432 protein-coding genes and 12 tRNA genes (2 of these 444 cut by a window edge) are annotated in these 455,568 nt (G+C 63.2%); 228 read left to right on the top strand and 216 right to left on the bottom strand.

Annotated features, from left to right (window positions below; all coding sequences use genetic code 11):
• Nucleotides 1-172, bottom strand: partial view of a winged helix DNA-binding protein gene (locus LLJ08_RS06870; RefSeq protein ID WP_046618750.1) — the 5' end (the start) only. It extends 356 nt beyond the left edge of the window; 172 of the gene's 528 nt are visible here — the first part of the coding sequence; the start codon lies at nt 170-172; its stop codon lies off the left edge, out of view.
• 192 nt (nt 173-364) lie between these two features.
• Between LLJ08_RS06870 and LLJ08_RS06865 the strand changes: the two genes are divergently transcribed.
• The 4 genes from LLJ08_RS06865 to LLJ08_RS06850 all read left to right on the top strand — a co-directional run bounded on the left by LLJ08_RS06865 (nt 365) and on the right by LLJ08_RS06850 (nt 4,064).
• Entirely contained in the window at nt 365-1,114 is a 750-nt protein-coding gene (locus tag LLJ08_RS06865) for a 5-oxoprolinase subunit PxpA (protein WP_228208543.1), read from the top strand.
• On the top strand, nt 1,111-1,818 hold the full coding sequence (pxpB, locus tag LLJ08_RS06860; RefSeq protein ID WP_042926259.1) for a 5-oxoprolinase subunit PxpB: 708 nt from the start codon (nt 1,111-1,113) through the stop codon (nt 1,816-1,818). Before LLJ08_RS06865 ends, pxpB begins: the two co-directional genes overlap by 4 nt.
• Complete coding sequence (locus tag LLJ08_RS06855) at nt 1,815-2,729, top strand: 5-oxoprolinase subunit C family protein (protein ID WP_228208542.1); 915 nt, start codon at nt 1,815-1,817, stop codon at nt 2,727-2,729. The genes pxpB and LLJ08_RS06855 overlap by 4 nt, the downstream gene beginning before the upstream one ends.
• A 114-nt stretch (nt 2,730-2,843) precedes the next feature.
• Nucleotides 2,844-4,064 (top strand): NRAMP family divalent metal transporter, encoded by a 1,221-nt coding sequence (locus LLJ08_RS06850; protein WP_228208541.1) that lies wholly within the window; start codon nt 2,844-2,846, stop codon nt 4,062-4,064.
• A gap of 18 nt (nt 4,065-4,082) precedes the next feature.
• On the opposite strand, the gene LLJ08_RS06845 is transcribed toward LLJ08_RS06850, so the two are convergent.
• A complete protein-coding gene (locus tag LLJ08_RS06845; RefSeq protein WP_003300734.1) occupies nt 4,083-4,622 on the bottom strand; it encodes a YaeQ family protein in 540 nt (179 codons plus the stop codon).
• A gap of 194 nt (nt 4,623-4,816) precedes the next feature.
• Between LLJ08_RS06845 and LLJ08_RS06840 the strand changes: the two genes are divergently transcribed.
• Both LLJ08_RS06840 and bfr read left to right on the top strand, forming a co-directional pair.
• Complete coding sequence (locus LLJ08_RS06840) at nt 4,817-5,035, top strand: bacterioferritin-associated ferredoxin (RefSeq protein WP_014821003.1); 219 nt, start codon at nt 4,817-4,819, stop codon at nt 5,033-5,035.
• Between the two features lie 191 nt (nt 5,036-5,226).
• Nucleotides 5,227-5,697, top strand: coding sequence for a bacterioferritin (bfr, locus tag LLJ08_RS06835; protein ID WP_003300730.1), 471 nt, complete (start codon nt 5,227-5,229; stop codon nt 5,695-5,697).
• A gap of 77 nt (nt 5,698-5,774) precedes the next feature.
• Here the strand turns inward: bfr and LLJ08_RS06830 are convergent, their stop codons facing one another.
• The 3 genes from LLJ08_RS06830 to LLJ08_RS06820 all read right to left on the bottom strand — a co-directional run bounded on the left by LLJ08_RS06830 (nt 5,775) and on the right by LLJ08_RS06820 (nt 6,951).
• On the bottom strand, nt 5,775-6,518 hold the full coding sequence (locus tag LLJ08_RS06830; protein ID WP_256445910.1) for a BamJ family beta-barrel-assembly machinery protein: 744 nt from the start codon (nt 6,516-6,518) through the stop codon (nt 5,775-5,777).
• 267 nt (nt 6,519-6,785) lie between these two features.
• Nucleotides 6,786-6,862, bottom strand: a tRNA-Asp gene (locus tag LLJ08_RS06825).
• A 13-nt stretch (nt 6,863-6,875) separates the two neighbouring features.
• Nucleotides 6,876-6,951, bottom strand: a tRNA-Val gene (locus LLJ08_RS06820).
• Nucleotides 6,952-7,166: 215 nt separating this feature from the next.
• On the opposite strand from LLJ08_RS06820, the gene rdgC reads away from it, so the two are divergent.
• Nucleotides 7,167-8,087 carry a recombination-associated protein RdgC gene (gene rdgC / locus LLJ08_RS06815; protein WP_003300724.1) on the top strand — a complete coding sequence of 307 codons (921 nt, stop codon included), beginning with the start codon at nt 7,167-7,169 and terminating at the stop codon, nt 8,085-8,087.
• A gap of 36 nt (nt 8,088-8,123) precedes the next feature.
• Here rdgC and LLJ08_RS06810 read toward each other — a convergent pair whose 3' ends face one another.
• From LLJ08_RS06810 to LLJ08_RS06795, 4 genes are all read right to left on the bottom strand, one after another.
• On the bottom strand, nt 8,124-9,536 hold the full coding sequence (locus tag LLJ08_RS06810) for an MFS transporter (protein ID WP_228208540.1): 1,413 nt from the start codon (nt 9,534-9,536) through the stop codon (nt 8,124-8,126).
• Nucleotides 9,533-9,859 carry an AzlD domain-containing protein gene (locus LLJ08_RS06805; RefSeq protein WP_014821006.1) on the bottom strand — a complete coding sequence of 109 codons (327 nt, stop codon included), beginning with the start codon at nt 9,857-9,859 and terminating at the stop codon, nt 9,533-9,535. Before LLJ08_RS06805 ends, LLJ08_RS06810 begins: the two co-directional genes overlap by 4 nt.
• Complete coding sequence (locus tag LLJ08_RS06800; protein ID WP_014821007.1) at nt 9,856-10,572, bottom strand: AzlC family ABC transporter permease; 717 nt, start codon at nt 10,570-10,572, stop codon at nt 9,856-9,858. Before LLJ08_RS06800 ends, LLJ08_RS06805 begins: the two co-directional genes overlap by 4 nt.
• Before the next feature lie 151 nt (nt 10,573-10,723).
• Nucleotides 10,724-11,284, bottom strand: a complete 561-nt coding sequence (locus LLJ08_RS06795) for a GNAT family N-acetyltransferase (RefSeq protein ID WP_014821008.1) — start codon at nt 11,282-11,284, stop codon at nt 10,724-10,726.
• A 277-nt stretch (nt 11,285-11,561) separates the two neighbouring features.
• Between LLJ08_RS06795 and LLJ08_RS06790 the strand changes: the two genes are divergently transcribed.
• Nucleotides 11,562-15,029, top strand: coding sequence for a hybrid sensor histidine kinase/response regulator (locus LLJ08_RS06790; RefSeq protein ID WP_228208539.1), 3,468 nt, complete (start codon nt 11,562-11,564; stop codon nt 15,027-15,029).
• Nucleotides 15,030-15,117: 88 nt separating this feature from the next.
• The gene (locus tag LLJ08_RS06785; RefSeq protein WP_046618766.1) at nt 15,118-16,365 is read left to right on the top strand and encodes an MgtC/SapB family protein; all 1,248 of its coding nucleotides are present in this window, start codon (nt 15,118-15,120) and stop codon (nt 16,363-16,365) included.
• Between the two features lie 9 nt (nt 16,366-16,374).
• On the opposite strand, the gene LLJ08_RS06780 is transcribed toward LLJ08_RS06785, so the two are convergent.
• Nucleotides 16,375-17,847, bottom strand: a complete 1,473-nt coding sequence (locus LLJ08_RS06780) for a DNA recombination protein RmuC (RefSeq protein WP_046618768.1) — start codon at nt 17,845-17,847, stop codon at nt 16,375-16,377.
• Nucleotides 17,848-17,912: 65 nt separating this feature from the next.
• Nucleotides 17,913-18,260: a tetratricopeptide repeat protein gene (locus LLJ08_RS06775; RefSeq protein ID WP_228208908.1), complete on the bottom strand. Its 348-nt coding sequence runs from the start codon at nt 18,258-18,260 to the stop codon at nt 17,913-17,915.
• A gap of 545 nt (nt 18,261-18,805) precedes the next feature.
• On the opposite strand from LLJ08_RS06775, the gene LLJ08_RS06770 reads away from it, so the two are divergent.
• The 3 genes from LLJ08_RS06770 to LLJ08_RS06760 are packed head-to-tail and all read left to right on the top strand — an operon-like array spanning nt 18,806 to nt 21,958.
• Nucleotides 18,806-21,376 carry an intermembrane phospholipid transport YdbH family protein gene (locus LLJ08_RS06770; RefSeq protein WP_228208538.1) on the top strand — a complete coding sequence of 857 codons (2,571 nt, stop codon included), beginning with the start codon at nt 18,806-18,808 and terminating at the stop codon, nt 21,374-21,376.
• Between the two features lie 37 nt (nt 21,377-21,413).
• Nucleotides 21,414-21,605, top strand: a complete 192-nt coding sequence (locus LLJ08_RS06765) for a YnbE family lipoprotein (protein WP_041014564.1) — start codon at nt 21,414-21,416, stop codon at nt 21,603-21,605.
• 8 nt (nt 21,606-21,613) lie between these two features.
• Complete coding sequence (locus LLJ08_RS06760; protein ID WP_014821015.1) at nt 21,614-21,958, top strand: YdbL family probable chaperone protein; 345 nt, start codon at nt 21,614-21,616, stop codon at nt 21,956-21,958.
• A gap of 48 nt (nt 21,959-22,006) precedes the next feature.
• Here the strand turns inward: LLJ08_RS06760 and LLJ08_RS06755 are convergent, their stop codons facing one another.
• The 6 genes from LLJ08_RS06755 to dapA all read right to left on the bottom strand — a co-directional run bounded on the left by LLJ08_RS06755 (nt 22,007) and on the right by dapA (nt 28,094).
• Nucleotides 22,007-22,315 (bottom strand): hypothetical protein, encoded by a 309-nt coding sequence (locus tag LLJ08_RS06755; protein ID WP_228208537.1) that lies wholly within the window; start codon nt 22,313-22,315, stop codon nt 22,007-22,009.
• Between the two features lie 72 nt (nt 22,316-22,387).
• The gene (locus LLJ08_RS06750; protein WP_228208536.1) at nt 22,388-24,754 is read right to left on the bottom strand and encodes a DNA polymerase II; all 2,367 of its coding nucleotides are present in this window, start codon (nt 24,752-24,754) and stop codon (nt 22,388-22,390) included.
• Nucleotides 24,755-24,917: 163 nt separating this feature from the next.
• Nucleotides 24,918-25,007, bottom strand: a tRNA-Ser gene (locus LLJ08_RS06745).
• A 125-nt stretch (nt 25,008-25,132) separates the two neighbouring features.
• Nucleotides 25,133-26,002, bottom strand: a complete 870-nt coding sequence (locus LLJ08_RS06740) for a phosphoribosylaminoimidazolesuccinocarboxamide synthase (RefSeq protein WP_228208535.1) — start codon at nt 26,000-26,002, stop codon at nt 25,133-25,135.
• A gap of 93 nt (nt 26,003-26,095) precedes the next feature.
• The gene (gene bamC / locus LLJ08_RS06735; protein ID WP_090521330.1) at nt 26,096-27,199 is read right to left on the bottom strand and encodes an outer membrane protein assembly factor BamC; all 1,104 of its coding nucleotides are present in this window, start codon (nt 27,197-27,199) and stop codon (nt 26,096-26,098) included.
• Nucleotides 27,200-27,215: 16 nt separating this feature from the next.
• The gene (gene dapA, locus LLJ08_RS06730; protein ID WP_014821023.1) at nt 27,216-28,094 is read right to left on the bottom strand and encodes a 4-hydroxy-tetrahydrodipicolinate synthase; all 879 of its coding nucleotides are present in this window, start codon (nt 28,092-28,094) and stop codon (nt 27,216-27,218) included.
• Between the two features lie 227 nt (nt 28,095-28,321).
• On the opposite strand from dapA, the gene LLJ08_RS06725 reads away from it, so the two are divergent.
• Together LLJ08_RS06725 and LLJ08_RS06720 are read left to right on the top strand one after the other, a co-directional pair.
• Complete coding sequence (locus LLJ08_RS06725) at nt 28,322-28,882, top strand: glycine cleavage system transcriptional repressor (RefSeq protein ID WP_041014606.1); 561 nt, start codon at nt 28,322-28,324, stop codon at nt 28,880-28,882.
• Nucleotides 28,883-28,904: 22 nt separating this feature from the next.
• The gene (locus LLJ08_RS06720; protein ID WP_228208534.1) at nt 28,905-29,378 is read left to right on the top strand and encodes a peroxiredoxin; all 474 of its coding nucleotides are present in this window, start codon (nt 28,905-28,907) and stop codon (nt 29,376-29,378) included.
• Between the two features lie 33 nt (nt 29,379-29,411).
• Here LLJ08_RS06720 and LLJ08_RS06715 read toward each other — a convergent pair whose 3' ends face one another.
• A complete protein-coding gene (locus tag LLJ08_RS06715; RefSeq protein ID WP_228208533.1) occupies nt 29,412-30,485 on the bottom strand; it encodes an AI-2E family transporter in 1,074 nt (357 codons plus the stop codon).
• 21 nt (nt 30,486-30,506) lie between these two features.
• On the bottom strand, nt 30,507-30,758 hold the full coding sequence (locus tag LLJ08_RS06710; protein WP_014821027.1) for a sulfurtransferase TusA family protein: 252 nt from the start codon (nt 30,756-30,758) through the stop codon (nt 30,507-30,509).
• Between the two features lie 110 nt (nt 30,759-30,868).
• Here LLJ08_RS06710 and LLJ08_RS06705 point away from each other — a divergent pair, with 110 nt between their 5' ends.
• Nucleotides 30,869-32,299, top strand: a complete 1,431-nt coding sequence (locus LLJ08_RS06705; protein ID WP_101274777.1) for a M48 family metalloprotease — start codon at nt 30,869-30,871, stop codon at nt 32,297-32,299.
• Nucleotides 32,300-32,339: 40 nt separating this feature from the next.
• Here LLJ08_RS06705 and nadA read toward each other — a convergent pair whose 3' ends face one another.
• The 17 genes from nadA to aspS form a co-directional block, all read right to left on the bottom strand.
• Nucleotides 32,340-33,398 carry a quinolinate synthase NadA gene (gene nadA, locus LLJ08_RS06700; RefSeq protein ID WP_228208532.1) on the bottom strand — a complete coding sequence of 353 codons (1,059 nt, stop codon included), beginning with the start codon at nt 33,396-33,398 and terminating at the stop codon, nt 32,340-32,342.
• A gap of 246 nt (nt 33,399-33,644) precedes the next feature.
• Entirely contained in the window at nt 33,645-35,141 is a 1,497-nt protein-coding gene (locus tag LLJ08_RS06695; protein ID WP_014821030.1) for an acetyl-CoA hydrolase/transferase family protein, read from the bottom strand.
• A 199-nt stretch (nt 35,142-35,340) separates the two neighbouring features.
• Nucleotides 35,341-35,416, bottom strand: a tRNA-Lys gene (locus LLJ08_RS06690).
• Between the two features lie 108 nt (nt 35,417-35,524).
• Nucleotides 35,525-36,199 carry a 7-cyano-7-deazaguanine synthase QueC gene (gene queC / locus LLJ08_RS06685; RefSeq protein ID WP_045666365.1) on the bottom strand — a complete coding sequence of 225 codons (675 nt, stop codon included), beginning with the start codon at nt 36,197-36,199 and terminating at the stop codon, nt 35,525-35,527.
• A gap of 63 nt (nt 36,200-36,262) precedes the next feature.
• On the bottom strand, nt 36,263-36,904 hold the full coding sequence (queE, locus tag LLJ08_RS06680) for a 7-carboxy-7-deazaguanine synthase QueE (protein WP_023446256.1): 642 nt from the start codon (nt 36,902-36,904) through the stop codon (nt 36,263-36,265).
• A gap of 120 nt (nt 36,905-37,024) precedes the next feature.
• Nucleotides 37,025-37,837, bottom strand: coding sequence for a tol-pal system protein YbgF (ybgF, locus tag LLJ08_RS06675; protein ID WP_041014613.1), 813 nt, complete (start codon nt 37,835-37,837; stop codon nt 37,025-37,027).
• A gap of 6 nt (nt 37,838-37,843) precedes the next feature.
• Entirely contained in the window at nt 37,844-38,347 is a 504-nt protein-coding gene (gene pal / locus LLJ08_RS06670) for a peptidoglycan-associated lipoprotein Pal (protein ID WP_003280313.1), read from the bottom strand.
• 47 nt (nt 38,348-38,394) lie between these two features.
• On the bottom strand, nt 38,395-39,696 hold the full coding sequence (gene tolB, locus LLJ08_RS06665; RefSeq protein WP_041014614.1) for a Tol-Pal system beta propeller repeat protein TolB: 1,302 nt from the start codon (nt 39,694-39,696) through the stop codon (nt 38,395-38,397).
• The gene (tolA, locus tag LLJ08_RS06660; RefSeq protein WP_046618787.1) at nt 39,693-40,694 is read right to left on the bottom strand and encodes a cell envelope integrity protein TolA; all 1,002 of its coding nucleotides are present in this window, start codon (nt 40,692-40,694) and stop codon (nt 39,693-39,695) included. Before tolA ends, tolB begins: the two co-directional genes overlap by 4 nt.
• The gene (gene tolR / locus LLJ08_RS06655; protein ID WP_003300685.1) at nt 40,694-41,134 is read right to left on the bottom strand and encodes a protein TolR; all 441 of its coding nucleotides are present in this window, start codon (nt 41,132-41,134) and stop codon (nt 40,694-40,696) included. Before tolR ends, tolA begins: the two co-directional genes overlap by 1 nt.
• 11 nt (nt 41,135-41,145) lie before the next feature.
• Entirely contained in the window at nt 41,146-41,838 is a 693-nt protein-coding gene (gene tolQ / locus LLJ08_RS06650) for a protein TolQ (protein ID WP_014821036.1), read from the bottom strand.
• 2 nt (nt 41,839-41,840) lie between these two features.
• Nucleotides 41,841-42,284, bottom strand: a complete 444-nt coding sequence (gene ybgC / locus LLJ08_RS06645; RefSeq protein ID WP_014821037.1) for a tol-pal system-associated acyl-CoA thioesterase — start codon at nt 42,282-42,284, stop codon at nt 41,841-41,843.
• Between the two features lie 51 nt (nt 42,285-42,335).
• Nucleotides 42,336-43,388: a Holliday junction branch migration DNA helicase RuvB gene (gene ruvB / locus LLJ08_RS06640; RefSeq protein ID WP_228208531.1), complete on the bottom strand. Its 1,053-nt coding sequence runs from the start codon at nt 43,386-43,388 to the stop codon at nt 42,336-42,338.
• A gap of 3 nt (nt 43,389-43,391) precedes the next feature.
• Nucleotides 43,392-43,997, bottom strand: coding sequence for a Holliday junction branch migration protein RuvA (gene ruvA / locus LLJ08_RS06635; RefSeq protein WP_014821038.1), 606 nt, complete (start codon nt 43,995-43,997; stop codon nt 43,392-43,394).
• Between the two features lie 74 nt (nt 43,998-44,071).
• A complete protein-coding gene (gene ruvC, locus LLJ08_RS06630) occupies nt 44,072-44,596 on the bottom strand; it encodes a crossover junction endodeoxyribonuclease RuvC (RefSeq protein WP_014821039.1) in 525 nt (174 codons plus the stop codon).
• A gap of 167 nt (nt 44,597-44,763) precedes the next feature.
• Complete coding sequence (locus LLJ08_RS06625) at nt 44,764-45,513, bottom strand: YebC/PmpR family DNA-binding transcriptional regulator (RefSeq protein ID WP_090521351.1); 750 nt, start codon at nt 45,511-45,513, stop codon at nt 44,764-44,766.
• Nucleotides 45,514-45,666: 153 nt separating this feature from the next.
• Nucleotides 45,667-47,442, bottom strand: a complete 1,776-nt coding sequence (aspS, locus tag LLJ08_RS06620; protein ID WP_031298108.1) for an aspartate--tRNA ligase — start codon at nt 47,440-47,442, stop codon at nt 45,667-45,669.
• A gap of 346 nt (nt 47,443-47,788) precedes the next feature.
• On the opposite strand from aspS, the gene LLJ08_RS06615 reads away from it, so the two are divergent.
• Entirely contained in the window at nt 47,789-48,259 is a 471-nt protein-coding gene (locus LLJ08_RS06615) for a Dps family protein (RefSeq protein WP_228208530.1), read from the top strand.
• Between the two features lie 274 nt (nt 48,260-48,533).
• A complete protein-coding gene (locus tag LLJ08_RS21010) occupies nt 48,534-49,133 on the top strand; it encodes a cold-shock protein (RefSeq protein ID WP_272877198.1) in 600 nt (199 codons plus the stop codon).
• Between the two features lie 55 nt (nt 49,134-49,188).
• Here LLJ08_RS21010 and LLJ08_RS06605 read toward each other — a convergent pair whose 3' ends face one another.
• Nucleotides 49,189-49,395: a SlyX family protein gene (locus LLJ08_RS06605; RefSeq protein WP_228208529.1), complete on the bottom strand. Its 207-nt coding sequence runs from the start codon at nt 49,393-49,395 to the stop codon at nt 49,189-49,191.
• Nucleotides 49,396-49,397: 2 nt separating this feature from the next.
• Complete coding sequence (locus LLJ08_RS06600) at nt 49,398-49,820, bottom strand: HIT family protein (protein ID WP_228208906.1); 423 nt, start codon at nt 49,818-49,820, stop codon at nt 49,398-49,400.
• A 433-nt stretch (nt 49,821-50,253) separates the two neighbouring features.
• Here LLJ08_RS06600 and LLJ08_RS06595 point away from each other — a divergent pair, with 433 nt between their 5' ends.
• The 4 genes from LLJ08_RS06595 (at nt 50,254) to LLJ08_RS06580 (ending at nt 54,893) form a co-directional block, all read left to right on the top strand.
• The gene (locus tag LLJ08_RS06595) at nt 50,254-51,495 is read left to right on the top strand and encodes an OprD family porin (RefSeq protein WP_101274767.1); all 1,242 of its coding nucleotides are present in this window, start codon (nt 50,254-50,256) and stop codon (nt 51,493-51,495) included.
• A 162-nt stretch (nt 51,496-51,657) separates the two neighbouring features.
• The gene (locus LLJ08_RS06590; RefSeq protein WP_228208528.1) at nt 51,658-53,373 is read left to right on the top strand and encodes a proline--tRNA ligase; all 1,716 of its coding nucleotides are present in this window, start codon (nt 51,658-51,660) and stop codon (nt 53,371-53,373) included.
• Between the two features lie 9 nt (nt 53,374-53,382).
• Nucleotides 53,383-54,315: a hypothetical protein gene (locus tag LLJ08_RS06585; RefSeq protein ID WP_228208527.1), complete on the top strand. Its 933-nt coding sequence runs from the start codon at nt 53,383-53,385 to the stop codon at nt 54,313-54,315.
• Nucleotides 54,316-54,320: 5 nt separating this feature from the next.
• Entirely contained in the window at nt 54,321-54,893 is a 573-nt protein-coding gene (locus LLJ08_RS06580; protein WP_228208526.1) for a lytic transglycosylase domain-containing protein, read from the top strand.
• Nucleotides 54,894-54,906: 13 nt separating this feature from the next.
• Here LLJ08_RS06580 and LLJ08_RS06575 read toward each other — a convergent pair whose 3' ends face one another.
• Complete coding sequence (locus LLJ08_RS06575; protein WP_228208525.1) at nt 54,907-55,365, bottom strand: TlpA family protein disulfide reductase; 459 nt, start codon at nt 55,363-55,365, stop codon at nt 54,907-54,909.
• Between the two features lie 221 nt (nt 55,366-55,586).
• On the opposite strand from LLJ08_RS06575, the gene LLJ08_RS06570 reads away from it, so the two are divergent.
• On the top strand, nt 55,587-55,979 hold the full coding sequence (locus tag LLJ08_RS06570) for a hypothetical protein (protein WP_228208524.1): 393 nt from the start codon (nt 55,587-55,589) through the stop codon (nt 55,977-55,979).
• 1 nt (nt 55,980) lies between these two features.
• Here the strand turns inward: LLJ08_RS06570 and LLJ08_RS06565 are convergent, their stop codons facing one another.
• Together LLJ08_RS06565 and LLJ08_RS06560 are read right to left on the bottom strand one after the other, a co-directional pair.
• Entirely contained in the window at nt 55,981-56,178 is a 198-nt protein-coding gene (locus LLJ08_RS06565) for a hypothetical protein (protein ID WP_003299047.1), read from the bottom strand.
• A 138-nt stretch (nt 56,179-56,316) separates the two neighbouring features.
• Entirely contained in the window at nt 56,317-57,549 is a 1,233-nt protein-coding gene (locus LLJ08_RS06560; RefSeq protein WP_228208523.1) for a virulence factor BrkB family protein, read from the bottom strand.
• Nucleotides 57,550-57,715: 166 nt separating this feature from the next.
• On the opposite strand from LLJ08_RS06560, the gene arsC reads away from it, so the two are divergent.
• From arsC to LLJ08_RS06545, 3 genes are read left to right on the top strand one after another with little or no spacing between them, the layout of a single operon-like run.
• Nucleotides 57,716-58,069 (top strand): arsenate reductase (glutaredoxin), encoded by a 354-nt coding sequence (gene arsC / locus LLJ08_RS06555; protein ID WP_228208905.1) that lies wholly within the window; start codon nt 57,716-57,718, stop codon nt 58,067-58,069.
• Nucleotides 58,066-58,671, top strand: coding sequence for an NAD(P)H:quinone oxidoreductase (gene wrbA, locus LLJ08_RS06550; protein WP_228208522.1), 606 nt, complete (start codon nt 58,066-58,068; stop codon nt 58,669-58,671). The genes arsC and wrbA overlap by 4 nt, the downstream gene beginning before the upstream one ends.
• On the top strand, nt 58,664-59,074 hold the full coding sequence (locus LLJ08_RS06545) for a DUF2069 domain-containing protein (RefSeq protein ID WP_228208521.1): 411 nt from the start codon (nt 58,664-58,666) through the stop codon (nt 59,072-59,074). Before wrbA ends, LLJ08_RS06545 begins: the two co-directional genes overlap by 8 nt.
• A gap of 214 nt (nt 59,075-59,288) precedes the next feature.
• Here the strand turns inward: LLJ08_RS06545 and hda are convergent, their stop codons facing one another.
• The 3 genes from hda to LLJ08_RS06530 are packed head-to-tail and all read right to left on the bottom strand — an operon-like array spanning nt 59,289 to nt 62,192.
• Nucleotides 59,289-59,993, bottom strand: a complete 705-nt coding sequence (gene hda, locus LLJ08_RS06540) for a DnaA regulatory inactivator Hda (RefSeq protein ID WP_228208520.1) — start codon at nt 59,991-59,993, stop codon at nt 59,289-59,291.
• A complete protein-coding gene (locus LLJ08_RS06535; protein ID WP_228208519.1) occupies nt 59,990-61,081 on the bottom strand; it encodes an AI-2E family transporter in 1,092 nt (363 codons plus the stop codon). Before LLJ08_RS06535 ends, hda begins: the two co-directional genes overlap by 4 nt.
• Nucleotides 61,082-61,133: 52 nt before the next feature.
• Nucleotides 61,134-62,192 (bottom strand): DUF2066 domain-containing protein, encoded by a 1,059-nt coding sequence (locus LLJ08_RS06530; RefSeq protein WP_228208518.1) that lies wholly within the window; start codon nt 62,190-62,192, stop codon nt 61,134-61,136.
• A 378-nt stretch (nt 62,193-62,570) separates the two neighbouring features.
• Here LLJ08_RS06530 and purM point away from each other — a divergent pair, with 378 nt between their 5' ends.
• From purM to dapC, 5 genes are read left to right on the top strand one after another with little or no spacing between them, the layout of a single operon-like run.
• Nucleotides 62,571-63,629, top strand: a complete 1,059-nt coding sequence (gene purM / locus LLJ08_RS06525; protein WP_125861505.1) for a phosphoribosylformylglycinamidine cyclo-ligase — start codon at nt 62,571-62,573, stop codon at nt 63,627-63,629.
• Nucleotides 63,629-64,276 carry a phosphoribosylglycinamide formyltransferase gene (gene purN / locus LLJ08_RS06520; RefSeq protein ID WP_125861504.1) on the top strand — a complete coding sequence of 216 codons (648 nt, stop codon included), beginning with the start codon at nt 63,629-63,631 and terminating at the stop codon, nt 64,274-64,276. Before purM ends, purN begins: the two co-directional genes overlap by 1 nt.
• Nucleotides 64,277-64,284: 8 nt before the next feature.
• Entirely contained in the window at nt 64,285-64,995 is a 711-nt protein-coding gene (locus tag LLJ08_RS06515; RefSeq protein ID WP_014821062.1) for a DUF3108 domain-containing protein, read from the top strand.
• Nucleotides 64,996-65,048: 53 nt separating this feature from the next.
• Nucleotides 65,049-65,714 (top strand): COG3650 family protein, encoded by a 666-nt coding sequence (locus tag LLJ08_RS06510; RefSeq protein ID WP_228208517.1) that lies wholly within the window; start codon nt 65,049-65,051, stop codon nt 65,712-65,714.
• Nucleotides 65,715-65,764: 50 nt separating this feature from the next.
• A complete protein-coding gene (gene dapC, locus LLJ08_RS06505; protein WP_044314471.1) occupies nt 65,765-66,961 on the top strand; it encodes a succinyldiaminopimelate transaminase in 1,197 nt (398 codons plus the stop codon).
• Between the two features lie 39 nt (nt 66,962-67,000).
• On the opposite strand, the gene LLJ08_RS06500 is transcribed toward dapC, so the two are convergent.
• Nucleotides 67,001-67,162, bottom strand: coding sequence for a hypothetical protein (locus LLJ08_RS06500; RefSeq protein WP_023446281.1), 162 nt, complete (start codon nt 67,160-67,162; stop codon nt 67,001-67,003).
• A 14-nt stretch (nt 67,163-67,176) separates the two neighbouring features.
• Nucleotides 67,177-67,422 (bottom strand): hypothetical protein, encoded by a 246-nt coding sequence (locus tag LLJ08_RS06495; protein ID WP_014821066.1) that lies wholly within the window; start codon nt 67,420-67,422, stop codon nt 67,177-67,179.
• 127 nt (nt 67,423-67,549) lie between these two features.
• Here LLJ08_RS06495 and LLJ08_RS06490 point away from each other — a divergent pair, with 127 nt between their 5' ends.
• The 5 genes from LLJ08_RS06490 to LLJ08_RS06470 all read left to right on the top strand — a co-directional run bounded on the left by LLJ08_RS06490 (nt 67,550) and on the right by LLJ08_RS06470 (nt 71,140).
• Nucleotides 67,550-67,879, top strand: a complete 330-nt coding sequence (locus tag LLJ08_RS06490; RefSeq protein WP_014821067.1) for a thioredoxin family protein — start codon at nt 67,550-67,552, stop codon at nt 67,877-67,879.
• A 128-nt stretch (nt 67,880-68,007) separates the two neighbouring features.
• Entirely contained in the window at nt 68,008-68,379 is a 372-nt protein-coding gene (locus LLJ08_RS06485) for an ArsC family reductase (RefSeq protein ID WP_014821068.1), read from the top strand.
• Nucleotides 68,380-68,421: 42 nt separating this feature from the next.
• Complete coding sequence (gene dapD / locus LLJ08_RS06480) at nt 68,422-69,456, top strand: 2,3,4,5-tetrahydropyridine-2,6-dicarboxylate N-succinyltransferase (RefSeq protein ID WP_228208516.1); 1,035 nt, start codon at nt 68,422-68,424, stop codon at nt 69,454-69,456.
• A 74-nt stretch (nt 69,457-69,530) separates the two neighbouring features.
• Nucleotides 69,531-70,736 (top strand): aminotransferase class V-fold PLP-dependent enzyme, encoded by a 1,206-nt coding sequence (locus LLJ08_RS06475; RefSeq protein WP_125897014.1) that lies wholly within the window; start codon nt 69,531-69,533, stop codon nt 70,734-70,736.
• Nucleotides 70,733-71,140 carry a SufE family protein gene (locus LLJ08_RS06470; RefSeq protein ID WP_228208515.1) on the top strand — a complete coding sequence of 136 codons (408 nt, stop codon included), beginning with the start codon at nt 70,733-70,735 and terminating at the stop codon, nt 71,138-71,140. The genes LLJ08_RS06475 and LLJ08_RS06470 overlap by 4 nt, the downstream gene beginning before the upstream one ends.
• Before the next feature lie 15 nt (nt 71,141-71,155).
• Here the strand turns inward: LLJ08_RS06470 and LLJ08_RS06465 are convergent, their stop codons facing one another.
• The 3 genes from LLJ08_RS06465 to LLJ08_RS06455 form a co-directional block, all read right to left on the bottom strand.
• Nucleotides 71,156-72,277, bottom strand: a complete 1,122-nt coding sequence (locus LLJ08_RS06465) for a beta-ketoacyl-ACP synthase III (RefSeq protein ID WP_228208514.1) — start codon at nt 72,275-72,277, stop codon at nt 71,156-71,158.
• A 253-nt stretch (nt 72,278-72,530) separates the two neighbouring features.
• A complete protein-coding gene (locus LLJ08_RS06460) occupies nt 72,531-73,451 on the bottom strand; it encodes a c-type cytochrome (RefSeq protein WP_101274753.1) in 921 nt (306 codons plus the stop codon).
• Nucleotides 73,448-74,098: a c-type cytochrome gene (locus LLJ08_RS06455; RefSeq protein ID WP_023446287.1), complete on the bottom strand. Its 651-nt coding sequence runs from the start codon at nt 74,096-74,098 to the stop codon at nt 73,448-73,450. The genes LLJ08_RS06460 and LLJ08_RS06455 overlap by 4 nt, the downstream gene beginning before the upstream one ends.
• Before the next feature lie 256 nt (nt 74,099-74,354).
• Between LLJ08_RS06455 and LLJ08_RS06450 the strand changes: the two genes are divergently transcribed.
• Complete coding sequence (locus tag LLJ08_RS06450; protein WP_014821075.1) at nt 74,355-74,888, top strand: hypothetical protein; 534 nt, start codon at nt 74,355-74,357, stop codon at nt 74,886-74,888.
• A gap of 21 nt (nt 74,889-74,909) precedes the next feature.
• Here LLJ08_RS06450 and LLJ08_RS06445 read toward each other — a convergent pair whose 3' ends face one another.
• Nucleotides 74,910-75,137 (bottom strand): DUF3820 family protein, encoded by a 228-nt coding sequence (locus tag LLJ08_RS06445; protein WP_003280237.1) that lies wholly within the window; start codon nt 75,135-75,137, stop codon nt 74,910-74,912.
• 240 nt (nt 75,138-75,377) lie between these two features.
• Here LLJ08_RS06445 and LLJ08_RS06440 point away from each other — a divergent pair, with 240 nt between their 5' ends.
• Nucleotides 75,378-75,902: an ankyrin repeat domain-containing protein gene (locus LLJ08_RS06440; protein WP_228208513.1), complete on the top strand. Its 525-nt coding sequence runs from the start codon at nt 75,378-75,380 to the stop codon at nt 75,900-75,902.
• 68 nt (nt 75,903-75,970) lie between these two features.
• On the opposite strand, the gene ybaK is transcribed toward LLJ08_RS06440, so the two are convergent.
• Entirely contained in the window at nt 75,971-76,441 is a 471-nt protein-coding gene (gene ybaK, locus LLJ08_RS06435) for a Cys-tRNA(Pro) deacylase (protein WP_041014641.1), read from the bottom strand.
• A gap of 72 nt (nt 76,442-76,513) precedes the next feature.
• Here ybaK and glpD point away from each other — a divergent pair, with 72 nt between their 5' ends.
• A complete protein-coding gene (glpD, locus tag LLJ08_RS06430; RefSeq protein ID WP_228208512.1) occupies nt 76,514-78,058 on the top strand; it encodes a glycerol-3-phosphate dehydrogenase in 1,545 nt (514 codons plus the stop codon).
• A gap of 49 nt (nt 78,059-78,107) precedes the next feature.
• Here the strand turns inward: glpD and metE are convergent, their stop codons facing one another.
• Nucleotides 78,108-80,417, bottom strand: coding sequence for a 5-methyltetrahydropteroyltriglutamate--homocysteine S-methyltransferase (gene metE, locus LLJ08_RS06425; protein ID WP_228208511.1), 2,310 nt, complete (start codon nt 80,415-80,417; stop codon nt 78,108-78,110).
• A 161-nt stretch (nt 80,418-80,578) separates the two neighbouring features.
• Between metE and LLJ08_RS06420 the strand changes: the two genes are divergently transcribed.
• Nucleotides 80,579-81,169, top strand: coding sequence for an exopolysaccharide biosynthesis protein (locus LLJ08_RS06420; protein WP_228208510.1), 591 nt, complete (start codon nt 80,579-80,581; stop codon nt 81,167-81,169).
• 168 nt (nt 81,170-81,337) lie between these two features.
• Nucleotides 81,338-82,264 (top strand): transcriptional regulator MetR, encoded by a 927-nt coding sequence (gene metR / locus LLJ08_RS06415; RefSeq protein ID WP_228208509.1) that lies wholly within the window; start codon nt 81,338-81,340, stop codon nt 82,262-82,264.
• A 7-nt stretch (nt 82,265-82,271) separates the two neighbouring features.
• On the opposite strand, the gene LLJ08_RS06410 is transcribed toward metR, so the two are convergent.
• The 3 genes from LLJ08_RS06410 to LLJ08_RS06400 form a co-directional block, all read right to left on the bottom strand.
• The gene (locus tag LLJ08_RS06410) at nt 82,272-83,246 is read right to left on the bottom strand and encodes an SDR family oxidoreductase (protein ID WP_228208508.1); all 975 of its coding nucleotides are present in this window, start codon (nt 83,244-83,246) and stop codon (nt 82,272-82,274) included.
• Between the two features lie 102 nt (nt 83,247-83,348).
• Complete coding sequence (locus LLJ08_RS06405) at nt 83,349-83,804, bottom strand: VOC family protein (RefSeq protein ID WP_228208507.1); 456 nt, start codon at nt 83,802-83,804, stop codon at nt 83,349-83,351.
• A 76-nt stretch (nt 83,805-83,880) separates the two neighbouring features.
• Entirely contained in the window at nt 83,881-84,516 is a 636-nt protein-coding gene (locus LLJ08_RS06400; RefSeq protein WP_221103999.1) for a LysE family translocator, read from the bottom strand.
• Nucleotides 84,517-84,762: 246 nt separating this feature from the next.
• On the opposite strand from LLJ08_RS06400, the gene LLJ08_RS06395 reads away from it, so the two are divergent.
• The 17 genes from LLJ08_RS06395 (at nt 84,763) to LLJ08_RS06315 (ending at nt 100,890) form a co-directional block, all read left to right on the top strand.
• Nucleotides 84,763-85,413 (top strand): helix-turn-helix transcriptional regulator, encoded by a 651-nt coding sequence (locus tag LLJ08_RS06395; RefSeq protein WP_228208506.1) that lies wholly within the window; start codon nt 84,763-84,765, stop codon nt 85,411-85,413.
• Nucleotides 85,410-85,793: a curli production assembly/transport protein CsgE gene (gene csgE, locus LLJ08_RS06390; protein ID WP_041014648.1), complete on the top strand. Its 384-nt coding sequence runs from the start codon at nt 85,410-85,412 to the stop codon at nt 85,791-85,793. The genes LLJ08_RS06395 and csgE overlap by 4 nt, the downstream gene beginning before the upstream one ends.
• Nucleotides 85,790-86,206, top strand: a complete 417-nt coding sequence (locus LLJ08_RS06385) for a curli assembly protein CsgF (protein WP_090521420.1) — start codon at nt 85,790-85,792, stop codon at nt 86,204-86,206. The genes csgE and LLJ08_RS06385 overlap by 4 nt, the downstream gene beginning before the upstream one ends.
• A gap of 22 nt (nt 86,207-86,228) precedes the next feature.
• Nucleotides 86,229-87,059, top strand: a complete 831-nt coding sequence (locus LLJ08_RS06380) for a CsgG/HfaB family protein (protein ID WP_036998768.1) — start codon at nt 86,229-86,231, stop codon at nt 87,057-87,059.
• A 263-nt stretch (nt 87,060-87,322) separates the two neighbouring features.
• The gene (locus LLJ08_RS06375) at nt 87,323-87,814 is read left to right on the top strand and encodes a curli production assembly protein CsgB (protein WP_042926478.1); all 492 of its coding nucleotides are present in this window, start codon (nt 87,323-87,325) and stop codon (nt 87,812-87,814) included.
• A 47-nt stretch (nt 87,815-87,861) separates the two neighbouring features.
• The gene (locus LLJ08_RS06370) at nt 87,862-89,148 is read left to right on the top strand and encodes a hypothetical protein (protein ID WP_228208505.1); all 1,287 of its coding nucleotides are present in this window, start codon (nt 87,862-87,864) and stop codon (nt 89,146-89,148) included.
• Between the two features lie 374 nt (nt 89,149-89,522).
• Nucleotides 89,523-90,320, top strand: coding sequence for an outer membrane protein OmpK (locus tag LLJ08_RS06365; RefSeq protein ID WP_101274744.1), 798 nt, complete (start codon nt 89,523-89,525; stop codon nt 90,318-90,320).
• Nucleotides 90,321-90,582: 262 nt separating this feature from the next.
• Nucleotides 90,583-91,257, top strand: a complete 675-nt coding sequence (locus LLJ08_RS06360; RefSeq protein WP_221104003.1) for a TetR/AcrR family transcriptional regulator — start codon at nt 90,583-90,585, stop codon at nt 91,255-91,257.
• Nucleotides 91,258-91,263: 6 nt separating this feature from the next.
• Nucleotides 91,264-92,232, top strand: a complete 969-nt coding sequence (locus tag LLJ08_RS06355) for a LysR family transcriptional regulator (RefSeq protein ID WP_125853079.1) — start codon at nt 91,264-91,266, stop codon at nt 92,230-92,232.
• 55 nt (nt 92,233-92,287) lie between these two features.
• The gene (gene rloA3 / locus LLJ08_RS06350) at nt 92,288-92,809 is read left to right on the top strand and encodes a retropepsin-like aspartic peptidase RloA3 (RefSeq protein WP_228208504.1); all 522 of its coding nucleotides are present in this window, start codon (nt 92,288-92,290) and stop codon (nt 92,807-92,809) included.
• A 188-nt stretch (nt 92,810-92,997) separates the two neighbouring features.
• Nucleotides 92,998-93,450, top strand: coding sequence for a DUF305 domain-containing protein (locus tag LLJ08_RS06345; RefSeq protein WP_228208503.1), 453 nt, complete (start codon nt 92,998-93,000; stop codon nt 93,448-93,450).
• A gap of 314 nt (nt 93,451-93,764) precedes the next feature.
• Nucleotides 93,765-94,925, top strand: coding sequence for an MFS transporter (locus tag LLJ08_RS06340; RefSeq protein ID WP_336512832.1), 1,161 nt, complete (start codon nt 93,765-93,767; stop codon nt 94,923-94,925).
• Between the two features lie 64 nt (nt 94,926-94,989).
• A complete protein-coding gene (locus tag LLJ08_RS06335) occupies nt 94,990-96,978 on the top strand; it encodes a TonB-dependent receptor domain-containing protein (RefSeq protein ID WP_228208501.1) in 1,989 nt (662 codons plus the stop codon).
• A gap of 54 nt (nt 96,979-97,032) precedes the next feature.
• Entirely contained in the window at nt 97,033-98,067 is a 1,035-nt protein-coding gene (locus LLJ08_RS06330; RefSeq protein ID WP_228208500.1) for a FecCD family ABC transporter permease, read from the top strand.
• A gap of 2 nt (nt 98,068-98,069) precedes the next feature.
• The gene (locus LLJ08_RS06325; protein ID WP_228208499.1) at nt 98,070-99,116 is read left to right on the top strand and encodes a FecCD family ABC transporter permease; all 1,047 of its coding nucleotides are present in this window, start codon (nt 98,070-98,072) and stop codon (nt 99,114-99,116) included.
• A complete protein-coding gene (locus LLJ08_RS06320) occupies nt 99,116-99,949 on the top strand; it encodes an ABC transporter ATP-binding protein (RefSeq protein WP_228208498.1) in 834 nt (277 codons plus the stop codon). The genes LLJ08_RS06325 and LLJ08_RS06320 overlap by 1 nt, the downstream gene beginning before the upstream one ends.
• Nucleotides 99,946-100,890 (top strand): ABC transporter substrate-binding protein, encoded by a 945-nt coding sequence (locus LLJ08_RS06315; protein WP_228208497.1) that lies wholly within the window; start codon nt 99,946-99,948, stop codon nt 100,888-100,890. The genes LLJ08_RS06320 and LLJ08_RS06315 overlap by 4 nt, the downstream gene beginning before the upstream one ends.
• Nucleotides 100,891-100,902: 12 nt before the next feature.
• Here the strand turns inward: LLJ08_RS06315 and LLJ08_RS06310 are convergent, their stop codons facing one another.
• Nucleotides 100,903-101,838, bottom strand: coding sequence for a class I SAM-dependent methyltransferase (locus LLJ08_RS06310; protein ID WP_228208496.1), 936 nt, complete (start codon nt 101,836-101,838; stop codon nt 100,903-100,905).
• 62 nt (nt 101,839-101,900) lie between these two features.
• Entirely contained in the window at nt 101,901-102,911 is a 1,011-nt protein-coding gene (locus LLJ08_RS06305; protein ID WP_228208495.1) for a zinc-dependent alcohol dehydrogenase family protein, read from the bottom strand.
• A gap of 253 nt (nt 102,912-103,164) precedes the next feature.
• Here LLJ08_RS06305 and LLJ08_RS06300 point away from each other — a divergent pair, with 253 nt between their 5' ends.
• Nucleotides 103,165-104,697, top strand: a complete 1,533-nt coding sequence (locus LLJ08_RS06300; RefSeq protein ID WP_228208494.1) for a phosphate ABC transporter substrate-binding protein — start codon at nt 103,165-103,167, stop codon at nt 104,695-104,697.
• A 14-nt stretch (nt 104,698-104,711) separates the two neighbouring features.
• On the opposite strand, the gene LLJ08_RS06295 is transcribed toward LLJ08_RS06300, so the two are convergent.
• On the bottom strand, nt 104,712-106,643 hold the full coding sequence (locus LLJ08_RS06295; protein WP_228208493.1) for a sigma-54-dependent Fis family transcriptional regulator: 1,932 nt from the start codon (nt 106,641-106,643) through the stop codon (nt 104,712-104,714).
• Between the two features lie 396 nt (nt 106,644-107,039).
• On the opposite strand from LLJ08_RS06295, the gene LLJ08_RS06290 reads away from it, so the two are divergent.
• From LLJ08_RS06290 to LLJ08_RS06245, 10 genes are all read left to right on the top strand, one after another.
• Nucleotides 107,040-107,543 carry a gluconate 2-dehydrogenase subunit 3 family protein gene (locus LLJ08_RS06290; protein WP_104098641.1) on the top strand — a complete coding sequence of 168 codons (504 nt, stop codon included), beginning with the start codon at nt 107,040-107,042 and terminating at the stop codon, nt 107,541-107,543.
• Between the two features lie 48 nt (nt 107,544-107,591).
• Nucleotides 107,592-109,169, top strand: coding sequence for a GMC family oxidoreductase (locus LLJ08_RS06285; protein WP_228208492.1), 1,578 nt, complete (start codon nt 107,592-107,594; stop codon nt 109,167-109,169).
• A gap of 25 nt (nt 109,170-109,194) precedes the next feature.
• Nucleotides 109,195-110,184: a thiamine pyrophosphate-dependent dehydrogenase E1 component subunit alpha gene (locus LLJ08_RS06280; protein ID WP_228208491.1), complete on the top strand. Its 990-nt coding sequence runs from the start codon at nt 109,195-109,197 to the stop codon at nt 110,182-110,184.
• Nucleotides 110,185-110,283: 99 nt separating this feature from the next.
• The gene (locus tag LLJ08_RS06275; RefSeq protein ID WP_228208904.1) at nt 110,284-111,354 is read left to right on the top strand and encodes a 2,3-butanediol dehydrogenase; all 1,071 of its coding nucleotides are present in this window, start codon (nt 110,284-110,286) and stop codon (nt 111,352-111,354) included.
• A 13-nt stretch (nt 111,355-111,367) separates the two neighbouring features.
• On the top strand, nt 111,368-112,390 hold the full coding sequence (locus LLJ08_RS06270; RefSeq protein ID WP_228208490.1) for an alpha-ketoacid dehydrogenase subunit beta: 1,023 nt from the start codon (nt 111,368-111,370) through the stop codon (nt 112,388-112,390).
• Between the two features lie 5 nt (nt 112,391-112,395).
• A complete protein-coding gene (locus LLJ08_RS06265; protein WP_023444395.1) occupies nt 112,396-112,629 on the top strand; it encodes a lipoyl domain-containing protein in 234 nt (77 codons plus the stop codon).
• A gap of 2 nt (nt 112,630-112,631) precedes the next feature.
• A complete protein-coding gene (locus LLJ08_RS06260) occupies nt 112,632-113,333 on the top strand; it encodes a 2-oxo acid dehydrogenase subunit E2 (RefSeq protein WP_228208489.1) in 702 nt (233 codons plus the stop codon).
• On the top strand, nt 113,330-114,097 hold the full coding sequence (locus LLJ08_RS06255) for a lipoate--protein ligase family protein (protein ID WP_228208488.1): 768 nt from the start codon (nt 113,330-113,332) through the stop codon (nt 114,095-114,097). The genes LLJ08_RS06260 and LLJ08_RS06255 overlap by 4 nt, the downstream gene beginning before the upstream one ends.
• Before the next feature lie 245 nt (nt 114,098-114,342).
• On the top strand, nt 114,343-116,613 hold the full coding sequence (locus LLJ08_RS06250; RefSeq protein WP_228208486.1) for a PQQ-dependent dehydrogenase, methanol/ethanol family: 2,271 nt from the start codon (nt 114,343-114,345) through the stop codon (nt 116,611-116,613).
• Nucleotides 116,614-116,777: 164 nt separating this feature from the next.
• Entirely contained in the window at nt 116,778-118,046 is a 1,269-nt protein-coding gene (locus LLJ08_RS06245) for a carbohydrate porin (protein ID WP_228208485.1), read from the top strand.
• Nucleotides 118,047-118,101: 55 nt separating this feature from the next.
• On the opposite strand, the gene LLJ08_RS06240 is transcribed toward LLJ08_RS06245, so the two are convergent.
• Both LLJ08_RS06240 and LLJ08_RS06235 read right to left on the bottom strand, forming a co-directional pair.
• Nucleotides 118,102-119,421 (bottom strand): NTP/NDP exchange transporter, encoded by a 1,320-nt coding sequence (locus LLJ08_RS06240; RefSeq protein WP_228208484.1) that lies wholly within the window; start codon nt 119,419-119,421, stop codon nt 118,102-118,104.
• Nucleotides 119,422-119,484: 63 nt separating this feature from the next.
• A complete protein-coding gene (locus tag LLJ08_RS06235) occupies nt 119,485-120,531 on the bottom strand; it encodes an SDR family oxidoreductase (protein ID WP_228208481.1) in 1,047 nt (348 codons plus the stop codon).
• 148 nt (nt 120,532-120,679) lie between these two features.
• Here LLJ08_RS06235 and LLJ08_RS06230 point away from each other — a divergent pair, with 148 nt between their 5' ends.
• A complete protein-coding gene (locus LLJ08_RS06230) occupies nt 120,680-121,585 on the top strand; it encodes a LysR family transcriptional regulator (protein WP_228208480.1) in 906 nt (301 codons plus the stop codon).
• An 11-nt stretch (nt 121,586-121,596) separates the two neighbouring features.
• Here LLJ08_RS06230 and LLJ08_RS06225 read toward each other — a convergent pair whose 3' ends face one another.
• Together LLJ08_RS06225 and LLJ08_RS06220 are read right to left on the bottom strand one after the other, a co-directional pair.
• Nucleotides 121,597-122,184 carry a glutathione S-transferase family protein gene (locus LLJ08_RS06225; RefSeq protein WP_228208479.1) on the bottom strand — a complete coding sequence of 196 codons (588 nt, stop codon included), beginning with the start codon at nt 122,182-122,184 and terminating at the stop codon, nt 121,597-121,599.
• Nucleotides 122,181-122,609 (bottom strand): VOC family protein, encoded by a 429-nt coding sequence (locus tag LLJ08_RS06220; protein WP_125861466.1) that lies wholly within the window; start codon nt 122,607-122,609, stop codon nt 122,181-122,183. Before LLJ08_RS06220 ends, LLJ08_RS06225 begins: the two co-directional genes overlap by 4 nt.
• Before the next feature lie 113 nt (nt 122,610-122,722).
• Here LLJ08_RS06220 and LLJ08_RS06215 point away from each other — a divergent pair, with 113 nt between their 5' ends.
• From LLJ08_RS06215 to LLJ08_RS06205, 3 genes are all read left to right on the top strand, one after another.
• Nucleotides 122,723-123,619, top strand: a complete 897-nt coding sequence (locus LLJ08_RS06215; RefSeq protein ID WP_228208478.1) for a LysR family transcriptional regulator — start codon at nt 122,723-122,725, stop codon at nt 123,617-123,619.
• Nucleotides 123,620-123,863: 244 nt separating this feature from the next.
• The gene (locus LLJ08_RS06210) at nt 123,864-125,693 is read left to right on the top strand and encodes a cytidine/deoxycytidylate deaminase family protein (RefSeq protein ID WP_228208477.1); all 1,830 of its coding nucleotides are present in this window, start codon (nt 123,864-123,866) and stop codon (nt 125,691-125,693) included.
• 195 nt (nt 125,694-125,888) lie between these two features.
• The gene (locus tag LLJ08_RS06205; protein WP_042926531.1) at nt 125,889-126,281 is read left to right on the top strand and encodes a VOC family protein; all 393 of its coding nucleotides are present in this window, start codon (nt 125,889-125,891) and stop codon (nt 126,279-126,281) included.
• 133 nt (nt 126,282-126,414) lie between these two features.
• Here LLJ08_RS06205 and ggt read toward each other — a convergent pair whose 3' ends face one another.
• Together ggt and LLJ08_RS06195 are read right to left on the bottom strand one after the other, a co-directional pair.
• Nucleotides 126,415-128,088, bottom strand: coding sequence for a gamma-glutamyltransferase (ggt, locus tag LLJ08_RS06200; protein ID WP_228208476.1), 1,674 nt, complete (start codon nt 128,086-128,088; stop codon nt 126,415-126,417).
• 305 nt (nt 128,089-128,393) lie between these two features.
• Entirely contained in the window at nt 128,394-129,551 is a 1,158-nt protein-coding gene (locus LLJ08_RS06195) for a DUF3047 domain-containing protein (protein ID WP_228208475.1), read from the bottom strand.
• 126 nt (nt 129,552-129,677) lie between these two features.
• Between LLJ08_RS06195 and LLJ08_RS06190 the strand changes: the two genes are divergently transcribed.
• A complete protein-coding gene (locus LLJ08_RS06190; RefSeq protein ID WP_208216430.1) occupies nt 129,678-130,421 on the top strand; it encodes a helix-turn-helix domain-containing protein in 744 nt (247 codons plus the stop codon).
• Nucleotides 130,422-130,612: 191 nt separating this feature from the next.
• On the opposite strand, the gene LLJ08_RS06185 is transcribed toward LLJ08_RS06190, so the two are convergent.
• Nucleotides 130,613-131,314, bottom strand: coding sequence for an SDR family NAD(P)-dependent oxidoreductase (locus LLJ08_RS06185; RefSeq protein WP_228208474.1), 702 nt, complete (start codon nt 131,312-131,314; stop codon nt 130,613-130,615).
• Nucleotides 131,315-131,331: 17 nt separating this feature from the next.
• Nucleotides 131,332-132,639: an ABC1 kinase family protein gene (locus tag LLJ08_RS06180; RefSeq protein WP_228208473.1), complete on the bottom strand. Its 1,308-nt coding sequence runs from the start codon at nt 132,637-132,639 to the stop codon at nt 131,332-131,334.
• Nucleotides 132,640-133,073: 434 nt separating this feature from the next.
• Here LLJ08_RS06180 and LLJ08_RS06175 point away from each other — a divergent pair, with 434 nt between their 5' ends.
• The 11 genes from LLJ08_RS06175 to LLJ08_RS06125 all read left to right on the top strand — a co-directional run bounded on the left by LLJ08_RS06175 (nt 133,074) and on the right by LLJ08_RS06125 (nt 145,201).
• Nucleotides 133,074-134,600, top strand: coding sequence for an ATPase domain-containing protein (locus tag LLJ08_RS06175; RefSeq protein ID WP_228208472.1), 1,527 nt, complete (start codon nt 133,074-133,076; stop codon nt 134,598-134,600).
• Entirely contained in the window at nt 134,584-136,269 is a 1,686-nt protein-coding gene (locus LLJ08_RS06170; protein ID WP_228208471.1) for an ATP-binding protein, read from the top strand. The genes LLJ08_RS06175 and LLJ08_RS06170 overlap by 17 nt, the downstream gene beginning before the upstream one ends.
• A gap of 237 nt (nt 136,270-136,506) precedes the next feature.
• The gene (locus tag LLJ08_RS06165; protein ID WP_228208470.1) at nt 136,507-138,714 is read left to right on the top strand and encodes a hybrid sensor histidine kinase/response regulator; all 2,208 of its coding nucleotides are present in this window, start codon (nt 136,507-136,509) and stop codon (nt 138,712-138,714) included.
• Between the two features lie 314 nt (nt 138,715-139,028).
• A complete protein-coding gene (locus LLJ08_RS06160) occupies nt 139,029-140,009 on the top strand; it encodes an isopenicillin N synthase family dioxygenase (RefSeq protein ID WP_228208469.1) in 981 nt (326 codons plus the stop codon).
• Nucleotides 140,002-140,751 carry an alpha/beta fold hydrolase gene (locus LLJ08_RS06155; protein ID WP_228208468.1) on the top strand — a complete coding sequence of 250 codons (750 nt, stop codon included), beginning with the start codon at nt 140,002-140,004 and terminating at the stop codon, nt 140,749-140,751. The genes LLJ08_RS06160 and LLJ08_RS06155 overlap by 8 nt, the downstream gene beginning before the upstream one ends.
• 50 nt (nt 140,752-140,801) lie before the next feature.
• Nucleotides 140,802-141,779: an ABC transporter substrate-binding protein gene (locus LLJ08_RS06150; RefSeq protein WP_228208467.1), complete on the top strand. Its 978-nt coding sequence runs from the start codon at nt 140,802-140,804 to the stop codon at nt 141,777-141,779.
• A 4-nt stretch (nt 141,780-141,783) separates the two neighbouring features.
• A complete protein-coding gene (locus LLJ08_RS06145; protein ID WP_228208466.1) occupies nt 141,784-142,587 on the top strand; it encodes an ABC transporter ATP-binding protein in 804 nt (267 codons plus the stop codon).
• Nucleotides 142,574-143,368, top strand: a complete 795-nt coding sequence (locus LLJ08_RS06140) for an ABC transporter permease (protein WP_228208465.1) — start codon at nt 142,574-142,576, stop codon at nt 143,366-143,368. The genes LLJ08_RS06145 and LLJ08_RS06140 overlap by 14 nt, the downstream gene beginning before the upstream one ends.
• A gap of 36 nt (nt 143,369-143,404) precedes the next feature.
• Nucleotides 143,405-143,875, top strand: a complete 471-nt coding sequence (locus LLJ08_RS06135) for a nucleoside deaminase (RefSeq protein ID WP_102823296.1) — start codon at nt 143,405-143,407, stop codon at nt 143,873-143,875.
• 122 nt (nt 143,876-143,997) lie between these two features.
• Complete coding sequence (locus LLJ08_RS06130; RefSeq protein WP_228208464.1) at nt 143,998-144,735, top strand: SDR family oxidoreductase; 738 nt, start codon at nt 143,998-144,000, stop codon at nt 144,733-144,735.
• 10 nt (nt 144,736-144,745) lie between these two features.
• Nucleotides 144,746-145,201 (top strand): carboxymuconolactone decarboxylase family protein, encoded by a 456-nt coding sequence (locus LLJ08_RS06125; protein WP_228208463.1) that lies wholly within the window; start codon nt 144,746-144,748, stop codon nt 145,199-145,201.
• Nucleotides 145,202-145,459: 258 nt separating this feature from the next.
• On the opposite strand, the gene LLJ08_RS06120 is transcribed toward LLJ08_RS06125, so the two are convergent.
• Nucleotides 145,460-146,380 (bottom strand): AraC family transcriptional regulator, encoded by a 921-nt coding sequence (locus tag LLJ08_RS06120; RefSeq protein ID WP_228208462.1) that lies wholly within the window; start codon nt 146,378-146,380, stop codon nt 145,460-145,462.
• A gap of 251 nt (nt 146,381-146,631) precedes the next feature.
• On the opposite strand from LLJ08_RS06120, the gene LLJ08_RS06115 reads away from it, so the two are divergent.
• From LLJ08_RS06115 to LLJ08_RS06105, 3 genes are all read left to right on the top strand, one after another.
• Nucleotides 146,632-148,188 (top strand): ABC transporter ATP-binding protein, encoded by a 1,557-nt coding sequence (locus tag LLJ08_RS06115; protein ID WP_228208461.1) that lies wholly within the window; start codon nt 146,632-146,634, stop codon nt 148,186-148,188.
• 12 nt (nt 148,189-148,200) lie between these two features.
• Nucleotides 148,201-149,307, top strand: a complete 1,107-nt coding sequence (locus LLJ08_RS06110) for an ABC transporter permease (protein WP_152481571.1) — start codon at nt 148,201-148,203, stop codon at nt 149,305-149,307.
• Between the two features lie 65 nt (nt 149,308-149,372).
• Entirely contained in the window at nt 149,373-150,299 is a 927-nt protein-coding gene (locus LLJ08_RS06105; RefSeq protein WP_014821137.1) for an ABC transporter permease, read from the top strand.
• A gap of 91 nt (nt 150,300-150,390) precedes the next feature.
• Here LLJ08_RS06105 and LLJ08_RS06100 read toward each other — a convergent pair whose 3' ends face one another.
• The 3 genes from LLJ08_RS06100 to LLJ08_RS06090 all read right to left on the bottom strand — a co-directional run bounded on the left by LLJ08_RS06100 (nt 150,391) and on the right by LLJ08_RS06090 (nt 152,833).
• Entirely contained in the window at nt 150,391-151,524 is a 1,134-nt protein-coding gene (locus LLJ08_RS06100) for a Fic family protein (protein ID WP_046620737.1), read from the bottom strand.
• A 187-nt stretch (nt 151,525-151,711) separates the two neighbouring features.
• Nucleotides 151,712-152,437: an SIMPL domain-containing protein gene (locus LLJ08_RS06095; protein WP_041013295.1), complete on the bottom strand. Its 726-nt coding sequence runs from the start codon at nt 152,435-152,437 to the stop codon at nt 151,712-151,714.
• A 72-nt stretch (nt 152,438-152,509) separates the two neighbouring features.
• On the bottom strand, nt 152,510-152,833 hold the full coding sequence (locus tag LLJ08_RS06090) for a hypothetical protein (protein ID WP_228208903.1): 324 nt from the start codon (nt 152,831-152,833) through the stop codon (nt 152,510-152,512).
• A gap of 195 nt (nt 152,834-153,028) precedes the next feature.
• On the opposite strand from LLJ08_RS06090, the gene LLJ08_RS06085 reads away from it, so the two are divergent.
• Complete coding sequence (locus tag LLJ08_RS06085; RefSeq protein ID WP_042926552.1) at nt 153,029-154,258, top strand: dicarboxylate/amino acid:cation symporter; 1,230 nt, start codon at nt 153,029-153,031, stop codon at nt 154,256-154,258.
• A gap of 7 nt (nt 154,259-154,265) precedes the next feature.
• Here LLJ08_RS06085 and LLJ08_RS06080 read toward each other — a convergent pair whose 3' ends face one another.
• Nucleotides 154,266-154,478, bottom strand: a complete 213-nt coding sequence (locus LLJ08_RS06080; protein WP_003283903.1) for a DUF3079 domain-containing protein — start codon at nt 154,476-154,478, stop codon at nt 154,266-154,268.
• Between the two features lie 188 nt (nt 154,479-154,666).
• Here LLJ08_RS06080 and LLJ08_RS06075 point away from each other — a divergent pair, with 188 nt between their 5' ends.
• Nucleotides 154,667-156,595 (top strand): DNA topoisomerase III, encoded by a 1,929-nt coding sequence (locus LLJ08_RS06075; protein WP_228208460.1) that lies wholly within the window; start codon nt 154,667-154,669, stop codon nt 156,593-156,595.
• 108 nt (nt 156,596-156,703) lie between these two features.
• Here LLJ08_RS06075 and LLJ08_RS06070 read toward each other — a convergent pair whose 3' ends face one another.
• Together LLJ08_RS06070 and LLJ08_RS06065 are read right to left on the bottom strand one after the other, a co-directional pair.
• Nucleotides 156,704-157,180, bottom strand: a complete 477-nt coding sequence (locus LLJ08_RS06070) for a GreA/GreB family elongation factor (RefSeq protein WP_041013291.1) — start codon at nt 157,178-157,180, stop codon at nt 156,704-156,706.
• Nucleotides 157,177-158,133, bottom strand: coding sequence for an alpha/beta hydrolase family protein (locus LLJ08_RS06065; RefSeq protein WP_228208459.1), 957 nt, complete (start codon nt 158,131-158,133; stop codon nt 157,177-157,179). Before LLJ08_RS06065 ends, LLJ08_RS06070 begins: the two co-directional genes overlap by 4 nt.
• A 229-nt stretch (nt 158,134-158,362) precedes the next feature.
• Between LLJ08_RS06065 and LLJ08_RS06060 the strand changes: the two genes are divergently transcribed.
• From LLJ08_RS06060 to LLJ08_RS06040, 5 genes are all read left to right on the top strand, one after another.
• On the top strand, nt 158,363-160,210 hold the full coding sequence (locus LLJ08_RS06060) for an SLC13 family permease (RefSeq protein WP_228208458.1): 1,848 nt from the start codon (nt 158,363-158,365) through the stop codon (nt 160,208-160,210).
• A 212-nt stretch (nt 160,211-160,422) separates the two neighbouring features.
• Entirely contained in the window at nt 160,423-160,779 is a 357-nt protein-coding gene (locus LLJ08_RS06055; RefSeq protein ID WP_228208457.1) for a hypothetical protein, read from the top strand.
• 58 nt (nt 160,780-160,837) lie between these two features.
• On the top strand, nt 160,838-161,569 hold the full coding sequence (locus LLJ08_RS06050; protein WP_041013287.1) for a HupE/UreJ family protein: 732 nt from the start codon (nt 160,838-160,840) through the stop codon (nt 161,567-161,569).
• Between the two features lie 12 nt (nt 161,570-161,581).
• Nucleotides 161,582-162,262 carry a transmembrane anchor protein gene (locus tag LLJ08_RS06045; protein WP_228208456.1) on the top strand — a complete coding sequence of 227 codons (681 nt, stop codon included), beginning with the start codon at nt 161,582-161,584 and terminating at the stop codon, nt 162,260-162,262.
• Between the two features lie 73 nt (nt 162,263-162,335).
• Nucleotides 162,336-162,686: a DUF3147 family protein gene (locus LLJ08_RS06040; protein WP_014821149.1), complete on the top strand. Its 351-nt coding sequence runs from the start codon at nt 162,336-162,338 to the stop codon at nt 162,684-162,686.
• A 53-nt stretch (nt 162,687-162,739) separates the two neighbouring features.
• On the opposite strand, the gene LLJ08_RS06035 is transcribed toward LLJ08_RS06040, so the two are convergent.
• Nucleotides 162,740-164,761, bottom strand: a complete 2,022-nt coding sequence (locus tag LLJ08_RS06035; RefSeq protein WP_228208455.1) for a methyl-accepting chemotaxis protein — start codon at nt 164,759-164,761, stop codon at nt 162,740-162,742.
• Between the two features lie 376 nt (nt 164,762-165,137).
• On the opposite strand from LLJ08_RS06035, the gene LLJ08_RS06030 reads away from it, so the two are divergent.
• On the top strand, nt 165,138-166,364 hold the full coding sequence (locus LLJ08_RS06030; RefSeq protein ID WP_023444438.1) for an MFS transporter: 1,227 nt from the start codon (nt 165,138-165,140) through the stop codon (nt 166,362-166,364).
• A 131-nt stretch (nt 166,365-166,495) separates the two neighbouring features.
• Nucleotides 166,496-167,443, top strand: a complete 948-nt coding sequence (locus LLJ08_RS06025) for an alpha/beta hydrolase (protein WP_228208454.1) — start codon at nt 166,496-166,498, stop codon at nt 167,441-167,443.
• A gap of 6 nt (nt 167,444-167,449) precedes the next feature.
• On the opposite strand, the gene LLJ08_RS06020 is transcribed toward LLJ08_RS06025, so the two are convergent.
• Complete coding sequence (locus LLJ08_RS06020) at nt 167,450-168,463, bottom strand: alpha/beta fold hydrolase (protein ID WP_228208453.1); 1,014 nt, start codon at nt 168,461-168,463, stop codon at nt 167,450-167,452.
• 121 nt (nt 168,464-168,584) lie between these two features.
• The gene (locus LLJ08_RS06015) at nt 168,585-170,204 is read right to left on the bottom strand and encodes a methyl-accepting chemotaxis protein (protein WP_023444441.1); all 1,620 of its coding nucleotides are present in this window, start codon (nt 170,202-170,204) and stop codon (nt 168,585-168,587) included.
• A 472-nt stretch (nt 170,205-170,676) separates the two neighbouring features.
• Here LLJ08_RS06015 and LLJ08_RS06010 point away from each other — a divergent pair, with 472 nt between their 5' ends.
• Nucleotides 170,677-171,027 (top strand): DUF6746 family protein, encoded by a 351-nt coding sequence (locus LLJ08_RS06010; RefSeq protein WP_228208451.1) that lies wholly within the window; start codon nt 170,677-170,679, stop codon nt 171,025-171,027.
• Between the two features lie 9 nt (nt 171,028-171,036).
• Here the strand turns inward: LLJ08_RS06010 and LLJ08_RS06005 are convergent, their stop codons facing one another.
• Nucleotides 171,037-171,462 (bottom strand): hypothetical protein, encoded by a 426-nt coding sequence (locus tag LLJ08_RS06005; protein ID WP_023444443.1) that lies wholly within the window; start codon nt 171,460-171,462, stop codon nt 171,037-171,039.
• Between the two features lie 112 nt (nt 171,463-171,574).
• On the opposite strand from LLJ08_RS06005, the gene LLJ08_RS06000 reads away from it, so the two are divergent.
• Nucleotides 171,575-172,426 carry an AraC family transcriptional regulator gene (locus LLJ08_RS06000; protein WP_228208450.1) on the top strand — a complete coding sequence of 284 codons (852 nt, stop codon included), beginning with the start codon at nt 171,575-171,577 and terminating at the stop codon, nt 172,424-172,426.
• Here the strand turns inward: LLJ08_RS06000 and LLJ08_RS05995 are convergent.
• The 3 genes from LLJ08_RS05995 to LLJ08_RS05985 form a co-directional block, all read right to left on the bottom strand.
• Complete coding sequence (locus LLJ08_RS05995; protein ID WP_046620720.1) at nt 172,412-172,999, bottom strand: LysE family translocator; 588 nt, start codon at nt 172,997-172,999, stop codon at nt 172,412-172,414. The two genes, LLJ08_RS06000 and LLJ08_RS05995, sit on opposite strands and share 15 nt — an antisense overlap.
• Before the next feature lie 241 nt (nt 173,000-173,240).
• A complete protein-coding gene (locus LLJ08_RS05990) occupies nt 173,241-173,450 on the bottom strand; it encodes a hypothetical protein (RefSeq protein ID WP_228208448.1) in 210 nt (69 codons plus the stop codon).
• 40 nt (nt 173,451-173,490) lie between these two features.
• Entirely contained in the window at nt 173,491-173,679 is a 189-nt protein-coding gene (locus LLJ08_RS05985) for a hypothetical protein (protein ID WP_014821158.1), read from the bottom strand.
• A 227-nt stretch (nt 173,680-173,906) separates the two neighbouring features.
• On the opposite strand from LLJ08_RS05985, the gene LLJ08_RS05980 reads away from it, so the two are divergent.
• A complete protein-coding gene (locus LLJ08_RS05980) occupies nt 173,907-174,308 on the top strand; it encodes a hypothetical protein (protein ID WP_046620717.1) in 402 nt (133 codons plus the stop codon).
• Nucleotides 174,309-174,590: 282 nt separating this feature from the next.
• Complete coding sequence (locus tag LLJ08_RS05975) at nt 174,591-175,856, top strand: DUF445 domain-containing protein (protein WP_042924723.1); 1,266 nt, start codon at nt 174,591-174,593, stop codon at nt 175,854-175,856.
• A gap of 7 nt (nt 175,857-175,863) precedes the next feature.
• Here LLJ08_RS05975 and LLJ08_RS05970 read toward each other — a convergent pair whose 3' ends face one another.
• From LLJ08_RS05970 to LLJ08_RS05955, 4 genes are all read right to left on the bottom strand, one after another.
• A complete protein-coding gene (locus LLJ08_RS05970; protein WP_041013324.1) occupies nt 175,864-176,502 on the bottom strand; it encodes an ABC transporter ATP-binding protein in 639 nt (212 codons plus the stop codon).
• Entirely contained in the window at nt 176,495-177,256 is a 762-nt protein-coding gene (locus LLJ08_RS05965; protein ID WP_041013276.1) for an ABC transporter permease, read from the bottom strand. Before LLJ08_RS05965 ends, LLJ08_RS05970 begins: the two co-directional genes overlap by 8 nt.
• Nucleotides 177,253-178,233 carry an ABC transporter substrate-binding protein gene (locus tag LLJ08_RS05960; RefSeq protein ID WP_192871740.1) on the bottom strand — a complete coding sequence of 327 codons (981 nt, stop codon included), beginning with the start codon at nt 178,231-178,233 and terminating at the stop codon, nt 177,253-177,255. Before LLJ08_RS05960 ends, LLJ08_RS05965 begins: the two co-directional genes overlap by 4 nt.
• Before the next feature lie 108 nt (nt 178,234-178,341).
• Nucleotides 178,342-178,785 (bottom strand): HIT family protein, encoded by a 444-nt coding sequence (locus tag LLJ08_RS05955; protein WP_228208447.1) that lies wholly within the window; start codon nt 178,783-178,785, stop codon nt 178,342-178,344.
• Nucleotides 178,786-178,922: 137 nt separating this feature from the next.
• On the opposite strand from LLJ08_RS05955, the gene LLJ08_RS05950 reads away from it, so the two are divergent.
• The 9 genes from LLJ08_RS05950 to LLJ08_RS05910 all read left to right on the top strand — a co-directional run bounded on the left by LLJ08_RS05950 (nt 178,923) and on the right by LLJ08_RS05910 (nt 187,028).
• Nucleotides 178,923-180,173: a M20/M25/M40 family metallo-hydrolase gene (locus LLJ08_RS05950; RefSeq protein WP_228208446.1), complete on the top strand. Its 1,251-nt coding sequence runs from the start codon at nt 178,923-178,925 to the stop codon at nt 180,171-180,173.
• Nucleotides 180,174-180,271: 98 nt separating this feature from the next.
• Nucleotides 180,272-180,826 carry a COG3904 family protein gene (locus LLJ08_RS05945; protein WP_014821166.1) on the top strand — a complete coding sequence of 185 codons (555 nt, stop codon included), beginning with the start codon at nt 180,272-180,274 and terminating at the stop codon, nt 180,824-180,826.
• Nucleotide 180,827: 1 nt separating this feature from the next.
• Nucleotides 180,828-181,577, top strand: a complete 750-nt coding sequence (locus LLJ08_RS05940) for a CPBP family intramembrane glutamic endopeptidase (protein ID WP_228208445.1) — start codon at nt 180,828-180,830, stop codon at nt 181,575-181,577.
• Between the two features lie 120 nt (nt 181,578-181,697).
• Entirely contained in the window at nt 181,698-182,117 is a 420-nt protein-coding gene (locus tag LLJ08_RS05935) for a YciI family protein (protein WP_228208444.1), read from the top strand.
• Between the two features lie 16 nt (nt 182,118-182,133).
• Complete coding sequence (locus LLJ08_RS05930) at nt 182,134-182,553, top strand: VOC family protein (RefSeq protein ID WP_228208443.1); 420 nt, start codon at nt 182,134-182,136, stop codon at nt 182,551-182,553.
• A 142-nt stretch (nt 182,554-182,695) separates the two neighbouring features.
• A complete protein-coding gene (locus LLJ08_RS05925; protein WP_228208442.1) occupies nt 182,696-183,859 on the top strand; it encodes an acetyltransferase domain-containing protein in 1,164 nt (387 codons plus the stop codon).
• Between the two features lie 143 nt (nt 183,860-184,002).
• Nucleotides 184,003-184,995 carry a ribonuclease Z gene (locus LLJ08_RS05920; RefSeq protein ID WP_228208441.1) on the top strand — a complete coding sequence of 331 codons (993 nt, stop codon included), beginning with the start codon at nt 184,003-184,005 and terminating at the stop codon, nt 184,993-184,995.
• 108 nt (nt 184,996-185,103) lie between these two features.
• The gene (gene yghX, locus LLJ08_RS05915; RefSeq protein WP_228208440.1) at nt 185,104-185,991 is read left to right on the top strand and encodes a YghX family hydrolase; all 888 of its coding nucleotides are present in this window, start codon (nt 185,104-185,106) and stop codon (nt 185,989-185,991) included.
• A gap of 221 nt (nt 185,992-186,212) precedes the next feature.
• The gene (locus tag LLJ08_RS05910; protein WP_046620692.1) at nt 186,213-187,028 is read left to right on the top strand and encodes an alpha/beta fold hydrolase; all 816 of its coding nucleotides are present in this window, start codon (nt 186,213-186,215) and stop codon (nt 187,026-187,028) included.
• 64 nt (nt 187,029-187,092) lie between these two features.
• On the opposite strand, the gene LLJ08_RS05905 is transcribed toward LLJ08_RS05910, so the two are convergent.
• Entirely contained in the window at nt 187,093-187,737 is a 645-nt protein-coding gene (locus LLJ08_RS05905) for an ion channel (protein WP_046620689.1), read from the bottom strand.
• 74 nt (nt 187,738-187,811) lie between these two features.
• Nucleotides 187,812-188,432, bottom strand: coding sequence for a 23S rRNA (uridine(2552)-2'-O)-methyltransferase RlmE (gene rlmE, locus LLJ08_RS05900; protein ID WP_003300908.1), 621 nt, complete (start codon nt 188,430-188,432; stop codon nt 187,812-187,814).
• A 248-nt stretch (nt 188,433-188,680) separates the two neighbouring features.
• Between rlmE and LLJ08_RS05895 the strand changes: the two genes are divergently transcribed.
• Entirely contained in the window at nt 188,681-190,318 is a 1,638-nt protein-coding gene (locus LLJ08_RS05895; protein ID WP_228208439.1) for an NAD(P)/FAD-dependent oxidoreductase, read from the top strand.
• Between the two features lie 11 nt (nt 190,319-190,329).
• Nucleotides 190,330-191,061 (top strand): TrmH family RNA methyltransferase, encoded by a 732-nt coding sequence (locus LLJ08_RS05890; RefSeq protein ID WP_228208438.1) that lies wholly within the window; start codon nt 190,330-190,332, stop codon nt 191,059-191,061.
• 22 nt (nt 191,062-191,083) lie between these two features.
• Here the strand turns inward: LLJ08_RS05890 and LLJ08_RS05885 are convergent, their stop codons facing one another.
• On the bottom strand, nt 191,084-192,223 hold the full coding sequence (locus tag LLJ08_RS05885) for a sensor histidine kinase (RefSeq protein ID WP_228208437.1): 1,140 nt from the start codon (nt 192,221-192,223) through the stop codon (nt 191,084-191,086).
• Between the two features lie 291 nt (nt 192,224-192,514).
• On the opposite strand from LLJ08_RS05885, the gene LLJ08_RS05880 reads away from it, so the two are divergent.
• The 3 genes from LLJ08_RS05880 to LLJ08_RS05870 are packed head-to-tail and all read left to right on the top strand — an operon-like array spanning nt 192,515 to nt 195,767.
• Nucleotides 192,515-193,291, top strand: a complete 777-nt coding sequence (locus tag LLJ08_RS05880) for a PP2C family protein-serine/threonine phosphatase (protein ID WP_228208436.1) — start codon at nt 192,515-192,517, stop codon at nt 193,289-193,291.
• 19 nt (nt 193,292-193,310) lie between these two features.
• Nucleotides 193,311-194,858 carry a serine/threonine-protein kinase gene (locus LLJ08_RS05875; RefSeq protein ID WP_228208435.1) on the top strand — a complete coding sequence of 516 codons (1,548 nt, stop codon included), beginning with the start codon at nt 193,311-193,313 and terminating at the stop codon, nt 194,856-194,858.
• A 57-nt stretch (nt 194,859-194,915) separates the two neighbouring features.
• Entirely contained in the window at nt 194,916-195,767 is an 852-nt protein-coding gene (locus LLJ08_RS05870) for an FHA domain-containing protein (protein WP_046620678.1), read from the top strand.
• A 101-nt stretch (nt 195,768-195,868) separates the two neighbouring features.
• Here LLJ08_RS05870 and rarD read toward each other — a convergent pair whose 3' ends face one another.
• The 7 genes from rarD to fadD2 all read right to left on the bottom strand — a co-directional run bounded on the left by rarD (nt 195,869) and on the right by fadD2 (nt 210,205).
• Nucleotides 195,869-196,762 carry an EamA family transporter RarD gene (gene rarD, locus LLJ08_RS05865; protein WP_041013258.1) on the bottom strand — a complete coding sequence of 298 codons (894 nt, stop codon included), beginning with the start codon at nt 196,760-196,762 and terminating at the stop codon, nt 195,869-195,871.
• A gap of 38 nt (nt 196,763-196,800) precedes the next feature.
• Nucleotides 196,801-200,883, bottom strand: coding sequence for an ATP-dependent RNA helicase HrpA (hrpA, locus tag LLJ08_RS05860; protein WP_228208434.1), 4,083 nt, complete (start codon nt 200,881-200,883; stop codon nt 196,801-196,803).
• Nucleotides 200,884-200,998: 115 nt separating this feature from the next.
• A complete protein-coding gene (locus LLJ08_RS05855) occupies nt 200,999-202,603 on the bottom strand; it encodes a M28 family metallopeptidase (RefSeq protein WP_041013256.1) in 1,605 nt (534 codons plus the stop codon).
• A 268-nt stretch (nt 202,604-202,871) separates the two neighbouring features.
• The gene (locus tag LLJ08_RS05850) at nt 202,872-204,557 is read right to left on the bottom strand and encodes a methyl-accepting chemotaxis protein (RefSeq protein WP_014821185.1); all 1,686 of its coding nucleotides are present in this window, start codon (nt 204,555-204,557) and stop codon (nt 202,872-202,874) included.
• Between the two features lie 183 nt (nt 204,558-204,740).
• Nucleotides 204,741-206,426 (bottom strand): methyl-accepting chemotaxis protein, encoded by a 1,686-nt coding sequence (locus tag LLJ08_RS05845; protein ID WP_041754783.1) that lies wholly within the window; start codon nt 206,424-206,426, stop codon nt 204,741-204,743.
• Between the two features lie 174 nt (nt 206,427-206,600).
• Nucleotides 206,601-208,292, bottom strand: a complete 1,692-nt coding sequence (fadD1, locus tag LLJ08_RS05840; protein ID WP_042924774.1) for a long-chain-fatty-acid--CoA ligase FadD1 — start codon at nt 208,290-208,292, stop codon at nt 206,601-206,603.
• A 224-nt stretch (nt 208,293-208,516) separates the two neighbouring features.
• Entirely contained in the window at nt 208,517-210,205 is a 1,689-nt protein-coding gene (gene fadD2 / locus LLJ08_RS05835; RefSeq protein WP_228208433.1) for a long-chain-fatty-acid--CoA ligase FadD2, read from the bottom strand.
• Nucleotides 210,206-210,481: 276 nt separating this feature from the next.
• On the opposite strand from fadD2, the gene LLJ08_RS05830 reads away from it, so the two are divergent.
• Both LLJ08_RS05830 and pulA read left to right on the top strand, forming a co-directional pair.
• Nucleotides 210,482-210,952, top strand: a complete 471-nt coding sequence (locus LLJ08_RS05830) for a MaoC family dehydratase (protein ID WP_014821189.1) — start codon at nt 210,482-210,484, stop codon at nt 210,950-210,952.
• A 234-nt stretch (nt 210,953-211,186) separates the two neighbouring features.
• Nucleotides 211,187-214,306 (top strand): pullulanase-type alpha-1,6-glucosidase, encoded by a 3,120-nt coding sequence (pulA, locus tag LLJ08_RS05825; protein ID WP_228208432.1) that lies wholly within the window; start codon nt 211,187-211,189, stop codon nt 214,304-214,306.
• A 74-nt stretch (nt 214,307-214,380) separates the two neighbouring features.
• On the opposite strand, the gene ccoM is transcribed toward pulA, so the two are convergent.
• The 4 genes from ccoM to LLJ08_RS05810 all read right to left on the bottom strand — a co-directional run bounded on the left by ccoM (nt 214,381) and on the right by LLJ08_RS05810 (nt 215,803).
• Entirely contained in the window at nt 214,381-214,488 is a 108-nt protein-coding gene (gene ccoM, locus LLJ08_RS21020) for a cytochrome c oxidase subunit CcoM (protein ID WP_023444473.1), read from the bottom strand.
• A gap of 241 nt (nt 214,489-214,729) precedes the next feature.
• Nucleotides 214,730-214,891: a hypothetical protein gene (locus tag LLJ08_RS05820; RefSeq protein ID WP_014821192.1), complete on the bottom strand. Its 162-nt coding sequence runs from the start codon at nt 214,889-214,891 to the stop codon at nt 214,730-214,732.
• Nucleotides 214,888-215,505, bottom strand: coding sequence for an alpha-ketoglutarate-dependent dioxygenase AlkB family protein (locus LLJ08_RS05815; RefSeq protein WP_228208431.1), 618 nt, complete (start codon nt 215,503-215,505; stop codon nt 214,888-214,890). Before LLJ08_RS05815 ends, LLJ08_RS05820 begins: the two co-directional genes overlap by 4 nt.
• A 1-nt stretch (nt 215,506) precedes the next feature.
• The gene (locus tag LLJ08_RS05810) at nt 215,507-215,803 is read right to left on the bottom strand and encodes an aspartate-semialdehyde dehydrogenase (protein WP_090521698.1); all 297 of its coding nucleotides are present in this window, start codon (nt 215,801-215,803) and stop codon (nt 215,507-215,509) included.
• 151 nt (nt 215,804-215,954) lie between these two features.
• Here LLJ08_RS05810 and rapA point away from each other — a divergent pair, with 151 nt between their 5' ends.
• Nucleotides 215,955-218,804: an RNA polymerase-associated protein RapA gene (rapA, locus tag LLJ08_RS05805; protein ID WP_046620658.1), complete on the top strand. Its 2,850-nt coding sequence runs from the start codon at nt 215,955-215,957 to the stop codon at nt 218,802-218,804.
• A 147-nt stretch (nt 218,805-218,951) separates the two neighbouring features.
• Here rapA and LLJ08_RS05800 read toward each other — a convergent pair whose 3' ends face one another.
• From LLJ08_RS05800 to LLJ08_RS05780, 5 genes are all read right to left on the bottom strand, one after another.
• Entirely contained in the window at nt 218,952-219,860 is a 909-nt protein-coding gene (locus LLJ08_RS05800) for a CHAD domain-containing protein (RefSeq protein WP_090521602.1), read from the bottom strand.
• Nucleotides 219,861-219,976: 116 nt separating this feature from the next.
• On the bottom strand, nt 219,977-221,242 hold the full coding sequence (locus LLJ08_RS05795) for an Hsp70 family protein (RefSeq protein ID WP_023444477.1): 1,266 nt from the start codon (nt 221,240-221,242) through the stop codon (nt 219,977-219,979).
• Between the two features lie 156 nt (nt 221,243-221,398).
• On the bottom strand, nt 221,399-222,745 hold the full coding sequence (locus LLJ08_RS05790) for a spinster family MFS transporter (protein WP_023444478.1): 1,347 nt from the start codon (nt 222,743-222,745) through the stop codon (nt 221,399-221,401).
• A gap of 120 nt (nt 222,746-222,865) precedes the next feature.
• Nucleotides 222,866-223,648, bottom strand: a complete 783-nt coding sequence (locus LLJ08_RS05785) for a hydroxypyruvate isomerase family protein (RefSeq protein WP_101274668.1) — start codon at nt 223,646-223,648, stop codon at nt 222,866-222,868.
• Nucleotides 223,645-224,532 (bottom strand): NAD(P)-dependent oxidoreductase, encoded by an 888-nt coding sequence (locus tag LLJ08_RS05780; protein WP_228208430.1) that lies wholly within the window; start codon nt 224,530-224,532, stop codon nt 223,645-223,647. The genes LLJ08_RS05785 and LLJ08_RS05780 overlap by 4 nt, the downstream gene beginning before the upstream one ends.
• A gap of 280 nt (nt 224,533-224,812) precedes the next feature.
• On the opposite strand from LLJ08_RS05780, the gene LLJ08_RS05775 reads away from it, so the two are divergent.
• Complete coding sequence (locus LLJ08_RS05775; protein ID WP_041013244.1) at nt 224,813-225,625, top strand: undecaprenyl-diphosphate phosphatase; 813 nt, start codon at nt 224,813-224,815, stop codon at nt 225,623-225,625.
• Nucleotides 225,626-225,710: 85 nt separating this feature from the next.
• Here the strand turns inward: LLJ08_RS05775 and LLJ08_RS05770 are convergent, their stop codons facing one another.
• Nucleotides 225,711-225,908 carry a hypothetical protein gene (locus LLJ08_RS05770; protein ID WP_041013243.1) on the bottom strand — a complete coding sequence of 66 codons (198 nt, stop codon included), beginning with the start codon at nt 225,906-225,908 and terminating at the stop codon, nt 225,711-225,713.
• Nucleotides 225,909-226,133: 225 nt separating this feature from the next.
• Here LLJ08_RS05770 and LLJ08_RS05765 point away from each other — a divergent pair, with 225 nt between their 5' ends.
• Genes LLJ08_RS05765 through phnE form a run of 4 tightly spaced genes read left to right on the top strand, consistent with a single transcriptional unit; the run spans nt 226,134 to nt 229,444 of the window.
• Nucleotides 226,134-226,985: a putative selenate ABC transporter substrate-binding protein gene (locus LLJ08_RS05765; RefSeq protein ID WP_041013242.1), complete on the top strand. Its 852-nt coding sequence runs from the start codon at nt 226,134-226,136 to the stop codon at nt 226,983-226,985.
• A 19-nt stretch (nt 226,986-227,004) separates the two neighbouring features.
• Nucleotides 227,005-227,853 (top strand): phosphonate ABC transporter ATP-binding protein, encoded by an 849-nt coding sequence (locus LLJ08_RS05760; protein WP_052462817.1) that lies wholly within the window; start codon nt 227,005-227,007, stop codon nt 227,851-227,853.
• Nucleotides 227,847-228,680: a PhnE/PtxC family ABC transporter permease gene (locus LLJ08_RS05755; RefSeq protein WP_041013241.1), complete on the top strand. Its 834-nt coding sequence runs from the start codon at nt 227,847-227,849 to the stop codon at nt 228,678-228,680. Before LLJ08_RS05760 ends, LLJ08_RS05755 begins: the two co-directional genes overlap by 7 nt.
• Nucleotides 228,677-229,444 (top strand): phosphonate ABC transporter, permease protein PhnE, encoded by a 768-nt coding sequence (gene phnE / locus LLJ08_RS05750; RefSeq protein ID WP_046622008.1) that lies wholly within the window; start codon nt 228,677-228,679, stop codon nt 229,442-229,444. The genes LLJ08_RS05755 and phnE overlap by 4 nt, the downstream gene beginning before the upstream one ends.
• 23 nt (nt 229,445-229,467) lie before the next feature.
• Here the strand turns inward: phnE and LLJ08_RS05745 are convergent, their stop codons facing one another.
• Nucleotides 229,468-229,785 (bottom strand): DUF2288 domain-containing protein, encoded by a 318-nt coding sequence (locus LLJ08_RS05745; protein ID WP_014821206.1) that lies wholly within the window; start codon nt 229,783-229,785, stop codon nt 229,468-229,470.
• A 199-nt stretch (nt 229,786-229,984) separates the two neighbouring features.
• Between LLJ08_RS05745 and LLJ08_RS05740 the strand changes: the two genes are divergently transcribed.
• The 8 genes from LLJ08_RS05740 (at nt 229,985) to LLJ08_RS05705 (ending at nt 236,911) form a co-directional block, all read left to right on the top strand.
• The gene (locus LLJ08_RS05740; protein ID WP_041013239.1) at nt 229,985-231,103 is read left to right on the top strand and encodes a branched-chain amino acid ABC transporter substrate-binding protein; all 1,119 of its coding nucleotides are present in this window, start codon (nt 229,985-229,987) and stop codon (nt 231,101-231,103) included.
• 257 nt (nt 231,104-231,360) lie between these two features.
• Nucleotides 231,361-232,284 (top strand): high-affinity branched-chain amino acid ABC transporter permease LivH, encoded by a 924-nt coding sequence (livH, locus tag LLJ08_RS05735; RefSeq protein ID WP_003299167.1) that lies wholly within the window; start codon nt 231,361-231,363, stop codon nt 232,282-232,284.
• Complete coding sequence (locus LLJ08_RS05730; RefSeq protein ID WP_042924495.1) at nt 232,281-233,537, top strand: high-affinity branched-chain amino acid ABC transporter permease LivM; 1,257 nt, start codon at nt 232,281-232,283, stop codon at nt 233,535-233,537. Before livH ends, LLJ08_RS05730 begins: the two co-directional genes overlap by 4 nt.
• Nucleotides 233,534-234,301, top strand: coding sequence for a high-affinity branched-chain amino acid ABC transporter ATP-binding protein LivG (gene livG, locus LLJ08_RS05725; RefSeq protein WP_023444302.1), 768 nt, complete (start codon nt 233,534-233,536; stop codon nt 234,299-234,301). The genes LLJ08_RS05730 and livG overlap by 4 nt, the downstream gene beginning before the upstream one ends.
• 2 nt (nt 234,302-234,303) lie before the next feature.
• Entirely contained in the window at nt 234,304-235,005 is a 702-nt protein-coding gene (locus LLJ08_RS05720; protein ID WP_023444303.1) for an ABC transporter ATP-binding protein, read from the top strand.
• A gap of 164 nt (nt 235,006-235,169) precedes the next feature.
• A complete protein-coding gene (locus LLJ08_RS05715; RefSeq protein WP_228208429.1) occupies nt 235,170-235,976 on the top strand; it encodes a dienelactone hydrolase family protein in 807 nt (268 codons plus the stop codon).
• A 96-nt stretch (nt 235,977-236,072) separates the two neighbouring features.
• A complete protein-coding gene (locus LLJ08_RS05710) occupies nt 236,073-236,513 on the top strand; it encodes a hypothetical protein (protein WP_228208428.1) in 441 nt (146 codons plus the stop codon).
• Nucleotides 236,510-236,911, top strand: a complete 402-nt coding sequence (locus tag LLJ08_RS05705; RefSeq protein WP_228208427.1) for an META domain-containing protein — start codon at nt 236,510-236,512, stop codon at nt 236,909-236,911. Before LLJ08_RS05710 ends, LLJ08_RS05705 begins: the two co-directional genes overlap by 4 nt.
• A gap of 305 nt (nt 236,912-237,216) precedes the next feature.
• Here the strand turns inward: LLJ08_RS05705 and LLJ08_RS05700 are convergent, their stop codons facing one another.
• The 17 genes from LLJ08_RS05700 to dinB form a co-directional block, all read right to left on the bottom strand.
• Nucleotides 237,217-240,606, bottom strand: coding sequence for a DUF6701 domain-containing protein (locus tag LLJ08_RS05700; protein WP_228208426.1), 3,390 nt, complete (start codon nt 240,604-240,606; stop codon nt 237,217-237,219).
• Entirely contained in the window at nt 240,599-241,015 is a 417-nt protein-coding gene (locus LLJ08_RS05695) for a pilus assembly protein MshP (RefSeq protein WP_228208425.1), read from the bottom strand. Before LLJ08_RS05695 ends, LLJ08_RS05700 begins: the two co-directional genes overlap by 8 nt.
• Entirely contained in the window at nt 241,005-241,775 is a 771-nt protein-coding gene (locus tag LLJ08_RS05690; RefSeq protein WP_256445909.1) for a type II secretion system protein, read from the bottom strand. The genes LLJ08_RS05695 and LLJ08_RS05690 overlap by 11 nt, the downstream gene beginning before the upstream one ends.
• 128 nt (nt 241,776-241,903) lie before the next feature.
• A complete protein-coding gene (locus tag LLJ08_RS05685) occupies nt 241,904-242,335 on the bottom strand; it encodes a prepilin-type N-terminal cleavage/methylation domain-containing protein (RefSeq protein ID WP_228208424.1) in 432 nt (143 codons plus the stop codon).
• Between the two features lie 262 nt (nt 242,336-242,597).
• The gene (locus LLJ08_RS05680; RefSeq protein WP_228208423.1) at nt 242,598-243,035 is read right to left on the bottom strand and encodes a pilus assembly FimT family protein; all 438 of its coding nucleotides are present in this window, start codon (nt 243,033-243,035) and stop codon (nt 242,598-242,600) included.
• A 192-nt stretch (nt 243,036-243,227) separates the two neighbouring features.
• The gene (locus LLJ08_RS21005) at nt 243,228-243,731 is read right to left on the bottom strand and encodes a type II secretion system protein (RefSeq protein WP_272877196.1); all 504 of its coding nucleotides are present in this window, start codon (nt 243,729-243,731) and stop codon (nt 243,228-243,230) included.
• 23 nt (nt 243,732-243,754) lie between these two features.
• Nucleotides 243,755-244,279: a prepilin-type N-terminal cleavage/methylation domain-containing protein gene (locus LLJ08_RS05670; RefSeq protein WP_023444313.1), complete on the bottom strand. Its 525-nt coding sequence runs from the start codon at nt 244,277-244,279 to the stop codon at nt 243,755-243,757.
• A gap of 44 nt (nt 244,280-244,323) precedes the next feature.
• Nucleotides 244,324-245,562, bottom strand: a complete 1,239-nt coding sequence (locus LLJ08_RS05665) for a type II secretion system F family protein (protein ID WP_003299190.1) — start codon at nt 245,560-245,562, stop codon at nt 244,324-244,326.
• A gap of 81 nt (nt 245,563-245,643) precedes the next feature.
• Complete coding sequence (locus LLJ08_RS05660) at nt 245,644-247,368, bottom strand: GspE/PulE family protein (RefSeq protein WP_042924473.1); 1,725 nt, start codon at nt 247,366-247,368, stop codon at nt 245,644-245,646.
• A complete protein-coding gene (locus LLJ08_RS05655) occupies nt 247,365-248,729 on the bottom strand; it encodes a tetratricopeptide repeat protein (protein ID WP_228208422.1) in 1,365 nt (454 codons plus the stop codon). Before LLJ08_RS05655 ends, LLJ08_RS05660 begins: the two co-directional genes overlap by 4 nt.
• On the bottom strand, nt 248,726-249,655 hold the full coding sequence (locus LLJ08_RS05650; RefSeq protein ID WP_228208421.1) for an ExeA family protein: 930 nt from the start codon (nt 249,653-249,655) through the stop codon (nt 248,726-248,728). The genes LLJ08_RS05655 and LLJ08_RS05650 overlap by 4 nt, the downstream gene beginning before the upstream one ends.
• Before the next feature lie 8 nt (nt 249,656-249,663).
• Nucleotides 249,664-251,265, bottom strand: coding sequence for a pilus (MSHA type) biogenesis protein MshL (gene mshL, locus LLJ08_RS05645; RefSeq protein WP_228208418.1), 1,602 nt, complete (start codon nt 251,263-251,265; stop codon nt 249,664-249,666).
• Nucleotides 251,262-251,561 carry a Type II secretory pathway component gene (locus LLJ08_RS05640; protein ID WP_228208417.1) on the bottom strand — a complete coding sequence of 100 codons (300 nt, stop codon included), beginning with the start codon at nt 251,559-251,561 and terminating at the stop codon, nt 251,262-251,264. The genes mshL and LLJ08_RS05640 overlap by 4 nt, the downstream gene beginning before the upstream one ends.
• A 19-nt stretch (nt 251,562-251,580) precedes the next feature.
• A complete protein-coding gene (gene gspM, locus LLJ08_RS05635) occupies nt 251,581-252,252 on the bottom strand; it encodes a type II secretion system protein GspM (RefSeq protein WP_228208416.1) in 672 nt (223 codons plus the stop codon).
• A complete protein-coding gene (locus tag LLJ08_RS05630) occupies nt 252,245-252,850 on the bottom strand; it encodes a PilN domain-containing protein (RefSeq protein WP_228208415.1) in 606 nt (201 codons plus the stop codon). The genes gspM and LLJ08_RS05630 overlap by 8 nt, the downstream gene beginning before the upstream one ends.
• Complete coding sequence (locus tag LLJ08_RS05625) at nt 252,850-253,728, bottom strand: MSHA biogenesis protein MshI (RefSeq protein WP_228208414.1); 879 nt, start codon at nt 253,726-253,728, stop codon at nt 252,850-252,852. Before LLJ08_RS05625 ends, LLJ08_RS05630 begins: the two co-directional genes overlap by 1 nt.
• A 372-nt stretch (nt 253,729-254,100) precedes the next feature.
• Entirely contained in the window at nt 254,101-255,165 is a 1,065-nt protein-coding gene (gene dinB, locus LLJ08_RS05620; RefSeq protein WP_104096885.1) for a DNA polymerase IV, read from the bottom strand.
• A gap of 98 nt (nt 255,166-255,263) precedes the next feature.
• On the opposite strand from dinB, the gene LLJ08_RS05615 reads away from it, so the two are divergent.
• Nucleotides 255,264-255,518, top strand: coding sequence for a hypothetical protein (locus LLJ08_RS05615; RefSeq protein WP_042924450.1), 255 nt, complete (start codon nt 255,264-255,266; stop codon nt 255,516-255,518).
• Between the two features lie 13 nt (nt 255,519-255,531).
• On the opposite strand, the gene LLJ08_RS05610 is transcribed toward LLJ08_RS05615, so the two are convergent.
• The 7 genes from LLJ08_RS05610 to uvrB form a co-directional block, all read right to left on the bottom strand.
• Nucleotides 255,532-255,981, bottom strand: a complete 450-nt coding sequence (locus tag LLJ08_RS05610; protein ID WP_046622039.1) for an acyl-CoA thioesterase — start codon at nt 255,979-255,981, stop codon at nt 255,532-255,534.
• A 191-nt stretch (nt 255,982-256,172) separates the two neighbouring features.
• Nucleotides 256,173-256,248, bottom strand: a tRNA-Glu gene (locus tag LLJ08_RS05605).
• A gap of 45 nt (nt 256,249-256,293) precedes the next feature.
• Nucleotides 256,294-256,369: transfer RNA gene (locus LLJ08_RS05600), tRNA-Ala, on the bottom strand.
• A gap of 45 nt (nt 256,370-256,414) precedes the next feature.
• Nucleotides 256,415-256,490: transfer RNA gene (locus tag LLJ08_RS05595), tRNA-Glu, on the bottom strand.
• A gap of 74 nt (nt 256,491-256,564) precedes the next feature.
• Nucleotides 256,565-256,640 (bottom strand) — tRNA-Ala (locus LLJ08_RS05590).
• Nucleotides 256,641-256,806: 166 nt separating this feature from the next.
• Nucleotides 256,807-258,288: a glutamate--tRNA ligase gene (gltX, locus tag LLJ08_RS05585; RefSeq protein WP_228208413.1), complete on the bottom strand. Its 1,482-nt coding sequence runs from the start codon at nt 258,286-258,288 to the stop codon at nt 256,807-256,809.
• Between the two features lie 154 nt (nt 258,289-258,442).
• Nucleotides 258,443-260,458: an excinuclease ABC subunit UvrB gene (gene uvrB, locus LLJ08_RS05580; RefSeq protein WP_041013219.1), complete on the bottom strand. Its 2,016-nt coding sequence runs from the start codon at nt 260,456-260,458 to the stop codon at nt 258,443-258,445.
• A gap of 296 nt (nt 260,459-260,754) precedes the next feature.
• Between uvrB and LLJ08_RS05575 the strand changes: the two genes are divergently transcribed.
• Both LLJ08_RS05575 and LLJ08_RS05570 read left to right on the top strand, forming a co-directional pair.
• Entirely contained in the window at nt 260,755-261,951 is a 1,197-nt protein-coding gene (locus LLJ08_RS05575; RefSeq protein ID WP_228208411.1) for an amino acid aminotransferase, read from the top strand.
• Nucleotides 261,952-262,053: 102 nt separating this feature from the next.
• Nucleotides 262,054-262,129, top strand: a tRNA-Asn gene (locus LLJ08_RS05570).
• Nucleotides 262,130-262,212: 83 nt separating this feature from the next.
• Here LLJ08_RS05570 and LLJ08_RS05565 read toward each other — a convergent pair.
• Nucleotides 262,213-262,575: a VanZ family protein gene (locus LLJ08_RS05565; RefSeq protein ID WP_031298192.1), complete on the bottom strand. Its 363-nt coding sequence runs from the start codon at nt 262,573-262,575 to the stop codon at nt 262,213-262,215.
• A 189-nt stretch (nt 262,576-262,764) separates the two neighbouring features.
• Nucleotides 262,765-263,091 carry a Grx4 family monothiol glutaredoxin gene (grxD, locus tag LLJ08_RS05560; protein ID WP_014819496.1) on the bottom strand — a complete coding sequence of 109 codons (327 nt, stop codon included), beginning with the start codon at nt 263,089-263,091 and terminating at the stop codon, nt 262,765-262,767.
• A gap of 272 nt (nt 263,092-263,363) precedes the next feature.
• On the opposite strand from grxD, the gene argF reads away from it, so the two are divergent.
• Together argF and LLJ08_RS05550 are read left to right on the top strand one after the other, a co-directional pair.
• Nucleotides 263,364-264,284: an ornithine carbamoyltransferase gene (gene argF, locus LLJ08_RS05555; RefSeq protein ID WP_014819495.1), complete on the top strand. Its 921-nt coding sequence runs from the start codon at nt 263,364-263,366 to the stop codon at nt 264,282-264,284.
• Nucleotides 264,281-265,378, top strand: a complete 1,098-nt coding sequence (locus LLJ08_RS05550; RefSeq protein ID WP_228208410.1) for an ABC transporter ATP-binding protein — start codon at nt 264,281-264,283, stop codon at nt 265,376-265,378. The genes argF and LLJ08_RS05550 overlap by 4 nt, the downstream gene beginning before the upstream one ends.
• Here the strand turns inward: LLJ08_RS05550 and tadA are convergent.
• The 5 genes from tadA to LLJ08_RS05525 all read right to left on the bottom strand — a co-directional run bounded on the left by tadA (nt 265,375) and on the right by LLJ08_RS05525 (nt 271,195).
• The gene (gene tadA, locus LLJ08_RS05545; protein ID WP_228208409.1) at nt 265,375-265,857 is read right to left on the bottom strand and encodes a tRNA adenosine(34) deaminase TadA; all 483 of its coding nucleotides are present in this window, start codon (nt 265,855-265,857) and stop codon (nt 265,375-265,377) included. The two genes, LLJ08_RS05550 and tadA, sit on opposite strands and share 4 nt — an antisense overlap.
• A 19-nt stretch (nt 265,858-265,876) precedes the next feature.
• Nucleotides 265,877-267,247: a multicopper oxidase family protein gene (locus LLJ08_RS05540; RefSeq protein WP_181067603.1), complete on the bottom strand. Its 1,371-nt coding sequence runs from the start codon at nt 267,245-267,247 to the stop codon at nt 265,877-265,879.
• 109 nt (nt 267,248-267,356) lie between these two features.
• Nucleotides 267,357-268,937, bottom strand: a complete 1,581-nt coding sequence (gene guaA, locus LLJ08_RS05535; RefSeq protein ID WP_042928273.1) for a glutamine-hydrolyzing GMP synthase — start codon at nt 268,935-268,937, stop codon at nt 267,357-267,359.
• Between the two features lie 110 nt (nt 268,938-269,047).
• Nucleotides 269,048-270,517, bottom strand: coding sequence for an IMP dehydrogenase (gene guaB / locus LLJ08_RS05530; protein WP_228208408.1), 1,470 nt, complete (start codon nt 270,515-270,517; stop codon nt 269,048-269,050).
• A 126-nt stretch (nt 270,518-270,643) separates the two neighbouring features.
• On the bottom strand, nt 270,644-271,195 hold the full coding sequence (locus LLJ08_RS05525) for a hypothetical protein (RefSeq protein ID WP_044316105.1): 552 nt from the start codon (nt 271,193-271,195) through the stop codon (nt 270,644-270,646).
• A 130-nt stretch (nt 271,196-271,325) separates the two neighbouring features.
• Between LLJ08_RS05525 and xseA the strand changes: the two genes are divergently transcribed.
• The 4 genes from xseA (at nt 271,326) to LLJ08_RS05505 (ending at nt 275,539) form a co-directional block, all read left to right on the top strand.
• The gene (xseA, locus tag LLJ08_RS05520; RefSeq protein WP_228208407.1) at nt 271,326-272,702 is read left to right on the top strand and encodes an exodeoxyribonuclease VII large subunit; all 1,377 of its coding nucleotides are present in this window, start codon (nt 271,326-271,328) and stop codon (nt 272,700-272,702) included.
• A gap of 80 nt (nt 272,703-272,782) precedes the next feature.
• A complete protein-coding gene (locus tag LLJ08_RS05515) occupies nt 272,783-273,607 on the top strand; it encodes a M23 family metallopeptidase (protein WP_228208406.1) in 825 nt (274 codons plus the stop codon).
• A gap of 23 nt (nt 273,608-273,630) precedes the next feature.
• Nucleotides 273,631-274,173 carry a hydrolase gene (locus tag LLJ08_RS05510; protein ID WP_228208405.1) on the top strand — a complete coding sequence of 181 codons (543 nt, stop codon included), beginning with the start codon at nt 273,631-273,633 and terminating at the stop codon, nt 274,171-274,173.
• A 76-nt stretch (nt 274,174-274,249) separates the two neighbouring features.
• Nucleotides 274,250-275,539 carry a mechanosensitive ion channel family protein gene (locus LLJ08_RS05505; protein ID WP_014819485.1) on the top strand — a complete coding sequence of 430 codons (1,290 nt, stop codon included), beginning with the start codon at nt 274,250-274,252 and terminating at the stop codon, nt 275,537-275,539.
• Between the two features lie 165 nt (nt 275,540-275,704).
• Here the strand turns inward: LLJ08_RS05505 and LLJ08_RS05500 are convergent, their stop codons facing one another.
• Nucleotides 275,705-277,912 carry a TonB-dependent copper receptor gene (locus LLJ08_RS05500; RefSeq protein WP_228208404.1) on the bottom strand — a complete coding sequence of 736 codons (2,208 nt, stop codon included), beginning with the start codon at nt 277,910-277,912 and terminating at the stop codon, nt 275,705-275,707.
• A gap of 53 nt (nt 277,913-277,965) precedes the next feature.
• On the bottom strand, nt 277,966-278,325 hold the full coding sequence (locus tag LLJ08_RS05495; protein ID WP_228208403.1) for a DUF2946 domain-containing protein: 360 nt from the start codon (nt 278,323-278,325) through the stop codon (nt 277,966-277,968).
• A gap of 308 nt (nt 278,326-278,633) precedes the next feature.
• On the opposite strand from LLJ08_RS05495, the gene leuA reads away from it, so the two are divergent.
• The 6 genes from leuA to LLJ08_RS05465 all read left to right on the top strand — a co-directional run bounded on the left by leuA (nt 278,634) and on the right by LLJ08_RS05465 (nt 284,528).
• A complete protein-coding gene (gene leuA, locus LLJ08_RS05490) occupies nt 278,634-280,304 on the top strand; it encodes a 2-isopropylmalate synthase (protein ID WP_228208402.1) in 1,671 nt (556 codons plus the stop codon).
• A 299-nt stretch (nt 280,305-280,603) separates the two neighbouring features.
• Nucleotides 280,604-281,659 (top strand): NAD(P)-dependent alcohol dehydrogenase, encoded by a 1,056-nt coding sequence (locus tag LLJ08_RS05485; RefSeq protein ID WP_023446535.1) that lies wholly within the window; start codon nt 280,604-280,606, stop codon nt 281,657-281,659.
• Between the two features lie 89 nt (nt 281,660-281,748).
• Nucleotides 281,749-282,606: a carboxylate/amino acid/amine transporter gene (locus LLJ08_RS05480; protein ID WP_023446536.1), complete on the top strand. Its 858-nt coding sequence runs from the start codon at nt 281,749-281,751 to the stop codon at nt 282,604-282,606.
• A gap of 99 nt (nt 282,607-282,705) precedes the next feature.
• Nucleotides 282,706-283,437 carry an endonuclease gene (locus LLJ08_RS05475; RefSeq protein WP_228208401.1) on the top strand — a complete coding sequence of 244 codons (732 nt, stop codon included), beginning with the start codon at nt 282,706-282,708 and terminating at the stop codon, nt 283,435-283,437.
• Between the two features lie 82 nt (nt 283,438-283,519).
• A complete protein-coding gene (locus LLJ08_RS05470) occupies nt 283,520-284,146 on the top strand; it encodes a DUF2238 domain-containing protein (protein WP_042928285.1) in 627 nt (208 codons plus the stop codon).
• 4 nt (nt 284,147-284,150) lie between these two features.
• Nucleotides 284,151-284,528 (top strand): DUF2784 domain-containing protein, encoded by a 378-nt coding sequence (locus LLJ08_RS05465; RefSeq protein WP_213574116.1) that lies wholly within the window; start codon nt 284,151-284,153, stop codon nt 284,526-284,528.
• A gap of 123 nt (nt 284,529-284,651) precedes the next feature.
• Here LLJ08_RS05465 and LLJ08_RS05460 read toward each other — a convergent pair whose 3' ends face one another.
• Both LLJ08_RS05460 and LLJ08_RS05455 read right to left on the bottom strand, forming a co-directional pair.
• Nucleotides 284,652-285,446, bottom strand: a complete 795-nt coding sequence (locus LLJ08_RS05460) for an amidohydrolase (RefSeq protein ID WP_228208400.1) — start codon at nt 285,444-285,446, stop codon at nt 284,652-284,654.
• The gene (locus LLJ08_RS05455) at nt 285,434-286,582 is read right to left on the bottom strand and encodes a pyridoxal phosphate-dependent aminotransferase (RefSeq protein ID WP_228208399.1); all 1,149 of its coding nucleotides are present in this window, start codon (nt 286,580-286,582) and stop codon (nt 285,434-285,436) included. The genes LLJ08_RS05460 and LLJ08_RS05455 overlap by 13 nt, the downstream gene beginning before the upstream one ends.
• Nucleotides 286,583-286,740: 158 nt before the next feature.
• On the opposite strand from LLJ08_RS05455, the gene cysE (LLJ08_RS05450) reads away from it, so the two are divergent.
• Complete coding sequence (gene cysE, locus LLJ08_RS05450) at nt 286,741-287,535, top strand: serine O-acetyltransferase (RefSeq protein ID WP_228208398.1); 795 nt, start codon at nt 286,741-286,743, stop codon at nt 287,533-287,535.
• A 4-nt stretch (nt 287,536-287,539) separates the two neighbouring features.
• Here the strand turns inward: cysE (LLJ08_RS05450) and der are convergent, their stop codons facing one another.
• The 19 genes from der to trmJ form a co-directional block, all read right to left on the bottom strand.
• A complete protein-coding gene (der, locus tag LLJ08_RS05445; RefSeq protein WP_125877887.1) occupies nt 287,540-289,018 on the bottom strand; it encodes a ribosome biogenesis GTPase Der in 1,479 nt (492 codons plus the stop codon).
• 102 nt (nt 289,019-289,120) lie between these two features.
• Nucleotides 289,121-290,269, bottom strand: a complete 1,149-nt coding sequence (bamB, locus tag LLJ08_RS05440) for an outer membrane protein assembly factor BamB (protein WP_228208397.1) — start codon at nt 290,267-290,269, stop codon at nt 289,121-289,123.
• 3 nt (nt 290,270-290,272) lie between these two features.
• A complete protein-coding gene (locus LLJ08_RS05435) occupies nt 290,273-290,914 on the bottom strand; it encodes a YfgM family protein (RefSeq protein ID WP_228208396.1) in 642 nt (213 codons plus the stop codon).
• A 27-nt stretch (nt 290,915-290,941) separates the two neighbouring features.
• Entirely contained in the window at nt 290,942-292,231 is a 1,290-nt protein-coding gene (gene hisS / locus LLJ08_RS05430; RefSeq protein WP_102833000.1) for a histidine--tRNA ligase, read from the bottom strand.
• A gap of 16 nt (nt 292,232-292,247) precedes the next feature.
• A complete protein-coding gene (gene ispG, locus LLJ08_RS05425; RefSeq protein ID WP_003298158.1) occupies nt 292,248-293,360 on the bottom strand; it encodes a flavodoxin-dependent (E)-4-hydroxy-3-methylbut-2-enyl-diphosphate synthase in 1,113 nt (370 codons plus the stop codon).
• 7 nt (nt 293,361-293,367) lie between these two features.
• A complete protein-coding gene (locus LLJ08_RS05420) occupies nt 293,368-294,375 on the bottom strand; it encodes a RodZ domain-containing protein (protein ID WP_228208395.1) in 1,008 nt (335 codons plus the stop codon).
• Nucleotides 294,372-295,130, bottom strand: coding sequence for a type IV pilus biogenesis/stability protein PilW (gene pilW, locus LLJ08_RS05415; RefSeq protein WP_014819467.1), 759 nt, complete (start codon nt 295,128-295,130; stop codon nt 294,372-294,374). Before pilW ends, LLJ08_RS05420 begins: the two co-directional genes overlap by 4 nt.
• A gap of 11 nt (nt 295,131-295,141) precedes the next feature.
• Nucleotides 295,142-296,290: a dual-specificity RNA methyltransferase RlmN gene (gene rlmN, locus LLJ08_RS05410; RefSeq protein ID WP_014819466.1), complete on the bottom strand. Its 1,149-nt coding sequence runs from the start codon at nt 296,288-296,290 to the stop codon at nt 295,142-295,144.
• A gap of 19 nt (nt 296,291-296,309) precedes the next feature.
• On the bottom strand, nt 296,310-296,741 hold the full coding sequence (gene ndk / locus LLJ08_RS05405) for a nucleoside-diphosphate kinase (RefSeq protein WP_003284654.1): 432 nt from the start codon (nt 296,739-296,741) through the stop codon (nt 296,310-296,312).
• Nucleotides 296,742-296,909: 168 nt separating this feature from the next.
• Complete coding sequence (gene iscX, locus LLJ08_RS05400; protein ID WP_228208394.1) at nt 296,910-297,110, bottom strand: Fe-S cluster assembly protein IscX; 201 nt, start codon at nt 297,108-297,110, stop codon at nt 296,910-296,912.
• Between the two features lie 11 nt (nt 297,111-297,121).
• On the bottom strand, nt 297,122-297,460 hold the full coding sequence (gene fdx, locus LLJ08_RS05395) for an ISC system 2Fe-2S type ferredoxin (protein ID WP_003298166.1): 339 nt from the start codon (nt 297,458-297,460) through the stop codon (nt 297,122-297,124).
• A 5-nt stretch (nt 297,461-297,465) separates the two neighbouring features.
• Nucleotides 297,466-299,328, bottom strand: a complete 1,863-nt coding sequence (gene hscA, locus LLJ08_RS05390; protein ID WP_228208393.1) for a Fe-S protein assembly chaperone HscA — start codon at nt 299,326-299,328, stop codon at nt 297,466-297,468.
• A 41-nt stretch (nt 299,329-299,369) separates the two neighbouring features.
• Nucleotides 299,370-299,891: a co-chaperone HscB gene (gene hscB, locus LLJ08_RS05385; RefSeq protein ID WP_228208392.1), complete on the bottom strand. Its 522-nt coding sequence runs from the start codon at nt 299,889-299,891 to the stop codon at nt 299,370-299,372.
• 7 nt (nt 299,892-299,898) lie between these two features.
• A complete protein-coding gene (gene iscA, locus LLJ08_RS05380) occupies nt 299,899-300,222 on the bottom strand; it encodes an iron-sulfur cluster assembly protein IscA (RefSeq protein ID WP_003298170.1) in 324 nt (107 codons plus the stop codon).
• A 14-nt stretch (nt 300,223-300,236) separates the two neighbouring features.
• Nucleotides 300,237-300,623 carry a Fe-S cluster assembly scaffold IscU gene (gene iscU / locus LLJ08_RS05375; protein ID WP_003284664.1) on the bottom strand — a complete coding sequence of 129 codons (387 nt, stop codon included), beginning with the start codon at nt 300,621-300,623 and terminating at the stop codon, nt 300,237-300,239.
• A gap of 43 nt (nt 300,624-300,666) precedes the next feature.
• Nucleotides 300,667-301,881: an IscS subfamily cysteine desulfurase gene (locus LLJ08_RS05370; protein WP_014819462.1), complete on the bottom strand. Its 1,215-nt coding sequence runs from the start codon at nt 301,879-301,881 to the stop codon at nt 300,667-300,669.
• Nucleotides 301,882-301,912: 31 nt separating this feature from the next.
• A complete protein-coding gene (gene iscR, locus LLJ08_RS05365) occupies nt 301,913-302,404 on the bottom strand; it encodes a Fe-S cluster assembly transcriptional regulator IscR (RefSeq protein ID WP_014819461.1) in 492 nt (163 codons plus the stop codon).
• A gap of 158 nt (nt 302,405-302,562) precedes the next feature.
• Nucleotides 302,563-303,339, bottom strand: a complete 777-nt coding sequence (gene cysE / locus LLJ08_RS05360) for a serine O-acetyltransferase (protein ID WP_042928298.1) — start codon at nt 303,337-303,339, stop codon at nt 302,563-302,565.
• Entirely contained in the window at nt 303,339-304,175 is an 837-nt protein-coding gene (gene trmJ, locus LLJ08_RS05355; protein WP_228208391.1) for a tRNA (cytosine(32)/uridine(32)-2'-O)-methyltransferase TrmJ, read from the bottom strand. Before trmJ ends, cysE (LLJ08_RS05360) begins: the two co-directional genes overlap by 1 nt.
• A 94-nt stretch (nt 304,176-304,269) precedes the next feature.
• On the opposite strand from trmJ, the gene suhB reads away from it, so the two are divergent.
• Entirely contained in the window at nt 304,270-305,085 is an 816-nt protein-coding gene (gene suhB, locus LLJ08_RS05350) for a type III secretion system regulator SuhB (RefSeq protein ID WP_023446554.1), read from the top strand.
• Between the two features lie 65 nt (nt 305,086-305,150).
• Here the strand turns inward: suhB and LLJ08_RS05345 are convergent, their stop codons facing one another.
• The 6 genes from LLJ08_RS05345 to queA all read right to left on the bottom strand — a co-directional run bounded on the left by LLJ08_RS05345 (nt 305,151) and on the right by queA (nt 311,169).
• On the bottom strand, nt 305,151-305,684 hold the full coding sequence (locus LLJ08_RS05345; protein ID WP_014819457.1) for a glycine zipper 2TM domain-containing protein: 534 nt from the start codon (nt 305,682-305,684) through the stop codon (nt 305,151-305,153).
• 76 nt (nt 305,685-305,760) lie between these two features.
• Nucleotides 305,761-306,672 carry a protein translocase subunit SecF gene (gene secF, locus LLJ08_RS05340; protein WP_023444169.1) on the bottom strand — a complete coding sequence of 304 codons (912 nt, stop codon included), beginning with the start codon at nt 306,670-306,672 and terminating at the stop codon, nt 305,761-305,763.
• A gap of 12 nt (nt 306,673-306,684) precedes the next feature.
• Nucleotides 306,685-308,553 (bottom strand): protein translocase subunit SecD, encoded by a 1,869-nt coding sequence (gene secD, locus LLJ08_RS05335; protein ID WP_014819455.1) that lies wholly within the window; start codon nt 308,551-308,553, stop codon nt 306,685-306,687.
• Between the two features lie 64 nt (nt 308,554-308,617).
• Entirely contained in the window at nt 308,618-308,947 is a 330-nt protein-coding gene (gene yajC, locus LLJ08_RS05330; RefSeq protein ID WP_003296020.1) for a preprotein translocase subunit YajC, read from the bottom strand.
• 42 nt (nt 308,948-308,989) lie between these two features.
• Nucleotides 308,990-310,105, bottom strand: a complete 1,116-nt coding sequence (gene tgt / locus LLJ08_RS05325; RefSeq protein ID WP_014819454.1) for a tRNA guanosine(34) transglycosylase Tgt — start codon at nt 310,103-310,105, stop codon at nt 308,990-308,992.
• 14 nt (nt 310,106-310,119) lie between these two features.
• A complete protein-coding gene (gene queA, locus LLJ08_RS05320; protein ID WP_014819453.1) occupies nt 310,120-311,169 on the bottom strand; it encodes a tRNA preQ1(34) S-adenosylmethionine ribosyltransferase-isomerase QueA in 1,050 nt (349 codons plus the stop codon).
• 113 nt (nt 311,170-311,282) lie between these two features.
• Between queA and LLJ08_RS05315 the strand changes: the two genes are divergently transcribed.
• From LLJ08_RS05315 to LLJ08_RS05305, 3 genes are all read left to right on the top strand, one after another.
• Nucleotides 311,283-311,369, top strand: a tRNA-Leu gene (locus LLJ08_RS05315).
• Nucleotides 311,370-311,863: 494 nt separating this feature from the next.
• Nucleotides 311,864-312,076, top strand: a complete 213-nt coding sequence (locus LLJ08_RS05310; protein WP_003298189.1) for a cold-shock protein — start codon at nt 311,864-311,866, stop codon at nt 312,074-312,076.
• A 98-nt stretch (nt 312,077-312,174) separates the two neighbouring features.
• Nucleotides 312,175-312,672, top strand: a complete 498-nt coding sequence (locus LLJ08_RS05305; RefSeq protein ID WP_014819452.1) for an RDD family protein — start codon at nt 312,175-312,177, stop codon at nt 312,670-312,672.
• A gap of 78 nt (nt 312,673-312,750) precedes the next feature.
• Here LLJ08_RS05305 and lptG read toward each other — a convergent pair whose 3' ends face one another.
• Together lptG and lptF are read right to left on the bottom strand one after the other, a co-directional pair.
• Nucleotides 312,751-313,812, bottom strand: a complete 1,062-nt coding sequence (gene lptG / locus LLJ08_RS05300) for an LPS export ABC transporter permease LptG (RefSeq protein ID WP_228208390.1) — start codon at nt 313,810-313,812, stop codon at nt 312,751-312,753.
• Entirely contained in the window at nt 313,805-314,926 is a 1,122-nt protein-coding gene (lptF, locus tag LLJ08_RS05295) for an LPS export ABC transporter permease LptF (protein ID WP_014819450.1), read from the bottom strand. Before lptF ends, lptG begins: the two co-directional genes overlap by 8 nt.
• A gap of 267 nt (nt 314,927-315,193) precedes the next feature.
• Between lptF and LLJ08_RS05290 the strand changes: the two genes are divergently transcribed.
• The 9 genes from LLJ08_RS05290 (at nt 315,194) to rlmF (ending at nt 326,855) form a co-directional block, all read left to right on the top strand.
• Complete coding sequence (locus tag LLJ08_RS05290; RefSeq protein ID WP_014819449.1) at nt 315,194-316,681, top strand: leucyl aminopeptidase; 1,488 nt, start codon at nt 315,194-315,196, stop codon at nt 316,679-316,681.
• 75 nt (nt 316,682-316,756) lie between these two features.
• Entirely contained in the window at nt 316,757-317,176 is a 420-nt protein-coding gene (locus LLJ08_RS05285; RefSeq protein ID WP_014819448.1) for a DNA polymerase III subunit chi, read from the top strand.
• A 71-nt stretch (nt 317,177-317,247) separates the two neighbouring features.
• The gene (locus tag LLJ08_RS05280) at nt 317,248-317,634 is read left to right on the top strand and encodes a hypothetical protein (RefSeq protein WP_014819447.1); all 387 of its coding nucleotides are present in this window, start codon (nt 317,248-317,250) and stop codon (nt 317,632-317,634) included.
• 107 nt (nt 317,635-317,741) lie between these two features.
• Complete coding sequence (locus LLJ08_RS05275) at nt 317,742-320,576, top strand: valine--tRNA ligase (RefSeq protein ID WP_228208389.1); 2,835 nt, start codon at nt 317,742-317,744, stop codon at nt 320,574-320,576.
• A 361-nt stretch (nt 320,577-320,937) separates the two neighbouring features.
• A complete protein-coding gene (gene nhaD / locus LLJ08_RS05270; protein WP_023444161.1) occupies nt 320,938-322,320 on the top strand; it encodes a sodium:proton antiporter NhaD in 1,383 nt (460 codons plus the stop codon).
• A gap of 58 nt (nt 322,321-322,378) precedes the next feature.
• Nucleotides 322,379-322,675, top strand: coding sequence for a winged helix-turn-helix domain-containing protein (locus LLJ08_RS05265; protein ID WP_191121952.1), 297 nt, complete (start codon nt 322,379-322,381; stop codon nt 322,673-322,675).
• A 6-nt stretch (nt 322,676-322,681) separates the two neighbouring features.
• Complete coding sequence (locus tag LLJ08_RS05260; RefSeq protein ID WP_228208388.1) at nt 322,682-324,508, top strand: SLC13 family permease; 1,827 nt, start codon at nt 322,682-322,684, stop codon at nt 324,506-324,508.
• A 110-nt stretch (nt 324,509-324,618) separates the two neighbouring features.
• On the top strand, nt 324,619-325,788 hold the full coding sequence (locus tag LLJ08_RS05255; protein ID WP_228208387.1) for a YbfB/YjiJ family MFS transporter: 1,170 nt from the start codon (nt 324,619-324,621) through the stop codon (nt 325,786-325,788).
• Between the two features lie 71 nt (nt 325,789-325,859).
• Nucleotides 325,860-326,855 carry a 23S rRNA (adenine(1618)-N(6))-methyltransferase RlmF gene (rlmF, locus tag LLJ08_RS05250; RefSeq protein ID WP_221104546.1) on the top strand — a complete coding sequence of 332 codons (996 nt, stop codon included), beginning with the start codon at nt 325,860-325,862 and terminating at the stop codon, nt 326,853-326,855.
• Between the two features lie 27 nt (nt 326,856-326,882).
• On the opposite strand, the gene LLJ08_RS05245 is transcribed toward rlmF, so the two are convergent.
• The 3 genes from LLJ08_RS05245 to LLJ08_RS05235 all read right to left on the bottom strand — a co-directional run bounded on the left by LLJ08_RS05245 (nt 326,883) and on the right by LLJ08_RS05235 (nt 329,747).
• Nucleotides 326,883-327,074, bottom strand: a complete 192-nt coding sequence (locus tag LLJ08_RS05245) for a hypothetical protein (protein WP_003298204.1) — start codon at nt 327,072-327,074, stop codon at nt 326,883-326,885.
• A gap of 464 nt (nt 327,075-327,538) precedes the next feature.
• A complete protein-coding gene (locus tag LLJ08_RS05240) occupies nt 327,539-328,750 on the bottom strand; it encodes an MFS transporter (protein ID WP_042922477.1) in 1,212 nt (403 codons plus the stop codon).
• A gap of 100 nt (nt 328,751-328,850) precedes the next feature.
• Nucleotides 328,851-329,747 (bottom strand): prenyltransferase, encoded by an 897-nt coding sequence (locus tag LLJ08_RS05235; RefSeq protein ID WP_228208386.1) that lies wholly within the window; start codon nt 329,745-329,747, stop codon nt 328,851-328,853.
• A gap of 163 nt (nt 329,748-329,910) precedes the next feature.
• On the opposite strand from LLJ08_RS05235, the gene yejK reads away from it, so the two are divergent.
• From yejK to LLJ08_RS05220, 3 genes are read left to right on the top strand one after another with little or no spacing between them, the layout of a single operon-like run.
• Nucleotides 329,911-330,918, top strand: coding sequence for a nucleoid-associated protein YejK (gene yejK / locus LLJ08_RS05230; RefSeq protein WP_228208385.1), 1,008 nt, complete (start codon nt 329,911-329,913; stop codon nt 330,916-330,918).
• Between the two features lie 7 nt (nt 330,919-330,925).
• Complete coding sequence (locus tag LLJ08_RS05225; RefSeq protein WP_228208384.1) at nt 330,926-331,744, top strand: polyphosphate kinase 2 family protein; 819 nt, start codon at nt 330,926-330,928, stop codon at nt 331,742-331,744.
• Entirely contained in the window at nt 331,741-332,586 is an 846-nt protein-coding gene (locus LLJ08_RS05220; protein WP_228208383.1) for a DUF4344 domain-containing metallopeptidase, read from the top strand. Before LLJ08_RS05225 ends, LLJ08_RS05220 begins: the two co-directional genes overlap by 4 nt.
• A gap of 7 nt (nt 332,587-332,593) precedes the next feature.
• Here LLJ08_RS05220 and LLJ08_RS05215 read toward each other — a convergent pair whose 3' ends face one another.
• Together LLJ08_RS05215 and LLJ08_RS05210 are read right to left on the bottom strand one after the other, a co-directional pair.
• The gene (locus tag LLJ08_RS05215; RefSeq protein WP_228208382.1) at nt 332,594-333,532 is read right to left on the bottom strand and encodes a glutathione S-transferase family protein; all 939 of its coding nucleotides are present in this window, start codon (nt 333,530-333,532) and stop codon (nt 332,594-332,596) included.
• Nucleotides 333,533-333,635: 103 nt separating this feature from the next.
• Nucleotides 333,636-333,911: a GIY-YIG nuclease family protein gene (locus LLJ08_RS05210; RefSeq protein ID WP_003284707.1), complete on the bottom strand. Its 276-nt coding sequence runs from the start codon at nt 333,909-333,911 to the stop codon at nt 333,636-333,638.
• Nucleotides 333,912-334,079: 168 nt separating this feature from the next.
• Here LLJ08_RS05210 and mltF point away from each other — a divergent pair, with 168 nt between their 5' ends.
• Nucleotides 334,080-335,540, top strand: coding sequence for a membrane-bound lytic murein transglycosylase MltF (mltF, locus tag LLJ08_RS05205; protein ID WP_023444151.1), 1,461 nt, complete (start codon nt 334,080-334,082; stop codon nt 335,538-335,540).
• 18 nt (nt 335,541-335,558) lie between these two features.
• Here mltF and LLJ08_RS05200 read toward each other — a convergent pair whose 3' ends face one another.
• Entirely contained in the window at nt 335,559-338,276 is a 2,718-nt protein-coding gene (locus LLJ08_RS05200; RefSeq protein ID WP_228208381.1) for an HAD-IC family P-type ATPase, read from the bottom strand.
• A 206-nt stretch (nt 338,277-338,482) separates the two neighbouring features.
• Between LLJ08_RS05200 and LLJ08_RS05195 the strand changes: the two genes are divergently transcribed.
• From LLJ08_RS05195 to guaD, 8 genes are all read left to right on the top strand, one after another.
• Complete coding sequence (locus tag LLJ08_RS05195; protein WP_228208380.1) at nt 338,483-339,163, top strand: SDR family oxidoreductase; 681 nt, start codon at nt 338,483-338,485, stop codon at nt 339,161-339,163.
• A gap of 198 nt (nt 339,164-339,361) precedes the next feature.
• Complete coding sequence (locus LLJ08_RS05190; RefSeq protein WP_228208379.1) at nt 339,362-340,717, top strand: 8-oxoguanine deaminase; 1,356 nt, start codon at nt 339,362-339,364, stop codon at nt 340,715-340,717.
• A gap of 203 nt (nt 340,718-340,920) precedes the next feature.
• A complete protein-coding gene (locus LLJ08_RS05185) occupies nt 340,921-342,012 on the top strand; it encodes a BMP family ABC transporter substrate-binding protein (protein WP_014819430.1) in 1,092 nt (363 codons plus the stop codon).
• Nucleotides 342,013-342,150: 138 nt separating this feature from the next.
• Nucleotides 342,151-343,125 carry a 2-oxoglutarate and iron-dependent oxygenase domain-containing protein gene (locus LLJ08_RS05180; RefSeq protein WP_228208378.1) on the top strand — a complete coding sequence of 325 codons (975 nt, stop codon included), beginning with the start codon at nt 342,151-342,153 and terminating at the stop codon, nt 343,123-343,125.
• Nucleotides 343,126-343,286: 161 nt separating this feature from the next.
• Complete coding sequence (gene xdhA, locus LLJ08_RS05175) at nt 343,287-344,738, top strand: xanthine dehydrogenase small subunit (protein WP_228208377.1); 1,452 nt, start codon at nt 343,287-343,289, stop codon at nt 344,736-344,738.
• Nucleotides 344,731-347,127 (top strand): xanthine dehydrogenase molybdopterin binding subunit, encoded by a 2,397-nt coding sequence (xdhB, locus tag LLJ08_RS05170; RefSeq protein ID WP_228208376.1) that lies wholly within the window; start codon nt 344,731-344,733, stop codon nt 347,125-347,127. The genes xdhA and xdhB overlap by 8 nt, the downstream gene beginning before the upstream one ends.
• A 113-nt stretch (nt 347,128-347,240) precedes the next feature.
• On the top strand, nt 347,241-348,089 hold the full coding sequence (gene xdhC, locus LLJ08_RS05165) for a xanthine dehydrogenase accessory protein XdhC (RefSeq protein WP_228208375.1): 849 nt from the start codon (nt 347,241-347,243) through the stop codon (nt 348,087-348,089).
• An 81-nt stretch (nt 348,090-348,170) separates the two neighbouring features.
• Nucleotides 348,171-349,478: a guanine deaminase gene (gene guaD, locus LLJ08_RS05160; protein ID WP_228208374.1), complete on the top strand. Its 1,308-nt coding sequence runs from the start codon at nt 348,171-348,173 to the stop codon at nt 349,476-349,478.
• 173 nt (nt 349,479-349,651) lie between these two features.
• On the opposite strand, the gene LLJ08_RS05155 is transcribed toward guaD, so the two are convergent.
• From LLJ08_RS05155 to LLJ08_RS05140, 4 genes are all read right to left on the bottom strand, one after another.
• The gene (locus LLJ08_RS05155) at nt 349,652-350,524 is read right to left on the bottom strand and encodes a metal ABC transporter substrate-binding protein (protein ID WP_228208373.1); all 873 of its coding nucleotides are present in this window, start codon (nt 350,522-350,524) and stop codon (nt 349,652-349,654) included.
• Nucleotides 350,525-350,533: 9 nt separating this feature from the next.
• Nucleotides 350,534-351,394: a metal ABC transporter permease gene (locus LLJ08_RS05150; protein ID WP_228208372.1), complete on the bottom strand. Its 861-nt coding sequence runs from the start codon at nt 351,392-351,394 to the stop codon at nt 350,534-350,536.
• A complete protein-coding gene (locus LLJ08_RS05145; RefSeq protein WP_228208901.1) occupies nt 351,394-352,062 on the bottom strand; it encodes a metal ABC transporter ATP-binding protein in 669 nt (222 codons plus the stop codon). Before LLJ08_RS05145 ends, LLJ08_RS05150 begins: the two co-directional genes overlap by 1 nt.
• 326 nt (nt 352,063-352,388) lie before the next feature.
• Nucleotides 352,389-353,144: a GntR family transcriptional regulator gene (locus LLJ08_RS05140; RefSeq protein WP_041013162.1), complete on the bottom strand. Its 756-nt coding sequence runs from the start codon at nt 353,142-353,144 to the stop codon at nt 352,389-352,391.
• Nucleotides 353,145-353,483: 339 nt separating this feature from the next.
• Between LLJ08_RS05140 and LLJ08_RS05135 the strand changes: the two genes are divergently transcribed.
• The gene (locus LLJ08_RS05135) at nt 353,484-354,830 is read left to right on the top strand and encodes an NCS2 family permease (RefSeq protein WP_228208371.1); all 1,347 of its coding nucleotides are present in this window, start codon (nt 353,484-353,486) and stop codon (nt 354,828-354,830) included.
• A gap of 79 nt (nt 354,831-354,909) precedes the next feature.
• The gene (locus LLJ08_RS05130; protein WP_101274602.1) at nt 354,910-355,536 is read left to right on the top strand and encodes a LysE family translocator; all 627 of its coding nucleotides are present in this window, start codon (nt 354,910-354,912) and stop codon (nt 355,534-355,536) included.
• A 567-nt stretch (nt 355,537-356,103) separates the two neighbouring features.
• Here LLJ08_RS05130 and uraH (LLJ08_RS05125) read toward each other — a convergent pair.
• The gene (gene uraH, locus LLJ08_RS05125) at nt 356,104-356,457 is read right to left on the bottom strand and encodes a hydroxyisourate hydrolase (protein ID WP_228208370.1); all 354 of its coding nucleotides are present in this window, start codon (nt 356,455-356,457) and stop codon (nt 356,104-356,106) included.
• A 279-nt stretch (nt 356,458-356,736) separates the two neighbouring features.
• On the opposite strand from uraH (LLJ08_RS05125), the gene puuE reads away from it, so the two are divergent.
• The 9 genes from puuE to LLJ08_RS05080 all read left to right on the top strand — a co-directional run bounded on the left by puuE (nt 356,737) and on the right by LLJ08_RS05080 (nt 366,438).
• Entirely contained in the window at nt 356,737-357,666 is a 930-nt protein-coding gene (puuE, locus tag LLJ08_RS05120; RefSeq protein WP_228208369.1) for an allantoinase PuuE, read from the top strand.
• Complete coding sequence (gene uraD, locus LLJ08_RS05115) at nt 357,666-358,181, top strand: 2-oxo-4-hydroxy-4-carboxy-5-ureidoimidazoline decarboxylase (protein WP_228208368.1); 516 nt, start codon at nt 357,666-357,668, stop codon at nt 358,179-358,181. The genes puuE and uraD overlap by 1 nt, the downstream gene beginning before the upstream one ends.
• Before the next feature lie 65 nt (nt 358,182-358,246).
• A complete protein-coding gene (alc, locus tag LLJ08_RS05110; RefSeq protein WP_228208367.1) occupies nt 358,247-359,242 on the top strand; it encodes an allantoicase in 996 nt (331 codons plus the stop codon).
• 163 nt (nt 359,243-359,405) lie between these two features.
• Nucleotides 359,406-359,918 carry an ureidoglycolate lyase gene (locus LLJ08_RS05105; RefSeq protein ID WP_228208366.1) on the top strand — a complete coding sequence of 171 codons (513 nt, stop codon included), beginning with the start codon at nt 359,406-359,408 and terminating at the stop codon, nt 359,916-359,918.
• 111 nt (nt 359,919-360,029) lie between these two features.
• A complete protein-coding gene (locus tag LLJ08_RS05100; RefSeq protein WP_228208365.1) occupies nt 360,030-361,262 on the top strand; it encodes a urate hydroxylase PuuD in 1,233 nt (410 codons plus the stop codon).
• Nucleotides 361,263-361,511: 249 nt separating this feature from the next.
• A complete protein-coding gene (locus LLJ08_RS05095; RefSeq protein ID WP_023444132.1) occupies nt 361,512-363,062 on the top strand; it encodes a cation:proton antiporter family protein in 1,551 nt (516 codons plus the stop codon).
• A 209-nt stretch (nt 363,063-363,271) separates the two neighbouring features.
• Nucleotides 363,272-364,780 carry a uracil-xanthine permease family protein gene (locus tag LLJ08_RS05090; protein WP_172602749.1) on the top strand — a complete coding sequence of 503 codons (1,509 nt, stop codon included), beginning with the start codon at nt 363,272-363,274 and terminating at the stop codon, nt 364,778-364,780.
• 99 nt (nt 364,781-364,879) lie between these two features.
• Nucleotides 364,880-365,689: an outer membrane protein OmpK gene (locus LLJ08_RS05085; protein WP_228208364.1), complete on the top strand. Its 810-nt coding sequence runs from the start codon at nt 364,880-364,882 to the stop codon at nt 365,687-365,689.
• Between the two features lie 125 nt (nt 365,690-365,814).
• Entirely contained in the window at nt 365,815-366,438 is a 624-nt protein-coding gene (locus LLJ08_RS05080; RefSeq protein ID WP_228208363.1) for a TetR/AcrR family transcriptional regulator, read from the top strand.
• Nucleotides 366,439-366,503: 65 nt separating this feature from the next.
• On the opposite strand, the gene LLJ08_RS05075 is transcribed toward LLJ08_RS05080, so the two are convergent.
• From LLJ08_RS05075 to LLJ08_RS05055, 5 genes are all read right to left on the bottom strand, one after another.
• Nucleotides 366,504-366,956, bottom strand: a complete 453-nt coding sequence (locus LLJ08_RS05075; RefSeq protein ID WP_014819409.1) for a PA2169 family four-helix-bundle protein — start codon at nt 366,954-366,956, stop codon at nt 366,504-366,506.
• 138 nt (nt 366,957-367,094) lie between these two features.
• Nucleotides 367,095-368,363: a sensor domain-containing phosphodiesterase gene (locus LLJ08_RS05070; protein WP_048512578.1), complete on the bottom strand. Its 1,269-nt coding sequence runs from the start codon at nt 368,361-368,363 to the stop codon at nt 367,095-367,097.
• A 218-nt stretch (nt 368,364-368,581) separates the two neighbouring features.
• Nucleotides 368,582-369,427 (bottom strand): exodeoxyribonuclease III, encoded by an 846-nt coding sequence (gene xth, locus LLJ08_RS05065; RefSeq protein WP_228208362.1) that lies wholly within the window; start codon nt 369,425-369,427, stop codon nt 368,582-368,584.
• Between the two features lie 83 nt (nt 369,428-369,510).
• Nucleotides 369,511-370,869 (bottom strand): heavy metal sensor histidine kinase, encoded by a 1,359-nt coding sequence (locus LLJ08_RS05060; RefSeq protein WP_228208361.1) that lies wholly within the window; start codon nt 370,867-370,869, stop codon nt 369,511-369,513.
• Nucleotides 370,866-371,540, bottom strand: coding sequence for a heavy metal response regulator transcription factor (locus LLJ08_RS05055; RefSeq protein WP_058065212.1), 675 nt, complete (start codon nt 371,538-371,540; stop codon nt 370,866-370,868). The genes LLJ08_RS05060 and LLJ08_RS05055 overlap by 4 nt, the downstream gene beginning before the upstream one ends.
• A gap of 142 nt (nt 371,541-371,682) precedes the next feature.
• On the opposite strand from LLJ08_RS05055, the gene LLJ08_RS05050 reads away from it, so the two are divergent.
• Nucleotides 371,683-372,186 (top strand): GlcG/HbpS family heme-binding protein, encoded by a 504-nt coding sequence (locus tag LLJ08_RS05050; protein WP_125877857.1) that lies wholly within the window; start codon nt 371,683-371,685, stop codon nt 372,184-372,186.
• Between the two features lie 16 nt (nt 372,187-372,202).
• The gene (gene uraH / locus LLJ08_RS05045) at nt 372,203-372,613 is read left to right on the top strand and encodes a hydroxyisourate hydrolase (RefSeq protein ID WP_228208360.1); all 411 of its coding nucleotides are present in this window, start codon (nt 372,203-372,205) and stop codon (nt 372,611-372,613) included.
• A gap of 5 nt (nt 372,614-372,618) precedes the next feature.
• Here the strand turns inward: uraH (LLJ08_RS05045) and LLJ08_RS05040 are convergent, their stop codons facing one another.
• Complete coding sequence (locus tag LLJ08_RS05040) at nt 372,619-373,527, bottom strand: LysR family transcriptional regulator (protein WP_014819402.1); 909 nt, start codon at nt 373,525-373,527, stop codon at nt 372,619-372,621.
• 109 nt (nt 373,528-373,636) lie between these two features.
• Here LLJ08_RS05040 and gcl point away from each other — a divergent pair, with 109 nt between their 5' ends.
• The 5 genes from gcl (at nt 373,637) to pyk (ending at nt 380,381) form a co-directional block, all read left to right on the top strand.
• Nucleotides 373,637-375,418, top strand: a complete 1,782-nt coding sequence (gene gcl / locus LLJ08_RS05035) for a glyoxylate carboligase (protein WP_228208359.1) — start codon at nt 373,637-373,639, stop codon at nt 375,416-375,418.
• A 214-nt stretch (nt 375,419-375,632) separates the two neighbouring features.
• Nucleotides 375,633-376,415 (top strand): hydroxypyruvate isomerase, encoded by a 783-nt coding sequence (gene hyi, locus LLJ08_RS05030; RefSeq protein ID WP_228208358.1) that lies wholly within the window; start codon nt 375,633-375,635, stop codon nt 376,413-376,415.
• 28 nt (nt 376,416-376,443) lie between these two features.
• Nucleotides 376,444-377,334, top strand: coding sequence for a 2-hydroxy-3-oxopropionate reductase (locus LLJ08_RS05025; RefSeq protein WP_228208357.1), 891 nt, complete (start codon nt 376,444-376,446; stop codon nt 377,332-377,334).
• 327 nt (nt 377,335-377,661) lie between these two features.
• Nucleotides 377,662-378,933, top strand: a complete 1,272-nt coding sequence (locus tag LLJ08_RS05020) for a glycerate kinase type-2 family protein (protein ID WP_228208356.1) — start codon at nt 377,662-377,664, stop codon at nt 378,931-378,933.
• Nucleotides 378,934-378,965: 32 nt separating this feature from the next.
• Nucleotides 378,966-380,381 carry a pyruvate kinase gene (gene pyk / locus LLJ08_RS05015; RefSeq protein ID WP_228208355.1) on the top strand — a complete coding sequence of 472 codons (1,416 nt, stop codon included), beginning with the start codon at nt 378,966-378,968 and terminating at the stop codon, nt 380,379-380,381.
• A gap of 35 nt (nt 380,382-380,416) precedes the next feature.
• On the opposite strand, the gene LLJ08_RS05010 is transcribed toward pyk, so the two are convergent.
• The gene (locus tag LLJ08_RS05010; protein WP_003285107.1) at nt 380,417-380,641 is read right to left on the bottom strand and encodes a DUF2188 domain-containing protein; all 225 of its coding nucleotides are present in this window, start codon (nt 380,639-380,641) and stop codon (nt 380,417-380,419) included.
• Between the two features lie 272 nt (nt 380,642-380,913).
• Here LLJ08_RS05010 and hmpA point away from each other — a divergent pair, with 272 nt between their 5' ends.
• The 4 genes from hmpA to pncB all read left to right on the top strand — a co-directional run bounded on the left by hmpA (nt 380,914) and on the right by pncB (nt 384,274).
• A complete protein-coding gene (hmpA, locus tag LLJ08_RS05005; protein ID WP_228208354.1) occupies nt 380,914-382,092 on the top strand; it encodes an NO-inducible flavohemoprotein in 1,179 nt (392 codons plus the stop codon).
• A gap of 51 nt (nt 382,093-382,143) precedes the next feature.
• Nucleotides 382,144-382,377: a hypothetical protein gene (locus tag LLJ08_RS05000; protein WP_014819394.1), complete on the top strand. Its 234-nt coding sequence runs from the start codon at nt 382,144-382,146 to the stop codon at nt 382,375-382,377.
• 234 nt (nt 382,378-382,611) lie between these two features.
• Entirely contained in the window at nt 382,612-382,782 is a 171-nt protein-coding gene (locus LLJ08_RS04995) for a con-10 family general stress protein (RefSeq protein WP_003299895.1), read from the top strand.
• Nucleotides 382,783-383,071: 289 nt separating this feature from the next.
• Complete coding sequence (gene pncB / locus LLJ08_RS04990) at nt 383,072-384,274, top strand: nicotinate phosphoribosyltransferase (protein WP_228208353.1); 1,203 nt, start codon at nt 383,072-383,074, stop codon at nt 384,272-384,274.
• 3 nt (nt 384,275-384,277) lie between these two features.
• On the opposite strand, the gene LLJ08_RS04985 is transcribed toward pncB, so the two are convergent.
• Nucleotides 384,278-385,474, bottom strand: a complete 1,197-nt coding sequence (locus LLJ08_RS04985; protein ID WP_044314352.1) for a GGDEF domain-containing protein — start codon at nt 385,472-385,474, stop codon at nt 384,278-384,280.
• Between the two features lie 338 nt (nt 385,475-385,812).
• On the opposite strand from LLJ08_RS04985, the gene LLJ08_RS04980 reads away from it, so the two are divergent.
• Entirely contained in the window at nt 385,813-387,723 is a 1,911-nt protein-coding gene (locus LLJ08_RS04980; protein ID WP_228208352.1) for an autotransporter domain-containing SGNH/GDSL hydrolase family protein, read from the top strand.
• A gap of 55 nt (nt 387,724-387,778) precedes the next feature.
• On the opposite strand, the gene LLJ08_RS04975 is transcribed toward LLJ08_RS04980, so the two are convergent.
• Nucleotides 387,779-388,684, bottom strand: a complete 906-nt coding sequence (locus LLJ08_RS04975) for a hypothetical protein (protein ID WP_023444114.1) — start codon at nt 388,682-388,684, stop codon at nt 387,779-387,781.
• 359 nt (nt 388,685-389,043) lie between these two features.
• Between LLJ08_RS04975 and LLJ08_RS04970 the strand changes: the two genes are divergently transcribed.
• Entirely contained in the window at nt 389,044-389,310 is a 267-nt protein-coding gene (locus tag LLJ08_RS04970) for a hypothetical protein (RefSeq protein WP_023444113.1), read from the top strand.
• A gap of 4 nt (nt 389,311-389,314) precedes the next feature.
• Here LLJ08_RS04970 and LLJ08_RS04965 read toward each other — a convergent pair whose 3' ends face one another.
• Nucleotides 389,315-390,205 (bottom strand): LysR family transcriptional regulator ArgP, encoded by an 891-nt coding sequence (locus tag LLJ08_RS04965; protein WP_256445908.1) that lies wholly within the window; start codon nt 390,203-390,205, stop codon nt 389,315-389,317.
• A gap of 90 nt (nt 390,206-390,295) precedes the next feature.
• Here LLJ08_RS04965 and LLJ08_RS04960 point away from each other — a divergent pair, with 90 nt between their 5' ends.
• The 4 genes from LLJ08_RS04960 to LLJ08_RS04945 all read left to right on the top strand — a co-directional run bounded on the left by LLJ08_RS04960 (nt 390,296) and on the right by LLJ08_RS04945 (nt 395,048).
• Entirely contained in the window at nt 390,296-390,904 is a 609-nt protein-coding gene (locus tag LLJ08_RS04960; protein ID WP_090522230.1) for a LysE/ArgO family amino acid transporter, read from the top strand.
• A 400-nt stretch (nt 390,905-391,304) separates the two neighbouring features.
• Entirely contained in the window at nt 391,305-391,886 is a 582-nt protein-coding gene (locus LLJ08_RS04955; protein ID WP_014819386.1) for a superoxide dismutase, read from the top strand.
• Between the two features lie 285 nt (nt 391,887-392,171).
• Entirely contained in the window at nt 392,172-394,232 is a 2,061-nt protein-coding gene (locus tag LLJ08_RS04950; RefSeq protein WP_228208351.1) for a putative bifunctional diguanylate cyclase/phosphodiesterase, read from the top strand.
• A gap of 132 nt (nt 394,233-394,364) precedes the next feature.
• Complete coding sequence (locus tag LLJ08_RS04945) at nt 394,365-395,048, top strand: spermidine synthase (protein WP_228208350.1); 684 nt, start codon at nt 394,365-394,367, stop codon at nt 395,046-395,048.
• A 10-nt stretch (nt 395,049-395,058) separates the two neighbouring features.
• Here the strand turns inward: LLJ08_RS04945 and LLJ08_RS04940 are convergent, their stop codons facing one another.
• The gene (locus tag LLJ08_RS04940) at nt 395,059-395,952 is read right to left on the bottom strand and encodes an E3 ubiquitin ligase family protein (protein WP_228208349.1); all 894 of its coding nucleotides are present in this window, start codon (nt 395,950-395,952) and stop codon (nt 395,059-395,061) included.
• Between the two features lies 1 nt (nt 395,953).
• Nucleotides 395,954-396,526, bottom strand: coding sequence for a LemA family protein (locus LLJ08_RS04935; RefSeq protein WP_014819382.1), 573 nt, complete (start codon nt 396,524-396,526; stop codon nt 395,954-395,956).
• Nucleotides 396,527-396,698: 172 nt separating this feature from the next.
• Here LLJ08_RS04935 and LLJ08_RS04930 point away from each other — a divergent pair, with 172 nt between their 5' ends.
• From LLJ08_RS04930 to LLJ08_RS04900, 7 genes are all read left to right on the top strand, one after another.
• Nucleotides 396,699-398,033 (top strand): imelysin family protein, encoded by a 1,335-nt coding sequence (locus tag LLJ08_RS04930; RefSeq protein WP_228208348.1) that lies wholly within the window; start codon nt 396,699-396,701, stop codon nt 398,031-398,033.
• Between the two features lie 168 nt (nt 398,034-398,201).
• Nucleotides 398,202-399,620, top strand: a complete 1,419-nt coding sequence (locus tag LLJ08_RS04925; protein WP_228208347.1) for a di-heme oxidoreductase family protein — start codon at nt 398,202-398,204, stop codon at nt 399,618-399,620.
• 69 nt (nt 399,621-399,689) lie between these two features.
• Nucleotides 399,690-400,766, top strand: coding sequence for an imelysin family protein (locus tag LLJ08_RS04920; protein WP_228208899.1), 1,077 nt, complete (start codon nt 399,690-399,692; stop codon nt 400,764-400,766).
• A 2-nt stretch (nt 400,767-400,768) separates the two neighbouring features.
• Nucleotides 400,769-401,863 (top strand): DUF1513 domain-containing protein, encoded by a 1,095-nt coding sequence (locus LLJ08_RS04915; RefSeq protein ID WP_228208346.1) that lies wholly within the window; start codon nt 400,769-400,771, stop codon nt 401,861-401,863.
• Nucleotides 401,864-401,948: 85 nt separating this feature from the next.
• Nucleotides 401,949-403,571 (top strand): methyl-accepting chemotaxis protein, encoded by a 1,623-nt coding sequence (locus tag LLJ08_RS04910; RefSeq protein WP_228208345.1) that lies wholly within the window; start codon nt 401,949-401,951, stop codon nt 403,569-403,571.
• A gap of 222 nt (nt 403,572-403,793) precedes the next feature.
• Nucleotides 403,794-404,930, top strand: coding sequence for an efflux RND transporter periplasmic adaptor subunit (locus LLJ08_RS04905; protein WP_179485869.1), 1,137 nt, complete (start codon nt 403,794-403,796; stop codon nt 404,928-404,930).
• A gap of 67 nt (nt 404,931-404,997) precedes the next feature.
• Nucleotides 404,998-408,054: a multidrug efflux RND transporter permease subunit gene (locus LLJ08_RS04900; RefSeq protein WP_228208344.1), complete on the top strand. Its 3,057-nt coding sequence runs from the start codon at nt 404,998-405,000 to the stop codon at nt 408,052-408,054.
• A gap of 32 nt (nt 408,055-408,086) precedes the next feature.
• Here LLJ08_RS04900 and LLJ08_RS04895 read toward each other — a convergent pair whose 3' ends face one another.
• From LLJ08_RS04895 to LLJ08_RS04885, 3 genes are all read right to left on the bottom strand, one after another.
• Nucleotides 408,087-408,308, bottom strand: coding sequence for a hypothetical protein (locus LLJ08_RS04895; protein ID WP_101274579.1), 222 nt, complete (start codon nt 408,306-408,308; stop codon nt 408,087-408,089).
• 166 nt (nt 408,309-408,474) lie between these two features.
• A complete protein-coding gene (gene groL / locus LLJ08_RS04890; protein WP_003299861.1) occupies nt 408,475-410,124 on the bottom strand; it encodes a chaperonin GroEL in 1,650 nt (549 codons plus the stop codon).
• A 49-nt stretch (nt 410,125-410,173) separates the two neighbouring features.
• A complete protein-coding gene (locus LLJ08_RS04885; protein WP_003294630.1) occupies nt 410,174-410,467 on the bottom strand; it encodes a co-chaperone GroES in 294 nt (97 codons plus the stop codon).
• Between the two features lie 28 nt (nt 410,468-410,495).
• Between LLJ08_RS04885 and LLJ08_RS04880 the strand changes: the two genes are divergently transcribed.
• Complete coding sequence (locus LLJ08_RS04880) at nt 410,496-410,708, top strand: hypothetical protein (RefSeq protein ID WP_191122489.1); 213 nt, start codon at nt 410,496-410,498, stop codon at nt 410,706-410,708.
• 5 nt (nt 410,709-410,713) lie between these two features.
• Here LLJ08_RS04880 and LLJ08_RS04875 read toward each other — a convergent pair whose 3' ends face one another.
• Both LLJ08_RS04875 and LLJ08_RS04870 read right to left on the bottom strand, forming a co-directional pair.
• Nucleotides 410,714-411,172, bottom strand: coding sequence for an FxsA family protein (locus tag LLJ08_RS04875; RefSeq protein WP_014819374.1), 459 nt, complete (start codon nt 411,170-411,172; stop codon nt 410,714-410,716).
• Nucleotides 411,173-411,302: 130 nt separating this feature from the next.
• Nucleotides 411,303-412,010, bottom strand: a complete 708-nt coding sequence (locus LLJ08_RS04870) for a HugZ family pyridoxamine 5'-phosphate oxidase (protein WP_228208343.1) — start codon at nt 412,008-412,010, stop codon at nt 411,303-411,305.
• A gap of 100 nt (nt 412,011-412,110) precedes the next feature.
• Between LLJ08_RS04870 and LLJ08_RS04865 the strand changes: the two genes are divergently transcribed.
• Nucleotides 412,111-412,869 carry an SDR family oxidoreductase gene (locus LLJ08_RS04865; protein ID WP_228208342.1) on the top strand — a complete coding sequence of 253 codons (759 nt, stop codon included), beginning with the start codon at nt 412,111-412,113 and terminating at the stop codon, nt 412,867-412,869.
• Nucleotides 412,870-412,945: 76 nt separating this feature from the next.
• Here LLJ08_RS04865 and LLJ08_RS04860 read toward each other — a convergent pair whose 3' ends face one another.
• The gene (locus tag LLJ08_RS04860) at nt 412,946-413,950 is read right to left on the bottom strand and encodes a DUF481 domain-containing protein (RefSeq protein ID WP_228208341.1); all 1,005 of its coding nucleotides are present in this window, start codon (nt 413,948-413,950) and stop codon (nt 412,946-412,948) included.
• A 136-nt stretch (nt 413,951-414,086) separates the two neighbouring features.
• Here LLJ08_RS04860 and LLJ08_RS04855 point away from each other — a divergent pair, with 136 nt between their 5' ends.
• The gene (locus tag LLJ08_RS04855) at nt 414,087-414,446 is read left to right on the top strand and encodes an MGMT family protein (protein WP_228208340.1); all 360 of its coding nucleotides are present in this window, start codon (nt 414,087-414,089) and stop codon (nt 414,444-414,446) included.
• Nucleotides 414,447-414,484: 38 nt separating this feature from the next.
• Nucleotides 414,485-416,185 (top strand): AmpG family muropeptide MFS transporter, encoded by a 1,701-nt coding sequence (locus LLJ08_RS04850; RefSeq protein WP_228208339.1) that lies wholly within the window; start codon nt 414,485-414,487, stop codon nt 416,183-416,185.
• Nucleotides 416,186-416,245: 60 nt separating this feature from the next.
• Here the strand turns inward: LLJ08_RS04850 and LLJ08_RS04845 are convergent, their stop codons facing one another.
• Together LLJ08_RS04845 and LLJ08_RS04840 are read right to left on the bottom strand one after the other, a co-directional pair.
• On the bottom strand, nt 416,246-417,070 hold the full coding sequence (locus tag LLJ08_RS04845) for a mechanosensitive ion channel family protein (RefSeq protein ID WP_228208338.1): 825 nt from the start codon (nt 417,068-417,070) through the stop codon (nt 416,246-416,248).
• Nucleotides 417,071-417,159: 89 nt separating this feature from the next.
• Nucleotides 417,160-417,639, bottom strand: a complete 480-nt coding sequence (locus LLJ08_RS04840) for a YajQ family cyclic di-GMP-binding protein (protein WP_003299849.1) — start codon at nt 417,637-417,639, stop codon at nt 417,160-417,162.
• A 157-nt stretch (nt 417,640-417,796) separates the two neighbouring features.
• On the opposite strand from LLJ08_RS04840, the gene LLJ08_RS04835 reads away from it, so the two are divergent.
• The 5 genes from LLJ08_RS04835 to LLJ08_RS04815 are packed head-to-tail and all read left to right on the top strand — an operon-like array spanning nt 417,797 to nt 423,365.
• Complete coding sequence (locus LLJ08_RS04835; protein ID WP_228208337.1) at nt 417,797-418,762, top strand: response regulator; 966 nt, start codon at nt 417,797-417,799, stop codon at nt 418,760-418,762.
• Nucleotides 418,763-418,764: 2 nt separating this feature from the next.
• Nucleotides 418,765-419,676 (top strand): putative 2-dehydropantoate 2-reductase, encoded by a 912-nt coding sequence (locus tag LLJ08_RS04830; protein WP_228208336.1) that lies wholly within the window; start codon nt 418,765-418,767, stop codon nt 419,674-419,676.
• Between the two features lie 46 nt (nt 419,677-419,722).
• A complete protein-coding gene (locus tag LLJ08_RS04825) occupies nt 419,723-421,738 on the top strand; it encodes a sensor histidine kinase (protein ID WP_228208335.1) in 2,016 nt (671 codons plus the stop codon).
• A 15-nt stretch (nt 421,739-421,753) separates the two neighbouring features.
• On the top strand, nt 421,754-422,344 hold the full coding sequence (locus tag LLJ08_RS04820; protein ID WP_003299844.1) for a cob(I)yrinic acid a,c-diamide adenosyltransferase: 591 nt from the start codon (nt 421,754-421,756) through the stop codon (nt 422,342-422,344).
• Nucleotides 422,337-423,365 carry an ion transporter gene (locus LLJ08_RS04815; protein ID WP_228208334.1) on the top strand — a complete coding sequence of 343 codons (1,029 nt, stop codon included), beginning with the start codon at nt 422,337-422,339 and terminating at the stop codon, nt 423,363-423,365. The genes LLJ08_RS04820 and LLJ08_RS04815 overlap by 8 nt, the downstream gene beginning before the upstream one ends.
• Nucleotides 423,366-423,428: 63 nt before the next feature.
• Here the strand turns inward: LLJ08_RS04815 and LLJ08_RS04810 are convergent, their stop codons facing one another.
• The 8 genes from LLJ08_RS04810 to secA all read right to left on the bottom strand — a co-directional run bounded on the left by LLJ08_RS04810 (nt 423,429) and on the right by secA (nt 433,653).
• Nucleotides 423,429-424,205 (bottom strand): alpha/beta hydrolase family protein, encoded by a 777-nt coding sequence (locus tag LLJ08_RS04810; RefSeq protein WP_090522253.1) that lies wholly within the window; start codon nt 424,203-424,205, stop codon nt 423,429-423,431.
• On the bottom strand, nt 424,192-425,319 hold the full coding sequence (locus LLJ08_RS04805; RefSeq protein WP_228208898.1) for a DUF3182 family protein: 1,128 nt from the start codon (nt 425,317-425,319) through the stop codon (nt 424,192-424,194). The genes LLJ08_RS04810 and LLJ08_RS04805 overlap by 14 nt, the downstream gene beginning before the upstream one ends.
• Nucleotides 425,320-425,472: 153 nt before the next feature.
• Entirely contained in the window at nt 425,473-427,035 is a 1,563-nt protein-coding gene (gene ahpF / locus LLJ08_RS04800; RefSeq protein WP_228208333.1) for an alkyl hydroperoxide reductase subunit F, read from the bottom strand.
• Between the two features lie 120 nt (nt 427,036-427,155).
• The gene (gene ahpC / locus LLJ08_RS04795; protein WP_003284760.1) at nt 427,156-427,719 is read right to left on the bottom strand and encodes an alkyl hydroperoxide reductase subunit C; all 564 of its coding nucleotides are present in this window, start codon (nt 427,717-427,719) and stop codon (nt 427,156-427,158) included.
• 169 nt (nt 427,720-427,888) lie between these two features.
• Entirely contained in the window at nt 427,889-428,830 is a 942-nt protein-coding gene (locus LLJ08_RS04790) for a Nudix family hydrolase (protein WP_228208332.1), read from the bottom strand.
• Entirely contained in the window at nt 428,827-429,459 is a 633-nt protein-coding gene (locus LLJ08_RS04785; RefSeq protein ID WP_228208331.1) for a glutathione S-transferase family protein, read from the bottom strand. The genes LLJ08_RS04790 and LLJ08_RS04785 overlap by 4 nt, the downstream gene beginning before the upstream one ends.
• A 123-nt stretch (nt 429,460-429,582) precedes the next feature.
• Entirely contained in the window at nt 429,583-430,800 is a 1,218-nt protein-coding gene (argJ, locus tag LLJ08_RS04780; protein ID WP_228208330.1) for a bifunctional glutamate N-acetyltransferase/amino-acid acetyltransferase ArgJ, read from the bottom strand.
• Nucleotides 430,801-430,914: 114 nt separating this feature from the next.
• Nucleotides 430,915-433,653 carry a preprotein translocase subunit SecA gene (gene secA / locus LLJ08_RS04775; RefSeq protein WP_023444087.1) on the bottom strand — a complete coding sequence of 913 codons (2,739 nt, stop codon included), beginning with the start codon at nt 433,651-433,653 and terminating at the stop codon, nt 430,915-430,917.
• Nucleotides 433,654-433,935: 282 nt separating this feature from the next.
• On the opposite strand from secA, the gene LLJ08_RS04770 reads away from it, so the two are divergent.
• The 4 genes from LLJ08_RS04770 (at nt 433,936) to LLJ08_RS04755 (ending at nt 435,716) form a co-directional block, all read left to right on the top strand.
• Complete coding sequence (locus LLJ08_RS04770; protein WP_023444086.1) at nt 433,936-434,391, top strand: DciA family protein; 456 nt, start codon at nt 433,936-433,938, stop codon at nt 434,389-434,391.
• Between the two features lie 122 nt (nt 434,392-434,513).
• On the top strand, nt 434,514-434,978 hold the full coding sequence (locus LLJ08_RS04765; RefSeq protein WP_023444085.1) for a hypothetical protein: 465 nt from the start codon (nt 434,514-434,516) through the stop codon (nt 434,976-434,978).
• A 96-nt stretch (nt 434,979-435,074) separates the two neighbouring features.
• Complete coding sequence (locus tag LLJ08_RS04760) at nt 435,075-435,329, top strand: YebG family protein (protein ID WP_003299828.1); 255 nt, start codon at nt 435,075-435,077, stop codon at nt 435,327-435,329.
• 117 nt (nt 435,330-435,446) lie between these two features.
• Entirely contained in the window at nt 435,447-435,716 is a 270-nt protein-coding gene (locus tag LLJ08_RS04755; protein WP_228208329.1) for a DUF3509 domain-containing protein, read from the top strand.
• A 169-nt stretch (nt 435,717-435,885) separates the two neighbouring features.
• On the opposite strand, the gene LLJ08_RS04750 is transcribed toward LLJ08_RS04755, so the two are convergent.
• The 4 genes from LLJ08_RS04750 to LLJ08_RS04735 form a co-directional block, all read right to left on the bottom strand.
• On the bottom strand, nt 435,886-438,507 hold the full coding sequence (locus tag LLJ08_RS04750) for a LuxR C-terminal-related transcriptional regulator (RefSeq protein WP_228208328.1): 2,622 nt from the start codon (nt 438,505-438,507) through the stop codon (nt 435,886-435,888).
• A gap of 251 nt (nt 438,508-438,758) precedes the next feature.
• Nucleotides 438,759-440,120: a DUF1329 domain-containing protein gene (locus LLJ08_RS04745; RefSeq protein ID WP_228208327.1), complete on the bottom strand. Its 1,362-nt coding sequence runs from the start codon at nt 440,118-440,120 to the stop codon at nt 438,759-438,761.
• Between the two features lie 102 nt (nt 440,121-440,222).
• Nucleotides 440,223-442,097, bottom strand: a complete 1,875-nt coding sequence (locus LLJ08_RS04740) for a DUF1302 domain-containing protein (RefSeq protein ID WP_228208326.1) — start codon at nt 442,095-442,097, stop codon at nt 440,223-440,225.
• 580 nt (nt 442,098-442,677) lie between these two features.
• Nucleotides 442,678-443,235 (bottom strand): hypoxanthine-guanine phosphoribosyltransferase, encoded by a 558-nt coding sequence (locus tag LLJ08_RS04735; RefSeq protein ID WP_041016218.1) that lies wholly within the window; start codon nt 443,233-443,235, stop codon nt 442,678-442,680.
• Nucleotides 443,236-443,485: 250 nt separating this feature from the next.
• On the opposite strand from LLJ08_RS04735, the gene upp reads away from it, so the two are divergent.
• The 3 genes from upp (at nt 443,486) to LLJ08_RS04720 (ending at nt 445,780) form a co-directional block, all read left to right on the top strand.
• Complete coding sequence (gene upp, locus LLJ08_RS04730; RefSeq protein WP_003284783.1) at nt 443,486-444,124, top strand: uracil phosphoribosyltransferase; 639 nt, start codon at nt 443,486-443,488, stop codon at nt 444,122-444,124.
• Nucleotides 444,125-444,126: 2 nt separating this feature from the next.
• Nucleotides 444,127-445,386 carry a uracil-xanthine permease family protein gene (locus LLJ08_RS04725; protein WP_003284785.1) on the top strand — a complete coding sequence of 420 codons (1,260 nt, stop codon included), beginning with the start codon at nt 444,127-444,129 and terminating at the stop codon, nt 445,384-445,386.
• An 82-nt stretch (nt 445,387-445,468) separates the two neighbouring features.
• On the top strand, nt 445,469-445,780 hold the full coding sequence (locus LLJ08_RS04720) for a YkgJ family cysteine cluster protein (RefSeq protein WP_003284787.1): 312 nt from the start codon (nt 445,469-445,471) through the stop codon (nt 445,778-445,780).
• Between the two features lie 57 nt (nt 445,781-445,837).
• Here LLJ08_RS04720 and LLJ08_RS04715 read toward each other — a convergent pair whose 3' ends face one another.
• The 6 genes from LLJ08_RS04715 to hemA form a co-directional block, all read right to left on the bottom strand.
• The gene (locus tag LLJ08_RS04715; protein ID WP_228208325.1) at nt 445,838-446,356 is read right to left on the bottom strand and encodes an acyloxyacyl hydrolase; all 519 of its coding nucleotides are present in this window, start codon (nt 446,354-446,356) and stop codon (nt 445,838-445,840) included.
• An 81-nt stretch (nt 446,357-446,437) separates the two neighbouring features.
• Nucleotides 446,438-447,232: a glutamate racemase gene (murI, locus tag LLJ08_RS04710; protein WP_228208324.1), complete on the bottom strand. Its 795-nt coding sequence runs from the start codon at nt 447,230-447,232 to the stop codon at nt 446,438-446,440.
• Nucleotides 447,225-447,980: a molybdopterin-synthase adenylyltransferase MoeB gene (locus LLJ08_RS04705; protein WP_228208323.1), complete on the bottom strand. Its 756-nt coding sequence runs from the start codon at nt 447,978-447,980 to the stop codon at nt 447,225-447,227. Before LLJ08_RS04705 ends, murI begins: the two co-directional genes overlap by 8 nt.
• 22 nt (nt 447,981-448,002) lie before the next feature.
• Nucleotides 448,003-448,830 carry a peptide chain release factor N(5)-glutamine methyltransferase gene (gene prmC / locus LLJ08_RS04700; RefSeq protein ID WP_228208322.1) on the bottom strand — a complete coding sequence of 276 codons (828 nt, stop codon included), beginning with the start codon at nt 448,828-448,830 and terminating at the stop codon, nt 448,003-448,005.
• 34 nt (nt 448,831-448,864) lie between these two features.
• The gene (gene prfA / locus LLJ08_RS04695) at nt 448,865-449,947 is read right to left on the bottom strand and encodes a peptide chain release factor 1 (RefSeq protein ID WP_011914265.1); all 1,083 of its coding nucleotides are present in this window, start codon (nt 449,945-449,947) and stop codon (nt 448,865-448,867) included.
• Nucleotides 449,944-451,212, bottom strand: a complete 1,269-nt coding sequence (gene hemA, locus LLJ08_RS04690; RefSeq protein ID WP_014819346.1) for a glutamyl-tRNA reductase — start codon at nt 451,210-451,212, stop codon at nt 449,944-449,946. Before hemA ends, prfA begins: the two co-directional genes overlap by 4 nt.
• Nucleotides 451,213-451,412: 200 nt before the next feature.
• On the opposite strand from hemA, the gene LLJ08_RS04685 reads away from it, so the two are divergent.
• The 6 genes from LLJ08_RS04685 to LLJ08_RS04660 all read left to right on the top strand — a co-directional run.
• Nucleotides 451,413-453,140 (top strand): tetratricopeptide repeat protein, encoded by a 1,728-nt coding sequence (locus LLJ08_RS04685; protein ID WP_228208321.1) that lies wholly within the window; start codon nt 451,413-451,415, stop codon nt 453,138-453,140.
• Nucleotides 453,141-453,143: 3 nt separating this feature from the next.
• Entirely contained in the window at nt 453,144-453,764 is a 621-nt protein-coding gene (lolB, locus tag LLJ08_RS04680; protein ID WP_023446925.1) for a lipoprotein insertase outer membrane protein LolB, read from the top strand.
• Nucleotides 453,765-454,625 (top strand): 4-(cytidine 5'-diphospho)-2-C-methyl-D-erythritol kinase, encoded by an 861-nt coding sequence (gene ispE / locus LLJ08_RS04675; RefSeq protein WP_023446924.1) that lies wholly within the window; start codon nt 453,765-453,767, stop codon nt 454,623-454,625.
• Between the two features lie 19 nt (nt 454,626-454,644).
• A tRNA-Gln gene (locus LLJ08_RS04670) sits at nt 454,645-454,719 on the top strand.
• Nucleotides 454,720-454,771: 52 nt separating this feature from the next.
• Nucleotides 454,772-454,846 (top strand) — tRNA-Gln (locus LLJ08_RS04665).
• A 78-nt stretch (nt 454,847-454,924) separates the two neighbouring features.
• Nucleotides 454,925-455,568: the 5' portion of a ribose-phosphate pyrophosphokinase gene (locus LLJ08_RS04660; protein ID WP_003294564.1), read on the top strand. Its footprint extends 298 nt past the window's final position; only the first 644 of its 942 coding nucleotides appear in the window; the start codon lies at nt 454,925-454,927; its stop codon lies off the right edge, out of view.

Below are 455,568 nucleotides of genomic sequence, written 5' to 3'. Positions count from 1 at the left end.
TCATCTCTACCGTGCCGCAGGCCTGCATGCAACGCTCCATCCAGCGCATCAGCGCGGCGCTGGCGACGATGATGCCGTACTCCAGTTCAGACAGTTCCTGGGACTGCTCGGCGAGGTGCGCCGAAGCGACGATCGAAGATCGCAACGGGCGGGGGCTTTTGGCGTCAACCATCTTGAGTTCCTGATTGATGAAGCGGCAGCGCCGTTCGTATCGATGGGGCGGGCAAGGATACAGCAATGTCCGTTCAGGCACTTCAGACGCCCTACGGAAGAAATACGTTGATAATTTATCGATACTTTATCAGTGTATCGATCCTCGACACCGCCGCACACGCACCAGTCCATTTCGAAAGGAGCAGCCATCGTGAGTCGTCTCTTACTCAATTGCGACATAGGGGAAAGCTTCGGCGCCTGGACCATGGGCCTGGATGCCGAGGTGATGCCTTTCATCGACTGCGCCAATGTCGCCTGCGGCTTCCACGCGTCCGATCCGCAGATCATGCGGCGCACGGTCGCATTGGCACGCAAGCATGATGTGCGCATCGGCGCCCATCCGGCCTATCCGGATCTGGTCGGCTTCGGCCGGCGCTCCATGACCTGCAGCCCGGCCGAAGTGGAGAACATGCTGCTCTACCAGATCGGCGCGCTCGACGGCATCTGCCGCGCTGAAGGCACGCAGGTCCGCTACGTCAAACCTCACGGTGCGCTGTACAACGACATGATGCGCCAGCCCGACCTGCTGCGCGCGGTGATGAGCGCCATCAAGGCCTACAGCGCCAACCTGCCGCTGATGCTGATGTCCACCCGCGACAACAGCGCAAGCCAGGCGCTGGCAGCGGAAATGGGCATCACCCTGTGGTTCGAGGTGTTCGCCGACCGCGCCTACGACGCCGCCGGCATGCTGGTTTCGCGCAGCCTGCCAGGCGCCGTCCACCACGATGCAGACACCGTGGCCGACCAGGCCTTGCGCCTGGCCAAGGGCGAGGCGCTGACCGCGAGCGATGGCAGTGCACTGGTCCTGCAGGCCGACACCCTCTGCGTGCATGGCGACAATGCCGGCTCCGTTGCTGCCGTCCAGCGCATCCGTCAGGCGCTGCAGGCGCTTCCCGCATGAAGCCGCGGATCGAAGTGGTCGGCGTCGACAGCCTGTTGCTGCGCCTGTTCGATCAGATCGATGAAGACAACATGCCCTGGATGCTCGCCGCCAGTCAGCGTGTGCGCGAAACCTTCGGCGCGGCACTGGTCGATCTGGTGCCTTCCTACACCACGCTGCTAGTGCATTACGACCTGACCCAACTGGACGACCTGCAGGCTCGCCAGCACCTTCACCAAGCGCTCGCGGGTCTGCAGCCCGCCGCCGCCGAAACCGCGCGCCAGCATGAAATCCCGGTGTGGTACGACGCCAGCGTCGGCCCCGAGCTACGAGCGCTAGGCAAGCGCAGCGGACTCGGTGTAGCTGGCGTGATCGAGCAACACAGCGCGCATATCTATCAGGTATTCGCCCTAGGCTTTGCACCGGGTTTCGCCTTTCTCGGGCTGGTCGATGAGCGTCTGGCCAGCCCGCGCCTGGCCACACCGCGCAAGCAGGTGCCGGCGGGCAGCCTAGGCATCGCCGATCGGCAGACAGCGATCTACCCACTGGTTTCGCCGGGCGGCTGGAATCTGATCGGGCGCAGCCCGGTTCGTCTGTTCGACCGCGAGCTCGACGGCTACAGCCTCTGGCAACCAGGGGACCGGGTGCGTTTCGTGCCCATCGAGCGCGCCGAATTCGTCCGCCTGGGCGGTGACGACAGCCCCTTCGAGGAAACCACTGCATGAGCCTGCTTATCGAACGCGCCGGCGCACTGGCCAGCCTGCAGGACGGCGGCCGTATGGGCGTACGTCACCTCGGCGTTACCCAGGGCGGCCCGGTGGACTGGATTTCCCACGGCTGGGCCAACTGGCTGCTTGGCAATCCGGTGCAGGCCGCGACAGTGGAAATCACGCTGGGGAATTTCAGCCTTCGCGCGGAAACCGATACCTGCCTGGCCATCTGCGGCGCCGATCTTGGCGCCGCGCTCGATGACGAGGCCATCGCGCCGGGGCGCAGCTTCGAGGTCCGTAAGGGTCAGCTGCTTGCCTTCGCGCATCCAAAGCGAGGCGTTCGCGCCTATCTCGCGGCACCAGGTGGCTTCCAGGCGACACCGGTGTTGGGGAGCTACGCCACGGTCCGGCGCGAGCAGCTCGGCGGCTTGTCCGGTGACGGCCAAGCGCTGGCCGAGGGCGACCGCTTGCACTGGCTCGGTGGTGTTTCTGCTGCTCGCCGAGAGCTGCCAGTGCAAACCGTCACCCCACTATCGAGCGCGACCCTGGCGGTCGTGCTCGGCGCGCAGATTGGTGATTTCAGCGGCCAGAGCCTGTTCGATGCCTTCAACAGCGACTGGACAGTCGATCAACGAGCCGACCGCATGGGCGTGCGCTTGCTCGGCCCCGCGCTTCACAGCACGCGCTCATCCATGATTTCCGAAGGCGTGCCGCTGGGGGCGATCCAGGTTCCGGCCGACGGGCAGCCGATCATCCTGCTCAACGACCGCCAGACGATCGGCGGCTATCCACGCCTCGGCGCGCTGACACCTGCGGCGGTGGCCCAGCTGGCGCAGTGCCTGCCCGGTACCCCTCTTAGGCTCAAACCGATTTCACTGGAGGCCGCGCAACGCGCGCACCGCGAACTGCTCGCCCAGTGGCGGTAGTCGCTCATAAGGAGCCGCTGACCAGCAGCCAGTTATTCCTACAAGAACAACATTGCCGGGTATGACCCGGGCGCATTTCTACCTGCCCCAACGCCAAGAAAAAGAAGGTATCCAATGCAAGCCACACAAGCCGAACGCGGCACTCCCGCCCAGCGCAACGTCCTGCGCGGCGCCATTTTCATCATGGCGACTTCGTCCATCGGACCCGCGTTTCTAACCCAAACGTCGCTGTTCACCGAGAAGTATCTGGCGAGTTTCGCCTTCGCGATCCTGATCTCTTTGCTCATCGACATCGGTGCCCAGCTTAATATCTGGCGGGTGATCACCGTTGCCAACCTGCGCGGCCAGGACGTCGCCAACCGCGTGATACCCGGCGTCGGCCATCTGATATCCGCCTTCATCGTGCTTGGCGGCATTGCCTTCAACATCGGCAACATCGGTGGCGCCGGCCTGGCGATGAATGTGATCTTCGGCGTCCCGCCGATAATCGGCTCGTTGATCGCCGCCGTGCTGATCATCGGCATCTTCCTGCTGCGCAACGCCAAGGGCGTAATGGACTCGGTGATGCAGGTGCTCGGGCTGGTGATGCTGTGCATGATCGGCTACGCCATGCTGCAGTCGAATCCACCGCTGCTCGAAGCGATGAGTCGCAGCTTCAATCCGGACGACCCATTGATCCTGCTGCTGCCGATCGTGACATTGGTGGGCGGCACGGTCGGCGGCTACATATCGTTTTCCGGTGGCCATCGCCTGGTAGAGGCCGGCATCACCGGTGTAGAGAATGTCAGGCTGGTAACCCGCGCGGCCGTGATCGGTATCGCTACTACCGGCGTCGTGCGGATCTGCCTCTTTCTTGCCGCGCTCGGGGTCGTCAGCCAGGGCCTGACTCTCGACCCGAGCAATCCCGCTGCGTCGGTGTTTTCCCATTCGATGGGCGCCATCGGCTACAAGATCTTTGGCGTAGTGCTGCTGGCCGCTTCGGTTTCATCGGTGATCGGCGCCGCTTATACCAGTGTGACCTTCATGTACTCGCTGCATGACAGCATCCGCCGGCATAACCAGCGAGTCGTGATCGCCTTTATTGCCTGTTCGACGCTCATCTACAGCCTGGTCGGCCAGCCCGTGAAGGTTCTGGTGGTAGCGGGCACGCTGAATGCCCTAGTGCTGCCGCTGGCACTGGGCTGCATACTGCTCGCATCGCGCAAAACGAACATCGTCGGCGACGCCTACCGTCACCCCACCTGGATGCTGGTGTTCGGCATATTGGCCATGCTGGCCACGGCGGTCGGGGTGGTGATGTCGTTCAATGCGCTGCTGGAGTTCTGGCAAGCGTGACTGGCACGGCGGGCGCTCTCAGCGCTCGCCGAGCAACCAACCCAACTTCACTTCGAACTGACCACGCTCATCGGTGATGAACAACGTGCCATCACTGATCATCACGCCCCACTGCAGACTACGCGGCAAGTCCTTGACCAACGCGGCAAGTGACTCCGAGTCGATGGTGGCAATGGACAGATTCTTCAATCCCTTCACCGCATCGATCACCTTGCCCTGCCAGACGCGCAGATTGCCATAGGCAACCAGGCTGACGCGTTCGGCTCGTCGCGAACACCAAGTCAATCGCTCTGCATCCGGCTGACCCACTTCGATCCAATGAAGGACGCGGCCATCCAGACTCTTTTCCCAGAGTGCTGGCTCGTCCACATCAGAGAGGCCGCGACCAAAGGCCAGCTGCTCGCTATACCAGAGCGCATAGGCAATCAATCGCACGCCGAGGCGTTCTTCGGTTTCCGACGGGTGTTTGGCGACCGTAAAGCGCAGATTCTCGTAAACCCCGCGGTCCAGGTCCGTGAGATTCAGCTCGACTTTATATGGTGTGGCTTGCAGGGCCATGAACGGCCTCCGTTGCGAAAAGGCGCGCAGTCTACCGCAAAGCGGTCAACACCGATCCTCGCTGCGGCCTTCGACACCGTCGGTACGAACGGAAAAATACGCTCATCGGAGCCCCCCCGACGAACGAACTTTGACAATTATTCTCATTCTGATTAGCATCCCAACCGTCAACGAATTCAACGGGTAGTGCTTCTATGTACGTCTGTCTTTGCCAGGGTGTCACCGACGGCCAGATTCGCGATGCCATCTACGAAGGCTGCTGCAGCTACCGTGAAGTACGGGAAACGACCGGCGTCGCCACCCAGTGCGGCAAGTGCGCCTGCGTCGCCAAGCAGGTCGTGCGCGAGACGCTCAGCAACGTGCAAAGTGCCCAGGCCTCCCTCGCCTACCCTGCCAGTTTTGTTCAGGCTTGACAGACTGAAGCCATGAAGCCGGGGCATGCCCGGCTTTTTTTTGCCTGCAAATCAGCAAGTTGCTCAGAAGGATGCGGAACGCAACTATTCTCGCTAGGGTTTAGCTTTAGCATTCAATGACTTAGGTTTGACAGGTCGCCTGAGCGTGGCCAGACTGCTTGCATTCCCACCGCGTCAGGCAGGTTAACTACATGAAAGGCGACAAGCTGGTCATTCAGCACCTCAACAAGATCCTCGGCAATGAGCTGGTAGCCATCAACCAGTACTTCCTGCACGCGCGCATGTATGAGGACTGGGGTCTCGGCAAGCTCGGCAAGCATGAGTACGAAGAATCCATCGACGAGATGAAGCATGCGGACAAGCTGATCAAGCGCATCCTGTTCCTGGAAGGCCTGCCGAATCTGCAGGATCTGGGCAAGCTGCTGATCGGTGAGAACACTCGCGAGATGCTCGAGTGCGACCTCAGGCTGGAGCAAGGTGGCGTGCAGGATCTGAAGGTCGCCATCGCTTACTGCGAAAGCGTCGGCGACTACGGCAGTCGCGAGCTGCTGGAAGACATCCTCGAATCCGAGGAGGAACACATCGACTGGCTGGAGACGCAGCTGAGCCTGATCGACAAGGTGGGCATGGAAAACTACCTGCAGTCGCAGATGGACGACTGACTCAGTAACAAGCCCATATAAAAACGCCCCGACTAGATCGGGGCGTTTTCGTTTGCAGCGAAGAGAACCGCTTATTCCTACTCGGCTGCTTCAGCAGGCTGCTCGGCTGCGGGCTGCTCGGCCTCGTCACCCTTGATATCCAGCAGCTCGAGATCGAAGACCAGCACCGAGTTGGCCGGGATCAGCGGGCTCGGGCTCTGCTCGCCGTAGGCCAGTTCGCTCGGGATGTAGAGCTTGTACTTCTCGCCCACATGCATCAGCTGCAGACCTTCGACCCAACCTGGAATCACACCGCCGACCGGCAGATCGATCGGGCTGCCGCGCTTGATCGAGCTATCGAAGACGGTGCCGTCGGTCAAGCTGCCCTCGTAGTGCACGGTCACCACGTCGTTCTCGGTCGGTTGACGGCCTTCGGCCGCCTTGACGACTTCGTACTGCAGACCGGATTCGGTGGTCTTCACACCTTCACGCTTGGCGTTGTCTTCGAGGAACTTCTTGCCAGCCTCGACCGCTTTGGCATTCATCTCAACCATGCGCTCTTCGGCACGGGTTTGTAGGAAGGTGAAAGCTTCCATCAGCTGCTCATCGGTGAGCTTCTGCTCCTTCTTGCCGATGGCATCTTCAATACCCTGCGCAACAGCCTGGGAGTCGAGATCATCCATACCCTCCTGCGCAAGGCTCTTGCCCATATTCAGGCCGATACCATAGGACGCCTTCTGCGCCGGAGTGTCCAGTTTGACACTGGTCTGCGAGTCGCAGCCGGCCAGCACCAGGCCAACCAGGGCAACCGCAGGCGCCAAACGATGATGTCTCAGTCTCATGCTGTTTCCTTAAATACGCTGTTGGGCATTCGAAAAACCGATGGTCGAGCTTAGCAGCGCATCCCGGCACTGGCTACCGCACCCCAAGGCAAGGACCGTAAAGAGATTGCAAAGAACGGACGCGCGTAGCAATCCGACAGCAGGATCGAGCCGAGCGAGAAGCGGCACCCGCAGCTTCCGCCCACAAAAATTCAGGCAAAAAAAAACGGCCTAGATGGCCGTTTCTTTCGTTGCTTCAGGGCGTTCAGTGGACCCGTGAAGCGAATATGGCGCAGCGGACGGGACTCGAACCCGCGACCCCCGGCGTGACAGGCCGGTATTCTAACCGACTGAACTACCGCTGCGCTAAACCTCGAGTGGTGGGTGATGACGGGATCGAACCGCCGACCCTCTGCTTGTAAGGCAGATGCTCTCCCAGCTGAGCTAATCACCCGTTTGCTCTCGAAGTGGGGCGCATTCTAGAGAGGGTTCCGCACCTTGGCAACCCCCTTTCGAAAAAAAAATTGCAGAAGTTCCAAAGACTTAGGAAAACCCTCGATTTACCAGCCGATTTTTCTCGTTCGCCGTGCATTAACATCCCGCAGGGTTGGCCTGAACTGGCCAGGCAGGAATAATGCACCCCTTTGCTTTCCGGAGATCTACCCCGCCATGTGGTTTCGTAACCTGCTCGTTTACCGTCTCACCCAGAACGTCGCTCTAGATGCCGAGACACTCGAAGCTGCACTGGCCGCCAAACCTGCCCGCCCCTGCGCCAGCCAGGAGCTGAGCACCTACGGCTTCGTCGCCCCTTTTGGTAAGGGTGAAGACGCCCCCCTGGTGCACGTCAGCCAGGGTTTCCTGCTGATCGCCACGCGCAAGGAAGAACGCATTCTTCCGGGCAGCGTCGTCAAGGATGCGCTGAAGGAAAAGGTCGACGAGATCGAAGCCGAGCAGATGCGCAAGGTCTACAAGAAGGAGCGCGACCAGATAAAAGACGAGATCATCCAGGCCTTTCTGCCGCGCGCCTTCATCCGCAAATCCGGCACCTTCGCCGCAATCGACGCCGAGCGCGGGCTGATCCTGGTGAACTCGGCCAGCCCGAAGAAGGCCGAGGACCTGCTGTCCACCCTGCGTGAAGCGATCGGCTCGCTGCCGGTGCGCCCGCTGACCGTGAAGATTGCGCCAAGCGCCACCCTGACCGATTGGGTCAAGACGCAGAAGTCCGCAGACGATTTCTTCGTGCTCGACGAATGTGAGCTGCGCGATACCCACGAGGACGGCGGCGTGGTGCGCTGCAAGCGCCAGGACCTGACCAGCGACGAGATCCAGCAGCATATGGAAGCAGGCAAGCAGGTCACCCAGCTGTCGCTGGCCTGGCAGGACAAGCTGTCCTTCGTGCTGGACGACAAGTTGATCATCAAGCGCCTGCGCTTCGAGGAACTGCTGCAGGACCAGGCCGAGCAGGACGGTGGTGAAGACGCCCTTGCCCAGCAGGACGCCAGTTTCCTGCTGATGATGATGACCTTCCGCGAGTTCCTGCCTGCGCTGTTCGAGGCGTTCGGTGGCGAAGAAGTCCCCCAGGGCCTCTGACACCCGCCCGGGGCGCTGATCGGCGCCCCGCTCCCCTCAACGCACCTTCAGCTGCAACGCCAGCGCCCCGCCCAATCGCTCCCCCAGCGACCAGATCAGAAAACGCTCGATGAACTCCGGCGCATCGACGAACAGCGCCCCGCAGACCAGCACGCTGAGCAACGAAACAGTCAGGAAAAGCTGCGGTATCGAGAGCTTCAGCAGCACCAGCAGGACAATTGCGATGATCGCCGACGCGACCATGAACAGCGCGTTGAGAATGTTGTTCGCTGCCACCACTCGCGAGCGCTCGTGAACCACACTGCGTGACTGGATCAGGGCATACAGCGGGACGATGTACAGCCCACCGAAAATCCCCAGCCCGAGGATATCCATCAGTACCCACCAGGCAGAAGGCTCGCCGAGCAGCGCAAGCCAGTCGACCGTACCCACAGGCTCCACGTGGCCGCTCGCATGCCACCACAGCAGCACTCCGCAAAGGCTCAGGCCAATGGCTCCGAACGGGACCAGGCCGATCTCCACGTGATGCCGCGACAGCCGCTCGCAAAGCAGCGACCCCAGCGCGATGCCGACCGAAAACAGCGTCAGGATCAACGTCACCACGCTTTCATCGCCACCGAGATAGTCCTTGGCAAACGCCGGGATCTGCGTCAGGTAGGTCGCACCGAGAAACCAGAACCAGGAATTGCCCAGCATGGCCCGGGACACCGCCCGCTGCTGACCGAGCCCCAGCCGCAGAATGCGCCATGACTGACGCAGCACGCGCCAATCCATATGCAGGGTCGGCAGCGCTGCCGTACCGGCTGGAATGGCCAGACTGGCGAGATAACCGACGAGCGCGATCAGAACCACGCTGATCGCCACCAGCTCGGCGTAGCCCTCACTCGCCATCAACACACCCGCACCGATGGTGCCCCCGAGAATCGCCAGGAACGTTCCCATCTCCACCAGCGCATTGCCTCCCACCAGCTCATCCTCGGCGAGCTGCTGCGGCAGGATCGAGTACTTGACCGGACCAAACAGCGCCGACTGGGTGCCCATGCAGAACAGCACCGCAAGCAATACCGGCAGGTTGCCGAGCAGCATGCCGAGCGCCCCGACAAGCATGATCAGGATCTCGGCGAACTTGATCCGGCGAATCAGCCAGGCCTTCTCGAAGCGCTCGCCGAACTGGCCACCCAGCGCGGAGAACAGAAAGAACGGCAGGATGAACAGCAGCGCACAAAGATTGATCAGCAGACTCTTGTCGGCGCCAGTGCCGATCTTGAACAGAATCGCCAGGATCAACGCCTGCTTGAACACGTTGTCGTTGAATGCACCGAGCAGCTGCGTGCAGAAAAAAGGCAGGAAGCGACGCTTGCCGAGCAGGCGAAACTGCGAATGCGTGGTCGCCGGCCCGCCAGCTGGCACACGCCTTGTCGAGCTAGCCCCGGTCGATTCCTGATTCATATCGGCAACTGCCCGAAAGCCCAGCGCAGCAGAAAGAAGCTCAGCAGTCCGCCGGCGATAGTCGCCAGCAGGTTGCGGCTAAACGCGGCTATGAGGATCGCCAACAGCCCCGCTAGCAGATAGGCATTGTCCGGGCGCAACGCCCACTGCCCTTCCGGCATCAGCATTCCCGGCACCACGATGGCAGTCAGTACCGCCACCGGCACGTAATGCAGCCCCTGCTCGATAGCGCGGGGAAAGCGCAGGTTGGGCCAGGCGAAAAAGCTGTAGCGGATCACGAAGGTGATCGCCAGCATGCCGAAGATCAGCAACCAGGTCGTCATAGCGCCCCCTGCATGCGCGCAGCCGCTTCGGCGCGACGTTCGAGCCAGACGCCGACGACGATGCCGGCCATGGCGGCGGCAATCAGTCCGAGCTTGTAAGGCAGCTCCCAGGTCAGCAAGGCCACCGCGCCAGCCACCAGCGCCGAGGCCACCTGCGGGCGCGTCCGCATCATCGGCACCGCGATGCCGATGAAAGTGGCGATCATGGCGAAGTCCAGCCCCCAGCTGGCGATATCCGGAACCGCCTGACCGAAGGCGACACCCACCAGTGTCGACAACTGCCAGTTGATGTACATGGTCAGCGCGGCTCCGAGAAAGAACCAATGCTTGTACGGCGACTCATCGTCGCGGGCATAGCGGTTCTGCACCACGGCGAAGGCCTCGTCCGTGAGCCAGAACGCCAGAGGGGCGCGCCAGCGGCCCGGCAGATGACGAACGAAAGGCTGCAGCGCGGCGCTGTACAAGGCATGCCGCAGATTGACCACGAAGGTGGTCAGCAGTACCACGGCTGCGCCTACGCCACCGGTTATCAGCGTGATCGCGATGAACTGTGCGGAACCGGCGAAGACCAGCGAAGACATGCCCATGGTCTGCCAGGGCGTCAATCCGGCGCCGACGGCCAGCGTGCCGAAGATGACGCCGAACGGAATGGCACCGAGGATCAACGGCAGAATGTCACGGCATCCGTGAACGAACTCTTGCGAGCGGGACATTGGAACTCCTGTAGCCAATTTCGCACCGAACCTTGCGTTGCCTATCGACCTCGTAGCGAAAGGCGTGGGTGGCGGACAGATCGACGCAAAACATGCGGCAGAGCACCGCACGATAACCGAACTCAGACGCTCAGGCGATGCGTCAGAGCAGTCAGTCGGCCGCGAGCCGCTGCTTGAGCTGCGGCCAGTCACGGTCGGTGATGCTGTACAGCACGGTATCGTCCAGACGACCGTCTGCCAGTCGCCGATGGTTACGCAGCAATCCTTCGCGTAGGGCACCTAGCTTTTCGATGGCCCGTTGCGAGCGGAGGTTACTGACGGCCGTCTTCAGCTGCAGGCGAACCAACTGCCATTCTTCGAATGCATGACGCAGCAGCAGGTACTTGATCGAGGCATTCAGCCCGGTGCCATGCTCCGCATGGTCCAGCCAGGTCCAGCCCAATTCGGCCGCCGGCAGGCTCAGGTTGAAGTCGGCGAAGCGCGTGGTGCCGACCAGCTGCTCGGCCATGCGCACACTGAAGACAACCGCGCGCCCCTCGCGCTGTTCGGCCAGCGCATGGCGGTACCAGTCCGGCCTTAGCGGCCCGCTCATATATGTCAGCTCGGCGCGGTTCCGCTCTGCCAGGGCAACCAGCTCCGGGATATCCGCTTCCATCAGCGGCTCCAGGCGCAGCGCCCCGCGCTGCAGGGTTACCGGATGGGGGCTGAGCATGACATTCTCCTGTTATTGCGTTCGGGCAAATCGGCGGTTACCAGACAGTAACCCATGGCGCAGGAAACGCCGTACTTCGCGGACGACCGGCGATATTGCTGGCGGGCCCGCGCTAGACGCATGCGACCTTGGTCGCAACCCTGCACACGGGGTGACCATTGCTGCGAAACTTCGCGAACTCAGCATATTAACGAGTCACCAGGGCTGATTGAATTCGGCACCGTTACCGGCCCGCCGAGGCCTACCTGGCACTCACCTTTCGTTTTCTGGAGTTTGCATGACGCTGTCAGGCGGGCTGATCGCTGCGGTCGCCCTCGTCTATATGGCCATTCTGTTCGCCATCGCTTTCTACGGCGACCGCAACAGCGCTTCCATGTCACCGCGTCTGCGGCCTTGGGTCTATAGCCTTTCACTGGCGGTGTACTGCACCAGCTGGACCTTCTTCGGTGCCGTTGGTCAATCCGCCGAGCAGCTCTGGGCGTTCCTGCCGATCTATCTGGGCCCGATCCTGCTGATGCTGTTCGCACCGCATGTGATCCAGAAGATGATCATGATCAGCAAGCAGGAGAACATCACCTCCATTGCCGACTTCATCGCCGCCCGCTATGGCAAATCCCAGCTGCTGGCAGTGGTTGTTACGCTGATCTGCCTGGTTGGCGTACTGCCGTACATCGCGCTGCAGCTCAAAGGCATCGTACTCGGCGTCAACCTGCTAAGCGGCATCAACATCGAGGCGGCCGGCACCGGCACGCGCGACACCGCGCTGATCGTCTCGATCGTGCTGGCGCTGTTCACCATCCTTTTCGGCACGCGCAACCTCGATGTGACCGAGCATCACCGCGGCATGGTCCTGGCAATCGCCTTCGAATCGTTGGTCAAGCTGCTGGCATTCCTGGCGGTGGGCGCCTTCGTCACCTTCGGCCTGTTCGACGGCTTCGGCGATCTGTTCAATCAGGCCTATGATTCGCCGGACCTTGCCGGATTCTGGAGCGAAGGTGTCAACTGGTCAGCCATGCTGGTCCAGACCACCGTCGCGATGATGGCGATCGTCTGTCTGCCGCGGCAGTTTCACGTTTCTGTGGTGGAAAACATCGAGCCGCGAGACTTCCGTATGGCCCGCTGGGTGTTTCCGCTCTATCTGGTACTCGCCGCGGTGTTCGTCATCCCGATCGCGCTGGCCGGACAGATGCTGCTGCCGCCTGGCGTAACGCCGGACTCTTTCGTCATCAGCCTGCCGTTGGCCGAACTGCATCCCTGGCTCGCCCTGCTCGCCTTCATCGGCGGCGCCTCGGCGGCAACCGGCATGGTAATCGTCGCCAGCGTCGCACTGTCGACCATGGTTTCCAACGACATGCTGCTGCCCTGGCTGCTGCGCCGCCAGGAAACCGAGCGCCCATTCGAGGCGTTCCGTCACTGGATGCTCTCGGTACGTCGCATCAGCATCGTCGTGATCCTGCTGCTCGCCTATGTCAGCTACCGCCTGCTCGGCTCCACGGCATCGCTGGCTACAATCGGCCAGATCGCCTTCGCCGCCATCACTCAGCTGGCCCCGGCGATGGTTGGTGCGCTGTATTGGAAGCAGGCCAACCGTCGCGGCGTGTTCGCCGGCCTGACCGCCGGCGCGGCAATCTGGTTCTATACGCTGATTGTTCCTCTGCTGGGCTGGCCGCTGGAAATGTTCCCGGGCCTGAGCTGGATGTACAACGGCGGCCTCGGTTTCGGCCTCAGCGGACTGACCCTGGGCGTGACCCTGTCGCTGATCGGCAATGCCACGCTGTTCTTCTGGGTATCCATCCTCACCCAGACCCACGTGGCCGAGCATTGGCAGGCCAGCCGTTTCATCGGTCAGGAGATCGCCTCCCCGACCGGTGCCCGCCGTCTGCTCGCCGTACGCGTCGAAGACCTGCTGGTCCTGGCATCCCGCTTCGTCGGCGCCGAGCGCGCCGAGCAGAGTTTCCAGCGCTTTGCCCGTCGCCACGGCCAGGACTTCTCGCCCAAGCTGCAGGCCGATGGTCAGTGGATCGCCCATACCGAACGCCTGCTGGCGGGCGTGCTCGGCGCGTCGTCCACCCGTGCGGTGGTCAAGGCAGCGCTGGAAGGCCGCGACATGCAGGTCGACGACGTGGTGCGCATCGTCGGCGAAGCGTCGGAGGTGCTGCAGTTCAACCGTGCACTGCTGCAAGGCGCGATCGAAAACATCACCCAGGGCATCAGCGTGGTCGACCAGTCGCTGCGCCTGGTGGCATGGAACCATCGCTATCTCGAACTCTTCGAGTACCCGGACGGGCTGGTCTACATCGGCCGCCCGATCGCCGACATCATCCGCTACAACGCCGAACGCGGACTATGCGGTCCAGGCGATCCCGACACCCACGTGGCCAAGCGCCTGTACTGGATGCGCCAGGGTCGCGCACATACGTCCGAGCGACTGTTCCCCAACGGCCGCGTCGTCGAGCTGATCGGCAACCCGATGCCGGGCGGCGGCTTCGTCATGAGCTTCAGTGACATCACCGCCTACCGCGAAGCCGAACGCGCCTTGAAAGATGCCAACGAAGGCCTCGAGCAGCGGGTCAGCGAGCGCACCCAGGAACTGTCGCAGCTCAACCAGGCATTGATCGAAGCCAAGAGCACAGCGGAAGCCGCCAATCAGTCGAAGACGCGCTTCCTTGCCGCCGTCAGCCACGACCTGATGCAGCCGCTCAACGCAGCGCGCCTGTTCTCCGCGGCGCTGTCGCACCAGCAAAGCGCTTTGCCCAAGGAAGCCCAGGAACTGGTACAGCATCTGGACAGCTCGCTCCGCTCGGCCGAGGACCTGATCACCGACCTGCTGGATATCTCACGCCTGGAAAGCGGTCGAGTGACTCCAGATCGCAACCCCTTCCCACTCGCCACGCTGTTCGACACGCTGGGCACGGAGTTCACCGCACTGGCCCGCGAACAGGGGGTCAACTTCCGCGTGCACGGCAGCAAGCTGCGCGTCGACAGTGACATACGTCTGCTCCGTCGCGTGCTGCAGAACTTCCTCACCAATGCCTTCCGTTACGCCAAGGGCCGCGTAGTGCTCGGCGTGCGCCGGCAAGGCGCATCACTACGGCTCGAAGTCTGGGACCGCGGCCCGGGCATTCCGCATGACAAGCTGAAAGTGATCTTCGAGGAGTTCAAACGCCTCGACAGCCACCAGACCCGCGCGGAGAAAGGCCTGGGCCTGGGCCTGGCCATCGCCGACGGTCTCTGCCACGTACTCGAACACCCACTGGAAGTGCGCTCCTGGCCGGGCAAGGGCAGCGTGTTCAGCGTCACTGTGCCGATCGCCCGTGCATTGAGCCAGCCGCGCCCGGCAGCCAAGCGTGGCGAGCCGCATCACACCGCGTTGACCGGCACTCAGGTTCTTTGCATTGATAACGAGGACAGCATTCTGGTCGGCATGAACAGCCTGCTCACCCGCTGGGGTTGCCAGGTATGGACCGCCAGCAACCGCGCCGAATGCGAAGCGCTGCTGGCCGAGGACATTCGCCCGCAACTGGTGCTGGTCGACTATCACCTCGACGAAGGCCAGACCGGCACCGAGCTGATGGCCTGGTTGCGCACCCGCCTGGGCGAGCCGGTGCCCGGCGTGGTGATCAGTGCCGATGGCCGCCCGGAACTGGTGGCGGCGATTCACGCAAGCGGCCTGGATTTCCTCGCCAAGCCGGTCAAGCCTGCGGCGTTGCGCGCCCTGATGAGCCGGCACCTGACGCTTCAGTAGACAGGCGACCTCGGCCAGCGGGTGAAACAATCGCGGCTGAGGCCGGTTACACTGCTGGCAATTTGCACACTTGGCGGCAAGGTGGCCGATGACGCTCGAGCTTTTTCTCAACCTCGCCACGGCGCTTGCCGTCGGGCTACTGATCGGCACCGAACGTAGCTGGAGCGGCAGAGACGGCCCCGGCCAGGAGCTGGTCGCCGGGGTCCGCACCTTCGGCCTGTCGGGCCTGTTCGGCGGGCTCGCGGCGGTTAGCGTCAGCCATCTCGGCGGCTCTGCTTGGGTGGCCATGTTCGCCATGCTCGCGCTGCTGGTCATTGCCGGCTATCTGATCGATGCGCGTCGCAGCGGCGACCATGGCATGACCACCGAGGTCGCCATGCTGCTGACCTTTGTTCTCGGCAGCCTGGCGGTCGCGGAGAGCCGGCAACTCGCCGCCGCATGCGCCATCGTCGTGGCGCTGCTGCTGAGCCTGAAAGCCCCGCTGCATCAGGCGCTGAAGCGGCTCAGCGAGGCGGAACTGGGCGGCGCGCTGAAGATGCTGTTCATCTCAGTGGTGCTGCTGCCCACGCTGCCGAACCAGGGCTATGGCCCCTGGCAGGCACTCAATCCCTACACGACCTGGATGATGGTGGTACTGATCGCCGGAATCGGATTCGCCGCATACGTGGCGATCCGTATCCTCGGCCCTCGTCACGGTCTCTTCGTCACGGCGCTGCTTGGCGGCATCGTCTCCTCCACTGCGATGACCATCACGCTGGCGCGACTGAACGCGCCGAAGCTGCGTGCCGCGCTCGCAGCCGGCCTGCTGGCGACGTCGGCGCTCATGTTTCCTCGCGTTCTACTGGAGGTGGGGCTGGTCAATCCGGCGCTGCTTCCCGGCCTGATCCTGCCTCTGGCGTGCGCCGGCGCCATCTATACAGCAGGTGCAATCTTCTATTACCTGCTGGCAGCCAAAACGCCCACAGATACTGCCGAGCCCCTGCTGAAGAACCCGTTCGAGCTGGGACCGGCGCTACGCTTCGCCGCCTTGCTGGTGTTGATCCTGCTACTGGTCGAGGGGGCACGGCGCTGGCTGGGCGATGCCGGCATCTACATGGTGTCGCTGGTCGCAGGTCTGACCGATGTGGATGCGATCACCCTCTCGCTGGCCAACAATGCCCGCGACGGGCTCAGTCACGAAGTCGCGTCGCGCGGCATCGTATTCGCCGTGCTGAGCAACAGCCTGGTCAAGGCCATGCTGATCGCCTTCATCGGTGGCCGTGAACTGGCTATCCGTACCCTGCCGATCATGTTCGCCGGGCTGCTGACCGCGCTCGCCGTGCTGCTGTTGCGTTAGCGCCGCGATCTAGTCGCCCGCCTCGCTGAGTTCCTCGGCACCGGCACGCTCCAGCCAGTCGCCCGGCAAGCGCTTGCTGGCCCGCGCACCGAGCGACTTCAATTGCTCGGCTCGACCAACAAGGTTGCCGCGACCATCGCTAAGCTTGTTGCGCGCCGCCAGGTAAGCACGATCCACCTGCTGCAAGCGGCTGCCGATCTCATCGAGATCCTGGATGAAGGCTACGAACTTGTCGTAAAGCCCGCCGGCTTTCTCGGCGATCTCCCGGGCGTTCTGGCTTTGCCGCTCCTGCCGCCAGAGGCTGTCGATGACCCGCAGGGTGGCGAGCAAGGTCGTCGGACTGACGATCACGATGTGCCGCCCATAGGCTTCCTGGAACAGATCGGGATCTGCCTGCAGCGCGGCCGCGAAAGCCGCCTCGATCGGCACGAACAGCAGCACGAAGTCGAGGCTCTGCAAGCCATCGAGGCGCTGGTAGTCCTTCAGCGAGAGCCCCTTGAGGTGGCTGCGCAGCGATTGCACATGCTGCTTGAGCGCCAGCGCCCGGCTGCCTTCATCCTCGGCGCAGGTCAGCGCCTGATAGGCGGTCAGACTGACTTTGGCATCAACCACGACCTGTTTGTCCCCGGGCAGATGGATCAGCACATCCGGCTGAAAACGCTCACCGTCAGGGCTCTTCAGGCTGACCTGCGTACGGTACTCGCGACCCTTCTCCAGCCCGGCGTGCTCCAGCACCTTTTCCAGCACCAGCTCGCCCCAGTTGCCCTGTGTCTTCTGCCCTTGCAGCGCACGGGTCAGGTTGGTCGCTTCATCACCAAGGCGTTGGTTCAGCTGCTGCAGGCGCTCCAGCTCGCGAGCCAAGGAGAAGCGCTCGCGCGCTTCGTTCTGGTAGCTCTCCTCGACTCGCTTCTCGAACGACTGGATGCGTTCCTTCAGCGGTTCGAGCAGCTGTCCCAGGCGCTCATGGCTGGACTCGCTGAAACGCTGCTCACGCTCGTCGAAGATTTTGCCGGCCAGCTCAGCGAACTGTGCCCGCAGGTCGTCACGCGCTGCCTGCAGGTCTGCCAGCCTTTGCTGATGGGCGTTGTGCTGTTCGCGCAGTTCGGCTTCGAGTGCGGCATGGGTCGCGCTCAACCGGCGCAGTTCACCTTGCTGGGCGTCGCGCTCGGCTTGCAGGTCGGCAATGGTTTCATCATGGCCGTCACGCTGCGTGCGCAACAGTTCGGCCTCGCGGCGCAACGCAGCCAGCTCGGCCTGTTGCGCTGATTTGATGCCACTCAACTCGGCCAGCTCGATCCGACAGCCCTCCAGCTGCGCCGTCAGCCCCTCCTGCGCCAGGGTGGCCTGTCGGAGCCGCTCATCGAGCAACGCCTGTTCGGACTCGCTGGCGGACAGGCGGCGCTGCAGATAAAGGCTCAGCCCAGCCAGGGCAGCCAGGCCGAGCGCCAGACCGATCAATAGATGAAGAGGATCAAAGGACATGAAGGGCTCCGGCAAAAGTGCCGGGCAGTATAGCGAGCCGCAGGTGGGTGGTCAGGCGGGTGCCGTCAGCCCTTGATCCGCTGAAGGAAGCTCGCAGCCTCCTGGGAACCCTGTGCGGCGGCTTGCTCGAGCCACAGGCGCGCCTTGGCAGGTTCGCTGTGGTCGGGCTGGCAATAAAGGCGTCCCAGCTCCAGCTGTGCCTGGCAGTCGCCTGCACGGGCCGCCTGACGCAGCAGCTCGAAACCGATACGGCGGTCGCGCTGACCATCGCACTCGCAGCACAGCAGACGCCCCAGACGACTCTGCGCTTCCACCACGCCCTCACGCGCCGGCTGCTTGAGCAGGCGCCCCGCAATCCGCTTGACACCCTGATTTCTGCCCAGGTGCTGGCTATTGAGCAACCACAGCGCCATGCGCAGCGGCAACCGTGCCGTAGGGGCGGTAGTGGCGAAGGAGGCGGAGGAGGCTGTACGCGTTCTCATGCACATCTGGGGGCTGGATGAATAAGGTCGCGCACTCTACTCCTTTTTTCCGAGAGTTAAAGTCTTGTCAAAAGCGAAAAAATTAGATCCGGATCACACCAAAAATTAATCCACAGAAGCTGTGGATAAGTCAGTGGACAAACAGAAGACAAATCTATGAATGCCACGTCTCATGGGGGCTGCGCTTAAACTGACGTTTTTTTCGCCAATGAAAAAAGTGCTTATTTTTCAATTGGTTATTAACGATCTATGAGTTCAGGCGATTTGCGACAGTTTGTCATAAGGCCTTGACAGGCATGCTGCGCAAATGTGCACAAGTTCAGCGCACCCGGCGCGAAGCGGCTTGCCACAAGGGTTGCAGCGGCACAAGAGCGAACTTTCACACAAAGCTGTTGTCGTCCTGCGCACCTTGCCGGAGCACGGTAGCTACGCTTGTTCTGCGGCTATGCTGTACGCCTCGCATTCTGGAACTGGAAATGACGAAACCGTCGAGAATACTGCGCTGGCTGCTGGTTAGCCTGCTGCTACTGCTGCTTGCCGGCGGTTTCGCCTGGTATCAATGGACAGCGTTCAAGCGCGAACAAGGCATCGTCGAACTCGACTGGCAGGGGCTGCGTGTCTCTTTCAGAAGCATATCGATCCGCCAGCTTGACTATGCACAGCTGACCGAGAACGGCCTCAACCTGACCGTCCGGGCTGAAAATATCGCGCTGCAAGTTCCCAGCATTTTTCAGCCATTTCCACCACAATCGCTTCAAATAGATCGCCTCAGCACGACCCTACTCTCGCTACCGCATGCCGGGAACGAGAGCTCGCCTCCGCGCGACGCCGAGCAATATGCACGCTGGGGGGCGTGGCTGCCGCAGCGAATGACCATAGCTGATTTGAGGATGGACCTCCCCTGCGCGAAGGGTCGGTGCGACGAACGGGGCAGCCTGTGGCTGGAACACGCCGGCGAAACACTGCTGCCTGTCGATGCCCGGCTGGACCTGCGACGCAACGAACACCGTGTTTCGCTGATCGTCAGTGCACAGGGACCAGACCCCATGCACAGCCTGATCGAAGCCAGACTGCTGATCGACGAGCAGCCGCGCCTGGAAGGCCGTAACCGGTTCAACCTCCTCGGCAACACCCTGCGATTCGATGGCACCCTTGCCATGGGCAGCTTGCCGGAAGCGCCCTGGCTGTTGAGCTGGCTAAGCGAATGGACCGGCTACGAACCCACCCCGCTGCCAGACATGCCTGCTGACATGCGGCTTGGCGCAGGTTGGGCGCTTAGCGTGCCTCGCTCGACAGACGGCACGCTCGAATGGCGCCGTGCCGGCGGGGAGCTGCGTCTCTCCGGCCACTTGCCGGCGCCGTGGCCAATCATCGGGCTTGGCGAGGTGCAAGGCGATATCGACCTCACGGCTAATGGACAGGATGGCCTGTGGCTGCCTACCGAGCTGAAAGCCAATGTCCAGCTACGCCCCGAACCGGCGCTCGTCGCCGACCTTCCCGAGAATGTGCGACCTGAGTGGCTGAACATCCAGATCGAGCCCTTGGATGCCGAAACCGATCAAGACGAACTGCCGCTACAGGTCAAGCTGGACGCCCAAGGCGCCACACCGGCGACCCTGCAGGCACGGGTGCGACTGAATACCGCACCGCCATATGTACTGCAGATCGAGCAGGCGCAACTGCAACTGCGCAGTAGCAAGCTGAAGCTGGATGCGCTTTCGCTAGGAGGTCTGGAGGCCACGCTGGACTTCTCCGGTCGTGCGGACCTCGAGCAGATCGATGTACAGCTGCATAAAAGCTCACGGGCCACCCTCACCGACCTGACCAGCGGAGAACTCACTGCCCGCCAACTGCAGGCCCTGCTCTCCCAACCGCTCAGCCTGCATCTCGACCGCCGCAACTCAGAGCCGCCTAGCTGGCGCGTACAGGGGCCGCTGGACCTGCGCGTCAGCCGACTGGATCACCCGCGACTGATCTCCCAGGGCTGGCACTGGAGCGGGCAGCTGGAAGCTGATGCCACAAAACTGGCAGCGACCGGCCCATTGAGCAACGATGTCGGGCTGACACTGGCAGCAAACCTGAACAAGCGCTGGAACGGCCCACTACAGGCAAGCGGCAAGCTAAAGGAGATCTTTCTGCGCGCCGGCAACCCGCTTGCCCGCAGCTTCACAGCCTGGCCGGAGATGCTCGAACTGAACAGCGGGCGCCTGCTGGCTGATGGCACGCTTTCTGTGCCAGCTGGCAGCACACCGCCATCCGCCAGGCTCACGCTGGAGGCCCGGGGACTGGCCGGCATCATCGACCGCGCCGAGATATCCGGGCTCGACGCAAGAATCGCTGCAAGCCTCGAGCGCAACCGCCTGGAGCTGGATATAACCGAGCTGCGCCTCGCTCAGCTCAATCCCGGATTCACTTTTGGCCCGCTGCTGCTGCGCGGAAACTACCGCACCGATCTCGATCATCCAGTGCAAGGCCAGCTGCGCTGGGCAACCGCGGAAACCCAAATCTTCGGCGGCAGGTTCTGGCTCGCCCCCGCCACGCTCGACCTTGCTGCACCGCAGCAACAATTAAGCGCCAAGCTGCAAGGACTGCAACTGAGCGACATGCTCGCCGCCTACCCTACCGAAGGGCTCGATGGCAGCGGCCTGATTGATGGCAGCTTCGACATTCGCCGCAGCGCACTCGGGTTCAGCGTCGACCAGGGCGAGCTGGCCGCGCGCGCACCCGGCGGTGTACTGCGCTTTCGTTCGCCGAAGATAGAAGCCCTTGGTCAGTCGAACCCGGCCATGAAGATCGTCACCGAAGCCCTGCACGATTTTCATTATGATCGGCTGAGCAGTGACGTCCGCTATGATGAGAGCGGCAAACTGAACCTCGCGCTGCGCCTGAACGGCCGCAACCCAGCCCTGGAAGGAGGCCGCCCGATCAATTTTTCGATCAATCTGGAAGAGGACATTCCGGCGCTGCTGACCAGCTTGCAACTGAGCGACCGGGTAAGCGAAACAATTCAACGACGGGTGCAGGAACATCTTCAACGCCTTCAATGAGGCCCTGCAGCCGCTAGCCGAAACAGGAGAGACCGCCATGCGGTTGCGCCAATCGCTGACCATTCTGCTGCTGGCCGTGCTCGCCAGCGCCTGTACGCCGCGGGTGGAACTGGCCGTACCGAACGAGCCGATCAACATCAACCTGAACGTGAAGATCGAACATGAGATTTACATCCGAGTGGACAAGCAGCTCGACTCGATCATTAACGAAGACAGCGGACTGTTCTGAGGACGACGATGAAAACCTATCTGAAATTGGCAAGCCTGCTGTTGGCACTCATGATCGCTCTGCCAGCGGCAGCCATGACACTCAACGAAGCCATGTCTGCCCTGGGTGACGCCAAGGCCAGCGGCTTGCTTGGCGAGAAGCCCGACGGCTATCTCGGCGTGGTGCGGTCCAGCCAGAACGCCGAGGACATCGCAAGCCAGATCAATCAGGCGCGCCGAGCCGAGTACCACCGCGTCGCCAAGCAAAACGGCATCAGCGTCAGCGACGTGGAAGCCATCGCCGGCAAGAAAGCCATCGAGAAGACGCCCTCGGGCCAGATCATTCAGCTCAACGGCAACTGGGTTCGCAAGTAACCAACGATGATGGCCGGGTCTGCCGGCCATCGCTCTTCGCGGCAGCGCCTACAGCAGCATCAGAGCGTGTGCCCGGATCACCAGGCTCTCCTGCCGAAACCGGCGCTCCAGCTCGGCGCGATAATCGGCCCACCAGCCCCTGTCCAGATCATTGGCCATGACTTCGTAGACCACCGACTCGTCATGAACCGCGTTGTCGCCCTCTTCCAGCCAATAGCCACTCGCCGGGGCTCGCGAATAGGTGGTCAGGCCACCGAAACGCTCGATGAGCTCATCACGCACAGCACGGAAAGACGACTTCGGCAGCGCCTGCTGATCGTTGTCGTAAAGCGGTAGCAGCAACTGAATCAGGTACATGTCGGAGCTCCAGTAAATGTTGCTCGACATATGACCGGTGCGGCACTAGATAGATGCCGCGAGCCGGTGAACTCAGAACAAGCCGAGCTGCCCATCGACGAGCGACGCGAAGTCATCTCCCACGAAGGGCAGAATCGCATCCGCCACGGGCTGCAGTTGCCGCGTTACATAGTGGTCGTAGTCGACGGCCGATGACCGTGTTTCCAGCGGCTCGGGCCCGGCGACCGTCATCAGGTAGCTGATCCAGCCACCGTTCTGATACTGCCGAGGCCGCCCCTGACGGTCGTTGTAGTCATCCGCCAAACGCGCCGCACGCACATGGGGTGGCACATTGCGCTGGTAGTCATCGAGCCTGCGGCGCAAGCGCTTGCGATAGATCAGCAGCTCATCCAGCTCACCGGCCAGCGTGCGCCGTACGTAGTCGCGCACGTACTCCCCGTGCGGCTGGCGGTGGAAGATGCGTTGGTAGAGCTCCTGCTGAAAGCGTTGGGCCAATGGCGACCAGTCGGTACGCACGGTTTCCAATCCCTTGAAGACCATACCGTCGCTGCCATCGGGCCGGGTGATCAGTCCGGCATAACGCTTTTTGCTGCCCTCCTCCGCACCACGAATGGTCGGCATCAAAAAGCGCCGGAAATGGGTTTCGTATTGCAGCTCCAGCGCACTACCCAGCCCGTACTCGGACTGCAGATACATTCGCCACCAATCATTGATGTGCTGTACCAGCTGACGGCCGATCAGCGCCGCCTCGTCATCCGAATGCGCTTTGCGCAACCAGACGAACGTGGAATCGGTATCGCCATAGATGACGGCATGCCCCTGCGCCTCGATCAGCTCCCGTGTGCGCCGCATGATCTCGTGACCGCGCAGGGTGATGGACGAGGCCAGGCGCGTATCGAAGAAACGGCAGCCACTGGAACCGAGTACGCCGTAGAAGGCATTCATGATGATTTTCAGCGCCTGCGACAACGGCTTGTTGTGTTCGCGTTTCGCCGTTTCGCGCCCCTCCCAGACGCGCTCCACGATTGCCGGCAGACAGTGCCTAGTCCGCGAGAAGCGCGCACCGCGGAAGCCGGGAATCGATTGTTCGTCATCCGGCTGGCGCAGCCCGTCGATCAACCCCACCGGGTCGATGAGAAAGGTTCGTATGATCGACGGATAGAGGCTCTTGTAATCGAGCACCAGTACTGATTCGTAAAGCCCCGGCTGCGAATTCATCACGAAGCCACCCGGGCTGGCCTCCGGCCGCCGCTCTCCAAGATTCGGCGCGACGAAGCCCTGGCGATGCATCAGCGGCAGGTACAGATGCTCGAAGGCCGCGACCGAACCGCCACTGCGATCCGCAGCCAGTCCGGTCACCGTGGCGCGCTCGAGAAGGAAGGTCAGCAGTTCGGTGCGGGCGAAGATGCGTGTTACCAGCTCGCAATCCTTAAGGTTGTAGCGCGCCAGAGCCGGTTTGTCCTCGACGAACATGCGATCGATTTCCGCCATGCGCTGGTAGGGATTGTCGATGGCCTTGCCTTCACCCAGAAGGATCTGGGCGACGTTCTCCAGGCTAAAGGAGGGGAAGCTCCAGGTCGCCGAGCGAAGCGCCTCGATGCCATCGATAATCAAGCGCCCAGCGGCCGCGGCGAAATAATGATTGCCGCGACCGCCGTGCTCGCGCCACTCCATCTCCGCACCACCGCGCCCCAGACGCAATGGCACTTGCAGGCGCTGCGAATGATCGCGCAGCACGCGCAGATCGAACTGCACCAGATTCCAGCCGATGATCGCATCCGGGTCATGCTCGGCAAACCAGTCGTTCAGCCGCTCGAGCAACTCGCGTCGGCTATCGCAATACTGCAGAGAAAAATCGACGGTCTTGCCCTGCCCGTTTTCCGGCCCGAGCATGTAGACCTGACGCTGGCCACAGCCCTCCAGGGCAATCGAATAGAGCTCGCCGCGGGCGGTAGTTTCAATATCCAGCGAAACCAGTCTTAGCTTCGGCCGGTAGTCAGGCGCCGGTTTGAGCTGCGCATCGATCGATGTACCGTCACCGCCAGACGCATCTGAAAAGGACACCGGCGCGGTGATGAAACGCTCCATCAGGTAGCGCTCGGGGGGACGGATATCGGACTCATAGACGTCCACCCCGGCCTCACGCAGCAACCGCGCGCAATCCAGCAAGCGACGGTACGAACGGCTGTACAACCCCATCACTGGCCGATGGCGGAAGTCGCACAAGGCCAGCGGTCGCAATTCCACATCACGCTCGCGACGTAGCAGCACTTCAGCAAGAGGACGCTGCTCTTCGGGGATGAAAGCGACGGAATCTTGATGCGGGACACGTAGCTGCAGTGCGCCAGCGTCGGTGGCCAGCCAGAAACTGACCTCCGTACCCTCCGGCGCATCCCGCCAGTGCCGGGTCAGGATAAAGCCCCGCCGTAGCTGCGACATCACCCTCCCCTCGCTTCGCGCAACACTGTGATGGCCATGCAGCAGACTGCACCTGCCGTTGAAGCGTAGCCATCATCAGACAAACCCGGCCGCCGCATACCGAGGGCACAAAAAGCAAAAACCCCCGGACTCTGTCGAGTTCAGGGGCTTAGGCTATATGTAATGGCGGAGAGATAGGGATTTGAACCCTAGGTACCCGCGAGGGTACAACGGATTTCGAATCCGTCCCGTTCGGCCACTCCGGCATCTCTCCAGCGGCGCGCATCATAGCAGCTGGAGCAGGTTTGTCGAACCCCAACTGCATAGATTTTTTACCGTTTTCAGTCTCTTGCGTCCCACCATGAGCGGACGCAGGGCGAGCCTGGTCATGCAGTTCGGTCAGGCCGTCAGACGGGTCAGCGCCTCGCGGTACTTGTCGGCAGTTCGCTGCGCAACGTCGGCCGGAACAGCTGGAGCCGGCGGCTGCTTGTTCCAGCCGGTGGATTCGAGCCAGTCACGGACGAACTGCTTGTCGAAGCTCGGCGGGTTCTTGCCTTCCTCGTAGCTATCGGCTGGCCAGAAGCGGCTCGAGTCGGGTGTGAGCACTTCGTCCATCAGGGTCAGCGTGCCGTCTTCGTCGAGCCCGAACTCGAACTTGGTGTCGGCGATGATGATGCCGCGCGTGGCTGCGTACTCGACTGCCGCGCTATAGAGCGCGATGGATACGTCGCGCACCTGGGCAGCAAGCTCCTTGCCGATGATAGCCTCGCACTGCTCGAACGAAATGTTCTCGTCGTGATCGCCCACTGCCGCCTTGGTCGAAGGTGTGAAGATTGGCTGCGGCAGCTTGGCAGCTTCTTTCAAGCCGGCTGGCAGCTGAATGCCGCAAACCGTCCCGCTCTTTTGGTATTCCTTCCAGCCGGAGCCGACGATGTAGCCACGCACAATCGCCTCCACTGCTACCGGCTTTAGACGCTTGGCGACCACGGCACGGCCTTCTACCAGCGGCAACTCGGCTGCCGGCACAACGTCTTCGACCTTGTCACCGGTGAAGTGGTTGGGGATCAGGCCGTTGAGCTTGTCGAACCAGAAGTTGGAGATCGCGGTGAGTATCTTGCCTTTCTCCGGAATCGGTTCGGCGAGAATCACGTCGAACGCCGATAGACGATCGGTGGCGACCATGAGCATGCGTTTGTCGTCGATCTCGTAGAGATCACGAACCTTGCCCGAATAGATCTTCTTCAGGCTGAGGGCGGTGGGAGTGGTCATACGAAACTTCCGCGGTTGGCAGGTCGGCAGAAACGAAACAGGCGAAACCGAGGGTTTCGCCTATCCGTGTCGTGTTGCAAGGGCAGCTCTCGCTTAGCCCAGGTTGTCCTTGAGCAGACTGAGCACCCGGCGTGCGACATCGGCCGGTGCGACGGTGTCGACGCTCTTGTCGAGCGAGACCTGAACGCCATTGCCGACACGAGTCAGACGTACCTGATAACGCTCAGCCCGCGCCTCGATCTCGTCCTTGTCCGGTGCACCACCGAACAGACGGCTGAAGAAGCCGGGCTTGTCATCCGGATCGTCGGCACGCTCGCTCAGATTCACGTAATACACGCCAAGGCTGCGGTCCAGATCGTCCACGCGTACGTCCGCCGCCTGAAGGGCTCGACCGATACTGGACCAGGCGCGATCGAAATCGCTATCCAGCTGCAGCAGAGGATTGCCGCTGCCGTCCTCGGTCAGATTCACCCGACTCGGCGCATCGAAATCACGCTCTGCCAGCAGCGACACCGAGCCGCCTTGCTTGGCGCTCTGGGTAAGGCTGGCTTGCAACTCGTCGAGCAGTACCCGATCGAGTTCCTTGTTGCTGGAAATCTCCGGCCAGGCCACGTCGGCGGTGCTGCCGGCTGGACGCTTGACGCTGACCACGAAGATCTCGCTGGTATTGCGCTGTACACCCGGCTCGACGCGAACACGTACCCGCGTTTCGCCATCCTGAATGCCCAGATTGCGTACCAACGCGTCGTTCAGCCCCGCGGCGCCTTGCCAGGCCGTGGTGAACTCGCCGGTCTGGCGGCGCTCTTCAGCAATGCTGAAGCCGTTGTCGGTGAAGAACTGCCGCGCGGCGGTCCAGACCTGTGACGGTGTGTACTGTGCCACAAGCCAGCGAGAATCCTCGGACGACTGCACGCTGAAATCACTGAGCTCTGCCGCCACTTGCAAACGCTGGGGGCGCGGCACTTCGTACTTGCCAGGAACGCCAGTGCTGTCAGCAACCTGCTGCGGAATCGGCAGCAGCGGGTCGAGCGGGCGGGTCTCGCCATCGACTGCAACCTGCATCGGTGCGGTCTGACGCGCCGAAAGGTAGTCACTACCGCGGTCACGGAAATATCCATCATCGCCCCACAGCCAGCCGCAGCCACTGGTTGCAGAGATCATCAGGGCAAGGGTCGAAAGTCCGGCCAGTCGCTTCATGCGTATTCCTTTGTTATTAAGCCAGTACGCCGGTTTGGCGCATTGCCTGGCGTAGCGGTTCCTGGAAGCTCTGACTCAGCCAGGTCAGCGGCAGACGGATGCCATTACCCATCAGGCCCATCTCGTGCAGTGCCCACTTGACTGGGATCGGGTTGGCTTCCAGGAACAGAGCGCGATGCAGCGGCATCAAACGCTCGTTGATTGCCCGAGCAGTGGTGGCATCACCGGCCATCGCAGCGGCGCAGAGATCACTCATGGCGCGTGGCGCCACGTTTGCGGTCACGGAGATATTGCCCTTGCCGCCCATCAGCATCAGCTCGACGGCAGTGGGGTCATCACCGGAGTACACGAGGAAATCCTTGCTGACGCGATCCAGCACTTCCTGGCCGCGCTTGAGGTCGCCCGTGGCCTCCTTGATCCCGATGATGTTGGATATCTTGGACAACCGCTCGACGGTATCTGGCAGCATGTCGCAAACGGTACGACCGGGCACGTTGTAGAGAATCTGCGGAATCGCCACGGCCTCGGCGATGTGTTTGAAGTGCAGGTAGAGGCCTTCCTGGGTCGGCTTGTTGTAGTACGGGGTCACCAGCAGGCAGGCATCGGCGCCTGCGGACTTGGCGTTCTCGGTCAGCTCGACGGCTTCGCTGGTGGAGTTGGCGCCCGTACCGGCGATGACCGGAATCCGGCCATTGACCTGGTCGACGACGCGCCGGATCACTTCGATGTGCTCGGCGACGCTAAGCGTGGCCGACTCACCGGTAGTCCCGACAGCAACGATTGCATTGGTGCCTTCCTGCAAGTGGAAGTCCACCAGTTTGCTCAGGCTGTCCCAGTCCAGACCGCCCTGCGCATCCATGGGCGTGACCAGCGCCACCATACTGCCCGCAATCATGCAACCACTCCTGCCGGAATAATAAAAAAGAGGCGTAATGGTACAAGGCTCCCCAGCGCTTTGCGAGTAGCCTGAAGCACGCTGCACAAAGCCGATGGGGACCAGGCGCCGAGCCCTCGCCACGGGGGCCATTTGGCAGTGCGCATTCCCTCTGCCCTCGGTTTTCGCTACCCTTAGCCGTTTTCGGCTTGGCTGGCCGACCGATTCACCACCGCCAGGAATGCTGCATGTCCACCCCCCCTCTACCCCGCGAACAATTTCTCGTCATCAGCGCGCTCGGCGCCAACCCGATGGAGCTGACCAACGTGCTCTGCCGGGCCGCCAACGAGAATCGCTGCGCGGTTGTCAGCACGCGGCTGACCCGCCACGGCGAATGCAGTGCACTGGTTCTGGAAGTCACTGGCAGCTGGGACGCATTGGCCCGGATGGAAACGACCCTGCCGGGGCTTGCGAAGAAGCACGCCTTCACCGCCAACGTGGTGCGTAGCGAGGCGCTGGAAAACCGCCCGCAGGCACTGCCCTACGTCGCTTATGTGAGCGCCGCCTTTCGTCCCGACATCCTCAATGAGCTGTGCCAGTTCTTCATCGACCATCGCGTCGAACTGGAGAGCCTGACCTGCGACACCTACCAGGCCCCACAGACCGGCGGAACCATGCTCAACGCCACACTGACCGTCACGCTCCCGGCGGGTACGCAGATCAGCTGGCTGCGCGACCAGTTCCTCGATTTCGCCGACGCACTGAACCTCGACGCACTGATCGAGCCCTGGCGTCCGCAGAACCCTTGAGATCAGTAACCAGGAGCCCACAATGGCCGTTGAAATCGACCGCCCCGTCCCGCCCTTTCAGGCTCAGGCCACCAGTGGTCAGCTGATCGAACTCGAGTCGCTGACAGGCAAGCAGGTCGTGTTGTACTTCTACCCGAAGGACAACACACCCGGCTGTACAACCGAAGGCCAGGGCTTTCGCGATCACCACCAGGCTTTTATGGCGGCGAACACCCTGGTATTCGGCGTTTCCCGTGACAGCCTGAAGACCCATGAGAACTTTCGCGCCAAGCAGGGCTTCCCGTTCGAGCTGATCAGTGACAAAGAAGAGCAGCTCTGCCAGCTGTTCGACGTGATCAAACTGAAAAAGCTCTACGGCAAGGAATACCTCGGCGTGGATCGCAGCACCTTTCTCATCGACCGCAACGGCGTGTTGCGGCAGGAGTGGCGTACGGTCAAGGTGCCAGGCCACGTAGAGGCGGTCCTGCAAGCCGCGCAAGCACTGAACGCCGAATGAAAAAGGCTGGCCACAGCGCCAGCCCTTCCCGCGTCATTCAGCCGCTTCGACCAAACCCGCCGGCTCGCCTGGCCACGCATTGAGAACGGCCTTGAACAAGGTCGCCAACGGAATGGCAAAGAACACGCCCCAGAAGCCCCACAACCCTCCAAACAGCAATACCGCGCAGATGATCGCCACCGGGTGCAGATTCACCGCCTCGGAGAACAGCAGGGGTACCAGCACGTTGCCATCCAGCGTCTGGATGATCGCGTAAGCCACCATCAGGTAGAAGAACTGGTCGCCCAGCCCCCACTGGAATATTCCGATCAGCGCGATCGGAATGGTCACGACCGTCGCGCCGATATAGGGCACCACGACCGAGACGCCGACCAGCATCGCCATCAGCGCGGCATAGTTAAGCCCCAGCGCGGCGAAGACTGCATACGACACCACGGCACAGATCAGGATCTCGATCGCCTTGCCACGGATATAGTTGGCGATCTGCAGATTCATTTCCTGCGAGACCTGAGTAATCAGCCCGCGCTCGCGCGGCAGATAGCTCTTGATCCAGTCGCTGATCTGCTGCCGGTCCTTGAGGAAAAAGAACACCAGGATCGGCACCAGGACCAGATAGATCATCAGTCCGATCAGCAGCGGCAGGCTGGACAGCGACGATGTCAGCACCAATTGGCCATAACGGCCGATTTCGCTTCGAATAAAGTCGATGCCGCGCAGCACCTGCTCCTCGGTCACCAGCTGCGGGTAGCGCTCCGGCAGCAATAGCAGCAACGACTGCCACTCGACCAGCATGCGCGGCAGCTCATTGAACAGGGTCAGAACCTGCTGCCAGAGCAAGGGCACGATGAACAGCGTGCAGACCACCATCACACCGATGAACATCAGAAATACCAGCCACACCGCGAGCAGATGCGGCACTCGCAGCCGTTCCAGCGCCCCCACCAACCCCTGCATCAGGAACGCCAGCACCAATCCCGCCAGTACCGGCGCCAGCATCCGACCAAAAATCAGGACAGCGGCGAAAGCCAGAAACAATAAGACCGCAAGAACCACTGCCTCCTCATGGGAGAAGTAACGCTGCATCCAGCCGCGTAATACCTTGAGCATTTCATTCCTCGAAGCGAATCGTCAGGCCTTGCGCAGCCAGTAGCGATAAAGACCACCTTCGACCTCTTCATGCAGCAATGCATGACCGGCCAGTTTGGCGAAGCTGCGGAAGTCCCTTTGCGAACCCGGATCGCTGGCAATGACCTTGAGCACTGCACCGCTGGACATCCGGTTCAGCTCCAGCTTGGCCTTGAGCAGAGGCATCGGGCAGTCGAGCCCAACAGCATCCAGTTCGGCATCGCATTCAAGCGATTGCGGTCGCGCTTCGGTCATGGTTCGCCTCCACAGAAAAGCCTCGCAGCATACCTAGCACAGCGGGCCTCTGGCCAGCCGGCCAAGGTCAAGGCTACAGTAGCCGCTCTCAACTCAACGAGCCTGTCTGGATGAAATTGCTGCGCCCCGCCCTGCTCACGCTCGCCTGCCTGAGTGCACTGCCAGCATTGGCCAACGACCTGCCTTCGCTCGGCGATGCCAGCTCCTCCATCGTTTCACCTGAACAGGAGCACCAGCTCGGCCGGGCATGGCTCAGCCTGCTGCGCGGGCAGGTAAGCCAGCTCTCGGACCCACAGCTCAAGGACTATGTAGAAAGCAGTGTCTATCGCCTGGCCGAGACCAGTCAGCTGCAGGATCGTCGCCTTGAATTCGTCCTGCTGGACAGCCCGCAGCTGAATGCCTTCGCAGCTCCAGGCGGGATCATTGGTGTCAACGGGGGCCTGTTCATTTATGCCCAGACCGAAGCCGAATATGCCTCGGTGATGGCTCACGAACTGGCGCACCTTTCCCAGCGCCATTTCGCCCGCGGACTGGAAGCGCAACAGCGCATGCAACTGCCTCTGATGGCCGCCATGCTGGCCGGCGTCGTCGCAGCCGCAGCCGGCGCAGGTGATGCCGGCATCGCCGCCATCGTGTCTACCCAGGCCGCTGCCATCCAGGCCCAGCGCCGCTTTTCCCGGCAGAACGAACAGGAGGCCGACCGCATCGGCATCGTCAACCTCGAGCGGGCCGGTTACGACCCGCGTGCGATGCCCTCAATGTTCGGTCGCCTCATGCGCCAGTATCGTTACGATCAGAAGCCACCGGAATTCCTGCTGACGCACCCGGTCAGTGAATCACGCATCGCCGATACCACAAACCGAGCGGAACAGTATCCACAGGGTGGAGCACAGGACAGCCTGCGCTACCAGCTGATGCGCGCTCGAACGCAATTGAAGTTCGAAAGAACACCGGGCGTCGAGGCCAAGCGATTCCGCGCGATGCTCAGCGAAAATCCAGAGATGGATGCCGCACGCTATGGCCTTGCGCTCGCGCAAGTCAAAGCTGGGCAACTCGACGAAGCGAACAGCAGCCTTGCTCCGCTGCTAACCAAGGCACCGGACGACATCACCTACAACCTCGCGCAGATCGAACTCGACATCACCGCCAACCGCCTGCAACAGGCGCAGACCCGTTTACAGCGGTTGCTGCAGCTATATCCGGGCAACTACCCGGTGCGCCAGATGCACATTGACCTTCTGATGGAGAAGGGCGAGACACAGCAAGCCGAGCGCGAGCTGGACAAGCTGGTGGAGCAGCGCCGCCAGGATCCCGATATCTGGTATCAGGTCGCCGAAGTGCGCGGGCTCAGCGGCAACATCGTTGGCCTGCATCAAGCACGCGCGGAGTACTTCGCCCTGGTAGGCGACTATGACCAGGGCATCGAGCAGCTCGACCTCGCCAAGCGCCGTGCCAGCAACTTCCAGATCGCATCACGGATCGACGCGCGCCAGAAACAGCTGATCGAAGAAAAGCGAATGGTCGAGGAAATGCTGCGCTGAGTTGAAAACGGCACTGAACGTTCAGCGCCGATGCAAAGGCTCAGGCGTTGCCGGCCTGTTTCAGCCGCGCGGCCTGGGTGAAATCGAGCATCCGCTTGAGGGGCTTGACCGCACGCGGAATGATCGCCGGATCGACGAAGATTTCATTGCTGCCAGCGCGCAGGCATTCCAGGGTCCGCTCCAGCGTGTTCATCGCCATCCAGGGGCAATGCGCACAGCTTCGGCAGGCTGCACCCTGGCCGGCGGTCGGCGCTTCGATGAACGTTTTTTCAGGGCACAACTGCTGCATCTTGTAAAAGATGCCCCGATCCGTCGCAACGATCAGCGTCTGCTGCGGCAAGGTCTGCGCAGCCTTGATCAGCTGACTGGTCGAACCTACCGCATCGGCGAGTTCGACCACCGCCTGCGGGGACTCCGGATGCACCAGAATCGCGGCATCCGGGTAAAGAGCCTTCACGTCAGCCAATTGCTTGGCCTTGAACTCTTCGTGGACGATACAGGCGCCATCCCAGAGCAGGATGTCGGCACCGGTCTCGCGCTGTACGTAGTTGCCCAGATGCTTGTCCGGCGCCCAGATGATCTTTTCGCCGTTATCCATCAGGCTTTCGACGATTTCCAGCGCACAACTGGATGTCACCACCCAGTCAGCCCGTGCCTTTACCGCCGCCGAAGTGTTGGCATAGACGACCACGGTGCGCTCCGGATGCTGATCGCAGAACGCTGAAAACTCTTCGACAGGGCAGCCCAGATCAAGGGAACAGGTCGCCTCGAGCGTGGGCATGAGCACGCGCTTCTCAGGATTGAGTATCTTCGCCGTTTCGCCCATGAACTTGACGCCGGCTACCAGCACAGTCTGGGCCGGGTGCTCGTTGCCGAAGCGCGCCATTTCCAGGGAGTCCGAGACGCAGCCGCCGGTTTCCTCGGCCAATGCCTGGATCACCGGATCGGTGTAGTAATGCGCCACCAGCACCGCATTCTGGCGCTTCAACTCGGCGGCTATCTCACTGCGCAGCCGCGCTTCCTGCTCAGGCGTAAGCGGCTTGGGCTGCTTGGCTGCCAGGTGAGCCTGCACGAGAATGCGTTCGGGTATCTGCGTCATGGACGGGTCCTGCCAGCACGGGATTGCACGAAGCGCCGAGTATAACGGCCAAGGCCGGGAATTCGGGCTTGTCGGTAGAGACGAGGCGCGCAGGATTCAGACACGCCTCCTGCCTTTCAACGGGGCAGGAATACTAGCCGAAGCCTCTACAAAAGGGAAAGCACGGTAAAAACGCGTGAAAAGCCGGGCATTGCACCCCGCCAAACGAAAACCGCCGGCATCAGCCGGCGGTTCTTTTCTTCTGGATCACTCGCCCTTGAGCATGTGTCCACGTTCCTCCAGGTTGATGTGCCACTGCATCGCTTCACCCAGCAGGTGCGGCGTCTGGCCGCCCTTCTTGCAGGCGTCGTCGAAGTACTTGTTCAGCGCATCGCGGTAGGACGGGTGCACGCAGTTGTCGATGATGGCGCGGGCGCGCTCGCGCGGAGCGAGGCCACGCAGGTCAGCCAGGCCTTGCTCGGTAACCAGAATCTCGACGTCATGCTCGGTGTGGTCAACGTGAGCAACCATCGGCACGACGCTGGAGATGTTGCCCCCCTTGGCGATCGACTTGGTCACGAAGATGGCCATGTGAGCGTTACGCGCGAAATCGCCCGAACCGCCAATGCCGTTCATCATCTTGGTGCCGCCCACGTGAGTGGAGTTGACGTTGCCATAGATGTCGAACTCGAGCGCGGTGTTGATACCGATGATGCCAAGACGGCGCACAAGCTCAGGATGGTTGGAGATTTCCTGAGGACGCAGGATCAGCTTGTCCTTGTACTTCTCCAGGTTGCCGAACACGCGATCATTGCAACGCTCGGACAGGGTGATGGAGCAACCGGAAGCAAAGGTCATCTTGCCCGCATCGATCAGCTCGAAGGTGCAGTCCTGCAGTACTTCGGAGTACATCACCAGATCTTCGAACGGCGAATCGATCAGACCGCACATTACCGCGTTGGCGATGTTGCCGATACCGACCTGCATCGGGCCAAGGTTCTTCGCCATACGGCCAGCTTCGACTTCGCTCTTGAAGAACTCGACCAGATGATTGGCGATGGCCTGGGTTTCTTCGTCCGGCGGAGTGACCGTGGAGTAGGAATCCGGCTGATTGGTGATGACGATGGCGGCAATCTTGGCCGGATCGACCGGGATCGAAGTCGCGCCGAGACGATCATCGACCTTGGTCAGCGGGATCGGGCCGCGGTTCGGGCGCTCACCCGGGAAGTAGATGTCGTGCAGACCTTCCAGGTTCAGGTTGTGTGCCAGGTTCAGCTCGATGATCACCTGGTCGGCGAACATGGCCAGGTTGGCCGAGTTGCCTACTGAAGTGGTCGGTACGATGTGGCCCTGCTCGGTGATGCACAACGCTTCGACGATGGTGACGTCGGGACGCTTGATCTGATGATTGCGCATCTGCTCGACGGTATGCGACAGGTGCTGGTCGATGAACATGACCTCACCGGCGTTAATCGCCTTGCGCAGTACCGGATCGGCCTGGAACGGCATGCGACGGGCCAGTAGACCCGCGGAAGCCATCTTGCCATCGAGATCGTTACCCAGGCTGGCGCCAGTGACCAGGCTGATCTGCAGCTTCTCGTCCTTGGCACGGTCGATCAGCGCGAGGGGCACGGCCTTGGCTTCGCCCGCACGGGTGAAGCCGCTCATGCCAACGGTCATGCCGTCGCGAATAAGGGCAGCTGCCTCGTGGGCACTCATGACCTTGTTCTGCAGAGAGGACAAGCGGATACGATCAGAATACATTTGAGCCTCGAACCAACGGTAATCGGAAGGGGCCGCAGTCTATTACGTTTAAAAACGCTTGAGCCACCTACTAAGGTCGTAGAAAAAAACGCTTCTTATGACCGAACGTAGCAGCCTGCAGCAACGCAAAATTGCGGCCATTAAAAAAGCCGGATAACCCTGACGGTCTCCGGCTTTTTGTGCTCCCTCGAGAGCGATATGGTGGGTCGTGTAGGATTCGAACCTACGACCAATTGGTTAAAAGCCAACTGCTCTACCAACTGAGCTAACGACCCAATGCGGGGCGCATGATACTGATTTGATTGATGAAAACAAACTTTTTTTTGAAAAAGTTCGCGATCGCCTTCATTTGACGGCACCCCTCCAGTACTGGCGCAGGCCGCTCAGAAATAGCGAGTGGGGTCAGCCAGCCCCGCTTCGGCAAAACCGGCGGCGCGCAATCGACAGCTGTCGCACTTGCCACAGGCACGCCCATCCGTGTCGGCCTGATAGCAGGAAACCGTCGCCGCATAGTCCACGCCCAGACGAGTCCCCTCCTGCACGATCCGCGCCTTGCTCATCTCCTGCAGTGGTGCCTGGATGCGAAACCCCAGCCCTTCTACGCCTGCCTTGGTGGCCAGATTGGCCATTCGCTCGAATGCCGCAACGAACTCCGGCCGACAATCCGGGTAGCCCGAGTAGTCGACCGCATTGACGCCGATAAAGATGTCACGGGCACCCAGCACCTCAGCCCAGCCAAGGGCCAACGAGAGAAACACCGTATTGCGCGCCGGGACGTATGTGACCGGAATACCCTCACCAGGCACCTCAGGCACATCGATGCTGTCGTCGGTCAATGCCGAGCCGCCGATGCCGTTGAGGTCCAGGCCGATCACCTTGTGTTCGACCACTCCCAGTTGTTGAGCAACACGTTCGGCCGCCTGCAGTTCGGCGCGATGACGCTGGCCGTAGTCAAAGCTCATGGTGTAGCAGGCGTAGCCCTGAGCACGGGCCATGGCGACCACCGTAGCCGAATCAAGACCGCCGGACAGCAGGATGACTGCTTTCTTCTCGTTCATTTCGCGATACCTTCAAAACGGATGAGCACGACCAGCCAGGGACGAGCCGCCAATGCCAGCGACTCAGTGGCCGGGCGCGTCGTTCCAGATAATCTTGTGCAACTGAAGCTGCAAGCGCACCGGCAGATTGTCGGCAACGATCCAGTCCGCGAGGGCACGAACATCGACCTGGCCGTGACTCGGCGAGAACAACACCTCTCCGGCACGTCGATCCAGCCCGTACTCGATCAGCTTGCTGACAGCCCAGTCATAATCCTCGCGGGAACAGATGACGAACTTGACCTGATCGTTGCGCGTTATGCAGGCGATGTTCTCGTAGCGGTTACGCGCGACCTCGGCGGAACCCGGTGTTTTCAGGTCCACTACACGACTGACACGCTCATCCACCACGGAGATATCGAGTGCACCACTGGTCTCCAGTGAAACCTCATATCCCGCATCGCACAATCGCTGCAGCAAAGGCACGCAGTTGGGCTGCGCCAGCGGCTCCCCTCCGGTCACGCAGACGTAACGGGGATTGTAGGAGGCAACCCGCTCGACGATCGCGTCGAGCGTCATCAACTCTCCGCCGCTGAATGCGTAGGCGGTATCGCAATATTGACAGCGCAGGGGACAGCCGGTCAGGCGGACGAACACAGTAGGCAATCCACTGGTCCGCGTCTCCCCCTGCAGCGAGTAGAAAATCTCGGTAATTCGCAGGGTCATATCAGCCACGGGCGTGACGGCTAAACAGGCCATCCGCCTCCGTTGCGGGAAATAGGGGCGGCGATTCTAACGAAAAAACCCGCGCGATGGGCGGGTTTCGTTCGGTCTCGCCAGTGTGCCTCAGCGATTGAGCTGACGCTGAGCCAATTGTGCAGCCGATGTATTCGGATACTGGGCAATGACCTCACGCAGAATGCCCTGCGCCTTGTCCCGGTTACCCAGGCGGATCTCAACATCTGCCAGCTTGTAGAGGGAATCCGGCACCTTATTGTGCTGCGGATACGCCTGGCTCACTCGAGCGAACGCCTGGCCGGCCCCTTGCAGGTCGCCCTTTGCCAGGTTGACCTCGCCAAGCCAGTACTGGGCGTTGCCAGCGTACTGACTGTCAGGGTACTTGCGCAGGAATGCCGCGAAAGCCTGGCTGGCCTTGTCGAAATCCTTCGCCTTAATCAGGTCGAAAGCAGCGTCGTAATAGAGCTTTTCCTTTGCAGGATCGCCCGATGCGCTTTGCGACTGGCCCTGGCTGGCAGCGGCGGGTGCCGAACTTCCAGCTGACGCCGCCGTATTACTGGACGGAGCAGGCTGATTGCCTGCCGCGGATCCGCTGGACAGACGGCGATCCAGGTCCTGATAGCGTTCCAGCCCCTCTTGTTGCAGGCGCTGGATCTGATTCTGTTGCTCCTCAAGCATGCCGCGCAGTTGCGCGATCTCTTCCTGCATCTGCTGTAGCTGCATGAAGAGCATGCCCTGTGCCGAAGATGGAGCGGTGGCTCCACCTCCGGCATAGGCACCGTCACCGCTCGGCGCAGCGGTGGAGTAACCCGAGTTGCCGCTAGCGGCACCTTCTTCGTAATCCACCACCGGCACTTGAGCCACCGCCATCAGCGGCAGCGCGAGCACTGTAAGAGTCAGAGCATGACGGTACTTACGCATGACGAATTACTTGCGCAGTTCGACGCGACGGTTCTGGGCCCAGGACTGCTCGTCGTTACCCATGGCAACTGGACGCTCTTCGCCGTAGGAAACCAGCTCCAGCTGAGCCGGGGAAACGCCCTGCAGTACCAGGTAACGCTGTACGGCCTTGGAGCGACGCTCGCCCAGAGCCATGTTGTACTCACGGGTACCACGCTCGTCAGTGTGGCCTTCCAGAACGACGCGAGCGCCGTTGCCTTTCAGGTCCTTGGCGTGAACGTCCAGAGCGCGCATGGCTTCCGGCTTCAGGTCGGAGCTGTCGTACTCGAAGTAGAAGGTAGTGATGGCGCGCAGAGCGGCTTCTTCGCTCATGCTGCTATCGACGGAACCGGAATCAGCACCGTAACCAGCATTCGGATCGATCGCACCCGAACCTTCGCCCGAATCGTCGCCGCCTTTGGAGGAACAACCGACAGCAACAGCCATGGCCAGAGCCAGAGCGGTGAACTTACCGAATTTCAGCATTTCCATTTTGTAACAACCCCAGGTGTGTTTTGGTTAAAAGCGTTGATACCGCATCAGTTCAGGTAAGGGGACCAGGACGGCTCTCGGACTTCGCCTTGAGCTGTAGGAAGCGGGAGCCTAACGCGTCCATTGATGGACACGAGCATCAAGACTCCCCGGCCCTGCTGGCGGGTGGCGTAGATTAGCATGGTGCCATTAGGCGCAACAGTGGGCGATTCATCCAGACTGGTATCCGAGAGTATTCGCAGATTGCCACGCTGCAGATCCTGCGCAGCAACCTTGAAGTTTGTGTAACCGTCCTGGCGATGGATCATGACCAGCGTCTTCTCGTCGGCCGACAGCTTCGGGTTGGCGTTGTAGTTGCCAACGAACGTCACACGCTCAGCCGAATTGCTGCCCAACCGCTGCTTGTATACCTGAGGCTTGCCAGCACGGTCAGAGGTGTAATAAATGGTCTGACCATCAGCACCCCAGAAGGGTTCGGTATCGATCGCGTAGTGATTGGTCAGGCGCTGCAACTGCCGCGAGCCGAGGTCCATCACATAGATTTCCGGATTGCCATCTTTCGACAGTACGAACGCCAGGCGATTGCCATCTGGCGAGAATGCCGGCGCACCGTTCAAACCTTCGAAGTTGGTGACCTGTTCGCGGCGACCCGTATCGATGTGCTGAATGAAAATACGTGGACGCTTCTGCTCGAAGGACACATAGGCAATACGGCGTCCGTCCGGTGAATAACGCGGGGAGAGAATGGGCTCGCGCGATTGCAGCAGAGTCACCGCCCGAGCGCCATCATAATCCGAACGCTGCAGCGTGTAGCGCGTGTTGGCGCCACCCAGCCGCTCAACCGTCACATACAGCAGACGCGTGGAAAACGCGCCCTTGATGCCGGTGAGTTTCTCGAAGGACTGATCCGCCGCATGGTGCGCCATGTCGCGCAACTGATCCGGGGAACCACCAACGGTTCCAGTCATCACCTGCTGTTCGGTCGTTACGTTGAACACTTCGTAACGGACCTGAAGGCGGCCACCGGCCGGCTCGATATTGCCGACCATCACGTACTGGGCGCCCAGAGCCTTCCAGTCGCGATAGATGATCTCGCTGCCGCGGGTCGGCATGCTGATCATGTTCTGCCGCGGAATGGGCTGGAAAATACCGGAATTGCGCAGGTCGTTGCCGACGATTTCCGCCATGTCCTCAGGCAGTACGGTGCCGCCCTGCCAACCGAATGGAACGACAGCGATCGGGATCGCACGGTCGGCACCACTGGTGACGACGATGTTTTTTTCCTGCGCCACCGCCATTCCCGCCAGGCAGCAGAGCAGGACAAGTAGACCTCGAAGGGAGTTGATCACAACGCAAGATCCTCAGGCGTAAATGTCATTTTGAAGGACCGGTAAGGCTGGAAGTCCTGCGGGCTCAGGCCCTGCATTTCGGTCAGCCGACCGATGTTCTTTACTGCGGCAACCGCAGAATTGTCGAATGGCACATCTCCGCTCGATCTGGAGACGCTGACGTTGGTGATGGTGCCATCCGGAAGCATGTTTACCTGGAGCTGCACGGTCATGTTATTGCGCGCCGACGGCGGTCGGGTCCAGCCTTCTGCTGCACGCAGCCGGATCAGATCATCGAAGTTGCCGGCAACCTGATCACCATGGGTATCAGCCAGTGCTTGCTGGCGCTCGGTAGTGTCAGAGAGCAGCTCGGCAAGCGCCTGCGCCTTCTTGTCTTCTGCCGCTTTGCGCGCGGCCTCTGCCGCTGCCTTCTTCTTGGCATCTTCAGCAGCTTTTTTCTTGGCAGCTTCGGCGGCAGCTTTCTTCTTCGCTTCTTCCACCGCCTTGCGCTTGGCTTCTTCGGCAGCCTTCTTCTTGGCCTCCTCTGCTGCCTTCTTCTTGGCCAATTCTTCAGCAGTCTTTTTCTTGGCGATGTCAGCCTGCTTCTGCTGTTCGACCTTCTTGGCCTCCTCGGCCTTTTTCGCCGCAGCCGCTTTATCGGCTGCGGCTTTCGCCGCATCCGCCTTTCGAGCCTCTTCCGCCTTCTTTTGTTCCGCAGCGCGGGTGGCAGCAGCCTGCTTCTGCTGCTCGACCTTACGCTGTTCCATCTGTTCGCTTTCGAACTGCTTGGCAGCAGTCTTCTTCGCTTCGCCGGCAATCTTCTGGTTGGTCTGGGTAGTCGCCTGGCTCTGCGACTTCAGTTGATACAAGGTGGCCTGCACGATCGGCTTGGACGGCGGTAGCTCGGGCGTCATCGAAAAGCTGACGAACAGCATGCCGAAAATAATGACGTGCAGACCGACCGCCAGCACGGTCGGCCAGAAGTAGCTCTGCGAAGGCGATGACTCACGCTGCTGCATCAAGGCGCCTCGGTGATCAGACCGACATTACCCACGCCGGCTTCCTGCAGACCGCCCATGGCCTCCATCACCGAACCATAATCAACCGCGCGATCGCCACGGATGAACACCTGGGTATCCGGACGCTGGCGCATGATGGCAACGACAGCCTGCGTCATGTCTGCCAGTGCGACGGCCTCGTTGCCCTTGCTGTCGGTATCGACCTCGCTACCGACGTTCCAGTAATAGGTTTTGTCAGCCTTTATGGAAATGGTCAGCACCTGCTTGTCGTTATCCTGCGGCAAGGCTTCGCTGCTGACCTTGGGCAGATCGACCTTGACGCCCTGATTGAGCATCGGCGCCGTGACCATGAAGATAACCAGCAGCACTAGCATCACATCGATGTAAGGCACCACGTTCATCTCGGCGACGGGCTTGCGTCTGTTGCGGATTCTGGCCATGGCCGTGGGCCTCAGTCTTCGGTGGTGTGAACTTTGCGGTGGAGGATGGCCTGGAACTCATCGGCAAAGGTGTAATAACGACCGATGAGCATCTCGCCCCGCGCGGCGAAACGGTTGTAGGCGATCACCGCAGGAATCGCGGCGAACAAACCGATCGCCGTAGCGATCAGCGCTTCGGCGATGCCTGGCGCCACAGTCGCTAGAGTTGCCTGCTGAACCTGAGCCAGGCCGCGAAAGGAGTTCATGATCCCCCAGACGGTACCGAACAGGCCGATGTAAGGGCTGGTGGAACCAACGGTGGCCAGGAATGGCAAGCTCTGCTCGAGCTTTTCCTCTTCACGGGAAATCGCCACGCGCATGGCGCGATTGACCCCATCCATCACCGCATCGGGATCGACACCCTGCTGCTGACGCAGACGGGAAAATTCCTTGAAGCCGGCGCGAAAGATCTGCTCGACGCCAGAATCCGGATCCGGGTTGCTGCCTGCCTGGCGATACAGCTTGGACAGGTCGATACCGGACCAGAAGCGCTCTTCAAAGGTATCGAGTGCTCGCTTCGCGGCACGCAGCATACTGCCGCGCTGAAAAATCAGAATCCATGATGCGACCGAAGCGGCCACCAGAATCAGCATGACCAGCTGCACCACGAAGCTGGCGTTGCTGATCAGGCTCCACATGGACATGTGATCGACGTTGGCTTCCACGCTTACTCTCCTGCAGGGGATAGACCCGAGCCAGCGAAGGCGACACGCAGCGCTTCGGGAATGGCTCGGGGTTTCAAACTTTCGGCACGCACGCAGGCAACCAGCACCTGCCCCTCACAAAGCAGAACATCATCCAGTGCACGCCGGACCTGCTGGCGAAACCGCAGACTGGCGCGATTCACCTCAACCACCTCGGCCGTCACCAGCAATTCATCGTCCAGGCGAGCCGGTGCTCGGTAGCGGGCTTCGACCGAATGCACGACGAACAGCAAGTCCTCACCGGCCAGCTGCGACTGGGCGAATCCCAGGGTGCGCAACCGCTCGGTACGAGCTCGCTCCATGAATTTGAGGTAATTGACGTAGTAGACAATGCCGCCCGCGTCGGTGTCCTCGTAATAGACTCGACAGCGGTGGGTAAAGATTTCAGCTCCGGCTTGCGCGCGCATACTAGTGCTCGGCCCTGTAAATGCCAATCGGGTAACAGAACAATATTTTCTTCAAACTATGTCGCCATCGAACAAATCCGGCGTTGGAGCATCGCTCATGCGCTTGGGCAGGTTGAGGCCGAAATGGAGATAGGCGTGACGCGTCACGACCCGACCGCGCGGCGTGCGCATGATGTAGCCCTGCTGAATGAGGTACGGCTCGAGCACATCCTCGATGGTGTGCCGCTCTTCACTGATCGCAGCGGCCAGGCTGTCGATCCCCACCGGTCCGCCGTCGAACTTCTCGATCAGGGTCAGTAGCAGCCGGCGATCCTGATGATCGAAGCCTCGCTCATCGACGTCGAGCATGTTCAAGGCAAGGTCGGCAATCTGCCGGGTGATCTCGCCACGACCCCGCACTTCTGCGAAATCTCGCACACGGCGTAGCAAGCGGTTAGCGATACGCGGCGTCCCTCGCGCCCGACGGGCAATCTCGAATGCACCCTCCGGCTCGGTCGGCAGACCGAGGATACCGGCGGAACGGCTGACGATGGTCGCCAGGTCCTCGGTGGAATAGAACTCCAGACGCTGGACGATACCGAATCGGTCTCGCAATGGATTGGTCAGCATACCGGCCCGCGTGGTGGCGCCCACAAGGGTGAACGGCGGCAGATCCAGCTTGATCGAGCGAGCCGCAGGCCCCTCGCCGATCATGATATCCAGCTGGAAATCTTCCATCGCCGGATACAGAATCTCCTCGACAATGGGCGAAAGGCGATGGATCTCGTCGACGAACAGAACGTCGCCCGCCTCCAGATTGGTCAGCAATGCGGCCAGGTCACCCGGTCGCTCAAGCACCGGGCCCGACGTGCTCTTGATCGACACGCCCATCTCTTCGGCGATGATGTTCGCCAAGGTAGTCTTGCCCAGCCCCGGCGGACCGAAGATGAGCGTGTGATCGAGCGCTTCCTGACGGCCCTTGGCGGCGCGGATGAACAGATCCATCTGCTCGCGCACGACCGGCTGACCGATGTACTCGGCCAGCTTGAGTGGCCGAATGGCACGATCCAGTTGCTCGTCGCGATCGCGACTGCCTGCCGTGACGATACGATCCGCTTCGATCATGGCTTACACCATGCCCTTGAGGGCGCGGCGGATCATTTCTTCACTGCTCAAATCATCTTCCTGTATGGCGGACACTGCACGGCTGGCTTCCTGTGGCTTGAAGCCCAGGGAGATCAACGCGCTGACCGCATCATTCTCGGCGCTTGTGACTGCCATTTTGCTCCCGGGTTCAACCACGAAGGTCGCGATGGCGGGCATGCTCTCCCACGCCTTGAAGCGGTCCTTCAACTCCACCAGAAGCCGCTCGGCGGTCTTCTTGCCAACGCCTGGGATGCGCACCAGGACCGACGTATCCTGCGCCTGCACACAACGCACCAGCTCATCGACTTCCAGTCCGGACATCAACGCCAACGCCAGCTTCGGTCCCACACCGTTCAAACGGATCAGCTCACGGAACAGCTCGCGCTCGCGCTTCTCGGCGAAGCCATAAAGAAGTTGTGCATCTTCACGCACGACGAGGTGCGTATGCAGCGTCACCGGCTCGCCGACCGCCGGCAGGCGATACAGCGTCGTCATCGGCACTTCGACCTCATAGCCGATACCGTTGACATCGAGAATCAGATGTGGCGGTTGCTTTTCCACCAGCGTGCCACGCAAACGTCCGATCAAGCTGTTTCCTCCATGGCCATCGCATCCGCTGACGACCAGTCGATTATTCGTTCAACCAAGAGAGTTTGCGCCGACTACAGACGCAACCGCCCGCCTCGTCGCTTGGCGCCGGCCAGGCCGTGCGGAATGAGGCTCTGCCGGTGATGCGCATGACATAACGCAATGGCCAGCGCGTCCGAAGCATCGATCTGGGGTTTTTCCAGAAGTTTGAGCAGGTGCATGACCATCATCTGCACCTGCTGCTTATCAGCCCCGCCCGTTCCGGCGATGGCCTGTTTGACCTGCGTCGCGGTGTACTCTGCGATCTGCAGACCTGCTTCCGCGCCAGCAACAATGGCTGCCCCCCGAGCCTGGCCGAGCTTGAGTGCGGAATCGGCATTACGCGCCATGAATACTTGCTCGATGCCCATCGTTACCGGGCCATAGGTCCGAATGACCTCGCTCACACCACTGAAAACGGCACGCAAGCGATCAGGCAGCTCGCCGGTGCCGGTACGAATGCAACCAGAGGCGACGTATTCACAACCGCGGCCGGTGTCCCGTACGACGCCGTAGCCGGTGATTCGAGAGCCGGGATCGATACCCAAAATCAGCGTCATGCCGTGCCGTGCTGTCTATTTATCCAGTGGCGAGTATACGGAGGCGCTGCCGTCTCCGCCACCGACAACAATATGCGCCCAGCTAGTCACTACGTAGCCTGCGATGCGCGCCTATAAAAAAGCCGGGGGCCCAGCAATGCGGCTCCCGGCTGCGGACACCACGACATTCAGCCCAGCTGCTGCATGATCTCGTCGGAGATTTCCGCGTTGTGGTAGACGTTCTGCACATCATCCAGATCTTCCAGCGCATCGATGAGACGCAGAACCTTCTGCGCCGTCTCGACGTCGGTGATGGGCGCCATAATGGAGGGAATCATCGCCACTTCTGCTTCGTCGCCGCGGAATCCGGCTTCTGTCAGCGCTTCGTTGACCGAGAGGAAATCGGCGAAGCTGGTATAGACCTCGACCGACCCATCCTCCTGACTGACGACGTCGTCGGCGCCCGCCTCCAGCGCCGCTTCCATCAGCGCGTCTTCATCGACGCCGGGCGCATAGCTGATCTGGCCTTTACGATCAAACATGTAGGCGACCGAGCCGTCAGTACCGAGATTGCCACCGTTCTTGCTGAAGGCGTGACGCACTTCGGCCGCGGTACGGTTGCGGTTGTCGGTCATGGCCTCGATGATGATCGCCACCCCGCTTGGCGCGTAACCCTCATAGCTCAGCTCGGTCATGTTGTCCGCTTCGCTGGAGCCTGCACCCCGGGCGATGGCACGATCGATGACGTCACGCGACATGTTGGCTGTCAGCGCCTTGTCCACGGCCAATCGCAGACGCGGATTGTCCGCCGGCACACCGCCGCCATGCTTGGCCGCCACGGTCAGCTCACGGATCAGCTTGGTGAAGATCTTGCCCCGCTTGGCGTCCTGACGCTCTTTGCGGTGCTTGATATTGGCCCATTTGGAATGGCCAGCCATAACTCACTCCATTCTTCGACTGAATCAGAAAATCTCGATAACCGGATCCGTCTGTCACCACTCGATAAAGACAGCGGTCGGCTATCGCCGTAATGTCTCGCACTCAGAGCCGCAAGACGAAGAAGCCTGGCAGAACCAGGCTTCGGGTAGCGCTTACTCCGCCTTCGGTTGCTCGCGCAGACGGATATGCAGGTCGCGCAGCGCCTTGCTGTCCACCGCACCCGGCGCCTGGGTCATGACGTCCGCCGCACTCTGGGTTTTCGGGAAGGCAATCACTTCACGAATCGACTGCGCACCGGTCATCAGCATCACCAGGCGATCCAGACCGAAGGCCAGGCCACCATGTGGCGGAGCGCCGAATTTCAACGCATCGAGGAGGAAGCCAAACTTCTCTTCTTGCTCGGCTTCATCGATGCCGAGAATGCGGAACACAGTCTGCTGCATTTCCTTGCGATGGATACGGATCGAACCGCCACCCAGCTCGGTACCGTTGAGCACCATGTCGTAGGCACGCGACAGCGCTGCAGCCGGATTGGCCTCGAGCTCCTGAGGCGAGCACTTCGGCGCGGTGAACGGGTGGTGCAGGGCGCTCAGCGAACCGTCATCGTTCTCTTCGAACATCGGGAAGTCGACGACCCATAGCGGCGCCCAGTCGCAGGTCAACAGCTTGAGGTCGTGACCGATCTTGATGCGCAGCGCACCCAGGGCCTCGGAAACGATCTTCGCCTTGTCTGCACCGAAGAACACGATGTCGCCATCGACCGCACCGACGCGATCGAGAATCACATTGAGGTTGTCTTCCGGGATGAACTTGACGATCGGTGACTGCAGGCCTTCAACGCCCTTGGCGCGTTCATTGACCTTGATATAGGCCAGACCCTTGGCCCCATAGATGCCAACGAACTTGGTGTAATCGTCGATCTGGCTGCGCGGCATACTCGCCGCACCTGGGACGCGCAGCGCGGCAACGCGGCCTTTCGGGTCATTGGCCGGACCGGAGAACACCTTGAACTCGACAGCGTTGAGCTGATCGGCAACATCCACCAGCTCCAGCGGGATGCGCAGGTCGGGCTTGTCCGAGCCGTACCGGCGCATGGCCTCTTCGAACGGCATATGCGGGAATTCGCCAAACTCCAGATCCAGCACTTCCTTGAACAACTTGCGGATCATGCCTTCGGTGATACCGATGATGTCCGCCTCATCGAGGAAGCTGGTCTCGATGTCGATCTGGGTGAACTCGGGCTGGCGATCAGCGCGCAGGTCTTCGTCGCGGAAGCACTTGGCGATCTGATAGTAGCGGTCGAAACCGGCAACCATCAGCAGCTGCTTGAACAGCTGCGGCGACTGCGGCAGGGCAAAGAAATTACCGGCATGGGTGCGGCTCGGCACCAGATAGTCACGCGCGCCTTCAGGTGTAGGACGCCCCAGGATCGGGGTTTCCACATCGAGAAAGCCGTTGTCATCCAGGTACCGACGAATGCTCGCGGTGATACGCGAGCGCAGCTTGAGCTTCTCGGCCATTTCCGGGCGACGAAGGTCGATGAAGCGATAGCGCAGTCGCGTCTCCTCGCCCACATCGCTGTATTCGTTGAGAGGGAACGGCGGGGTTTCGGCGTCGTTCAACACCTCCAGCTCGTAGCCCAGCACCTCGATGGCACCGGAAGCCATATTCGGGTTCACCGCACCAGCGGGGCGCAGGCGGACCTTGCCGGTGATCTTCACTACATACTCGCTACGCACCTTGTCGGCGGTCGCAAAGGTTTCGGCGCGATCCGGATCGAAGACCACCTGAGCCAGGCCCTCACGATCACGCACATCGAGGAAGATCACCCCGCCGTGATCACGACGGCGATGTACCCAGCCGCAAAGAGTGATTTCCTGGCCGTCCAGGCTTTCGTTCAATTGGCCGCAATAGTGGCTGCGCATCATGGTGAAGTTCGCTTCTCGTATCTTGAATTCGATGGGGCGCCAGAGCCGCGACAGACTGACAAGACCGTGACTGCTCTGCGCAAGCGGCATGTACCGTACGCGATACCGCATTGACGCCGGGCGCCGCAGCACGCACTGGGACCGCCAGGCACAAGCGCGGGATTATATCGACATAATCACCGCGGCGCAGCCGTTGCCCTCGCCAACTCGAAATCGGGCCATTGATGGAACCCTGAATCGATCAGAGCCTTCCAATGGTGAGCATTCGACCAGAAACGTATCGCTTCACAACACCACGCATTTTTCTGGCATAACTAACGGCTGAACCATCCACCAGGAGAAAAACATGGAAATCAACATTGGCATCGCCGAACAGGACCGGGCAGCCATCGCCGAGGGCCTGTCGCGCCTGCTCGCCGACACCTACACCCTGTATCTGAAGACCCATAACTTCCATTGGAACGTCACGGGGCCGATGTTCAACACGCTGCACACCATGTTCGAAACCCAGTACACCGAACTCGCCATCGCCGTGGACGATATTGCCGAACGCATCCGCACGCTGGGATTCCCGGCGCCGGGCACCTACGCGGCATACGCCCGCCTGAGCTCGATCAGGGAAGAGGAAGGCGTCCCCTCCGCCGAAGAGATGATCAAGCTGTTGGTCGAAGGCCAGGAAGCCGTTGTACGAACCGCCCGCGGTATCTTCCCGCTACTGGACAAGGTCAACGACGAGCCGACCGCCGACCTCCTGACTCAACGCATGCAGAGCCACGAAAAAACTGCATGGATGCTGCGCAGCCTGCTTTCGGCCTAAGTTTCGCTACTGGGCGGAGCGCCACATGCGCTCTGCCCAGATCGCAACGCATCTGCTACGAAACAGCCCGTCTTCGAGCATTCTCCGCACCCGAAGCCACGACGGCGAACAGGCTCATTTGAGCCCCCTCCTCCTTTCCTGTTAAATACGCCGCGCTGCAGCCCGGACCCGCGCGGTTTCTCGAACAGTGTTCAGCCCTGACCCGACGAACGTTTTCCACGAGCTCCAGGCCTGCGGCTTCTCTGTCGTGTTATCAACCGTGAGCCATACAAGAATGTTAAAGATCGTCCATGTTCTGGCGGGCGTCATTGCCCTGCTGCTGTCCTTTGTTCCAAGCCTGCGCGGCGCAATGCCACTACTGCTGCAACCCGACGCCTTGTGCCTGCTGATGCTTGGCCTGCTGAACGTTCAATTCGCCCCATCTGCCCAGTTGATCGACAGCCGCACCCGGCCAGTCATAATCGCTGCGTCAGCGCTGCTGCTCCTGTCTATCGCGCTGCAGGCCGTCATCGTACTTGTAGCTTTGCCGCAGATCGCCGGCCAGCCCGCAACACTCGCCAGCCTGCTGCTCGCCCTTGTGGCCGTGCTGCTAAACCTCGCCACGCCACGCGGCCTGAGCAAGCAGGCAAAACCGGCTCGCACAAACCCCCGCGCGCCATCGGCAGCAGGGCGCGAGGCTGGCACCGTGAAATGGTTCAACACATCCAAGGGGTTCGGATTCATTTCCCGGGACAGCGGAGATGACGTATTCGTCCACTTTCGCGCCATCCGCGGCGAAGGACACCGCGTCCTGGTCGAGGGCCAGCGCGTGGAGTTCACCATCATGATGCGGGACAAGGGACTGCAGGCCGAAGACGTCGTCCCGATCGAGTAGGACGACCGAGCAAGCTGCCACGGGGCGAAGTCACCACGCCGCCCCGTTTCTCAATTCAATAATGCGGTGGAGGCGCCTCGTCCTCACCAGCGTCCATTGGAACCTGCATTTCCTCCTGACGTTTTGCCAGTGCGCGCAACTGAAGCTGCAGACGCTCCATGATCCGCTGTTGCTCGACGAGCACATCGTTCAGCGTCTGGATCATATCGTCCTGAAACGCCAGACGCGTTTCCAGATCCATCACTCTCGATTCAAGGCCCACAGTCATACTCCAAAACGAAAGTGATCGGTCAGCACCAACTTTAGCTTGTTCCTGATGGCTGCCACCTGCTCGTCACTGTAAGGCTTCGCCGGATGTCTGCCCCACACCGGCGCTGGCCAGGCAGCATCATCGCGTCGCCGCGCAATGACATGCATATGCAGCTGCCCGACGACATTACCAAGCGTGGCGACATTCATCTTGTCGGCGCCGAAGGTGTCCTTGACGGTCTCGGCCAGCGCAGTGGCCTCCTTCCACAGCGCCAGCTGATCAGCCGCATCCAGCTGAAACAACTCACTAATCTCTTCGCGACGCGGCACCAGAATGAACCAGGGATACTGGGCGTCGTTCATCAACAGCAACCGGCAGAGCGGGAAGTCACCAAGCAGCAACGTGTCCTGCTCCAGACGTGAATCAAGTACAAACATAAGACTCCCCTTGCGAAGCAAACCCCGCGCGAATGCGCCGTAGGAAACAGGTAAAAAGGATACCTCAGACATCCCAGACGACAACCTGGCAACCGCGCACAAGATTGGTGCCTGACCTGAGAAAACGCGCCGCCTTTCAGTGCAATGCGGCTCCAATATTTCTCCGCAACGCCCGATTAGCTCGATCATGAATTCTGAGTACGATTCTTGCTAGACGATCTATGCGAACGCTAGGGGCGCCTTCAAAACACCGCAATCAGCGTCACACAGCTTGCTCTAGCGCTGCACTAGAGCTAAACAGTACATTCTCTGGATGGCTTTTCGCGAGAGCAGCCAAAATTGGCTAAAGCCTGATGCGGGACTAAGAAGTTGCACCCTTTCCGCCCGTGCGCGGCAAGGTAAGCACCGTTTTTAAACCAAAGGAGCAATCACAATGAAAGTGATGAAGTGGAGCGTAATCGCCCTGGCCGTATCGGCGGGCACCTCCCAGATGGCGTTGGCCAGCCAGCAGTCGGAGTCCAAGGGATTCGTCGAAGATGCGAGCCTAGATCTGTTGCTGCGCAACACTTACTACAACCGTGATTACAAGGATGGTGCCGACGACGTACGGAGCTGGGGCCAGGGCTTTATCACTACCTTCGAGTCCGGTTTCACCCAAGGCACCATCGGAGTAGGCGTCGACGCCTATGGCCTGCTGGGCGTTCGCCTTGATGGCGGCCAAGGCTATAGTTATACCGCCATGTTCGAGCGCGACTCCAACAACGAGCCGGAGCGCGACCTTTCCCAGGCCGGCGCAGCTATCAAAGCCCAGTTCTCCAACACCGTGATCAAGTACGGCAACCAGATGCCGATGATGCCGGTGCTCGCCTATGACGACTCGCGCCTGCTGCCAGAGTCGTTTACTGGCACATTGATCACCAGCAATGAGATCGAAGGCCTCGAGCTGAATGCCGGTCGCTTCACCGCAGATAGCTCCATGCCATCTTCCAGCCGCGATGACGTAGGCCTGAAGAGCATTGATGTCGTAGGCGGTACCTATGCATTCAACGAGAACCTGAGCACGTCGCTCTACTACGCTGACAACGAAGACGTGGCCAAGAAGAAGTACGCCAACGTTAATTACGTCATGCCGTTCGGCGGCGATCAATCGCTCGCGTTCGATTTCAACATTTACGACAACAAGTACGACAAAGAAACATTCGGCGAAACCGAAGACACCACCATCTGGAGTCTCGCAGCCAAGTACTCAACTGGCGCGCATGCTTTCATCCTCGCTCACCAGCGCGTTACCGGTGACGGTGACTATCGCTATGACATCGGCGACGGCGGCAGCTCCATTTGGGTAGCTAACTCCTACTACTCCGACTTCAACTCCAAGGACGAGCGTTCCTGGCAGGCGAGCTATGAGCTGGACTTCGGCGGTTACGGCGTTCCCGGCCTGTTCTGGAAAACCGCTTATGTCTACGGCGACAACGTAGACACCGGCACTGGCGAAGGTAAGGAACGCGAGTTCTTCAACCAGGTCCAGTACGTCGTACAGAGCGGCCCGGCAAAAGATCTGTCGCTGAAGCTGCGCAACTCGATCTACCGTTCCAACAGCGACATGCGTGACTACTACAGCCCGGACCTCAACGAGATCCGTGCATTCATCGAATACCCGCTGAGCATCCTGTAACCCAGGCGCTCGGACCATTCGATGCAAACGGAGCCCGGCGAAAGCCGGGCTCTTTCGTTTCACCGCACATCCAGCGCGGCGCCCCGTCCTGTACGCCGCAATGCGCGCGCCGTACAATGCCGAGCCAAATTCCAGCCTCTTCTGCAAGGACACAACGGCCACATGCGCACCAGTCAGTTCCTGCTCTCGACCCTCAAAGAAACCCCATCCGATGCAGTGGTCATCAGTCACCAACTGATGCTGCGTGCCGGGATGATTCGCAAGCTGGCGTCCGGTCTCTACACCTGGATGCCGATGGGGCTGCGTGCGCTGCGAAAGGCCGAGGCCATCGTTCGCGAGGAAATGAACAAGGCAGGCGCCCTGGAAGTACTGATGCCGGCCATTCAGCCAGCCGAGCTCTGGCAGGAGTCCGGCCGCTGGGAGCAGTACGGCCCGGAGCTGCTGCGTCTGAAGGACCGCCACAATCGCGAATTCTGTGTCGGCCCGACCCACGAAGAGGTCATCACCGACCTGGCACGCAACGAGCTTCACAGCTACAAGCAGCTGCCGATCAACTTCTATCAGATCCAGACCAAGTTCCGCGACGAAATCCGTCCGCGCTTCGGCCTCATGCGCGGCCGCGAGTTCCTGATGAAGGACGCCTACTCCTTCCACCTGTCCCAGGAATCGCTGCAGGAAACCTACGACCGCATGCACGAGGCGTATTGCAACGTCTTCACGCGTCTCGGCCTCGACTTCCGTCCGGTGCAGGCCGATACCGGCTCCATTGGCGGAACCGGCTCGCACGAGTTCCACGTACTGGCCGAGTCTGGCGAAGACGACATCGCATTCAGCGACACCTCCGACTACGCCGCCAATATCGAGAAAGCTGAAGCCATTCCGCGCGAAACCGAACGTGCGATACCGAGTGAAGAACTGCGTCTGGTGGACACACCGAATGCCAAGACGATCATCGAACTCGTCGAGCAGTTCGGCCTCGCCATCGAGAAAACGGTGAAAACGCTGGTCGTTCATGGCGTCGAAGACGGCCAACTGATCGCCCTCATCGTACGCGGCGATCACGAACTCAACGAGATCAAGGCCGCCAACCTTGAGCAGGTTGCCAGCCCGTTGGTATTCGCCTCGGAAGCGGAAATCCGCGCCGCGATTGGTGCCGGCCCCGGTTCGCTGGGCCCACTGAACCTGACGATTCCCTGCGTCATCGACCGCTCGGTTGCGCTGATGAGCGATTTTGGTGCCGGCGCCAACGTCGACGACAAGCACTACTTCGGCCTGAACTGGGAGCGGGACCTGCCGCTACCGCAGATCGCCGATCTGCGTAATGTGGTTGCCGGTGATCCGAGCCCGGACGGACAGGGGAATCTGGTAATCAAACGCGGTATCGAGGTCGGCCATATCTTCCAGCTGGGCACCAAGTACAGCGAGGCGATGAACTGCCGGGTGATGGGCGAGAACGGCAAACCGGCCACTCTGATCATGGGCTGCTACGGCATCGGCGTATCCCGCGTGGTTGCCGCGGCGATCGAGCAGAACTACGACGACCGCGGCATTCTCTGGCCAGACGCGCTCGCGCCTTTCCAGATCGCCCTGGTACCGATGAAGTACGAAAATGAAGCGGTTCGTGAGGCTACCGACCGACTCTACGCCGAACTCACCGCAGCAGGTTACGAAGTGCTGCTCGACGATCGTGACAAAAAGACCAGCCCCGGCGTCAAATTCGCCGACATGGAGCTGATCGGCATCCCGCACCGCATTGTCATCAGTGATCGCGGACTGGCCGACGGCACCCTGGAATACAAGCACCGCCGCGACGCGCAGCCTCAGCTGGTCGCGACTGCTGACATCCTGTCCTTCATCAACTCGCGTGCTCATCACTGATCGGAAATCATGCTCAACCGACGTCTTGTCGTTTCAACCAGCGCCGCGCTCTGCGCGGCGTTGCTCCTTGGCGGCTGCGCCAATCACTTGCCGCAACGCAGCGAGCACGAGGCGCGCGTCGAGCGCAAACTGCTCGACCACAGTCTGCGCATCGAACTCGGTGAGCCCCAAGTGCTCGAACTGCCGCAGCGACGTATCCGCGTGCAAGAGCAGATGACATTCGAAGTCACCGATTTCGAAGTAACCCGCCGTTACGATCGCTATACGCCTTACCAGCCCTGGCGAGAGCTGTACGAGATTCCGCTGGGCGTCGTCGCAGTGGTCGCCGGCGTAGGCGCAAACGTGCTCAACGTGGTGATGCTCGGCAACATGCCAGAGAGCGCGACTCGCGACTGGATCAGCTACGGCTTCGCCGGCATCAACCCGTTCATGAACGCCGAGTCCAATGGCCGCTCGCAGCAGAACCTGGCCAGCCTCGACGAGCAACGCCGGGATGCGCGGCTCGAGTATACCAGCCTGCCTTGGGCGGAGCGTCCGGTGCTCGTCAGCGCCGGTCCGCACACTCACGAGCTGTCGACCGATCGTCACGGCGTCTTGCGCCTGAATCTTCTCGACGGGCCGTTCGCTGATCAGGACGTCACGCAGATCGGCAAGTTGCAGCTGTCGGTTGAGGATGAACAGGATGGCACCCGGGCCGAGGCCACGCTGCTGGTCAGCCACAAGCTGCGCGGCAAGCTGCAAGAAGCTCACGACCTGATCTTCGATGACCTGGAAGGCGACGACGTCGCGCAATGGGTGCATCGCGTCCGGCGCCTGTCCGAACTTGGTCTGGAAGAAGAAGCCAGCGAACTGGAGCAGAGCCTGATAGAGCTGACGCGCAACGACCCCGAGCTGCAACAGCACTTTCTGCAAAGTCTGATCGAAGGCAGCAACGGAAACTGAAACCGATGAAGACGCCTGCTCCTCTTCTCGCATTGCTGCTGGTGAGCGCCCTGCCGGCAGCAGCCAATATCCGTCAAGCGCCCGAACCCGAACTCCGCGACCTCATGCAGAGGACAGTCGCTGAGGCGGACAGCTTTCAGGATCGCTTCGATGCAGAGGTCTGGCTGGTCGACATGTCCGGCCGACTCAAGCGCTACATCCCCGATGCCGAAGAGCGGCTGTCGCTGCTCCGGCTCGTGCATCGCGAGGCGAGCAAGGCGGGCCTGAAGCCGGAACTGGTGTTGGCGCTGATCCATGCCGAAAGCCTATTCGACCGATTTGCAATCTCCAGCGTTGGCGCGCAGGGCATGATGCAGGTGATGCCATTCTGGAAAGCGGAACTGGGTCGACCGCAAGACAACCTCACCGACAACGCCACCAATCTTCGCTATGGCTGCACCATCCTCAGCTATTACCTGAACAAGGAAAATGGCGACATCAACCGGGCGCTCGCGCGCTACAACGGCAGCCTAGGGCAGAATCGCTATCCGGCCAAGGTGATCGGCTTCTGGCAGGATTTCTGGTACGTCAAACCCTGAGTCACCAGGCGGGCTACTCGCCCTTCAGCCGCGCCAGATGCACAAGGATGCCCTCGGCAGTCTGTTCGCCAACCAGGCGCTCTCGCACCTTCCCCTGGTCGTCAACCAGATAGGTCACCGGCAGCACCTCGCTACGCGGCAATTGCAGACGCTCGGCGGGATCATCACTAAGCACACGGAAGTCGATACCCAGCGCCTTGGCGGCTTGAGCGAGCTCTTCGCCGCGCAACTCGTCGAAGTTCACACCCAACACTGCCAGTCCCCGCTCGGTTTCGGACAAGGCGTTCAGCTCCGGAATCTCGGTGCGGCAGGGACCACACCATTCGGCCCAGTAATTGATCAGCAGCCATTGCCCCTGCAGCTGTGCTGCGGTCACTTCCTCCCCATGCTGGTCGAGCCCCCAATCCTTTTCGCAAGCAGACAGAAGCAGGCAGCTCAGCAGGAGCAGTAACGAGGCGATGGGTTTGGTCATGATGCTGATCCCTAACGTATACGGCGCGAGGATACCGCTAGGTTGCCGCCATGGCACGCTCTGAACAATCCTGACGCAGGCCGTGGCGGCGCCAAGTAACCGTCGCGCTTTTCGCCATTCTGCGAGTCCGGTCACGCGCGGCGGCGCTCAAGTGCACAGTTTTGCCGGACCAGCGCTGCCTATAATTCCGCACCCCATCACCGTATGCCAGTAGCGAAGCCATGTCCCAACTCCACGACAAACTGATCGGCACAGTACCCTCACGCATCGTCGAGCAAGCTGCCATCGCCCTCACTACCTATGACGGGCGCGTAGCTGAATTCAATGTCGCCGCCTGGCTGCAGCTACAGAGCCACGCAGGGCTCATGGTGTCTCTCGTCGCCAAATACCGTGATGGACAGCAGCAGCGAGAAGCGATCATCGATCACGGCCGCACCGATGGCGTAGGCAAGATCCTGCTGTCCGGCGTCGCGCGGCTACCAGTCCGGTACAAGATCGAGGAGTTGCAGATTCATCTGCGCCCAGCCGCCACGGTAGCTGCGATCACCGTCGAAGAGCTGTTCGCCCACCCGGTCGAGCCCGTAGCTGCCGAAATGAAAGCCGTCCAGGCCTGAATCAGCCACTGACTTTTTTCGGCTCCAACTGCTCGCTTGCCGATGCGGCGCGCGGGGCGTCGGTTGATTCCCCGTCCCTGACAACCAGGGATTCAGGCCATTGCGTAAAGCGAAGACCGGTAAGACGGTTCAATGCCTCGAGCGCCGCGTCTGGCGCTCTCTGGTGCAGATACAGGATGGTGCTGCGCTTGCCGTCCATTAGGTCTTCCCCTCAACTACTCCGAGCCATAGCCAGAAGCGTGCCATCGCCTCGAAAGCGCCGCCACGGCCTGTACTTACGCATCCGATCGCTCGAACAACCTGCCACTAAGCGCAGCGTCTCCACGCAAACACTCCCTTACTGACGATTTTTGTCACCACCTGATTGCAGCCAGTCGGCGAGGCTGCCACCGAACAGGCTGGCCTGCTCCTGCTGCAGCAGCTCCAATGACTGGCGCAACGTCGGATACCAGGGTTCGTCCAGCTGCTCGGGCAACGCTACACGTGCCGACAGCGGCCAGGGATTGCAGCGCAACAGTTGATCCAGACTGTAGTGGTTCAGATCCCGACAAAGCACCCAGCCCCCGGAGCCCGTCCGGCAGACCAGCTGCTCCTGTTCGAAGAACCCGAGTATGTCGTCCCACTCATCTTCGGGAAGACGCAGACCGGTCCTGTGCAGATCGCGCAGGCGCAGCTCCCGCCCCTCCTGCTGACGCTCGTGCAGGTTGCGCAACAGCATCAGCATGACCAGCAGACGTGGCAGCGGCCGACGGCGCCATTGCTGCGATGAGGACAGGCCGCATACCAGCTCAGCGCCGAAGAGCACGATCATCCAGGACAGATAGACCCATAGCAGAAACAACGGGACCGCCGCGAAAGCACCATAGATCAGCTGATAGCTCGGGAAATAGCTGACGTACAGGCCGAACAGCTGCTTGGCCGCCTCGAACAACACAGCGGTGAATATGCCTCCCGCCAGAGCATGTCGTAACGGGACGCGGGTATTGGGCACCGCGGCGTAGATCAGGGTGAACGCCGCCACGCTGAGCAGCAAAGGCATGACCTTGATCAGCGTGCCGACGCCAATGAGCGCGTACGGCCCCGAAATCAGCGATAGCGAGGCGATGTAGGTACTGGTGGCAAATCCTGCGCCGAGCAGCAGCGGCCCAAGGCTGAGAATCGCCCAGTACAGCAGAAAACTGGATACCCCTCGTCGTGGTTGTCGTACGCGCCAGATGGTATTGAACGCCTTCTCGATGGTCAGCAGCATCATCAATGCGGTAGCCATGAGAAACCCGACCCCGAACCAGGTGAGTTGCCGCGCCTGGCTGGTGAACGCAAGCAGATATTCCTGGATGGTCGCGCCGGTGGACGGGATGAAATTGTTGAATATGTAGAACTGGATCTGCTCGCCTACACCTTTGAAAGCGGGAATCGCCGACAGCATGGCGAACGTGACGGTCATCATCGGCACCACGGCGAACAGGGTCGTGTAGGTCAGGGCCGCCGCGCTATGCGGACCTTGATCGGACAAAAAGCGCCGAACCAGGAAGCGACCGAACTCGAGGGCATTGTCGATGCGCTGATGCATCCCTTCTCCTTGTTACAGCTGCCTGGAGCCGTTGGCTCGACAGTGCTCATCGTCAAAAGACCCGGATCAGACCGAAAGCCTGCCCGGATCACCCGCGCTGCACATTTCGGTGAGCGCCATGTTGGGGGTTAGAATGGCCACCTCATCCGGCGAGACGCAACCACAAATGACCGAACTCACGCTGTATCACAACCCTCGCTGCTCCAAATCGCGCGGCGCCCTGGAGCTGCTTGAAGCCCGCGGTCTGACGCCCGAAATCGTGCGCTACCTGGAAACGCCCCCCACCGCAGCCCAACTCTGTGCTCTGCTGAACAAGCTGGGGCTCACCGCCCGGCAACTGCTGCGTACAGGCGAAGAAGAGTACAAAAGCCTCGACCTGGCCAATCCTGAACTCAGCGAAGCAGAACTGATCGACGCCATGATCGAGCACCCTCGCCTGATCGAACGCCCGATCCTGGTCGCGGGCAACAAGGCGATCATCGGCCGCCCGCCGGAAAAAGTGCTGGAGATCTTGCCGTGAGCACGCCCTACATTCTGGTGCTGTACTACAGCCGCCACGGGGCTACAGCCGAAATGGCCAGACAAATTGCTCGCGGCGTGGAAATGGCTGGGCTGGAAGCGCGTCTGCGCACCGTACCTGCCGTGTCCACCGAGTGCGAAGCGGTCTCGCCCACCATTCCCGACTCCGGTGCACTGTATGCGACCCTCGAAGACCTGAAGAATTGCGCCGGCCTTGCGCTAGGTAGCCCCACTCGCTTCGGCAATATGGCGGCCCCCCTGAAATACTTTCTCGACGGCACCAGCGGCCTCTGGCTGACCGGCGAGCTGGTCGGCAAGCCAGCCGGCGTGTTCACCTCGACCTCCAGCTTGCACGGCGGACAGGAAAGCACCCTGCTGTCGATGCTGCTGCCGCTGCTGCACCACGGCATGCTGGTGCTCGGCCTGCCTTACAGCGAGAACGGGCTGCTGGAAACCCGCGGTGGTGGCACGCCTTACGGGCCTAGTCACCATGCCGGCGCGGACGGCAAGCGTTTGCTCGACGAACACGAAATCGCCCTCTGTCGCGCCCTCGGGCAGCGCCTGGCACACACGGCACAGCGGCTGGAGATGTCCCTTGGCTAAGAAGCGTAAACCGCTGCCATCACTGGAGTGGCTGACCCCGCGGGTCAAATCCAGCCGAGCGATAAGCCTTGCCAGCTTCATCGGCCTCGCAGTGCTACTGGTCGTCTGGAACCTGGCCTTTGCCGACCTGCACGGAGCCAGAACCTGGGTTGTCGTCAGCATCCAGCTCATTCCACTATTGCTGGTTGCACCAGGGATGATCGCTGGCAGCCCGAGGGCGCACGCCTGGCTCTGCTTTATCGTCAATCTGTACTTCATTCAGGGCCTGCTCGCGGCGATCGACCCGGCGCGGATGATCTACGGCCTGCTGGAGGCCGGACTGAGCCTGACATTGTTCATCGCGGCGCTGCTCTACACCCGCTGGAGCTATCAGTACGAACGCAAGGCCGCGGGCGAGGCGTGAGGGCAGCTGATCACGGCGAAAACTGCTTCAGTGTTTTCGCCGACGTCGCCTAGTGGCCTGTGCGGTGAGTTGGTTGAGGCAAGTTCGGATGAGCGTGGCTGCGAGACAAGACGATGCGACGAGCCATAGCGGGGCTATGGTAAGGAACAGCAACGCAGTATCAGGGCCATGGGCGCCGAAATTGACCAGCTGAACTTACCAAACAGGCCACTGGCTACCAGCCGAGCGTTTCCTTGAGGAAAGGGATGGTCAGTTTGCGTTGCGCCTGCAGCGAGGCCTGATCCAGCTGATCGAGCAACTCGAACAGCGCGCTCATGCTGCGTGAGCCACGGGTCAGGATGAAGCGACCAACGTCATCCGGCAGATTCAGCCCACGACGCGAGGCTCGCAGCTGCAGGGCGCGTAGCTTGTCCTCGTCGGACAGCTGTTGCAGCTGGAAAACCAGCGCCAGACTCAAACGAGATTTGAGGTCGGGCAGCGCAATCGACAACTCGCGCGGCGAGGCGTCCGCCGCCAGCAATAACCGTCGGCCGGCGTCACGCAGGCGGTTGAACAGATGGAACAACGCCTCCTCCCATACCGCGTCCCCGGCCACCGCATCGAGATCGTCCAGGCAGACCAGCTCGCTCTGCTCGAGGTTGTCGAGCAAGGCCGGACCATATTCGGCCACTTCCGCCAACGGCAGATAGACAGCCAACTCTCCGCGCTCCTCCACCCGCAGGCAGGCAGCTTGCAGCAGATGGCTACGGCCGACACCGGCCTGCCCCCAGAGATAGATCAACTCATCGGACCAGCCCGCAGCAGGTGAACACAGCCGCTCGACATAGCCGAGTGCGGCTGCATTGGCGCCAGGGTAGAAGTTGGCGAAGGTGGCGTCGTCGCGCAGACGGACGCCCAGGGGGAGCTGGATGGGTTTCATGGCTGGCTGGGTGGTTCGGCCGGTGCACCGGCGGGCTCGGCGTAAAGGTCCGAGAGTTTATAGAGATCGTGCACGTGGCGCAGCAGAACCATGATCACCGCCGCCACCGGCAGTGCCAGCAGCACACCGGTAAAACCGAACAGCTGACCACCGGCGAGCACCGCAAAAATCACCGCCACCGGATGCAGCCCAATGCGGTCGCCGACCAGTAACGGCGTCAGCAGCATCCCCTCGAGCATCTGCCCTACCGTGAATACCGCCGCCACGCCCAGCAGCGGGTAAGGTGCCAGCCCGAACTGAAAGAGCACAGCGACCACCGCCGCACCGATGCCGACGACGAAGCCCATATAGGGCACGATGCTGGCGAGGCCGGCAAGAACGCCTATCAACAGCCCCAGTTCGAGCCCGACCAGCATGAGGCCGGACGCATAGATGATTGCCAATGCCAGCATGACCAGCAACTGGCCGCGGAGGAATGCGCCGATCACCTCATGGCACTCGCTCATCAGACGCACCACCATGCCCTCACCGCGGCGCGGCAGCAGGCTGCGCAGCTTGAGCATGATCAAATCCCAGTCGCGCATCAGATAGAAGCTCACCACCGGTATGAGCAGCAGGTTGCCGATCCATGCCAGCAGGGCCAGCCCCGACGCGGTGGCTCGGCTCAACACCACGCCGAGGACGTCGGTGGTGCTGCCCAGGTGTGCAGCGAATGCGGCCTTCAGCTGATCGAGACGCCAGAAGTTGTCTTCCAGCCCGAACTGCGCCTGCACCCAGGGCAACGCCTGATGCTGCAACCAGTCCAGCGCCAGCGGCGCCAGCTGGTAGAGCTTCACCAGCTGCTTGCCGAGCATCGGCAGCAACACCAGCAATATCAGCAACATCAGCAGACTGAACAGGGCGAATACGACGATCACCCCCCAGGTACGCGACAGCCCCCAGCGCTCCAGGCGATCGACCAGCGGATCTCCGAGATAGGCCAGCAGGATGCCGATGAGAAAAGGGGTGAGGATCGGCGTCAGCAGATATACCAGCCAGGCGCACAAGAGCACGCCTGCCAGCCAGAGCCAGCGGTTCGAATCGTTCATGGTCACTCTATGCCTTCCGTGCAGGACAGTCGCCGATATAGGAATTGCGTCATCACCAGCGGTAACGCATCACCGTGCCGCTCTCGGGCGACGCAGGCGCATTGTCGGGCTCGCCAACCACACCGCCCTCATCCATCGGCTGCCGTGCATCCAGTGGTGCCTCGTCTTCGGCGACTTCATGCAAACGCGCCAGTGCCAGCTGAGCGCGCAACTGCTCCGGACTGGCGTTGACGCGATATACCAGACGATCACTTTCCACCCGCAGCAGGTTGCCACCAAAGGGTTCGAGCAAGCGATCCAGCTCCGCGAATCTCGCGACATCGGCCCCTAAGATCTCCAGGGTGATGTCCGACGCGGCGCCTGGCGCAACCACATAGCGTGGCGCCAGGTACTCACTGACTGACAGCATTACCGCGTCCGCCAGTCCCTCGAGGGTTTCCGCCTCAGCCTTGCCGTCGCGCTGCTCGTCGTCGAGCCAGACGCTCCACTGCGCTTGCCAGCGGGAATCGGCTTCTCGCGCATGGACCGCCAGCAGTACGTCGGCATCGTAGCGCTCGGACGCCTCGCCCAGCGTCTCCCGGCTGTTCGCGCCGAATGCGTCCGGCGTCGCCAGCAGCTGTTCGGACAGATCCGCCAGCGGCAGGCGCAACGGCAGGCCACGGTGCTGCGCGGCGGCACGCACTGGCGCAGCGCTGCGCTGATCGTCGCCAAGCAACTGGGTGCCCTCGACCCGCTCGTTCAGCCACCAGACCAGAAGCGTCGGCCGGTTCGCACCCCACAGCGACAAGCCGGCACTACGCAGGCTGCGCTCCGTGGTGCCTGGATCGAAGTCGACGACGATATGGTCGTGCTCGTAACCATACTTGCTGATCAGTTGCTGCGGGTCCTTGCGCAGCTCAGCGACGGCCTCGCGCTTGCTTGCCTGCGCATCGCCGGTCAGGCGCAACAGCAAGGTATCGAAAGCCCGCTGCAACGCAGCTGCGCGCTCCTCGCTCTGCTCGCCGGAAACAGGCTCACGCACCTGATACAGACCCCTGAGCTGTTCGGCCTGACCGGGCAATGACGCCCCCAGCGCAAGGCACAGAATGAGTAAGCGGTAGACAAGGCGCATGATTGATTCTCGCAGGCCGCCGGACCCCGGGGCAGGAAGTAGAGGAAACAGGACGCTACACCTTAAACAGCCGGCCCAGAGCCGGCAACCGCCTACCTCACAGATGCCCGACTCAAAATGCGCCCCCCGCGCCATCGCAGCTGCCGGGATGGCCGCTGCGCGGCAAGCCTGATAAAATCGCGCGCTTTCCGCAGACCGGTTCCGGCGCTTGTACGAGCCCGGCATTCAGTACCCAGGCAAACGCGACGCAGGTGGATTCAGCCCCGGCGTCAACCGGCCACTCTGGTGACAACACCAGTCGCCGGAAACGGTTAGCCCTGGCGTGGATGCAGCACCCGACCGGTCGACACCCGCACTCCTTTCACAGGTCCGGATTCTATGAGCAAGCAACCCTCCCTCAGCTACAAGGACGCTGGCGTCGATATCGATGCAGGCGAAGCGCTGGTCGAACGCATCAAAGGCGTGGCCAAGCGCACCGCACGACCTGAGGTAATGGGCGGCCTGGGCGGCTTCGGCGCCCTGTGCGAAATCCCGGCAGGCTATAAGCAGCCGGTGCTGGTATCCGGTACCGACGGCGTCGGCACCAAGCTGCGCCTGGCACTGAATCTGAACAAGCACGACAGCATCGGCCAGGATCTGGTCGCCATGTGCGTCAACGATCTGGTGGTCTGTGGCGCCGAGCCGCTGTTCTTCCTCGACTACTACGCCACCGGCAAGCTCAACGTCGACGTGGCCGCCACCGTGGTGACCGGCATCGGCGCCGGCTGCGAACTGGCCGGCTGTTCGCTGGTCGGCGGCGAAACCGCCGAGATGCCTGGCATGTACGAGGGTGAAGACTACGACCTGGCCGGCTTCTGCGTCGGCGTAGTGGAAAAGAGCGAGATCATCGACGGCTCGAAAGTCGCCGCGGGCGACGCGCTGATCGCCCTGCCCTCCTCGGGCCCGCACTCCAACGGCTACTCACTGATTCGCAAGATCCTCGAAGTGTCCGCCACCGACATCGAGAACACCCAGCTGGACGGCAAGCCGCTGGCCGACCTGCTGATGGCGCCGACGCGCATCTACGTCAAGCCGCTGCTCAAGCTGATCAAGGACACCGGTGCGGTCAAGGCCATGGCCCACATCACCGGCGGCGGCCTGCTCGACAACATCCCACGGGTATTGCCTGACAACGCCCAGGCGATCATCGACGTCGCCAGCTGGCAGCGCCCGGCAGTGTTCGACTTCCTGCAGGAAAAAGGCAACGTCGACGAACACGAAATGCACCGCGTGCTCAACTGTGGCGTCGGCATGGTCATCTGCGTCGCCCAGGATCAGGTTGAGCCGGCCCTGGCCAATCTGCGCGCATCCGGCGAATCGCCCTGGGTAATCGGTACGATCGCCACCGCGGCGCAAGATGCCGAACGAGTCCGGCTGAACAACCTGAAACAGCACTGATGACCGCAAGCTGCAATGTGGTGGTGCTGATTTCAGGGTCCGGCAGCAATCTGCAGGCGCTGATCGACAGCCAGGCCGAAGACAATCCGGCGCGTATCCGCGCCGTGATTTCCAACCGGGCCGATGCATTCGGCCTGACGCGGGCGCAAGACGCCGACATCCCCACAGCAGTGCTCGATCACAAGGCCTTCGATGGCCGTGAGTCGTTCGACGCCGCGCTGATGGCAGTAATCGACGAACATGCGCCGGATCTGGTGATCCTCGCCGGGTTCATGCGCATTCTCACGCCAGGCTTCGTCCGCCACTACCAGGGCCGCCTGCTGAACATCCATCCTTCGCTACTACCCAAGTACAAGGGCCTCGATACCCATCGCAGAGCACTGGAAGCGGGCGACAGCGAACACGGTTGCAGCGTGCATTTTGTCACCGAGGAGCTGGACGGCGGCCCGGTCGCTATCCAGGCGGCGCTGGCGGTGGAGCCTGGTGAAAACATCGAGCAGCTGACGCAGCGCGTGCATTCGGCCGAGCACCAGATCTACCCGCTGGCCATGCGCTGGTTCGCCGAAGGGCGCTTGCGCCTCGCCGAACAAGGCGCGATGCTGGACGACGTCAACCTGCCGGCCTCCGGCTATCAGATCAGAATCTAGGAGATACCATGCGTCGCGCTTTGCTGCTCGCTCTCGCCGTGCTGACCCTGCCGGTCCAAGCCCTGGAGCTTAAGCCCTTCTCCGCTAGCTACACCGCCGACTGGAAGCAGGTTCCGGTCAGTGGCACAGCTCAGCGCAGCCTCGAGCAGCTGGACGATGGCAACTGGAGGCTGGATTTCGAGGCCTCCATGCTGGTCGCCAGTCTCAACGAGCGCAGCACGTTCCGCACCGAGGGCGATACCTTCCTGCCACAGACCTATCGCCTCAAGCGCAGCGGCCTGGGCAAGGGCAAGCGTGTCGAGCACCGCTTCGACTGGGACAACAAGCAGGTCGAAGGCAGTGACCGGGGTGATCCGGTCAAGCTGCCGCTGCATCGCGGTTTGCTGGACAAATCCACCTACCAACTGGCGCTGCAGCACGAAGTCGCGGCCGGCAAGCAGAGCATGAGCTATCAGGTGGTCGATGGCGACGAGATCGAAACCTACGATTTCCGCGTACTGGGCGAAGACAAGGTCAGCACCAAAGCCGGCCAGGTCGATGCCATCAAGGTCGAGCGCGTGCGCGACCCAACGCAGAGCAAGCGTGAAACCATCCTCTGGTTCGCCAAGGACTGGGACTACCTGCTGGTCCGCCTGCATCAGGTCGAGACGGACGGCAAGGAATACCAGATCATGCTCGAAGAAGGCCGTGTCGGCGGCAAGACCGTCAAAGGCAACTGAGTCATCGCGGCGGGCCTTCGCGACCGCCGCCTCCCACCTGCTTCGAGTTTCCGATGACCTCTTCACGCCCCCTGCTGATTGCACTGCTCCTGTCCCTGGCCGGTTGCCAGTCATTCTTCGCCGAGCGCCCTCCGGCCAAGGCGGCAACCGAACGCCTGCAGGGTGAAGTTCGACAAGTCGACGGCCAGCTTCAGTTGCAGAGCTGCCAGGGGCAACGGACGTTGAAACTGCTGAGCAAGGACACCGGGTTGCAGGACGACGTGCAGGTGCTGCTGACCGATGATCAGGACCCACTGTTCGCCGACCTGCGTGGCACCCTCAGTCAGGCCGAACCGGACGGTACTGGCCAACTCGCGTTGACCCGCATCTATCGCCTGCAGCGCGAAGGCCACGGCTGTGGCGAGGAGAACTTCAAGCAGATGATCCTGCGCGCCAGCGGTCATGAACCAGGCTGGATGCTGACCGTAACCACCCGCGGCATGCTGCTCGTTCGGCCGGGGCAATCACCGATCGCCCTGCCTTATCTGGAAGAGCAGCTTCCCGGTGGCCAGTTCAGTTTCACCAGCGAGGCCAACCAGCAGCGCCTTGACCTGTGGGTTGCACCGCAGCGCTGTGTCGACAGTGCCAGCGGCACGGTCAGCCACCTCACTGCAGAGCTCCGTCTGGACGGCCAGACATTGCGCGGTTGCGCCTACTACGGTGGCGCACGCGACGACTGATCTCACGAATGCGGGGCGTTCGCCGCGCTCATCCTGAAAGAACTGCATCCATGAACAACGCCCTGAATCTGCTGCACCCATACCCCTTCGAGAAGCTGCGTGGCCTGCTCGCTGGCGCACAGCCGCCTGCCGACAAGCGTGCCATCGCGCTGTCGATTGGCGAGCCGAAGCATCGCTCGCCGGACTTCGTTGCCCAGGCACTGGCGGACAACCTTGATCAGCTGGCGGTCTATCCGACCACACTCGGCATTCCGGCGCTGCGCGAAGCCATCGCGCGCTGGTGCGAGCGGCGCTTCGGCCTCGCCGCAGATGCACTGGACCCGGCGCAGCACGTGTTGCCGGTCAACGGTACGCGCGAGGCACTGTTCGCCTTCACCCAGGCCGTGGTGGATCGCTCAGCGGACGGTCTGGTGGTCAGCCCGAACCCGTTCTATCAGATCTACGAAGGCGCAGCCCTGCTCGCCGGCGCCACGCCTCATTACCTGCCATGCCTCGAGCAGAACGGCTTCAACCCGGACTTCGATGCCGTGCCGGCGGATGTCTGGCAGCGCTGCCAGATTCTCTTCCTCTGTTCACCGGGCAACCCGACCGGTGCGCTGGTGCCGCTGGAGACGCTAAAAAAGCTGATCGCGCTGGCCGACCAGTACGACTTCGTCATTGCCGCCGACGAGTGCTACAGCGAGCTGTACTTCGACGAGGCTAGTCCACCTGCAGGGCTGCTCACCGCCTGTGCAGCACTGGGTCGCACCGATTACAAGCGCTGCGTGGTGTTCCATAGCCTGTCGAAGCGCTCGAACCTGCCGGGGCTGCGTTCGGGCTTCGTCGCCGGTGATGCCGATATCCTCAAGTCCTTCCTGCTCTACCGCACCTATCATGGCTGCGCCATGCCCGTGCAGACCCAGCTGGCGAGCATCGCGGCCTGGAACGACGAGATTCACGTGCGCGCCAACCGCGAGCTGTATCGCGCCAAGTTCGATGCCGTGCTGGAAATACTCGCGCCGGTCATGGACGTGCAACGCCCCGATGGTGGCTTTTATCTATGGCCGAAAACGCCGATGGACGATCAACAGTTCACCCGCGAGCTGTTCGCCCGCGAGCATGTCACCGTGGTGCCGGGTTCCTACCTGTCGCGCGAAGTGGACGGCATGTCCCCCGGCGTCGGCCGCGTGCGTATGGCACTGGTTGCGCCGCTGGCCGAATGCATCGAGGCGGCGCAACGCATTCGCCACTTCATCGAAACGTTCTGATTGCGCACCGGGCGGCTTGGCCGCCCGGCTTGATGACGTTCAGGCAACGCCCGGCGGGATCGCATCCTTGCCATAGTCGCGCAGTTTTTCCAGATTCTCCGGCTTCATGTGCTCGGGTATGTCTGCGCCCTGATGCTCGTCGCGGGATGTGGGATTGGCCTTATCAAGCGCCTCCTCGGTACGCTCGTCGTGATCGCTCATGTGCTGCCTCCTGTTCAGATGGCGTGTTCTTCCCATATCAGCTCGCCTTCGTCGCTGACCTCTATAACTTTAGTCAAAGCTGCCTCGGCAATCGCGTCGGCCTCGGACGCCAGATCGTAGCGACGGCCATCTGCGATCTTGAATACGTGTACATGCTCGTCGCTGTCGCGCCGTTTGATGGCGATAACCGCTTCGAACGCATCCTCGGCAGGCACCGCCGAAGAAATCGCTTCGAAATTCTCGAAATGCTTGCGTGCCATTACTCGTCACCTCACCGTTGCGATTGTCATCAATGGACAACACCATCGGTGTAAAAGGTCGAGAGCCCTCGCCGAACGACGGCCCGGCGGCAAGTTCGAACGTTGGAAGGCACACGGAGAACCTGCCATGAACATGACTGAACACTACGTACAAAACGAGCCCAGCCGTACAGAGGTCGACGCCATGCAGGGGGCGCTGCTGCTGGAGTTCGGCACTGCCTGGTGCGGCCACTGCCGAGCAGCTCAGCCACTACTGGCAAAGGCCCTGGCTGAGCGCAGCGGCATTTGTCATCTGAAGATCGAGGACGGCCCGGGCCGCCCGCTGGGACGCTCGTTTCGGGTCAAGCTCTGGCCGACCCTGATCCTGCTGAAGAATGGCCAGGAGCTCGCGCGCGTCGTGCGCCCGCTGAACGAGCAGGCGATCGAGCAGGCGCTAGGCGAGACGGGGAAGGGATGAGAGAGACAGTTCGCGAGCCACCTGCCGCGCAGCGCTCTTCGAGGCGAGAAGGCATGCTCGCCTCCATAGCCCGGCGAGGCGTGGCATAATCCGCCGTCCAGTTTTGCAGGAGTCTTGGAGAGTCGTTTATGTCCGAATCAGATCAGCGGTTGTGCCTATACGGAATCAAAGCCTGCGACACGATGAAAAAGGCCCGTACCTGGCTCGACGAACACGGACTGGACTACGACTTCCACGACTACAAGAACGTCGGCATAGACCGCACCCACCTGGAAGCCTGGTGCAATGAACACGGCTGGCAGACCGTTCTCAACCGTGCAGGCACCACCTTCCGCAAGCTGGACGACGCTGCAAAGGCCGATCTTGACCAGGCCCGGGCCATCGAGCTGATGTTGGCCCAACCGTCGATGATCAAACGCCCTGTACTCGACTTGGGCGGTAAGACCCTGATTGGCTTCAAGCCCGATCGTTACGCTGCCGAAGTGGCAGCGCCGAACTGATAGCCGCCCAACAGACGGCGCGGCCGACAAAAAGGAAATTCTATGTCCGCAACCCTATTCAGCCTCGCCTTTGGCGTTGGCACCCAGAACCGTCAAGGCGACTGGCTGGAAGTCTTCTACGCACAACCGCTGCTGCAACCTGCCGGCGAGCTGGTAGCTGCCGTCGCCCCGCTGCTCGGCTATGCCGGCGGCAATCAGGCAATCAGCATCACCACTACCCAGGCTGCACAGCTGGCCGATGCCCTGAAGCCGCTCGACGCTACCCAGTACGCGCTGCTGACCCGCCTGGCCGAAAGCCAGCGCCCGCTGGTCGCCACCCTGCTCGCCGAAGACGCGCCGCTTACCTCGACCCCGGAGGCCTACCTCAAGCTGCACCTGCTTTCACACCGGCTGGCCAAGCCGCATGGTCTGAACCTGACCGGCATCTTCCCGCTGCTGCCCAACGTCGCCTGGACCAACCAGGGCGCGGTGGACCTGAGCGAACTGGCCGAGCGCCAGCTGGAAGCACGCCTGAAGGGCGATCTGCTGGAAGTCTTCTCGGTGGACAAGTTCCCGAAGATGACCGATTACGTGGTCCCTGCCGGCGTGCGTATCGCCGACAGCGCGCGCATTCGCCTCGGTGCCTATGTGGGTGAAGGCACAACCGTGATGCACGAGGGCTTCATCAACTTCAACGCCGGTACCGCCGGCCCGGGCATGATCGAAGGCCGCGTCTCCGCTGGCGTGTTCGTCGGCAAGGGATCGGACCTCGGCGGCGGCTGCTCGACCATGGGCACCCTGTCCGGTGGCGGCAACATCGTCATCTCCGTCGGCGAAGGCTGCCTGATCGGCGCGAATGCCGGCATCGGCATCCCGCTGGGCGACCACAACACCGTGGAGTCGGGCCTGTACATCACGGCCGGCACCAAGGTCAGCCTGCTCGACGACGGCGATCAACTGGTCAAAGTGGTCAAGGCGCGCGAGCTGGCCGGCCAGAGCGACCTGCTGTTCCGTCGCAACTCGCAGACCGGCGCGGTGGAGTGCAAGACCCACAAGTCGGCCATCGAGCTGAACGAGGCGCTGCACGCGCATAACTGAGCAGGAGCAGCGGCAAGCTGCGAGCCATGAGCGCCTGCCTTGCCGCATCCCCTGCAGCTGGAGGTTTGCCGCTTATGGCCCTGTTTTCTCCCTGGCGTGCCGACTTCCCTGCCCTGGCGGTGCTCGAAGCGCAAGGCCAGACCTATCTCGACAGCGCCGCCACGGCACAGAAGCCGCAGGCGCTGATCGATGCTCTCAGCGGCTACTACACCTGCGGCGCCGCCAATGTGCACCGCGCCCAGCACCAGCCCGCCGAACGCGCAACTCGCGCTTACGAAGACTCGCGCATCAAGGTGGCGAAATGGCTGAACGCGGCTTCGCCCACTGAAATCGTATTCACCCGCGGCGCGACGGAAGCGCTGAATCTGCTCGCCTACGGACTGGAACATCTGATCGGAGCCGGTGACGAGATCGTCATCAGCGCCCTCGAACATCACGCCAACCTGCTGCCCTGGCAACAGCTGGCCAAACGGCGCAACGCCAGACTGCAGGTGCTACCGATCGATACCGCCGGGCGCATCGACCTGGCCGCAGCTGCCGCGCTGGTCGGGCCGCGTACCCGACTGCTGGCGGTGAGTCAGCTGTCCAACGTGCTGGGTGGCTGGCAACCGCTGGACGACCTGCTGCACCTGGCCAAGACCCAAGGTGCGCTGACCATCGTCGACGGTGCGCAGGGCGTGGTGCACGGCCGTCACGACATGACCACGCTGGGTTGCGATTTCTACGTGCTCTCCAGCCATAAGCTCTACGGGCCGGATGGCGTCGGCGTACTGTACGGCCGCGGCGAATCGCTGCTGCAGCTGCGTCACTGGCAGTTCGGCGGCGAGATGGTGCGCATCGCCGATTATCAACACGCCGAGTTCCATGCCGCGCCCCTGGGCTTCGAGGCCGGCACGCCGCCGATCTCCGGCGTCATCGGTCTCGGCGCCACGCTGGACTATCTGGCTGGACTCGACGTTGCTGCGGTCGAGCGTCACGAGCGGGCATTGCACGACCAGCTGCTCGCCGGGCTTGCCGCACGCAACGGCGTTCGCCTGCTCGGCTCGCCGCAGGTTGCGCTGGCCAGCTTCGTTGTCGAAGGCGTGCATCATTCCGACCTGGGGCATCTGCTCACCGAACAGGGCATCGCGGTGCGCAGCGGCAATCACTGCGCCATGCCGCTGATGAAACACCTTGGTCTGGATGGCGCGACACGCGTCTCGCTCGGGCTGTACAACGACAGTGCCGACCTCGAGCGCTTCTTTAGCGCCCTCGATCAGGCCCTGGAGTTACTGCGATGAGCGACTTGGCGCAAGCCGCTGGCGAAGCGCTGGAGGCATTCAGCCAGGCGCCCGGCTGGGAGCAGCGCGCACGTTTGCTGATGCAATGGGGTGAGCGGCTGGCACCGTTGGATGAAGATGAACGCAGCGAAACGAATCAGGTATCGGGCTGCGAAAGCCGCGTGTGGCTGGTCGGCGAACGACAGGACGGCTGCTGGCATTTTCGCGCCGCCAGTGATGCCCGGCTCATCCGCGGCCTGTTGGCGGTACTGCTGGCAAGAGTCAACGGCCTGGAAGCTGCCGATCTGGCCGAAGTGGACATGGCCGACTGGTTCGCCCGTCTTGGCCTTTCGCGGCAATTGTCGCCTTCGCGCAGCAATGGCATGAATGCCGTGCTGCAGCGAATGCGTGAGCTGACCGGCTGAGCCGGCCAGGGCGAATCAGCGCTTGCGCAGGATCACGCTGCCGATCGAGTAGCCCGCACCGAACGAGCTGAGCACACCGAGGCTGCCGCTGGGCAGGTCGTCCTGGTGCTTGTGGAAGGCGATCACCGAGCCGGCCGAACTGGTATTGGCGTAGGTATCGAGGATCACCGGCGCCTCTTCCTCGGTGGCGTCGCGGCCCAGCAGGCGGCGCACGATCAGGTGGTTCATGTTCAGGTTGGCCTGATGCAGCCAGAAACGCTTCACCGATTCCACAACGATGTCGTTCTCAGCCAGGTGCTCACCGATCAGCTCCGCCACCATCGGGCAGACTTCCTTGAACACCTTGCGACCTTCCTGGATGAACAGCTTGTCCGGATCGTTCATGTGTTCTTCGGCAGCACGGTTGAGAAAGCCGAAGTTGTTGCGGATGTTGTTGGAAAACTCGGTCACCAGCTTGGTACTGATGACGTCCCACTGCTGCGCCGAGGTCGCCAGATCTTCGCGCTCGATGATTACCGCGGTGCAGGCGTCGCCGAAGATGAAATGGCTGTCGCGGTCGCGGAAGTTCATATGCCCGGTACAGATCTCGGGGTTGACCATCAGGATCGCGCGCGCCTGGCCCAGCTTGATGCTGTTGACCGCGTTCTGGATGCCGAACGTGGCCGACGAGCACGCCACGTTCATGTCGAAGCCGAAACCCTTGATCCCCAGTGCCGCCTGCACTTCGATGGCGACTGCCGGATAGGCGCGCTGCAGGTTGGAGCAGGCAACGATCACGCCGTCGATGTCCGCAGCGGTCTTGCCGGCGCGGGCCAGCGCTTCTTCGGCTGCCTTGACCGACATCTCGCAGAGAATCGACCACTCGTCATTGCTGCGCTCGGGAATGCGCGGAACCATGCGCTCGGGATCGAGGATGCCGGCCTTGTCGGTAACGTAGCGGCTCTTGATGCCGGAAGCCTTTTCGATGAAGGCGGAGCTGGACTCGGGCAGCGGCTGGATCTCGCCGGCCTCGATGGCAGCGGCATTCTCGCTGTTGAAGCGATGAACGTAGGTGTTGAAGGACTCCACTAGCTCATCGTTGGAAATGCTGTTGGCAGGGGTATAAAGGCCGGTACCGCTGATGACGACGTTATACACGGTCGTTCCTCTCGAATGGCTTGGATCGTTTTCTGACGTTGGGACGGCAGCAACAGGACTCGGCCAGTCACGATCATTCCAGCGCCTCTTATGGCGGCTATTGTGCATGAAAATCTGAAAGAATCCGTAACATTGCGCTTATAACGGGTAGGTAATTAAGTCTTTTGTCACATCCGAATGTGACCGCTCAGTCCGAAAATGAAGAGAGCGCCGAATGGCGCCCTCTTCTGTCCTCAATGATGTACTTAAGTCCCTATTTGATGCCCTGTCCAAGTACGACGCCATCCACCTCCTGTCCATAGAGATTCACACCGTCGTTGGCGTGGTAGCGAACTCGCGTCTTTTCCACCGAGCCTTCGACCAGACGCGGGTCCTGAGGCCGCTCATGGCTGTTCATGTATGCGGCCACGTGCCAAGCATCCTCGTCGCTGAGCGAACCACCCTTGCCCAGCGGCATGCTCTCCTTGATGAAGGCCGCGGCGGTGTTGATCCGGTGCATGCCGGCACCCCAGTTGAACGAGTCCTTACCCCATAACGGTGGGAACACATACGCGCCACCCGCCTGCTGGCCCTGGCCGTTGTCGCTGTGACAGACCGCGCACTGCTCGGCATAGATCTGCTTGCCCTTGGCAATATCGAAACCACCTTTGGGCTGTGGGACTTCAGGATAGGCCCGCCCCGGCAGCTCCTGGCCTGTCGGAGCACCAGTGGAAAGCCAGTAGGAATAGGCCGTCAGGGCATTGATCACATGGCTATCGGCTGCCGGCGGCTTGCCGTTCATGCTGAACTGGAAACAGCCCTGTATCCGCTCGGCGTAGCTGTTGACCTTGTCATTCTTCTTCCGGTAAGCCGGATACATCGGATACGCGCCCCACAGCGGCGCTGAGTTGGCCTTGCGCCCCTGATCGAGGTGGCAATTGGTGCAATTCATGCCGTTGCCGACGTATTCGGCGGCGTACTTCTGCGTGTCGACGAAGATCGCCCGGCCGTGCTGCACCAGCTCGCCATAGGCGTTGGCCGGCAGATCCTTTTCCTGCGGTGGCTGGAAGAAGTTCTCACCTGCGCCCTTGGCGGCTTTCTGTGTCAGCTGGGACTGGTCGTCCATCTTGATCTCGGCCGCCAGCGACGCACCGCTGACCGCCATGGCCAGCATCGTTAACCAGTAGGTTCTCATTGGCTGCCCCCCTTGTGCTCCAGGCCGGCAAAGTACTCGGCGACGGCCTGCACTTCGTCGTCGGTCATCGCGCGGGCGATATGACCCATCAGATCGTTCGGATCGTTTTTGCGCGTACCCTGACGCCAGGCATTGAGCTGCGCGCTGAGGTATTGCGTCGACTGCCCGGCCAGCGGCGGAAAGCTCTCACCGACCCCAATGCCAGCGGGACCATGGCAGGCCACGCACTCGGGAATGTTGCGTTCCCAAGCACCACGAAGGGCAAGGCGCGGCCCCACACCTTCCGCCTTTTCCGCCCGACCGATACTGGCGAAAACCGGCGCTGGCCTGGCTTCGAGCATGGCCGCCACGGCATCCATCTCTTCGTCGCTCAAGGCCGCAGCAATCGGCTGCATGACCGGATTGCTTCTGGCACCGGAGCGGAAGTCCTCGAGCTGCTTGCGCGTATATCCGGCGGATATCCCGGCGAGGCGTGGAAAGCCGGCCGCCGCCATCCCCATCGCATCGGCACCGTGGCACGTGCCACACGCCATCGCCGCAGGGTTGGCGCCGCCCTGCGCGTAGATTTTTTGCCCATCGGCAGCCTGTGCCTGCATCGTCAGTAACAACGCAGCCACACCGGCCAGGGGCCAGTGAGTGAGTTTCATGAAAGGCCTCATCAGCGGTTGTAGTTATGCTTGCCGCCACCGGCGTGGTCTTCGCCAACGCTCGGGTTCTATCGATGGTGTGCGGCAGCTTGTCGCAGAAGCGACGCTACCACATCGCCACGGCGGCCCTCCAGAAACAGAATAAGCTTAGAACTGCTTTGCATATACCAGACACAGCGGCCCGCTGCGCAACCAGCGCTGCACACGAGACAACGACCTTGGTTATCCTTGCGTGCTCACTCGCTCAGGAACACCCATGAAAGACCAACTTGCCGCACTGATCAGCCTTATCAGCTCCGGCTGCATGACCGACGACGAAATTGGCCGCGTCGCGGCAGAAGCCGCGGAGGCGTACGCCGATCCGCAGGCATTTCTACAGGCCAACCCGGACATCAATTACGACGACAGCTTTCCCATTCCTCTCGGCGAATGGGTAGTGGTCGGCAGCCTGCCGGAGACGGTCTTGTTCCAGGCTGATGATTATCAGGAGCTGTTCACACAGATCGTCGCGTCCTTCGGCGACAGCGTGACCTTCGTCCTCAAGCCCAAGCAGCTCGCCAAGACCGAGCCGCTGACAGCGCTGAACCGCATTCAGGTGCAGCTGAGCAGCCTGTATCCGGAGAAAGGTGGCTACGTGCTGGTGGACTTCAGCGAGCCGCTGGACGATGAGCTGCAGGCGGTGCTGGTCTACACCTGCGATGTGCCACGACTGATGGAGCTGGCGGTGGAAGTAGGCATCTATGCCGCGCCGGCCCTGGAGGTGTTGCGCGAGCAAACCGAGCAACCGTGACGGTAGGCACTTCGCCGGCGATCAGCCGCGCGAGGCGTTGCGGCGGCGCAAGGGTTCCAACAGGGCTGAAAGCCCGTTGTGGTCGATCTCGTGCATCAGCTCCAGCAGCTGGCCGAGGCTGCCAGGCGGGAAGCCGACGCGGGCGAACCAGTTGAGGTAATTACCCGGCAGGTCGGCTATCAACCGGCCCTTGTACTTACCGTAGGGCATCGTCTGGGTCACCAGGCGTTCGAGATCTTCAGGCTTCATCGCTTCGGGCATCGGAGTGTCGGGCCGTCGAATACTGCCACAACCGCACCGGCTTCTGACACGCGAGCCTGATCCGATGGCGTTCCCATATTCCTTCGGGCTGGCCATCGCTTGGGACTGGGCGCACATACAGAGCGCCTATCCGCAGGATAGAAAGCCTTGGTTGGCGCATCGCCAGCCCGATAACCACAATGGCTCTCGACACGGCAGGCGAACTGCTGACAGCCATGGAGAACCGCGATGCAAACGCCCAGACAACTGCCAGAACTGGATGACGCCACCCTCGCCTTCGCCGAGCAGGTGTTCGACAGCGCTCGCAACGGCGACAGCTCGCGCCTTGGTGAACTGCTCAGTCAGGGCATGCCAGCCGATCTTCGCAATCACGCCGGTGACAGCCTGCTGATGCTCGCCAGCTACCACGGCCACCTCGAAGCCAGTCGTGTGCTGCTCGAGCATGGCGCCGATCCGCAGCTGCGCAATATTCGCGATCATACGCCGCTGGCGGGCGCAGCCTTCAAGGGCGACCTGAACATGATCGAGTTGCTGCTGGCGCACGGCGCCGATGTCGAGAGCCCCTGCGAGGACGGCAAAACCGCTCTGATGATGGCAGCCATGTTCAACCGTACCGAAATCATCGAACACCTGATCGCCCGGGGTGCCAACCCGCAAGCCGTCGACGCCAATGGCGCCACAGCACTGGTCGCCGCAGCCATGATGGGTGCTCAGGACGCCCAGGCGTTGTTGCGAAGCCTGGTCTCCAGCTGACGCACCGATGTTTCGGCGCAGTGCTAATTTTCACCTCGCTTGACCGGGCCCCTCGCAGCTATCAGCTATCAGCCGCGCCCGATCGACGCAAAAACAGCCTTGCTGTGCTCAGCCAGCACGGCTGGGGCCAACTCGACTTCCAACCCGCGACGACCAGCGCTCACGTAGATGCTCGCCTGCGCCTGCGCAGAACTGTCGATAAAGGTACGCAGACGCTTCTTCTGCCCCAGCGGACTGATACCACCGACCAGATAACCGGTGGCCCGCTGGGCCGCCATCGGATCGGCCATCTCCACTTTCTTCACGCCGGCCGCCTGGGCCAGCGCCTTGAGATCGAGGGTGCCGGCGACGGGCACCACGGCGACCAGTAGCTCGTTCTTCTCGCTACAGGCGAGCAGCGTCTTGAATACCCGCGCCGGATCAAGCCCGAGCTTTTCCGCCGCCTCCAGTCCATAGGACGCAGACTTGGGATCGTGTTCGTAACTGTGTACGGCGTGCTCGGCTCGGGCTTTTTTCAACAGGTCGATGGCAGGTGTCATGGCTTTGTAGTGCTAATGATTGATGAATGGCGGTAACGTAAGGCGACAAAGAATCGGTAGTTATAAGCGCCCATGAATCATCCTCTTCTTGCACCGCTCGCGGAAGTCTACGACCTGGCCGTGGTTGGCGGCGGCATCAATGGCGCAGGTATCGCCGCCGATGCCGTCGGGCGCGGCCTGTCGGTGTTTCTCTGCGAGCAGGGCGACCTGGGCGAACACACCTCCTCAGCCAGCAGCAAGCTGGTGCACGGCGGGCTGCGCTATCTCGAACATTACGAGCTGCGCCTGGTTCGCGAAGCGCTGGCCGAGCGCGAAGTGCTGCTGGCCAAGGCGCCGCACATCATCACCCCGCTACGCTTTGTGCTGCCCTACCGTCCGCATCTGCGCCCGTCGTGGATGATCCGCACCGGCCTGTTTCTCTACGATCACCTCGGCAAGCGCGAAAAGCTCGGCGGTTCGCGCAGCCTGCGTTTCGGTGCCGACAGCCCGCTCAAGGACGAGATCACCCACGGCTTCGAATATTCCGATTGCTGGGTCGACGATGCGCGGCTGGTGGTACTCAATGCCATGGCCGCACGCGAGCTGGGTGCGCATATCCACACCCGCACTCGCTGCGTCAGCGCGCGCAGCAGCAAGGGGCTCTGGCATCTGCATCTGGAGCGTCAGGACGGCAGCCGGTTTTCGATCCGCGCCCGCGCGCTGGTCAACGCCACCGGACCGTGGGTAGCCTCGTTCATCGAAGAGCAGCTCCGGCAGACTTCGCCTCACGGCATGCGCCTGATCCAGGGCAGCCACATCGTCGTGCCAAAACTCTATGAGGGCGATCACGCCTACATCCTGCAGAACGAGGACCGGCGCATCGTGTTCATCACGCCGTATCTCAGCCACTTCAGCCTGATCGGCACCACCGATCACGAGTACCACGACGACCCGGCGCAAGTGCAGATCACCGACGCGGAGATCGACTACCTGCTAGCCATCGTCAACGCGCACTTCAAGCATCAGCTGCACCGCGCCGACATCCGCTACAGCTATGCAGGGGTCAGGCCGCTTTGCGATGACGAGTCCGACCAGCCCTCGGCGATCACCCGCGACTACACGCTCACACTCAGCGATAGCGCCGGTGAGGGACCGTTGCTCTCGGTATTCGGCGGCAAACTGACCACCTATCGCAAGCTCGCCGAAGCGGCACTGGCGCAGCTGGCACCGCTGTTTCCCGAAATGAAACAGCCCTGGACGCACGACGCCGCCCTGCCTGGCGGTGAGCATCTGGACGAGCCATCGGCGCTGGCCCACGCGCTCTGCGCCAGTTATCCATGGCTGCCCGGTCCGATTGCGCGGCGCTGGGCGCGCACCTACGGCAGCCGCAGCTGGCTGCTGCTCAAGGGCACCGATTCACTGCAGGACCTTGGCGAGTGTTTTGGTGCCGGCCTGCACGCGCGTGAGGTGGACTATCTGATGGTCGAGGAATGGGCGCAGACGGCAGAAGACATCCTCTGGCGCCGCACCAAGCTCGGCCTGTTCATGCAGCCCGCGGAGGTCGCACTGCTGCAGCGTTATCTGGATGGCCGGACAGCCGAGCGCCTGACCCACTTCGACCACGTCGCCCAAGGCTGATGGGTCACGGCGCAGCCCTCCGCATTGGAGCGCCGCGCCAGCGCTGAAGTCAGGCCACCTTGGCGTTGCGCGAGGCACGCAGCTGACGGGCAGCCGCCACCATGTTCACCAGCGCCGCTTCGGTCTCCGGCCAGGCGCGGGTCTTCAGCCCGCAATCCGGGTTCACCCAGAGCCGCTCGGCAGGGATGCACTCGGCGGCCTTCTCCAGCAGCTGCACCATTTCGGCCGTATCCGGCACGCGTGGCGAGTGGATGTCGTAGACCCCCGGGCCGATATCGTTGGGATAGTCGAAGGCGCGGAAGGCTTCGAGCAGCTCCATCTGCGAACGCGAGGTCTCGATGGTGATGACATCGGCATCCATCGCCGCGATGGACTCGATGACGTCGTTGAACTCGCTGTAGCACATGTGGGTGTGGATCTGCGTCTCGTCGCGTACGCCGCTGGCACACAGACGGAACGCCTCGACCGCCCAGTCCAGATAGTGCTGCCACTGCGCGCGACGCAACGGCAAGCCCTCGCGGAACGCCGCCTCGTCGATCTGGATGATGCGGATGCCGGCGGCTTCCAGATCGCAGACCTCGTCGCGGATCGCCAGCGCCAGCTGCCGCGCCTGGACCTCACGCGACACGTCCTCACGAGCGAACGACCACATCAGCATGGTCACCGGCCCGGTGAGCATGCCCTTCATCACCCGGTCGGTCTGCTGCTGTGCATAGCGAATCCAGTCGACGGTCATCGGCTGCGGGCGGCTGAGGTCGCCGTAGATCACCGCCGGCTTCACGCAACGCGATCCATAGCTCTGCACCCAGCCGAAACGGGTGAACGCATAGCCATCGAGCTGCTCGGCGAAGTACTCCACCATGTCGTTGCGCTCCGCTTCGCCATGCACCAGCACGTCCAGGCCGATCTGCTCCTGCACCGCCACCGCATGGCGGATCTCGGCCTGCATCGCCTCGGTGTAATCGCCGAGCGACAACCGGCCCTGCTTATAGGCTTGCCGCGCCAGGCGGATAGCCGGCGTCTGCGGGAACGAGCCGATGGTCGTGGTGGGGAACGCCGGCAGGTCGAGCCGCGCGCGCTGCTGTTCGATTCGCGCAGCGAACACCGAGGTACGCTGGCTGTCTTGTGGCTGTATGGCATTCAGGCGTGCCTGGACCTGCGGCTTGTGAATGCGTGGCGAGTGCTGACGTGCCGCCTGCACCGCACGGCTGCGCGCGAGCTCGACCGCGACTTCCTCGTTCGTCGGCTCGTTGATGGCACGGGCCAGCGCCGCCACTTCGGCGCATTTCTGCACGGCGAAGGCCAGCCAGCCTTTCAGTTCATGATCGAGCCGGTCCTCGCGCTCAAGGTCCACCGGGCTGTGCAGCAGGGAGCAGGACGGCGCCAGCCAGAGACGATCACCCAGACGCTCGGCGGCATGCCGCGCCACCTCCAGGGCCTTGTCCAGGTCGCAGCGCCAGACGTTGCGCCCATTGACCAACCCCAGCGACAGCACCTTGTAGGTCGGCAGCCAGTCGAGAATCAGCGGGTACTGCTCCGGCGCACGCACCAGATCGATATGCAGGCCGTCCACCGGCAGCGCGGCGGCCAGGCTGAGGTTGTCCTCCAACCCGCCAAAGTAGGTGGCGACCAGCTTCTTCAGCGGGGCCCGCTGCAGCAGGTTGTAGGCGCGCTCGAAGGCATTCTTCCAGTCCTGCGGCAGGTCGAGGGCGAGGATCGGCTCGTCGATCTGCACCCACTCGACACCCTGCGACGCCAGCCGGTCGAGCACCTCGCCGTAGACCGGCAGGAGGCGTTCGAGCAGCTCGAGCTTGTCGAAGCCCTCGGCATCTTCACCCTTGAGCTTGCCCAACCAGAGATAGGTCAGCGGTCCGACCAGCACCGGCTTGATCGTGTGACCCCGCGCTTGCGCCTCCTCGACCTCTTCGAACAGTTGCGACCAGGACAGCTGGAACTCCTGATCGGCGCTGAACTCCGGCACCAGATAGTGATAGTTGGTATCGAACCACTTGGTCATCTCCTGGGCCTGGCCGCCACCGCAGCAGCTGTTGGTCACGCCACGGGCCATGGCGAACAGCGTGTCCAGCGTCGGCTGGCCATCGGCCGGGCGGAAGCGCTGCGGCACCACGCCGAACATCAACGAGTGCGTAAGAACCTGGTCGTACCAGGCGAAGTCGCCCACCGGCAGCAACTGGATACCGGCATCGGCCTGGGCTTGCCAGTGTTGTGCACGCAGCTGGCGACCAACCTGGCGCAGCCCCTGCTCGTCCAGCTCGCCCTTCCAATATGCCTCCAGGGCTTTCTTCAGCTCGCGGTCCGCACCGATGCGTGGAAATCCAAGGTTGTGCGCTACAGCCATTTCTCACTCCAAATGTCGTTCTGCATGAATGCGCTGATTGTCCGCGCCACGACTGCGTGAAACAAACTCACGTAATTACATTTGAAATATAGAAATATTCATGCAGGAGCATTTCGGGGCCTCGAGCCTCTAAAAGAAGACCTTCCCTACCAGGCGCATTCATGAATCCGGATCAGCCACCGCAGAATCTCGAAAGTTTGCTGCAGCGTCTCGAACAGGCCGGCGAACCCGACCAGCCGGTGACCATCGAGTGCATGCTGCAAGCCACCGATGAGCGCAGCTTCGGTGCCCTGCTGCTGGTACCAGGCCTGCTGGTGTTCTCGCCGCTGTCGGGAATTCCCGGATTGCCCAGCGTGTTCGCGGTGATGGTTTCGTTGATCGCGATTCAGCTGCTGATCGGCCGGAAGCACTTCTGGCTACCCAAATGGCTGCTGCGACGTAGCGCCTCGCGCAGCAAGTACGACAAGGCCATAGCCTTCCTGCATCGCGTTGCCGGCTTCGTCGACCGCCTGCTCAAGCGGCGGCTGACCTTCCTTACCAACGGCCTGGCGAATCGGTTGAATGCCGTGCTGTGCCTGGCAATCGCCGCCACCATGCCGCCGCTGGAGCTGATCCCGTTCGGCAACTCCACTGCCGGCGCGGCCTTGAGCGTGCTGGGGCTGGGCATGATGGCCCGCGACGGCGCGATGATCGTTGCCGCGCTGCTGTTCTTCTTTGGTCTGGCCTACATGGTTTCGCGGCTCTGGTTCTGAGGCTCTGGTTCTGAATGGCCCGGCCGTTTGCGTAGCGGCCACTCGACAGCATCCAGATGCTGGGACACACTTGCGGCGGATGAGCGTTGCTCATCTGCTTATTCATTCAGGGAACATCAGGCCTGCTGCTCGAGGCCGTGCTGATCCCGCTTCGCAAGGTAGTTCGGCATGCTGGAAATCCGTCACCTGAAGACGCTTCATGCACTTCGGGAAACCGACAGTCTCGTCGAAGCCGCCGAGCGCCTGCATCTGACGCAATCGGCGCTGTCCCATCAGTTCAAGGAACTCGAAGAGCGACTCGGCCTGCAACTGTTTGTGCGCAAGACCCGTCCGGTGCGGTTCACCAGTGCCGGCCTGCGTCTGCTGCAACTGGCGGATCTGATGCTGCCGCAACTGCGCGGTGCCGAGCGTGACCTCGCCCGTCTGGCCGGCGGCACCGCCGGGCGGCTGCACATGGCCATCGAATGTCACAGCTGCTTCCAGTGGCTGATGCCGACCATCGACCAGTTCCGCGATGCCTGGCCCGAGGTCGAACTGGATCTGGCCTCGGGCTTCTCCTTCGCCCCGCTGCCGGCCCTGGCGCGCGGCGATCTGGATCTGGTGGTGACCTCCGACCCGCTGGAACTGCCCGGCATCACCTACGTGCCGCTGTTCACCTACGAGGCCCTGCTGGCGGTGGCGAACCAGCATGCACTGGCCGCGCGGCCGTACATCCGCCCGGAAGACCTGGCCAGCGAGACACTGATCACCTACCCCATCGAACGCGACCGTCTGGATATCTTCACCCGCTTCCTCGAACCGGTCGACATCGAGCCGGCACAGGTACGCACCTCGGAACTCACGGTGATGATGATGCAGCTGGTGGCGTCGGGGCGCGGCGTCTGTTCACTGCCGAACTGGGCACTGCACGAATACAGTTCACGCGGCTACGTCACCGCCAAACGGCTGGGCGACAAGGGGCTGTTCGCCACGCTTTATGCGGGCATCCGCGCCGACATGCTCGATTCACCCTTCATGCGCGACTTCCTGCTGACCGCCAAGGACACCTCCTTCGCCACGCTCGAAGGCGTCAGTGCCGCGCCGAAGGTGCGCTGACAGCGGGTCAGCGCCGCCGCGCCAGGCATACGCCAAGACCGATCAACCCGGCTGCCACGCCGCCGATCAGCAGCCAGCGCTTGTCATCATCCGGCGACGAGCGCCAGCCGCCATCGATGCGCCGCTGGCCCAGCGGCGGATGAAAGAGATTGCCTGACGAGGGCGCCACTCGCTGCGCGCGGCCAAGCGCGAAGCCGGTCAGCAGCCCATTGAGTCGATCGAAGCCCGGGGTGAGGAAATGCGCCAGGCGCAGCAATGTGGCGGTCGCGCCGACCGACGTGGTGTGGCGCGGATGCAGGGCCAGACTGACCATGGCATCGGCCACCTGACGCGGATCGAGCAGCGGTGGCGGCGGCTGCAACGAGCGCCCGGCGTAGTTGCCGCCGTCGCGAAAGCCGGGGGTATCGACGATGCCGGGATACACATCGCAGATGTGAATCCCCGGCCAGGCTCCCAGTTCGCCGCGCAGCGCCTGGGACAGGCCGCGCAGGCCGAACTTGCTGGCCGAATAGGCCGCCGCGAACGGTTGCGCCACCCAGCTGCCGACCGACAGCGTATTGATCAGCACACCGCTCTTTTGCTGCTTGAAGTACGGCAGCACCACATGGGCACCACGCAGATAGCCGAGCAGATCGGTCTGCACCACCTGTTCATGGGCATCCACTGGCGTCTCATCGAACGCACCGACCGCGCCGATGCCGGCATTGTTGATCCACACATCGATGCGCCCCTGGCCGAACTCCGCCGCAGCGCTGGCCAGTGCTTCGACCTCGTCGCTGTGGGTGACATCGGTGGGCACCACCATGACTTCGCCACCGAACGCGCGGCATTCATCGGCGGTTTCCGTCAGCGCTTCGGCGTCGCGCGCGGCAAGCACCAGCCGCGCGCCCTGGCGGGCGAAAGCCTGGGCAGCGGCGCGACCGATGCCGCTGGACGCACCGGTCAGCACCACCAGGGCGCCGTAGAGTTTTCCGTAGGCCATCGTCGTTCCTCCGCAGTCTGCTGTCGTAGTTAAGCTGACAGCGACGTCGCGCCGAACATTCCCCCCGATGGTCGGCGCGATGCCCCGCGCGCAGGAACGTACTCAAGCCTGGGCGACGCTTCCCGCCGCTTCGTCCGCCCAGGGGTCGTAGGTGCCGAAGCTCCACAGATGCCCTTCGATATCGCGGCAGGTGAAGCCGCGACCGCCGTAATCCTCGTCCTTGAGCTCGACGACGATCTGCGCCCCGGCCGCCTTGGCCTGGGCGTAGAGCGCATCGGCGCTGTTGACGATCACGTAAATGCCCTGGGTGGATGCGCCGCCAATCTCGTCCGGCTGGCGCAGCTGCTGGCCGTACTCGGAATCCACTACCGGCCCGACCATCAGCATGCCGTTGCCGAAAGCCAGTTGTGCATGGGTGATGCCGACCAGGTCGTCGCGGTACAGGCGCTGGCACTCGAAACCAAAGGCGTGGCACAGCCAGTCGATGGCCTTGTCCACGTCGCGATAGCGCAGGCAGGGGATCAGGCTGGCCGAGGTGTTCTTGCTCTGCTGTGACATACGCAGCTCCCATCACGGGCTGCCGAAGGGCCGCCCTTCTCTCATGAGAGCCGCAAGGGGGCGATCAATTCCCTCTTCAGAGGCGTTCGCTCAAGCCTAGGCGAATACCCAGCGCGATGAGCATCGAGCCCAGCGCCCGGTCCAGCCACTGGCTTATGGCCGGATTGTCGCGCAACGCCTGGGTGGCGCGGGCCGCCAGCAGCACCACAGCGCACTCGATGATGATCGCCACCACAACCACCAGCACGCCGAGAACCAGCAGCTGCAGCGGTACGGAGCCATGCTCGGGGCGGACGAACTGAGGCAGGAAAGCCATGAAGAAGATGGCCGCCTTGGGATTCAGCAGATCGACCAGCACGCCCTGGCGGTAGGCCTTCCAAGCGGACGCACGCGGCGCTGCCTTGAGGGCCAGCACGGTTCCGCCGCCGGCCGAGCGCAGTGCCTGATAGCCGAGATAAAGCAGATAGGCAGCACCGACGTACTTGACCACCGTAAACGCCAGCGCCGATGTGGCGAGGATCGCCGAGATGCCCAGCGCGGCGAACGCCACATGCACCAGCGCCCCGCTGCATACACCGCAGGCGGAAATCATGCCGATGCGGCGGCCGCCACTCAGGGTGCGTGAAATCACGTAGAGCAGATCTGGCCCGGGCGACAGATTCAGTGCCAGCGCCGCCGAGAAGAACACCAGCCAGAACACGGGATCAACCATCGCTCCATCTCCATCTATGCGACCGAACCAAAGCCGTCACTCAATAGATCGGACTCTAGGAGAGAAGCCCTCCCCGGAGCCAGAAGATTCTCTTCAATCGCCTTTTCGTCGGGATGCTGACACTGATTTTAATTTTTGACTTTTTTTTGTCGCAAAGCTGAACTACTTTCTATTGCCAGACGGGACCGCTCTCTGCGCGTCACGCAACCAAGGACTGCCCATCAACATTCAGCAAAGGACATGCGAATGAAAGACGATGTCGCGCCGGCTTTCCAGCCCGCCCAATTCCGCATAACACTTCTCTCCGCCAGCAAGCTGCTCGATAGCACGCTGCGCCAGCACCTGTACGACTGCCCCAGCTGCACGCTGGTGCATATGGTCACGCCGCGATCCGAACAGATCGATTCCGCGCTGGTGCTACTCGATGTCGCCAGCTACGACCGCAACGATTGCGTGCACCTGCTCCGCCAGTTCGGCGACACACCGCTAGCATTGATCAACGCCCAGCCCGATCAGGCGCGCAGACTGGTTGAAACGCACCCATGGATCCGCGGGGTCTTCTACCGCGCGACGCCACGCGCCATGTTTGTCCGCGGTATCCAGACCATGCTCGCCGGGGGCGACTGGCTACCTAGGGAGCTGATGGAAACGCTGCTCTGTCGCTACCGGCAGCTCAGCAACGCACATCAGGTCATCGACGAGCTGACCCTGCGCGAAAAGCAGATCCTCACGCTCGCCGGCCAGGGTCTGTCCAATGCGGCGATCGGCGAGAGGCTGCACCTGAGCATCCACACCATCAAGAGCCATGTGCACAACGCGCTGCGCAAGCTCGGCGCCAGCAATCGCGCCCAGGGTGCCTCGCTGGTGCTGGCCCACGTTGGTGAGGTGGTGTCGTGAAACGCACCGCCGCGCTGCTTCTGCTGCTGTTGAGCCTGACCGCTCAGGCCGACGAAGCCGAGCTGCAAGGGTTCATCACCAACAACACGGTTTCCCGCTCCGGTCACGAGTTCTACCTGCGCTTCTGCGAGCGCCTGAACGACATCAGCGCCCTGGACTTCAACCTTGCCATCAAGGAAAGGCCCTCGGCGCGCTGGGGCGTTCTGGTCTGGGTGGAGCACGAGAACCAGACCCTGTATCGCCGCTTCCTGCAGCCCAACGTGGCGGACATGAAGGAACCGGCCTACGAGGCTGCCGATTACGTAGTGCAGGAAATCAACCGGCGCAAGATCGAAGCGCTGTTCGAAGACAACATTGACATGGCCAAGGACGAACTATGAAACAGCACATTCATAAGGCGCTCGGCACGCTGCTCGCCAGCCTGCTGCTCAGCACTGGCGCCAGCGCTACCGAGCTGGTGTACACCCCCGTCAACCCATCCTTCGGCGGTAGCCCGCTCAACGGTGCCTGGCTGCTCGGCAACGCGCAGGCGCAGAACAGCAAGAAGGACCCGGATGCCATCGATCGCTCCTCGCTGCTGGAAAACCAGTCTGCCCTGGACCGTTTCACCAGCCAGCTGGAGTCGCGCCTGCTGGGCGATCTGCTCAGCGGCGTGACCGATGGCAAGACCGGCACCGTGACCACCGACGATTTCATCGTGCGCGTCTACAACGGCGACGCCGGCATGCTGATCGTGGAAATCACCGACCGGCTCACCGGCGAAATGTCCGAAATCATAGTCGGTCAGAACTGACCCCCAAGGAGAAACAAAGGCCATGAGAAGCCTATTCGTAGCCATAGGGATGATGGCTGTACTGCAGGGTTGCGCCGTTCGCGAGCCCATGTCTGCCGACCAGCACCCGCCAACCCTGACCCCACGCACCTCCACCTACCAGGATCTCCTGGCGCTACCGCGCCCGAAAGGTCCGCTGGTGGCTGCGGTGTACGGCTTTCGCGACCAGACCGGCCAGTACAAGCCCACTCCGGCCAGTTCCTTCTCCACCGCGGTGACCCAGGGCGCGGCCAGCATGCTGGTCGATGCCATGCAGGCCAGTGGCTGGTTCGTGGTGCTCGAGCGTGAAGGCCTGCAGAACGTGCTGACCGAGCGCAAGATCATCCGCGCCTCGCAAGCCAAGCCGGATGTCGCACCCAATATCCAGTCCGAGCTGCCGTCGCTGCTGGCGGCCAACATCATCATGGAAGGTGCCATCGTCGCCTACGAAACCAACGTGCGCAGTGGCGGCCAGGGTGCGCGCTATCTGGGCATCGGACTGTCGCAGGAATACCGCGTCGATCAGGTCACGGTGAACCTGCGGGCCATCGACGTGCGCAGCGGCAGGGTGCTGTCGAACGTGATGACCACCAAGACGATCTTCTCCGTCGGCCGTAGCGCCAACGTCTACAAGTTCATCGAGTTCAAGGAACTGCTCGAAGCGGAGGCGGGTTACACCACCAACGAGCCGGCGCAGCTCTGCGTACTCTCGGCGATCGAGGCTGCCGTGGCGCACCTGATCGCCCAGGGCGTCGACCGGCGCCTCTGGCAGACCGCCGAAGGCAGCGGTGGCGAGCATCCGGCGCTGAGCAAGTACCTGAGCAAGCTGGACTGAGATCCAAGTCGTCGGCGCAACGCCGACGACGCTTCAGCTTTCCTAGCAATCCCCTTCCCGGCTGACGGCACGCTCAATAGCGATGCCGTCTGCCCGGCCGTTGCGCATGAGCTTCCGGGCAGCGCACCCAGAGACAGCAGCGTGCATCCCTGATCACCACCCGTTACGCACCAGATCACAACATTTTCAATCATTGGATGGATGTTCGCCGCCCCGATTAGGGGCAAGTATGTCGACATCAGAGCCCATCAGGACAGGACGCCATGACACGCTCGCAACGGATTGCGCATGACCTGCTGCTACCCGCAGTTCTGCTACTGGCTACCGCCAGCCACGCCGACATCCCCGCCTCGATCGATCTCGCCCCCAACGAATTGGCCTACCTCACGGCAGACCCATCCGCCCACGCTGGCGTCAGCGGCCAGGGCGCCGTGGCGCTGATCCAGCAATCCGGCGAAAACATGACCGGCCGCATCGCCCAATCAGGCTCCGAGCTGGAGGCCTACATCATCCAGAACGGTTACGCCAACGGCGCCAGCATCGAGCAGATCGGCCAAGGCAACGCAGCGCTGATCAGCCAGAACGGCTTCGACAATGACGCCCACATCGAACAGAACGGCTCGGACAACCGCGCCGCCATCGCACAGCAGGGTTCGAGCAATCGCGCTCTCATCGAACAGACCGGCAGCGGGCATAGCAGCAATGTCAGCCAGAGCGGCCGAGGTCTGACGGTAGTGGTTCGCCAGTACCGCTAATCCCAAGGAAATACCGCTGTACTTAAAACATCCATGGAGTGACAAAAATGTTTAAGTTCAAACCTCTTGTAGCAGCCATTCTGACCGTCGCCACTGCCCAGGCTTTTGCCGCCGAGAACACTTCGGAGCAGAACCAGCACGGCATCAACAACAACGCAGAAGTGCTGCAAAGCGGCGGTTCGGGCAACTTCGCCACACAAAACCAGAGCGGCTTCAGCAACGACGCAATGGTCGAGCAGATCAGCTCGGAAGCCACTACCGCCACCCAGACCCAGACCGGCAACTTCAACAATGCCGAATCCCGCCAGAGCGGCACGTTGATGACCGGCTCGACCCAGACCCAGAGCGGCTGGGGCAACGATGCACTGGTAGAGCAGACCGGCACCTACAAGACTGGCGCCACGCAGAACCAGAAAGGCGTCAACAACGTTGCCGAGACGTTCCAGTCCGGCGCGACCATGACCAACGCCACCACCAACCAGGACGGCAAGGACAACTACGGCCTGATCTCCCAGACCGCCACCTATGGCAGCCAGGCGGTGGTCAACCAGAACGGCGACCTGAATAGCGCCAGCATCACCCAGTTCCTCAGCAACCACGACCGCGCAACCATCACCCAGCAGGGCGTCGACAACGATGCGCAAGTGATGCAGGTCTTCAGCAGTGGTTCCATTGCCGAGGTCGAGCAGAGCGGCTGGCGCAACGATGCGATGGTTTCGCAAACTGGCCTGCAGCACGAGGCATACGTCGAGTCCCACGGCAGCAACAACAGCGTCGACGTCGACCAGAGCGGCAATGCGCAGAACGCCTTCGTCGTGCAGCACGGCGTCGGCAACGACTCGAGCATCACGCAGACCAACGGCTGGTTCGGTGGCAACAACACCGCCACTACCGAGCAGTCCGGCATCGGCAACGAAGCCGACGTGTATCAGGACGGCCGCAATCAGACTGCCAAGACCATCCAGGAAGGCGGCTTCAACGTTGCCTCAGTGGAGCAGCAGGGCCGCGGCAACGATCTGCACTTCCATCAGGACGGCGCCGGTAACGAGCTGAACGCCGTGCAGCATGGTAGCGACAACGAAATCGTCGGCGTCAGCTATGGCTGGGACAACAGTGCCGATATCGAACAGGACGGCCGCGACAACCTGGCCACCGTTCGCCAGGAAGGCTCGTTCAACGACGTGATGCTGAGCCAGAACGGCGCCGAACACCTGGTCAAGGTGACTCAGAACGGTGTCGGCAACGACGCCATCGCCAGCCAGGCCGGCTACGGCAATGCGGCCTACATCAACCAGAGCGGCTGGAACAACACCGCCCTGGTCACCCAGCAGTAAGTTCGTTCGCTACACCCGACTGCCGGCGCCTTGCCGGCAGTTGCGTTTCATCCCTCCGCGATTCCCACCTCACTTTGCCTTGACCAGTCGACGCACCGTTTCGGTGGCGAGCCTGGCGATCGGCCATCGCAGCGCCCCAAACTGAAGCAAGCTGACGCATCGGTCAGGTCACGCCAACGCGCCCACCTCCCATCCGGCAGCCCTGTCATCAGTCAAAACGTTTCGCCTGCGAAAAATAAATCTTTTCCCATCAATGGCTTATCAAGAACCTCATTGGGATCCTCGGTATTGGCGCGACGCTTGCTTTGTGACCAAAGCCTGACCGCTTGGACAACTTACAAGCTCATTCAAATGCCAATACGGAGACACACTCAATGAAGCGCAGCCTGACCACCGCAGCCCTCGCGGCCGGGTTCATCCTCAGCAGCCAAGCCATGGCCAGCCCAATGCTCTGGCAGAACAACAGCCTCACCTACCTGTACGGCAAGAACTTCGCCGTCGACTCTGCAGGTGGCAAGGAAGGCGACATCCAACAGACCATTACCTTCGAACATGCCAGCGGCTGGACCTGGGGGGACATGTTCCTGTTCGTCGATAACAAGTGGTACAACGGCATCTCCGGCAGCGATGGCCACACCTACTACGGCGAATTCAGCCCGCGCCTGTCGCTGGGCAAAATCAGCGGCGCAGACCTGTCCTTCGGACCGATCAAGGATGTGCTGATCTCCGCGACCTACGAACGCGGCGAAGGCCGTAATCGCAACTATCTGCTCGGCCCGGCCGTGGATCTGGCTATTCCAGGTTTCGACCGCTTCTCCCTGAACACCTACTACCGCAAGCCCGACGGCATCACCGGCAAGCCTGGCGGCCAGTGGCAGATCACTCCGACCTGGGCCATGACCTTCCCGGTGGGCAAGTCGGACATCCTCTTCGACGGCTATATCGACTGGGTCGTCAACGACAAGAAGAATGGCAACACCGAGCTGAAAAAGAACTTCCACTTCAACCCGCAGGTCAAGTACGACCTCGGCAAGGCACTGGACTACACGCCCGGCAAGCTCTATGTCGGTATCGAATACGACTACTGGTCGAACAAGTACGGCATCGAAGATTCCGACGCCTTCAACACCGACAACAACGTCACCAACTTCATCGTCAAGGCGCACTTCTGATGCGCCTCGCCGCCCGCAAACCGGGCGGCTCTCGTTCGGTGCCGGCCGCGATCCTCGCCGTCACAAGCGCAACGGCTGCATCGAACAGCGAAACTCGTGCAGAATCAGCTCGGCTCGACCATCACCCCGGGCGGTCCGACACCCTTTCCCGGGGGCTGCGAGGCGAATGAACGCAGCGCATAGGCCATCATCCTCAACACGCAGCAGGCCCGCTCCGCATAGTGGACCAGGCCAACCGCCAGCGCGCTCACGGACAGGGAACATGGACAAGAACAACGCACCCCAGCCGCTCTACACCGCCCAGGGCAAGCCCGCCGGCCGCATTCGGCAGAAGAACGAGGAAACCATCCTCGCGGCAGCTGCCGAAGAGTTCGCCCGCTACGGCTTCAAGGGCACCAGCATGAACGCCATCGCCACCCGTGCCGGGTTGCCCAAGGCGAACGTGCACTATTACTTCAACAGCAAGCTGGGGCTGTACGTCGAGGTCATGCGGCATATCCTTGAACTCTGGGATACCGCCTTCGACGATGTGACCGTCGACGATGACCCGGCCGTTGCCCTAGCCGAGTACATCCGCATCAAGATGGAATTCTCGCGGCGCCATCCGCAGGCCTCGAAGATCTTCGCCATGGAGGTCATCAGCGGCTGCGAGTGCCTCTCCGAGCACTTCAACCAGGATTATCGCAACTGGTTCCGTGGCCGCGCCGCGGTGTTCGACGCCTGGATCGCCGCCGGCAAGATGGACCCGGTCGACCCCATGCACCTGATCTTCATGATCTGGAGCAGCACCCAACACTATGCCGACTTCTCCGATCAGATCCGCCGCATCAACGGCAAGCGCATGACCCGCGCCGATTTCGCCCACGCCAGCGACAACCTGATCGCCATCATCCTCAAGGGCTGCGGACTGACGCCACCTCCGCCCGCGGATCGCTGACCGACCGTGGCCCGCAAGCTGCGCATCCATTCCCCGGCCATCCATTACTTCGACATGGTGCGGCGCTGCCAGTCGATTCGCGAGGCGTCGCGCCGGCTCAACGTCGCCTCGTCGGCGGTAAACCGGCAGATTCTCAAGCTCGAAGACGAGATCGGCGCGCCCCTTTTCGAACGCCTGCCCGGCGGACTGCGGCTGACCGCCGCCGGCGAGATCTTCGCCCGCCATGTCATCGTCGTGCTGCAGGACGCCGAGCGTGTGCGCTCCGAACTGGACGCACTGCAGGGCCTACGCACCGGCCATGTGGAAATCGCCACGGTATCCGGCGTCACCACCGATCTTCTACCTGGCGTGCTGGAGCAGCTGCGCGAACGCTATCCGCGGGTTACCGTGGGCGTCACCAGCCTTGGCTCGCAGGCGATTCCCGAGGCTGTCATCAGCGGCCAGGCGGACATCGGCCTGGCCTTTGCCCTGCCGCGTACCGCTGACTTGCAGCAGCTGGGCGTCGGCCACTTCCGTCTCGGCGCAATCGTTCCCCCCTCGCATCCGCTGGCCGAACGCGCCGAGGTGAGCTTCGCCACCTGCGCCGAATACCCGCTGATCCTAGCCAAGAGCGATCTGTCCATCCATCACCTGCTGGCACCGTTGCTGGCGCGCACTCGCCCGCGGCACAAGGCGCCGCTGGAAACCAGCTCCGTGGAGCTGGCCCTGCAGATGGCCAAGCGCGGTGCCGGGGTTGCCTTCCAGACACGCATCGGCATCGAAGCCGAGCTGGCCGGCGGGACGCTCGTGCACGTACCGCTGAACGATGGCGGCGCGGTGTTCAGCGACCTCGGCGTGTACGTGCGCAGCTCGCGTTACCTGCCGGTCGCGGTGGACGCCTTCGTTCGTGCACTGAGCGAACAGATCGGCGAACGCGAAGCGGCTCAAGGTAGTCGATCGCCGACCGGTCGCAGCGGCGAATCCACGGTGCGCTGAACGTCCGCGGCAGATTTCGCTCTATTGAGCGAAGCCACTACCCCCGGAGTTGCCATTGAAATCGTCACGACTACTGGCCATACCCGCCGCTGTGCTGCTGTCCCTGCATACCCTCCCTTCCCTCGCCGCCGACGGCACACCGCTCGGCTGGGTGGAGCGTGGCAAGGTGCTTCCCGAGGAAGTCACGGTGAAGTTCAAGCTCGACACTGGCGCGCTGACTTCGTCGATGCATGCCGAAGACATCGAGTATTTCGAGCGGGACGGTGACGAGTGGGTCCGCTTCGATCTGGACCTTGAGGACATCGAACGGGACAAGCTGGTCAAATCGCGCATCGAGCGCAAACTGCATCGCGAACTGACCGTCCGCGGCGCCGGCGGCAAAGAGGATCGTCCGGTGGTGCTGATGAAGGTGTGCATCGGCGATCGCCTGCTCGAGGAGCAGTTCTCGCTCAGGGATCGCGATGAAATGCACTACCCCGTACTGCTCGGCCGCCGCACCCTGGAGAAGCTCGGCCCGGTCGACTCGGCGCGCACGTTCACCATAGAGCCCAGCTGCGAACAGATGGCCACTCGCTGATCCGCGGCGCTCACTGATCCGCGGCGGCGAGTACGCTGCGGTCAGCGCGGCGAGGCCATCGAAGTCGGCCAGTGCGTGCCGCTGGCGTGGCCGAGAAACGTGAACGGCACCGACCGAGGGCTGTCGAGATGACGGAGTGGGCTGGCAATCTGCCGCCCCACCAGTCATCGCGAGAGGAGAGCACGCCTATGCAGCCCTACGCCAAATTCGGCGCAATGATTGCCACCTCGACGCTGGTCATGTTCGGCCTGATGTACCTGAACGTGTTCCAGACCGACCACATCCTGTTCAGCGAAACCCGCGCCTACATGGCGCTGATCATGGGCGCGACCATGGCAATCGTCATGCTGGCGTTCATGTTGAAGATGTATCCGCGGCGTGGGGTGAACATCGCCATTTTCGCCGGCAGCGCGCTGGTGTTCGTAGTGTCCTTGTGGCTGGTGCGCAGCCAGGCGACGGTGGACCAGGTGTCGTGGATGAAGGCGATGATTCCGCACCACTCCATCGCCATCCTCACCAGCGAGCGGGCGGATATTCAGGACCCGAGGGTGCGCGAGCTGGCGGACAGCATCATCGAGGCGCAACGCCGTGAGATCGACGAGATGAAAGCGCTGATCAAGGACCTCGAAGCACGCGACTGAACCAGCGCAGGTCGTACAGCACGGATCGCTGGCGCCGCCTGATCAGGCGGCGCAGCCGACCTCCGATATAGGTTCATCTCGAGAGTTTTCGTGCGAGTTACGGTATCGAATGCCCCATGCGCCATCCCCGCCATTCCGCCCATAGGCCGCCTCCATCCGGTTCCATCTCCACAAATCACAACCAAACAATAACGATTTGCATTTGAATTCGCGTTTATAGCTGCATAAGATGCACCGCCTCACCCAGCGGCGTTATGTACATGGATGCAGATCGACAAATAAAAACGGCTGTTCAGCTGGCCACACTGATTAGCATGCTATCGATCGGCAGCCTGATGATGATCATGCCGCTCGGCCCGGATTTCGTCCGCGAACTGGACATGCCCGCCGACCGCATTGGGTATCTGGCTGGCGCCGCGACCTTGGCAGCCGCCCTCGGCTCGGCGCTCAGTGCTGCCTGGCTGGACCGCTTCGAGCGCAAGCCGGTGCTGCTCGCCCTACTCGTCCTGCGCTTCGTCCTGCTCGGTACCTGCGCAGGTGCCTCCGATGCGCACCAGTTGACCTGGCTCTTCGTGCTCAGCGCATTCGTCGCCGGCCCCCTGGGCGCGGTGCTGATGGCAAGCCTGCTCGATCTGATCCCGCCAGCCGAACGGGGCCGGCAGCTCGCCCGCCTAGCGATGGGTTTCTCCCTCGCCGCCATCCTCGTCACTCCTCTGGCGCTGGAGCTGGCGCGCTGGCTGGGCTGGCGCGCGCCGATGCTGGGCATTGCCGCGGTTGGCCTGGCGCTCGCGTTTGGCTGTCACATCCTCTTCCCCAGTCCGCAACCACACCCACGCCCGCCAGGAGTGCTGCGCCCGCTGTTGCGCTCACCGCTGTGCCTGGGGGCACTGGCGCTTGTCGCATTGCAGATGTTCAGCCACTTCCTGCTGGTGCCGCACTTTTCCGCATTCTTCCAGTTCAATCTCGGCTTCGCCCGCGAACACATCGGCGTGCTCTACCTGTGCGGTGGGCTGGCCAGCCTGGCCGCCGTGCGTCTGGGCGGCAGCTGGATCGATCGCGGCCACGCCCGCCGGCTGGTCCTGAGCAGCAGCGGCCTGCTGGCACTGATCACGCTGCTCGGCTTCGCCCTGCTGGTTCCACTGCCGCTGTTGCTGGTGTTCAGCCTGTTCATGGCACTCAGCACATTGCGCACCAGCAGCACCACGACGGTCGCCGCGAGCATTCCGGCGCCCCATCAACGCGCCGCGTTCATGGCGCTGCACGGGTCCGTCAGCAACGTTGCCGCCGGCCTCGGCAGCCTGGCCTCCGCCGCCTACCTGGGTACGGCTGCCGATGGCGAGCTGACGGGTTTCGAACACCTCGCAGGTTTCCACGTGGTCCTCACCCTGACCGCAGGCGCAACCCTGCTGTTACTGCTCGCCGCCCTGCGTCGCCATGGACACCTGCCAACACCTACAACCACAAGCAGGGCCTGAACCTGCAGCCGCACGCCTGATGAGACTTACATCCCGCATCGATCAAACCGCAATGGAGCCTGCAATGCCTTCTGTAAGAACCATCAGTCGTCCCCGTCACCTGCCGCTCACGCTGCTCGGCGCACTCCTTCCGATGCTCGCCATCGCCAGCGAGCCGGTCACGCTGCAGAACGAAGTCATCACCGCCACCCAGACCGCCCACAGCGAACTCAGTGCGCCGGCAAGCGTGTCGGTGGTCACCCGCGACGACCTCGACAAGCTGCCGGTATACAACCTCGCCGATGCAGTGAAATACCTGCCGGGGGTGTACATCAGCCCGTCGTCGACCTACGGCCGCAAGGAAATCAGACTGCGCGGGATGGATTCGGACTACACCCTGCTGTTGGTCAACGGCCGCCGCATCAACTCGCGTGAAGCCCTGGTCTCCAACTACGCCAACGACTTCGATCTGTCCTCGATCCCGATGGCCGCCATCGAGCGCATCGAGGTGATCCGCGGGCCGATGTCCTCGCTCTACGGCGCCGATGCCATCGGTGGCGTGGTCAACGTGATCCTGCATAAACCGACCGCCGACACCAGGGCCGGCATCGCCTACGGCTACGAGCACCCGACCGAGGGTGATTCCGGTGACAGCCACAAGACCAGCGGCTACATCAGCGGCGCGCTGATCGAGGACAAGCTGCTCGGCAACCTGATCGTCGAGGGCACCGACCAGGCTGCCTGGGGTTCGGACCAGACTACGTCGCCCCTGATCGATGCCGCCGAAAAACGCCAGAACGCCAGCGCCTACGGCAGCCTGAGCTGGCTGCTAGACGAGCGCCAGAGCATCGACCTCGACCTGAGCTATCGTGAGGACGACCGCAAGGGCATCTGGAGCAACTCGGGCTTCGCCTTTCCGACCAACGTTCAGGAAATGGAACGCAGCGCCTTCGGCCTGACCCACAACGGCAGCTGGGACGGCTTCAACTCGCGGGTCCGCTACTACTACGAAGACGTCGACCTGATGGACGACTCCGAGGTCATGACCGACCTGCGCGGCGGCCGCTTCAGCAACGTCAACCAGACCAACCATACGGTCGACGGCCAGGTGACCGCGTTCCTCGGCAACCACCTGCTGACCCTGGGCAGCGAACTGCGCCGCACCGAACTCAGCCACAGCAACAACCTCGGTTCGGAGATCGAGGTCGATCAGCAAGCGCTCTACCTGCAGGACGAGTTCTCACTGGGACAGCTGGATATCACCCTCGGCGCCCGCTGGGATGATCACGAAAGCTACGGCAGCGAATTCAGCCCGCGGGCCTACGGCGTGTACAACCTCAGCGACAGCTGGGTAATAAAGGGCGGCGTGGGCAAGTCGTTCAAGGCGCCGAGCATTGCCCAATCCGATCCCACCTACGTGGAAATCGCCTGCCGTGGCTACTGCGTGACGGTCGGCAACGAGGATCTCAAGCCGGAAACCGCCACCAGTTACGAGCTCGGCACCTTCTACCAGAACGACCGCCTGCAGGCCGGCATCATGTTCTTCCAGACCGACATCGAAGACATGATCAGCACCGAAACGACGCGGCTGATTCGGGTGAACGGCCAGATCGTCGCCGCCGACCCGGTGCTGACCACCTACAACCAGCCCCATGTGCGGATCAAGGGTTACGAGCTGCAGGGCAACTACCTGCTGAGCGACCGCATCGGCCTGCGCGCGAACTACACCTACTCCGACGCCAAGGATCGCGACACCGACGAGCCGATCCGCAACTCGCCGCAGCATATCGCCAACCTGGGTGCCGACTGGCAGGCGCTGCCAAAGCTCGGCCTGAACCTGGATTACCAGTACACCGGCAGCCAGTACCTGTACGACGTGGCGCGCTCCGGGGCGTTCGAGACAGGTGCCTTCCACACCCTGAGCCTCGGTGCCCGCTACCAGGCCACCAAGCAGCTGTCACTCAACGGCGGGCTCAACAACCTGACCAACGAGAAGCGCGACGAGGTGGCTCAGGCCGTCGACAACATCCTCATGGGTCGCACGCTGTTCGTCGGTTTCGCCTACGACATCTGACGCCCCGCCCGGCGGCGCGAGCCGCCGGGTTCAACTGGAGACGCGAAGTGAACCATGCCGACTGATCCAACTATTCCAGCGTTGCAGAAGGCCACGCTGATTGCCGGCGGCGGGCTTCTACTCGTGCTGCTGACGCTGTCCCTGGCCACCGGTGCCGGCGTGTATGGTGCCGACGCCGTGTTCGGCTATCTGCTCGGCCAGCCCGACTATCTGGCCGACGACAAGCTGGCCATGGTCGTCGATACCCTGCGGCTGCCGCGCACCCTCGCCGCGCTGGTGGTGGGCGCCAGCCTGGCAATCGCCGCCTCGCTGCTGCAGAGCGCGACACGCAATCCCCTGGCCGAACCCGGCCTGCTCGGTGTCAATGCCGGCGCGGTGCTCGGGCTGGTGATCGGCCTGATCTATTTCGGCGTCGAGTCGACCCGGGGCTACCTGCTCTGGTCCGGTGCCGGCGCTCTGCTGGGCAATCTGCTGGTGCTGGGCGTCAGCCTGATGCTGGGTCAGGCCAGCCCGCTGAAGCTGATTCTTGCTGGAGTGGCGCTCGGCGCGATCTTCGGCGGTCTGGCGAATTTCCTGCTGCTCTCCACGCGGGTGGCGCTGGAGCAGTTCCGCTTCTGGAACCTCGGCTCGCTGTCGGCCTCCAGCCTCGATGCGGTCGGCACGGTCAGCCCGCTGGCCGTGCTCGGACTGGTGCTGGCGACGCTGCTCTGCCGTCAGCTGACCCTGATGCAGATGGGCGACAGCCAGGCCCGCGCGCTGGGCATCCATACCGGTTGGGTGCGCCTCGGCGTGCTGGCGGCATCCACCCTGCTCACCGCCTGCGCCATCTCGCTGGCCGGGCCGATCGGCTTTCTCGGTTTTCTCGCCGCCTATTGCGCGCGCCGCATCGAGCCGGTGGCACTGCTGCGGCAACTGCTGTTTTCCACGCTGTTCGGCATGCTCTTCCTGCTCGCCGCCGACGTGCTCTCGCGCTGGCTGCTGCAGCCGTACGAACTGCCCGTCGGCACCCTGCTGGCCGCGCTCGGCGCGCCGGCGCTGATCGCCATCGTGTTGCGCGGCGGCTTTCGTTCCCTGTTGACGGTGAGGTAGCCATGACCTCCATCCCCACACCTTCCGGCGTCTGGACGCTGCGCCTCGGTGGCATCAGCCTGCTGCTGCATCGGCGCAGTTGGTTGATGTTCACCCTGCTCGTGCTGGTGCTGCTGGGCTTGACCGTACTGGCGACCAGCCTTGGCAGCGGCCATCTCGGCGTGCGCGACGTCATCGCCACCCTCACCGGAAACGGCAGCAAGCTGCAGGAAATCATGGTCTTCAAGATTCGCCTGCCGCGGGTCGCCGCCGCGATCATCGCCGGGCTGGCCATGGGCATGGCCGGCTGCCTGATCCAGACCCTGGTACGCAACCGCCTGGCGACACCGGACATGATCGGGGTGAACGAGGGCGCCTCGCTGGCTGTGGTCGTCTTCGCCCTCTACCTGACCCTCGGCAACTGGCCATGGTGGGCGTCGCCACTCGGAGCCGCACTGGCGGCCGCCGCACTCTTCGCCCTGTGCCGACGTCCCGGCGAGCAGGGCTACCTGTTCATCGTCATCGGCATTGCGCTGTCGGAACTGCTCGGTGCCCTCGGCGACTTCGCCATGTCGACGCAACCCCTCGCTCACTTGGGCAGCATCTACCTGTGGACCATGGGCCACTTCGCCGGTGTCAGCTATCAGACGGTCAAGCCCGTCGCACTGCTGCTGTTGCTGCTCTGCCCGCTGATGGCGCTGGTCAATCGGCCGCTGGCGCTGCTGCGCTTCGGCGACGCCACGGCGCAGAACCTCGGGGTGAAGGTGCCGCTGGCCCAGCTCGGCGTGCTCGCCCTGGCAATCGTGGTGGCCGCGCTGGGTACGGCGATCGGCGGGCCGGTGGTGTTCATCGCCATGGCCGCACCGATCCTCGCCTCCTGGCTGGCCCGCGACAACCTCGCCCCGCTGTGGCTGTCGGCGCTGTGCGGCGCGGTATTGCTGCTCGGCAGCGACACCCTGGTGCGGGTGCTCGCCCAGCCCGAGGAAATCCCCACCGGCATCATGACGCGGCTGCTCGGCGGCATCCTGCTGCTCGGCCTGCTGCTCAAGGACAGACGAGGAGCTGACTGATGACTGCCCTGCGCGCGGAAAACCTGCACTTCGCCTATCAGGACAAGGTCGTGCTCGACAATGTCTCGTTCAGCCTGCCCAGAGGCAAGCTGATCGGTATCGTCGGCCCCAATGGCAGCGGCAAATCCACGCTGCTCAAACTGCTCGCCCGCCAGCTGCCGCTGCAACGCGGCACCGTGGAGATCCACGGCAAGCCGCTGCTGGGCTACTCGCTCAAGGCGCTGGCGCGGGAGCTGGCCTTTCTGCCGCAACGGCCGGTGCTGGCCGAAGGCATCCGCGTGGAACAGCTGGTGCAGTACGGCCGCCATCCGCACCAGGGCTGGTTCAACCAGTGGAGCGCGGAAGACGCCCGCCAGGTTGCACGCGCCCGCGAGGTGATGCAGCTCGATGCGATCTGGCAACGCAGCGCCGCCTCGCTCTCGGGTGGCCAGGCGCAACGGGCCTGGCTCGGCATGATCCTGGCGCAGAACACCGACCTGATCCTGCTCGACGAACCCACCAGCGCGCTGGACATCGGCCACCAGGCCGAGGTGATGGAAGCCGTGCACCAGATCGCCGCGGCCGGGCGCACGGTGCTGATCGTGATCCATGACCTCGGCGTGGCCGCCCGTTACTGCGATGAGCTGATCGCCCTGGCCGACGGCCGGGTGCAGGCCATCGGCCCGGCGCGGCAGGTGATGACCAAGGCCCTGGTCGACCGCCTTTACGACACCGACGTCGACATCCTTCCGGCCCCCGGCGACGGCGCGCCGGTGATCGTGCCGCGCCGCCGTACCCGTGCCCTCCAGCAACCCACTCTCCGAGAACACCCCGAAACGGAAGGTATGCAATGACCCTCAAGACCCCACGTCACCTGGCCGCCGCTCTGCTGGCCAGCCTGCTCGCCCTGCCCGCCCTGGCCGATACGCGCCAGGTGAGCGATGCCATGGGCAACACCGTCAACGTGCCGGAAACGCCGAAGCGGGTGATCACCCTCAGCGAAATCGATCTGGATACCGCACTCGCCCTTGGCGTCATCCCGGTCGGCACCATCAACGGCCGCGGCCAGGCTGCACCGCCGCGCTACCTCGAAGGCAAGCTGCCGGCGGACGTCCCGGCGGTCGGCGATCTGGACAATCCGAATCTGGAAACCCTGCTCGAACTGGAGCCCGATCTGATCCTCACCGGCCCGGTAAAGCCGGAGCAGCTGGCGATCCTCAACGAGATCGCACCGACCGTGATCACCTACAGTTGGGGTCGCCCCTGGCAGGAAACCATGCAGCGCACCGCACAGATCCTGAACAAGAACGCCGAAGCCAACGCCGTGCTGGACCGCTACCGCGCTCGCGTCGAACAGGCGCGCGAGCGGCTGAGCACGCATCAGGGCGAAACCCTCAGCATCGTGCGCTGGAATCCCAAGGGCCCCTCGTACATGTTCAAGGACGCCTTCGCCAGCACGGTCATCGAAGACCTCGGCCTGAGCCGCCCCGCCCATCAGCAGGACCCGGGTCACACCCACTCGATGGCACTGAGCCTGGAGTCCTTGGAACTGCTGGATGCCGACTGGCTGGTGATCGGCACCCTGACTACCAGCGGCGAGGCGGTCGAGGCCATGCGTCAGGCCGAACAGACCCCGGCGTTCCGCCAGCTCTCGGCGCTGCAGAGCAAACGCTTCGGCGCTGTCGACGGCTCGCTGTGGACGTCCGTCGGCGGTCCGCTGGCGGCACTGCAGGTGATCAAGGACGTCGAGCGCTTGCTCGGCAAGGCCGATGCAGAGCGGGTCACAAGGGACTGACTCGACCCAGCGTCAGGCCGAAAACAGCAGCGCCTTGAGCCCGCTCTCGGGGCTGATGTCGGGAAACTCCGGCGGGTTTTCCAGGCGTTGCTCGAAGCGCAGCTGCGGCGCCTCGGCAGCCATGCCCTGGATCAGGAAGTCCGCGCCGATATCCGGGTCGTTCACACAGGCCAGCACCTGGCCGCCGGCATTCAGCAGTTCCGGCAGCTTGCGCAGGATCTTCTGGTAATCGCGGGTCAGGGCGAAGCTGCCCTTCTGGAAGGACGGCGGGTCGATGATGATCAGGTCATAGGGCCCGAGCCTGCGCACCTTGCCCCAGGATTTGAACAGCTCGTGGCCGAGAAAGCTGACGCGGCTGAGATCATGACCATTGAGGCGATGGTTCTCCCGCCCACGGGTCAACGCCGCGCTAGCCATGTCCAGGTTGACCACATGCTCGGCGCCACCAGCGATCGCCGCGACGGAGAAGCCGCAGGTGTAGGCGAACAGGTTGAGCACCCGCTTGCCCTGCGCCTGTTCCTGCACCCAGCGTCGGCCGTAGCGCATGTCGAGAAACAGACCGTTGTTCTGCTTTCGCCCGAGATCGAGCTTGTAGCGCAGGCCGTTCTCGCTGATCTGCCACTCGGCGGGCACATCGCCCAGCAACGCTTCGGTCGGCGCATCCGGCAGATAGCGATGCTGCAGCAGCAAGCGCTGCGCCTGACTCTGCTGCCAGGCCGGGGATTCGGTCAGCGCCATGAGCATCTGCCCTAGCGCCGCCCGTTCCGCCTCGCCGGGATCACGGAACAGCGCCACCAGCACCACACCCTGCAGCCAGTCGACGGTGAGTTGTTCGAGCCCCGGATAGCAGCGGCCGCGGCCGTGAAACAACCGCCGCGTCTCGTCGGGCACGTTGGCCAACGCGTCGAGCAGGTGATCTTGCAGGGTGGTGAGGTGTTCGGGCGTCATGGGCGGGCATCGTCGGCAGCGTGGCCGCGCATTCTAAACGCAGCCGCCGCCGACGCCAGGCTTCAGATATCCAGGCAGATCTTGCCGAAGTGCTGGTTGGTTTCCTGATAGCGGAACGCCTCGACGATATCGTCCACGGCGAAGTGCTTGTCGATCACCGGGCGGATGCCGTTGGCGTCGATGGCGCGGATCATGTCCTGCTGCTGAGCGCGACTGCCGACCAGCACACCCTGCAGACGCAACTGGCGCACCAGTGCCGGTACCAGCGGCAGTTCGCCGGCAACGCCGGTGAGAATGCCGATCACCGAGATATGCCCGCCGATGCGTGCCGCGACCATCGATTGCTCCAGCGTTGCCGGCCCACCGACTTCGATCACGTGGTCGACCCCACGGCCATCGGTGAGCTGGCGCACCGTCTCACCCCAGGCCGGCGTGCTGCGGTAGTTGATCAGGTGATCGGCGCCCATTTCGCGCAGGCGCTCCAGCTTGGCGTCGCTGGACGAGGTGGCGATGACCGTGGCACCGGCCATCTTGGCGAACTGCAGGGCAAAGATGGAAACGCCGCCGGTGCCCTGGATCAGCACGCTGTCGCCGGGCTTGAGCTTGCCGTCGGCCATCAGCGCACGCCAGGCCGTGAGGCCGGCGGTGGTCAGGGTCGATGCCTCGGCATGGCTGTAACCCTTGGGTGCATGGGTGAACGAGGTGGCGCGGGCGGTGACCATTTCCCGTGCGTAACCGTCGACGCCATCGCCCGGCACCGTGGCGAAACCCTCGATCAGCGGCTCACCGGCCAGCCAGTCGGGGAAGAAGGTACTGACCACCGCATCGCCGACCACAAATTCGGTCACGCCTGCACCCACCGCCACCACTTCACCGGCACCATCGGCCATGGGAATGCGCGGCTCGCTCGGCCCCCACATGCCGCTGACCACCGCGAAGTCGTGATAGTTGAGCGAGTTCGCGCGCAGGCGCACGCTGATCTCGCCGGCGCCGGGCGTGGCGGCCTCGCTGGTGCCGACGACGACCCGGTCGTAGCCGCCACCGGGCTGCACGAATATGGCTTTATGGCTCATGGCGTTCTCCTCTGCTAATGGAATGACCTGCATGGGAGCGGACGGCAACGACATCGTTCTACCTGCCAAAGCCTGCTGCGCATCGCTGCACGAGCGCCGCTCGAATGCGCCACAGCATAGCCAATCCGCCATCGACGTGGCTGCCGCGAACTTACGTCCTTTAGTACCGTCGAAAGCGCGTCCGCCAATACCTACGGCTTGCTTGCAACCTGCCGTACACGATGATCCAGTGCCGTCCCGGAACCGCAATCTCATGCTCGAGCTTCGCCATCGCCCCCAACAGCTGACTACTCCACGCCTGCGCACAGCCATCGCCGTAGCCCTGCTGACCATCACCGCGCCTGCCCTGGCCGCCCTGTCGGACAGCGAAATGGCTGCCCGCGACGCCGGGAACAAGCGCCTGACCGCTGAGCTCATGGCCAAGCCGAACGACCTGACGCAGCCGCTGGAGAGCAAGTACAACCACGTCATCACCTACGGCCAGTCGCTGGCATCGGCGGCCGAAGGCTGGCCGGCGCTGTCCGTCGCGCCGCGTTACGACAACCTGATGCTCGGCGATTCCCCGCGATCGGCCGCCTTCAGCGGTGCAACGTTCAAACCGGTCGGTGACGCCGCGTTCACACCGCTGCGCGCCGTGGTGCAGCAGAAGAGCAATGCGGCGGTGCTGCTAGACGCGGAAAAGGTCGCCAAACTCGACCCGAAGGCGCAGGAGGAAGGCGAATCTGTGGAAGTCGGCGCGCTGAACATGGCGCGGCGGCTGTATCTGCATCACTTGGGTCGTGACACCGACCCCGATCACCTGCTCGTCGCCAGCAACGCGTCGACCTCCGGCCGCTCCGTCGCACAGCTGTCGAAAAGCGGCGGCACCAACGAGTATCGCCGTGTGACCCAGGCCGTCGACCAGGCCAAGGCACTGGCCGACGCGCAGCAGGCCAGTTACAGCATCAGCGCGTTCTTCTGGCTGCAGGGCGAGTTCGACTATTCCCACACCAACGGCGGCAAGAACGACAAGGATTACTACAAGGCCAAACTGCGCCAGCTGCGTGACGACCTCTACGCCGACACCGCCAAGGCCATCGCCGGGCAGGAAAAGATGCCCGCCTTCTTCAGCTACCAGACCGACGCCAAGTCCTCGGTCAAGGACGGCTCGCTGGCCATCGGCATGGCGCAGTGGGAACTGGCCCAGGAAGAACCCGGCTGGTACCTGGTCGGACCGGTCTACCCCTACACCGACAAGGGCGTGCACCTATCGGCGAACGGCTATCGCTGGTTCGGCCAGATGCTCGGCAAGGTCTACCACCACGTCGTCGTCGAGCGTAAAGGCTGGACCCCACTCGCACCGCGCCAGGCCACGCTGGACGGCCGCGATGTACTGATCGACTTCCTCGTGCCGCACCCGCCCCTGGCGTTCGACCAGCCCTACATCGGCCACCAGGCCCGCGATGTGAAGGACAAGGGTTTCGTGCTGCGTGACGACCAGGGCGAAGTGCCCATCGACGCTGTCGACATCGTCGCCGATACCATCGTGCGCCTGCGCGCCGGTCGCGACCTCAGCGGCCAGCCACGCATCAGCTACGCCAGCCACCAGGTCGGCGGCGCCGGCCAGCTACGCGACAGCGACCCGATGCGCGCCGACGCCACCTACGAATACCTGCCCGACCTCATGCCTGCCGAGGCCAACATCAAGGCACTGGTGCACCAGCCCTACCCGCTGCACAACTGGAGCATCGCCTTCGATATTGCCGCTGAAAAAGGCACGCCGGCACAACAGCCGGTCAGCGAGTAACACCTCGGCGCCGGTCACACCGGCGCTTCGATCCCCAGCACGCGCATGCGCCGGTACACCGTCGGGCGCGACACGCCAAGCTCCCGCGCGACGGCGCTGACGTTCCAGCGATGCCGCCGCAGCTGCTCGCGCAGAGCCGTCGCCGACTCGGGTTCGGCCGCAGCTGCCGACTGACGACAGCGCGCCAGAATCGGTGGCAGGCATTCGTCCGGCAGATCCTGCACGGTGATCTCGTCACCCTCACAGGTCGCCAGCGCGTACTGCAGTACGTTGCGCAGCTCGCGGATGTTGCCCGGCCAGGGATAGGCCAGCAGCGCACTCATGGCATCGCCACGCAGGTGCGGATTGCCCGGCCGGCCCTCGGCGAGTTCGGCGAACACCCGCTCGATGAGAAAGCCCTTGTCGGCGCGCTCGCGCAGCGGTGGCAGCTTCAGCGAGGCCCCGTTCAGGCGGTAGAACAGGTCCTCGCGAAACGCCCCGCTTTCGACCATCTGCCGCAGGTCGCGGTGGCTGGCGGCCACCACGCGGATATCCACCTTCACCGGTTTCTCGGCGCCCAGCGGCATCACTTCCTGCTCGGCCAGCACCCGTAACAGCCGGGTCTGCAAGTGCAGCGGCATGTCGCCGATTTCATCGAGGAACAGCGTGCCGCCGTCGGCCTGCTGGATCAGCCCGCGCATGCCCTTGCTACGGGCGCCGGTAAAGGTGCCAGGGGCGTAGCCAAACAGCTCGCTTTCGATCAGCGACTCGGGCATGGCGCCGCAGTTGATCGCCACGAAAGGTTTGCTGCGCCGGCAACCGCTTTCGTGCAGCGCTTTGGCCAAGCGTTCCTTGCCGGTGCCGGTCTCGCCATTGAGCAGTACGTTCAGCGGCTCGCTGCATAGACGCTTGGCGCGGGCCAGCATCTTGCGCATCACCGGGTCATCGTCGGCCAGGGCATCGAGCGCGGCATGCCCACCGGGCGCGCTGCGTTCGGCCGGCTCCGGTGCACGGCGACGCGGCTCCATCAAGGCGGCGAAGAACAACTGGTGGCGATGGGTGCGAAAGGCGCGAACCTGGTCATGGCTGGCGTAGGGAATGCTCAGCACATCGCTCAGTTCGCAATCGAACAGTTGGTCGATCCGCGCCTGCGCCAGGGAGCCAAAGGGCCCCGGCATCATCAACCCGTGCTCGGACAGCAGACCGCGGGCGGCGGTGTTGCCGGCGAGCAACTCGCCATCGTCACCCAGCGCCAGCAGGTAGCGACGGTTGATCAGGACGAACTCGCGGGAACCGTCGAAACAGAGGATCGGCCGCTCGCGATAGACGCGCATGAAGTAGGCATCCTCAATCATCCGCGCGTACTGCTTGACCAGCTGCAGGGCGAAGGTCTGGGAATCCTTGGTCGGTGGTGAATGCAGCGCGGAGATATCCAGCACTGCCAGCAGCTGGCCGTGCGGGTTGAACATGGGCACCGCGGTGCAGGTGAGGTTGGTATGCCAGACGCTGAAATGATCCTGCTGGTGACAGGTGAGCGCCTGCTGCTCCTTGATGCAGGTGCCGACTGCGCAGGTGCCGGCATGGTCTTCGCCCCAGTCCGAACCGAGGAACAGGCCGGTCTTGCGATGCGCCTTTTCGTCTGCCGGGTCGCCGAGAAACTGCACTGCGATACCGCGGTTGTCGGTCAGCAGGATCACGTAACCCAGCTCAGCTATCTGCCGGTAGAGCTGCTCGACGCCGGCGCGGGCGACATTGATCAGCTCGTCGGCCTGATCCTGATGTTCGCGCAGCACCTGCCGCGGGACGAAGCGGGCTTCGGCAGGTCGCGCCGGATCCAGGCCGTAGTCGTGCACACAGCGGTGCCAGGAGCGCGCGATGATCGGATCACGATCACCGGGCAGGTGCGGCGCATTGGCCAGCGATAGCACCGCGTCGATATGGCTGACCGGACCGGATAGCAGATTCATGCCTCCTCCTCGAAGTGCTCGCGCCAGACCGAGCGCAGGCGACTCCAGTGAAACGCTTTATTGTTTTGCAATAAACGAAGGATAAACCATTGACCCGGACAGACCAGCCTGAACTTTAGAAGCACTTTGTCTATTCATATTGTTTGTCGCCGTACTGTAAAACGCTTTACAGCGCTTTACAGGTGTAACGCCTAAAGCACTTTACACATTAAACACCTAAGCATCGTAAAGTTACCAAAAAACCATATTTATCAATCTATTACCAACATCTGAAGCTCTCACTAAAAGTTGGCATGACAACTGCTCCTACTGTTTTGCGGAACAAACTCTTCGCATAACAAGATCGCCAGCATTCCGAGCACCACGGAACTGCCGGTAATAATCAGGAGCTATGTCATGCACGATTCAGCTCGCCCGCACGGCACGCTAAACCGGCGACGTTTTCTTTCCATTTCCGGCCAGTCCTTGCTGGCATTCAGCCTGTCGCAACTGATCCCGGTGAACCTGCTCGCCGAGGAACGCCTGCCAGACCTGCCCGATGGCCTTCTGCGCATGGGCCGTGACGTCTTTCCCCACGAATTCATCAGCGACCACCACTACGTGCAGCCCCTGCTCGGCCTGGTGGATGAACAGCCGGCCCTGGTCGCTCGCGGCCTTGACGAACTGCAGCAGCAGGCGCGCCAGGCCCATGGCTCGCCATTCGAACAACTCGACGAGGCCGAGCGGGTAGCCCTGCTGACCGACATCGAAAACACCCCCTTCTTCAAGGCCGTGCGCAGCAGCCTGATGTTCGGCCTGTACGACAACAAGGCGCTGTTCCCGCTGTTCGGCTACGAGGGTTCGTCCTGGGAGTACGGCGGCTACGTCAACCGCGGCTTCAACGACCTGAACTGGCTCTGAGCACCCGTGCAAACGGGATAACAACAAGAACAAGACGAGGAATACCCCATGGCAACTTTTGCCCAGGATGACGATGGCGTCGTGGTGATCATCGGCTCCGGTGCCGGCGGCGGGACGCTCGCCAACGCGCTGGCCAAGCAGAAGATTCGCAGCGTGGTGCTGGAAGCCGGCAAGCGCCACACGCTGGAGGACATCGAGAACGACGAGTGGGCGATGTTCAAGAAGATCTCCTGGCTCGACAAACGCCAGGCCGCCGGTGGCTGGCACCTGACCGAGAACAACCCGACCCTGCCCGCCTGGATCGTCAAGGGCGTCGGCGGCAGCACGGTGCACTGGGCCGGCATCGCCCTGCGCTTTCGTGACTTCGAATTCAAGATGCAGAGCATCAATGGCGACATCGCCGGCGCCAACCTGCTCGACTGGCCGGTGACGCTGGACGAGATGGCGCCCTGGTACGAGAAGGCCGAGAAGCACATGGGCGTGACCGGGCCGAGCACCGGCATGGCCTATCACCCGTGGCACAACTCCTTCAAGGTGCTGGCCACCGGCGCCAAACGGGTCGGCTACAAGGAGATCCTCTCCGGGCCGATGGCGATCAACACCGAGCCCTACGACGATCGCGCCGCCTGCCAGCAGCTCGGCTTCTGCATGCAGGGCTGCAAGATGGGCGCGAAGTGGTCGACGCTCTACACCGATATCCCCCGCGCCGAAGCCAGCGGCTACTGCGAAGTACGCCCGCAATCGATGGTGCTGCGCATCGAGCATGACGCCAAGGGTCGCGCCAATGCCGTGGTCTACGCCGATGCCGACGGCAACATCCAAAGGCAGAAGGCCCGGGTGGTCTGCGTGGCGGGCAACTCCATCGAGTCGCCGCGGCTATTGCTCAACTCCGCCTCGGCGATGTTCCCCGACGGGCTGGCCAACTCCTCCGGCCAGGTCGGGCGCAACTACATGACCCACACAACCGCCGGCATTTTCGCCGTGATGCCGAAGCCGGTGAACATGCACCGCGGCACCACCTGCGCCGGGGTGATCTCCGACGAGTCCTACAACGATCCGTCGCGCGGTTTCGTCGGCGGTTACCGGCTGGAAATCCTCGCCCTCGGCCTGCCCTTCCTCTCCGCCTTCCTTGACCCGACACCCAAGGGCTGGGGCAAGCAGTTCACCTCGCGGATGGAAAAGTACAACCACATGTCCGGCGTCTGGCTGTGCGGCGAAGACCTGCCGCTGGAGAACAACCGCATCACCCTGCATAACAGCGAAAAGGACCAGTACGGCCTGCCGATCCCGGTGGTGACCAAGAGCGATCACCCGATGGATGCCGCCATGCGCAAGCACGGCGTTGCCGCCACCGCCAGGTGCTACGAGGCCGCCGGCGCCACCGACATCATCGAGCTGCCGCCCTACCCGGCCAGCCACAACATGGGCACCAACCGCATGAGCGCCAAGGCGCGTGACGGCGTGGTGAACAAGTGGGGCCAGAGCCATGACATACCCAACCTGTTCGTCTCCGATGGCAGCCAGTTCACCACCAGCGGCGGCCAGAACCCCACCCTCACCATCGTCGCGCTGGCCCTGCGCCAGGCCGAGCAGATCGGCCGTCTGCTCAACGAACGCGCGATCTGACCCGCCACTACAAGGGAGCCCACCCATGACCCAGCCCAACAACTCGCAGCGCCTGTGGATGTACGAGCAGATGCTGACCAGCCGCTACATGGAGGAATCCATCGAGCGCATCTACATGGAAGGCAAGACGCCGGTGTTCAACATGGCCAAGGGGCCGATTCCCGGCGAGATGCACCTCTCCAACGGCCAGGAGCCCTGCGCCGTGGGTGTCTGCGCCCACCTCGAGGCTGCGGACATCGTCACCGCCACCCACCGCCCGCACCACATCGCCGTGGCCAAGGGCGTCGACCTCAACGAGATGATGGCCGAGATCTTCGGCAAGGCGACCGGCCTGTCTGGCGGCCGCGGCGGGCACATGCACCTGTTCGATGGCCGGGTGAACTTCTCCTGCTCGGGGATCATCGCCGAGGGCATGGGCCCGGCGGTCGGCGCGGCGCTGTCGCGGCAGATGCAGGGCAAGCCCGGCGTGGCCGTCTCCTTTATCGGCGAGGGCGCGGCCAACCAGGGCGCCTTCCACGAAACGCTGAACCTCGCCGCGCTGTGGAAGCTGCCGGTGGTGTTCGTCATCGAGGACAACGCCTGGGGCATCTCGGTGGCCAAGGCCAGCGCCACCTGCATCGCGCAGCACCACGTACGTGCGGCGGCCTACGGCATGCCCGGTGTGTTCGTCGAGAACAACGACCCGGACGGCGTGTTCCGCGCCGCCGGTGAAGCCATCGAGCGCGCCCGCGCCGGTGGCGGCCCGACCCTGATCGAGATCGAGACCTACCGCCTGGCCGGCCACTTCATGGGCGACGGCGAAACCTACCGCCCCGAGGGCGAGAAGGACGGCCTGATGAAGAAGGACCCGATCCCCGGTTACCGCCAACGCCTGATCGACGAAGGCGTGATGAGCGAAGCGCAGGCCGAAGACATCGCCGCACGCGCCCGCGGACGCATCGACGAGGCCGTGCAGTTCGCCCGCGAAAGCCCGTACCCGCGGCCGGAAGAGGCGCTGGAGCAGGTCTTCGTGTAGCGCAGGTCAGCCCCGAGGACCGCAGAAGCGAGCCCGCTCGCGAAACGCGGACACCAGCAGAACAACAAGAGGAACACCACCATGAACAGCCAAGCCACCATGACCGCCGCCGTCTGGCACGGCCGCAAGGACATCCGCCTGGAACAGGTCCCACTGCCCGGCGCGCCGCAACCGGGTTGGGTACAGATTCGCGTGCACTGGTGCGGCATCTGCGGTTCCGATCTGCACGAATACCTCGCCGGCCCGGTGTTCATTCCGGTGGATGCGCCGCACCCGCTCACCGGCATCAAGGGCCAGTGCATCCTCGGCCACGAGTTCTGCGGCGAGATCGTCGCCACCGGTGAAGGCGTCGAAGGCTACACGCCGGGCGACAAGGTCGCCGCCGATGCCTGCCAGCACTGCGGGCAGTGCCGTTTCTGCAAGACCGGCCAGTACAACCTCTGCGAGCAGCTGGCCTTCACCGGGTTGATGAACAACGGCGCCTTCGCCGAATTCGTCAACGTACCCGCCGAGCTACTCTACCGCCTGCCCGAAGGCTTTCCGCTGGAGGCCGGTGCGCTGATCGAGCCGCTGGCGGTGGGCATGCACGCGGTGAAGAAGGCCGGCAGCCTGCTTGGCGAAACCGTGGTGGTGGTCGGCGCCGGCACCATCGGCCTGTGCACCATCATGTGCGCAAAGGCCGCTGGCGCCGGCCAGGTGATCGCCCTGGAGATGTCCGCCGCGCGCAAGGCCAAGGCGCTGGAAGTCGGTGCCAACCGGGTCATAGACCCCAGTGAGTGCGACGCCATCGCCGAGATCAAGGCGCTCACCGGCGGCTACGGCGCCGGCGTCTCCTTCGAGTGCATCGGCCACAAGTCCACCGCCAAGCTCGCCATCGACGTGATCCGCAAGGCCGGTCGCTGCGTGATGGTCGGCATCTTCGAGGAACCCTCGGAGTTCAACTTCTTCGAGATCGTCGCTACCGAGAAACAAGTGATCGGCTCGCTCGCCTATGCCGGCGAATTCGCCGATGTCATCGCACTGATCACCGACGGGCGCATCGACGTCACCCCGCTGATCACCGGCCGCATCGGGCTGGACAACATCCTCGAACAGGGCTTCGAGGAGCTGGCCAACCACAAGGACCGCAACGTCAAGATCATCGTCAGCCCCGCCGCACTGGCCGGCTGAGCAGGAGAACCCCATGACCACAGCAGTAAAGGAAAGAAAGCTCACCGTCGCCCGCGCCATGGCCGAAGCCGTGGCCCAGGAGATGCGCCTGAACCCGAAGGTATTCGTGATGGGCGAGGACATCGGCCAGCTCGGCGGCGTGTTCGGCAACACCCGCGGGCTGTATGAGGAATTCGGCAAGACGCGCATCCGCGACACGCCGATCTCCGAAACCGCCTTTATCGGCGCCGCCGTGGGCGCCGCCTCGGACGGCATGCGGCCGATCGTCGAGCTGATGTTCGTCGACTTCTTCGGCGTCTGCATGGACGCCATCTACAACCTGATGGCCAAAAACACCTACTTCTCCGGCGGCAAGGTGCCGGTGCCCATGGTGCTGATGGCCTCCACCGGCGCCGGTTATTCGGACGCCGCCCAGCACTCGCAGTGCCTGTACGGCACCTTCGCCCACCTGCCGGGCATGAAGGTGGTGGTGCCGAGCAACGCCTACGACGCCAAGGGCCTGATGACCGCGGCGATTCGCGATGACAACCCGGTGGTCTACCTCTTTCACAAGGCGCTGCAGGGCATGGGCTGGCTGGGCACCGAGAAAGGCGCCACGGTGCCGGTGCCAGAGGAGTCCTATATCGTCGAGATCGGCAAGGCGAAGACCGTGCGCGAAGGCCGCGACGTCAGCCTGGTCAGCCTCGGCGCCGGTGTGCACCACGCCCTGCGCGCTGCTGCGACGCTTGAGAAGGACGGCGTCAGCGCCGAGGTCATCGACCTGCGCAGCCTGGTGCCGCTGGACCGCGAACATGTCATCGCCTCGGTACGCAAGACCGGCCGGCTGATCGTCATCGACGAGGACTATCACAGCTTCGGCGTCAGCGGCGAAATCATCGCCAGCGTCGTCGAGCACGACATCGGCATGCTCAAGGCGCGCCCGCAGCGGGTGGCCTTCCCCGACATCCCCATCCCCTTCACCCCGGTCATGGAGCAGTGGGCCCTGCCCAACGCGGACAAGATCGTGGCCGCCTACCACGCCATGCATAAGGAATGACGTTTATGAGTACCCCCATCGTGATTGCAGACGACCTCTGGGAAGGCGACGCCGAAGCGGTGATCACCTCCTGGCTGGTCAGCGACGGCGCCGAAGTGGCCGCCGGAGACCTGGTCGCCGAGGTCATGTCGGAAAAGGCCCAGTTCGAGATCGAGGCGCCGGCTGCCGGCGTGCTGAAGATCATCGAGGAAGAAGACGCGGTGATCGCCAAGGGTGCGGTCATCGGCCAGGTGGAATAGCCATGACTCGACTGGAAATCCTGCCCGAGCGCGCGCCCGAACGGGTGCCGCTCAAGGGCATGCGCAAGATGATCGCGGCGAAGATGCACGAAAGTCTGCAGACCACCGCGCAGCTGACTCACCACAGCGAATGCCGGCTGGATGCGCTGAAAACCCGTCGTGCCGAGCTGAAAGCCGAGGGCAGCGCGGTGTCCGTGCAGGACCTGTTGCTGCTCAAGGTGGTCGAGACGCTCAAGGCACATCCCGGCATCAATGCCACGCTGGAAGACGAGGTGATCCACCAGCACGCGGCGGTGCATCTGGGCCTCGCCATCCCGTTGCCGGGCGATCTGCTGGTCGCCCCGGCGCTGTTCGACGCCGAACAGTTGGACGGCGAAAGCCTGTGCCTGGCGCGCAAAGCGCTGGTAGACAAGGCCCTGGCCGGCAAGCTGTCGGTCAAGGAGCTGACCGGCGCCACCTTCACCGTCTCCAACCTGGGGCTGTCGCGGGTGCATCACTTCACGCCGATCCTCAATCCGCCACAGGTGGCCATTCTGGGGGTCGGCGGCATTCAGCGGCGGCTGGAACTCGGGCCCAGCGGCGAACTGGTGGAAGTCGAGTGGATGGGCCTGTCGCTGACCTTCGACCATCGCGCCGTCAACGGCTCGCCCGCGGCAGAGTTTCTCGATGATCTCTGCCGGCGTATCGAGGAGTATGCGGCATGAACGGCATCGCCCGGTTCAGCGTGGGCGCCGGCCTGAATGCCGAGCGGGCCTTGCTGCAGCGCGTCTGCGACGGGTTGTTCGACTGCCAACTGCTGCTCTGGCGCCCCACCGGTCAGGCGCTGGTGATGCCCGGCAGCTTCGAGCGCCGGCCCGGCTTCGCCCTGGCCAGCCAACGCTGCGCGGCGCAGGGCTGGCCGATTTTGCTGCGCGATACCGGCGGCGAGCCGGTGCCGCAATCCTCTGCCGTGCTCAACATCGCCCTGGCCTGCGCGCTGCCTAGCGGCGACGAGGTCGGCAAGCGCATCGACATCGCCTATGAACGGCTGCTCGAACCCCTGGCGCTGTGGCTGGCGGAGAACGGCCTCAAGGCCGGCGTAGGCGCGGTGCCGGGTGCATTCTGCGACGGCCGCTTCAACCTCACCCTGGAGGGCCGCAAGCTGGCCGGCACCGCCCAGCGCTGGCGGCGCAGCCGCGATGGACGCCCCGTGGTGCTGGCTCACGCCGCGCTGCTGATCGAAGACTGGCGCGAGCCCATGGCTGACGTGGTGAACCGCTTCTACCACGCCTGCGCCAGCGACCTGCGCTGCCAGGCCGCGAGCCATCTGGCGCTCGCCGAGCGACTGGCCGATGCCTGGGCAACCGCCACATCCCTGCCCGAGTGTTACCAGCGTGTTCTCGCCTGGCAGGGTCTGGAACTTGGTGCCCGCGCCAGCACTTATCCGCCCGAAGGCCTCGCCGCCGGACGGCACTCCCCCTTGCTTTGAATAACAACAACACGGCAGGCCATCCGGCCCGGCCATGCATCGGAGGAAACACCATGAGGCATCCCAGCCCTTCCCCGCCCCAAGGCAGCCTGTCCGGCCAGCGCGATATACAGCAACTCTCTGCGCAGCGTTACCGCAGCGGCGCAACCACCACTAACGCTGGAAACTAACGCGCAACCACAACGCACCTGTAGTTATTGCAGTTTAAATAACAAACCTGAAAAGCAGTGATATACGCGCACACCATGTTGCCCGCTATTGCAGAGCGCAACACAGGAAGTTTTTTTTACAAAAAAAACAAATATCAGCAGAGCTTTACCCGCGAATGCTCGTTTGAGGAATGCCTGAAGCGAGAAACAACCCTAAACAAGGAAATAATAAAAATGAAATTCAAACAGTCGAATTTAAGGGTACAGATAATCATGGCCGCCTCGCTTCTTGCGATCACGCCACTGCACGCATCAGACAGAGTCATCACCGACAAGGAATTGTCTGACGAATCGAACACTACTGATTGGCTGGCTTACGGACGAACACACTCCGAACAGCGATTCAGCCCGCTTAAAGACATCAATGTAGACAACGTCAGCGGGCTCAAGCCTGAATGGTACGCGCCGCTGCCGGATCGCTCCGATATCGTCGGAACACCTTTGGTTGTCGATGGCGTCATGTATTACGTTGGCGAAATGAACAGAACACGTGCGTTCGATGCCCGCACGGGAAAGATGCTCTGGGAATACGATCCAAAGGTTTCCAAAGAGATCATCGACAACAACATGAAGAAGGTCTTCTGGAAGCATAACCGCGGCCTTTCAACCTATGGTGACAAGCTATTCATCACCACCTGGGACGGCCGCCTGATTGCGATCACCAGAAAAGACGGCAAGGAAGTCTGGCAGACCCGGACCTTTGATCACGACCAGCCGTTGAATATCACAGGTCATCCCAAGGCCTTCGATGGCAAGGTATTTGTAGGCAATGGCGGAACGGAACTTGGGCCGATGCGCGGTTATGTGACCGCTTATGACACTGAAACGGGCAAGCAGGTTTGGCGTTTCTATATCGTCCCAGGCAATCCCGCAGATGGATTCGAGGATGCCGCTCAGGAAATGGCCGCCAAAACCTGGACTGGCCGGTGGTGGGAAAACGGCGGCGGCGGTAATGCCTGGCATGGCTGGACGTACGACGAGAAATACAACCAGCTCATCTTCGGTACAGGCAACGGTGGGCCGTGGAATATCAAGGTGCGTAGCCCGGACGGCGGCGACAACCTGTTCCTGTGTTCTGTCGTGGCTGTAGATGCGGATACGGGCGAATACAAATGGCATGTTCAGACTGCACCAGGCGACACCTGGGATTACAACTCGAACATGGACATCGTGCTGGCCGATCTGAAAGTCGATGGCAAGGATGTTGATGCGGTACTGCATGCGCCGAAAAACGGCTTCTTCTATACGATCGACCGCTCGAACGGCAAGGTTCTGTCTGCTGAGAAATTCACGGACGCCAACTGGTCTACCAAGTATGACCTGAAAGAACAGCGCCACATTGTTGCTGAGGACGCCCGGTATCCTGATGGCGAGAAGAATATCTATCCTTCGGCATTCGGTGCTCACTCATGGCATGCGATGTCTTATAACCCCGAGTTGAATCTTGCCTTTATCCCCACCAACCATTTAGGCAACACCTTCAAGGACGATGGCAAGGATACGAAGCCTGGCCACAAGATGGCGAGCCACAAGCTTTACCTGGGGTTGACCGGTTGGGAATTGACCAAGGACCCACACGAGTCACGGGGCTCCCTACAGGCATGGGACCCGGTCAAGAACAAGCGCGTGTGGCAGGTAAACCAGAAGAGCCCATGGGGTGGCGGAACCTTGACCACAGCCGGCAACCTGGTTTTCCAGGGCCAGCCTGATGGCATGTTGAAAGCCTACGATGCCCGCACTGGTGACGAGCTTTGGTCCTATGACGTGGGTCTCGGCATCTCTGCGCCACCGATTACTTACAAGCTGGATGGCAAGCAGATGGTTTCCCTTCTGGTGGGTCCTGGTGGTGCATTGGCCTCTAACTTCGGCGGCTCCGGTGAACTGGGATTTGAAAGTCATGGCTGGAAATATGGTGTGCATGAACGCCGCATCATGACCTTTTCGCTTGACGGAAAAGCGGTTGTTCCAGAACAGCCTGCACCGCAGCTTGCCAAGCCAATTATTGATGAGAAGTTTGAAGTCGATGCCAAGAAGGCAGAGGCCGGCGCGGGTGTCTTTGCGGAAAACCTCTGTGTTGGCTGTCATGGCGCCGGAGCTGTTGCGGGTATGAAAGCACCCGATCTGCGGGAGTCGCCGATATTGCTCAAAGGCAGTGAGAAGGCGTTCGAGAGTGTTGTGCGCGGCGGTGCGTTACTTGCCAATGGCATGCCCAAGTTCCCGGACCTGACAGATGCAGAGCTGGAAAGCATTCGCCATTTTGTTCGTCGGCAAGCGCGCGATGGTGTGAAGTCTGGCGGCGGACATTAAGCCGGCCACGTTCAATCGCCAACTAAACACTTGAACCAATAACGCCTACATAGCCAGGCGTTACCACTGAGCAGAAACGCACGCGAATACCGTGAATGCCCGCAGGCAGTGCGGCTAACGGTATTCGCTGCACCCCGCACCGTTACATCCGAAGGATCAGAACAATGACAACAAGCCTGCGCTTCGGCAGCGGCGTTCTCGCCGCCTGCCTGTTCACTTCTGCCCACGCGGCCGAGTATTCACCCGATCAGTTCCTCTTCGGCGACTGGAACGGCAGCCGTACCCGTCTGCATGAGGCCGGCGTCGACCTGCAGATCACCTACGTCAACGAGTTGGCCTGGAACACCCAGGGCGGCGATGACCACACCGGTACCTACTCCGATCAGCTGATGTTCGACGCCGCGCTGGACCTGGAGAAACTGCTCGGGTGGTCCGGCGCCGGTTTCCGCTTCAGCGTGGTCAACCGCAACGGCGAGAACCTCAACGCGGAGGCCGATCTCGGCGTCCTGCTGCAACCCCAGGAAATTCACGGCTACGGCAGCGTCACCCGACTGGTGCAGTTCTATTACCAGCAAGCACTGCTGGACGACCGCCTGCTGGTCAAGCTCGGCCGCCTGCCCATGAGCGGCGAGATCTATCCCTTCGCCTGCCCGTTCCAGAATCTCGGCTTCTGCGGCACCGTGCCCGGTTATGTCACGCCGAACTGGTTCACCTGGCCGATCAGCCAATGGGGCGCCACCGCGCGTTACCAGCTGGACGAAGAGTGGTCGCTGCAGACCGCGCTTTATCAGGTCAATCCGCGTTTCACCGAGCGCGAGCAGGGCCTGAATTTCGGCAGCCCGTCCGGCACTACCGGCTACCACGCCGTTGCCGAACTGGGCTGGACGCCAACCTTCTCCGGTCAACCCGGCGCCTATCGCCTGGGCCTCTGGCGCAATACCGGCGACTTCGAGGACATCTACCGTGACGCTGCCGGCCGGCCGATGGCGCTGTCCGGCGCGCCAGCCGCCGAACACGACAAGGCCACTGGCGGCTACCTGATGGCCGAACAGCAGCTCTGGCAGAGCAGCGCGGTGGCCGAGCGACGCTTGAAGCTGTTCGCCAACTTTATCCAGTCCGACCCGGACGTGATCTATATCGAGCGCATCTGGCAGGTTGGCGGCATCCTCTCCGCCCCCTTCGCCTCGCGCCCGCATGACGAGCTCGGCCTGGGCCTCGGCCGCCTGGAAATCAACGACGACGCCCGCAAGCACCTGCGCGAACAGGGCGAGCCGGTGCCGGACGTGGAATACCCCGCCGAACTCTACTACCGCGTCGCCCTGACGCCGGCCATCTCGCTGACGCCGAACATCCAGTACTTCCACCGCCCCGGCGGCTTCGACGAGGCGGAGGACGTGGTGGTCGTAGGGCTGAAGACGGTGGTCAGCTTCTGACCGGCGCATGAAGCGCGGCGACCGGGCGCAAAGCCGGTCGCCGCCTGCGCTTCGCTCAAGCGCCATTCCCCACAACTGCCCCCACCCTTACCTCGGTTTGCCTGTCCGCCTGCTTGCCGAGCTGCCAGCCGAGATAGCCCCATAGCAGCGCGCAGATTGCGCCGGCCACGGCGACCAGGCCGGCACCCTGACCGAACATGTCCAGTGCAGTCTTCCCCCAACCGCTGACGGCATCACCGGCGCGGTAGACCACCGTATCGATGACGTTCTTCGCCTTGTATTTGCTTTCCGCATCCAGGGGTGCGAAGAGCATCTCCCGGCCGGGCCGGACGAAAGCGTATTCGCCGATTCGACGCACGATCATCAGCGCCGCAAGCAAGGCGAAGCTGGGCATCAGCGCCAGACCGACAAAGCCGACGCAGACAAGCAGCGGCACGATCGCCAGCAACACGCGCACGCCCAGCTTCTGCGCCAGCCGTCCGGTGATGAGCAGCTGAGACAGCAGTGCCCCGGCCTGGACGACCACATCAATAGTGCCGAACACCCGAACCTGCGCCGCCCGATCGGGGAACAGTTCGGCCACCAGACGCGCCTGCTCGAAATAGAGAAAGGTCGTCACGGTGGCCAGCAGCACCACGAAGCCGGCGATGCCGAGCAGATAAGGTGACTGCAGCACCCGCGTCATCCCGCTGAACGGGTTGCCAGGCACCGGCTTGCGCGTGCTCTCCGCCGGGGTCGCGCCAGGCCGCCCTGCTCCGCCGACTTCACGCCAGCGCATGAGCGAGAACTTGAGTACCAGCGCGCCGCCCAGCAGCAAGGCGGCGAGCAGCATCAACCCTGCCTCTCCCAGACTGCCGATCAGCAACGCGCTGAGCGCCGGCCCGACCAGCCCGCCGACGCTCGCCCCGGCAGCGATAAAGGCGAATAGCCGCTTGGCCTGGGCGCTGTCGAACACGTCCGCCATAAGGCTCCATGCCACGGATACGACGAACAGGTTGTAGACCGAGATCCACACGTAGAACACCCGCGCCAGCCAGGGATTTTCGCCTTGCAGCAGAAACAGCACGGAGAACAGCAGCAGGTTCAAACAGAAGAAGCCGTACACCCAGTCGACGAAATGTAGCCGCGGTGCGCGCGAGCTGAGCCAGGCTAACAACGGAACGGCCGCCAGCATGACGAAGAAGGTCGCGGTGAACAGCCATTGCAGGTTCTCCACCCCCGCCGCGATGCCCATCGATTCGCGTATCGGGCGCAGCATGAAGTAGCCGGCGAACAGGCAGAAGAACAGCAGGAAACCACTCAGTGCCGGACGCAGCTCGTGTTCCTCGGCATTGATCGCGGTGCTAAGGCGATGCACAACGGATGGCGTGCTCATGGGCGCGCTCCTGAAAAAGGAAGAGAGGTAACGGGGCGCGAGCGCAAGGCCGCGCCCGAGGGTTCAGGGATAGCGCACGCCGGTCAGGCGTTCCGACAGCTGCCACAGTTCGGCGGCATCGGTCTGGTTCGCGGCAGCCTCGGGAACCCTGGCAAAGCCCAGCGGGCCGCGTTTCTCCTCCTCGCCGATAGGCCCGTAATAGGCGCCACCGATGGCTTCCGGCGCAGTTGCGGCATACAGGGTCGGCAGTGCGCCCTGCGCGGCGGAGTGGTATTCGTCGCGGTCCTTGGCCCAGTTGGCGGCGAACTTGCTATCCAGCCCCGGCCCGCGCTCGACCAGTTCGGTGACCGCGACTCCAGGGTGTGCGGCAATGCTGCGAATGCCCCAGCCGGCGGTATCGCTGTGGCGCTGCAACTCCATTGCCCACATCAACACCGCCAGTTTGGATTGCGCGTAGGTGGCGTAGGGGTCGTAGCCTTGCTCGGCCTGCAGGTCAGCGAAGTTCAAGCGACCTCGACCCGCCGCGATGCTGGACAGGCTCACCACCCGAGCATCGTCGCTTTCCAGCAGCAGCGGCATCAGCAATGCGGTCAGGGCGAACGGGCCTAGGTAGTTGGTCGCCAGCTGCAGCTCGTGGCCATCGGCTGAGGTGCCGCGCTCAGGCGGTGCCATGATCGCGGCGTTATTGATCAGTACATCCAGGCGCGGCAAGCGCTCCTGAAGGCGCTCGGCGAGGCTGCGAACCGAGGCCAGGTTGGACAGATCCACTGCCTCGAACTGCACGCGGGCATCCGGCACCTGTTCGCATATCCGCTCGATCGTCTCCTGCCCGCGCTCGGCGTTGCGCGCGGCAATGATGACCTCGGCGCCGGCGCGTGACAGCGCCAGTGCATCCTCGTAACCCATACCGCTGGTGCCGCCGGTGACCAGCACTATGCGGCCGGTCTGAGCTGGCATGTCGGCCAGGCTCCAGTCGGGTTTTGGCGATGGCCGGTTGGCGGCTTCGACGGCCAGTGACCCAGCCAGCGCCACCCCTGCGATCAGCGTTCTGGCCAGCTTCATCAATGGCCTGGCATGGCCGCCCGGCCCGGTTGCGTTTCTCTGCGCCATGATCGTTTCCTCTTCATCGTGAAGGGCCTACCCCAGGCGGAGGCGGCCGACGGACGAAGTATCAGCGTACGAGCACAGGCTGATAATCCAGGCAAACATGGACGGGCTGTTCGCCCAATCGTACAGTCGAAGAATTCAAGGAGGCTCCATGCGTCAACCCAACCTGAGTGATGTCGCGCTGTTTGCCGCCGTGGTCGAAGCCGGAGGGTTTCGCGCCGCGGCGCAGAAACGCGGTATGTCGGCGTCTTCGCTGAGCGATTGCATACGCCGCCTGGAAAGCGATCTGGGCCTGCGCCTGCTCAACCGCACCACCCGCAGCATCACCCCGACCAGTGCAGGCGAACGCCTGCTGGAACGCCTGCGACCGGCGCTCGAAGAAATCAGCGCCGCGTTCAATGATCTGGACGATGACTCCCACAGGCCGGTCGGCACCCTCAAGCTCAACGTGCCGGTGCCGGTGGCTCGCTTCCTGTTGCCGGACCTGTTGAGCCGCTTCCTCAAGCTCTACCCGGCGGTGAACGTCGAAGTGGTGATGGAGAACACCTTCATCGACGTCATCGCGGCGGGTTACGACGCCGGGGTGCGCTACGAGGAGAGCCTGGCCAAGGACATGATCGCCATCCCCATCGGCCCGCGTCGGCAACGCTTCGTCGCCGCCGCTGCGCCTGCCTACCTCGCCGCCCACGGCACGCCCCGGCACCCATCCGAGCTGACCGAGCACCAACTGCTCGGCCACCGTTTCGAAAGCGGCAAGGTGGGTATTTTCGAATTCGAGAAGGACGGCCGAACCTTGCGCGTACCGCCACAAGGCCAGCTCGTGACCTCCTCCCATGACCTGAAGACCAGCGCGGCAATCAACGGCCTGGGCATCATCTACACCTTCGAGGACTTCATCCGCGAGCCGCTCGCCGATGGCCGCCTGACGCCCATCCTCGAAGACTGGTGGCAGTCTTTCGATGGCCCCTACCTCTATTACCACGGCCGCCGCCACATGCCCTCGCCCCTTAGGGCCTTCGTCGATTTCCTCAAGGCCGAGGGGCAGGAGCGCACCTGATTCAGCGCAGGTCAGGGCTTGGGCAGATAACCCGGCAACGCTTCCAGCCGCTCCATCCAGCGGGCGACGTGGCGGTACGGGGTGAGATCCACATCGCCCTCTGGCGCCAGCACCACGTAGGGGTAGACCGCGCAATCGGCGATGGTCGGCCGGTCGATCGCCAGCCAGTCGTGGCGCTGCAGATGCTCGTCCAGCAGCTTGAGCACCGCCGGTGCCTTGGCCAGCGCCGCGGCCTTGTCCAGCGGATAGCCGAACTTCTGCACCAGCCGCGCCGCATTCAGGCTCTGCTGGATCTCGTTCGCGGTGAAGGACAGCCACTGCACGATCTCCGCCTGCCCGCGCGGGTTGTCCGGCCACCACGCCAGGCCGCCGTATGCGCCGGCGAGGTAGACCAGAATGGCCTGCGAGTCGCGGACGATATGCCCGCCATCGTCCAGAATCGGCAACTGCCCCAGCGGGTTCAGCTCGGACAGCGGCGGCTGTTTGTGCGCACCATTGGCAAAATCCACGGGTACCAGCTCAAGGTCGATATTTGCCAGCGCAGCGAACAGCCGCACCTTGTAGCAGTTGCCGGATGGGCCCAGGTCATACAGTTTCATTGCGCACCTCCTCTGATGAGCTGATTGAATTCGAGCACGTTGCCGTCCGGGTCGCGGATGAACAGCGCGATCCGCCGCGGGCCGATGGGATGCGGCCCCTCGGTGATGACGATGCCCTGCGCCTCGAGCCAATGCTGGAGCGCCGCGAGGTCATCGACGATAAAGGCCGGATGGGTCATGCCCGGCCGCTTCACCGGCGCATCCAGCAGCACGTTGTGCGCATCAGCGGCACGCGCACCGTTGAAGATCAGGTTGATGCGCACGCCGTTCGGGCTGAGCATCTCGTTCGCTTCGAACAGCGGAAAGCTGGCGCTCTCGACGAAGCCCAGCGCCTGGTAGAAGGCCATCGCGCGCGGCCGGTCGCTGACACGAATGCCGATGTGGTCGTAGGCGAGAATGCGGGCGGGACTGGCTGACTGATTCATGTGCGAAACTCCAGGAAATCTCAGTCCCTGCAGTGTCAGCCACCGCGCCGGTTTCACCTATGCCGCGGGCCTGACAACATCTATGCAGCGATCGCACAAATCACGAGGTGGCAATGGACAAGCTCAAAGCAATGGCCAACTTCGTTCGCATCGTCGACAACGGCAGCCTGAGCTCGGCCGCCGATGCCACCGGGCAATCCGTGGCATCGGTGGTGCGCTCGCTGGCCGCGCTGGAACGCCACCTCGGCGTGCGCCTGCTGAACCGCAGCACTCGGCGCATGGCCCTCACCGACGAGGGCGCGGAGTACCTGGCCTGGAGCCGGCGCATGCTGGCGGACTTCGCCGACATGGAGCAGCGCCTGGAGGCCAGCGACGGCGCCGTCCGCGGCCTACTGCGCATCACCGCACCAGTGGAGTTCGGCCAGCGTTACGTCGCGCCGCTGGTGAATGAATTTCTCAAGGAACATGCCGAGATCCGGGTCGAGCTGAACCTGAGCGACCAGATCGTCCCGCTGCTCGACGAACGCCTCGACCTCGCCCTGCGCATCGGCCACCTCCCCGACTCGGCAATGGTCGCCCGACAGATCGGCAGCACCCGGCTGGTCACCTGCGCCAGCCCCGACTACCTGAGCACCGCCCCCGCCATCGACACCCCCGCAGCACTGGAAGACCACGCCTGCATCCTCTTCGCCGCCCAGGGCCGCCATTGGTACTACCGCCACGGCGAAAAGGAACAGGCTGAAGAAATTATCCCACGCCTGACCTGCAACCAGATCCGCGCCGCCAGCCTGGCCTGCGTGCAAGGCCTCGGCATCACGCGGCTGATGCACTATCAGGTGGCAGAAGAACTGGCTGATGGCCGTCTGGTAAGGGTGCTCAGGGATTACGAACCGAAGGACCTGCCGATCCAACTGGTCTACCCACACGCCTTGAAGCTATCGCCAAGGGTGCGGGCGTTTGTGGAGTGGGTTTGTCCGAGGTTGGAGCAGGGTTTGCCGGGGTTGGGTTAGGAATAGAGGCTGGTTGCTTTCGGCGGGGAGCAGAGCGCCTGCTCTATAAATAATGCGTCACCTTTTCGGACCAAGTAGTTGCGCGAATGGAGTGGAGATCAATAACGCCGTTGTTGAGCGCAGCAGCTATAATATCATATAGCCATTATTGATAGGTATCGTTACGCTCAACCTATCTGAGGGACCCACAAGAACCTAGGCAGCAGCTGATGGTTCCCCAAAAAATCCACGCATGGAAAACCATATGTCAGAACTCTCAGGCAACCCGTCATCCAGAGCTATTGGAAGCGTTTACAAAGAGAATAAGAGATTTGTTGTGATTGGTTTGACTGGAAGGACTGGCTCAGGCTGCTCTACAGCAGCGGAAATTCTGTGTAGTGCTTCCATTGAGCTTCCAGAGAATGCCTACTCCGGAATTACAAATAATGAGCTAAGAAAACATCGAATAATCAAAAAATTCATTGAGCATCGATGGCAGCCTTTCAAGTGCCTTCAAGTCAGAACGGTCATAACTAGATACATCCTTGCATTAAATTTCTCCGAATTTTGCCGGTTTATTTCTGACGCACTGGCTAGAGACCTACACACAACCTCCGAAATCATGAGGAACATAAAAGAAGAATATGACGATTTACATATCGAAATATCAGAATATCTTAAGAGCCCTGAAAACACTCTTGAAGAAATAGAAATTAAGCAAGGATTTGCCTTTGACCTTTACTTCAAAAAACTACCAGTTTTCTCAAACAAAATACGAGAATCCCTAAAAAATATATCAATTGATGCGTACACAAAGATATACCAGAGCGCAGGAGACAATATTCGAGCTTCAGGACAGGCAAACAGCTCTAAATTTGACGATTCAAAAGTCTTCCATTTTCCGAGCATTATAAACAAAATAATAAAATCCGCGCACCATGTAGCCCGAAAAAATAATGAGTCCTGCTACATCGTGATTGACGCGATTAGAAACCCATACGAAGCAATGTTTTTCAAAGAGCGTTACGCTAGCTTTTATTTATTATCAATAAATACAGAAAATGATAATAGGTTAGCCCACCTCCGCAGCACACATAAATTCTCTGAATCTCAAATAAAAGATCTTGATGAAAAAGAGTACCCAAGCAAACTTGCCGGGTATAGAAAATTTATCTCACAAAACATACAAAAATGCATAGAGATATCCGACATACATATACACAACCCTAGAAAAGAACAATTCAATAACGTTGAACTTAAATGCCAACTTGCCTGGTACATCTCTTTAATACAGCACCCAGGCTTGGTGATGCCAACATCTATAGAAAGCTGCATGCAAATTGCTTACACGGTCAAGCAAAGCTCTGGCTGCATATCCAGACAGGTGGGCGCAGCAGTAACTGACGAGGAATTCTCTGTCAAGTCAGTTGGATGGAATAACACACCACAAGGGCAAGTACCATGCCTTCTCAGAAATGCCGAAGACTTACTGCTTGGACAAGACAGTTATGCATACAGTGAGTACGAAAGAAATGACAGCAAATTCAGGGAGGTTTTACATGATAAGTTTGACAGCCTAAGAAAATCACCTCTATTGGAAGGTCGCAATTTATCTTTTTGCTTTAAAGACATGCAAAATGAAATAGACGGTGAGAAAAATCAAGTTCACACGCGCTCACTGCACGCGGAAGAGAATGCATTCCTCCAAATTTCAAAGCACGGCGGAATGAAGCTTAGGAACGGGATATTATTTACTACAGCAAGCCCGTGCGAACTCTGCTCCAAGAAAGCCTACCAACTTGGAATCAGCAAAATTATATTTATTGATCCATACCCTGGAATTGCCACCCGACATACCCTATTAGTAGGAAGCAACAGTCCAGAGCTAAAACTTTACAGGGGCGCAGTTGGCAGAGCATATCACCAGCTTTACCAGCCAGTAATGCCCTACAAAGATGAGCTTGAAACGCTACTATCAATACCTAGTAACGCAAACAAAAAAGCTATTCGGACAAAGATGCTAGAAAAAGAAAATCTAGAATTACGTGAGGAGCTTGAACGACTAAAAAGCCAACTAGACCGCCTTAATCAATAACCCCCCAGAAATGGGAACAGATTTATTTATCAGACAGACCGGCCGCTTCTTGCCGAAAACCGATGAAGCTGCCGGTCATGAACGAACCACGCATCCGCGCCGCCACCCTGCCTGCTGCTTACCCCCTCTCTTCCTCCCGATGCTAGAGTGCCTGCTCCATAGCCGCACAACTCCAACCCACCTAGCGAGGCCCCCATGCTCAACCATGTAATGGTCGGTTCGAATGATATTGAACGGTCGAAGCGGTTCTACGACGCCGTGCTCGGCGTACTCGGCGCAGGCGAGCCGCTGCGCAATGTGGCGCCGTCCGGGCACACGCGTCTGTTCTACCGCCACGACGGCAGCCTGTTCGGTGTCACCGAGCCCATCAACGGTGAGGAAGCGACCGTCGGCAACGGCGGCACGATTGGTTTCAAGTGCAACTCCGCCGAGCAGGTCAAGGCGTTTCACGATGTAGGCGTCGCCCATGGCGGCACCACCTGCGAGGACCCGCCAGGACTGCGCGAATCCAGCCTCGGCGCGATGCACCTCAGCTATGTGCGCGACCCTGACGGCAACAAGCTCTGCGCCATCTACCGCCCGCAGTAACCTCCCCGCTCTCTCAACTCCGCACAGCCCATGTGCGGCATTGAAATATTGAACCTCATGCGTCGCAGCGCGCTGCGGCGCATGAGGTTTCAAGAGTCGACTGCGATTCCCTCCGCGTGCCGCCCCTCGCCCATCAAGGCTTGACGACCATCCCCACTCCACGACCGCGCGGGTCCGAGCCGGTCTGCAGGCGCGTGCCGTCGACGCGTATCGCCTGGATATCACCCATCAACCAGCCCTGATCCTCCAGCGTGTAGCCCATGGCTTTCAGCTCGTCGGCAACCTTGCCGGTCAGCGGTGCATGGGCGTCGTAGTAGATGGTGTCCTTCGGCAGCAGCTGATGGTGCACGCGTTGCGCGGCCACGGCTTTTTCCAGCGGCATGTCGAAGTCGTAGACGTTGTTCAGCACCTGGAAGATCGAGGTGAAGATGCGCGAACCGCCCGGTGTACCGAGCACCAGGCTGACCTTGCCGTCACGCGTGACGATGCTCGGGCTCATGGAGGACAGCATACGCTTGCCTGGCTCGATGGCATTGGCGTCGCTACCGACCACACCGAAGGCATTGGCGACGCCCGGCTTGGCACTGAAGTCGTCCATTTCGTTGTTGAGCAGGAAGCCGGCGCCCTTGACCACCACACCGCTGCCGTAATCCAGGTTGAGGGTGTAGGTGTTGCTGACCGCGTTGCCATCGGCATCGACGATGGAAAAGTGAGTCGTCTGCCTTGGCTCGAGGCCCGGGCGCACTTTCTCGGTCTCGGAGATGGCCGTTGGATTGACCTCGGCCGCGCGCTGCTTCAGGTAATCAGGCGATGTCAGCTTCGTGACCGGTACGTCGGAGTAGTCCGGGTCACCCAGGTAGTCGGCACGGTCGGCAAACACGCGCTTTTCGATCTCCGCCAGCAGGTGGATGTAACGTGCCGAGTTGAGTTCGACACCCTTGAAGTCGGCGGCGCGCTGCTCCTTCATGCCGATCAGCTGCGCCAGGGCGATGCCGCCGGAGCTCGGCAGTGGCGCGGTGTAGAGGCTGTTGCCGTGCCAGTCGACACGCATCGGCTCGCGCCATTTGACGCGGTAGTCGGCCAGGTCCTCCTTGGTGATGAGCCCGTCGTCACGCTTCATCTGCGCAACCAGCAAGTCGGCGGTCTGACCTCTGTAGAAGTCGTCAGGCCCCTTGTCGGCGATGCGCTCCAGGGTCTTGGCCAGCTCCGCCTGGCGGAAGGTGGAACCGGCCTTCATGGCGCCGAAGTAATCCTCGAAATTGGTCGTACCCTTGAACAGGCCGAGGGCGTCGTCGCGGTACTGGTACTGCTGGTCGGCCACCGTGAAGCCTTCACGGGCATAGCCCACCGCCGGGGTGATGAGCTCGCTCCAGGACAACTTGCCGAAGCGCTGGTGTGCCTCCCACATGCCCAACACGGTGCCGGGCACGCCGGAGGCTCTGGCGCCGACCAGGCTCAGGTTCTCGATCACTTCGCCCTTGTCGTCGAGGTACATGGTCTTGCTGGCGGCCTTGGGCGCGACTTCCCGGTAATCGAGAAAGTACGGCTTGCCCTCAATGTACAGCGTCATGAAGCCACCACCGCCGATGTTGCCCGCCTCGGGGTAGGTAACGGCCAGGGTGAAGGCGGTCGCCACCGCGGCATCCACCGCATTGCCGCCGGCCTTGAGCACCTGGGCGGCCACCTTGGCGCTGTACTCGTCGGGTGCGGCGACCGCCCCGCCTTCCAGAAGCGCGCCTTGGGCGATGTGGCCCGTGGCGACGATCGCCACACCAAGGGTCAATCTGCTGATCTGAAGCAAACGCATCGTGCTCATCCTTATTGTTGTGATCACTGCCGCCCCGCGATGGGTGGGGCGGTTATCACCAACATAGACAATGGGGGCGAGGCGTAGGTGCGCAGCGGATCGTGCGGCGCCGAACGGCTCGACAGATGCGTTTGGCGTGGGGCTGCGAGCGGTTTCAGGCCGCGCTACGGGGCGGTGGAAGTCGCCAACTTCACTCCGAAGGCGACCAGCACACCACCGGGCGCGGAACCCAACGAGCTGCTGCGCTGCGTCGGATCGCGCTGAGCGGGCGGACTCGCTCAGCCTCGTTGCAGCCCGAGAGGTTCTCAGTAGAGGCGTTTTTCGATACCGATATCCCGGAGCAGGATATCGCCGAAGGTCGCCTCCCCTTCACCATGCTGGAACAGGCTGACCCCGATCAGCCAGACCCGTCGGATGCGCGCTGGCGGCTCGCCGCCGATGGCGGTGCGGTAGTGGTCCAGTATGTTCTGCTCCTCGCACAGCCACTGGCCGAGATCGGCGGTGCCCGAACGCACCACGACATGCGTCTCGCGGTCGTGCCAGCCGGGCAGCGGGCAGTGGAAGTGCGTGCCTTCGGGAAGATCCCGGCTCCAGTAGAAGGTGAGGTCGCGGCCGTTGTCGAACTCCACCGCGATGCTCAGGTAGTCGTGGGTGTGGATCTGGTCTTCGGCGACCGACGAGGGCAACCGGTCGACCTTCCACTTCCAGCTCAGCATGGTGTGCGCGCTTAGCGGCAGGTCGGCCTCTTTCTGCAGGATGGAGACATCGTCGCGGGTATGCAGGCGGATGGCCTGTGCCGGCGCCCGGCCCGCCTGGGCCGGCGTGACAGCGGAGAACACCGTGGACGGCCCCAGTTCCCAGAGTTCCTGCCAGCCACCGGGCAAGGGCGCACGCGGTGTACGCAGGCGCGCCAGCTCGCGGCTGGCCCAGTGCGCGGCGTCGCGACCGGCCGCAGCCTGGCCCAACACCTCGGCGACATCGGTGCCGGGCCGCCAGTGGATGATGCCGACATTGACGCCGCCGCCCTCGTCGGGGTTGAACGCGGGCGGCTCGCCACGGTAGCGGCCGCTGGCATCGAGCCAACGGTCGCGCGGATAGAGCTTGAGCTGCAGGGGGCCGTCCTGCTCCGCCATGAAGCTCTGGGTGTCGTGCAACGCGCGGAAGATCGGCCCCCGCTCGCCGATGCGCGCCCAGGTCGCCAGCTCCGCCGAATAACGGATGCCCAGCGCCCGGGAGACCTCAATGCCGCCCTCGAGCACGAAGGTCAGCCGATCGCCGGCCTTTACCAGCAGGCCGGTGTCCAGCCAGGACCCGACGCGCCAGGGCAAGTACAGCGCGCGCAGCCCGAGCACCGCCTCGCCCGCCAGCGGCGCCGCGATGTTGGTGAGCTGGGCCTCGAATTGCGCCGGCGTCGACACTGATCCGGTACTGGCGAGGGGCTCGAGCGGGATGGTGTTTGTCATTGTTTTTCCTCCGTGCGGGTGCGGACGCCTGAGCCGGGCTTTCGGCGCCAAAGTACGATGTCCGGATGCTAGGGCCGGCTGCTAGCGTGAGGCTTGTAAAAACGAGCTGACTTGAGGAGCCCGGGCATGCTGCCTTCGCACCTGCTGATGTGGCCGGACATGCTCCTGTACTTCGGCCCACTGCGGCATCTGGACAGACGCGTCAACGGCGCGGCGGTGCTCATGGTCGGCCTCTATCGCCCGCTTGTGTTGCAGCTGGCGGGCACCGCCCTGCCCTGCCGGGCCGTGGTGGTACCCGCCGGCGTGGCGCATGCCGTGGATGCACAGGGTGGCGTGCTGGCCAAGCTGTTCGTCGAGCGCGACAGCGAACTGTACGGGCGCTTCGTGCAACGCTTTGCCTGGCGTCCCGGGCAGTGTGCGCTACCGCTGCACGATCCCGTGCTGATCGATACGCTGACCGCGCTCTACGAAGAGGCACCGAGCAAGGAGCAGACGCGGCAGACCCTGCTGGCGCTGATGCCTGCCGTGGACGATGCAACCGCCGCGGGCCGCCTGACGCCGGTATTCGAGCTGTTGCGCCAGGAGGGCGACGTCAACCACGCGCTGGCGCAGGCCGCCTCGCTGGTTCACCTCTCTCCCTCGCGCATGGCGCACCTGTTCCGCGCCGAAACCGGCATGAGCTACCGCGGCTTCCGCATCTGGAAGCGCCTGCTGCTCGCCGCCGAGCACCTGCAGCGTACGGACTGCCTGACGCGGGCGGCCGTCGATGCGGGCTTCGCCGATGCCAGCCATTTCAGCAATTGCTACAAGCGCTATATCGGCGCCACCCCCGCGCAGGTCTTTCGCAGCCTGCAGCGGTTCGAACGCTGAAGCCCGTTCGCAACGCCTGCGCCCAGGCCTCGAAGGACCCTTAGGAACATGATCACCGGCTACGCCGAGCAGGCGGCGACCCGTGTCGATCGCCTGGCCCCGGGCATGCACCTGATGACCAACCCTTCACCCTCGAGCAGCTGGCCGAGACCGTCTCCCGCGCTCTTGCCACGCCGGCTGGCTGAGGGCCGCTACCAGGGTAACTCTTCGCCACTGTAGGCATAGAACCCACCGCTGGCCTCCGGCCCCAGACCATCGATCACACTCAACAGATCCCGCGCTGCATCGCTGGCGGGACGACCGATCTCTTCGCCCCGAAAGGGCTGCGACAGCCGTGAGTTCACCGTGCCCGGGTGCAGCGCCAGCAGCACGGCATTCGGCTGGTTGCGGCGCACTTCGATGGAAGCGGTCTTGATCAGCATGTTCAGCGCGGCCTTGGAGGCGCGGTAGCTGTACCAGCCGCCGAGACGGTTGTCGCCGATGCTGCCGACCTTGGCCGAGAGCATGGCGAGCACGCCGCGCTGGCGGCCGAGCAGCCCGCTGAAGTGACGCAGCAGCATGGCCGGGCCGAAGGTGTTGATCTGGAAGGTGGCGAGCAGCTGCTCCTGGTTGATGTCAGCGAGGCGTTTTTCCGGCATGAACTCGGCGCCATGCAGCACGCCGGCGGCGTTGATGATCAGGTGAAACGGCCCCTGCCCCGCCACGCTGGCCGCGGCCTGTTCGATGCTGGCGGGATCGGTCAGGTCGAGCGCCGGCTCGGACGAGCGACTCAGGGCGATGACCGATGCGCAGCGCGGATCGCTGCGCAAGGCATCGACCAGTGCGGCGCCGATGCCACCGGATGCACCGATGACCAGCGCGCGAAACCCTTCGGGGAATGATTCCAACGGCATGACGATCTCCAGCAGATTTACGGTCGACGGTCGCCGGCTTCGCTGCGCCAGCGTTCGATATGTTCGGCGAGCAGGTCGGCGATGGGCAGGCAAGCGCCGAGCCGGTAGAGGTTCCAGTAATGGCCTTCCAAGGTGCGATTGATCAGCAAGGTGCCGGAGGCCGGTTGCAGGCTGCCAAGTGCCGACATCAGCAAGGGGAACAGTTCGGACAGCCGTTGATGCAGCGCCGCTCCGCGGAAGTCCCACTGCGCGCCAGGCTGCAACAGTGGATGCAGCATCAGGTGGATACGCCGGTACAGTCCATGCGGCGGCATGCTGCCAGGCTGGCGCCCGCCGAGCATCTGAAAGCCGGACTCCAACGCCTCGCTGGAGATGCCACGCAGTGCTTCGAATATCTGTACGTAGCCGGCCAGCAAACGCGGTTCCAGGCGCAGCACACTGCCGAAATCGTAGATCACCAGCTCGCCGGACTCGGTCCAGGCGAGGTTGCCGGGATGCGGATCGGTATGCAGCCGTTGCAGACCGAATGCCTGCTCGGCCAGCCATTCGCAGAGGGTTTCGGCCAGGCGCTGGCGCACCTCCGCCGGGGCCTGTTCGACCTCGGCCATGGAGCGGCCCGGCAGGTCTTCCAGCACCAGCACGCCGGGCCGGCAGAGTTCGCCCGCGGCAAAGGGAATGCGGATGCCCGGCCAGTTGCTGAAGTGCTCGCGGAAGGCTTCGAGGTTGGCGCGCTCGGCCTCGTAGTCGAGTTCCTCGGCAATGGCCCGTTGCAGCTCGATATACACCGCATCGAGACGCGCGGGCGGCGTGCCGAACAGTCGGCCCAAAGGCATCAGGCGACGCAACTGGCGCAGATCAGCATCGCAGATGGCGCGGATGCCGGGGTACTGGACCTTCATGATCAGCGCCCTGCCCTGCCGATCCCGAGCGCGGTGGACCTGGCCCAGCGAGGCCGCCGCCGCGGGCTCCGGCTCGATGGACTCGAACAGTTCGTACAGCTTGCCGTCGTAGACGCGCTGCAGATTGGCTTCCAGCGCATCGAATGGCAGCGAGGGCACCTGGTTCTGCAAGCGCGCCAGCGCCGCGCTGATCGGTTCGGGCAGCAGGTCCTGCCATTGCGAAGCCTGCTGACCGAGCTTCAGCACTGGGCCCTTCATCTGCCCAAGCGCATCACCGAGCAGTTCACCGACCGGCACCCAGTCGATACGCGCCTTGCCCGGCGTGATGCGTTGCACCAGCAGGTTGCCAGCGATGCGCGCGCCGGTGCCGCCCAGTTGCAGAAACCGGCCCAGCGCCGAAGCCGACGGACGAGAGAATCGAGACATGCAGGCGACCCGCGAAGGCAAAGGCTGATCATGGGGCAGCCCGGCCCATGATCCAAGGTTCAATGGTTGCAGTCTGTTGCGCAGCGGAGGGGTTCGAAGTAGCTCAAGGGCAACGAGCGAAGCGCCCGGGGGGACCGCGCAGCAGATGGTCGCGCCGCCTGGAGAGCGCGCTGCAGCGGAGGTGCCGAGCACACTCATGCGGAACGGGCAGGCGGCTGGCGAGTCGGATTAAATGACTGCGCCCCTCGAACGTCGACCGCCAAACGCGCAATTTTCGGCACATCAGAAGCGCATCAGGCGACGATTCGAGCGGCATTCAGCCCGACCTGCCCACCAGGCGAGAAACGGGCCTGTTCCCCTCCGCCTCCGTCCTGATATGGACATGCAGGAGTGGGAACGAAGCACGCAGCGGCGCCTGCGTTAAGGAGAACGGAATGACCGATTTCAGCAATCCTTCCTTCCAACCGAACGATGAAGCCCCTCGCATTTCCACCGGCAGCAAGGGGCTGGACGACATCCTCGGCGGCGGCCTCGACCCCAACCGCATGTATCTCTATGAAGGCAGCCCGGGCTCGGGCAAGACCACCATTGCACTGCAATTCCTGCTCGAAGGTGTGCGCCACGGTGAGCGCGTGCTGTACGTGACCCTGTCGGAAACCAAAGCCGAACTGGAGCTGGTCGCCAAGCGACACGGCTGGACGCTCGAAGGCATCGATGTATTCGAACTGATCTCTCCGGAAACCAGTCTCGATCCCGAGCTGGAGTTGACCGTGCTGCATCCAGCGGAAATGGAGCTGAGCGAAACCACCCAGCAGGTATTCGATCGCGTCAGCGAAACCAATCCGACGCGGGTGATCTTCGACAGCCTCTCGGAAATGCGCCTGCTGGCGCAGAGCCCGCTGCGCTACCGCCGTCAGGTGCTCGCGCTCAAGCACTTCTTCACCACCCGCAACTGCACGGTGATCCTGCTCGACGACCAGACTTCGGAAGTGGGCGACCTGCAACTGCATTCCATCTCCCACGGCGTGGTCATGTTGGAGCAGGTGGCAATCGACTACGGTGCCGAGCGCAGGCGTCTGCGGGTGATCAAGATGCGTGGCATCCAGTTTCGCGGCGGTTACCACGACTTCGCCATCCGCAAGGGCGGCCTGCGCATCTATCCCCGGCTCATCGCCGCCGAGCACCACTCGTCCTTCTCCGGTGAGCTGGCCTCGTCCGGTAATCCGGCACTGGACAAGATGCTGGGTGGCGGCCTGGAACGCGGCACCAACGCGCTGCTGGTCGGCGCGGCCGGCGTGGGCAAATCCTCGCTGGCCTTGAGCTATGCGGTCGCGGCATGCAAACGCGGCGAGCAGGTCGCCTTCTTCGTCTTTGACGAAAACATCGCCACGCTGCTGGCGCGCGGGCGGGCGCTGGGGCTGCCCATGGAACCGTGGATCGAACAGGGGCTGCTGCATCTGCAACAGGTCGACCCGGCCGAGCTGTCGCCCGGCGAGTTCACCGCCGCGGTCCGCCAGAGCGTAGAGGTGCGGGGGGCCGGCCTGGTGATTCTGGACAGCCTCAACGGCTATCTGCACGCGATGCCTGATGGCCGATTCCTGATTCTGCAGATGCACGAGCTGTTGAGTTATCTGGGCCAGAAAGGCGTGATCAGCATCATGGTGCTGGCCCAGCATGGCCTGGTCGGCCCAATGGATACGCCTGTGGATATCAGCTATCTCAGCGATGCGGTTATCATGCAGCGCTACTTCGAGCATGCCGGCGTCGTTCGCCGGGCATTGTCGGTAGTGAAAAAGCGTAGCGGACGGCATGAAAACACCGTCCGTGAGTACCGCCTCAGTAGCGCCGGCCTCGAGGTCGGGCCGCCGCTCAACCACTTCAGCGGCATCCTATCGGGCACACCGGAATACACCGGTGATGCGACTCAGCTACTGACAGACGAGCATGACGACGCCCACTAAACGAGAAGGCCCCATTGTAGTCGTCTATGCCCCCATCGGCCGGGACGGTCCCGCCTCGGCCGAACTGCTCAGCCGCAGCGGCATGGACGCCGTTGTCTGCCACAGTGTCGATGAGGTGCTACGTCGCGCCGAAACCGATGCCGACGCCGTTTTCATCGCCGAAGAAGGCCTCTTCGGTCAGGACCTCCAAGCACTGGCCACCTGGGTGGATCAGCAACCGGCGTGGTCCGACTTTCCATTCGTGGTCCTCACCAGCAAGCATCAACAGCCGGCAGTCGCCGCATGGCGTCAGCGCATGGTGGCGGCGCTGCGCAACGTTTCCCTGCTGGAACGCCCGGTACAGAGCATCACCCTGACCAGCGCGGTGAAAGCCGCCCTGCGCGGGCGGCATCGCCAGTACGAAGTCAGGGCATTGCTCGAAGCCCGTGAGCGCGCCTCGAATCAACTCGAAGCGCTGGTCGTCGAGCGCACCAGCGAACTGGAAAAGGCCAACCAGGAATTGCGCACACAGATGGCCGAGCGCGCGCAGATCGAAGAAACCCTGCGCCAGGCGCAGAAGATCGAAGCCATCGGCCAGCTCACCGGCGGCATCGCCCACGACTTCAACAACCTGCTGATGGTGATCTCCGGCGGCCTCGACATGCTCGACCGCCGCGCCGATCCTGCACGCCGCGAGCGGTTGATGGACGGCATGCGCCAGGCGGCGCAACGCGGAACCGCCCTCACCCGGCAACTGCTCGCCTTCTCCCGCCGCCAGTCACTGGAACCCGAGTCGGTCGACCTGGTGCTGCGCATCGGCCGCATGCGCGAGCTGCTCGACCGCAGCCTGAGCGGCGACGTGCACGTGGAGGTGCAGTTCGAGCCGGATCTCTGGCCGGTCGAAGTGGACCCTGGCGAGCTGGAACTGGTCGTCCTCAATCTGGCCGTGAATGCCCGCGACGCCATGCCCGACGGCGGCTCGATCCTGATCGAAGCCAGCAATGCACCTGGCGAAACGGTGCTGGGCATCACCGGCGATTTTGTCCGCCTCACGGTGACCGACTCGGGCACCGGCATTCCCGAGGAGGTTCGCACCCGCGTATTCGACCCCTTCTTCACCACCAAGGAGATCGGCAAAGGCTCGGGGCTCGGGCTGGCGCAGGTCTACGGCTTCGCGCGGCAGTCCGGCGGCACCGTGTGGATCGAAAGCGAATGCGATCGCGGCACCAGCGTGATCATGCTGCTGCCGCGATCGGCGCGTGTACCCGATCAACCCGACGGCGAACGGCCTGCCGAAGACGACAGCCCCGACGCCTCGGCCGGTACCGTACTGCTGGTGGACGATGATGAAGAAGTCGCGGCCCTGGTCGGCGAGATGCTCGAACATCTCGGCTATCGCGTCACCCATGCCGCCAGTGCCACAGACGCATTGACTGCGCTACAGAACGGTTGCCGGGTGGATATCGTGTTCTCCGACGTGATGATGCCGGGCGGCATGAACGGTGTTGAACTGGCCCGGGAAATCCGCACCCGCGCCCTCGGTGTTCCCGTGCTGCTCACCAGCGGCTACGCCGAAGCCGCGCAGCAATCTGCCGCCGCAGAAGGCGTGCACGTATTGGCCAAGCCCTACCGGCTGGAAGAACTGGCAATCTCGTTGCGCACCGCTATCGATGGTGTGGAAGTTCACTGATCCACCCCTTCCTTACGGGGCGTTCCAGGCCGGTCGGCCAATCCGTCAGCCCACCTTCAGCCGAGGCGACGCGCAGGTGTTCCCGCTGAAGCTCGGTTGGTTCGATGCCGTCATTGGTCTGTAACGTCGTAACAAGCCGGCGCGCCTGCGGTCTTCTGACTAGGCCCGACGAAAGCAACGGGCTCATACATGATGCCGAACCCGCATTGACTCTTGCTCCGATCAGGAACTTGCTTCGTGTCGATACGCGCCCGTCTCATCTGGCTGGTCATCGCCGTCATCGCACCGGCGCTGGCCTTCGCGCTGTTTGCAACCTATTCGGTTTACCGAGCGCAGTCACAGCAGATCGACCAAAGTATGTACGAGACCACTCGCGGCGTAAGTCTTGCCGTTGAGCGCGAACTTGATCGCTTCGGCGCAGTGGTCACGACGCTGGCCGCCTCGCCAACACTGGTGAGTGGCGATCTGCGTGCGTTTCATGAACGTCTACAGCAGACCGTTCAACCGATAGCCACCGGCGTAACCATATTCGACCCGAACGGCGTGCCCCTGGCTGATACGGACTACCCTTTTGGCGCGCCGTTGCCGATGCCACCGAGCCTGCCAGGCTTCGAGAACACCCCGCTGCTAGACGTCAGTCCGATGTTTCGCGACCCGTTGACGCGCGTGCACAGCGTCGCCATTCACCGCCCGGTGATGCGTGACGGCCGAGTCGTCTACTACCTGACCATGAAGTTTCCGGTCAGCCGCATCGAAGCCCTGCTGCAAGCTCAGGAGCTTCCCGAGCGCTGGCTTGGTGCCGTTCTGGACCAGACACACACTATCGTTGCGCGCACCCGGGACCCCGGCAGACATGTAGGTGAAGCCGCGGACGACAACTTCGTCGCCGATTTGCGCGGGCTAGCGACTCGCCAAGGCAAGCTGATTTCCGTCACCCGCGACAATCAACGCGTGGTTTCTTTTATCAGCCGTGGTGAAAGTTCAGGCTGGACGGTACTGATCGGCATTCCCCGTGAGGACCTGCTCGCAAGCGTATTGAAGCCCATCGGAACCGCGGCCATCGGCATCCTGCTGGTGCTCGCGGCGGCGATCGGACTGGCCATTGCGCTCGGCCGCACCATCACCCGCCCCTTGACTCAACTCGACCAGGCAGCCGGTGCCTTGGCCCGAGGGGAAGTCTTCGAGGCACCTCGGACCGGCATGGATGAGACCGACCGGACCGCGCAGGTACTTGCCCAGGCCAGCAAGACCATTCACCGCTCGAGCCAGGAAATGGCAGAGCGGGTCGAGGAAGCCGTCGCCCAGGCCGAACGCTCGCATCGGGCGCTGCTGCAGGGCCAGAAACTTGAAGCGCTGGGCAACCTCACCGCGGGTATATCGCACGAGTTCAATAACCTTCTGCAAAGCATGACCGTCGGCTTGCAGCTGGCCGACATGCTGAGCCCGAACCCCCGAGCCAAGCGCGCCATCGAGGCATGCCAGCGTTCGGCTCAACGGGCTACCCGCCTTACGCGGCACCTGATGACCTTCAGTCGAAACCGCACCGGAGATGTCGAGCAGGTCGACTTGCGCGCATTGATTCTCGGCATGCACGAACTGCTGACCGGCGCGTTGCCCAATAACGTCGTTCTACAGCTCGACTTGCCGGACCGCCCCTGGCCGGCGGCGCTGGACCCGGTGCAATGCGAGCTGGCCATCCTCAACCTGGCGATCAATGCACGGGACGCCATGCCAGACGGCGGTCCGTTGAGCATCAGCCTGCACGACGTGGCGCATGGAGACATCGCCCTGCCAAGCCTGGGGACAAGGACCTATCTCGCCGTCGACGTCCTCGACACAGGTTGTGGAATGAGCAAGGAGGTCCAGGCGCGGGCATTCGAGCCTTTCTTCACAACCAAGGCCATCGGCGAGGGAACGGGCCTCGGTCTGGCGCAGGTCTATGGCTTCGCGCACCAATCAGGCGGCGCGGTAGCGATCGACAGCGAAGTCGGCAGGGGCACCCGCGTCCGCCTGCTGCTGCCACGCGTCGAACACCGCAGCGAACCGGCTGGCCCGGTAGAGAAGGCACCGGAACGTGCCAACCGAACCACACGGGTACTCCTGGTCGACGACGACGCCGAGGTGCGCGAGGTGGTGATGTCGATGCTTGAGGAACTGGGCTATTTGGTCGACGAGGCGCAGGACGCGGATTCAGCCTTGGCCAGGCTCGCCGATGGCACGCGCCCGCCTATCGATGTGCTTCTTTCGGATATCGTCATGCCCGGACGGCTGGACGGGGTTGGTCTTGCGGCGGAAGCCCAAGGCCGGTATCCCGAACTGCCCATCATCCTCGCGACAGGCTACACCGAGCGTCTCGCTGCCGAGCACGGGCTGCGTGTGCTAGCCAAACCCTTCACCAGCCAGACCCTAGCCGAGGCCCTTCTCGACGCGGTCAACACACCCTAGAGCGAGGCGGAAGGCGCTCATGACTGACGCCTTCCTGTTTGCCCGAAAAAATAATTGCCTTTTCTGCGGCGGGATAACCGCACCTATATGGTGCGCGAACGTCGCATATTTCTGCGTCAGATTTGAAAACGCCACAACGCCGGCCCCTTGCAGTGCACCTTTCAGAAACACCTTCCGCCTCCTTTTGAAGCACCGGAAGATGCTGCCGAAACGGCATCGGCTTGCTCGATATTCTCTGCTTCTGCGCACAGCATGGCCCGCCAGATACTGCGCTCGCCGACCGCCATTTCGCGTCGGCAGAGCAGGATCGAGCCATGAACCAGTCCCTTTGTGCCCGCCATCTCGAAGCCGCCGCGCTGCCGCTGATCGATATCGCCGGGCTGTTTTCTCCCGACCTTGCCGAGCGCACTGCCGTGGCCGAACGCATCGGCGCGGCCTGTCGCGAGGTCGGCTTCTTCTGCGTCGCCAACCACGGCGTCGACCCGGCGCTACAACAGGCGGTGTTCGAGCAGGCACAAGACTTCTTCGCCCAACCGGAGGCCAGCAAGCGTGCGCTGGACAAGGTGTTCTCGAAGGCCAATCGCGGCTATGAGCCGTTGCGCGGGCAGGTGCTGGAAGCCGGTGCGCCGGCCGATCTCAAGGAAGGCTTCTACATCGGCGAGGAGCTGGCCGAGGACGACCCACGGGTGCTGGCCGGTCGCTTCAACCACGGCGCCAACCAGTGGCCGAGCGAGCTTGCGGACTTCCGCCCGACCATGGAGCGCTATCGCGATGCGATGAACGCCCTCGCGGCACGGCTGATGGGCGCCATCGCGCTGTCGCTGCAACTGCCGGAGGAACATTTCGCCAGTTTCTGCCGCGAGTCGATGAGTACCCTGCGCCTGCTTCACTACCCGCCGCAGCCGGCCAATGCCGCGCCCGGCGAAAAGGGTTGTGGCGCGCATACCGATTTCGGCGGGCTGACGCTGCTTCTGCAGGACGAGAACCCCGGCCTGCAGGTCTGGGATCGTCACAGCGGCAGCTGGATTCACGCAGCGCCCGTGCCCGGCACCTATGTGGTCAACCTGGGCGACATGATCGCCCGCTGGACCAACGATCAGTACCGTTCGACGCTGCATCGGGTGGTCAACATTTCCGGGCGCGAGCGCTATAGCGTGCCATTCTTCTTCAGCGGCAACCCGGACCATCTGGTCGAGTGCCTGCCGACCTGCCTCGCGCCGGGCGAGTCGCCACGCTACCCAGCGGTGACGGTGGAAGAACACCACCGCGAGATGTACCGGAGGACCTATGGCTGACATCGTCCTCATCCACGGCGCCTGGGCCGGCAGCTGGGTCTGGGATGCGCAGCAGGATGGCCTGCGCGATGCCGGACATAGGCCGCACGCGGTCGATCTGCCGGGCAATGGCCACGACGCCACGCCACTCGCCGAGGTCTCGCTGCAGCGCTATGTCGAGCACGTCGGCGCACTGATCGAGACGCTGCCTGGCCCGATTCAGCTAGTGGCGCATTCCGGCGGCGGCGTCACTGCCACTGCCGTGGCCGAGGCTTATGTCGAGCGCATCGCAGGGGTCGCCTATGTCGCCGGCATGATGCTGCCCAGCGGCATGGGCTTCGGCGAACTCTGCGCCGAACTCGCCCGCGACTTCCCCGAAGTCAGCGGCATCGGCCCTTATCTCGAAGCCGCGCCCGGCGGCAGCCGCGTACCGGGCGATGCCGCCTGCGCCGTGTTCTTTCACGATGCACCGGCACAGGCCGCAATCACCGCGGCACGCCGCCTGACGGTGCAGCCCGATGGTGGCCGCGACATCGCCGCGCATTGGAGTGCCGAGCGTTTCGGACGTCTGCCGCGCTTGTATATCGAAGCCGCGCAGGACCGCTCCGTGCTGCCACGGGTGCAACAGCGCATGCAGCAGCTGGTGCCTGGCGCCGAGCGGGTGGTGCTCGATTGCGGGCATGCGCCGCAACTGGCCATGCCCGACGCGCTGCTCGCCGCCCTGGTGGATTTCTTCGCTCGCCATCCTCAACCCGTGCACTGACCCGTTTATTGCATCGCGCTCACCACGCCGAACCTTCAAGGAGCTTCACCATGTTCAACAGAACCCTGCTCGCCAGCGCCCTGTTCGCGCTGTTCAGCCAATCCGCCCTGGCCGCCGACAAGGTGCGCTGGCTCAACGACTGGCTGCCGGCCGGCGACAAGGCGGCGATCTACCTCGGTGTCGAACAGGGCCTGTTCGCCGCCGAAGGCATCGAAGTGGAAATCGCCAGCGCCCGTGGCGGTAGCGACGTGGTGACCAAGCTGGCCACCAACAGCGCGGACTTCGGCTCGGCCGGCCTGGCTTCGCTGCTGCAGGCCAAAGCCCAGGGCGAGGTGCCGGTGGTCGCCGTCGCGCCGATCTACAACAAGCAGCCGGACGCCTTCTTCACCACCGAAGGTTCGGGCATCGAGAGTTTCAAGGACATCGTCGGCAAGACGGTGGCCACCCCGACCTTCTCTGCCTCCAACGTGGTCTGGCCGCTGCTGCTGGAGCGCAATGGCATCGACCCGACCAGCGTCAAGCTGCTCAAGCTCGACCCCGGCGCGCTGGCACCGATGCTCGCCACCGGCAAGGTGGACGCCACCATCAACTGGCTGACCGTCGCGCCCGGCTTCGTCCGTGCCCTCGGTGAAGCGGACAAGACGCTGAAGACCATCCCATGGTCGGAATACGGCTTCGAGGGCTACGGCCTGTCGCTGGTGGCTTCGCAACGCTTCGTACAGAGCCATCCCGAGGTCGCCAAGAAGTTCGTCAAGGCCTACCAGCAGGCGCAGAAGAACGCCATCGCCAACCCGGCTGCAGCGGCCGCCGCACTGAAGAAGATGGTTGCCGAAGTCGACGAGCAGCAGGCCGAAGAACAGTTCGCTGCATCCGTGCCGCTGATGCAGAACGAGATCAGCGATGCCGAGGGCACCGGTTTCGACGCCAAGCGCCTGGCCACTACCTGGGAATGGGTCGCCAAGGCGCAGGGCATGCAGATTGATGCCCTCGACCCGACCAGTGCCATCGACACCAGCCTGAGCGAGTGATGCCATGAACGCCGCCGCCCTGCCCGCCACACCGCGCCCCAACATCAGCTTTGATCGCGTCAGCCAGGTCTTCACCTCCTCCGATGGCAGCGAGGTGGTGGCGCTGGACAACGCCAGCTTCGACATCGGCCGCCACGAGTTCATCGCGGTGCTCGGCCCCTCGGGCTGCGGCAAGTCCACGCTGCTGCGCATCCTCGCCGGGCTGGTACGTCCGACCCACGGCCAGGTCAGCATCTATGGCAGCCGGGTGAACGGCCCGCGTGACGAGATCGGCATCGTCTTCCAGCGGCCGACGCTGCTGCCGTGGCTGAACATCCGCGACAACCTGACCTTTCCCATGCGCCACAAGTACGGCCGCGTCACCGCCCAGGAGATCACCCGCGGCGAGGAGTTGCTGGAACTGGTGGGGCTCAAGGAATTCGGCAACAAGCGCCCGGACGAACTCTCCGGCGGCATGCAGCAGCGTGCGGCGATTGCCCGCGCGCTGCTGCATGACCCGGAAATCCTGCTGATGGACGAGCCGTTCTCGGCGCTCGATGCCCTGACCCGCGACGAGCTGAGCCTGGAGCTGCTGAACATCTGGACTCAGCGTCCGAAGACGGTGCTGTTCATCACCCACTCGATTCCCGAAGCGCTGCTGCTGGCCGACCGCATCCTGGTGATGTCGGCGCGCCCCGGCCGCGTGCAGGAAATCATCGATGTCGACCTGCCGCGCCCGCGGTCCATGGAAACCCTCACGGAGCCGCGTTTCAATGAGCTCGCCAACCATATCCGCCGCAAAGTCTTCTCGCGCCATGCCGCCCATTAAGCCCAGGGCGCTGCGCCTGAAGGCCCAGGCCGACCGCTTCGCGCCCTGGCTCGCCCTGCTCGTTCTGCTGCTGGTCTGGGAAGCGGCCTGCCGCCTGCTCAAGCTGCCGAGCTTCGTGCTGCCCTCGCCCAGCGCCATCTTCGCGGCGACGCAAAAGGTTGGCCTCGGTGCCTGGGCCGAGCATATCTTCGCCACGCTGCGGGTGACGCTGATGGGCTACGGCCTGTCGATCCTGATCGGCATCCCGCTGGCCATCGCTCTGGCCTCTTCACGGGTGATGTCGCGCACGCTGTATCCGCTGCTGGTGATCGTGCAGTCCACGCCCATCGTCGCGGTGGCACCGATCATCGTGGTGGTGATGGGCGCTGGTGATCTGCCGCGGGTGTTCATCACCTTCCTCATCGCTTTCTTCCCCATCGTGGTGTCCTGCGTGACTGGTTTGCTGGCGACACCGGAGGAGCTGGTGGAGCTGTCGCGCTCGCTCGGCGCTTCCAAAGCCCGTGAGTACCGCAACATCCGTCTGCCCTATGCGATTCCGCACCTGTTCTCGGCGCTGCGCATTTCCATCACCCTGGCAGTGATCGGCGCGGTGGTGGCCGAGTTTGTCGCTGCGGAAAAAGGCCTGGGCTACTTCATCAACTTTTCCACCTCGATGTTCCAGGTGCCCCAGGCCTTCGCTGCGCTGATGATGCTGGTGGTAATCAGCCTGGTGCTGTTCCACCTGATCGGGCTGCTGCAGAAGGTCTTCTTTCCCTGGAGCCTGCCCAAGGCTGGGCATTGAAGCCCACCACCTCTTAATCTCAGTCTGGATAACGCCATGCCTCTCGACGATCTCGCCCTGCTGCGCAAAAGCTTCGACGTCGCCCGCCGCGCGCTGGAGAACGGCACCCATCCGTTTGGCGCCATCCTGGTCGGGCCGGACGGTGAAGTGCTGCTGGAACAGGGCAACGCCTACATGCCCGACCACGACATGACCGGCCACGCCGAGCGTGTACTGATGACCCGCGCCTCGACCCGCTACACACCGGAATTCCTCTCGCGCTGCACCATGTACACCTCCGCCGAGCCCTGCGCCATGTGCGCCGGCGCCGCTTACTGGGTCGGGCTGGGTCGCGTGGTCTATGGGCTTTCCGAGCGCAGCCTGAAGGACATCACTGGAAACCATCCGGAGAACCCGACGCTGGACCTGCCCTGCCGCATCGTCTTCGAGGCCGGCCAGCGCAAAGTCGAAGTCGTCGGGCCGCTGCTGGAAGACGAGGCTGCTGCCCTGCACGAAGGCATCTGGTAGGCGACGCCAGAATCAGGCAAGCGCCCGGCAGGATCGCCATAACGCCGCCACCGCCCTCCGTCGCAACATTCGAACCACGGCGTCACCGACGTCGCCCGAATCAACCTGCGGAGGACAACCCCATGTCGAACATCAACGGCAAAGTCGTACTCATCACCGGCGCCAGCAGCGGCATCGGCGAAGCCACGGCGCGCCTGCTGGCGGCCCAGAGCGCAACCGTCGTGCTGGGCGCGCGACGCCTGGATCGGCTGGAAAAAATCGTCGCCGAGATCGACGAAAGCGGTGGTATCTCCGCCTGCCGCGCGCTGGACGTCACCAGCCGCGAGAACACCCAGGCCTTCGTCGACTTCGCCGAGCAGCGCTTCGGCCGCGTCGATGTGATAGTCAACAATGCCGGGGTGATGCCGCTTTCGCCACTGGACGCGCTGAAGGTCGACGAGTGGAACCGCATGATCGACGTGAACATCCGTGGCGTGCTGCACGGCATCGCCGCCGGCCTGCCGCTGATGCAGCGCCAGCGCGCCGGCCAGTTCGTCAACATCGCCTCCATCGGCGCCTACGCGGTGAGCCCGACCGCAGCGGTGTACTGCGCCACCAAGTACGCGGTGCGCGCCATCTCCGAAGGCCTGCGTCAGGAGGTCGGCGGCGATATCCGCGTGACCCTGGTGTCCCCGGGCGTCACCGAATCGGAACTGGCCGAGAGCATTTCCGATGACACCGCCCGCTCGGCCATGGACGAGTTCCGCCGCATCGCCATTCCGGCCGACGCCGTCGCCCGCGCCATCGCCTATGCCATCGACCAGCCGGCCGATGTCGACGTCAGCGAGCTGGTGGTGCGCCCCACCGCCAGCCCCTACTGAGGACGCCGCCATGACCCTTCGTACAGGCAACACACTGGCGGCGGCATACCTCGCCGTGTTCGGCTCGCTTACCCTCGCCTCGCTGGACGCCGCCGGCAACGAGCGCCACGAGCGTGGCATGGCGGTCATCGAGCACCTGTCCGGCGGTGCCGGGCAACCGGTGCTCGAGGCGCTGCGCGAGGACTATCCGTTTCTCGCCGAGGGCATCACCGGCTATGCGCTGGGCGATGTCTGGGGACGCAGCGAGCTGGATGACCGCACCCGCCAGCTGGCTGCGGTCGCCGCCTTCGCCGCCCAGGGCAATCTGCCCTACATGAAGATCCACGCCGGCTACGCGCTGCGCCTGGGCGTCAGCCGTGAGGAGCTGAAGGAGGTGGTCTACCTGACCACCGTGACGGCCGGCTTTCCCCGCGCCATCGACGCCGCCCAGGCATTGCGCGAGGTGCCGGACCCGGCGTCGCGCTGAATTTTAGAGCCTGTCTACGATCTAGCGAGCTAGAGTCCTGCAAGGCGCAACGACCAACGGGAGTAACAGCCGAAGGCTGGCCCGCAGGGTGAGCGCCAGCGAATCAAACAGGCGAGGACGCGGAGTTTACTGATGTAAATGAGCATGACTCACTTCGTTCGCCCTTCGGGCCGCGCTAAAGCGCGTTAGCCGCAAGCGGCTTGCTGAACCTGTTTTTAACGCAGCAGGGCCGACGCGCAGCAGATCGTAAACAGGCTCTCAGGCCGTGCTGCGCAGCCGCGCAAGATCCTTCACCGGCGAGGCGCCGAACAGCCGGCTGTACTCACGGCTGAACTGCGAGGGACTTTCGTAGCCGACCCGGTAGCCGGCACTGGACACGTCGAGCCCCTCGGCGATCAGCAGCCGCCGCGCCTCCTGCAGGCGCAGCTGCTTCTGGTACTGCAGCGGGCTCATCGAGGTGAGCGCCTTGAAACGGTGATGAAGCGTCGAGCTGCTGAGATTGACCCGCTGCGCCAGTTCCTCGATGCGCAGCGGCTCGACGTAGTTGCGGTTCAGCCATTCGATCGCGCGGGTGACGCGATGGCCCTGGCTGTCGCGCACCGCGATCTCGTGCAGGTGGCGCCCCTGGCGACCACAGAGCAGGCGGTAGAAGATCTCGCGCATGGCCAGCGGTGCCAGCACCGGGATGTCCTGCGGGCTGGCGAGCAGTCGCACCAGACGTAGCGTGGCATCCAGCAACGGCGCATCGATGCGGTCCAGATAGACACCGCGTGCAGCCCCTTCCACGGGCTGGCTCAACGGCGCGCTTTCGGCCACCAGGGTGGCGACCATCGCCGGGTCGATATCCAGACGAATGCACAGGTACGGCTCGCCAGACGAGGCCTCCAGCACGCGCCCGGCCACCGGCACGGTGACCGATACCACCAGGTAATGCAGCGCATCGTAGGTGTACAGCTCATCACCCAGGCGCACCTCCTTGCTGCCTTGCACGATGATGCACAGCGCCGGCTTGTGCAGCCCGTGCACCAGGTCGCTGGGCGCGCTGCAGCGGATCAGGAAGAGATCGTCGATGGCGGTGGGATGCATGCCGTCGTCGCGCACGAGGCCATCGATCAGCCGCGCCAAGGCGGCACGCTGGGCAATCGTTTCCTCGGCGGAATGAAGGTCCATCTGGTTCATTGCAGGCAAACCGGTGGGAGCGGAAAGGACGGTTAGCTTAGCAGCCCATCCGGCCCGCGGTCGTCCCGCCCCATGGCGGTGCATCGGCACGACAGTGTGATCGAGTGAAGCACCAAAGCGATGCACCGGCTAACATCGTCGCATGGCCAACCGGTGGCGCAGCTGCCGTGGCCGCGTCGCACCTCATTTCCTGACTGCCTGGCCAGCTTTTTGCTACAGCCCTGGCCATGAAGAACCCAGCGGATGCCTCCATGCCCGAATCCCAGACCGCGCGCCTCCAGCTCTGCGGCATCACCAAACAGTACCCAGGCTGCCTGGCCAACGACCGTATCGACCTGTCGATCCAGCCGGGCGAAATCCACGCCCTGCTCGGCGAGAACGGCGCCGGCAAGAGCACCCTGATGAAGATCATCTACGGCGTCACCCAGCCGGACGCCGGCGAAATCCACTGGCAGGGCGAACGGGTGACCATGCGCGACCCGGCCCAGGCCCGTGAACGCGGCATCGGCATGGTGTTCCAGCACTTCTCGCTGTTCGAGACGCTCTCGGTAGCGGAGAACATCGCCCTGGCGCTGGGCGCCAAGGCCGGTACGCCAAAGCAGCTGGAGCCGAAGATCCGCGAGGTCTCGCAGCGCTACGGCATGCCGCTGGAGCCGCAACGGCTGGTGCACAGCCTGTCCATCGGCGAGCGTCAGCGGGTGGAGATCATCCGTTGCCTGATGCAGGACATCCGCCTGCTGATTCTCGACGAGCCGACCTCGGTGCTCACCCCGCAGGAGGCCGACGAGCTCTTCGTCACCCTGCGCCGGCTGGCTGCCGAGGGCTGCAGCATCCTGTTCATCAGCCACAAGCTCAATGAAGTGCGCGCGCTGTGCCAGAGCGCCACGGTGCTGCGCGCCGGTCGCGTGTCCGGTGAATGCATCCCCGCCGAATGCTCGGACCTGGAACTGGCGCGGCTGATGGTCGGCGATGCCGAGGGGCTGGAAGCCGAATACCCGAAGAGCGAGGGTCGCGCGCCGTTCCTGCGTGTGGAGCGGCTGTCCTGGCACAACGCCGATCCGTTCGGCGTGTCCCTCGAAGAGGTGGACCTTGAAGTGCGCGCCGGGGAGATCGTCGGCATCGCGGGAGTCGCCGGCAACGGCCAGGACGAACTGCTCGCCCTGCTCAGTGGCGAACAGCGTCTGCCGGCCGCACAGGCGAGGCATATCCGCTTTCTCGGCGACGACGTCGCCCACCTGCGTCCCGATGCCCGCCGTCGCCACGGTATGGCCTTCGTGCCGGCCGAGCGTCTCGGTCACGGCGCGGTGCCGAGCATGAGCCTGGCCGACAATGGCCTGCTTACCGCCTTCCAGCAGACCGGCATGGTCGAGCAGGGCATGATCCGCCGCGGCAAGGTGCGCGCCTTCGCCGAACAGGTCATTCAGCGTTTCGCCGTGAAGACACCGGACGCACAGACCCCGGCGGCAAGTCTGTCCGGCGGCAACCTGCAGAAATTCATCCTCGGGCGCGAGATCCTGCAGCAGCCGAAGCTGCTGATCGCCGCGCACCCGACCTGGGGCGTGGACGTCGGCGCGGCAGCAGCGATCCACCGCGCGCTGATCGAACTGCGCGATGCCGGCGCGGCGATCCTGGTGATCTCCGAAGACCTCGAGGAGCTGTTCCAGATCAGCGACCGCATCGCCGCCCTGAGCGACGGCAGGCTGTCGCCACAGCGCGCTACTGCCAGCACCTGCCCGGTCGAAGTCGGCCGCTGGATGGCCGGCCAGTTCGATACCAGCGACACCCCTGTTTCCACCTCTGCCGCCTGACGAGAATCCATCATGCTGTTATCCCTGCAACCCCGCGGCGAGGCCTCACGGGCCATGCTCTGGTTCTCGCCATTGCTGGCCGCGCTGCTGACGCTGCTGAGCGGCGCCCTGCTGTTCGCCCTGCTCGGCCATCCGCCGCTGGAAACCCTCAAGGTGCTGCTGGTCGACCCGCTCGGCGATCTCTACGGCGTCTCCGAACTGCTGGTCAAGGCGCTGCCGATCCTGCTCTGCGCGCTGGGTCTGGCGGTGGTCTACAACGCTCGCATCTGGAACATCGGCGCCGAAGGCCAGCTGCTCATCGGTGCCCTGGCCGGCAGCGCGCTGGCCGTCAACATCATCGACTGGGACTCGCGCTGGGCGCTGGTGCTGACGCTGCTGCTCGGCACGCTCGGCGGCGCCGCCTGGGCCGGGCTCTGCGCCTGGCTGAAGACGGCGTTCAACGCCAACGAAATCCTCACCAGCATCATGCTCAACTACATCGCGCTGAACCTGCTGCTGTTCGCCGTGCACGGCCCGCTGAAAGACCCGGAAGGCTTCAACTTCCCCGAGTCGGCGATGTTCGGCGACGCCACGCGGCTGCCCGAGCTGATCGAAGGGCTGCGCGTGCATGCCGGTTTCTACTTCGCCCTGCTGGCGCTGGTGGTGGTCTGGGTCCTGCTGCAGAAGAGCTTTCTCGGCTTCCAGATCAAGGTGCTCGGCCTGGACAAGCGCGCCGCCGGCTTTGTCGGTTTCCGCGACAAGAAGCTGGTGTGGATCGCCCTGCTGATCAGCGGCGGCCTGGCCGGTCTGGCCGGCGTCGCCGAAGTCACCGGACCAATCGGCCAACTGGTGCCGCAAGTTTCACCGGGCTATGGCTACGCGGCGATCACCGTGGCCTTCCTCGGTCGCCTGAACCCCATCGGTATCGTCTTCGCCAGTCTGCTGATGGCGCTGCTCTACCTCGGTGGCGAGAACGCGCAGATGGCCGCCAACCTGCCGCAATCCATCACTCAGCTGTTCCAGGGCATGGTGCTGTTCTTCCTGCTCGCCTGCGACGTACTGATCCTCTATCGCCCGCGCCTGAAGCTGTGGGCGCGCAAACCGGCGCTCGTCAGCGCTAAAGAGGAGCCGGCCACATGATCGTCCGCACTGCGCTACTGCCCTTTTCACCCGCTGCTTGCCGCTTGAAGTTCGAGGCCTGACCGATGGACATGGATCTGCTGACCAATATCTTCTACGCCATGATCCGCACCGGCACGCCGCTGCTGCTGGTCGCCCTCGGCGAGCTGGTGTGCGAGAAGACCGGCGTACTCAACCTCGGCCAGGAGGGCATGATGCTGTTCGGCGCGGTGATCGGTTTCATCGTCGCCTTCGCCAGCGGCAACCTCTGGCTGGGCGTGCTGTTCGCCTGCCTGGCCGGTGTGCTGCTCTCGCTGCTGTTCGCCATGGTGGCCCTGGGCTTCAACGCCAATCAGGTCGCCACCGGCCTGGCGCTGACCATCTTCGGCGTCGGCCTGTCGTCCTTCGTCGGTGCCAGCTGGGTCGGCAAGCCGCTGGCCGGCTTCGAGCCGATCGCCATTCCGCTGCTCAGTGAAATCCCCGTGATCGGTCGCATGCTGTTCGCCCAGGATCTGCTGGTGTACCTGTCCTTCGGGCTGTTCGCCCTGGTGGCCTGGGTACTGCTGAAAAGCCGCATCGGCCTGATCATCCAGGCCGTCGGCGAAAACCCCAACGCCGCCAGCGCCATGGGCCTGCCGGTACTGCGCGTGCGCACCCTGGCGGTGATGTTCGGCGGCGGAATGGCAGGGCTTGCCGGCGGCTACATGTCGCTCGCATACACGCCGATGTGGGCGGAAAACATGACCGCTGGCCGCGGCTGGATCGCCCTGGCCCTGGTGGTGTTCGCCAGCTGGCGGGTGAGCCGCGTCCTGCTCGGCGCCTACCTGTTCGGCCTGGCCAGCATCCTGCACCTGGTGGCGCAGGGCCTCGGCCTGGCGATCCCCGGCAACCTGCTGGCGATGCTGCCGTATGTGGCGACCATTCTGGTGCTGGTGCTGCTGTCGCGGGACGCGATCCGTACGCGGTTGTACGCGCCGGTGTCGCTGGGGCAGCCCTGGCAGCCGGGGCATTGAGGTTCTTTTCGGGACGGTTGACTACGCGGAACCAGGGCTATCCAAGGAGTTGATGAAAGCCTGGTTTCGCGCTGTTGGGCGACTCACTTTTTCAAGCGTGTGCCGAGTGCTGTATCTGGTAGCGCGTGCTGCGTCCGCCGCCCGGGAGCCTGGCCAGGCAACCCTTCTCGACAAGGTCGCTCAGATGGCGCGTGGCGGTGGCTTTCGAGACCTTTGCCACGGCCTGGTATTGAGCGGCACTGATGCCGTTCTCGAAACCTCTCTCGCCGCCATCGAGCAGGCGGTTAAGCACTTTGATCTGCTCGGCAGACAGGGTTTGGCTACGGTGAGCCTGCCAGAAACGTGCCTTGACCAGCACGCGGTCGATACGAGCAAGGGCCTGTTCCAAGCTCTTGAGCAGCGTGGCAAGGAACCATTGCAACCAGGCGGTGATATCCAGCGTGCCTTTCTGGCTCGCTTCGAGGATGCGGTAATAGTCGGCGCGGTCATCGAGGATGCTAGCCGACATGGCGTAAAAGCGGATGGTCTGCTGTTCTCCCTGAGCCAGTGCCAGGTCGGTGATGGCGCGCGTAAGGCGGCCGTTGCCGTCATCGAAGGGGTGCAGGGTGACGAACCAGAAGTGCGCAATGCCGGCTCGTAGAAATGGGTCGAGGCCTGCATCGCGGCGGCTGCTCTCGAACCAGGCAAGGAAGCCGTCCAGTTGTTCTTCCAGCCCGGCGCGGGGTGGCGCTTCGAAATGCACGGTAGGGCGGTCGAGTCTCCCGGAAACTACCTGCATGGGCTCCTCGCCGCGCAGCATACCGATGCGTAACGGGCGGGCCAGTAAGTCACCATCGCTGGGGAACAACCAGCCATGCCAGGTGAACAGCCTCTGCAGATCGAGCGGCTGCTGATACGCGCGGGTGGCATCAAGCAGCAGTTCCGCCAGGCCTTCGGAACGCGAGGTGATGCGGCCTTCTTCGTTCAGCCCCAGGCGCCGCGCCAGTGACGAGCGCACGGAGCCGACATCCAGCTGCTCACCCTCGATGGCTGATGAGGTGACGATGTTCTGCAGCATGGCATCCAGGCTGCTCTGCACCTCCGTGTCACTGCCCACGGCACCGAGCATCCCGAGCAAGCGCCCCAGAGCCTGGCTGCAGGTACGCAGCAGCGGAGCAAGTGCGTCGGCTTGCCAGCTAAAGTGCGGCCAATCGGGCTGCTGCCAGATCCAGAGCGGGTCATTCATGAGGGCTGGCTCCTCTGTGAGCCGATTAACGGGCTTATTCGGCTCATTTGGTGAGCCGATAATGCCGGCTAATCGGCTCACTGTCTAACCTTTAAGCCATGGGCTACCGGGCTTAAAAGCACTTGGACAGTGCGGTTGATCCGCCTTGGCAGGCGGTTGGCGCGACATTCAGAGACTCAGCCCCATATCAATCCAACGTGTACTCAAACGTACTCACCACCCGCAGCCGTTTCCCCACGGTCCGCCCACTGTCCATATCACTGCCATCGTCATCGATAACCCGAATCACACCCTGGTTGGCATTCTTCAAGCGCCCCAGCGTGGCACCGGCATCCTCGGCAAAACGCGTCGCCTGCTCACGGGCATTGCTGGTGGCGGCTTCCAGCAGCTGCGGCTTGAGCTCATTGAACCCACGCAACTGATAACGCGGCCCGGCAAAGCCGTTCATCTCGGTATCCAGCTGAACACCGGCCAAGATCAGCGGATCGATGGCATTGGCCGCCTTGCCCACCGCGTCGACGCGCTCTGACTTGACCAGCACCTGACCCTGGCCATTGAAGCGCAGCGCCACATCACGCGAGGCCCATTCACGCGCCAGCAGATCCTGGACCTGCAACGGTCGCACTTCGATCTCCGCGTCGGTGAAGCCCTGCTCGCGGAGGAAATCCAGCACCAGCTGGCGATCCTCGCTCAGCCCCTTCTGCACTTCGGCGAACTGATCGCCACCACGGCGAAAGCCCAGCGTCCAAACCGCAAAGTCGCTCTTCACGTCCATCTCCGCCAGGCCCTTGACCGTCACCGTGCGGTCGGCCATGCGGAAACGCTCCACGCCCTGCCCCACCGACCAGCCGGCGAAGGCCACTGCCGCGGCGATCAACGCCGCCGGCAGAAATCCGATTCGTGCTGTAGCCACGTGCTTCTCCCCTTAGGAATTGACCGAATGCGCATGCTACTCCAGCGCCGTGCGAACACCAGTCACCAGCGCTCAACCGCGGCCCAGGCGCTGCAACGCCTCCAGCCGGAAGGCGATGTGCTGCTCCAGCTCGCTCAGCTCGCGCTCCAGCCGTGCGCGCTGCTGCGTATCGCTGCCGGCCTCCAGCCGTTCGCGCAACGCGGCACGCTGCGCCAGCAATTCCACTTCCCGTGGCGGCACCCCGGCGCTCTTCAGCACCGAGAACGGCAGGCGCAGGCCCGGTGGCGTCTGCAGCCAGCCTTCGTCCACCACCAGCGGTTCGCCTTTTTCCTGCACGCCGCGCTGCCATCTGGCGATGTCGCGGGCGATGCGTTGTTCGATGTCCTGATCGCTCATGACTCGCGCCTCTTCTACCTGCCCGGTCATGAAAACCCAGCTGCGTGGCTTTTGTCAGCGGCCGGCCGACGCCAGGTCATTGGCACGTCGGTTGCGTTGCGTCTGTATGATTGCGCCCCGCGCGATGCGAACTTTTGCCGCAGCGTTCATTCTTTTGCTTAGCGCCACCGCTACCGATTCCGAGGAGCCACCCCTTTGCCCAGTCTCAACCTGCAGATTCTCGTCGCGGCCTGCCTGGGTGTCGCCATCGGCTGGCTGACCGGTACACTGCCGACCGACGCGCCCGTACGCGAGGGCGTGCTCTATGCAAGCACCCTGGCCGGGAGCATCTTCATCGGCCTGCTGAAGATGGTGCTGATCCCGCTGATCTTCACCTCCATCGTGGTCGGCGTGGCCAATCTGCAGGCGCACCATCAGGTGCACCGGGTGTGGGGCGGCGCCCTGGTCTACTTCACCCTCACAACCAGTGCGGCGATGCTGGTGGCGCTGGTCGCGGCGAACATCTTCAAGCCGGGCGCGGGGCTGTCGCTGGATCTGTTCGCCGAGGCGATGAACGACTTCGAGGCGCGTCAGCTGACGCTGCCGGAGTTCTTCCTGCACTTCTTCGCCAACCTGTTCCAGAACCCCTTCGCCGCGCTGGCCAACGGCAGCATCCTGGCCGTCGTGGTGTTCGCCATGTTCATCGGCATCGCGCTGGTGGCCGGGGGCGACCGCTACCGCAATATCCTCGTGGTGCTGCAGGAATTTCTCGAGCTGATGATGCGCATCATCAGCTGGATCATGCGCCTGGCGCCGCTGGGCATCCTCGCGCTGCTGATCAAGCTGGTGGCCGAGCAGGATGTGGCGCTGCTCAGCGCCGTCGGCGGCTTCATCGTGCTTGTGTTCGCCACCACGCTGTTTCACGGCATCGTGGTGCTGCCAGGCATTCTCTTCCTCACGACCGGCAAGTCGCCGCTGTGGTTTTTCCGTGGAACCCGCGAGGCGCTGATCACGGCGTTTGCCACCAGCTCCAGTGCGGCGACATTGCCGATCTCCCTGCGTTGCGCGGAGGACAACCTCAAGGTGCGCCCGGGCATCGCCGGCTTCGTGCTGCCGCTGGGCGCGACCATGAACATGGACGGCACAGCACTCTACGAAGCGGCAGCTGCGCTGTTCGTCGCCAATCTGATGGGTATCGAGTTGAGCCTGGCTCAGCAGGCGGTGGTGTTCTTCACCGCGATGATCGCCTCGACCGGCGCCCCGGGAATTCCCAGCGCCGGCATGGTGACCATGGTGATGGTGTTGCAGGCGGTCGGCCTACCGGCCGAAGCGGTGGCGATCCTGCTGCCGATCGACCGCCTGCTGGACACGGTGCGCACGGCGGTCAACGTCGAGGGCGACATCATCGGCAGTGTGGTGGTGCAGCGTTTCGCCGATCGCGCCTAGCGCAGCATCAGGTCGACGACTCCTTGCGGGTCTTGGCGATCAGCTCCGGGTCGATGCCCCAGCATTCGTCCAGATACCAGTCCTCACCGAACATTTCCGCCGGATGCTGGGTGCGGCCCGCGCCGTTGCCACAGGCCATCGAAGTTGCCGGGCAATAGCGGTCGCAGCCCCAGCACACACGTTCGGGGTGGGAAGGTTCGAGGGGAAATTTCTTGGCCATTGCGCGTGCCTTTTCTGGCGTTGTTGCAGTGGCCACAGGCTAAGCCTCCTCGCCGCCGCCAGACTTGATCATGCTCAAGAACGACCGGTATCGGCGCACAACAACTGTATGCACATACAGATAAAGATTGCCTGAAGCGCCGTTTGTGCACATGCTTCGCGCCATCGACCGCTGCCGCCACAGCCTCCATGCAACTCTATCTCTGCGAAAAACCTTCCCAGGCCCGCGACATCGCCAAGGTGCTCGGCGCCAACCGGCGTGGCGACGGTTGCCTGCAGGGCGCCGGGGTGACGGTGACCTGGTGCATCGGCCATCTGCTGGAAACCGCCCCGCCGGATGCCTATGACCCGCGCTACAAGCGCTGGGTGCTGGCCGACCTGCCGATCGTGCCGGAGCGCTGGAAGATGCTGGTCAAGCCGAAGACTGCCAGCCAGTTCAAGGCAGTCAAGCGCCTGCTCGGCGAATGCAGCGAACTGGTGATCGCCACCGACGCCGACCGCGAAGGCGAGATGATCGCCCGCGAACTGGTCGAGCACTGCCGCTATCGCGGGCCGATCCGCCGGCTTTGGCTGTCGGCCCTGGACGATGCCTCGATCCGCAAGGCGCTGGCCGCGCTCAAGCCAGGCGCCGAGACTTTCAATCTCTACCATGCCGCCCTCGGCCGCTCGCGTGCCGACTGGCTGATCGGCATGAACATGAGCCGGCTGTTCACCCTGCTCGGCCGCCAGTCCGGCTACCAGGGCGTGCTGCCGGTGGGCCGCGTGCAGACGCCAACGCTGCGTCTGGTAGTGGACCGCGACCGCAGCATCGTCGACTTCATCCCGGTGCCGTTCTGGGCCATCGATGTGCAGCTGCTCGCCGATGGCACCGCGTTCACCGCGCAATGGCAGGCGCCGGACGACCATTGCGATGACCAGGGCCGCTGCCTCGATCAGGCTCGTGCGCAGCAGGCTGCGGACGCCATGCGCAACGCCGCCAGCGCTCGCCTGCTGAAGCTCAAGACCGAGCGCCAGCGCGAGGCCGCACCCTTGCCGTTCGATCTCGGCACGCTGCAGGAAGTCTGCTCGAAGAAGCTCGGCCTCGGCGCCCAGGAAACCCTCGACATCGCCCAGGCGCTGTACGAAACCCACAAGCTGATCACCTACCCACGCAGCGATTGCGGCTACCTGCCGCTGAGCCAGCACGGCGAGGCGCGGGCCATCGTCGCTGCGCTGACTCAAGCCGACCCGACGCTCGCGGCGCTGCAGCCGCATCTGGACCTGTCGCGCCGCTCGCGGGCCTGGAACGACGCCAAGGTCGGCGCCCACCACGGCATCATCCCCACCGCCGCGGCGCGTGGTCTGGAACGCCTGGCCGGGCGCCCGCGCGCGGTGTATGAGTTGATCCGCGCGCGCTACCTGGCGCAGTTCCTGCCCAACCACGAGTACGACCGCACCCAGGCTGACTTCGACTGCGCCGGCCAGGCGCTGCGGGCGGTGGGCAAGCGCATCGTCGAACCGGGCTGGAAACGCGCCATGCCCGAAGCGCTGGCGCCGGCACGGGGCAATCGCGAAGCAGCCGCGCCGCAGAGCCTTCCGGCATTGCAACAAGGCCAGGACTACGCGGTGGGCGAGATCACGCTCAAGGACCAGCAGACCCAGCCGCCGAAACCCTTCACCGAAGGCGACCTGATCAAGGCGATGAAGAACGTCGCCAAGCTGGTGGATGACCCGCGGTTGAAACAGAAACTCAAGGACACCACCGGCATCGGCACCGAGGCGACCCGCGCCGGCATCATCCAGGGCCTGCTCGACCGCGGCTATCTGGTTCGCCAGGGCAAGGCGCTGGCAGCGACGCCGGCGGCGTTCAGCCTGATAGATGCCGTGCCGCGGCCGATCGCCGATCCCGGGACTACGGCGATCTGGGAGCAGGCGCTGGACATGGTGCAGAGCGGCGAGATGCCGTTGGAAGAATTCGTCGCCAAACAGTCGGCGTGGATGAGCAAGCTGGTCGAACGTTGCGCCGGTCTGCGCATGACCATCAGCGGCCCGCCGATGGCCGCCGGCCGCGGCGGAAAACCATGGAAGAAGAAACGCAGCGCCGCAGCTCGCCGACGCAAGCCGGCAACCGCAGACTGAGCCACAGCTCGGGGGTGGTTACGTTTCCGGACTCGGTAGGCGCAGCGTGGGAGCGTTCTTGACCGCGAATCGCGCCTACCCCAGACCAGCCCGAAACAAGCAGCTGCCCTAGTGAATCTCCAGCACCTCGTAGCACTGCGGCTGGCCGTTGACCCGCAGCTCCACTTCGTCACCGATCCGGCGCCCCAGCAGCCCGTGCCCCAACGGCGAACGCGGCGAGATCACCAGAATCTCCCGGCCTTCATGCTGCAATTTCAGCCCCGCGGCATCCGGGCCGAGGAAGAACCAGCGTTCGACGCCATCGTGCTCCAGGCAAAGCAGCGCTCCGACCCGCACGTACTCGTCCGAGCCGATGGTCGGCTGCAGGTTGCGGTAGGCGGCCAGCGCTGTCTCGATCTCGTGCAGACGTCGTCTTTGCCCGTCGGCGAGGTAGGCCGCTTCCAGGCCACGGGTGTCGTACTTGTTCTCGGCCTTGCTCTCGGCATGGGTGGCGGCCTCGTGGGTCGCGGCCAGCACGGTCCTGGCGACCTCACGGTCGGCTTCGAGGGTGGCGATGATCTGCTGCTGAAGGGCGGTCTTGTTCATGGGCCAGGCTTATAGCCCGACGGCGCGCCGAAGGGAATGGCTGCGTCGCTGTTCGGCGCTGCACCCGCCTCGATGACCGCATCGGCCAGCCAGGGATTGCGGCCCTCGGCGATCCACTCCAGTGTCTCGCGCCAGAAACCGTTGCGATGCCGATCATGGAACAGGCCGAAATGGCCGATGCGCTCGAAGCCCAGCGCACGCGGGTTGAGCTGCACCAGCTGGCGCGGACTGTTGCAAAAGTAGCCTAGGCCCCGACGCATCGCAGCCGGCGTGGCGAACTCGTCGTCACTGGTACTGACCGCGAGAATCGGCGCGCGAATCGCGGCGAAGCGGCTAAACAGCAGCTCGTGTTCGTCAGGCGGGTAGCTGTCTTCCAGGCGCGCGCCGCGCCGGGACCACTCCAGCGCGACGCCCGCCGGCAGATCCTCCAGCCAGCCGAAGCGCCGGCCGGGAAAATAGCCAGCCAGCCGGGTAACCGCGGGCATGAACAGGTGCCATTTGGCGTACATACGCAGGCGCTGATCAGCGGCGTAGTCGCGCCAGTAGGCGTACTGCCCGGCCACGTTGAGGTAGCGGTCCACCTGACTTGCAGCAGCGGCAAAGCCCGGCATGAAGCCACCGGCGCTATGCCCCACTGCAACCAGCAACCCTTGCGGATCACGCTCACGCATATAGCGCACCGCGGCATCGAAGTCGTATTCACCCCAGTCGCGCCAGCGCATCCGCATGTCGCGCAGGCGCTGCGGTCGTGAGCCACCGATGCCGCGAAAGTCGTAGGTCAGTGCAGTAAAGCCGTACTCAGTGAGAAAGCTCGCGTAGCGTGCGTAATAGCGCGACAGCACCCCGGTGGCGCAGCTGATGATCACCGCGCCGCGCTCGACACCGGCGGGTCGCCACAACTGCGCGGCGAGGGTGTAGCCATCTATGCAGCGCAGGGAAACGGACTCGGGCATGGCAACGACCTTTCGAATTGTTATGCGCTCACCTTGCCCCGCAGCGCACATTTTTGCCATAACCTGCCGGCACCTTTGCGCAGCGACCGCAGTCTGTTTATGACAGCCGCATTACCCCTGCAGCCAGGTGGCCTGCAGCGCAATACCTCATCCTGGTTTCCACTGGCATTACCGCCCCGAACCAAGGCGCCGACGCGCTGCGGGTTCCTGGCGGCTTGGAGAAAAGTACATGACCGGCGAACAGCTGATCGTCTTTGGCGTACTGGCGGCAACGCTGGTGCTGTTCGTCTGGAATCGCTGGCGTTACGACCTGGTCGCCCTCGGCGCGCTGCTCGCCTGCGCACTGACCGGCGTCGTGCCGGCGGACGAGGTGTTCTCCGGCATCGGCCATCCCGCCGTGATCTCGGTGGCCGCGGTGCTGGTTCTCAGCCGGGGGCTGCTCAACGCCGGCGTGGTGGACTCGGTCGCGCGGCGGCTGATGCAGGTCGGCGAGCGCCCGTGGGCACAGGTCGCCGCGCTGACCGGGATCGTCGCGCTCAGCTCGGGCTTCATGAACAACGTCGGCGCGCTGGCGCTGTTCATGCCGGTGGCGATCTGGATGTCGCGGCAGAGCGGCCGCTCACCCTCGTATCTGCTGATGCCGCTGGCGTTCGGCTCGCTGCTCGGCGGCACCCTGACGCTGATCGGCACCCCGCCGAACCTGATCATCGCCGGCTATCGAGCCGAGGCTGGCGAAGCGCCCTTCGGCATGTTCGCCTTCTTGCCGGTAGGTGCGGCGGTGACGGTCGCCGGCGTGCTGTTTATCGCCCTGCTTGGCTGGCGGCTGGTGCCACGGCGGCAGGAGCAGGACGGCAATGGCGACCTGTTCGAGATCAGCGCCTACCTCACCGAAGTGCGAGTGCCGGAAAGCTGCAAGTACGCCGGGCGCACCCTGCACGCGCTGATCAACGCAGTGAAGGACGAAGCCGATGTGCAGGTGATCGCCCTGGTGCGCGGCGACGAGCGCCAGCGCATGCCGTCCACCTACGAGGTGCTGCGCGAGGGCGACATCCTGCTGGTGGAAGCGGATTCGGACAGTCTCAAGGCGCTGCTCGACGTCACCGGCGTCGAGCTGGCGGCCAATGTTGACGAGCAGGAGGACAAGGCACAGAACGAGCAGAAGGCCGCCGAACAGGCGCTCGAAGACGAGAGGACCGAAAAGAATCACAAGAGCCGGCACGGTGAGCTGACCCTGGCCGAAGCCATCGTCTCCCCCGGCTCGATACTGGTGGGCACGACCGCCAGCGGCCTCGACCTGCGCGAGCGCCACGGCGTCAACGTGCTGGCCGTAGCCCGCCAGGGGCAGCGGCTGCGCCAGCGCCTCGGCAAGATTCGCTTTGCTAGCGGCGACATCCTGCTGTTGCAAGCCCGCGAGGACGCGCTGCAGTCGAGCCTGAACAGCCTGGGATGCCTGCCGCTGGCGTCCCGCGGGCTGAGCATCACCACACCGCGTAACGTGCTGCTGGCCAGTGCCATCTTCGCCATCACGCTGGCCTGTATTGCCTTCGGCCTGGTGCCGGCAGCCACCGCGCTGGTCACCGGCGCGCTGGTGATGATCCTGGTCGGGCTGATTCCCGTGGGCCGCATTTACGACAGCATCGACATGCCGGTCATCGTGCTGGTCGCGGCGATGCTGCCGGTCGGCGAGGCGCTGGAAAGCAGCGGAGGCTCGCAGTTGATTGCCGAAACCCTGCTGGAACTGGGCCAGTCGTTGCCAGCGGCGGCGACACTGGCGCTGCTGATGGTGGCAGTGATGCTGATCTCCAACGTGGTCAACAACGCCGCGGCGGCAGTGCTCGCCGCACCCGTGGCGATCAGCCTGGCACGTGGGATGGACGTCTCGGCTGATCCGTTCCTGATGGCCGTGGCGATCGGTGCCTCCTGTGCCTTCCTGACGCCCATCGGGCATCAGTCAAACACGCTGGTGATGGCACCGGGCGGCTACCGCTTCGGCGACTACTGGCGGCTGGGCCTGCCGCTGTCGATTCTGGTGGTGCTCTGCGCCGTACCGGCGATTCTCTGGATCTGGCCGCTATGAGCAGCCACAGTGGCACCGGTGCCCAGCGTCCGTGGGCACTCAGACTACTACCAAGGCGGAAGGGAAATTAGCCCATTGAGCAATGGCAGTACACGCAGACAGATCCGACGATGGCTGCCAGAATCGCGTCGACCTGACGATGCGCAGCGCGCGGTGTCAGGCGAAACGGCATACCCTGCTTTGCGTGCGACGCCTGCAACACGAGATCGCTGATGATCCGCCAACGCCTCAAGACCCCTCTGGTATCCGCACTGCTCATCGCCATGCTGATGGGCTGGGGCGGCCATGCGCTGTCGTGGCTGAACGGCGGGGCTCAGCACGGTGCTGACGCCCACTGGCACGACGATCACCATCATCACGCTCCCAGCCATGAATGGCAGCCCGGCAACTGCACGCTGTGCCAGCTGCAACACGTGCATGTGCTTGGCGATCACATCCACGAAACACCCCACCCCATGCTTCTGCTCAGCCTGTCTGCGCAACCCGAGCGCGCGGACCTGCCAGCCTGGCCACGGCGCGCGCTGCCTGAAGGGCCGGTGTCACGCATCGAGCGCCCACCTCGCGCCTGATCCTGCTGCGACCGCGGTCGCCTCAGGCGACCTCTTTTCACCAGCTCAGGACCATTCCATGCATTCGCAATCCCTGCGCGGGCTCGCTGCGTTTTACGCACGCCTGCGCCACTCGCTGCTGCCGGTTTTCGGCATGCTGCTGTTCTTCCTCGTGCCCGACGCACTCGCCCATGGCGTGGCCGAAGGCGACAAGGGCTTCATCCAGGAAAGCTCCGGCGTGATGCTGCTGCCGTTCGTCTACCTCGGCGCCAAGCACATGATCACCGGCTACGACCACCTGCTGTTCCTTTTCGGGGTGATCTTCTTCCTCTACCGACTCAAGGACGTCGGGCTCTACGTCACCCTGTTCGCAGTAGGCCACTCGGTCACCCTGCTGCTCGGCGTGCTGATGGAGATCAGCGTCAGCGCCTATCTGATCGACGCCATCATCGGTTTCTCGGTCGTCTACAAGGCACTGGACAACCTCGGCGCCTTTCAACGCTGGTTCGGCTATCAGCCCGATACCCGCGCCGCGACGCTGGTGTTCGGCCTGATCCATGGCTTCGGCCTGGCGACCAAGATTCTCGAATACGAGATTGCCGCCGATGGCCTGATCGCCAACCTGATCGCCTTCAACGTCGGCGTCGAGGTCGGCCAGCTGCTGGCGCTGAGCGCCATCCTCATTGCCATGGGCTACTGGCGGCGCACCGCCGGCTTCTGGCGCCACGCCTACACCGCCAACGTCGCCATGATGAGCGCCGGTTTCCTGCTGATGGGCTACCAGCTCACCGGCCTGGCCCTGTCTTCGTAAGGAATTTGCCCCATGTACAACAACCAACGTCCCGATCTGAGCGAGCTGCCCAGCAGCAGCCAGCTGCTGCGCTCCACCCTCATCGCCCTGATCGCCGCCGGCGTGCTGCTGGTAACCGTGGTGATGCCCGCCGAGTACGCCATCGACCCGACCGGTGCCGGCCGACTGCTGGGCCTGACCCAGATGGGCGAACTGAAGCAGACCCTGGCCGAGGAAGCCGCGACCGAAGCGCAGCCGCCGGCCGAAGCCGCTCCAGCCGAACCTGCCGCAACTAAGCCGGACAAGGATGAACCGGTGGCGGCACAGGCCGAGCCAGCCCCGGCGGCGGCGCCAACGCCTGCGCAACCGGAGCCACCAAAAGTCGCCACCCAGCAGCACGAGGTGAACCTGACACTCAAGCCCAACCAGGCCACCGAGATCAAGCTGGAAATGAAGGAAGGCGCCAAGGCGAATTTCCACTGGACGGCCAATGGCGGGCGCCTCAACTACGACACCCACGGCGATCCCTACAAGGCACCGAAGGGCTTCTACCATGGCTATGGCAAGGGCAAGAATGCGCCTGAGCTGCAGGGTGAACTGGTCGCCGCGTTCGACGGCAAGCACGGCTGGTTCTGGCGAAACCGCACCAACGAGACGGTGAAACTCACCCTGCGCACCGATGGCGAATACATCACCATCGAACAGGTGTTCTGAGTTTCGTGTTCGGCGTAACCACCGCAGCACTGGCCAAACTCGGCCAGGGCTGCGGCTCGTACGGGAGAAACCCATGTCCTGGATCATCACCAAATACGCGCTGACCGCTGCCATGGTCGTGCTGGTATCGGAGGTGGCCAAGCGTAGCGACAAGCTCGGCGGCTTCATTGCCGCGCTGCCGCTCATCACCCTCCTCACGCTGATCTGGCTGTACCTGGAGAAGCAATCGCCGGAGAAGATCGCCAACCACGCCTGGCATACCTTCTGGTATGTCCTGCCGACCCTGCCGATGTTCCTGGCGTTTCCGCTGCTGCTGCCACGGCTGGGGTTCTGGCTGGCACTGCTGGCCAGCGCAGGCATCACGGTCGTCTGTTTCGGGCTGTTCGCGCTGCTCATGCGCCCCTTCGGCATAGAGCTGCTGTGACCGCCTGGCGTTAAGGCCGACGGCGCCACGTGGCGCCGTCGCTGCACACGTGCTCAACTCGCCTTGAAGCGGCTGACGTTGTCCAGCAGGGTGCCAGCAAGGTCGCTGAGGCGGCTGGCAGTGTGGTGATTGCTGCCTACCGCCTCACCGTTCTCCTCGGCCATGCGCGCAATGGTGGTCACCTGCTGGGCGATCTCGGCGGACGCCGCGCTCTGCTCGCGCAAGGCATTGGAGATCTCCGCCACGGTGGACAGCACCTGATTGGCCGCCTCGCGAATGCCACCCATGGCCTCGCCGGCCCGCTGCGCGCGTGCGACGCCCTCATTGACTCGCACCACACCCTGCTCCATGCCATGTACCGCGCCCTCTGTGCCTTGCTGGATGGCCGCAACCATCTGCGCGATCTCCTTGGTGGAATTGGCGGTACGCTCGGCCAGCTTGCGCACCTCATCGGCCACCACGGCGAAGCCGCGCCCCTGGTCACCGGCCCGCGCCGCTTCGATCGCCGCATTCAGCGCCAGCAGATTGGTCTGTGCGGCGATGTCACCGATCACCCCGACGATGGCCGAGATCTGCCCGGAGCGTTCGCCCAGCTCGGCCACAGTACGCGCCGAGTCGCCCACCGATACGGCGATCTGGCTGATTTCATCGACCACCGCGGCGACGATCTCACCGCCCTGACGCGACAGTTCGCCAGAGCGATGCGCCAGTGCATCGGCCTCGCCCGCGTTGCGCGCGATGCTCTCGATGCCGACGGTCATTTCTTCGACCGCCGCCGCCATGCTCGATGCGGCGTCGCTCTGGCACTGCGAGGCGACATGGATCTGCCCCGAGGCGGTAACCAGGCTGCGCGCCGAGTCAGCGACATGGTCGGAATTGTTCTTGATGCTGCCGATCAGCCCGCGCATGGCGTCAGCCATGTCGTTGAAGCTGCCGGCAACGAAGCGCAGCTCGTCGCGCGCAGCCAGATCGATATGGGTTGTTAGATCGCCAGCGGCGAGCCGCTCGCTGCCGGCGCGCAGGCTGCGGATGCTGGCCATCACCGACAGATAGGCACCCACCGAGAGATAGCCGATCACCGCCAGCACCACCAGCAGCACGGTCAGGTTGCCGAGCAGCACCTGTCGGGCGTCCTCGATACGCTGTTCGAGCAGGCCGTCCAGGCTTGGCAGCAGCACGTCGCGCATCTGCGCATAGCCGATGCTGATCGCTTCGGTGGTCATGTCGAAGAACTGCGCTGACGAGGTGCTGCTGAAGTCAGCACGCACCACCATGTCCTGCACCACCGCATCGATCACCTGGCCACGTTCGCGCATGGTGGCGACGGCGCGGCTCAACGGCGGCTGGAGTTCCGGCCGCTCGGCAACCACCTTGTCGATACTGCGCTCCATGTCCTGGGTCGCCGACTTGATTTGCTCGGTCAGCACAATCAGCGCAGTGCGTTGCGGCTCGCTCATCTCGCCCCTGGCCAGTATCGCCGACGCACTACCGCGCAGGCGGCCCAGCCGCTCGATCAGAAACGGCATGCGGCTAACCGCGGTGGTCATCAGGTAATAGGTCTGCGGCTCGGGATCGAAGGTCAGGCCGTAGGCGTCCGCCACCTGGGTCTGGAAGTCCAGTAGTTGGGCGATCAGCGCGGTGTGCGCGTCATAGCTTTGCGGCTGGGACCAGCTCTGCACGGCCCGCTTGATGCCATCCCAGTCTCGACCGATCGCCTGCCACTCGCGCGTGCCGCGCTTGTCCTCGGCCAGTGCCTGGCTCATCTCGACCAGCGCGGTATCGACACGGGTTTGCAGGGCGGAGCGCCGATCCGCCATGTCCGTGTTGCCGCCGAGCAGCATGGCGGACACGCCGCGATGCTGCTGGGTCAGCTCAATCAGGCTCGACAAGGGGCGCGCCAGCGCTGTGGCGACCAGCTCGCTCTCCGCTCGCTCGATGGTGCGGTTGAGCTGGCCGGCGAGGGTCAGCATCAGGCTGGCGAAGGCAAGGAAGACCAGCAGCCCCAGCACACCGAACTTGATCGGATAGCTGAGCCGGTTCATCAACAGTTCGGCGGGGGAAAACAGCAATTTCATGGGACATGTCCTGACGTGACGTGGCACTGCACGGCGCCGCTCGACGTCGTGGCACTCCGGACGCGGCGCCTGGCTAAAGCCAGACTGAGAGTGGCAACCGAACGCGCGGGAGTTGCCGCGCAAAATACGGAGCCGACCGGGCGGTCACCGTGACCACGATCAAGAACGGGAGCCAGGAAAACGGCGCCAGTCGACCATCCATCCGGATGGGCCTTTTGGCTGCGGCAGGCGCCGTGAATTTCCGTTCGGGACGGGCGAACTCCCGCGGGCTGAAGCACTCCCAAACACCCAGTGCATCTCCTTCTTTGGCGGTAGGGCTTTACCTGCGCGAACCAGCGTGAATAATGCCGCCCCTTTTCGACGCGACGAGGTAACCATGACGGCGCCAGCCACCACAGCGACTCCGCCCCTTTCCGCCCGCGCCGTATTGCTGCTCGAGCTGGCGCTGGCCATGGGTGGCTTCGCCATCGGCACCGGTGAGTTCGCCATCATGGGCCTGATGCCGAACGTGGCCGAGGGGCTGGGCATCAGCGAACCCCAGGTCGGCAACGTGATCAGCACCTACGCTCTGGGCGTGGTGGTGGGCGCACCGTTACTGGCGATCCTCGGCTCACGGCTGTTCCGCAGGCACCTGCTGCTGTTGCTGATGGGTTTCTTCGCCTTGGGCAACTTTGCCAGCGCCCTGGCGCCGGATTACTCGACGCTGATGATCTTTCGCTTCGTCACCGGCCTGCCCCACGGTGCCTATTTCGGCGTGGCGATGCTGGTGGCTGCTTCCATGGTGCCGCCGGACAAACGCGCCCAGGCCGTCGCCCGCGTGCTGATGGGGCTGACCGTGGCAATCCTGATCGGCAACCCGCTGGCCACCTGGCTCGGGCAATGGGCGAGCTGGCGCTATGCGTTCGCCCTGGTTGGTGCCATCGCCCTGCTGACGGTGCTGCTGGTGGCGCTGTTCCTGCCGCCGAACCGCAACGAACCGCGCAACAGCCCGCTGCACGAAATCCGCGCGTTCAATCGGCCGCAGGTCTGGCTGGCGCTGGCGATCAGCTCGATCGGCTTCGCCGGCATGTTCTGTGTGTTCAGCTACATGGCGCCGACGTTGCTGAACGTCACCGGCGTTAGCGCCGGCTGGATTCCGTTTGCCCTCGCCGCGTTCGGCCTTGGCGGCATTGTCGGCAATCTGGTCGGCGGCTGGCTGTTCGATCGGCTGCGCTTCAAGGCGGTCGCCTGGCTGCTACTGTGGAGCGCGCTGGTGCTGCTGGTATTCCCGCTGGCAGCGCACTCGGTGTGGACGATCTTTCCGGCGGTATTCGCGGTGGGCACGATGGTGTCGCTGTCGCCCGCGCTGCAGACCCACCTGATGGATGTCGCCGCAGATGCGCAGACCCTCGCCGCGGCGTCCAATCATGCCGCCTTCAACATCGCCAACGCCCTTGGTCCGTGGCTGGGCGGGCTGGCGATCACCGCCGGTTTCGGCTGGACATCCACAGGCTATATCGGCGCCGCCACCGCCGTTGGCGGTCTGCTGGTGTTCGCCTGGGCCTGGAAGATCGAGCGCGCGGTACAGGACGCCGATGCCGGGCAGGCGACCTGCTGCTCCTGAGGCCGAAGCCGGCCGTCCGCTCGTGACGACAATGGCGCGCAACATGCAGTAATCAGTGAAGCGATGGCCCGCCTTGCAGATCATTCGGCAAGCGGGTCCTATCTACGATTCCTGATTTCGAGACCCTGACCTTGCAGCATTTCTTCCTGTTCCGCAGCAAAGCCCGGCGGCTCTGCCTGCTGCTGATTACCCTGTTCACCGTTGGCCTGCCGGTCGGCTGTTCGGTGCTCGAACAGAAAGAGCGTGAGCTGGTGTTCCGTATCGAACCGGGCACCGCGTCCTGGTTCAGCGGCCTACCGCGTGGCGTCGAGGAGCTGCAGCTGACCGATTCCGCGTTCGGTGACGAACAGAACATTCATGCCTGGTGGTGGCCGGCCGCCGACGCCGATGCGCCCGCCCTGCTCTACCTGCACGGCGTGCGCTGGAACCTCACCGGCCACCTTTTTCGTCTGGAACAGCTGCGCGCGCTGGGCTTCTCGGTGCTGGCCATCGACTACCGCGGCTTCGGCCAGAGCCTTGGCGATCTGCCGTCGGAACGCAGCGTCTATGCCGACGCGCGCATCGGCTGGGAGCGCCTGAAGACGCTGCAGCCGGACGCCGGCAAGCGCTTCATCTATGGGCATTCCCTCGGCGGCGCGGTGGCTGTCGACCTGGCCGCCGAACTCGGGCAGCAGGCCGAGCGCGACAACGTACCGGCCGAGGCGCGCGCGCTGATCATCGAGTCGACCTTCACCTCGCTGGCCGACGTGGCGACAGCCGTGTCCGACACCACGCTGCCGGTGCGCTGGCTGCTGTCGCAGAAGTTCGATTCGCTGGAGAAGATCGACCAGATCGGCATGCCGCTGCTGGTGGTGCACGGCACTGATGACCGCTATGTGCCGCCGCGCTTCAGCGAGCAGCTGTATCAGGCTGCGCGCCAACCCAAGCAATTGCTGCTGGTCGAGGGCGCCACCCACAACAACAGCCTGCGCGTGGCGCTCGGCGCCTATGGCCGGGCGCTGCAGGCGCTGCTGGAATCCGGCGAGCAGCGCCTGGGTGCCGCGCGGCCGCAGCAGGCAAAAACAGCGGAGCGCGGCTAGCCAGCCTTAGCGCTTGGCCTCCAACCCTTCGAGCAAGGCACGGTGAAACGCTTCCGGCGCCTCGACCTGGGGCGAATGCCCCAGATCGGGGAAGGCCACCAGCTTGGCGTCGGGAATCATCGCGGCGGCCTGGCGACCCAGCTCGGGATAGTTGCCCAGGCGCTTGGCGACATCCTGCGGCGCACGGTTGGCGCCCGGTGCGGTGCGATCCAGCCCGCCGATCAGCAGCAAGGTCGGCGTCCTGATCCGCGAAAACTCATGGATCACCGGCTGGGTAAAGACCATCTCCGAGGTCTGTGCCTGGTTCCAGGCGACCTGTTCCTTGCCGTCCCCGGCATACATTCCGGCGAGCATGCCGACCCAACGGTCGTACTCCGGCTTCCAGCTGCCGTTGTAGTAGAACTTCTGCTGGTAGGCCTTGATGCTGTCGAAATCGGTCTTGATTTCCGACTGATAGAGCTGATCGATCGAGGCGTACGGCACACCCTCGCCCTGCCAGTCTTCCAGACCGATGGGGTTGACCAGTACCAGCTGCTCGACTCGCTGTGGGTAGTTCAGCGCCAGTCGCGCCGCCAGCATGCCGCCCATGGAATGGCCGATCACGGTGACCTGCTCGATGCTCTCCTGCTCCAGCAGCGCCTGGGTGTTGTGCGCCAGCTGGGCGAAGCTGAACTGGTAACCCTCGGGCTTGCTCGAGCTGCAGAAACCGACCTGATCGGGAGCGATGACCCGGTAACCGGCCTGGCTGAGCACCTCGATGGTGCGCTCCCAGGTCGCCCCGCAGAAGTTCTTGCCATGCAGCAACAGCGCCGTGCGGCCGTTCGCCTTGCCCTGCGGCTCGACGTCCATGAAGGCCATTTCCAGCGCCTTGCCCTGGGACTCGAAACGGTAGTGCTTGAGCGGGTGCGGATAGCTGAAGCCTTCCAGCTGCGGGCCGTAGGCGGGGCGGCTTTCGGCCAGCAGCGGCAGGCTCAGGGTTAGACCGGCGGCAAGCGCCAGAGCGGACACGGCTGTTTTCACGCGCGACTCCTGTTCGGTACGAATCGGGAAACTCCGTACATAGGAATGCATTCGTGCAGCCGGGTTCGCGGTCGGATTGCGACAATGCATGTCCCGACCGCGTCAGCCCATCTCTCTTCGCTTACAGACGGAAGCGCCCGACCAGCTGGTTGAGCTGCGTCGCCAGGCGCGCCAGCTCGTCGCTGGCCACCGAGGTCTGCTGCGCGCCGGTGGCGCTCTGCTCTGAGATGTCGCGGATGGCCACCAGGTTGCGATCCACCTCCCGCGCGACCTGTGCCTGCTCCTCGGCGGCGCTGGCGATCACCAGGTTCATCTCGTTGATCTGCCCGACGCGCTCGGCGATCAGCCCCAGCGCCTGATCCGCTTCGCCGGCCATGGTCTGGCTGCGCGTAGCGAATTCACTGCTCTGCTGCATGTCGCGCACCGATTGCTCGGTAGCGCTCTGGATCGCGCCGATCATGCGTTCAATCTCCTGGGTCGAGCTCTGCGTGCGCTGCGCTAGGTTACGCACCTCGTCGGCGACCACCGCGAATCCACGTCCAGCTTCGCCGGCCCGCGCGGCCTCGATGGCGGCGTTGAGCGCGAGCAGATTGGTCTGGTCGGCGATCGCGCGAATCACATCCACCACCTGCCCGATGCTCGCAGCCTCTTGGGCCAGGTGGGTCACGGTGGCCGCGGTCTGCTGCAGCTTGTCGCTCAGCTGGTCGATGGTCTGCCGCGTGGCAGTCACCTGGCGGCGGCCGTCGTCGGCGACCGTCTCGGCATCGCGCGAAGCATCGGAGGTGCGGTTGGCGTTGCCGGCCACTTCGTCCACCGCGGCGGACATCTCGGTGACCGCGGTGGCGGCCATCTGCACTTCCTCGTTCTGCTGATGGATGCCCTGGGCGGTGTGCTGGGTGACCGCGTGCAGCTCCTCGGCAGCCGACGCCAGCTGGGTCGCCGAGCCCTGGATGTCCTGCAGCGTATCGCGCAGGGTGCGCTGCATCTGACGGATCGACTGCTGCACCTCGGTGATTTCGTCCTTGCCGCGACACTCGATGGTGCGACTCAGATCACCCGCTGCCACCGATGCCGCGGCCTGCTTCAACTCCTCCAGCGGCCGGCTGATGCTGCGCAACATCACCGTGGCGAACAGACCGCCGCCCACCAGCAGCGCCAGCAACAGGCCGATGTTCAACAGGCGATTACGCTGATAGAGCGCCTGCGCCTGTTCGTACTCGGCCTTGGCCTCGCCCAGTTGCAGCTCGATCAGCTGGGTAAAGCCTTCGGATATGGGATCGATCAGCGGATACAGATCGTTGATGACGAACGCCGCCAGCCGCTTTTCGCTGTGCCGGTCCAGCGTACGCTCGAGCGCATCGAGTGGTTCGTCCGCGGCTTTCATCAGGGTTTCGATGCGCGTCGCGATCAGTCGCTCGGCGTCAACCAGTCGGGTGTTCAGGTACGCACTCCAGAGACGGTTGATCTCGGCGCGGGCGTTGCGCACCTCGTCACGCGCCTGGCCGTAGCTGAGCATGCCGCTGCGAGTCTTGTGAGTGGTATCGACGATCTTCACCGCGTACAGGTCGGCGATCAGCTTGAGGTCACGCAGCGGCACGACGCGATCCAGGTACACGGTGTTGAGCCCGGCGACGCTGCGCTGCTGGGCATTGAGCCCGGTCAGCCCGATCACCAGGCAGGCCGCAAGCATGGCCCCGACCAGAATCAGCAGGCGGGCACGGATTGTCAGTTGCTGCATCATTCGTTCTTTTCCATATGGCGTGCCGTTCGTGAGGAGCGGCAAATTGGCAAAAGTGAGGCATAACGGTCGAACCGGCGCGTCGGGCGAGGGACGTGCCGCGTGGTCCTGTTGCAGGACGCGAATCGCGGAAGAGGAAGCGGGAGCGTGATCTTGTTGTTGGGTCTATAGACGCCTGCCGAGCACAGGCGGAATGCCAGCACGCGAGATCATATCAGCCAAGCATGGTCGCCCTTTAATGAAAAATCATCGCAAGGTGCGTGCCAGAGCGGCCGGGCAGTTCAACTCAGCAGCGGCTGCGGCCTTGCAGGAGCGACAGTGATGAGGTCTGCACCGCCGATGAATTTCCCGGGCCAGCCCTGCCGTGCGACGCGGCATGCGACTAATGGCGCAGCGCAGACTGTGCGCTACTACACAGCGTCAGTACCCGCAGGTGATACCTTCGCGCCCGACCAAATTCAGCAAGGGACCTGTCGTGAAAACGCTTATCCGGACCGCCGCTCTGGCGCTGACCACCATCGTCGCCAACCATGCCTTCGCCGAGGCACCGCCACCTGGCAACTTGGCCGAGGCGGTGAAGCAATTCTCCGAATACAACACCCGCCTCGACCAGGCCCTGGCGCAGGAGCAGACACCGGAGAACATGGCGCAGATCCACGAACTGACCTACACGCTGAAAGCGGCGCTGGAGAAAATCGTCGAGGAAATGGACGGGCTGAACGACACCCTGGAGGAAATCCACATCGCCTCGGAAGCCGAGAGCGCGGACGAAGTCAGCAGCTACAGCGCGGACTATCTGAAGACTGCGCGGACGGTGATCAAGTAATCCGCCGCATCAGGGCTCGACCGGCACGATATCGAAGCCGATGCGGTTGTCGCTGATGACGCGATATTCCAGCGTCTGCCCCGCCTGCACCTGCGCCAGTTTCTCGCGGCGCAGGCTGAGCTTGCCACACAGCGTGTCGTCCAGCGGATCGGTGCCTATGCTGACGATCCGCGCACCGGCCGGCACCTGAAAACGCACCACCTCGCCGACGTGGATGCGCGCAGCCAGCTCACGATCGATCATCACGGCGATGTAGCAGCCGCCGCCACGCAAGCCGAAATCCCGCGTCACCACCACCTCACCGGCGTTCTCCAGGGGCTGTTGGTAGGCCAGCACCCGCTCGGCCGGCACCGGTTCGATGTCCTCGGCATCGGGCTGCCAGGATGAACAGCCAGCCAGCGACAGCAGTGCAGTGAAAGCGAGGGTCAGACGCATGGAAACTCCTTGGCTGAGGCTGAAATGGCGAACCTGATCGTGGAGCATGCCAGAGCGCCGAATGATTGCTAGAGTCTGACTACAGTTTCGTATCGATGACGGCAGGCACAACGTGAACAATCCGGACGACAGCCAGCCACGCTTCTGGCGCGACGCCGCCCTGCCCTTCCTCGAGGCGCGGGCGGTCGCCGATGGGCGCAGGGTCTGCTATGCGCCGCACTGTCACGAGACCTTTTCCATCGGCGCGATCACCGCCGGCGCCAGCACCTACTTCAACGGCACGGCACGCCAGCGGATCGCCCGCGGCGCCGTGGTGATCATCAATCCGCAAACGGTGCATGCCTGCAACCCCATCGACGGCCAACCCTGGTCGTACCTGATGTTCTACGTCGACACGGGCTGGCTGGGCGCGCTGCAACATGAACTGGGCGTCAGCGCCGACGGCCGCTTCATTCCCTACACGCCGATCCAGAGCCTCGACCCGGCGTTGTTCACCGGGCTGACCAGGCTGTACGCCATCCTGCTCGACCCGCAGGCGGACACGCTGCAGCGGCAGAGCGCGGCGGTCGAGTACTTCACGCTGCTGCAGCAGACCCTTGCCCCGGCAGCCGCCAGCCCGGGCGCAGAGCCCGTCGAACAGCTGCGACGGGCGGCCGACTACATTGCCGAACACTGTACCCAGGCGCTGCGTCTGGAAGACATCTGCCAGGCAGCCGCGCTGTCGCCGTCCTATCTGATCCGCACCTTCAGGCAGCACTACGGCATGACCCCGCATGCCTATCTGCTCAACCGTCGCATCCAGCGCAGCCAGCACTGGCTGCGCCAGGGTCATGACCTCGCCGAGGTGGCGCTGGCCGCCGGTTTTGCGGACCAGGCGCACTTCCAGCGCACCTTCAAACGTCAGCTGGCGGCGACGCCCGGGCAGTACCGGGATCGCATCGCGCCGGGCTCAGCCCGCCACTAGATAGAACGCACTGCCTGCCAGCAACAGTGCCATCGTTCGATTGAGCCAGCGCACCCGCCCCGGCTCCTGCAGATAGCGGCTGAGAAAGGCGCCAGCTCCGGCCCAGCAGGCAATCGAGCCATAACAGATAACGAAATACAGGCCGGCGAACAGCCAGACCCGCAGCACATCGCCATTCGCCGCGAACAGCCCCATGCCCGCCACTGACGCCAGCCAGGCCTTTGGATTGAGCCATTGCATCAGCGCGCCGTCGAGCAGCGACGGGCCATTGCCGGCCGCAGCGGGTTCCAGACGGCCATCATCGACTGCAAGCCTCCAGGCCATGTAGAGCAGGAAGGCGACCCCGCCCCACTGGATGCCACGCATCAGAATCGGCGCCCGCTCGAGCAGCTCGTAAAGCCCGAGGCCGATCAGCAGCAGCAACAGGGTGAAACCTACAGTTGCACCGGTGATGTGCCGAGCACTGGCGCGAAAGCCGAAACGCGCGCCACAGTTGAGCGCGACCAGGTTGACCGGGCCAGGAGTAATCGACGAGGCCAGGGCGAACGCAGCCATCGAGAGATAGGGGTCCATGAGTACTCTGCTTACCAGTGGAAGATGGTGGGCAGGCTATGGGCCCGACAGGGCATGGTATTGAAGGAAATTGCCCTAGTGGCCTGTGTAGTGAGTTGGTTGAGGCAAGTTCGGATGAACAGGGCTCCGAGATAAGGCGCTGCGGCGAGTCATAGCGGGCTATGGCAAGGAGCAGCAACACAGTATCGGGGCCATGGGCGCCGAAATTGCCCGACTGAACTTACCAAACAGGCGGCTATGTCTACAGGTGATGGCTCCCCGGATAGGGACGCGCCTCCTCCAGCTCGCCATCGCGACCGAATACCTCGACCGACGCGGTGCGGCCGTCCATGTAGGCATCCAGCGCGCTGTACATCTCGTCCTTGGTGAGGGTTCGCAGCACGGTTTTCTGGGTTTGCTGGTCTTCCAGCTCCCAGCCCATTTCGGTGGGCCTGACCTGATAAATGTTCATGGTGACTCCTCTGGGGCGGCGATTGTCGTGGGCGGATGGGTCAGCTCGGCTCGCCGGAACCGTCTTCTCCCTGGATGTCCGGATCGTCCGGCAACGTCTCAGGCTCGTCAGGATCGTCCAGCGGCGAAGGCTGGTCGTCGTAGTCCGGGTCTTCGCCGGCGTTCTTTTCGCCTCCATCGGTCATGGTCACATCAGGCTCATCGCCTGCCTGCTGGTCATCTGCCTTCATGGTTGCCTCGGCTGTCGCGGGTGGATGACTGATATCGATTGGAGGCGACAAACCACGCGACGTTCGAACCGCACGGCACCGGCGGTCCGAAGGTTGCCGTGGCGCCGCCGCAGGATTGCCCGACCGATCCCGTGCCACTATCGGCGGGCGCGACCATGCAACCGATTGCACTGCCCGAGCCGCTCCACCACACTGCCCCCTCACACCCAACCGCAGTCGGAGATTCCATGCAGACACTCACCCCACAATCCCGCGCGGCCATTCTCGAAAACCCGGAAGCCCTGGAATGCACCCTGTACCGCCCCGACGAATACGACGAGGAAGCGGAAGAGCAGGATCTTGGTGACGCGCGCATCGTCATCAGCGGCCCCTTTGAAGCGCCAGCCGAATGGGATGCCAAGGACCGTGACGACTACTTCGACGGCACTGCGCCGGAAGCCTTCGTCGTCGCCCGCATCGCCTGCCAGGCAGCGCCCGACTCCGGCGTCTACTTCACTGCCGTGCCCGGCGACTACGCCGCCGTCACGGAACGCCCGGGCCAGGTATCGATGTTCTACGTCTGGGACTGCCTGAACGATGCCGAAGGCCAGTACGTGCTGATCCGCGAGGAAGAGGACGACGAGGTCTGATCCACCTCCGGCGATTACATCCACCGGGCGTGTTCCGGTGGATGCGCGAAGCGACATCCACCCGGCGATTCAGCAGAGTCCGTCGGGTGGACCTCGGCGCAGCCGTGCCGTCTCAAGCAGCAGCACCGGCCTGGTCCAGGCTGCCGCACGAATCCATCCTGCAGCTAGCCCAACCGCCTGACGATCCGCATCATCATGCGTTTAACTCAAGCGCCGACCTCATCGCCCTGCTTCGCTGTCTACCCCCTAGAGACTCCATTCGCCCACACGACGAGGACCTGCATGCGTTCCATGATCAGCGCCTGGCAGTCACCGGTTTCGCGCATGAAGCTGGTCGCCGGCCTTCTGTTGCTACTGGCCGCCCTGCTCTACATCGTCGCGACACGCTTCGAAGCCAGCCATCCGGCCTGGGGCTACGTCGCCTCGTTCGCCGAAGCTGCCATGATCGGCGCGATCGCCGACTGGTTCGCCGTCACCGCGCTGTTCCGCCACCCGCTGGGTCTGCCGATCCCGCACACGGCGATCATCCCGCGCAGCAAGGCACGCATCGGTCAGAACCTGTCCAGCTTCATCACCACGCATTTCCTCGCCACGCCGCTGGTGCTGGCCAAGCTGCAGGAACTCGACATCGCCTCGCGCCTGGCCGGCTGGCTACGCCATCCGAGCAATGCCGAGGCGGTCGGCCGCAGGCTCACCGGCGTTGCACATTTCGGCATCGCCGCGCTGCATGACGAACGCGTGCGCGCCTTCGTCGAGGCCAAGGTGACCACGCGACTGCGCAAGTTCGACCTCTCTGCCCCGCTGGCCCAGGCCTTGCGCGTGCTGACCAGCCAGGGCCGGCATCAGGCGATGCTCGACGAGTTACTGATCCGCCTCGATTCGATCATGCAGGACGAGGAAACCCGCGCGCTGGTCGCTGACGCCATCAGCCGGGAAATCCGCACCCTGCGCTATCTCGGCCTGAGCCGGCCGGTTAGCGGCTGGTCGGCGAACAAGTTCGTCGACGGCCTGTCCGCGCTGATCGCCGAGATCGCCGCCGACCCCGAGCACCTGATCCGCCAGCGCTTCGACGAACACGTCAGTGAATACATCGAGCGCCTGGAGCAGGACCCGCAATACGCCCTGGAGGTCGAGCGTATTCTCGCGCAGCTCTTGGAGCACCCCGCCACCAGCGCCTATTTCGGCAATCTCTGGCAGGAACTCACGGCCTGGCTGGAAAGCGACCTGGCCAGCGACGACTCACGCATCGGCCGACGCATCGTCAGCCTCTGTCGCGGCCTCGGCGACGGCCTCGCCGCCGACGATTCCATGCGCAACTGGATCAACGAGCAACTGCTGGCCGCCGCGCCCGGCCTGCTGGAGCGCTACCGCGGGCAGATCGGCGCCTATATCGCGCAGCGAGTGGAGAACTGGGAAAGCCGTGAGCTGGTCGAGCAGTTGGAGCAGAGCGTCGGCAAGGACCTGCAATACATCCGCATCAATGGCACGCTGGTCGGCGGGCTGGTCGGTCTGGCGCTACACGCGCTGACGCAGCTGCTGGCCGGCTGAATGCCGCTCAGGCGCGGCGCTCGCTGAGCTGACTGAGGCTGGCGGCGCTGCCGAGCGGCTCATCGCAGCGCAATGTCGCCGGGACGCCGCTCAGGTACCACAGGCGATTGGCCAGATCGTCGGCATCGCGCGGATCGTGGGTCACGCAGATCATCGCCATGGCCGGGTGCTGATCCAGCAGGCGGGCGATCAGGCCGCGCAGTTCGGCGGCGCGCTCGGCATCCAGCGAGGCGAAGGGTTCGTCGAGCAGCAACAGATCCGGCTTGATCGCCAGGCAGCGCGCCAGTGCCGCCCTGCGCGCCATGCCCAGCGAGAGCTGATCCGGCAGGCTATCGGCCGCGCCACTCAGCCCGACCTCGGCCAGCAGCCGCTCGATGTCCGCCGCGCTCGCGCCGACCAGCGCCAGGTTCTGTCGCACCGTGCGCCAGGGCAGCAGGCGATGCTCCTGAAACAGGTAGCCGACGCGCAAGCCGGCGCGCTGCTCGATCATCGGCCGCAGCTGCGGATCGAGCCCGGCGATGCCGTTGAGCAGCGTCGTCTTGCCGACACCGGACGGCCCGAGCAGACAGATGCGATCGCCTTCGCGCACCTGCGCATCGATCACGCCCAGCACGGGATGACGGCCATCCAGGCGCAGCTCAAGCATGGCGTACACCCGCTTCGCGCCAGGACGATGCGCGACGCTCCAGCGGCTGCAACAGCGCCAGTTCGATCAGCTGGACCACGGCGATGAACGCCAGGCTGTAGGCGAGGATGCTCGCCACGTCGAACACCTGAAAGGCCATGTGCAGCTGAAAGCCGATGCCATCCGAGCGCCCGAGCAGCTCGACCACCAGCACGATCTTCCAGATCAGCGCCAGCCCGCCGCGAGTGGCGGCCATCAGGTAGGGAAACAGCTGCGGCAGCCAGACATGCCTGATCCGCTGCCAGCGCGTGAAACGGTAGACCAGCGCCATCTGTTCCAGCTTGGGATCGATACTGCGTGCGCCCTCGCGCACGGTGACGGCCACGTTCGGCACCTTGTTGATCACCACCGCCAGTACCGCCGCAGCTTCGACCAGACCGAACCAGACGTAGAGCAGGATGATGGTGACCAGCGCCGGCAGGTTGAGAAACAGCACCAGCAGCGGATCGAGCACGGCATTGGCCAGCCGCGAGCGGCCCATCCACACGCCTAGCAGCGTGCCCAGCGCCATCGCCAGCACGAAGGCGAACAGCACGCGACGCAGGGTAACCAGCAGATGTTCGGGCAGTTCACCGCTCTGCGTGGCCCGCCAGAAGGTGTCGAGCACGGCGGCCGGACTCGGCAGCAGCGGCGTCTGCACGACCAGCGCAATCAGCGTCCAGAGTGCCACCGCGCATGGCAGGGCGATCCAGCAGGCCCAGCGCGAGCCGTTCATGGCGTGCTCTGGAATGACGCGGCCGGCATCAGTTTCGCCGGATCGGCGCCGGTGAGGGTCAACAGTCGTTGCAGGTCGGCGATACGCCGCTCATCCAGCGGCTGCGGGATGCCGGCGAGGAAACTGTCACGCAGCGCGGCGAACACGCCATCCTCGTCGGCACGCATCAGCGACCGCAGCGCCTGCCAGTGCGCCGGCTCGCTGGCGAGCTCGTGCTTGGTCTGGCCCAACGCCATGGCGAAACGCTGCAGCAGCGCCTCATGCTCGACGGCCCAGGATTCGGAGAACAGATAGCCGAGCACCGGCAGGTGGGGATCAAGCTCCAATGATCGGAGCAGATCATCGAGACTGAACGCCACCTGCACACCACCCTCGCCACGCATGCGCGCGGAGAAATGCCAGAAGGTCAGCAGCGCATCCACCTGACCGCGGCGCAGCGCCTGGCTGAGCAGGGGCGGTGCGGCGTATTGAACAGTCGCCCGTTTGGACAGATCGATTCCGTCCTGGGCCGCGGCATGCTGCAGCAACTGCCAGCCCAGCCCGTCCGGCCCGCCAGCGACACCGATGCGCTTGCCGCGCAGGTCGGCCAGCGTGCGGATGGCGCTGCCTTCGGGCACCAGCACCTCACCAATCTGGGAGGAGAAAGGTACGTAGCGATAAGCCGTGCCGGCCTGGTAACGCGCCTGCGCCCAGAGCAGATCGCTCACCGCACCGTCGACGCTGCCGCTGGTCAATGCCAGTCGCGAGGCCGGCACATCGGCCACCAGTCGCACCTTCAGCTCGAAACCGTTGGCGCGGTCCAGCCCCTGACGCTTGAGATGCTCAAGCTCCCAGTGCGGCGTGCCGAACTGCAGCACGCTGAGGGTCAGCACCGGCAGCTCCTGCGCCTGTGCCCACAGGGGCAGCAATACAAGCGCCAGCAGCGCACGGCGAGCGCGCAGAACGAACGGGGTGAGGAAGGGCAATGAAAGCATCATGCCCGCAGGGTACGAAGCCCCCTGCCGGGCACGAATTGTACTTTGGTGCCTGTTGGTTGCTGCGATGGTCGCAGCGGGCTTGACCCCGCCACGACATCGCAGCCTGGCTCAGCCCTGCGCGGCGATACGCTGCTGCAGGCGCGCCTGAAGCTGTTCCAGCTCGGCCGGATCGGCCTTGCCGGCGGCATGAATACCGAGCCCTTCGCCCGAGTAGCGCGGCACGATATGCACATGGATGTGGAACACCGTCTGCCCCGCCGGCGCGCCATTGAACTGCGCGACCTGCACACCATCCGGCTGCAGCTCGTCGACGATCACGCGGGTGAGCTTCTGCACCACGGCCATGACCTTGGCCAGTGCGTCGGTATCCACATCGAGGATGTTGCAGGCCGCCGAGCATTTGGGAATCACCAGCGTGTGGCCGAAGGACTGCGGGAACAGGTCGAGGAAGGCCAGCACGTCGTCATCCTCGTAGAGTTTGTAGCAAGGCGCATCGCCGCGAATGATCTGGGCGAAGATGTTCTGCGGGTCGTAGGGCGTGGTCAGGGACACCTGGAGTTCTCCGGCAAGTGGAAAAGGCAGACATTAGCATTCTCCGCGCGGCTGCGACCCGTGCAGCGATGCTTCGGAACGTTGCGGGCCTGGCCGCGCTCTCAAGCTCATCACCCCCGCGATCCGAGGTTATTCCGATGCACGTACGCGCCGTCGCCCCGATTGCTGCTGCAGTCGCGCTTTGCCTTTCATCGCTGTCTGCCATGGCCGCCGAAATCAAACCTGCCGAGCTGCTCGAACAGGCCAAGGCCGAACAGAGCGCCTATATCGAAACCGTGGAACAGCTGGTGGCGGTGGATACCGGCACCGGCCAGGCCGAGGGTCTGGCCACGGTCAGCCAGATGCTGGTCGAGCGCCTGCAGGCACTGGGTGCGGCGGTCAGCACCAGCCCGGCCACGCCATCGGCCGGCGACAACATCGTCGGCACCCTCAAGGGCAGCGGCGGCAAGGACTTCCTGCTGATGGTGCATTACGACACGGTGTTCGCCGAAGGCACCGCCGCGGAGCGCCCGTTCCGCATGGACGAGAAGCGCGCCTACGGCCCCGGCGTGGCCGATGCCAAGGGTGGCGTGGCGATGATTCTGCACGCGCTGGAGCTGCTCAAGGCGCAGCAGTTCGACGCCTACGGCACGATCACCGTACTGTTCAACCCGGATGAGGAAATGGGTTCGGCGGGCTCGAAGAAGATCATCGCCGAACTGGCCCGCAAGCATGATTACGTCTTCTCCTACGAGCCGCCGGATCGCGATGCGGTGACCACCGCCACCAATGGCATCAATGCGGTGATGCTGGAGGTGAACGGCAAATCCTCCCACGCCGGTTCCGCACCTGAGGAGGGTCGCAACGCCGTGCTGGAACTGGCGCACCAGCTGGTGCAGCTCAAGGACCTGGGCGACCCGGACAAGGGCACCACGGTCAGCTGGACCATGATCGCCGGCGGTGAGAAGCGCAACATCATCCCGAACAAGGCGACCGCCGAAGCAGACATGCGCTACTCCGATATCAGCGAGACCGAACGCGTGCTCGCCGATGCGCAGAAGATCATCGAGAACAAGCTGATCGACGAAACCCGCGTCGAGCTGCGCGTCGACAAGGGCCGCCCACCGCTGGCGAAGAATCCGGCATCGGAGCGCCTGGCCGAAACCGCACAGCGCCTGTATGGCGAGATCGACCAGCGTATCGAGCCGATCGCCATGCGCTTCGGCACCGATGCCGGTTACGCCTATGTGCCGGACAGCGACAAGCCGGCCGTGCTGGAAACCATGGGTGTGGTCGGTGCCGGGCTGCACTCGGAAGACGAGTACATCGAGCTGTCGAGCATCGCGCCGCGGCTGTATCTGACGACGGCGATGATTCGCGCATTGTCCGCCGAAGACGCCGCACGCTGATACGCAATCCAGGCCCGAGCGAGGGGCGAAGGTCGCAGTAGGCGAAAGCCGGCGCTGCGGGTATCTTCGCCACCTCCCATTTCAGGACTGCCCGCTCGATGCTTCGCTTCGTCACCCTCTGCGCACTGGCGCTGTTCGCCTGCACTGCCCACGCCAAGGTCGAGGTGCTGCCGCTGGAACATGAAGATCAGGGCCTGGTGCTGGTCGCGCGCGTTACCGAACAGATTGCGCCGGGTGACTACGAGGCGCTGCTCAAGGGCATCATGGCCCACCCTGGCAAACACGCGCGCAAGCTGCTGATCCTCGACAACATCGGCGGCAGCGCAGCGGAAGCCATGCGCATGGGCTATCTGCTGCGCGAGACGGGCTTCGACGCCCTGGTGCCGGCGACCGCGGTCTGCCAGGGCAGCTGCATCTATCTACTGGCGGCGGGACGACAGCGCACCGTGCGCGGCTATGTCGGCCTGCATCGGCCCTACGTCGCCAATGGTGAGTCGGCGCAGTCCATCAGCCAGCGACCACACCGCGCACCACGCATCTACTTGCGGGACATGGGCGTCAATACGCGGCTGGCGGACGACATGCAGCTGATCGAACCGTGGCGCATGCGCGTGCTCACGCCAAAGGAGCTCGCGCGTTATCGGCTGCAATAGTGTGATTCGCAGGCTGCACTACTGCATTCCGGTCGTCGCGCTATCACTCGGCCTGGCCCTCGGCATGATTGAGCCGGTTGGCGCGCTGGCCGTTCTGCTATTCGCTGGCTGGCTTGTCGCTCAGCCGCACATCCCCAACTCGCCGTGGCTGTTCGGTACGCTGCTCGGCGCCCTGTTGCTCGCCGCACATCTGCTGCCCGGCTTCAGCCCGCTGCCGCTCGGCCCACCGCAGGATCTGGGCGGTGCCTCGCCCTGGCAATTGCGCATCAGCCCGGACAAGGCGATGGTCGCGACGCTGCTGCTGGCCTGGTGGCTGGGCCAGCCACGAACGGATTGGCGCTCGCTCAGGGTCACTCTGCTTGCGTCAGGCGCCTGCCTGATTCTCGTCCCGCTGCTGGCGCTGGTCTCCGGCGTGCTGGGCTGGCAACCGAAATGGCCGGCGCTGTTCCTGCCCTGGCTGCTGATCAACCTGAGCATCACCTGCCTGGCCGAAGAGCTGATCTTTCGCGGCCTGCTGCAGCGTGAACTGGTCCGCCGCTTCGGTGCGGCCATCGGCATCGGCCTGGCGACCGCCCTGTTCGGCGCCGCGCACCTACCGGGCGGCTTCGGTTTCGCCGGGCTCGCCACGCTGGCCGGTCTGGGCTACGGCCTGGCCTTCCATTACTCCGGTGACCGCCTGTGGGTCGCGGTGTTTCTGCACGGTGCGGTCAACAGCCTGCATCTGCTTCTGCTGACCTATCCACTGCCCTGAGCAAAGAATTTCTCAAAGACCTGTCGATTCCTTCCGCGCCCGTTCGACCAGTGATCGGAGCCGGCGGAAATTGCCGTATGCCCGTCTAGGCTCTTTCCATTCCACTGAAGGAGTCCACCGATGCGTTTCATGGTGATGATCAAGGCCACCCCACAAACCGAAGCCGGCGAGATGCCCAGCGAGGACGTTCTCACGGCGATGGGCCGCTACAACGAAGACCTGGCCAATGCCGGCGTGCTGCTCGGCGGCGAGGGCCTGCACCCCAGCCACAAGGGCGCGCGCATCCGTTTCAACGACGGCCAGTGCAGCGTCACCGATGGCCCGTTCGCCGAAACCCGCGAGCTGATCGCCGGCTACTGGCTGTTCCAGACCACCTCGTTGCAGGAGGCCGTCGACTGGGTCAAGCGTTGCCCGCAGTCGGCCATCGGCGATGCGGAAATCGAGATTCGCCAGATATTCGAAGCGGAAGATTTCGGCGCCGAGTTCACCCCCGAACTGCGCGAGCAGGAAGACCGCCTGCGCGCGCAACTCAATCAATGACCGCAAGGAGCAAGCAATGAAGATCACCACCTACCTCACCCTCGACGGCACCACCCGCGAAGCGTTCACCTTCTACAAGGATGTGCTGGGCGGCACGCTGGAAATGATGACCTTTGCCCAGGCGCCGGATGCCGAGCAGTTTCCCGCCGAGTACCGCGAGCGGATCATGCACGCCTGCCTGAACCTCGGCGATGGTGTGCTGATGGCCTCCGACTCCTTGCCTGACACCTGTGGTGGCGGGCCATACGAAGGCATCAAGGGTTGCTCGGTTTCCCTGCATCCGACCAGCGTGGATGAAAGCGAAAAGCTGTTCGCCGCACTGGCCGAGGGCGGCACGGTGATCATGCCGCTGGAGAAAACCTTCTGGGCCGAGCGCTTCGGCATGCTCACCGACCGCTTCGGCGTGTCGTGGATGATTAACTGCGAGCAGGGCTGAAGCATTCAGCCCTTTTACGCCGGGGACTATCGTGGTTGATTCGCATCTGGAGAGGAGGCGACTTTTGTTATAACGTATCGCACCTTTCAGCGGGCGCAGCGAGTCTGCGCCTGCATTGCGATCATCCTGCTGTGAGCCGCTCATGCCCTCCCCCGACTTCACTCCGCCAGCCGCGGCGCGTCTGCAATCCATCGACGCGCTGCGCGGCCTGGTGATCCTGTTCATGCTGCTGGACCATGTCCGCGAAACCTTCCTGCTGCATATGCAGGTGCCCGACCCGATGGACGTGGCGGTCACCGAACCGGCGTTGTTCTTCAGCCGCACCCTGGCGCATCTCTGCGCGCCGGTATTCATCTTCCTGACCGGCCTGTCGGCCTTTCTTTATGGCGAAAAGCACCAGGACCGCCGTGCAGTGTCGAGCTTTCTGCTCAAACGAGGGCTGTTCCTGGTGGCGCTCGAATTCACCCTGGTCAACTTCGCCTGGACGTTCCAGTTCCCGCCGCAGGTGATCTATCTGCAAGTGATCTGGGCGATCGGCCTGAGCATGCTGGCGCTCTCGGCGCTGCTTTGGCTGCCGCGCCCTGCGCTGATCGTGTTGGGTCTGGTGATCATCGGCGGCCACAACCTGCTCGACCCGCTGCAGTTCTCCGCAGACTCAGCGTTGCACGTCCCCTGGGCCATCCTGCACGACCGCGGCTGGATCGAGGTTTCGGAAAACCTGCGGCTGCGCACTTCCTATCCGCTGCTGCCGTGGATCGGCGTGATCGCCCTTGGCTACGCTGTCGGGCCCTGGTTCGCCAGGAACGCCGACCCCGAGCGACGCCAGCGCAACCTGGGCGGCTGGGCTCAAGGCACCCTGCTGACCTTCGTTTTGCTGCGGCTGATCAACAGCTACGGCGAACAGCCCTGGGTCGTCGGCGAGGACGGCCTGCGCACGCTGATGAGCCTGCTCAACGTCACCAAATACCCGCCGTCGCTGCTGTTCCTGTGCCTGACACTGGGTTGCGGCCTGCTGCTGCTGCGTTACTTCGAACGCAAGCAGGGCCGCACCTGGCTGCGACCGCTCAGCGTGTTCGGTGCGGCACCGATGTTCTTCTACCTGCTGCACCTGTACGTGCTGAAGCTGCTCTACATCGCCGCCGTGGCGATCTGGGGTCTGAACCGCGGCAATCACTTCGGCTTCGATGCGGTGTGGCAGCTGTGGCTGTGCACCCTGGCGCTAGCGGTGCTGCTGTTCCCGGCGGTGCGCTGGTTCGCCGAACTCAAGGCACGGCGCAGGGACATTGCCTGGCTGAAGTACCTCTGAAGCGGCCCTGCGACAGTGCGAGGTCCGCGGCGCTCGGCCAGCCAGCTGGTCAGGGCCGCGGCGTCGCAAAAATGCAATTGCAGCGGCGCCGGCAAAGGCTCAACCTTTCGCGGATCAGTTGAACGGCAGGAAGGAACGGCGGCGTGGATCTGTTATTTCTCGGCACTTCATCCGGCACTCCCACCCGCGCGCGCAATGTCACCGCCCTGGCCTTGCTGGAGGACACCGGCAAGAGCTGGTCCCTGATTGACTGCGGCGAAGGCACCCAGCACCGGCTGTTGCGCACGCCGCTGTCTCTGCACGACCTGCGCGCCATCTGCATCACCCATGTACATGGCGACCACTGCTACGGCCTGCCCGGTCTGCTCGCCAGCGCCGGGATGATGGGGCGCAAGGCCGCGCTGACGATCATCGCGCCGCAGGGCATCGAAACCTGGGTGCGCGCCACGCTGGAGATGAGCCAGAGCTGGCTGGGCTACGACCTCGACTTTCACGCGGTCGAAACGCTGGGCGAGTGGCGCAACCTGAACATGCGCATCGAGGCCACCGCCCTGTCCCACCGTGTGCCCTGCTACGGCTACAGCTTCACCGAGGCCCGGCCTGATCCGCGGCTGGACATCGACCGCCTCGAGCGCGACGGCGTGCCCCGCGGCCCGCTCTGGGGCCAGCTGGCGCGCGGCTTCGATGTCGAGCACGAAGGCCGGATGCTGCGCAGCGACGACTACCTGAGCTTCAGCCGTGCGCCGCAACGCATCGTCATCGGCGGCGACAATGATCGTCCCGAACTGCTTGCCGAGGCCTGCCGCGGCGCCCAGTTGCTGGTGCACGAGGCGACCTACACCGAAGCAGTCGCCAACGATGCGCGCAACGACTTCGGCCACAGCACGGCGGCATCGGTGGCACGCTTCGCGCAAACGGTGGGCCTGCCGAACCTGGTGTTGACCCACTTCAGCGCGCGCTACCAGAAGAATGCCAATCGCGGCCACTCCATCGAGCACCTGCGCGCCGAGGCCAGCGAGCTCTACTCGGGCCAGCTACTGCTTGCCGAAGACTTCCTGCGCCTGCACCTGGCCAAGGATGGCCAGCTGACCCCCGTCGAGCCACCCGGCCCGCGCTCGCCGCGCTCAACGCCGTAAAGATCGTCAGCAATCGCTGCGTCGCCAACCTGGCTGACTACACTGGCTGCTGCACCCGCTGTCAGCGCAAACACCCAGCATCGCTTTCGATACTCGACGGAGCCGCCGATGGAACGTCTTACCGCGAAAGACTTCGCCCCCGAACTGCTCGAGCTCTACGACTTCTACGTCCACGGCAAGCTCAGCCGCCGGGAATTCCTCGACCGCGCCGCGGCCTTCACGCTGTGCAGCATGACCGCCGTGGCGGTGCTCGATGCGCTCACGCCCAACTATGCGTTGGCCCAGCAGGTCGCCTTCACCGATCCGGACATCATCGCCGAATACGTCAGCTACCCATCGCCCAACGGCCACGGTGAGGTGCGCGCCTACCTGGTCCGTCCGGCCAGGGCCGAGGGCAAGGTGCCAGGCATCGTTGTCGTCCACGAGAATCGCGGCCTCAACCCCTACATCGAAGACGTCGCACGGCGCGTGGCCAAGGCCGGTTTCGTCGCCCTCGCACCGGACGGGCTGAGTTCGGTCGGCGGCTATCCCGGCAACGACGACAAGGGCCGCGAACTGCAGGCCGCAGTCGATCCGCAGAAACTGATGAACGACTTCTTCGCCGCTATCGAATGGCTGATGGCTCATGAAGCCACAAACGAAAAGGTCGGCATCACCGGCTTCTGCTATGGCGGTGGCGTGGCCAATGCCGCCGCGGTGGCATACCCCGAGCTGGCGGCGGCGGTGCCGTTCTATGGCCGTCAGGCCAATCCGGCGGATGTGGAGAAGATTCAGGCACCGTTGCTGTTCCAGTTCGCCGAACACGACGAGCGCGTCAATGAAACCTGGCCCGCCTATGAAGCCGCGCTCAAGGCGGCCGGCAAGCACTACGAGGCCTACATCTACCCGGGCACCCAGCATGGCTTTCACAACGACAGCACCCCGCGCTACGACGAGCAGGCGGCTGAGCTGGCCTGGCAACGCACCATCGCCTGGTTCCAGCGTTATCTGAGCTGATGGCTACTGCCGTAGCGGGCGATACCGTCAGGCTCCAACCCTGCGCTGACCTGATTTGCCTCCAGAACGCCCGCGCGTTGTGCCGCGCAGCAGTGCGGGTTTCGGCTGCATTGCCTGCCCGAAGGCTGCAGCACACTGGCGATACATCCGTCACTGCATGTTGACGTTTACGTAAAAGACCAGTACTGCTATGTGGTCCGCACCGCTCAGGAAAGCCCTCCATGACCACTAGCGCAACGCTCGGCAACGCCCCGACCGACCTCTGGGTGCAGAGCACGCATGGGCAGATGTTCGTCCGCAGCTGGTTCCCCGACGCCGGCGCGCTGCGCCCGAACTGCGCACCGATCCTGCTGCTGCACGAGTCGCTCGGCTGCATCGAGCAGTGGAAGGACTTTCCCGCCGCACTCGCCCAGGCAACCGGTCGAACGGTGGTCGCCTATGACCGGCTGGGCTTCGGTCGCTCCGACCGCTTGACCGCTCCGCCTGCGCCGACCTTCGTCGAGGATGAAGCCGCGCATGGCTTCGCCCAAGTGCTGGACCATCTGGGTATCGAGCGTTTTGTGGTGGTCGGTCACAGCGTCGGCGGCAGCATGGCGGTGCATTGTGCCGCGCAATATCCCGCAGCCTGCCAGGCGATGATCACGATGTCGGCGGTCACCTTCGTCGAACCCCGCACGCTGGAAGGCATCCGCCAGGCCAGAAGCTGGTTCGCCGACCCCGCACAGCGCGAACGCCTGCGCCGCTACCACGGCGAGCGCAGCGACTGGGTACTCAGCGCGTGGATCGACACCTGGCTCGCGCCCGACTTCGCCTCGTGGACCCTCGCCCACGCCCTGCCTCGAGTCCGCTGCCCGGCACTGGCCATCCATGGCGACAACGACGAATTCGGCTCCGAACGCCACCCGCAACTGATCGCCCGGCACGCCGGCGGCCATGTCGAACAGGCGCTGCTGCCCGACGTCGGCCACGTGCCGCATCGCGAGCAGCCGGACGTAGTGCTGGAGCGGGTTGGACGGTTCTTGCGGGCGATCGGCTAAGGCCTTGCCTGGCGTTTCTCTCGGCGACCGGGCCTTCGGAAGGGCGGCGTTGCAGGAGGCGTCATTAACGGCGGATGGTCAGCCCGATTACCCGCGAGACGACCAGGGCGATGTACATCAGCCCTGCAATTTCCTCGAGCATGACCAGTGCCCGCGCCACAGGCCGCAGCGGCAGGATGTCACCGAGGCCAACACCGGAGAGTACGGTGACGCTGAGAAACAGCAGTTCCATCCACGAGCGAGGCTCATCCGGCTGCAGGATAGCGACGAAACTGCCCGGGGCAACGAGCTGGCAGGCCGCATAGGCGTAGGCGAACGCCCACGCCAGCAGCGTGAAGGTGGCACCGACGGCAAACAGTTCGTCCGTCGTCGTGCGCTGGTCTTCCATCATGTAGCCGATCAGGCCAGCCGCCGCATAGAAGTAGAACATCGACTCGGTCACGACCAACGCCAGATGCAGGCCGGGCACGGCTGTCAGTTCGACAGCAAGCGTCAGCCCAAGGATTGCAGCGGCCATCAGGAACGCCAGCGAATGCAGCGTCGGGCTCCGGTTGACGATGCGCAACGCCAGGACCAGCACCACAACGCCGAATGCACCAAAGGCAGCGCGCCCGAGCGGGGTGTTTTCCATGAAGGGGTACAGCAGGATGCCGAGCAGCTGGACAAACAGCAGCGCTGCCGAGGGATAACGCACGAGGTAGGTCAGCATTGATTGCCCATCGATGTATCAGCAAGCTCGGGTGTAGCGGGAGCGGAACGCGCGACAGGGCACTGAAAGCGCCCTTAGCCCTTGAACCCCTTCGCCACCAGATAGACCTCACGCGAACGCGGGCGCGATGCTTCCGGTTTGCGAATCGATACCTTCTCGAACGAGCTGCGCACATCCTTGAGGAAGTCGTCCGAGCCTTCGCCCTGGAAGACCTTGACCACGTAGTTGCCGCCGGGCTTGAGCACCTGGCGAACCATGTCGAGGGTCAGCTCGACCAGGTACATCGAAGCGGCCTGGTCGGCGGCGGCGACGCCACTGATGTTCGGCGCGATGTCGGAGACGATCAGATCGGGCTGCCGGCCGTCGAGCATGTCGAGTATCTGCTGAAAAACGGCGTCTTCGGTGAAGTCGCCCTGCACGAAGTCGACGTTATCCAGCCCGCCCATCGGCAGAATGTCGGTCGCCAGCACCCTGCCCTTTTCACCGACGATACCGCCGGCCACCTGCGACCAACCACCGGGGGCCGAGCCGAGATCCATGACCAGCATGCCGGGGCGTATCAACTTGTCCTTCTCGTTCAGCTCGATCAGCTTGTAGCTGGAGCGCGAGCGCAAGCCGTCCTTCTGGGCGCGTTTGACGAAGGGATCGTTGACGTGTTCATCCAGCCAACGACGGCTGCTTTTGGATCGTTTCATGATAGAGCCAACCACGGAGAATCAAGGTAAGACGCGGACCAACAGGCGCAGCAAGGCACAACCATTGGACGCAAAGTGGCGGCGATTATAAGCCGATAATGCCGCCCCGCGGGCGCTGGTCGCAGCACACAGGCCGTGGAAGGCCATCAGCGCAGCCTGACAGGCACGAGCGGCGACGGGTACAATCCGCGCCCTACTCCCCGCCCCTTCTTCTTCCTCTGCCGGAGTCACCGGCCAGGATTACCGCCATGATTCGCATCAACGAGCTGTCCCTGCCCCTCGATCATTCCGCCGATGAGTTGCGCCAGGCCATCGTCAAACGCCTGAACATCAGCGACGCCGATCTGCTGAATTTCACCGTATTCAAGCGCAGCTACGATGCGCGCAAGAAGAACAGCGTCATTCTGTTCATCTACATCATCGATCTGGAGGCCCGCGACGAGGCGGCGATCCTGGCGCGTTTTGCCGATGACCACAACGTGCGTCCAGCGCCAGACACCAATTACTACCCGGTAGGCCAGGCGCCAGCCAATCTGAGCGAGCGACCGCTGGTGGTGGGCTTCGGCCCCTGCGGACTGTTCGCCGCGCTGCTGCTCGCACAGATGGGCTTCAAGCCCATCGTGCTCGAGCGCGGCAAGGATGTGCGCAGCCGTACCAAGGACACCTGGGCGCTGTGGCGCAAGAAGGTCCTGACGCCGGAATCCAACGTGCAGTTCGGCGAGGGCGGCGCCGGGCTGTTCTCCGACGGCAAGCTCTACAGCCAGATCAAGGACCCCAAGTTCTACGCGCGCAAGGTTGTGCACGAGTTCGTTCGTGCCGGCGCACCGGCCGAGATCATGTATGTGAGCAAGCCGCACATCGGCACCTTCCGGCTCACCGGTGTGGTCTCGACCATGCGCGAGGAGATTATCGCCCTCGGCGGCGAAGTGCGCTTCGAGAGCAAAGTGACCGATCTCGTGATCAACGATGGCCAGCTCGAAGGCGTAGTGCTGGCCAGCGGCGAGACGATCAAGAGTCGCCATGTGGTGCTGGCGCTGGGGCACAGCTCCCGCGATACCGTGCGCATGTTGCATCGCCAGGGCGTGTTCATCGAGGCCAAGCCGTTTGCCATCGGTTTCCGCATCGAACACCCGCAGGGCATGATCGACCAGGCCCGGCTGGGCAAGTACGCCGGCCATCCGGAGCTGGGTGCTGCGGACTACAAGCTGGTGTATCACGCCAAGAATGGCCGTGCGGTCTACAGCTTCTGCATGTGCCCCGGCGGTACCGTGGTTGCCGCCACGTCCGAGCCGGGGCGCGTGGTAACCAATGGCATGAGCCAGTACTCGCGCAACGAGCGCAATGCCAACGCGGGCATCGTCGTCGGCATCAACCCGGAGCAAGATTTCCCTGGCGATCCGCTGGCCGGCTTAGCACTGCAGGAGCGCCTGGAGTCGCGCGCTTATGAGCTGGGTGGCAGCGATTACTGCGCACCCGCGCAATTGGTCGGCGACTTCATTCGCGGCGTGCCATCTACCGCGTTCGGCGAGGTCGAACCCTCCTACAAACCGGGCGTGCGCCTGGGCGATCTGGCGCCCTCGTTGCCCGAGTATGCAATCGAGGCCATCCGCGAAGCGCTGCCGGCGTTCGGCAAGCAGATCCGCGGCTTCGATCGTGCTGATGCGGTGCTTACCGGCATCGAAACCCGCACCTCGTCGCCGGTGCGCATCACCCGTGACAACGAGACGTTGCAAAGCCTCAACCTGCACGGTCTGTATCCGGCCGGTGAAGGCGCCGGTTACGCCGGCGGCATTCTCTCGGCAGGCGTGGATGGCATCAAGGTCGCCGAGGCGCTGGCCAAGTCGATGCTGGCTGAAGTGGAACACACCGAAGTGCAGAGCAACTGAGCGCCGACCTGATGAAACTCGACGACATCAAGAAGCTGCACCAGAAAAAGTACCGGGCCGAGTTCGGGCATTTTCTGGTGGAGGGTGAGCATCTGGTGCTGGAGCTGCAGAAGGCGGCCTTGCATAACCCGCTGCTGCAACGCAGCGAGCTGTATGTGACCAGCGCCTACGAGCACTGGCAAAGCCCGTTCAAAACCCACCTGGTCAGCGATCGCCAGATGGCGCAGATCGCCGACACCAAAACCCCGCAAGGCATCGTTGCGCTGGTGCCGATGCCGGCGACAGGCGCGCCGGTTGCTGCGGCCGTCGCGGGCGAGCGCGCCATCTACCTGCATGAAATCCAGGATCCGGGCAACCTCGGCACCATCCTGCGCACGCTGGCGTGGTTCGGTGGTTTTCGCTGCCTGCTCAGCCCCGGCAGCGTCGACCCGTACAACCCAAAGGTCGTGCGTTCGAGCATGGGCGCTATCTTTCATGCGCCGATGGAGCTGGATGTGGCGCTGGATTCGTTGCGCACGCGCTTTGCCCGCATCGCCTGCCTGGATATGCGCGGCGAGCCGGTGCAGACGGCGAGCTTCCAAGCCTTCGATTGCTACCTGTTCGGCAACGAAGCCCGCGGCGTGCCACGCGAACAGCTGGCCTCACTCAAAGCCCAGCCATTCACGATTCCTGGGTGTGGCGCCATCGAATCGCTGAATCTGGCGGCAACAGTCAACATGTGCGCGTACGAATTGAGCAGATAGCCGCTGCTTGAGGTGGGCTGCACTATGCAGCCTGCTCGCCGCCCAGGGGTATGCGCACCGTGAACGTGGTGCCGCTACCGGCCATCGACTCGAACTCGATACTGCCGTGGTGAGCATCGACTATGGCGGATGCGATATACAGTCCAAGGCCGAGCCCCGCACCCGCACCGTACTCGGCGTTGCCGCTCTGGATGTGACGCACCATCGGATTGAAGAGGCTGCTTTTTGCCGATTCGGCGATGGGCCGGCCGACGTTGTGAACCGTCAGCGCGGCGATCCCCTCATCGCTTTTCAGGCTGACCGTGATCGGTGTCCCCGCCTCGCCATGCTCGACGGCGTTGCCAATCAGATTGGCAATCACCTGCTCCATTCGCGATTTATCGAACTGCCCAGGAAGACTCGGCTCCGACTGCAGGACGATCTGTCGGTCGGGGTTGTATGCCCTCGCCTCTTCAACCATGCCTTCACACGCGAGCGCCAGATCTTCGCTGTCCATGCGCACCGGGATGCCTACGCCTGAGTGCGTGCGGGTAAAGTCCAACAGGTCGCCGACGATCTTGATGGAGCGTTTCACGCTCGTATAGATACGCGACACGTTGATGGTCGGCTTTGGGGGCAGATCCCCTGTGCGTAGCAGTACGTCAGCACTCAGCAATATGGCGCCGAGGGGGCTTCGCAGGTCGTGGCCCAATATGCCGAGAAAGACATTTCGCGCGGCATCCACGGCGTCCGCATAGCTGACCACAGACTCGGCGAGGGACTGATCGATCGCTTCGTTAAAGCGGACGATGTCCGAAATCTCGTGCTCTTTCGACGCTGCATCGGACGACATCCACAGGACCAGCACACTGGTGCGCAATGCCCGGTACTCGGCGATGACCTGCGCCATCGTGAAGCCCGAGGAATAGCGGATGTCGGCGTGGGTTTCCGCGGGAGTGGCATCTCGTGAAGGCGACGCCTTCCCATGGGATTTGGCGATCCGCGCCTTCACCGATTGGGCCGTGCGCAGATCGGCGGCGATCGCCAGCAACATCTGCTCCGCATGGTCCCGCAGCGCCACCGAATCCATGCCGTTGGCGGCGGGTGTCATCGTCTTGGCGAAGTCTTCCCACTGCTGAAGGATGGGTTCGATGTTTTCCAGAATGAAATCGGCCAAGCGCATGGTTTGCTCCTCGTGACTGAAACGGATGGTTGTAGCGACGACAGGTGTGTCAGTGAGGAGCGGAAGCCGAGACTACAGGGAAGCAGCGCCAGCAGTAGTAACTTTTAGCCGGCCGGTTTGCCTGAACGCGCTTGCTCATATCGGGCTACCAGCATTCGCGGATAACAGCCGAAAAATAAAGCTGCCCTTTGCGCGAGTTAACAGTTTTGCGCTTGTCGCGGTGCCGGTCGATGACAGCCCTACGAGCCCCACGCATCATGCTCGCTCGACGTCGTGCCGCAGGGCCCTCGCATGCAACCTACCCTTTCTGATTCATTGCTGGACTACGCCGGGCAAAGCTCGCCAGGCCGCAGGCGCAGCCATAATGAAGATGCACTGCTCTGCGCGCCGGAGCTGGGGCTCTGGGCCATCGCCGACGGCATGGGTGGGCATCAATGCGGGGAGGTTGCAAGCAGCCTGGCACTGTCTGCGCTGCAGCAGGCGATCGAGCGCGGCGATCCGCTGCAGACAGCGGTTCAGCACGCCAACCAGGCAGTACTTGACGCGGCTGTGGACGACGGCATGGGCACCACGCTGGTCGCAGCACATTTCAAGGGTGCCGACTTCGAACTCACCTGGGTCGGCGACAGCCGCGCCTATCTGGTCACCTCCAATGGTATCGAGCAGCTTACGCGGGACCATAGCTGGGTGCAGATGATGATCGACGCCGGGGAGCTGAAGCCGGCCGAGGCTCAAGGCCACGCCTGGCGCAACATCATCCTGCGCTGCCTGGGACGCGAGGCGCCGCTGGAAGTCGGTGCCCACAGCGGCACCCTCAAGCCCGGCGAGCTGCTGCTGCTATGCAGTGACGGCCTGACCAACGAGCTGACCGACGCGCAGATCCATGCCAGCTGCACCTTTGCCGATACCCTCGAGAACCTGGTGGAACAGCTGATCGACCAGGCCAATGAACATGGCGGCCGCGACAACATCTCCTGCATCGTGATCGGCCGCACCGCCCCCCTCCCGGCGGCCGAGTCCCGCGGGCGGCGCTTCATCAACATGCTGTTAAAACCCCTCAAGTCGTAAGCAAGCGCGAGTTTCTACAATGCATCGGATGCTGGAAATACCGGGCTATCGCCTGCACAAGCGGCTCGGAAAAGGCGGAATGGCCGAGGTCTACCTGGCCACCCAGCTGTCGCTGGATCGCGAGGTGGCCGTCAAGGTGCTGCTGCGCACGGAAGATGCAGCGTTCACCGAGCGCTTCATCCAGGAAGGCCATATCGTCGCCTCGCTGCGCCACCCGGCGATCATCACCATCCACGACATCGGCCAGATCGCCGATGGCCGGCACTACCTGGCCATGGAATACCTCGGCGGCGGCGACCTGGCGCAACACCGCGGCATCGTCTTCTCGCCATCGCGCGCGCTGGACATCATCCGTCAGCTGGCCGGCGGCCTGGCGGTGGTGCACGACGGCGGGCTAGTCCATAGAGACGTGAAGCCAGCCAATATCCTCTTCCGTGACGACGGCAGCGTGGTGCTCACCGACTTCGGCGTAGCCAAGGCCGTAGAGCTGGATAACGAGCTCACCCACTTCGGCATCGCCGTCGGCAGCCCTGCCTACAGCAGCCCGGAGCAGGCCCAGTGCCAGCCACTCGATGCGCGCAGCGACATCTACAGTCTGGGAGTGATACTCGCCGAGATGCTCACCGGGACCAACCCGTTCCGCGCCAGCAGCTATCCGCAAACCGTGCTCAACCACCTGCAGATGCCCTTGCCGCAACTGCCGCCAGCGCTCGCGCCCTACCAGCCACTGCTCGACCGCATGCTGGCCAAGCAGCCGGATGAGCGCTTCGGCAATTGCCGTGAGCTGCTGGCAGCCATCGACACGCTCACCGAGCCGGACATGGACCAGACCCGCATCGCACCGGCGGCATTCATCGAGGCGCCGATCAGACGCCGCCGTCGCCGTCGTGGCATTGGCCGCTGGGCGGTGATCGGTGCGGCGCTGATCGTGACAGTCGCCGCATTGGCCGCCGGCGGCTATCAGTGGCTGCAATACAGCCGCATCAACGACTACCTCACGCGCGCCGAGGCACGCCTGGATGAGGGGCAACTGACTGCACCGGCATTCGACAATGCCGACTACTACTACCGCCAGGCCCTGCGCCTGGATTCGGACAATGTCGAGGCCCTCGACGGCATACGCCGCGTGCTCGATGCGCGCATCGCCCAGGCACTGGAACTGGCGGCGCAACGGCTGGCAAACGATCAGTTGCTGCAACCCGCCGAAGACAGCGCGGTGCACTACTACCAGCAGGTGCTGGGCTGGTTGCCGGAAAACGAGGTGGCCCGCAACGGGCTGGTACAGGTCAGCGAGCGTTATGTCGAGCTAGCCGAAGCAGCCTACGGGCGCCGCGAGTTCGCCCTTGCGCTGGAGTACATCCAGCAGGGGCTGGAAGCCACCCCGGACTATGCGCCCCTGCTCGCGCTGCACGACGCGCATGCTCAGCGGGTTGCCAAGGCCCGGGCCCCGCGCCCGGTGAAACGCACAACGGCCAGCACCTCACGCGCCGCGCCGACCAACACGCAGACCTCGCAAGCGCCGGCCAACCCGGTCAAGCGCCTGTGGAACCGGATATTCAACCAATAATTCGCCGAGCGCCGTTTGGCTCAGACCGTCGCCCGCTCCGCTAAAAGGTACCGCGCCATGCTCAGGATCCACTTCGCTGACAATCGCCAAAGTCCGGTCTGGCTTGCCGATGAACGCTTCACCCTCGGTTCGGACCGCAGCAACAAACTGGTGGCCAACGACACCGGGGTCGCGCCATTTCACGCCGAACTGCTGCTGGAAAACCGCTTCTATTACCTCACCGACCTCGGCACGCCTGGCGGCACCTACGTCAATGACGAGAAGGTCGGCGAGCGCTACCAGATTCGTTCCGGCGACCGCCTGCGCCTGGGCGCGCTGGAATTGCAGATCGTCGATCCGGCCAAGGCGGGCACCAAGCTGGCGAGCGCCCCGCGCTGGCTGTTGCAGGTGGTCAAGGGCGAGAACCAGGGCCACAAGTACCACATCACCGGCTCGATGACCTTTGGCCGCTCGGTGAAATGCGAACTCTGCTTCAGCGATGCGGAGCTGTCCCGCCGCCACGCGGAGTTCTACCTCAAGGGCGATGTGCTGGAAGTGAAGGACCTGGCCTCAGCCAACGGCCTGCTGGTGAACCGCGAGAAGGTCACGACCGCTGTGCTGCAGCCGGGCGACCAGATCCAGCTGGGCAATACCACACTGCTGGTGATCGGGCCCAAGGTCAGCACCCCGGAAGTCGTCGACGAAGACGCTACCGTATTCGTCCGCGCCACCGACCTGCCCGCCACGGTCGCCCCCCAGCCGAAACCTTCCCGCCCCCGCCCTGCCACGCCGAACCCGCTGCACGCGGCGGCACCTGTTGCCGCCGCTCCTGCTCGTGAGCCAGGTAAATCCGCATGGCGCCTTGGCATGCTGCTCGGCGCGCTGGGGCTGGCCATTGTCGCCGGGCTGGTTGCGCAGCAGATGATCTAGCAACTAACAGGCTTGAGCGGCGGCCATGCAGTGCCGCTTTCTGCCCTAGCAGCCGGCGCCTGCCCGATGAAACCTCGGCACCTGATCAATGACTACCAACGCTACCCTCGCCCCCGACGCAGCGCCCGCAATCCTTCGAGGACCAACACCACAATCGCCGCCCAGATCGCCCCGTAGGTCAGCCACTGGTCCGGCGCGATGCTCTCGCCAAGCAGCAGCGCCACGACCACCAACAGTACCGGCTCGACATAGCTGAGCAGGCCGAACAGGGTCAGGCTGAGGTATTTGCTGGCGTTGATCATCAGCCCCAGCGCCAGCGCGCTGAGCGCGCCCAGGCCGGCGATCAGCAATGTCAGGCGGGGATTGCCGGCAAGCAGGTTCAACGTTTCACCGCTGCCTAGGACGAACAGCGCAGCAACCGGCAAGCTGATGACCAGGTCGACCCAGAGCCCGCCAAGACTGGCGGTGCCGAGCTTGCGGCGCAGAACGAAGTAGCACGGGTAGCCCAGGGCAACGGCGAGTACCGGCCATGACAGTGACGAAGCCAATAGCAGCTGGTTGCCCACGCCCACAGCCGCCAGCAGACAGGCCAGGCGTTGCAATCGACTGATCGTTTCGCCGAAAACCAGGCGCCCGGTAAGTACCAGTGTCAGCGGCAGCAGAAAGTAGCCGAGCGAAACGTCCAGCCCGTGGCCGTTGATCGGCGCCCACATGAACAGCCACAGCTGCAAGCCGACCAGCGCCGAAGACAGCGGCAGCGCTAGCCACAGCCTCGGTTCGGCTGGCAGGCGCACCAGAATCTCGCGGACTTCGCCCCAGCGACCGATGGCGAGCAGTAGCAACGCCAGGCAGGGTGCGGTGAGCAGAATGCGCCAGCCGTAGATCTGCTGGCCACTCAGCGGCTCGAGCAGCGACGTGTAGTAATACAGCGTTGCGAAGAGCGTCGATGCGGCGAGCGAGCCGGCGACGCCCGCCAGCCTGTTGCGAGTTTCCATGGGCTTCCTGCGATTGACGATTCGTGCCAGCCCCGACCTCAGGGCTCGACCTGGCTCCACTGCTTGTTCAGGCGCTTGTCCGAAACCGCCATCCTGGTGCCAAGCTGCTGTGCCCAGAGCGAGACGCGATATTCCTCGAGCATCCAGCGATACAGTGCCAGCTCGGCATCGCGCTTGCCTTCCTGCAAGTGCTTCTTCAGGCGTGTCTGGTACTGCTCCCAGTAGCCGGCCAGTTCGCCGGACCAGACGCGATCACGCTGCAGCTGCGCACCGATCTTCTCGAAGCGTTGCTCGATGGCCTTGAGGTAGCGGGGGTACTCCTTCAGCCACTCGGCAGGCGTTTCGCGAACAAAGCCCGGATAGACCAGGTTGCCCAACTGCGCCTTGATGTCATTGAGCGCCACCGCCTGGGCCAGATCGATCTTGCCCTTGAAGCGCTTCTGCAGGCCGTGCCAGTGCTTGAGGATTTCCAGTGTCAGACGTGCGAGGCGCTCGGCATGCGCAGTCCAGTCGCCGCGCTTGCGTTCGGCCAGTGACGCCAGCGCGGCGCCATCACGCGGCAGCTGGGCTTCGCCGTCGAGGATGCAGCTGTCGAGGCTGGCCAGCAGGATGTCCTCGACCAGCCCATCGACCTTGCCCATGTCGCGGTAGAGCAGGCCCAGCTCGGTAAGGCCCGGCAGCTTGTTGCGCAGGTACTTGGCCGGCTCCGCCAGCTGTTGCAACAACAGGCGCTGCAGGGCGCGGCGGTGTTGCCACTCGGCCTCGGCCTGGGTTGGAAAGCGCCCTTCCTTGACCACCCCTGCCTCTTCCACCAGCGCCGGGTAGACGGTCATCGACAGCCCGGCCATCTTCGCCTGGGCCTTTTCTGCGACCTGGGCAAAACCCTTGGCTTCGACCGGCTTCTGTTCGGCCTTCTGCTGCTGCGGCGCCAGGGCGGCCTGGCTGGCCTCGGCGAAGCGCGCGGTGAGTTCAGCCAGATCACGCCCCTCACCGAGGAACTTGCCGCGGGCGTCGACCACCTCGATGTTCATCTTCAGATGGCTTTCCAGACCGGCTGCCGCCTCGGCCCAGGCGTCGTCCGATACGCGTGCACCAGTCATGCGCAGCAGTTCACGGCCCAGCGCCTCCGGCAGCGCGCCTTCACCGAAGGTGATCTTGGCCAGCGCGGCGCCGACGAAATCCGGCACCGGTACGAAGTTCTTGCGCAGTGCCTTGGGCAGGTTGCGCACCAGCGCCACCGCCTTCGTTTCCAGCAGCCCCGGTACCAGCCAGTCGAGCCGCTCGCTGCGCAATTGCGGCAACAGCGGCGCCGGGACGCGCAAGGTCACGCCATCGCGCGGGTGGTTGGGCTCGAAATGGTATTCCAGCGGCAACTGCAGCTCGCCGATACTCAGGTGGTCCGGGTACTGCGCGGCGGTGACTTCGCTGGCCTCGCGGGCGAGCACGTCTTCCTCGCGCATGATCAGCAGCTGCGGGTCTTTCTGGCTTTCGCGCTTGTACCAGTTCTCGAAGCTGGCGGTCTGGTAGATGTCCGCCGGCAGCCGCGCATCGTAGTAGTCGAACAGGGTTTCCTCGTCGGCGAGGATGTCGCGGCGGCGCGTCTTGGCTTCCAGTTCGTCGAGGCGTTCGAGCAGCTCATGATTGGCATTGAGCGCGCGGGCGCGGCTGTGCATCTCGCCGCGCACCAGCCCTTCGCGGATGAACAGCTCGCGGGCCGCGGGCGGATCGATGGGGCCGTAATGCACGGGCCGACGGCCGACGACGATCATGCCGTAAAGCGTCACCTGCTCGTAGGCCACCACCTGTCCGCGCTTCTTCTCCCAGTGCGGCTCGAAGTGGTTCTTCTTGATCAGGTGGCCGGCCAGTGGCTCGATCCAGTCGGGCTCAATCTTGGCGACCATGCGCGCGAACAGCTTGGTAGTTTCCACGAGTTCAGCGGCCATCAGCCAGTTGGGCTTCTTGCGGCCGATCACGCTGGAGGGGTGTACCCAGAAGCGCCGCTGGCGCGCGCCGAGGAAGTCGCCCTCCTCGGTCTTGTTGCCAACCTGGCTGAGCAGGCCAGCGAGGATCGCCTTGTGCACCGCCGCGTAGCTCTTGGCCCTCTGCGCCTCATCGCTGGCTTCGGCCTGCTGGCGGAGGATGACGTTGACCTTGGTGTCCTTGGTCGGTACGGGTTGGGCGCTGGCCCCGGCCGGACGCGTGGAAGAGGCTTCGCCGTCTTCCACCCTACGTGCCTTATCGGCACGCGGTGGTTGGCCGGAGCCATCCACCGACCTGCCCGAACCAAGTTTGAGTTCTCGGGCAATCAGGGTCAGCTGGCGATGGGCGTCACGCCACTCGCGCAGACGCAGATAGTTGAGGAAGTTCTTCCGGCACCAGGTGCGCAGTGGGTTGGAGCCCAGCTCCTGGCGTTTTTCCTCAAACCCGCGCCAGATATTGATCAGCGCGGCGAAGTCCGAATCCGGGTCTTTCCATTGTGCATGGGCCTGATCGGCCGCCTGCTGGCGATCAGCCGGGCGCTCACGCACGTCCTGCACCGAGAGTGCGCTGGCAACGATCAGGACTTCGGCCAGGCTGCCCTGCTGTGCGGCTTCGAGAAGCATGCGACCCAGTCGCGGGTCGATCGGCAGGCGCGCCAGCTGGCGGCCCAGCGGGGTCAGCTGGTTCTCGCGATTGACCGCCGAGAGCTCCTGCAACAGGTTGAAGCCGTCGCTGATGGCCTTGCCATCCGGCGACTCGATAAAGGGGAAATCCTGAATGTCGCCCAGGCGCAGATGCAGCATCTGCAGGATCACCGCGGCGAGGTTGGTGCGCAGGATCTCCGGATCGGTGAATTCCGGCCGGCCGAGGAAGTCTTCCTCGCTGTAAAGCCGAATGCAGATACCCGGCTCGACCCGCCCGCAGCGCCCCTTGCGCTGGTTGGCGCTGGCCTGGGACACCGCCTCGATCGGCAGCCGCTGAACCTTGGCGCGGTAGCTGTAGCGGCTGATGCGCGCGGTACCGGAATCGATCACGTAGCGGATACCGGGCACGGTCAGCGAGGTCTCGGCGACGTTGGTGGCCAGCACGATCTTGCGCCCCGGTCGCGGCTGGAAGATCTTCTGCTGCTCGGCCGGCGTCAGCCGCGCGTACAGCGGCAGCACCTCGGTGAACTTCAGATTGGCCTTGCGCAGCACCTCGGCCGCGTCGCGAATCTCGCGTTCACCGGGCAGGAACACCAGCACATCGCCGGGGCGCTTGCCGACGCTCTGCTCGTGGGCGGCGATCTCGTCCAGCGCGGCGAGGATGCCCTGGTCGACGGTCAGGTCGTCCTCCACCCGGTTGCCGTCCTCGTCGATCTCGGCCGCCAGTGGCCGATACCAGGTCTCCACCGGGTAGGTACGCCCGGAGACCTCGACGATGGGCGCACCGTCGAAATGCTCCGAAAAGCGCTGCAGGTCGATGGTCGCCGAAGTGATGATGACCTTCAGATCCGGCCGCCGCGGCAGCAGGGTCTTGAGAAAACCGAGCAGGAAGTCGATGTTCAGCGAACGCTCGTGGGCCTCGTCGACGATGATGGTGTCGTAACGCTCGAGGAAGCGGTCGTGCTGCGTCTCGGCCAGCAGGATGCCATCGGTCATCAGCTTGATCAGCGAGCTGTCCTTGCTCTGATCCTCGAAACGCACCTGATAACCCACCAGCTCACCCAGTGGCGTGCCGATTTCCTCGGCCACGCGAGTGGCGACGCTGCGTGCCGCAAGCCGGCGCGGCTGAGTATGGCCGATCAGCCCGTGCACGCCACGGCCGATCTCCAGGCAGATCTTCGGTAGCTGGGTGGTCTTGCCGGAGCCGGTCTCACCGGCAATTACCAGCACCTGATGCTTTTCCAGCGCGGCCTTGATCTCGTCGCGCTTGGCGGCGATTGGCAGGCTATCGTCGTAGCGAATGCGCGGCACGCTCTGCCTGCGCGCCTCGACCTTGGCGGCGGATGCCTGAAAACGCTCCAGCCACTGGGCCAGTTTGGCCTCGTCCGGCTGCTTTCTCAGCTCGTGCAGCTGCCGGCGCAGGCGGTGGCGATCAGCGAACAGGGCCTGGTCGAGATTCTTCAGCAGGGTATCGATAGCGGGCGTTGCGTCGGTCATGGACAGCCGTGGGGCAATTCGAGAAGGGCGCGATTGTCGCAGATTTGCCCGGCCGGCCGAAGGGAAAGGGTGTGTGCAGGGACCGCGCCGGCATGCCGGCGCGGTGTTCAGCCGATCAACGGATCCAGTGACCCCAGCGCGACTTCTCCTGCACCTGCTGGATGCGCATGCTGCCGATTCTCTGCTCAGCCGCCGCGGCGATCTCGTCATCGATCATCCGGGTCGACAGCGACAGCCAGCTGGTGGCGAAGGCCAGCGCGTCACCGTGCAACTCCAGCGCCTCGGTGGAGATGTTGCCGAGGTTGTCGCATTCGTTGTGATAGCACGGATCGAACGGCTGGCCGGCTGCGCCGCCGTAGCGCTGCGCCTGCTCCTCGGTCTTGATGTCCTCGGCACCGGTGAACAGACCGCCGAAGGCAATGCCGTCCTCGAAGAACTGTGCGTAGTCGGAGCGGAAGTCGATCTCGGTGCCTTCAGACGGCGCATTGCGCAGCTGGAAGTAGGTGCGCAGCAGGCGTTCGATGGCAGCCGAGCCTGGTGGCCCCTGCAGGCCGAAGTCGGAGCCATCGCCGTCATAGATGAAGTTGGCATAGTTCGGCGAACCGATCATGTCGACGTTCAGATAGGCCTTGATGCGCTGTTTCTCCTCGTCCGGTAGCTGCGTGACGTAGTAGGTCGAGCCCACCAGGCCGGACTCCTCCGCGCCCCACCAGGCAAAGCGCACCTTGTTTTCCGGCCGCGCCTTGCTCATCAGCAGCGCCATTTCCAGCAGCGCGGCGCTGCCCGAGCCGTTGTCGTTGATGCCCGCCCCTTCGAACACCGAGTCCAGGTGCGCGCCGACCATGACCACGTTGCCCGGATCGCCGCGACGCGTTTCGGCCAGCAGGTTGTAGGTCTCGGTCTGCTCGCGCACCACGTCGACGTTCATGCTCAGTTGCAGCCCCGCGGTCTGCGACCAGGCCACGCCGTTATCGTAGGTCGAGAACATCACCGGGATGCCGCCGCTGTAGTCCTCGCCCAGGGTTGCGACCAGCAGCCCCTTGCGGTCCTCGGTGTCCCCCTGGTTGAAGATGATGGCGCCAGCCGCACCGGCCGCCGCGGCATTGCTCGCCTTCTGCCCGAACGGACAGGTGCCGCGCTGCATCAAGGCGATGGCACCGGCCGGGAAACCGGCGAAGTCCTCGGGCTCACAGCCGCTGGTGGAAGTGTTGCCAGCGCCGAGAGCCAGGTCGACCGGCACTACCGGCGCGGTGACGCTGCCCGGATCGGTCTGATCGGCGTAGGTGAAATCCTCCTCCCAGACGTACTGGGCCGGCTGCGGCGCCACGGCGCTCAGCGTGCCGGGGCTGACGGGATAGAAGGCGAGGAACGGGAAGGCCTGCACTTCGACGCGATAACCGGCGCGCTGCAGGCGGCTGCGCACGTAGTCGATCGACGCCTGATAACCGGGCTGACCGGACGCACGATTGCCGTCGTTCATCATGGCGATGTCCTGCAACGCCTCCAGGTGCTTCATGACGTTGCTCGCCTGCATGCAGCGCGGCAAACCGACCGGAGTGCCGACCAGCAAGGGCGAACGGCACAACGCCGCGTTGGGCTTGTCCGGCGTCCAGAAGTCGTTGAATTGCGGGGTGTCTACCTGCGGCGCCGCGAACGCGACACTGCCGGTAAGTAATGCGAGAGAAGCAACTACCCGAACAGCATTGTTTTTTTTGTGCATGGGTAACTCATCCTTGCAACGGATTGATGGGCAGGCCGCCTGTGGCTTGCGCCATCGTCCCCTACTGCTTTCAGCGGACGCGGCCATAGGGAGCTAGACCGAACGGCCGCCGTCTCGGTTCTGAGACAGCCGCCCGCCGGTAGCACCGTTGATCGGGTTGCAGGGAACTTCATCGAGGCGCTTTAGTGACTCTTGGCGGAGCGGCGCTGGAAACAGCGCCGTTCAGCAACGGCGACAGGCGTTGCACCTGCCGCCGGAGAACGTCGAATCAGATTCGGAACTGACCGACCAGTTGCTGCAGTTGCACGGTCAGTCCATTCAGCTCGCGGGAGGTCTGGGCTCCCTGAGCGGCGTCGCTGGCCACACCGTCCACCGCATCGGCAATGTGGTGCACGCTGCGGTTGATCTCCTCGGCCACGGCGGTCTGCTCTTCGGCGGCGGCGGCGATCTGCGCGTTCATCGAGTTGATGGTGCCGATCAGTGCGGAGATGGCATCCAATGACTCGCCGGCCTGGTTGGCCTGGTCACGGGTGCTCTCGCCTTTCTCGCCAGCGCGCAACATGGTGGCGACGGTGTTGGAAGTGGCGCTCTGCAGACGGTCGATCATGCCCTGGATTTCACCGGTGCTCTGCTGGGTACGGCTGGCAAGGGCACGTACTTCGTCGGCGACCACGGCGAAACCGCGACCTGCCTCACCGGCACGGGCTGCCTCGATGGCCGCATTGAGCGCCAGCAGGTTGGTCTGCTCGGCGATGGCGCGGATCACGTCAAGCACACCAACGATGCCTTTCACGTCCTGCTGCAGCCCTTCCAGCGACTCACCGCTACCACGCAGCTCGCCCACCAGTTCGTGAATGTGGCGGATGCTCTGATCGACTACCTGCTTGGCCGCAACGCCCTGCTGATCGGTCTGCTGCGCTGCTTCGGCGGCACGCTGGGCGCTCATCGCGACCTCGTGGGCCGCGGCCGACATCTCGTTGATCGCCGTGGCGACCTGATCGGTCTCGCTGCGCTGGTCGGCCATGGCCTGTTCCGAGCGCTGCGCCTGGCTGGCCACCGCACCGACCAGCCCGCTCAATTGCGTGGTGGTGCCGGCGACCTGCTGTACCAGTGAATGGATCTTCTCGACGAAGCGGTTGAACGACATGGCCAGCTCACCCAGTTCATCCTGGCTGGTGATCGGTAGTCGCTGGGTCAGGTCGCCGTCGCCCTGGGCCATGTCATCCAGATTGCGCTTGATCAGCAGCAGCGGACTGAGCAGGGCATTGCTCATGAAAACGGCTAGCAGCGCCATCAACGCCAGCAGCGCGAACGCCGAAACCAGCATGATGGCTACCAGCCCGTCGATGCGCTCCTGAAACTCTGCCCGCGCGGCCTGCACGTCGCGCTCGACGCCATCCAGGTTCAACGATGTGCCGAAGACCATGTTCCATTTGGGCAGGAATTCGGCATAGCCGACCTTGGGCACCAGCACACTGCTGTCACCGAGCACGAAGCTGTAGTCGACGTAGTGGCTGCCGTCCTGGCCGGCGCGCACCAGCTCGCGAATGGCGTAGACACCGTTCGGGTCACGGTAGTCGTAGAAGCTCTGGCCGATCTTGTCCTTCGTGTTGCCCTGCAGGATGCGCACGGCCTGGGAGTCATAACCCCAGAAATAGCCGTCCTTGCCATAGGACATCCGCTCGAGAATGGCCACCGCCTGATCGCGCGCCTGCATGTCGCCTTCGGCGGAGCGCTCGTGGATCGGCCCGATGGCATTGCGCGCAAGCTCGACGTAATGCTTGAGCTCGGCACGCCGATCCTGAATGAGGCTCTTGCGGGTGTGCTCTTCCTGCTGTTCGGCCAGTGCGCGCAATTCATAGACGGCGATGCCGCTGAGGAGGATGGAGAGCAGTAGAATCGGGCCCAGCGTGAGCAACAGCAGCTTCATTCGTAAACGAAGATTGGAGAGCATTCTGATCGATTCCTTTAGGTACTTGTAGCAAGAGAAATTGCGACAAAAAACAGGCGCCACTTAAGCACCAATTGCGCAAGTACCTTCGGGTTGTCGACCTGGCGGGATCTTTCTTTACCCCATGAACGACGAAACCCTGCCTGGCAGGGTTTCGCGATGGCCCGTCCTAGAGCGGCTTGTCGATCAGATGCGGAACTGTCCCACCAGCCGCTGGAGCTGTTCCGCCAGACCATTGAGTTCACGTGCGGTTTGCGCGCCCTGGGCAGCATCGCTGGCCACACCGTCCACCGCGTCGGCGATATGGTGCACGCTGCGGTTGATTTCCTCGGCCACGGCGGTCTGCTCTTCGGCGGCGGCGGCGATCTGCGCGTTCATCGAATTGATGGTGCCGATCAGTGCGGAGATGGCATCCAGCGACTCCCCGGCCTGATTGGCGTGATCACGGGTACTCTCGCCTTTCTCACCGGCGCGCAGCATGGTGCTGACGGTGTTCGAAGTTGCGTTCTGCAGGCGATCGATCATGCCCTGAATCTCGCCGGTGCTCTGCTGCGTGCGGCTGGCCAGCGCCCTTACCTCGTCAGCCACCACCGCGAACCCACGCCCCGCCTCGCCGGCACGGGCTGCCTCGATGGCGGCATTGAGCGCCAGCAGGTTGGTCTGCTCGGCAATGGCACGAATCACGTCGAGCACACCGACGATGCCTTTCACGTCCTGTTGCAGCCCCTCCAGCGACTCGCCGCTGCCGCGCAGCTCGCCCACCAGTTCGTGAATCTGGTGAATGCTCTGGTCTACGACCTGCTTGGCCGCAAGGCCCTGCTGATCGGTTTCGCGCGCGGCCTCGGCGGCACGCTGGGCGCTCATCGCCACTTCGTGGGCAGCGGCCGACATCTCGTTGATTGCCGTGGCCACCTGGTCGGTTTCGCTGCGCTGATCGGCCATGGCGTGCTCCGAACGCTGCGCCTGGCTGGCGACTTCACCCACCAGGCCGGTCAGCTGCGCGGTGGTTCCGGCGACCTGTTGCACCAGCACGTGGATCTTCTCGACGAAGCGGTTGAACGATGCCGACAGCTCACCCAGCTCGTCACGGCTGGTAACCGGCAGGCGATGAGTCAGGTCGCCATCGCCCTCGGCCATGTCGTCGAGGTTCTGCTTGATCTGCAGCAGCGGCCGCAGAATGGCATTGCTCATCAGCACCGCGAGCACGGCAACGAGGATGAGCAGCAGCAGCGCGGACCCAAGCATGATCAGCGTGAGACTGTCGATGCGCGCCTGGAAGGCTGCCCGAGCCTCACCGACATCGCGCTCGACGTCATCCAGGTTCAGCGAAGTGCCGAATACCAGGTTCCATTTCGGCAGGTACTCGGCATAGCCGACCTTGGGCACCAGTGCATTGCTGCCCGGCACGGCGAAACTGTAGTCGACGTAGTGGCTACCGTTCTGACCCGCCTTGACCAGTTCACGAATCGCATACACGCCATTCGGGTCCTTGAAGTCGGCAAAGTTCTCACCGATACGCTCGCGGGTCGCGCCCTGGAACACGCGAACGGACTGCCCGTCGTAACCCCAGAAGTAGCCCTCGCGGCCGTAGGTCAGCCCTTCCAGCAGCGCCACGGCCTGATCGCGGGCCTGCAGGTCGCCTTCGGCGGAGCGCTCATAGATCGGCGCAATCGCATTGCGGGCGAGCTGCACGTAACTTTCGAGTTCGGCGCGTCGGTCACGGATGAGACTGGCGCGGGTCTGCGTTTCCTGCTGGTCAGCCAGATCCTGCAGCTCGATCACCGCAACGCCGCTGAGCAGGACAGCGAGCAGCAGAATCGGGCCAAGGGCAAGCAAGAGCAGTTTCACTCGCAACCGTAGTGATGACAGCATCTGGAAATCCCCCATGAAAAACGCGGTTAAGTAGTGCCATTGTGCCACCGACTACATAACGAGGAGAACGCTACCAAGCGCTAATTCAAGCTGTGACGGGCGCTGCCGAATGAACGCTGTTCGCAAAAACGAAAAAACCCCGCCGAGGCGGGGTTTTTCGTCGAGGTACGAGTACTACTTCTTGTGGCCCAGCTTGCGCAACTCTTCATCGCGCAGCTCGCGGCGCAGGATCTTGCCGACGTTGGTGGTCGGCAGACTGTCGCGGAACTCCACTGACTTCGGGCGCTTGTAGCCGGTCAGGTTATCGTGCATGTGCTGCATGACCTGCTCCTTGGTCAGGCTCTCCCCCGGCTTGACCACCACGAACAGCTTGATCGCCTCACCGGACTTCTCGTCCGGCACGCCAATGGCGGCGCACTGCAGCACCCCTGGGAGACCGGCAAGCACGTCTTCCAGCTCGTTGGGATAGACGTTGAAACCGGAGACCAGAATCATGTCCTTCTTGCGGTCGACGATGCGAATGTAGCCGTCTTCCTGAACGACACCGATATCGCCCGACTTGAACCAACCTTCGGCGTCGATCACTTCGGCAGTGGCCTCGGGGCGCTGCCAGTAACCCTTCATCACCTGCGGGCCCTTGATGCACAGCTCGCCGATCTCGCCTTGCGCCAGATCCTGGCCATCGTCATTGATGACCTTGAACTGCGTCGAAGGAACCGGAATGCCGATGGTGCCGATCTGGATGTGCTCGATCGGATTGACCGAGGCCACCGGACTGGTTTCGGTCAGGCCGTAGCCTTCGCAGATGGGGCAACCCGTCACCTGCTTCCAGCGCTCGGCCGTCGCCAGCTGCAGCGCCATGCCGCCCGACAGGGTGACCTTGAGCGCGGAGAAATCCAGCTTGCGGAAGTCTTCGCTGTTGCACAGCGCCACGAACAGCGTGTTGAGGCCGACGAAGCCGCTGAAGCGATACTTCGACAGGTCCTTGATCATCGCCGGCAGGTCGCGCGGATTGGAGATCAGGATGTTGTGGTTGCCGCTGAGCATCATCGCCATGCAGTGAAAGGTGAAGGCGTAGATGTGGTAGAGCGGCAGAGGGGCGATCAGCACCTCGCTGCCGTCATTGAGGTTCGACCCCATCAGCGCCTTGCACTGCAGCATGTTGGCGACAATATTGCGGTGGGTCAGCATCGCGCCCTTGGCGACGCCGGTGGTACCGCCGGTGTACTGCAGCACGGCGACTTCATCGCTGCTCGGCGATACGTCCCGCACTGCCTTGCCACGGCCCAGGGCCAGCGCGTCGTTGAGCTTGACCGCCTTCGGCAGGCTGTAGGCCGGGACCATCTTCTTCACATGCTTGACCACCGCGTTGATCAGCATGCGCTTGAGCGGCGGCAGCATGTCGGCGACTTCGGTGATGACCACGTGCTTGATGCCGGTCTTGGGCAGCACTTCCTCGGCCAGATGCGCCATGTTGGCGAGACAGACCAGCGCCTTGGCGCCGGCGTCGTTGAACTGGTGTTCCATTTCCCGCGCGGTATACAGCGGGTTGGTGTTGACCACGATGAGGCCGGCGCGCATGGCCCCGAACACCACGATGGGGTACTGGATCAGGTTGGGCAGCTGCACGGCGATACGGTCGCCGGGCTGAAGATCGGTGTTCTGCTGCAGATAGGCGGCGAATTCGCCGGACAGCTTGTACAGCTCACCATAGGTCAGGGTCTTGCCGAGATTGCTGAAGGCCGGCTTGTCGGCGAAACGCTCGCAAGACTGCTTGAGCACAGCCTGGATGTTCTGATACTCGTCGGGATTGATCTCGCTGGAGACACCAACAGGATACTTATCCTTCCAGAAGTTATCGGTCATGAACCCCACTCCTAAGCAACAGCTTTATTACTGCGCGATGGCAGCTGTTTTGTTGTGATTTGTTAACTTTTGTACCACTAATCGGGCTAAAAGCGTGCCCGAGGTTAGCAGCTTTGCCCAGGAGCGAACAGAGTCCGGAACGCGTTGATTCGACATAAAGTGACCGGAACATATATCCCGGTCACTCAATTTGAGTCGCCCTCTGCGGGCTGCACCTGTCGTTATCAGGCGCTTTCACGCAACTCGCGGCGCAGGATCTTGCCCACCGGCGTCATCGGTAATGCATCGCGGAAAACGTAGTGCCGCGGCATCTTGTAGCCGGTGAAATTCTCCCGGCAATAAGCCTGCAATTCTTCCTGGGTGAGGGTCGGATCGCTGGGCACGACGAACAGCTTGACCGCCTCGCCGGATTTCTCGTCCGCGACACCGATAGCGGCGCAGGCGGCGACCTTCGGGTGGGCCATCACCACGTCCTCGATCTCGTTGGGGTAGACGTTGAAACCGGAGACGATGATCAGGTCCTTCTTGCGGTCGACGATGCTGACGAACCCGTCCTCGTCGATCACCGCGATGTCGCCGGTCTTCAGCCAGCCCTCCTCGTCCAGCACCTCGGCCGTAGCTTCGGGACGCTGCCAGTAGCCCTTCATCACTTGCGGCCCCTTGACGCACAGCTCGCCGCGCTCGCCGAGCGGCAAGGCGTTGCCTTCGTCGTCGATTACCTTGACCGTGGTACCGGGCACCGGCAGCCCCACCGTGCCGAGGCGCGAATGTTCGCCATGAGGATTAGCGCAGACGACCGGCGAGGTTTCGGTCAGGCCGTAGCCTTCGACAACGGTGCAGCCGGTCAGGCTCTTCCAGCGTTCGGCGACTGCCGAAACCAGGGCAGTGCCGCCCGAGTTGGTGCCTTTGAGCCGGGAGAAGTCGATCTTCTTGAACTGCGGGTGAGCCATCAGCGCGACGAACAGCGTGTTGAGCCCGAGGAATGCGGAGAACTGCCAGCGCTGCAGTTCCTTGACGAAGCCATTGATGTCCCGCGGGTTGGTGATCAGCACGTTGTGGTTGCCGGTCACCGTCATGCACATGCAGTTAACCGTGAAGGCGTAGATGTGATACAGCGGCAGCGGCGCGATCATCACTTCCTGACCTTCACGGATGATCGGGTGGCCCTGATCGTCCAGCTGCTGCATGTTGGCCCGCACCTGCTGCATGTTCGCCACCAGGTTGCCGTGGGTCAGCATCGCGCCCTTGGCCACACCGGTCGTACCGCCGGTGTACTGCAGCACGGCGACGTGGTCGAGCTCCAGCGGCGCGGGCTTGTGGCTGTGGCGTGCGCCGTCGCGCAGCACGTCCTTGAAGGAAACGGCTTGCGGCAGGCTGTAATCCGGCACCATCTTCTTCAGGTGCTTGACCGCCGCGTTGACCAGCGCGCCCTTGAGCGGCGGCAACATGTCGCCGATGCGCACTTCGATCAGGTGCTCGATGGCGGTATCGGGCAGCACCTCCTGCACGTGGTGGCCGAAGGTATTGAGATACACCAGCGCCCGCGCGCCGGAATCCTGGAACTGGTGGCGCATCTCCCGCGCGGTGTACAGCGGGTTGGTATTGACCACGATGAGGCCGGCACGCAGCGCACCGAACACCGCGATGGGATACTGCAGCAGGTTGGGCATCTGAATGGCGATGCGGTCGCCGGGTTGCAGATCGGTGTGGTGCTGCAGCCAGGCGGCGAAAGCGGCGGAGTGGCGCTCCAGATCGGAGTAGCTGAGGGTGACACCCATATTGCTGAATGCGGGGCGGTCCGCGTGGGTCTTGCAGGCTCGCTCGAACACTTCGACGACCGAGCGGTAAGCACCTAGATCGATGTCGTTGGGCACGCCAGCAGGGCGTTTGTCATTCCAGAATTCAGGCTGCATTGTTATTGGCCTCTTTACCTGAGAGTGTCTGGCCCGCGCACAGCGGGCTCTGGCGAACTTATCAGGTCAGCGTCGCGACGCAACAGTCCAAGCCGCACAAATCACTGCCGTGAATCTTTCGTCACGCTGCCGGGACGGCCTGCACTCGGGACAATCGGGCTGCATGCCTCTAGAATGCAGCCCCAGCGCGCAAGTACCGGGCTGTGCCGGTTGCGCGGAACCTGATTCGATCAGGCGCAGCAGTTGACGCGCCGCCCCAGCATCTGAGGACTGTCCATGAGCACCATCAGCAACACGCCCTACGCCGAACTGGAAGTCGGCCAGCAGGCGAGCTTCGAAAAACACGTAGAGGAAAAGGACATCCAGCTGTTCGCGGCCATGTCCGGCGACCGCAACCCGGTCCACCTGGATGCCGAGTTCGCGGCCGGTACGCTGTTCAAGGAACGCATCGCCCATGGCATGTTCAGTGGCGCGCTGATCAGCGCCGCCGTGGCTTGCACCATGCCGGGCCCGGGCACCATCTATCTCGGCCAGACCATGAAATTCACCCGTCCGGTGAAGATCGGTGACACCCTGACCGTGCGCCTGGAAATCCTCGAGAAGCTGCCGAAGAACCGCGTGCGCATCGCCACCCGCGTGTTCAACCAGAACGATGAGCAGGTGGTCGATGGCGAGGCGGAAGTGCTCGCGCCACGCAAGCAGGAGACCGTAGAACTGAAGGAGTTGCCGCCGATCACCATCGGTTGAGCATCCCTACGTTCATCGCCTCGCCGTTCATGGAGGGGCAAACCGAGGGCGCCTGATTGGCGCCCTCTTCATTTCCAGCAATCCCTCCGCCTGCCCGGCACAGGCGACAAGCAGAACGCCATTACGGCCTTGGCCTACGCCCCGAGCAGTTCCCCAACGGAGGATGCGTATCGGATACCCCGCGCCGACCATCCAGCGAGCAGTACAAGAAGAACAACAACGGGACCCTCACCCATGCTCACTCGCTCGATCGCTTATCGGCGCCTGGCGGCGCTGGCCCTTGCCGGCTTCTCGCTGGCCACGCAATCCGCTTCGGCTACCCCGCTCGACCCTGGCCCCGACGAGGCCCTGCTCTACTATCAGCGCGCCGATGGTGACTACAACGGTTGGGGTCCGCACCTGTGGAACACCACCGACTGCAGCGGAAGTGCGACTGAAACCAGCTGGGCGCAACCGCTCGCGGCGGTGGATACCGACCCGCGGTACGGCGCCTTGTACCGCATTCCACTGAGCGCCAATGCCAGCTGCCTGAATCTGATCATGCACAAGGGCGACGAAAAGGACCTGGGCGGTGGCGACCTGACCTGGCGCTTCGACGAACTGGGCCGTCGTGTCTTCACGGTCAGCGGCAACCCACAGCTGTCCAGCACGCCGCTGAACGGCAGCGCCGTGGCGATCAAGGGCGCGCGGGCGCACTGGCTCGATCCATTCACGCTCGCTCTGGTGGGCGGTGCGCCGGGCGCCAGCCGCTTGGAACTGCGCTATGCCAGCGACGCCAGCATCCGCATCGACAGCGAGGCGCGAACCGTCAGCGGCGGGCAGACCCTGGCGATGCAGCCGTCCAGCCTGCGCAATGGCCTCAGGCGCCGGCACCCGCATCTGGTCGATACCCCCGCTTACCGAATCACGGCAGGTGTGAAAGACATTCGCCGCGCCGTGATGAGCCAGCTGGTGGTAATCGCCTATGACGCGGACGACCGGGTCATTGATGCCACCGAAGTGCAGGCCGCCGGCATCCTCGACATGCTGTTCGCCTACAACGGCAAGCTGGGCGCGACGCTCGATGCCAGAGGTGTGTCCTTCAAGCTCTGGGCACCGACCGCACAGCGGGTTCGCCTGCACGTATTCGATGCCGCCAAACAGCTGCTGCCCGGTTATCCAAAGTCTATGCGGGAGCGGCTCGGCGTCTGGAGTCTGGAAGGCCCGCGCTCACTGGATCGCCAGTACTACCAGTACGAAGTCACCGCCTACCGACCAAGCAGCGGCAGGATCGAGACGACGTTGGTCAGCGATCCCTACGCCCTGAGCCTGTCGCGCAACAGCCAGTACGCCCAGGTCGTCGACCTGAACGCCGGCGACCTCAAACCAGCCGGCTGGGATGCCGTGCGTCCGCCACACCCGGAGCGCCCCGAAGCGAGCGTGATCTACGAAACCCATCTGCGCGACTTCAGCGCCAGCGACACCAGCCTGCCGGCCGCGCTGCGCGGTACCTACGCAGCGTTTACCCACCAGAACAGCAACGGCATGCGGCACCTGCGCGACCTGCAGAAGGCCGGGCTCACCCACGTGCAGCTGCTGCCGGTGTTCGACATCGCGACCATCAACGAAGACCCCGCTCGGCGGATCAATCTGGACGACCCCTTCGCCAAGCTCTGCGACCTGTCGGATGCGGCCCGGGAGCGCTGGGCGCAGTACTGTGGCGCAGCGAGCATCCGTCAGGTGCTAGAGGGCTTCGACCCGGCCAGCGGTCAGGCGCAATCGCTGTACGACGACCTGCGCGGCCTGGATGACTTCAACTGGGGCTACGACCCCTTCCACTTCACCGCGCCCGAGGGCAGCTACGCCAGCGATGCCGAAGGCGTGCAGCGCATCATCGAGTTCCGCCAGATGGTGCAGGCCTTGGCCGGCAATGGCCTCGCCACGGTGATGGACGTGGTCTACAACCACACCAACGCTTCCGGCCTGGCCGACAAGTCCGTCCTGGACAAGGTCGTACCCGGCTACTACCACCGCCGCAACCCGACTACCGGTGCGGTGGAAACCTCGACCTGCTGCGAGAACACCGCCAGCGAACATCGCATGATGGCCAAGCTGATGATCGACTCGCTGAAGGTCTGGGCCCGCGACTACAAGATCGCCGGCTTTCGCTTCGACCTGATGGGTCACCATATGCGCGAGCAGATCGTCGATGCGTATCGCGCCGTTCGCCGCATCGATCGCGACACCTATCTCTACGGCGAAGGCTGGGAATTCGGCGAGGTTGCCGGCAATGCACGCGGCATCAATGCCAACCAGCTGAACATGGCTGGTACCGGCGTAGGTACCTTCAACGACCGACAACGTGATGCAGTCCGTGGCGGCAGCCCCTTCGACGGCGGCGACAGCATTCGTCGCAACCAGGGCTTCGCCAACGGGCTCTATCTGCGACCCAACGAGCTGAGCGGCGCCGGGGCTCAGGAAAAAGCGCAACTGCTGCACGCCACCGATTTGATCCGCGTCGGCATTGCTGGCGGGCTACGCGACTTCCAATTCGTGACCGCCGACGGCAGCACGCGCAAAGGCAGCGAGATCGACTACAACGGCCAGCCCGCCGGCTATACGCTGGACCCGCAGGAAACCGTCAATTACGTCTCCAAGCACGACAACCAGACGCTGTGGGACAACAACCAGTACAAGTTGGCCAGCAGCCTGTCGGTTGCCGACAGGGTGCGCCTGCACATGGTGGCGCTGTCAGTGCCGCTGTTCAGCCAGGGCGTGCCGTTCATCCATCTCGGCTCGGACATCCTGCGATCGAAGTCCATGCAGCGCGACAGCTACGATTCGGGGGACTGGTTCAATGCGGTGGACTTCAGCTATCAGGACAACAACTGGAACAAGGGCCTGCCGCGCGCGGACAAGGACGGCGACAACTGGCCGCTGATTCGCAGGATCATTGTCGACCCGCAGGCCAAACCGGGCACCACCGACATCGTCGCGGCGAAACGACGTCTCCTCGAGCTGCTGAAAATCCGTAGCGACAGCGCACTGTTCCAGCTCGACAGCGCCCGCGAGGTGCAACGGCGCCTGCAGTTTCACAACACTGGCCCCGAACAGCAGCCCGGCGTGATCGCCTTCAGTCTGGCCGATGGTCCGCGTGACGGCCGCGATCTGGACCGCCGCTACAGCTCGCTGATGGTGGTGATCAATGCCTCGGACAGGCCGGTTCGCCTGCCGGGCGCGGACGGCTACGAGTTGCACCCGGTGCTGAAGGGTTCGGTCGACCCGATCAGCCGCCAGGCCAAGGTCACTAGTGGGGAGTTCGAGGTACCGGCGTTCACGACGATCGTGTTCGCCCAACCTCAGGCACGTCGGTAAATCGCGCGCAAAAAAAAAGGCGACCATAGGTCGCCTAAATGCCTTGCGTGCTCTTTGAATCTGCCGGGAATCGCTTACTTCTTGTGCGCATCCCGCCAGATGAAATATCCGAAGCCTCCGAGGAAGGCGACCATCAGGCCGACCGTGACCACCCCTGCGAGCACCACATCATCGACAAACATGAGACCTACCTCCGAAACCTGATTCGCTATTCGATGGGTTCAAGTTAAACCCGCTCCCCCCTAAAAAAATTGACCCGGGTCAATGGCCACAAAGCAGCGCGCACAGCCGTGAGCAACGACTGATCCAGGTCAAGAAAACAGGGGTGTTTGAGGCGAAAAACGGCAGGGCAGCAGCAGACGTGTGGTGAGAGCCGAGCGGCTAATAGCGAATCGATCTGTGCAATGTTGAAGGGGGGCGCGATTAACGCTTCTTCGGAGAGCGTTTGCCCTTCTTCTTCGCCTTGCCCAGCGGCAGGACCTGCTCGAAGGTCTTGCGCATCTCCTCGAGGCGCTTGTCGTTGAGGTCGTGAATGCGCTTTGCGCGCTCTGCACTGAAGTCGATCAACTTCTCGTCGCTGCTCATTTGCTCGGCCTCGTCTCGATAAGGCGGAAGGTCAAGTTGAGGCGCGGCTGCAGCACCTTGCTGGTCCGCGCGATCTGGTGTTGCCAATGATGCTGCGTCGTGCCCCTCATGACCAGCAGCGAGCCATGTGCGAGGACGAGCGAGTGTTGAATCCGCGCACTGCCCTTGCGCCGCAGATCGAAGCGCCGCTCAGCGCCCAAACTCAGCGAAGCGACAGTGGGGCAATCGCCCAGCTCGGGCTCATCGTCACTGTGCCAGCCCATGGCGTCGCGCCCGTCGCGATACAGGTTCAGCAACACGCCGTTGAAGCGCTGACCGGTCTCGTGCTGCAGACGCTCACGGATGTCGCGCAACAGCGGTGTCCAGGCCAGCGGATCATGTCGTAGGCCGGAATAGCGATACCTGGCGTCCGCGTCGCCGTACCAGGCGACCATGCGTGGTACTGCAACCTGGCGGCCATAGATTCGGATTTCGGGCTGCGACCAGGGCGTGGCGCTGACGAGCTTCTCCAGCCAGGCATCGGCGGTTTCGCTGTCGACCCACCCCGGGTAGTAGTCCAGTGCGGCGTCCGGCAACTCGATCGATGAAGCGTGGCTCGGGTCGTTCGTGAACACCTCAGACCTCGACGTCAACCCAGAGTCCCTGGCGCGGCAGCTCTTCGAGCTCGGCCTGGTCCTGCTCATCAGTCTCTCCGGTCGCCAGTTCCTCCGGGGTATAACCCCGGCGCTGACGCCGCCGCTGCTCGTCGCGCAGCATCTCGGCGCTCTCCTGCGGATGACGTCGGTCGAGGGTAACCGCACTTTCGTCCGGGCTCGGCTGCACGGGTGCCACCGGTGCGATCTCCGGGCGCGGCTTGACCACGTCCTGCTGGGCGTTGACCGGGAATACGCCTGATGGGATGGGTGGCAGCATGCTCGTTACCCCTCTTTACCGATGAATCGGCGCGGCACCGGCCAACTTTAACAGGACCGCTACACTTCATGCGTCACGCAGTCGCCATCGGCCGTCGCTCTGCTGGCGACGTTCCGTTACCATAGCCGGCTTTTTCACAGCGGGAGGCAGCATGGCGCAGCAGTATCTACCGGGGCAACGCTGGATCAGCGACAGCGAGGCAGAACTCGGCCTCGGAACCATCCTGACCCAGGATGGGCGGATGCTCACCGTGCTCTATCCGGCGACCGGCGAAACGCGCCAGTACGCGACACGCAGCGCCCCACTGACGCGGGTGCGCTTCGTGCCCGGTGACGAGATCACCCATTTCGAAGGCTGGAAGATGACCGTGCGCGAGGTCGACGACGTCGACGGCCTGCTGGTCTACCACGGCCTGACCGCGCAGAACGAAGCCCGCACCCTGCCGGAAACCCAGCTGTCGAACTTCATTCAGTTCCGCCTGGCCAGCGACCGCCTCTTCGCCGGGCAGATCGACCCGCTCGCCTGGTTCAGCCTGCGCTACCACACCCTGCAGCACCAGAGCGCCCAGCTGCAGTCCTCGCTATGGGGCCTCGGTGGCGTGCGTGCGCAGCCCATCGCGCACCAACTGCACATCGCCAAGGAAGTCGCTGACCGCATCGCCCCCCGCGTACTGCTGGCCGACGAAGTGGGCCTGGGCAAGACCATCGAAGCCGGCCTGATCATCCATCGCCAACTGCTCTCAGGCCGCGCCAGCCGGGTGCTGATCCTGGTTCCGGAAAACCTCCAGCACCAGTGGCTGGTGGAGATGCGCCGCCGCTTCAACCTGGAAGTCGCACTGTTCGATGCCGAGCGCTTCATCGAGAGCGATGCCAGCAACCCGTTCGAAGACACCCAGCTGGCACTGGTATCGCTGGAATGGCTGAAGGAAGACGAGCGTGCCCAGGACGCTGCCTTCGCCGCAGGCTGGGACGTGCTGGTAGTGGACGAAGCGCACCACCTGGTCTGGCACCCGGAAGGTGCCAGCGCCGAATACAAACTGGTCGAACAGCTGGCCGAAGTGATCCCCGGCGTGCTGCTGCTGACTGCAACTCCGGAACAGCTCGGCCTGGACAGCCACTTCGCCCGTCTGCGTCTGCTCGATCCGAATCGTTTCCATGACCTCGATGCCTTCCGCGCCGAAAGCTCCAGCTACCAGCCGGTGGCCGAAGCCGTGCAGGAGCTGCTCGACGAGGGCCGGCTCTCGCAGCAGGCACACCAGACTATCCACGATTTCCTCGGCGCCGAGGGCGAAGCCCTGCTGGCCGCCGCCACCGATGGCGACATCGAGGCCAGCAGCCGGCTGATCCGCGAGCTGCTCGACCGTCACGGCACCGGCCGTCTGCTGTTCCGCAACACCCGTGCCGCCGTGCAGGGTTTCCCGGAGCGCCAGCTGCATCCCTATCCGCTGCCCTGCCCGGCCGAATACCTCGAACTGCCGCTGGGCGAGCATGCCGAGCTGTATCCGGAGGTGGCCTTCCAGAGCCAGCAGGACGACGGCGAGGCGAGCAACCGCTGGTGGCAGTTCGATCCGCGCGTGGAATGGCTGATCGACACCCTGAAGATGCTGAAGAAGTACAAGGTGCTGGTCATCTGCGCCCATGCCGAGACCGCCCTGGATCTGGAAGACGCGCTGCGCGTGCGCTCCGGCATTCCGGCCACGGTGTTCCACGAAGGCATGAGCATCCTCGAGCGCGATCGCGCCGCGGCCTACTTCGCCGACGAGGAGTTCGGCGCGCAGGTGCTGATCTGCTCGGAAATCGGCAGTGAGGGCCGCAACTTCCAGTTCAGCCACCATCTGGTGCTGTTCGATCTGCCGGCGCACCCGGACCTTCTCGAGCAGCGCATCGGCCGTCTCGACCGCATCGGCCAGCAGCACACCATCCAGCTGCACGTGCCGTATCTGGAAACCAGTCCGCAGGAACGCCTGTTCAAGTGGTATCACCAGGCACTGAACGCCTTCCTCAACACCTGCCCGACCGGCAACGCCCTGCAGCACCGCTTCGGACAGCGTCTGCTGGGGCAGCTGGAAGAAGGTGACGACGACACCTATCAGCTGCTGATCGACGAGGCCCGCGCCGAGCGCGAGCGTCTGGAAGCCGAACTGCACAGCGGTCGCGACCGTCTGCTGGAACTCAATTCCGGCGGCGGCGAACAAGGCAAGGCGCTGGTCGAAGCCATCGAGGAGCAGGACGACCAGTTCGCCCTGCCGATCTATATGGAGCAACTGTTCGACGCGTTCGGTATCGACAGCGAAGACCACTCGGAAAACGCCCTGGTACTGCGCCCCAGCGAGAAAATGCTGGATGCCAGCTTCCCGCTGGGCGATGACGAAGCCGTGACCATCACCTACGACCGTGAACAGGCCCTGGCCCGCGAAGACATGCAGTTCCTCACCTGGGAACACCCCATGGTGCAGGGCGGCATGGACCTGGTGCTGTCCGGCTCCATGGGCAACACCGCGGTCGCGCTGATCAAGAACAAGGCGCTCAAGCCGGGCACCGTACTGCTCGAGTTGCTGTTCGTCAGTGAGGTGGTGGCGCCGCGTGCACTGCAGCTGAGCCGCTTCCTGCCGCCGCTGGCGCTGCGCTGCCTGCTCGACGGCAACGGCAACGACCTGGCCTCGAAGGTGGCCTTCGATACGCTCAACGATCAGCTGGAAAGCGTGCCGCGGGCCAGCGCCAACAAGTTCGTTCAGGCCCAGCGCGACGTGCTGGCCACCCAGATCGCCGCCGCCGAAGCCAAGATCGCGCCCCGCCACAGCGAGCGCGTTGCCGAGGCACAACGCAAGCTCAAGGCCGGCCTGGAGGAGGAGCTGGCGCGACTGGTAGCCCTGCAGGCAGTCAACCCGAGCGTGCGCGACAGCGAGATCGAAGCCCTGCGTCAGCAGCGCGAAGACGGCCTGGCAGCACTGGAAAAGGCGGCCTTGCGATTGGAGGCAATACGGGTGCTGGTCGCCGGCTGAGCCGGCAGCGCTTTGCCCGTGTGTCCTGAAGGCGGTGTCCAACCCATCCGTTCAGGTCAACGCGCCAGCGGTTGGACCACCTCGTTCCCGACCTGAACGAGGTGGTCCGCGCTTCCCCGAGAACGGCCTCGTCGAGGCGTGCTCCTATTATTCCGATTCCTTACGCGCGATACGCCAGTACGCCCCGACCCGCTCCGCCAGCGCCTTTGGCGGTTCGGCATACAAGCGGCGGCCCAGGCGCAGCGCGCGCTGTTGCAACTGCGCCCGCCGCTGTTCGATACAGCGCTGCACCGCTTCACGGGTATCCGCTGTACCGAACAGCTCGGGCTCGCCCTGCATCAGCTCAGTCATCACCGCCAGGTCATGGTCGTCGCCCAGCGCGTCGGCGACCTGCTTGAGCTGTTCCGCGCGAGTTTCCAGCGCATCCGGCCAGCACGGAGACAGCAGCTGGCAGTGATACCAGTGGTCCTTCACCCGCTTGCGCCATTCGTGAAGCAACTCATCCGAGTCCGCCTTTTGCGCACGTGCGAGATCCCGCACACCGTCGGCATAGGTTCGCCGAAAGCCCGCGGCGAGCAAGCCGAAGCCTTTGCCCGGCAATTTCCAGTGCTGCACGTCTCGAGTCAGTGCGCGCAGGTCACCCAGCACCTGCGTCACTTCCACGTCGAAGCCGGTATGCACCTCACCATCCGGCGCGGCGCGCTGCTGCAAGCGCAGACGGATCTGGCGGAACGCATCGCTGACGAACAGTGGCTGATCGGTGCGCGCCAGGGCGTCCCAGCTTTCCAGCATGGCGGCGGCATCGCGTGACTCGGCCAGGCGTCGTCCGGCATCGCGCAGCCGACGATTGTCGACGCTGAAACGCGCACCGAGCGGTTCACGCACCAGCCGCAGCAGCGCGCGCAATTCCTTGAAGCGCTTGCGCGCCTGGTGCACGCCCTCGGCCCGCTCGGACGGCTCGACACAGAGCGCCTGGATCGCCTTGTTGATGCGCCCCAGCGCGGCCTTGCGCACCTCTTTGGCAGCATTGCGCGCTGGGCGTATTCGATAGGCCATTTGCGTTATCCCTCAATGACACGCTCCGCTGGAGCATCCGTATTGAGACCCGCACGCCACGCCGGGTGTTATTCCGGCAATGTGAAGATTTGTGTCAGCAACGCCGGGATTCCATTTCAACCGTAGCGCTTGCGCGCCTCGATGGCCAATCCGCTGCCGATGCTGCCGAAGCGATTGCCTTCCACGTGCCGCGCCCGAGGCAGCAGCCCGGCAACGCTGTCGCGCAGTGCAGGAATGGCGCTCGAGCCACCGGTGAAGAACACCGTATCGACCTCATCATGGCGCACGCCGGCATCCGCCAGCAGCTGATTGATGCTGCCACCGATACGGTCAAGCAGTGCGGCGATGGCGCCTTCGAAGCCCTGGCGGGTCAGCTCGACCTGCAGTTGCGGCTCGATACGCTGGAAGTCGATGGCGAACTGCTCCGCCTCGGTCAGCTCGATCTTGCCCTGCTCCACCTGCATCGCCAGCCAGTGTCCGGCGCGCTGCTCGATCAGGCGGAACAGCCGGTCGATACCGGTGGGGTCGACGATGTCGTAGCGCATGCTCTGCAACGCCCGTAGCGAGGCCGGCGCGTAGACCGCATTGATGGTGTGCCAGGTGGCCAGGTTGAGGTGGGTGCTGGTCGGCATCGGTGCGTCGCTCTTCATCCGGCTGCCATAGCCGAACAGCGGCATCACCCCGCTCAGGCTGAGCTGCTTGTCGAAGTCGGTACCGCCGATGTGCACGCCGCCGGTGGCGAGAATATCAGCCTGTCGATCATCGACGTCCCGGCGCTCGGGCGACAGCCGCACCAGCGAGAAGTCGGAGGTACCGCCGCCGATATCGACAATCAGCACGCGCTCTTCGCGTTCGATACGCGACTCGTAATCGAAGGCCGCGGCGATCGGCTCGTACTGGAAGGACACGTCCTTGAAGCCGATCTTGCGGGCGGCAGCGGCCAAGGTGTCCGATGCCTCGCGGTCGGCCTGCGGGTCGTCATCGACGAAAAACACCGGCCGCCCCAGCACGACTTCCTCGAATGGCCGGCCGGCAGCCGTTTCGGCGCGCTGCTTGAGGGTGCCGAGGAACAGGCCGAGGATTTCCTTGAACGGCATGGCGCTGCCGAGCACGGTGGTTTCGCTTTTCAGCAGCTTGGAGCCGAGCAGGCTCTTGAGCGAACGCATCAGGCGGCCTTCATAGCCCTCCAGATATTCGCTCAGCGCCTGCCGACCGTAGACCGGCCTGCGCTCTTCGAGATTGAAGAACACCACCGACGGCAAGGTCGGTTGCTCGCCTTCCAGCGCGATCAGCGGATCGACGCCGGGGCGCCACCAACCAACCGTGGAATTCGAGGTGCCGAAGTCGATGCCGCAGGCGCGGGCGGATGAGGCGTTGAGCATGGCGTGTTCCACGGGTACTGAAAAAACGGCCGCGCAGTGTAAAGGAGGCGGCCCGCCGATGCAGGCCTATCGTCGGTTAGCCCTCGATGGCTTTCTCCAGACAAAAAAATGCCCGGCCATCGCTGGTCCGGGCACAAACCCCATAACGCAAACGTATCAGGCAGGCACCGCCTCCGCGCCGGGCGCATCGGCCGTCATCCCGGCAGTCATGCGCTTGGCATCGGCACAGAAGGTCCGCGATGCCTGGAACAGGAACAGCATGGTCAGCAGCAGCGACGCCGGTATCAGATACATCGCCCCGTGCAGACCCTCGGCACGGAAGGCCTCGGCCATCTCGCTGGCGCCCGCTGCCAGCATCGCCCCTTCGGCGAAGTGGTCCGAGAGCAGCCCCACCACTACTGTCCCCATGCCGCCGCCCAGCAGGTACAGGCCAGCGAAGAACAGCGCCATGGCCGTGGCCCGCAGACGCGGTTCGACCACGTCCTGAATTGCCGTGTAGACGCAGGTATAGAAGTTGTAGGAGAACAGCCAGCCAATGCTGAACACCGCGACGAACATGCCGACCTCGATGCGGCCGGCCAGCAGCGCATAGCCGGTTGCGATGGTCGCGATCAACATGCTCACAGCGGCGAAGATCAGGCGACCACGGGCGTAGCGCTGGTGGATACGGTCAGCGACCCAGCCGCCCAGGGTCAACCCGAACAGGCCGGTCAAGCCGACGATCACGCCGGTGGCGACCGACGCCTGTACCAGCGAGACACCGTGATAACGCATCAGCAACGGCACCATGAAGGCGTTGCAGGCATAGGTGGCGAAGTTGAATGCCAGGCCGGCCAGCACCAGCCACCAGAAGGTGCGAATCGACAGCACCTTGCGGATCGGCTGCTGCACCGGCTCCTGGGAAACCTTGACGGTCTCGGCGGCGCCGCGCTTGGGCTCCTTGATCAGAAAGATGAACAGCGCCAGCACCAGGCCGGGCACCGCGGCGATGAAGAAGGGCGCACGCCAGCTGCCGAACGCTTCGACCATGGAACCGATGGTGAAGAACGCCAGCAACAGGCCCAACGGCAGGCCGAGCATGAAGATGCCCATGGCCCGGGAGCGCTTGTGCGCCGGAAACAGGTCGCCGATCAGCGAGTTGGCGGCGGGCGCGTAACTGGCCTCGCCGATGCCGATGCCCATGCGCACCAGCAGGAAGCTCCAGAAGTTCCAGGCCAGGCCGTTAATCGCGGTCAGGCCGCTCCACGCGGTGAGCCCCCAGCCCATGATCTTGCGCCGCGAACCGAGGTCCGCCATGCGCCCCAGGGGCAGCCCGGCAATGGCGTAGACGATGGTGAAGGCGGTGCCGATCAGGCCGAGCTGGAAATCGTTGAGGCTCCACTCCAAGCGGATCGGCTCGGCGATGATCGCCGGTATGGTGCGATCGAAGAAGTTGAACAGGTTCGCCAGAAAGAGCAGAAACAGCACGCGCCAGGCGTTGGATGCTTGGGTGGAAGGCTGCATGACGTCGGTCTCGATTGTTCTTATATTCCGGCCGCAGACCAGCCGGGACTCGACCATGACTCTAGAGTCTGTGCCTGATCCTGTCTCCGAACATCACCTTCGCTTATGCCCCGCGATGGCTCAGCGCCCGCGCCACTCGGCCAGCCAGCCCAGGCCGGCTTCGGTGCCCTGCTCCCCCGGTTTGTATTCGGCGCTCAGCCAGCCCTGGTAGCCGCTGGCCTGCAAGGCCTGCAGCGCTGCGCCGAAGTCCAGCTCACCACTACCAGGCGCGCCGCGGCCCGGGCAGTCGGCGAACTGCACATGACCGATGCGCTCGCCCAGCCGGGTAATGCAGCTGGGCAGGTCCAGCTCCTGGCGTGCCATATGGTAGAAATCCAGTTGCGCCAGGCAGTTGGGGTGATCGACGCGCTGCAGCAGAGCCTCCAGATCCGCCGCGCTGTTGATCAGAAAGCCTGGCATGTCGAGCGGGTTGATCGCCTCGCAGAGCACACGGATGCCGAGCATGTCGAAGGCGTCGGCGGTCTTCCACAGGTTGTGCTCAAGCGTCTCCAGCGCCAGCTCGCGGTCGACGCCCTCGGCGAGGCGGCCCGGCAGCACGTTGACACTGGCCGGTCGAACCATCAGCGCATAGGTCAGCGCCTCCTGCAGAGCCGCGTCGAACGCCTCCTGCCGGTCCGGCACCGCCGCCAGGCCTGGTCCGCCCTGCAGCAGATCGCCGGCGGGCAGATTGATCAGCACCAGCGGCATGCCGGCGCGCTCGAGTTGCTCTTTCAGGCGAATGGCCGGCACTTCGTACGGAAACTGGATCTCCACGCCATCGAAACCGGCGGTGCGGGCGGCGAGGATGCGTTCGGCAAGCGGCAGCTCGGTGAACAGCAGCGATAGATTGGCGGCGATCTTCATTGGTCGCCCTCCCGGTACATCTGCACCAGCGTGGCGGGGTCGCGCTCCAGATTGCCCTGGCTGCCGTGCAGGCGCATCAGCTGCGCGGCCAGGCCGCTCAAGGGCGTCGCCGAACCCTGCTCACGGGAGAGTTTCACCGCAGTGTCCAAGTCCTTGAGCAGGGTGCGCACGTGCCATTTCACCGGCTCGAACTCGCTCGCTGCCATCTGCGGGGCAAGAATCTGCAGCGGCCTGGAATCGGCGAAGCCGCCGGCCAGCGCCGGTGCCAGCAGGCTGGCGTCGACTCCGGCACGTTCGGCCAAGGCCACGACCTCGGCGATCACCAGCGCATTGCAGGCGACGATCATCTGATTGCAGACCTTCGTCACCTGGCCGGCGCCGACCCCACCCATATGGGTAAGGCGCTGGCCCAGGTTCATCAGCACCGGCCGTACCCGCTCGACATCCTCGGCGCGTCCGCCGGCCATGATCACCAGGCTGCCGGCTTCCGCGCCCAGCGTTCCACCGGAGACCGGGGCATCGACCCAGCGCATGCCACTGCGAAATTCCAGCTCGGCGGCCATGTCGCGGGTTGCCGTCGGCTCCAGGCTCGAGTGATCGACCAGCAGCTTGCCGGCCTTGCCGCCTTCGGCGATGCCGCCCTTGCCGAAAAGCACCTCGCGCACAGCGGCGGTGTCGGCCAGACACAACAGCACAATGTCGGCCTCGGCACAGAGCTCGGCGGGCGTCGCCACCGCCCTGGCCCCCAGCTCTACCAGCGGCTGGCACTTCTCGGGCGAGCGATTCCACACCGCCAGGCGATACCCCGCCGCCAGCAGGCGTCGACACATCGGCAGGCCCATCAGGCCGATACCGGCAAAAGCGAGGGTTGGCAGGTCGGACATGAGGCGGCTCCTTGACGAACAAGGTCGTGATTCTAGCGCCGCACCGCCAGGAACGGCCAAACGATGTACCTCCCTCGCCCCTCAACTGCTCAATGCTCCCTTACTGCTGCCACAATGCCACTGTGACCGATCCAGCAAATTGCCCGACCAACCGGAACGATCCGCCGTCGAGCGCCTCTGAAGGAGGCCCCGGGGCATCGCCTCGCGCAGACCCATCCGCTCAACGCACGCCTGCCCTTGGCAACGCGCGTGCATCAGAAGACATCGCAGGAAACAAGCAATGGATTTAATTCAGATCATCGTCCTGGCCATCGTGCAGGGACTAACCGAGTTCTTGCCGGTATCGAGCTCGGCTCATCTGATCCTCTTCCCGCACCTGGTGGGTTGGGACGACCAGGGACTGGCATTCGACGTGGCGGTGCACCTCGGCACCCTGGCCGCAGTGGTCTGGTACTTCCGCCTGGAAGTCTTCGGCATGACGCGCGACTGGTTCGCATCGCTAGCCCGCCGCGAGCGTGTCGGTGACAGCCGGCTGGCCTGGGCGGTGATCCTTGGAACGGTTCCGGTCGGCATCGCCGGGCTGCTGTTCAAGGACTTCATCGAAGTCCAGCTGCGCTCGCCGCTGGTGATTGCCTGGGCGACCATCGGCTTCGGTCTGCTGCTGTGGTGGTCGGACGTGGTCAGCCGGCGAATCCCGCAACCGCGCGACGAGCACAGCCTGAACTGGAAGGACATCTTGTTGATCGGTTGCGCCCAGGCGCTGGCGCTGATTCCCGGCACCTCGCGCTCGGGCGTGACGATGACCGCCGGGCTGTTGCTGGGCCTGTCGCGCTCCGGCGCAGCACGCTTTTCCTTTCTGCTGTCGATCCCGGTGATCGTGCTTGCCAGCGGGCTGAGCACACTCGACCTGGTGGAAGGCGGGGTAGCGGTTGACTGGACGGCGATGGGGCTGGGTGTGGTGCTGTCGGCGGTGAGTGCCTACCTGTGCATCCACATCTTCCTGAAGTTGCTGGAGCGCGTCGGCATGCTGCCGTTCGTGATCTACCGCTTGATCCTCGGTGTGGTGCTGCTGGTACTGTTCGCCGGCGCCTGAGCGCACCTGCTGATACGTTGAACGCCTTGCCGCGGCTTGCGATCCCTCGCGCTGCCGCGGCGCTGGCCGGAGCGAGGACGCCCAATCAGCCCTGAGGCAGGTCGATCAGCAGTGGGCCGAGCAGGACAGCTGCGATACGCGCCTCGGTGAACATCTTCTCGGTCAAAGGCACGCTGCGTATTTCCGCACTGCCAACAGGTTGCGCCTGAATTCGCGCTACCTCTCTGAACGAGTGACCATCTGCCCAGACCATGGTGGACTGACGCTTCTTATCGCACTTCACATTCGCTTCCTTTGCCTGCGGGGGTGGCACATTGCACATATTCGGCCACTACAGATCACTTAGGTTTGGGGCCTGAAAAAAGTTCGTCGTGTTACACGATATTTCTGCAATGGAAATGTGCCAGAAGCGCTCCAAGCGTCCCTGTGCAGCTTTCCCTTGGCGCCACACGCCTGCCACGCTCTATAATCCGCGCGCTTTTTCCGCTATTGAACCGGAGAACCCTCAATGCTGAAGCGCTCCCTGGCAGCCGTCGCCGGCCTTGCCCTGTCCCTGTCTATTGCTACTACCCACGCCGCTGAAACCCTGCGGGTTTCCGCTATCCCCGACGAAGCCCCGACCGAGCTGATTCGCAAGTTCAAGCCGCTGGGCGAATACCTGGAACAGCAGCTGGGCATGCCGGTGAAGTTCACCCCGGTATCGGACTATGCGGCCGTGGTCGAATCCCTGGCTTCCGACCGCCTCGATCTCGCCTGGCTGGGCGGTTTCACCTTCGTCCAGACGCGCCTGAAGACCGGCGATGCGATCCCGCTGGTGCAGCGCGAGCAGGACGAGCAGTTCACCAGCAAGTTCATCACCGCCGATCCGGAGGTGAAGTCACTGGCCGACCTGAAGGGCAAGACCTTCGCCTTCGGCTCCGTGTCGTCGACCTCAGGTAGCCTGATGCCGCGCTACTTCATGCTGAAGGACGGCATCCAGCCGGAACAGTTTTTCAAGCGCATCGCCTACTCCGGCGCCCACGATGCCACCGCCGCCTGGGTCGAGGCCGGCAAGGCCGACGCCGGCGTGCTCAACGCCTCGGTGTGGGACAAGCTGGTCGCGGCCGGCAAGGTCGACACCGACAAGGTCCGCGTGATTTCCACCACTCCGCCTTATTACGACTACAACTGGACCGTGCGCGGCAACCTCGACCCGGCGCTGGTCGAGAAGATCAAGGCTGCCTTCCTCGCCCTCGATCCGGCCAACCCGGAGCACAAGGCGATTCTCGATCTGCAGGCTGCTAGTCGCTTTATCGAGACCAAGCCGGAGAACTACGCCGGAATCGAAGAAGCCGCGCGCGCCGCCGGCCTGCTCAAGTGATGCCGCGTAAGCGCCAGCCATGAGCACATTGCAAACACCGCCGGCGCCAGGCCTCGCTGCACAACCGGCGCTGAAGCTGGCCGGCGTGGGCCACACCCACGCCGGCGGCCAGATCGCACTGCGCGGGCTCGACCTGCAGGTCGCGCAGGGTGAACGGGTCGCCATCATTGGCCCGTCCGGGGCAGGCAAGACCACGCTGCTGCGTCTGCTAGCCACGTCGCTCAAGTCAGATCAGGGCGATCTCGAGCTGCTCGGCAAGCTCCCCTGGACGCTCTCGGCGGGCGCTCGCCAACGCCTGCGCAGCCAGATCGGCCTGATCCACCAGACACCGCCGCTACCACCGCGACAGCGAGTGGTGACGGCGGTACTGGCGGGGCGTCTCGGCAAATGGTCGCTAGCCAAAAGCCTGCTCAGCCTGCTCTATCCCCTGGACCGCCAGGGCGCTGCCGAGGCGCTAGGGCGCCTCGATCTTGCCGACAAGCTGTACATGCGCTGCGATCAGCTATCCGGCGGCCAGCTGCAGCGGGTCGGGATCGCCCGCATGCTTTACCAGGCGCCGGAGCTGATCCTCGCCGACGAACCCGTCTCAGCCATGGACCCGGTACTGGCCAGTCACACGCTGGGCGTGCTCAACCGCGAGGCGCAACGTCGCAACGCCACGCTGCTGGCCAGCCTGCATGCAGTGGAGCTGGCACTGGAGCACTTTCCGCGAATCGTCGGCGTGCGTGACGGCCGCATCCTGTTCGACAAGCCTGCCAGCGAAATCGGCCCCGACGAGCTGGCGGCGCTGTATGCCAATGAGCAGCTTCAGCATGCCCCGTCGCCACCTGCTGCAGCGACCCCGCCACTGAACATTCCGCGATGCTGAACCCCGCAGCTGCCCGCCACGATCCTGCCGCCGCGCCACGCCTGATGTTGACCCTGCTGGCCGTGGCGCTGCTGTGGCCAGGGGTAAGGCTGAGCGAACTGGACCTGGGTGTGCTGTTCGACGGCAGCAATGCCGACACCATGGGCACGTTTCTCTCGGCGTTCTGGCCACCGGAGCACAGCGGCGAATTCCTTGGCCTGCTCTGGCAGGCAACACTGGAAACCCTGGCAATCGCCACTGCCGGCATGACCCTGGCTCTGGCTGTCGCCATCCCCTGCGCCCTGCTTGCCACCCGCGCCCTGTCGCTCTCGGCGCTCAGCCGTGGTGGTCGCCCGGCCTGGTGGGCGCAAGCGTTGCGCTGGCCGGTACGCGGCCTGCTGATCGTGCTGCGCAGCATCCCGGAGATCGTCTGGGCGCTGTTGTTCGTCCGCGCCGTAGGCCTGGGGCCGACCGCCGGCGTGCTGGCCATCGCCATCACCTACGCCGGCATGCTCGGCAAGGTCTACGCGGAGATCTTCGAATCGGTCGACCCGCTACCCGCCCGCGCACTGCTCGGTGCCGGCGCCTCGCGGCTGCAGGCCTTCCTCTACGGCGTGCTGCCGCAGGCCACGGGCGAGATGCTGTCGTACAGCGTCTACCGCTGGGAATGTGCGATCCGCGCCTCGGTGGTGATGGGTTTCGTCGGCGCCGGTGGACTCGGCCAGCAGATGGACCTGTCGATGCGCATGTTCGCCGGCGGCGAAGTCGCCTCCATGTTGCTGACGTTCCTCGCGCTGGTGCTGCTGGCCGATCTGCTGAGCCGAATGCTGCGCTGGAGATTCGCATGAGTCTGCTGTCGCGCCTGCTGATTCCGGCCGGGCTGGTCGCGGCCGTGGTGGCCGCCTTTGCCTTCCTGCAGCTGGAAAGCGCCGCGCTGCTCAGCCGAGACGGCCTTGCGCAGATGGCCGCCTACGCTTCGGGATTCATGGCGCCGGACCTGTCGCCCGCGCATCTGCAGGCGATCGCTCGCGGCACGCTGGAAACCCTGGCGATGTCGGCCATCGGCACATTGCTCGCTGCCCTGTTCGGCTTGTTGCTGGCACTCCCCGCGGCTGGCCGTTTCGGTCTGCTGGCGCAGGCCGCATCACGCCTGCTGCTCAATGCGCTACGGGCGATTCCGGAATTGGTTTGGGCCGCGCTGATGGTGCTGGCAGCGGGGCTCGGCCCGAACGCCGGCACCCTGGCGCTGGCGCTGCACACGGCAGGCGTGCTGGGGCGCCTGTTCGCCGAAGCGCTGGAAAATACCCCGCCGCAGCCCGCCGACGCCCTTCGCCTGGCCGGTAGCGGACGCATCGCGGCATTCTGCTACGGCACGCTGCCCTCGCTCTGGCCGCAACTGGTGGCCTACACGCTGTACCGCTGGGAAAACAATATTCGCATGGCCAGCGTGCTCGGCTTCGTTGGCGCCGGCGGCCTGGGCCAGATGCTCTACATGAGCCTCAGCCTGTTCCAGGAAGCCCAAGCCTCGACGGTGATCCTGGCCATGCTGGCGATGGTACTGGCGGTCGACAGCCTGAGTGCCTGGGCCAGGCAGCGCTGGGTGCGAGGCTGAATTAAACCTGAGCTCGCCCCATTTCAGTGCAATGCAGGTTTGCCGACGCGCTCCTGCACCAGCACCCAGGGTGCGACCACGACGGCCCAGAGGTCGGGGTCACGCTCCAGCCAGTCCTGCGCCTGCTCGGGCTGCATCTTCGACAGCTGTCCGCCGTGGAGCCACGCCGCTACCTTGGTCTGATCGTCCTCGGCGACGGCCAGCGCCACCTCGACCAGATCAGCATCGCCAGCCACCTGCAGCAGCGCTCCGCGAGCGAAGAACGGCTGCAGTTCTTCCCAGGTAATCGCTGCGGTTTCGCCCAACAGCTTGGCATAAAGAGTGCTTGCGTCGTCGGCCATGGGACTCACCAGATACGAAAAGGGCGCAATGATACCCGCGCCCCGATTCCCATCAAACGGTTGAATCTGCCGGCTGTGCAAACGGAGGAGACACTTCTACACTGTGCCGGTACAGTTGCCGGAGCGTTTCGGGATGTTCGCCTCTTAACGGCACTCCGGCCCGCAGGATTCAAACAATAACGATGCAAGTGGAGCACTTATGAAGACCAACCAGCGTCTTTCGAAAATTTTTCTGGCAATGGCACTGACCGGCGCAGCCAGCTACACCCTGGCCGCCGACACGATCCGCATCGGATTGGCAGGGCCGGTAACCGGGCCGGTGGCGCAGTACGGGGACATGCAGTTCATCGGGGCCGAAATGGCCATCGAGCAGATCAACAAGGCCGGCGGGGTGAACGGCCAGCAACTGGAAGGCGTGCGCTACGACGACGCCTGCGATCCGAAGCAGGCCGTGGCGGTGGCCAACAAGATCGTCAATGACGAAGTGCAGTTCGTTGTCGGCCACCTCTGCTCCAGCTCCACTCAGCCGGCGTCCGACATCTATGAGGACGAAGGCATCCTGATGATCACCGCGGCTTCCACCAGCCCGGACATCACCTCCCGCGGTTACGAGCTGATCTTCCGCACCATCGGCCTCGACAGCCTGCAGGGCCCGACCGCCGGCAACTTCATTGCCGACCACGTCAAGCCGAAGAACGTCGCCGTCATCCATGACAAGCAGCAGTACGGTGAAGGCATCGCCACTGCCGTCAAGCAGACCCTGGAAAGCAAGAACATCAAGGTCGGCCTGTTCGAAGGCATCAATGCCGGCGACAAGGACTTCTCCTCGCTGATCGCCAAGCTCAAGCGTGAAGGCGTCGACTTCGTCTATTACGGCGGCTACCACCCGGAACTGGGTCTGCTGCTGCGTCAGTCCAAGGAAAAAGGCCTGAACGTGCGCTTCATGGGTCCGGAAGGCGTCGGCAACTCGGAAATCTCCGCCATCGCTGGCCCGGCTTCCGAAGGCATGTACGTGACGCTGCCGAAGTCGTTCGATCAGGACCCGCGCAACAAGGAACTGGTAGACGGCTTCAAGGCCAAGAAGCAGGACCCGAGCGGCCCGTTCGTATTCCCCGCCTACGCCGCCGTGCAGGTCATTGCCGAAGGTATCGAGAAAGCCGGCAGCACCGACACCGCCAAGGTGGCCGAGGCGCTGCGCAGCAATACCTTCGACACTCCGACCGGCATGCTCTCCTTCGACGAGAAGGGCGACCTGAAGGACTTCAACTTCGTCGTCTACGAATGGCACCAGGACGGCACCAAGACCGAAGCCAAGTAAATTCCATCAGCCTGACGAAGCCCACACTTGCTTGTGGGCTTTGTTTTAAGCAGGCGGCCCAGCCAAAAGCACCCGGGTCGCCCTGCCGTACCTGTAATTCAACGAGCGGCCTGAACAGCAGGCCCACCTCGAACCGATGCCGTGCGTGATCCGCAGGGCACCGTACCGCAGTGGCGCCGCGCCAGGGTGTGCGGTGCGTTCGACGTGGGCAGCGCAGCAGACCGAAACGCAATTGCAGGGACTTCGGGAGAGCAGTGATGCCTGAGCTTTACCACTACCTACAACAGCTGATCAACGGGCTCACCGTTGGCAGCACCTATGCGCTGATCGCCATCGGCTACACGATGGTGTACGGCATCATCGGCATGATCAACTTCGCCCACGGCGAGGTGTACATGATCGGCTCGTATGTCGCCTTCATCGCCATTGTCGGCCTATCCATGATGGGCCTGGATGCGCTGCCTATCTTGATGATGGGTGCGTTCGTCGCCGCCATCATCGTCACCAGCGCCTACGGCTACAGCATCGAACGGGTCGCCTACCGCCCGCTACGTGGCAGCAATCGCCTGATTCCGCTGATCTCGGCCATCGGCATGTCGATCTTCCTGCAGAACGTCGTGCTGCTGGCTCAGGACTCCAAGGACAAGGCGATTCCCAACCTGATGCCGGGCAACCTGGTATTCGGTGAAAGCACCATGAATGGCGTGGTGATTTCGTACATGCAGATCCTGATCTTCGTGGTCACCTTCGTTGCCATGTACGGGCTGACGATGTTCATCTCGCGGTCACGTCTGGGGCGCGCCTGCCGCGCCTGCGCAGAAGACCTGAAGATGGCCAACCTGCTGGGCATCAACACCAACGGCATCATCGCCCTGACCTTTGTCATCGGTGCTGCGCTGGCCGCCATCGCAGCTGTGCTGATCAGCATGCAGTACGGCGTGATCAACCCGCACATCGGCTTTCTCGCCGGCATCAAGGCATTCACCGCTGCAGTACTCGGCGGCATTGGCAGCATTCCAGGCGCCATGCTCGGCGGTCTGGTGCTTGGTGTGGCCGAGGCCTTCGGCGCTGACATCTTCGGCGACCAGTACAAGGACGTCGTGGCCTTCAGCCTGCTGGTGCTGGTCCTGCTGTTCCGCCCCACCGGCATCCTCGGCCGCCCGGAGGTGGAAAAGGTATGACCGGCAATCTCCGTACAGCCTTCTTCAGCGCCCTGCTGGTCATCGCCGTTGCGGTGCCGGTATTCGGCCTGAAGCTCACCACCGTCGGCATCCGCGTCGAAGTGCACGGCGCCGAAGCCGGTACGTTCTGGATCATCGCCGCCTGCGCGGTAGCCATGTTCGTCTGGCAACTGTTCCGTACTCACCTGGCCGCCGGCTGGGCCGCCAGCCCAAGCCTGCCGAGCGTACCCGCAGGCGCGGGCAGCTTCCTTACCCTGCCCTCGACCCAACGCTGGATCATTATCGCTCTGATCCTCGTCGCGCTGGCGTGGCCGTTCTATGGGTCACGTGGCGCGGTGGACATCGCCACGCTGATCCTGATCTACGTGATGCTCGGCCTCGGCCTGAACATCGTCGTCGGTCTGGCCGGCCTGCTCGACCTGGGTTACGTCGGCTTCTACGCCGTCGGTGCTTACACCTATGCGCTGCTCTCGCACTACTACGGGGTCGGGTTCTGGACTGCACTGCCCATCGCCGGCGCGATGGCGGCACTGTTCGGCTTCCTGCTGGGCTTTCCCGTGTTACGTCTGCGCGGTGACTATCTAGCCATCGTGACCCTCGGCTTCGGCGAGATCATTCGCATCCTGCTACGCAACATGACCAGCGTCACCGGCGGCCCGAACGGCATCAGCGGCATCGACAAACCAACCCTGTTCGGCCTGTCCTTCGACCGCCGCGCAGCCGAGGGCATGCAGACGTTCCACGAGTATTTCGGCGTGGCCTATAACTCGGTGAACAAGGTGATCTTCCTCTACCTGATCGCCTTGCTGCTGGTGCTGCTGACATTGTTCGTGATCAACCGCCTGCTGCGCATGCCGATCGGCCGCGCCTGGGAAGCCTTGCGCGAAGACGAGATCGCCTGCCGCGCGCTGGGCATGAACCCCACCGTGATCAAGCTCTCGGCCTTCACCCTAGGTGCAACCTTTGCCGGTTTCGCCGGCAGTTTCTTCGCCGCACGCCAGGGCCTGGTGTCGCCGGAGTCGTTCACCTTCATCGAGTCGGCGATCATTCTCGCCATCGTCGTGCTGGGTGGCATGGGCTCGCAGCTCGGCGTGATCCTCGCCGCCATCGTGATGATCCTGCTGCCTGAGCTGATGCGCGAATTCAGCGAATACCGCATGTTGATGTTCGGCGCCCTGATGGTGCTGATGATGATCTGGCGTCCGCAAGGCCTGCTGCCGATGCAACGCCCACACCTGGAGCTGAAGCAATGAGCCGCCCGATTCTAGAAGTACGCGGCCTGATGATGCGTTTTGGCGGCCTGCTGGCGGTCAACGAGGTGGGGCTGACGGTACATGACAAGCAAGTGGTTTCGATGATCGGCCCCAACGGCGCCGGCAAGACCACAGTGTTCAACTGCCTGACCGGCTTCTATCAGCCGACCGCGGGGGAAATCCTCCTCGACGGCACGCCGATCCACGGCCTGCCTGGCCACAAGATCGCTCGTCAGGGCGTGGTGCGCACGTTCCAGAACGTCCGCCTGTTCAAGGACATGACGGCCGTGGAAAACCTGTTGGTGGCCCAGCACCGTCACCTGAACACCGGCTTCCTTGCCGGCTTGTTCAAGACGCCGGCGTTTCGCAAGAGCGAGCGCGAGGCGATGGACTTCGCTGCGCACTGGCTGGAACAGGTCAATCTGACCGATGTCGCCAATCGACCGGCGGGCACCCTCGCCTACGGCCAGCAGCGCCGTCTGGAAATCGCCCGCTGCATGATGACGCGCCCGCGCATCCTCATGCTCGACGAACCGGCGGCCGGCCTGAACCCCAGAGAAACTGAGGACCTCAAGGCCCTGATCGCCATGCTACGCGACAAACACGGGGTCACCGTGCTGCTGATCGAGCACGACATGAAGCTGGTCATGAGCATTTCCGACCACATCTACGTGATCAATCAGGGCACCCCGCTGGCCAATGGTTCACCCGAGCAAGTCCGTAACAATCCGGACGTGATCAAAGCCTATCTGGGGGAGGCGTAAGCATGCTGACTTTCGAAAACGTCTCGACCTTCTACGGCAAGATCCAGGCCCTGCACGACATCAACGTGCAGGTCGAACAGGGCGAGATCGTCACCCTGATCGGCGCCAACGGTGCCGGCAAGTCGACCCTGCTGATGACCCTGTGCGGCTCGCCGCAGGCAGCCAGTGGCAGCATCCGCTTCCAGGGCGAGGAGCTGGTCGGCCAGCAGACCTGCGACATCATGCGCAAGGCCATCGCCGTGGTGCCCGAAGGCCGGCGGATCTTCGCCCGTCTGACGGTTGAGGAAAACCTCTCCATGGGCGGCTTCTTCACCGGCAAGACGGACTTCCAGGAGCAACTGGACAAGGTGCTCGGCCTGTTCCCGCGGCTCAAGGAGCGCTACCAGCAACGCGGTGGCACCATGTCCGGCGGTGAACAGCAGATGCTCGCCATCGCCCGCGCGCTGATGAGCAAACCCAAGCTGCTGCTACTCGACGAGCCATCGCTGGGCTTGGCGCCGATCATCATCCAGCAGATTTTCGAAATCATCGAACAGCTGCGTGAGGATGGCGTGACGGTGTTTCTGGTCGAGCAGAACGCCAACCAAGCGCTCAAGCTGGCCGACCGCGGTTACGTGCTGGAGAACGGGCATATCGTCATGCAGGGCAGCGGCGAGGACCTGCTGACCGATCCGAAAGTGCGCGACGCCTACCTGGGCGGCTGACATCGCCACCACGCTCAACGAAAAAGCCCTGCCAACCGGCAGGGCTTTTTCGTCTTATACGTATCCATCACGCAGCCGAACCCGGGCGCTGCGCGTGCAGTCGAAGAACCGCTATCCTTCTTCGAACCCTTCGCCAACATAACGATCACCAAGGAGATCCCACGATGCGCCACTGCCTGTTCGGCCTGCTCATGGTTGCCAGCATCACTGCGAATGCCGAGATTCAGACGCAGGAAATCCCCTACACCGCTGCCGATGGCACCGAGATGATCGGCTACTACGCCTATGACGACGCCATCGAAGGCAAGCGTCCCGGCATCGTCGTGGTACACGAATGGTGGGGGCTGAACGACTACGCCAAGCAGCGCGCTCGCGACCTCGCCGAGCTGGGCTACAGCGCCCTCGCCATCGACATGTACGGCGAAGGCAAGAACACCGATCACCCGAAAGATGCCATGAGCTTCATGCAGGCGGCGCTGAAGGACGCCGACGCTGCCAAGGCCCGCTTCAACGCCGGCCTCGACCTGCTCAAGGAGCAGGCGCAGACCGATACCGCCAAACTGGGTGCGGTGGGCTACTGCCTCGGCGGCAAGGTGGTCCTGGACATGGCACGCCAGGGCGTACCGCTGGAAGGCGTGGTCAGCTTCCACGGCGCGCTGGCCACCGAAACCCGCGCCGCCCCCGGCAGCGTCAAGGCGCGTGTGCTGGTCGAACATGGCAGCGAGGACAGCATGATCAGCACCGACGACATCGCCGCGCTGAACGTCGAGATGGTCAAGGCCGGTGCCGACTACCAGTTCGTCAGCCTACCCGGCGCCAAGCACGGTTTCACCAATCCGGGCGCCGACGCCCACCAGAAGAACGGCCTGGACGTCGCCTATCAGAAAGCCGCGGACGAACGTTCCTGGCGTGATATGCAGCGCTTCTTCGAAGACACTTTCGGCAAACCTGCAACCACCCAGGCGCAGTAACCAACCGGCTGCTCGTCCGTGATTCGTCCCGGCGGCACGCCTGCCGCCAGGGCGCGTGCTAGCATTGCGCGCACAACTCACCGTCGATCACGAGTCATGGCCGAACACGATTTCCGCTACACCCTGCTCAACCCCGCCCACACCCTCACCGAATGCCGTGCGCTGGCGCCGGGCCGCTATCAGGTAACCGGCAATGGCGGCTCGATTCGTAGCGGCGATGTACTGATCGTCACGCTCAAGGGCAGCCGCGACCTTTCCCAGCGCCTGACAGTGGAGAAGGTCCGCCACCTGATCAACCCGCCGGGGCAATGGATGGCGGTGGCCAGCGGGCCGGTATTCCGCGAACTGGAAATCCTCAACTGGCAGGTCGCCTGCGACAGCTGCGGCAAACAGCTGGACTTCGAGTTCGCCGTGGACGGCAAGCTCGGCGAGGCCGCACGCAAGCCCGCCGCACAGGCGCGCATCACCGAACTGGGCTGGTCCGGTCAGAACGACCAGCACCGCTGCCCCAGCTGCCAGAAGGAGCAACAGGCATGAATTCACGAATCCTGCCACTTATCGCAGCCCTCGGCCTGACAGGCTGCGCCACCGAACAGCTCGAACTGCAACGCGACGTCACCTACATCGCCGAATGGATCGGCGATGACGCCGTGATCGGCCGCACCCCCGTCTCGCTCACGCTGAGCGACGGCCGCGCCTACGGCAACGCGGGCTGCAACCACTGGTTCGGCAGTTACGAGCGTGATGGCCAGCAGATCCGCTTCAGCAACCTGGGCAGCACACGCAAGATGTGCGCGGAGGAAATCATGGAGCAGGAGCACCACTTCCTCGATCTGCTCAATCGCGTCGAGCGCTGGGATGTCTCCAACATCGACCAACTGCGCCTCTGGCCCGCCCAGGGCACCCCGCTACGGCTCTGGCCAGAACAGGAATAACGCGCCAAATGTGCGCATGCAACAAGGCATGCGCACTGCTTTTACGCGAGATCACATCTGCCGGCTCATCCTTACGGCAGCTGACACAGCGCTTGGAACCCGCCGCCCCGCGGATTCCGGCGCTCAGCGCCTGTGAACAAGCCCGAGCAAAGCCGCCTGCCGACCTTCACGAAACTGGCACATTCAGTGCATAGACTGAATCAACCAGTTTCGGGGACCCTGGTACAGGCAGGCCAGGGATTCCCCTCTTTTACACCCAGACGAAATGGCCGCTCAATGAGCGGCCATTTTTTTGCTTCCGGAACTCACATGCCCCGATAAATCTCTCGCCGGAAGATCAGCGGCTTTGGACCAAGATAGATACCAAAGCTGGCCAGCCCTCGACTCGCCTTCGGCCCCTTGCCCTGCCAGTCATACCAGAGCCATTCAGGCACGTCAGGAAAGCCTATGCGAGCTTCGCCGGCAGCTTGCGGCCTGCTGATGATCAGGCTGCCTTCGTATCCAATACGCCCGCCATCGATCAGTAATGTCTTGGTCGACAGATTACCGACCTGCTCCGTTGCCTGTGCTTCCCCCCAAACCGGTGCACTGCAGGCATCGCCGGTTTCAGGGAGGAAGATATTTGAGGGCTGCCAAGTCTCAATCACCCAGGGCAGACTCAGATCCTGTAGCTCGGAGCCGTGGCCATTGCCAATGCGTAGCCGGCCCAAGCGGAACTCGCTGTGGTCCAGAGTGGCTTCAAGAACGTCGCAACCGCTAGCGCCATGACAGACACCGTCTCTGTCGGTCAACTCTGCTGCTGTAAACCGCAATCGGAGTTGCAATGGGTGGTCATTGGCGTCTGGGCGCGTACCGCGCGCATAACGAAGCCAAGCTGCATCCCAGACGTAGGTCCGTTGGCCGTCCCCATCATTCTTACCGCTTTGGTCAGGCACGAGGTCGTCGATCGGCTGCCAGGTCAGCTCACCGGGATCGCCGTCTCCATGCTTCAGCCGAGGCGCAAGGTCGAGACTCCGGTCAGCGGCCAGCCAGCTCGGGGCGGGGCTGCTAACGAAGCCCCAGAAGCCGTCGAAATCGTAGTTTTCGGTTACGTATTCGGCGCCCTCGGAGAGGCCGTAACCGGTGATCGTCAGCGTCGGAGGCAAGGACAGTGCGACCGGCTGGTCCTGGTAGCTGAACACACCGCAAGCCGCCTCTAGCGCGCCCTCTACTCGTGCCTTCAAGTGGTGCGGGATGAATCGCCCGACCGCAGCCGACTCGCTGGACGGTACAGCTACACCGAGATAGGGGGGCGGCTCGACGCGCAGGCGAAACACACCAACCTCCGACAACGCAACATCCTGGACAATCGTCCCGTCCCAGTTAGCCGGCACTCCCGGTGCTAGATGGTCATAGCGACCATCGGCAGGGCGGAGTACACGGCCAGCCACCCCACCGATGGCAGGAGAGGGCGCTACCACTACAGGACTCAGCTGCACCCGATCCTGTCGATAGTTCCGGGTTGTACCCGCTGCGCAAAGATCACCATCGGCACGCCAGGCGACCGGCCTGATCAAGGTCGAAAACGCTTGGCCAACCTGCCCGAATACATTGCAGCTGCTGTCTTCGGCCGAGCATGTCTGCGACGGCTCGATGCAGAACCCCGCCGGCGTGGAAACGAAGTCATCGCTGCCGCTCATCGGCCCGCTGTCACCCTCCTCCGTGCTGCCCGAATAGTAGGCGTTGAGCAGCATCCGGCCGGCTTCGGCGTAGTTCACCTCGAGCGCGGTGGCGCCGTTCTGATCGAAACTAAGCGCGAGCGGCCGAGCCTCTGCAAAGCTCTGCCCGATCGGTTCGGCATTCACCTGAACCGGTTTCGAGCTGTCCGACAGCTCGTTGATTGACGGAGTGACGAAGCTGCTCCAGAACCGTACCTCACGCGGGATATCGGGGTCGGTGAACGCAGGCTCGCAACGCGGGCTCCCCTCCTCACCGACGTCTATTACCGCACGCATGGGCACAATTGACTGCCCGCGACCGGCCTGCATATCCGGAACATCGAAGATAAAGCCGCTCTGTACGAAGTTCAGAAGACAGTCGGAAGATAGCGGCGCATCGCCAATCCGGCAAAGTGTCAATGGTGAGGCAGCGGGCACTGAAGCTTCGACGGCCAAGGGCATCTGCAGCTGCAGCCCCTGCAATCTAAAGGTTCCCACGCCGCCTCTGAGCGTCTGCTGGTTGCCACCGAGCCAACCCTCCCCCCTGAGCGTTACTGATACGTCACCCTGGTAGGGCTGGCAGGCCCCAGGGGCTGCATTGGTACAGGCCATGAGCGTGACGGCCTGAGGGCTGCAGGTATGTGCTAAGGCACTGGTGGAGAACTCGAAGTGATCAATTCCGATGGCACCGCCACACCAATGCACAGCCCTGCGCTGCGCGAGACGCTCCTCTGCGGTCCAGATAAGCTGCTCGAGGCGAAACTCATCAATCTTTACACTAAACGACTCACCGCCAACCTTAGCGTCCTGATCGTTGACCGACGCTCGACCAGTAATAAACGTCGCAGAGCTGCCTTCCTCACGACGATCGTTTACCCAGACCGAGCCTTGAATACTCTTCCAAACAATAATTTCCCCTCTTGTCTTCAGCGCAAGATCAAATCCAGCGTGCACCCAATTACCTGGTTCAATGGCGTCCGACTCGACCGCCAGATACGACGCCCCGAAGATATCGTCTAAGAAATAATCGAGTTTGGCGGTCAGAACCAACGTACCCTCGCTGGTCAGCTCCAACTTATAGTTCGTCCCCTTATCAACCAGCGTAACGGTCTTTTTTGGCAACGAATCGATCTTCAACCAGAAGCTGGCACTTAGTTTGTCGATGAAGTTCAGCGCCGAATCATGCGCAATGGATACTCGCCCACTGTTAAACGCGCCATACCGACAAGTCCCCTCCCCCTGCTGGTTTGTCGCCAGCGCCGGGTCAACCCCGGCGGTAGCCGCCCCGCCAAGCACCTGGATGTCGAAAGCCCCTCGCCCGGTATTGGCCGGTACGCCCCAGCTCGCCTCGTCGAAGCGCAGGTACAGCGGGATGTTCTCCGAATCCTGGCAAAGGTCGCCTCGAGCAAAGGCCGAAGCGGCCACTTTGTCGTAGACGATGATGTCCTTGACCTTGGTATCGATGCTGCCTTCCGCTGTCAGGGCGCCTTCGATATGGGCATCCGGATTGACGTAGACATCGCCGGTCACATACACCAGGGCATTGATATCGTTCTTGGTGCCAATACGCAGATCACCGCGCACGACAATCAGCAAGTCGGACGCCGAACCGTTCGGGTTGATCATGCTATGCGACGCGAGTTCGAGATCGCCGTTGACGAACAGCCGCACAGGCCGGCCGGCCGTTACCGAGATGGTCTCGCCATTGTTCAGCTTGCCAGCGTTGTAGAAATAATCCCCAGCCGTGGCGTACGCCGTGCCGCGGGAGGGAAAGGGGCCGTAGGCCTGGCCATCCATGATCCCAAGGTCGAGCGTCGCGCCGGTGTCGGGCGTCGCTTCCTGAGGAAAGACATTTGAACAGAGCGCCGCCGATGCGGCCGGGCTGCCCAGACAGACAATACCGAGTAGGCAGAGCACTGCGAGCGACAATGCCCTCACCCGCACCCAGCCCGCCAGCATCGGCCAGCTGCCCCTTGTCCAATTGAGCATGTCAGTCATTCTTCTCCACCACGGCACTCAACTGCCGGTACACATGATCCGGGCTGCCCGGCGAGGCGTACTGTGCGCTGGCCTGCAGCGAGATGAAGTGCAGGCTACGGTCTTCCTCAGGCAGGGATACGGCAGCAGCGGGCGGGTCGCATTTCACCTCTACCTCGAAGCCCTCCAGCGTGAACTGGTCTTCACAAGAAAGATCTGCCATCGCCCTATGGATCCCCCACTCAATCCCGGCCCGCGCTGCCTGATAGGCCCGCGCCTGCTGGATCGCCATGCTGCTGGTGGCGCTCTGGGTTTCGGACATCCGCGCCATGGCCGCGATCGCGCCGGCGATGACGATAATGACAAACATCGCGGCGACTAGCCCGAAGCCGCCCTGGCGACTCTGTAGGAAGGAAAAATCAGGGCGCATTATCGACCTGGACCTGCTGCAAGAGGGTGACGGTTCCGCCAGCGCCAGCCAGTACCAGTTTGAGCGTCACAAGGCCGTTGCGCGTGTTGTTGCCGGATTCGTAGCTGAACTGGCTCTGGCCGCAATCGACACGATCGACCACGGTGGCGGCACCGGAATAATCAGACGCGGCCAGTTCGCCAAATTCGGCGCGAATCAGCGCACCATTTCGGCACTGATAGCCGACGGCTCGGTCGGCCAGAAAAAACCGATGTTGCGGCGAGGCGAACTCGAAGCGGAAAGCCGAGAGATCAGCCTCAAGCACCCCGTTTTTCCAGGTGAAGGCCTTGGGTGACACCGGCGAGACCGCTCCATCGCCGGGCTCGGGGCGCCCGACGAGCGAACCGGTGTTATAGATGATCAGCCAATGCTTGTTGTTCTTGCTATCTGCCGGCTCGATCGGGCTGAGGATATCAATCAAGCAGCGGCCGGATGTCTGCGTACAGGCCGGAGGATCCTGACGTGGCCCATCAGGCATCGGCTGATTGGCCCGATAGCGTCCGGCGGCCGCGATCGGAACGAGCCTGATTTCATCGCCCGTGTCGGCTACAAGGACGGAGTTTGGTACGGCTAGCCGAATATCGCGCGCCATCCGGTTGAGCGCGATCGCCGCCCGATCGGTCAGTTCGGCCCGCTGACTATTATCGGCGAAGCCCTGCAACGGCCGCGACATGACCGTACCGACCATCACCGCGACGACTCCGGCCAGTGCGATCACCATGATCAGCTCGACCAGCGTGAACCCATTGGTACTGCCTACGGTTTGCCTGAAGCCCTGACGGGAGAATGCCCAGCCAGCGCCCGCGAACGTCCTCTCTCGCTGACTGTTCTGGCGCCTCGGCGCTCGCATCAGGGGCATAGGGCATTCCCCGAGGCGTCGTACTCACCGTAGCAGGTGCGCCAACCGGAGAGCTGTAACGACTGGTTCTGCGGATCGGTCACCGTCACCTCGATGCGGGTGGCGTCAACACCGTTCAGCTTGGCAGCACCATCGACCGTCAGTGTGACCGAGTAGCCGGCCAGCTCGGTAACCGGTTCGCCGGCAAGATTTCGGGGTGCAGCGGCCGATTGCGCCGCGCTGCTCAGCTGACCGTAAGGCAGCGCCAGCGCCGCCGACAGATAGCTTTCGGCGATCATTACGCTCTGCTGGCGCAGCAGCGGATCGGCCGAGCGCGCGGTGATGCTGGCCATGGCGGAAAACAATGCCGCTGCGGCGATGCCGATGATGACGATGGTGATGACCAGTTCGACCAGAGTCATTCCGCGTTGAGGTCGAATCACGGCTGATACCTCGGTCCCGTGGCGCGGCCGTAGGGTGGAAAACCGCGCAGCATTTTCCACCATGGGGCCGGATTGTGACTGGTGGCGTGAGGAACATTGGTGGATGGGTAAAGCGTCATCCACCCTACGTTGAAGCCCGGTAGGTTGTGAATGAGGAAAATGGTGTCGAAGTCCAATGCGCATCGAAGCAATGACCGGAACCTGCCGATACTCCGCTCGTTGGGCTTCGCTGGCTCAACCCAGCTTACGGTCTGGAATCGAGTCATTGGCCCACCTCAATAAAGCCGGTGGCGGCGTGGACGGTGAAGGTGTGGCTGCCAATCGTGGCCACACATCGCCCGCCGGGACAGGCTTCGTTGACGCTGCCAAGGGAGTTGAAACTGATGGCCAATGCTCTACTGACGGATACACCAGCAGGTAGCGATTTGTTGTAGTCATTTCCGACAGGCATGACACCGCAATCACCGCCGCTGTAGTTCAGCGCATACCCAGAATCATTGATTTGAAAACCGATGGGGCAGCCGCTCGCTACAGCCAGTTTTTGCCCATAGCGAACGGTCGATAGAACTTCTTCGAAATAAAACCGCTCATCGAAGACTTTCCGGTCGAAAAAGCGCGGGGCGGCCACGGCGGAGATAATGCCGAGTATCACGATTACCATGATCAACTCGACGATTGTAAAACCGCGTTGTTCAACCATTGGCCGGCCCTTTGTCCAAGCGTGTTGGAGGCGAGAATTGACCTCGCCTCCAGGAATTCATGGCAACCCGGTCGAAAGCCGGGTTGCAATACAACACCGTAGGGCAGGTGAAATCCGCCGGTTGAAGATAAAGCGGGGCTTCAGTAATTGGCGGGTTACACCCGCCCTACAACTACAAGGCCATGGATCAAATCAAGCGCCGCAATTCCCAGCGGTTAGAGGTAAGTCCCCTCCTGCCGCTGCAGCAAAGACTGGTGCTTTAGCGGTAACGGGCGGTTCTTCGGTGGGGGCTGCTGCGACGGCTGCCGTGTAAATGAAGCCGCAGGAAGATTTTAGAGCGTCAGGAAGATTTTTTTGCGTAATAACCCCGGTACTTGTGTCGATCTGGAAATCGTCTTCCAAACCAGCAGCTTTGATGATTCCGTTCGTAGTAGCAGCAGGGTAACCAGCGACGACGTCAATCAAAACACCTTCCAGATCAATCTGGTTGCTGGAATTAGTTTTACCTGCCACATGCATCGAATGAATTATTGCGCTGGCGGATTTCGCAGCGCCTAGCGCCCCGTTGGCAGCAGCCGCCCTTGCATCCGCGCTCATATTTCCAAATCTTGGCAACGCAACAGCCGCCAAAATTCCTAGAACCACAATCACCATAATCAACTCGATCATGGTGAAACCACTCTGTTGCTTTCTCATAGTTGTCGCTCCTTGTTTATGAATCATTGAAAGTTGACGAAGACTTCGCCGGTATTGGCGTTGTATTCGATGACGTCGTCGCCGCCATCGAGGTTGTAGGTGAACAGGCAGCGGGTGCCGTTGGCCGTGGCTGTAAATGCCGGATTGGTGCCGGTCAGGCTCTGCGAGGAAGCCTGCAGCAGGTTGCTCCAGAGGTTGCGGCATTCATCGGCGGACATGCTGGTGTTGGCGAGCGGAGTGCCGCTGCGTTCGGTGCCTACGGGCCAGCCGTTGGCATTCACATCCATCGCGCCGTTGCCGTAGCCCTGTACGTTGATCTGGCAATTTCCTGCCAGACAGGCATTGCTGCCGCCGCCGCGATTCAGTTCGTACTGGCCGCGCACCAGCGAGACGGCCGACGTCAGCGCACCACCAGCGCTGCGCACGCTGGCGCGGTGGGCGTCCTTGGCCGAGTCGATGAAGTGTGGCAAGGCGACCGCGGCCAGGATGCCGAGGATGGCGATGACCACGACCAGCTCGATCATGGTGAAACCCTTGTGTCGTTGCATCGTGCCTCCGTGGCTCATGTGGAATGTCGCGATTCGTAAGCTCATCAACCCCTCCCCTGCGCCGCGCTACCCAGTTCCCACATCGGCAGAAACACGCCGAGCGCAAGAATCAGCACCATCACGCCCATGGCCACGATAAGAATCGGCTCGATGGCATCAGCCAGCTGCTTGAGGTCATAGTCCACCTCCTGCTCGTAGAAATCGGCGACTTCGATGAACAGGTCATCCAGCGCGCCGGTTTCTTCGCCGACGGCCATCATCTGCAGTACCAACGGAGTGAACAGACCGGAGTTGTGCGCCGAACGGGTCAGCGCTTCGCCGCGTTCGACGCTTTCGCGAATGCCGAGAATCGCCTGGCCGATATGCTGGTTGCCGACGCTGGCGCTGTTGATCGAGAGCGTCTGCAGCAGCGGCACGCCGGCGCGATACATCATCGCGAAGGTGCGGGTGAAGCGCGCCAGGGCGATACGTTCGAAGATGCCGCCGACTATGGGCAGGCGCAGCTTGATGCGGTCCCAGCGAAGTCGACCGGCGTCGGTTTCGATCCACTTGAAGAAGGCGTAAAGCCCACCGACGATGCCCAGCAGCAACAGCCACCAATAGTCGCGCATGAAGTTGGAGGTGCCGATCAGCACGCGCGTGGCCCACGGCAGTTGCGCGTGGAACTGGGCGAAGACCTTGGCGAACGCCGGGATCACCAAGAGATTGATGACACCCAGCGCCACTCCCATGGCCACCAGCACGAAGATCGGATAACGCGTGGCCTGCTTGATGCGCTTGCGGGTCTCGCGCTCCAGCTCGAGATAGGCAGACAGCTGCTTGAACGCCTGGTCGAGCTGGCCGGTGTTCTCACCGACGCTGACCATGCTGACAAACAGATTGTTGAACACCTTGGGATGCGCGTTCAGCGCGACCGCCATGGACTGGCCGCTTTCGAGGCTGGCGCGCACGTCCTGCAGGATGCCGCGGAAATACAGGTTGCGATTGGATTCGGCGAGACCGCCGATGGCGCGGATGATCGGCACGCCGGCCTTGTTCAGGCTGTACATCTGGCGGCTGAAGATGATCAGTTCGTCCAGATCGACACGTTTGCGCCGCAGCTTCTCGCGCAGTACGGCAAACACGTCGACGCTATCGGCCTGGGCACGCTCCGCATCGATGGTCAGCGGGGTGATCTGGCGCGACACCAGCTCGCTGGCCACGGCGTCAGCGCTGGCGCCATCGAGCGCACCGCTGACCCGTGCGCCGCGCATATCGCGGCCGGTATAGCGGAAGCTAGGCATCGGCAGGCTCCCCGCGAAGCGACCGGACGGCGCCCGTGGTGCTGGCGCCTACGGCCGCGATAGGCAGGAGACTAGCGGCGATCACGCGATCACCTCGTCGTCCGCCAGGGTGGCGCAGACCTTCAGCACCTCTTCGATACTGGTGACGCCGGCGATGGCGTAATCCAGCGCGCACGCCGCCAGTGGTCGATAGTGCGCCTGCTGGCGCGCGGCCTCGGCGAAGCCTTGCGGATCACCCCGACGCAATGCGGCGATCATCGGTTCGTCCAGCTCCAACAGCTCGTACACCCCTACACGGCCGGCATAGCCACTGTTGTGGCATTGATGACAACCGTTGCCGCGCTTGAAGCGGTGGTCGCGCAGCGAGCCGCCGTGCAGCGCTTCCAGCCAGGCCAGTTGCCGGGGATCGGGCTGATCGTCCTCCATGCAGTTCTCGCACACGCGGCGTATCAGACGCTGGGCCAGTACCGCATTCAGCGCGGTGGCGACGAGGAAGGGCTCGACGCCCATGTCGATCAGGCGCATGGCGGAGGTCAGGGCATCGTTGGTGTGCAGCGTCGAGAGCACCAGGTGGCCGGTCAGTGCGGCACGCAGGCCGATCTCGGCGGTTTCCTGATCACGGATCTCGCCGACCAGGACGATGTCCGGGTCCTGACGCAAGGCGGCGCGCAGCACGCGGGCGAAGGTCAACTCGATCTTGGCGTTGACCTGCACCTGGTTGACCCGCGGCAGGCGGTACTCCACCGGGTCCTCGACCGTGATGATCTTCTTCTCCGGGCTGTTCAGCTCGGAAAGCCCGGCGTAGAGCGTGGTGGTCTTGCCCGAGCCAGTAGGGCCGGTGACCAGCACCATGCCGTGCGGACGCTGCAACAGGCGCCGGAAGCGCTCGAGCATCGCCGGCGGCATGCCGGTGCCTTCGAGCTTGAACATCGCGCCGCTCTGGTCGAGCAGACGCATGACCACCGATTCGCCGAACTGCACAGGCATGGTGGAGACCCGCACATCGAGGTTGCGGTTCTTCACGCGGATGTTGAAGCGGCCGTCCTGCGGCAGGCGCTTTTCCGAGATATCCAGGCCGGACATGATCTTCAGGCGCATGACTAGCGCCGAAGCGACGCGGTGCTCCTTCATCACCTGTTCGTTGAGCACGCCGTCGATACGCTGGCGAATCCGCACCACGCCTTCGTCCGGTTCGATGTGAATGTCCGAGGCCTTCATCTGCACGGCGTCCTCGAACAGCGTCTGCAGCAGGCGCACCACCGGCGCATCGCTGTTGCTTTCGCCGAGGCGCGAGAGGTCAAAGTCGCTTTCCTGCAGCTCACCTTCCAGCTCGCCGGCCAGCGAGGCGATTTCGCTGGTGCGGCGGTAGAGCTGATCCAGCGCGCCGAGCAGCTCGCTTTCCCGCACCACTGCCGGGTGGACGCGCTTGCCGAGCAGGCGCTCGATCTCGTCCTGAGCGAAGATGTCCAGCGGGTCGGTCATGCCCACCAGCAAACCGTCGCCCTGGCGGGACAGCACGATCACCCGGAAGCGCCGGGCGACCGCCTCGGGCAGGCTCTGGGTCAGCTGGTTGTCGAACTTGTAGTGCTTGAGTTCGACGAAGGGAATCTGCAGCTGCTCGGACAGCGCACGCAGCAGGCGGCCTTCGTCGATGAAGCCGAGGTCGAGTACCGTGCGCCCGAGCTTGGAGCCGGTGCGCTTCTGGTCCTGCAGCGCCTGCTGCAGCTGGGCCTCGCTGATCAGGCCGGCCTGGACCAGCAGATCGCCGAGACGAATCTTGCGCTGGCGCATGTCTTGCGCGGTCATCGGGCACCTCCGAGTACGCCGGCACGTTCGGCGGCGAAGCGCCGCGAGTTGTCATCGAGCCCCTGCCCTTGCGCGGCCAGACGGTAGTGGCGCGCCGCCCGGGCGGGTTGATCGATCTGTTCCAGCGCGATGGCCAAGCCCAGCTGCCAGGCCGCCTGCTGCGGCTGAAGAGCCACCAGCTGGCGATAAACCGCAGCGCTGCCCGCCCAGTCGCCGACCTGCTGTTGCAGCGCCGCCAGCAATGCGTGATAGCCGGGATCGCTGGCCAGCGACGGCGCGTTCTGCACCAGGGTGGCGAGCGCCGTCTGTTTGTCGCCGCTCTGCAGCTGGCCACGGGCGAGCAGCATACGCAGCTCGGCATCGAACGGCCGCCTCTGCAGCTGGGCCGGCAGCCACTCGAGCAATGGCTCGATCCGTCCAGCCGCCAGGTAAGCACGAGCCAACCAGCGGGCCGCCTCGGCGTTGTCCGGCTGTGCGGCATGGAGCGCCTGCAGCAGCTCGATGGCACGGGGGAAGTTCTGCTGTTGCAGCGCATCGCGCGCCTGGGCCAGCGGGTCCGGTCGATGACTGCCGATCTGCACGGTGGGTTTGGTGGCAACCTGGGGCCTGGCAACCGGGGCCGGGGCTGGCTCGGCGACCGGTTGTACATCCGGCGCGACGGGCGGCGCGGTCTGCGCGTCAGGCGCCGTGCGGGTCACCCAGTCCGGCAGGCTCGCTTCGTCCAACGCCGGCTCGGCGAAAGGCAGGTCCAGGTCCTCAGGAACGGCCACTGGTGCGCCATCCATGTGGACTTCCAGCCAGAGCTGCGCATGGCCAGCGGCCGGCTCAAGCCGATCACGCACGTCGAGGCGATCGGTCATGCCGAGCAGCAGCACCTGCACCTGGTCGCCCTGCTGTTCCACTCGCCAGGACAGACTTAGGCCATTGCTCTCCACACGACCGTTTCGCGGGCCACCGGCGAGCGTCACATCCGGCAGGCGCAGACTGATCGCGCCGCCTTCGTCGGTGCGCTGATAGCTGATCGAACGATCCAACAGCAACTGCAGCACGAAACGGCCACCGTCTTGCTGCGGCAAGACGTCGAGGAGCTGAGTTGCAGGCACCGCAGCGACCACCGGAGCGGCGGCAGGTGACTCCTGCACAGCCGGGGCTTGCGCGAAACGTTCGAACAGCACCACCGATGCCGCGGCGACCAACGCCCCGATAGCCAGCGGCAACAACCAGCGGCGCAGCCGTGCCGATCGCTGACGCCGCGTTGCGGCTGTTTCATCGACGGCCTGCATGTCGAGGAATGGGCTCTGCCCGCCGGATGCCGCGCCGCGCGCTTCGAGATCGCGCAGCATGTCGTTGACCAGGCTCATGGCCGCACCTCGGCCAGCTGCGACAGCCATGGCAATGCACTCAGCAGCAGGCTCAGGGTTGCCGCACCCGCCAGCATTGCCCAACGCAACGGAAGGACTGCACGCAGGAACGGTCGCGCACCCTCGGTATCGGCCAGGGCACGGCGTACGTGGCGGCTGCCGACCCGTCGCTGGCCTTCGCCAAACGCCGCCATCAGGCACTTGTTGGCCAGGATGTTGAGCAACCGCGGGATGCCACCGCTGCCCTTGACCAGCAGGCGAATCGCGGCCGGCTTGAACAGCGGTTCACCTTGATAACCGGCAACCGCCAGGCGTTCATGCAGGTAGCGCCTGGCATCGCTGACATCCAGCGGGCGCAGGCGATAGGAGAATGTGATGCGCTGGCGCAATTGCCGGAAATTTTCGCTGGCCAGCGTAGCGTCCAGTTCAGGCTGGCCGAACAGCACCACCTGTAGCAGCTTGCGCTGCTCGGTTTCCAGATTGGTCAGCAGTCGCAGGGCCTCCAGCGTGGCCGGTGGCAGCGCCTGCGCCTCATCGATCAACAGCACGGTGCTCTTGCCCTGGCCGGCCAGCTCGATCAGCCGGCGATGCAGTGCCGTCAGCAGCCCGTGATTGTCCAGTTGCTCGACCCGCGGCACATGCAGCTCATGGGCCAGCGCCTGGCGCAGCGCCATGGGTCCGAGCGCTGGGTTCGGCAACCAGGCGAGCTGGTAGTGTTCGGCATCCAGTTGCTTGAGCAGCGCGCGGCAGAGCAGGGTCTTGCCGGTGCCCACTTCGCCGGTCACCTTGATGAAGCCCTCGCCTTCGGCCAGAGCCACGCGCAGCAGGTTCAGGCACGCCTGGTAAGGCGGCAGGCGAACCATGAAGCCGGTATTCGGCGTCAATGCGAATGGCTTTTCCTGCAGGCCGAAGAATGCTTCGTACATACCGGCGCCTACCTGACCTGCCGGAACGAATCGGCGCTGCGGCGCAGCTCGTCGAGCCAGACCTGATCGTCGATCACCTGCGGGCGCACCAGGATGACCAGCTCGGTCTGCTCGAGCGATTTGCGTTGCTGCTGGAACAGGCTGCCGACGATGGGCAGCTTGGAGGCCCAGGGAATGTTGGCGTCGTTGTTGCTGTTACGGTTTTCCAGCAGGCCACCGATGACCACGACCTGGCCGCTGCGCGCGCGCACGATGGAATCCGACTGGCGCGTGGTGGACAGCGCCAGTGGCAGGTTGAAGACGTTGTCGGAACCGCCCAGCTGGATACTCTTGTTCTGATCCTGAACGCGGCTGACGGTCGGCCGGACGTGCAGCGTGACCTGGTCGTTCTCGTCGATCTGCGGGGTGACGTCCAGCGAGATACCGGAGAAGAACGGAGTCAGGGTGATGTCCAGATCGGGCGCGGTAGTGCCGCCCGCCAGCGAGGTGGTGGTGGTCGAAACGTCGGTGACGAAGAACTCGTCGGTGCCGACCTTGATCACGGCCTTCTGGTTGTTGAGAGTGGAAATCCGCGGGCTGGAAAGCACCCGCACATCGCCTTGGGTTTCCAGTAGCTGCAGCACGCCGCTGAAGTCGCCGACGCTTACCGCAGCGCTGAACACGCCACCGACATTGTTGACGCCATCCAGCGTATCGCCCTGTACACCCAGCGCGAAGTCGGCGTTGCCCATGGAGCCCAGCTGCGCCCAGTTGATCCCGGACTGGAAGCCATCGGACAGGCTCACCTCGAGAATCTTGGTTTCCAGAATCACCTGACGCTGCAGGTTGCGCTGTGCCTGCTGCAGGAAACGCTCGACGTTCTGCTGGTCGGCACTGGATGCACGAACCACCAGCAGCCCGGCCTGCGGATTGACCACCACACTGTTGTCCGCCTCGCTGCCGATCATCATCGCCACGACTTCGCGCACTTCACTCCAGAAGTCGACGGTGCTGCTGGTCAGCAACTGACTGGCATTGACGGTGCTGGAGGTCGAGTTGGTCGTGGTACCGCTTGCGCCGGTGTCGGTGTTGTCGCTGGTGCTGACCTGACCGGAGCTGACCCGGGTATCGGTCATGCCTTGGCGCTGCAGGTTGAGGTAGTTCAGGTCATAGGTGCGGGTGACCGCGGTGTTCGCCTGGATCTGGTAGCCATAGCTGGTGCGGCGATAGTCGTAACCGTAGCTGTCGCGCACCGCCGCGAGCACTTCTTCCAGCGTCACGTTGCGCAGGCTGAAGGTGATGTTGCCGATCACCGCCGGGTGCACCAGCAGGTTCTGTCCGGCGTTGTCCATCAGGCTGAGGAAGAATTCGCGGGCCGGCATGTCGTTGGCGACCACATCGAAGCGCGGGCCGCTGACAGCCGAACTGCCGTCGACGCTCAGCGGCGGAATCAGCGCAGCCTGTACCGACGGCGGCGGCAGCGCCTTGGCCTGGGTCTGCTGCAGGCTTTCCTCGAACAGACGGTTGCTCTGCTCGTAGAGGCGCTTGTCGCCGTCCTCGAATGTCTGGCAGGCGGCCAGCAGGCAGAACAGGCTCAGCAAGCCGAGACGTGGAAAAAGGGTCGGCATCATGGTCGGACTTGGCTCGGAGTAATGATCGGGGCAACCAGACGCAGCGTCTGCTGCTGGCCGTCGCGCTCGATCAGGACGGAATTCGTGTTGATGGCCAGGACTCTGGCATCGGCCAGGGTGTCGCCGACTCTCAGCGATTGGCCGTTGAGCACCGCCCGGGCGCTCTGCGCACCGCGGAAAATGGCCTGCAGGTGCAGCGTCGCCGGTGCCTGGCGCTCCGCTACAGCGGTCACGAACGCAGCGGGCGGGCGCGTGGGGTCGAGCGCGTAGGCCGAAGCGGGCAGCAAAAGGAGCAAGCAAACTGCACGAGAAAAATCAGACACCAACCCACCCCGCTTCGCGACTCAAGGTATGCAGCTCCAGCGTGATCCGCGCCTTGTCCGGCCCGGCCTCATCGATGTGATAGTCCAGGCTGTCCCAATGCAGACGCCAGCCACTGTTCTGCACCGCCTGCAGATAATCGAGCAGATCGAAGTAGCCGCCTTGCAGGGTCAGACGCAGACCGTGCCGATAGAAGCTGACCGCCGCTGGCGGCGCATCCTTCGCCGCATCCGTCGCGGGCAACTCCAGCGGCTCACTGAAACTCTGCAGCGCGACCATCTGCAGATGAGGCTGCCGGCGCAGCAGGTCCTGCAGCAGCGCTTTCATGCGTGCAGGTGAAACCAGTGAGCGGGTCTCCTCGTCGATGCTGCGCAGAATCTGTTCGCGATTGGTGCGCGCCACATCGAGGGCGTCTCGATAGGGGCGATTGGGGTCGGCCGCGAGCTTGGCCTGAAGTTCGAGCAATGCATTGTTCGCCTCCAGCTGACGGGCTTCGGCGAGACGCAGCTGGCTGTCCTGCTGGGCGATGCGCTCGGCGAGCGGCTCAGCCACCAGCAGCAGATAAAGCATGCCCAGCAGGGAAGCGCCGACCAGCACGCTCAGCCACTGTTCGCGCGGTGCCAGCGCCTGCCAGCGCTGCCGCAGGCTTTGCATGGCGTTATTCATCGTCGCCCTCCTCCGCCGCACGGGATGCCAGGCGGAACGCCAGCAGGCCACTGTCGTCGCGCTGCAGATCGAAGCTGCCGAACTCGCGACCCTGCAACGTCTTGCTGCGCCCGAGGCTTTCCAGATAAAGCGGAAGCAGTTCCTGATCCTGGCTCAACCCGCGCAACAGCATGTCGCTGCCGCCAGCCTGCAGACGGATGCGAGTCAGCCAGAGCCCGCGCGGCGGGTGCCGATCGGCCAGGGCCGTCAGCACTGGCGCGAAGCCGCTGCGCAGCTGGCCATCGAGCGCGCGCAGATGCGTTGCGAGGCGTTGCAGCTGGCGGTTCTCCGCTTCCCGCTCCGCCAGTTGCGCAGGCAGCCGGGTATCCAGCGTCGGTTCCCGATAGTTGGCCTTGAAGGCGGCCAGCTGCGCCTCTGCAGAAACCGCCTGCGCCTCGGCCAACTGACGGTCCGAGGCGCGCTGCTTGAGGTTCCAGACCTGCCAGGCAGCATGCGAAGCCAGGGCAAGCGCCAGTACACATGCGCCAAGCAGCAGTTGCCGCGGACGCGGGCCACCCTGCTGACGACGTTCGCGCTGATAGAGGTTGACGTTCTGCATCAGACGGCGTCCTGACGCAGGGCGGCGCCGACGGCGCCAATGCAGAACGCCTGCTGCGCTTCGGACAGCTCGGCACCCGGCTGGCCGGGGAAAAGCTCGCGCAGGTCGAGGCGTTGCAGGTTCACCGCCAGGCCACTGGCCAGCCCCTGATAGGCGCGTTCGCCATCTTGCTTCATCGGCAGCAACATCAAGCGATTGATATAGCCCTTGCCGAGTTGGCTCTCGAAGTAGTCAAGCGAGCGCTGGATCTCCAGTGTCGTACTGCTCAGATCCTGGGCGGCACGGGCCAGCCCCTGCTCGATACGCCGCGCCATGTAAAGGTCGGCGCCGTTCTGGATGCAGATCAGGCCTTCGCTGGTGCGCAGGCGCAGCAGTGCGAGATTCATGCCTTCGGCGCCGGCGAGCGAGCCCAGGTTGCGAAACGCCATCTCGGTGATGTCGATGCTCGCCATGTGCAGACCGGCCTGACGCACGAGCTGGGCGTAATGCTGCATCCGGGTTTTCTCGAGAACGGCGCAATAGACCATGCGCGTGCGCCCGCGATAGGCGTCCTCGGGCAGTGCGAAACAGTCGATCACCACATCGTCCAGCGACTGGCTGATCATGTCCTTGATGCGCCAGCGCATGGCGTCACGCAATTCCTGCGGAGGCACTTCAGGCGCTTCGAGAAGGAACATCTGGTATTCGGAAGGATGTAGCAGCACGTTTGCCGGCAGGCCCTGCAAGGCCCGCTCGCTTACGGTTTTTTCCAGCAGCGCTGCCTGTGCGTCGGCACTGCCCTCCAGGTGTTCGCAGTACGGCAGCATCGGCCGTGCACCAGCCGCCCGAACGACCTGCGCCAATGCGATGCCTTGCGGACCAGCCTCGATGCCGAGCATGCCGGCTGGTTTTGATTTCTTGGTTTTGGAAAACAGACCCACCACTGGCTCCCTCGCCAAGACGTCGGTGCTCAACTGCCAGAAAGCAGAGAATCGATATTGAGGGCGTCAAATAGATAGCATATTGCCATCTGGCGTGACTCTAACAATATCCGATGGGTGCGTCCAAATATTGTCGTAAATCAATCGCGCACTAGAAAAGCGTCAATCTAAGGACGTCAAGTATCGCGCGCATTCTGGGTTAATTAATAAGCTGGCGCTATATCGGCTTAAGCCCTTTCGTCGCACGAGGGCATCACAAACTACGCACCTGACGAACGGTAGTCAGCGGAATGAGCACGCGATGGATGCAGGAAAAGGAAACTGGCGCGCTTAGAACAGAGTGAGCTGCTCGAAACCACCGCGCAGATCGACCAACCGCACGCCGACGCCAATCAACCGAACCGGCCGCGCACCACGGGAGAAGGCGATGGCGAGCAGATCGGCGTAGTCGTCGATTTCGAGTCCGGCGCCAGCCTGCTCCATTGTGGTCTGGGTGAAGTCATGGAATTTGAGCTTTACGAAGGGCTTGCCGGGTCGATAGCCGTTGTCGAGGCGCGCCATGCGGGTAGCCAACTGCTGCAGCAGCTCCGGCAGACGCTCCAGGCACGCCGCCAAGTCTGGCAGATCCTTGTCGTAGGTCTGCTCGACGCTCACCGACTGGCGCCGACTCTCCACCTGCACCGACCGCTCATCGACGCCGCGCGCCAGCCCCCAGAGCCGCTCACCGAACGCGCCGAACTCGCGGACCAGATCCAGTTTGCGCCACTCGCGTAAGTCGCTACAGGTGCGGATGCCGAGCCGGCCGAGCTTCTCAGCGGTGACGCGACCAACACCATGCAGCCGCTTGACCTCCAGCGCCTGTACGAAATCGTCGACCTGTGCCGGGGTAATGACGAACAGGCCGTCGGGCTTATTCCATTCGCTGGCAATCTTGGCGAGAAACTTGTTCGGAGCAACACCCGCCGACACCGTGATGCGCAGCTGCTGCCAGACCCGACGCCGGATGTCCTCGGCAATACGCGTGGCGCTACCGGAAAAATGCTCGCAGGCAGTGACGTCCAGATAAGCCTCGTCCAGCGACAGCGGCTCGATCTGCTCGGTGTAGGTGCGAAAGATGTTATGGATCTCACGCGAAGCCTCCCGGTAGGCATCCATGCGGGGCCGCAGGATCAGCAGATCAGGACACAACTTCAATGCGTGCCCGGACGCCATGGCCGAGCGAACACCATATGCACGCGCCTCGTAGTTGCACGTAGCAATGACCCCGCGCCGATCCGCAGCGCCACCAACTGCGATCGGCCGCCGAGCCAGACTGGGGTCGTCGCGCATCTCGATCGCGGCGTAAAAGCAGTCGCAATCAATATGGATGATCTTGCGAAGGGTGGACTGACTCACGGAAAACAGGGCACCGGACAGGAGTGAACGAATCTTCAGCGCAGCAGGTCGGTTATTGAGATGGTAAGTCCTTTATCACCCGATAGCCGGAGGTTCAGATGAAAATCTTGTACGCAGGCATCATCGCACTGGGCAGCTTGTTTTCCGCGGTTGCGCTGGCCGACCAGGACATGATGAACACTCAGCCGCAAGGCACCAACATCCAGCAGGAAAAGAAAGGCGAGGGAATGGTTCGCGAGAACGAAGATGGCGGCGCCGACCCGAAAATGAAAGAGGAAATCCAGGAAGATTGGCGCGAGGATGCCGAGAAGCGCCGCGAGAGCGACGTCATGAAGCCCGAGCAGCGCGGCTGAGCAACCAGCTTCGTCAAAGCTCCAGCGGGTACGGCTGAACCAGGGCTTTACCGTAGCCGTCGATGAACTCCGGCGGCATGCGCTTGGGTTTCCCGCTGGAGAGCTCGATGCAAACGAAAGTCGTCTGCGCGCGCAGCAGCGTAGCGCCGTCGGCCGGTCGGATCAGCTGGAAATTGCGTTTCATCTTCAAACGCTGATCGGATTCGGAAATCCAGGTTCCCAACTGCAGCAGATCGCCTTCGTAGGCCGCGGCCAGATAGTCGATCTCATGCCGCAGCACTGCCATCGCCCGATCGAGACGGCGGTAGTCGTCGATGCCCAATCCCAGACTCTGCGAATGCTGCCAGGCACACCGCTCCAGCCAGGTTACATAGACCGCATTGTTGGCATGGCCCAGCTCGTCGATATGCTCGGACTGCACCTGCAGGTCGATGGTAAACGCGTCCGCCTGATCCCAGCTCATTCGTTGCAAGCCTCGTTGGCCGTTTGCGATGACCTATGAAACCGCAGCCGCCGCGACGAGTCACGCCTGTTGCTGCGAGCAATGACAAGACATTCAGCGCAGTGCGACTCAACCGACTTTTCGACCACGCAAAACAAAAAGGGCCATCTCATGAAAGATGACCCCTTGAAGCCCAAAACGGGCAATAAAAATGGCGTCCCCTAGGGGACTCGAACCCCTGTTACCGCCGTGAAAGGGCGGTGTCCTAGGCCACTAGACGAAGGGGACGAAACCTTCGCAAACCTGCCGAACAATCAATCGACAAGCCGTGATTGGTGGAGCTAGACGGGATCGAACCGTCGACCTCTTGCATGCCATGCAAGCGCTCTCCCAGCTGAGCTATAGCCCCGGATTTATCGTCTCTCGACGCGCGATGTCGAACATCGCTTAATAATGGCGTCCCCTAGGGGACTCGAACCCCTGTTACCGCCGTGAAAGGGCGGTGTCCTAGGCCACTAGACGAAGGGGACGCAAACCCTTCAAGCGCAACCTGTATCGCTTATGCGGCAAATACAAGCTGGTGGCAAATTCTGCTCTTCGAGATTGGTGGAGCTAGACGGGATCGAACCGTCGACCTCTTGCATGCCATGCAAGCGCTCTCCCAGCTGAGCTATAGCCCCATCTCGAGGACGGGGCGCATATTAGGGGCGCCCCCAGGTAGTGTCAACAACAATTTCCAACGGGCCGAAGTTTTTTTGGCATTAGGAACAACTACTTACCACCGACGAATGGTAACGCCACCACCTCGGGGCGATGCTGGTCACAAGCACCGCCCCTGCCCCGCACTCAGACAATCGACGCCGCGAGCTTCTCCCACTCCTTGGCTTCCTTCTTCGACGCGCCACCGAGCAACTCGAGTGCGTTGCGCAGGCGGAAGCGCGTCAGATCCGGGCCGAGAATCTCCATCGCGTCGAGTACCGATACCGAACTGGCCTGCCCGGTGATGGCGGCGAACATCAGCGGCATCACATCGCGCAGCTTGAAGCCTAGATGTTCCGCCACCTGGGTGATGCACGCGGTGATGCGCTCCTTTTCCCACTGGCGCAGTGCTTCCAACTTCCACAGAATCAGCTGCATAACCTGGCGCACCTGCGTCGCATCGAGCTTCTTGTGCACGAACAATGCGGGGTCGAGCGGCAATGCACCGGAGAAGAAGAAGCCAGCCAATGGCGCAATCTGGCTGAAGGTTTCCACGCGCTGCTGCACGTGCGGCGCGATCTGCATCATGTACTGCGGATTGAATGCCCACTTCTGCACTTCGGCAGCGAACTGTTCGACCGGCAGTTCCCGCAGCCACTGGCCGTTCAGCCAGGAAAGCTTCTCCAGATCGAAGATCGGTCCGCCGAGCGATACGCGATTGATGTCGAAGTGCTCGATCATCTCGTTCAGCGTGAATTTCTCGCGCTCGTCAGGCATCGACCAACCCATGCGCCCGAGGTAGTTGAGCATCGCCTGTGGCAGGAAACCCATGCGCTCGTAGAAGGTCACCGAAGTCGGATTCTTGCGCTTGGAGAGCTTGCTCTTGTCGGGATTGCGCAGCAGCGGCATGTAGCACAGCTGCGGCTGCTCCCAGCCGAAGTACTCGTACAGCTTGATCAGCTTGGGCGCCGACGGCAGCCACTCTTCGCCACGCAGCACATGAGTGATGCCCATCAGGTGGTCATCGACCACGTTGGCGAGGAAGTAGGTCGGCAGGCCATCGGCCTTCATCAGCACCTGCATGTCCATGCGGTCCCAGCCGATCTCGACGGTGCCGCGCAGCATGTCGTTGACCTGACACACGCCTTCGCTCGGCACCTTCATCCGAATTACATGGGATTCACCAGCAGCGATGCGACGCTGAGCTTCGGCCGGATCGAGGTGCATGCAATGGCCGTCATAACGCGGCGTTTCCTTGTTCGCCATCTGCTCGGCACGCACCTGATCCAGGCGCTCGCTGCTGCAGAAGCACGGGAACGCATGACCCTTGCTGACCAGCTCGTCCGAGTAATTCTTGTAGATCTCGCCGCGCTCGCTCTGCCGGTACGGGCCATGCGGACCGCCAACGTCCGGACCCTCGTCCCATTCGATGCCCAGCCAGCGCAGCGCATCGTAGATCTGCTGCTCGGATTCACGGGTCGAGCGCACCTGATCGGTATCCTCGATGCGCAAGATGAACTGGCCACCGTGCTGTCGGGCGAAGCACAGGTTGAACAGCGCGATGTAGGCAGTACCGACGTGGGGATCGCCGGTCGGAGATGGCGCGATGCGGGTGCGAACCGTGGTCATGAGTGCTCTCGGACGGTAGGGACATACGGAAAGGGACGAATGTTAGCAGGCGCTGCGCAGCCGGCTCCAGCCGAACACCGGGAAGCAGAGCGAGAGCGTCCCGAAGGAGACGCTCTGGGACAGGCCGAAACGGTCGATCCGCCAGAATAGCTTGCTAGACCTGCAACAAGCGCTCGCGCAGCTTGTGAATCTCGTCGCGCGCCTCGGCGGCCGCCTCGAACTCCAGATCGCGCGCCAGACTCAGCATCTTCTCTTCCAGCTGACGAATCCGCTTGGTGATCTCGCTCGGCGAACGCAGTTCGTTCTCGTAACGCGCACTCTCCTCCGCCGCTTTCGCCTCGCCACGCCGCTTCTTGCTGCGCGAGCCCGGTACGGTTGCGCCTTCGAGGATGTCCTGCACGTCCTTCTTCACGCCCTTGGGCACGATGCCGTTGGCCTCGTTGAAGGCAATCTGCTTGTTGCGCCGCCGCTCGGTTTCGTCCATGGCGCGCTGCATGGACCCGGTGATGTTGTCGGCATACAAAATCGCGCGACCGTTGAGATTGCGCGCCGCGCGGCCGATGGTCTGGATCAGCGAGCGCTCTGAACGCAGGAAGCCTTCCTTGTCCGCATCGAGGATCGCCACCAGCGACACCTCAGGCATATCCAGGCCTTCGCGCAGCAGGTTGATGCCCACCAGCACATCGAAAGTGCCCAACCGCAGGTCGCGGATGATCTCGACCCGTTCCACGGTATCGATGTCCGAATGCAGGTAGCGCACGCGCACATCGTGATCACTCAGGTAGTCGGTCAAGTCCTCGGCCATGCGCTTGGTCAGCGTGGTGACCAGCACCCGCTCCTCCTTGACCACGCACTTGCGAATCTCCGACAGCAGATCGTCGACCTGGGTCAGTGCAGGACGCACCTCGATCTGCGGATCGACCAGGCCCGTCGGACGCACGACCTGCTCCACCACGCGGCCAGCATGTTCGGCCTCGTAAGGTCCGGGTGTCGCGGAGACGAAGATGGTCTGTGGGCAGATCGCCTCCCATTCGTCGAAGCGCATCGGCCGGTTATCCAGCGCCGATGGCAGACGGAAGCCATACTCCACCAGGGTTTCCTTGCGCGAGCGGTCGCCCTTGTACATCGCGCCGACCTGCGGCACCGACACGTGGGACTCGTCGATCACCAGCAGCGCGTCGGCCGGCAGGTAATCGAACAGCGTCGGTGGCGGCTCGCCGGCATCGCGCCCGGACAGATAGCGCGAGTAGTTTTCGATGCCGTTGCAGTAACCCAGCTCCATGATCATTTCCAGATCGAAACGCGTGCGCTGCTCGAGCCGCTGCGCCTCCACCAGCTTGTTCTGACTGCGCAGGTAATCGAGCCGCTCGCGCAGCTCGTCCTTGATCTTCTCTATCGCGTCGAGCAGGGTTTCCCGCGGCGTCACGTAGTGGCTCTTGGGATAGAAGGTGAAGCGCGGCAGCTTGCGGATCACCTCCCCGGTCAGCGGATCGAAGGCCGACAGGCTCTCCACCTCATCATCGAACAGCTCGATACGCACCGCTTCGAGATCCGATTCCGCCGGGAAGATATCGATCACGTCGCCGCGCACACGGAAGGTCGCACGAGCGAAATCCATGTCGTTGCGGGTGTACTGCAGGCCAGTCAGCCGGCGCAGCAGCTCGCGCTGATCGAGCCGATCACCACGATCGACGTGCAGGACCATCTTCAGGTATGACTGGGGATCACCCAGACCGTAGATGCACGACACAGTGGTGACGATGATCGCATCCGGGCGCTCCAGCAGCGCCTTGGTTGCCGACAGACGCATCTGCTCGATGTGATCGTTGATCGATGCATCCTTCTCGATGAAGGTGTCCGACGACGGCACATAGGCTTCCGGCTGATAGTAGTCGTAGTAGGAAACGAAATACTCGACCGCATTGTTCGGGAAGAACGCCTTGAACTCACCATAGAGCTGCGCGGCCAGCGTCTTGTTCGGCGCCAGCACCAGCGTAGGCCGCTGCACATGGGCGATGACGTTGGCGACGCTGAAGGTCTTGCCCGAGCCCGTAACGCCCAGCAGCGTCTGGTGCGACAACCCCGCCTCGATGCCTTCGATCATCTGCCGAATGGCCTCCGGTTGATCGCCGGCCGGCTTGAAACGGGTGACCAGTTCGAACTTGGACATTTCGCCTCTCTAGGTAACATGTGCGAGCTTGGCAGCCGGACTTTCGAACAGCCATCCAGCGGTTTGGCGCGACAGCCAGCGGATCCTGAAATCCGCCACCAGCGATGGGCGCGCAGAGCCGAGAAACCGCCCATCTTTCCAGTACGCAAAACGCACCGAAAGTGATCAGAAAACCTCGGTAGCATATCGCAGGCAACAGGCTTGACCGCTATACTACCGCCCCGTTTGCGCATCACCCTGCGCGCCGACGCGAGGGTGGTGAATCTAGTCACTCTTCTCTTTCGAGCCCCCTCACCATGAGTTTGTTCTCTGCTGTCGAAATGGCGCCGCGCGATCCTATCCTCGGCCTCAATGAAGCCTTCAACGCCGACACGCGGCCGAACAAGGTCAACCTCGGTGTCGGTGTCTACTACAACGAAGAAGGTCGCATTCCACTGCTGCGCGCCGTGGTCGAAGCGGAGCATGCCCGCATCGCTGCCCACGCGCCCCGCGGCTATCTGCCGATCGAGGGCATTGCCGCTTACGATGCTGCCGTACAGAAGCTGCTGTTCGGCAACGATTCTCCGCTGATCGCCGAAGGCCGGGTGGTGACTACCCAGGCGCTCGGCGGAACCGGCGCACTCAAAGTCGGCGCAGACTTCCTCAAGCGCCTGCTGCCGGACGCCGTGGTAGCCATCAGCAACCCGAGCTGGGAAAACCATCGCGCGCTGTTCGAGTCGGCCGGCTTCCCGGTCCAGAACTACAGCTACTATGACGCGAGCAATCACGGCATCGATCGCCCCGGCCTACTGCAGGACCTGAAGAACCTGCCACCCCGCTCCATCGTCGTGCTGCACGCCTGCTGCCACAACCCGACCGGCGTCGATCTGAACCTGGATGACTGGAAGCAGATTCTCGACGTGCTGCGTGCCCAGGATCACGTGCCGTTCATCGACATCGCCTACCAGGGCTTCGGCGACAGCATCGAAGAGGACGCCGCCGCCGTGCGCCTTTTCGCCGAGTCGGGCATGACCTTCTTCGTTTCGAGCTCGTTCTCCAAGTCTTTCTCGCTGTACGGCGAACGCGTCGGCGCGCTGTCGATGGTCACCCAGAGCCGCGAGGAGTCGGCTCGCGTACTGTCGCAGGTCAAGCGCGTGATCCGCACCAACTATTCCAACCCGCCGACCCACGGCGCCACGATCGTCTCCGCGGTGCTCAACAGCCCGGAACTGCGCCCCATGTGGGAAGCGGAGCTGGGCGAGATGCGCAGCCGCATCCGCGAGCTGCGTCTGAGCATGGTCGAGCAACTAGCGGCCAAAGGCGCGAAGACGGACTTCAGTTTCGTTGCCGCCCAGCGGGGCATGTTCTCCTACTCCGGCCTCACGGCCGAGCAGGTCGAGCGACTGCGTGTCGAGTTCGGCGTCTACGCCATCAGCACCGGTCGAATCTGCGCCGCCGCACTGAACCGCAACAACATCGGTCACGTCACTGACGCCATCGTTCAGGTGCTCTGACTCCAGCCGCCCGGGGCCCTCTCAGACCCCGGGCGCGGCGTCGTTCCTAGCGGCGCAAAGGGTTGACTTCTCTTTTGCAAACAGTAGGATACGCACCGTTGTTCCGCGATAGCTCAGTCGGTAGAGCAAATGACTGTTAATCATTGGGTCCCTGGTTCGAGTCCAGGTCGCGGAGCCAAATTTCAAAGCCTCGGTTAATACCGGGGCTTTTTTATTGCCGCTGGACTCTCACCAGGGGCTGCGTCCCAGGTTATTCGCTTCCTACTCGGTCAGCGGCTCGCCCAGCCGCTGACGCCACCAGCCCTGCGCCACAACCGAGCAGCCCCAGCCCAGCAGCACGCCCAACACATTGGCCAGCATGTCCCAGCGCGAGGCGGTCCGATAAGGCAGCATGCCCTGCCCGATCTCGATCGACAGTGCCGCAATAACTGTCAGACCCAGCCCCCACAGGAATGGCACCCGCGGGAACGCCAGACGAAGGGTGAACGCCAGCGCGGCGAAACCCAGCAGATGATGCAGCTTGTCTTGCTGATCGAACAGCTGAGGTACCGGTTCCGGCTTCAAGCCGTTGAACAGGACGACCGCCAGCACGATCAGAAAGGGCAGCATTCGCATATAGGGCATCAGGTGGCGTCTCTCACTTCAAGGGTTCAAACAGAACAGAGGGAAACACCCTCACCGCGACCTCTGACCCGGGAAAGACCATAAAGATCAACGCGTCAGCCGAGCGGCGTTATTCAGCAGAGCGGCACAAAAAAAATGCCCGCATCCTTCGATGCGGGCATCAGCAAAGCCTATGCGGTCAGACCGGGCTTAGGCCTCGGTCTTGCCGACAGCGGACTTGATCAGAGTCTGCAGCTCGCCGTTCTCGAACATCTCGAGGATGATGTCGCTGCCACCGACCAGCTCACCATTCACCCACAGCTGCGGGAAGGTCGGCCAGTTGGCATAGGTCGGCAGGCTGGCACGAATTTCCGGGTTCTGCAGGATGTCGACATAAGCGAACTTCTCGCCACAGCCCATTACCGCCTGGGTCGCGCGAGCGGAAAAACCGCACTGCGGGGCGTTGGGCGAACCCTTCATGTAAAGCAGCACCGGGTTGTTGGCGATCTGTTCTTTGATGGTTTCGATGATATCCATGGAGTACCTCGGCTAGACACGGTTGCCGCGCATTGTAACGGAAAAAGCATGGGAAAGCCGAGCGGAGGACTCGGCTTTGTTGCGGCGCAAAGGCCGTCAGCACGGCGATTCAGCCCACCGGAGGCCGTGGGCTGCGGATTTGCGCCTATGCTCGCTTTCTGGATAAGATCGCGCCTTTCCCGTTTCGTCGCTCCCCGTGCGACCCCCAGTCGTCGGTCCCCTTTTTCTGTCGAAAAGCACTGGATCGCGCTGCGGCAATAAAGGTAGTTGATATGAGCGCAAGGCATTTTCTCTCACTGATGGACTGCACGCCCCAGGAGCTGAACAGCCTGGTCCGCCGCGGCATCGAGCTGAAGGATCTGCGCGAGCGCGGCGTCCTGTTCGAACCCCTGAAGAATCGCGTGCTGGGCATGATCTTCGAGAAGGCCTCGACCCGCACCCGACTGTCGTTCGAAGCCGGCATGATCCAGCTCGGCGGCCAGGCGATCTTCCTGTCCCCGCGCGACACCCAGCTCGGGCGCGGCGAGCCGATCAGCGATTCGGCCATCGTCATGTCGCGCATGCTCGATGCGGTGATGATCCGCACGTTCGCCCACTCGACCCTCACTGACTTTGCCGCCAACTCGAGCGTGCCGGTCATCAACGGTCTTTCCGATGACCTGCACCCCTGCCAGCTGATGGCCGATATGCAGACCTTCCATGAGCACCGCGGCAGCATCGCCGGCAAGACTGTGGCCTGGATCGGCGACGGCAACAACATGTGCAATACCTATATAGAAGCCGCCATCCAGTTCGACTTCCAGCTCAAGGTCGCCTGCCCCGAGGGCTACGAGCCCGACGCCGAACTGATGGCGCGCGCCGGTGATCGCGTGCAGGTAATGCGTGATCCGCGCGAAGCGGCTGCAGGCGCACACCTGATCAGCACCGACGTCTGGGCCTCCATGGGCCAGGAAGACGAAGCCGCAGCGCGCCTGGCCACGTTCCGTCCCTATCAGGTGGACCGCGCTCTGCTTGATTGCGCGGCCGAGGACGTGCTGTTCATGCATTGCCTGCCGGCCCACCGCGGCGAGGAGATCAGCCACGACCTGCTCGACGATCCGCGCTCCGTTGCCTGGGATCAGGCCGAGAACCGCCTGCATGTACAGAAGGCGCTGCTGGAGTTTCTCGTCGAGCCGGCCTACCACCACGCATGAAACACGAGCCGCCGCTGCTGCAACTGCGTGACCTGGCCTGCGGCTACGGCGAGCAGAGCATCGTCCAGCACCTCAACCTGCATCTGAACCGCGGCGACATCGGCTGCCTGCTCGGCCCGTCCGGTTGCGGCAAAACCACCACACTGCGCGCCATAGCCGGATTCGAGCCTGTACACCAGGGCGAAATTCAGCTGGCAGATGCGGTTATCTCCCGCGCCGGTTTTACCCTGGCACCGGAGAAGCGCCGCATCGGCATGGTGTTCCAGGATTACGCACTGTTCCCGCATCTAACCGTGGCAGAGAACATAGCCTTCGGGATTCGCAAGCAGCCTGACTACTCACGCATCGTTTCCGAGATGCTCGAACTGGTGCACCTGTCGGCCCTCGGCAAACGCTACCCCCATGAGCTCTCTGGGGGGCAGCAGCAGCGCGTAGCGCTGGCTCGAGCCCTGGCACCGGAACCCGCATTGCTGCTGCTCGACGAACCCTTCTCCAACCTTGACGTTGAATTACGCCGACGCCTCAGCCATGAGGTGCGCGAGATCCTCAAGGCGCGTAATACCAGCGCAATCCTGGTCACTCATGACCAGGAAGAAGCCTTCGCTGTCAGCGATCAGGTTGGCGTGTTCAAGGATGGTCGCCTGGAGCAGTGGGATACCCCCTTCAACCTCTATCACGAACCGCTGACACCCTTCGTTGCGAGCTTTATCGGCCAGGGTTACTTCATTCGCGGGCAACTGCTCGACCCGGAAACCGTACAGACGGAGCTCGGCACGATTCGCGGCAACCGGGCCTACACCTGGCCCGCCGGCAGCTCGGTCGACGTGCTGCTGCGCCCGGACGACATCATCTACAAACCGGAGAGCCCGCTGCGCGCGCTGATCGTCGGCAAGACCTTTCTTGGCGCATCGACGCTATACCGGCTGCAGCTGCCCACAGGCAATCAGCTGGTGGCAATCTTCACCAGCCATGCCGACTACCCGACTGGGCAGGAAGTGGGTATCGCCATTGCGGCCGATCATCTGGTGGTGTTCCCGGCCCAGGGCAGTATTGCCGCCCATGAAACCCTGCCACTGGCCGGCGTGGCTCGCTAGGCTTTCTGCCGGCGCTGGCGGAAGAACTCGCTGAGTACCGTTCCGCATTCCTCGGCCAGCACACCACCCTCGACCAGCACCCGGTGATTGAGAAAGTCCTGCTCGAAGAACTTGCCGCGGCTGACCACCACGCCGGCTTTTGGCTCGACAGCGCCGTAAACGACACGCTGAATACGCGAGTGCACGATAAGACCTGCGCACATGCTGCACGGCTCGAGCGTGACATAGAGCGTAACGCCGGGTAGCCGATAGTTCTGCAGCGCCTGCGCCGCATCGCGCACCGCGACCATCTCGGCATGGGCGCTGGGGTCGTGCTGCGAGATCGGGCAGTTGTAGCCACGCCCGATGATCTGGCCGCCCTGCACCAGCACCGCGCCCACCGGCACCTCGCCCAAGGCCGTGCCCTGCGCCGCCAGCACCAGGGCTTCGCGCATGAAGTGCTCGTCCTGGCTGCGGTCAATGATCTGCGGTTTTCTCACTGCTGCGCCCTGCCCTTTCTCATACCACCTCGATCGCCGCCATCAACCCGGTTTCCATGTGGTCGATGACATGACAATGGAACATCCAGACACCCGGATTATCAGCGACGAGTGCAATACGGGCCGTTTCGTTCTTGCCCAGCAGGTAAGTATCGGTGTACCAGGGATCGATCTTGCGGCGACTGGACGAAATCACCTTGAAGGTCATGCCGTGCAGATGGATCGGATGCTGGTACTGGCTGAGATTGCGCAGCTCGAAGATGTAATGGCCATCCTTCTTCAGCGTCGCAATCGGGCGATCGGCGCAGGTCTTGTCATTGATGTCCCAAGCCTGGCCGTTGATCTGCCAGAAGGTATAGGCGCCGCCCTGCTCGACGTCGGCCGACAGGGTACCAGCCCACTCGAAATTGAAGCGCAGGGTTTCCGCGCGTTGCAGATCCGGCTCCGCCACGGGATTGGCCGGCAACGCCGGCGGCCAGTCGCTAGCGATTTCATCATGGGCTACCGAGCGCAGCGTCGCCAGCCGTAGCGGACCATTGCGCAAGGACAGCTCCGTGCCGACCTCCGGCACCTTCAGCGCCAGGTCGATACGCATGCCCGGCCCAAGCCAGTATTCCTTGCCCAACGGCATCGGAGCGACTGGATGTCCATCGAGCGCATAGATACGCGCCTCGCCCTCCGGCAGATTCAGCCGATAGGTCAGCGTGTTGTCGAGATTCAGCAGCCGCAGCCGCACGACCTGCCCGGCTGGTAGCTCAACCGTGGGCGCATGCGTGCCGTTCACCGTCGACAGCACACCTGGCGTACCGCCGCGGGCCGCTTCGCGCGGCACGCTGAATTCGGTGAACGCACCCTGCTTGTCGACGTGCCAGCTTTTCAGATTGAGCGTGCGCTCGTGCCTGAAACCGCTCGGTTCGCGCTCCTCGACAATCAGCGGACCGACCAGCCCACGCCCCAGCTGCGCCGCACTACTGGTGTGCGGGTGATACCAGAAGCTGCCGGCATCGTGCAGCTGGAAGCGATAGTCGAAGAACTCGCCGGGCAAAACCGGCAGCTGCGATACATAGGGCACGCCGTCCATTTCCAGCGGCAGACGAATGCCATGCCAATGGATGGTGGTGGGCTCGGGCAGATTGTTGATGAAGCGCACCCGCAGCCAGTCGCCCTGACGGCCACGCAGCTCCAGGCCGGGCGCTTGCCCGCCATAGGCCCAGGCAGGCGTGACGTGACCAGGCACCAGCTCCACGTCCAGCGGGGCGGCAATCAGTTCGTAGTCATGAGTGGTGATGTCGGCCGGGCGACCGAGCCAGTAGCGCGCGCCACTGCCGGCGAGACCGACGACACCAAGACCGGCCAGGCCGGTGAGAATCTGTCTACGGGTAAAGGACATGCATGGGCTCCAGCCAGTCCGAATTCATGGGCCCATCAGGCTCGGCGCGCCTCTCTGCGGAGGCTGCGCATAGCATGAGGGCAGCCTGGGCTGCCCTCATTGCTTCAGATCATTCCCACTCGATGGTGGCCGGCGGCTTGCTCGACACATCGTAGGTCACGCGGGAGATGCCTTCGATTTCGTTAATGATGCGGTTGGACACCTTTTCCAGCAACTCATAAGGCAGGTGCGCCCAACGTGCGGTCATGAAGTCGATGGTTTCCACCGCGCGCAGCGCGACGACCCAGGCGTAGCGGCGGCCGTCGCCGACCACACCGACCGATTTCACCGGCTGGAACACCACGAAGGCCTGGCTGGTCTTGTGGTACCAGTCGAAGTTGCGCAGCTCTTCGATGAAGATGTGATCCGCGCGACGCAGCAGGTCGGCGTATTCCTTCTTCACTTCGCCGAGGATACGCACGCCCAGGCCAGGACCCGGGAAAGGATGACGGTAGACCATGTCGTAGGGCAGGCCGAGTTCCAGGCCGATCTTGCGCACCTCGTCCTTGAACAGTTCACGCAGCGGCTCGACCAGCTTGAGGTTCATTTCCTCCGGCAGGCCGCCGACGTTGTGGTGCGACTTGATCACATGGGCCTTGCCGCTCTTGGCGCCGGCCGACTCGATCACGTCGGGGTAGATGGTGCCCTGGGCGAGGAACTGAATGTTGTCCAGCTTACTGGCTTCTGCATCGAACACGTCGATAAAGGTACGACCGATGATCTTGCGCTTCTTCTCTGGATCGGCCTCGCCCTCGAGGTTACCGAGGAACTGCGCCTCGGCGTCGGCGCGAATCACCTTGACGCCCATGTTCTCGGCGAACATGGCCATCACCTGGTCACCCTCATGCAGGCGCAGCAGGCCGTTGTCGACGAACACACAGGTCAGCTGGTCGCCGATCGCCTTGTGCAGCAGCGCCGCGACCACCGACGAATCGACACCGCCGGAAAGGCCGAGCAGCACGTTGGCATCACCGACCTGAGCGCGCACCTGGGCGATGGCGTCTTCGACGATGTTGGACGGCGTCCACAGCGCTTCGCAGCCACAGATGTCGAGAATGAAACGGGAAAGGATGCGGCCGCCCTGGCGGGTGTGGGTCACTTCCGGATGGAACTGCACGCCGTAGTAACGGCGGTCGTCGTCACCCATGGCTGCGATCGGGCAGCTCGGCGTGCTGGCGAGGATATGGAAACCTTCCGGCAGCGTGGTCACCTTGTCGCCGTGGCTCATCCAGACGTCGAGGCCGAACACACCGTCGTCATCCATGTGGTCTTCGATGCCGTCGAACAGCTTCGACTTGCCGACCAGATCGACGCGGGCATAGCCGAACTCGCGAACGTCGGAGCCCTGCACCTTGCCACCCAGCTGCTCGGACATGGTCTGCATGCCGTAGCAGATGCCGAACAGCGGCACACCGAGATCGAACACGGCCTGCGGCGCGCGCGGGCTGCCTGCCTCGTGAACCGACTCCGGGCCGCCGGCGAGAATGATGCCGCGTGGCGCGAAGGCACGGATGTCGTCCTCGCTCATGTCCCACGGATGCAGCTCGCAATACACGCCGATCTCGCGCACGCGGCGGGCGATCAGCTGGGTGTACTGGGAACCGAAGTCGAGGATCAGGATGCGGTGGGCGTGAATGTCTTGGTGAGCCATGAGCTTTCCTTCGGAAAGAGCCTGAAGCTGAAAGCCGGAAGCTGGAAGCCGAAGCCAGGATTTCTCCCCGCTCCCGCTGCCAGCTTCCGGCGCCTGTCTAGCTGAGCGGATCAACCCACTCGGTAATTCGGGGCTTCCTTGGTGATCTGCACGTCATGCACGTGCGACTCGGCCATGCCGGCACCGGTGATGCGCACGAACTGCGGCTTGCTACGCATCTCGTCGACGGTGGCGCTGCCGGTATAGCCCATGGAAGCACGCAGGCCGCCCATCAGCTGATGGATGATCGCCGCCAGCGAGCCCTTGTACGGTACGCGGCCTTCGATACCTTCCGGCACCAGCTTCTCGGCACCGGCGGCGGAATCCTGGAAGTAGCGATCCGAGGAGCCCTGCGCCTGGGACATGGCTCCCAGCGAACCCATGCCGCGGTAAGCCTTGTAGGAACGGCCCTGGAACAGCTCGATCTCGCCCGGCGCTTCTTCGGTACCGGCGAACATCGAACCCATCATCACGGCGTTGGCGCCAGCGACGATGGCCTTGGACAGGTCACCGGAGAAGCGGATGCCACCGTCGGCGATCATCGGCACGCCGGTGCCTTCCAGCGCGGCGGAGACGTTGGCGATGGCAGAGATCTGCGGTACGCCGACGCCGGCAACGATACGGGTGGTGCAGATCGAGCCCGGGCCGATACCAACCTTGACCGCGTCGGCGCCGGCCTTGACCAGGTCCAGCGCGGCTTCGGCGGTGGCGATGTTGCCGCCGATCACCTGCACCTGCGGGAAATTCTCCTTGACCCAGCGCACGCGGTCGATCACGCCGCGGGAGTGACCGTGAGCGGTGTCCACCACCACCACGTCGACACCGGCAGCGGCCAGCGCTTCGACGCGCTCACCGGTATCGACGCCGGTACCGACCGCTGCGCCGACGCGCAGACGACCCTGGCTGTCCTTGGAGGCCAGCGGGTAGGTCTTGGCTTTCTCGATGTCGCGGAAGGTGACCAGGCCGCGCAGGTGGAAATTGCCGTCTACCACGAGCATCTTCTCGATGCGGTGCTTGTAGAGCTCGGTCTTGATTTCTTCCAGGGCGGTGCCTTCGAGCACGGTGACCAGCTTGTCCTTGGGCGTCATGATCGCTGCGACGGAGTCGCCGGCATTGGGTGTGAAGCGCAGGTCTCGACCGGTGACGATGCCGACCAGCTCCTTGCCGGACACTACCGGAAAGCCGGAGAAGCCCAGTTCATGCGCCTTGCGCAGCAGCTCGCTGATCTTGGTTTCCGGCGTGACGGTGACCGGATCGTGAACGATGGCGGTCTCGTGACGCTTGACCTTGCGCACCTCGGCAGCCTGCTGCTCGATGCTCATGTTCTTGTGGATGATGCCGATGCCGCCTTCCTGAGCCATGGCAATGGCCAGGCGCGCTTCGGTGACGGTGTCCATGGCCGCGGAAACCAGCGGAATGTTCAGCTCGATTTCGCGGGTCAGACGGGTCTTCAGGCTGACATCCTTCGGCAAAACCTCGGAATATCCCGGGATCAGGAGAACATCATCGAAAGTCAGGGCTTCTTGGCTGATACGCAGCATGGCGGGGGCTCCCAGGCGGGAAAAAGGAAGCGCGGCATTATACCCACGCACCCCTTCACGCTCAATGCGGATGTGAGGCGCGTCGCGCACGGCGAAATGCGCGGCATCGCCGAAATGACCGATCGGTCACGGCCGATCAATCACCAGCGCCACCTTGAAGCCCAGGCGTTCGGCGAATTCATCGAGAAACGACTGGCGAAGGCCGGCCTCGCCCCAGCCATTGAAGATAAAGCCGAGATTGGAAAAGCCGCACGCCGGAATGAACAGGAAGCCGTTGATGTCGTCTTCGAAGCCACATTCCGGACAGGTGAAATTGTCGGTCTGCTTAGGCATCCACTCGTCGAGGCTTTCAAACAACGCCTCGCCAATCTCGCGACGGCATTCGGGGCAGCCTGCCTCCTCGGCGAAATCCCGTGTTGGCGTATAGATGCAGCGCTTGGTCACCACTTCAAGGCCGTTGATGGCCTCGCCAAAAGGCAAGCGTTCCGGATGCTGCACGACACTGCGCGCGCCGGAAGCGATAGCGTAGCCCATGCCGCCAACGCCGCGACCGCAGGTGGTCGGCAGCGCCTCGACGATGCGCCGCTCGGCCAGCCAGCGCAGAATCATGCGCGCCTTGGCTTCGTGCGCTGGGAATGTGGAAATGCGCGGCACGATGATCGCTTGACTGTGGCTCATGGCGGCTCGGAACGGGAGATGAAGAAAGGCCGCGCAGCTTAGCGCCACCCATTGGCCGGTCAAGGCCCGCTGTACGGACGCGAAGCAGATTCGGTTTCCGCCTGGCCGCGCCCGGCTTATCATCGCCGCCATGCTCAAAGATCCTTTCCAGCGTCTCAATCTCGATCGCGAAGTGCTGACCGTCAGTCAGCTCAACGGTCGCGCCCGCCTGTTGCTCGAGGACGTGTTCGCCCAGGTCTGGGTCGAAGGCGAGATTTCCAACCTCGCCCGCCCGGCTTCCGGCCACATCTATTTCACGCTCAAGGACAAGAACGCCCAGGTGCGCTGTGCGCTGTTCCGGCAGAACGCGGCGCGGGTTCGCCAGGCCCTGCGCGACGGCCTGGCGGTGCGGGTACGCGGCAAGGTCTCGCTGTTCGAGGGACGCGGCGACTACCAGCTGATTCTCGATACGCTGGAGCCAGCCGGCGACGGCGCGCTGCGCCTGGCGTTCGAGGCACTCAAGGAAAAGCTCAGCGCCGAAGGCCTGTTCGCTGCCGAACGCAAGGCCGCCCTGCCCGCCCACCCGCGGCGCATCGGCATCGTCAGCTCGCCGACCGGCGCGGTGATCCGCGACATCATCTCGGTGTTCAAACGCCGCGCGCCGCAGGTCGAGCTGACGCTGATCCCCACCGCCGTGCAAGGTCGCGAAGCCACCGGGCAGATCGTCCGCGCACTGCAGCTGGCCGATGCTCAGGGCTTCGATGCGCTGATCCTGGCTCGCGGCGGCGGTTCGCTGGAGGACCTATGGTGCTTCAACGAAGAAGCGGTGGCGCGCGCGGTGGATGCCTGTGTCACGCCGATTGTCAGCGCCGTGGGCCACGAAACCGATGTCTCGATCGCCGACTTCGTCGCCGACGTCCGCGCGCCAACGCCATCCGCGGCTGCCGAGCTGCTGGCACCCAGCAGCGCCGACCTGCAACACCGGCTGAGCGGGCTGCAACAGCGTCTGGTGCTGCGCATGCGTGATCGTCTGCACCGTGACGCCATGCGACTTGAAGGCCTGACCCGTCGCCTGCGCCACCCCGGCGAACGGCTGCAGCAGCAGGCCCAGCGCATCGACGACCTAGAGCAGCGCCTGCTGCGCGCCGTTGACCGCCGTCTGTGCAGCGGCCGGGAGCGTCTGGCCCGCCTGGAAACACGCCTGGCCGCGCAACACCCGGGGCGTTCGCTGAATCTGTTGCGCCAGCGCCTCGAGCATCTTTCCTCGCGTCTGCCGCGGGCGATGCAGGCCAATCTGAAAGGCCGCCGGCAACAGCTACAGGGCCTCGCCCAGACACTCAATGTGGTCAGCCCGCTGGCCACACTCAGCCGCGGCTACAGCATTCTGCTCGACGAGCGCGGCCAGGCGATCCGCAGCGCCAGCCAGACGCAACCTGGTCAGCGCCTCAAGGCCAGGCTCGGCGAGGGCGAATTGGAGGTGCGGGTGGAAGACAATCATCTGGCACCGGTCACGCTGCCGCTGCTCTGACCGGCGGACGCCAGATGGCCAGCCTTTTCCTCAGCGCAGCTTTACGCGAGGATGGGCCGTTTATTCCAGCGGATCCTTTCATGCCACGCCTTCTCGCCCTGCTGTTGTGCCTCGCCCTTCCCCTTTGCGCCCATGCCGAGGGCTTCATCACCCGCCTGCTGAACAAGCCTGTGCCCGGCGGTGTTGCCGTGATCGAGCTAGGTGACGGCGCTAGCGCACCGCAGGCTCGCTATCAGGGCAAGCCGACACTGGTGGTGCGTGAGGATGGCAAACGCTGGATCGCCATCGTCGGCATCCCGCTGTCGGTGAAGCCGGGCGCGCAGCAGCTGGAGATCGATGGCCGTCCCCAAACCTTCCAGGTCGAGAGCCGCGACTATCGAGCGCAGCACATCACGCTGAAGAACCAGCGCCAGGTCAATCCGAATCCGGCAGACCTCAAGCGCATCGAGCGCGAATTGGACGAACAGACCCGCGCCTACCGGCAGTTCAGCGCCAACCAGCCAAGCAATCTGTTGTTTGATCGCCCGGTGGACGGCCCGCTGTCGTCGCCGTTCGGCCTGCGACGCTTCTTCAACGGCGAGGAACGTAACCCGCACTCGGGCCTGGATTTCGCGGCGAAGAGCGGCACTCCGATCAAGGCACCGGCGGCGGGCAAGGTCATACTGACCGGCGACTATTTCTTCAACGGCAAGACAGTCTTCGTCGACCATGGCCAGGGGTTGATCAGCATGTTCTGCCATCTTTCCGAGATCGGTGTGAAAGTCGGCGACCAGCTGGCACGGGGTCAGGTGCTCGGCAAAGTCGGGGCAACCGGGCGTGCCACTGGCCCCCACTTGCACTGGAACGTGAGCCTTAACGACGCGCGAGTCGACCCGGCCATCTTCATCGGCGCGTACAAGCCTTGAACACATCAAGAGGAACGACAGCGATGCGCATCAAAGCGACGGATTCCACCCTGCTGATCATCGACATCCAGGAACGCCTGTTCCCGGTCATCCTCGACAATGAAACCATGGCCGAGCACACCGCCTGGCTGCAGCAGGTGGCCCAGCGAGTCGGCGTACCGGTGCTGCTGACCGAGCAGTACAGCAAGGGTCTCGGCCAAACGATTTCGGCTCTGCGTGACGACGTCGACGAGACCGCCATTGTCGAGAAGCTGCATTTTTCCGCGGCCGGCGACGGCGAACTGTTCCAGCGCCCGGGTGGCGAACGCCCGCAGTTCGTCATCTGCGGCTGCGAGACTCACGTGTGCGTGCTGCAGACGGTGCTGGACCTGCGCGCCCGTGGCAACGAAGTCTTCGTCGTCGAAGAAGGCGTCAGCTCGCGGCGGGCCAGCGACAAGGCGCTGGCCCTGGAGCGCATGCGCCAGGCCGGCGCGGTGATCGTCTCGCGGGAGATGGTTGCCTTCGAATGGATGGAACGCGCCGGCACCGAACTGTTCAAGAGTATCAGCCGCGAATTTATCCGCTGACCCAGCCACACCGACAAGCCGCCGCGGCCAAGGCAATTTGCCAAGGCCGCGCCCTCACCTCTCAATGGAGATTCACATGTCTGACGATCTGGCCGGCTGGCTGGACTGGCTCAGAGCCCACCCCGAACTGCAGACGCTGCTCGCCAGTGCCACGCTGATCTTCGCCGCCTGGCTGTCCAACTGGATCGTCAAGCGCATCCTGGTGCGTGGCCTTTACCGTTTACTGCGCCACACCCGCGATGGCGAACTGCAGGATTTCGGCATCATCAAGCGGCTGTCGAACATCGTCCCCGCACTGGTGCTGTCGCTTGGCGTGACGACCGTACCGGGCCTGCCGGAAGCCGCGGTGACCGTGGTGCAGAACGTCTGCGGCGGCTTCATCGTGCTGACCATCGCGCTGGCGCTCGGCGCGGTGCTCGACATCATCAACGTGGTCTACCAGCGCCGACCGGACGCGCGCCTGCACCCGATCAAGGGCTATCTGCAGGTGGTGAAGATCGTCATCTACGCGATCGCGACCATCCTCATCATCGCCACTCTGATCGACCGTTCGCCGCTGATCCTGCTCTCCGGCCTCGGTGCCATGGCGGCGGTGCTGATGCTGATCTTCCAGGACACCCTGCTTTCGCTGGTGGCCAGCGTACAGATCACCTCCAACGACCTGATCCGCGTCGGCGACTGGGTGGAGATGCCGCAGCTCAATGCCGACGGCGACGTGATCGATATCGCGCTGCATACCGTCAAGGTGCAGAACTGGGACAAGACCATCACCAGCATCCCGACCAAGCGCTTTATCTCGGATTCGTTCAAGAACTGGCGCGGCATGCAGGAAAGCGGCGGCCGGCGCATCAAGCGCAGCCTGTATCTGGATCAGCAAAGCGTGCATTTTCTCGATGCCGACGAGCGCAAGCGGCTGTATCGCTTTAGCCTGCTGGAGGATTACCTGGTCAACAAGCGCAAGGAGATCGACGAGTGGAACGCCAAGCTCGCCGAGCGTGGGCAGGACCCGGTCAACACCCGCAGGGTGACCAATCTCGGGACGTTCCGCGCCTATGTCGAGCGCTATCTGCGCGCCCACCCCGGCGTGCACCAGAACATGACGCTGATGGTGCGCCAGCTGAGCCCGACTGCGGACGGCCTGCCGCTGGAAATCTACTGCTTCACCAATACGGTGGCGTGGACGCAGTACGAAGCCATCCAGTCGGACATCTTCGACCACCTGCTGGCGATCCTGCCGGAATTCGGTCTGCGGGTATTCCAGCACCCAAGCGGCGGCGATGTACGCGATTGGCGCGATTCACTGCGCCAGCCGGGCGCGCCAGCATTGCAGCAACCGGAAGGACATCCGGCCGAGGAAAGAAGTTAATCGTAGGTTGGCGCTGAGGCACGAAGCCGCTGAAACCGCCTTGAGCGCTGCCCATGCGTCATCCCTGATGCCAGCGCCGCGAGCCGCTCCAGCACGCCCCGCGCCTCAGCGCCAACCTACGTCCGGAGCGAGGCGAACCCTCGCTCCTTTACCGCCGTTGTCTCGTTAGAAGCTCATGTCGACCCGCGCCCAGTAGGTGCGGCCCGGTTCATTGACTCGGCTGGTGGGCTCAAGGCCGTAATCGGCGAAGCCCGCACTGCCGGCTAGATTGAGATGCTCGCTGTAGGCCTTGTCCAGCAGGTTGTCGACGCCCGCACTGAGCTTGAAGTTCTTGTTCAGCCGGTAGGCACCGTTGACCGCCAGCACGCCGAAGCCGGCGCTCTCGTCGAAGTCCTTGCCGACCACCGTGCCCTGGTTCTCTGCGACCCGACCCTGCGAGGCGACCACGCGCCAGAGGCCACTGGTGCTCCAGTTGTCTCGCTCGTAGGTCAGGCCCAGACGTCCTTCCAGTGGCGGGATCTGCGGCATGGCACGATCGTCGCTGCGGTTCTTGCCCCAGGCATAGGCCAGGCTCGCATCACCCTTCCAGTTGCTGGTGAAACGGTAGCTGGCGCCCATCTCGGCTCCAGCGATGGTAGCGTCGATGTTGCTGACCTCGGCGCGAAGCATGCCGGGCATTACGCCGGGCACATAGCTGAACAGGATGTAGTCCTCGACCACGCCGGCATAAGCTGAAACCCAGGCTTCCAGCGGTCCTTTCGCGTACTGCAAGCCGACGTCCAGCTGGGTGGTCTTCTCCGGCCGTACCGAATCGAACGGCTGCACCGTGCCGACCGGACCGGGGTTGGAGACGAACAGCTCCCAGTAGTCAGGGAAGCGCTGCGCATGCCCGAGGCCGGCGTACCAGGTGGCAGGCACACTGGTCAGCTCTTCCTCGTAGCGCACGAAGCCGCTGTAGAGCGTATCGCGGCGGGTTTCGCCGGCGGTGGGGTTGTCCCAATCCTGACTGACGGGCATACCCATCCCGTTCTTGAGCGTCGGATGGTGGCTGTTGAAGTAGTCGCGCTCATCGGTCGCCTCATGCAGGTCCAGGCGCAGGCCGCTGATGAGCTTCTCGCGCTCGCTGAGCTGCCAGCTCAGCTCGCCGAAGACGCCATAGCTGTGCAACATCGCGTCCGGCACCCAGGGCAGTGCGTCGCTTCCCGCAGCGGTGACCATCTGGTTGGCGGCGCCGGCCGGGTTCATGACCTTGCGGTGCTCGCTACGCTGGGCATCGACCCCGGCCTTGAGCTCGACATCCGTCCATTGCCAGGTGCCGACCAGCCGGCCACCCAGCGTACGCCGGTCGACCCGCGACAGCGTCGGGTTGGGCATCATCATCGACGGCACGAAATCGCGCAGGCTGTAGTTGTCCATGATGTGGTCGGCGTAGTTGTAGTAGACCTGCGCCTCCAGCCCGTAGAAGGTCTCGCCGAGATTGGTCTTCTCGAAGCGCAGCCCCAGGCTCTCACGCTGGAACTGGCTGCCGTCCATCCCGCGCCCGGCATAGCGTGCGTAGCCATCGCCGCGACCGGCGGTCAGCTCGACCAAGGTGTCCGCATCCGGCGTCCAGCCCAGGGCGATGTCGGTGTTCCACTTGTCGTAACGCGATGGCACGGTATCGCCGTTGCCATCGGCGTAATCGTCAGCCTGGGAGCTGTTGGCCATCAGCCGGGCATAGCCCTGACTGTTGCCGGCGGCGGCGTCCAGGTTGCGGTCGAAGCGACCGTTGGAGGCGGTCAGCAAGCTGCCGTTGAGACGGTAATCCGGCTCGCTGAACTGCTCCGGCTCGCGCTCGAAGAGCACGGTGGCAGCCGAGGCACCTGGCCCCCAGAGCACGCTCTGCGGCCCTTTGATGACCGTGAGCTTGTCGAAGGTGTCCGGGCTGATGTACGAGCTCGGCGAATCCATGCGATTCGGGCAGGCGCCGAGCATTTCGCCGCCGTTGGAGAGCAGTTTCAGGCGCGAGCCGAACATGCCGCGGAACACCGGATCACCGTTGACGCCGCCGTTACGCACGGCGGAAAAGCCGGGAATGGTCTTCAGGTAGTCGGCACCGTCGCTGGCCGGCATCGGCTGACGGGGAATCTTGGGGTCGGTCACCACGGTCAGTGGGGACTGCTGGCCGACGCCGGTAATGACCATCGGCGCCAGTTCAACGGCTTCGGCGTGCTCCGCATGGCCGGCATGCTCAGCCTCCGCGGCCAGTGCGCCACTGGCGAGCATTCCCAGCAGCGCGGCATGGGCGAACTGCCAACGCAGGCGGGATGGTTGAATCGAAAAACGCTCAGACAGGCGCGCTCGCGCCGTACAGCCATGAGTAATGCTGGACATAAGAACTTCCACTTCTGCATGTGATTAGGCCGCAACGAGGCGGCTGGTTGCGGTCAGCAGTGGAGATGCGGTGGGGCGCGGGGATGGCCGCTGCTGCGGCGCAGCGCTGGCGGCAGCGGTTGTTCGGGAAGTGACTGGATATAGCCCGGCTCGTGCCGCGGCAGAACCAGGTGAACGGACAAGCTGAGCGGCGGGTTAACGGTCAGCAGCTCGCAGTAGCCGCAGAGTTCGAGAGCGGTCAGCCAAGCGGGTTCGCCCGCGCGCGCCGGGCCATGATGACCGTGAGCGGAGGATTCATGCTCGGCGTGGTGGTGATGTTCGCTGACCTCGGCGGCCTGAGCGGCCTGGACTGCCGAATACAACGGGCCGACATGGATCATCAGCATGGCGAACAGGCCAAGCCAAATGCTCATTGTCGAATACCGTTTGCGTGTCACCTGCGTGGCCTTCGTGACATGACCCTATGGAATGGCTGGATGATCGCACAGCCTTTTCGCGCCGTCCGCTGCGACATGAGGCCGCAACAGAGTCGAGCAATCAATCTTCTCTTTTCACCTTCGGACCAGCACAAATCACCTACAAGGTCTGAATACAGCAATAAACAATCAATTTTCTATCAGGACTTGCAAGACCCAACCACGAAGCACTAGCTTTGCACCATAAACCGATGCCCGTAATGGGCAGACAAGTTGCTAGCTCAAGGATCGCCTGGGGAAACACCATGACCATGCTCAAGAACCCATCGAAAAAATATCGCGCCTTTCCGGCCATCGACATTCCGGATCGCACCTGGCCGTCCAAGTCGATCACCCAGGCACCGATCTGGCTGAGCTCAGATCTGCGCGATGGCAACCAGTCGCTGATCGAGCCGATGGATGCCGCGAAGAAGATGCGTTTCTTCAAGACCTTGGTTCAGGTCGGCATCAAGGAAATCGAGGTCGGCTTCCCCTCTGCTTCGCAGACCGACTTCGACTTCGTCCGCGAGCTGATCGAAGGCGGACACATCCCTGACGACGTCACCATCCAGGTGCTAACCCAGGCGCGCGAAGACTTGATCACCCGCACCTTCGAGTCGCTGAAGGGCGCCAAGCAGGCCATCGTCCACTACTACAACGCCACCGCGCCGAGCTTCCGCCGCATCGTCTTCAACCAGGACAAGGCCGGCGTGGTGAACATCGCGGTCAACGCAGCAAAGATCATCAAGCGCCTGGCCGCACAGAATCCGGAAACCGCCTGGCGTTTCGAGTACTCGCCGGAGATCTTCAGCTCCACCGAGCCGGAATTCGCGGTCGAGGTATGCAACGCCGTGATCGAGGTGTTCCAGCCGACTCCTGAGCAGAAGCTGATCCTCAACCTGCCGGCCACGGTGGAAGCCGCCACACCCAATATCTACGCCGACCAGATCGAGTGGTTCTGCCGCCACGTCGACCGTCGCGACAGCGTGCTGGTCAGCCTGCACACCCACAACGATCGCGGCACCGGCGTGGCCGCCACCGAGCTGGGCCTGATGGCCGGCGCCGATCGCGTCGAAGGCTGCCTGTTCGGCAATGGCGAGCGCACCGGCAACGTCGACCTGGTCACCGTGGCGCTGAACATGTACACCCAGGGCATTGACCCGCAACTGGACTTCTCCGACATCGACGCCGTGCGCAAGGTGGTGGAGGAATGCAACCAGCTGCCAGTACACCCGCGCCACCCCTATGTCGGCGACCTTGTGCATACCGCGTTCTCCGGCTCGCACCAGGATGCGATTCGCAAGGGCTTTTCCCAGCAGGATCAGGAGGGCGTCTGGGAGGTGCCGTATCTGCCGATCGACCCGGCCGACATCGGCCGCAGCTACGAGGCCGTGATTCGCGTCAACAGCCAGTCCGGCAAGGGCGGCATCACCTTCCTGCTCGAGCAGGAATACGGCATCAGCCTGCCGCGACGCATGCAGATCGAGTTCAGCCAGGTGGTGCAGAAGGAAACCGACCGCCTGGGCCTGGAGATGAGTGCCAAACAGATCTACGCGCTGCTGGAAGCCGAGTACCTGCAGGCCACCGCGCCGTACACGCTCAAGGGCCATCGTCTGCAGGAAGAGAACGGCACCAGTGCGGTGGATGTGGAAGTCGCGACCGATGGCGAGATCGCTCACTGGCGCGGCATCGGCAAGGGGCCGCTGGAAGCGCTGGTCGCCGCGTTGCCAGTGAAGCTGGAGATCATGGACTACCACGAGCATTCCATCGGCGCCGGCAGCAACGCCAAGGCCGCTGCTTATATCGAGGTACGCCTGGACGGCGAGCGCCCGCTGCACGGTATCGGCATCGACGAAAACATCACCACCGCCAGCATCCGTGCGCTGTTCAGTGCCATGAACCGGGCCTTGCGAGAGGCGCAGGAGCAGGCCGCCTGAGCCCCTGCGGCGAGCCCATCGGGCTCGCCATTCCTGAGCGCTACGCCGGCAAGCTCGTCCCGCCGGCGCCATCACCGATGGCGCCGGCACATTGTTGCGACGCCGCCACGCGTCGCCGGTCGCGCCCGACTGCGGTGAGCGACTGAACTGTTCGCCTCCCAATACCCTCCCAACTCAGTCAGCCAGGCCCGGCAATTCGGCAGAAACACGTCAGCCATCGGCAGGATTGTGCAAACGCTCCTGTTTCCGCTGCCATTAGGCTTGGCCTCTGCAAATCCCGAACGAACAATGGAGCCGTCATGAGCAACAGCATCGGTTACGCCGCCCTCGACCCGAGCGCCCCGCTCGCCCCCTACTCGTTTTCGCGCCGCGAAGTTGGGCCAAACGATGTACGGATCGAGATTCTCTTCTGCGGCGTCTGCCATTCGGACCTGCATACCGCACGCAACGAGTGGAACAACACCCTGTATCCCTCCGTGCCCGGCCACGAGATCGTCGGCCGCGTGAGCGCGGTCGGCGCGAACGTCAGCAAGTTCAAGGCGGGCGATATCGCCGGCGTCGGCTGCCTGGTCGACAGCTGCCGCAGCTGCTCCTCCTGCGGCGAGGGGCTGGAGCAGTATTGCGAGAACGGCTTCGTCGGCACCTACAACGGTCCGGCCTTCGGCGGTGGCGAGAACACCCTTGGCGGCTATTCCGACAACATCGTGGTGGACGAAAAGTACGTGCTACGCATCAACCACACCGACAACCTCGCCGCCGTCGCGCCGCTGCTTTGCGCGGGCATCACCACCTATTCGCCGCTGCGCCAGTGGAAGGTCGGCCCGGGGCAGAAGGTCGGTGTCGTCGGCCTCGGCGGGCTCGGCCATATGGCGGTGAAGATCGCCAACGCCATGGGTGCAAAGGTCGTGCTGTTCACCACCTCGCCGGACAAGCGGGAAGATGCGCTGCGCCTCGGCGCGTCGGAAGTGGTGGTGTCGAAGAACAAGGAGGAGATGGCTGCGCACGTCAACAGCTTCGACTTCATTCTCAACACCGTTGCCGCGCCACATAACCTCGATGCGTTCGTGAATCTGCTCAAGCGCGACGCCACGATGACGCTGGTCGGCGCACCGGCTTCGCCGCACCCGTCGCCCAGCGTGTTCGGCCTGATCTTCAAGCGCCGTCGCATCGCCGGCTCGCTGATCGGCGGCATCGCCGAAACCCAGGAGATGCTCGACTTCTGCGCCGAGCACGGCATCGTCTCGGACATCGAGATGATCCGCATGCAGGACATCAACGAAGCCTACGAGCGCATGCTCAAGAGCGATGTGAAGTACCGCTTCGTCATCGACATGGCCACCCTGAAAGCGGCCTGACCGCTCGGCTGGCGAGCCCAGAGGCGCGCCAGCCCTTCCCTCTTTCATGCGCAGCCGCTAAGGTCGCCGGCCTTCGTCGTGGAGGCGGTATGCGCTATCTGATCTTCGTCACCCTGCTCTGGGCCTTTTCCTTCAACCTGATCGGCGTCTACCTGGCCGGCCAGGTGGACAGCTATTTCGCAGTGCTGACCCGAGTGATTCTCGCCGGCCTGGTGTTCCTGCCGCTGACCCGCTGGCGCGGTGTCGCCCCCGGCTTCATCGCCGGCGTGACCCTGGTCGGCGCGCTGCAGTTCGGCGTGACGTATCTCTGCCTGTACATGAGTTTCAACGTGCTGACGGTCGCCGAAGTGCTGCTGTTCACCGTGCTCACGCCGCTGCACGTGACGCTGATCGACGACGCGCTCAACCGTCGCTTCAACCCCTGGGCGCTGGTCGCGGCAGCCGTCGCGGTGTTCGGCGCCGGGCTCATCCGTTACGACGGGGTTTCCGGCGATTTTCTCGGCGGCTTCCTGCTCATGCAGCTGGCCAACTTCACCTTCGCCGCCGGCCAAGTGTTCTACAAGCATCTGGCGCAGCGGTACCCCTCCGACGTGCCGTTGCATCGCCGCTTCGGCTACTTCTTCCTCGGCGCACTGCTGATCGTGCTGCCGGCGTGGCTGCTGTTCGGTAACGTCGAGAAACTGCCGACTACCACGACTCAGTGGACCGTATTGGTCTGGATGGGCGTGCTGGCCACCGCGCTGGGCCAGTTCTACTGGAACAAGGGCGCGACGCTGGTGGATGCCGGCACCCTGGCGGTGATGAACAACATGGCGGTGCCGGTGGGTCTGCTGCTCAACCTGCTGTTCTGGGGCACCACGACCAACCTGATACTGCTCGCCGTCGGCGGCGCGATCATTCTCGCCTCTCTGCAGATCAACCGCCTGGGCCGCATGAAGGCCTGGTGACATCATGCAAGTTATTGTTTTTTATTACTTTTACTTAAGCGAAAGGTAAGATGCCGGCCCGCGCATGGATGCGACACTCGTTCAGTTGTCGAGAATTCCATGCGCCGCCTCAGTCTCTTTCTGCTTGCTCTGTTCTGCTGCACCAACACTTACGCCGATGCGCCTCGCACCTTCCGCGAAGCGAAGAAGGTCGCCTGGACGCTTTATGCCGACCGACCGGTGGACTTCTACTGCGGCTGCAGCTTCAAGGGCAATCGCATCGACCTGCGCAGCTGCGGCTATGTCCCGCGCAAGCAGCCCAAGCGCGCTCAACGGGTGGAGTGGGAGCATATCGTCCCGGCCTGGGTCATCGGCCATCAGCGTCAGTGCTGGCAACAGGGCGGGCGCAAGCAGTGCACCGCCAAAGACCCCATCTTCAGCCTGGCCGAGGCCGACCTGCACAACCTGGTTCCGGTGGTCGGCGAGGTGAACGGCGACCGCAGCAACTTCGGCTTCGGCATGCTCAACGAAAAGCCCAGCCAGTACGGTGCCTGTCCCTTCGTGGTGAACTTCAAGCAGCGCACGGCCATGCCACCCGAGTACAGCCGCGGCGCCATCGCCCGCACCTATCTGTACATGAGCGAGCGCTACAAACTGCGCCTGTCGAAACAGGACCGGCGCCTATACGACATCTGGAACCGCCAGCATCCGGTCAGCGAATGGGAGCGCACGCGCAACCAGCGCATCGCCTGCGTGCAGGGCAATCCCAATACCTATGTCGGTGCCGTCGACCTGCGGCACTGCAAACATTCGATCTCCCGCTCGGCAGTGGCGCCCGCCAGCCAGGGTTGAAGCACCCTGACCCTGCGTCCGGTTGCAGGCCGACTGGCTCCCCGGCATGCTGCCGGCTGGATCGATCACGACGGCTAACTCGATGCAGGACAGAACACTCTATTCAACGCTGGGGTTGGTAGTGCTGCTGGCGCTGGCCTGCTCCGCGATCGCTCCGTATGACCGTGCCACCTGGTTGCTGGAAGTCGCTCCGGTACTGATCGCTGCGCCCCTGCTGCTGTGGAGCCACCAGCGCCTGCCGCTGACGCGACTGCTCTACGTGGTGATCGCCGTTCATGCGCTGATCCTGATCCTCGGCGGCACCTACACCTACGCGCGGGTACCACCGGGATTCTGGGTGCAGGAATGGTTCGACCTCAGCCGCAACCCCTATGACAAGCTCGGCCATTTCATTCAGGGTGTGACGCCCGCGCTGCTGGCACGGGAGATCCTGCTCCGCCTGCGCTTCGTCGCGCCAGGAAAGATGCTCGGCTTTCTCGCACTTTGTGTCGCGTTGGCCTTCAGCGCCTTCTATGAGCTGATCGAGTGGTGGGTGGCGCTCATCGCCGGCCAGGGCGCGGAGGATTTTCTCGGCACCCAGGGCGATCCATGGGATACCCAATCGGACATGTTCATGGCACTGCTCGGCGCTCTACTGTCCGTCACCCTCATGGCGCGCCTGCAGGATCGTCAGATTCGCGGCATGAGTCGCGCAGACGCGACGGCGTAGCCCAATGCTCTATCGAGTTGGCGCGGACACCGTGTTGCTCCTGCACCTCGGGTTCATTCTCTTCGTGCTGTTTGGCGGCTTGCTGGTCGCATGGAAACGCGGCTTCGTGTTGCTGCACATTCCGGCGATCGTCTGGGGCGTTTCCGTCGAGCTGACCGGGAGGCCGTGTCCGCTGACGTACTGGGAGAATCTGCTGCGACGGCTGGCGGGTGACGCGGGGTATGAGGCGGGCTTTATCGAGCACTACCTGCTGCCATTGATCTACCCGGCCTGGCTGAGCATACCGGTGCAATATGTGCTGGCGGCAATAGTGCTGCTGGCCAATCTGCTGATCTATGGCTGGCTGTTGTGGCGTCGACGGCGCCACAGCACAACGCACTAACCAGCGGGTTGCCCGGGCGCCAGGGTGGGAGCCTCCCCACAACAGCCGTTCACGCTTACCGCCGTTAGCGCAGCACCTCGCTGCCTCACCTTAGTGCAGCAGGCTATCGCCCGAGGTCCAGTCCTAGGGTTTGAGCTCGAACTGATCGCCATCGTGGTAGGCCGGGAAGCGCTCGCGGAACGCCGCCAGATCGCGTGAGCGCAGCGTGCAGCGCAACACGGCATCACGCTCTTCGCCGTTCAGCAGCGTGTCACCCTTGAAGTCGAGCACCTGGCTGTCGCCACTGTAGGGATAGCCCTTGCCATCTTCGCCGACCCGGTTGACCGCCGCGACATAGCACAGATTCTCGATGGCCCGCGCCGGCAGCAGGCGATTCCAGGCATCGCGGCGCGCGGCTGGCCAGTTCGCCGTATAGAGCAGCAGGTCGGTGCCGTGTGGATCGCGGCTCCACACCGGGAAGCGCAGGTCGTAGCAGATCAGCGGGCGCACGCGCCAACCGTTCACCTCGAACAGCGCCTGCTGCTGCCCAGGGGTGTAGTGCTTGTGCTCACCCGCCATGCGGAACAGATGACGCTTGTCGTAGTGCAGCACCTCACCATCCGGGCGCGCCCAGAGCAGTCGGTTGCGGTGACTGCCGTCGGCCGCCTCGACGATCACGCTGCCGGTGATCACCGTATCCAGTCGCGCGGCCTGAGCGCGCAGCCAGGCGTAGGTCGGCCCCTCTTCCGGCTCGGCCAGCGCAGCCGAATCCATGGAAAAACCAGTGGTGAACATCTCCGGCAGGACGATCAGGTCCGCACCGCTGGCCTGATCCAGCAATGCGGCGAAGCGCTCGCGGTTGGCCGCAGCGTCCTGCCAGATCAGGCTGGTTTGCACCAGCGCCAGTTCGAGGTCGGGCAGATTGTTCAGATCGCGCATAGTCGTTCCGCCGCCTGACGCAGCGTCTCCTCTCGTTTGGCGAAGCAGAAGCGCACCAGCCTCAGATCGGCCGGCGGACTCTGATAGAAAACCGAAATCGGAATGCTCGCGACCCCGTGCTCGCGGGTCAGCCACTCAGCCATGGCGACGTCATCCAGATCAGGACGGATCGCCGAATAGTCGGCGAGCTGGAAGTAGGTTCCGGTGGCACGGGTAAAGCTGAAGCGCGAGCCCGCCAGCAGGTCGCAGAACAGATCACGCTTGGCCTGGTAGAACGCCGGTAGCTCGCTGATGTGCTCGGGATGCTCGGCCATGAAATCGGCCAACGCCCACTGCAGCGGCGTGACACCGGTGAAACTGACGTACTGGTGCACCTTGCGTAGCTCGCTGCTGAGTGCAGGCGGCGCCACCACGTATCCAGTCTTCCAGCCGGTGACATGGTAGGTCTTGCCGAAAGAGCTGACGACGAATGCACGCTGATAAAGCTCATCGTGGCGCAGCACGCTGGCATGCTCGCGGCCGTCGAACACAAGATGCTCGTAGACCTCGTCGCTGAGCAGATAGATGTCACGCTCGCGGATCAACGCCGCCAGACGGTCGAGATCATCAGCATCGATCAATGCACCGCTGGGGTTGTGCGGCGTATTCAGCACGATCATTCGCGTGCGCGGGGTAATGGCATCGGCCATGCGCTGCCAATCGATATGGAAATCCGGCAGGCTCAGTTGCTGGTGAATGCAGACGCCACCAGCCAGCTGCACCGACGGCTCGTAACTGTCGTAGCAGGGATCGAAGACGATGACCTCATCACCCGGCCGGATCACTGCCTGGATCGCACAGAAGATCGCCTGGGTAGCACCCGGGGTAATCGTGACCTCGGTGGCAGGATCCACTTTCCGTCCGTACAGCCCGGCGACCTTGACCGCGACCTGCTCGCGCAGGACCGGCAATCCGGTCATCGGTGCGTACTGGTTGTGTCCCGCCATGACGTGGCGGGCCAGTGCCTCGCGCAACGCGTCGGGGCCATCGAAATCGGGAAAGCCCTGGGAGAGATTCAGCGCGCCGGTGTCCGCGGCCAGCTGGGACATGGTGGTGAAGATGGTCGTGCCAACGTTGGGCAGTTTACTGATGAGCATGTCAGCCTTCCGACAAGCCTGCCGCACGGGGGTTCGGCAGGAAGGCAGACAGGATAGCCGAACAGCGATGCACGATACGAGGGTGCACGGCGCCCGCCATCGGGCTGCTACAGTGCAGCGAACGAGCACCCTCGCGTATCGACAATAAGGAACCTCGCATGTCCAGTCATTCAGTCAGCACGCTATGGAACGAGCTACGCGCCCAGGCGCTTCACGCGCTGGATGCGGAGCCGACCCTGGCCGCGCTATTCCAGCGGGCTATCCTCGACCATCCCGATTTCGGCTGCGCGCTTGCCCAGCGCATTGGGCAAGCACTGGCGGAAGGCACCGAGCAGAGCCGTACGCTGACTGATCGTTTCGCTGGCATTCACCAACAGGCCGCAGCGCTCGCCGAGGTGGCGTGCTCTGACCTGCAGGCAATCGTCAGCCGCGACCCGGCGTTCGACACCGTGCTGGAAGTGTTTCTGTTCTCCAAGGGTTATCTGGCGTTACAGGCCTATCGTGTCGGGCACCACTTGCATGAACGGGGCGAACGCCTGCTGGCAATGTTCATCCAGGCACGCAGCAATGAACGCCTGGGCATCGACATCAACCCGGCCAGCCGCATCGGCAGTGGCATCATGCTCGATCACGGGACCGGCATTGTCATCGGCGAAACCGCTGTGGTGGGCGATGACGTGTCGATCCTGCAGGGCGTTACCCTGGGCGGTACGGGCAAGGAAGGCGGCGACCGCCATCCGAAGGTGCGCAGCGGCGTGATGATCGGCGCTGGAGCGAAGATTCTCGGGAACATCGAGATTGGCGAAGGCGCCAAGGTTGGCGCCGGCAGCATCGTGCTGCATCCCGTTGCGCCGCATACCACGGTGGTCGGCAATCCGGCTCGTCAGGTCGGCACGCCGCGCCACGCACGACCGGCCCTGGATATGGACCAGTCGTTCGACGGAGATCGCTGAGCAGTCAGCGCTTGTCGCGGCGCTTCTTCTCGGCCTTCTTGTGGTGCGACATGAGACGGCGCTTCTTGTTGACCTGGCGGTCGGTAAGCGTGTTTTTCTTGCCCTCGTAAGGGTTTTCTCCGCCCTTGTACTCGATACGGATGGGCGTACCGACCAGCTTCAAGACGCGTCGGTAGGTGTTCTCCAGATAACGGGTGTAGGACTTTGGAATCGAGTCGACCTGGTTGCCATGGATCACGATCAGCGGCGGGTTGGCGCCGCCCAAGTGCGCGTAACGAAGCTTGATCCGGCGGCTGGCAACCATCGGCGGCGCATGCTCGCGAACCGCATCTTCAAGGATCTGCGTCAGACGGCTGGTGGGCCATCGCGTCACGGCTGAAGTGAACGAGGCCTGCACGGACTTGTACAGATTACCGACGCCGGTACCATGCTTGGCGGAGATGAAGTGGATGTCGGCGAACTCGACGAAGAACAACCGGCGCTCCAGCTCGGTCTTCACATAGTCGCGCTCACTCGGCTCCATGCCGTCCCACTTGTTCAGTGCGATGACCAGCGCCCGACCGCTTTCCAGCACGAAGCCGAGCAGGTTCAGATCGTGTTCGACCACGCCCTCGCGGGCATCCATGACGAATATCACGACGTTGGAGTCCTGGATCGCCTGCAGCGTCTTGACCACCGAGAACTTTTCTACAGCCTCGAAGATCTTGCCGCGACGGCGCACACCGGCCGTGTCGATCAGTGTGTACTTCGCGTCGTCACGTTCGAAGGGAATGTAGATGCTGTCGCGGGTTGTACCGGCCTGGTCATAAACGATGACCCGTTCCTCGCCGAGCATTCGATTGACCAGCGTCGACTTGCCCACATTGGGTCGGCCGATGATCGCGATCTTGATGCCATCCTTTTCGCTCGGTCCAGGGATGCGCTTGAGCTCTTCTCCTTCGGCAACCGTCTCGCCCTCTTCACCCTCCGCTTCGGCAACTTCGGCGTTGTCCTTGGGGAACATGCCGAGCGCCTGCTCGAGCATATGGGTGATACCACGGCCATGGGCGGCAGCGATCGGCAGGGCGTCGCCCAGGCCCAACGGGCTGAATTCCGCTCGGGCGATATCCGGATCGATGCTGTCGACCTTGTTCGCCACCAGGAAGTGGCGCTTGTTCATCTTGCGCAAGTACTCGGCAATCATCTGATCGCCAGGCGTCATGCCGGCACGCGCGTCAACCATGAACATCACCGCATCGGCCTCTTGCATGGCTTGCAGGGACTGCTCGGCCATCTTGGCGTCGATGCCCTCCTCGTCGCCGGTCAGACCGCCAGTGTCGATGACGATGTAGGTGCGGCCCTGCCATTTGGCCTCGCCGTACTGGCGATCTCGGGTCAGACCGGCGTACTCCGCCACGATGGCGTCGCGGCTCTTGGTCAGACGATTGAACAGGGTGGACTTGCCGACGTTCGGGCGGCCCACCAGGGCGATTACGGGAACCATGCGGCTCTCCACTGCGATATTTCAGAAAACACGAAGGCCGCTGCATTGCAGCGGCCGAATATTCAGGGCTCCGCCAGGCGGAGCCGTGGGCGCAACTTGCGGTCAGTCAGACTGACGGATAGTCAACGCCACCAGCTTGCCGTCATTGCCGAAGGCGTACAGCCAGTCGCCTTCGACTACCGGACGGGCACGGACGCCGGAGCTGTCGATACGCTCGCGAGCGACGAAACGACCATCGACCTGGCTCAGCAGGTGCAGATAGCCTTCGATGTCACCCACCACAACATAGCTGGAAAATACTGCGGGAGCCGAAAGCTGGCGGCGCGCCATGGACTCATTGCGCCACAGAGCAGTCGTGGAGCGCTCGTCGATCCCCTCGACAGTGCCGTCGGCAAGGCTCAGGTAAACGCTACCGTAGCCGAGCGCAGCACCCGAATAGCTGGACGCATCGCGCTGCCAGAGGACACGACCACTTTCCAGTTCCAGTGCCGCGGCACGGCCCTGATAGCTGGTGACGTAGAGCGTGCCACCGGATAGCAGCAGACCACCGTCGATATCGACGACCCGCTCAAGCTCCGAACGTCCTTGCGGAATGGCAACGCGCTGCTCCCAGACCGGAAGCCCGCGGCGGGTATCCAATGCGACCACTTTGCCGCTGGACAGACCAGCAACGGCCAGCTGATTGGTCAGCAGCGGTGCGCCGGTCCCGCGTAGCGTCAGCACCGCAGGAGAGCTCTCGTAGCTCCAGCGCTGCGCGCCCGTATCCATCTCCAGCGCGATCAGCCGATCATCCTGCGTCTGCACCAGGACGATGTCGCCATTGACGGCCGGGGCAGCCAGCACTTCACTGCTGACCTGACTGCGCCAGCGCTCCTCGCCCGTGCTGACGTCCAGCGCCAGCACTTCACCGCGCAGGGTTCCAACCAGCACCAGGCCGTACCCGGCGCCCACCCCGCCGGAAACCGGCGTATCAAGCTTCTTCTTCCAATTGACCTTGCCGGTCAAGCGGTCCATGGATACCACCAGTCCTTCAACATCGGCGGCGTAAATCTGGTCGCCATACACCACCGGAGTCAGCAGGTTGTAGGTCTTGCCCTGCCCTTCACCGATCGAACGACTCCACTCCTTCTTCAAGGAGATTTCCGCCTCGAACTTGGTCAGCTCCGCCGGCTCCGGCTCTTTAGTGTCCTTGCTGCTACAACCCGCGGCCAGTACAGCCAGGGTCAGCAATGCTGCAGTCTTCCAGCGCATCGTTTACGCCTCCCCTCGGGCCAGATCATCCAGCTTCATTTGCAGACCACCGATGGCCGCATCCTGGGACAGCGACTCTTTCGCCGCGGTGTACGCCGCATGCGCCTCGTCGCGTCGGCCAAGCTGCACCAGCAGATCGCCGCGCAGCTCCTCGCGACTGGCAGCGAAGGCCTGATCAGCCTTGCCGTCCAGCAGCTTGAGCGCTTCTTCTGCCTTGTCCTGCGCAGCCAGAACGCGTGCCAGACGCTGACGAGCCAGCTCGTCCAGCGTCTTGTCGGCGGGCTTGTCGACCACGGCGCGAAGCTCGCTAGCCGCTTCGTCCAACCGCCCCGACTCGACCGCCACCTTCGCCACGAACAAGCTGCCGTACTGCGCATAATGCGTGCCGGCGAAATCTTTCTTCAGCAGATTGCCCAATCGCGCAACTTCCGCCGCATCGGCTTCACCTTCCTCCAGTGCTGCGCCGAGCAGCTGCTGATAGATCACCGAGGCATCCTGCGCCTGGTTGACCTGATGGTTCTGCCAGAATTGCCAGCCGAACACCAAGACCAGAGCGAGCACAGCCCCAAACAGAAGAGGCTTGCCGTTGCGCTGCCACCAGTCTTTGATCTGCGCCAGTGTTTCTTCTTCGGTACCCGAGGTCACGCTGTCACTCCTTTCATTCGCTTAGTCTCAGACCTGCTCGAGGCAGGCAGCCAGACGCTCGGGCAGAGCATCCCAGGCAATGCTTTGTTGCTCGCTGTCGTCGCGTAGCGGCTTGCAACCTACCACGCGCCCTGCCAGTTCGTCGTCACCCAGGATCAGCGCAAACCGCGCGCCGCTCTTGTCCGCTTTCTTGAACTGACTCTTGAAACTGCCGCCACCGGCGTTCACCAGCAGGCGCAGCCCTGGCAGCGTATCGCGCAGGCGCTCGGCCAGAGCCAGTGCTGCCAGCTCGGCAGGCTCACCGAATGCGCAGATATAGGCATGCGGCGCCGGGCTCAAGGCGTCCGGCACCAGACCAAGGGTTTCCAGCAGCAGCACCAGGCGCTCGACGCCCATGGCGAAGCCGACACCCGGGGTAGGCTTACCGCCAAACTGACTGATCAGGCCATCGTAACGGCCGCCAGCGCAGACGGTGCCCTGCGAGCCCAGTTTGTCGGTAACCCACTCGAACACGGTTCGACCGTAGTAATCCAGACCACGCACCAGCTTCGGGTTGATTTCGTAGGCGATGCCGACTGCATCGAGGCGCGCCTTCAGGCCTTCGAAATGCACGCGTGACTCATCGTCGAGGTAGTCATGCAGCGTCGGTGCATCGGCCAGCAGCGCCTGAGTCTGGGCATTCTTGCTGTCGAGAATACGCAGCGGATTGGTCGTCAGGCGCCGCTGGCTGTCCTCGTCGAGCTGATCGAAACGCTGCTGCAGGTAGGCCACCAGCGCATCGCGGTAGCGCGCACGTGCTTCGCTGGAGCCCAGGCTGTTGAGCTGCAGCGTTACAGCGTCGGCCAGGCCGAGCTGCTTCCACAGGCGCGCCGTCATCACGATCAGCTCGGCGTCGACATCAGGCCCAGGCTGGTTGAAGACTTCCACGCCGATCTGGTGGAACTGCCGATAGCGGCCCTTCTGCGGCTTCTCATAACGGAACATCGGCCCGGTGTACCAGAGCTTCTGCACCTGGCCGCCGCCGGTCATGCCATGCTCAAGCACCGCGCGCACACAACCGGCAGTACCTTCAGGACGCAGGGTCAGCGACTCTTCGTTGCGATCGAGGAAGGTGTACATCTCCTTGTCGACCACGTCGGTGCCTTCACCGATGCCGCGAGCGAAGAGGTCGGTGAACTCCAGGATAGGCAGGCGAATCTCGCTGTAGCCGTAGCTGTCGAGCAGTTGCGCGAAGGTGCTTTCCAGATAACGCCAGGTCGGGGTCTGCGCAGGCAGGATGTCGTTCATGCCACGAATGGCTTGCAGGGACTTGCTCAATGGGATTCCTTAAAGATCAGCTGCGCGCGATGACCGCCGCGTCGGCCGCGAGCTTCTCGGCGGCCTTGCGTCGGATGAGCTGCTCCAGCTCATCGACGAGATTTTCGTTGTTCAGTTTTTGCGCCGGCTTGCCGTCGATGTAGACCAGGTTGTTAGGGCTGCCACCGGTCAACCCGACATGGGCCTCCTTCGCCTCTCCCGGACCGTTCACAACGCAACCGATCACGGCAACGTCCATCGGTACCAGCAGGTCTTCCACGCGGGTTTCCAGCTCGTTCATGGTCTTGACCACATCGAAGTTCTGCCGCGAACAGCTCGGGCAGGCGATGAAGTTGATTCCCCGTGAACGCAGACGCAGCGACTTGAGGATATCGAAGCCGACCTTGATTTCCTCGACAGGATCGGCCGCCAGCGACACGCGAATGGTGTCACCGATGCCTTCAGCGAGCAGCATGCCCAGCCCGACCGCGGACTTCACGGTGCCGGAACGCAGTCCACCCGCCTCGGTAATGCCCAGGTGCAGCGGCTGTTCGATCTGCCCGGCCAGCAACCGATAGGCCTCGACCGCCATGAATACGTCGGAAGCCTTGACGCTGACCTTGAAGTCCTGGAAGTCCAGGCGATCGAGATGATCGACATGGCGCAGGGCGGACTCCACCAGCGCCTGCGGGGTCGGCTCGCCGTACTTTTTCTGCAGGTCCTTTTCCAGCGAACCGGCATTCACCCCGATGCGGATCGGGATGCCCTTGTCGCGCGCCGCATCGACCACCGCGCGCACGCGATCTTCGCGACCGATATTGCCCGGATTGATGCGCAGGCAATCAACGCCGAGCTCGGCCACGCGCAGAGCGATCTGATAATCGAAATGGATGTCGGCCACCAACGGCAACTGCACCAGTTGCTTGATGCGCCCAAAGGCCTCGGCAGCCTCCATGGAAGGCACTGAAACCCTGACGATATCGGCGCCTGCATTGGCCAGGCGCTGGATCTGCGCAACCGTCGCCTCGACATCACAGGTCTCGGTATTGGTCATGCTCTGTACGGAAATCGGCGCATCACCACCGACCGGCACATTGCCCACCCAGATCTTGCGGGATTGGCGACGCTTGATAGGAGATTCGGAATGCATGGTCAGCTTACTGTCCGAGCTTGAGGCGCGCTGTCTCGCCGCGCATATGAGAGGCGAGGTTCACAGCTTCGCCGTTGTAACTGAGTTGGGCGCCGCGAGCGTAGCCCAGATGTACGTCCAATGGTGCCTTGCCGCTGACCGCCCTGCTGGTCCCGGCCTTGGCCAGCGCGCTGAACAGTACTCGTCCGTCGGCATCGCTGACTCGCGTCCAGCAATCGGCGGTGAAACTCAGCTCCAGCTGCGCCTCGCCTGCTACTGGCGGGGCGGTGTCGTTCGAGGCACTCGTGGGAGCCGGGGAGGCCGTTGCGTCAGCGCTTTGCGTTGGGCTGTCAGGCAGCGTCAGCGGCAGAGACTCAGCGGCCTCGCCCGCCGGCTCGGTGATGGTGCCCTGCACATCAGTGGTGGCTGGAGTCTGTTGCTCAGGCTCGATCGCTTCATTCTCGTTCGAATCGGCTAGCGGTGCTGTTTGCTCGACTGGCTGTTCGCTCTGCTGCTCGGCACCCTCGTCAGCGCGATCAAGGAGATGGATCTCGGTGGTTCCATCCGCGCCTTCCACTTCGATTCGCTCCAGGGCCGAGACCGGTGGCGTCGTGGCCTCTCGAGCCATGCGTTCCTGCCACCAATACCAGGCGACTGCAGCCAGGAGCAGCAACAAGGCAAAGCCGAAGAAACGCATGAAGCTACGCGACAGACGGCCGGGCTCTTCGATGCGCCCCAGGCTGTTGACGTTGCTTCCGGAAGCGTTGGTACCGGTGTGCAGGTCGAACTCCTGAACCAGGCGATTCTGATCCAACCCCAGCAACTTGGCATAGGCACGCACGTAACCCCGGGCAAAGGTGTGCCCTGGCAACTGGCTGAAATCGCCGGCCTCGATGCGAGCCAGCGAGCGCTCGGTGAGATTCAGCTGCTGTGCAACTGCAGACAGCGGCCAGCCCTTGTCTTCGCGAGCTATACGCAGCGTCTCGCCGGGGTTGTTGCCCATCGGTGCAGCGGATTCTTGGTGCGGCGCGGTCATCGTTGCTCCGAAAGATATTGCTTGTATTCATCCGTACCGGGATACAGCCGCCTCAGCTGCAGCGCGAGGCTTGCAGCAGTGTCGCGGTCCTGATGGATGTTGGCCAGACGGATACCGAGCAGCAGACTCCGTGCGTTCTGCTCGGCCAGTTGGCTGAAGCTATCGTAGTAACGCTTGGCTGGAACGTATTGCTTGTCCTCGAAGGCCATGAGTGCAAGCTCGAGCAACGCGCGGGGCTGGCGACTGTCGAGGCGCAGCGAGCGGGTGAAATGGAGTTCGGCCTCTTCACGCTGACCCAACTGCAGTGCAGTCATACCCAGATTCTGAAAGACCCGCGCCCGCTCGGAATACATGTTGTCTTCGGAAGCCTGACGGAAACGCTCCATGGCCTCGGGGTAGCGCTTCTGCTCGAACAGAAAGCTGCCGTAGTTGTTGAGTATGCGGGCGTCCTTGCGACTGGAGAGCGCTTCACGGTAGTGCTTGTCGGCCAGGTCGTTTTCCATTTCGGTCTGGAATACCAAAGCCAGGGCGGCGTGTGCATCGGCGCTGTTCGGATCAATTTCGAGGGCCTTGCGCAGTGGCGTCTTGGCGCGCGCGGCGGCGCCCTGCTGCAGGTAGCCGATCCCCAATTGAATATAGGCGTCGCGGGCCTGCTGGCGGCCTTCGTCGGTTCTCAGCGGATCAGTGGATCCAGAAGACACACAACCGGCCAACAGGCCGGTCAGTAGAAGCAGCAGCGCAGCGCGCAAAATCATCAGCATCCCCCTCAGGATCGGTTCGAAGCAGTTTGCGCCGCACCTGGCTCGCTCTGTAGCTCACGCACAGCGATGTATCTCTCGCTTCGACGCGTCCGGTCCAGCACCTGGCCGACGAGCTGACCGCAAGCCGCGTCGATGTCTTCGCCGCGGGTGGTACGCACCGTTACATTGTGCCCGCCTTTGTGCAGGATGTCCTGAAAACGGCGGATGGCGTTGTTGCTCGGCCGCTCATATCCGGAGTGAGGGAACGGATTGAACGGGATCAGATTGATCTTGCACGGGATATCCGCCAGCAACGTGATCATCTGCTCGGCATGTTCGGGCTGATCGTTGATGCCCTTGAGCAGGGTGTACTCGATGGTCAGCACGCGCTTCTCGCCAAGCCTCGAGATATAGCCCTTGCATGCCGCCAGTAGCATGTCCAGCGGGTACTTCTTGTTGATCGGCACCAACTGATCGCGCAACGCATCGTTGGGTGCGTGCAGCGACAATGCCAGAGAAACGTCGATGACCTTGGCCAGCTCGTCGATCATCGGCACGACGCCGGAGGTCGAGAGCGTCACCTTGCGCTTGGAAATCCCGTAACCAAGGTCGTCCATCATGATGTGCATGGCAGCGACGACGTTGTCGAAATTCAGTAACGGCTCGCCCATCCCCATCATCACCACGTTGGTGATCGCGCGATCGATTTTCGCCGGGATGGAGCCGAATGATTTGTTAGCAATCCAGACCTGACCGATCACCTCGGCCGCTGTCAGGTTGCTGTTGAAGCCTTGCTTGCCGGTGGAACAGAAACTGCAATCCAGCGCACATCCGGCCTGCGAGGACACGCACAGCGTTCCACGTCCGCCCTGGGGGATGTACACAGTTTCCACACAGCTGCCCGAGGCGACACGCACGACCCATTTGCGGGTGCCGTCGCTGGAGATGTCTTCACTGACGACCTCCGGGCCGCGAATCTCGGCGCAGGCCTTGAGCTTTTCGCGCAAGGCCTTGCCGAGATTGCTCATGGCGTCGAAATCATCGACACCAAAATGGTGAATCCACTTCATCACCTGACCGGCGCGAAAACGCTTCTCCCCGATGGACTCGAAGAAGCTCTCCAGTTGCGACTGGGTAAGCCCGAGCAGATTCACTTTACCGGTCGTGGCAATCATTGAATTCACCTTCGCTCAATCAGCGAATGCGTGCGCACACTTCGGTGGCAGCAAAGAAGTAAGCGATTTCACGAGCAGCGGAGGCTTCCGAATCGGAACCGTGCACGGCGTTCTCGTCGATGGAAACGGCGAAATCGGCGCGGATGGTGCCGGCAGCAGCTTCTTTCGGGTTGGTGGCGCCCATCAGCTCACGGTTCTTGGCGATGGCGTCTTCGCCTTCCAGAACCTGAACGATGACTGGACCGGAAGTCATGAAAGCAACCAGATCCTTGAAGAAGCCACGCTCGCTGTGCTCGGCGTAGAAGCCAGCCGCTTCGCGCTCGGACAGCTGAACCATCTTGGAAGCGACGACGCGCAGGCCGGCCTTCTCGAAACGGGTAGTGATTTCGCCGATGACGTTCTTGGCGACAGCGTCGGGCTTGATGATGGAGAAGGTGCGTTGCAGGGCCATGTAGGACTCCAAAACTGATGGGTTAAAGCGAACGAGTAAACCCGCGGATTATACGCGGGTTCATGTCAAAAAACATAAGGGTAGAGGGTAGAAGCCCGGATGGCGCCAGGGACCGCCGAACGGTCCCGAGATACCCAACCGGAGGAAAACGAAAACTTCGAAACCGCTCTATTCGGCCTCTTCGATCCAGGCCGACTGGATGGCTTCGAGCACTTTCTCGCCGCCCCGACCGGGCTCATCGGCGAAGCCCGGAAGCTCCACCACCCAGCGATGCAGATCGAGGAAATTTACATAGCGCGGATCTACATCGGCCTTGCGCTCGGCCAGCTCGATGGCGATTTCCTGCACGTCACTCCATTTCAGCTGCATGACGCCCACCCTCAGTGCCCTTCGGAAACCTGATTGATTGTGTACTTCGGAATTTCCACGACGAGATCGGCATCAGCCACCACTGCCTGGCAGGACAGCCGGGAATTGGGCTCAAGCCCCCACGCCTTGTCGAGCATGTCATCCTCCAGCTCATCGGAAGCTTCCAGTGACTGGAAGCCTTCGCGAACCACGACGTGGCAGGTGGTGCAGGCACAGGATTTTTCGCATGCATGCTCGATGTCGATGCCATTGCGCAGCGCGGCGTCCAGCACCGTCTCGCCGGTCTGCGCCTCGATAACGGCGCCTTCAGGGCAATGGTCGGCGTTGGGCAGGAAAATGATCTGCGGCATCTGGGTCAATCCTCGATATCGTTTAGCCGCCGCCCGGCCAGCGCGGCCTTGACGGTCGAATCCAGCCGGCGCGCAGCAAAGGCGTCGGTGATCTGGCTCAGGCGTTTGGTCTGGCGCTCGATGGCCAGCACATCCTGGCTGTCCAGCAATCCGCGCAACTCGGCGACCTGGGCGTCGATCGCCACGCGCTCTTCAGCAGACAGCAAGCGCTCGCCATCGACGGCCAGCGCAGCCTCGACCGCCTCGAGCAGGCGCTGGGCATCAACCAGCTGCTCACGCAACGCCCGGGCGTCACGGTCCTCGTCCGCCTTGCGGAAAGAGTCCTCCAGCATCCTGGCGATCTCGCCATCGGTGAGGCCATAGGAAGGCTTGACCTGAATACTCGCCTCCACGCCGGATGCCAACTCACGCGCGGACACACTGAGCAAGCCATCAGCATCGACCTGGAAGGTGACGCGTATCTTTGCCGCCCCGGCGACCATCGGCGGAATACCGCGCAGCTCGAATCGAGCCAGCGAACGGCAGTCGGAGATCAGCTCGCGCTCGCCCTGCAGCACATGAATCATCATGGCCGACTGGCCATCTTTGTAGGTGGTGAAGTCCTGCGCGCGCGCCACCGGAATCGTGGTGTTGCGCGGAATGATCTTCTCCATCAGCCCGCCCATGGTCTCCAGCCCGAGGGACAGCGGGATCACATCGAGCAGCAACAGCTCTTCCCCATCGCGATTATTGCCAGCCAAGGTCTCAGCCTGAATCGCCGCGCCAATGGCCACAACCTCATCAGGGTCGATGTCGGTCAGCGGCTCCCGACCGAACAGCTGCCCAACCGCCGAGCGCACCCTTGGCACTCGGGTCGAACCGCCGACCATGACCACGGCGGTAATCTCCTCAAGCTCCACACCCGAGTCCCGCACGGCACGCCGGCAGGACTTGAGACTGCGCGCAATCATCGGCTCGATCAGCGCATCGAAGGTCTCGCGTTGCAGCTCGCCTGACCAGCCGGCATACGCGACATCCACCGCATCCACATCACTCAGATGCTCCTTGGCATCGCAGGCAATCTTCAGCAATTCACGCTGCGCGCCCGGCTCGAGATCGTCGGACACACCGGCACGCTCGAGAATCCAGTCCGCTACGGCATGGTCGAAATCATCACCACCCAGAGCCGTGTCGCCACCAGTGGCCAACACCTCGAAAACGCCCTTGGTCAGGCGAAGAATTGAAATATCGAAGGTACCGCCTCCGAGATCGTAGATCGCGACGACGCCTTCGGCATGACGATCCAGACCATAGGCGACGGCGGCCGCGGTCGGCTCGTTGAGCAGGCGCAGCACGCTGAGCCCAGCGAGCCGCGCGGCGTCCTTGGTCGCCTGACGCTGGGCATCGTCGAAATAGGCAGGAACGGTAATCACCGCACCGACCAGTTCACCGCCCAGGGTCGCCTCGGCACGCTGACGGAGTGCGCGCAGGATCTCAGCCGAGACTTCCACAGGGCTCTTGGCGCCCTGAACGGTCTCGATGAACGGCATTTGCGACTCAGCCTGACGGAAGCGGTACGGCAGCTGTTCGCCCAACTGCTTCACATCGGCCAGCCCACGACCCATCAGCCGTTTGACCGAACTGATGGTGTTGAACGGATCGGTGGCCGCAGCAAGCTTGGCTTGTGCGCCAACCTCAATGCGGTCAGCGTGATAGCGCACCACCGACGGCAGGATCACTTGCCCATCAGCATCGGCCAACGGCGCAGTGACACCACTGCGCAGGGCAGCTACGAGGGAGTTGGTGGTCCCCAAGTCTATTCCGACAGCCAGGCGCCGCTGATGGGGCTGGGGGGTTTGTCCGGGCTCGGCAATCTGAAGTAAGGCCATGTCTGTCTGATATCGGGCGCAACGCCGGGCGCTGCGCGGGGTTAATCGTCGAGGCGCTCTTCGAGTTGGCGCACTTCCTGGGTCAGCTTGTCGAGAAACTGCATGCGTCGAACCAGACGCTCAGCATCGGCACGCCGCTCAGAATCCTGCCAGATGCGGGCGAAATCATCGTTCAGCCCCTGCTGCGCCTGCTTCAAGCGCGACTTGAACGCCGCTACGCCATCCAGATCGGCCTGCTCATGGAGCTCTTCAAGCTCCTCGCGCCAATGCATCTGCTGCATGAGGAACGCGGGATCCTGAACAGTCGCTTCCAGTGGAACCTCATGCCCCTCGATGGCCAACAGATACCTTGCCCGGCGGCTCGGACTCTTGAGCGTCTGGTAGGCCTCATTGAGGTTGGCGGAGCGCTCAAGGGCCCGACGCTGCTCGCTTTCGCCAGCGTCGGCAAAGCGATCAGGGTGAACCTGGCGAGCAAGCTCTCGATAGCGATCGGCAAGAGACGCGAGATCCAGCTCGAACTCGGGCTTCAACTCGAACAATGCAAAATGACAGGGAGTACCCACGGCGACCTCAGATATTGAAGCTCTCGCCGCAGCCACACTCGCCACGAACGTTCGGGTTATTGAACTTGAAGCCCTCGTTGAGCCCTTCGCGAACGAAGTCGAGTTCCGTGCCGTCGAGGTATACCAAGCTCTTGGGATCAATGATCACCTTGACCCCATGACTCTCGAACACCGAGTCTTCGGCTGCCGTTTCGTCGACGAACTCAAGTACGTACGCCAAGCCGGAACAGCCGGTCGTACGCACGCCGAGTCGCACACCTACACCCTTGCCTCGCCCGTCCAGCGAACGGCGAACATGCTGGGCTGCAGCGGGTGTCATGGTGATAGCCATCGCAACCTCCCTATTTAAAGCAGACCTTTCTTTTCGCGGTAGTCACGCACAGCTGCCTTGATCGCATCTTCGGCGAGCACGGAGCAGTGAATCTTCACCGGCGGCAGCGCCAGCTCTTCAGCCAGCTGCGTGTTCTTGATGGTTTCCGCTTCTTCCAGGGTCTTGCCCTTCATCCACTCGGTAGCAAGCGAGCTGGAGGCGATAGCGGAGCCGCAACCATAGGTCTTGAACTTGGCATCTTCGATGACGCCCTGCTCGTTGACCTTGATCTGCAAACGCATCACGTCGCCACATGCCGGCGCACCTACCATGCCGGTACCGATGCTCGGGTCTTCAGCGTCGAACTTGCCGACGTTGCGCGGGTTTTCGTAGTGGTCGATGACCTTATCGCTGTATGCCATGGTGCAATCCTCTTAGATCAGGCTGTGCGGCGCTTGACGCCGGTCAGTGGGCTTGCCACTCGACCTTGGAAATGTCGACGCCGTCTTTGAACATGTCCCACAGGGGCGAAAGCTCGCGCAGCTTGGTGACGGCCTCGCAAACCTTCTGCGCTGCGTAGTCGATTTCCTCTTCAGTAGTGAACCGACCGAAGGTGAAACGGATGGAGCTATGCGCCAATTCGTCGTTACGACCCAGGGCACGCAGCACGTACGACGGCTCCAGCGAAGCGGACGTACAGGCGGAGCCAGACGATACCGCCAGATCCTTGAGCGCCATGATCAGCGACTCACCCTCGACGTAGTTGAAGCTGAGGTTCAGATTGTGCGGCACACGGGCGGTCAGGCTACCGTTCACATAAAGCTCTTCGAGATGCTCGACCTGCTTGTAGAAGCGATCACGCAGGGAGCGGACGCGCTCGTTCTCCTGGGCCATTTCGTCTTTCGCAATACGAAAGGCTTCGCCCATGCCGACCAGCTGGTGCGTAGCCAGCGTACCGGAACGCATGCCACGCTCATGGCCACCGCCATGCATCTGTGCCTCAAGGCGGACGCGGGGCTTACGGCGAACATATAGCGCACCCACGCCCTTCGGCCCATAGGTCTTATGAGCGGAGAAGGACATCAGATCGACCTTCATCTTCTCCAGATCGATCTCGACCTTGCCGGTCGACTGCGCCGCATCGACATGGAAAAGAATGCCGCGAGAACGGGTCAGCTCGCCGATGGCGGTGATGTCGTTGATAGTGCCGATCTCGTTGTTCACGTGCATGACCGACACAAGAATAGTGTCGTCGCGCAGCGCAGCTTCGACCATCGCCGGCGTGACGATGCCATCCTCGCCCGGCTCGAGATACGTGACCTCGAAGCCTTCGCGCTCGAGCTGGCGAGTGGTATCCAGTACCGCCTTGTGCTCGATCTTGGTGGTGACGATGTGCTTGCCCTTGGACGCATAGAAATGCGCGACGCCCTTGATGGCCAGGTTGTCCGACTCGGTTGCACCGGATGTCCAGACGATTTCACGAGGATCGGCGTTCACCAGCTCAGCAACCTGACGGCGCGCATTCTCCACGGCTTCCTCGGCTTTCCAGCCAAAGGCATGAGAGCGCGACGCCGGATTGCCGAAGTTGCCTTCGTTGGTGAGGCACTCGATCATCTTGGCGGCAACACGCGGATCCACAGGTGTGGTCGCAGAGTAGTCCAGGTAAATCGGCAATTTCATTCAGATATCTCCTATCAGGCAGTCGCCCTGCTCAATCGATGGCGGACGTTTCTATCTTGTCCATATGCGGCGAAGTGCCGCCAGCCTTGCGCATGTCTTGGCGCAGGGCGACCTGCTGCACGTCCTGGCGCTTGACCAGGTCGGCCAGGCTGATGCCGCTGAGGAATTCATGAATCTGCTGGCTGAGGTCACACCACAGATGGTGAGTCAGGCAGGTATCGCCAGAGTGGCAGCCGCCTAGACCTTGGCAACGCGTGGCATCGACCGACTCGTTCACAGCGTCGATGACTTGGGCGACCTGAATGCCGGCCATGTCACGAGAAAGCTGATAGCCGCCGCCGGGCCCTCGCACGCTCGTCACCAGGCTGCCGCGGCGCAGCTTCGCGAAGAGCTGCTCGAGATAGGAAAGGGAAATACCCTGCCGCTCGGAAATATCGGCCAGGGAGACCGGCCCATGCTGCGCATGCAGCGCCAGATCGAGCATGGCGGTCACGGCATAACGGCCTTTGGTGGTTAATCGCATCGGTCTGCACCAAGCATTACGGTTTGGCGCAATTATGCAATTCCCGAGTATTTGAGTCAACTATAAGACCTATTAATTCAGTAGGTCTTTAGTCTGGAACCACGCCCGGCCGGAGGCAGCGGGCCGGCATGATACCAGCTGCTGCCAGCCCGCGCACTTCAGGTGCGGGCATCGCCAGCGTCGGACTTCACTTCAACGAAGTCTTCTTCTCGCAGCTCCGGAAGGTCCTTGGCGCAATAATCGCTGCCCAGCGCCTTGAGCGCGCCACACATTCCCTCCAAGCGCTCCTCTACGGCCTGAACATGATCCAGCAACTGCCCAATGGCTCGCGCGACGGGATCAGGCATATCCTCGCTGACGCCATAGGCGTCGAATCCGATCTTCTCGGCAATGGCCTTGCGCTTGGCTTCCTGCTCATCGCTGGATTTGACGATCACCCGCCCCGGAATCCCAACCGCCGTCGCTCCCGGCGGCACTTCACGGGTAACCACCGCATTGGAGCCGATCTTCGCGCCCGCGCCGACGGTGAACGGCCCGAGGATCTTCGCACCCGCCCCCACGATTACACCGTCTTCAAGCGTCGGATGGCGCTTGCCCTTATTCCAGCTGGTGCCACCGAGTGTCACGCCGTGATAGAGCGTCACGTCATCGCCAATTTCCGCGGTCTCGCCAATGACGATGCCCATCCCGTGATCAATGAAGAATCGCCGGCCAATCCTGGCGCCCGGATGGATCTCGACCCCAGTCAGCCAGCGCCCCAGATTCGAGGACATCCGCGCAAGCCACTTGAATTCATGCACCCACAGCCAATGGGACAGACGATGAATCCAGATAGCATGCAGCCCCGGATAACAGGTCAGAACTTCGAACGCATTGCGTGCCGCCGGATCGCGATGGAAAACGCTTTGAATGTCTTCGCGCATGCGTTCGAACATCAATCACTTCTCCGCTTGTGAGGCTCGCCGCGGGCAGCCTTTTGTGTCTCGGTGAGAATACCGCGCAGGATATTCATTTCCAGCTTGCTGATACCGCTGCGCCCGTAGAGCCGACGCAATCGGGGCATCAGATGCCTGGGCTTGGCCGGATCGAGAAAGCCGATATCCACCAGAGTCTGCTCAAGATGACCGAAGTAATTCTCCAGCTCGTCGACAGTCACGGGCCGGGCATCCAGCATCGCCGTGGTTTCCAGTTTCTCGACCTTGATTGGCCGCCCCTCGGCAGCCAACCAGGCCATGCGCACCTCGTAGGTAAGCACTTGCACGGCCGCAGCGAGATTCAATGAACTGAACTGTGGATCAGACGGGATATGGACGTGGTACTGGCAGCGCTGCAACTCCTCATTGGTCAGCCCCGCGTACTCGCGACCGAATACCAATGCGACCTCGCCGCCCCCGACAGACTGCTCCACGGAAACCGACGCGCACTCCCGAGGGTCGAGCAACGGCCAGGGAATGCGCCGATCACGAGCGCTGGTTCCGAGCACCAGACTGCAACCAGCCAGCGCCTCTTCCAGCGTTGCAACGACCCGTGCACTATCGAGAATGTCGGTTGCACCGGACGCCCTGGCCACGGCGTTGGGACTCGGGAAATCCTCGGGATCGACCAATACCAGGCGCGAAAGCCCCATGTTCTTCATGGCACGAGCCGCACCACCGATGTTGCCGGCATGACTGGTATTGACCAGCACGACACGAATGTTCTGCAGCGACACAATAATTCTCTGCTTGAAAGCGAGCAGAAAGCTTACAGGAAGCGGCTCCCGATCCGCCATCTGCCGCCCCCTGCAACCACCACCGTGACGCTACATGCGCCGGCGCTTTCCTGATAGAATTTCGCGCTTTCTTTAATGACCAGGTAATTGATCCATGCAGCCCATGCTGAATATCGCGCTGCGCGCCGCCCGCAGCGCCGGCGAACTGATTGTCCGTTCCACCGATCGCCTGGATGCAATCTCGGTCAACGAGAAAGAAGCGAAGGATTACGTCACCGAAATCGACAAGGCCGCAGAGCAGAGCATCGTCAATGCGCTGCGCAAGGCCTACCCGAATCACGGCATCCTGGGCGAGGAAGGCGGACTGCTCGAAGGCAGCGGGGACGGCGCCGATTACCTGTGGATCATCGACCCGCTGGATGGAACCACCAATTTTGTCCGCGGCATTCCTCACTACGCCGTCAGCATCGCCTGCAAGTACCGCGGGCGCCTGGAACACGCGGTCGTGCTGGACCCGGTACGCCAGGAAGAATTCACCGCCAGCCGCGGCCGCGGCGCCGCCCTGAACGGCCGCCGCCTGCGCGTTAGCGCACGCAAGAGCCTGGACGGCGCACTGCTCGGCACCGGCTTTCCGTTCAAGGATGGCCAGATGGACAACCTGGACAGCTACTTGAAGATGTTCCGCAGCCTGGTCGGCCAGACCTCCGGCCTACGTCGTGCCGGCGCCGCAAGCCTCGACCTGGCTTATGTCGCTGCAGGCCGCTTTGATGCGTTCTGGGAGTTTGGCCTTTCCGAATGGGACATGGCTGCAGGCGCACTGCTGATCCAGGAAGCCGGCGGCTTGGTGAGCGATTTCAGCGGCGGCCATGACTTCCTTGAGAAGGGTCAGATCGTTGCCGGCAACACCAAATGCTTCAAGGCGGTACTGACCACCATCCAGCCGCACCTGACACCTTCTCTTAAGCGCTGAGAACGATAGCGGCATAAAAAAACGCCCCAACGGGGCGTTTTTTTGTTGCTGCACAATCGCTCAACTCACTGCTGCGATAGCGACAACTGTCCATCCTGCACCGGGATCTGGCTACCCGGATCACGATCCATGCGTACGCGACCCACCTTGCCGGCGAGGTCGTACTTCACGTCGTAGCCGACGATCTTGTCGTGCGAATCGGTTACCGTGCTGCAACGTGTTTCGGTAGTGGTATAGGTGCTGCTGGCCTGCATGCGGCCCTGCACCTGATTGCCTGCATAACCGCCACCGACCGCACCGGCGACCGTCGCAATTTTCTTGCCGGTACCGCCACCAACCTGATTGCCGAGCAGGCCACCAACCACCGCACCCACTGCTGTACCTGCGATGCGATGCTGATCCTGCACTGGTTTCTGCCGAGTCACCGCGACATCCTTGCAAACCTCTCGCGGAGTCCGAATGGTTTCCTTGATCGGCTCCACCGCCAGCACATCGGCGAATTTCGGCCCGCGATCAACCAGACTATAAGTAGCGAAAGCGCCGCCAGCCGTGGCGACCACCACTCCGAGCGCCGTACCGACCAACATGGACTTGTTCACTGTGACTTCCTCTTCCTTCGGGCTGCGCCCGTTCCGCAGCCTTGGACTCCTTTAGGCTGCGGAAGTTCGAAGAAGATCAGGGGCGCTCGTCCGCTTCCTCTTCCACCACTGGTGGAATCAGGTCGTCACGGGTGAGCTTCAGCCAGACGAGCAGCATGCCAGCGACATAGACCGACGAGTACGTGCCTGCCCCAACGCCGATCAACAGCGCCAACGAGAAGCCCCACAGATTCTCGCCACCAAAGACCATGAGCGCACCGACAGCCAGCAACGTGGATACCGAAGTTGCCATGGTGCGCAGCAAGGTTTGCGTCGTGGAGATATTGATGTTTTCCAGCAGCTCCGCCTTGCGCAGCATGCGGAAGTTCTCGCGGATCCGGTCAAAGATGACGATTGTGTCGTTCAGCGAATAGCCGATAACCGCCAGCACAGCGGCCAGCACGGTCAGATCGAATGATATCTGGAAAAAGGAGAACACCCCGAGAACGACGATCACATCGTGGAACAGCGACAGCACGGCACCGAGACCGAACTTCCACTGAAAGCGAAAGGCCACGTAGACCAGAATACCACCCAGCGCGAGCAGCATGCCCAGGCCACCCTGGTCGCGCAGCTCCTCACCCACCGCAGGCCCGACGAACTCGACTCGCTTGACGCTCACCGAGTTGGCACTGTCAGCGCCGCGCAATGCATCAGCGATGCGCTCTCCCAGCTGAGGATCGTCGCCCGGCATGCGCACCAGCACGTCAGTAGTCGCACCAAAGCTCTGCACTACAGCGTCGCCAAAACCGGATTGCACCAGCTGCCCACGCACCTGCTCGAGTTCAACCGGGCGCTCATAGCCGAGCTCGATCAGTGTACCGCCAGTAAAGTCCAACCCGAAGTTGAGCCCCTTGACCACCAGGCTCGCCAGTGACGCAACGGTCAGCACCACGGTCAGGGCGAAGGCCACATGGCGGACACCCATGAAATTGATTACGCGTTTCATCGTGCTAGCCCCTTAAATCCACAGCTTCTTGAGATCGCGGCCACCGTAGATCAGGTTGACCATGGCGCGCGTCACGATGATTGCGGTAAACATCGACGTCAGGATGCCGATCGAAAGGGTGACCGCGAAGCCCTTGATCGGGCCGGTCCCCATGGCGAACAGGATGCCGCCGACCAGCAGAGTGGTCAGGTTGCCGTCGACGATCGCCGAGAAGGCCCGATCGAAGCCTTCATGGATGGCGCGCTGGATCGACATGCCATTGGCGATCTCCTCGCGGATTCGCGAGAAGATCAGCACGTTGGCATCCACCGCCATACCCATGGTCAACACGATACCGGCAATACCCGGAAGGGTCAGCGTGGCATTGAGCATCGACATCAGGGCTGTCAGCACGACCATATTGAACAGCAGCGCAATGGTCGCCAACACACCGAAGAACTTGTAGATCAGCACCATGAAGATGGCGACGAAGAGGAAGCCCCACATGGCTGCCTGGACGCCCAGCTTGATGTTTTCAGCGCCCAGGCTCGGGCCGATGGTGCGCTCTTCTGCGAAGTACATCGGCGCCGCCAGACCACCGGCGCGCAGCAGCAACGCCAGCTCTGACGACTCGCCCTGGCCATCGAGGCCGGTGATGCGGAACTGGCTGCCGAGTGGCGACTGGATAGTTGCAAGGCTGATGATCTTCTTTTCTTCCTGGAAGGTCTCGACGCGCACTTCCTGCTCAACACCATCAACCGTCTGCCGCACATAGCGAGTCATCGGCCGCTGCTCGATGAAGATCACGGCCATGCTGCGCCCGACATTGTTGCGCGTGGCGCGATTCATCAGATCGCCGCCGTGGCCATCGAGCCGGATATTCACCTGCGGACGGCCATTCTCGTCGTAGCTGGCCTGGGCGTCGGTCACCTGATCACCTGTAATGATCAGTGTGCGCTCAAGCTGAACCGGCGGGCGGCCCTCTTCGCGGAACTCGAAGGTTTCGGTGGAAGCACGCGATGCATCTGAATCGGCAGCTAGGCGGAACTCGAGGTTCGCCGTCTTGCCGAGGATACGTTTGGCCTCGGCCGTATCCTGCACACCCGGCAGCTCGACGACGATCCGATTGGCACCTTGACGCTGAACCAACGGCTCAGCCACGCCGAGTTCGTTGACGCGATTACGCACCGTGGTCAGGTTCTGCTTGATCGAGTACTCGCGAATTTCCGCCAGCTTGGCTTCGGTCAGCGTCAGACGCAGCACGTACTGGCCGTTGCGTTCAGCGGACGTCAGCTCGAAGTCCGTAAATTCCTTGCGGATGAGCGATTGGGCGGCATCCAAGGTAGCCTCATCGGCAAAGCCCAACTGCACCGAATCCTTCAGATTCGGCAGACTGCGGTATCGCACACGCTCCTTGCGCAGCAGACTCTTGACCTCACCCTCGGAGACGTTCAGGCGCGTTTCAATTGCCTTGTCCATGTCCACTTCCAGGAGGAAGTGCACACCACCGGAGAGATCCAGACCAAGCTTCATCGGGCTTGCGCCAAGATTGCGCAACCAGTCGGGAGTCGTAGGCGCCAGATTGAGCGCAACTACGTAGGCGTCGCCGAGCGCGCGGCGCACGATATCTTTTGCCGGCAACTGATCATCCTGACGCTCGAGACGCACAAGGCCACCTCGGCCCTGCTCGTCCAGGGACGCAGACTTGACCGCGATACCGCCATCCACGAGTGCTTTGCTGATGCGCTCGAGGTCTGCCTCGCCGATCTCCTGCGATGTGCTGGCACCGGTAACCTGAATCGCCGGGTCATCCGGATAGAGGTTGGGCGCAGAGTAAATAAAGGCGATCGCGAGCACTGCCAGAATCAGCAGGTATTTCCAGAGAGGGAATCTATTGAGCATGACGCAGCCCGTTTAATGAACGCGGGGCGCCTTGCGCGCCCCGTCGATATTGAATGAAGTCAGCTCAGATGGCTTTCAGTGTGCCCTTGGGCAACGTTGCGGCGATCGCTACTTTCTGGAACTTCAGCTCAACGTTGTCGGACACCTCGATCACCACGAAGTCATCGGCGACCTTGGTGACCTTGCCAGCGATACCGCCGGAAGTGACCACTTCGTCGCCCTTCTGCAGGCCGGCGATCAGGTTCTTGTGTTCCTTGGCACGCTTGGACTGGGGACGCCAGATCATCAAGTAGAAGATGACCAGAAAACCGACCAGAAAAACCCACTCGAAACCAGTACCAGCAGGACCAGCAGCAGCCTCCTGGGCATAGGCGGCGGGAATCAGAAAGCTCATGTAGCACTCCTGTTGCAGAAAGGATTGTTTTGTTCTGGCACGTCACGCAAGCGGCGGCGTTGGCAGACCGCGCTTGGCATAAAAGGCGTCGACAAAGGCCGCCAATGTACCCTGTTGAATGGCGTCGCGTAAACCAGCCATAACCCGCTGGTAATGCCGCAGGTTATGGATGGTATTCAACATGCTACCCAGCATTTCGCCGCATTTATCCAGATGATGCAGATAAGCGCGGGAGAAATGTTTGCAGGTGTAACAGTCACAGCTCGGATCCAGCGGAGAGTCGTCGTGTTTGTGAACGGCGTTGCGGATCTTGATCACACCGCTATCAACGAACAGATGCCCATTTCGCGCATTGCGCGTTGGCATCACGCAGTCGAACATATCGACGCCGCGCCGCACACCCTCGACCAGGTCCTCCGGCTTACCCACCCCCATCAGATAGCGTGGCTTATCCGCTGGCATCTGTGGCGGAAGGAAATCCAGCACACGGATCATCTCTTCCTTCGGCTCGCCAACCGAAAGGCCGCCAATCGCCAGGCCGTCAAACCCGATCTCGCAAAGCCCTTCCAGCGAGCGCATGCGCAAAGATTCGTGCATACCGCCCTGAACAATGCCGAACAGCGCAGCCGGACTGTCGCCATGGGCGACCTTCGAGCGCTCGGCCCAGCGCAGCGACAGTTCCATCGAACGCCGCGCCACGTCCTCGTCAGCGGGATAAGGCGTGCATTCATCGAAGATCATCACGATATCCGAGCCCAGGTCACGCTGGACCTGCATCGACTCCTCCGGCCCCATGAAGACTTTTGCGCCATCTACCGGAGAGGCGAAGTAGACGCCCTCCTCCTTGATCTTGCGCATCGCCCCGAGGCTGAACACCTGAAAGCCGCCCGAGTCGGTGAGGATAGGCCCCTGCCACTGCATGAAGTCGTGCAGGTCCCCATGGCGCTTGATCACTTCAGTGCCAGGGCGCAACCAGAGATGGAAGGTGTTGCCCAGAATGATCTGCGCTCCGATCGCCTCGATGTCACGTGGCAGCATGCCTTTGACGGTACCGTAAGTGCCCACTGGCATGAACGCCGGCGTCTCGACGGCGCCGCGCGGAAAGGTCAGACGTCCGCGGCGCGCCTTGCCATCGGTGGCAAGCAGCTCGAAGGACATATGGCAGGAGCGAGTCATTGGGTTTCCTCGGGGCCGCGCGGTGCGGGATTGCGGGTGATGAACATGGCATCGCCGTAACTGAAGAAGCGATAACGCTGAGCCACCGCTTCGGCGTAGGCCGCCATGGTCTCCGGATAACCGGCGAAGGCGGAAACCAGCATCAGCAGCGTGGATTCAGGCAGATGGAAATTGGTGACCAGTGCATCCACCACATGAAAGCTCTTGCCTGGGTAGATGAAGATATCGGTGTCGCCACTGAACGGCTTGAGTTCACCATCGCGCGCCGCCGTCTCCAGCGAACGCACGCTGGTGGTACCGACAGCGATCACGCGCCCACCACGGGAGCGACAGGCCGCCACCGCATCGACGACATCCTGGCCGACCTCCAGCCATTCGCGATGCATGTGATGCTCTTCGATACGCTCCACGCGCACCGGCTGAAAGGTGCCGGCGCCGACATGAAGGGTAACGTAGGCCGTTTCCACGCCAGACTCACGCAGCGTCTGCAGCAGCGCCTCATCGAAGTGCAGTCCTGCGGTCGGCGCAGCCACGGCACCGGCGCGCTGCGCGTAGACGGTCTGGTAACGCTCGCGGTCGGCGGCGTCGTCAGGCCTGTCTATATAAGGAGGCAATGGCATGTGCCCGATGCGCTCGAGCAACGGCAGAACATCCTCGTCGAACTCGAGTTCGAACAGCGCATCATGCCGGGCGATCATTTCCGCTTCGCCGCCGCCATCGAGCAGGATCTTCGATCCGGCCTTGGGCGACTTGCTGGAACGGACATGTGCCAGAACGCTGCGATTGCCGACTACCCTTTCGACAAGGATTTCCAGCTTGCCGCCGGTAGCTTTCTGACCGAAAAGGCGCGCTGGGATCACCCGGGTATTGTTGAACACCATCAGATCGCCAGGCCGCACATGGTCCAGCAGATCGGCGAAGTTGCGATGCGAGAGCTTTCCCGTTTCGCCTTCGAGCACCAGCAGACGACTGGCGCGCCGCTCCGCCAGGGGATGTCGTGCGATCAGGGCATCGGGCAGCTGGAAGAAAAAATCGGCAACTTGCATGGATCGGAGGTCGGGACGCGGAAAGGGCGCAAATCTTATCCGAAACACGTCGACCTGACCACGCCAAGCGATTGACCACCCCGTCGCGCATCCCTATACTGCGCGCCCACTGTGCCTCGATGGCGGAATCGGTAGACGCAGCGGATTCAAAATCCGCCGTTGGTAACAACGTGAGAGTTCGAGTCTCTCTCGAGGCACCATCAGTGAATCGCTACAACGCAGCCAAGCTGCATGCTTAGCGAAACGGGTAACCGGATCGCCTGCAAATCTAACGCCGTAGCGAAGCTTCAAAGCGCACCAGCCGCATGCAAGCATCCAGACAATCTGGATCGGCAGCACGGCAAGCAACGTCAGCTACATCGCTTTTCCTCAGACTGACACTCGATATCGATGCAGTCGACTCGTGGCATTGCCTCTCTCGCAACAGCGAATAAGGCGAGTCAAAGCCACGTCAAAAAGCGCCAAATGGCGCCGCCTGGACAGGCAAATTCTATGGCTCCGAGGGGTTGGCATTCCCTGGCGAGTTATCGTAGAGTGTGCCCACTGTGTTTGCATGGGTCGCTGTTGAATCGTGACCTGGTGCAGTAGATCTTCAGATCCGCTACTCCGCTCGACTCTCTTACTCCTTGCAACCAGTTCCAGCTTCCTGCTCTGCGGGGGCAATTCTACTTTTGAGTTTCAAGGATACAAAGACATGTCGAATCGTCAGAACGGTACCGTCAAGTGGTTTAACGACGAGAAAGGTTTTGGTTTCATCACTCCCGAGAGCGGTCCGGATCTGTTCGTGCACTTCCGCGCGATCGAAGGCAACGGCTTCAAGAGCCTGAAAGAAGGCCAGAAAGTCAGTTTCGTCGCAGTGCAAGGTCAAAAGGGCATGCAGGCAGACCAGGTTCAGATCCTAGGCTAAGCCTCTTCTCCGAAAAGCCCCTGATGGCAACATCAGGGGCTTTTTTATGCGCGCAATTCCGTAGAATGCGCCGCCCACCTCTTTGATCGAGACACCCAATGCGCAGACACCTGCTCAGCCCGCAGGGCCAGTTTCCCGCCGCCGGCCTGGTACGCCGGCTTGCTGCAATGTTCTATGACAGCCTGCTGTGCATCGCCTTGATGATGGTGGTGACACTGCTCTATCAGCAAGTGCTGCTGCGACTGCTCTACGGCAGTGAACAGCTGCAGCAGCTCGCGGATGCCGGCCGCCTGGACATCGACCCCCTGCTCTCGACGCTGCTGCTGTTCAGCCTGTTCGGCTTTTTCGCCAAGTTCTGGACCCACAGCGGCCAAACGCTGGGCATGCAGGTCTGGGGCATCCGGATCCAGAATGCAGACGGAACCGCCATCGATCTTTGGCAGGCGCTTCTGCGTTTTCTGATCGCACTGGTTTCGCTGCTGTGCCTGGGCATGGGTTATTGGTGGATGCTGCTCGACAAACAGAACCGCACTTGGCACGACATGTACTCGGAGAGCCAGGCCGTTCAGCTACCGAAGAACATTCACAAGAAGTGACTTTGCTCTGCGCACCGAGCCAACACTGACCCAAACCTTGTCGACAGCGCCTCCGGCGGTTCGCGCCGGAGGCACCCGTCATCCCGCCCGACGCAGCAACCAGGCACCGATGAGTGCACAGATGCCCGCTGGCAGCACCACCGCAAGCAACGGCGAGAAGCCGAACACCTGGCTAGCCGGCCCGAGCAAATCCTGAATAATGCGGAACACGAAGCCGACCACTACGCCGGTAAAGATGCGCTGACCAAGCGTGACCGAGCGCAGTGGCCCGAAGATGAACGAGATCGCCAGCAGCACCAGCGCAACGGTGACGGCCGGCTGCAGCACCTTGGTCCAGAACGCCAGCCAGTAACGACCGTTGTTCAACCCCTGCTCGCCCAGGTAGTGGATATAGCGCCACAAGCCGGTGATCGATAGCGCTTCCGGCTCCATCACCACCGTCCCGAGTAGCTGCGGCGTCAGCTGAACATCCCAGCGTTCCTGCGGCGTGCGCACCACCTCGGTGTGATCGCCGCGAAAATGGGTGGTCGAGATATTCTCGAGCAGCCAGTGATCAGCCTGATAGCTGGCGCGACGGGCAAAACTGGACGACAGCAAGCGGCGATCTTCATCGAAGCGATAACGTGTCACCCCCACCAGCATGCCGCCGGGCTGCACGGCGTTGACGTGCACGAACTCGTTCTCCTGCCGGTGCCACAGGCCGCGTTTGCTGCTCTGCGCCTCGCCTGCGCCCTGCGCCAGGGAGCGCCGCGCCTGGGCGATGTCCTCGGTCGCTGGCGCAACGTACTCACCGATCAGAATGCCGGCAATGAGCAGCACCAGCATCGGCTTCATCACCGCCACCACGATGCGCCCCAGCGAGACACCAGCCGCGCGCATGATGGTCAGCTCGCTGCTGCTGGCAAGCGTGCCAAGGCCGATCAAACAACCGATCAGTGCCGCCATAGGCAGCATTTCATACAGACGCCGAGGCGACGTCAGCAGCACGTACTGCAGGGCATCGCCCAGCCCGTAGCTGCCTTCTACATCACTCAATTCATCGATGAACGCGAATAGCAGAGCCAGACCCACGATGATGCCGAGGACAGTCAGAATCGCGAGAAAGACATGGACTCCGATGTAGCGATCCAGCTTAACCACGAGCCACCTCCCGCTGCGCACTGCCCTTCTTCATCCGCAGCCTGATCGGCTCCCAGTACAGCATCAACAGGCCTATCGCCAGGAACAGCCCGTGCACCCACCAAAGGCCCAGCGCCATCGGGATTCGCCCCTTGTCCAGCGCACCGCGCACGGCGATCAGCAACGCGAGGTAAGTCATGTACAGAAGGATCGCCGGCAGCAGCTTGAGAAAACGCCCCTGCCGCGGATTCACCTTGGCCAGCGGCACCGCGAGCACGGTAACGACGAACACCAGCAACGGCAATGAGAAGCGCCACTGCAGCTCGGTGCGATGACGGATGTTGTCGCTGCCGAGCAGCTCCCGAGTCGGCAGCGCCTCACGTTCGCTCAGCTCCATGCTCACTTCCGGCTTGGGAAGCAGCACGCCATAGGTGTCGTACTGGATGGCGCGGTAATCGGCCTGCCCCGGGTTGCCGTCATAGCGATAGCCGTTTTCCAGAATCAGATAGCGACTGCCATCGGGCTGGACTTCCTGCCGTCCGCTCTCGGCAACCAGCACCGACAGCCCGCTTTCCTTTCCGGTCTGACGCGAGACATTGGTTTCGGAGATGAACACCCCGCCGAGCTCGCTGCGGTCAGCCGACAGTTCGCGGGTGTAGGTTACCCGTGAACCGCCGCGCAACGTCTGAAAGCGCCCCGGCACCAGCGTGTCGAACTCGGTCAGGGAGTCCTGCTGATTGAGGATACGATCCACCTCGGCGATGCCCTGCGGCGCCAACCCCAGGCTCAGCCAGCCCACCACGACCGCCACCAGGGCGGCGGGCGCCAGGCTGTAGACCAGCAGCCGGCGCTGGCTCATGCCCGTGGCCGAAAGCACGGTCATTTCGCTTTCCAGATAGAGGCGCCCGTAGGCCAGCAGAATGCCGAGAAACAGTCCGAGCGGGAGGATCAGCTGCAGAAAGCCGGGCAGACGAAAGCCCATGATCAGCAACAGCACCCCTGGGTCGAGCAGTCCCTGCGCAGCCTGCGCCAGATACTTGATGAAACGGCCACTCATGATGATCACCAGCAGCACGGCACTGACCGCGCTCATGGTGACCAGCAGCTCTCGGGACAGGTAACGAAAGACGATCAAACCAGACACTCCAGGGTTGTCAGGCTCTGGCGGCAACGCTCAAACTAGCCGCCAGTTGCCGGCCCGCCGGAGCGGGCCGTTGGAAATTGGGTAATGACGCACCGAGCGGACGCGGACCGCAGCGCCGAAACAATCGCCGAAGCATCGACGATTGCAACGTTTCTAGCCTAGCGCAGTCGTTAGCAACGACCGAACAGGCGAACCACCGGAAAAATAAGCCCGGCATTATCATGCAAACCCGACTCTTTGTCTTGGGGACACCACGTCATGGAATTTGTTGTCAAAAGCGCCAAAGCCTCCACCCAGAAGACCGCCACCCTGGTTCTGCCGCTCGGCGATGACTGCCTTCTCGGCAGCGTCGCGCAGAGCGTAGACAGCGCCAGCGGCGGCGCGCTCAGCACTGCGCTCAAGCGTGGCGACATCCAGGGCAAAGCGGGTCAGACCCTGCTCTTGCATGGCCTGCCCGGCCTCAAGGCTGAGCGCGTACTGCTGGTCGGGATCGGCAAGGTCGACGAACTGGACAACCGCCAGTGGCGCAAGATCGCCAATGCCGCACTTGCCGCAATCAAGGGTCTCGGCGGTGCCGATGCGGCCTTCGCCATGCAGGATGTTCAGATCAAAGGTCGCGACAATTACGGCCGCACTCGCCTGCTGGTGGAAATCCTTGCCGACGGCCAGTACGTGTTCGATCGCTTCAAGAGCAAGAAAGCCGACCCGCGCGCTCTGCAGAAGATCATCCTCCTGTGTGACAAGAGCGAGCAGCCCGACGTGGAACGCGCGACCCGCGAAGCCTCGGCGATCGCCAGTGGCATGGCCTTCACCCGCGACCTCGGCAACCTGCCACCGAACGTCTGCCACCCGACCTACATCGCCGAACAGGCAAAGCAGATGAGCAAGGCCTACAAGGGCCTGAAGGTCGACGTGCTCGACGAGAAGAAGCTGCGTGATCTCGGCGCCGGCGCCTTCCTCGCGGTTTCCCAGGGCAGCGACCAGCCCGGCTGCATCATCGTCATGCAGTACAACGGCGGCAAGAAGGGCGAGCAGCCGTATGCCCTGGTGGGCAAAGGCATCACCTTCGATACCGGTGGCATCAGCCTCAAGCCGGGCCAGGGCATGGACGAGATGAAGTACGACATGGGCGGAGCCGCCAGCGTACTCGGCACACTCAAGGCCGTGCTGGAGCTGCAGCTGCCGATCAACCTGGTCTGCCTGCTGGCCTGTGCCGAGAACATGCCCAGCGGCGGCGCCACCCGCCCGGGCGACATCGTCACCACCATGAGCGGTCAGACCGTGGAAATCCTCAACACCGATGCCGAGGGCCGTTTGGTGCTGTGCGATGCGCTGACCTACGCCGAACGCTTCGAACCGCGCGCGGTGATCGACGTGGCCACGCTGACCGGCGCCTGCATCGTCGCCCTGGGCAGCAACACTTCCGGTCTGCTGGGCAACAACGACGCCCTGGTGCAGCAACTGCTGCAGGCTGGCGAGAACGCTGCCGACCGCGCCTGGCAGCTGCCGCTGTTCGACGAATACCAGGAACAGCTGGACAGTCCATTCGCCGATATCGCCAACATCGGCGGCCCCAAAGCAGGCACCATCACGGCTGCCTGCTTCCTCTCGCGCTTCACCAAGAAGTTCGCCTGGGCGCACCTGGATATCGCCGGCACCGCCTGGACCAGCGGCGGCAAGGAAAAAGGCGCCACCGGCCGGCCCGTGCCGCTGTTGACCCAGTACCTGCTGGACCGGGTCAACTGAGATGCACCTGGCCGTCGCGCCTGATCCCTCGGGCCGGAGCCGCCTTGCGCTGCCCGGCCAGAGCGGAGCACGCCCATGACGCGGATCGAATTCTACGTCCTGCCCGACGCCAACCCGACCGGCCGCCTGCGGGCGGCCTGTCAGTTGGCGGCCAAGGGCTGGCAACACGGCATGCAGGTATTCATTCGCTGCGTCGATGAAACGCAGTCGAGCGAGGTCGACGAGCTACTCTGGGGCTTTCGCGCCGAGCGCTTCATTCCCCACGAGCAGCACGTCGACGACCCGAAGGCCCCGGTAGTGATCGGTGTCGACCAGGCACCTCAATTCACGCAGGGCCTCTTGATCAACCTGGGATCAACGCTTTCGTCGCACATCGACCAGTTCAGCCGGGTCATCGAGATCGTCAACCAGGAACCGCAACTGCTGACCGCCTGCCGGGAGAATTTCCGCCTGTATCGACGCCAGGGCTATGATCCGAAACGGGTCGAGCTTTAAGACCAACCATTCGACAGCAAGGGAAAACCCCTGGCAGCCGCCGGGATGCTCAAGCCCCGGAAACTTCTGAGATGACACCGAAAGCCCCGAACAAACCCGCCGAACTGCTGAGCGATCTCGAGTCCATTCGCGCCCTGCTCGGTGAAGATTTTCCAGACGAGGCTCCGGCCGGCGCAGCGCTGGACCCGGACAGCATTCCGCTGCTGTCCGATATCGTCGAGCCAGCGCCTGCCGTTCCGGCCGCGAGCGCCAGCGACGACGAGCCGCGGGAAACCAGCGTGCGTAGCGCGTTTCGCTCCCTGGCCGAACGGCACATCGACCACGAGTTGCGCACCGCGGCCAATCTGATCCTGCAGGAAGTGATCGACGACTTCGTGCCGCAGATCGAGGCGGAACTCAAGCGTCGCCTCGAGAGCCGAATCGAGCGCCTGGTACGCACGCCCCCGCCTCGCTCCTGAGTCATCCGCGACAATGCGCAGTTAATAAGCACGGCCGCGAAATCTCGCGGCCGTTTGCCTTTATACTTGCCCGTTTTTCCGACCAGCCGTTTTAAGGGTCCCGCCGCATGGACAAGACCTACCAGCCGCACGCCATCGAGACTTCCTGGTACCAGACCTGGGAATCGAACAACTATTTCGCCCCGCAAGGTTCCGGCGAGCCCTACACCATCATGATCCCGCCGCCGAACGTCACCGGCAGCCTGCACATGGGTCACGGCTTCAACAACGCCATCATGGATGCTTTGATCCGCTGGCGCCGCATGCAGGGCCGCAACACCCTGTGGCAGCCAGGTACAGACCATGCTGGTATCGCCACGCAGATGGTGGTCGAGCGCCAGCTCGGCGCGCAGGGCGTTTCGCGTCATGACCTTGGACGCGAAAAGTTTCTCGACAAGGTCTGGCAGTGGAAGGAAGAATCCGGCGGCACCATCACCCGGCAGATCCGTCGCCTGGGCTCCTCGGTGGACTGGTCGCGCGAGCGCTTCACCATGGACGACGGCCTCTCCGAGGCGGTCAAGGAAGCCTTCGTCCGCCTGCACGAGGACGGCCTGATCTATCGCGGCAAGCGCCTGGTCAACTGGGACACCAAGCTGCACACCGCGATCTCAGACCTCGAAGTCGAGAACCATGACGAGAAAGGTCATCTCTGGCACCTGCGTTATCCGCTGGCCGACGGCTGCAAGACTGCAGATGGCCTGGATTACCTGGTGGTCGCCACTACCCGTCCGGAAACCATGCTCGGTGACGCCGCCATCGCCGTGCACCCGGAGGACGAGCGCTACAAGAGCCTGATCGGCCGTCACGTCATGCTGCCGCTGGTCAACCGCCTGATCCCGATCGTCGCCGACGACTACGTCGACCTCGAGTTCGGCACCGGCTGCGTGAAGATCACCCCGGCGCACGACTTCAACGACTACGAGGTCGGCAAGCGTCATCACCTGCCGCTGATCAATATCTTCGACCGCAACGCCGCGGTGCTCGCCAAGGCCCAGGTGTTCAACATCGACGGGACGCCGAACGACAAGATCGATGCCAACCTGCCGGACGGCTACGCGCACATGGACCGCTTCGATGCGCGCAAGGCCATCGTCGCCGAGTTCGACGCCATGAGCCTGCTGGAAAAGATCGACGACCACGCGCTGAAAGTCCCCCGCGGTGATCGCTCCGGCACCATCATCGAGCCGTGGCTGACCGACCAGTGGTACGTTTCCACCAAACCGCTGGCCGAGAAGGCCATCGCCGCCGTCGAAAGCGGCGAAATCCAGTTCGTGCCCAAGCAGTACGAGAACATGTACTTCAGCTGGATGCGCGACATCCAGGACTGGTGCATCAGCCGTCAGCTCTGGTGGGGCCATCGAATTCCTGCGTGGTACGACGAAGCCGGCAACGTCTACGTTGGCCGCGATGAAGTGGAGGTACGCAGTAAGTACAACCTCTGCAACAACGTCGAACTGCGTCAGGACGAGGACGTGCTGGACACCTGGTTCAGCTCCGGCCTGTGGACCTTCTCCACACTCGGCTGGCCGCAGCAGACCGAGTTCCTGAAGACCTTCCACCCCACCGACGTGCTGGTCACAGGCTTCGACATCATCTTCTTCTGGGTCGCCCGGATGATCATGCTGTCCACTCATCTGACCGGGCAGATCCCGTTCAAGACCGTCTACGTGCACGGCCTGGTACGCGATGGTCAGGGGCAGAAGATGTCCAAGTCCAAGGGCAACGTGCTCGACCCGCTGGACATCGTCGATGGCATCACCCTCGATGAACTGCTGACCAAGCGCACCAGCGGCATGATGCAGCCCAAGCTGGCCGAGAAGATCGCCAAGCAGACCCGTGCCGAGTTCCCCGAAGGCATCGCCAGCTACGGCACCGACGCCCTGCGCTTCACCTTCTGCTCGCTGGCCTCAACCGGCCGCGACATCAAGTTCGACATGGGCCGCGTCGAGGGTTACCGCAACTTCTGCAACAAGATCTGGAACGCCGCCAACTTCGTCTTCGAGAACACCGAGGGCAAGGACACGGGGGCCAACGGCGAGCCCGTCGAGCTCTCGTCGGTGGATCGCTGGATCATCTCCGCGTTGCAGCGTACCGAAAGCGAAGTGAATCGACAGCTGGAGGCGTTCCGCTTCGACCTGGCCGCTCAAGCGCTGTACGAGTTCATCTGGGACGAGTACTGCGCCTGGTACCTGGAGCTGGTCAAGCCGCTGCTGTGGGACGAGACCGCAAGCGCCGAACGCCAGCGCGGTACCCGCCGCACCTTGGTGCGCGTTCTGGAAACCGCGCTGCGCCTGGCGCATCCGTTCATGCCGTTCATTACCGAGGAAATCTGGCAGCGCGTCGCGCCGCTCGCCGGCAAGTCCGGTCCAACGCTGATGCTGCAGCCGTGGCCGGAGTTCAACCCGGAGCGTATCGACGAAGCCGCCGAAGGCGATATCGAGTGGCTCAAGGCCTTCATGCTGGGCATCCGCCAGATCCGCGGCGAGATGAACATCTCCATGGCCAAGCGCATCGACGTGGTGCTGGGCAACGCCTCGGCTACCGATCAACGCCGCCTGACCGACAACGAGCCGCTGCTGAAGAAACTGGCCAAGCTGGAAAGCGTGCGCCTGCTCAACGACGGCGAAGAAGCACCGCTGTCGGCCATCGCGCTGGTGGGTGACATGCAGGTGCTTGTGCCGATGGCTGGCCTGATCGACAAGGATGCCGAACTGGCTCGCCTGGACAAGGAACTCGCCCGGCTGGACGGCGAGGTCAAGCGCGTCGGCGGAAAGCTGTCGAACGCCGGTTTCGTCGACAAGGCACCCGCCGAGGTGATCGACAAGGAACGCGCCAAACTGGCCGAGGCCGAACAGGCCAAAGCCAGGCTGCAGGAGCAGCGCGACCGCATCGCCACGCTCTGATCAGGACGCGGTAAACGCAAAAGGCCAGCCCGAAAGGTGCTGGCCTTTTTGCTTAAGGAGGTCATCTTGATTGATGACAAGTTATTACCGGCAACGCTGATACACTATGCCGCACATGAAACACCCCTTTACAAACTGGCAGGCCGTTAAAGCCAAGACGAACAGCTCGACGATGTGAAATGAGCCCCCTGCTGCGAAGCGCAATGCCCCACGTATTTCGCCGAACGCGCAACCGTCTCCCAGGGCAGTCCACCGCCCCGATTTGTTTCACCTCGCTAGCGAATCGTTCCCCTGCCAGCCGCTGAGGCTGCGTCGACACACCCGCATGCCCGGCAAGGTTCCTCAAGATGGAGTCCCTCCGATGTATGCACTCATGGCTGTCGTGTTCGTCATAGGCTATCTATGCATAGCCTTTGAACATCCCCTGAAGATAGACAAGGCCGCTGCCGCGATCCTGACCGCGGTTGTGACCTGGACCATTCTGGTGCTGGGCGCCGACCAGATACTTCCGCTGCTGCAACCCGGCAGCCACAACCCCGGGGACTCCTCGGCGGTGGTGGTCGAATCGCTGCGTCATCACCTGGGAGAAGTCTCGGAGATTCTCTTCTTCCTGCTCGGCGCGATGACCATCGTCGAGCTGATCGACTCCCACGAAGGTTTCAAGGTAATCACCGACCGCATCCAGACCCGCAAGCGCGTGCACTTGCTGTGGATCATCGGCTTCCTCACCTTCTTCCTCTCCGCAGCACTGGACAACCTGACCACCACCATCGTCATGGTGTCGCTGCTGCGCAAGCTCATCCGTGGCCGTCCCGAGCGCTGGTTGTTCGTCGGCGTCGTGGTAATCGCCGCCAACGCCGGTGGTGCCTGGTCTCCGATCGGTGACGTGACCACCACCATGCTCTGGATCGGCAACCAGATCAGCGCTTCCGGCGTGATCACCGGCCTGTTCCTGCCAAGCCTGGTGTGCCTGCTGGTGCCGCTGATCATTCTCAGCTTCCGTCTGCGCGGCGAGGCACCACGCCCGCGTCCTCGTGCTCACCTGGCCGAGAAGCACCCGCCGACCACCACCGTATTCGAGCGCAACCTGGTACTCGGTCTTGGCCTCGCTGCCCTGCTCTTCGTCCCGGTGTTCAAGACCGTGACCCACCTGCCGCCTTACATGGGCATCCTCTTCGGCCTCGGCGTGCTCTGGGTAACCACCGAGTTCATCCACCGCAACAAGAATGCCGAAGACAAGCACCCGCTTTCGGTAGTCGGCGTGCTGCGCAAGGTGGACACCCCCAGCGTGCTGTTCTTCCTCGGCATTCTGCTGGCCGTATCCAGTCTCGCTACCGCGGGCCACCTGACCCAGGTCGCGACCGCGCTGCGCGAATCGCTCGGCCACATCTACCCGATCACCTACGCCATCGGCCTGCTTTCGGCCGTGGTCGACAACGTGCCGCTGGTGGCCGGTGCGATGAAGATGTACCCGCTGGTCAGCGAGAAGATGCTGGCTGCGACCGCGGCAGAGGAAATTAGCTGGATGTCCCAGTTCGTCGTCGATGGCAACTTCTGGGAGATGCTCGCCTTCTGCGCCGGTACCGGCGGCAGCACGCTGATCATCGGCTCGGCTGCGGGGGTCGCGGCGATGGGCATGGAGAAGATCAGCTTCACCTGGTACGTCAAGCGCGTCAGCTTGCTGGCCTTCCTCGGTTACACTGCGGGCGCAGCGACCTACATCGGCATGCTCGCCCTGCGCTAAACCGCAGCGAGCCTGGCCAGGTCGCTGCCCCCACAGACGACCTGGCCAGGGACCTTCCATGACCGTCAGCAAGACCAAAACCAGTTTCTATCGCCGACTCTACGTCGCCTGGCTGATCGACAGCGGCACCGCCTGCAGTGTCCCTGCACTGATGGCCGCGACCGGCATGCCACGGCGTACCGCCCAGGACACCCTTGCCGCGCTCGCGGAGCTGGACATCGACTGCAGCTTCGAGCAGGACGACGGTGAACGCCACAATGCCGGCCACTACGCCATCCTCGACTGGGGTGCCATCGACAAGGGCTGGATCGAGCGCAACCTGCCGCGTATCAAATCCATTCTCGAATATCCCTGATCGACCATGAGTGGCGACCTGCTGCTGGTTCTCGCCCTGCTCACCGGCTGCATCTGCCTGTTCGCGCTGAACAAGCCACGCATGGACGTGGTGGCGGTACTGGCCATGGTCGCGCTGCCGCTCACTGGTGTGCTCAGCGTGCAGGAGGCACTGGCCGGTTTCAGCGATCCTAGCGTGGTGTTGATCGCCACCCTGTTCGTCATCGGCGACGGCCTGGTGCGCACCGGCATCGCCTATCGCCTGGGCGACTGGCTGATGCGTACCGCCGGCAGCAGCGAGACCCGCTTGCTGATTCTGCTGATGCTGGCCGTCGCGGGGCTCGGCTCGGTGATGAGTTCGACCGGCGTGGTGGCGATCTTCATTCCCGTGGTGCTCGGCATCGCCAATCGCATGAAGGTCTCGCCACGGCGGCTGATGATGCCGCTGGCGTTCGCCGGCCTGATCAGCGGCATGCTGACGCTGGTGGCGACGCCGCCGAACCTGGTGATCAACAGCGAACTGCGCCGCGCCGGGCTCGACGGCTTCGCCTTCTTCGATTTCACCCCCATCGGCCTGGCGATTCTGTTGCTCGGCGTCGGCTACATGCTGCTGGCACGCCGCTGGCTGGGCAGCGACAAGCGCAGCGAAGCGACAGAACATCGCCATACGCTGGCGGATCTGGCGCGAGAGTATCGACTGGAAGAACGCGAGCGGCGACTGCGGGTGATGCCGGGATCGATTCTCGCCAACCAGGCGCTGGACGAGCTGAAGCTGCGAACCCAGTACGGCATCAACGTGATCGCCGTGGAACGCCATGACCGCTTTCGCAACCTTCTGCTGATCGCGACGGGCAATACCGAACTGTTCGTCGGCGATGTGCTGCTGGTCGATCTGGCCAGCCCGGCCATCGGCTTGCTCGGCGCCTATCAGGAGCTGGGCCTCGAACCCCTGCAACTCAGCACCTCCTACTATTCGGTGCACGGTCGCGAGCTGGGGCTGGCGGAAGTGGCGCTGCCACCGGAATCGCGCCTACCGGGCAAGACCATCCAGCAACTGGGTTTTCGCAGCCGGCACAAGCTCAACGTGGTCGGTCTGCGCCGCAATCGCCAAGCCCTGCAGGGGCTGCTGGTGGATGAAAAGCTCAAGCCAGCCGATACGCTGCTGGTGGCCGGCAGCTGGAAGCACATTCACCGTCTGCAGGGCATAAGCCGCGACTTCCTCGTGCTGAGCCTGCCGGCCGAGGTGGACGATGTGGCGCCCGCGGCCAACCAGGCACCGTTCGCGCTGCTCGGGCTGGCGGTGATGGTTACATTGATGGTCAGCGGCCTGGTGCCCAACGTGCTGGCGGCGCTGATTGGCTGCCTGGTCATGGGCCTGTTCCGCTGCATCGACATGGACAGCGCCTACAAGGCGATTCACTGGCAAAGCCTGGTGCTGATCGTCGGCATGCTGCCGTTCGCCCTGGCGTTGCAGAAGACCGGCGGCATCGCCCTGGCGACATCGGGGCTGGTCGGCCTGCTCGGCGACGCCGGACCGCATGCCTTGTTCGCCTGCCTGTTTCTGCTGACCGCCGTGATCGGGCTGTTCATCTCCAACACGGCGACGGCTGTGCTGATGGCACCCGTTGCGCTGTCCACCGCCGAGCAGCTGGGCGCCTCGCCCTATCCGTTCGCCATGATCGTCGCGCTGGCCGCCTCCGCCGCGTTCATGACGCCGATTTCCTCGCCGGTGAACACCCTGGTGCTCGGTCCTGGGCAATACCGCTTCGCCGACTTCGTCCGAGTTGGCGTGCCTTTTACCGCGCTGGTCATGATCGTCTCGGTGCTGCTGGTGCCGCTGCTGTTTCCGCTATGAATGCCGGCTGCCTCGGGACACCCACCGACGGGTAGCCAGCGAAAAGTGGCATGGCGGCTGAAAGGGCCAGCCGTTAAGCTCCAGCTCTCATTCTAAAAAGAACAGACTCCATGCCTCAGCGTGTCGCCCTGTTTCCGGTCCTGCTGGCCGGTGCCGTTCTCTTGTTGGTCGTCCATGGCCTTGGCCGCTTCGTCTATACCCCTCTGCTGCCCTGGCTGGTGGAGGACGGCCTGCTGACCGTGCAGGAAGGCGCCAGCATCGCCAGCTGGAACTACCTGGGCTATCTGATCGGCGCCCTGCTCGCGGTGCGCTGGCATCGCGTCGCGCAGATCCGCCGTACGCTGCCCTGGGCACTGGCGCTACACGTCTTGAGCGCCCTGCTGCAGACCCAGGCGGAATCCGCTGACGCCCTCGCCGCATTGCGCCTGGCCAATGGCATCAGCAACGGTCTGGTATTCGTCCAGGCGCCTTCGCTGATCCTCGAATGGCTGGCGCGACAGCAGCGCGTTTCCTCCAGTGGCCTGGTCTATCTCGGTGTCTGCGTCGGGCTGATTCTCTCCAGTTTGCTGGTGAGCCTGAGCGACGGGTACCTGCTGGGAGCCGAGCGTTGGTGGCCGGCGGCGTTGCTTTCGATACCGCTGGCCTGGTGGGGCTGGCGGCAGCTGTCGCGGCTGGACATGCCTGACGAGGAAAAGGCCCATTCTGCGGAGGAGCCACCCAGCGGCAAACTGCTCGATCGCTCCAGCACACCGCTGTTTCTTTCCTATGCCGGCGCCGGCATGGGCTACATCCTGCCGATGACTTTCCTGCCGATGGTCGCGCGTCTGCAGGTGGAGCCCGGTGACTTCCTCATCGGTGGCAGCTGGCTGGTGGTGGCGCTGGCGACGCTGCCGGCGCCCTGGCTGTGGAATCGTCTCGGCGTGCGCATGGGTGACGACATCGCCTTGCGCCTGAGCTATCTCACTCAACTGCTCGGCGTACTGGCCGCGCTGCTGCTGCCCGGCGCGGTCGGCATCCTGCTCTGTGCGGTATTGGTCGGCGGCACCTTTCTCGGCACCGTGCTGTTGACCCAGCGCCTGGCGCGGGCGCTGCATCCACACCAGGGGCCGCGGCTGTCAGCGGCGCTGATCGCACTCTACGGCCTGACCCAGCTCGCCGCCCCCTGGCTGACCAGCATCTGGATGGGCATGGGCGGCAGCCTGCACAGCGCCTTCTGGCTCGGCGCCGGGGCACTGCTCTGGGGCCTGCTGTGGATGCTGATGGTGCCGCGCCGCCGTTAGCAACGAGACCTATCCGCGGGCAGCGGTTGTGGGACAATGCGCGCCCCAGCCGCCAACCTCCCGCTGATCAGATGCCGCGCAGATCCCCATCCTCGACTCCGCAGCCCGGCCGTGCCGAACCCGGCAAGGCCGTACTGCATCCACGCAACCGCCATACCGGCCGCTACGACTTCCCGGCGCTGATTGCTGGCTGCCCGGAGCTGGCCGAGTACGTCATCCTCAATCCCTACGGCAAGCAAAGCATCGACTTCGCCAACCCGGATGCGGTGCGGGTATTCAACCGCGCCTTGCTGCGGCAGTTCTACGGCATCCAGCACTGGGATATCCCGCCGGGCTACCTGTGCCCGCCGGTGCCCGGGCGCGCCGATTATCTGCACGGCCTGGCCGACCTGCTCGGAGAGCACAAGGCCAGCGCGATACCCCGCGGCGCCGCGATCCGCGCACTGGACATCGGCACCGGGGCCAACTGCATCTACCCGCTGATCGGCCATCGGGAGTACGGCTGGCACTTCACCGGGAGCGATATCGACACCACCGCCCTGGCCTCGGCACGCACCATCGTCTCGGCCAATGGCCTCGCCAAGGCCATCGAGCTGAGACAGCAGGCGGCGCCGAAGCACATCTTCAAGGGGGTGATGTTGCCGGAGGATCGCTTCGACCTGACGTTGTGCAATCCGCCCTTCCATGCGTCACAGGCCGAAGCCAGCAGTGGCAGCCAGCGCAAGTGGCGTAACCTCGGCAAGCTCGATCCGAGCCGCAAACTACCCGCGCTCAATTTCGGCGGTCAGGCCGCGGAACTCTGGTGCGAAGGTGGCGAAGCGGCCTTTGTCGCGCGCATGGCGGAGGAAAGCGTCGCGTTCGCCGGGCAGGTCTACTGGTTCAGTACCCTGGTATCGAAGGGCGCCAACGTGGCGCCGCTGGAGGCGCGGCTGAAACGCCTTGGTGCCCGCCAGATGCACACGCTGGACATGGCTCAGGGGCAGAAGAAGAGCCGCTTCGTCGCCTGGACCTTCCTGAGTCAAACGGAGCAGGCGAGTTGGCGCGCCGAGCGCTGGGCGAAAAGGTGAAATTCAGGCAGGCGTCAACGGAAAGGTTTAGACCGCCACGTCCCAGAGCTGCTTGTTCTTCAGCGCCATGGTCTGGATATAGCGCGGTTCACCGTTGATCTCTTCCAGTTCGGTCATCCCGGCCAGCTCGCCTACCACGCGATAACGCTTGCCTACACGCTTGTCCTTCAACGGATAGAGCTTGGCGATTTGTTGGGCGAGTTCGGTAAGGGTGGACATTGCTTGTTGCTCCATTGACTGCGTGCCGCAGGTATTTACCAACTGTTGATGACGGTTATGCGACAGCCGAGCTTAGAACAGGGTTTCCAGGCTGCCACTCGATCGCAGGCGTATGCACAAAAGCCGGTAGGTTGCTGCTAAGAACCGGCGATTTGTTCTTAACTTCTTCTACGCCGCTTCGCTTTGGAGCGATGAATACCGAATTGATTCCGTCACGTTCGTCGCCGCTTTCGAACTGCAGAGCGAGGCCACGAGATCACTATTGCGGGCATGGCAGCTTTGGCGCGACCGGATAAACCGGCCACGCGGAAAAGAAGGAATTACGAGATCGCAGACCAGCTGGAATCAGCAGGTGCCCAGCCCCATCTGCAGCAGCGCCAGGCCGCCACGCTGCCAGCCCCACCAGGCCAGCATCAGCAGGCCCAGCACCAGAGCGACGCTCACACCCAGCCAGAGCGGCCGCATCAGTTGACCTGCGCCTCGCGCAGGCGCTCGACCGGCTGCTCACGAATCGGCCAGTTGAGTACCGCCGCCATCAGGCTCAGCGCGATCGCGATCTGCCAGACCAGGTCGTAACTGCCGGTACGGTCGTACAGCCACCCGCCAAGCCAGCCGCCAAAGAACGAGCCCAGCTGATGGAAAAGGAAGGCGATTCCGCCGAGCATTGACAGGTTACGCACGCCGAACATGGTCGCCACCGTACCGTTGGTGAGTGGCACCGTGGACAGCCACAGCAAGCCCATGGCGATGCCGAATGCGTACGCACTCCAGACACTCAGCGGCGCCAGCAGGAAAACACTGATCACCACCCCGCGAATCAGATACAACCCGGCCAGCAGCTTTGGCTTGGAGTAGCAGCTGCCCAGCCAGCCCGCAGTGTAGGTGCCGACGACGTTGAACAGCCCGACCAGTGCCAGCACCGTGGTACCGACCTGCGCCGGCAGATGCTGATCGACCAGATAGGCCGGCAGGTGCAGGCCGATGAAGACCACCTGGAAGCCGCAGACGAAAAAGCCCAGCGCCAGCAGACGGAACCCGGAATGCCCGGCCGCTTCGCGCAGCGCCTCGCCCAGCGACTGCTGAGTTCCGGGTGCCGCCGGAGGCCGCGCGGGGCTGCGCATCATCCCCGCGAGCGGCACGATCAGCGCCACCAGCAAACCGAGCGCCATAAGCGCCGAGGACCACCCCAGCCACTCGATGAGCCCCAGGCTGCCGGGCAGCATGATGAACTGGCCGAAGGAGCCCGCAGCGCTGGCAATGCCCATCGCCATGCTACGCTTCTCCGGCGGAACCGCCTGCCCGACTGCGCCGAGGATCACCGAGAACGAGGTGCCCGACAGCCCAAGTCCGATCAGCAGCCCGGCACTTAGCGTCAGGGTCGTCGGCGAATCGGACACCGCCATCAATGCCAGCCCGATGGCGTAGAGAATGCCGCCGATCAGCACGGCACGAGCCACGCCGAAGCGATCGGCCAGCGCGCCGGTCACCGGCTGTACCAGGCCCCAGATCAGGTTCTGTATCGCGATGGCGAAGGCGAACACCTCGCGGCCCCAGCCGAATTCCGCGCTCATGGGCGGCAGGAACAGACCGAAACCGTGGCGCACGCCGAGGGAAATCGCGAGGATCAGCGAGCCACCGGCGAGAATCCAGGCAGAGTTGCGCCATGCAGCGGTCATGGGTGTCATTCCTCGAAGAAAAGGCGACCAGTTTACTCAGTTAAGCCTTTCTTTCGTCACCCCATGTGTCCGATCGGGTGCCCTCCGCTCTCGCGGAACGCTAAAGCGCCATCAACCCTACCGCCATCAACAACGGCGTCGCTACGCTGACCGCAGCGTTCAGCCCCAATGCCGGCAGCAGGCGTTGCGCCTGCAGCGGTTCGCGACGCAGCAACCATGCCGCTCGCAGGGCCAACGGCAAGGTCAACAAGCCGAGCGCGCCACCAGCAAGACCTGGCTGCGCCAGCACAGCCAGGAGTACGCCGTAGGCCAGCAGCCACTGCGCAAGCGCCACGCGCACGGCGTTGGTACAGCCGATATGCATCGGCAGGTTTCGCCGGCCGACAGCGCGGTCGGCATCAATGTCCGGAAACTGGCCGAGCAAAAGCAGGTTGTTGCAGAGCAGCAGAGGGGGCAGGATCAACCACAGATCGCCGAGGTCCGGCCCGCCGCCGAGAGCGATGCGCGTACCCAGCACCATGAGCGCGAAGCCCAAGCCCGGCGCGAACAGGCACAGCCAGGGGTGGCGGGTCAGCCAAGGCGTGTAAAGCAGCACCAGCAGCAGCCCCGCCAGACCAACCGGCGCCAGACTGAGCAACAGCGGCGGCTGGCGCAGCAGGAAGAACAGGCCGATCAGCGCGCAGGTCAGCAGGCTGCCGAGACCGAGCAGCAATGTGCGACCCAGCAGATGCGGATGGGTCAGCAAGGTACCGCTGCCACCGCTGAACGCCGTGCGGCGGGTCTGCAGGTCCAGCCCACTGCGGTAATCACCCCATTCGTTGAGCGCATTGACTGCCACATGGGCGGCCAGGGCGCCGAGCATCACCAGCAGTGCATCACTGTAGGACATCGCTTCCGCGCCCCCGCACGCCAATGCCACCCCGAGCGCCACACAGCTCAGCGTGAGCAGCAGGAAACGACCGCGCGCCACACCCAGCCAGTCCAAGGTTCCGCTCATCTACGCCTCCCGCTATCGTCCTGTGTACGGCAGGCTAACCCCAACGCCGCGAGGCGTCCTTGACACAGATCGACTCCGCCAGACCGCAGCTTCGGCTGCAGGCACGCACCACCCGCTCTCGGGTAAACTGCCCAACCTGTTGCATTCCAGCCGTGAGACCACCATGCCCATCCGCCACTGCATCGTCCATCTGATCGAGAAAAAGCCGGACGGCACCCCCGCCGTGCTTCATGCCCGTGACTCGGAGCTGGGCAACTCCCAGGCCATCGAGAACCTGCTGGCCGATCTCAACGAGAGCTACAACGCCAAGCAGGGCAAGGCCTGGGGCTTCTTCCACGAGGAGTCCGGCGCCTATCCGTTCAGCGGCTGGCTCGCGCAGTACATGGAAGGCAATCAGGACTTCACCGCATTCAGCCGCCAGGCAGTCGAGCACCTGCAGAAGCTGATGGAGGAATCCAACCTGTCCACCGGCGGCCACGTGCTGTTCGCCCACTACCAGCAGGGCATGACCGATTACCTGGCCATCGCGCTGCTGCACCACAGCAACGGCGTCACCGTTACCGACTCGCTGGACGTGACCGAAGCCCGGCACCTCGATCTCGGACAGCTGCACCTGGCGACGCGGATCAACATCTCCGAGTGGCAGAACAACAAGCAGTCCAAGCAGTACATCTCCTTCATCAAAGGCAAGAACGGCAAGAAGGTGTCCGAGTACTTCCGCGACTTCATCGGCTGCCAGGAGGGCGTCGACGGCCCGGGCGAGACGCGCACGCTGCTCAAGGCCTTCAGCGACTACGTCGAAAGCGAGGACCTGCCCGAGGAAAAAGCGCGGGAGAAGACCAGCGCCCTGGTCGGCTACGCCAGCAGCCAGGCGAAGATCGGCGAACCGATGTCGCTCGAGGAGCTGTCCGGAGTCATCGACGAGGAACACCCGCGCGCCTTTTACGAGCACATCCGCAACAAGGACTACGGCCTGTCGCCGGAGATTCCTGCCGACAAACGCACGCTCAACCAGTTTCAGCGCTTCACCGGGCGCGCCGAAGGGCTGTCGATCAGCTTCGAGTCGCATCTGCTGGGTTCGAAGGTCGAATACGACGAGGCGCGCGACATGCTGATCATTCGCCAGCTGCCGACCCAACTGAAGGACCAGCTCAAGCGGCGCAAGGACTGACCGCGCCATGCGCCTGGCGGACGCCGTTCTCGATGATTGCCTGTGCGACCCGGCAGCACCGCTGTCGCGCGATCCGGCGCGCTGCTACGGCCTGGACAAAGCACAGGCTCAAGCGCAGCTGGCAAGCCTGAAGGAATGGCTGCGGGTACAGCAGACCATGCTCTGGGCCAACCGCCGCGACGCCCTGCTGCTCGTGCTGCAGGGGCCGGACTGCTCCGGCAAGAACGGCGTGATCCGCCGCGTGCTGGGTGGCTTGGACCCGCTGGGGCTGTCGCCGCACAGCTTCCAGGCGCCGAGCGAAGAAGAACGTCGCCAGGACTTCCTCAGGCGCTACCGGGAGCGGCTGCCGGTGCCCGGCATGCTCGGCGTATTCAATCGCAGCTACTACGAAGCGCTGGTCAGCGATCTGCGCGACGGCCTGTGCTCGCCTGCCGACATCCCGCAGCGCCAGTCCGCAATCCTGGCTTTCGAGCGCGAGCTGCCGGCCGCCAGTATCCAGCCGCTCAAGTGTTACCTGCAGCTGTCTGCCGGCGAGCAGAAGCAGCGCTTGCATCGGCGCCTGGAGCAGCCGGAGAAGCGCTGGAAGCTGACCCTCGGCGATCTGCAGGACCACCGCAACTTCGCCCGGCAGCAGACGCAATGGGCCGAAGTGCTGCGCCACAGCCACAGCGATACGGCGCCCTGGTACGTGATACCGGCCGACCACCGCTGGCTGCGCGACCTGCTCGTGGCCAGCCTGCTCGCCCGAGAATTCGAGCGCCTGGCGCTCGACTGGCCGACACGCCCGGCGCCATTCACCCATGCCGATCTGGACAGCACGCCATGAAGCGCCTCGCTCTGCTGCCGCTGCTGCTTCTGCCGCTGCTGGCGCAGTCGCTGCAAGGCGAAACAGCACCGGAACTGTCGGTGGACGAAGTCCGCTTCACGGTCGCCAACTCCGAATTCACCCTGATGCACGAGATGGGGCACCTGCTCATCAGCGAACTGCAGCTGCCGGTGCTGGGCCGCGAGGAAGACGCCGCCGACCAGCTCGGCTTCATGGGTCTGTTCCTGTTGCAGCGGGAACAGCACCGCGACGACTTCTACGCCAAGCTGATGGATGTCGCCGATTATTGGCGTCTGGAATGGCAGCACGCGGAACGCGACGGCTCCCCGGTGCCGGTCTGGGACAGCCATGCGCTGGACGCCCAGCGCTTCTACAACATCGCCTGCCTGGCCTACGGCAGCGACCCGGATCGGCTCGACTGGGTGCTGGAAGTCAGCGGTTTGCCGGTGGAACGCGCGCTGTACTGTCCCGAGGAATACGAACAGGCGGCCCACGCAGTGCAGTGGTTTCGCGAGCACTTCGGCCGCAGCGACGAGCGACCGGCGCGGCACCGCATTCAGGTGATCTACGACACACCCCCCGGACATCTGCCGGGTGGTGCCGAACTGCTGGAAAATATTCGCGCCAGCGGCGAGCTGGAAGCGGTCGCGGCGAAGGCCAGCGATGCCTTCGAGCTGCCCCGCGACCTGACCCTGCGCATGTCCACCTGCGGCGCGCCGGACGCCTGGTTCAACCGCATCAGCGGTGAGCTTACGCTGTGCTACGAGCGCATCGCCTACTTCCGCACGCTCGCTCGCGAGCTGCCGAAGCTGCGCGCCGGCGAATCACCGACGCCGCACTGAGGCGTCTTCAGTGCGCCTCGATGCGATAGCCGACACGCGGGAAGTGCACGTGCACGACCCCAGTGCGGTCATCGCTGCGGCGCAGGATCAGCTCTTCGCTACCGGCGAAGACCAACTCACCCTCGACCGGATCGGCGCCGTAATCCACTGCGGCGATGGCCACATTCTGCCCTTCCTGAAAACCATTCGGCTCGCTGAATGCTTCGTCCGGCAGCGGCGCAGGCTCGGCCTCCAGCGCCATGCGCAGCGCATCCTCGGCGGATAGCTCGCTGCTGGAGCCATGGCCCACGCCGAGTACCTTGCCAAGCCAGGCCGCCACCTCCGGGTAGCCATCCACCAGCGGCGCGGTGACCGGCGTTGCACGCAGGAACCACAGGCAATGCGCGACGGCGAAGTCGGCAATCGACGGCGCCGCACCAAACAGGAACTCGCCCTCCTCCCGCGCCAGCTGCTGCTGCAGGCGCGTCATGAAGGTTGGCCAATCACTCTTCGCCTGCTCCAGCGGAACGCGACTGACCGAGCCGTTGGAGAACAGCTGCGCACGGTCCTTGCTGAAGATCTGGACGAACTCCTTGGGCACCTGGGCGAAGCGGACGGCCATGGATTCGGGCTGGAACACCAGGCTCACGGCGTTCAGGAACAGCACCGAATCGGCCCACTGGGCAAGCGTCGCGGCGGTGAACTCCTGGCCTTCCGGGAACAGCGCCGGGGTGGTCTTTTCGGCCTCGAGCCGACGCGCGATCAGGGCGGTGTCGCAATAGATGTCGGCGCCGACCTGCAACACCGGCGTGCGTCGATAACCGCCGGTGAGCGCGGTCAGGTCGGGCTTGGGCATGACCGGAGGGATCATTACCGAGCGCCAGGACAGCTGCTTGAACCCCAGCATCAGGCGCGCCTTTTCGGCAAAGGGCGAGGTGGGATAGTGGTGCAGGATCAGCTCGTGCATGACAGGCTCCGCCAGAGGTCTCGAGATGGGGCGTCGCCCCGTTGGAAGAGCATCAGCTTAGACGCTCCGCTCCACCGAGCCTACCGGCTGATTGGTGCGTCATTCACGCAACGGGGCTGGCCAGGCTCACCAGGCGTTCCTTGGCACGCTTGTCCAGTCGCTTGATGGCGATCTCGCGACGCAACGCATCGCCCTTGCTGGCGCAAGTCTCGACATAGACCAGCGCCTGCGCCGGACTGGAGTGAAAGAAACGCGCCCCGCGCCCGCGCTGGTGCTCGGCGAAACGACGCTGCGCATCGTCGCTGATACCGCAGTACAGCGCACCGTTGGCGGCGCGCACCAGATAGACGAACCAGGGCTTGGGCTGAACCTCGGTCATGTTTCGCAAAACTCTCGGAGTCGGTGGCGGCACGGGCCGGCATTATGCCGAACTTGCGCGCCACGGTCGTTTGGCAGCATTACCCTGCCGTAGGAAGGTGCTCGCTTAGCAGAGAGCCCGACCGCTGTCCAGATATGGTGGCGGTTCGCCTTTGCGTATACTGCGCCGATGTTTGCCCAAACCGTGTTCCGCAAGCGCTGCGCCATCTGGCTGTTGGCGACCGGACTCTTCCTGATGCTCAGCAGCTGCGCCGAGAAGCCCAGCGAGCTTGAGCGTATACAGGAGGAAGGCGTACTGCGCGTGATCACCCGCAACAGCCCTTCCACTTATTTCCAGGACCGCAACGGCGAAGCCGGCTTCGAGTACGAGCTGGCCAAGCGCTTCGCCAGCAATCTCGGCGTCGAGCTGCAGATCGAAACCGCCGACAACATCGAAGACATTTTCAACCGTCTCAACCGGCCCGGCGGCCCGGCGCTCGCCGCCGCCGGCCTGGTCGCCAGCGAAGGCCGACGGGAACTGGCACGCTTCACCCGCTCCTATCTGGACGTCACCACCCAGGTCGTCTACCGCAGCGGCCAGCGCCGTCCGACCAGCCCCAAGGACCTGATCGGCAAGCGCATCCTCGTGCTCAAAGGCAGTAGCCAGGCTGAGAAGCTCGCCACGCTGCAGGCCGAATATCCCGACCTGCGCTACGAAGAATCCGACGCCGTGGAAGTGGTCGACCTGCTGCGCATGGTCGACGAGGGGCAGATCGACCTGACCCTGGTGGAATCCAACGAGATGTCCATGAACCAGGTGTACTTCACCAACATCCGCGCCGGCTTCGATGTCGGCGAGCAGAACAGCCTGGCCTGGGTCGTGGCCAAGGGCGAGGACGACAGCCTGCTCGAGGCCGCCAACTCCTTCCTCGAGCAGGCCCAGCAGAACGGCACGCTGCAGCGCCTGCGCGAACGCTACTACGGTCATGTGGACGTGCTCGGCTACGTCGGCGCCTACGCCTTCGCCAAGCATCTGCAGCAGCGTCTGCCGCGTTACGAGAAAGCCTTCCGCGAGACCGCCAGGAAACATGGCATCGATTGGCGCCTGCTGGCCGCGATCGGCTATCAGGAGTCCCACTGGCAGCCCGAGGCCACCTCCAAGACCGGCGTGCGCGGGCTGATGATGCTGACGTTGCGCACCGCCAACGCCATGGGCGTGACCAACCGCCTGGACCCGGTGCAGAGCATCCAGGGCGGCGGCAAATACCTGGTCAAGGTGCACGCAAGCCTGCCCGAAAGCGTGCAGGAACCCGATCGCACCTGGTTCGCCCTCGCTGCTTACAACGTCGGCGGAGGGCATCTCGAAGACGCCCGCAAACTCGCCGAAGCCGAGGGGCTGGACCCCAACAAGTGGCTGGACGTGAAGCAGATGCTGCCGCGCCTGGCGCAGAAGCAGTGGTACAGCAAGACCCGCTACGGCTATGCCCGCGGCGGCGAGCCGGTGCACTTCGTGGCCAACATCCGCCGCTACTACGACATCCTCACCTGGGTGACCCAGCCGCAGATGGAAGGCCAGCAGCTGGCCAAGAGCGAGCTGCATATCCCCGGCGTGCACACGACCGACCTGATGGAAGAGCTGCCGCCGCTCTGACCTTTGCGCAAGCCCGGCTCACGCCGGGCCGACGCCCATCCGACGCAACAGCGCCTTCTCGATCTCCAGAATCACCAGCACGGCCACCCCGGCCAGCACCACCAGCACACCGGTCGCCAGCGGCAACGCCTCGGACGCGAACAGCGACTGCATGAACGGCGCGTAGGTGAACATCAGCTGCAGGGCGAACACACCGAACACCGCCACCAGCACCCGCGGCGTACCCTTGACGCCCTGCACGGTGAAGGAAGGCGCCTTCAGATAACGCACGCTGAACAGATAGAACACCTCCATGCACACCAGCGTGTTGACTGCGACGGTGCGCGCCGCCTCGATCGTCGCGCCCTGCGTCAGCATCCACTGGTACATGCCGAAGATGCCGGCGAGAAACAGCGCGGAAACGAAGAAGATCCGCCAGATGACGAAGCGCGACAGCATCGGCTCGTCCGGCCGCAGCGGCGGCCTCTGCATTACATCCGCCTCGGTCGGTTCGAACGCCAGTACCATGGCCAACGCCACCGAGCTGACCATGTTGACCCACAACACCTGAACCGGCGTGATCGGCAGCGCGATGCCGAGCAGCACCGCCAGCAGCAGCGACAGCGACTCGCCGCCGTTGATCGGCAGCAGGAAGGTCACAGTCTTGCGCAGGTTGTCGTAGACGGTGCGCCCCTCTTCCACCGCATGGGCGATGGACGCGAAGTTGTCGTCCGCCAGCACGATGGCGCCGGCCTGCTTGGCCGCCTCGGTGCCCTTCATGCCCATGGCCACGCCGACATCGGCCTGCTTCAGCGCTGGCGCATCGTTGACGCCATCGCCGGTCATGGCGACCACCTCGCCATTGGCCTGCAGCGCACGCACCAGGCGCAGCTTGTGTTCCGGGCTGGCGCGGGCGAACACCCGGGCCTCGGCGACGGCCTGGCGCATGGCCGCTTCATCCATCAGCTCCAGCTCCGGCCCGGTGATCGCCTTGATGTCATCCCCCATGCCCAGCTGCCTGGCAATGGCACTGGCAGTGACGCCGTGGTCGCCGGTGATCATCACCACGCGAATGCCAGCTGCACGGCACTGCGCCACCGCACGTATCGCCTCGTCACGCGGGGGATCGATAATGCCGACCAGCCCGAGCAGGGTCAGCTCGCTGGCAACGTCGGCATGCTCGATCGCCTCCTTGCCGGCCGGCAGCCTGCGCCGCGCCAGCGCCAGCACGCGACGACCGGCCCGCGCCTGCGCCTCGACCTGTTCATGCCAGTGCGACTGATCCAGCAGCCGCTCCTGGCCGTCGGCCTCGAGCTGCCGCGCGCACATGGCCAGGATCCGTTCCGGCGCGCCCTTGACCAGCACTTCGCTGCCGCCTTCGCAGGCATGCAGGGTCGCCATGAAGCGGTGTTCCGACTCGAAGGGAATCACGTCCAGCCGCGGACGGTCGACGTGGAGGTTGGCCGGCGACAGTCCTGCTTTCATCGCCAGGGTCAGCAACGCGCCCTCGGTGGGGTCGCCGGCAAGGGTCCACAGTCCGTCCTTCTCGTGCAGGCTGGCGTCGTTGCACAGCGCCGCGGCTTCGGCAAGCGCACTGGCTGCCGGCGTGCGCGCTGCCAGCGCCGCCGGTTCGACTGCCACGCCCTCGAACCGCAACGCACCTTGCGGTGCATAGCCCGCGCCTTCGACCTCCAGTGCCTGCCCGGCGCAGATCACTTCCTGCACCGTCATCTCGTTGCGCGTCAGGGTGCCGGTCTTGTCCGAGCAGATCACCGTCACCGAGCCCAGCGTCTCCACCGCCGGCAGGCGCCGGATCACCGCATTGCGACTGGCCATACGCTGCACGCCGATGGCCAGGGTGATGGTCATGATCGCCGGCAGCCCCTCGGGGATCGCCGCGACCGAAAGCCCCACCGCCGCCATGAACATCTCGCCGGCGCCCATGCCGCGCACCAGCGTGCCGAACAGGAACAGCAGAACGCCCGCGGCCAGGATCACGGCCGTCAGCGCCCGGCCGACATCGGACATCTTGCGCAGCAGCGGCGTGGTGCCCTGTTCGACGGATTCCAGCATCGTCCCGATACGCCCGATCTCGGTCGCCGCGCCCGTGGCGACCACCACCGCACGCGCCTGGCCCTGGGTCACCAGCGTGCCGGCATAGCCCATGCAAAGCCGATCACCGATGGAAGCATCGGCGGCCACGGCCTCGACCTGCTTGTCGACTGGCACCGATTCGCCGGTCAACGCCGCCTCGTCGATACGCAGGTTGCGCGCCTGCAGCAGCCGCACGTCCGCCGGCAGGCTGTCGCCGGAAGCCAGCAGTACCACATCCCCGGGCACCAGCTCGGCGGCATCGAGGTCCTGCTGGCGACCATCGCGCAACACCACCGCGTGCGGCGCCAGCAGATGCCGAATCGCCTGCAGCGCTTTTTCCGCCTTGCCCTCCTGAACGAAGCCGATCACCACGTTGACCACCACCACCGCCAGGATCACGAAGGTGTCGACCAGATGCCCCATCAGGCCGGTTACCAGCGCCGCGGCGATCAGCACATAAAGCAGAAGATTGTTGAGATGACGCAGCAGGCGCTGCCAGACACTCGCCGGCTTGGCCTCATCGAGCCGATTGGGACCGTATTGCAGCAGGCGCTGCCGGGCCTGTTCGTGGCTGAGGCCGGCGCTCGAAGACTCCAGTTCGAGCAACGCCTCATCGCTCTGCCGAGCATGCCAGCGGTTCGACTGTGTTTGCGGGTCGGGCATTGGATCCCCCTGATCTTGATTCGATGATGCCGGAAACACCGGCAACGCTGGCCCATCAGAGCCGAAACAGCGCCCCTATGACCACCGCCGCGAAACCGCTTGCAACACTCGCACGACGACCAGATGTCGCACCCCAGCATTGCTGCACGCGCGCGTCGCAGCCGCGCTATTCTTGCCGGTCAGTCATGACCTACCGAGGACGCAGCATGCAAAAAACAGCACTCATCATCGGCGCTTCCCGCGGTCTGGGCCTCGGCCTGGCGAATCAGTTCTGCGCCGCAGGCTGGCAGGTGATCGCCACGGTGCGCAACCCGCAGCACGCCGAAGCCCTCAGCCAGATACCGCAGGTGCGCGTCGAAACGCTGGATATGGACGATGCAGGCAGCGTAGACCAGCTGGCCGCCCGCCTGGCCGGTACCAGACTCGACGTGCTATTCGTCAACGCCGGCGTCGCCGGCCCGCAGGACAAACCGGCCACGCAAGCCACTCAAACGGAAGTCGGCCAGCTGTTCTTCACCAATGCCGTCGCACCGGTGCGCCTGGCCGAGCGGTTGCTGCCGCTGGTCGATCCTGCGCAGGGCGTGATCGTCTTTATGAGTTCCATCCTCGGCAGCGTCGAAACCGGTCCGGGCATGGGCATGGACCTGTACGGCGCGAGCAAGGCCGCGCTGAATCACATGACCCGTACCTTCGTCACCGGACTGGGCGAGACCCGGCTGACCGTGTTGTCGATGCATCCCGGCTGGGTCAAGACCGACATGGGCGGCGACCAGGCTCCACTGGATGTCGAGACCAGCACGCGCGGTATGCTCGAGCAGGTTACCCAGGCCATTGGACAGGGTGGGCATCGGTATCTGGATTACCAGGGCAATCCGCTTCCCTGGTGATGACGGCCACAAGGGTTATCTCGGGAGTCGGATTGGCCGCTCCCACTACCCAACCCTTGGCAGCCCTGTGACAAACCCACCCCAAACCCTTTATCTTCCTCCCCCGGCGAGGCATCCACCGCTCCGCCTCCTGGATCAGCAGACAGGGCATAACTGAGCTGGCTACTCTGAACTCAACCATTCAGGAGAAAGCCGGCCATGGCTGCTCATCGAATCTGGATCAAGAATCCCCTCGCCCTCTTCACTGCCAACGACCAGAAAGCCCCAGGCGGACTGGTGATCAAAGACGGTGTCATCACCGAACTGCTTGCCGCCGGCGCCACGCCCACGCTGCCGGTGGATGAAACCTTCGACGCCCGTGAACACGTGGTATTGCCGGGGCTGATCAACACCCACCACCACTTCTACCAGACCCTCACCCGCGCCTGGGGGCCGGTGGTCAACGAGTCGCTGTTCAACTGGCTGCTGACCCTCTACCCGGTCTGGGCGCGGCTCACGCCGCAGGCGCTACAGCTGGCGAGCAAGGTGGCGCTGGCCGAACTGCTGCTGTCTGGTTGCACCACGGCGGCGGATCACCACTACCTGTTTCCGGGCGGGCTCGAGGATGCCATCGACATTCAGGTCGAGGCCGTCCGCGAGCTGGGCATGCGCGCCATGCTCACCCGCGGCTCGATGAACCTGTCCAAGGAAAACGGCGGCCTGCCCTGCAAGAGCGTGGTGCAGGACGCCGAGACGATTCTTGCCGACAGCGAGCGGCTGATCGATCGCTACCACGAGCGCGGCGACGGCGCGCAGATCCAGATCGCCCTGGCGCCCTGCTCGCCGTTCTCGGTCACCACCGACATCATGCGTGCCTGCGCCGAGATGGCCGAAGCGCGCGACGTACGTCTGCATACCCATCTGGCCGAAACACTCGACGAGCAGGAGTTCTGCGCGAAGCGCTTCGGCATGCGCACCGTGGACTACCTGCAGAGCGTCGGCTGGCTCGGCCCGCGAACCTGGCTGGCCCATGGCATCCATTTCAACCAGGTGGAGATTCACCGCCTGGGAGCGGCCGGGGTCGGCATCTGCCATTGTCCGAGTTCCAACATGCGCCTGGCCTCCGGCATCTGTCATACCCTGGAACTTGAGGAAAAGGGCGCCATCATCGGCCTGGGCGTCGACGGTTCGGCCTCCAACGATGCTTCCAGCATGATGCTCGAGGCGCGCCAGGCGCTGTTCATCCAGCGCCTGCGCTACGGCGCCGAGAAGATCACGCCAGAGAAGGTCCTCGGTTGGGCCACCCGCGGCTCGGCGCGCCTGCTCGGGCGCGGTGACATCGGCGAGCTGGCCGTTGGCAAGCAGGCCGACCTCGCAATGTTCAAGCTCGACGAACTGCGCTTCTCCGGCAGCCACGATCCCGTCGCCGCGCTGCTGCTGTGCGCCGCCGACCGCGCCGACCGGGTGATGGTTGGCGGCAAGTGGCGTGTCATCGACGGCCAGGTCGAAGGCCTCGACGTACAGAGGCTGATCGCCGATCACCAGCAGGCGGCCCGGCAGCTGGTAAACGGCTAATCGGCAATGATCGAGGCTTGCACCAAAGCTGGGCGCCGTGGATTACTGGCGCACCAGCGCAAGCCTCGACCAGGCATCAGCGTCGAGTCGAAGCGCCCGCAATCCGGCACAAAGAAGGTATCTGTCCAGTTGGTCAGCTTTTTGCTAACCAGCTATCAGCCAACATAGGCTCTGTAGCTAGACAAACAGGAGCGTCACCCGCCATGCAGAACAACACTCGGAAAACCCTGCTGCGTGCACTCGCCGCAGCGATCGGCTTCAGCGCCGCACTGACGACCGCCGCGGCGTCGGCCGCCGATCCGTTGAAGGTCGGCTTCGTCTACATCGGCCCGATCGGCGACCACGGCTGGACCTACCAGCACGAGCAGGGCCGCAAGTACATGGAAGAAAAACTGGGCGACAAGGTGAAGACCAGCTTCGTCGAGAACGTGCCGGAAGGCGCCGATGCCGAGCGGGTCATCCGCAACATGGCCAAGAGCGACTACGACCTGATCTTCACCACCTCCTTCGGCTACATGAACCCCACGCTGAAAGTCGCCAAGCAGTTCCCCAAGGTCACCTTCGAGCACGCCACCGGTTACAAGCAGGCGAAGAACGTCGGTACCTACCTGACCCGTTCCTATGAGGGCCGCTATGTAGGCGGCTTCCTCGCGGCGAAGATGACCAAGACCAAGAAGGTCGGCTATATCGCCTCCTTCCCGATTCCGGAAGTGATCCGCGACATCAACTCCATCCAGCTGGCGCTGGACAAGTACAACCCCGGCACCGAGATCAAGGTGGTGTGGGTCAACACCTGGTTCGATCCGGGCAAGGAAGCCGATGCCGCCAACGCGCTGATCGACCAGGGCGTCGACGTGATCTTCCAGCACACCGACAGCCCGGCGCCGATCCAGGCCGCCGAGCGTCGTGGCGTCTACTCGGTCGGTTACGCCTCGGACATGCAGCACTTCGGGCCCAAGGCCGTGCTGACCTCCATCGTCAACGACTGGGGCCCGCACTACACCAAGTCCGCCGAAGCGGTGATGGCCGGCACCTGGAAATCCGAAGACTTCTGGGGTGGTCTGGCCCAGGACAGCATCAGCCTGCCGATCAGCGATCTGGTGCCGGCCGATGTGAAGACCGAAGCCGAAGCGATCATCGCCAGCATCAAGAGCGGTGAATTCCACCCGTTCACCGGCCCGATCAAGGACCAGGCTGGGGAAGTGCGCATCGCCGAGGGCGAGACCGCCAGCATCAAGGACCTCGCTTCGATGAATTACTACGTCGAAGGCGTCAAGGCTGAAATGCCGAAGTAAGCGTTACCCGCGCCGGTCCCGCCCGGCGCACTGCGGAATCTGCGTGCCGTCCCGCCACCTGGCGAACCGCACGCAGGGGGCATTGCCCTCGAAAGCCGCCGGTACGAGAAGACCGGCGGCGCCGTACCGGAGTCAGCCATGAATTCACTGCCCATCATCGATATTTCCCCGCTCTATAACGCCGACGAGGCCGGCCACCTGGCCGTCGCCGAGGCGATCGACCGCGCCTGCCGCGAGTGGGGCTTCTTCTACATCAAGGGTTATCCGATCAGCGCCGAGCGCATCGCCACCCTCACCGACCATGCCCAGCGTTTCTTTGCGCTGCCCGCCGAAGAAAAGCTGAAGATCGACATCACCAAGAGCCGCCACCACCGCGGCTACGGTGCCGTCGCTACCGAGCAGCTCGACCCGAGCCAGCCGTGCGACCTCAAGGAAACCTTCGACATGGGTTTCCATATGCCTGCCGATCACCCCGAAGTGCTGGCCGAAAAACCACTGCGCGGGCCCAACCGTCATCCGCTCCAGATCGAAGGCTGGACCGAGCTGATGGAGGGCCATTACCGCGACATGCAGGATCTCGCCTGCACCCTGCTGCGTGCCATCGCGCTCGCCCTGGGCATCGAGCGGGACTTCTTCGACAAGCGCTTCGTCGAGCCGATCAGCGTATTCCGCATGATCCACTACCCGCCCCGGCAGACGGCCACTAGCGCCGATCAGCAAGGCGCCGGCGCGCACACCGACTACGGCTGCGTCACCCTGCTCTATCAGGACCAGGCCGGCGGCCTGCAGGTGCAGAACGTCAAGGGCGAATGGATCGACGCGCCGCCCATCGAAGGCACCTACGTGGTCAACATCGGCGACATGATGGCGCGCTGGAGCAATGATCGTTACAAGTCGACGCCACATCGCGTGATCAGCCCGCTGGGCGTGGATCGCTATTCGATGCCATTCTTCGCCGAGCCGCATCCAGACACCGAAATCAGCTGTCTGCCCGGCTGCTACAGCGACGACAACCCACCGAAATACCCCAGCACCACCTGCAGTCGGTACATGCTCTCGCGCTTCGCCGAGACCTACGCCTACCGACGGCAGAGCGAGGCCGAATCGGCCTGAGCGGGCTTTACTTGCAGTAGGAAAAACCGGGCGATGGCCACCTAGCCCTCGCCCGACCTGCGCGCGCATGCCGCATTGACTTTTGAGTCAGGAATAAGTTGACCGAAAAGTCAGATAGCGATAATTTGCGCGTCAGAACAACAACAGTCGGAGGCACCGCCTTGATCCAGTTTCTCCTCAATCGTGAGCTGCGCAGCGAGCAGACTCTCGACCCCAACACCACGGTGCTGCAGTACCTGCGCGAACACCGCGGCAAGACGGGCACCAAGGAAGGCTGTGCCTCCGGCGACTGTGGCGCCTGTACCGTTGTGGTCGGCGAACTGGTCGGCGATCGGCTGCGCTACCGCACCCTGAATTCCTGCCTGACCTTCGTCTGCGCCCTGCACGGCAAGCAACTGATCACCGTCGAAGACCTCAAGCACCAAGGTCAGCTGCACAGCGTCCAGCAGGCGATGGTCGATTGCCACGGCTCACAGTGCGGCTTCTGTACTCCCGGCTTCGTCATGAGCCTGTTCGCCTTGCAGAAGAATCGCGGCGACGGCGTGCAGACCTACGATCCACACCAGACCCACGAAGCCCTGGCCGGCAACCTCTGCCGCTGCACCGGCTATCGCCCGATCCTCGAAGCCGCCGAACAGGCCTGCGGTGCCAAGCAGCCGGACCAGTTCGATGCCCGCGAAGCCGAGACCATCGCCCAGCTGCAGCGCATCGCGCCGCGCGAAACCGCCGAACTCAGCGACGGCGAAAAGCGCAGCCTGTCGCCGCTGACCATCGCTGAGCTGGCCGAGCTGTATGCCGCCAACCCGCAAGCGCGGCTGCTCGCCGGCGGCACCGACCTGGCGCTGGAGGTCACCCAGTTCCATCGCGAGCTGCCGGTGATGATCCATGTTGGCCAGATCACCGAGATGAAGCAGGTCCAGATCACCGACCGCCATATCGAGATCGGTGCAGCCGCACCGCTGACCGACTGCTACGCCGCGCTGGCTGCCGAGTACCCGGACTTCGGCGATCTGCTGCAGCGCTTCGCCTCGCTGCAGATCCGCAATCAGGGCACGCTGGGCGGCAACATCGGCAACGCCTCGCCGATCGGCGATGCCCCACCGCTGCTGATCGCCCTGGGCGCCGAGGTCGTGCTGCGCAAGGGCGATGTCAGCCGCACCCTGCCGCTGGAAGATTACTTCCTCGACTACAAGGTCACCGCACGCCAGCCTGGCGAGTTCATCGAACAGATCATCGTGCCGCGCGCCACGCCGGATCGCCTGTTCCGCGCCTACAAGGTTTCCAAACGACTGGACGACGACATCTCGGCGGTCTGCGCCGCGTTCGATCTCAAAATCACTGATGGCATGATCGCCGATGCCCGCGTCGCCTTTGGCGGCATGGCGGCGATCCCAAAACGCGCCGCGGCCTGCGAGGCGACCCTGAACGGCGCGCCGTGGAACCAGCAAACCGTGGAGGCGGCCTGCGATGCGCTGGCCGAGGACTTCACGCCGCTGACCGATTTCCGCGCCAGCCGCGAATATCGCCTGCTGGTCGCGCAGAACCTGCTGCGTAAATGCTTCCTCGAACAACACGCACCGAAAACCGAAACGAGGGTGACCGCTTATGTCTAACCACGTAACCACCCGCACTCAGGAAGAAATCGCGGCGCTGTTTACCGAGGATCTGGTCACCGGCGTCGGCAAGAGCGTCAAGCACGACAGCGCGCCCAAGCACGTCTCGGGCGAGGCGGTGTACGTCGACGACCGCCTGGAGTTTCCCAACCAGCTGCATATCTATGCCCGCATGAGCGACCGGGCCCACGCCCGCATCGTCCGCATCGACACGGCGCCGTGTTATGAAGTGCCGGGCGTCGCGATTGCCATCACTGCTCAGGATGTACCCGGGCAGCTGGATATCGGCGCTGTATTGCCCGGCGATCCACTGCTGGCCGACGGCAAGGTCGAGTACATCGGCCAGCCGGTGATCGCCGTCGCGGCCGACAGCCTGGAGACCGCACGTAAGGCGGCCATGGCCGCGATCATCGAATACGAAGACCTGGAGCCGGTACTCGACGTGGTCGAGGCGCTGCACAAGAAGCACTTCGTGCTCGACAGCCACACCCACAAGCGTGGTGACTCGGCCACCGCCCTGGCCAGCGCGCCGCGTCGGCTGCAGGGTTCGCTGCACATCGGCGGGCAGGAGCACTTCTACCTGGAGACCCAGGTGTCCTCGGTCATGCCCACCGAAGACGGCGGCATGATCGTCTACACCTCGACGCAGAACCCCACCGAGGTGCAGAAGCTCGTCGCTGAAGTGCTCGGCGTTTCGATGAACAAGATCGTCATCGACATGCGTCGCATGGGCGGCGGCTTCGGCGGCAAGGAAACCCAGGCAGCCGGCCCGGCATGCATGTGCGCAGTGATCGCGCACCTCACCGGCCGCCCGACCAAGATGCGTCTGCCACGCATGGAAGACATGACCATGACCGGCAAGCGTCACCCGTTCTACGTCGAATACGACGTCGGCTTCGATGACGAAGGCCTGCTGCACGGTATCGAGATCGATCTCGCCGGCAACTGCGGCTATTCGCCGGACCTCTCCGGCTCCATCGTCGACCGCGCCATGTTCCACTCCGACAACGCCTACTACCTGGGCGACGCCACCATCAATGGCCATCGCTGCAAGACCAACCTCGCCTCGAACACCGCCTACCGCGGCTTCGGCGGCCCACAGGGCATGGTCGCCATCGAGGAGATCATGGACGCGGTGGCCCGCGAGCTGGGCAAGGACCCGCTCGAGGTGCGCAAGCGCAACTACTACGGCAAGACCGAGCGCAACGTCACCCACTACTACCAGACCGTCGAGCACAACATGCTCGAGGAGATGACCGCCGAGCTGGAAGCCAGCAGCGACTATGCAAAGCGACGCGAAGATATCCGCGCGTTCAATGCCGCAAGCCCGATCCTGAAGAAGGGCCTGGCGCTGACGCCGGTGAAGTTCGGCATCAGCTTCACCGCCAGCTTCCTCAACCAGGCCGGCGCGCTGGTGCACGTCTACACCGACGGCAGCATCCACCTGAACCACGGTGGCACCGAGATGGGCCAGGGCCTGAACACCAAGGTCGCGCAGGTGGTGGCCGAGGTGTTCCAGGTGGATATCGAGCGCATTCAGATCACCGCCACCAATACCGACAAGGTGCCCAACACCTCGCCGACGGCGGCCTCCAGCGGTGCCGACCTCAACGGCAAGGCGGCGCAGAACGCGGCGCAGACCATCAAGCAGCGACTGGTGGAGTTCGCCGCGCGCAAGTGGCAGATATTCGAAGAAGACATCGAGTTCAAGAATGGCCAGGTGCGCCTGCGCGACCAGTACATCAGCTTCGATGAGCTGATCCAGCAGGCCTACTTCGGCCAGGTTTCGCTGTCGTCCACCGGTTTTTACCGCACTCCGAAGATCTACTACGACCGCAGCCAGGCGCGCGGGCGGCCGTTCTACTACTTCGCCTATGGCGCTGCCTGTTCGGAAGTGATCGTCGATACCCTGACCGGCGAATACAGGATGCTGCGCAGCGACATCCTGCATGACGTCGGCGCCTCGCTGAACCCGGCCATCGATATCGGACAGGTCGAAGGCGGCTTCGTCCAGGGTCTGGGCTGGCTGACCATGGAAGAGCTGGTCTGGAACGACAAGGGCAAGCTGATGACCAACGGCCCGGCCAGCTACAAGATCCCGGCGGTAGCGGACATGCCGCTGGATCTGCGGGTCAAGCTGGTGGAGAACCGCAAGAACCCCGAAGACACCGTGTTCCACTCCAAGGCAGTCGGCGAGCCGCCGTTCATGCTCGGCATCTCGGTCTGGTGCGCGATCAAGGATGCCGTCGCCAGCCTGGCCGACTACCGGGCGCAGCCGCAGATCGATGCTCCGGCGACGCCCGAGCGCGTGCTCTGGGGCGTGGAGCAGATGCGCAAGTTGAAGCAGGCGGCGAGCACGTCTGCGGCAACGCAGACGACCCCGGCCTGACGTAGGGTGGACAACGCTGTGCTTGTCCACCATCGACACAACTTGATCGTTTTCGTGGAAGACGCTTCGCGGTTTTCCACGGGGCGGCCACCCGCACTACGAGGGACACAGACATGAGCAACACGGCCTGGATCGAAGCACTCGCCGACCTGCAACAACAAGGCGAACCCTGCGTGCTGGTGACCATCATCGAGGAACGCGGCTCCACGCCGCGCAATGCCGGCTCGAAGATGGTGGTCAGCCGCGAGCGCCTGTACGACACCATCGGCGGCGGCCATCTGGAATACAAGGCGCAAGAGATCGCCCGCGAGATGCTGGAAAAACGCAGCCGCGACACCCGCCTCGAGCGTTTCTCCCTCGGCGCCAGCCTCGGACAGTGCTGCGGTGGCGCCACGGTGCTGCTGTTCGAGCCCATGGGCCAGCCGCAGGCGCATATCGCCGTGTTCGGTGCCGGGCATGTAGGGCGCGCGCTGGTGCCGCTGCTGGCCAGCCTGCCGTGCAAGGTGCGCTGGATCGATTCGCGCGATAACGAATTCCCCGCCGAGATTCCGCGCGGCGTGGAAAAGGTGGTCAACGACGATGTGGTCGAGGAAGTGGATAACATGCCCGCCGGCAGCTACTTCATCGTCATGACCCACAATCATCAGCTCGACCTAGAGCTGACCGCCGCGATCCTCTCGCGCAACGATTTCACCTACTACGGGCTGATCGGCTCGAAGAGCAAACGCGCCAGATTCGAACATCGCCTGCGTGACCGCGGCTTCCAGCCGGAAACCGTACAGCGCATGCGCTGCCCGATGGGCATCGCCGAGGTGAAAGGCAAATTGCCGGTCGAGATTGCCGTGTCCATCGCTGGCGAAGTGATCGCCACCTACAACGCCAGCTTTGGTGAGAAAGCCGAGGACGGTGAAAAGCCGGTACCGATGCTGGTCCCTGCTTCGCGCCGCGCCCAGACAAACTGACCGAGCTTATGGCAGGCACGCCTTCGGCGGCGGCCTGCCATGTCGACGCATCACCCTCATACAAGGATTTCGAGAGTCACCATGCCAAGCACCAAAGCCTACCGTGCCGCCCTGCTCCACTGCCTCGCCGACCCGCGCGACGTGGGCATCGAGCAAGCCCATGAATATTTCGAGGACGGCCTGCTGGTCGTCGAGGACGGCAAGGTCGCGCGCATCGGCCACGCCGCCGAGCTGCTGCCGACCCTGGCGGCCGGCACAGAGATAGTCGAATACCCGGATGCGCTGATTACCCCTGGCTTCGTCGATACCCATATCCACTACCCGCAGGTCGGCGTCATCGGCTCCTACGGCGCGCAGCTGCTCGACTGGCTGGAAACCTACACCTTCCCCAACGAGGGCCGTTTCAGCGACATAGCGCATGCCCGCGAGCAGGCCGAACTGTTTCTCGGCGAGCTGCTGCGCAACGGCACCACCACCGCGCTGGTGTTCGGCACGGTGCACAAGCAGTCGGTGGACGCCTTCTTCGAGGCCTGCGAGATGCGCAATCTGCGGATGATCGCCGGCAAGGTGCTGATGGACCGCAACGCCCCGGACTTCCTCACCGACACCGCCGAGTCCGGCTATGCCGACAGCCGCGAGCTGATCGAGCGCTGGCACGGCAAGGGCCGTCTGCACTACGCCGTCACTCCACGCTTCGCCCCGACCAGCACGCCGGAGCAGCTCACCCTGGCCGGCAAGCTGTTCGCCGAATTCCCCGACCTGTACATGCACACCCACATCTCCGAGAACAAGCAGGAGGTCGAATGGGTCAAGGAGCTGTTCCCCGAGCGCAAGGGCTATCTGGACGTCTATGACCACCACGGCCTGATCGGCCCGCGCTCGGTGTTCGCCCACGGCGTTCACCTGTGCGACGACGAGTGCAAGCGCCTCGGCGAGACCGGTTCGGCCGTTGCCTTCTGCCCCACTTCCAACCTGTTTCTCGGCAGCGGCCTGTTCGATCTGGCCAAGGTGGAAGGCTTTGGCGTGCGCGTCGGCCTGGGCACGGATGTCGGCGGCGGCACCAGCTTCTCGCAGCTCGCCAGCCTCAACGAGGCGTACAAGGTGCTGCAGCTGCAGGGCCAGAAGCTCGATGCGTTCAAGGCGCTGTATCTGGCCACCCTTGGCGGCGCACGCGCGCTCTATCTGGACGACAAGATCGGCAATCTGCAGCCGGGCAAAGATGCCGACTTCGTGGTGCTCGACTACAAGGCAACGCCGCTGATCGACTATCGCCTGAGCCAGGCGACAACGCTGCAGGAAAAGCTCTTCGCCCTGATGATCCTCGGCGACGACCGCGCGGTGAAGGAGACCTTCGCCGCCGGGGTTTCAGTGCACCGAAAGATTCGCTGAACATCAGCTCGCGAACGTAATCATCAACAGTAGTTGATGCATGCCTGTTGAACGCGTGGATCGGTGAAGCGTGATCCACCCTACGGCTCGGAGCCAAAACCGCGGCCCGTAGGGTGGATGTCGCTTTTCACATCCACCGCCGGATCGCACGGATCGACGACTCGCGTTCGACCTTACGGTTTGAGCGCGGCCATCAGCGTATCGATGTTGTGCTCGAACATCCCGAGATAGGTGCTGGCCGGCCCTGCGCTGGCCAGCGCATCCGAATACAGCGTACCGCCGACCTTGGCGCCGGCCTCGTCGGCGATCTGTCGGATCAGCCGCGGATCACGGATGTTCTCCACGAACACCGCTCGCACCCCTTCACTGCGTATCTGCCGGATCAGGGCCGCTACCTCGGCCGCCGAAGGCTCGTCATGGGTGGACAGTCCCTGCGGCGCGATGAACTTCAGCTGCCAGGCCTGCCCCAGGTAGCCGAAGGCGTCATGGCTGGTCACCACCTTGCGCTGACTGGGCGGCAAGCTCGCAATCTGCGCGTCGGCTTTCTTCAGCAATGCGTGCAGGCGCGTCAGGTAGGCATCGCGGCGCTCGATGTAGACATTGAGGTTGGCCGGGTCCAGTTCGCCAAGTGCGTTGGCGATATTGCGCACATAGATTTCGGCATTGGTCAGGCTCTGCCACGCATGAGGGTCAGGAACCGCCTCGCCATCTTCATCCAGCACCAGCGGAACGACACCCGCGCTGGCGTCGATGCGCTTGCCCTTGGGCTCGCTGCTGACCAGCAGCCGCTCCAGCCAGGGTTCGAAGCCCAGGCCATTGGCGACGATCAGGTCGGCGCGCAACAGAGCCTTGGCGTCGTCCGGGCTGGGCTCGTAGACATGAGCATCGGCATCGGCGTCGACCAGGTTGGTGAGCTCGATATGCTCGCCACCCACCTCGCGGGTCAGGTCGGCGAGGATGCTGAAGCTCGTCACCACCTGCAGTTTTTCAGCGGCTTGCAGTGAGAGCGGGAGCCACAGGGCCAGCGCGATAAGTAGGGAACGCATGTGTATACCTCAAACGGTGACGGGGAAAGGGGGCGAGCGCAGCAGGCCATTTACCGGGCCCGCCACCAGCGAGAACAGATAGAAAGCGCCGGTCAGCAGCACGATGCACGGCCCGCTGGGCAAGCTGGCGTAGAAGGAAAGAACCAGACCGAACCATACGCACACCGCACCGATCAGCGCGGCAAGCGGTAGCAGGATCAACAACCGTCGGCTCCAGAAGCGCGCGGCGGCAGCCGGCAGCATCATCAGCCCCACCACCATCAACGCGCCGATGGCCTGGAAACCGATCACCAGATTGAGTACCACCAGCGTCAGAAACGCGGCATGCGCCAGTGGGCCGAAGCGGCTGATGCTGCGCAGGAACAGCGGATCGAGGCTGTCCAGCGCCAGGGCGCGATAGCTCAGCGCAAGCACCACCAGACTGAACACCGAGGTGCCGAGCATGCCGTACAGGGTCGCGGTATCGACCGCCAACGCCGAGCCGAACAACAGGTGAAGCAGATCCAGCTTGCGCCCGGCCAGACCAAGGAGCAGCACGCCGCTGGCCAGCGAAATCGGATACAGCGCGGCCAGGCTAGCGTCCTCGCGTAGCCCGGTGCGCCGTGTGACCCAGGCCGCTGCGCCCGCCATACCGAGACCGGCGACCAAGCCGCCCGCGGTCAATGCTGGCAGGCTCAAGCCGAACAGCCAGAACGCCAATGCTGCACCGGGCAGGATGCCGTGGGCGATGGCATCACCGATCAGACTCATTCGACGCAGAATCAGAAATACGCCCAGCGGCCCCGCGCTGCAGGCAAGCGCAACGCCGCCAAACAGCGCCCGGCGCATAAAGGCGAACTCGCCGAACGGCGCCCAGAGCAGGTCCGGCATCACGCGACCTGCCCGAGCCGTTGCCGCTCGGCTGCGAACTGCCGGATCGGCGCCTTGATGCAGCCGCTGCGAGCGATCAGCAACCCATCACAGTGGTGATGAGTCAGCCCGACTAGGTTATGGCTGACCAGTACCAGCGTCCTCCCTTCGCGCTGCCAACGCTCGATGTGCTGCCAGAGCAAGCCCAGGCCGACATCGTCCAGCGCCGCTTCGGGCTCGTCGAGCAACAGCACCTGAGCATCGGTCAAGCTCAGCCGTGCCAGTAAGGCGCGCTGCAGCTCGCCGCCGGACAATGCATGCAGCCCCTGGGTTTGCAGATCGAGCAGCCCCCAATCCGCCAACGTCTGGCGCAGCCGCGCCCGACGCTCGTCACGCCCGAGCCGGCTGCACCAGAAACCGGCGCTCACCAGTTCGGCAAGTCGGATCGGAAACTGCCTATCCACATGCTGCTGTTGCGGTAGATAAGCCACCCCGCCCATGCGCGGTACGCGCATATCGACCCGCCCAGCCAGCGGCCGATCCAACCCGGCCAACACCTTGAGCAGGCTGCTCTTGCCCGATCCGTTGCTGCCGATGACAGCGGTCAGGCTGCCCGCAGCCAACTGCAGATCCAATGGCGGCGTGAGCGGCCTACCCGAGCCCCATTGCAGGCCGTGGCATTCGATCATCGTTACCTCGGTGTTCAGGATTCCAAACCAGACAATGCGCACCGCTCGCCTCCGATAAACAGGAACAAGAGACGCCAATGCGCAACATGTAATAGTTATAACATAACACTAACGAGATAAATTCAAGCCGATTCACTGAACAGCGCGGCTATGCGCATCGGATCGGAGTCGGGAAGCGTACTGATGCCGTGATCAGTGCTGAATCGGGTTGCAGCGGGCGGTCCTGGCGGGCGATCGGCGCTGGCAGGCCGCCATGGCTCTGCCGCCACCGCGGCAGGTGATGACCGACGGCGCTGACTCAGAACGAGTCAGCGCGCGGGGCAGCGCTAGCGAGCCGTGCGAGGCTTCTTCTTCGCCAGGCCCAGGTGCGAGAAGACCGCATGCAGATCACCCGAGGCGCTGTCTTCCTCGAGGTTGAGCTTGCTGTCGATGTGGTCCATGTGGTGCATCATCAAGCGCACCGCCTTGTCACTGTCGCGGGCAGCGATGGCGTCGATCAATTCATTGTGTTCGTCGTACGAGCAGTGCGAGCGATTGCCGCTTTCATACTGGGCGATGATCAGCGAGGTCTGCGAAACCAGGCTGCGCTGGAAGCTCACCAGCGGCGCGTTCTTCGCCGCCTCCGCCAGCTTGAGGTGAAATTCGCCGGACAGGCGGATGCCCGCCCCGCGATCGCCTCGGTCGAAGCAATCACGCTCATCAGTCACCATCTGCCGCAGCTCGGCGAGTTGCGCGTCGCTGGCGTGCTGCACGGCCAGTTCGGTGATGGCCTTTTCCACCAGACGGCGGGCGAAGAAGATCTGCCGCGCTTCTTCAACGCTCGGACTGGCCACCACCGCGCCGCGATTGGGCCGCAGCAGCACCACCCCTTCATGGGCCAGACGCGACAGCGCGCGGCGGATGATGGTGCGGCTGACGCCGAATATCTCGCCTAGCGCCTCTTCGCTGAGCTTGGTCCCCGGCGCCAGACGCTGCTCGAGGATGGCATCGAAGATGTGCGCATAAACGATATCGTCCTGCGTCCCGGTGCGAGTCTTGCCGGTCTTGGTCGGCTTCTTCAGGGGCTGCAACTGTTCGTTCATCGATGGCTCGCAAATGAGGTGTCGGCAACGCCGAACTTTACTGGGTTCGCGCCGCTACTGGCAGTTCGCTGGACAAATAAATACGCTGAAACGCCGTTAATCTTGTGCACAATTCACAGCCTCAAGTTTTCCTACGCGCAAATCCGTCAGCGCGCACAGGCCACGCGCATTCAGCGAGATCACCGATTTATTGTTTGCAATTCTTGTATACAAAAGCATAATCCGGAAAGCCTTTCTGACCTTTCGGTCAACTACCGATGCAGATGGCCCACCATCACCCGCCCCTCGGGAGTACTCACGCTCCGGGTGATCGACAACAAGAACGATGAGGAACGCCCAGTGGAAAGCATCAAGCGCAAGCCCCAGGCAGCACCCTTGCAGCGCACCGCCCCCGTTTGGCTGGACCGCCTGTTCAAGCTCAGCGAACACCGCACCAGTATCCGCACCGAACTGCTCGCCGGCCTGACGACCTTCGTCACCATGGCCTACATCATCTTCGTCAACCCGAACATCATGGCCGACGCTGGCATCGACCACGGCGCTGCCTTCGTTGCCACCTGCATCGGCGCGGCGCTCGGCTGCCTGTTGATGGGGCTGTACGCCAACTGGCCGGTGGGCCTCGCGCCAGGCATGGGCCTCAACGCCTTCTTCACCTACACGGTGGTCGGCGAGATGGGCTACAGCTGGGAGATCGCGCTCGGCGCGGTGTTCATCTCCGGCGTGCTGTTCATGATCATGAGCCTGTCGCGCATCCGCGAATGGCTGCTCAACAGCATCCCCATGAGCCTGCGCTTCGCCATGGGCGCTGGCGTCGGCCTGTTCCTCGGCCTGATCGGCCTGAAGACCGCCGGCATCGTCGTCGATAGCTCGGCAACATTGCTGACCATGGGCTCGTTCGCCGAGCCGTCGGCGTTGCTGGCCGCGGTGTGCTTCCTGATGATCGCCGTACTCAGCCACCGCAATGTCTTCGGCGCGATCCTGGTCAGCATGCTCGCGGTCACCGGTATCGGCTGGGCGCTTGGTCTGGTCGAGTACAACGGCCTGGTGTCGATGCCGCCGAGCCTGGCGCCAACCTGGCTGGCCATGGATATCGCCGGCGCGCTCAACGTGGCGATGGTCAGCGTGATCCTCGCCTTCCTCTTCGTGAACATGTTCGACACCGCCGGCACCCTGATGGGCGTCGCCCACCGTGCCAACCTGGTCAATGAAGACGGCAAGATCGAGAACCTCTCCCGCGCGCTGAAGGCCGACAGCAGCTCCAGCGTGGTCGGCGCCTTCGTCGGTTGCCCGCCAGTGACCAGCTACGTGGAAAGCGCCGCGGGCGTCGCCGCCGGCGGCCGCACCGGGCTGACCGCAGTGACCGTCGGCGTGCTGTTCCTGATTGCGATGTTCTTCGCCCCGCTGGCCGGCATGATTCCCGCCTATGCCACCGCCGGCGCGCTGATCTACGTGGCGATGCTGATGATGAGCGGCCTGGCGAATATCGACTGGAAGGACCACACCGACACCATCCCGGCCATCGTCACCGTGGTGATGATGCCGCTGTCCTTTTCCATCGCCAACGGTATCGCCCTGGGCTTCTTGACCTACGCGACGCTCAAGCTGTTGACTGGCCAGCGCGACAGGGTATCGATCAGCCTGTATGTGTTGTGCGTGATATTCATCGCCAAGTTCGCGTTTCTCTGAACCGGGCCGGCAGCGCCCGGCTCACCTACGGCCCCACTGCTTCGCAGTGGGGCTTTTGCATTGGCTGAAGGAGGCCGTCATGACCCTGGAAATATGGCTGTTGTTCGCCGGTGCGGCGCTGGTGGTGATCCTGATCCCCGGGCCGCTGTCGTTACTGATGATCAGCAACAGCCTGAACTACGGAGTGCGCCGCTCCTGGCCGGCCTTCCTGGGCGGTGTGACAGCTTCCATCGCCCTGCTCAGCGCCTCGGCGCTGGGGCTTGGCGCGCTCCTGATGGCCTCGGAGCGGCTGTTCAGCACGCTCAAGCTGGTCGGTGCCCTGTACCTGTTCTACCTCGCCTGGCAGAGCTGGAAGGAAGCCCGTCGCACACCCGCCGCCCACGAGATCGAAAGCCCCGCCCTCGCCCCACGTTTCAGTCGATTGTTCGGCCGGGCGTTCATCCTTGGTGGCAGCAATCCAAAGGACATTCTCTTCTTTGCTGCCTTTCTGCCGCAGTTTCTCAGCGCGGGGCAGCCTTTGCTGCCGCAGCTGTTGGTGATGATCCTTACCTGGGCCGTGCTCGATCTGCTCTGCAAGCTGGCCTACGGGTTGGGCGCGCAGGGGACGGCACGTTACCTGCGCACCGGGAAGGGGCATGTGTGGTTCAACCGGGCCAGCGCGGCGCTGTTTGGGGGCGCGGGGGCGGCGTCTTTGATGAGCCGGTAGCGCTCTGCAGCTAACCCCTTAGCCAGGCTCCTGGCAGAGGCATTGGTTCCGCCCTGCTGGCAATTCACTTTTTCCAGTCGCGGAAGATGAACGTTGCCTGCCAGGCCGTGCAAGTAGGAGCAAGCAATGCGCGTTTTCTTTCGTCACTTAGAAGTCATAGGCGACTCGAACACTGAGGCCCGTCAGCAGGCCGAGCGTAATCGTCATGGAAGGGGTTGAGCGGCATGGATGCCGCGAGAGCTGTGATGGGCCATGGATGGCCCTTCGCAGCGTGCCCCTGCAATGGCGATGGAGTGAGGGAACCCTTCGCGCAGCGAAGGGCCGGATGCCGGGGTGGCCTTCTTTTTGGTTACTTTTTCTTGGCCAAGCAAGAAAAAGTGACGCGCCGTGAGAGGCGCAACCTGCCGGTCGGGCCGAGGAAAGCGCGGCGCCATCGCACGACCTGGCGCCATTCAGTCAAAAAGCAGCACCGGGCGCCTAACGCTGACCAAACTCGACCCACAAAAAACCCGCCATTACGGCGGGCAAAAGAGACTCCACAAGAGTCAGCACTAAAGGGAAAAACGACTAGCTACCCCGATACGTCGAATAGCTATACGGCGATACCAGCAGTGGTACGTGGTAATGCTCCTGCACCGCATCGATTCCGAAACGCAGCACCACCACATCGAGAAACGCCGGCTCCGCCAGGGCCACACCACGGCGGCGGTAATAGTCGCCGGCACTGAACTGCAGCTGATAGACACCGGATCGGTAATCCGCCCCATCCAGCAACGGACTGTCGCAGCGGCCGTCGGCATTGGTCTCGCGCGTTGAGACCAGGGTCAGCGCCTGATCCTCGACGCGGTACAGCTCCACCTTGATTCCGCTGCCCGGGCAACCGTGGGCGGCGTCGAGTACGTGTGTGGTCAATCGGCCCACGGGCACCTCCGCTTCATTGAATGGACACTGCCCCGAGCATAACCATCCGCCCCACATCACTCAAGACAATCCATTGATATTTTTGTATACAGTTTCCACCGCACTCTTTGGCCCGTTACCTGCAAGCCGCAGAACAGCTGGAAGGTACGCCATGACGCGACGGCAGAGACCCGCTCGAGCGACGTGACGAAATTTGCTATTTACAAACCGCCATTCGATTTGTATACAATCTGGCCATCCGGTCGTGCCATGACGACCCGCCATACAGGAAGCACCCCAGTGAGCGCCGACTACCCACGCGACCTGATCGGTTACGCCAGCAACCCACCGCACCCGCGCTGGCCGGGGGATGCACGTATCGCCTTGTCCTTCGTGTTGAATTACGAGGAAGGTGGCGAACGCTGCGTGCTGCACGGCGACAAGGAATCCGAGGCCTTTCTCTCCGAGATGGTCGCCGCACAGCCGCTGCAAGGCGTGCGCCACATGAGCATGGAGTCGCTGTACGAATACGGCAGCCGTGCTGGCGTATGGCGCCTGCTCAAGCTGTTCGACAAGCACGAAATCCCGCTGACCATCTTCGCCGTCGCCATGGCCGCCCAGCGTCACCCCGAACTGATCAAGGCGATGGCCGGCGCCGGACACGAAATCTGCAGCCACGGTTACCGCTGGATCGACTACCAGTACATGGAAGAGGCGCAGGAGCGCGAGCATATGCAAGAAGCCATCCGCATCCTCAGCGAGATCACCGGCGAGCGCCCGCTGGGCTGGTACACCGGCCGCACCGGCCCGAACACCCGGCGCCTGGTACGCGAGGAAGGCGGCTTTCTCTACGACTCCGACACCTACGACGACGACCTGCCCTACTGGGACCCCGAGTCGACGCCGGAAAAGCCGCATCTGGTGATCCCCTATACGCTGGACACCAACGACATGCGCTTTACCCAGGTACAGGGCTTCAACAGCGGCGATGATTTCTTCACCTACCTGAAGGATGCCTTCGACGTGCTCTACGCCGAAGGCTGCGAAGGCGCGCCGAAGATGTTGTCCATCGGCATGCACTGCCGGCTGCTCGGGCGCCCGGCGCGCCTGGCATCGCTGGCCCGCTTCCTCGAATACGTGAAGGGTCATGAGAAGGTCTGGTGCGCCCGTCGTGTCGACATCGCCCGCCACTGGCACGCCACCCACCCTTTTACCGCGGAGCGCAATTGATGACCCCGTTCAAGACGATCAAACCCTCGACGCTGGATCGCGACGCCTTCGTCGCCGCCTTTGCCGACGTCTACGAGCACTCGCCCTGGGTTGCCGAAACCGTCTACCAGGCGGGCGTCGACGAGACGCTGGACGACATCGAGGTGCTGCACACCCGCCTGTCCCAGGCGATGCTCGCCGCCGACCATGACACTCAGCTGGCACTGGTCAATGCTCACCCCGACCTGGCCGGCAAGGCCGCCGTGCGTGGCGAGCTGACCGCCTCCAGCACCTCGGAACAGGCCGGCGCCGGCATCCACGAATGCACGCCGGGGGAGTTCGCCCGCTTCACCGAACTCAACGAGGCCTACAAGGCCAAGTTCGGCTTCCCCTTCATCATGGCGGTCAAGGGCAGCAACCGGCACCAGATCCTCGCCGCATTCGAAGAACGCATCCACAACGATCCCGAGCAGGAATTCGCCCGGGCGCTGGCGGAAATCAACAAGATCGCCCTGTTCCGCCTGCAGGCGATGTAACGAGCACCAACCGCAACAAAGGCAGTAATGACAGAAACCGCTTCTCATCCAAGGCAGACGAGTCCATGAAAGCTTACGCCGTACCCTTCGAAAAATACGTCAACCTGGCCGATGCCCGTCTGGGCACCCGCGCCATCTCCGTCACCGACGATTGGTTCGCCGACGTCAACCGGTTGTTCCAGCCAACACCGGCCGTATGGAAGGAGGGCGTTTTCGATGACAACGGCAAGTGGATGGACGGCTGGGAGTCGCGCCGCAAGCGCTTCGAAGGTTACGACCATGCGGTGATCCGCCTGGGCGTGCCGGGTCAGATCAAGGGCGTGGATATCGACACCAGCCACTTCACCGGCAACTACCCGCCGTCCGCCTCGCTGGAAGCCTGCTTCGTCGCCGACGGCGACCCGAGCGACGACACCGTCTGGGCGGAAATCCTTCCGGCCGTCGAGCTGCAGGGCAACAGCCACCACTACCACGAGATCGCCTTCGACAAGCCGGTCAGCCACCTGCGTTTCAACATCTACCCGGACGGCGGCGTGGCGCGTCTGCGCGTGCACGGCATCCCGTTCCGCGATTGGAGCAGCGTCGGCGATAACGAGCAGATCGACCTGGCGGCGGCGCTGAATGGCGGTCGCGCGCTGGCCTGCTCGGACGAGCATTTCGGCCGCATGAGCAACATCCTCAACCCGAACCGCGGCGAGAACATGGGCGACGGCTGGGAAACCGCCCGCCGCCGCACGCCCGGCAACGACTGGGTCATCGTCGCCTTCGGCCATCCGGGCGAAATCGAGCGCATCGTCGTCGATACCCTGCACTTCAAGGGCAACTACCCGGACAGCTGCTCGATCCAGGCGGCTTACGTCAAAGGCGGCACCGACAGCCAGATCGAGACCCAGAGCCTGTTCTGGCGCGAGCTGCTGCCGAGCCAGAAGCTGTCGATGCACGCCGAACATGAGTTCAGCGAGCAGATCGCCAAGCTCGGCCCGATCACCCATGTGCGTCTGAACATCTTCCCGGATGGCGGTGTGAGCCGGCTGCGGTTGTTTGGCAAGGTGGCGAAGTAGGAAGCGCCCTTCCCCTCACCCCGACCTCTCCCCAAGGGGAGAGGGAGGAACGAGGTCAGCCGTTTCTCAGCGCCAGTTCCCTCTCCCCTCCGGGGAGAGGGTTAGGGTGCGGGGGGAGCAGCCCCACGCGAATAACGATCCTTCAACAAAGAACGAGCACACCATGCGTACCCTGACCATCGAGCCACTGACCAAGGAAGCCTTCGCCCCCTTCGGCGACGTCATCGAGACCGAAGGCAGCGACTACTTCATGATCAACAACGGCTCGACCCGCCGCTATCACAAGCTGGCCACGGTCGAGACCGCCGCGCCCGAGGACCAGGCGATCATCAGCATCTTCGCCGCCGAGGCGCTGGAGATGCCGCTGGTCATCCGCATGCTCGAACGTCATCCGCTGGGCAGCCAGGCCTTCATCCCGCTGCTCGGCAACCCCTTTCTGGTCGTGGTCGCGCCACTTGGCGATGCACCTGTACCGGGCCACGTCCGCGCCTTCCGCAGCAACGGCAGGCAGGGCGTCAATTACCACCGCGGCGTCTGGCACCACCCGGTGCTGACGATCGAAAAGCGGGATGAATTCCTGGTGGTCGATCGCAGCGGTTCTGGCAACAACTGCGACGAGTACTTCTTCACGGAGGATCAGCAACTCCTCCTCGACCCCCAACGGGAATCGACATGACCGCTACTGCGCTGGCTCATTCGGCGTTGCCTTGCCTGCGTTCGCGCCGCTCAAGCCGATTCCAATAAGAAGAAATACGGCCGCCTGCAGGCCGCAAGAGGTGCATGACAAATGGACGCCCATCTGACCGAATGGCTGAACCTGAGTATCCGCTGGATTCACATGATCGTTGGCGTCGCCTGGATCGGTGCTTCCTTCTATTTCGTCTGGCTGGAGAACAACCTCAACCGCGCCAACCCGCGTGAGGGCCTGTCGGGCGATCTCTGGGCCATCCACGGTGGCGGTATCTACCACCTGGAGAAATACAAGCTGGCGCCGCCGCAGATGCCGGAAAACCTGCACTGGTTCAAGTGGGAGGCCTACACCACCTGGCTGTCGGGCGTGGCGCTGCTGATGGTGGTGTACTACCTCAACCCCAGCCTGTACCTGATCGCACCGGGCAGCGAACTGTCCCCTGCGGCGGCCATCGCTATCGGCTTCGGCTCGCTGATCGTCGGCTGGTTCGTCTACGACCTGCTCTGCGACTCGCCGCTGGGCAAGACCCCCGCCCTGCTCGGCCTGGTGCTGTTCGTGCTGGTGATCGCCGCGTGCTGGGGCTATTCGCAGGTATTCAGCGGCCGCGCAGCCTACATCCATACCGGCGCGCTGATCGGCACCATCATGGTCGGCAACGTGTTCCGCATCATCATGCCGGCCCAACGTGCGCTGGTCGCCGCCATCGAACAGAACCGCACGCCCGATCCGGTGCTGCCGGCCAAGGGCCTGCTGCGTTCGCGGCACAACAACTATTTCACCCTGCCGGTGCTGTTCATCATGATCAGCAACCACTTCCCGAGCACTTACGGCAGCGAATACAACTGGCTGATCCTCGCCGCGCTCGGCGCGCTGTCGGTGCTGGCGCGCCACTACTTCAACACCCGCCACAACAGTAATCGCTTTGCCTGGGCGCTACCGGCCGCGGCACTGGGCATGATCTGCCTGGCCTACGTCACCGGGCCGAACCGTCAGCCGACAGCACCAAACCTGGCGGCGACCTCGCCGGAGCAGGCCAGCACGAGTGCACAGCAGAGCGGCGCCAGTGCCAGCCAGTTCGCCCAGGTCAGCGAAGTGATTCACGAGCGTTGCACCGTTTGTCACTCAGCGCAGCCGAGCAGCCCGCTGTTCAGCGCGGCCCCGGCGGGCGTGATGTTCGATACCGCCGAGCAGATACGCGAGCAGGCGGCGAAGATCCATGCGCAAACCGTGGCCAGCCAGATCATGCCGCTGGGCAACATCACCCAGATGACCCAGGACGAGCGCGATCTGCTGGGTGACTGGATCGCCAAGGGCGCGTCCATCGACTGAGCAAAGACGCCGCGCGCAGCCCGCGCGGCGTTCTCTCTACGTACCGTTCCAGTTGGAGCACTGGCCGCACCACATCCCTCCTCGGCTCCCTAGGCAGGCATGGCAACGCTGCGCTGCATCACGGCAACTCCCGCCTCCAGGCCGGCGGCGGGCGAGCAGATTCCCGCAAGGAATATCGCTGCTGACGCTACCCAATCGCCGACACCCCGTTAAAATGCCGCGCCCTCCCTCGACGCCGGACGCCGCCCCGTGATTGAAGCCAGCTGGATTGCCTTCGCTTTCGCCCTCGGGCTGCTTGCCCGCTTCATCGGCCTGCCGCCGCTGATCGGCTACCTGGGCGCCGGCTTCGCGCTGGCCGCAGCGGGCGACTACGTGGGCGTGACCCGTGACGACAGCATCGTTCTCGATCACCTGTCGCATCTGGGCGTGCTCCTGCTGCTGTTCACCGTGGGGCTCAAGCTCAAGCTCGGCAATCTGGTTCGCCGCGAGGTCATCGGCGGCAGCCTGCTGCACTTCTTCATCTCCAGCGTGCTGGTGATGCCGGCGATCATGCTGATCCTCGATAACAGCTGGCGTGAGGCCATGCTGCTGGCAATCGCGCTGTCCTTTTCCAGCACCGTGCTGGCGGCCAAGGTGCTGGAAAGCAAGCGCGAGCTGCGCGCCTTTCACGGCCGCGTCGCCATCGGCGTGCTGATCATCCAGGACCTCATCGCTCTGGTGGTCATGAGCCTCGCCGCAGGCAAGGCCCCTTCCGCCTGGGCATTGCTGGTGTTCCTGCTGCCGCTGCTGCGCCCCGTGCTGTTCCGCCTGCTCGACCACAGCGGCCACGAAGAGCTGATGGTGCTGTTGGGCCTGATGCTGGCGCTGGTGGCCGGCGGTCTCGGCTTCGAATACGTCGGCCTGAGTTCCGAACTGGGGGCGCTGGCCTTCGGCGCCATGCTCGCCAAACACAAGCGCGCCAGCGAGCTGTCGAATTCGCTGTGGGCGATCAAGGAAGTGTTTCTGGTTGGCTTCTTCCTGAAGATCGGCATCGGTGGGCTGCCAGACGCCGACGCCCTCTGGTTCGCCTTCGCCATGTCGCTGCTGCTGCCGCTCAAGGCGGTGCTGTTCTTCGGCCTGTTCGTCGCCTTCCGCCTGCGCGCCCGCAGCGCCTTTCTCAGCGCCGCCAGCCTGACCAACTACAGCGAGTTCGGCCTGATCGTCGTCAGCGTGGTGCTGCCGCAATGGCTGATGCCGCTGGCGATCACCGTAGCGTTCTCGTTCATCGTTTCGGCGCAGATCAACCGTTTCGCCCACCCGCTGTACGAACGCCTGGCGCCGCGTCTGCTCCGCTACGAGCGCAACATTCGCCACCCCGACGAACAACCGGTGTCCCTGGGCGATGCGCGCATTCTGATCATGGGCATGGGCCGTACCGGGCGCGCCGCCTACGACTACCTGGCGGAGAAGGGTTTCGCCCTGGTCAGCCTCGATTCCGATCCGGTCATGGTGGAAAAGAACACCGCCGAGGGCCGGCACATCCTCTTTGCCGATGCCGAGGACCAGATGTTCTGGCAGAGCCTGGAGATGAACGAGGTCGAGGCGGTGATCCTGGCGATGAACGATCCCGAGGCCAAGATCATCTCCACCCGCAAGCTGCGTGAAAGCGGCTTCGGCGGGCTGATCGTGTCCCACGCGATGTACGAGGATATCGCCCAGCGCATCCAGGAAGCCGGCGCCGACCGCACTTACCTGACCATGAGCGAAGCCGGTGCGGGCCTTGCGGAGAATGTCTCGCGGGAATTGCAGGCACCGCGCTGAGGCCCGGTCCAGACCCGCTCGCGCGATCTGGGCCAACTGCCGTCGATCCAATTGTGCACAATTTTCTGATTTATTGTTTATCAGCCTGTCTACAGGTTGCTATAGTCCAGGCGTCCTGACCGATCGAACAGCTTTCGACGGACAGCGATAGAGGTGCCGTGAAGCCTCGCAAGCCCATGACCGTAAAACAACAAATGGCAGGCTTAACAATGACCGCAACCGAAAACAGGAGCGGCACCGCTCCGCAGGCGAATCAGGACCTCATCTATCAGCTCGATGATCGCCCCGGCCCGCTACCCGCGACCTTCGCCGCCTTGCAGCACGTGCTGGCCAGCTTCGTCGGTATCATCACCCCCACCCTGATCGTCGGCAGCGCGCTTGGCCTCGATCAATACGTTCCCTACCTCGTCAGCATGGCGCTGTTCGTCTCCGGTCTCGGTACCTTCGTCCAGGCCCGGCGCTTCGGCCCCATCGGCTCCGGACTGCTGTGCCTGCAGGGCACCAGCTTCGGCTTTCTCAGCGCCATCCTCAGCGCCGGCTTCATCGTCAAGGCGCGGGGCGGCACGCCGGAGGAGATCCTCGCCACGCTGTTCGGCGTGAGTTTCTGCGCCGCGTTCGTCGAGATCGCCTTCAGCCAGTGCATCAACAAGCTGCGCCGGGTGATAACGCCGGTGGTCACCGGCACCATCATCTGCCTGATGGGCCTTTCGCTGATCAAGGTGGCGATGACCGATATCGCCGGCGGCTACGGCGCCGATGACCTCGGCGCCCTGCCCAACCTGGCGCTGGCCGGCCTGGTGATCGGCATCATCGTGGTGCTCAACCGCTTTCCCTGGGCGATCCTGCGGCTGTCGGCGGTGATCATCGCGCTGACCGCGGGCTATCTGGTGGCCTGGTCCATGGGCAAGGTGGACTTCGCCGAGCTGGGCGAACTGCCGCTGCTCAGCGTGCCGCAACCTTTCCGTTTCGGTTTCGCCTTCGACTGGATGGCCTTCATCCCGATCGCGGTGATCTTCCTCATCACACCGCTGGAAACCGCCGGCGACCTCACCGCCAACTCGATGATCTCGCGTCAGCCGGTGCGCGGGCCGGTGTATCTGCGGCGCATCAAGTCGGGAATCCTCGCCGATGGCTGCAGCTCGGCGGTCGCCGCGGTGTTCAACAGCCTGCCGATGACCACCTTCAGCCAGAACAACGGCGTCATCCAGCTCACCGGCGTCGCCAGCCGCTACGTTGGCTACTACATCGCCGCGGTCCTCGTACTGCTGGGTCTGTTCCCCTTCGTCGGCGGTGTGCTGCAGCTGATGCCCAAGCCGGTGCTCGGCGGCGCCACGCTGATCATGTTCGGCACCGTGGCCATCGCCGGTATCAAGATCCTCGCCGAAGCCGGCCTGCATCGCCGCAACATGCTCATCGTGTCGATTTCCCTGGGTCTCGGCCTGGGTGTCGCCGGCGTGCCGGAGGTGCTGAGCGCGATGCCCGAGGTGCTGAAGAACATCTTCGGTTCGCCGATCACCATCGGTGCCTTCAGCGCCATCCTGCTCAACCTGTTCCTGCCGCGCGAACCGAGCGAAGTCGATGTATTCGACCCCGAGGAACTGGTCGAGGATGCCGTCGGCACCAACACGCTGTCGGTGAATATTCCTGACTACAAGCCGCACGACCGTCACGACCGCGACGTCATGCCACAGGCTGCCCGGGCCGATTCAACGGGCTGAACGACACACACACCGCTTCCCGCCGTCTCGGCCTTCGCCCAGAATACGCGCCCGGTCGCGACGGCCTAGCCTATAAAAAAACACACAGGAACCACTTCCATGCAACTGAAGACTGCCCCGCTCTGCCTCGCCCTTACCGGCACACTGCTTGCGACACCGGCGCTGGCTGGCGATCTGATGCATTGGCAAAACAACAGCCTGACCTATCTTTACGGCCAGGATTACAAGGTCGACCCCGACACCCAGCAGACCGTCACCTTCGAACATGCCAGCGGTTGGGCATGGGGCGACATGTTCTTCTTCGTCGACAACATCTGGTACAACGGCGTGAGCGGGAGCGACGGCCATACCTACTACGGCGAGTTCAGCCCACGTCTGTCGCTGGGCAAAGTGAGCGGCCGCGATATGACATTTGGTCCGGTCAAGGACGTGCTGATCGCAGCAACCTACGAGCGTGGCGAAAGCCTCGCCGATGGCACGCCGAATCAGAACTACCTGCTCGGTCCGGCCGTGGACCTTGAGCTGCCTGGTTTTGACCGCTTCGCTCTGAACCTCTACTACCGCAAGCCCGATGGCAGCACCGGCAAGCCTTCCGGGCAGTGGCAGGTCACCCCGACCTGGGCGATGACCTTCCCCGTTGGCAAGTCCGATATCCTTTTCGACGGCTTTATCGACTGGGTAGTCAACGATGCAGGCTCGAAGTCTCGTGGCGACTTTATCTCGAAGAACCTGCACATCGTTCCGCAGATCAAGTACGACCTAGGCAAGGCACTGGACTACACCCCGGGCAAGTTCTACGTCGGTATCGAGTATGACTATTGGTCGAACAAGTACGGCCTGGAAGACGGTTCGCTACCGTTCAAAACAGACCAGAGCACCTTCAGCGCCATCGTCAAAGCGCACTTCTGAGTGCTGTCGCGAAGGGGCTCCGGGCCCCTTCGCCTCTCCTCCGGCGCTTCGGTTGAGGGGCTCGCGGACAGGGTGCTAGCATGCGGGCGCTTGTTCGTATCGCCGGCAGCCAGCGAAAGGCCCCCATGTCCAGTATCCGTGAGCGCAACAAAGAGCTGATCCTCAAAGCCGCCAGCGAAGAATTCGCCGAAAAGGGCTTCGCCGCGACCAAGACCAGTGACATCGCCGCCCACGCCGGGCTACCCAAGCCCAACGTCTACTACTACTTCAAGTCCAAGGAAAACCTCTACCGCGAGGTGCTGGAGAGCATCGTCGAACCCTTGCTCGAAGCCTCGGCGCCGTTCAACCAGCCAGGCCATCCGGCCGAGGTCCTGCGCGCCTATATCCGCACCAAGATCAGGATTTCCCGCGACCACGCCTGCGCCTCGAAGGTGTTCGCCAACGAGATCATGCACGGCGCTCCGCACCTGTCACCGGAACGCACTGCACAACTCAACGCCCAGGCGGCACACAACATCGCCTGCATCCAGCGCTGGATCGACGACGGCCTGATGGCGAAGGTCGATGCCAATCACCTGCTGTTCAGTATCTGGGCGGCGACCCAGACCTATGCCGATTTCGACTGGCAGATCAGCACCGTCACCGGCAAGAACCGCCTCGACGACGCCGACTACGATGCGGCGGCAGACACCATCATTCGCCTGGTACTCAAGGGTTGCGAAATCGCCGAGCCGGCTCAGGTCGACTGACCGGCGGAAACGAAAAACGCCAGCATGCGCTGGCGTTCTTCAAACCCTGACCGGCTGGCGAAGCATCAGCTCCGGGCGCGAGCCGCGTCGCGCAAAGCCTTTACCTGATCATGGTTGCGTTGTACGCCCTGGTACTGACGTTCGACCACGATCCGCACTTCGGCTGGCAGGTCTTTTTCCAGCGCCTTGCGGTAGCTCTTAACCGCGACATCCTCACCACGCTCACACTCGTTGAGAATGGCCTCGTCGTCCTTGCCGGTGATCATCGACTTGAGGTCGACCCAGCGACGGTGCATGTCGGCAGCCACACTGGTGCTGGTCTCCGGATCGCCGCCCATGGAGCGGACCAGTTGCTGCAGCTCGGCGGCGGCCGTGGCGCAGTCGCGCGAACGCTGATTCATGGTGCTCTTGAGCTGCGGATCGCGCAGGTCTTCGGCGCATTCGAGGAAGCCCTTTTCGCCATCCTTGCTGGTTTCAATCAGGTCGTTGAGCACTGAAATCGTGTCTTTCGTATCCATCTTGTACCTCCTGACAAGTCGACTCGGAAAGGGCCACATCGCTGCCGCCCGCGTTATAAAGTCGACTGCCCACGCACCACAAAGGTTCAGCGAAACCGCCCGAAGGCACTCTCTTGGCTCATCACCCGGCTACGCCGGCTATGCCTGTCGGCTCATGGCGAGCCCGTGATGCAATGGCATAGGCCGACCGAGCAGGTAGCCCTGCGCCTTGTTCACTTCAAGCCGCCGCAACATGGCCAGTTCCTCCTGGGTCTCAACCCCTTCGGCGACGACCTTGCAGCCGGTTTCCTCGGCGAAGCGGATCAACGCGGCGGCCAGCGCGCGGCAGCCGGTGTCGCTGTCGACATTGCGGATCAGGCTGCTGTCGAGCTTGATCACGTCCGGCTTGAGTTTGAGGATATGGCGGAAACTCGCATAGCCGGCGCCGGCATCGTCAACCGCCAGCCGTAGCCCCTTGCTGCGCAGTGGTTCGAGTGCCTCGGCCAGCTGCGAGTAGTCCTGTACCGATGCGTGTTCGGTCACCTCGAGCATCAGCCGCGCCAGCGGTTGATCGGCGAGCACCGTGTCAAGCGCGCCGGCGAGGATGGTTTCTGGCGAAACATTGAGCGACAGGTAGCTGTCTGCCGGCAGCTGATCGAAGTCGTGCAGGGCCGCCTCGATCAGGGCGACCTCCAGCTCCTGCTGCAAGCCGACCAGCCCGGCCTCGGCGAACCACTTGTCCGGTGTTCGCTGCGGCTGCGCGCTGAATCGAGCCAGCGCCTCGTGGCCAACGATGCGGTTTTCCACCAGATGCACGATGGGTTGGTACACCACCGAATACGCGCGCTGCTCGAGCACCGAGCGGATGCGCGTGAGCGTCTCGGCATAGCGAATCTCATTGAGCGCATGGCGTTCCAGCAATCTGCCGGCGAAGTCGGCGAACAGCCGCAGCGTATTCAGATCTCGCTCGTTGAGGCTGTTGTCCGGCGTGGTGCTGAAGCAACAGAAGGTGCCGTAGAGCCGGCCATCGCTGAAGCGCAGCGGAACACTGAGGTGCGCGCCGACCGGCAAGGCTTTGGTCACCGGCATGGCCAACGCCTCCGGTAGAGTCGCCGCGTCCTGAATCAGCTCGGGCAAGCGCCCGTCGAGCACGCGTTGACAGTAACTATCGTCCAGAGGATCGCACGCCCCGACCTCGAGCTGCAGGGGTACGAAATTTCCGTCCAGGTAGCGAAAAATCCGGCTGCCGCCGCGAAACTCGCTGATAAACGCGACATCCATCCCCAGATGCGTGCGCACGGCATGCAGGGTTTCGACGAGCATCTCGCTCAACGAAAGGTTGGCGCTCTCCAGGCGACGCAGAATGGAGAGCGGATCATCGGCCATCCCGAATTGATCGACCTGATCCTGCTGTATGTCATCAGACATGGAGTCCCTCCCCGTTTGCTGGCTGCCATTGCTGCCGTATGAATACCGTCGACAGCGAGCCGCTGGAGCCCGCGATGTCGTTTGCCGACCAGTTGCCCGGATACTAGTCGCGCCCGTCGATCTGCCGATGCCTCAGCGACGATTGGCACAAGGCCTTGTAGAACCGGCCGCGTCGCATATTGCCGCATCGTTCGAACCCCGCCTCGCACCGCCTGCCTCTAGCTACTCGCCCCGGTCTTGCCACGCTTGTTCGACTTCGCCGGCTCGGCCGCCGCGCTCGCGTCACCTTTCAGGGTTATCCAGGTAGGCGCATGGTCACTGGCATGTTCCTGGTCGCGTGCCCAGCGATCGACGCCGGCATCCTGCAGCCGCGGCGCAAGGTCCGGGCTAAGCAGCAGATGGTCGATGCGCAGCCCGGAGTTCTTCTGCCAGTGCTGGCGAAAGTAGTCCCAGAAGGTGTAGATGCGCTCGTCGGGGTACCTGGCGCGCAACGCGTCGGTCCAGCCCTGCGCCAGCAGGCGCTCGAAACATTCGCGGCTTTCCGGCTGCAGCAGCGCGTCCTTCTTCCAGGAGCGCGGGTTGTAGATGTCCTCGTCGGTCGGTACCACGTTGTAGTCGCCGGCCAGCACCACCGGGTGGCCGCTGGCGAGCAGGCCGGCGGCGTGCTCGATGAAGCGCTCGAACCAAGCCAGCTTGTAATCGAACTTCGGCCCCGGCTGCGGGTTGCCATTGGGCAGGTAGAGGCAGGCAACGATCACACCCTGCACGGCCGCTTCCAGATAGCGGCTGTGGCTGTCATCCGGATCGCCCGGCAGCGCGCGGCGGATCTCCAGCGGCTCGCAATCGCGGGCCAGAATCGCCACCCCGTTCCAGGACTTCTGCCCATGCCAGATGGCGCCATAGCCGGCCGCGCGGATGTCGTCGATGGGGAAATCGGCATCCTGCGCCTTGAGTTCCTGCAGGCAGACCACATCGGGCTGCTCGCGCGTCAGCCATTCGAGCAGATTGGCCCGACGTGCACGGATGCCATTGATGTTGTAGGTAGCGATTTTCAGACTATCCACAAGCGCGTCTCTCACAGGCGGTTATATCCACCTTAGCTGTGACAGCGCGGTGCGGCTTCCCGATCCGGTGCCAATGATCGGAATCAGGCCGGCGTTTCGGCGAAACGCAGGGTGAATTCGGTCACCCCGGCGTCGCTGCGAACACTCACCTCGCCGCCATGCAGCTGCATGATCGAGCGCACGATGGCCAACCCCAGGCCGCCGGTATCGCCCGGCTCGGCGCGCGATGGGTCGCAGCGGTAGAAGCGATCGAACAGCCGCGGCAGATGCTCGGGCGGGATCGGAGGTCCCAGATTGATCACGCTGACCGACCGCCAACCTACTCCTGAGCCACTGACGATGCGCACCGGGCTGTCACTGGCGCCGTAGCGCAACGCATTGGCCAGCAGGTTCGCCAGCGCCCGGCGGATCATCTCAGGGTCACCGACCAGCTCACCCTCGGTTTCGTCGAGCAGCTGAATGCCGCGCTCTTCGGCGACGCCTTCGAAGTAGTCGCACAGCTGCTCGACCAGTGCCGGCAGTGCAAAGCGCTGCCGCTCGATGGCCGCAGCCGGCTGCTCAGCACGGGCGAGAAACAGCATGCTGTCGATCATCCGCGCCAGGCGTTCATACTCCTCCTGATTGGACACCAGCAGCGCGTGATAGGCCTCGGCATCGCGATCCTTGTGCAACAGCTGCTGGGTCTGGCCCATGAGATTGCCGAGCGGCGTGCGCATTTCGTGGGCCAGGTCCTCGCTGAAGCGCGACAGCCGCGCGAAACCCTGTTCCAACCGGTTGAGCATCTGGTTCAGCGCGGCACGCAGCGGTTCCAGTTCGCTCGGCATCGCCGATTCGTCCAGGCGCAAGTGCAGATGCTGCACATCGATCGCCAGCGCCTGGCGCGTGAGATGCCGTACGGGACGTAGCGCGCGCCGGCTGATCAGCCAACCGAGCACTGACGCCAGCAGCGCACCGAGGCTCAGCGCCCACCACAGCTTCACACGGTAGGCGGCGAGCATCTGTTCGCGCTCGACGAGCATGCGCCCGGCCACCAGCGTCAACCCCGCCTCGCCCGGCAGCCGCCGCCAGGCCAGCCGCGCTCCATCAGTATCGGTCAGCTCCGCAGCATCGCCGGCCGGCAGTGGTGGTATCGCCAGCCGCGCCGGGTTGATCTCGATCAGCGCGCGTCCCTGAGCGTCGAGCAACCAGAGCAGGCTGTCGCGATTGCCCAGCATGTTTTCGTAAAGCTGGGGACGCTGCCGAAGCGCCTCGACGCTGGCGCTGTCCTCGAGCAGGGCCTGCATGCGCTCCAGCCGGCCGAGCAGCGCCTGATCGTCACGCCAACCTATTTCCCGGTCCAGCGAGCGGTACAGATAGAGGCCGATGGCACCGAGGAGCACCACCGCCACCAGGGCGAAAGCGATGGCCAGGCGCAGGCTGAGCGAGCGCGGCAACAGCCTCACGATGCTGTCTCCAGCACGTAACCCATACCGCGCACGGTGTGGATGAGCTTGAGCGGATAGGGATCGTCGACCTTTGCGCGCAGGCGGCGGATCGCGACGTCGACCACGTTGGTGTCGCTGTCGAAATTCATCTGCCAGACCTGCGAAGCGATCTGCGCGCGGGACAGCACCTCGCCCTGGCGACTGAGCAACAGATGCAGCAAGGCGAACTCCTTGTTGGTCAGGCTGATGCGCTCGCCCTGGCGAGTAACGCGGCGGCGCAGCAGGTCCAGCTCCAGATCGGCGATGTGAAAGCGTTCGACCTCGCGCGGCGGCCCGCGGCGCAGCAGAGTGCGTACCCGCGCCAGCAGCTCGGCGTAGGAGAACGGTTTGACCAGATAGTCGTCGGCGCCCAGCTCCAACCCGCGCACACGGTCTTCCACCGCATCGCGCGCCGTCAGGAACAGCACCGGCGTATGCGTCGAACGCTTGCGCACCACCTGCACCAGCTGCCAACCATCGAGTCCCGGCAGCATGACGTCGAGGATCACCAGGTCGAACGGCTCCTCCTCGATCAGATGTTTGCCGTCGACGCCGTTGCGCGCGACCTCGACACGGTAGCCGGACTCCTCCAAACCACGCTTGAGGTAATCGGCCGTCTTGGCCTCGTCCTCCACCACAAGAATTCGCATCGGATCACCTCGCTGTTGGCGCATAGGTTATGGAAGTCGCCGCACTGCGAGCCATTACAAAAGCGTAATGCGCAGGCAACGGTTCTGACGGGCAGGCATCGGCACCATGCGCCCCGAAGCTCAGTCACCCAAGGAAACCGATATGCGTACCGCAGCCACACTGTCATTGCTGACGCTGGCATTACTTACCCCGGCCCTAAGCGCCAACGCCGCCACGCCAGCACCAATCACCCAACAGAACGTCTCGCTGGCCCTGGCCGACGGCCTGATCCAGGCCACGCTGGATCAGTGCCACGCCGAAAACCGCACGGCGGTGGTCGCGGTGGTAGATCGCGGCGGCAACCTCGTGGCCCTGCGCCGGGACGACAACGTCGGCCCGCACAACACCCTCGCAGCGCAGCGCAAGGCCTACACCGCGCTGTCGAGCAAGACGCCGACCCGCCTGTTCGCCGAACGCGCCGCCGCGACGCCGGATGCCACCAACCTCAATACGCTGGATGAACTGTTGCTGCTCGGCGGTGGCGTGCCGCTGAAGGTCGGCGACGAGGTGATTGGTGCCATCGGCGTGGCCGGTGCCGGCGGTGCCAAGAACGACGAGGCCTGCGCCATGGCCGCCATCGAAAAACTGCTGCCCTCCTCCCACTGAAGAAAAGGAAAAACCCATGAAAGCACTACGTTCAATCGCCGCCGGCTTGATGCTCAGCGGCCTGTCCGGTCTCACCCTGGCCGCCGGCAATCCGCTCAGCGTGCATGTGCTCAATCTGGAAAGCGGCCTGCCGTCACCGGATGTGCGCGTCACCCTGGAACAGCGCCAGGGCGACACCTGGAAATCACTCAACAGTGGCGAGACCAACGCGCAGGGTCGGATCACGGCGCTGTATCCCGAAGGCAAGGCGCTGGAGAAGGGCACCTACCGCGTCACCTTCATGACCGGCGACTGGTTCGCCACGCAGAAGGCCAGCACCTTTTTCCCCGAAGTTCCGGTGATCTTCGAAACCGATGGCAGCGTCGAGCACTACCACATCCCGCTGCTGCTGAGCCCCTACGGCTTCTCCACCTACCGCGGCAACTGAGCTGCTCAGCGCACTTCCCAATAGCCCGGTGCGTTGTAGATGTCCTTCAGGTAGTCGATGAAGAAACGCACCTTGGCCGGCAGATAGCGCTGCTGCGGGTACACCGCCTGGATGTCGTAGGCCGGCAGCGCGTACTCGTCGAGTACCGTGACCAGCTCGCCACGCTTGAGCTCGGCCTGGATCTCCCAGGTCGAGCGCCAGCCGATGCCCAGGCCCTGCTTGACCCAGTCGAACAGCAGCTCACCGTCATTGCAGTCCAGATTGCCAGCCACGCGGATCGCCACCTGCCTGCCGTCGCGCAGGAAAGTCCAGCCCCGCTGCTGCCCGCCCTGCAGGTTGAAGGCCAGGCAGTTGTGCTGCGTCAGCTCTTCCAATGCCGTCGGCGTGCCATGGCGGGCGAAGTACTCCGGCGAGCCGCAGACCACCCGCCTGTTTGGGAACAGCCGCACCGCCACATAGTTGGGGTCGGTCACCTCGCCGATGCGAATGCCCATGTCGTAACCATGGCGCACCAGGTCGACCACGCTGTCGGTGAAGTTGAACGACAGCTGCAGGTCCGGATAGCGCGCCTGGAACGCCGGTGCGTGCGGGCCGATATGCCGGCGCCCGAATGCCGCCGGCGCCGACACCACCAGATGGCCACGCACCGAAGTGCGGTCATGGCTGATGCTGGCGTCCACCTCGTCGAAATCCTTCAGCAGCCCACGGGCGCGCTCCAGATACTGCTCGCCCAGATCGGTCAATGACAGCCCGCGCGTCGAGCGGTGCATCAGCTTCACACCCAGATGCCGCTCCAGCGCATCCAGCCGCCGGCCCATCACCACCGGGGTGACGTTCTCCTTGTGCGCAGCCGCGGCGAAGCTGCCGCAGTCGGCCACCAGCACGAAGCTGCGCAGGGTCGTATAGCGATCCATTCGATACTCCTGATATCGACAGAACTGAAGTCTCGACCAATTCCGCCAGCGAATCCAGGGCGGCATGCTTGAGCCACGTAGAAAAACTATCGAATAAGAGGAGTGGTCCATGGCCCGCATGAGAGCAATCGACGCCGCCGTCGCGGTATTGCGCAAGGAAGGCATCGACACCGCCTTCGGCATTCCCGGTGCCGCGATCAACCCGCTGTATTCTGCCCTGCGAGCCGACGGCAGCATCCGCCACATCCTCGCCCGCCACGTCGAGGGTGCCTCGCACATGGCCGAGGGCTATACCCGTGCCAAGCCAGGCAACATCGGCGTGTGCATCGGCACCTCCGGCCCGGCCGGCACCGACATGATCACCGGCCTCTATTCCGCTTCGGCCGATTCGATCCCGATCCTCTGCATCACCGGCCAGGCGCCGCGTGCCAAGCTGCACAAGGAGGACTTTCAGGCCGTCGATATCGAAGCCATTGCCAAGCCGGTGACCAAGTGGGCGGTTACCGTTCGCGAACCGGCGTTGGTGCCGCGCGTGTTCCAGCAGGCCTTCCATGTGATGCGCTCGGGGCGTCCCGGACCGGTGCTGATCGACCTGCCGTTCGATGTGCAGATGGGCGAGATCGAATTCGACATCGACACCTACGAGCCGCTCGCCGTGTACAAGCCGGCGGCGACCCGCAAGCAGATCGAGAAGGCCATCGACATGCTCTGCGCCGCCGAGCGCCCGCTGATCGTCGCCGGCGGCGGCATCTACAACGCCGCGGCAGAAACCTTGCTGGTGGAGTTCGCCGAGACCGTGGGCGTGCCGGTGATCCCGACGCTGATGGGCTGGGGCTCGATCCCCGACGACCACCCGCTGATGGCCGGCATGTGCGGCCTGCAGACCAGCCACCGCTACGGCAACGCGACGATGCTGGAATCCGACTTCGTGCTCGGCATCGGCAACCGCTGGGCCAACCGCCACACCGGCTCGGTGGAAACCTATACCAAGGGCCGCACCTTCGTTCACGTCGACATCGAGCCGACCCAGATCGGCCGGGTATTCGCGCCGGACTACGGAATCGTCTCCGACGCCCGTGCCGCGCTCGAGTTGTTTGTCGAGGTTGCGAGGCAGCGCAAGGCCGAAGGTCGTCTGCCGGATCGCCGCGCCTGGGCCGCCGACTGCCTGGAACGCAAACGCACAATGTTGCGCAAGACCAACTTCGACAGCGTGCCGATGAAGCCGCAGCGCGTGTACCAGTGCATGAACAACGCATTCGGCAAGGACACCTGCTACGTCAGCACCATCGGCCTGTCGCAGATCGCCGCCGCGCAGTTCCTGCACGTTTACCAGCCGCGCCACTGGATCAATTGCGGCCAGGCCGGCCCGCTCGGCTGGACCATTCCGGCAGCGCTCGGCGTGGTTGCCGCGGACCCGGCGCGCAAAGTAGTGGCGCTTTCGGGTGACTATGACTTCCAGTTCATGATCGAGGAACTGGCCGTGGGCGCGCAGTTCAAGCTGCCCTACATCCACATCCTGGTGAACAACGCCTACCTCGGGCTGATCCGCCAGTCGCAGCGCGGTTTCGAGATGGATTACTGCGTGCAGCTCGGTTTCGAGAACATCAATGCCGACCAGAGCGGCATGGAAGGCTACGGCGTCGATCACGTCGCGGTGGTCGAGGGGCTGGGCTGCAAAGCACTGCGCGTGTTCAAGCAGGAAGACCTGCGCCCGGCCATCGAACAGGCCCAGGCCTGGATGGCCGAGCATCAGGTGCCGGTGGTGATCGAGGTGATCCTCGAGCGGGTGACCAACATCGCCATGGGCACCGAGATCGACGCAATCAACGAGTTCGAGGCGCTGGCCGCAGGCCGGGAAGACGCGCCGACGGCGGTTGGGCTGTTGGACTGATTCGCCCGTAACCACAACCGCGTGGAAGACGCTTCGCGTCTTCCACGGGGCGGCCACCCGTCCTACCGGCCGCCGCAGTTATCAGCGACGGGCACCGAAGCAACCGTAGGGTGGATATGCGAAGCATATCCACCGCAACGTAACAACCAGGGTGGTCACCACACCACCGCAATGCAGAACCGAATTTGATCCCTACAGATCAGGAGAGAGAACCATGCCCCGCTTTGCCGCCAATCTGTCCATGCTGTTCACCGAGGTCGATTTCCTTGACCGCTTTGCCGCCGCTGCCGAAGCCGGCTTTACCGGCGTCGAATACCTGTTCCCCTACGACTACCCGGCCGAGGAGATCAAGGCCCGGCTGGACGCCAACCAGCTGACCCAGGTGCTATTCAACCTGCCGGCCGGCGACTGGGCCGGTGGCGAGCGCGGCATCGCCATCCTGCCGGAGCGGGTCGAGGAATTCCGCGCCGGCGTGGACCAGGCCATCGCCTACGCCAAGGTGCTGGGCAACACCCAGGTCAACTGCCTGGCCGGCATTGCTCCGCGTGGCGCCGACCTCGGCCAGCTGGAAATGACCTTTATCGAAAACCTGCGCTACGCCGCGCAGAAGCTCGAGGAAGCCGGCATTCGCCTGGTAATGGAGATGATCAACACTCGCGACATCCCGCGCTTCTTCCTCAACAACACCTCTCAGGCGCAGGAGATTCGCGGCAAGGTCGGTCACGCCAACCTGTTCCTGCAGTACGACATCTACCACATGCAGATCATGGAGGGAGACCTGGCGCGGACCATCGAGAACAACCTGGCGGCCATCAACCATATCCAGCTGGCGGACAACCCCGGGCGTAACGAGCCGGGCACCGGCGAGATCAACTATCGCTTCCTGTTCGAGCATCTGGATCGCATCGGCTACCAGGGCTGGGTCGGCTGCGAGTACAAGCCGGCCACCAGCACCGCCGAAGGCCTCGCCTGGCTGAAGACACACAACGCCATCTGACCCGAACAGAATTTGAGGAGAAACGACCATGGCTAAGATCGGATTTATCGGCACCGGAATCATGGGCAAACCCATGGCAAGCAACCTGCAGAACGCAGGCCACCAGATATTCCTTTCCGAACATCATGACAAGGCACCCGCCGACCTGGTGCAGGCCGGCGCCATCGCCCTGGCCACCCCGCAGGAAGTCGGGCAGGAGGCCGAGTTCACCATCGTCATGGTGCCGGATACCCCGCAGGTTGAAGACGTGCTGTTCCGCGACCAGGGCATCGCCGCTGGCGTCGGCCCGGGCAAGGTGGTGATCGACATGAGTTCGATCTCCCCCAGCGCCACCAAGCAGTTCGCCGAGAAGATCAAGGCGAGCGGCGCCGAGTACCTCGACGCCCCGGTATCCGGCGGTGAGGTCGGCGCCAAGGCCGGCAGCCTGTCGATCATGGCCGGCGGCAGCGAAGCGGCCTTCGAGCGCGCCCTGCCGCTGTTCCAGGCGATGGGCAAGAACATCACCCGCGTCGGCGAGAACGGCGACGGCCAGACCGCCAAGGTGGCCAACCAGATCATCGTCGCGCTGAACATTCAGGCGGTCGCTGAGGCCCTGCTGTTCGCCGCGAAGAATGGCGCCGACCCGGCCAAGGTGCGCGAGGCGCTAATGGGCGGCTTTGCCGGCTCGAAGATTCTCGAAGTGCACGGCGAGCGCATGATCAAGGGCACCTTCGATCCGGGCTTCCGCATCAGCCTGCACCAGAAGGACCTCAACCTCGCCCTGGCCGGCGCCCGCGAGCTGGGCCTCAACCTGCCCAACACCGCCAACGCCCAGCAGGTGTTCAGCACCTGCGCAGCCATCGGCGGCAGCGGCTGGGACCACTCGGCACTGATCAAGGGCCTGGAGCACATGGCCAATTTCTCGATCCGCAAGGAGTAAAGCCTTCGAGCGCACTGAGTCGGGCCTGCGCCCCCACCTTCAGGGACAGACAGACCAGGTGGTGGGGTCAGCGCAACGCTCGGCACCAGTGATGCTCAAAGGGTTGGTGTGCAGGTACGCGGGGTCGGAATCATCGCGTCTCCCCCACGACCAGGGCCCCGCGCGCCTGCACAGCAACCGCCGTCTGCGGACGGCACCTTTTCGATTCGCCCGGCACAAGGAGTCACGGCCCGACTGCCGGGCGGGTCGATTTCAACCCTTAGCGCTTGCATTGCCGAGCCCTAAGGTCTGCAATCGGCCTCTGCAAAAAGACCCAAGGAGCCAGAGATGCCCATCGATCCCCAAGCCCTGCTGCGCCAGCTGTTCGATAGCGCCATCGAGGCCGCCCATCCGCGCCATGTGCTCGCCGACCATCTGCCCGAAGACCGCAGCGGCCGAGCCATCGTCATCGGCGCCGGCAAGGCGGCTGCGGCCATGGCCGAAGCCATTGAGCAGGTCTGGGAAGGCGAACTCTCCGGCCTGGTGGTGACCCGCTATGAACATCACGCCGACTGCCGCCGCATCGAGGTGGTGGAGGCCGCACACCCGGTGCCGGACGATGCCGGCGAGCGCGTCGCACGCCGCGTACTGGAGCTGGTCAGCAACCTCGAGGAAAGCGACCGGGTGATCTTCCTGCTTTCCGGCGGCGGTTCCTCGCTGTTGGCACTGCCAGCCGAGGGCATCTCTCTGGCCGACAAGCAGGCGATCAACAAGGCGCTGCTGCGTTCCGGCGCGCACATCGGCGAGATGAACTGCGTGCGCAAGCATCTCTCGGCGATCAAGGGCGGCCGCCTGGCCAGGGCCTGCTGGCCGGCGAGCGTATACACCTATGCGATTTCCGACGTGCCCGGCGACGAAGCCACGGTGATCGCCTCCGGCCCGACCGTCGCCGATCCGACCACATCGGCGCAAGCACTGGAGATCCTCGAGCGCTACCACATCAAGGTGCCGGCCAACGTGCGCGCCTGGCTCGAAGACCCGCGCTCGGAAACCCTCAAGCCGGGCGACCCGATGCTCTCGCGCAGCCACTTCCAGCTAATCGCCACGCCGCAGCAGTCGCTCGATGCGGCAGCCGAAGTAGCCCGTTCCGCCGGTATCACCCCGTTGATCCTCGGCGACCTGGAAGGCGAAGCGCGTGAGGTGGCCAAGGTGCATGCCGGCATTGCACGCCAGGTGGTGCTGCACGGCCAGCCGATCGCCGCGCCCTGCGTAATTCTCTCCGGCGGCGAGACCACGGTGACCGTGCGCGGCATCGGCCGTGGCGGACGCAACGCCGAATTCCTGCTTGCCCTCACCGAAAGCCTGCAAGGCCTGCCCGGTGTATACGCCCTGGCCGGCGACACCGATGGCATCGACGGTTCCGAGGACAACGCCGGCGCACTGATGACCCCGGACAGCTTCGCGCGCGCCGAAGCACAGGGCCTGCGTGCCGCCGATGCGCTGGCCAACAACGACGGCTATGGCTACTTCGCCGCGCTGGACAGCCTGATCGTTACCGGTCCGACGCGTACCAACGTCAACGATTTCCGCGCCATCCTGATTCTGCCGCCCTCGGCCTAGACCGAGGACGCTCACCTGCCAGCGAGCCCGCCATGAAACCCGACAAGAAGGTCAAGATACTTGCCACCCTCGGCCCCACCACCCGCAGCATCGATGATGTACGGGCGCTGGTCGCGGCAGGGGTCAACCTGTTCCGCCTGAACTTCAGCCATGGCGAGCACGCCGACCATGCCAAGCGCTTCGCCTGGATTCGCGAGGTGGAACGTGAGCTGAACCAACCGATCGGCATCCTCATGGACCTGCAAGGGCCCAAGCTCAGGGTCGGCCGCTTCGCCGAGGGCAAGGTACGCCTGGAACGCGACCAGGCCTTTCGCCTGGATCTGGACCCGACACCGGGCGACAGACAGCGGGTCAACCTGCCGCACCCGGAAATCATCGCCGCGCTGGAACCCGGCATGCAGCTGCTGATCGACGATGGCCGCCTGCGTCTGACGGTCACCGCGCGCCACAGCGATGCCATCGAAACCCGCGTGGTCGCCGGCGGCGAGCTGTCCGACCGCAAGGGCGTCAACGTGCCGGAAGCAGTGCTGGAGCTTAGCCCGCTGACGGAGAAGGATCGCCGCGACCTGGCTTTCGGCCTTGAACTGGGCGTGGATTGGGTGGCCCTGTCCTTCGTCCAGCGCCCACAGGACATACACGAGGCGCGCAAGCTGATCGGTGAGCGCGCCTTCCTCATGGCCAAGATCGAGAAACCTTCGGCGGTGCAGCACCTGCGCGAGATCGCGCGGCTGTCCGACGCGATCATGGTCGCGCGTGGCGACCTCGGCGTGGAGGTGCCGCCGGAGAATGTGCCACGCATTCAGAAGAACATCGTGCGCATCTGCCGCCAGCTCGGCCGCCCGGTGGTGGTGGCGACGCAGATGCTCGAATCCATGCGCTTCGCCCCGGCGCCGACGCGCGCCGAGGTCACCGACGTGGCCAACGCGGTCGCCGAGGGTGCAGACGCGGTGATGCTGTCGGCGGAAACCGCTTCGGGCGACTACCCGCTGGAAGCGGTGAGCATGATGAGCAAGATCATCCGCCAGGTCGAAGGCGGCCCGGATTTCCAGGCCCAGCTCGATGTGCACCGACCGAATGCCGAGGCAACGCTGCCGGATGCCATCAGCTGCGCAATCCGCCGCATCAGTGGCATCCTGCCGATTGCGGTGCTGGTCAATTACACCGAATCAGGCCGCTCCAGCCTGCGAGCCTCGCGCGAGCGCCCGGCCACGCCGATCCTAAGCCTGACGCCGAGCACCGCCACCGCGCGCAAGCTCACGGTGGCCTGGGGCGTGTATTCGGTGGTGGATGCACCGATGCGCGATATGGAGCAGGTCAGCAGCCACGCCCTCGAGCTGGCGCGCGCCCAGGGCATGGCCGGCAGTGGTGACACGGTGCTGATCACCGCTGGCGTGCCGCTCGGCCAACCTGGCACCACCAACACGCTGCGTATCGAAGTCCTCGACTAGGTTGGCAGCCCACCCAGCGCACAATGGCCAAGCGGTCAGCCCTTGGTCTCCAGCGGGTTCTGCTCCTGCGGGTAGCGATGCTCCTCCTCGATGCTGCCGTCGTCGCCGTGGACGTTCACCAGCGCAGTACGCAGCTTCATGTAGTCGCGCGTCTCATCGAGAATGTCCTGTCGATTCCCGGCTTCGAGCAACGCGCGCTGATCGCCTTCTTCGCGTAGCACCCAGCGGTCATCTTCGTGGGTGATGTGGTAGATCTCCATGGCCCTCTCTCCTGCTGTTGAATGAAATATCGCGGATTGCCCCTAGTAAGAAAGCTGCCAGCGGGCGAGGTTCGATCGTCACCGCCAAGGTGATTTAGACCCTTTAAGGTCCATATCACCATGGAAAGCCAAGGTTCTTTTTACCTCGCACATCGTGGAAACCTTGATTCAAGTCAATTTTCGACCTGGAACGATTGTTGAAAGCCTCTATGGCAGAACGTTTCGTGTTCGCCCCGGAATACAGGACGACTTTCCCATCAGAGGAGTTAGCAATGCTTTGCGCTGAACAGACTGCCCTTATCAGAGCCACCGTGCCGCTGCTGGAAAGCGGCGGCGAGGCCTTGACCACCCATTTCTACAACCTACTGCTCAGTGAACATCCCGAAGTGCGCCCGCTGTTCAATCAGGCCCACCAGGCCAGCGGTGAACAGCCGCGTGCACTGGCCAACGGCGTGCTGATGTATGCCAAACACATCGACCGCCTCGACGCCCTCGGCCCGCTGGTCGCTCAGATCATCAACAAGCATGTCGCGCTGCAGGTACTGCCCGAGCATTACCCGCTGGTTGGCTCCTGCCTGCTGCGGGCGATCCGCGAAGTGCTCGGCGACGAGATCGCTACCGACGCCGTGATCGACGCCTGGGGCGCCGCCTATCAGCAACTCGCCAACATCCTTATCGGTCAGGAGGAGAATCTCTACCAGACCAAGGCCGAGGCGGATGGTGGCTGGCGGGGGGCGCGGCGTTTTCGCATTGCGCGCAAGACCGTCGAAAGCGCAGAGATCACCTCCTTTCACCTGCAGCCGGAAGATGGCGGCGCGTTGATGGACTTTCTGCCCGGCCAGTACATCGGCCTGCGCCTGGAGGTCGACGGCAAGGAGGTGCGCCGCAACTACTCGCTGTCCGCCGCCAGCAATGGCAGCGAATACCGCATCAGCGTCAAGCGCGAGCCCGGCGGCGTCGCCTCGAACGCGCTGCATGCCATGCCCGAAGGTGCCGTGCTGGAGCTGTTCGCGCCGGCTGGCGAGTTCACCCTCGAACCGGGCGACAAGCCCCTGGTGCTGATCAGCGGCGGCGTCGGTATCACGCCTACCCTGGCGATGCTGGAACAGGCTCTGGCCAGCGCACGACCGGTGCACTTCATCCACTGCGCGCGCAATGCCGGCGTGCATGCGTTCCGCCGCAGCGTGGACGCGCTGGCCGAGCGTCACGCCCAGCTCAAGCGTTTCTACTGCTATGAGGAGCACGACGGCGCAGATGCCGCGCCGGATGCCGTTGGCCGCCTGACCGAGCAACAGCTTGGCAGGTGGCTACCGGAAGACCGTGACGTGGACGCCTATTTCCTCGGGCCGAAACCCTTCATGGCTGCCGTCCGCCGCCAGCTGAAGTCACTCGGTGTGCCGGAACAGCAAACCCGCTACGAGTTCTTCGGACCCGCTTCGGCACTCGATTGATCCATTCGGAGGCTCGCCCGGCGCGAGCCTCTCCCCGAAGGAGATTCAGTCATGCTTTATCACTCAGCTTCTCCACAACGCCTGATGGGCGCCGCAAATGCGCTCATGGTCGCAGGCATACTGCTCCTGCTGCTGGGCATCAGCGGCGCCTACCTGTTCGATCGACATCTGGCGATGGGCAGCATCATCGCGGCCCATGCGCTGGTCATCCTCGGCCCCACGGCGCTGAAGATCGGCTACGTGATGCGCCTTCTGGCCGAGCGCAAGACGAAACTTGCGGCCTGAGGCGCGGTTGGATAAGTCCGCACTCGGATAATCGTAATTCGTTCCTGCAACTTTGCCGCTTCGCCTGTAATTTCAGTCCGCCATAGTCATACGCAACATGGGGAAAACCATTCGTCTACACTTTTGAATTCACCGAAACTCTTGTCTGAAGTCTTCCTCTGACACTGTGAGGCTGATTGATCTCTCTCTTTCAGCCGTTTGTGAACGTGTCTATCCAATTGAGGAGAAAAACACATGGCAAATAGTAATCCTGGCAACTTCGCCAACGATCGAGAGAAAGCTTCCGAGGCCGGCCGCAAGGGTGGTCACAACAGCGGCGGCAACTTCGCCAACGACCGCGAGAAGGCCTCCGAGGCCGGCCGCAAGGGTGGCCAGAACAGCCACGGCGGTGGCCGCAGCAGCTAAAATCTGAAGAAATGAAGAAGGGCAGGCGCCGTACGGCCCTGCCCTTCTTCATTTCTCCATTCAATCCTTTAAGCGAATAATCAAAAAACGAAATTGCAAAGTAATGCGATATTGCTATCCGAACGATATATAGCCGGCAGAATTATATTTATAAGCCGTTTGCGCAAAGCGACGGCCAGGCAGAAGCTGACATCTGCGGTTATTTTATTCATTCCCAACTTATAACGATGACCTGCATCCCTTGCCGTTTGTCGATATCATCGACAGGCATTTCAAGCTGGAGCGGTCGATGAACAGCAGCGCCTTTTCCGAACGAATCGTCCAGAGCCTGCTGGATACCGATTTCTACAAGCTCACCATGATGCAGGCGGTGCTGCATCACTATCCGAACGCGGAGGTGGAGTGGGCATTCCGCAGCCGCTCCGGTGAGGACCTGACGCCCTACCTCGACGAGATCCGCCAGCAGATCGAGGCGCTTGCCGAGCTGCAGATGACAACCGAGGAGCTGGCCTACCTCGAGCGTATCCCCTACATGCAGCCCGACTTCATCCGCTTCCTCGGTTTGTTCCGTTTCGATCTGCGTTATCTGCAGGTGAGCATCGAGGACGGCGAGCTGGTGATGCACCTGCGCGGCCCCTGGCTTCATGTGATCCTGTTCGAAGTGCCGCTGCTCGCCATTGTCAGCGAGGTGCGCAACCGTGCGCGCTACCCGGCGGTGACGCTGGCCCAAGCGCGCGACCGGCTGAATGAGAAGCTGCACTGGCTACGCGGCCAGGCCAGCAGCGACGAACTGGCCAGCTTCACCCTGGCGGACTTCGGCACACGCCGTCGTTTCTCCTTTGCCGTACAGGCGATGGTGGTGGACCGACTGCAATGCGATTTTCCCGGCCGGTTCGCCGGTACCAGCAATGTGCATCTGGCACGCACGCGGAATGTGAAGCCGATGGGCACCATGGCCCATGAGTGGATCATGGCGCACCAGCAACTCGGCCCGCGGCTGATCGACAGCCAGGTTGCGGCGCTGGACTGCTGGGTTCGCGAATATCGTGGGGCATTGGGCATCGCGCTCACCGACTGCATCACCATGGATGCTTTCCTGCGCGATTTCGATCTGTACTTCGCCAAGCTGTTCGACGGCCTGCGTCATGACTCTGGCGACCCTCTGCTGTGGGCAGAGAAGGCCATCGCGCATTACCAGCGCCTGGGTATCGATCCGAAAACCCGCCAGCTGATCTTCTCCGATGGCCTGGACCTGGCCAGAGCGCTGGAACTCCATCGCGCGCTGATCGGGCGCAGCAATCCGAGTTTCGGCATCGGCACCGGACTGACCTGCGACATCCCAGGCGTGGAGCCGACCAACATGGTCATCAAGATGACCGCCTGCAATGGCCAGCCAGTGGCGAAGATTTCCGACTCGCCGGGCAAGACCATGTGCCGCGATGAGGCATTCGTCAGCTACATGCGGCACGTCTTCGGCTTGGCCAATGGCTGACGACTAGCCTCCCACGGCGAATGCCCGGGGCGGCTGCACAGCCTCCGGCTCCATGGCGCAGAGGCGATTGCGCCCGCTCGTCTTGGCGCAGTACATGCGCTTATCCGCCAGCTCCAGCAGGTCACGGTAGTCCGCGACCTGATCGCAACGGCGCTCGGCCAACCCGATGCTCGCCGTTAGCGGCGCACCGTCCGGCCGCACGCCGAGGCCCTGGCCAATGATGCGCTCGAGCGCCATGTGCGCCTGCTGCATGTCGGTCTCCGGCATGATCAGCAGGAACTCCTCGCCGCCCCAGCGCAGCAGGCTGTCGGAGCCTCGCAGCGTCGCCACCAGACGCCTGGCCGCCTCGCGCAGGACCTGATCGCCGGACTCATGGCCATGGTTGTCGTTGATCGACTTGAAGTGGTCGAGGTCGATGAAAGCCAGCGCCAGCGGACCATCCTTGCGCTGTGCGCTGTCCCACTGCAACCGGAGGATCTCCTCTCCGCTGCCGCGGGAGAAAACCCCGGTGAGCGGGTCGCGGATGGCCTGGCGCACCAGCGCGAACATGAACGCCAGCTGGCTCATGCTGGCCAGGCTGGCGACGCCGGCGATCAGGATCAACAGCCAGAAGGCACCGGCGAACGACGGCCAGTTCAGCGTCGCCCAGCTGAGATAGCCAGCCAGCGCCTGGGCCAGCAGCAACAGGCTGGAGAGCACCAGATTCTCCACCAGGGTCAGCGGGAAAATGGTCAGCCCGGCCATCAGCACGAATGGTAGAAAGGCGTAGCCGGCGCCGACCACGGCAGAGAACTGCGCCAGTTGATAGCTGCCGAGCAAGGTATGCGAGGCGATGTAGAAGATGGTCGGAATGGCGAACAGGATCGCGATCGCCCGATAGGCGTCCAGCAGATTGCCGCTCGGACGGTAGAACAGCAGCAGGCAGGTGAACGCCAGGCACGCCATCATCCGAAAACCGGCCAGCGCCGCCCACAGCTTGGGCTCGAACACCATCAGATCGATCAAACTCCACAGCGGGGTGAGCACTGCGAAAAGAAAGGCGAACAGGCGAACGCGGTTGACAATCAGGGTCGCGCGGCGCTGGCAGAGCAGCAGTGGATGGCGTCGCGGGCTCAGCAGATGGCGAAGCTCGCTGGGCTTGAGCTCGCTGGGCAGCAACGAGCTCAGGCGACTGCGCAGCAGGTCGAGAATCGATGGCATTTATTATTGTGCTCCCAGGCAGGGAAGGTTTCTTTACAACCGGCGGTTCGGACGCCGCCGGCTGCTTTCATATCCGTCTCAAAGAAGATCACCGTTCGCCGGTGCATCGGACGTCCACAGAAGCGCAAGCGCGGCGAATGGTATCAGTTGGCCACCAACAACCCTTGAGCCAGGACAATGAAATCGAAGCTGCAAATAACTCCTAAGAACGATCTACCGTTCGGAAAAATCGCCCTTTTGGGCGCTTATACCCGCTGGCGGCTCCCAATAGCGTGGCCGGATCGCCCGCGCATGTGCGAGCGATGCATCCAAACTAAAAGAACAATAAGGAGTTACCCGTGCAGAGCGCCCTCAAACCGCTTGCGGCAGCCGTTCTACTCACCTGCGCGACAGACGCGGCCATCGCCAATGACGGCCCGTTCAGTCAGTTCGTCGTGTTCGGCGACTCGCTGAGCGATGCTGGCAACTTTCCCGACCTGCAAAGCCCGACACTCGGGGGCAACCCTACAGGAGGTCTGCGCTTCACCAACCGCACCGGCCCTACCTACGGTGCCGGCGAATATATCGGCGAGGTCGGCACGCAACGCCTGGCGAGCATGCTGGGCCTTCAATCGTTACCCTCCACGCCGCTGTTACCGGCAGTCCTCACAGGCAATCCGGACGGCACCAACTATGCCGTCGGCGGTTACCGCACCGACCAGATTCTCGATTCGATCACCCTCGACTCAACCGTTTCCGCGGGCGGCTCTACCCGGACCCGGCCCGGCTATCTGGTCGAGAACCCGCGCGTCGACAGCAATGCTCTCTACTACCTGAACGGCGGCGGTAACGACATCTTCCAGCTCGGCACCAACCCGGTCACGATGGCTGACGCCGCCGGTAATCTGGTGGCTGGCGTCGCTGCACTACAGGCCGCGGGCGCGCGCTACATCATCGTCTCCGATCTGCCGGACGTCGGCACCACGCCACTGGGCTTCATCACTGGCCAGGCCGCCACATTCAACTTTCTGAGCGACCAGTTCAACACCGAGCTGGCGAGCCAGCTGCAAGCCCAGGGTGGCAACTACGTGCTGGTGAACAACCGCCTGTTGCTGGCCGAGGTACGTGCTGACCTGGCCGCCTTCGGCTTCGACCCCAACGTGGCGCAGACAGCCGTGTGTTTCGATGCGTCGGGCGGCACCTGCCTGCCGGACCCGACCTACAGCCTCGGCGGCACAGCACCTGATCCTAGCCGCCTGCTGTTCAACGACGCCGTCCATCCAACAACCGCTGTTCATCAGATCAGCGCCGACTACCTGTACTCGATCATTTCCGCGCCCTGGGAAGTATCCCTGCTACCGGAAATGGGCCGCTCGGCACTGCGCGCTCACCTGCAGCAACTGGACAACGAACTGTCTGCGCGGCGCGGCGACTGGCAGGCGGTCGGCGCCTGGCGCACCTTCGTCCAGGGTGGTTACAACCGGCCTGAGTACGACGGTTACGGTGGCGGTGACGGTAGCGGCCTGAGTCTGTCGGTTGGTGTTACCCAGCGTTTGAGTGAGACGTGGCTGACCGGCGTCAGCCTGGGCCTGGCGGAAAACTCGCTGGAACTGGGCAGAAACGACTCCGAGTACGACATGCGCAGCTACCTGGCCACGGCCTTCGCCCGTTACGAGCACCAGCGTCTGTTCGCCGACTTCAGCCTCAGCGCCGGGTATCTGGACTACCACGACCTCAAGCGTACGTTCGCCCTTGGCATCAGCGAGCGCACGGAAAAGGGTGACACCGAAGGCACGCTATGGGGCGCGGCGGCGAAGGCTGGCTTCAACCTGATGCAGCCAGGCGATCAACTCCAGTTCGGCCCATTCGTCGGTGCCAGCTATCAGAAGGTCGAAGTCGACGGTTACAGCGAGCAGGGCGAGCGCTCCACTGCATTGAGCTATGACGATCAGGAACTGGATTCGCTGCGCCTCTCACTCGGCCTGTTCGGCGACTATGCGCTGAGCGAACGCACGCGGCTATTCGGCGAGGTGGCGCGGGAGGTGGAGCGCGAGGACGAGGATCGGCGTGACCTGCGCATGTCGCTGAACAGCGTGTCGGGCAACAGCTTCGAGCTGCCGGGCGCGGTACCGACCGGCGACCAGACGCGCTTCAGCGTGGGCCTGACGCACCGCCTGACGCCCGGTCTGGCGCTGCGCGCCAACTACCATTACCGCGGCAACGATAACCGCGACCACGGAGTGGGGCTGTCACTGGCCTGGGACCTGTAAAGCTCGAAGGACGCAAAGGCCGCCGTCGCGAATACGCGCGGCGGCTCTTACGCGGTTAACGTCCGTCGAGCTGACCTTGCAGATTGGCGATCTGCCCCTGCATGGAATTGATGGTGCGGGTGACCTGAGCCCGGAAGGAGTCGAACTCGGCGGTGTTGATCGCGTTTGGCGCGGGCGCCGGCCGATTGTCCAGCTCGCTGCGCAGCACCAGGATGTCCTGCTCCAGCCGGCTGATCGCCTGACTCTGGTTACCGCCCTGCTTCAGCGCCGCGATGTCCTTGCTCAGGCTGTCGACCCGTCCGGCCAGCTTGCCCTGCTCGTCCAGGGTCGTTTTGAGTGAAGCCTGCTCGCTGCCCAACGCCTTGACGCTCTCTGCCAGTGTCGCAGTACTCCCCTGCTGAGCCTGCAGGTCGGCACCCAGCTGCTCGAGGCGCTTGCCCTGCTCGTCCATGCGCCGATCCTGATTGCCCTGTTTGCCAGTCAGACTCTGCTGTTCGGTAGCAAAGGCCTGCTGCTTGCGGTCAAGATCGATGGCCTGTTGCTCAAGCTGCTTGATGCGCAGTTTCACCGCCTCGCTTTCCGTAGTCACATTGGACTCGGTCGCAACGACTTTCCCGCTGATGTCCTGCAGTCGTCCCGCGGCATCCTCACTGATACGCGCGAAGCTTTCCTGGGTGGCGACCAGCTGCATTTCCAGCATGGCGATCTTCTGATAACTCCACCAGCCGAGCGCGCCAAGGCTGAGGAGCAAGGCCAGCACCATGACCCACAGCGGCGCCGTGCTCACCTTGCCAGCAGTGCTTGCAGGGCGACGTTTCTGGCGGGAGCGCCCGTCATCCACAGGCTCATCGGCGGTTCTGCGGATCGGCTCGAGATCCGGCGCCGGATAGGGCTCCACGCGGTCACGGCCTGCGGTCAGGCTGGGAATGTTGTCCAGTTCGTCGTGAGCATCGTTGCGCATGGGGTACCTTCAATGGCGCGGTGCGAAATACAGCGCGCAGTATAACGATTCAGGGCGTGCCCATCAGTGACGGCGCGCCGGTGGAGCAGATGCACCGTGGTAGAGCAGTGCGCCGCTTGTGATACGTATCACGGTGCATCGAATGGCGCACTCGGCAGGCCCGCGAACAGGCACCACAGCGGTGACCATCGCCGACGGGCAGTCTGCAGGCCTCGCCAGCCGGGCGCTTCGCCTGCCAGATGCAAAAACCGCGCAGCGACGCCGGAAATTGGTACGCCACTTGCTCTGTCTCTCTTGCCAGCGGATAGACACTTCCGACAGGGATGTTGGGCCTTAGGGCAATTCACGAGGAACACAGCATGGAGCTGAACAAGGCGGTTATCGACTGCATGCGCAGCCTGCGACGCAGACTTCGCGATGAGCAGCAACTCGACATCCATCTCGACCAACCGGATGCGGTTACGGCAATGCTTGCCGGGTGCATGAACTCCAACGATGAGCTGACCCGCGAACTCGGACGCCAGCTCGCCGCGTTCAGTGATCGGTTGCCGGCACCACCTCCACCACGCGCGGCCAGCAGCGGCGCCACGGTACGCATTTACCGAGGCCAGCGCGTACTCGCCTGAGCGCTCAATCAACCAGTAACCAGTCGCTGGCGCAACGCACCAGATGCCGGGTCAGCTCGTCGAGCAATTGCCCGCCATTACGCCAGTGATGCCAATACAAAGGCACGTCGATCGGCGGTCCGGACAGCACATCGACCAATTCCCCGCGCGCAAGTTCGCCGCGCACCTGTAACTCCGGCACCAACCCCCAGCCAAGCCCGCTCTGCAGCAGGCGTACGAAACCTTCGGACGACGGGCAGAGGTGATGGACGAACGCCTCTCCCCCGCCGACTGCTGCCATGTAGCGGTGTTGCAGCTGGTCATCCGGGCCGAAGACCACGGCAGGCACCCGAGCCAGATCCGCAGCGGCTGCCGGTGGCTGGAAATGCCGACTGACAAAGACCGGACTGGCCAGCGCGCGATAGCGCATCGCCCCAAGAAACTGACTGCGCGCACCTGCCAGCGGCCGTTCCGCCGCGCACACGCAGGCTGCGACCTCGCCAGCGCGCATGCGCTTGAGCCCGACCGCCTGGTCTTCCACCACATGATCGAGCAGCACCCGATGCTCGGCGCAGAACGACGCCACCGCGCCCGCCCACCAGGTCGCCAGGCTGTCGGCATTCAGGGCAATACGCAATCGCTCGGGCAGGCGATTTTCGTCCAGCGCCGGGACCTGCCCTTGCAGGTCCCGCTCGAGCAAGCGCACCTGCTGCACATGGTTGAGCAATCGTTGACCCAGCTCGGTCGGCCGGGGCGGCGTATCGCGCAGCAGCACCGGCTGGCCGACGCGCGCCTCAAGTAATTTGATCCGCTGGGATATGGCCGATTGCGAAAGCCCCAACGCCTGCGCGGCTCGTTCGAAACCCGCCTGCTCGACAACCGCCGCAAGCGCCGCGAGTAATTTGTAATCGAACATCAGTATTCCTAATGCACCCTGAAGAGAATTTGTTTCTCTTATAACGCCCCGCTGCCCAGACTCACCAGTAAATCAGACGAGGCGTGCGGCATGAATGCAATCTGGCAAAGCTATATCAACGGCCTTCTGGTCGCGGCGGGGCTGATCATGGCGATCGGCGCGCAGAATGCGTTCGTGCTCGCGCAAAGCCTGCGCCGGGAGCACCATCTGCCGGTGGCGGCGCTGTGCATCGTCTGTGACGTACTGTTGGTCAGCGTCGGTGTATTCGGACTGGCAGCGGTGCTGGCGGACAACCCGCTACTGCTGGAGATCACCCGCTGGGGCGGCGTCGCCTTCCTGCTCTGGTACGGTACCCTGGCGCTGCGTCGCGCGTTCAAGCCACAGAGCCTGCGCAGCGCTGATGCGCAGCCGCGACCGCTGCGTGCGGTGCTGTTGGCCGCGCTGGCGGTGACGTTGCTCAATCCGCACGTCTATCTCGATACAGTGGTACTGATCGGCTCACTCGGCGCACAGCAGCCCGAGCCAGGCGCCTACACACTGGGCGCTGCCAGTGCATCGACCCTGTGGTTCATGACCCTGGCGCTCGGTGGCGCCTGGCTTGCACCCTGGCTTGCCCGCCCGCTGACCTGGCGCCTGATCGACCTCGGCGTCGCCGCCATGATGTTCGCGATTGCCGCACAGCTCGCATTCGCCAGCTGACGCCCTGGCGCGCGACAACCGGCCGCGCGCCATTTTTGCAGGTCGCAAGGAACGCCCAGCCCGACGGCGCGGTCCACGCAAGGCGCAGCCAGTTGTTTGCATCCGCTGCTTCGCCTCGCCAACCCCTCTGGAACCTATATTCCATACAGTTGCCGCGTGGTTTTGCCGCAGGTCGGGTGCTATGATCGCTGGCTCGCAGACATGGAGCGGAAGGCTTCAGTCTGTCTGTTCGGCCGACCGTGAACGGCCAGAGATTGCGCAAGCATGTAGCGAGCGAAGGGAACGACAGAGGCCAGGGTGGGACGCACATTCGCTCCTGCTCACCGGTATCGCCGGCACGCCTCGCACGCTCCTTCCAGCTGGCCGCATCAATCCTCGACACCTGAGTAGGAGATACATCATGGCTTTCGAATTGCCGCCGCTGCCGTACGAAAAGAACGCTCTCGAGCCGCACATGTCCGCCGAGACGCTCGAGTTTCACCACGACAAGCACCACGCTGCTTACGTGACCAATCTGAACAACCTGATCCCGGGCACCGAGTTCGAAGGCAAGGATCTGGAAAGCATCATCAAGACCTCTTCCGGTGGCATCTTCAACAATGCCGCTCAGGTCTGGAACCACACCTTTTTCTGGAACTGCCTGGCGCCGAACGCCGGTGGTCAGCCGACTGGCGCGCTGGCCGATGCCATCAACGCATCCTTCGGCTCGTTCGACAAGTTCAAGGAAGAGTTCACCAAGACCGCCATCGGCACCTTCGGCTCCGGCTGGGCCTGGCTGGTGAAGAAGTCCGACGGCAGCCTCGGCCTGGCAAGCACCATCGGTGCCGGCAACCCGATGACCGCAGGTGACAAGCCACTGCTGACCTGTGACGTCTGGGAACACGCCTACTACATCGACTACCGCAACGCTCGTCCGAAGTTCGTCGAAGCGTTCTGGAACCTGGTCAACTGGGAATTCGTCGCGAAGAACTTCGCCGGCTGAGCCACCCAGCGCTAACGAAAATGCCCGCACTTGTTGCGGGCATTTTCATTTAAGGGTTCGGTGTCGCCTGCCGCTATACATTTGCAGCCCGGAAAAAAGTCGCCTTACGGTATCGGTAATCGACGCGCAATGTTTCCTTAGGATTACGCCTTTGGGCTTGCATCCTAAGACGTACTGCCGGCACAGTCGGAGCTTGCTGACTTACTGGTTTAATTGCCTTTGACGATTGCCGAATGACTAACAATACTTCCGCAACCGAGCGTCGGCACGGAAAAGGACCTTCATTTGAAGCTGGAAATGCGCAATAGCCTGTCGCGTAAGCTCCTGCGTGTAGTCCTGCTATCGGCGCTTGCGGTAGGGCTGGTGCTCAGCTGCGCACAGATCATCTTCGGCGCCTACAAGACACGCCAGTTGATCGAAGCCGATGCCCAACGCATCCTGCGCATGACCCGCGACCCATCCACTCAGGCGATCTACAGCCTCGACCGCGAGATGGGCGCCCAGGTGATGGAGGGGCTCTTCCAGCACGAATCGATTCGAATGGCATCCATCGGCCATCCGGACGAAGGCATGCTGGCGCTGAAGATCAGACCACCTATCGACCTACCGACACGCTGGCTGACCGATCCGATTCTCCACCGCGACCGACAGTTCTCGATTCCGCTGATCGGCAAACCGCCTTACAACGAATATTACGGCGAGCTGCGCATAACCCTGGACACCGCTAAATACGGCCAGGAATTCATCAACGACTCCATCGTGATCTTCATCGTCGGCATCCTGCGTGCGCTTACGCTGGGCTTCGTGCTCTTCCTGATCTACCAGTGGCTGCTGACCCGTCCGTTGACCAAGCTCATCGAGCATCTGGCGCAGATCAACCCCGACCGACCCGGCGAGCACAAGTTGCCGATGATCCGTGGGCATGAGCGCAACGAGCTAGGCCTGTGGGTGGAAACGGCCAACGGCTTGCTCGCCTCTATCGAACACAACATGCACCTGCGTCAGGAGGCTGAAAGCAGCCTGTATCGCATGACCCAGTACGACTCCCTCACCGGTCTGCCGAACCGGCAGCAGCTGCAAAGTCAGCTCGACCACATTCTCGACGAGGCTCGACGCATGCAGCGGCGCGTCGCAGTGCTTTGTCTGGGGCTTGACGACTTCAAGGGTGTAAACGAGCAGTACAGCTATCAGGCCGGCGACTGCCTGCTCAAGGCCCTGGCAGACCGCCTGCGCGGCTCCGCTGGCCGTCTCGGTGCGCTGGCACGACTGGGCGGCGATCAGTTCGTCCTCGTACTCAGCGGCATCGAGCAGCCCTACGATGCCGCCGAGCTCGCTCAGGCGCTGCTGGACGATCTGGAAAACCCCATCGAATTCGACGGCGACCCGATTCGGTTGCGCGCCACCATCGGCATCACGCTGTACCCGGAAGATGGCGACAATACCGAGAAGCTGCTGCAAAAGGCCGAGCAGACCATGACGCTGGCAAAGAGCCGCTCGCGCAACCGCTACCAGTTCTATGTCGCCAGCATCGACAGCGAGATGCGCGCCCGTCGGGAGCTGGAAAAGGACCTCAGCGAAGCGCTCAAGCGCAACGAGTTCCATCTGGTCTACCAGCCCCAGGTCGACTACCGCCAGAACCGCATCACCGGCGTCGAGGCACTGATCCGCTGGAAACACCCCCAGGGCAAGCTGGTCCCACCGGATCTGTTCATCCCGCTGGCGGAGCAGAACGGCAGCATCATCGAGATCGGCAAATGGGTGCTCGATCAGGCCTGCAGCCAGCTGCGGCAGTGGCATGCCGAGGGCTACACCGGTCTGCGCGTTGCGGTGAATCTTTCCACCGTACAACTGCGCCACCCGCAGCTACCGCAGATGATCGGCGAGCTGCTGCAGAAGCACCAGTTGCCGGCCGAAACCCTCGAACTGGAGGTGACCGAGACGGGGCTGATGGAAGACATCGACGCGGCAGCGCACAACCTGCACAGCCTGCGGCGCTCCGGCGCGCTGATCGCGATCGACGATTTCGGTACCGGTTACTCCTCGCTGAGTTATCTCAAGAGCCTGCCGCTGGACAAGATCAAGATCGACAAGAGCTTCGTCCAGGACATCGGCCAGGACGAGGGCGCGACCATCGTGCGCGCGGTCATCCAGCTGGGCAAAAGCCTCGGCATGACGGTGATCGCCGAGGGCGTCGAAACACCGGAGCAGGAAGCCTATCTGATCGCCGAAGGTTGCCAGGAAGGCCAGGGCTACTATTACAGCAAGCCGCTGCCCGCCCGCGATCTCGACCTGCTGCTGCGCCAGTCGACACCATTCGATCGGGCAGTCAATTCCGAGCTGCGCTAGCCCGACAGCGCGCGGCTGGCGCGCATCGCCGCCTCGAATCGCCACCCGCACTTACCCCCTGGCGCTGGCCAGTCATGAGCACATGGGCCACACTTCCAGCCTTTTATCGCCCGCGCCTACAACGAGCCCCCGATGAAACGCTTCGTACTCCTGGATACCGCCGCCATTCCCACTGGCGGCGCCTTGTGCCTGTTCGAATATGGCGATGACTTCGTCATCAAGATCCAGGGCGGAAACGGCAATCAGCTGATGAACACTCGCACCCATGGCTCAGAGGACGCGCTGGCGGAGATTCCCTGCAAACGGATCGCCGCACGGTCGCAGGCCCGCGTATTGATCGGTGGGTTGGGGATGGGCTTTACCCTCGCTTCTGCGTTGCGCCATCTCGGGCCGGACGCCGAGGTGCTGGTCGCCGAACTGGTGCCAGGGGTGATCGAGTGGAACCACGGTGCACTCGGTGAGAAGTCCGGCAATCCGCTGCGCGATGCCCGCGCCCGGGTGCTGAACCAGGACGTCGCCGAGTTACTGCGGGATCAAGCCCAGGGCTTCGATGCGATCATGCTGGACGTCGACAACGGTCCCGAGGGACTGACGCAGAAGAGCAACAGTTGGCTGTACTCGGCTGACGGCCTCAACGCCTGCGCCCGCGCGTTGCGCCCGTCCGGCATCCTCGCGGTCTGGTCGGCCAGCGCCGACCGTGCCTTTTCCGACAAGCTCGCCAAGGCCGGCTTCAAGGCCGAAGAAGTGCAGGTGTTCGCCCACGGCAACCGCGGCACCCGGCATACCATCTGGATCGCCGAAAAACGCAAGCGCTGAGCCGGCCGGTTTACCAGGCCGTCACTCCCAGCTGCGACGCCAGCCAGACGGCGCCAGCCAGGCACATCAGTGCACCACCGGCGGCCTGCCAGTAGAAGCGCTGCGTGAGCACTTCCTCACCGTGGCTGGACAGTACGAAAGGCAGCGCCTCCCCGGGCTGCCCCAGCTGGTGCAATGCCGGCGCGGCGCTGCTCTCGCGATGCCGGTCTTCCGCCTCGAGGCGCGCCGCCAGGCGTACGCGACTCCACTCCTGCTCGTCGAGCTGACCGTCGGCGTTGCTGTCGAAACGCTGCAGCAGGCCGGCGAAATCCCCCTTCCACTGACGGATCACGTCGCGCTTGGCGGATTGCAGGTCGAGGCCCTGTCGCCCGCCGCCGCTCGTGCGGAAATCACCGAGTGCGTAAAGCGGTTCACCCTCGTGCAGACGTTCCTCGGTGTAGCGATAGCGCTTGCCGATGCTGAACAGGCCGACCCAGCCACTCGGAGCGACACCGCGCGGGTGGCGCAGATCGCCGGTCCATACCTTGCGGAAGGCGGGATGGACCTCCGCGCCACGCGGGTCGATCAGGCATTCGCCGGTGGCATCGGCCAGGCGCAGCCAGCCTTCACTGACGCCGCGTTCGACCACACTCCAGCTGCTGCGCTTGCCGTTGGAACGGTACTCCTCGATACGGTAGCGCCACCACAGGCAGCGCTCGCCGGTCAGCGGCGCCATCGGTTGCGGCACCATCAGCTCGCGTAGCACACCAACCAGCTCGACATACCCCTGGGCTGCCGAGCGAATGCGAGAAGTCGGGGTATCGAGCAAATGACGGGCACGCGACCAGCGACCGATGCAGATCCACGCCCCGCCGACGCAAAGCGCGGCGGCGAGAATGAGTGTGAAAACCTGGCCCGGATGCATTTCAGCCGAACAGCGCCTTGAGATCGACGTCGGCCTTCTCCGCCTCGCTGAACTGCAGCAGGGCAGCTTCCTTGAAACCGAACGTCCGCGCCAGCAGTACATCGGGGAATTGCTCGATGCGCACGTTGTTCAGGTTGACCGCCTCGTTGTACAGCTCACGGCGATCGGCGATTCCGCTTTCCAGTCCGCTGATGCGCTGCTGCAGATGGCGGAAACTCTCGTTGGCCTTGAGCTCGGGGTAGTTCTCGGCCAGCGCGAACAGCCGCCCGAGGCCGGCACGCAGACCGGTTTCGGCTTGCCCCAGCGCACTCACATCGCCCTGCTCCCGCGCGCTGGACACGGCATTGCGCGCGCTGATCACCTGCTCCAGCGTATTGCGTTCATGCTGCATGTACTGCCGGCAGGTCTCCACCAGCTTGGGCAACTCTTCATGGCGCTGCCGCAGCAGCACGTCGATATTGGCCCAGGCCTTGCCGACGCCATGCTTCAGACGCACCAGCCCGTTGTAGAGAATCACCGCGTAAGCGGCGACGAGAAACAGCACAACCAGCACAACCACAGCGCTCAGGCTCATAGCATCTCCAGGGACAAAGGCCATCAGAACGCCAGCATTCTACCGGCTGCACCGAAACGGAAGAGAGAGCCTGTGCACTCATTGGCTTTGCACAAAATGACAATCTTTCGCATTATTGACGACTTCCGAGCAGCCCTCGGCTTCGTTCACTCGCACGCAAAGGAACCCGCACATGCTACGCACCCCCATCTGGGCAACCGCCAGCCTCCTCGCTGTGGCCATCTCACTCGCCGGTTGCGGTGAGGACAAGACCCCCGCGAACCAGACTGCTGCCCCGCAAAGCACTACCGAAAGCGTGCCAGCCGAAAAGGCGCAGGCGCCCGATGAGAAAGCGGCCAAGGCAGTCGTCAGCCACTACGCCGATCTGGCGCTGGCGGTATTCAGCGATGCCCACGCCACCGGTGTGAAACTGCAGGAAGCTGTCGACGCCCTCCTCGCCAACCCCAGCGAAGAGACCCTGCAGGCCGCGCGTCAGGCCTGGCTGGCGGCCCGCGTTCCCTACATGCAGACCGAGGTATTCCGCTTCGGCAACGCCGTGGTGGATGACTGGGAAGGTCAGCTCAATGCCTGGCCGCTCGATGAGGGCCTGATCGATTACATCGAGGGCGACTACCAGCACGCCCTCGGCAACCCGGGCGCCACAGCCAATATCATCGCCAACAGCGAACTGCAGATTGGCGAAGACAAGGTCGACACCAGCGAAATCAACGCCGAGCTGCTGGCCAGCCTCAACGAACTGGCCGGCTCCGAAGCGAACGTCGCCACTGGCTACCACGCGATCGAGTTCCTGCTCTGGGGCCAGGACCTCAATGGCACAGGCCCAGGTGCCGGCGAGCGGCCCTACACCGACTACGTGGAAGGCGAAGGCTGCACCGGCGACAACTGCGACCGCCGCCGCACCTACCTGAAAGTCGCGACCGAACTGCTGGTCAGCGACCTGCAGGAAATGGTCGAGCAGTGGCAGCCGAATGCCGAGAACTACCGCGCCAGCCTCGAAGCCGATACCGCGGAAAACGGCCTGCGCAAGATGTTCTTCGGCATGGGCAGCCTGTCCCTAGGCGAACTGGCTGGCGAGCGCATGAAAGTCGCTCTGGAAGCCAACTCCACCGAAGACGAGCACGACTGCTTCAGCGACAACACCCACAACTCGCACTTCTTCAATGCCCGTGGCGTTCGCAACGTCTATCTCGGCGAGTACAAGCGCGTCGACGGCACTACGTTGACCGGTCCAAGCCTGGCATCGCTGGTTCAGGGCGTCAGCCCAGAGGTGGACAGCACGCTGAAGACCGACCTGGAAACCACCGAAGCCAAGCTGCAAGTCCTGGTTGAAAGTGCGAAGAACGGAGACGCCTTCGACCAGCTGATCGCTTCGGACAACACCGAAGGCCAGCAGAAAGTACGCGATGCCATCGGCGCACTGGTCAAGCAGACCGCCGCGATCGAGCAGGCCGCCGGTGCCCTCGGCATCAGCGACCTCAACCCTGACACCGCCGATCACGAGTTCTGATCGGCGCCGACACGGGCGCAGCTGTTGCGCCCGTGTCGGGCTTTTCGCTGCACCCCGCCTGGTTCCAGAGCGCGCGTCCCTCTCGCGCAAATGCAAATCCCTCTTATTCCATTACGATTAGCCTGCTAAGATTGCGCGGCTTAATTCACCGCCCTGCAGGTACTTCCGATGCGCCCGCTGTTTCGCCGCCTCTTCCCGCTGCTGGCTCTGGCCCTGGTCGCCTGCGACAACGTTGAAACACCGACTTTCTCCCAGCCCGAACCTGGCGAGGCGCTCTCCGGCGGCAGCACCACGGTGATGAAGTTCGACCAGAACGCCTACTCCATGCCTTCGGCCAATCTGGCACCGATGCGTCGACTCGACTTCAGCGTCGGCAACAGCTTCTTCCGAAATCCCTGGGTCATCGCCCCGGCATCCACCACCGCTCGCGATGGTCTTGGCCCGCTGCTGAATACCAACGCCTGCCAGAACTGCCATATCAAGGACGGCCGCGGCCATCCGCCGGCACCCGATGCGACCAGCGCCGTGTCGATGCTGGTACGGCTGTCCATTCCGGCCGGTCCCGAGCACGCCGAAGTCGTCCGAGAACGTGGCATCGCACCGGAGCCAAGCTACGGCGGCCAGCTGCAGGACATGGCGATCCCCGGCGTCGCCCCGGAAGGCAAGGTACGGCTGCGCTATTCGACCGAGCAGGTGCGCTTCGCCGATGGCTCCGAAGTCGAGCTGCGCAGGCCGGAAATCGAACTGAACGACCTGGCCTATGGTGACATGCATCCGGAAACCCGGATGTCCCTACGCATCGCGCCACCGATGATCGGCCTGGGCCTGCTCGAAGCCATTCCCGAAGAAGCGCTGCTGGCCAATGCCGACCCCGATGACCGCAACGGCGACGGCATCTCCGGCCGCCCGAACCGGGTCTTCGACCAGACCAGCCGGCAGACCGTGATTGGCCGCTTCGGCTGGAAGGCCGGACAGCCGAGCCTCAACCAGCAGAACGCCGACGCCTTCTTCAACGATATGGGCCTGTCCACCAGCCTGCTCGGTGGCAGCAGCTGCACCGACCGGCAGACCGAGTGTCGCGCGATGCCCGACGGTGGCGAGCCGGAAGTCAGCGACGACATCCTCGCCCAGGTGCTGTTCTACACCCGCAATCTCGGCGTACCTGCGCGACGGAACGTCGACGACCCACAGGTACTCGCCGGCAAGACGCTATTTCACCGCGCCGGCTGCCAGAGCTGCCACGTGCCACAGTTCACCACCGCTGCCGACGCCGCGGAACCGGAGTTGGCCAATCAGCTGATTCGCCCCTACACCGACCTGCTGCTGCATGACATGGGCGAAGGCCTCGCGGATGACCGCGCCGAGTTCGAGGCCAACGGCCGGGAATGGCGCACGCCACCGCTGTGGGGCATTGGCCTGACCCAGGCAGTCAGCGGGCATACCCAGTTCCTGCACGACGGCCGCGCCCGCAACCTGCTCGAAGCCATACTCTGGCACGGCGGCGAGGCCGAAAAGGCGCGCCAGATCGTACTCGGCTACGACCAGAACGAACGTACCGCGCTGCTGAGCTTCCTCGAGTCGCTCTGAACACCCATGCTATTCACCATGCTTTCCCGGCGCGAAAGCGCTGCGACCGGCCTTGCCGATGAGGACACCATGATCCGTTCGAACACCCTGCGCATCGCCAGCGGCGCTCTGCTCACCGCCTTGTTGCTGAGCGCCTGCACGCCGGCCGACCCACAGGCCGAGACCAGCAAAGCCTTGGCCGATGGTGTATTGCTGCCGACCTACACTCAGTGGTCGGAAGCCGACCGCCGCCTGGCGGCCAGTGCGATCGCCTTCTGTGCCGACAACCAGACCCTGGACGAAGCGCATGCCGCCTTCGTGCATGCGCAAACCGCCTGGGCCGGCCTGCAGCCGCTGCTGATCGGCCCAATGGGCGAAGGCAATCTGGCCTGGCAGGTCCAGTTCTGGCCGGACAAGAAGAACCTCGTTGCACGCCAGGTCACGGCACTGCTCAAGACCAAGCCCGAGCTGACCCAGGCCGATCTGGATAACGCCAGCGTCGTGGTGCAGGGCCTGAGCGCCTACGAGTACGTCCTTTTCGACAGCAGCATCGACCTCGCCGACCCCGCCACCAGGACGCGCTACTGCCCCTTGCTGACGGCCATCGGCGAGCACCAGCAGCAGCTTGCAGCCAGCGTCCTGCAGCAATGGCAGGACAAGGACGGCATGGCCGATCAGCTGCGCAGCTTTCCCAACGAGCGTTATGCCGAACCGAGCGAAGCCATCGCCGAACTGCTGCGGGTTCAGGTCACGGCCCTCGACGGCCTGAAGAAGAAGCTCGGCGCGCCGCTCGGCCGCCAGACCAAGGGCCATCCGCAGCCGTACCAGGCCGACGGCTGGCGCAGCGACACGACCCTGAGCAATATCGCTGCCACCGTCAAAGGCGCCGAAAGCCTCTGGCTGGGTGCCGACCAGGACGGTCTGCGCGCGCTGCTCGGCGCTGAGCAGGCTGATCTGGCCAAGCGCATCGACGCCGGTTACGCCGACCTGCTGCAGCAATTGAAAGCCATGCCCGAGCCGTTCGGCGAAATGCTCGCCAACGAGGAGAGTCGGGCGCAGCTCGATTCGCTGTACCAGCGGATCGACCAACTGCATCGCCTGCACCAGCTCGAGCTGGCGCGCGCCCTCGGCGTACAGATCGGCTTCAACGCGCACGACGGGGACTGATCATGAAGCGCCGCACCCTGCTTGGCCTGACCGGCGCCATGCTTGCCGCCAGCGGCATCGCTGGCTGGTCACTGACGCGTCACGACGGGCAACAGGTTTTGCTCTCAGCACGTGATGGCGCCGACGGGCAACACCACGTCGTCGGCTACCGCCTCGATGGCAGCCAGGTATTTGCCACACCGGTCGCCGAGCGCTGCCATGACGTCTACCCGCACCCGTACCTGCCCTTGGCGGTGTTCGTCGGCCGTCGCCCGAGCCGCGAGAGCTACCTGATCGATGCGCGTGACGGGCGTCTGCTGCAGGTCATGGCCTCGCCGGCGGACCGCCACTTTTACGGGCACGGGGTGTTTCACAAGGACGGCGAGTGGTTCTACACCACCGAAAACGACACCGCCGATGCCGGCCGTGGCGTGCTCGGCGTCTATCGACTGGAAGGCCGACAGCTGGTGCGGGTCGGCGAGCACGCGACCCATGGCATCGGCCCGCACCAGCTGCTGTGGATGCCGGACAACGAAACCCTGGTCATCGCCAATGGTGGGATCCGCACCGAAGCCGACAGCCGCGAGATGATGAATCTCGATGCGATGGAGCCGAGCCTGGTGCTGCTACGCCGCGACGGTACGCTGGTCAGCAAGGAACAGCTGCCGGAGCAGATGAACAGCGTGCGTCACCTCGCCGTGGCCGCCGACGGTACCGTGGTCAGCGGCCAGCAGTACGAGGGCGATGCCATGGACCGTATCCCGTTGCTGGCGATCAAGCGGCCCGGGCAGGCCTTCCAGCACTTTCCGCTGGGCGAGGCACAGCGGCAGATCATGAACCAGTACACCGCCAGCCTCGCCATCCACGACGAGCTGCGGTTGTTGGCCGTCACCGCGCCGCGCGGCAACAAGGTGTTCATCTGGGACCTGGACAGTACCGAGCTGCGGCAGGCAGCCCATGTGCCCGATTGCGCGGGCGTCGCGGCAGTCACCGAAGGCTTCGTGGTCAGCTCCGGCCAGGGCCGCTGCCGCCTGTTCGACTGCCGTGGCGAACGTATCGCCAGCACACCGCTGGACCTGCCGGCGGGGCTCTGGGACAACCATCTGCGCATCGTCTAGCTCAAGAAAAACGTCCCCCGGCCGATGATGCTGGGCAACGGCAGGGATGCTCATCTACGTTTTCTCAAATGCCGAGACTTTGCCCATGCTCCAGAAATCCCTGCGCGCGCAGATCCTCGCGCTGATCGGCGGCAGCCTGCTGCTGACGCTGCTCATCGCCCTCGCCTGCATTCGCCTGCTCAGCAACAACATCGACCACTTCCAGGCGCTGCTCGACGGCCCGCTGGCCGAAGTGCAACTGATCGACGAGGCCAACCTCGAGTTCAAGGTGCAGGTCCAGGAATGGAAGAACGTGCTGCTGCGTGGCAAACAGCCGGACTCTCGCAACCGCTACTGGAGCCAGTTCGAGGCCCAGGAAGCGAAGGTGCAGAAGATTCTGGGCGATCTACTGGTACTGACCGCCGACGAACCGGAGCTGGCCAAGCAGATCGAGAGCCTGCGTAGCGAGCACCGCACTCTCGGCGCTGCCTATCGCAAGGGCCTGGATGCCTACATTGCCGCCGACAGCGACCCGCTCGCCGGGGACGCCGCAGTGGCCGGCATCGACCGGGCGACCAGCGCTCAGCTGAGCGAGCTGGTCAAACAGCTGGGCGACGCCGCCGCGCAGCGCTCGGAAACCATCCGTGCCGACGCTCAGAGCACCGCGTCCTTCGGCCCGATCATCATGATCCTCGCCAGTGTGGTGGTGGCGCTGTTCAGCCTGTGGCTGGTCAATCGCCGGATCATCGAACCGATTCGCAACCTGATCGAGCACATCGCCCGCCTCAGCCAGGGCAAGTTCGCCGACCGCGTGGATGCCAGCCGCAGCGACGAACTGGGCCGCCTTGCCGCTGCCGCCAACGTGCTGCGCGACTTCCTCGCCGACACCTTCACCCGCCTGCAGCAGAGCACCTCGAATCTGGACAGTGCCAGCGGCGAGTTGAACGCCATCGCCAGGCTGATGGCCGACGGCGCCCGCGAGCAGTTCTCACGTACCGATCAGGTCGCCACGGCGATGCACGAGATGTCCGCGACCGCTCAGGAAGTCTCGCGGCATGCCGCCGAAGCCGCGCAGGCCGCCGACGCCGCCGACCATTCCGCCCAGCAGGGCGAAGCGGTGATGCGCGGCACCATCGCCACCATCACCGACATGAGCAACGAGATCGCCAGCACGGCAGACGTCATCCGCCGTCTGGAGGGTGATAGCGGGCGCATCGGCAAGGTCTTGGAGGTGATCCGCGGGATCGCCGATCAGACCAACCTGCTCGCGCTCAATGCCGCCATCGAGGCGGCCCGAGCGGGTGACGCCGGCCGCGGCTTTGCCGTGGTCGCCGACGAGGTGCGCACCCTGGCCCAGCGCACCGCCGAGTCCACCGCCGAGATTCACCAGATCATCGACACCGTGCAGACCGGCGCGAGCAATGCCGTACGCGCCATCGAGAGCGGTCAGGCGCGCAGCGAACAGGGCGTCGGCCAGGTTACCGAGGCCGGTCAGATGCTGCAGCGCATCACCGAAGCGGTCGAGGCGATCCGCGACATGAACCGCCAGATCGCCACGGCCGCCGAGGAGCAGACCGCGGTGGCCGAAGACATTTCGCGCAACATCACCGAGATCACCTCCATCGCCACCATCAACCAGCAGAACGTCGAGCGCACCGAAACCGCCAGCCAGAACCTGCACGGGCTGTCGGCGCAACTTACCGAAGTCACCCAGCGCCTTGCCGGCTGATGATCTGCGGGCGGGCCGACAGTCTGTCGCCCGCCCCGCACCTGCGCTGCTTTCCGCCCCGCTCCCCCTTTACTTGGCCTCGTTTCGGGGCTAAGTTCCTCGCTCTCCGGTCCTGCTGAGTTAGGTGCCAGCAGGTCGCCGAAGCTGGCGACCGGACCGTTCGAACGGCTGCCTCGATCACGGCAGTAGACAGCCGGCTCACATCTCCAAGGAAATCGGAAAATGTTGCGCCGCATGCTGTTCATGCTGGGCGCGGTGGTCGTCGTCGTTGCGATTCTTGCCGCGCTCAAATTCAACTCGATCTATCAGCAGATTCAACAGTTCCAGGCCCCCAAGCCTGCGATCGACGTCGAAACCGAGCTCGCCCGCCGCATGGATTGGCAAAGCCGCCTGCCAGCCATCGGCACGCTCAAGGCGTCCCAGGGTATCGACCTCAGCGTCGAGATCGCCGGCACCATCACCGACGTGCAGTTCCAGTCCGGCGAGAAGGTCAGCAAGGGCCAGGCCATCGTGCTGCTCGACAGCGAGATGGAGCAGGCCAGCCTGGCCAGCGCCGAAGCCGACCTCAACCTGTCGCGCCTAGAGTTCCAGCGCGCGCGTAGCCTGCTGGATCGCCAGGCCATTTCGCGCAGCGAGTACGACCGGCTCAATGCCGAATCGCAGAAGGCCGCGGCCAGCGTCGCGCAGCTGCGCGCCAGTCTGTCGAAGAAGCGCATCCTGGCGCCCTTCTCCGGCACCATCGGCATCCGTCAGGTGGATGTCGGCGACTACATCGCCGCCGGCACGCCGATCGCCACGCTTCAGGACCTGACCACGCTGTACGTCGACTTCTTCCTGGCCGAGCAGCATGTGCCGCTGCTGAAGCTCGGCCAGCGAGTGCAGCTACAGGTCGCCGCCTATCCCGGCGAACGCTTCGAAGGCGTGATCAGCGCGCTGAACCCGAAGGTGGAAACCACTACCCGCAACGTTCAGGTGCGCGCCGAACTGGGCAATCCGGACGGACGTCTGCTGCCCGGCATGTTTGCCGACCTGCAGGTGCTGCTGCCGACCGAGACCGCCCAGGTGGTGGTCCCGGAAACCGCCATCACCTACACCCTGTATGGCAACTCGGTGCTGCTGGTGACCGAGGGCACGCCGCCGGAAGGCGTCAGCAGCGACGAGCCCTACCTGGTGGTCGAGCGCCGCTTCGTCACCACTGGCGAGCGGCGCGACGGACTGACGGTCGTCCTCGACGGCCTGGAGGGCGGCGAACAGGTGATCACCGCCGGCCAGCTCAAGCTGGACAGCGGCACCCATGTCGCCATCGCCGAAAGCCGCACGCTCAAGCTGGAAGGCTCTCAGCAGCCGGCGACCGAATAGAAAAAGCCTGTTCCTCACGCGGCAGGCCGACGCACAGCAGACTCAGACAAGGTTCCAGGGACTTCCCATGGCGTTCACCGACCCCTTCATCCGCCGCCCCGTGCTGGCGAGCGTCATCAGCCTGCTGATCGTGCTGCTCGGCATCCAGGCCTTCAACAGCCTGACCATCCGTCAGTACCCGCAGATGGAAAGTGCGCTGATCACGGTGACCACCGCCTACCCCGGCGCCAACGCCGAGACCATCCAGGGCTACATCACCCAGCCGTTGCAGCAGAGTCTGGCCAGCGCCGAAGGCGTCGACTACATGACCTCGGTCAGCCAGCAGAACGCCTCGGTGATCTCGGTCTATGCGCGTATTGGCGCCGACACGGATCGCCTCTACACCGAGCTGCTGAGCCAGGCCAACTCGGTGAAGAACCAGCTGCCGCAGGATGCCGAGGACCCAGTGCTGAACAAGCAGGCAGCCGACTCCACCGCGCTGATGTACATCAGCTTCTACAGCGACCAGCTGAGCAACCCGCAGATCACCGACTACCTGTCGCGGGTCATACAGCCCAAGCTGGCGACGCTGCCGGGCATGGCCGAAGCGGAAATCCTCGGCAACCAGGTGTTCGCCATGCGCCTCTGGCTGGACCCGGTGAAGCTCGCGGCCTATGGGGTTTCCGCCAGCGACGTGAACGAGGCGGTGCGCAAGTACAACTTCCTCTCGGCGGCCGGCGAAGTGAAGGGCCAGTACGTGGTCACCAGCATCAACGCCGACACCGAGCTGAAGACGCCGGAAGCGTTCGCCGCGATCCCGCTGCGCACGCAGGGCGACAGTCGCGTTCTGCTGGGTGATGTGGCGCGGGTGGAGATGGGCGCCGAGAGCTACAACTCGATCAGCTCGTTCGACGGTATCCCCTCGGTCTATATCGGCATCAAGGGCACACCCAGCGCCAACCCGCTGGACGTGATCAAGGAAGTGCGCGCGATCATGCCGCAGATCGAGGCACAGCTGCCGCCGGGCCTAAAGGCGACCATCGCCTACGACGCCACCGAGTTCATCCAGGCCTCCATCGACGAGGTGGTGAAGACCCTGGCCGAAGCCGCAGTGATCGTCATCGTCGTGGTGTTTCTCTTCCTCGGCTCGCTGCGCACCGTGCTGATTCCGGTGGTGACCATTCCGCTGTCGATGATCGGCGTGCTGTTCTTCATGCAGGCGATGGGTTACTCGATCAACCTGCTGACGCTGCTGGCCATGGTGTTGGCGATCGGCCTGGTGGTGGACGATGCCATCGTCGTGGTGGAGAACATCCACCGGCATATAGAACAGGGCAAGTCGCCGTTCCAGGCGGCCATCGACGGCGCACGGGAAATCGCCATGCCGGTGGTGACCATGACCATCACCCTGGCGGCGGTCTATGCACCTATCGGCTTCCTGCAGGGGCTGACCGGCGCGCTGTTCCAGGAGTTCGCCCTGACCCTGGCGGGCGCGGTGCTGATTTCCGGAGTCGTGGCGCTGACGCTGTCACCGATGATGTGTTCGAAGCTGCTGCGCCATGAGGAGAACCCCAGCGGCTTCGCCCATCGCCTGGACGAACTGTTCGAACGCCTCAAGCAGCGTTACCAGCACGCGCTGCACGGCACCCTCAATACCCGCCCGGTGGTACTGGTGTTCGCCGTGCTCGTGCTGGCGCTGATTCCGGTGCTGCTGATGTTCACCGAGAGCGAACTGGCACCGGAGGAGGACCAGGGCATCGTCTTCATGATGGCCAGCGCACCGAAGACCGCCAACCTGGACTACCTGAACGCCTACACCGACCAGTTCCTGGAGATTTTCAAGAGCTTTCCGGAGTACTACTCCTGGTTCCAGATCAACGGTTTCGACGGCGTGCAGAGCGGCATCGGCGGCTTCCTGCTCAAACCCTGGGACGAGCGCGAGCGCTCGCAGATGGAAATCCTTCCCGAGGTGCAGGCCAAACTCGATCGCCTGCCGGGCCTGCAGATCTTCGGTTTCAACCTGCCTTCGCTGCCGGGCACCGGCGAAGGCCTGCCCTTCCAGTTCGTGATCAACACCGCCAACGACTACGAGACGCTGCTGCAGGTGACCGAGCGCATCCGCAAGCGCGCCGAGGAGTCCGGCAAGTTCGCCTTCCTCGACGTGGACCTGGCCTTCGACAAGCCGGAGATCGTGGTCGAGATCGACCGCGAGAAGGCCGCGCAGATGGGCGTATCCATGGAAGACCTCGGCCTGACCCTGAGCACCCTGCTCGGCGAAGGCGAGATCAACCGTTTCACCATCGAAGGCCGCAGCTACAAGGTCATCGCCCAGGTCGAGCGCGCCTACCGCGACAACCCGGACTGGCTGAGCAACTACTACGTGCGCAATGGGCAAGGCCAGATGCTGCCGCTGTCGACGCTGATCCAGGTGCACGATCGCGCTCGACCGACTCAGCTCAAGCAGTTCCAGCAACTCAACGCCGCGATGATCCAGGGCTTTCCGATCGTCAGCATGGGCGAGGCGATCGAAACGCTGCAGACCATCGCCCGCGAAGAAGCGCCCGAAGGTTTCAGCTTCGATTACGCCGGCGCCTCGCGCCAGTACGTCCAGGAAGGCAACGCGCTGTACCTGACCTTCGCGCTGGCATTGGCGGTGATCTTCCTGGTCCTGGCCGCGCAGTTCGAGAGCTTCCGCGATCCTCTGGTGATCCTGGTCACCGTGCCGCTGTCGGTCTGCGGCGCGCTGGTGCCGCTGTTCCTTGGCCTGTCGAGCATGAACATCTATACCCAGGTGGGCCTGGTGACGCTGATCGGCTTGATCAGCAAGCACGGCATCATGATCGTCGAGTTCGCCAATCAGCTGCGCCGCGAACAGGGCCTGAGTCGACGCGAAGCGGTGGAAGAAGCGGCGGCGATTCGCCTGCGGCCGGTGCTGATGACCACAGCGGCGACGGTGTTCGGCATGGTGCCGCTGATCATCGCCAGTGGGGCCGGCGCGGTCAGCCGGTTCGACATCGGCCTGGTGATTGCCACCGGCATGTCGGTGGGTACGCTGTTCACCCTGTTCGTGCTACCGGCGGTCTATGACCTGTTGGCCAAGCCCGATCATGCCCCGTCCGCGATGGCCGTACCGAGCGCCGGCTGAGTGCGGCATGGGCTGCGAGGATAGCCTCCAGCTCAGCGCATGCCCTGGGACAAGCCATACAGCAGCAACAGCAGATCCTGATCAGGACGCATCGCCTCGAGCTGCGGGCGCCCACCAGGCGGCACCGGGCAATAGCTGCGGCTTTCGCTGCTCTGCACCAGCGTCGCTCCGGGCTCATTCCAGGCCGCCACGCACAGCGTGGTCACTCCCAGAGCGCCAACCAGGAACAATCCTCGAGCTATTTCCAGCTTCATGGCGTAAGCCCTTGATTAAGCGAGTAGTTAACTGACCGTAGTTCAGTTGTTTAATTCCTGTGCAATTTTGGACGAACGGTATGTACGGCCTGTGACGTCACTGTTCAGCAGGCATAAAAAACCCCGCACGAGGCGGGGTTCTTTTTGTAGCTAAGGGCCGGTCGGCTTACATCATGCCGCCCATGCCACCCATACCGCCCATGCCACCCATGTCCGGCATGCCGCCGGCGGCCTTGTCTTCAGCCACTTCGGCGATCATCGCTTCGGTGGTGATCATCAGGCTGCCGATGGACGCTGCAGCTTGCAGAGCCGAACGGGTCACCTTGGCCGGGTCGAGAATACCCATCTCGATCATGTCGCCGTAGGTGTCGGAGGCGGCGTTGAAGCCGTAGTTGCCTTCACCCTGCTTGACCTTGTCGACCACTACGCTTGGCTCGCCGCCGGCGTTGGAGACGATCTGGCGAAGCGGTGCTTCGACAGCGCGACGCAGCAGTGCGATACCAACGTTCTGGTCTTCGTTCTCGCCCTTCAGCTCGGAGATGGCCTGCAGAGCGCGCACCAGGGCAACGCCACCGCCAGGAACCACGCCTTCTTCGACGGCCGCACGGGTTGCGTGCAGGGCGTCTTCAACGCGGGCCTTCTTCTCTTTCATCTCGACTTCGGTACCGGCACCGACCTTGATCACGGCAACACCGCCGGCCAGCTTGGCCAGACGCTCTTGCAGCTTCTCTTTGTCGTAGTCGGAGGTGGTGTCTTCGACCTGCTTGCGGATCTGCGCAACGCGGGCTTCGATATCGGCCTGCTGACCAGCACCGTCGATGATGGTGGTGTTTTCCTTGTTCAGCACGACGCGCTTGGCGTTACCCAGGTGCTCCAGGGTAGCGGTTTCCAGGCTCAGGCCGACTTCTTCGGAAATCACGGTACCGCCAGTCAGGATGGCGATGTCCTGCAGCATGGCCTTGCGGCGATCGCCAAAGCCCGGGGCCTTGACTGCAGCAACCTTGACGATGCCGCGCATGTTGTTGACCACCAGAGTCGCCAGGGCTTCGCCTTCGACGTCTTCGGCAACGATCAGCAGCGGGCGACCGGCCTTGGCAACAGCTTCCAGCACCGGCAGCAGTTCGCGGATGTTGGAGATCTTCTTGTCGACCAGCAGCAGCAGCGGGCTGTCCAGCTCGGCGACCATGGTGTCCGGCTTGTTGATGAAGTACGGCGACAGGTAGCCGCGATCGAACTGCATGCCTTCTACGACGGACAGCTCGTTCTCCAGACCCGAACCTTCCTCGACGGTGATGACGCCTTCCTTGCCTACACGCTCCATGGCTTCGGCGATGATGTCACCGATGGAGGAGTCGGAGTTGGCGGAGATGGTGCCAACCTGAGCGATGGCCTTGGAGTCGGTGCACGGCTTGGCCAGGTTCTTCAGCTCGGCGACGATGGCGATGGTGGCCTTGTCGATGCCGCGCTTCAGGTCCATCGGGTTCATGCCGGCAGCGACAGCCTTCAGGCCTTCATTGACGATAGCCTGGGCCAGAACGGTAGCGGTGGTGGTGCCGTCACCGGCCTCGTCGTTGGCCTTGGACGCAACGTCCTTGACCAGCTGGGCGCCCATGTTCTCGAAGCGGTCCTTCAGCTCGATTTCCTTGGCGACGGAAACGCCGTCCTTGGTGATGGTCGGAGCACCGAAGCTCTTCTCCAGCACGACGTTGCGGCCTTTCGGGCCGAGGGTCGCTTTAACGGCATCAGCCAGGACGTTCACACCGACCAGCATCTTCTTGCGTGCGGAGTCGCCGAATTTGACTTCTTTAGCAGCCATGTTGATTGATCCTCAATTCGTGAATTATTTACGGAGATTCGCGGGGCGATCAGGCTTCGACGACAGCGAGAATTTCGTTCTCGCTCATCACCAGCAGGTCTTCGCCGTCAACCTTGACGGTGTTGCTACCCGAATAAGGGCCGAACACCACCTTGTCGCCGACCTTCACGGCCAGGGCGCGTACTTCGCCGTTGTCCAGCACGCGGCCGGTACCCACAGCAACGACTTCGCCACGGTTCGGCTTCTCGGCAGCGGAGCCCGGCAGGACGATGCCGCCTGCGGTCTTGGTTTCTTCTTCGCTGCGACGAATCACGACGCGGTCATGCAGAGGACGAAGCTTCATTGTCGATCTCTCCTAGTAGAGTTGTTCCATGCCGATGACCTTCATCGGCGGGTTGGGCAAATCCGGCGGTGCCGGTTGCGGCCCGCAATGCGAGCCGCAGAAGACGGACTGTCGAACACGACAGCGACCTTGCGGTGTCCGCTACATGCGGGCGTTCAAGTGCATTTCAAGGGGCGCAGATGAAATTTTCATGGCCACAAACGAAACCGGCATGCCTGATGGCATGCCGGTTGTCGGCTGAGCAGCTTAGCGGTCGCGGTCATTGCGCTCCCACTCGCCTTCGATCACGTTCGGCCGCTGCGGGTTGGAGCGCGCCTGCAGATCGTCGGCAAAAGCACGCTGGCGGCGCACCTGCGCCTCGATCCGCCGATTGATCTGGCGGAACAGGAAGTTGCGTGTCGGTGGGAAAAGCACAACCAGCGCCAGCACATCGCTGATGAAACCGGGCAGGAACAGCAAGCCACCGCCAATGGCCATCATCAGCCCCTGCAGCATCTCGCGCTCGGGCAGTTCACCGCGGGCCAGACGTTCGCGGGCGCGCCAGGCGGTGGCGAAACCCGCCAGGCGCAGCAGCAGAATGCCGGCGATGCCACTGAGCACCAGCAGCAGGATGGTCGCCAGCGCGCCAATGGAGCCGCCGACCTTGATCAGCACATACAGCTCGGCCAGCGGAAACAACAGAAACAGTACAAAGAAGATTCGCATTGATGGTCCTTGACGGAAGATCAGCTTCCAGTCCTCTGTAGATGGCGGCAGGAGGGGTCTAATTCAACCCGGGTGACAATCGGCCTGTAACCGGATTATGCGCGTCACGGCTGAAGCGAAACTGAATCCCTCAGCCTCGCGCCATGGCAACCAGCGCCTGGCGCACGGCCATTGTCGTTTCGCATGGCTCCGGAAACGCCAGCCAATGCAGTGCCTGGCCGATACGCAGGTGGAAGCCCTCGCTATCGATCCCGACCATTTGCGCTGGCGCGCTCTGCGGCAGCCCCGCCTGTTCGACATAGCGGGCGATGGCAGCGGCGTGGTCATCGTTCATGTGCTCGACCATGCCCTGCTCCACCTCGCCGCGTTCGATCGCGAAGGGATTGGCCAGCGCGACGTGGTCCAGCCAGTGAATGGCGCCGAAGCCGCCGATGTAGCGCCAGCGCACCGGCTCCAGCACCCAGAAATCGAAGTCATGCACACGATGGTAGTCGCGCGACTCGGGAAAGTAGCGGTAGTAGCGCTGTGCCGCCGACTCGATTGCAGCGGGCTCGGCGAGCTGACGGGCTTCGGCAAGCAGCGTGAGTCGACCGGCCGCCTGCACATCCTCGGCGGCGCGTTCGCCGACCAGCAGCGAGCACCGCCCATCGGCCTTCAGATTGCTCGTGTGCTGGGCGATGCGGCTGATCAGGATCAGCGGCCAGCCATTGGCGTCCAGGCAGTAAGGCACTACCGAGCCGAACGGAAAGCCGGGCATGGCCTGGGAATGGGTGGAGAGCACGCCACGGTATTCCTTGAGCAGGAGTTGTCGGGCATGCTTGCTGGCTTCGGCGCTCACCTGAGGCTCCTCGAGACGGGTCCGGATCGACGGGCGCTCAGCATAACGGTTTCCCCGGCGGGCGTCGTTCCCGCAGCAGAACGACCACATGGAGATAGGCATGCAGCTTCAAGACAAAGTCATCATCGTCACCGGCGGCGGCCAGGGCCTCGGCCGCGCCATGGGCGAGTACCTGGCGAGCAAGGGCGCGCGGCTGGCACTGGTGGACCTGAATCAGGAGCGTCTGGATGAGGCAGTCGCGGCCTGCAAGGCCGCTGGCGGTGACGCCCGCGCCTACCTGTGCAACGTCGCCAATGAAGAGCAGGTCAGCGATATGGTTGTGCGCGTGGCCGGGGACTTCGGCGGCCTGCATGGCCTGGTGAACAATGCCGGCATCCTGCGCGACGGTCTGCTGCTCAAGGTCAAGGACGGCGAGATCAGCAAGATGAGCCTGGCGCAGTGGCAGGCGGTGATCGACGTCAACCTGACCGGGGTGTTCCTCTGCACCCGCGAAGTCGCGGCGAAGATGGTCGAACTGAAGAGCGAGGGCGCGATCATCAACATCTCCTCGATCTCCCGCGCCGGCAACATGGGCCAGACCAACTACTCCGCCGCCAAGGCCGGCGTGGCCTCGGCCACCGTGGTCTGGGCCAAGGAGCTGGCGCGTTACGGCATCCGCGTTGCGGGCGTGGCGCCGGGCTTCATCGAGACGGAGATGGTTGCCAGCATGAAACCCGAAGCGCTGGAGAAGATGACCTCCGGCATCCCGCTCAGGCGCATGGGCAAGCCGGCCGAGATCGCCCATTCGGTGGCGTACATCTTCGAGAACGACTATTACACCGGACGCATTCTCGAACTCGACGGCGGCCTGCGCCTCTGATCGCTGCGCCGCCAGCAATAAAGAAAGGCAGCCATCTGGCTGCCTTTCTTATATATGCGTGACGTACGGGATTTGCTTACCAGCCCACACCGAACCCGATGCTGTAGCGGGTCTCGTCGAGGTCGCTGTCGGCACCGCTGATGATGTCCTTCTCTGCCTTCATGTTCAGCGAGGCCCAGTCGGTGACCTTGTAACGCAGGCCAACCTCGGCATCCAGGGCATAGTCGGCGACATTTTCCAGCGGCTTGCCAAGCTCACCGGTGCTGAACAGCTCGAAGGTCTTGCCCACCAGGTAGCGGTTGTAGTCCCACTTCATCGCCGCCAGATAGAAGTTCTCCTTGTCGCCGTCGGCGAACTCGTAGTCGCTGCGGTTGAACAACGCCGCCAGCGAGAACGCGCCAAGCTCGTTGTCCCAGAACTGATAACCCGGACCGGTACCGATGGTGCGCTGACGACGGACGTCTTCGATCTGGTCGCGCTTGTAGCTCAGACGCCCCTGCCAGAACCAGTGTTCGTCGAGGAAGCGGTCCAGCGCATATTCGGCATCCCAGTTGTCGGTGACCGTAACACCGTCACGATACTCACGGTTGTAGTTACCGGTGCCGTTGTGGCGCCAGAGCCCATGGCGCGCCTTGGTGTCGAAGGAAACGTCATAGTCATCGGTGTCGGTTTCGGCACGCTTGTAATCCATCGCCACGTCGACATTGCCACTCCAGGTGAAATCCTGGATCAACGGCTTGGGATGAATGATCTGCGTGATGCTCGCCAAATCCACCGTGCGTGGCGCGGCACCATTGGCGATGACAACCTTGCCCTCGTCGGCCGCCTGCAGCGACTGGGCGACCTCGCCGGTCACGTCGTTCTGCTTGATCAGCAGCTTCTGGTCGCTTTCCAGCGTGGCGATCTTGCTCCACTTCAGCGGAATCGAGCCGCCGTATTCGGTTTCGATGAGCAGCTTGCCGCCGTCGAGCACACTGATCTTGCCGGTCAGACGATCACCATTCTTCAACCACACGGTGTCGGCGAACGAAGGCAGGGCAACGGCGGAAAGGGTCACGCAAAGCAGGGTTCTGGAGAACATATATGTGCTGAAAATCTGGTCGAAGGCGGTTGAAAGGCTGGCATTATCCCTATGCGTTTAGCTACAGCAAGCAAAGACCGCCGAATGGAGCGCTAGTTCGGCGCGCAGTACGCCTGCCTGCACCGGAGCACCTGTCATGGCCGACCTTCCACCACTGCTGCCACCCGCTGCCGACGCCGATGCACGGCGTGCCGCTGTTTATCTGATGATGTCGCAGATACCGCCGGGTAAGGTGGTGAGCTACGGCGAACTGGCCGCCATGGCCGGACTCGGTCGCGCGGCCCGCTGGGTTGGCCGGTTGATGTCTCAGCTGCCCGACGGCACCAGCCTGCCCTGGCACCGGGTGATCGCTGCCGGCGGACGGCTCAGCCTGCCGGCCGGTTCCCCTGCCGGGCACGAGCAGCGCATGCGCCTGCGGGCCGAAGGGCTGACCATCATCAACGACCGGGTGGACATGCGTCGGCACGGCTGGCATTCGACGGAGCACAGCGGTTAGAGTGCGCGCTTCGTCCAAACCGCACAGATCCTCGATGTATGTCCCGTGAAACCTGGCGCGATGCGCTAGCCGCCTACGCCAGCCCCGCTACGCTGGCCCTGCTGTTGCTGGGTTTCGCTGCGGGTCTTCCCGCCGTTCTGGTGTTCTCCACGCTGTCGGTCTGGCTGCGCGAAGCGGGCGTCTCGCGGGAAACCATCGGTTTTGCCAGCTGGATCAGCCTGGCGTATGCATTCAAATGGGTCTGGTCGCCGATGCTCGACCAGTGGCGACTGCCCTGGATCGGCGCGCTCGGGCGCAGGCGCTCCTGGCTGGTGCTGTCTCAGGCGCTGATCGCCATCGGCCTAGTTGGCATGGCGCTGTGCAACCCGCAATACAACCTCACGATGCTCATCGCGTTGGCGGTGGTCGTGGCGTTTTCATCGGCCACCCAGGACATCGCCATCGATGCCTATCGCCTGGAGATCGCCGAGGACAAGTTGCAGGCGACCCTGGCAGCCAGTTACATGACCGGCTATCGCATCGCCATGCTGCTCGCCAGCGCCGGCGCGCTCTTCCTCGCCGAATGGCTGGGCTCGAGCAGCCTCGACTACAACCAGGCAGCCTGGACCACGACCTATCTGGCCTTCGCCCTGTTGATCCTTCCGGGGTTGATCACCAGCCTGGTGATCCGCGAGCCGGACGCCGCTGCGCCGCTGCCCAACGAGCCCTCGCGCTATAGCTTCAATCACCAGCTCGCTGCAGTCGGCCTGCTGCTGGTGCTGCTGATCTCGATACCGGCGATGATCAACGCACTGATCGCCCAGGCCTGGCCGCGAGCGACGCTGTATGCACTATTCATCCTCGGCAGCATTTCGCCGATGGGCCGGGCGCTGTTCGTGCCGGTACGCCATATCTTCAGCCAAGCCAAGCAACGCCAGCGACCGGCGCGCTTCGACTTCGCCCACCAGGCGGTATCGGTGATCGTGCTGATTATCCTCATGGTGTCGACCACCGGTATGTTCCAGTCCTATTGGGGCGGTTACTGGCCGCGCGGCACCATGTACCTGCTGATCTGCTGGGGCTGCCTGTCGGCACCCGGGCGCATCCTGATGGGGCCGGTGCTGACGCCGATCACCGATTTCATCGTGCGCTACCGCTGGCAGGCGCTGCTGCTGCTGGGACTGATCGCCACCTACCGGATGTCGGATACGGTGATGGGCGTGATGGCCAACGTGTTCTACATCGATCAGGGCTTTTCCAAGGACGAGATCGCCAGCGTCAGCAAGCTGTTCGGTCTGGTGATGACGCTGCTCGGCGCGGCCTTCGGCGGCTTGCTTATCGTGCGTTTCAGCATCCTGCCGATCCTGTTCATCGGCGGAGTCGCCTCGGCAGCGACCAACCTGATGTTCATGCTGCTGGTCGAGATGGGCGCGAATCTGAACATGTTGATCGTCACCATCTCCTGCGACAACTTCAGCGGCGGCCTCGCCTCCACCGCCTTCGTCGCCTATCTGTCCAGCCTGACCAACCTGAAGTTCTCGGCCACCCAATACGCCCTGCTGAGTTCGCTCATGCTGTTACTGCCCCGTCTGCTGGGTGGCTACTCCGGGGTCATGGTGGAACACCTCGGCTACAGCGACTTCTTCCTGGTCACCGCGTTGCTCGGTGTGCCGACGCTGATTCTGATCGTCTGGCAGTGGCGCAGAACCCGCCAGCAGCCGGAGGACACACCGCACGAAACAGCCTCCGAACATTCCTGAGGCGACAAGCAGAAACGACGAAGCCGGCAAATGCCGGCTTCGCTTCGTTCAGGCAAGACCTCAGCTCTGAACCAGGTGCACCACGCGCTGCGGAAACGGAATGCCGATCCCCGCCTCGTCGAAACGCTCCTTCACCAGTTCGGTGAAACCGAAGGTCACCGGCCAGAAATCACCGGTCGCGACCCAGACCCGCAACGACAGATTGACCGAGCTGTCCCCCAGCCCAGTGACGAATACCACCGGCTCGGGGTCGTGCAACACGCGCTCGTCCTGCGCGATTTCCAGCAGTATCTGCCGCGCCAGCTTGATGTCTGCGCCGTAATCGATGCCGACGTTGATATCGGCACGACGCCGCGGTTCGCGGGAGTAGTTGGTGATATGACCATTGGACAGACTGCCGTTGGGCACCACGATGGTCTTGTTGTCGGCAGACTTGAGCACCGTATGGAAGATCTGGATGGAATGCACGGTGCCCGCTACGCCCTGGGCTTCGATCCACTCGCCGACCCGAATCGGACGGAACAGCAGAATCAGCACGCCGCCAGCGAAGTTCGCCAGGCTGCCCTGCAACGCCAGACCGATGGCCAGGCCGGCGGCACCGATCACGGCGATGAACGAGGTGGTCTCCACGCCGATCATCGAGGCCACGCTGACTAGCAGCAGCACCTTGAGCACGATGCTGGCGAGGCTGCCGATGAAACCGTGCAGGGTCGGATCCACATGACGACGCTGCAGCAGGCTGGCGACCTTGCCGGTCAGGGTGTTGATCAACCACCAGCCGAACAGCAGGGTCAATATCGCCAGGGTCACCTGGGCACCGTATTGCAGCACCACAGGCAGCCAGGATTCGGAAAGATCGACCAGGTAGTCGACGCTCAGGTCCATGGATTACTCCTTGTGAAAATCGGTGCCCGCAACGCGAGCACCGACGAAAAGCGGGGGATGAATGCACGCGCCGAGGCGCGGAGGGAGGATCAGTCGCGGAAGTTGTTGAACTGCAGCGGCATGCCGAATTCATGGCCACGCAGCAGGGCGATGGCTTCCTGCAGGTCGTCGCGCTTCTTGCCGGTGACGCGTACCTGCTCACCCTGGATGGCGGCCTGCACCTTGAGCTTGGCATCCTTGATGTAGGCGACGATCTTCTTCGCCAGCTCCTTGTCGATGCCCTCGCGCAGCACCACTTCCTGCTTGGTGCTCTTGCCGGAAGCGTAGGCGTCCTTGATCTCCAGGCACTGGATATCGATCTTGCGTTTGACCAGGCTCAACTTGAGGATCTCGAGCATCTGCTCCAATTGGAACTCGGCGTCCGCCGTCAGCTGCACGGTCAGATCCTTATGCTCGAAGCTGCCTTTGCCGCGCAGATCATAACGACGATCCAGTTCCTTGATCGCGTTATCGACCGCGTTGGTGACTTCGTGCTTGTCCAGTTCGGACACCACGTCGAACGAGGGCATGGGGATTCCTCCACTGTATAGCGCGACCGGCCGCATGAGCCGAGCGCGTATGTCTTGACGGTTAAGAAAGCGCGGTCATTATAACGATTCGACGTGTCAGCGCCCGCCCTACGGCAAGGAGTGACAGGACGTCCCCCTTCAATTGATTGAGCTTGCCATGCCCAACCCTCTCCTGAGCATTCTCGTCGTCGATGACGCCAAATTCTCCAGCGTCATGATCGGTCGCGCGCTGAGCAAAGCCGGCTACCAGGATATCCGCTTCGCCAGCAGCGCCGCCGACGCACTGGTGCAGCATTCGCAACGCCCCGCGCATGTCCTGCTGGCGGACTGGCTGATGCCGGAAATGGACGGCCTCGAGCTGACCGGCCAGATTCGCCAGCGCGACGCCCAGAGCGGGCACTACAGCTACATCATCCTGCTCACCGGCCGTGACAGCGAGAACGCCCTGGGGCAGGCGTTCGACCACGGCGTTGACGACTTCATCAGCAAGTCGGCGATGAACGAGCAGCTGTTGCCGCGTATCTTCGCCGCCGACCGTCTGTGCGGCTCGCTGCAACGGCTCAAGCAGGAGAATCACCAGCTCGCAGAGAATGTCGCGAGCCTCGAAGGGCAGAGCCTGCAGGACCCGCAGACCCATCTCGGCAACGCCCGCTACATGCACCAGCGCCTGGCGGCCAGCCTGCGCCAGATGGAGAACCGCGGCACGGCGCTGTACTACCTGCAGATCGGCCTGCCCGACTCCGATGCGCTGCGCGAGCGCTATGGCGATGCGGTCTACGCGGAGATACTCAGCGCCATCGGCACACGCCTGCAGCAGCTCGTCCGCCCGCTGGATGTGGTGTGCCGAATCAATGAAAGCCAGTTCGGCCTGCTGGCCCTGGTCAACGATCTCAAGGGTTGTTCGCCGAGCAGTTTCAAGCGCCTGCATGAAGGCCTGAATCTCAGGGCGCTGAAGACCAGCGAGGGTTTCGTATCCATCAAGGCGGGCATCAGTCTGATCAGCCTCGACACTGATGCGCTGCCGATCGCGCCTGAAACCATCATCGAGCGCGCGGCCGCCCTGCTGCCGAGCGCCTACAGCACCGGCCGCATCGTGCCGTTGCGCCTGAAGCAGTCGGCCTGAGGGTGAGCTGGCACGTCCTCGGCGCAGGCGCACTCGGCAGCCTCTGGGCGGCCCGCCTGGCTGGAGCGGGCGCAACAGTACGGGTAATCCTGCGCTCTGCCCAGCGCCTCGCCGATTACCAGCGCGCCGGTGGGCTCACGCTGACTGCCGACGATCTATCTCGGCTCTACGCCATCCCGGCAGAACTGCCTGATGCAAGCACGCCGATCCAACGCCTGCTGGTCGCGTGCAAAGCCTACGACGCCGAAGGCGCAATCGCTCAGGTGGCGTCCCGCCTCTCCTCTGGCTGCGAAATACTCCTGTTGCAGAACGGCCTCGGCAGCCAGCAGGCCATCGCCGAACGCTGGCCGCAGGCGCGTTGCATCTTCGTCTCAAGTACCGAAGGGGCCTATCGAGAAGGCGATTTCCATGTGGTGTTCGCCGGCCGTGGGCAGAACTGGCTGGGCGATTCGAACGGCGGCAGTGCACCGGCCTGGCTGGACGAACTGAACCGAGCGGGCATCCCGCAAACCTGGTCCAGCGACATCTTGGCGCGGCTCTGGCGCAAGCTGGCGCTGAACTGCGCGATCAATCCGCTGACGGTGCTCCACGATTGCCGTAATGGCGAGCTGCTGCAGCATCGCGAGCAGCTCGCCGAGCTTTGCGAAGAACTCGTCGAACTGCTCGAAGCCAGCGGTCAGCCATCCGCTGCCAGCGATCTGCAAGGCGAGGTGCTGCGGGTGATCGAGGCCACCGCGGCCAACTATTCATCGATGTATCAGGACGTTCGACTCGGCCGGCGCACCGAGATCGCCTACCTGCTCGGCCATGCCTGCCGCAGCGCCGACTCGCTGGGGCTCGCGCTACCCCGGCTGCACGAACTGCATCGCCACCTGCGTGAACACCTCAGCCAGCGCGGATTGCCCACGGACTGAGCCGCAGCTACCCTGCAGAAACTCTCTGCTATGCCGTGTCCCGCCAATGATCCTGCGTCAGCGCCTCGAAAACCTTCCGGTCGGCCGCAAACTGCTGCTGGCCCTGCTCGTCCTGCTTGCCGCCGTTCTGCTGGTTTCCAACCTGACGTTCATCAGCGCGGCCTACTGGATTTCACGGCAGAGCGTTGCGCCGCAGGCCATGCACACCCTCGGCGAGCTGTTCGCTACCGAAGAACTGAGCGCGCGGGCGCTGTCTTCGCCGGAAGCCGCCAGCAAGCTGCTCAAACGCCTGGACGGCTATGCGCCGCTGCGAGCCGCGATGATCTACGACCGCGACGGCAACAGCCTCGCGCAACTCCAGCAAGGCGACCGATTGCGTCTGCCCGAACAGCTCAGCGATGTCGAGCATTGGCGTGCCAGCGAGATTCGCGCCAACCTGCTGGTCAGGCTGCCGCAAGCCGATGGCAGTGCCGGGCATCTGCTGATGGTCGCCAGCAGCGAGCTGCCCGGCGCCTTCTACACCGGTACGCTGACCGCCAGCCTGGCCATTCTCGTCGCCAGCCTGCTGCTCTGGGTGTTGGTCGCCCGGCAGATACGTCAACTCATCACCCGCCCGATTCGCGAACTCGAAGCATTGTCACGCCAGGTCACCCGCGAGGAGGACTATTCCCTGCGCGCCAAGCCCGGCAACCAGGACGAGATCGGCCGGTTGGCCGATGCCTTCAACACCATGCTGTCGCGCATGGAGGCTCGTGAGCAGCAGCTCAAGCGCGCCCGTGACGATGCCCAGGAGGCATTCGATCATGCCCAGGGCCTGGCCGAGGAAACCCGCCACTCCAACCGCAAGCTGGAGCTGGAAGTGCAGGTGCGCAGCAAGATCGAGCAGAAGCTGACCGGCTTTCAGAAGTACCTCAACAGCATCATCGATTCGATGCCCTCGGCGCTGATCGCCCTCGACGAACAGCTCTACGTCACCCAATGGAACCAGGAAGCCAGCGCCCTTTCCGGAACGCCGCTGGATGACGCGCTCAACCAGCCGGTATTCGTCGCCTTCGAGCCGCTCAAGCCGTTTCTTGCGCAGATCCGCCGTACTTCGGAACAGCACGTGGTGGCGAAGATCGAGCGGGTGACCTGGTTGCGCAACGACGAGCCGCACCACTATGCGCTGACCTGCTACCCACTGACCGGCGCTGGTGGCCGCGGTGTGGTGATCCGCATCGACGACATCACCCAGCGCATCAACATGGAAGAAATGATGGTGCAGTCGGAGAAGATGCTCTCGGTGGGCAGCCTGGCGGCCGGCATGGCCCACGAGATCAACAATCCTCTCGGCGCCATCCTGCACAACGCACAGAACATCCGCCGGCGGTTGTCGCCGGAACTGGAACGCAATCGCGAGGCCGCAGAGGAAACCGGCGTGCGCCTGGAAGCGGTCAACCAGTACCTGCAGCGCCGCGAAGTGCCGCAGCTGCTCGATGGTATCCAGCAGGCCGGCTCGCGCGCGGCGAAGATCGTCAGCCACATGCTCAGCTTCAGCCGCATGAGCAACCGTCAGCTGGCGGACTGCCAGTTGCCCGTTCTGATCGATCAGGCACTGGAGATCGCCGGCAACGACTTCGCACTGATCGACGGTTTCGATTTCAAGGCCATCGATATTGTCCGTGACTTCGACCCGCGGATAGACCGCGTACCGTGCATCGGCAACGAGCTGGAGCAGGTCTTGCTCAACCTGCTGAAGAACGCCGCTCAGGCCATTCATACCCATCAGAGCGAGGAGCCGGGACAGATCATCCTGCGCACGCGCCTGAATCCGCCGTGGGCGGAAATCCACGTCGAGGACAACGGTGGTGGCATCCCGGAGAATGTGCGCAAGCGCATCTTCGAGCCATTCTTCACCACCAAGGAAGTCGGCCAGGGAACCGGGCTGGGTCTTTCCGTCTCGTATTTCATCATCACCAACAACCATCAAGGGCAGATGGAGGTGCAGTGCCACGCAGGCCACGGCACCACATTCACCCTGCGGTTGCCCCTGAACTCGCCCGGCGAGCAGATGGCGACCTGACCAAGGAACCGATACATGGGCAATCGACTGTCGAAAATCTACACCCGCACCGGCGATAGCGGCGAAACCGGCCTCGGCGACGGCCGTCGGGTTGCCAAGGACCATCCTCGCGTGGAGGCCATGGGCGAGGTCGACACCCTTAACAGTCAGCTCGGCCTGCTGCTGGCCGAACTGGCCGATGCGCAGGTGCAATGGCCAGCGCTCGACGAGCTGATCAGCGTTTTCGCGCCTTGCCAGCACCGCTTGTTCGACCTCGGCGGCGAGCTGGCGATGCCCGACTACCAGGCGCTGCAGGACAACGAAATCGAGCGGCTGGAACAGGCCATCGATCGCTGGAACCAGGAGCTCGGGCCGCTGAAGGAATTCATCCTGCCAGGCGGTTCCCGGCTGATCGCCCTCGCCCACCTGTGCCGCAGCATGACGCGCACTGCCGAGCGTCGTTGTCAGCAGCTCAATGCCAGCGAAACGGTACGCCCGGTGCTGCTGGCCTATCTGAACCGGCTCTCCGATGCGCTGTTCGTCGCCGCCCGCCTGATCGCTCGGCGCCAGGGTTGCGGTGAAATACTCTGGCAGCCAGCCGCTGCTTCACCTGCCGCGGATGACTGAGCCGGTCGTGGCGCGACAGGCCCGCCGTCGCGACCAGCTGCACGCCGCCTGGGAAGCCTTCATCGTCCTGTTGGTGTGCATCAACCTGTCGCTGATTCTGTTCGACAGCCTGTTCGCCCTGCAGCCTGTCAGCGCAGTGCTGGCGGACCTCGCGCCAGAGCTGCACGCGCGTTACCAGCAGAGTGTCCACGCCAACTTCCAGTACATCGACCTGGGCTTCGTCGCGATCTTCGTCCTCGACGTGCTGCTCGGCTGGACCGTGGCACTGTTCGAGCGCCGCTATGCACGCTGGTACTACTACCCGTTCGCGCACTGGTATGACGTGCTCGGCTGCATTCCCCTGGCCGGGCTGCGCTGGTTGCGCGTACTGCGTGTCGGCGCGCTGCTGATCCGCCTGCAGCGCCTGGGGCTGATCGACATGCGCGGCTGGGCCATCTACGGCCTTTTCAGCCGTTATTACTACCTGCTGATCGAGGAGCTTTCCGACCGGGTGATGGTGCGCCTGTTCGGCCGCCTGCAGCAGGAGATCGGCGCCAGCGACGACCTTTCGCGCCGGCTGCTGCAGGAAGTGGTGCGGCCGCGCAAACAGCGCTTGCTCAACGACATCTCGCGGCGCCTGCAGGACATGCTGGAGACCGGCTACCGCGACAATCGCGGCGCCATCGAAGGTTATGTCAGCCAACTGATTCACCAGGCGCTGCAGAACAATCCCGAGATGCACAATCTGCGGCGCCTGCCGCTGGGCAACCGCCTGGCCAGCACGCTCGACGATGCACTCAGCGACATCGCCGCGCGGCTGCTGCAGGGCGCCGTGGAAGGCATGCGTGGCCCGCAGTTCCAGGTACTGGCCGGCAATCTCGCCGACGAGTTCTTCGATGCCTGGGTCTACCAGGACGAAAATACCGACCTGGCGCTAGAAGAACTGCTGGTCGACGTCATCGAAGTGCTCAAGCAGCAGGTGCTCGACCGCCGCTGGAGTCGTTTCGTCGGCCCCACGCCCCCACCGACACATCCCGAGTGAGCGGACTGACGCAATGCTCCCTCCTGCGCGCCCCAAGGGCCGTCGGAGGCGAGTGCTGACCTGCTACTCGTCGACCGCCTTGAAGCCCTCAGGGGATTTTTCGTCGAGACGCGCGCCGATGATCATCTCGGTCGCCCAGTTCACCAGAATCGAGGTGTAGGCCTCCTGGCAGCGCTCGTTGCTCAGCGCATGGTCGGCACCGTCGATGATGCGATGGGTGAGGGAGTGGGTGCCGTGGAAGGCGGCACGATAGCTCATGATGGTTTCGTGTGGGACGAAGGTATCGTGCTCGGATTCGACGATCAGCACGTCACCGCGAAACGCCGCGCAGGCGGCCAACGCGCGGTTCTCGTCCGGTAGCACGCGCCGGCTGCGCAGCTGGTTGAGGATGTCGCGATCGAGCTGCCGCTTGGGCACCTGCCACTCCTCGTCGCGGTACAGCGCCGGCACGCGCAGGGCCAGCCACTTCACCGGACGCAGCGCGGTGAGAATCGCCGCGAGGTAGCCGCCATAGCTGGTGCCGACCACTGCAATCGCGGAGGGGTCGATATGCGGATGCTGGGCCAGCAGATCGTAAGCGGCGAGCAGATCATTGAGGTTCTGTTCCCGCGTCACGGTTTCCTGTTGCGCGCGGGTCTGCGCATGGCCGCGCAGATCGAACGACAGGCAGACACAACCAAGCCCGGCGATACCACGCGCGCGGTTCAGGTCGCGCTGCTGGCTGCCACCCCAACCGTGTACGAACAGCACGCCTGGCATCTTCTCCGGCGGTGAGAGGAAGGTCCCGGCGATATGCTCATCACCCACCAGGATGTTCACCATTTCGCTATGCGTCGCCATAGTCCTCCACCGTTACACACTTGGTGATGAAACCCACATCGGCATCCTCGTCCCGATACAGAACTTGCGCACCGGCCGGCACGCTCTGCTCGCGCCCATAGAACTCCAGCGAAGACGCCTTCACCGCGCGCGCCGAAGTGCCTTGCCTGAAGACTTCCAGGGCAGCCACTTCAGCGCTGCTGGCGCCGCCGATACGCCAGGATTGCTCGAGCACGCCGGAACGTGACCGGCCCCGGCCATCGACGCCCTGGGCGATGTCGTAGTTGCGTCGCGAGGCGAAGAAATGCCGATAACAGGCCGAGGCTGCCTCGTCGTAGACCTGCGCCTGGCGCACGGCCAGACGAGTCGTCTCCGGCACATCAAGGGCCATCAGCGCCTCGAAGTCGCCATCGACGACCACCAGATCCGAGCCGCCATACACCTCGTTGCCCGCGTTGTCCCGAGTCAGGCGCTGCGTACCGTAGTAACTGGCCAGACGGCCCCCGACACGTACCTGGCCGACACTGAAGGTGATGACGCGATCCAGATGCGCCTCCAGGACCAGGCCGTACTGGACCAGCTCCTTTTCATCGAGCGCAAACAAGGCCTCATCGAGGGTATCGGCTTCATCGACGCGCTGCTGCCCGCGGCCACCCGTGGCGCGTACCGGCTTGATCCGCACCGGCCCTTCGTGCAAAAGGCGCCGCCCGGCGTCACGCGCATCCTCGATGCTGAAGGCGCTGTAGCCGGCCAGCACGCTGCCCTTGACCTGGGTACTGAAGTCCCGCGACCAGCCGACCGGCGCCACGGCGTCCGGACGCACGAGCGGATGAGTGATCGCTTTGGTTTCGACAAAGGCCTGCGGCACGACACCACCAAACAGGTCACCCTCCTCGTTCAGCCCCAGCTCCTGGGCTTCGCGGAGGCCGACGACGGTGCCCGACGGTATCAGGTAGGGATGGGCGTCATAGCGACGCGTTGGATCGTACTCACCGCCGTAACTCGTCCCCAGCAAGGTCGCCAGGCGTTCGGCCAAGGCCGCGTGGACGACCTTCTCGTGCTGCGGCTCGCGTGGTCGGTTGGCATAGGTCAGCACGACCCGGCGTGAGCTCTGCAGCGTTTGCGCATTCATCATCGTTGTGGACAGCTCCATGGACTGCTCGGCATGTACGTCCTGAGACCCGGCGCGCCGGCAGGCGTTCGCTTCTGCCTGAGCGTCCTGCCGAGCGCCAGAAACGAAAAAGGGGAGCAACCTCGCGGCTGCTCCCCTTCGTTATTGCGCTTCGATTCAGGCCGGCGCGGACGACCGGATCAGGTGATCGAAGGCGCTCAGCGAGGCCTTGGCGCCTTCACCGACGGCGATCACGATCTGCTTGTACGGCACCGTGGTCACGTCGCCGGCGGCGAACACACCGGGAATGCTGGTCTGGCCCTTGGCATCAACGATGATCTCGCCGAAGCGCGACAGCTCCAGGGCGCCCTTGAGCCACTCGCTGTTGGGCAGCAGGCCGATCTGCACGAAGATGCCTTCCAGCTCGACCTGGTGCAGCTCGTCGCTGGTGCGGTCCTTGTAGACCAGGCCGGTGACCTTCTGGCCGTCGCCCTTGACCTCGGTGGTCTGCGCCATCTTCAGCACGCGGACGTTGGGCAGGCTGTTGAGCTTGCGCTGCAGCACGGCGTCGGCACGCAGTTCCTCGCCGAACTCGAGGAGGGTCACATGAGCGACGATGCCGGCCAGGTCGATGGCCGCTTCGACACCAGAGTTGCCGCCGCCGATCACCGCCACGCGCTTGCCCTTGAACAGCGGGCCGTCGCAGTGCGGACAGTAGGCGACGCCACGGCCGCGGTATTCCTGCTCGCCCGGCACGTTCATTTCGCGCCAGCGCGCGCCGGTGGCGAGGATCAGGGTCTTGGCCCTGAGCTCGCCGCCATTCTCGAACTGCACGCGGTGCAGGCCGTCGTCGCCGGCCGGAATCAGCTGGCTGGCGCGCTGCAGGTTCATGATGTCGACGTCGTATTCACGCACGTGTTCTTCCAGCGCGCGGGCCAGTTTCGGGCCTTCGGTTTCCTTCACCGAGATGAAGTTCTCGATGGCCATGGTGTCCAGCACCTGACCGCCGAAGCGCTCGGCGGCGACACCGGTGCGGATGCCCTTGCGCGCCGCGTAGATGGCCGCTGCGGCGCCGGCCGGGCCACCGCCGACCACCAGCACGTCGAAGGCGTCCTTGGCCTTGAGCTTCTCGGCATCACGGGCGCTGGAGCCGGTGTCGAGCTTGGCGAGGATCTCTTCCTCGCTCATGCGGCCCTGGGTGAACAGCTCGCCGTTGAGGTAGATGCTTGGCACCGACATGATCTGGCGTGCTTCGACTTCGTCCTGGAACAGCGCGCCGTCGATGGCGACGTGCTTGATGCTCGGATTGAGCACGGCCATCAGGTTCAGTGCCTGAACCACGTCCGGGCAGTTCTGGCAGGACAGCGAGAAGTAGGTCTCGAAGCTGTAGTCGCCATCCAGCGCCTTGATCTGCTCGATCACCTCCGGCGCCGTCTTCGACGGGTGGCCGCCGACCTGCAGCAGGGCCAGCACCAGCGAGGTGAATTCGTGGCCCATGGGGATGCCGGCGAAGCGCAGGCTGATGTTGCCGCCGATGCGGTTGAGCGAGAACGACGGCCTGCGTGCATCGTTGCCATCGGTCTTCAGGGTGATCTTGTCGCTGAGCTCGGCGATGTCCTGCAGCAGGCTCAGCATTTCCCGGGATTTCTCGCCGTCATCGAGGGACGCGACGATCTCGAAGGGCTGGGTGACCTTCTCCAGGTAGGCTTTCAACTGGGTCTTGAGATTGGTGTCCAACATGAGCAGCGGTACCCCGTACGGAATTCAGGAAATAAAACGCCCGGACGGTTCGCGTCCAGGCGTTGGGTTGCCAGAGGGCTTTGAAAAGCCCTCCAGCACGCAGGGCAGATAGGCGAAGCCTTAGATCTTGCCGACCAGGTCCAGCGAAGGAGCCAGGGTCTTCTCGCCTTCTTTCCACTTGGCCGGGCAAACTTCACCCGGGTGAGCGGCGGTGTACTGAGCAGCTTTCAGCTTGCGCAGGGTTTCCGACACGTCACGAGCGATCTCGTTGGAGTGGATTTCGACGGTCTTGATCACGCCTTCCGGGTTGATCAGGAAGGTGCCACGCAGGGCCAGACCTTCTTCTTCGATGTGCACACCGAAAGCGCGGGTCAGCTGGTGAGTCGGGTCACCGATCAGCGGGAATTGCGCCTTGCCAACGGCAGGGGAAGTCTCGTGCCAGACCTTGTGCGAGAAGTGGGTGTCGGTGGTGACGATGTAAACTTCGGTACCGGCCTTCTGGAATTCGGCGTAGCTGTTGGCAGCGTCTTCGATTTCAGTCGGGCAGTTGAAGGTGAAGGCAGCCGGCATGAAGATCAGCACGGACCACTTGCCCTTTAGGGATTCTTCGGTGACTTCAATGAACTTGCCATTGTGGAAGGCATTGACTTTGAAGGGTTGAACTTGAGTGTTGATCAGCGACATCTGCTAACTCCTTTAGGGGGTTCAGAAACTTTGACGGGGCCTACGATAACGCAGCCAACAGCATACCGTTAATTGATTAAGGGAATGACCGCGATTGCTTTCATCTATCGAAGACACATTTATCGGGTTTACAGCAGCATCGCCAGTGACCTGCATCAGCGTCAGCCGTTCAATCCGGCCAGAACGCTCGAATCGCAGCGACACCCTGCGCACCTGCCTGGCGTGCCGGGGACAGGTCGGACGCCTGAAGTCCGCCCAGCAGGTAGGCCGGTCGGTCGAAGCCTAGCAGCAAATCCGCGACCTGCGCCCAGCCCAACGGTGAGGCATCCGGATGGCTGGCGGTCGCCAGCACTGGCGACAACGTGACGAAATCTACTCCCAATGCGGCTGCCAGCGCCAGCTCCTCGGCATCGTGACAGGACGCCGCCAACCAGCGGTTCGCCGCGATCGGTCGTTCCCGCCCCGCATGCTCACGCAGCTGCCTGGCGGTCAGATGCCAGCCAGCCTCGGGATAATCGCATGCCCACTGTAGCGGGCCCTTGAGCATCAGCTGAGCCCGCCCCTCGCACAAGGGCAGCGCCCGCTCTGCCAACGCACGGTAGTCGGTAGGCGGTAGCGACGGCACACGCAGCTGGATCAGCCGTATGCCGTCATCCAGCGCTTGCGCGAGTCCATCGAGCAACCGTTGCGGGGCGAGGCCATCCGGCGTTATCAGATAACGGTGCGGCAGCCGCGCAGCCGCCAAGATCGGCTGGTTCGCAGCCGGGAAGCTGTAGTTCGTCAGTTGATCCGCCGTCACCCACATCAGCGGCTGGCCTTCCGCCCCGTGGGGTTCACCGGTAAACGCCTGCACCTCCCAGACATCGAGCAGCACTTGCTTGTCCGGATAATCGTGGCGCACCTGGATCAACGGCTGCGCCGCGGTGACTACGATGCCCAGCTCCTCCAGCAACTCACGCGCCAGCGCCGCCTCGACGCGCTCACCAGCCTCGACCTTGCCGCCGGGAAACTCCCACAACCCACCCTGATGCTTGTCGAGCGGGCGCTTGGCGATCAGTACGCGCCCGTCGGCACCACGAATGACGGCTGCGGCGACATGGATTCGTTTCACTTTCGCACTTCCTGCAGGGCACTCCGATGCCAGCGCTGAAAAGCCGGCCACTGATGGATCGTCTCGACGTAGCTCGCTGCGGCAGCTGGCAAGGCCACCTGATAACTGCGCAGGCGCGAAGCCACCGGCGCATAGAAGGCGTCGGCAATGCTTGGCTGGCCAAACAGATAATCACCACTCCGGCCAAAGCGCTCGCAGCAATCGCTCCAGATGGCGCAGATTCGCTCGACATCTGCCCGCACTTCATCGGGACGCTCGGGCAAGGCCTGGTCGCGCGCCATATCCATCGGCAGATGGCTGCGCAGCGCCTGAAAGCCGCTGTGCATTTCCGCGCAGACACTCCGCGCCAATGCGCGCGCATAGCGCTCGCGCGGCCATAGATGTGCACCGGGGAAATGCTCGGCCAGGTATTCGGCGATTGCCAGCGAATCCCACACCGGGCCGTCCTCGGTCAGCAGCACCGGCACCTTGCCGGTCGGCGAATAACCGAGCAGCCGGGCTCGACTGTCCGGCCGATAGAGTGAGACCGGAACCTGTTCGCACGCAGCGCCAGACAGTTCCACTGCCAGGGCGGCGCGCAGTGACCAGGATGAATAGTTCTTGTCGCCGACTACCAGTTGCAGAGCCATGACCGACGCACCTCGAGTTGCCTTCGGAAGAGTCAGCGGACGTTAAAGCGCGGCAAGCGCAAATGGCAATTCCCGTTGCACATGGGGCCATGCACAACGGGAATAGCTAAGGGCAGTATTCGATCAGGTCCGGTATTCGGCGTTGATCTTCACGTACTCGTGGGACAGGTCGGTGGTCCAGATGGTCTCGCTGCAGTCTCCACGTCCGAGCTCGATACGGATGGTGATTTCCTCGCGGGCCATTACCTCCGCGCCCTGCTCTTCCGTGTAGCTGGGCGAGCGCCCGCCCTGGCTGGCGATGCAGACCTCGCCGAGGAACACGTCGATCTTGCTCACGTCCAGATCTGGCACGCCGGCGTAGCCGACCGCAGCGAGAATGCGGCCCCAGTTCGGGTCCGAGGCGAACAGCGCGGTCTTGATCAGCGGCGAATGCGCGACGGCATAGGCGACGTCCAGGCACTCCTGATGATTGCCACCGCCGTTGACCTGCACCGTGACGAACTTGGTCGCGCCTTCGCCATCGCGAACGATGGCCTGAGCCACTTCCATGAAGACTTCCAGCACCGCCTGCCTGAGCCTGGCGAACAGCTCGCCGGAGGCGGAGGTGATCTCCGGCAGCGCCGCCTGGCCGGTGGCGATCAGCATGCAGCAATCGTTGGTAGAGGTATCACCATCGATGGTGATGCGGTTGAACGACTTGTTCGCCGCATCGCGTACCAGATCCTGCAGCACGCTGCCAGCCACCTTGGCGTCGGTGGCGATGTAACCGAGCATGGTCGCCATGTTCGGCCGGATCATGCCGGCGCCCTTGCTGATACCGGTGACGGTGACCGTCACACCATAATGCTGGAACTGCCGACTGGCGCCCTTGGGCAGCGTATCGGTGGTCATGATGCCGGTCGCGGCCTCGGCCCAGTGATCAGGCGACAGATCATCGAGTGCAGCCTGCAATGCCGATTCGATCTTCTGTACCGGCAGCGGCTCGCCGATCACGCCAGTCGAGAAGGGCAGCACGGCCGTCTCGTCGACTCCGGTGATGGCCGCAAGGGCCGCACAGGTGTGGCGGGCGTCGGCAAGACCTTGCGGGCCGGTTCCGGCATTGGCGTTACCGGTATTGGTCAGCAGATAACGCACCGGCCCGTGCATGCGTTCGCGGGTGACGAGCACGGGGGCAGCGCAAAAGGCATTGGTGGTGGTCACGCCGGCGACACGGGAGCCTTCGGCGCAGCGCATGATCACCACATCCTTGCGGCCCGGTCGCTTAATGCCGGCGGAGGCGATGCCGAGTTCGAAACCGGGTACCGGATGCAGGGTAGGTAAAGGACCAAGACCGACAGCCATGGATGCGCTCCTTCAGAACAATGGATGGCCAACAGGCCGAGAAAGGGGTTGCGACAAAAACGCCGCGAGCGGCAGAAGCCGGTCGCGGCGCGGAATCATCAGGCGAGGTCGGACTTACTGAACCTGCCCGTGACAATGCTTGTACTTCTTGCCCGATCCGCACGGGCAGGGCTCGTTGCGACCGATCTTCGGTTCGGTCCGCACTGGCGCCGCGGCGACGTCAGCCTGACCTTCGACCTCGGGCTCCTCCTCCGGCTGATCCAGCGCGGACACCTCGGCATGCTGGAACTGCATGCGCTTGGCCAGCTCTTCGGCTTCGCGGCGCAGACGGGCTTCTTCTTCGGCCGGATCTTCTCGACGAACCTGCACATGGGACAGCACGCGGATGCTGTCGCGCTTGATCGATTCGAGCAGGTCCTGGAACAACGTGAAGGACTCGCGCTTGTATTCCTGCTTCGGGTTCTTCTGCGCGTAGCCTCGCAGGTGGATGCCGTGACGCAGGTGGTCCATGGTTGAGAGGTGGTCTTTCCACAGATCATCCAGCACACGCAGCACGATCTGCTTCTCGAAGGAGCGCAGTGCCTCGACGCCAGCCAGCTCTTCCTTCTCGTTGTAGGCGGCCAGCAGCGCTTCGAGAATGCGCTCGCGCAGCGTTTCCTCGTAGAGTTTTTCGTCCTCGTCGAGCCACTGCTGGACCGGCAGACGCGTACCGAAATCGCTGTAGAGCACCGCCTCCAGGCCCGGGATATCCCACTGTTCCGGCAGCGACTGCGGCGGAATGTGCGCGCTGATCGCGGCGTCCAGCGCTTCCTGGCGGAATTCGGCGATGGTCTGGCCGATTTCATCGGCTGCGAGCAGGCTGTTGCGCATGTGGTAGATCACCTTGCGCTGCTCGTTGGCCACGTCGTCGTACTCGAGCAGCTGCTTGCGCATGTCGAAGTTGCGGCCTTCGACCTTGCGCTGCGCCTTTTCAATGGCGTTGGTGACCATGCGGTGCTCGATGGCCTCGCCGGACTCCATGCCCAGCGCCTTCATGAAGTTCTTCACCCGATCGGAGGCGAAGATGCGCATCAGGCTGTCTTCCAGCGACAGATAGAAACGGCTCGAACCCGGGTCGCCCTGACGACCGGCACGACCGCGCAACTGGTTGTCGATACGACGGGATTCATGACGCTCGGATGCAATCACGTGCAGGCCGCCCGCCTCGAGGACCTGCTGGTGACGCTTCTGCCAATCCGCCTTGATCTGCGCGACCTGTTCTTCGGTCGGGTTGTCCAGCGCCGCGACTTCCACTTCCCAGTTGCCGCCCAGCAGGATGTCGGTACCACGGCCGGCCATGTTGGTGGCGATGGTCACGGCACCGGGGCGCCCGGCCTGGGCGATGATCTCGGCTTCCTTGTCGTGGTGCTTGGCGTTAAGCACCTTGTGCTCGAAACCTTCGGCCTCCAGCAGGCGCGACACGTATTCGGAGGACTCGATGGTCGCTGTACCGACCAGCACCGGACGGCCCTGCTCCCGGCACTCCTTGATGTCGGAGATGATCGCGGCGAACTTCTCTTCCTGGGTCAGATAGACCAGGTCGTTGAAGTCCTTGCGCGCCAGCGGCCTATTGGTCGGGATGACCACGACCGGCAGGTTGTAGATCTGCTGGAACTCGAACGCTTCGGTGTCGGCGGTACCGGTCATGCCGGCCAGCTTCTTGTACAGGCGGAAGTAGTTCTGGAAGGTGGTCGAAGCCAGGGTCTGGCTCTCGGGCTGGATCTGCAGCCCTTCCTTCGCTTCGATGGCCTGATGCAGACCTTCGGAAAGACGGCGGCCCGGCATGGTGCGGCCGGTGTGCTCGTCGATCAGCAGTACCTGGTTGTTCTGCACGATGTATTCGACGTTGCGATGGAACAGCTTGTGGGCGCGCAGGCCAGAATACACATGTGTCAGCAAACCGAGGTTATGCGCCGAATAGAGGCTTTCGCCCTCGGCCAGCAGACCGGCCTGGGTCAGCAGCTCCTCGATATACTGGTGACCCTGTTCGTTCAGCTCGACCTGACGGGTTTTCTCATCGATGGAGAAATGCCCTTCCTGAGTAACGACTCCCTCCTCTTCCTCGATGTGCTGGGTAAGGCGTGGAATGAGCAGGTTGATCTGCTGGTAAAGCTTGGAGCTGTCTTCAGCCTGCCCGGAAATGATCAGCGGTGTGCGCGCTTCATCGATCAGAATGGAGTCGACTTCGTCGATCACGGCGAAGTTGAGTTCGCGCTGGTTCTTTTCCTGCAGGCTGAACGCCATGTTGTCACGCAGGTAGTCGAAGCCGAACTCGTTGTTGGTGCCATACGTAATGTCGGCTGCGTAGGCAGCGCGCTTTTCTTCCGGCGGCTGGAACGGGGTGACGATGCCGACCGAGAGGCCGAGGAATTCGTACAGCGGGCGCATCCAGTTGGCATCGCGTCGCGCCAGGTAGTCGTTGACCGTGACTACGTGCACACCTTTGCCGGCCAGCGCATTGAGGTAAACGGCCAGGGTAGCCACCAGGGTCTTGCCTTCACCGGTACGCATCTCGGCGATGCGCCCTTCGTGCAGGGTCATGCCACCGATCAACTGCACATCGAAGTGGCGCATGCCCATGACGCGTTTGCCCGCTTCGCGGCAGACGGCGAATGCTTCGGGGAGGATCTGATCGAGGGTTTCGCCTTTCTCGAGACGGGCCTTGAACTCTTCGGTCTTGCTGCGCAGTTGCTCGTCGGAGAGCGACAGCATCTGCTCTTCGAGGGCATTGACGGACTGCACCGCCTTGAGCATGCGTTTGACCTCACGCTCATTCTTGCTTCCAAAGAGTTTCTTCAATAAAGGCGCAAACATATCGACAAAGACTTCCATGCTGGGGATGGAGGCACGTCCGCGAGGTCACGGCTGCGTGCAAAGGGGCCATTCTACTCGGAAACGGCAGTGAGGAAAGGTGCCTGACTGCGCAGCACCATGACGCAACGGACGCGCTACCGGGTACCTGTATATTCGCAGCTGGCAGGCGATAAACCCTCTAGGCTGGGCATTTGCGCAGCACGCCAACGCCGGAGGCGGCAGGATATTCCCCGAACCGGCTTCTGCTACCATTCACGCTTCTACCAAGCATCTCGGACCATCATGGCCTTTCGCCCGTCGCCGGCTCGTGCTCCTGCCTCATTGTTGCGCGAAGCGAAGCCGCTCAGAGCTTTGTTCGGCGAAGCGCTTCGGCTCGATCGTCTGCAACAGCTGCTGGAGAGCCAGTTGCAGCCCGCAGCACGCGAACACTGCCGCGTGGCATCCTGGCGCGAAGGTTGTCTGCTGCTTATCGTCACCGACGGCCACTGGGCGACACGGCTGCGCTATCAGCAGCGGCGTCTGCAACGTCAACTGGAAGTGCTCGAAGAGTTCGCGGGCCTGACGCGTATCCAGTTCAAGGTACAGCCACCGCCCCCGCCCAGGCACACGCCGGCGCGTACGCAACCGCTTTCGAGCAACGCCGCCGACAGCATTCAGGCGGCAGCTGATGGCATCCGCGACCCTAAGCTTCGCGCTGCACTGGAACGTCTGGCCAGCCGCAGCAAAGTGGACGACTGACATCCTGCGACAAATGCTTGCCACTTCGTTGTTGCCCGGGGTCCGCCGCCACGGGTTAGCATGCCCCCATCGCAACGGAGGACGTTCATGCTGCCCAACCACCTGATCGTCGGTACTCGACCATGCTGATTGGCGCTCTGCTCATCCTGACCTGGCTGGTGCTGCTGATCCGCTATCCATTCAGGGCCGTACCCATTTCACTGGGTGCCGTGCTCGGCCTTGCCTTGGTCGCTGGCTGGGTACTCTGGCAGGAGCATCGCGAAGAGCAGTTGCTCGCTCGTATCGAAATTCAGTTGACTCACGACCCTCGTCACTGCGCCGGCGGGCAGCCGCTGCATGTGCGCCTGCGCAATCACACCGACAAGAAGTTGCAGAGCCTGCAGTGGGAAGTCGCCGCCTATGCGCCGGGCTCGCGCACCAACCTGGCGCGACGCGCCTACGATGCACCGGATTACCAGGGGGCAGGTGGTCTGCAGCCCGGCGCAAGCTGGGAATCCTGCCTGCCGCTACCGCTGCTGCGCGCCGGTTACCGCGCCGCCACACTGGAGTTTCGGGCCGAGCGCGTGCAAGGCCGATTCGAGAACTGACGAAACTCCGCTTCCTGCGCAGGCTTTCAATCTTCGCCGCAGCCGCTTATGCTGTACAAATAAACAGTATCAATCTGCCAATGACCGAGGTGGTAAATGGCCGTCGAAGTGGTGTACCGCAGCAGCCGGGACCTGGAGCGTTTGTTCATGGATAAAGCCGAAGCCGATCGTCACGACAAGATGCTTGAGCTGGCAGAGGCGCTAGCTGCGGTGCTGCAGCAAGCTTCGCCGTCGCTGAGCGAACAGCAAGCCGAAGACATCGGCATCTACATGGCCAGGCACCGCGAGTTGTTTGCCAAGGCATTCAAGAGCAGCCCCGATGTTCTGACGGAGCTGACTGCGCAGGCATGAAATGAGATGGCAGGTATGCCCGCGACATTTTTGCGGCGGTCAAGCCGTTGCGCCCGGGAAACTTGTCATCGCCTTGCCTGGTCCATTGCTGGCAACCCCTCACACAGGTATCCAGGCATGACGAGTCCATTTCAGAAGATCAGTGATGTGTTTCGTCCGCGCTACAACGTCAACTTCAGCATCGAGAAGCCCGATGGCAGCATTCTGCTGACATTGACGGGCTCGGAAGGCGTTGCAGTGAAGCGCTACATCAGTGCCGACCAATGGCGCGATCAACAGCAATTGCAGCGACTCATTACCAGCCTGCAAGTCAGTCTGGCCATCGAGCGCGGCGAGCAGTTACCACAACGGATGTCCCACGGAGGCTTGCAACCCGTACCAGTGTAATGTCATCAACCTGACTGCCTGCAGGTTGCGCCGCTCCGCCCCGAAACTTACCCAACAAAAACAAGAATCCATCTTCGTCTGACAGCCGCCAGGCTTGCAGCGAATCGGCGCGCCTGAACTTTGCTGTTTCAGGCGCGACGATTAATGATCCCTTGGTGACTGGTTGTTCTCAGAGCCAGGCCAGGGCTTTGGCCTTCGCTACCGCCTGGGTACGGCGCGCGACGCCCAGCTTCGTGTTGATCCTGCGCGCATGGGTCTTTACGGTATGTAGGGATATGAACAGCTGTTCGGCAATCTCCTGGTTCGAGCACCCCTGGGCAATCAGCCGCAACACCGTCAGTTCGCGGTTGCTGAGCACCGTTTCATCCGCTGCCGGGAGCGTCATTTCCGGCTCACGCTCGTAGCTCAGCAGCCGCTGCCGAAGCGATTCGCCCTTCGCTGCGGGTAGCACTCGCGCCAGCCATTGCGGCTGCCGATACTGTAGTTCGTACAAGGGCTTGACCAGATGCTGACGCGCTGCCTCGCTGAGCGCCAGACGCAGCTCCAGCTCCGCCTCGGCGACCTGGCCATCGGCCTGTAACGCTTCCGCCAGACTGAAACGACACTCGCATGCGAGCCCCAGACGCTGGGCAAGCAGGTTCTGCTCGATCTGCTCACGCAAGGCTGTGATCGCTCGTGCTGGCTGTCCCTCGAGCACATCGATGACCGCCAGATAGCGCCGCACCCGAGGCAACAGCTCGTAGAATCCGGACGGCGACAGGTAACCCCGTCCTTCATACAGTTCCAGTACCTGATACAGCGCAACACGCGCCTTGCGCAGCTCGCCCTGATGCAGCCAGGCCACTCCGTTTATCAGCGGCAGGATGCCGCGGAATCTCGCCTCAGGTACATGTCGCCACTGAGACAGGCGCTCGGCGTCCCGCAGCCAGTGATAGGCGCAGGCAAACTCGTGACTGCGCGCGGCAAGCTCGGCAAGCCCGACATAACCGAAGAAACAGTAGGAATCACCGCAGGTTTCGGTCTCCGCCTTACCGAGCTGATATGCCTCCTGCGCCGGCTCGTCGAGCCCCTGGTAAGCCAGCAGATGCCCCTGCAGCAGTTGCAACCTGCCGATGAGAGGGCTGCGCCGGACGGAGTCACGCAACGCCTGGAGTGTCTCGTTGAGCACGCCGACCGCACGCTCGAACTCACCGGTGAGCTCAAGCAACTGGATTCGATCGACGCTGAGCATCACTTCGTAGAGCACGCTACCTTTCAGCCGTGCGAGCTTCATGCCTTCGCTGTTGTATTGCTGGGCAAGGTCGAGCTCACCTTCGGCCATCGCTTGCTGCGTAAGCACCTGATAACAAAGCACGCGCTGCGCCCAGGCGTGATCGGACAGTACCTCTAGCGCCTGCAAGCAGTTCTGGCGTGCCTCGGGCTCACCGCGCAGGCGGGCCAGAAACCCCCGAAGGGCCTGCCACTGAGCCAATAACTGGGCTTGCCGGCGCGCATCGGGTTGGGGGAAGAACTTGGCCAGCTCGGCCAGACAGTCATCCACTTCATCAAGTCGCGCCGAAATGATCAGCGCCCAGCCCTGCAAGACGATCAGGCGCGTGGTGCTGGCGAACAGGTCCTGTGGCAGCTCGCTTCGCCATTTCAGAAAGCGCGATACGTTATCGCCGATCAGCAGCTGTTCCTGTCCGTAACGCTGCAGGTAGTTGGCAGCGACCTCAGGCTGGCCGGCCCATAATGCATGCTCTACCGCCTCGCGCATCTCGCCGCGACTGGCGAACCACTGACAGGCACGCAGATGGGCCTGGGTCGGAGCGGTCGTTTCTGCGGAGCGCTGCAGCATCAGCGCCAGCGGCTTCCACAGGCGAAACCACTCACCACAATTGTCGATCTGCCGAATGAAGAGCTGGAGCGTCTTGAGGATATCGAGGATTTCGCGACCAACACCGTCGAGCACATGGTCGCAGAGCTCTGCCGAGAAACGCGGCATACGCGCCAGCGCCAGCATGGCCCGCCGCACTTCATCGCTCAGTCCAGCCATGACCTCACGCTGGACGTAATCACGCAGCAATGGCGTCCCGGCAACCAGACGCTCACGCAACGCCTGCTCATCGGCGTGGAGCAACATCAGACAGACTCCAGCCGGCCACCCCTCCATCACACGATGCAATTGCTGAAAAGTCTCGGGCGAGAGCGTCAGACGATGGACGTTCAGGAGTTGCTCGAGCTCTTCGGCGGTGAACGCCAGCGCTTCCGCCTCCAGCTCCAGAAGGTGCCCTTGCAGCAGGAGCCGTGGAAGCTTCCACGCCGGCTGGCGGCGACTGGATACCCACCAACTGACTTGTGCCGGCCCCATGTCCAACAACATATCAATGCAAGCATCGAGCTCCGGGCTGTAATCACGCGGGTAGTCGTCGAGCATGATCCACAGCGGCTGCCGGACTTGTCGCAGCAGCGCCAGCATGTCGTTCTCGGAACGATCATCCTTGCCCGTCCGCTCCCCCAACGCATCGCTCAACTGGCCGTACAGCGCCTGAACCGTACATGCCCGCCCGCCGAGATCCAGCCACACCAGGCGTGTGCCCGGAGGCACCAAGCGCGCGCACTCGCTCATCAGCACGGTCTTGCCAAACCCGGCTGGGGCGCAGATCAGGCGCAGACGGCAATCGGTATCGAGCAGCGCACGAACCAGCCTGGGCCGGTCGATATGCAGCGGCGGCAGCCGAGGAATGGATGCGAGTTGCTCTACGGCACCTGCCTCTGCACTGAGCGCATCAGGAATGAAGCGTACGGACATGGCAAAGGTTCTCTTGTTCGAATCAGTCCATTGAAACACAGCGCGGTCTGTGCCAGGCATCGCGCTCGGTCGTTACCACGGGCAGCCGAAACGCCAGCCTTGTCGTTGCACACGTCGCATATTGGGCTCGGTGTTCCAGCGATGCGATCATCCTGACCTCGGGCACCGAATGGAAATTATCATCCACTGGTTCGCAGCAAAAAAAAAGGCGGCCACTTGGCCGCCTTATTCACAGGTTAAATGTCAGTCGATCAGCGCACCCCTGCGTTACGCAGGGCAGCCGGCGTGAAGTCCCGAGCGGAGGCACGATAGCCGTACTCGTGTGGCTTCTCCTCGTTGCTCATGCCGATCGCGATGTAACGGCCGGAGATGATGTCGTAGAGCGCCTCGAACGCGTAAGCCGGCACTTTGTGCTGGTAGTACTGCAGCGAGTGGGCCTCGCCTACACGCCAAAGCTGACCACGACCGTCGTACAGCTCCGACTGGACGATGGTCCAGCTATCCTCGTCGACGAAGAAACGGCGCTTGGCGTAGATGTTGCGCTCGCCGCTCTTGAGCGTGGCTTCAATCTCCCAGACGCGGTGTAGCTCGTAACGCGCCAGATCCTGATTGACGTGGCCAGCCTTGATGACGTCGTCGTACTTCAGTTCGCTGGAGGCGATTTCATAGCTATTGTACGGGATGTACAGCTCTTTCTTGCCGATCAACTTCCAGTCGTAGCGATCAGGTGCGCCGCTGAACATATCGAAGTTATCCGTGGTGCGCATACCGTCCGAAGCGGTACCCGGCCCGTCGTATGCAACTTGCGGCGCGCGGCGTACCCGACGCTGGCCAGCGTTGTAGATCCAGGCCTGACGGGGCTCTTTGACCTGATCCAGCGAATCGTGCACCAGCAGGACGTTCCCTGCCAGGCGAGACGGCGCAGTCACCCGCTGTTTGAAGAAAAGCAGGGCGTTCTTGGCGCGCTCGGGATCCAGATCAGTCATACCCAGCGGGAACGCCACTTCGTCCTCGAAGTGGACCATGGTGTAGCTACCGTTGGTTTGCGGGGTAGCCTGGACGATATTGCGACGGACATTGCCACCGCGATAACGAGTGATGTGATTCCACACCACTTCCAGACCATTCTTCGGAATCGGGAACGCGTAATAACGGCTGTCGGTGAAGTTGGCGATACCGTTGCCGCCCTCGACGAGCTCGGTATTCACCGCACTCTTCTTCGCTGCCTCGTAGATCTCATCCGGCACGGCGACCGAGCGGTGAGTAGGGAACACGCGAATCTTGTAGGTTTCCGGATAGCGCTTGAACATGGCCATCTGACCTGCGGTCAGCTTGTCCTTGTACTCTTCGGCGTTCTGCGCGGTGATGACGAACTTGGGTTGCTCGTCCTTGAAAGGATTGGTCAGATGCCCATTCTTGAGGGGGGCCGCGTCGGTCTTGAGACCACCGGTCCACTCAGGGATGCTGCCGTCGGCGTTACCGGCTTTTTCTGCGCCCAGCGGCGTCAGTGATGAACCGAGCTTGGCGGCTTCTTCTGGGGAAACGGCAGCCATCACACTGCTCGCGAGCAGAGAGAAGGCCAAGACACTGAATAGCTTTCTTGTTGTTTTCATACGATTCCAGTTCCTCTTGATCTTGTTATACGGCCGGAGGCCATGCCTACCGCTATCGTCCGGCCGGCGCTTCCTCGCCGGCCGGACGTCAGGCTGATCTCCTTAGAAGTTCACGCCCACGCTGAACGCGAGGAAGTCGCGATCAACCAACGTGTTGTAATCGCCGCCGAAGAAGTCGGTGTAGGACAGGCTGGCGGTGTACATGTTCTGGTATACGGCATCCACACCGACGCTGACTGCCTTGGAGCCTTCGTTGAACAGACCGTTGGGGCCGTAGCCGTCAACGTCATGGGAGAAGGAGATATTCGGCGTCAGGTTTACCCCGGCGAAGACGTTGTTGTAGTCGGCCAAAGCACGCAGGCGGTAACCCCAGGAGTTGGCAGTCACGAAGCCGTCATCGCCGTAGTCGGCCAGTGCCAATGGATCATCAACCGATCCATAAATAGCGTCACGGCCATAGCGCAGCTCGCTGGTACTTTCTAGACCACCGACATGGGCATAGCCGATCTCGCCCACCACAGTGACCCGCCCAGCGCCCAGCACCTGATCGAAGAAGTGGGTAAAGGTCGTTTGAATCTGAGTAACTTCTTTGCGGTTGTAGCCGCGATTATCCGCACCGAAAGTACTGTCAACAGGAGAAATTCCTGGGGCAATAGGATTCAGCAATGCCCGACTAACGTCTTGTGTGTTGATCTGAATAGGGAGATTGGGACGATAGCTCAGCTCGCCCGACCAAGCTGTCCCTGTAGGCAATGTTGTAGAAAAACTCAAACCATAAAGGCGGATATCCTCAGGATACTCCAGGTAGTACTGGCCGTTCCCCAGCATCACACTCTGCGCAAGCCCGGAGAGGGTCTGCGAATATGCGGGATTGGCGTAGCAACCTGGCGCCCCGCCGAAAGCTGCGCCGCAAACTGCTCCCAGTATGCCGCTGGTGGGTCCTGCCAAGGGGTTGCCGTTCCCTAGCGCGGCACCGGTCGCTAGCCCTGCTGACTGCGTACTGAGAAGTGGCGTACGGCTGTGATAATTCATGAAATAGGCACCATATTCGGTGCTATCCCCTAGCCAACGCAAAGCCAGGCCGAACTGACCAGAATCACGGGCGTCGCGATCCCCCCCGCGCGGCAAGACCACTCCTTCAGGTGTTACGTCAAATCCTTGCCCAAACGCAGCAGCAACTGGCTGAAGCGGAGTAATCGCCGGACTTGCGACGTGATAATTGTTGTCACAACCGTCCTGTGCCACGTCTACAGCAAAGAACGTACCGCAGTTATCAGCAACACTTTGATCCCATTCAAGCTGATAGAACGCCTCCATACTCAAGCGATCGCTCAGGCTCTGAGAGATGTAAAACATGTTCACCGGAATCAAGCCTTCCTTGATCTCCGCACCAGGACGGCGGAATGCAGCAGCATCCAGTGGGTTGATCGAATTGATGCTGTTACCGATGAAAGTACTTTCACCCCAGCTGACCACCTGCCGCCCGACACGGACGGTTCCCGGAAGATCACCAACCGAATAGTTGTGATAGAGAAAAGCATCCAGTATTTGGGCGCCCGAAGACTGAGCTGCTTCCTTGCGGTTGCTGTCGCTGATGTCCTTGAACAACCGGCTCTCGTCTTTCAGTTCGAAGTCATACCAATATTTGCCACGAAAGAAAGCGCCGCTATCCCGATAGCGGAGTTCAAGATCGTGAACGCCTTTGAAAATCTTCGAAAAGGTTTCGCCCTTTTTAAAGTTGAGCCGCCCGTCATCCCCAGTCTGCGTGTAGCCAGTCCCGCCATTATTGATGCCGACCAGATCCATATCCCTGTCCGTCGTGGACCAGCTGGCACCAATCGACATGGACGAGTCGAACTGGCCTTCGATTTCTCCGATATTGAAATTGACAGCGTAAGCCGGTGCGGCAGTGCCCAGCGCGACGGCGAGAGCTAGAGACTTCGGCTGGAAGATTCCTTGCCTTGTTGTTTTTGTCATGAGGCGCTCCTGGTTGGTTCGAAGTGCGTCAACCCTACCCAGACACCGGAGTAGGGTTAAGCGCACTAAGGTTTGATTTAGCTTGTAATCCTTTAGTGTTAATAGCCTTTCCAGCAGTGGCTTTCAGCGTGATTGCGCGGAGCCATGCCCTTTAAGGTCCAAATCAGCTTAGCCGTGAATGCCAGGGCCGCAAAGCCCGATCCAGAGCCTTTCAGCTTGCAAGATAGAAGAATTGTCGGTCAGTTATCCTAAAGTTCAATTCATGAGCGCGATGACGCACACGAAACCCGCCGAATGAGTCGGACGACAAAGGCGCAGGCCGTCATTCAACCGACCAAAGGAAATGGCCAACACACGCGAAAAACGGAAAGGAGGGCGTTACCGCAACGATGAGGTGGGGCGAAAGGAAACAGACGGGCCGGCGTGTACGTTTGGTTCGCTGGAGTTGCCGCGTCGGTCAGCAGCGGAGGGCCGCCCGAACGCTGCTCGGCGCCATTGCGTCACAGCTGCGAAGCGCACCCCGCCACTGGTGCGCACGCATGCCTTTCTAAGCGGGACGCGCTCGCCCGAAATTGGCTTCCTATAGCCCTTTCACCGCATAGATTCCCGGTGCGTTGCGCCAGTAACCCTTGTAATCCATGCCGTACCCAAAGATGTAGCGATCAATACAGCTGAGGCCAACGTAATCGGCTTTGAGATCCGGACGCGCCTTACGCTGATGATCCTTGTCGATCAGCACCGCTGTATGCACCGCGGCGGCGCCCGCGTGGCGACAAAAATCAATGATCGCACCCAGGGTGTGTCCTTCATCCAGGATGTCATCGATGATCAGCACGTCGCGATCGATGAAGGAGATTTCCGGTTTGGCTTTCCAGAAGAGCTCGCCACCGCTGGTTTCATTGCGATAACGGGTGGCATGCAGGTAGGACAGTTCGAGCGGGAAGTTCAGCTTAGGGACGAGCTTGCCGGAAAAGATCAGACCGCCATTCATGACGCAGAAGACCACAGGATTGCGGTCGGCCAGCTCGCCGTTGATCGTTTCGGCGACCTGGCTGATTGCCGCTTCTACCTGCTCTTCGGTGTACAGGCAGTCAGCCTCGGCCATGACTTGGCGGATATGTGCGAGATCGACGGACATGATGCGATTCCCCTCAGAAAGATGAGTGTTAGAGCGCCAATTGAGCCTGGCAACTCGCGCGGTTGAATCGCCGTATCCTGAACAGCGAAAAACCTGACCGAACAGCCCACTTTCAGCCGTCCGCGAAAGGGCGTGGAAGATACCCACCCCCGCGGGCTGCAGCAAGTCTGCCGGTCGAATGACGCGCGAATAGCCGCTGACTCGACGATGCTTTAATCTAAGCCGGTTTATTTGCCCGCCGGAGCCCACAATGCCCATTCGAGAGATCCGCCATCCGCTGATCCGCCACAAGCTCGGCCTGATGCGCCGCGCCGACATCAGCACCAAAAACTTCCGTGAACTGGCTCAGGAAGTGGGCTCGATCCTCACTTATGAAGCAACTTCTGATCTGCCGCTGGAACACTACAGCATCGACGGCTGGTGCGGCCCGGTGCAGGTCGAGAAGATATCCGGCAAGAAGATCACCGTCGTACCCATCCTGCGTGCGGGCATCGGCATGCTCGATGGCGTGCTCAGCCTGATCCCGGGCGCCAAGGTCAGTGCGGTAGGCATCGCCCGTAACGAGGAAACGCTGCAGGCGCAGACCTATCTGGAAAAACTGGTTCCGGAAATCGAACAGCGCCTGGCCATCATCATCGACCCCATGCTCGCCACCGGCGGCTCGATGGTCGCCACCATCGACATGCTGAAGAAGGCCGGTTGCAAGGAAATCCGTGCTTTGGTGCTGGTCGCCGCCCCGGAAGGCATCGCCGCTGTGGAAAAAGCACACCCGGACGTGCTGATTTTCACGGCATCCATCGATGAGCGTCTCGACGAACACGGCTACATCGTCCCGGGCCTGGGTGACGCTGGCGACAAGATCTTCGGCACCAAGCAGAAGGACATCTGAGCATGTCGCATACCGACGAGCCGCTTGGCCGGCAGGTACTGGCCGGCGCACAGATGCTGTTCGTGGCCTTCGGCGCCCTGGTGCTGATGCCGCTGATCACCGGCATGGACCCCAACGTAGCGCTGTTTACCGCCGGCCTTGGCACCCTGCTGTTCCAGCTGATCACGCGGCGTCAGGTACCGGTATTCCTGGCCTCCAGCTTCGCCTTTATCGCACCGATCATTGCGGCTAAGGGTGAGTTCGGCCTGCCGGCGGTCATGGGTGGCGTGGTCGCTGCCGGACTTGTCTACATGCTGCTCGGCTTCGCGGTGCGCCTGAAGGGCCCCGGCTTCATCGATCGCCTGCTGCCGCCGGTGGTCATCGCCCCAGTGATCATTTCGATCGGTCTGGCGCTGTCACCGGTGGCGGTGAACATGGCCATGGGCAAGGCCGGCGATGGCAGCGCCCAGTTGATCCCCTACCAGACGGCGATGCTGATCTCGATGCCGGCACTTGTCACGACCCTGCTCGTGGCGGTGCTGGGCAAGGGCTTGTTTCGCCTGGTACCGATTCTCGCCGGCGTTGCGGTCGGCTACGGGCTGTCGTTTGCTTTCGGTGTGGTGGATACCAGCGGTATCGCGGCCGCACCCTGGCTAGCGATGCCGAACTTCGTCGCACCGGAGTTCAATATCGGCGCCATCCTGTTCATGGTACCGGTCGCCCTGGCACCGGCAATCGAGCATATCGGCGGCGTGGTGGCCATTGGCAGCGTGACAGGCAATAACTATGTCAAGAAGCCAGGCTTGCACCGCACGCTACTGGGTGATGGCGTGGCCACCTCGGCAGCCGGCCTTTTCGGCGGCCCGCCGAATACCACCTATGCCGAAGTGACCGGCGCGGTGATGCTGACCAAGAACTACAACCCGAAGATCATGACCTGGGCGGCGGTATTCGCCATCGCCCTGGCCTTTATCGGCAAATTCGGCGCCGGCTTGCTGAGCATTCCGGTTCCGGTGATGGGTGGCATTCTCTGTCTGCTGTTCGGCTCGATTGCCGTGGTGGGTCTGAGCACGTTGATTCGTCATCAGGTCGACCTGTCCGAGGCACGCAACCTCATCATCGTTTCGGTGACGCTGGTGTTCGGCATCGGCGGCATGGCGTTCGGTTACGGTGAATTCACCCTGTCCGGCATCTCGCTGTGCGCGATCATCGCCCTGCTGCTCAACCTCCTGCTTCCCGGCGGGGATGGTTGGCGCAACAAGCAGCTGAACGAAGAGCTGTAAAAGCGTGACACCGGCTTTGCTGGTGCCACCACTCGGCGCCCTGAGTGGGCGCCTGGTCGAGCGTATCGACTAGACTGGCGCGATGAACGATTCGACCATTCCCCACCAACAACTCGAAGACACCAGCGTGAGCTGCGCCACCTGCGCGGCCTGCTGCTGTCGACTCGAAGTGTTGCTGTTCAGCGATACCGGCGTTCCGCAGCGCTATATCGACACCGACAGCTGGGGCGGCGAAGTCATGCTGCGCCTGGAGGATGGCTGGTGCGCGGCGCTTGATCGGGACAGCATGCGCTGCACGATCTACGAAAACCGGCCATTGATCTGCAGGGAGTTCGAACTGGGGTCAGAGGATTGCCACGAAGAGCGCAAGGGCAGCGCCACGGCATATGGCTGAACGCTATGGGCAGTGCAGGGCTGGCGAACCGCCCTGCAGCACCTCGGGACGGCCTGCTTAGAAGGCCATCCGGTAATGCACGGCGTAGCTTTCGACACCATCGTTCGGCTTCTTGATGCCGGCGTTGGAATAGTGAATTGCGCGCACGCCCAGTTCGTGGCCACCGGCGAAACGCAGGCCCGCACCGATCCGATCCTCGAACTGGAAAGACGAACCCAGACCGTTGCCCTCGACCTCGGTGTTCTCGAATGCCGCGACACCGATGCCTGCCTCGACATAAGGTTTCACCGATTCACCAGCGAACTCGTAGACGAAGACCGGGGCCAGCGAGATGCTGTGATTGCTCGACGATTCGTCTCCCTCCCAGTAGGTATAACCAGCATCCCAGTAGCCGGTCAGTCGGCCCACACTGGTCTGGAACCAGCTGGTGCCGAAATCGAATTGCGCACCCAGGCGATAGGTCATGGTCGACTCGTCCGTCTGGCCGACCGCAACGGTAAAGTCTACGGCGTGGGCAGCCGCCATCGAACCTACAGAGAGTGCCGCCACTGCAGCCAGGGAGAACAGTTTTTTCATGAGAACTTCCTTATCAAACACTGCATTTGTTTGGTTTTTTGGTGCCAGCATATTTGAGAAACCCCGCTGCGCTTGGAGTTCCTAGCGGGGAAAAAACTCGACTTTCGCGTTTTCGCCCCAAAGTATAGGCAACACGCTGGCCATTCGCCGCGGATCGCCGCCGCAATAGAAACGCTCGGAGGCCTCCCCGCTGGCGAGCAGATGGCGCTCCGCCAGCAGATCGCGCAAGTGTCGCGCGACGGCTGCTCCGGTATCAATCAGGCGGACGTTTCCAGGCAGTAGCTCGCTGAGCAGCGGCCTTATAAAGGGGTAATGCGTGCAACCCAGAATCAGCGTGTCGCAGCCTTGTGCCAACAGCGGCTCGACCCACCCCATCAGCATGGCGCGCGTTTCGGCACTGTTCAGATCGCCTGCCTCGATGCGCTCGACCAAGCCGGGGCACGGCTGAGTGATCACCCGTACATCTGCGGCAAAGCGATCAAGCAACGCGGCAAAGCGTGCGCTCTTCAGCGTTCCGGTGGTCGCCAGCACACCGACGACGCCACTCCGCGTGGCCTGGGCGGCAGGCTTGACGGCAGGCTCCATGGCGATGATCGGCAGCTGCGGATACAGCTCGCGCAACTCGGTGACGCCAGCGGCGGTAGCTGTATTGCAGGCCACCACCAGCGCCTTCGCGCCCTTCTCGACAAAAAAGTCCGCAATGACACGGCAGCGCTCACGGATGTAGTCCGGGCTCTTTTCGCCATAGGGGACATGGGCGCTGTCGGCCAGATAGAGCAGCGACTCGTGCGGCAGGCACCGGCGAATTTCGCGCAGCACCGAGAGCCCGCCTACGCCGGAATCGAAGACGCCGACCGGTGCTGCGCAGTCAGCCATAGCTTACGCCACACACCGCACAATGTGGATCGCGCTTGACCCGCAACTCACGGAAGCGACTGGACAGCGCATCGATCAGTAGCAGTCGACCAATCAGCGGCTCGCCGAAACCAACCAGCAGCTTGAGCGCTTCCAACGCCTGCAGGCTGCCAACCATACCCACCAGCGGCCCCACTACACCGGCTTCGCTGCAGGTCAGCTCGGCTTCGCTACCGTGCCCATAGAGGCAGTGGTAGCAGGGGCTCGTTTCGACTCGCGGATCGAACACCGAAAGCTGCCCCTCAAGACGGATCGCCGCGCCGCTGACCAGCGGCTTTTTCGCTTTCACGCATGCGGCGTTCACCGCTTCGCGAATGCCGAAGTTGTCCGTGCAATCGAGCACCAGATCGACCCGCTCCACTGCCGCATCCAGGGAGTCGGCGTCCAGCCCGCTGCGGTACGGCACCAGCTGTACATGGGGGTTCAGCGCACCCAGCCGGGCCATGGCCGAGTCGACCTTGTGCAGGCCAAGCGAGGGGGTGTCGTGAGCGATCTGCCGCTGCAGATTGGTCAGATCCAGCGCATCGAAGTCGGCCAGGTGCAGCTCACCGACACCCGCGGCCGCCAGATAGAGCGCTACCGGCGAGCCCAACCCGCCAAGCCCGACGATCAATACGCGACTCTGCTTGAGGCGCAACTGGCCGTCGATATCGACCTGCTTGAGCAGGATCTGCCGGCTGTAGCGCAGCAGCTCTTCGTCACTCAGCATCCAAGCACCTCACAAAACGCAATCATGGCAGGCGGCCAAGGCTGATGCGCTCATGCCCACCCAGATCAAGCCGGCTTTGCACATCCTCGAAACCCTGGGAAAGCAAAAGCATGCGCACCGCCTCAGCCTGATCGTAACCGTGCTCCAGCAGCAACCAGCCACCCGACTGCAGATGCGCCGCCGCCTGGGCGATGATCGTGCGGATGTCGTCCAGGCCATCCGCACCCGCGATCAGCGCACTCTGCGGCTCGAAGCGGACATCGCCCTGCAGCAGGTGCGGGTCGCTGGCCGGAATATAGGGTGGATTGCTGACGATCATCTGGAACCGCTCGCCGTTCAGACCGGCAAACCAGTCGCTCAGGGTGAACGCCGCGTTGTGCAGTCCGAGCCGCAGCCGGTTGCGCTCAGCCAGCCTCACGGCGGCCTCGATACGGTCCACACCGCAGACCTGCCACGCCGGCCGCTCGGTCGCCAGAGCCAGCGCAATCGCGCCGGTGCCGGTGCCCAGATCGAGCACCCGGGCCGGTGCAGCGGAGAGCAGCTGCAGCGCGGTATCCACCAGCAGTTCGGTGTCAGGCCGGGGGATCAGCGTATCCGCTGCCACTTCAAGTTCCAGACTCCAGAAGCCCTGGCGCCCGAGAATGTAGGCGACCGGTTCACCCTGACGCCTCCGTGCGAGATCAGCAGCAAAGCGCGAGGCGCACTCTGCCGGCACCTCGCGCTCCGGCCAGGTGCGCAGATAGCTGGTCGACTTGTTCAGGGCGGCCGCGAGCAACCATTCGGCATCCAGCCTGGCGCTCGGCGAGTCCGGCAGATCGGCACTTTGCAGCAGGGACTCGATGGTTGGCATGAGGTGCTCTTAGCGCGGTGCGCAGCGAAAAGGATCAGTCGCCCAGCGCGGCCAGCTGGTCAGCCTGGTATTCCTGCAACAGCGGCTCGATGACCTGCTCCACGGCGCCGCCGATCACTTCGTTGAGCGAATACAGCGTCAGGTTGACGCGATGGTCGGTGACCCGGCCCTGGGGGAAATTGTAGGTACGGATACGTTCGGAGCGATCCCCGGAGCCGACCAGCAACTTGCGCGTCTCGGAGATTTCCTTGTGCGCCGCGGCGTCCTGGCGGTCCTGCAGCTTGGCGGCGAGCCAGGCCATGGCCTTGGCGCGGTTCTTGTGCTGCGAACGCTCTTCCTGACACTCGACCACAATGCCAGTGGGCAGGTGCGTGATACGAATCGCCGAGTCGGTCTTGTTGACGTGCTGACCGCCGGCGCCGGAGGAGCGATAGGTGTCGATACGCAGCTCTGCCGGATTGATCTCCACCGCCGCCTGCTCATCCGGCTCCGGTAACACCGCCACGGTGCAGGCGGAGGTGTGAATGCGTCCCTGGGATTCGGTCTCCGGCACGCGCTGCACGCGGTGCGCGCCGGATTCGAACTTGAGCTTGGCGTAGACGTTGTCACCCTCGACGCGGGAAATCACTTCCTTGTAGCCGCCGTGCTCGCCCTCACTCTCGGAGAGGATCTCGACGCGCCAGCCCTGCTTCTCGGCATAGCGCGAATACATGCGGAACAGATCGCCGGCAAAGATCGCCGCCTCGTCGCCGCCAGTGCCGGCGCGGATCTCGAGGAACACGTTGCGCCCGTCGTTGGGGTCCTTGGGCAGCAGCATGCGCTGCAGGTTGGCTTCAAGCGTCTCGAGCTGGGCCTTGGCTTCGGCAACCTCCTCCTCGGCCATCTCGCGCATGTCGGGATCGCTGTCCTTGAGCAGCGCCTGAGCGCCCTCGAGATCCTGCTGAACCTTGCACAGCTGCCGATAGGCGACGATCACCGGCTCGACTTCGGCGTACTCGCGGGAATAGGCGCGAAAACGGCTTTGATCGCTGATGACTTCGGCGTCGCCGAGCAGTGCGGTGAGTTCTTCGAAACGGTCCTGCAGGATGTCCAGCTTGTTCAGCAGCGAAGCTTTCATGGTTTTTCCGTGCCCTCGTGCAGGGCGAAGAGTTCCTGGGCCATGCTCAGCGCCTCGACGCGGCCCTCGGCGGAGAGTTTCTTCAGTTGCACGCTGGGTGCATGCAGCAGTTTGTTGGTCAGGCCACGGGCGAGCTGAACGAGAACCTCCTCGGCGCTGCCCCCATTGGCCAGCAGGCGCTGAGCCTTGCTCAGCTCGTCGTCGCGAATGCGCTCGGCGTGCTGCCGGTAGGCCTTGAGCACGTCCACCGCGGCCAGTTCGCGCAGGCGCTGCATGAAGTCCTCGGTGCCGGCCGCGACCAACTCCTCGGCGGCCTGGGCCGCGCCCTGGCGACTCTTGAGGTTCTCCGCAACCACCTCATGCAGATCGTCGACCGTGTACAGATAGACGTCGTCCAGCTCGCCGACCTGCGATTCGATGTCCCGCGGCACGGCGATATCGACCATGAACATCGGCTTGTGCTTGCGTCGCTTCAGCGCCTGTTCGACCGCGCCCTTGCCGAGAATCGGCAACTGGCTGGCGGTGGAGCTGATGACGATGTCGCTGTTGTGCAACTCGTCCGGGATATCGGCAAGCAGGATCGCCTGCGCCCCTAGCTCGGCGGCCAGCGCGCTGGCCCGCTCAAGCGTGCGGTTGGCGACCACGATCTTCTTCACGCCCTGCTCGTGCAGATGGCGCGCGACCAGGGTGATGGTCTCACCGGCGCCGATCAGCAGGGCCTGGCTGCGTTGCAGATTGCTGAAGATCTGCCGCGCCAGACTGACCGCGGCAAACGCCACCGAAACCGGGTTCTCGCCGATGGCGGTGTCGGTGCGCACGGTCTTCGCGGTGCTGAAGGTGGCCTGAAACAACCGGCCAAGCAGAGGCCCGACGCTGCCGGCCTCACGGGCGACCGCATAGGCTGACTTCATCTGCCCGAGAATCTGCGGTTCGCCCAGCACCAGCGAGTCGAGCCCGGAGGCGACGCGCATCATGTGGCGCACGGCCTGATCGTCGACATGCACATAGGCGCATGCCTTGAGCTCGTCGAGACTGAGACGGTGATAATTGGCCAGCCAGGCGAGCACAGCATCGGCCTCGACCTGATCCTGTTGCAGATACAGCTCGCTGCGATTGCAGGTCGAGAGGATCGCCGCTTCGCGGGTCGGAGTGACGCGGCACAGTTGCCGCAAGGCCTCGACCATCTGGTCGGGCGTGAAGGCTACGCGCTCGCGGACGTCCACCGAAGCGGTCTTGTGATTAATGCCAAGCGCGAGGAAAGCCATGCAGAATCGCTGATTCGATAACAGAGCGCGCAATTCTCCTACTTCGTCAGATGGAGAACAACCATTGCCCTCGATTGTCGGATTCGATTGGTACTGCCAATCAGCTACCGAACCGGCCTGCGCGCCTCCCAGGGCCCATGGGCTTGACCTGCGGCTTGTGTCATCATGCCGCGACCGCACACCAGCCGTACATTTCCCCTATGAAAAAACTCGCCGCACTTGCCGCCCTGCTGTTCATCGGCGGCTGCCAGACCTTCACGCAGCAAGCCCCCGAAAGCAGTCCGCCGGTCGAGGACGCTGCCCAGGAGAGCTCCGCCAGCGACGCGGCAGAGTACGGCTCGTTCAGTCGCCAATCCCTCTATGCACTTCTGGTCGCAGAGCTTGCCGGCCAGCGCAACCGCTTCGACATTGCCCTGGGCAATTACGTACAGCAGGCGCATGCGACACAGGACGCCGGCGTCGCCGAACGCGGATTCCGTATCGCCGAATACCTTGGCGCAGACCAGGCGGCGCTGGATACCGCAATGATCTGGGCGCGCAACGCCCCCGACAGTCTCGACGCGCAGCGCGCCGCAGCCGTGCAGCTGGCCCGCGCCGGGCGTTACGAAGAATCGCTCGAGTTCATGGAGAAGGTTCTGCAGGGCCAGGGCGACACTCATTTCGATTTCCTCGCCCTTTCGGCCTCGGAAACCGACCCGGACACCCGCGCCGGCCTGCTGCAAAGCTTCGACAAGCTGCTGGTCAAACACCCCGACAATCCACAGCTCTCCTTCGGCAAGGCCGTGCTGCTGCAACAGGATGATCGCAGCGAGGAAGCACTGGCACTGCTGCAGAAGCAGCCGGGCACGGAGCGGCAGATCCCGTCCATCCTGCTCGAAGCACGCCTGCTGCACAGCTTGCAGCGCAGCGACGAAGCGATCCCGCTGCTCGAGCGAAGCCTGCGCCAGCACCCCGAGGACAAGCGTCTGCGCCTGACCTATGCGCGCCTTCTGGTGGAACAGGAGCGCCTGGAAGACGCCATGGGCGAGTTCGCCACCTTGGTCCAGCAGCACCCCACCGACGACGACCTGCGCTTCTCCATGGCGCTGGTCTGCATGGAGGCTGAGGCCTGGCGCGAAGCCACCGTGTACCTGGAAGAGCTGATCGAACGCGGCAGCCACGTTGACGCGGCTTACTTCAATCTTGGCCGTGCCTATCAGGCGATGGACAAGAACGCCAAGGCGCTCGACGCGCTAGCTCAAGTCGGCCCTGGCAACGAATACCTGCCAGCGAAGCTGCTGCAGAGCCAGCTGCTCTATTCCGGCAATCGCGACCAGGAAGCATCTGCGGTGCTGGCCGACGCACGCCAGCAGCAGCCTGACTACGCCATCCAGCTGTACCTGATCGAGATCGAAGCGCTCTCCGAGCAGGACCGCACCGAGCAAGGCTGGCAACTGGTGGAGCAGGCGCTTGCCGATTTCCCCGACGACCTCAACCTGCTGTACACCCGCGCCATGCTTGCGGAAAAGCGCGGCGATCTGGCGCAACTGGAACGCGACCTGCGCTTCATCATCGAGCGTGAGCCGGACAACGCCATGGCGCTCAACGCGCTCGGCTACACCCTGGCCGACCGTACTGATCGCCACAAGGAAGCGCTCCAGCTGATCGAGCAGGCCTACCAGCTCAACCCCGACGACCCGGCGATCCTCGACAGCCTCGGCTGGGTCAACTTCCGCCTGGGCAATCTGACCGAGGCCGAAACGCTGCTGCGCAAGGCGCTGCAACGCTTTGCCGACCACGAAGTCGCCGCGCACCTGGGCGAGGTGCTTTGGGCTCAGGGTGAACACAGCGAGGCCCGCGCGGTCTGGTCGAAGGCACTCAAACTACAACCGGACAGCCAGATCCTGCGCGAAACGCTGAAACGGTTGACCGGATCGGAGAAGCCCTGACCCATGTCCCTGTTGAAAAACCTTCTTGCTCCCTGCCTGGCCCTCCTGCTTGCTGGCTGTGCCGGGCTAGGCCCACGCGAATCGGTTGAAGGCCCCGGCAATGCCTCCGCCTGGAAAGAGCATCGCAGCCAGGTCGCGACGGTCGATGGCTGGCAGATCAGCGGCAAGATCGGCATTCGCGCACCACAGGAATCCGGCAGCGGCACACTGTTCTGGCTGCAGCGCCAGGACTACTTCGACATTCGCCTGTCCGGCCCCCTGGGCCGAGGCGCCACCCGCCTGACCGGCCGCCCCGACGCCGTATCTCTGGAAGTCGCAGGCCAGGGCCGATTCGAAGCCGAATCCCCGGAGGCCCTGGTCGAAGCGCAGCTCGGCTGGCAGCTGCCGGTGTCGCACCTGCTCTGGTGGGTGCGTGGCTTGCCTGCGCCGGACAGCCGCAGCCGTCTGAGCCTGGACAGCGAGAGCCGCCTGGCACGACTGGAACAGGACGGCTGGCAGGTCGACTACCTGGCATACGGCGAACACAACGGCTTTACGCTGCCCGAGCGCATCCGCCTGCAAGGCCATGACCTGCAGATCACCCTGGTGGTCAAGGACTGGCAAGCGCGCCAGCTGGGCCGCTGAATGCAGACGCTGACCCTGCCGGCACCGGCCAAACTCAATCTGATGCTGCATATCGTCGGCCGCCGCGCAGACGGCTATCACGAGCTGCAGACGCTGTTCCAGTTTCTCGACCATGGCGACGAACTCGGCTTCCGCCTGCGTGCTGACGGCGAGATTCGCCTGCATACCGCGCTGCCGGGCGTCGATCACGAGAGTAACCTGATCGTCCGTGCGGCGCGCCTGCTGCAGCGTGCCAGCAGCTGCTCGCTCGGCGCAGATATCACCCTGCTCAAACGTCTGCCCATGGGCGGCGGCATCGGCGGCGGCAGCTCCGACGCAGCGACCACCCTGCTCGGCCTCGACCACCTGTGGCAACTGCACCTGGGCGAAGACCGACTGGCCGCGCTGGGGTTGACCCTGGGCGCCGACGTACCGGTGTTCGTACGCGGCCGGGCGGCATTTGCCGAGGGGGTTGGCGAGCGCCTGCAACCGGTCGATTTGCCCGAGCCATGGTTCCTCGTAATCGCGCCGCAAGTCTCTGTTAGTACAGCGGAAATATTTGCCGACCCAGAGTTGACACGTAATACCCCGGCCATTACAGTTCGCAGCCTTCTTGCAGGGGGCGGTCATAATGACTGTCAGCCAATAGTCGAGAAGCGTTATCCAGAAGTTCGTAACGCTTTGAGCTTGTTGAACAAATTCGTTCCGGCAAGCATGACTGGCACTGGAGCTTGTGTGTTTGGGAGCTTCCCAAACGAAGGCGAGGCTGATAAAGTCCGCCGCCAACTTCCAGACACTTTGCCAAGTTTCGTTGCCCACGGTCGTAACGTTTCGATGTTGCACCGAAGCCTTGAAAAACTGGCGCAGGAAGCGAGTGCGTAGCACACAGGTTGTACGATACAGGGGCGTCGCCAAGCGGTAAGGCACCAGGTTTTGATCCTGGCATGCGTTGGTTCGAATCCAGCCGCCCCTGCCATAACCTCCCAAGGTTCGTACGACTGCAACGGCACCAATGAAGTTGACCCTACAGGGGCGTCGCCAAGCGGTAAGGCACCAGGTTTTGATCCTGGCATGCGTTGGTTCGAATCCAGCCGCCCCTGCCATACACTTGAAGCTGTTCAGAAGCTTGCCTTTTGAACAGCTTTTTATTCATCGGACCCACCCTCAGGCAGGTACTGCGCGTGTCCAAGATGATGGTCTTCACGGGGAACGCCAACCCCGACCTGGCCCGGCGTGTCGTACGTCAGCTGCATATCCCTCTCGGTGATGCCTACGTCGGAAAGTTCTCCGACGGCGAAATCAGTGTCGAGATCAACGAGAACGTTCGCGGTAAGGACGTATTTCTGATCCAGCCGACCTGCGCTCCGACCAACGACAACCTGATGGAACTGGTGGTACTGGCCGACGCCTTCCGCCGCTCCTCGGCGTCGCGCATCACCGCAGTGATCCCCTACTTCGGTTATGCCCGCCAGGATCGTCGCCCGCGCTCTGCCCGTGTACCGATCAGCGCCAAGGTCGTGGCCGACATGCTCGACGTCGTTGGCGTCAACCGTGTGCTGACCGTTGACCTGCACGCCGACCAGATCCAGGGCTTCTTCGACATGCCGGTGGACAACATCTACGGCTCGCCGGTCCTGGTCGATGACATCCAGGCTCAGCGCTTCGAGAACCTGATGATCGTCTCCCCGGACATCGGTGGTGTGGTCCGCGCCCGTGCCGTGGCCAAATCCCTCGGCGTCGACCTGGCGATCATCGACAAGCGTCGGCCGAAAGCCAACCAGTCCGAAGTGATGCACATCATCGGTGATATCGAAGGCCGTACCTG

Source organism: Stutzerimonas chloritidismutans (assembly GCF_020783375.1).
In the GTDB taxonomy this organism is placed as follows: Bacteria; Pseudomonadota; Gammaproteobacteria; order Pseudomonadales; family Pseudomonadaceae; genus Stutzerimonas; species Stutzerimonas kunmingensis.
The sequence above is the reverse complement of the archived record's forward strand: the minus strand, read 5'-3'. Positions and strand labels throughout refer to the sequence as shown.

Coding starts and splice junctions, on each gene's coding strand:
- pxpB (WP_042926259.1), top strand. CDS start 1,111: ATGAAGCCGCGGATCGAAGTGGTCGGCGTCGACAGCCTGTTGCTGCGC.
- LLJ08_RS06855 (WP_228208542.1), top strand. CDS start 1,815: ATGAGCCTGCTTATCGAACGCGCCGGCGCACTGGCCAGCCTGCAGGAC.
- LLJ08_RS06850 (WP_228208541.1), top strand. CDS start 2,844: ATGCAAGCCACACAAGCCGAACGCGGCACTCCCGCCCAGCGCAACGTC.
- LLJ08_RS06845 (WP_003300734.1), bottom strand. CDS start 4,622: ATGGCCCTGCAAGCCACACCATATAAAGTCGAGCTGAATCTCACGGAC.
- LLJ08_RS06840 (WP_014821003.1), top strand. CDS start 4,817: ATGTACGTCTGTCTTTGCCAGGGTGTCACCGACGGCCAGATTCGCGAT.
- bfr (WP_003300730.1), top strand. CDS start 5,227: ATGAAAGGCGACAAGCTGGTCATTCAGCACCTCAACAAGATCCTCGGC.
- LLJ08_RS06830 (WP_256445910.1), bottom strand. CDS start 6,518: ATGAGACTGAGACATCATCGTTTGGCGCCTGCGGTTGCCCTGGTTGGC.
- rdgC (WP_003300724.1), top strand. CDS start 7,167: ATGTGGTTTCGTAACCTGCTCGTTTACCGTCTCACCCAGAACGTCGCT.
- LLJ08_RS06810 (WP_228208540.1), bottom strand. CDS start 9,536: ATGAATCAGGAATCGACCGGGGCTAGCTCGACAAGGCGTGTGCCAGCT.
- LLJ08_RS06805 (WP_014821006.1), bottom strand. CDS start 9,859: ATGACGACCTGGTTGCTGATCTTCGGCATGCTGGCGATCACCTTCGTG.
- LLJ08_RS06800 (WP_014821007.1), bottom strand. CDS start 10,572: ATGTCCCGCTCGCAAGAGTTCGTTCACGGATGCCGTGACATTCTGCCG.
- LLJ08_RS06795 (WP_014821008.1), bottom strand. CDS start 11,284: ATGCTCAGCCCCCATCCGGTAACCCTGCAGCGCGGGGCGCTGCGCCTG.
- LLJ08_RS06790 (WP_228208539.1), top strand. CDS start 11,562: ATGACGCTGTCAGGCGGGCTGATCGCTGCGGTCGCCCTCGTCTATATG.
- LLJ08_RS06785 (WP_046618766.1), top strand. CDS start 15,118: ATGACGCTCGAGCTTTTTCTCAACCTCGCCACGGCGCTTGCCGTCGGG.
- LLJ08_RS06780 (WP_046618768.1), bottom strand. CDS start 17,847: ATGTCCTTTGATCCTCTTCATCTATTGATCGGTCTGGCGCTCGGCCTG.
- LLJ08_RS06775 (WP_228208908.1), bottom strand. CDS start 18,260: ATGGCGCTGTGGTTGCTCAATAGCCAGCACCTGGGCAGAAATCAGGGT.
- LLJ08_RS06770 (WP_228208538.1), top strand. CDS start 18,806: ATGACGAAACCGTCGAGAATACTGCGCTGGCTGCTGGTTAGCCTGCTG.
- LLJ08_RS06765 (WP_041014564.1), top strand. CDS start 21,414: ATGCGGTTGCGCCAATCGCTGACCATTCTGCTGCTGGCCGTGCTCGCC.
- LLJ08_RS06760 (WP_014821015.1), top strand. CDS start 21,614: ATGAAAACCTATCTGAAATTGGCAAGCCTGCTGTTGGCACTCATGATC.
- LLJ08_RS06755 (WP_228208537.1), bottom strand. CDS start 22,315: ATGTACCTGATTCAGTTGCTGCTACCGCTTTACGACAACGATCAGCAG.
- LLJ08_RS06750 (WP_228208536.1), bottom strand. CDS start 24,754: ATGTCGCAGCTACGGCGGGGCTTTATCCTGACCCGGCACTGGCGGGAT.
- LLJ08_RS06740 (WP_228208535.1), bottom strand. CDS start 26,002: ATGACCACTCCCACCGCCCTCAGCCTGAAGAAGATCTATTCGGGCAAG.
- bamC (WP_090521330.1), bottom strand. CDS start 27,199: ATGAAGCGACTGGCCGGACTTTCGACCCTTGCCCTGATGATCTCTGCA.
- dapA (WP_014821023.1), bottom strand. CDS start 28,094: ATGATTGCGGGCAGTATGGTGGCGCTGGTCACGCCCATGGATGCGCAG.
- LLJ08_RS06725 (WP_041014606.1), top strand. CDS start 28,322: ATGTCCACCCCCCCTCTACCCCGCGAACAATTTCTCGTCATCAGCGCG.
- LLJ08_RS06720 (WP_228208534.1), top strand. CDS start 28,905: ATGGCCGTTGAAATCGACCGCCCCGTCCCGCCCTTTCAGGCTCAGGCC.
- LLJ08_RS06715 (WP_228208533.1), bottom strand. CDS start 30,485: ATGCTCAAGGTATTACGCGGCTGGATGCAGCGTTACTTCTCCCATGAG.
- LLJ08_RS06710 (WP_014821027.1), bottom strand. CDS start 30,758: ATGACCGAAGCGCGACCGCAATCGCTTGAATGCGATGCCGAACTGGAT.
- LLJ08_RS06705 (WP_101274777.1), top strand. CDS start 30,869: ATGAAATTGCTGCGCCCCGCCCTGCTCACGCTCGCCTGCCTGAGTGCA.
- nadA (WP_228208532.1), bottom strand. CDS start 33,398: ATGACGCAGATACCCGAACGCATTCTCGTGCAGGCTCACCTGGCAGCC.
- LLJ08_RS06695 (WP_014821030.1), bottom strand. CDS start 35,141: ATGTATTCTGATCGTATCCGCTTGTCCTCTCTGCAGAACAAGGTCATG.
- queC (WP_045666365.1), bottom strand. CDS start 36,199: ATGAACGAGAAGAAAGCAGTCATCCTGCTGTCCGGCGGTCTTGATTCG.
- queE (WP_023446256.1), bottom strand. CDS start 36,904: ATGACCCTGCGAATTACCGAGATTTTCTACTCGCTGCAGGGGGAGACG.
- ybgF (WP_041014613.1), bottom strand. CDS start 37,837: ATGCGTAAGTACCGTCATGCTCTGACTCTTACAGTGCTCGCGCTGCCG.
- pal (WP_003280313.1), bottom strand. CDS start 38,347: ATGGAAATGCTGAAATTCGGTAAGTTCACCGCTCTGGCTCTGGCCATG.
- tolA (WP_046618787.1), bottom strand. CDS start 40,694: ATGCAGCAGCGTGAGTCATCGCCTTCGCAGAGCTACTTCTGGCCGACC.
- tolR (WP_003300685.1), bottom strand. CDS start 41,134: ATGGCCAGAATCCGCAACAGACGCAAGCCCGTCGCCGAGATGAACGTG.
- ybgC (WP_014821037.1), bottom strand. CDS start 42,284: ATGCGCGCGCAAGCCGGAGCTGAAATCTTTACCCACCGCTGTCGAGTC.
- ruvB (WP_228208531.1), bottom strand. CDS start 43,388: ATGATCGAAGCGGATCGTATCGTCACGGCAGGCAGTCGCGATCGCGAC.
- ruvC (WP_014821039.1), bottom strand. CDS start 44,596: ATGACGCTGATTTTGGGTATCGATCCCGGCTCTCGAATCACCGGCTAC.
- LLJ08_RS06625 (WP_090521351.1), bottom strand. CDS start 45,513: ATGGCTGGCCATTCCAAATGGGCCAATATCAAGCACCGCAAAGAGCGT.
- aspS (WP_031298108.1), bottom strand. CDS start 47,442: ATGATGCGCAGCCACTATTGCGGCCAATTGAACGAAAGCCTGGACGGC.
- LLJ08_RS06615 (WP_228208530.1), top strand. CDS start 47,789: ATGGAAATCAACATTGGCATCGCCGAACAGGACCGGGCAGCCATCGCC.
- LLJ08_RS21010 (WP_272877198.1), top strand. CDS start 48,534: ATGTTAAAGATCGTCCATGTTCTGGCGGGCGTCATTGCCCTGCTGCTG.
- LLJ08_RS06600 (WP_228208906.1), bottom strand. CDS start 49,820: ATGTTTGTACTTGATTCACGTCTGGAGCAGGACACGTTGCTGCTTGGT.
- LLJ08_RS06595 (WP_101274767.1), top strand. CDS start 50,254: ATGAAAGTGATGAAGTGGAGCGTAATCGCCCTGGCCGTATCGGCGGGC.
- LLJ08_RS06590 (WP_228208528.1), top strand. CDS start 51,658: ATGCGCACCAGTCAGTTCCTGCTCTCGACCCTCAAAGAAACCCCATCC.
- LLJ08_RS06585 (WP_228208527.1), top strand. CDS start 53,383: ATGCTCAACCGACGTCTTGTCGTTTCAACCAGCGCCGCGCTCTGCGCG.
- LLJ08_RS06580 (WP_228208526.1), top strand. CDS start 54,321: ATGAAGACGCCTGCTCCTCTTCTCGCATTGCTGCTGGTGAGCGCCCTG.
- LLJ08_RS06575 (WP_228208525.1), bottom strand. CDS start 55,365: ATGACCAAACCCATCGCCTCGTTACTGCTCCTGCTGAGCTGCCTGCTT.
- LLJ08_RS06570 (WP_228208524.1), top strand. CDS start 55,587: ATGTCCCAACTCCACGACAAACTGATCGGCACAGTACCCTCACGCATC.
- LLJ08_RS06565 (WP_003299047.1), bottom strand. CDS start 56,178: ATGGACGGCAAGCGCAGCACCATCCTGTATCTGCACCAGAGAGCGCCA.
- LLJ08_RS06560 (WP_228208523.1), bottom strand. CDS start 57,549: ATGCATCAGCGCATCGACAATGCCCTCGAGTTCGGTCGCTTCCTGGTT.
- arsC (WP_228208905.1), top strand. CDS start 57,716: ATGACCGAACTCACGCTGTATCACAACCCTCGCTGCTCCAAATCGCGC.
- hda (WP_228208520.1), bottom strand. CDS start 59,993: ATGAAACCCATCCAGCTCCCCCTGGGCGTCCGTCTGCGCGACGACGCC.
- LLJ08_RS06535 (WP_228208519.1), bottom strand. CDS start 61,081: ATGAACGATTCGAACCGCTGGCTCTGGCTGGCAGGCGTGCTCTTGTGC.
- LLJ08_RS06530 (WP_228208518.1), bottom strand. CDS start 62,192: ATGCGCCTTGTCTACCGCTTACTCATTCTGTGCCTTGCGCTGGGGGCG.
- purM (WP_125861505.1), top strand. CDS start 62,571: ATGAGCAAGCAACCCTCCCTCAGCTACAAGGACGCTGGCGTCGATATC.
- purN (WP_125861504.1), top strand. CDS start 63,629: ATGACCGCAAGCTGCAATGTGGTGGTGCTGATTTCAGGGTCCGGCAGC.
- LLJ08_RS06515 (WP_014821062.1), top strand. CDS start 64,285: ATGCGTCGCGCTTTGCTGCTCGCTCTCGCCGTGCTGACCCTGCCGGTC.
- LLJ08_RS06510 (WP_228208517.1), top strand. CDS start 65,049: ATGACCTCTTCACGCCCCCTGCTGATTGCACTGCTCCTGTCCCTGGCC.
- dapC (WP_044314471.1), top strand. CDS start 65,765: ATGAACAACGCCCTGAATCTGCTGCACCCATACCCCTTCGAGAAGCTG.
- LLJ08_RS06500 (WP_023446281.1), bottom strand. CDS start 67,162: ATGAGCGATCACGACGAGCGTACCGAGGAGGCGCTTGATAAGGCCAAT.
- LLJ08_RS06495 (WP_014821066.1), bottom strand. CDS start 67,422: ATGGCACGCAAGCATTTCGAGAATTTCGAAGCGATTTCTTCGGCGGTG.
- LLJ08_RS06490 (WP_014821067.1), top strand. CDS start 67,550: ATGAACATGACTGAACACTACGTACAAAACGAGCCCAGCCGTACAGAG.
- LLJ08_RS06485 (WP_014821068.1), top strand. CDS start 68,008: ATGTCCGAATCAGATCAGCGGTTGTGCCTATACGGAATCAAAGCCTGC.
- dapD (WP_228208516.1), top strand. CDS start 68,422: ATGTCCGCAACCCTATTCAGCCTCGCCTTTGGCGTTGGCACCCAGAAC.
- LLJ08_RS06475 (WP_125897014.1), top strand. CDS start 69,531: ATGGCCCTGTTTTCTCCCTGGCGTGCCGACTTCCCTGCCCTGGCGGTG.
- LLJ08_RS06470 (WP_228208515.1), top strand. CDS start 70,733: ATGAGCGACTTGGCGCAAGCCGCTGGCGAAGCGCTGGAGGCATTCAGC.
- LLJ08_RS06460 (WP_101274753.1), bottom strand. CDS start 73,451: ATGAGAACCTACTGGTTAACGATGCTGGCCATGGCGGTCAGCGGTGCG.
- LLJ08_RS06455 (WP_023446287.1), bottom strand. CDS start 74,098: ATGAAACTCACTCACTGGCCCCTGGCCGGTGTGGCTGCGTTGTTACTG.
- LLJ08_RS06450 (WP_014821075.1), top strand. CDS start 74,355: ATGAAAGACCAACTTGCCGCACTGATCAGCCTTATCAGCTCCGGCTGC.
- LLJ08_RS06445 (WP_003280237.1), bottom strand. CDS start 75,137: ATGAAGCCTGAAGATCTCGAACGCCTGGTGACCCAGACGATGCCCTAC.
- LLJ08_RS06440 (WP_228208513.1), top strand. CDS start 75,378: ATGCAAACGCCCAGACAACTGCCAGAACTGGATGACGCCACCCTCGCC.
- ybaK (WP_041014641.1), bottom strand. CDS start 76,441: ATGACACCTGCCATCGACCTGTTGAAAAAAGCCCGAGCCGAGCACGCC.
- glpD (WP_228208512.1), top strand. CDS start 76,514: ATGAATCATCCTCTTCTTGCACCGCTCGCGGAAGTCTACGACCTGGCC.
- metE (WP_228208511.1), bottom strand. CDS start 80,417: ATGGCTGTAGCGCACAACCTTGGATTTCCACGCATCGGTGCGGACCGC.
- LLJ08_RS06420 (WP_228208510.1), top strand. CDS start 80,579: ATGAATCCGGATCAGCCACCGCAGAATCTCGAAAGTTTGCTGCAGCGT.
- metR (WP_228208509.1), top strand. CDS start 81,338: ATGCTGGAAATCCGTCACCTGAAGACGCTTCATGCACTTCGGGAAACC.
- LLJ08_RS06410 (WP_228208508.1), bottom strand. CDS start 83,246: ATGGCCTACGGAAAACTCTACGGCGCCCTGGTGGTGCTGACCGGTGCG.
- LLJ08_RS06405 (WP_228208507.1), bottom strand. CDS start 83,804: ATGTCACAGCAGAGCAAGAACACCTCGGCCAGCCTGATCCCCTGCCTG.
- LLJ08_RS06400 (WP_221103999.1), bottom strand. CDS start 84,516: ATGGTTGATCCCGTGTTCTGGCTGGTGTTCTTCTCGGCGGCGCTGGCA.
- LLJ08_RS06395 (WP_228208506.1), top strand. CDS start 84,763: ATGAAAGACGATGTCGCGCCGGCTTTCCAGCCCGCCCAATTCCGCATA.
- LLJ08_RS06385 (WP_090521420.1), top strand. CDS start 85,790: ATGAAACAGCACATTCATAAGGCGCTCGGCACGCTGCTCGCCAGCCTG.
- LLJ08_RS06380 (WP_036998768.1), top strand. CDS start 86,229: ATGAGAAGCCTATTCGTAGCCATAGGGATGATGGCTGTACTGCAGGGT.
- LLJ08_RS06375 (WP_042926478.1), top strand. CDS start 87,323: ATGACACGCTCGCAACGGATTGCGCATGACCTGCTGCTACCCGCAGTT.
- LLJ08_RS06370 (WP_228208505.1), top strand. CDS start 87,862: ATGTTTAAGTTCAAACCTCTTGTAGCAGCCATTCTGACCGTCGCCACT.
- LLJ08_RS06365 (WP_101274744.1), top strand. CDS start 89,523: ATGAAGCGCAGCCTGACCACCGCAGCCCTCGCGGCCGGGTTCATCCTC.
- LLJ08_RS06360 (WP_221104003.1), top strand. CDS start 90,583: ATGGACAAGAACAACGCACCCCAGCCGCTCTACACCGCCCAGGGCAAG.
- LLJ08_RS06345 (WP_228208503.1), top strand. CDS start 92,998: ATGCAGCCCTACGCCAAATTCGGCGCAATGATTGCCACCTCGACGCTG.
- LLJ08_RS06340 (WP_336512832.1), top strand. CDS start 93,765: ATGCTATCGATCGGCAGCCTGATGATGATCATGCCGCTCGGCCCGGAT.
- LLJ08_RS06335 (WP_228208501.1), top strand. CDS start 94,990: ATGCCTTCTGTAAGAACCATCAGTCGTCCCCGTCACCTGCCGCTCACG.
- LLJ08_RS06330 (WP_228208500.1), top strand. CDS start 97,033: ATGCCGACTGATCCAACTATTCCAGCGTTGCAGAAGGCCACGCTGATT.
- LLJ08_RS06325 (WP_228208499.1), top strand. CDS start 98,070: ATGACCTCCATCCCCACACCTTCCGGCGTCTGGACGCTGCGCCTCGGT.
- LLJ08_RS06320 (WP_228208498.1), top strand. CDS start 99,116: ATGACTGCCCTGCGCGCGGAAAACCTGCACTTCGCCTATCAGGACAAG.
- LLJ08_RS06315 (WP_228208497.1), top strand. CDS start 99,946: ATGACCCTCAAGACCCCACGTCACCTGGCCGCCGCTCTGCTGGCCAGC.
- LLJ08_RS06310 (WP_228208496.1), bottom strand. CDS start 101,838: ATGACGCCCGAACACCTCACCACCCTGCAAGATCACCTGCTCGACGCG.
- LLJ08_RS06305 (WP_228208495.1), bottom strand. CDS start 102,911: ATGAGCCATAAAGCCATATTCGTGCAGCCCGGTGGCGGCTACGACCGG.
- LLJ08_RS06300 (WP_228208494.1), top strand. CDS start 103,165: ATGCTCGAGCTTCGCCATCGCCCCCAACAGCTGACTACTCCACGCCTG.
- LLJ08_RS06295 (WP_228208493.1), bottom strand. CDS start 106,643: ATGAATCTGCTATCCGGTCCGGTCAGCCATATCGACGCGGTGCTATCG.
- LLJ08_RS06290 (WP_104098641.1), top strand. CDS start 107,040: ATGCACGATTCAGCTCGCCCGCACGGCACGCTAAACCGGCGACGTTTT.
- LLJ08_RS06285 (WP_228208492.1), top strand. CDS start 107,592: ATGGCAACTTTTGCCCAGGATGACGATGGCGTCGTGGTGATCATCGGC.
- LLJ08_RS06280 (WP_228208491.1), top strand. CDS start 109,195: ATGACCCAGCCCAACAACTCGCAGCGCCTGTGGATGTACGAGCAGATG.
- LLJ08_RS06275 (WP_228208904.1), top strand. CDS start 110,284: ATGACCGCCGCCGTCTGGCACGGCCGCAAGGACATCCGCCTGGAACAG.
- LLJ08_RS06270 (WP_228208490.1), top strand. CDS start 111,368: ATGACCACAGCAGTAAAGGAAAGAAAGCTCACCGTCGCCCGCGCCATG.
- LLJ08_RS06265 (WP_023444395.1), top strand. CDS start 112,396: ATGAGTACCCCCATCGTGATTGCAGACGACCTCTGGGAAGGCGACGCC.
- LLJ08_RS06260 (WP_228208489.1), top strand. CDS start 112,632: ATGACTCGACTGGAAATCCTGCCCGAGCGCGCGCCCGAACGGGTGCCG.
- LLJ08_RS06255 (WP_228208488.1), top strand. CDS start 113,330: ATGAACGGCATCGCCCGGTTCAGCGTGGGCGCCGGCCTGAATGCCGAG.
- LLJ08_RS06250 (WP_228208486.1), top strand. CDS start 114,343: ATGTTGCCCGCTATTGCAGAGCGCAACACAGGAAGTTTTTTTTACAAA.
- LLJ08_RS06245 (WP_228208485.1), top strand. CDS start 116,778: ATGACAACAAGCCTGCGCTTCGGCAGCGGCGTTCTCGCCGCCTGCCTG.
- LLJ08_RS06240 (WP_228208484.1), bottom strand. CDS start 119,421: ATGAGCACGCCATCCGTTGTGCATCGCCTTAGCACCGCGATCAATGCC.
- LLJ08_RS06235 (WP_228208481.1), bottom strand. CDS start 120,531: ATGGCGCAGAGAAACGCAACCGGGCCGGGCGGCCATGCCAGGCCATTG.
- LLJ08_RS06230 (WP_228208480.1), top strand. CDS start 120,680: ATGCGTCAACCCAACCTGAGTGATGTCGCGCTGTTTGCCGCCGTGGTC.
- LLJ08_RS06225 (WP_228208479.1), bottom strand. CDS start 122,184: ATGAAACTGTATGACCTGGGCCCATCCGGCAACTGCTACAAGGTGCGG.
- LLJ08_RS06220 (WP_125861466.1), bottom strand. CDS start 122,609: ATGAATCAGTCAGCCAGTCCCGCCCGCATTCTCGCCTACGACCACATC.
- LLJ08_RS06215 (WP_228208478.1), top strand. CDS start 122,723: ATGGACAAGCTCAAAGCAATGGCCAACTTCGTTCGCATCGTCGACAAC.
- LLJ08_RS06210 (WP_228208477.1), top strand. CDS start 123,864: ATGTCAGAACTCTCAGGCAACCCGTCATCCAGAGCTATTGGAAGCGTT.
- LLJ08_RS06205 (WP_042926531.1), top strand. CDS start 125,889: ATGCTCAACCATGTAATGGTCGGTTCGAATGATATTGAACGGTCGAAG.
- ggt (WP_228208476.1), bottom strand. CDS start 128,088: ATGCGTTTGCTTCAGATCAGCAGATTGACCCTTGGTGTGGCGATCGTC.
- LLJ08_RS06195 (WP_228208475.1), bottom strand. CDS start 129,551: ATGACAAACACCATCCCGCTCGAGCCCCTCGCCAGTACCGGATCAGTG.
- LLJ08_RS06190 (WP_208216430.1), top strand. CDS start 129,678: ATGCTGCCTTCGCACCTGCTGATGTGGCCGGACATGCTCCTGTACTTC.
- LLJ08_RS06185 (WP_228208474.1), bottom strand. CDS start 131,314: ATGCCGTTGGAATCATTCCCCGAAGGGTTTCGCGCGCTGGTCATCGGT.
- LLJ08_RS06180 (WP_228208473.1), bottom strand. CDS start 132,639: ATGTCTCGATTCTCTCGTCCGTCGGCTTCGGCGCTGGGCCGGTTTCTG.
- LLJ08_RS06175 (WP_228208472.1), top strand. CDS start 133,074: ATGACCGATTTCAGCAATCCTTCCTTCCAACCGAACGATGAAGCCCCT.
- LLJ08_RS06170 (WP_228208471.1), top strand. CDS start 134,584: ATGACGACGCCCACTAAACGAGAAGGCCCCATTGTAGTCGTCTATGCC.
- LLJ08_RS06160 (WP_228208469.1), top strand. CDS start 139,029: ATGAACCAGTCCCTTTGTGCCCGCCATCTCGAAGCCGCCGCGCTGCCG.
- LLJ08_RS06155 (WP_228208468.1), top strand. CDS start 140,002: ATGGCTGACATCGTCCTCATCCACGGCGCCTGGGCCGGCAGCTGGGTC.
- LLJ08_RS06150 (WP_228208467.1), top strand. CDS start 140,802: ATGTTCAACAGAACCCTGCTCGCCAGCGCCCTGTTCGCGCTGTTCAGC.
- LLJ08_RS06145 (WP_228208466.1), top strand. CDS start 141,784: ATGAACGCCGCCGCCCTGCCCGCCACACCGCGCCCCAACATCAGCTTT.
- LLJ08_RS06140 (WP_228208465.1), top strand. CDS start 142,574: ATGCCGCCCATTAAGCCCAGGGCGCTGCGCCTGAAGGCCCAGGCCGAC.
- LLJ08_RS06135 (WP_102823296.1), top strand. CDS start 143,405: ATGCCTCTCGACGATCTCGCCCTGCTGCGCAAAAGCTTCGACGTCGCC.
- LLJ08_RS06130 (WP_228208464.1), top strand. CDS start 143,998: ATGTCGAACATCAACGGCAAAGTCGTACTCATCACCGGCGCCAGCAGC.
- LLJ08_RS06125 (WP_228208463.1), top strand. CDS start 144,746: ATGACCCTTCGTACAGGCAACACACTGGCGGCGGCATACCTCGCCGTG.
- LLJ08_RS06120 (WP_228208462.1), bottom strand. CDS start 146,380: ATGAACCAGATGGACCTTCATTCCGCCGAGGAAACGATTGCCCAGCGT.
- LLJ08_RS06115 (WP_228208461.1), top strand. CDS start 146,632: ATGCCCGAATCCCAGACCGCGCGCCTCCAGCTCTGCGGCATCACCAAA.
- LLJ08_RS06110 (WP_152481571.1), top strand. CDS start 148,201: ATGCTGTTATCCCTGCAACCCCGCGGCGAGGCCTCACGGGCCATGCTC.
- LLJ08_RS06105 (WP_014821137.1), top strand. CDS start 149,373: ATGGACATGGATCTGCTGACCAATATCTTCTACGCCATGATCCGCACC.
- LLJ08_RS06100 (WP_046620737.1), bottom strand. CDS start 151,524: ATGAATGACCCGCTCTGGATCTGGCAGCAGCCCGATTGGCCGCACTTT.
- LLJ08_RS06090 (WP_228208903.1), bottom strand. CDS start 152,833: ATGAGCGATCAGGACATCGAACAACGCATCGCCCGCGACATCGCCAGA.
- LLJ08_RS06080 (WP_003283903.1), bottom strand. CDS start 154,478: ATGGCCAAGAAATTTCCCCTCGAACCTTCCCACCCCGAACGTGTGTGC.
- LLJ08_RS06075 (WP_228208460.1), top strand. CDS start 154,667: ATGCAACTCTATCTCTGCGAAAAACCTTCCCAGGCCCGCGACATCGCC.
- LLJ08_RS06070 (WP_041013291.1), bottom strand. CDS start 157,180: ATGAACAAGACCGCCCTTCAGCAGCAGATCATCGCCACCCTCGAAGCC.
- LLJ08_RS06065 (WP_228208459.1), bottom strand. CDS start 158,133: ATGCCCGAGTCCGTTTCCCTGCGCTGCATAGATGGCTACACCCTCGCC.
- LLJ08_RS06060 (WP_228208458.1), top strand. CDS start 158,363: ATGACCGGCGAACAGCTGATCGTCTTTGGCGTACTGGCGGCAACGCTG.
- LLJ08_RS06055 (WP_228208457.1), top strand. CDS start 160,423: ATGATCCGCCAACGCCTCAAGACCCCTCTGGTATCCGCACTGCTCATC.
- LLJ08_RS06050 (WP_041013287.1), top strand. CDS start 160,838: ATGCATTCGCAATCCCTGCGCGGGCTCGCTGCGTTTTACGCACGCCTG.
- LLJ08_RS06045 (WP_228208456.1), top strand. CDS start 161,582: ATGTACAACAACCAACGTCCCGATCTGAGCGAGCTGCCCAGCAGCAGC.
- LLJ08_RS06040 (WP_014821149.1), top strand. CDS start 162,336: ATGTCCTGGATCATCACCAAATACGCGCTGACCGCTGCCATGGTCGTG.
- LLJ08_RS06035 (WP_228208455.1), bottom strand. CDS start 164,761: ATGAAATTGCTGTTTTCCCCCGCCGAACTGTTGATGAACCGGCTCAGC.
- LLJ08_RS06030 (WP_023444438.1), top strand. CDS start 165,138: ATGACGGCGCCAGCCACCACAGCGACTCCGCCCCTTTCCGCCCGCGCC.
- LLJ08_RS06015 (WP_023444441.1), bottom strand. CDS start 170,204: ATGATGCAGCAACTGACAATCCGTGCCCGCCTGCTGATTCTGGTCGGG.
- LLJ08_RS06005 (WP_023444443.1), bottom strand. CDS start 171,462: ATGCGTCTGACCCTCGCTTTCACTGCACTGCTGTCGCTGGCTGGCTGT.
- LLJ08_RS05995 (WP_046620720.1), bottom strand. CDS start 172,999: ATGGACCCCTATCTCTCGATGGCTGCGTTCGCCCTGGCCTCGTCGATT.
- LLJ08_RS05990 (WP_228208448.1), bottom strand. CDS start 173,450: ATGAACATTTATCAGGTCAGGCCCACCGAAATGGGCTGGGAGCTGGAA.
- LLJ08_RS05985 (WP_014821158.1), bottom strand. CDS start 173,679: ATGAAGGCAGATGACCAGCAGGCAGGCGATGAGCCTGATGTGACCATG.
- LLJ08_RS05980 (WP_046620717.1), top strand. CDS start 173,907: ATGCAGACACTCACCCCACAATCCCGCGCGGCCATTCTCGAAAACCCG.
- LLJ08_RS05975 (WP_042924723.1), top strand. CDS start 174,591: ATGCGTTCCATGATCAGCGCCTGGCAGTCACCGGTTTCGCGCATGAAG.
- LLJ08_RS05970 (WP_041013324.1), bottom strand. CDS start 176,502: ATGCTTGAGCTGCGCCTGGATGGCCGTCATCCCGTGCTGGGCGTGATC.
- LLJ08_RS05965 (WP_041013276.1), bottom strand. CDS start 177,256: ATGAACGGCTCGCGCTGGGCCTGCTGGATCGCCCTGCCATGCGCGGTG.
- LLJ08_RS05960 (WP_192871740.1), bottom strand. CDS start 178,233: ATGATGCTTTCATTGCCCTTCCTCACCCCGTTCGTTCTGCGCGCTCGC.
- LLJ08_RS05950 (WP_228208446.1), top strand. CDS start 178,923: ATGCACGTACGCGCCGTCGCCCCGATTGCTGCTGCAGTCGCGCTTTGC.
- LLJ08_RS05945 (WP_014821166.1), top strand. CDS start 180,272: ATGCTTCGCTTCGTCACCCTCTGCGCACTGGCGCTGTTCGCCTGCACT.
- LLJ08_RS05935 (WP_228208444.1), top strand. CDS start 181,698: ATGCGTTTCATGGTGATGATCAAGGCCACCCCACAAACCGAAGCCGGC.
- LLJ08_RS05930 (WP_228208443.1), top strand. CDS start 182,134: ATGAAGATCACCACCTACCTCACCCTCGACGGCACCACCCGCGAAGCG.
- LLJ08_RS05925 (WP_228208442.1), top strand. CDS start 182,696: ATGCCCTCCCCCGACTTCACTCCGCCAGCCGCGGCGCGTCTGCAATCC.
- yghX (WP_228208440.1), top strand. CDS start 185,104: ATGGAACGTCTTACCGCGAAAGACTTCGCCCCCGAACTGCTCGAGCTC.
- LLJ08_RS05910 (WP_046620692.1), top strand. CDS start 186,213: ATGACCACTAGCGCAACGCTCGGCAACGCCCCGACCGACCTCTGGGTG.
- LLJ08_RS05905 (WP_046620689.1), bottom strand. CDS start 187,737: ATGCTGACCTACCTCGTGCGTTATCCCTCGGCAGCGCTGCTGTTTGTC.
- rlmE (WP_003300908.1), bottom strand. CDS start 188,432: ATGAAACGATCCAAAAGCAGCCGTCGTTGGCTGGATGAACACGTCAAC.
- LLJ08_RS05895 (WP_228208439.1), top strand. CDS start 188,681: ATGATTCGCATCAACGAGCTGTCCCTGCCCCTCGATCATTCCGCCGAT.
- LLJ08_RS05890 (WP_228208438.1), top strand. CDS start 190,330: ATGAAACTCGACGACATCAAGAAGCTGCACCAGAAAAAGTACCGGGCC.
- LLJ08_RS05885 (WP_228208437.1), bottom strand. CDS start 192,223: ATGCGCTTGGCCGATTTCATTCTGGAAAACATCGAACCCATCCTTCAG.
- LLJ08_RS05880 (WP_228208436.1), top strand. CDS start 192,515: ATGCAACCTACCCTTTCTGATTCATTGCTGGACTACGCCGGGCAAAGC.
- LLJ08_RS05875 (WP_228208435.1), top strand. CDS start 193,311: ATGCATCGGATGCTGGAAATACCGGGCTATCGCCTGCACAAGCGGCTC.
- LLJ08_RS05870 (WP_046620678.1), top strand. CDS start 194,916: ATGCTCAGGATCCACTTCGCTGACAATCGCCAAAGTCCGGTCTGGCTT.
- rarD (WP_041013258.1), bottom strand. CDS start 196,762: ATGGAAACTCGCAACAGGCTGGCGGGCGTCGCCGGCTCGCTCGCCGCA.
- hrpA (WP_228208434.1), bottom strand. CDS start 200,883: ATGACCGACGCAACGCCCGCTATCGATACCCTGCTGAAGAATCTCGAC.
- LLJ08_RS05855 (WP_041013256.1), bottom strand. CDS start 202,603: ATGCACAAAAAAAACAATGCTGTTCGGGTAGTTGCTTCTCTCGCATTA.
- LLJ08_RS05850 (WP_014821185.1), bottom strand. CDS start 204,557: ATGCTCTCCAATCTTCGTTTACGAATGAAGCTGCTGTTGCTCACGCTG.
- LLJ08_RS05845 (WP_041754783.1), bottom strand. CDS start 206,426: ATGCTGTCATCACTACGGTTGCGAGTGAAACTGCTCTTGCTTGCCCTT.
- fadD1 (WP_042924774.1), bottom strand. CDS start 208,292: ATGACCGATAACTTCTGGAAGGATAAGTATCCTGTTGGTGTCTCCAGC.
- fadD2 (WP_228208433.1), bottom strand. CDS start 210,205: ATGCAGCCTGAATTCTGGAATGACAAACGCCCTGCTGGCGTGCCCAAC.
- LLJ08_RS05830 (WP_014821189.1), top strand. CDS start 210,482: ATGAGCACCATCAGCAACACGCCCTACGCCGAACTGGAAGTCGGCCAG.
- pulA (WP_228208432.1), top strand. CDS start 211,187: ATGCTCACTCGCTCGATCGCTTATCGGCGCCTGGCGGCGCTGGCCCTT.
- ccoM (WP_023444473.1), bottom strand. CDS start 214,488: ATGTTTGTCGATGATGTGGTGCTCGCAGGGGTGGTCACGGTCGGCCTG.
- LLJ08_RS05820 (WP_014821192.1), bottom strand. CDS start 214,891: ATGAGCAGCGACGAGAAGTTGATCGACTTCAGTGCAGAGCGCGCAAAG.
- LLJ08_RS05810 (WP_090521698.1), bottom strand. CDS start 215,803: ATGCTGCCACCCATCCCATCAGGCGTATTCCCGGTCAACGCCCAGCAG.
- rapA (WP_046620658.1), top strand. CDS start 215,955: ATGGCGCAGCAGTATCTACCGGGGCAACGCTGGATCAGCGACAGCGAG.
- LLJ08_RS05800 (WP_090521602.1), bottom strand. CDS start 219,860: ATGGCCTATCGAATACGCCCAGCGCGCAATGCTGCCAAAGAGGTGCGC.
- LLJ08_RS05795 (WP_023444477.1), bottom strand. CDS start 221,242: ATGCTCAACGCCTCATCCGCCCGCGCCTGCGGCATCGACTTCGGCACC.
- LLJ08_RS05790 (WP_023444478.1), bottom strand. CDS start 222,745: ATGCAGCCTTCCACCCAAGCATCCAACGCCTGGCGCGTGCTGTTTCTG.
- LLJ08_RS05785 (WP_101274668.1), bottom strand. CDS start 223,648: ATGAAGATCGCCGCCAATCTATCGCTGCTGTTCACCGAGCTGCCGCTT.
- LLJ08_RS05780 (WP_228208430.1), bottom strand. CDS start 224,532: ATGTCCGACCTGCCAACCCTCGCTTTTGCCGGTATCGGCCTGATGGGC.
- LLJ08_RS05775 (WP_041013244.1), top strand. CDS start 224,813: ATGGATTTAATTCAGATCATCGTCCTGGCCATCGTGCAGGGACTAACC.
- LLJ08_RS05765 (WP_041013242.1), top strand. CDS start 226,134: ATGCTGAAGCGCTCCCTGGCAGCCGTCGCCGGCCTTGCCCTGTCCCTG.
- LLJ08_RS05760 (WP_052462817.1), top strand. CDS start 227,005: ATGAGCACATTGCAAACACCGCCGGCGCCAGGCCTCGCTGCACAACCG.
- LLJ08_RS05755 (WP_041013241.1), top strand. CDS start 227,847: ATGCTGAACCCCGCAGCTGCCCGCCACGATCCTGCCGCCGCGCCACGC.
- phnE (WP_046622008.1), top strand. CDS start 228,677: ATGAGTCTGCTGTCGCGCCTGCTGATTCCGGCCGGGCTGGTCGCGGCC.
- LLJ08_RS05745 (WP_014821206.1), bottom strand. CDS start 229,785: ATGGCCGACGACGCAAGCACTCTTTATGCCAAGCTGTTGGGCGAAACC.
- LLJ08_RS05740 (WP_041013239.1), top strand. CDS start 229,985: ATGAAGACCAACCAGCGTCTTTCGAAAATTTTTCTGGCAATGGCACTG.
- livH (WP_003299167.1), top strand. CDS start 231,361: ATGCCTGAGCTTTACCACTACCTACAACAGCTGATCAACGGGCTCACC.
- LLJ08_RS05730 (WP_042924495.1), top strand. CDS start 232,281: ATGACCGGCAATCTCCGTACAGCCTTCTTCAGCGCCCTGCTGGTCATC.
- livG (WP_023444302.1), top strand. CDS start 233,534: ATGAGCCGCCCGATTCTAGAAGTACGCGGCCTGATGATGCGTTTTGGC.
- LLJ08_RS05720 (WP_023444303.1), top strand. CDS start 234,304: ATGCTGACTTTCGAAAACGTCTCGACCTTCTACGGCAAGATCCAGGCC.
- LLJ08_RS05715 (WP_228208429.1), top strand. CDS start 235,170: ATGCGCCACTGCCTGTTCGGCCTGCTCATGGTTGCCAGCATCACTGCG.
- LLJ08_RS05710 (WP_228208428.1), top strand. CDS start 236,073: ATGGCCGAACACGATTTCCGCTACACCCTGCTCAACCCCGCCCACACC.
- LLJ08_RS05705 (WP_228208427.1), top strand. CDS start 236,510: ATGAATTCACGAATCCTGCCACTTATCGCAGCCCTCGGCCTGACAGGC.
- LLJ08_RS05700 (WP_228208426.1), bottom strand. CDS start 240,606: ATGACTGACATGCTCAATTGGACAAGGGGCAGCTGGCCGATGCTGGCG.
- LLJ08_RS05695 (WP_228208425.1), bottom strand. CDS start 241,015: ATGCGCCCTGATTTTTCCTTCCTACAGAGTCGCCAGGGCGGCTTCGGG.
- LLJ08_RS05690 (WP_256445909.1), bottom strand. CDS start 241,775: ATGGTGATCGCACTGGCCGGAGTCGTCGCGGTGATGGTCGGTACGGTC.
- LLJ08_RS05680 (WP_228208423.1), bottom strand. CDS start 243,035: ATGGTTGAACAACGCGGTTTTACAATCGTCGAGTTGATCATGGTAATC.
- LLJ08_RS21005 (WP_272877196.1), bottom strand. CDS start 243,731: ATGAGAAAGCAACAGAGTGGTTTCACCATGATCGAGTTGATTATGGTG.
- LLJ08_RS05670 (WP_023444313.1), bottom strand. CDS start 244,279: ATGCAACGACACAAGGGTTTCACCATGATCGAGCTGGTCGTGGTCATC.
- LLJ08_RS05665 (WP_003299190.1), bottom strand. CDS start 245,562: ATGCCTAGCTTCCGCTATACCGGCCGCGATATGCGCGGCGCACGGGTC.
- LLJ08_RS05660 (WP_042924473.1), bottom strand. CDS start 247,368: ATGACCGCGCAAGACATGCGCCAGCGCAAGATTCGTCTCGGCGATCTG.
- LLJ08_RS05655 (WP_228208422.1), bottom strand. CDS start 248,729: ATGAGCCTGGTCAACGACATGCTGCGCGATCTCGAAGCGCGCGGCGCG.
- LLJ08_RS05650 (WP_228208421.1), bottom strand. CDS start 249,655: ATGTACGAAGCATTCTTCGGCCTGCAGGAAAAGCCATTCGCATTGACG.
- mshL (WP_228208418.1), bottom strand. CDS start 251,265: ATGATGCCGACCCTTTTTCCACGTCTCGGCTTGCTGAGCCTGTTCTGC.
- gspM (WP_228208416.1), bottom strand. CDS start 252,252: ATGAATAACGCCATGCAAAGCCTGCGGCAGCGCTGGCAGGCGCTGGCA.
- LLJ08_RS05630 (WP_228208415.1), bottom strand. CDS start 252,850: ATGCAGAACGTCAACCTCTATCAGCGCGAACGTCGTCAGCAGGGTGGC.
- LLJ08_RS05625 (WP_228208414.1), bottom strand. CDS start 253,728: ATGCTCGGCATCGAGGCTGGTCCGCAAGGCATCGCATTGGCGCAGGTC.
- LLJ08_RS05615 (WP_042924450.1), top strand. CDS start 255,264: ATGAAAATCTTGTACGCAGGCATCATCGCACTGGGCAGCTTGTTTTCC.
- LLJ08_RS05610 (WP_046622039.1), bottom strand. CDS start 255,981: ATGAGCTGGGATCAGGCGGACGCGTTTACCATCGACCTGCAGGTGCAG.
- gltX (WP_228208413.1), bottom strand. CDS start 258,288: ATGACCACGGTTCGCACCCGCATCGCGCCATCTCCGACCGGCGATCCC.
- uvrB (WP_041013219.1), bottom strand. CDS start 260,458: ATGTCCAAGTTCGAACTGGTCACCCGTTTCAAGCCGGCCGGCGATCAA.
- LLJ08_RS05575 (WP_228208411.1), top strand. CDS start 260,755: ATGAGTTTGTTCTCTGCTGTCGAAATGGCGCCGCGCGATCCTATCCTC.
- LLJ08_RS05565 (WP_031298192.1), bottom strand. CDS start 262,575: ATGCCCTATATGCGAATGCTGCCCTTTCTGATCGTGCTGGCGGTCGTC.
- grxD (WP_014819496.1), bottom strand. CDS start 263,091: ATGGATATCATCGAAACCATCAAAGAACAGATCGCCAACAACCCGGTG.
- argF (WP_014819495.1), top strand. CDS start 263,364: ATGAGCGCAAGGCATTTTCTCTCACTGATGGACTGCACGCCCCAGGAG.
- LLJ08_RS05550 (WP_228208410.1), top strand. CDS start 264,281: ATGAAACACGAGCCGCCGCTGCTGCAACTGCGTGACCTGGCCTGCGGC.
- LLJ08_RS05540 (WP_181067603.1), bottom strand. CDS start 267,247: ATGTCCTTTACCCGTAGACAGATTCTCACCGGCCTGGCCGGTCTTGGT.
- guaA (WP_042928273.1), bottom strand. CDS start 268,937: ATGGCTCACCAAGACATTCACGCCCACCGCATCCTGATCCTCGACTTC.
- guaB (WP_228208408.1), bottom strand. CDS start 270,517: ATGCTGCGTATCAGCCAAGAAGCCCTGACTTTCGATGATGTTCTCCTG.
- LLJ08_RS05525 (WP_044316105.1), bottom strand. CDS start 271,195: ATGAGCCACAGTCAAGCGATCATCGTGCCGCGCATTTCCACATTCCCA.
- xseA (WP_228208407.1), top strand. CDS start 271,326: ATGCTCAAAGATCCTTTCCAGCGTCTCAATCTCGATCGCGAAGTGCTG.
- LLJ08_RS05515 (WP_228208406.1), top strand. CDS start 272,783: ATGCCACGCCTTCTCGCCCTGCTGTTGTGCCTCGCCCTTCCCCTTTGC.
- LLJ08_RS05510 (WP_228208405.1), top strand. CDS start 273,631: ATGCGCATCAAAGCGACGGATTCCACCCTGCTGATCATCGACATCCAG.
- LLJ08_RS05505 (WP_014819485.1), top strand. CDS start 274,250: ATGTCTGACGATCTGGCCGGCTGGCTGGACTGGCTCAGAGCCCACCCC.
- LLJ08_RS05500 (WP_228208404.1), bottom strand. CDS start 277,912: ATGTCCAGCATTACTCATGGCTGTACGGCGCGAGCGCGCCTGTCTGAG.
- LLJ08_RS05495 (WP_228208403.1), bottom strand. CDS start 278,325: ATGAGCATTTGGCTTGGCCTGTTCGCCATGCTGATGATCCATGTCGGC.
- leuA (WP_228208402.1), top strand. CDS start 278,634: ATGACCATGCTCAAGAACCCATCGAAAAAATATCGCGCCTTTCCGGCC.
- LLJ08_RS05485 (WP_023446535.1), top strand. CDS start 280,604: ATGAGCAACAGCATCGGTTACGCCGCCCTCGACCCGAGCGCCCCGCTC.
- LLJ08_RS05480 (WP_023446536.1), top strand. CDS start 281,749: ATGCGCTATCTGATCTTCGTCACCCTGCTCTGGGCCTTTTCCTTCAAC.
- LLJ08_RS05475 (WP_228208401.1), top strand. CDS start 282,706: ATGCGCCGCCTCAGTCTCTTTCTGCTTGCTCTGTTCTGCTGCACCAAC.
- LLJ08_RS05470 (WP_042928285.1), top strand. CDS start 283,520: ATGCAGGACAGAACACTCTATTCAACGCTGGGGTTGGTAGTGCTGCTG.
- LLJ08_RS05465 (WP_213574116.1), top strand. CDS start 284,151: ATGCTCTATCGAGTTGGCGCGGACACCGTGTTGCTCCTGCACCTCGGG.
- LLJ08_RS05460 (WP_228208400.1), bottom strand. CDS start 285,446: ATGCGCGATCTGAACAATCTGCCCGACCTCGAACTGGCGCTGGTGCAA.
- LLJ08_RS05455 (WP_228208399.1), bottom strand. CDS start 286,582: ATGCTCATCAGTAAACTGCCCAACGTTGGCACGACCATCTTCACCACC.
- cysE (WP_228208398.1), top strand. CDS start 286,741: ATGTCCAGTCATTCAGTCAGCACGCTATGGAACGAGCTACGCGCCCAG.
- der (WP_125877887.1), bottom strand. CDS start 289,018: ATGGTTCCCGTAATCGCCCTGGTGGGCCGCCCGAACGTCGGCAAGTCC.
- bamB (WP_228208397.1), bottom strand. CDS start 290,269: ATGCGCTGGAAGACTGCAGCATTGCTGACCCTGGCTGTACTGGCCGCG.
- ispG (WP_003298158.1), bottom strand. CDS start 293,360: ATGCATTCCGAATCTCCTATCAAGCGTCGCCAATCCCGCAAGATCTGG.
- LLJ08_RS05420 (WP_228208395.1), bottom strand. CDS start 294,375: ATGACCGCGCCGCACCAAGAATCCGCTGCACCGATGGGCAACAACCCC.
- pilW (WP_014819467.1), bottom strand. CDS start 295,130: ATGATTTTGCGCGCTGCGCTGCTGCTTCTACTGACCGGCCTGTTGGCC.
- rlmN (WP_014819466.1), bottom strand. CDS start 296,290: ATGATTGCCACGACCGGTAAAGTGAATCTGCTCGGGCTTACCCAGTCG.
- ndk (WP_003284654.1), bottom strand. CDS start 296,741: ATGGCCCTGCAACGCACCTTCTCCATCATCAAGCCCGACGCTGTCGCC.
- iscX (WP_228208394.1), bottom strand. CDS start 297,110: ATGCAGCTGAAATGGAGTGACGTGCAGGAAATCGCCATCGAGCTGGCC.
- fdx (WP_003298166.1), bottom strand. CDS start 297,460: ATGCCGCAGATCATTTTCCTGCCCAACGCCGACCATTGCCCTGAAGGC.
- hscA (WP_228208393.1), bottom strand. CDS start 299,328: ATGGCCTTACTTCAGATTGCCGAGCCCGGACAAACCCCCCAGCCCCAT.
- iscA (WP_003298170.1), bottom strand. CDS start 300,222: ATGGCTATCACCATGACACCCGCTGCAGCCCAGCATGTTCGCCGTTCG.
- iscU (WP_003284664.1), bottom strand. CDS start 300,623: ATGGCATACAGCGATAAGGTCATCGACCACTACGAAAACCCGCGCAAC.
- LLJ08_RS05370 (WP_014819462.1), bottom strand. CDS start 301,881: ATGAAATTGCCGATTTACCTGGACTACTCTGCGACCACACCTGTGGAT.
- iscR (WP_014819461.1), bottom strand. CDS start 302,404: ATGCGATTAACCACCAAAGGCCGTTATGCCGTGACCGCCATGCTCGAT.
- cysE (WP_042928298.1), bottom strand. CDS start 303,339: ATGTTCGAACGCATGCGCGAAGACATTCAAAGCGTTTTCCATCGCGAT.
- trmJ (WP_228208391.1), bottom strand. CDS start 304,175: ATGGCGGATCGGGAGCCGCTTCCTGTAAGCTTTCTGCTCGCTTTCAAG.
- suhB (WP_023446554.1), top strand. CDS start 304,270: ATGCAGCCCATGCTGAATATCGCGCTGCGCGCCGCCCGCAGCGCCGGC.
- secF (WP_023444169.1), bottom strand. CDS start 306,672: ATGAAACGCGTAATCAATTTCATGGGTGTCCGCCATGTGGCCTTCGCC.
- secD (WP_014819455.1), bottom strand. CDS start 308,553: ATGCTCAATAGATTCCCTCTCTGGAAATACCTGCTGATTCTGGCAGTG.
- yajC (WP_003296020.1), bottom strand. CDS start 308,947: ATGAGCTTTCTGATTCCCGCCGCCTATGCCCAGGAGGCTGCTGCTGGT.
- tgt (WP_014819454.1), bottom strand. CDS start 310,105: ATGTCCTTCGAGCTGCTTGCCACCGATGGCAAGGCGCGCCGCGGACGT.
- queA (WP_014819453.1), bottom strand. CDS start 311,169: ATGCAAGTTGCCGATTTTTTCTTCCAGCTGCCCGATGCCCTGATCGCA.
- LLJ08_RS05310 (WP_003298189.1), top strand. CDS start 311,864: ATGTCGAATCGTCAGAACGGTACCGTCAAGTGGTTTAACGACGAGAAA.
- LLJ08_RS05305 (WP_014819452.1), top strand. CDS start 312,175: ATGCGCAGACACCTGCTCAGCCCGCAGGGCCAGTTTCCCGCCGCCGGC.
- LLJ08_RS05290 (WP_014819449.1), top strand. CDS start 315,194: ATGGAATTTGTTGTCAAAAGCGCCAAAGCCTCCACCCAGAAGACCGCC.
- LLJ08_RS05285 (WP_014819448.1), top strand. CDS start 316,757: ATGACGCGGATCGAATTCTACGTCCTGCCCGACGCCAACCCGACCGGC.
- LLJ08_RS05280 (WP_014819447.1), top strand. CDS start 317,248: ATGACACCGAAAGCCCCGAACAAACCCGCCGAACTGCTGAGCGATCTC.
- LLJ08_RS05275 (WP_228208389.1), top strand. CDS start 317,742: ATGGACAAGACCTACCAGCCGCACGCCATCGAGACTTCCTGGTACCAG.
- nhaD (WP_023444161.1), top strand. CDS start 320,938: ATGTATGCACTCATGGCTGTCGTGTTCGTCATAGGCTATCTATGCATA.
- LLJ08_RS05265 (WP_191121952.1), top strand. CDS start 322,379: ATGACCGTCAGCAAGACCAAAACCAGTTTCTATCGCCGACTCTACGTC.
- LLJ08_RS05260 (WP_228208388.1), top strand. CDS start 322,682: ATGAGTGGCGACCTGCTGCTGGTTCTCGCCCTGCTCACCGGCTGCATC.
- LLJ08_RS05255 (WP_228208387.1), top strand. CDS start 324,619: ATGCCTCAGCGTGTCGCCCTGTTTCCGGTCCTGCTGGCCGGTGCCGTT.
- rlmF (WP_221104546.1), top strand. CDS start 325,860: ATGCCGCGCAGATCCCCATCCTCGACTCCGCAGCCCGGCCGTGCCGAA.
- LLJ08_RS05245 (WP_003298204.1), bottom strand. CDS start 327,074: ATGTCCACCCTTACCGAACTCGCCCAACAAATCGCCAAGCTCTATCCG.
- LLJ08_RS05240 (WP_042922477.1), bottom strand. CDS start 328,750: ATGACCGCTGCATGGCGCAACTCTGCCTGGATTCTCGCCGGTGGCTCG.
- LLJ08_RS05235 (WP_228208386.1), bottom strand. CDS start 329,747: ATGAGCGGAACCTTGGACTGGCTGGGTGTGGCGCGCGGTCGTTTCCTG.
- yejK (WP_228208385.1), top strand. CDS start 329,911: ATGCCCATCCGCCACTGCATCGTCCATCTGATCGAGAAAAAGCCGGAC.
- LLJ08_RS05225 (WP_228208384.1), top strand. CDS start 330,926: ATGCGCCTGGCGGACGCCGTTCTCGATGATTGCCTGTGCGACCCGGCA.
- LLJ08_RS05220 (WP_228208383.1), top strand. CDS start 331,741: ATGAAGCGCCTCGCTCTGCTGCCGCTGCTGCTTCTGCCGCTGCTGGCG.
- LLJ08_RS05215 (WP_228208382.1), bottom strand. CDS start 333,532: ATGCACGAGCTGATCCTGCACCACTATCCCACCTCGCCCTTTGCCGAA.
- LLJ08_RS05210 (WP_003284707.1), bottom strand. CDS start 333,911: ATGACCGAGGTTCAGCCCAAGCCCTGGTTCGTCTATCTGGTGCGCGCC.
- mltF (WP_023444151.1), top strand. CDS start 334,080: ATGTTTGCCCAAACCGTGTTCCGCAAGCGCTGCGCCATCTGGCTGTTG.
- LLJ08_RS05200 (WP_228208381.1), bottom strand. CDS start 338,276: ATGCCCGACCCGCAAACACAGTCGAACCGCTGGCATGCTCGGCAGAGC.
- LLJ08_RS05195 (WP_228208380.1), top strand. CDS start 338,483: ATGCAAAAAACAGCACTCATCATCGGCGCTTCCCGCGGTCTGGGCCTC.
- LLJ08_RS05190 (WP_228208379.1), top strand. CDS start 339,362: ATGGCTGCTCATCGAATCTGGATCAAGAATCCCCTCGCCCTCTTCACT.
- LLJ08_RS05185 (WP_014819430.1), top strand. CDS start 340,921: ATGCAGAACAACACTCGGAAAACCCTGCTGCGTGCACTCGCCGCAGCG.
- LLJ08_RS05180 (WP_228208378.1), top strand. CDS start 342,151: ATGAATTCACTGCCCATCATCGATATTTCCCCGCTCTATAACGCCGAC.
- xdhB (WP_228208376.1), top strand. CDS start 344,731: ATGTCTAACCACGTAACCACCCGCACTCAGGAAGAAATCGCGGCGCTG.
- xdhC (WP_228208375.1), top strand. CDS start 347,241: ATGAGCAACACGGCCTGGATCGAAGCACTCGCCGACCTGCAACAACAA.
- guaD (WP_228208374.1), top strand. CDS start 348,171: ATGCCAAGCACCAAAGCCTACCGTGCCGCCCTGCTCCACTGCCTCGCC.
- LLJ08_RS05155 (WP_228208373.1), bottom strand. CDS start 350,524: ATGCGTTCCCTACTTATCGCGCTGGCCCTGTGGCTCCCGCTCTCACTG.
- LLJ08_RS05150 (WP_228208372.1), bottom strand. CDS start 351,394: ATGCCGGACCTGCTCTGGGCGCCGTTCGGCGAGTTCGCCTTTATGCGC.
- LLJ08_RS05145 (WP_228208901.1), bottom strand. CDS start 352,062: ATGATCGAATGCCACGGCCTGCAATGGGGCTCGGGTAGGCCGCTCACG.
- LLJ08_RS05140 (WP_041013162.1), bottom strand. CDS start 353,144: ATGAACGAACAGTTGCAGCCCCTGAAGAAGCCGACCAAGACCGGCAAG.
- LLJ08_RS05130 (WP_101274602.1), top strand. CDS start 354,910: ATGACCCTGGAAATATGGCTGTTGTTCGCCGGTGCGGCGCTGGTGGTG.
- uraD (WP_228208368.1), top strand. CDS start 357,666: ATGACCCCGTTCAAGACGATCAAACCCTCGACGCTGGATCGCGACGCC.
- alc (WP_228208367.1), top strand. CDS start 358,247: ATGAAAGCTTACGCCGTACCCTTCGAAAAATACGTCAACCTGGCCGAT.
- LLJ08_RS05105 (WP_228208366.1), top strand. CDS start 359,406: ATGCGTACCCTGACCATCGAGCCACTGACCAAGGAAGCCTTCGCCCCC.
- LLJ08_RS05100 (WP_228208365.1), top strand. CDS start 360,030: ATGGACGCCCATCTGACCGAATGGCTGAACCTGAGTATCCGCTGGATT.
- LLJ08_RS05090 (WP_172602749.1), top strand. CDS start 363,272: ATGACCGCAACCGAAAACAGGAGCGGCACCGCTCCGCAGGCGAATCAG.
- LLJ08_RS05085 (WP_228208364.1), top strand. CDS start 364,880: ATGCAACTGAAGACTGCCCCGCTCTGCCTCGCCCTTACCGGCACACTG.
- LLJ08_RS05080 (WP_228208363.1), top strand. CDS start 365,815: ATGTCCAGTATCCGTGAGCGCAACAAAGAGCTGATCCTCAAAGCCGCC.
- LLJ08_RS05075 (WP_014819409.1), bottom strand. CDS start 366,956: ATGGATACGAAAGACACGATTTCAGTGCTCAACGACCTGATTGAAACC.
- LLJ08_RS05070 (WP_048512578.1), bottom strand. CDS start 368,363: ATGTCTGATGACATACAGCAGGATCAGGTCGATCAATTCGGGATGGCC.
- LLJ08_RS05055 (WP_058065212.1), bottom strand. CDS start 371,540: ATGCGAATTCTTGTGGTGGAGGACGAGGCCAAGACGGCCGATTACCTC.
- LLJ08_RS05050 (WP_125877857.1), top strand. CDS start 371,683: ATGCGTACCGCAGCCACACTGTCATTGCTGACGCTGGCATTACTTACC.
- uraH (WP_228208360.1), top strand. CDS start 372,203: ATGAAAGCACTACGTTCAATCGCCGCCGGCTTGATGCTCAGCGGCCTG.
- LLJ08_RS05040 (WP_014819402.1), bottom strand. CDS start 373,527: ATGGATCGCTATACGACCCTGCGCAGCTTCGTGCTGGTGGCCGACTGC.
- gcl (WP_228208359.1), top strand. CDS start 373,637: ATGGCCCGCATGAGAGCAATCGACGCCGCCGTCGCGGTATTGCGCAAG.
- hyi (WP_228208358.1), top strand. CDS start 375,633: ATGCCCCGCTTTGCCGCCAATCTGTCCATGCTGTTCACCGAGGTCGAT.
- LLJ08_RS05025 (WP_228208357.1), top strand. CDS start 376,444: ATGGCTAAGATCGGATTTATCGGCACCGGAATCATGGGCAAACCCATG.
- LLJ08_RS05020 (WP_228208356.1), top strand. CDS start 377,662: ATGCCCATCGATCCCCAAGCCCTGCTGCGCCAGCTGTTCGATAGCGCC.
- pyk (WP_228208355.1), top strand. CDS start 378,966: ATGAAACCCGACAAGAAGGTCAAGATACTTGCCACCCTCGGCCCCACC.
- LLJ08_RS05010 (WP_003285107.1), bottom strand. CDS start 380,641: ATGGAGATCTACCACATCACCCACGAAGATGACCGCTGGGTGCTACGC.
- hmpA (WP_228208354.1), top strand. CDS start 380,914: ATGCTTTGCGCTGAACAGACTGCCCTTATCAGAGCCACCGTGCCGCTG.
- LLJ08_RS05000 (WP_014819394.1), top strand. CDS start 382,144: ATGCTTTATCACTCAGCTTCTCCACAACGCCTGATGGGCGCCGCAAAT.
- LLJ08_RS04995 (WP_003299895.1), top strand. CDS start 382,612: ATGGCAAATAGTAATCCTGGCAACTTCGCCAACGATCGAGAGAAAGCT.
- pncB (WP_228208353.1), top strand. CDS start 383,072: ATGAACAGCAGCGCCTTTTCCGAACGAATCGTCCAGAGCCTGCTGGAT.
- LLJ08_RS04985 (WP_044314352.1), bottom strand. CDS start 385,474: ATGCCATCGATTCTCGACCTGCTGCGCAGTCGCCTGAGCTCGTTGCTG.
- LLJ08_RS04975 (WP_023444114.1), bottom strand. CDS start 388,684: ATGCGCAACGATGCTCACGACGAACTGGACAACATTCCCAGCCTGACC.
- LLJ08_RS04970 (WP_023444113.1), top strand. CDS start 389,044: ATGGAGCTGAACAAGGCGGTTATCGACTGCATGCGCAGCCTGCGACGC.
- LLJ08_RS04965 (WP_256445908.1), bottom strand. CDS start 390,205: ATGTTCGATTACAAATTACTCGCGGCGCTTGCGGCGGTTGTCGAGCAG.
- LLJ08_RS04960 (WP_090522230.1), top strand. CDS start 390,296: ATGAATGCAATCTGGCAAAGCTATATCAACGGCCTTCTGGTCGCGGCG.
- LLJ08_RS04955 (WP_014819386.1), top strand. CDS start 391,305: ATGGCTTTCGAATTGCCGCCGCTGCCGTACGAAAAGAACGCTCTCGAG.
- LLJ08_RS04945 (WP_228208350.1), top strand. CDS start 394,365: ATGAAACGCTTCGTACTCCTGGATACCGCCGCCATTCCCACTGGCGGC.
- LLJ08_RS04940 (WP_228208349.1), bottom strand. CDS start 395,952: ATGCATCCGGGCCAGGTTTTCACACTCATTCTCGCCGCCGCGCTTTGC.
- LLJ08_RS04935 (WP_014819382.1), bottom strand. CDS start 396,526: ATGAGCCTGAGCGCTGTGGTTGTGCTGGTTGTGCTGTTTCTCGTCGCC.
- LLJ08_RS04930 (WP_228208348.1), top strand. CDS start 396,699: ATGCTACGCACCCCCATCTGGGCAACCGCCAGCCTCCTCGCTGTGGCC.
- LLJ08_RS04925 (WP_228208347.1), top strand. CDS start 398,202: ATGCGCCCGCTGTTTCGCCGCCTCTTCCCGCTGCTGGCTCTGGCCCTG.
- LLJ08_RS04920 (WP_228208899.1), top strand. CDS start 399,690: ATGATCCGTTCGAACACCCTGCGCATCGCCAGCGGCGCTCTGCTCACC.
- LLJ08_RS04915 (WP_228208346.1), top strand. CDS start 400,769: ATGAAGCGCCGCACCCTGCTTGGCCTGACCGGCGCCATGCTTGCCGCC.
- LLJ08_RS04910 (WP_228208345.1), top strand. CDS start 401,949: ATGCTCCAGAAATCCCTGCGCGCGCAGATCCTCGCGCTGATCGGCGGC.
- LLJ08_RS04905 (WP_179485869.1), top strand. CDS start 403,794: ATGTTGCGCCGCATGCTGTTCATGCTGGGCGCGGTGGTCGTCGTCGTT.
- LLJ08_RS04900 (WP_228208344.1), top strand. CDS start 404,998: ATGGCGTTCACCGACCCCTTCATCCGCCGCCCCGTGCTGGCGAGCGTC.
- LLJ08_RS04895 (WP_101274579.1), bottom strand. CDS start 408,308: ATGAAGCTGGAAATAGCTCGAGGATTGTTCCTGGTTGGCGCTCTGGGA.
- groL (WP_003299861.1), bottom strand. CDS start 410,124: ATGGCTGCTAAAGAAGTCAAATTCGGCGACTCCGCACGCAAGAAGATG.
- LLJ08_RS04885 (WP_003294630.1), bottom strand. CDS start 410,467: ATGAAGCTTCGTCCTCTGCATGACCGCGTCGTGATTCGTCGCAGCGAA.
- LLJ08_RS04880 (WP_191122489.1), top strand. CDS start 410,496: ATGCCGATGACCTTCATCGGCGGGTTGGGCAAATCCGGCGGTGCCGGT.
- LLJ08_RS04875 (WP_014819374.1), bottom strand. CDS start 411,172: ATGCGAATCTTCTTTGTACTGTTTCTGTTGTTTCCGCTGGCCGAGCTG.
- LLJ08_RS04865 (WP_228208342.1), top strand. CDS start 412,111: ATGCAGCTTCAAGACAAAGTCATCATCGTCACCGGCGGCGGCCAGGGC.
- LLJ08_RS04860 (WP_228208341.1), bottom strand. CDS start 413,950: ATGTTCTCCAGAACCCTGCTTTGCGTGACCCTTTCCGCCGTTGCCCTG.
- LLJ08_RS04855 (WP_228208340.1), top strand. CDS start 414,087: ATGGCCGACCTTCCACCACTGCTGCCACCCGCTGCCGACGCCGATGCA.
- LLJ08_RS04850 (WP_228208339.1), top strand. CDS start 414,485: ATGTCCCGTGAAACCTGGCGCGATGCGCTAGCCGCCTACGCCAGCCCC.
- LLJ08_RS04845 (WP_228208338.1), bottom strand. CDS start 417,070: ATGGACCTGAGCGTCGACTACCTGGTCGATCTTTCCGAATCCTGGCTG.
- LLJ08_RS04840 (WP_003299849.1), bottom strand. CDS start 417,639: ATGCCCTCGTTCGACGTGGTGTCCGAACTGGACAAGCACGAAGTCACC.
- LLJ08_RS04835 (WP_228208337.1), top strand. CDS start 417,797: ATGCCCAACCCTCTCCTGAGCATTCTCGTCGTCGATGACGCCAAATTC.
- LLJ08_RS04825 (WP_228208335.1), top strand. CDS start 419,723: ATGATCCTGCGTCAGCGCCTCGAAAACCTTCCGGTCGGCCGCAAACTG.
- LLJ08_RS04820 (WP_003299844.1), top strand. CDS start 421,754: ATGGGCAATCGACTGTCGAAAATCTACACCCGCACCGGCGATAGCGGC.
- LLJ08_RS04815 (WP_228208334.1), top strand. CDS start 422,337: ATGACTGAGCCGGTCGTGGCGCGACAGGCCCGCCGTCGCGACCAGCTG.
- LLJ08_RS04810 (WP_090522253.1), bottom strand. CDS start 424,205: ATGGCGACGCATAGCGAAATGGTGAACATCCTGGTGGGTGATGAGCAT.
- LLJ08_RS04805 (WP_228208898.1), bottom strand. CDS start 425,319: ATGATGAATGCGCAAACGCTGCAGAGCTCACGCCGGGTCGTGCTGACC.
- ahpF (WP_228208333.1), bottom strand. CDS start 427,035: ATGTTGGACACCAATCTCAAGACCCAGTTGAAAGCCTACCTGGAGAAG.
- ahpC (WP_003284760.1), bottom strand. CDS start 427,719: ATGTCGCTGATCAACACTCAAGTTCAACCCTTCAAAGTCAATGCCTTC.
- LLJ08_RS04785 (WP_228208331.1), bottom strand. CDS start 429,459: ATGGCTCTGCAACTGGTAGTCGGCGACAAGAACTATTCATCCTGGTCA.
- argJ (WP_228208330.1), bottom strand. CDS start 430,800: ATGGCTGTCGGTCTTGGTCCTTTACCTACCCTGCATCCGGTACCCGGT.
- secA (WP_023444087.1), bottom strand. CDS start 433,653: ATGTTTGCGCCTTTATTGAAGAAACTCTTTGGAAGCAAGAATGAGCGT.
- LLJ08_RS04770 (WP_023444086.1), top strand. CDS start 433,936: ATGGCCTTTCGCCCGTCGCCGGCTCGTGCTCCTGCCTCATTGTTGCGC.
- LLJ08_RS04765 (WP_023444085.1), top strand. CDS start 434,514: ATGCTGATTGGCGCTCTGCTCATCCTGACCTGGCTGGTGCTGCTGATC.
- LLJ08_RS04760 (WP_003299828.1), top strand. CDS start 435,075: ATGGCCGTCGAAGTGGTGTACCGCAGCAGCCGGGACCTGGAGCGTTTG.
- LLJ08_RS04755 (WP_228208329.1), top strand. CDS start 435,447: ATGACGAGTCCATTTCAGAAGATCAGTGATGTGTTTCGTCCGCGCTAC.
- LLJ08_RS04750 (WP_228208328.1), bottom strand. CDS start 438,507: ATGTCCGTACGCTTCATTCCTGATGCGCTCAGTGCAGAGGCAGGTGCC.
- LLJ08_RS04745 (WP_228208327.1), bottom strand. CDS start 440,120: ATGAAAACAACAAGAAAGCTATTCAGTGTCTTGGCCTTCTCTCTGCTC.
- LLJ08_RS04740 (WP_228208326.1), bottom strand. CDS start 442,097: ATGACAAAAACAACAAGGCAAGGAATCTTCCAGCCGAAGTCTCTAGCT.
- LLJ08_RS04735 (WP_041016218.1), bottom strand. CDS start 443,235: ATGTCCGTCGATCTCGCACATATCCGCCAAGTCATGGCCGAGGCTGAC.
- upp (WP_003284783.1), top strand. CDS start 443,486: ATGCCCATTCGAGAGATCCGCCATCCGCTGATCCGCCACAAGCTCGGC.
- LLJ08_RS04725 (WP_003284785.1), top strand. CDS start 444,127: ATGTCGCATACCGACGAGCCGCTTGGCCGGCAGGTACTGGCCGGCGCA.
- LLJ08_RS04720 (WP_003284787.1), top strand. CDS start 445,469: ATGAACGATTCGACCATTCCCCACCAACAACTCGAAGACACCAGCGTG.
- LLJ08_RS04715 (WP_228208325.1), bottom strand. CDS start 446,356: ATGAAAAAACTGTTCTCCCTGGCTGCAGTGGCGGCACTCTCTGTAGGT.
- murI (WP_228208324.1), bottom strand. CDS start 447,232: ATGGCTGACTGCGCAGCACCGGTCGGCGTCTTCGATTCCGGCGTAGGC.
- LLJ08_RS04705 (WP_228208323.1), bottom strand. CDS start 447,980: ATGCTGAGTGACGAAGAGCTGCTGCGCTACAGCCGGCAGATCCTGCTC.
- prmC (WP_228208322.1), bottom strand. CDS start 448,830: ATGCCAACCATCGAGTCCCTGCTGCAAAGTGCCGATCTGCCGGACTCG.
- prfA (WP_011914265.1), bottom strand. CDS start 449,947: ATGAAAGCTTCGCTGCTGAACAAGCTGGACATCCTGCAGGACCGTTTC.
- hemA (WP_014819346.1), bottom strand. CDS start 451,212: ATGGCTTTCCTCGCGCTTGGCATTAATCACAAGACCGCTTCGGTGGAC.
- LLJ08_RS04685 (WP_228208321.1), top strand. CDS start 451,413: ATGAAAAAACTCGCCGCACTTGCCGCCCTGCTGTTCATCGGCGGCTGC.
- lolB (WP_023446925.1), top strand. CDS start 453,144: ATGTCCCTGTTGAAAAACCTTCTTGCTCCCTGCCTGGCCCTCCTGCTT.
- ispE (WP_023446924.1), top strand. CDS start 453,765: ATGCAGACGCTGACCCTGCCGGCACCGGCCAAACTCAATCTGATGCTG.